The following is a 450,338-nucleotide window of genomic DNA, read 5'->3' on the forward strand; positions in this document are numbered from 1 at the left end:
GGAACCGTCCGTCTGAATTCATGGTCACGTATGAACAGATCGATTACCTGATCAACACGTTCCTGTTCAAACAGACGAGTGGAAGTGACTATCGATTTCAAGTGGGTATAGTTTGGCGGTCGATTACTTTCAAGTGAATTTGCCCGTATGATTTCAAAGAATGTATCTCCTTCCATTTCAAGGTTCTGATATGGTTTACCGTGGGAAGCGGTGTTCTGAGTGGGGATTTGCCCAGGAACTACATATTGATTGATCATTGTCAATTCTTGACGGTCATCACTGATATCCAATGCCATTCCTGTCACAATCCCAACATCCTCAATTTCCTTGCTGTCCCAGCATCCAGATAGGAGCAGTATGCACGCTGCGGCAATCCATTTACGAGGCATAGTTCTTCCCCCTTATCAGCGAAACAACCAATAATAGTAGCGGCAAGGCTACCGTAGCGATGATCGAAATGATTGAAACGTATGATGAGTAATGAAAGACTTCCGTTAATCCTTTTGGAAAAAGTGATAATAAAAAAATAGCCGCTCCAGCCGGGATCAGCATGAGCTTGGAGCGGCTGAATAGCTTGTGGAATCCTAGCGTCATCGCAAAGGCATAGGCAGTGAACGATGTGAATGCTGTTGTCAGCCATCCGAACAGGAAAATCAGTTCGAATCGTTCAAAAAAGAACCCCTTGAATTCGATACTTTTGGCCATCTCAATCGTTGGAAACGTGATTTCTTTCAACTCTTCGACGCCAAGGACGCCGATGGAAATAATATGGAAGGTTACATAGATGGCCGTTGTCAGCCAGATGCTGATCCAAAGCGTGACCAGGAGCTTCTTCGCTGGCTTTTTTTTCACAAGGGAAGCGAAAAACAGTAGAAATTCAAGCCCGAGAAAGGAAAAGAAGGTAATGGTGACGCCCCCGATGGAGGAAAGCAATTCATTGCTGAATACCGGCCTCACATTTTGAATATCAACATCTTTGATACTGAGCAGGCACAGTACCACGAACATGAACAGCATGATAGGGAAATACAACTGGAAAAATCGCACCACATCTCCAGCTCCATTCGAAATCAAGTAGAGGCTTACAATCAGGAAGCATCCGATGATGACTGGAAGAGGTGTGGTATCGAGTAGATAGTTGTTGATGATGCCAGCTGTGATTCGCAAAATATAGGCAGCTACAACAAGGCAATAGAACACATAATAAAGATTGATGACGGATCCGATAAATTTCCCCATGATTGCAGGGGCCATTTCATAGAGGGAGCATCCCGGATAACGTTGGGATAAGCTTACATATAGGGTGGAAATGATGCTGACTGCAACCGCGCCATAAATGATGCTCATCCATAGATCGGGTGAATTGACTTGTATAGCCAGTTCACGTGGCATAAGGATGATTCCGACACCGATCATCGTTGAGATAAGGATGACGACAAGCTGCAGGCGTGTAAGCTGGTTCAAGTCGCTCATTTCGATGCTCCTCCTTTTTTCAGTTTGAAACGAACAAGCGAATCCTTCCAACGCTTTGTAAAATATGGAGTGAATGGCTCCAAATATGGCACAGAGAAGCTCTGCAAACGAATGAGGTGAATGGATAATGTAAACACAGCTAAAATGAGCCCGTAAATTCCGAGCACTGAAGCAGCAAACAGCATAAGGAAACTGATTGTCCTCAACGCAAGGCTGAGGCTGTAATTCGGGATGGTAAACGAACAGATCGCCGCGAATGAAACGACGATAATCATCAATGGGCTGACAATTCCTGCAGTCACAGCAGCTTCGCCTAGCACAATCGCCCCTACAATACTGACAGCTGGTCCAATCGGTTTTGGTAATCGGATACCAGCTTCTCTAAGCACCTCGATCGTGAGCTGCATAAGCAGCGCCTCCATAAAGGAAGGAATCGGTACCCCTTCCCGGGTTTTAGATATGGAGATCGCCAAGTCCGTCGGAATCAGGCCGTGATGGAAGGAAATCAATGAAATATAAGCAGCAGGCAGCATCACGGACAACATGGCAGCCAAATAACGCATCAAGCGGATCAGCGTTGCGGGAATCCATTTGAAATTATAGTCGTCCGCAGTCTGGAACAAGGCATTCAAAGTAGTTGGTGCAAGCAGAGCAGACGGCGACCCTTCTATGAAAACTGCAACTTTCCCTTCTGCAAGTGCATTGGCCACTTTCGTCGGGCGCTCCGTTTCCTGCAATTCAGGAAAGAGGGAATAACTGTTTTTTTCAATCAGCTGCTCAAGAATACCGCCGTCTGCTATATGTGCCGTGTTAACATTGTTCAATCGTTTTCTTATTTCCATCAGCAGCTCTTCATTCGGCTCCCCTTTAAGGTAGCTGATCGATACGTTCGTGAATGATTTTTCGCCTAAGGTAAGATTTTCAAAAATAAGATCGTTCGAACGGAGGTGGGAGCGTAACAACGACTTGTTATCCTCCAAAGACTCGATGAACCCGTCTCTCGGACCTCGCAACGTCATCTCCACGATCGGCTCTTCGATCGATCGATTGGGGAACTTCACTGCATCGATTGCGTAAGCTTCTTTGTCATCGATCAAAATGACGTAGCCATCCAAGAAATGTCGATGGATATCATCAATCGTTTGGACTGGATAGAATGGTTCTGCAAAAGTCGATGTAGGAATAGAGGTGCCTTTCCCATGTATCGCCCAGTCTACAAGAGGCTGCAGAATCGTTTCCTGTATTTTCATCGCGGATGTGATGGAGGGCATGTAGACGATATGTATCGAATGCTTATTCGCCGTAAAAGTTTTAACGGAGACATGTTCCAGCTCTTCCATCTCGCGTAAGAATTTATCTGCATTCCATTTTGGAGAATGGCCCATGATGATTCTCCTTTAATCACATTTCTTTTAGTATGTGCATGGATAAGCGGATTACTAAAAAAATCCCGCTCCTATGAGCGGGATTCTTCCAGCATCTGATCAATCTGCTGAAGGAGTTGATCGATGTCTTCTTTGGATGGATATTCTTTTGTCATAGATGCACCTTTATCAGAGCTTGAATTTTCTTACTTGTTCATTGAGTTCTTCAGCTATTTCAGCTAACGCACCGGCACTGTTCGAAACTTCTTCCATCGAGCTGCTGGATTGCTGTGCGGAGGCGGATACCTGCTCGACTCCTGCAGCAGATTCTTCTGAAACAGCTGCCACATCTTCAATCGATTTGTTCATTTCGATGCTGTTGTGTGCAATCTCGGATAGATTACTTGAAATCGTGTCGATTTTTGCTGCCATTCCTTCGATGGAAGTGTTGATCTGCTCGAAGGTTTCACCGGTCACTTCGATTTGCTTTGTTCCTGCATCTACTTCTCCGTAGCCTTGTTCAAGCGTGTTGACGACGTTGTTTGATTCCGCTTGGATATTGTGGACGATCTTCGTTATATCTTCCACGGAACCGGAGACTTGTTCAGCGAGCTTCCGGACTTCGTCTGCAACGACGGCGAAACCTTGGCCATGTTCACCAGCACGTGCTGCTTCAATTGCAGCATTAAGAGACAATAGGTTGGTCTGCTCTGCAATGTCTTTGATCACTTGGACAAGCTTGGAGATTTCCTTCGATTGTGTATCGAGTCCTTTTACTTTCCCAATCGAAGCCTTCATCATCGCATCAATCGACTTCATTTGCGTCACCGACTGCTGCATCATCATGCGGCCTTCACTCGTCATAGAACGTACATGATCTGTCGCCTCTTTTACTGCAGCACCGTTTTCCTGAGCATCCGAAGTCTTTCTCACAAAATCGTCCATGATTTCAGACAGGCTTGCGGATGTTTCCGCTTGTGTTTCCGTCCCGGCGGAAAGCTCCTGCATCGTTGACGCAATCTGCGCGCTGCCTTCTTTTACTTCACTTGCGGACTGTGTCAATTCTTCACTCTGGCTCGACATCGATTCAGATGCCTCTGAAACATGGAAAATGATTTTCCTTAGGCTGTTTTTCATCGCTTCGACCGAGGTCATCAAGCTGCCGATTTCATCATTACGGTCGTTTTCTATCGTAATTGAGAGGTTGCCGTTTTCGATTTCCTTCATATCCCCCTGAAGCTGTTTGATCGGCTTTGTAATTTTCCTGGTGATAAAGAAAGTGATGGCAATAGAGACGAGAATGACTGCCAGTAAGGTAATCAGGATTGGTCCAAGGATGGCTGCACCCTTTTCCGCCAGTTCCTTCTCGTAGACTGTACCGACGACAATCAGACCGGTTTTTCCGTTAATTTTGTAAGCCATATGCTTGTTTTCACCTTCGAGGGTGTATTCGATTACGCCCTGGTCTGCTTCATTCGCTTTGATCTTTTCAAAATAGGTCTCGCTTGAAACATCCGTTCCTACAAAGGAGGGATCCGGATGAGTCAAAATCGTTCCCTTCTGGTCGATTAAGGCAGCGTAGCCGGTCTCTCCAATATGGACCTGATTGATGATTTCAATCAGCGCATCCATTCTCAAATCAATCGCGACAACACCGAGAAGGTCACCATCGACAGCCACTGCTTTGGCTGCACTGACGACGAACTCACCGTTCGAATTATTGATGTATGGTTCTGTCCACAGCACCTCGTCCGGGTTGTCGACCGCATTGGAGTACCAGGGGCGGTTCCGGGCGTCCATGCGTGGATCGATTTCGACAGACGGGTCAAGGATGATCCTTCCATCCTCTTCTTTCCCGAAGTAGATGAGATCGATTGCATCATCCGCCTCTGCCATACGCATAAAGGTGTCGATCATTTCATTTTCGCTTAGAGTTACGACAACATCGTCGGATTCAAATTGTCGGGCAATGCTCTCTTTTGCATCAAAAAATATATTGAACGTATCATTCAGACTGAACATCTGCTGCTCGACGCTTGAAACAAGCTCTTTCGTCGTCGTGTCGACACTGAACTTATAGCTGATCGAGGCAATGGTAAGTCCACCTATGATGAGGAGGGCAAGGAATGGAATCAAAATCTGTCGCTGTAGAGTTTTTGTGAAAAATCGCTTCATATGTACAATCCCTTCTGTAAGTCGTGCATGTATGTGAATCCATAAAAAAATCCCCCTTGCAGAGGGGTTTGTTCTTTTTACTATATCGACAGTGAAAATAGAAGTTGTATGTCAGACGTAAAAATAAAAATCTTAAAAAAAGTCAAAAAATAAGAGGATCAGACAGTGCTGATCCTCTTTCATGCTTATTTATATGTGGCAGACTCCCGGGTGGGAACTTCGCCATAGGTAGTGGTGTAAGTTTTGAACAGGTTTTCCAAATGGTCCATTAAGGCAAGGGCCACGAGTCCGTTCCCTTCCCCCTGCTTGGAGTAGCCAAGCGGTACCGTTCGTTTCACGAGCTGGGCGTATATCTCCGGTTCTGTCAGCGTTCGGTCGAATTCTGCTTCAGCGAGATTGATCAGCAATGCAAGAGACCCTGAAACATGTGGTGTCGCCATTGATGTACCTGAGAGCTTTGCATATTTATTCTCCGGATACGTGGACAAAATGCGGACACCTGGTGCGACGAGGTCGATTTCATCATTCGTGTTACTGAACGGTGCGATCCTTTTATTAAAATCGACAGCTCCGACCTGGATGACTTCATTGTATGAGCCGGGATAGGCGAATTCATCGGTATCCTCTCGGTCGTCCCCTTCGTTACCAGCGGCACAGACGACTAGAACGCCATTATCCACCGCGCGTTTGATGGCGTTGTAAAGTTCAGGGACGGAGGATGGGCCGCCGAGTGACATCGATATCACACGCGCTTTTTCACCATTAGGGCCTTCCCAATCAACTGCATAATTGATGGCATCGATGATCCACTGGTACTGCCCGCTTCCGGAGCCACTCAAGACTTTCAGCACAAGCAGCTGCGCTTCAGGGGCAACCCCTGCGATTCCATTGCCATCGGTGGTTGCTGCAGCTACAGTACCGGCAACATGTGTGCCATGCCCGTTATTATCTTCATAGATCGTTTCATCGCTGTTGAAATCAGTAGTGAAATTCCGACCATCAATGATCGTGGTCTGAAGGTCAGGGTGATCAGTCTGACAGCCAGTGTCCAGAATTGCAACGACATTCCCTTTTCCTCGACGGGAAGACTCCCAAATGTCCGGTGCCTGAATCATCGCGACTCCCTCCGGTATATTCGAGATCCTTTCCAACACTTCATCGACCTGATACGGAATCAATCGTACTTCGCTCATATATCCTGCCTCCTCTTTCTTTGTGCGTTCAATCGCAAACCGTGAAAAAGTGACAACAATAGCTACCTTGCTATAATTAGATGGTAACGAACTGGAATCCTGCAAGACTTGGAAAAACGATTCCATTCGACTAGAAAAATAGTGAAAAGGGAGGGGGAATTCGAGTGAAGGCTGTGCTATTCGACTTGGATGGAACGATCCTGGACCGGGATGCTTCGTTGATTGGATTTTTGGAGGAGCAACATGAACGATTTTCGTTTCAGGTGGAAAAAGAAGTGTTCGTGAGGCGCTTTGTGGAGCTGGACGCGCATGGATATGTTGGCAAAGACCAGGTTTACGAAACCTTAGTCCAGGAATTTGTACTGGGTAGTGTAGATGCGTTGCACACAGATTATTTGGAGAGGTTCAAGCATCATTGTGTGGGATTTGATGGTGCTGAAGCACTTTTGCAGGGATTGAAGGAAGCGGGGGTTAAGCTTGGAGTGATTACCAATGGCAGGACCCCATTTCAGGAAGACAACCTGCATGGGCTTGGTTTATCCGGTTATTTCGATACGATTGTCGTTTCTGAAAAAGAAGGATTGAAAAAGCCGGATCCGGCGATCTTTCGTGTGGGATTGAATCGGTTAGGGGTGGCGGCTTCGGAAAGTATGTATATCGGTGACCACCCGGAGAAAGATGTGCAGGCGGCGAAGGCTGTAGGCATGAAGGCGATGTGGAAAAAGTCAGAGGTATGGGATGCGCCGGTGGATGCTGATGGCGTAATTGAAACGTGGGATGACTGGTGGGTGGAGCGGTTGTTGGATGTGCTTAGGTAGGAAGCTTTGCTACTGAGGTTTTCCGGCGAGTTTGGCGGGGGTTCCGGCGAGTTTTCAGATTTACCGGCAAGTTCGTGTCGAATACCGGCCACTTTCCGATTTTTCCGGCGAGCACCCCCGCTTTTCCGGCGACCCGCCTCATACACCGCTGTTGATCATTATAAAAAACAGCACCAACCCGCCGACAAACACAAACAGGATCGCAGTGAGGTTGATCAGAGCTGGAATCATGGATTTTTTCATGAAAATTAATCCAATGGAGTAAAAGAAACCAACGAGAAGACTGACAATACTTAGCTGGATCGTATAGGGTCCGGCAAGACCCGTGACCAATAAAAGTACGGAGAAAATCGGGAATAAGAACTGCGACAGGTTGAGTATCCGCGTTGTCATCATGAACCCTCCTTTCTATGTTTGAAATACCAGCTGCCAAGGCCGAACACGAGCCCAGCCCCGAGAAAGAATGAATTGTACACTAGTGCTTCAGGAGATAAGAGCTCCTCCCGACCGTTGGTGATCATAAGACCCGCAGTGGGGATCATGAAGACGAGCATGCAAGCAGCAGGATAGTATAACCAACGGTAGTGCTCATATCTTTTACCGATAAAATAGACAGTGACATAATAAATAGGCAGTGCAAATAGAAGATAGACGAATGCCCCATATAAAAGCACGGACCCCAAGTCGCTTCCAATCGATTCGTTTCGGACTATGGTGCCTACTGTGATGAAAGCGGTAATACCTGCAGCGTAAGAAAGAATCGGAGTCACCACATACAATCCTAGCTTCTTCATAGCCGTTGCATCCTTTCCCTATACGCTATGTTTATAAAAGTATGTAACGTAATGATTCTACGATATCAATCATCTTCTAATCTCCTTTGCTTTTATGTAAGTTTCTATTTTTTCATTGATGAAATCTTTGAACTCGATTAATTCAGGGACAGCTATTGTTGCTGCTTCCCCATTCAGGTATGTGTTGAAAGCTTGTTCAACCGTGCTGGAATGAGGGGAGGAAAGGGTTTTGGAACCCCATTCACCTGCTTCATATTTTGATAGAATTGCTTCATTTTTTATGTAGCCCCATACACGGACCATATTTAATGTGGAGTAAACCGGATCTTCCGTGATAGCCTCCATGCAGCTGTTGAAGTCGTAAAGAATGGCATCGAGGTAATTTGCCTGAGGAATTTCTGGAATAACTGCCTCGATTGCTTTTCCGGCCAGCGTAATGCCGCGGTGCCTGGTAACCATAAGGTGCGCAGCAAGATCCGGGTCCTTGAGATGGCTGATATCGAGCTTACTGTCAGCCTCATACTTTTTCCTCCAGCCCTCACTGAAATGGTAGTCGAAGCTTGAAGGGTGCTGCCATGACTGGAGTTGTTCGGTCGTCAATACGTGCAGCTCAATTGGGTGTGGATTGGCGGAATGCCCCAGCATTAGCGCAGTCAATTCCTGCTTTGTCTCTAAGGACAACGGTCGCTTGGAAACGAAGAGCAAGTCGACGTCGCTTTTAGCAGGGTGGAACCCTCCCATAGCAAGTGAGCCGTGAAGGTAACAGCCGACGAAGTCTTGTCCTAGCAGAGCAGTGATTTTGTTACAGATTTCATTTATAAAGTACCGTGTGTTGTCGGGGCAAGTCTTCCAATCGATCATCGGTGTGTCCTCCAAAGTAAATCTTTCAAAGATAGATATGTGGTAGGTCAAGGAAGCCTTCTTCGATTGCAAGCGAATAGCCACCGTACATCAAACCCACTATCGAAGCTTTCATTTTTGAGGGGTGGTATTGTCCGGAAGTGAATAGATAGATTAACGCGGCCGCGAAGCCGTATGGAAACCAAAGGGTAAATACATCGCCTTCAGAAGAATGGGAAAAGAGCACCCCTATGTACATACTGATAAAGTAATAGACGAAAATTTTAATTGTATTCCCTTTATAGCGATGTCCCCACCGCAGCAATAAGTAAAAAATGACTACAAAGCTGATCAGAGCTACTAGATCAACGGTTGTATCCCCCGAATGCAGCATTGAAATCCCTCCATTATCCACTATATTTATTCTTTATTTAGGAGCCGGATACCTTCTAAAAAGAAAAAAACAGCCATAATCGGCTGTTCATTCATGTTTTTTCGTCGCATAAATCCCGGAAAAGAGAAGGGAAAGGCAGTGGATCACGTAGATTCCAGTCAGCAGGAAAAAGGAAAATCCAATTCCGTCCACAATGATGACCAGCCCCCATGCGATCAAAAGAACGACCAGGGTAACGTCCCAGCCAATGGATTTAGCGTGGCGTGTAATTTGATAGTATCGCTCATCAAATCTTCTGTTTTTCTTCCCTACTTTTCGATTAATGAAGTAAGTGATGAGTAGAACTACACACGCAATGCCCAATCCGGACAACCCAATCAACGTATTCAATACGCTTTCACTCAATATTTTCATCTCCCTCAAAAATGAATAGATCCTCAATATGGCATTCGAAAATTTGTGCAAGCTTATGCGCAAGAATCAGTGATGGTCGATACTTCCCTTTTTCGAGCGAAATTACGGTCTGTCTTGAGACATTCAGACGCTCGGAAAGCTGTTCCTGGGTGATGTTTCGTGCTGTCCGTTTTTCTTTGATCAACGTTTTCATAAATATTCCCGCCTCTGATGTAAAGTGCGCTTTACGTAAAGTCTACTTTACATTTGGGCGATAGTCAAGAAAATTTTTCCTGTTATAATGGAAGCTAACTGAACGCGGAGAGGAATGGCCCATATGTACATAAGAAAAAATCTGAACGATACCTTTATTCCGGTACACGAGCATGTACTACATACCTATGACCAAGTCATTTGCAGTGGAGCTGCAACACTTGTAATCCATAATGACGAAATTGTACTCGAGAAATATGTCGGACATCAGTCCAACGAAGCAAATGCGCGTGCAATTCAGGAAGACACACAATTCCATGTTGCATCTGTACGTAAAAGCTATATCGGCTTTGCGGCAGCCTATGCGATTTACCATGGAAAGATTGAAATGGATGCACCCGTCCTGGAATATTTACCAGAAAGGGATCCACTTCTCTGGAAGGGGACGACAGTGCGTCATCTACTTAACCATACGCATGGACTTAATGAAAAAGAAGGGGCAGTTTTCCGTGCTCATGCGCCGGGGGAGGATTGGGCATATAAAGGGACGGGACTTAAAGCTCTGACTGAAATCATTGAACGGCGGACTGGGAAAAGCATAGCTGATATCCTTCACTCGCAAGTGTTCGAACCCCTCGCTTTTCATTCATCCGGGTGGTATATCGAGAAAAAAGAACGACTTGTAGATGTGATTTTGAGGCAGGAAGCGGATGGAGAGTGGGAAGTGAGTGACAGTGTGAAAGGTGATCAGAAGAACATGTACGTCTCAGCACGGGAGCTTGCCTTCTGGGGCTATTTCCATATGAAAAAAGGAAACATCGATGGCCATCAAATCGTACCTGAAGCGATCATCGACATCGCAACCTCTTTGCAAAGTCCGCCAAATCTGGATCCGGATCTTCCCCAGAACGGCTGTCTGTGGTTCGTGAAAGACCGTCCTGCCAGGAAGACGGAAATCGGTCCAAAGGTGCCGAGGGGATCTTATCAGATTCTCGGTTATACAGGGGTTACGCTGCTTGTCGTACCCGATGAAAATTTAGTCGCAGTACGCATGTTCAATAGCTTCGGTTCGCCGGAGGGGTATGATTATTTGGAAGATGTGCGTAGCTTCGGAGACACGGTGGTCGGGTGTGTACAGCGAGAGTTTGTGAGGTAATAGGGGAGGTTTTTGTTATGTACAAACAAACCATTGCATTTATCCGCAGAGATGATGAATTATTATTATTGAATCGAAATAACGCTCCTACAATGGGGTTGTGGAACGGTGTCGGGGGAAAAATGGAAGCTGGGGAAACCCCAATCGCCTGCATCATTCGTGAAGTATATGAAGAAACGGGCATTCGAATTTCACCTGAGCAAGTGGTACATCAATCGGTCGTTTCCTGGACGATCAATGAAGAAGCAGAAGGTGGCATGCATGCTTATGTAATAGAGGTACCAGCTGACTTTTCCTATCCAACACCTATAGGAATGGATGAAGGGATTCTGGATTGGAAAAAGAGCTCGTGGGTATTCGATGAACAGAATAAAGGCGTAGGGGAAATGATTCCGCTATATCTACCCAGGTTTCTGCACGATACGGAAGAAATCGATTATTGGTTCAGTATAAATAACGGGAGAGTGGTTGATTACCAGTGGAAGGAATTAAATGGTAGTTTGTTGAAGGTGTAAAGAGGCAGATAGATGAGGGGGAGTCGATGAGAAAGTTTTTGTTAGGGTTTACGTTGTTGATAGTGATGGCTGCATGTTCCGATGCTGATTCGAAGGACACGTACACAATAGAAGATGCAAAGGAAAATGGAGATGTCATAGTGGAACATGGAGCAAGGAATTTCGATCAGATTGTAGCCGGGGAAATTGATGTTCAAAATGCAGGAAAAGTCCTGGAACTGATAGAAAGTAAAGAAGAAGCTGAAGTGGAGATTTCTATTTTTGAACAGGATGGCACCCACTATAAAAATACATTGTCTACTGATGGTGAAGGGTTTACGTTTGAAAATAATTATGGAGGATACCCACAATCGCCGACAGGAACATTTTCATGCAAATATATGTCAGAACGAGGACCAGTCATCTATATGGGGTCATGTACTTCCGATGATGGTACGGAAGTGTCGACGATGATCGGGATGGTTGGCTCGGAAGAAGCATTCAGACAAGGCTCATAACGGATAGGGGAAGTGGCACATGGGGGTTTATAAAAGCGAAGCTGGTAAGGAAAAACTCCAGCAACATTATGAAGACTACCTACATACATTAAATTTCCAGGTCGAGCGAAGGTACGTGGATACAAGTTTCGGAAAGACACATATGCTCGTAGCTGGTCCAACGGATGGAAAGCCTTTGTTCATTTTCCAAGGTGGGAACTGCATCAATCCGATGACGCTGTCGTGGTTCGAACCATTGATCGAAAAATACCGTGTCTATGCACCGGATACGATCGGCCATCCTGGGTTTAGTGATGAAACGAGGGTTTCAGCAAAGGATGACAGCTTTGCGAAGTGGATCAAGGAATTGATGGATGCTGTCGGGGTGGAACGGTGTGCGATGGTAGGTGCCTCTTATGGCGCTGGAATCATGATGCGGATGGCGACGTTTCTTCCTGAACGGATCGACTGTGCTGTTCTTGTTTCACCTGCCGGAATACGAATGGGATCAAAGTTGAAAATGATCAAGGATGTCCTTGTGCCGATGATGCTGTTCACCCGGACATCTGATCGCAAGCACCTTGATAAGCTGACAGGTAATATGTCGGATCATTCGATGAAGGATCAGGATAAGACGATCATCGGGGATGTGTTCAACCACGTCAAGCTGGACCAGGACATGCCTAAAATGACAGAGAAAAAGGAATTGGAGAATTTCCATGCACCCACGCTGATCATAGCGGGAGAGAAGGATGTATTTTTCCCACATCATAAACTGGAGGCTGCGTCTAACTCGATTTTCTCTGAACTGAAGCAATTCCGCAGTTATGAAATGGGTCATTTTCCATCTGACACGCATCTAGTGGAAATCAACCAGGAGATCGAAGCCTTTTTAGCGGAGCATTATTGAAGAAGAAAAACGAATGCTATAATAATCTGAAAAGCTTCGTTGGAGGTTAGTTGGCATGTTACTAGGGGTGTTTTTTCTGATCATCGGCATTTTGATGATTACACAAACGAGGAAGGTTTGGGAACTTACTGACGGGAAGAGATCACGAAACGCCACAGGACCGACTCCGTTCTATCTTTGGACGAATCGTCTGATCGGAGTTTGTTTTATTGTGGTTGGGGTGATCAACATCCAGGATTATCTGGCGTGAAGGGGGAAGACAAGTTGAAACGGTTGAGTCGATACGGAAAAATAAACCTTGCGCTTGGATTTGTGATGTTCCTGGCTGGAATTTACCTATTGTTTATTGAAATAAATGAAGGTACATTCGAGTTTATCCGTTCCCGTGGAATTGCATTTACCTTTATTGGGATCGGACTTGCATTTGCTGCATTAACTTACGAGAAAAAAAGTAATACATGAAAAGCGCTTGGGACATCGCCCAAGCGCTTTTTCTATGATACCGTCTGTTTTCCGAGTCGATTGTTTTTCAGGAACATGTAGAACGATGCTCCGAAAATGATGATATAGCCGAGAACACTTAAGATATCCGGTATTTGGCCGAACAACACGATGCTGATCAGTGCCGAATAGACGACCGTGGAATAGAAAAAGATTGAAATTTCCCTTGCTGGTGCATACTTGTAGGCCATTGTGATACCGAACTGCCCCATCGTCGCAAAACACCCTGCAAGCAGGAGATAGACAAGCTGTTTTGTCGACATCGGCTCATAGAACATAATTGTAAAAGGCGTAAGAACGACCGTTGTGAAAAAGGAAAAATAGAAAACGATCGTATAGAACTCTTCCTTATCACCGAGGAAGCGCAGTACCGTGTAGGCCCCGGCCGCAAAAACAGCTGAAAGTACGCCGATGATATATGGCAACACATCAATCGAAAATGCCGGTTTGATGATGAACAGTGTTCCGATGAATGCAACGAGGATCGCTACGATTTGGAACCTACGCACACTTTCCTTAAGGAATATCGCCGAAAATACAATTGTCAGAAACGGACTCAGCTTATTGAGCATGTCCGCATCGGAAAGCACGAGATTATCGATTGCATAAAAGTAGAACACCATGCCGACCGTTCCTAATGCGGAGCGGGTAAGCAGGTACTTTTGGTGTTCTTTTTTTCCGAATAGACGGGCTTTGAAATGTAAGACGAATCCGAATGCGATGATTGCCGAAACGACGTTACGGAATAAAGTTTTCTGGACGGTCGGTACATCCCCTGACAGTTTGACGAATGCAGCCATCATTGAAAAGCCGAACGCGGATATGAGTAGTAGGATAATTCCTTTATTTCGATCTTTCATAAGCTCCTCCAAATTGATGTCGTTTACTTATGTTTTCACACCTTATCAAGACTAATACAAATGGGATACTTAGGAAAGTCTTTTGCATGAAATGTTCCACGTGGAACGCAGTCGGATGGATGGAATGGATCAGAGAAATCTAGTACACTTGAACAAAAGCGGACGGAGGGGTAGAGGACATGATTGATTTACGAAGCGATACAGTGACGAAACCGACGAAACGAATGCGGGAAGCGGCTTTTGACGCAGAAGTAGGCGATGATGTGTACGGGGAAGACCCCACAGTAAATAAGTTGGAAGCGTTGGCGGCGGACATGCTTGGCAAAGAAGCAGCGATGTTCGTTACAAGTGGTACGCAGGGGAACCAGATTGCCGTACTGACGCATTGTAAGCCTGGCGATGAAGTGCTGCTTGAAGAGAATGCGCACTTATTTCTATATGAAGGGGCTTCGATGTCGGCGCTTGCTGGCGTGCAGCCTCGAACGATTCGTGGGGAAAAGGGCGCGATGTCTCCAGTGGATGTGGCAGCAGCAATTCGCCCGGAAGACATCCATTTTCCTGAAACGGGATTGATTTGTATTGAAAATACACATAACAAAGCAGGTGGAGCAGTTGTTCCGCTTGAAAATATGAAGATGATTGCTGATGTAGCACGGGACAATGGGATACCTGTCCATCTGGATGGTGCACGCTTGTTCAATGCGGTTGTTGCTTCTGGAGTCTCCGTGAAGGACTTCGCAGCGCAAGCGGATACGGTGCAGTTTTGTTTATCAAAAGGGCTTGGCGCACCGGTAGGATCGATTCTTGCGGGGTCTGCAGATTTCATTGCACGTGCCCGTAAATGGCGGAAGAGGTTAGGCGGCGGATTGCGACAAGCTGGCATCATCGCCGCACCGGGAATTGTTGCGTTGACGGAGATGGTCGATCGGCTGGCGGAAGACCATGAGCTTGCGAAAGTACTCGCTCGCGGGCTTGGTGAGTTCAGAGGGTTGGAAATCGAAAATGATGTTGATACGAATATCGTGCTTGTGAATGTGAAGCAGGCGGGATATACATCCGAAGCATTTTTGGCGAAGCTGAAGGAACATAAGATCCTTGCAGTGCCATTCGGTCCTCACACAGTAAGGTTTGTGACGAACTTGAATGTGACCGCGGATGACATAGACCATGTGTTGAACGAAATGCGTTATATCGTATAAAAAGAAGCTGTCTGCTTATCGCGGACAGCTTCTTTGCTTGGTCAATAATAGACTTCTGAAACGAACGAGATGAATAGGAGCAGCATCCCCAGCCGGAACGCGTCATAAGCGATGAACCGTTTATGATAGAACATCATCCTTGTCATGAAGAATATGGAACCGAGCAGGAGTGCTCCTAGCACGATGTCCGCCAGGGGTTGTTCGGGCATAGGTGAATAGAACTCACTAAGGACGTATAGTATTGGTACTAAAAATATCCAGAGATTTTTCTTCCAATACGAGAATTTATTCTCATCATAGAAGATGTCGATGATTTTCTTCAGTAACATGTTATCCTTCCTTTGTTTCTGTATTTCTTCGTCCTTTCTTCCATTGATGAAGATAATATATAAATGCAGCGAAGATGATCCAATAGCTGATTCCTCCGAATATGGGATTCGTTTCTGGAGTGACCTGGTTCAATATCGACGTTAGGATGAGCAACAATGTGGCGAATATGAGCTTGCTCGTATTGTTTTGCATAAAGGGAGGGGAATTATACCCTCTTCGTTGAAAAATAAAGTCAATAATAAAGATGGCTATGACGAATAGTACAAATGGGATTGGTGAAGTCAGATCGATTGGCAGTATATCCGGGTAATAGGTTTGAGTGATCATAGTGAGTATAACTATAGTAAATAAGGTGTGACTAATGTTCGAAAGCAGCTTTTCCTTCATCATTTTCTCCTCAAGTACAAATGATTCTTTATTAAAATAACATAATATTCTGTATAATATAACCATACCATATTTTAGGAGTGGGGGCGAAGGTGTGAAGGAAATGGGAATGTCTATCGTGCTGAACCTGTTTTTAGGTTATTTGTGGCTTTTGTTCATTGACCATGTCGTACAGATTGCTAATGCTTTCAATCAACCGTTTTGGATAGGTGGAGTGGTGATGGTAGTGGGGACACTGCTGTTCGGAGAGATCTTCAGAAGAATGACACCATTTCACACGTACAAGTTCACGCATCCTGTAAGACTGGCTGGTGTTATTTCTTTTGGGCTAGTTGTCGCGGTTCATATATTTGTGGTGAATATTATTTAACGAAGATGCCTGCTGTGCGAAGGGAAAGCAGGCTATCTCAATAGATGGCTGTAATTCCATAGATGAGCCCAACCATAGAAAACATTTGAAACGTGTCTTCCCAAACGAAGCTCTTGTTATAGAAAAGAATTTTTACTAAGAAGTAAAAGAAGCCTAATAACATCATCATTGTCATCAATTTGACCTCAGTTGCTTCTGATATGAAGGATGTACTTGGCATCACGGTAACCATTATTCCGACAATCACCCAAAACGTATGCTTCAATCTTTTGAGTTTGTTTTTGTCGTAGAGCAAATCCAGCAGTCCTGTGTGTTCTTTGTCCATATCTGTCATTCCTTATCTGATGATAGAGTTAACTTCCTCTATATCCACTTCTAGATGATATGGAAGATTCCTTCCAATAAATGAAAATTCATTGTTATATCAATGATTTATTAGATGCTAAAATATAGGTATGAAACATTGGGATATTTAATGGGGTTGTAAGGCATAGTGGGATTGATCGAAAAGAGTTGTATTGGACCAGGGTATTAATGAATGGAGCTGGGGGTGTTATGGTGAACCGAACAGGAACGTTAAATATATTGAACGGAACAGAAATGTATAAGAATTTCATGGAGACACATTTTCTTAAACCTGAATCAATGATCCCCTTTAATGAGGCAATGTGTTACGGGGAAACCTGCGATGATTTATTTTCCGAGGCATTTACCGAAATGCGTGCGAGGGTTCATGGTGTAAGGCTAGCGCAATATGCTGAAATCACCCTAAGCCCATTGCAGCCTCTTTTTAGTGAAAATTTTGATCGTATCGCACTATGGTTTGACGAGGATATGTTTTGTCAAATCAATCTTCTCACCATACTCGCCTGGTTAGACCAGAAAGATTATAAAGGTTCAATTGACCTTCATCTTGTCGATAATCATTTTCAACCCGTAAGGTCCTACAGCCTAGAGGCAAAAGGATATGATTCACTTTATAAGCAGGTATTAATTCATAAAGCTATCCCTCAGCAGGAAGTTCATCCAAGCTCTTTAAAAAAGGGGATTAACCTGTATTTGAATTATCTTAAGGAAGATAGTGAACTTATGTTGTATATTCAAAAGCACCAGGACGTTCCAATAAAATCACTTGTGCCTGCCTTAATCGAAAATTTCAAAGACTATGGTCTAGGAGATACACAATACGTGGAAATTATAAAATCTTATCGACAAAATCAATAAAGTTAAAGGCACCTTGGCACTCAGACTTAATTCCTGAGTAAAGTAAAGGCTTAGAGGAGATCTCCTCTAAGCCTTTTTAGTGTGAATCATACATGGATACTATGTGATTTAGCTTGTGATTCAGACTGCGTTTTTGCACTATGCACCTCACAGGGAAACACGTAACTTTGGGACGCAGGTGTTTTGATGTTTATTTTCGGAATAGATCCAGAAACTTCCCGAGTGTTCCTTTTGACTTGGAGATGGATACTTCAAGCTGCTGGTTGAATTCATTTTGCGCCTGCCATCCTTTTTTCTGATCTTCACGCATGCGCTCCAGTTCTTCTTTCAGTGCAGCACTTTTTTCTTTTTCCTGTTCCAACAGCGATTCATATTGGGCCTTATGCTGCTCGGCTAGCTTTTCAATATTCGTGGAGGTCTTCTGTGCGAAGTTTCCTACGCCGGAGCTGATGACGTGGTGGTCCTGCTGTAGACGTGCTACCTTCGTTTTCAGCTCATCCATGTCCTGGGACAGCTGCGCATTCATCTCTCTGGTCGCCGCCAGTTCCTTCGTCAGTGCGTGGAAAAATTCACTGAGCTGGGACGGGTCCTGCAGTGCGCCATCATATGTATCAGGAATAGCGACCTCCGTCGCCTGTTTCAACCGGGTCTGCTGTTGTTCGACAAGCTTCTTTGCCGTCTCCTCCTGGGAGTGTTCCGTATCCCGAAGCTCGATCAGCGCATCGATATCGGAGCGGACGAAAATACGGCGCGGGCCGTCTTTAAAAAATTCAAAACCGTTCTGTTCGAGGATCTGCCCATACCTTCTTACTGTAGCTGTGGCGATTCCCATTTCTTCTGCAACTTCCTTCGTCGAGAAAGCGCGCTCATTAGGCTGTATATCGTGTCGCATAACGGGCCTCCTTTCCTAAAATAATGGACCTTTTCCCGCTAATTTTCAAGCGTGGGGACAGTCCTTCATCACTTTAACTTGGTGAGGGACTCTCCCCACTTGAGTTAATGCGGTGGTGTAATTGGGCATTTTGGATCATGGATTTGGTGCGTGGTACTCAATATTTCTCGACATGAACCGTGCTATTCTATAAATGTAAGAATAAACTAAATTTTCTGAATATATGGAGGTGACACGTGAACGCCGTCCGCTTCGTCAATCAAAAAATCTATCAACGAGGTGAAAGCTTAATGAAGAAATTTCTAGTATCAGCAGTTGCTGCTGTGATGATGCTTTCTCTTTTCACCATGGGAGCATTCGCAGCACCAACGAATCAGCAGGGACAAGCAGATGAGAATCTACGTGTATTAATTAAATCTACAAATTCAGCAAGTGCCAAGGCTCAAACGAACGCAAAACAAGAATACGGTGTCCGTTGGAAGTTCGAAGATGGATTCACAACGGATGTCACAAAGAAACAATTCGAAGCATTGCAAAAGAACAAGAACTTCGAAGTTTCTAAAGTGAACAAAGTACAGATCGCGGCAAAACCTACCAACGGCGAACGAAGCGCAACACCTTCCGATCAGACGCCGTGGGGAATGGAAGCCATCTACAACGATGATGCTATTACGACCACAGACGGTGGCGACAATGTGCGCGTAGCTGTATTGGATACAGGTACATATGTCGATCATCCTGATTTGAAAAACAACGTGGAGCAATGTAAAGACTTCACTCAGCGCCGAGCACCAATCCTTGATGGCACTTGCCAGGATAGAAATGGTCACGGTACACACGTAGCCGGTACAGTCCTGGCCGATGGTGGTTCTGACAATCTAGGAGTCTATGGTGTCGCTCCGGATTCCAAGCTGTGGGCTTATCGCGTCCTAGGTAACAGCGGCTCTGGTTATTCAGATGATATCGCCAATGCAATCAAGCACGCAGCAGATCAGGCAAATGCCAACGGCGTCAATGTCGTCATCTCCATGTCACTTGGTTCAAGCGTGAAGGATAGCATGATTGCTGACGCTGTAACATATGCAAACAATAACGGCGCATTGGTCGTTGCAGCTGCAGGTAATGACGGTCCTGGTGAGAACACGATCGGATTCCCTGGTGGACTGCAGGATGCTGTCGCAGTAGCAGCACTTGAAGATCGTCAGGAAAATGGAACGTACCGCGTAGCGGACTTCTCTTCCCGCGGTAACCCAGCTACAGATGGCGACTACGTCATCCAGGAGCGTGACGTGGAGCTATCCGCACCAGGAGCAGCAATCGAATCGACTTGGAGTGACGGCGGCTACAACACAATCAGTGGTACATCAATGGCAACGCCGCACGTTTCTGGTTTGGCTGCAAAAATCTGGGCGGAAAACCCATCCCTATCTAGTGATCAATTGCGTGTGGAACTACAAAACCGTGCACAAGCAAATGACATCTCTGGTGGTACAGGAGCGGCTGCAGGTGATGATTACGCATCCGGCTTCGGTTTCCCGCTGGCTAACTAATTCTGAACCCCCTGTTATATTATATAGATTTACCAAAAACGGGCGCATTTGCGTCCGTTTTTGTGTGGAGAACCGAAAGATAATTCATAGGTAAAATATGTTAAAATTTAAGCAGCGATAATTTTGAAGCGGAATTGAGAGGGGGAAGGAAGTTGGCTGCTTTTTTAATGTTGGGTCAATTCTTGATCATGGATGTCATGTTCCAGCTTATTGTCATTCTGGCGATGATTGGATCAGTGGGTGGAGTCGTAGTATTTTTCATGAGAAATAAGGGGAAAGAAAACAGATGAGTGAATCGATGAGTCTGAGAGAATTACAAGCTTATATTAAAGACAAAGATTACAAACCTGATAGAAAACATGCCTACTTCCACAAACTGATTGAAGAGGTCGGGGAACTGTCGGAAGTCATCCGGAAAGATAAACGGATGGAGAAGGAAGGCTCCATCAAAGGGACGATTGAAGAAGAATTATATGATGTTCTCTACTACATAGCAGCATTGGCAAATGTCTACGAGATAGATTTAGAGGAAAGCTTTCGGTTGAAGGAAGAACTCAATAAAGCAAAGTATAACGGTATAGGGGGGATGACATGAAAAAGCGCAAACTATTAATCATAGCTGTTCCTATACTATTGGTTTTCCTTTATGGGTTTACGTATTTTCCACAAAAACTCATAAGTATTGATCCATCTGAAGTTTCCAAGATCACTGTCTTTGACGGAAACACTGGTGAGAAAGTGGAGATTACCGATGAGGCAGATATCAATCACGTCATACTGAACCTGAATGAGGTGACATTCCGAAAAGGGAAACCTTCATTCATGTATTCCGGTTATAGCTTTGATACGACTATTTTGAATCATGAAGGAAAATCACTAATGGAGCTGACAATAAACACAAGTGACACGATCCGATATAAAGGATTTTTCTATACTGCCGTGGAGAATTCGATTGATTACGACTACATGGAGAGTCTGGTTCGTAAGTGATTTTAAATAAGGAGAGGGTATATTGCTGAAAGTGTCTAAGAAGTATGACGGAATTGCTTTAGTTCTGACAGTGCTGCTTGCACCGTTCATTGGAAAAGGTCTGTTAGGATTAGAGTTGGATCGTACGGTTCTATCACAAATGGTAATCGTGGCCTTTATTCTATTTACTTTTTTAGTTTTTAGGGTAATCACTTCATTCCTGCTTAATCTTAATAGAAATTAGAACAAAGAGGACTCGCAATAGCAAGTCCTCTTTCTTTAGGCACATTTCGCCTGATGTTCCTTTTGTTCTTTACTCTCTAATTTACTTAAGGCAACTGTAAGCAGTACTGCTCCAACTACCATGACTGCACCAATCCAAGCAGTGTGGATCAGCCCCATGTTGTCGACGATGATACCCCCGACAGATGAACCAATGGCAATCCCGACGTTAAAGGCAGCGATATTCAACGCAGATGCGACGTTGACTGCCGATGGAACGTATTTTTCCGCAAGACTGACAACGAGAATCTGCAGACCGGGAACGTTCATGAAGGCGAACAATCCCATCAGGAAGATGACAATTAAGCCCGTGACTTTGAACGGTGCGGCAAAGGTCAAAGCAAGCAGGGTGACTGCCTGCAATGCGAACATCCACATTAACGCACGCAATGGATTTTTGTCAGAAGCTTTCCCGCCAATGATGTTTCCTGCTGCTACTGCAACCCCGTACATCAGTAAAATGACACTGACCCACTTTGCATTGAATCCTGTAACGTTTTCGAGCATTGGCGTCAGGTAGGTGAACGTCACAAATGTTCCCCCATACCCAAGTGCAGTGATTGCAAAAGCAAGCATCAGCTTCCCATTTTTCAAAATTTTCACCTGCTCACTGAACTTCGCAGGTGGTGCTTCTTTAAGGTTCTTCGGTACTAGGATCGCACTCGCGATGATGCCAATCACTCCTAAGAGCGCGACACCAAGGAACGTTGCTCGCCAGCCGAATGCCTGCCCGATGAAGGTGCCAAGCGGTACGCCTGTAACCGTGGCGACGGTCAGCCCTGTGAACATGAAAGCAATCGCACTCGCTCGTTTGTGAGCGGGAACGAGGTCAGCTGCAATTGTAGACCCGATTGAAAAGAAAATTCCGTGTGAAAAAGCGGTAATGAATCTGGCAACGAATAACAAGGTGAAGCTCGTCGACATAGCCGCCACACCATTACCAATAATGAATAAGACCATAAGCGAAAGCAGCAATGTTTTGCGGTTCATTTTACTTGTCAATGCAGTCAATACAGGTGCACCGACAGCAACTCCGACCGCATACCCTGAAATCAGAAGACCAGCTAACGTTATTGAAATACTGAGATCATCCGCCATCGAGGATAACAGGCCGACCGGAACGAATTCCGTCGTACCGATTCCGAATGCACTGATTGCCAAGGCGATCAGTGCCGGTGTTCCTCCTTTTGCGGAAGATGATTTATTTGAATGAGAATTCATACCACGAATTCCTCCTTAAGTCATTTTTGAAAACAGGAAGGCGCCTTTCCTGTTGCTTGCTACGAAATCCATTATATTAGGTATAGAAAAAATGAGAAGTACGCACTTTAAAGTACGATAGGCACCTGAAAGTACCTTATCTGCTTTTTTGAGCGTATCCGTTATAATTGGAACAGGATCATTTTTGAAAGGAAGCGTGCGAAATGGCTTACAATATCCCTGTGGAAGCGACATTGGATGTTATCGGAGGCAAGTGGAAGGTCGTGATCCTCTGCCATTTGGATAAAGGGGAAAAGCGGACAAGTGAATTGAAGAGATTGATGCCGAACATCACTCAGAAAATGCTGACGCAGCAGCTCCGAGAACTGGAGGAGGACGGTGTCGTGGATCGCAAAGTCTATGACCAGGTTCCACCAAAGGTCGTCTATTCACTGACAGATTACGGCTGGTCGATCAAGCCGATTCTGGATACGATGTGCAGCTGGGGCGAGCAGCATATGAAGTTGAAAAATTTGGACTAGACCGGGTGCTTGAGCATCCGGTTTTTTGTTTATTTAGTAGCAGGGAATGAAAGGGATATTTTGTAAAATAGTATGGTAGAATGAAGGCCAAAGGGGATCTGCTCTGTGACAAACTTGGCAATGAGCGTACATAACTTTTCAATTTTGCTTCTTTTGGTGAGCGCATTTTTTTATTATCGTCACTTCAAAAAAATCAGGAGACAAAGAAAGCTGACTTTGTCTGAGCTTTCCATGTTTATAGTTACGCAGATGGCGTATCTGCTCTGGGCCGGAAGTTACTTATTGATGATATTGGATAAGAGTGGATAAGGGGGAGGGGAGTACATGCGAAAGGTTTATGCAGGAATTCTCACGGTTGTTCTCACTGCACTGTTTTTGGGGTTTTATTTTCCTGTGTTTGAACAGGAAGGGCCGATATCGAATGTTTTGATAGTATCGCCTTATCTTAGTGTGGGCGTGATATACGGAGGCTTTGTCTCTGTTGGTATTGAAAAAGTGACGGGGCGTTACGGGGATGCGCGGATCGCTTACGCTTTTATTTTACATATGGTAGCGGTGCTGCCTATAGTTGTATTTCCGTTAGTGTTCTTTTACGCCATCCAAACGGCAATGACGTTTTTCTTTATCGATGAAGGATTGCGCTGGATTTCTATGCGCAAAGAGAAAGTCAGCACCATTTGAAAAAGCCTGGATATCCAGGCTTTTTTTGTGCAATTATCGGTGTTGGTCGATAAGAATCGGATTACCATCCGGATCTTCAAGCGTCAGATGGGCTGGTCCTTCTGTAGATTCATCTGCTTCGGTAATCAGCTTCATACCTTTTTCCTTCAGTTGTTTTTGCAGCTCACGGACATCAGTGAAGTTGTCTGTGTTTTCGGCGTTCTGATCCCAACCAGGATTGAAAGTCAGGATGTTTTTATCGAACATTCCCTGGAACAACCCGATTACGCTGTCGCCATTCTTCATGATCAGGTAGTTATGATCGGGGCTCCCACCGAGTGTTATAAAACCGAGATTCTCATAGAATTCCTTTGATTTGTGAAGGTCTTTTACATTCAAGCTTACGGAAAATGCACCTAAATTCATCGTTTACCTCCTAGAGTGTTTGTTTATGTATAAAACAATTGCAATAAAACAAAAGCTGCAGCTGTCCAACTGACTTTCGACAGGACGGTAATTTTCTTGGGGATCTTCATCTGCCTTTCGAAAAATTTAACAAAGGACATGATCGAGATTAATCCTAACCCCCATAGTAAATATCCATCTGCTCCTTCCTGATTGCTCAGGAGTTCCACCCCTGAAAACAATATAAAAAGAAGTCCGATGTACGCTAAGCCAAGATAAAAGTATAATACTTTTTTCTCTTCCGCCACCCTGATTTCCTCCTTTTATTCAAACTTTTCGAACCTCTCAGCTATCTTGATCAGTTGTTCTTTGGTTATGTTGAGGCTATCCGATTTATTCTCGTGATCCATGTAACCGTACGTCATATGGTAAGATGCATCATCCTCAGACCAAACAACGCTTTGTTTTTCGGTATCATCCTTATAATAAGTGCCAGAATCATCACCAATGCTGACTTCCTCGGTTTGTACACCTTCACCTTCGTACCCATTACCGGAATTGCCTTTTAGGATGTGAATCTTCAACCATTCTCCATTCGTTCCGAAAACATCAATCGACAGCTGATCGGTGACTTTCACATCCACATAGGTACTTTTAGGGGTTGTTTCATCGATACGCACTTCCTTAACTTCAAATGGAACTGCGGTAGGCAGTCTTGGATGGAATTCCACCCCTTCCATCTCGTCATTGACACGATCAGAAATGGAAACCATTGTGCCATCACTTGTGCACCCAATCAAAAGTACTGTGAGCGTTAGTAGAAAAGCAGAAATTTGCCGCATTTCACACTCTCCTTTGGCATCTTTCAAATCTAATAATCTCCTAATAATAACTGTAAAGAATTACCTACTACCCATCATAACATAAGAAATCACCCCATCACTTCACCGCATCACAGCGCGGCGGGACAGTCCCTCAGCGCTTTAACGCGTTGAGGGGCTGTCACCTCTGTATGAAATTTGAGGGTGGGGCATAGGTTGTGGTAAGGGGGATGGTGGTGTGAGAAAGTTCCAGTGGTATCGAATTCGTGCGGGGGATAATTACTGGGAGTTGGCAGACCGATTTAAGTTGCAGATACATGATATTTTCGCGGCAAATCCTAATGTGAATCCTTTCGACTTGTATGTCGGGCAAAAGATCCGAATCCCAATTGGTGAACGGGATCAGCCAGGGGAAAGGGATGTAAAGCGGGATAAGGAATAGATGCACAACAAAATGCCAGCCTGAAGTTTATAGGCTGGCATTATTTTTAGTATCCTTCTGCTTCCATTGCGTCTGCTTTCGTTTCGTGGACAGTACCGGCGGGGTGCTCAGGTGGAGCGTAAATTACATACACTTTCAGCGGCTCATCACCTGTGTTTGTGATGTTGTGCCACTTGCCCGCAGGAATCATGATGGCATCATCATCTTCTACAGACTGCTGGTATGTCAACTGATCCATCGTGTCGCCCATTTGAACTAACCCTTCCCCTTGCTCAACTCTTATGAATTGATCTCCTTCTGGGTGGATTTCAAGACCGATATCATCGTCTACATCGATGCTCATTACCGTCACTTGAAGGTTTTCTCCTGTCCATATCGCAGTTCTGAAGGTATCGTTTTTCAGCGTTGCTTCCTCAATGTCAACAACGTGAGGGTTCGGTCCGAAATCTTTTAGGACCACGCGATCCACTCCATAGGAGGAGAGGTGTGCCAGATGACTGGCATTTGCAGCACATTGATGCGCCCCGTGGATGAAGATTTGCTGCATCGGTGCTTGCTGGCTGAGATAGCTGTTAATCTGATAGTTTCGCATTTCATTTTCATAGGCTTGCTGTAGCCCTTCCTGATAGGTATGGAAGGAATTCCGGTGTTCATGTATAGAGTCTGGTGATTGCCCTGTAATGCTCATGTATAGGTGGTTCAATTGGTTAAGGTGCATATGCTTCGCTTGAAAGGCTTGATGCAAAGTAGCTTGATGCGCTGGATCCGGTGCATTCGCAGCTAATTGTCGATAGAGTTCAGCCGTTGCAGCTTCGTTCTGAAAAGCTTCAAGAATCTGTCCACCTAATTGGTTATCGAAATACATATCGTTCTCCCCTTCATCGGATTCTCACCTCATCCTATGCATAGGCTCCGCGAACGTACATAAAAATGAAGGGGACAGTACATCAGTCCTTCACCGCATCACCGCGCGGCGGGACAGTCCCTCAGCGCTTTAATGCATTAAAGGTCGATGAAGGGCATGAGTGGGGTGATTTCTTTCCATCCGTGCTTGGAGATGGCATCCTTTGCGATTTCGTTAACGACTTCCTGATCCAGAAATGGGGCGACGGCTGCGATAGAGCGGATTCCATTCGTTTCATAGCTCTCTTTCGCAATTCCTTCAAGCGTTTCCCCTGACATGAAAGGAGCGACACTCGATAACGCTTTGATTCCGTCTTTTTCATAGGCTTCACGTGCACAGGCATCGATTGCTTCCTTACTGAGAAATGGTGCAATTGCTGCGACACTTTTCAATCCATTCTCAGCGATTGACTTTTTCGCACGCTTCTCCAGCACCTCCTGGCTAATGAAAGGAGCCACTGTAGCCAATTCTTTAATGCTGCTTGTATCTTCTCTAGCCAAAGCATCTAGCTGATCTTGGCTTACAAATGGGGCGAACGAGGCTAACCCTTTCCATCCATTCGTTTCGAATTCCTTCACGGCAAGTTCATCCACCGATGAGGTTTTAAGAAATGGTGCAATGTAGGCTACGTCATTGCCTGAAATTCGCTCATCGATCTTTTCAAACAACGCTTCTGCCTGCTTGGCAGAAACGATGGGAGCCACATTCATGAACGATTCCTTATCAACCGAGGTTGTTGCCGCCACTGTTTCTTCTTCGACGAGCTCCTTCACCAGCTCAACGCCTTTCCCATTTTCCAAAAGCTGATCGATACTTACATCAAACAGACGGGCAAGCTCCGGTAACTTAGAAATATCGGGCATGGTGTTCCCGTGCTCCCAGTTGCTGATTGCCTGGAAGCTGACTCCGAGCTCGTCGGCAAGAGCCATCTGGGTCATCGCCTTTTCTTTTCTTAACTTTGAAATGTTTTTACCAATCTTTTGCATATCGAACAATTGCCTCACCTCATTCGTTAGGATAGTTCAAGTGTAGCTATTGCATGCTAGAAAGCCTATCAAGCATTGCTTGAGTTGCCGCATTCAAGCGATCCTTGAAGCGTCTTGACTTATTGGTGAGAATCATGGATAAATACAGCCTTGGTGGTATCTTCATCCGTATGGAAGGAAGTAGGCTGATCATTACCGATCACTTGAAAATGAAAGCCGGAAACAGTTTGTGGTGTATCATTACTAATTTCTTGTATGACCTCATCCTTGAGCAAATAGTAGCTTCCTTCCATTATCCTGCTTTCTCTCCATCCCGATGAAACAATTAATTGGTAGTTGAACGCTTCATTTGACAAGAATTTCTGTTCTATTAAATTATCCAGGGAGGTAAAGAAGGAATTGGCGTACACCATCTGGTCATATTGAAGCCATTCTTTCGCTGTTGACCTATTGATGGAAACTTGATCGTTTTCACAGGAAACACATTGACTGTAATAATACACGTGGAAGGTATTGTTGACTTTTTCAACCAAATCAAATCGCAAAGATAGTATGGTCAGGTTCTTATCGAGAGTCGAACGGAAATTTTCAATTTTCGAGTTCTCCATTGAAACATTCATTTTTTCACTGAATAGCTGCCAGGTTTCCAACTGGTTAGTGTTGTCGAAGGTTGGTTGTTCATAGAATGTCATAGTACGCACATGATTTTGTTGATAGATAGATATTGATAAGGCTAATATGACCACGCTTAAAATTACGAGAGTTAACCTATGACGGTTGAACAAGCTACCCCACCTCCGGCTAATTATGTAAATCAATCCTACCACTAAATAAGGTAAAATATGTTAACAAAAATAAAAAAAGACACGTGGCGATCACGTGTCTTCTTTATCCTGCCAGAACAATTCATCCAGCGACTTATCAAGCGCCCAGCAGATTGACAGGCAAAGCTGAAGCGACGGGTTGTATTTCCCTAGCTCGATCAGCCCGATCGTCTGCCTGGAGACGCCGACTATTTTGGCTAATTCCTGTTGCGATAAGTCATGTTCGACGCGAGCCATCTTCAGTTTTTTATTCTTCAAATCCAATCACCGCTCATTTTCATCATCATCTTCCAATTCTGCGTCATTGACGCGGTCACTTTTATCTTTGGCAAGCTTATATGGTATCACCATGATTCCAAGCATCAAAGGAATATAAATCACAATACAAGTAAAGAAAATCATCAAAAAGAAAGTCAGTGCTTCTTCCGGTCCATCTGAATAGCGCTGGGAATTCACGATTGCAATCGTTAGCGAGAACCCAATTCCCATCACCAGTCCGACGATGACATTTTTCTTGTTCAGCTTGATTTTACTGGAACGATCGTGCATCTCTACCTCATCGGAAAAAATGCCGAGACTTGCCGCACGGATCAGGTAGTACACGCCGCCTCCGACCAGGATGATAAGCTCGGTCCATATATTTCGATCATCGTTCAACGTTTTAAGGACAAGCGAAAGCACACTGACGATGGCGACAAACATGTACAGCTCCCGGTAGATTTTATTTTGAAGGTTAGTAACACGTTCATCCAGCTGTTTCTTTCTGAATCCGAAGTTCATCGTCATCCTCCTAGTAATCCGTTTTTGGCAGTTTGTAATAGGCGAAAAGGAATAAAAGTAGATTTGCAAGTACAATAACGGTCATCTCTGAATTCGAAAGCGCAAGGAATGGAACTTGATTCGGCAGGCTATACACAGGAGCATAGGAAACGATGTCCTTCACGAATGCTGGAATCGCATCAACCCGGAAGACCATTCCGAGCAGCCCTGGCAGCACGAGGATGATCATTAGTGCCAACACAAGCAGGTTCATCGCTTTTTGATAAAACATCGAAATGATCATGAACAATAAGGTGAAAAACGTTCCGAACAACACGTAATGGAGCAGGGAAGCACGGACGTCACCCCATACGAATGCCTGGTCGTTCCAAAGGTGGTTCACATACAACAGCGCGCTGCATCCGATACCGAACAACAGGGACACCACTGCGATGACAACCACACGTGAAAGCAGGAAGCGCAGACGGTCCTTCGTAGATTTGAAAAAAAGATAAACCGTTCCGTAATGTAAATCGGCAATTACCATTTTAGCACAATAGATTCCGAGTGCGACGATAGCGATTGTCGCGTAAAGTCCGGCGACGTTCCTTGGCTGGAATGGACCGCCGAGCTCATGAATCGAATAGATGATGCCACCACCCAGCGCAAGCGAAAGGCCGATGGAGATGACCAAGTGCATGCTGATGACATTTCTTCGAAGTTCCAAGGCTAATAGTTGGGAAAATTTCATTTTGCTTCACGCTCCATGTTTTCGAAATAAAAATCCTCGAGAGTTGCACTCCTGCGCTTCACTTCTCTAGGGAAAATATCCAAGTTGCCTAGTTGTTTCAATAATGGCTTCATTTCGCCATCGAAATAAAACGTCGCTGTCGTGTCGTGGGTGGTGAAACCGTCCAGCTCGCGCAGCAGTGGCAAAGCATGCTGGAGATCCTTTTCATCCTCAAATGTCAGGTCGATAAGGTTTTCAATTGTCGAAGATGGTGCATATTCACTGACCAATCGGCCGTTTTTAATGATACAAACTCGGTCACTGATCGCCTCGACATCCTTCAGAATGTGACTGGAAATCAGTACACCGATGTTCCTTTCCTTAGCGAGTTTTTTCAAATAAGCCAGTATGCTCCGGATGCCATCCGGGTCCATTCCGTTGGTCGGCTCATCAAGAATCAGATAGGCAGGGTTCGATACGAGGGCAAGCGCGATACCAAGTCGCTGCTTCATCCCCAGTGAGTACCGCTTCACTTTTTTCTTGAGATAAGTTCGAAGGTCGAGGGAGGTGATGATTTCCTCCAACGTTTCTTTCGGTGTGCCGTATAGTGCGCTGAAATAGTTCAGGTTGTAGCGCCCGCTTCGGTTCGGAAAATATTTCGGCTTTTCGATCAGACTGCCGATTTTCTCGGAATCCTCTAATGCTGCATGCCCCTCATATTGGACGATCACTCCTGCAAGAATTTTCATCAGCGTCGTTTTGCCGGCTCCGTTCGGCCCGACAAGCCCGACAATCTCTCCGGGATTCAGGTGAAAATCGATTTCTGTCAGTGCCCGCTCATGCTGATAAGTTTTGGTGACCTTGTTCATCTTAAGGTTCATTTTCTTCTCTCCCTTTGTACCTTTATTGATTCTCATTATAATGTATTTATTACATTTTGCAATATATATTGTACATTTTGGGTTAAATAAATGACTTTTAGTTAATTGAAGGGAATGATTGTTCATAGGTAAAATATGTTAAAATAGAGGTGCGAGAGGATGAGTATCGGTACTTAATGGAAAAGAGGACTGTATTATGGAAATCATCATTATTGGTGTTCTGGTTGTGACTTTTTTGTCCATAGATGGGAATTTGAGAAAGATAAGAGAGCAAAACAAAGAAATGATTGAACTCTTGAAGAAAAATGGAGAGGGTTAAAAAGGAGAATAAGTAATTCAAATCTTAAGATATAGGTGGTTATATGAAAATTACAGAAGTACAAAGTCCATTTATCAATGAAACCTTTCTAAGCGAAAATATTTATGAAATTGATGCACATGGTACACCTCTCATTGAAATTGTGGAAGATGATATTTTTGTTCATTTCCTTTATTTTGGTGATGAAGCTACAACGTCTGTCCATGTTCTAGGTAGCTTCCCAGGTTGGGACTTACAAGAAGGCGAAATGATCAAAGTCGAAGGTAAACAGGTCTGGGTGAAATCCTACAAAACCGATTCTCCGTTTGCAAGTACGTATTATTTCTCTGTAAACGATAATTTTGCAGAAGACGATTGGGGATCGAGATTCGAACACTTAATTACTGACCCTCGAAATCCAAATAAGTTGGTTTTTTCTGAAGTACCTACCGACAAAGTAACTTCTGAAATATCATACATAACTGTTAATGAACCACTTCAGTCTATGGAACTAACAAATCAGAATCCTAATGTTTACAAAGAAGTTTTCAATAGTAATGTGTTAAATAACCAAAGGAACCTCTGGATTTATGATCCCTTTAAGAACAGTAGTACTCCGAAAAAATTATTGATTGTATTTGATGGCTCTCAATATACTGAAGCAATTCCAGTTCCTAACATGATGGATCAATTATACGAAGAAGGGAAAATCCCTCCAACTGTAATGGTTGGTGTGGATAGTCCGAATCGTTTCAGTGAGTTAATGGGGAATGAACAATTTTCCGGATTTCTAACTGAGGAGCTACTACCATGGATTCGTAAAAACTTTCATGTTAGTCATCATCCTGAAGATGTCACATTGTGTGGTGCAAGTTTAGGAGGATTAACTGCTTTTTATTCGGCATTAAATCATCCGAACTACTTTGGCAATGTTCTTTGTCAATCAGGTTCATTTAATCATAAAAAACTGAAGGATGACCAGCATTGGTCAGTTCATTTCCTGGAATCTCAACCTGTAGCTCCCGTACGCATTTATATGAATGCGGGACGTTTAGAAATGCAGGATTTACTAAGTGCAAATTCTCTTACTTACGAAGCTCTGCGCAGCAAAGGATTTGAAGTTAAATATAGATTGTTTAATGGTGGACATGACTTATTATGGTGGCGGGAAACCTTTCTTGAAGGGTTAGAATATTTATTTTGTGAGGGTTGATTGGTTACTTGTTATATAGGATTTAGAGAGAGACATTGGTTAGAAGGCCTAGATTACTGCGTCATCAAGATTAGAAAAGGGGGAAGGAGATATGGTATATCATGCGAGGACACAAAGAGGAATCCTACTGTTTCTATTGGCACTGAATCTGCCAATACTGCTAACCTATTCACAACCTATCTTCTATTTCCGGTTGCTGCTTATTATCTTTATTCTAGTAGCCATCTTTCTTAGATTCGGATTTGAGATAGACGGAAAGTATCTCAAGTTCGAGCTGTATATTTTTTCATTGCGACTCTACAAGAAAGAGGTTGAATCTCATCAAATCTCACATATGAAATTCAAGCGAGTAGGTTGGGCGAAAAAAAGGGGCAGTCGTTTATACGAGGGGATTTAATCTAAGAATCGTTAATTTTTCGTCTGATTATTTACTTGAGGAATTAATTGATTTTGCGAATTTCCATGACATACCTGCGGTTAAAAGCAAAGACTATTTGATATTAGAAAAATAAAAGATTCAATACGATGAAAGAAGATGCTGAAGTTAAAAAAACTTAATAAGGAGTGATTGAAATGCCTAAGAGAGATTTACTCGTTAGGTTGCTTGATTCAACGTTTGATCAAGAAAATTGGTATGCGCCGATAAAGGATGGGATGGAAGGTATTACAGCTGAACAGGCAGTCTGGAAGCCGGAAGGGGAGGCAACAAAAAGTATTTGGGAAAACCTCAACCATTTGATCTATTATAAGGAGCGGCTAGTCGCGAAACTGGAAGGCCGGGAATGGACTAAGAATCTGGATGGTGACCAAACCTTCCATCTGACTGATCCAACAGGAATTGATAAGGAATGGCAGGCAGTCAAGGAACGGTCAGTGCAAGTACATCACTCATTAAGAGAAGCTCTATATACTATTTCTGAAAACGAGTTGGACCAGATGGAAAGAGGTCTGTTAGACATCCTGTTGCATGAGGCATATCATACCGGACAAATTCTCCAACTAAGAAAAATGCAGGGATCCTGGCCGGCGAATCGGTAAAGTTTTAAAGGAGAGCTAAAAGTGGGACAAGTGGAAGCGAAAGGACAGCAATCAGAAAAGAAAGATATTTTTTTATATGTGATTATCTTAATTCCAATACTTATTTCAACCATTGAGACGTTTTTCTTTGAAATTTTTCAAGGCAGAGCAGAGTATGTTTATTGGTACATAACAGGATTCATGGTCTTGGGTTATTATTTATTAAAAAAAGAGTTCAAGCTGTTTGTAGTTATGGCTGGAATCATGCTGGTCGCGATATGGATGTATCAATTATAAAGTGGTCTCCATACATAAAAAGGAAAATAATATTGCTGATGGGATTTTTCCTTTTGCTTACCGGCTGTTCACCAGACTATGCAATTCTAACGAAAGAGGAAATAGAAAACATTCCGTCAGTTTCAAGTTATATTGATCAATTGGATAATGAGAAACCAAAATACAAAGGGTATAAAGTCTTCGAACTCTCTGATAAACAACAAGTCGTTGTCATTTCTTCAGGAATGGCAAATAAAAAACTTAATGTACATAAGGTGGAGAGGACCAGTAAAGACACTGCGATTACTTTTGCCCAAACCCATATGGAAGATGATTCAAAATCAAATTCCTATACTGCAGTAAAACTAGACGAGGCTGTCGGTCCGATATTTGTGTATGAGCGTGTGCACTATGGTGGAGCGGAGAGGGACTAAAGTGGACTACCAATAGCTCACCTTATAAGGATGGAAGTAAACAAGATTTATCTTATAATGCTGTTTCAGCAAGCATTTTTTAAGCTTAGTGACATTAAAAGAAAAATAGAAAAAACTACTTTGTGAAATAAATTTAGAATCGATCGCTTTCTAAAGGGATTAGGGGGAGAAAACTTGATAGGTTGGTTGATTATCGCATGCGAAGTTGGTTTCTGGGTGTTCGTTCTCGCAGGGTTGTTTGCGAGATACATATTAAAGAAGAAAAGGTTGGGCTTGTTCCTACTTATTTGTACACCACTCGTAGACATCGTTCTGCTTGTAGCGACGGTACTTGATTTGAAAAATGGTGCAGTGGCTACCGAAATACATGGAATAGCGGCGGTTTATCTCGGAATCAGCGTAGCGTTCGGACACAGAATGATCAAGTGGGCCGACCAGAAATTTTATAAATTTGTACATAAAGAAAAAGCCGAAGAAAAGATAAAGTTGTATGGTCGCGAAAAAGCGAAGCATGAACGGGAAGGGTGGTACCGCCACTTATTGGCCTGGATGATCGGTGCAGGTATCCTTGTTGCAATAACCATGTATATCGGAGACAGAGAGCAGACGGAAGCGTTGAAAATGACGCTGCAAGTATGGTCGATGGCTTTGGTTTTGGATTTTGTCATCAGCTTCAGCTATACGATTTTTCCTAGTAGGCAAAAAGCGTAAGGGGGAGTTTCGTGAAGCAAAAAACACGTGAGATCACCCACGTGTTTTTCTATGCTTCTCCCATTCCGACCGAAGCATGCCCATCTTGATCGCATCATAATATTCCCCGCCAACAATCCGTGCGTCACGTATCCGTGCTTCCTCAACCATGCCGAGCTTTTCTGCTACCTTCACCATCCGGATGTTCCCCGACCATGAGGACATGCCGAGCCTGTGGAGATCCGTGTTTTCAAACAGGAAGTCGATCCACATACGGTAGGCTTCGGTCCCGTAACCACCGTTCCAAAAGTTTTTGTCATAGATGACGATGCCGGTTTCCAGCCAGTCGGTGTTTTTGTCTACCCAATAAGCACCAACGTAGCCGATCAGTTTGTCATCAGCATAAATGATGAGCGTGTCCGGCACGTCTGGGCGGATTTCGGGATCGACCTCCCAGCTCGCACGGTATTCATCTTTCGTCATTTGCATTTCAGGTATGTAAGGGCCATTCCACTTCTTCGCAGCTTGTTCTTCGTCTTCGTATTTCCAGTAATAAAGCGCATCAATTGCTTCTACAGATGCTTCTTTCAGTGTGACTTTTTTGCCTGTGATTTCAATCATTAGGTGTATTCCTTCTTTCTGACCATAAATAATTTGAGCAAAAAGCACGACGGATTTGGGACGACCTGCTCAATAATTTTCGACAAGATTCATGCTATGATGGAATTGCCAACAACAAACAAGTGACCTCCTAAACCACTTTATCTGCTGGCGTAGCGGACGTTGACCACGCGTCCGTTTTTTCATGCAGACGGAGTGGTTTTTTGTCTTTTAATAGATTCTACACGACTTGACGAAAGAAATCGATGAATAGAGAATGAGTAATGGGGTGAAGCGTGGTGTTCATCGGAAGACTATTATTTTTAGGAGGGCTTGCCTTTACTTTAGGGAGCCTGTTTGTGTTGATCGTCAGCATGTTTGGTAATAGTGATGGTGACATAGTTCCAGCTGTATTCGGTTTGGTAAACGGATTGATTGCAGCTGGTGTCGGGGACCTGGTCATTGATCTGAACTACAGGAGAATCCAGGAAGAGAAGGTTACATAAGGGTAAAAGTGAGGAGCTCAGAGAGGATATCTCTGAGCTCCTTTCATGTTCAATTAGAATTGTCTTCTTTCTGTTTGTATGTTTTCTCCAGCCTGGTGACATGTCCTTCCAGTTGCCCGAGTAATTTCGATAGTTGAGTGAGGTTTCGTTTCATTGCGATTCGATAAGCTTCCAACACAGCCTGTGACGCTTCGACATTAGGTTCGTCTGTTTTTCTGCGGTGTAAAGGTACAAGATCGCCCACCATGAACACCTCCTTGATGTTGTATACCCATATTTTTAAGAGAAAATGTGTTTTAATAGAAAAAAGGAAAATGCGCGTGGATGATTGATGACTTGTCCGCATACATTCAATAGGAGAGTGTTTTTCGGAGGTGGAGAGTATGAAAAAACGGTTCGTCATCTGGGCCGGACTGCTTTTTGCAATTTATGCGACGTTGATGGGGTTCTACCTGCTGTCATGGGCGGATTTCGGGGTGCCGGATGCGTTGAAGGGGACTGGCGCTGACCCTGCGACATTCATGTCAGAGCGCGAACTTGAACTGAGTGCAGCGTATTCGCGCTATCAGGTCTTCGTGTCGTTTGTCGCGATGCCTTATGAATGGATCATCTATATCGGAGTGCTCGTATTCGGTGCTTCAGCCTTGTTCCGGAATACGAGTGAAAAAGTGTCACGGTTCACGTCGATCCAGGTGCCGATTTACGTGTTATTCTTATCGATTTTGACATGGGTGCTTACGTTCCCGATCGACTTCGCGCATCGCTGGTTTTCAGTGGAATATGGAATCTCGAATCAGACATTCTCCGGGTGGATGCGCGATCAGATGATCAGCTTCTGGCTGTCGACGTTAATTACGGCATTGCTGATCACTGCGCTGTATCTTCTGATTCGGAAATTCCCTAAGCGTTGGTGGCTGTTCGCATGGATGGGGCTCATCCCATTTTTGATTTTCATGATGTACATCCAGCCGGTCGTCATCGATCCTTTGTACAACGATTTCTACGAGCTGCAGGATAAGGAGCTCGAAACTAAGATTCTCGCACTTGCCGATGAAGCGGATATTCCGGCGGAGCGTGTGTATGAAGTGAACATGTCAGAAAAAACGAACGCGATGAACGCTTATGTGAACGGAATTGGCGACAATCTGCGCATCGTGCTTTGGGATACGACGCTGAATGGTCTTGAGGACCGGGAAGTGCTGTTCATCATGGCGCATGAAATAGGGCATTATGTGATGAACCATCTGTACTGGAACCTGTTTGGTGCGATTGCATCGAGTCTTGTATTGTTGTATCTAGGGTATAGACTGATTCACGTTGTACTCCGGAAGTGGGGAGATGCGTGGGGTGTAAGAGGTATCGATGATATTGCTTCCCTGCCAGCATTGCTGTTAGTGGTCTCACTGCTGTCTTTTGTCTCGACCCCAGCTGAGCTGGCAATTTCGCGTAATGCGGAAAAAGCAGCGGATACGTATGCGATCGAGATGCTGGAGGATAAGGAAGCCGCTGTCGGCTCGTTCCAGAAACTAGCCGTTAACGGATTGAGTGACGTAAATCCTCCGGCGCTCGTCAAGTTCTTCCAATACGGCCATCCAACTTTAATGGAACGCATCAAAATGCTCGAAAACTACGAAAAATAGAGGGGATAATCCCCCGCCACATTAACGCTTCACCGCACCGGGGGACAGTCCCTCAGCGCTTTAAAGTGAAAAAGAATGCCGGATCAAGTGTGGACTTGACCGGCATTTTTACTTTGTTCATCAGAGGAACTTTTTGGAAAGATGTAAGTTGAAGTAGATTAATGTGGTGTTGTTTAATACAGAAGATTAGCTAGTCATGAATTTTTTCAGTAGCTTAACATCAATATCAAGCTCCGCTACCTTATCGGCTATATGCACAACTTTCGCCTGATTAACCGTATTCGCAGCTACTTGTTTCGATACGTTTTCCAACTTGTTGATAATTGCTTGCTGTCCATCTTCAAGCTTGTCCAAGCGTCCCTCCATAGAGTCCATGCGCCCGTTAAAAGTCAGTTCCATAGAGTCCATACGACCGTTTAAGGACAGTTCCATAGAGTCCAAGCGTCCCTTCATAGAATCCATGCGCCCATTTAAAGATAGGTCCATAGAGTCTATGCGTTCGTTTAAAGACAACTCCATAGAGTCCATACGGTCGTTTAATGAAAGGAACTTCTCATCCATAGCATCCATTCGATCATTTATTGGCTTCAGCTTTTGGTCAAACTTTTCGTCTAATAAATATGACAGCATTTCCATAAGTTCTTTGTTTTCCACGTTTTCACCTCCTGGATTGATTATATCAAATGACGGTATTCTTAGCAGTTATTTCAGGTGAAAAAAATAGATGGAGTTTAGCGGTTCTCTAGCTAACATGAGGACCTTAGTTTCCAAATTTTACAGAAAAACTCGTTCTTTTTTCATTATTAAGGTGTAGAATATATCTTGCTTACATAAACCACCGATTCGATTCGTATGATGACTTTCGGGTGCGAAAAACGTCTTCATGCCATGAATACGACTTAAGGCGTAGAAGAAGTTTAGTCTCTAGACCGCTGCAGGCGTAATGGTCTTAAAGTATGATAAGAATGGTTTAAGTAATTCCATTAAATGGTACGGGGAGGAACAAACATGCAACAAGTTACAAAGTGGGCTTTTCGTAATAAAACGGCGATGTCGTTATTCATCGTCATCATTCTGTTGAGCGGAACAGTGAGTTATTTTCGGTTGCCGATGGAATTTTTACCGGAGGCGGATAACCCTCAGGTAACAGTCATTACATTCGGGCAGGGGATTGATGCGGAATCGATGACTGAAACGGTCACTGAACCCATCGAGCAGGTGGTATCCTCGATCGCGGGTAAGTCATCGGTTTTATCTACAACGGGTGAAGGGTATTCTCAGATCACGCTGAATTTTGATTCGAAAAAAGATATGAAAGAAGCGAAGGAGGAAGTCGACAGTGCATTGACACAGGTCCAGCTTCCGGAAGGGGTAGGCAAACCGATGACCTCCCAGCTCAACACTTCCATGATTCCTGTAGGTCAGGTCTCTGTGACTTTTGACGACGGTCTTACGAAACAGAATGTCGAGCTCGCAAAGCAGGAGTTCACAGCGTTGTTTGAAGGGGAGGAGGGGTTATCCCAGGCAAGCTTGATGGGAGAAAATGCATCGTACATCAGTATTGATGTGGATGAACAAAAGCTGCAGGAAAACCAAATCCCACTCCAATCCGTGATGGGAGTCCTACAGGGGCAGAATCTTTCCATGACGGCTGGAAGCAGTACGATGGATGGAGAAGAGAGCACCATCAATGTCACGGATAATCTGCAATCGTTGGAAGTGCTTGAAAACCTTCCATTGGCAGCTCAATCTCCTGAGGCGAGTAGCTTGAGGCTGAAAGATGTTGCAACCGTGGAGCGCGTCAAACAGGAAGACACGATTGCGCGGGTCAATGGAAAGGAAGCACTGGCATTTGTCATCTTCAAGGAAAGTAATGCAAGTGAAGTGGATGCCGGCAATCAAGTAGAAGCTACGGTAGAAAAAATCAACGAAGACTTCAAGGGAGCGGAAGCCACGACATTGTTCACGACTGGTGATATGGTTAAAAGCTCTGTGAACTCGATGGTCCGTGAAGTAGGACTTGGTGCGTTGTTTGCAACCCTTGTCATCCTGCTGTTTTTAAGAAGAACGAAGCCAACATTGATTACGGCAATTTCGATTCCGTTGTCATTGGCTTTGACGCTTTTCCTACTGTGGTTGTCAGGTGTCACGCTGAACATCCTGACACTTGGAGGCGTGGCCGTTGCTGTCGGTCGTCTCGTGGATGACAGCATCGTAGTTGTCGAAAATATTTTCAGGCGCAGTCAGAATAAACAGCTTACCAAAGAGATCGTACTTGATGCTACGAAGGAAGTTTCGAGGGCAATCACATCCTCCACGCTCATTACGGTTGCAGTATTTTTGCCAATGGGACTGGTGAATGGCTCTCTGAAAGCATTCCTACTGCCGTTCGGCTTGACGGTTTCGTACTCCTTACTTGCGTCTTTGCTGGTAGCAATTGCGGTGGTACCTATCATGAGCCAGGCGATGCTGAAAAATACGACATTACCCCCTCACCACAAACCGGAACGCTACCTGCGAGTGCTCAAGTGGTCGTTGAACCATAAGTTCGTACCGATTCTGACTGCTGTCGTCGTGCTTATCGGTTCGGTTGCGCTTTATATCACCATGCCGAAGGCGGCAACAAGTGCGAGTGATGCTTCGCTCGTCCAGGTTGAAACGGAATTTGAAAGTGATACACCTAAAGAAACCATCCTGGACCGTCTGAAGGATATTGAATCATCATTGATGGATATAGAGGGATCCGATTATTTGATCACTCAATACGGATCCAGTGAAGAAGAAGCACGCTTTGGTTCAGTGAGCGACCCGAACAAGGTCATTTACACGATCATTATGAAAGAAGATGGCGATGCGGAAGCTTATATCGAGCAGGTAAATGAGTTGAAGAAAAAAGAAAAAGACGTCCAGATCACAGCGTTTGTGTCATCCATGTTCGGTGGGTCTGCGAACTCATCCATTACGTATGATATCGTCGGCAATGACAGTAAGCAGTTGATCGAAACGTCGAATACGCTGATGAATCAAATCGAGGAAGTGGATGGGGTTAAAAAAGTATCGAGCAACCAGGATCAGACCTCCCCTGTCTATACGGTAGAAGTAGATGCAGCAAAAGCAAACACTCAGCAAACCGCAATGCAGATCCGAAGCTTTTTAGAAGCTCAGCCGATCGGGATGGTGGAAGTGGACGGTCAGAAGCTGCCGGTCGTCCTGAATGCCAAGAAGAACCCAGAATCCTTCTCTGAACTTAAGGAACTACCGATTGCGACAGCACAGGGACTTGTTCCACTTTCTGAGGTAGCAACCATTGTTGAGGAGGAAAAACCAAGCACCATCCTTCATAAAAATGGGGATCTGTACGTCCGTATCTCAGCAGAAGTGGATGCAGAAAAGTTGTCAGTCATTGCAAGAAGCATCGATGAAAAAATCAAGGGAGTGGATCTTCCTGATGGAGTCGACATCAGTGTGGGAGGCGCATCCCAGCAGCAGGCTAGTGATTTCCAAGACTTAGGGCTGACTATGCTTGCATCGATCCTGATCGTTTTCTTGATCATGGTCATTACGTTCAAGACGATCCGTGCACCTCTGGCGATTCTTATTACACTGCCACTTGCATCGATTGGAGCGGTGCTCGGGTTGCTGATTGCCCGTGTACCTGCTGACCCGACTGCATTGATCGGTGCATTGATGCTGATTGGAATCGTCGTGACGAACGCCATCGTGCTGATTGACCGAGTCAAACAGAACGAAGAAACGATGATCATCCGTGATGCAATTATCGAAGCTTGTGGAACGCGTTTGCGTCCTGTTCTGATGACAGCGATTGCGACTATCTGTGCAATGCTGCCGCTTCTGTTCGGCCATTCCGAAGCAGGAAGCCTAGTGTCCAAGTCACTTGCAGTAGTCGTAATTGGTGGATTGGCTGGAGCAACGGTATTGACGCTGGTCATCGTACCTGTCTTTTATGAGTTGTTACACTTCAAAAAATCAAAACGTCAACGACAGGAACAAGTTATGGTGGAACATAAAATTGCTAACTGAATTTAGTAAGATCGAAACAGCCCATCAATCCCTAAGATTGATGGGCTGTTTCTTTGGATAACACAGGGGAAAATTCCCCACCAAAGTAAAGCATTAACGCAACGGGGGACAGTCCCTCACTACAGTAAAGCGTTAATGTGATGAGGTTCCTTTGGTGCGTTTATGTATTATCTTGTAAGGTATGTTACTTTGAGGACTTTTAAAAAATTCCAGCGCCTAGTATACTATGGGACATTGTCTTCATTACTTGCATCATAGGGAGGGGTACATCATGGCTTTAGGATGTCTCGGTTCATTATTACTTATCAGCCTTGTCATATGGGCTTTTCAATTCAATTTATATGTGGGGATTATTGCGATTATCGCTGGATTTGCACTCCTTGCCTACAAGCACACCCTCAAGATTTCAGGCGCAGTTCTGCTTCTTGTATTTATGATCTGGTCTTTCACCGTGCACTGGATTCTTGGAATTGTCAGTATTGTGATCAGCGGGATCTTTTTCTTCCGGGAAGCGTTTAAGGCATTAGATGAATTCGTAAAGAAGAGTAACATGGAGAAGTTGAAGAAGCAGGAAAGCTTCGGGAACTGCCACGCTTTCAGTGGTGAATATTACAAAATGGTCATCGTCGATGAAGCGGAAGATCGATTCGCTTTTTTTGATGGAGGAGATGACTATGAGGTCTACCCGATCAGTGATCTTGTGGACGTACATATGCATACAGAGGATGATTACAGCTTAAGTAGCAGTACTGGTGTGAGTACAACAGGAGCCATGGTTGGAGGAGCCATCGGTGGAGGTCTTGGTGCGCTGGCAGGTGGCGTCCGCAAAAAGCACCGGGTTGTGCATGAAATAGATCGCCTGGCGATCCGTCTGATTATGAAAGGCCGTCCGAATATCGTAATTGAGTTCGTGGATACAACTGTAAGTAAGAACAGCTTTACCTTCCAAAAAGCATCCGAACAAGCAGAAGGGCTCTACACTACGTTAACGGAAAGGATGCATTAGTTAAGGGCTTTTACCTTCCTATGTTGTGTTAATATGGAAATAACAGTAATTGATGGAGTGGAGGGGTTCGATGATGAGAAAAGTGATCACTACGACTCTTGCAACGCTGATTTCTGTTTTGGTCCTTTTGCTCGGTGGAGGGTTCAATCTTGATTTGATTGGAACAGCGATTTTCACGATCATAGTTATCTTTCCGATCATTTTCGTATATGGATTGCCCGTCACATTCCTGTCTGACTATCTGACCCGAAAGCTTACTGGAACAAGGAGGTCCTTAACGGCATTAGGAGTCCATTTATTATTCGGATTGTTGTTTGCTCCTTTATATGCGCTGGTGATTGAACATAGTTCATTCACCATGCTTCTAAGTTTATTAGGAGCTGCAACTGTCGCGGTCAGTTTTTGGGCGATTGATGAAGTACTAAGGCGTATCAATGGGGAAAACGATGTTATCCACCATCAAGAATCGAAGATTAAAATTGGGATATGGGCCTACAGCTTTATATTTCTGTTGATGACTCTCTTCCTCGCATTCACCACTGGTACGATAATGGAGGCCAAGAAAGCATACGAACTGAATATGGATAGTATCCTTACCTATAATCTTCTATACTCTCTAGGTTTAGCTTTATTGCTATCACCGGTTGGGTACCTGGGTGCAAAGATGGTGTATGATCGGAAGATAGTAAAGGAATGAGTAAAGCATTAATCCTAAGGAAGACGATTGCTACGATTGTTGCACCGCTGATCACTGTAGCCATTTTGGTTTTTGGAGGTAATGGAGGTGTCAGCCTTGAGATAATTGGAGGCGTTATTTTCATTTTCAGAGTAATCTTCCCTTATGTTTTACTCTATGGCGTGCCCGTGTCCTTCCTTTCTGATTTTCTGACGAGACGATTTACGAAAGAGAATCGGATTTATGCAGCATTTGGAATTCATTTGATTTTCGGGCTGCTGTTTGCGCCTTTTTATGCGTTTTTGATTGAGGAAAATACATACATCATCAACATGATCTTTGTAGGAGCTACAATGATTGCTTTCTGCTTTTGGATAATCGATGAAGTGCTGAGGGGTATTCTGATGAACAATGACAGAGAATCATGAAGCAGTATTTAATGATGACTGACTTTTCAATCCAAATAAAAGAGATCTTCCGAAGTGTGGAAGGTCTCTTTTCTGAATTGTTCATATGTAACAAACAAGTGTAGGGTTGTACAAAATCGTCAGGAATATTTCAGTAGCCGTAGACATCTTCTTAATAATAGGGGGTGTCCAATGTGAAGAAATTCTATTATGCAGGGTTGATCCTGATTATCACCTTTGGGTTATTCACCGTGGTTACAAGTCAAATCAATGGTAAAGCTGATCAAGATGATTTTGCTGAGAGGACGATAGCGTTAGCGGATTTCATTGACGACCGTTTAAATAGTGAGGGTGCAGATGCGAGAATGAGTTATGTTCAGCACGATAAGGAGAATTACCCGAAAGTACTCATTTATATAACTGCTGGTACGAAGGCAGATGATGTGATGGTTGAAAAGAAAGTCGACGAGCTTGTCCGGTCAGCGGACTTACTAAAAGAGAATGAGAAATATGAAATAATTGTGAGTAATCAATAAGCAAAAAAGAACTTCCGCATCGTTGGAAGTTCTTTATGCTTAACACCAGACAATGATTTTATAGGGCGTCGTCTGAGCAGGGATACTCATCGTCGACGGACCATACATTACAATCAGGTTCCGATTTGCGAGCTCGCCCTTGAATGGTTGCCCGTTCGTCAGCCGCAGTTGTGTATAAGGGGCCACGTTCAGCTTCAGCATCCCATCACTGCTGACGAGCTGGCGGTCGAACTGGTCGACCTTCACATTCATCCCAGGTGATTCCTTTACCAACACGAGCGCCTGGTAGCGCGGCGGATAAATGAGCGGAACCGGCGCATTGCGGTCATAATAGCCCGTCACCCCGTCGCCAACATTCACTATCGCCTGATCGACGAAGTATGTCCCTGGTCCCGCGACGAACTCCACTACACCGCCTGGACCATCCTCAAGCCTGATCAGCTTATAACAGCCATCCCCGGTGCCGTCAGCCGAAATTGGGAATTCTGTGATCTGCGTCACCATCCCGCGAAACATTCCGAAATTCACCATATGCATAACCTCCACTTTAACGTATGAAGGATCATGCCTAGAGGTGACTGGATGTTACTTCAATTTGGCATGCACTGCGTAAACCTCATCCATTGAAATGAGTTTGGCAGAAAACCCTTCCTGATCTAAAATCTTCATTAGTTCATCAGATGGGATACGGTGATGAAGCGGAGGACCGGACTCTGATTCTACAGCTTCCCATTCGACGAACATCACTTGTGCGTCCTTTTTCATGATCCGTTTCATTTCGCTTAACGCCTGGGGAATGCTGCCCACCTCATGGATGACAAATGCGACCATAAGTTTGTCGGCTGTATCGTCCTTAAGGTCGATATTTTCTAAATCACTGACAACGTAGTCCACATTTTTTAATTGTGCTTCCTCGACGCGCTGCCTAAGCAAATCAAGCATTTGTGGCTCAAGATCGACCGCATAGACCTTTTCTTTCGTTCGTTTAGCAAGCGGAAGTGTGAAGAAGCCGTTGCCAGCGCCAAGGTCAGCGATTGTATCTGATTCCGATATTTGTAATCGATCCATTAACGCTTTCGGCTGTATTTTTTCTTCGCGTTCCTTAGTCAGTAGCTTATCTGCTTTTTCTGGATTGAATTTTTTCTCAGACATATGACACTCTCCTTTTACTATCAAGTACACCCGTACGGCATCTGCTCAAAAATGATAAAATATAGCTAACTAAACTGAGCGAAGGAGTTTCATCATGAAAATTACAATCGTCACCGTCGGAAAACTGAAGGAAAAATACTTGAAGCAGGGCATCCAGGAGTACGTTAAACGTCTCGGGCCATATGCGAAAGTCGATATCATCGAAGTGCCGGACGAAAAAGCTCCGGAGAACTTGAGCGAAGCGGATATGGAAGAAGTGAAGAAGAAGGAAGGAGAGCGCATCCTTGCGAAAATTAGCCCCGATGCACATGTAATCACGCTCGAAATCAACGGAAGCATGCTGACTTCAGAAAAACTCGCCAAGAAAATGGACGACCTTGCAACGTACGGAAAAAGCAAAGTCGCGTTTGTGATTGGTGGTTCGCTTGGTTTGAGTGATGAGGTGCTGGAGCGAAGTGACTTCGGGTTGAGTTTTTCAAAGATGACTTTTCCTCACCAGTTGATGCGACTGGTGCTGGTCGAGCAGATTTATCGTGCGTTCAAGATTAATCGGAATGAACCGTATCATAAATAGCTACCCGCTATTTTGCTTTCTTTGCTTATACACACATTCATTATAGGAGTGATACTTTGTCTCAGAATCTTATTCTACAAATCGAAGAGGTCAGCAAAGTCGAAGGAGATAAAGTATGGTTTCACCCTTTTAACTTCCGTTTGAATCAAAGCCAAGTAGCAGCGATTCAATGCGACCACGTGGTGGGCAAGGTGTTATTTCAGATCTTGACCGGGCAGGAAGCGGGAACGGGGAGGATTGCATATTTTGATGAAGGTCAGTCTCTTCCTTCAGGCTGGAAGCAATACGCTCATCGGATTGGTCTGGTGTTCCATGAGGAAGAGGTATATGAGCGGTTAACACCTAATGAGTATTTGAAGTTTTATCAGCGGCTTTATGATAAGAAAGCGGACATTGATGAGTTGTTACATAAAGTGAATCTATCTGGTAAGAAATCTCAACGAATCAAAAAGCTCAACTTTTCGGAAAGAAAGCGCCTATCCTTTGCTAAGGCGCTTATTAATAAGCCGGAGCTAATGATCCTGGAAGAGCCGGATCAGAACATTGATTTAGAGAGCAAGGTAATCTTGCGTAGATTAATCAATGAGCATAAAGCAGAGGGTGGAGCGGCCTTAATTATAACTAGCAATATGGAAAGTGCGGTCATTATTACAAATGAAGTGTATCGCTTGAATGAAGATGGATTAAAGAAAATGGATGTGCAGGAGCCGGATGAAGAAGAGGATGACGATGAAGTTGAAAATGGCCGACAGGATACGGAAGCTAGTATCCAGGTTCATCTGGAGAGAATCCCTGCAAAGGTTAAAGAAAAAATCATTCTATTTGACCCTACCGAGATTGAGTACGTGGAAAGTGTGGATGGCACGGTTCAGCTGCACGTAAAAGGCGGGGCGTTTCCGTGTACGATCACCTTGCAGCAGTTATCGGAGCGGCTGGAGCCGTTTGGGTTTTTCCGTTGCCATCGTTCCTATATTGTGAATCTGCAGAAGGTTCGAGAGGTGATGACATGGACGAGAAACAGCTATAGTTTAATTCTCGATGATCATCATAAAAGCAATATTCCATTATCCAAAGGGAGGCTGCAGGATTTAAAGGATGTACTACGTATGTAAGTAAATATTTCCTGGGAAATTGTCGGGACAAGTCGTTATATGGCAGTTAAATTTCTCCGTTCAGACTTTGGGCTGTTCCATTTAAAGTTGTATAGCTCCATTCACCCTGCCATTCACTCCTTTCACGCTTGATTTAATGCTGTGATGATCAGTTCCTTTTAAGCTTATGGTAGTCACTTGCGAAAGCAGGGAAGGGGAAATGATCATGAGTGAGATTATTGAGGTTTCGAATGTTCATAAGGATTTTGATGGGAAGCGGGCACTGGATGATTTGTCGTTCTCCATTCAAGCTGGGGAAACGTTTGGCTTTTTGGGACCGAGCGGATCTGGAAAAACAACGACGATCAAGCTGCTGACTGCCCAAGAGAGTTATCAGTCAGGACGTATTCAAGTGTTTGGGAGATCTGTAGAAGGTCTAAGAGACCCTAAGCAAATGAAACGGATTGGTGTATTAACGGATAATACTGGCTTATATGACCGGTTAACGGTGGAGGCCAATTTGAAATTATTTTGTAAATTGTACGATGTGTCCTTTAAGCGCATAGATGAGGTGCTGAACGAAGTGGGATTGACAGGGGAAGAATCTAAGGTGGTTAGCAAGCTGTCGAAGGGGATGAGGCAACGGGTGACCCTGGCGCGGACGATTCTGCATAAGCCGGAATTGTTATTTCTTGATGAACCGACGTCTGCCTTGGACCCTGTTAGCACTGAGAGGATTCACCGCATTTTAAGAACCTTAAACGAAGAAGGGACAACGATTTTCTTAACGACCCATGACATGTATGAAGCGGAGAGGATCTGTGATCGTGTGGCTTTTTTAAATAAAGGGCACATTCAGTTGCAGGGCCCACCACGGGAGCTGCGGGTCAGCCATTCGGATGCTTCCATAACGCTCTTACTGAAAGATGGAAGAGAACAGCTTGTTGGCCATGATCACGAAGGTGCAGAACGTATTCGTGAAGTAATCGCCAGTCATCAGCTGGCTTCTGTGCATTCCAATGAGCCGACCTTAGGTGATATTTTTGCCCGTGTTACAGGAAAGGAGCTGTTATGATGATTTCCATTCAACGAATTCAAGCGGTAGTCATGAAGGATTATCAAGATCTATTGAAAAATGCGTATATGCTATCTACGGCTGTAGTACCCCTCTTCTTTGCCTTCATATTCAACCAGGGAGAAGAGATTCAGACTGCAACGGTCTATATGCCGATTCTCCTCTCGATGGTCATTGTTGGTTCATTTATCCAGGCGGCCGTCATCGCGGAAGAAAAAGAGAAGAATACCTTAAGAGGGTTACTCCTTTCACCATTGAACACGGCGGAAATTTTCATTGGGAAAAGTGTACTATCAGCTGTCTCCAGTATAATTATGATTGTCGCAGTAATTTTTATAGGGAACATTCCCATGCCTGACCACATTCTACTCACAGCTGCAGCTATATTCATCAGCCTGATTATATTTATCAGTTTCGGAACCATTCTTGGACTAGTCTCTCGCACGGTTATGGAAACGTCGGTGATGGGGATTCCTGTATTATTCATTTTTGGTATGGGGGATATTTTCCGCACGATGATTGAATCGGAATGGCTTCTTGATGTCCTGAGCTACTTACCTGATCAGCAATTCGGCCAGCTGCTTCTACAGTTGAAGGATGGACAGCCGGTTGGGGATCATTTCCTGGTATTAACCGTATGGGCAGTCCTCAGTGTAACGATCACCATCTTCATATTTAAGAAGCGCCGTTTTGATTAATAAACCTGTATAGAGAAAAAGAAAGCTGCAGTGGGGTGAAATACTGCAGCTTTTTTTGTTGACTTATTTTTAGACCATAAGAGCAAGAATAAGGACGAAATGGAGAGCGATTACTTGTTAAAATATAGTCAGGGTCGTTGAACGCATTTTGTATGAAAACTTGGACAAGTGGAGAGAGGAGCGGGTTAGATGGTAGCTATTATCCATCTTTCATTTGAAGAGATGTGGGAAAGGATCATCGCTTGTGATCGTAACTATGATGGCTTGTTTTTTACAGCAGTGAAAACAACAAAAATATACTGTCGTCCTTCTTGCAGATCAAGAAAACCGAAAAAAATCAATGTGGAATTTTACCACGATATCATGGAAGTTGAGAAAGCTGGTTACCGTGCTTGTAAAAGGTGCCAGCCAGAAGTTGAGTATTCACCGCACAGTGAACTTGTCAGAACGGTCATAGTTTGTCTGGTAAGTCAGTATAAACAACCCTTGACGCTACAAGATATAGCTAATCAAGTCGGTGTTAGCCCCTATCATCTAGAGCGCACCTTTAAACAAGAGACCTCTGAAACTCCTCGCACTTATCTAGAGAGGATACGCATTGACAAAGCAGCTCATCTTCTGAAATCTACAGCCTTGACGAACCTGGAAATTTGCTATGAAGTGGGATTCCGAAGTCCTTCCAACTTTTATAAAGTGTTTCGAAGCATAAAAGCCTGTTCCCCTAATGAGTATAGAAAACTTAATAGATAGGAGCTTTTGGTATGAAGTGGACGGATTGCGAATCCCATATTGAGATTTATCCTCCTAGTGAATTTGATTTTAACCAATGTGTTTCATTTTTAGGCAGGTCTCAGCAGGAGGTGCTTCACCAAATTAAGGATGGATTCGTATATAAACTCATAAAAGTGAATCACGCATTGATTTTATGTAGAATTGGATCGGATAATCAAACGATAAAAGTTGAATTTCCTATATGCGATCCATCGTATCACTCTCGTAAAATAGTGGCGGTACACATTTGGGAGTGGTTTGATTTGGATCAGGATTTAAGTGAGTTTTACCTATTGGCTAAGCAAGATAAGGTGTTAAATGAGATAGCCTATAGATATTACGGGTTACGGATCATATGTCTACCAGATTTATTTGAAGCGCTAGTATGGGCAGTTATTGGTCAGCAAATCAACTTGGCATTTGCTTATACTTTAAAGAAACGATTTGTTGAGCACTATGGCGAATCTTTGACTTTCGGAGAGGAGACGTTTTGGCTTTTTCCCTCCTGTGAAAAAATTGCCACCTTGCAAGTGGAAGACTTGAGGGAACTTCAAATTACTGTTAGAAAAGCAGAATACATCCTTGGTATCGCAAAAGCCATGACAAATGGCGAATTAACAAAAGAATGCTTACTTCAAAAACAAGATGCTCAGCAAGTTAAGAAATCATTGATGTCGATCCGAGGTGTCGGAGCATGGACTGCAGAGTATGTAATGATGAAATGTTTACACTATACCGTTTCCTTTCCACTTGCGGATGTTGGTCTTCATAATGCATTAAAGAACGTATTAGGTCTTGAGTGCAAACCGACTATAGAAGAGATCGAGGGATTAGCATCTGGTTGGGAAGGATGGCAGGCATACGCAACCTTTTATCTTTGGAGGTCTTTATATGAATAACCTACAAAAACTACATTATGAATCGCCTATCGGGATAATAGAAATACTTGGTACCCAAGAAGCGGTACACTCTATTCTTTTCTTAGAAGATCATCATAGAAATTTTCTTAATACCGAAGCACCGCCAGTTCTAGTAGAATGCTATAACCAACTTGATGAGTATTTCAAAGGCGAACGCCAGGAATTCACTTTTCCTTACCTGTTTGAAGGGACAGACTTTCAAAAAACAGTATGGAACGATTTAATGAGAATAGCCTATGCTGAAACGGGAACCTACAAGGATATTGCCACTTCCATTGGGAATGAAAAAGCAATTAGAGCTGTAGGGAATGCAAATGGGAAAAATAAGTTAAGTATTGTCATACCTTGTCACAGAGTGATCGGTTCAAATGGGAAACTAACCGGTTATGCAGGAGGTCTACGGAGAAAGGAATGGCTGCTCCAGCATGAAAAATCCTTTGAAAAAAGTTAAAATGCTTTAAAATGCTTTAAGATATCATTTGTATTACCAAAGGGGAAGAACAATGGAAGTTTGTTAGGATAGGTTGATCGATAAAGATCGAGAGTTATAAGTCAGGAAAAGGAGCGAAAACATGGAAGTGATTTATTTTGCAGGTGGCTGTCTCTGGGGAGTACAGGAATTTATCAAAACGCTACCAGGGGTTACCACTACTGAAGCAGGAAGAGCCAATGGATCGACTCATACCCTTGAAGGTGAATACGATGGCTATGCCGAATGTGTAAAAACAGAGTTCGATCCAAACGTTGTAACAGTCAGAGATTTAATGGGATATTTCTTTGAAATCATCGATCCATACAGTGTGAATAAGCAGGGGCAGGATGTTGGTGAAAAATACAGAACCGGGGTATACAGCGAAGACCCTGAGCATCTGGAAGGGGCCAAGGTGTTTATTGACGAGAGAGCTGATTCTGACCGAATTGTGGTTGAAGTATTACCTCTTACAAACTATGTGAGAAGTGCAGAAGAACATCAGGACAGGTTAACTAGATGCCCTGATGATTATTGTCATATTCCAGCAGAGATTTTAAATCGTTATAAGTAAACATTGGAGGGATCCTATGTCGGTAGTCGACCAGTTAGCTTCTCAATTAGACCGGAAAGATGAAGCGCCGAATATTGAGCTTGCGCATCACTTAGCTGTGGAGCAAGATCACGCAGGCATTGAAGAAATCATTGCGAACCTTTCCAACAAGGATAAAAAGATTCAATACGATTGCATCAAGACAGCTTATGAAATTGGAAATGTGAATCCATCCCTCATCAGCCAGTATGCACCGAAGTTTATAGAACTGTTGAAAAGCCGTAATAACCGGATGGTGTGGGGCGGAATGATGGCGTTGGCTACAATCGCAGAGGAGGCTTCTGAGATTCTGATGGCTCACCTCAAGACCATCCAAACGGCAATGAAAAATGGTTCGGTGATCACTATTGATAAGGGTGTCCTCACGCTTGCGAAGCTTGCATCCGTCAGCAAGGAAAACAATGAAGTGATTTTTCCAATTTTACTCGATCACCTGGAGAACTGCAGAACGAAGGAAATTCCACAGCACGCTGAAAGCGCATTTATTGCTGTGACAGAGGAAAATAAAGAAGATTTCTTGAATGTATTAAGGAAGAGAGATCAGTACCTGACAAATCCCCAATTCAAACGGGTCAACAAGCTATATAAAAGGTTGGAAATAAAAAGCTAACCTTTATTCATAACCAACTTTCCAATAGCCGCCAAGATTGATGGCGGTTTTTTAGTTCTTAAGAGAAGAGGGGAATTTGCCACCCATCCATGATAAAATCGAAACAAATGTGTATCGTTTAAAGGAGTTTTGACATTGATCCAGTCCGAACAGCAAAAACAAGTGGATAAAGTGCTTGAATATATTGAACACAACCTGAATGAACCTCTTCAGCTTGAAAAACTGGCAAAAGTCTCTACGTACTCCGCTTATCATTTTCAAAGAATCTTCAAGCAGAATACGGGAGAAACTCCTGCAAGCTATGTGAAGAGGCTTCGTCTGGAGAATGCTGCGCATGTATTGATTTATGAGCGGCACATTCCAATCACCGAGGTCGCCTTCATGTGTGGATTCACTTCACTGTCTTATTTTACATATGCCTTTACGAACTATTTTGATACGAGCCCTAAGAAATGGCGGGAAGGTGCTTACTTACAGCGTTTTCCAAGGGAGTACGAGAATAGCAAGAATTCTAAACTTCATAGCAATAATAAGCAAGCGGAACAACATAAGAATACTTATAATAAGTTTAAATGGTTGGACTTGAACAGAGTGAAGACCATGGATTTACCAGGTTGCGCAACGGTGAATAACAGAAGCGTAGGTCCATACACAGAGGGGATCCCTGCTGCATGGGAAGAGCTGTATCATTGGTCGAATGCGAGAGGGTTCATCAAACCTGATACGTTGATGTTCGGAGTGCCTAGAAACAATCCGTATATCACTCCACCTGATAAAAGCCAGTACGATTGCCGAGTACAAGTGGATGAGAGTGAAATTTCTACCACTGATCAGGTGACCACATACTCCTTCACAGGTGGAAATCATGTGGTTTATGAATTTGAAGAAGCGGTGGATTACAGTGAAAGAAGCTTATTGATCGAATGCTATTCAGAACTCTACAGTTATTGGCTTCCCAAAAGTGGATACAGGTATTTAGGTAACCCGATCGAATTGGTTCAAATCGATCCTGTTGAAGGGTCTCTGTCAGTCAAGTCTAGCATTAAAGCGATTTGTTTAGCTATTGAGCCAAAATAGGGGGAATTCATTAGTGTTTATCAATTTCGGAAGCATCAGCTATCTCGCATTGGTCATCGGTGCGGTAGCGTATATGGTTTATGGGGGAATCTATTATTCCGTCGTACTATCAAGTAAGAAGGAAAGTAATAAGATGATACTAGGGCAACAAAGCAGTGGTCCATTCAAGTATATCTATTCGGTCATCCTTGCCTTCATCAGTTCATTTTTTATGGCCATACTGATTCAATCAATCGGACCTGAAGTGGTGATGACTGGAGCTGTGGTCGGGTTTATGGTGGGATTGCTGCTATCGCTCGTATATTTGAAAAACACGTTATTTGGATTGCTATCTGGCAAGTCATGTATGATTGCAATTGGAGATCATCTTGTGGCCTTCACTTTATTAGGATTCATCCATGGGTTATTCATTTGAAAAATTAACAGGTATAATAATTTCACCACAGCAAATTTTTTGGTATTTTGCTGTGGTTTCCGTGGTGATGAATCCCTAACCTATTATCGAGGCCTTACTTTTGTTGGTCAGCCAATTACTGATTTTATTTATTCTAGAAAATGTCGATGGTACATATAGTTACTTGTTGGATCAAATTTCTACATAATTAAAAATACATGTATCGATTTCGGAGGTTCTTATGATTGAACTTAAGCCAATTGACCGTCATAATTTTTTTGATGTAATCGATTTGAAAGTAGCGGAAGACCAGAAAGCCTTTGTTGCTTCAAATGTATTTTCGCTTGCGCAGGCGAAGGTGTACCCCGAGTGCATCTGTCTAGGAATCTATCATGAGGATGAAATAGTCGGTTTCACGATGTACTGTATGGATGCCGATGACAACGAATATTGGATTTACCGCTTGATGGTCGATGAGAAGCACCAGGGGAAAGGATATGGGCTTGCTGCGATGGAGAAGCTGATTGAGCTGATCAAACAGGATACTTCGCACAACGTGATTTACTTAAGCTTTGAGCCGGAAAACACCCAGGCGAAGAAACTATATGAAAAGCTTGGTTTTGAAGCGGATGGGCGGGTAATTGACGGAGAGGTAGTATATAAGCTGACTTACTAATAAGGGTCGTATTTAATAAGCTCCATTCTTAATCAGAAGAGCAATTGATCCATTCCTTTCAGTTACAAAAGAGAAGGCACACGCTCATTTCCGGCGTGTGCCTTCTCTTCATTTCCCTTCGATTGTTACGTTTTCTTTATCCGTATCTGGATTGTCTAACCGGAAACCGACAAATGAATCATCGACACGAGTGAATAAACCTCTATTGCTTGTTTTTATCCCTGAAAAAGTTGTATCGAAAATTTTCTGATGAACGACATTTCCCTCTAGAGTGATTTCTTCATCTGTTGTCTCCCATACGATTGGATCTGGTACATAGGTTTGCGGGTGTGGTGGGTCTGTCATTTCGTGTCCATCTTTTTCTTTGAAAGTCCCGTACGTTTCAAGAATTTCTAAAGGTCTAGAATAAGTTTCCAAGGTATGATTATAATTCGGGTCTGTCGTGTACGTATAATAATCAAAGAAAGCACCTGTGAACCCTGAGGCTTCATATTCTGTAACTTCATGGCTGCTTAATTGATAGGATGCCTCCGGGATATGAAGACTGATGTCCTTGGTGTTCTGCCCCAACTCATCCATTGTGATATCAAGGGTATAATTACTCGAAAGAGTCGATCGTTCACCGCCCTCAAATTCTAAGTAAATGTCCTCAACCACTCCACCGTGTTTTTCATTGATCGTTTCGGAGATGGCAATATTGTTGATAGTATCTGCAAGTTCATCAAGCGTTTTATTTGTATATTCACTTGCTAATTGGACGAGTTCGTCGTCAGAAAGATCATGAATATCTTCAATCGTGGTGTCTTCAAGCTGATAAACGGTTACCTTACCTTTATTAAAAACAAACACTTTATTGACGTTGGAATCTCTAACAGGACTTTCAGCTGTTTCAATCCAGACAGAATATTCTTCGAACCCTTCACTGATCGGCATGAAATCTTCGGCTGTATGATTCCGTGGATTATCGTAGGTTGACTCCTCGCCAGTTGGTTGTTCAGCCTTCCCCTTGTCTCCACATGCTGCTAAGAGCAATATAGCAGTCAGTGCTGCAACCATAACTGCCCACTTTTTACGTAATATCATTTCTTCTCCCCCGTATTCAATTTTTTTATGTAAGTTTATTTAGGAAAAATGTACCATTGATAGCATAATGCTTTTTGCTTAATTATTCAACATGTAAAACGCATATAGGGTTCTAACAGAAGCAGTTATCAAACTTACAATATGTTATCTTAATAATGGAAGTTTTTTCCCTGAACAAGTGTATTTCTCTATACATAATGAAAAGAGGTTCATGATGAAAAAGCATAGTATTCTATCATTGTTATTGATCGCAGCATTCTTATTCGGCTGTTCTGAGGATAAGCCGCCAGGTGAAAATTCCAACTCCTCTCAGACTGACGAAACCACCGAAGGTGCTAAGGCAGCTGAAGAAGCAGGTAAGGAACTGTCCGATGAGGAAGCGATAGCTATTGTGGATGGAATTTATTCTGAGCTCGTTACTTCATCTAAAGAAGAGGATATGGACAAATTTAAAAAGCTTTACTCCCCGACAATTGAAGAAGCAATCGTTACAAGCGATTTTGATGCATTCAAAACAAACTACCAGAAGAAATCTAAAGAAGATTATGATATTGATGTGCTGTTCCAAACCTCCGATGTCATTGGCACAAGTATCTTTGAGTACACGAATCAGAATGCCGACAATATAGCGGACCATTCGAATACTGCGTTTAAATTGTTTGTGGAAAAAATAGATGGCGAATGGAAAATTTCCGCAAGTGAGAATGTACAGAGGGCCTATGAGGAAGTGTTCATCCCTTCTGCAATTGAACGGTATGGGGAAGCGTATTGGGAAGAAGGGGCGTTCAGTGTGTTTCATGAGACATGGTTTGATAAGGTATTGAGAAATACGGTTGACGCGCAGCTTATCAAACTGAAACCTGAAGCAAACGGCGGAGTAGAGGGCGAGCTAGCAGTAATTAACGGACTGGATAACAACATCTCGAGCATTCAGTTTGATACATTGATTTTGAATAGTGGCAAAGATGCAGTCCCTTATGCAGATCTATCCGAGCTTGAAGTAGAAGGTACCAAGGCTCTCTCATCCAAGGATATTCTTTACGTTCCTTTTTCAATAGCGGCAGAAGATATGCTTGTATCCGCAGAAGAGATAGATTTTTCATATATTGGGCAGGAGGCTTCCGTTGGCTATATCGTGAATGAAGAAATCATTTTCTAGGTGTGGAGGGATTGAGATGGAAGAGCAGCATAATACTCAAAAGCCTAAATTGGAAAACTACATCACATATGGCATGGTTGCTGGTATACTTGTTGGTTCACTCATAAGTACATTTGGTTTCATGTTCGGATATGTATTCCTTTCAATCGTTGGGGCGGGTATAGGGTTACTCTTAGGAATGCTGGCAGGTATTCTGCTCTACACCCTCAAAAATAAAAAGAAAAGGGTTTAGAGGAGGAATATATGAGTCTTAAACATAAAACACTAAAAGAGTGGGTTGGTTTTCTAGTATTTTCGGTCATTTTGGTGGGTGGGTTTATCTATTACCACTTAGGATTTACACCAAAAGATTCATTGGAGTTATACCAGCAAATGCATTTTGCTGACGGCTATGAAGAGGTGCAGGAGCTTGTGTTAGAAGGTTATGAAGAGCACATCAATGAAGAAGACATTGATTACATTCAAAGTTATTCATTAGACCGGGGTATCTCCCAATTCACGTTATTCGAATACAGCGATAGATCTTATGTCGTGATGACTTCCCCTGGGACTGCACGACTGAAGGTGCTTGCGGTGGAAGAATTACCAGAGGATGTAAGAAACTTCTTTATGGATTTACCATGATGTTTACATAATGAAATCGGTGACCTCACAAAAGGGTCACTTTCTTTTTTGAGTGAAAATGCTGATGAGGCAAGGTTTTCAGTGGGGTAACCTGAGGTTGCGGGTCGGTGCAACTATATGTATCTTTACTTATTCAACCGTCCCTAACCATAATGGATGTAGAACGAGGAAAGGTGACGTGTGGATATGATTTTTGGAGAAAAGTTGAAGAAGGAAAGAACAAACATAGGGTGGTCCCAAGGGGAATTGGCAGAAAAAATCTTCGTTAGCAGACAGTCTGTTTCGAAGTGGGAAAATGGGCAGAATTATCCGAGCATCGAAATCATCATTAAATTGAGTGACCTGTTCGGTGTGACAATTGATGAACTATTAAGAAGTGATGAAGAACTGACAGAAAAGGTGATCAAGGACAGTAAGCAGCTGGCACACCCAAAGCTTAAGCGCTTCTTTGATTCACTGTTACTGCTAAGTGTAGGGTTGTTTTTCATGAAAATCGGTGTCGTACTGTTGAATAAATTCACAGCATTGGACGTTACGTTCTTAGGGGATTCATTCTTGTGGAATTTCGGTCCGTTGCTCTTATTCATTGTGTCAGGGATTGCCTCTGAAACTTTAAAAGAAAAATATAAAGCAGAATGAAACGCTGGTAAGAGAATTCAGCCTATTTGGATAAACAAAACAATAAATGTAATTTTATGTTAAAATTAACTAATCAAGCAGTTAAGACACCTATGTAGCTCTTGACTGCTTTTTTATATTAAATTTTCCGAAAGTTCAAACACTATGTGATTATTCGGTACATAGAGAGAGCATTAAGGGGCTGAAAAGTTGAAAAACAGTATAGTAAGGGGAGTCTTTTATTACCTGTTAGGTGTAGTTGGCATCCTGGCGATCAGTGTTGCGCCATATTCTCTGGCAGAAAGAGGCGTCTATAATCCATTTGGTTATACCGTAGAGTTCTTCAAGTTCGTGTTTAATTTTTTCAAGCCGAATTCCTGGTCCGTCCATTATACATATGAAAGTACGCCGATCTTCGAGATTGTCTGGGACCCATTTGTCTATTCCATGCAAATATTCACCAGTACATTAGCGCTTGGCTTCGGGGCAGCATTTATTTTAGCCTTGATCGCGAACTTTTTACCGAAGTTCGTTCTCGGATTTATTAAAAAGCTTTTGAATTTGTTCGAGGCTGTCCCTGACCTTTTGATTGCCTTCGCACTTCAATTGCTTGTGGTGTACATATTCAAATCCAGTGGGGTTAAGATTTTTGAAATTGTAGCATTGGATGATAAGAAAATATATTTGGCTCCGATCATCACGCTTGCCATCTTACCATTCATCTCGTTATTCAAAATATTGCTATTAGCGATTGAGGAAGAATTGCTTAAGGATTATGTAGATTTCGCTAAAAGTAAGGGGCTCGCGTACAAAGGCGTGCTATTTTTTCACATCTTAAAGAACCTTTTACCTAGCGCATTCTATCATTCGAAAATCATTCTATGGGCATCGCTTTCAAGCCTGTTCATTATCGAACGAATCTATAATATGAACGGGATCACGCAACTGATTATTGAAGATTTCCGCCCGATGGTAGTGGCTGTATCCCTGCTTATGATCTACACGCCGTTCTTTTTCGTTTTCTATGTCGTTGACCGTTGGATTACAGAAGACGAAAGGGTCGGAATACCGATTGTCAAAAAAGAGAAAAAGGATTGGCGTAAGTGGAAGGTTTGGCCATTCCTCCGTCAGTCTTTTAAAGTATTAGTGGACCACTTGAAGAATGTGAAATTTGCTGCTGGGTTCTTGTTTATATTCGGGGTGATCGTCTATAGTTTTCTCCATTCCAAATTTGCGGAAACCCAGGTCCGACAGGTTAGACTTCACCATAATGAAGATGGCTCATTCGCAGGCGCGCCGCCGTTCCCTCCAGGTGAAGGACCGTTTTTATTCGGGTCGGATATGCTGGGCTACAGCCTGTTCGATCAAATCGTAGTCGGAGCTAAATATACGCTCCTTGCTGCCTTGGCAATTGCCCTGTTAAGAATTTTGACAGGCATGTTCTTCGGCATTTTCTATGCCTTTCGAGTTCAATCTGACAAGCAAAAATGGCTGGAGAAAATCGTTGATGCTATGCACTTCTTACCACTCAGCATCATTGCCTACTTATTGTTGAAGCCGATTTTAGTGCAGCCTACAAGACCACCATTTGAATGGTCAACGACATTAAGTGAACGCATCTTTTTGGAAATTGTGATCCTGACGATCCTAGTCATTCCGTTGACTACGGTGCTGGTAGGGAATGAAATCAAACAAATAAAGAAACAAGAGTTCATCTCAAGTGCAAAAGTATTAGGAGGAGGGAACAGGCACCTGTTGTTCCGCCATATCCTCCCTCATCTTGGGCCGAGATTAGCCATCCTATTCAGTCAGCAATTCATACAAGTATTGATCATCTTCGTTCATTTAGGTTTCTTCGATATCTTTTTTGGAGGAACAGAAAAGAAGGTGGATGGGTTCATGCAGGACCCACCAAGTTCAATTACTTATGAGTGGTCAGGATTAATTGGTGCTACAACAGATGCAATAGCTACGGGCCGGTATTGGATGGTCCTCACTGTTCTGGTAGTGTTTATGTTGTGTATCATAGCGATGCAATTGATCATTCAAGGAATCAAAGAGGTCCAGCAAGTAAAAGTTGGGGTCGTATATAAGAAAATCAAGCCTGCAAAGGAGAAAAAGATTATCGAACGCTCGGAGGCTCCTGCGACAGAGGAGTTCACTTTCGTAGATTCGTCGAAACGGCACACGTCTTGAACTGGAAATTAGAAAGGGGTTGCTGAGGCAACTCCTTTCTTATTGGAAAAATAAAATTTAAATCAAGTGAATACGGGAGGAAATATGGAGAGTTGGCTGACTGAAATTATGAGTGAATACGGATATATGGGAATCATGTTTTTGATTGCATTCGAAAATATTTTTCCACCGATCCCTTCTGAAGTGATATTGACCTTTGGGGGTTTCATGACAACTGCATCTGACCTTACGATCTTTGGTGTTGTCATTTCTGCAACCGCAGGCTCCGTTATTGGAGCTGTTGTTCTGTATATGATTGGGTTGCAACTGGACGTAGCAAGATTAGAGAAGATTACAGATCGATGGGGACATATCCTCCGTCTCAAGAAGAATGATATTCATAAGGCCGATGCCTGGTTTGATAAATATGGACCTTGGACGGTTTTCTTCTGTAGGTTCGTTCCTTTGATTCGTAGTTTAATTTCCATTCCTGCAGGTATGTCCAATATGAATGTGGGCTTGTTTCTGCTATTCACTTCACTGGGAACTTTAATTTGGAATGTTGTACTTGTTTACTTGGGGGCCTCGTTGGGAGGTTCTTGGGACGTAATTGTTGAATATATGGATATATACGCAAGAGTCATTTATATCCTATTGTTTATACTTGTTAGTATTTTGATTATAGTGTTTGTGAAAAGAAGAAGATGAAATAGTTTCACGTGGAACAATTTAGGAGAATATTACGAGAGGAGAATAAAGGTTGATAGTGGAGCTTGAGCAGACTGAATTTTATAAGTGCAAAGATTTGTTAAATGAACAAGGACAACTGGAACCCAAAGCCACAATGGAAGGCAAGAATGGTGATCGGATATTCGTAGATGATCGAAGCGCTCCTACATCAGGTTTTATATGGCTGGGGAGTGATAATGGATTCATCTTTATTGGGCATGCAGAAAATGAAGCGTTCAACTCAGAACTGCATGATTTTTTTAACACAGTAATCAAAGTAGATACCAAAAACACCTCGTTTGAGGCGATAGGGAACCATTCGAAATGGAACAGTACATTTGAAGAAGTGTTTGGCGAGAACATGAAGCATTACAATCAGAGGGTGTATGAATTACATAAGGATGATGGTAGAACTCTAGAAGAAGTCCAAATAGAGCAAGGCTATGTAGTCGTAAAAATCACAAAGCATCTCTTGAATGATTCCGCATATGAAAATATTGAATTCTTGCATTCGAAGATTTTAGAGTTTTGGACTTCTTTGGATGATTTTATAAGCGACGGTGTAGGATATAGTGTTATTTATGAAAATGAGATTGTAAGTGTCTGCTTTTCCGGCGTGGTTGCGGGAAGTGTACACGGGATAGACATTGAGACACTAAAGGCTCATCAAGGGAAAAAGCTGGCTCAGAAAGTTGCCCATGCTTTTGTGGAAGAGTGTTTAGCAAATGGAATCACTCCATATTGGGATTGCATGGAGATCAATAGAGCATCTGTTTCTGTTGCAGAAAATCTGGGATTTAAAAATACATTCAATTATGTTTGGTACAGTATCCCGTTTAAGTAGATTTCACTTTTTTACAAATCACTTTTTGGGGGGATACGAGTGAAGAAAAGAATGAGTGTTTATGTTTGTTTATTAGCTGTTTTTCTAATGGTAAGTGCTTGTAGTAACGATTCAGAAAAAAGTGCGCCGCCTATAATGTATAACTTTAAGGAGCCCACGAGTTATCCATTTGAAATTAGTGAAGCATCTACTGAAATTGATATTGGAAAGCCTGATTATTTACATCAGTTCATTTTCACCTATTACAACGAAGAGACAACACAACGACTCAAATACATAGTAAGCAAAGTGCTGGGAGAGCAAGAAGAGCTCTCGAAGAATGACAAAATAGAATACCAATTAAAAAATGGAGTGTCAGCTTATTACGAGGAAACTTCTACGTCCCAGTCCTTGTGGTGGGAAAGGCATGATGGCTTTTTAGCCCGTTATGTTTACTTTACAGATAATAATAGAAGCGAATTGGGCAATTACAAATTGGAGATTGAAGACTTTTTAGACTTAGCAAACCAAGTCCAATAATTAATTAAAACCAGATTAGGAGATTTTATATGGGTAGCAATGAAAGTACATATTTAAGTATCAAAGAGCTTGCTTCATTACCGGCTTTGTCAGCCGTAACGATCAGTGAAGACGGTGAGAACGTAGCCTTTGTCAAAACTACAGCTGATTGGAAAGACAATACATACAACAATCACATCTGGGTCTATGAAAAGAACAAACGGGAATGCTACCCATTAATAGAAGGTGCATCTCCATTATGGTCTCCAGACTCCAACCAGATTGCATATCTTCTTCCGGTCGGGGATGAGAAGAAAAATCAGATCTTTGTAGAGTCATTGGATGGTTCAGACAGGGTTCAAATTACGGATGAGCAGGAAGGTATAAGTTCATTCAAATGGGATCCCAGTTGTAAGGGCCTTTACTATGTTGCTCAGGCTGAAGAATCTGAGGAAATTAAGCGGCGCAGGGAGACCTATGGGGATTTCCAGTATATCAGCAAGGACTACCGAAATCACCGGTTGCATTATATTGAAGCTGATTCCACTAGCATGGCGCGCACCCTAACTGACGATAAGGATTTTCATATTCATCAATTTGATATCTCATCGGATGGGGACACGATTGTTTTTATGGCGACCCCAAGCTCGGATATGGCCGATTCTATTAATGGAGCTTTATACATATTGGATCGTAAAACTGGAGAGCTGAAAAAGGTGCCTACAGATAAGCTGCTTGGAGGGAGCGTTTGTATTTCTCCTGATGGCAGCAAAATTTGTTACACAGCTAGCATTAGAGAGAAAGATTATTATAAGATCCATATCCAGGACAACACCCTGGAGATTTACGACCTTAATACAGGTGAGCGCTCTCACCCTTTAATAGAGGTTGATAGCACGGTGACTCCATTACGGTGGATGGAAAAAGGGATTTTAATCAAGTGGCAGGATAAAACGAATTATCTAGTCGGAATGTTATCTAAAAATGGCACGGTAGAAAAGCTGAGCGAAGATGGCTTCGTGATGGAGGCTTCTATAACTACTAATGGAGAGCACCTCGCATATAGCAAGGCCGCATCAAATGAAACCTTTGAGGTCTATCTCGACAATGAAAAAATCACGGATGAAAATAGCTTTTTCAAAAGGAAGCTCAAGAGTAACAGGGAGATCATAACGTGGAAAAGCAGCGATGACCTTGAAATCGAAGGGGTGTTAACAACCTCGGCAGACTTTGACCCAAACAAAACATACCCTTTATTGGTATTTATCCATGGTGGTCCAGGATGGGCGTCTTTCCCGATCCATTCTGGCTGTTTCAATGAAAAATATCCTGTCGAGCAGTTTGTTGAAAAGGGCTTTATCGTTTTAGAACCAAACTATAGAGGAAGCACAGGGTATGGGAATGAATTTCTGAAAGCCAATTATAGAAATCAGGGGATAGGCGACTATCAAGATATAATCTCTGGCGTTGACACACTCGTTGAAAAGGGGATTGCAGACAAGGGCCGAGTTGGAGTTATGGGATGGAGCAATGGTGGTTTTATATCAGCCTTCTGTTCTACCTATAGTGATCGATTTAAGGCAGCGTCCGTTGGTGGTGGGATTACGAATTGGAGCACCCATTATGCAACTACAGATATCCCTTACTATATCAGAATGTATATGGGGGATACTCCTTGGAATGATTCCGAGGTTTACAGGACAACATCACCTATAAACTATATTCAATCAGCTTGTACCCCGACTTTGATCCAGCATGGAGAAGTGGATGCAAGAATTCCAGTTTCGAATGCATTTGAGCTGTATCAGGGGTTAAAGGACATGGAAGTCGAAACGGAATTAGTTATTTTCAAGGGAATGGCTTATAGTTCGGCCCACCCAGGAGTGAATGTGGCGATCATGAAGCAGAACTTGATGTGGTTCTCGCACTATATACTAGGGGAAAGCATGCAAGGTTTTAGAGGTCTGTAATCATTCAAAAGAAGGGGCATTACATTGCTTAAAATAAAGTTAATCATAGAATTGTTATTGCTACTTTCTGTGATTTCAGGATGCCAAACCAATAATTTAAACCTGGATCAGAGTGTGACGAGTATAGTGATTTATGAATGGGGTTCGAACAAACAAATAAAAGCCATCGACGATCCAAAAACAATTGATAACCTTGTGAGTGAATTGAATGCAGCAAGAGCCGAAAGTGTGTCTGATACAGGGGATATAGCATCACCGGATTATAGAATACTATTTATGAATGGCGAAGATAGTTTGAAAGAGTTAGGGTATTATTCCTCTGAAGCTGAGGACCGTTATATTGATGTGAAAAAAGAAATGCTGTATGTCATTGATTATTCATTGCCACTGGAGTAGTAGAAAGAGAGACTTTTATAAAATGAACGATCCGGGAGAGATTGTGTGAAGAAAATATTAGGTGGTATAGCAATTCTTTTACTTATGATTGTATTGTTGTATTTAATGGTGCGGGATTATTATGTCCTACATGAAGAGGTCCAGCAGGCATCAGTTCAAATAGTCACTCTTCTAAAAATGACTTTATGGGCGTTTATGTTCGGTATTCTGATGGAGTGGAGAGGTTTGTGGAACCTTGTGAGAGGAAGGTTTCACTTGAACTGGCTACTTCTTATACCGACAATCCTATTGTCTGTGGTTGTTTTTATTCCAAGAATATATTGGATTGACTGGTACCAAGTATCTCAGAACTTCTATCCGAATGTCTTCTTATTACCAGATATACATATGATCTTGACGGTTTTCGCAGGAACGATGCTGGTCCGCTCATTTTCGACTCGATATTGATTCAATGGAGGGAGGATGGATATGCCAAAAAACCTAACCATCAAATCAATTCAATCCGCAGATATTACAGCAAACATGCTGGATCATTTTGAGCGCAAACAAGAAACACGAAACGTCCATGTTCAAACTAATGGGAACTTGATAAATAAAGAAGATGCTTTTGAAGATGATTGGACAAACGAGGACAAACGTAACATCGTTGCGCATTTTGATACTGTGCTGAACGATGGAGGAGCTGTCATCGTGGCTGAACAAAGTGGAATGGTTGTAGGATTCGCAGTAATTGAGGGGAATCTATTCGGAAGCCGTGATACCTATTTAGAGCTTTCCTTCATCCACGTCACTCGGCAAATGCGTGGCAAAGGTATCGGTGAAATGCTGATGGAAAAGGTAAGGGACGAAGCGAAGCGGCTGGGAGCATCGAAGCTTTATATAGGTGCACATCCAAACGTCGCTACTCAATCTTTTTATCGGAAAATCGGCTGTGTTTTAGCTGAAGAGGTGAATCAAGAAATCTATGATCGCGAGCCAAGAGATATACAGCTGGAGCTACTTCTCTAAAAAATATAGCCTGCCCGTCATCTTTTTATTAAACCCAATATGTTTTGTAACCTGTATAGGGAGTAAAACAAAGTAGGGTTACCATTGAAAGCGTTCAGATGTTTATCTGAACGCTACTTTTTGTTGTTTTATTCAACTAAAGTATTCTTCTTGAACATAAACAAACCCCAATATGCAATCAAATATAATAAACCAAGGATAATATAAACTGTCCAAACGGCACCTTGTTGGAGCTCACTAACTAAGTGTTCAAATTCATTTACGCCCTGATGGCGTCCAATGCTGTTAAATATGCCTGTTATTGGAATTGTGATGGAAACGGCAATAGTTAGGATAGACAAAATTACCATTTTCTTTCTTACCATATTCCAAACAGCGGTTGCGAAGGTTGTTAATAAAAACAAGTAGAAAATAACCCAAACCCCATTAGGTAGTGTTTCCCAATACATCCTATCTCCCCCATTTAAATAACTTCAAAATACCTGCGCCGTTAGTTAACATTCTTATTCTTATATTAACATAAATATCCATTTATCCTGTGTGTTGGACAGAAAATTATCAACAAAAATAAGCAGTCCGATTTATATGTTCCTCGGACTGCTAAAGCGGTTGTTTTTTGTTGTACTCCAAAACTGAACGCATGAACCTAGTACAGGTAGGCTTTTATTTATTTCAACTTTTCAATTGATTTTTCGATTTTCGCAGGTTCCGTCTGAGGTGCGAATCGTTCCACCACTTCACCATTCCGGTCGACAAGGAACTTCGTGAAATTCCACTTGATGTTGCTGCCAAGCATCCCTTTGGCTTCACCTTTCAAGTGTTGGAATAATTCGTGTGTATTCTCGCCGTTTACATCAATCTTCTCGTGCATCGGAAAAGTGACGCCATAATTGATGCGGCAAGCCTCTTCAGCTTCTTGTGCCGTGCCAGGCTCCTGGTTAGCGAACTGGTTACACGGAAAGCCTAGAACGACTACACCATCGTCCTTATATTTCTTATAAAGTTCCTCCAAGCCGTCGAACTGCGGTGTCAGTCCACACTTGGAAGCTGTATTGACGATCACCATGACGTCGCCTTTGTATTGCTCCAGGTTATACGTTTCCCCATTGGACTTCGTTACAGAGATATCATAAATACTACTCATATTTTTCTCCCTCCATTATGAAACGTTACTTTCAGTTTACCTCTCCAGGTCAGAAAAACAAATGTTAATGCTTTAGTGCAGTGAGGGACAGTCCCCCGCCGCTTTAAAGCGTTGAAGTGCTAGGTGCTTCCAAGGAAAGAAACCAAAGCATGTGTCAAAAGTGTTTGACACATGCTTTGGTTTTTATTACCATTATGGTGTAAAATACTTTTGACAGCCTGTGGTGAGAAAAGGATGATAACAATTTGAAAAATAATATTAAAACATTGAGGGAAGATCTGGGAGTGTCACAAGGTAAGCTTGCTACGCTTTGTAATGTAAGCCGCCAAACTATAAACGCTATTGAGAATAATAAGTATGACCCTACCTTGAAGTTGGCTTTTAATATTGCGAAGCATTTAGGAACAACGGTTGATAAAGTATTTTTGCCATAAATTTTTGGAAGGGAAGAGTGAAAGGTGAGCTTATTTCTGACATATTTAGTTGTGCCGATTATCTGGCTCTTCGTAATAGGTGGGCTGTCTGGTAGTAATGAATTTATATTCAAACCTAAAGAGGATGAAAGAAAAGAGTGGATAAAACAAAAAGCAGTGGTACAAAGTTGGGCTACTTTAATTCTTTTTCTCCTTACAAATTTCCTGTTTGATTTTTTCAATGTAGGCGATCCCAGAGTGAAGGACATAAAATATCCTGAGCTATTTTATTTGGTAATTGTATTGCTGAGTTACTACATATTTTACTTTATTAATGGAAGGAAAGTACGCGCTTAAGTGTTTGCTTTAGTAACAGAAAGGGGAGGAAAAGGTGAATAAATCCAAAAGATTCATAGCGTTTCTCACGTTTATTGTCTTTGTTGTAATCGCAGGATATACATTTTATGAATGGATTAGGTTTGGAACTATTAATGGAAGTTCAATATTTTTCAGTTTTCTTGCTTTATCTTATTTCTTGAATTGGATTACTTGGGGAGAAGTTGAAGGTAGAGGAGAAAAAGATGAATTGGATGTACACATTAAAACTCAAAGTACTAGAATAAGTTGCTTTGTTTTAATGTTTTTGTCAGGCTTAATTTTATTTGTTTCTGATGGGGTAACGGATTTGAAAGATATTGATAATTATCCTTTACTCATAGTGGTAGGGCTTACGTTTGTTACATTGCCAATGACAGAATTTATATATTCTAAGAAGTATAAGTAATTAACATAGGGAGAGTCCCCAATCATCCTGAGGGCATGGAAAAACGAACAAGCCACAGCAACTTGATTCCTTAAGAATTCGAATGGAATTTTTCTCAAATGATAAGTGTTTAATAAGGACGATTGCTTTTTCAAGTAATAAAAATCAGACGTGGACGTGATTAAATTGAAAACAGGATGGGAACGTTCCAATCCTCTCATTCTACCGGATCAATCAACAGTATCTAAAATGTTACAACCATTTTTAAATGAGAGACAGATTTTAAAATTAGAACCACTTGGCGGAGGACTTAGTAATACCAATATAAAAGTCTCTCTTACGAATGGGGAGAATTTTGTTCTTCGGATTTATAACGATGATGGTACAAAAGGGCATATAGAGAAGGGTGTATTGCAACTTGTCAAAAGCACGATACCTGTTCCTCAAGTCCTTTATCATGATGCTTCATTGTCTCAATTTGAGTATCCATATTTAGTTTTAGATTGGATAAAAGGGACTCAGCTCTCAGAGTTATTTATTTCAAGAGATCAACAAAGCTTAGTATATGCCGGCCAGGAAGTAGGAAGGGTGCTTGCAAGCCTACACGCCATCCAGTTTACTTCACCAGGCTTCTTTGATGAACAGTTAACTATACAAAGATTTGACGGTGCTTCTGGTGCAGAATTTTTTGTGGATCTTATAGAAAGAATTATTAGTGAGCGACCTGTGACTGAAAATCTAGGTCCGGAACTGGTTAATGAAATCAGACAGTTTGTAAATGAACATGCGCAATTAGTAGACGATATCGGCAATCAATCTTCTTTAGTGCATAGCGATTTCAACCCCTTGAATATTCTCATTGAAAAAGATGAGGACAACATCAAAATAACTGGAATTTTGGACTGGGAATTTTCATTCAGCAATTCGCCATTAATTGATATTGGCAATATGCTACGGTACGAGGATGTAAAGGAATCTCCGTTTATACAACCATTTATCTCGAGTTATCTCAAACACGGAGGAGACTTACCACAGAAATGGCTGCAAAAAGCTAAGTTGCTGGATCTTATTGCATTGTGTGAATTAGCAAATAAAGAAGCATGTGGGGAAGTACGTGTACGTGATATTAAAAATCTGATAAGCAGAACAATGAATGAATGGGAATTATATGAAGAAGTACAAGAAGATATTTGATAACCATTCTGACCTTATTACATAATTTGGTGGAAAGAATAACTTTATACGATTAAAACAACACGCTTGGATATTGTAATCCAAGCGTGCTTTATTGATACTGATAGGTATTTTTATGGCTTCGTATACGTTGCAAATTCAATGAATCCGATGAAAACGACACAGATGAACATGAACGCATACAACCCTAGCGCCCACCAGGTGAAGGTCTTGCGATAACCTACCCGAAAAAAGCTCACGAACCCCGTTATGATGCCGGTCGTAGGAATGATCTGCAAAAACAGATTCGCAAACGGGTTGAAGCTGTTCAACGATAATAGGAAGATGTTCAAATATGCCAGTGTCAACAGCGCACATAGGAATGAAACAACACCGAATCTTGTTTCCCTCAATTTAAGCTTTGGGTTCTTTTTCACCAGTTCCATAACCGCACCTCCCCGATGTGGATCGTTCTTACCGCGTCATTATCTCTTAGCTTCAACAGCTCTTTAGTTGGACCGGTAACCACGCCGCCGTATGCTTTCAGACCATTCCCCTCTAAATAATCGATGCGGTCCTCAAGGTCGAGCCATTTCGCATGCGCGATGTTTGTTGCCTGTTCTTCATACTTGGCAAGGAAGCGGAGACTTTCCATGAATTGTTCTTCGTTTTTCCTTCGGGAATTATAGGGCGACCAACCATCCGGATCCTGCTGTGCGGGATAACCGATTGGTGGGAGGAATCCGCCTTCTGAACTTTTTCCTTCTGCTTCAAGTCCAGTATCAATCGCATACCAGCGCCATTCTGCGTCCACATCTTGGAGCACACCCCTCATGTCGCTAGGAGCGTAGGTATCCTCAAGAGATACATACAGTTCTGCAACCGTTCCTTTAGGCAACTTCTCCAACGTATTCCAGGCGTTTTCGTCGCGGTTGGAAACGATACCTTCCGGGTGGAACAGCTTTTTCGTCTCTGGTAACGGGATGTCCTGAGGTGGATTCTCGATGATGTAATTGCGTTTCGGGAATTCCGCATCACTAAAGTTATAGGAAACCTCCCAATCGCCTAACGAAATATCGTTTTTCCCGACACGTTTGTAGAGATCCATATCAACATCGAACGTGAACAGGCCGAAGGTCCGCTCGACCTCCATCTCTTCCAGACTGACGTTCGGCTCGGTCACATACACGGTCTGAATCGCGACTTGGATAAGGTCTTCTGCTTTTTGACCCCACCCATAGTAGAGGTAGCTACCCATCATCATGACTGGCAGAATCAGCAGAACGATCATCGTCACGTAAGCAGCCAGTGAAAATCTAGCATTCCGGATGCTGTTCTTGATGATTTTCCCGGCTTTGTCTGAAGATAGCTCCTCCGTAGTGTTCTCGGAAGTCTGGAGTTCTTCTGCAATGACTTCCTGATAGGTATCCAGCTTCTCCAGTTCTTTTTCCACTTCTGCTGCTTCCTGCTCGGATAGGTTGCCATCATAGTAATCTTTCAACCGCTGCTTCCATTCCTCACTCATTCCCGACACTTCCTTTCTTGTAAAGCTGTTTAAGTTTTGCCCGTCCCCGGAATATATGGGTCTTTAATGTATTTTCGTTCAGCGAGAGCGTGGCTGCTGCCTGCTTAAGCGAGTAGTCGCGCAAATCACATAGGATGATCGCCTGCTTCTGCAATTCCTTCAGTTGATCGAGCTTTTGGTAGAGCTCCTCTTTGTCGATTTTCTTCTGGACTTCCTCTTCTGCTGAGGTGTCCGTTTGTATGTTTGTAAAATAGTCCGGTTCTTCGATGTCCATCTTCTTACTCCGCCGCGCGTAGTCGATGAAGGTGTGGTACGCGATTTTCAACAGCCAGGCCTTCATCGAGTTTGGTGGACTTTTTTCGAGCGCACCGTACGCCTTCATGAACGTATCCTGTGTCAAATCCTCCGCCAGACTCTGTTCCCTGCAAAGAGAGAGAAGATAGCGATAGACGTCGTTTATGTACAGTTTATAAAGTTGATTGATATCCAAGTCTTCTCCCCCTCCTGTCTAATCAACGAATGGGAATGGAAAAAAGTTGCACTTTGAGGAGAAAAAATTTCCAAAGGATTTCGGGACAAGACAGGGTAAGTGGATAATTATGTTAAAATTAGCACAATGAAGTTGATGAGCGGGGGCATGGTCATGGTCATGGGGGACACTTTTACAATTAAAGAACTAGATTCACAAACTGATATTTTAAAAGCATTTCCAGTAATGAAGCAATTACGACAGCATCTCGATGAAAAAACCTATCTCGATTTAGTTGAAGATGCAAAGGACAAAGACAGCTACAAGCTGTTTGCTCTAATGGAGGAAGGAGAAATTGTCGCAGTAGTTGGATTTAAGCCAATGATCACCCTATATTACGGGAGGTTTGTCTGGGTTTGTGATTTAGTGACCGATACAACTAAGCGTTCAAAAGGGTACGGTGAAAAGCTGCTTTCCTATGTTCATGAATGGGCGAAAGAAAATGAATATGAAAGTGTTGCTTTATCTTCAGGATTACAGAGAACGGATGCCCACCGCTTTTATGAAGATAAAATGGGTTATGACAAAGTGAGTTATGTGTTCAAAGCATCATTAAAATAGTGAAATGAAGGTGTAGAACTAATTTGCCCAAAGGAGAAGGTGAATTGACATACTTAGAAGAAAGACTGGCTGAGAGAAATGTAAAGGTACTAAAAAAAGAAGTTATTAATGGGGCGCATGCAGGAAGAATTTATAGGATTAATGCTATTGATAAAGAGAATCAAAACGTCAACCTTGTATATAAAGAGGTTGAAACGGACCGAAGCAATGAACTCGACCTCTATTCAACGAGTTCAAATCTCATTCAACAATTTAATAAAGTGATAGCAGTGTGGGGTTCTTCACCAAAAGCTATTCTTATGTATGACTTAAACTCCCCCATAAAAAAGGGCTTTGAACTACTGTCAGAATTGGATAAGAAAAACCTTATAGAGAGTATCTTAAATAGACTAGCTGCTCTACATAGCTTAAGTAATGACAAGAACAGCAACGGGTTACCGACACACCGAATTACATATGAATGGCACGGATGGTGCATTGACCAGATGAATCGTTTAGGGGCACAGCATCACTGGATTCAAACAGATTGGATTAAAATAATCACCAATGCTTATGAGCAATTAGATTTTAAAAACTTTGAGCCACAGTGCCCGCAAGTTATTACTCACGGGGATCCCCACTTGGAGAACATATTCCTCAATGATGGTCAGATATGGTTGATTGACTGGGAGTGGGCAGCTCTAAGTTCACCTTTAAGAGACATAACGATAATGTGCCAAGATATTTATGACACACGGTTGATTCAATTTGTAAAAGAATCTTATCAAGAACTCCTAAATAACGACAATCTCAATATCTCCTCCCAAGCTTACCAGCGAGATTTCAATTACTATTATATTGATCATACAACTATGATGCTTGCCTGGGAGATTGAAAAGTATTTTCAAGATTATACATCTGAAGAAAAAATCAAAGAAATAATAGAGTTCAAAATTGGGGAAATCAAAAGAGTAACAAGTGAAGAATTAGAATTACTTCGCTAAAGGGTTGGTGCTGATGTTTAAATATACTATCTGCTTGATAAAGAAGGATAACAAAATTCTACTCTTAAACAGAAATAAAAAGCCTGCCATGGGAATGTGGAATGGCGTAGGAGGAAAAATTGAGGATCATGAAACTCCTATGCAGGGTGTAATCAGAGAAACTTATGAGGAAACGGGCTTGAAACTTAATAGTGTAACTTATGCGGGAAATGTGATTTTAAAAAGTGAAGTAAGCAATGCTGGTATGTACATATTTATTGCTGATTTACCAGAGGATTTACATATAGAAACGCCCTTAAACACATTAGAAGGAACTTTAGATTGGAAATCAATTGATTGGATCTTGGATAAAGATAATATGGGGGTTATTAGTAATTTGAAAAGTTACCTTCCCGTTATCTTAGAAGGAAAACTTAATTTAGAGCATTCTTTCACATATGATATTCACAATATTTTGGATTACACTACTACAAAAGTAATTGAAAATGAGATGAACAAAAGATATAAAAAACATCAATACTTATAGAACTGACTGGGGCTTTTCTCCAATATCTTTGTCTCATTCAATGAGTTACCTAACAGGAGTGACAAAATAAGATGGATATTTTTCTGTTTTTAGCTGTACATATAATAATCGGCTTAGCGATGATTTATTTCAAAGAGAAATTGCCAAAACCACTACCTACTTTTTCTATTGTATTTCTAAGTATGAGCTTCTTATATTTCGAGTCAATATTATTAAGATAAGCACACTTATCTCAGTGCTGAGTTTTAAACTAGCAGGGCGATAGCTGCACTGTGACTATCGCTTGCTGTGCTAACGGAGCAGGTTAATTGAAGAAAACCTATAATGCCAAGTAAGTCTAGAAATAAATCATAGGGGGGAGATAAGTTTGCTAAAAGAACTTGAAAAATTGGCGAAATTAGAGACCAAGAATTTAACACTTCGAAAAATAAATAAACAAGATATTGATGATATTTTCTATTATGGTTCTAATCCAAGTGTCTCTAAAAGAGTAAGCTGGGAGACACACCAAACTAAAGAAGATACTGAACAATTTATTGAAGCGGTACTAGATGGTTATAGTCAAAATAATAAAGCTCTTTGGGGTATGGAGTTGAAGTCTACTGGCAAGCTTATCGGAACTATCGACTTTGTAACTATCAATTACAAACACAATAATGCGGAGGTTGGATATGTACTGTCTGAGGACTACTGGGGTAATGGGCTCACCACAGAAGCTACCAAAAAAATAGTTGAAGTTGGTTTTACAGAACTAGGCTTGGTCCGTATTCAAGCTAGATGCTTTGTAGAAAACATAGGCTCTCAAAGAGTAATGGAGAAAGTTGGTATGTCGTTTGAAGGTTTAATTAGAAAAGGAATGTTCGCTAAAGGAGAGTACCAAGACTTAAAGCTCTATTCAATCTTAGTTGAAGAATTTCAAGGTTAATTATGTTTACTAATTAGGAGGAGACAGTCCATAAGGAACAATCATTTAGCTGTTCCTATCGGTCTTCCATTATTGGGGGCGTTTCTTTAGTTAAGGAAAATAATCTGGGAGGGGCTTTGGTTGATAAAAATTCAAAGCGATTATCAAAAACGACCTATTCGATTTTTACAGTTATGGGAAAACGGAGGCTGGTCGCTAAAGGTATATGGGATTTCTTATTCAAGTGAATATCCGAGTAACAAATTAATGGATAAAGCAAAGGAGCTTGCTCGTGATATTTTGCCATTTCCAGCGGTGACAAAGAATCGATATGGTCTTGGGTTTATAGGTGTTCATGAAGGTTCGGGAGCCAACTTTATTTTTATTGACTGGTGGTCTAATGAAAATGAGCTTAACCACCATGTTTACGTTGAGTCACATGGGGATCCTGGGATGTTTAAATATGTAACACCTAAAGGTTTAATAGCGTGTTGCTGGGACTTAAAGGTTTTAAGTTATGAAAGAGATTGTTGGGTAGAATCTGTATTAAATAATTCAACAGGTTCTCCAGATATAGATCTGTATTTAAACATGCATTTGAATGAAGATGTTTAACAATACCTTGTTGGAATTTTAAAGTGTCTCGAATTCAAGTTTTACACAATTGGGGCTATACCTGCACAGTGACTACTGTCCCTTATTGGGCTAACGGGCAGTATAGTTGAATTAGGAAAAGTAATGGGGGCGAACTGTGGGGAAGAAAAGAATAGGGATAATTATTGGTGTACTAACACTGGTCTTAGTAGTTTCCTATTATTTTTATAATTCAAAACAAGAGTTATATGGAAATGATAAGGATTCTATCGTTAAGGTGATTAAGTCAATTGATGATTATGAGAATAAAGAGGTTGAAATTCTGGAAATCAGCGATTTTAATGATGTTAGAATTGTAGGTTTCCTATCGAATGATAGTCCTTCTTATATTGAGTTCATTAAGAATCAGAAGGAGAATTATGTTTGGAGGCATATAGAATCAAGAGATAATGAATCATTTAGTATGTTCTCACCCTTAAGTGGAAGTTCAAAAATGATGGTCGTGACAAATTATGAGAATAAAATTGCGAAAATGCAGGTAGATATTAATGGTAAACCATTAGAACAAATTTTTACTCCGCATCAAGCAAATGTTACTTGGGTCGATAAACCTCAAACAAATAAAGATAGTTACGAATATCGGAATTATAAATATTACGATATAAATGGAAATCTAATTAAAGAGAATTAGTTCTTCAACTAACAGGGGCTTTTCTTCAATAAAGAAATCATCCTCTTCTTATTAAAGTAACGGAGCAGATTTGTTCAATAAGAAATCACAAGATAGAGCACTTACTGTGAAATAAGATTAGAAGTATTAATTCCTAAGAAAAGGCAATGGAGGTATAGTTATGTGGGTGATATTAGGGGTTATTGCTATAGTAGCAACTTTTATAAATCTTTATATGTACAGTGCAGGAAAAGATTATAAGCTTGCTATGGCGATGGGATTATCATTTACAGCATTAACACTTTGTGCAGATTACAGTTATGTATCTCAGTGGGTAGGAGCGGAAGATTGGGCGGCTTTAGCGGATGTAGTACCTGGTATGGCAAGGGCATTGTGGTTTTTGACAATTGTTTCGATCCTACTAAATATAGCACCTATACTTTTAGAACGAAAAGGTAAGAGAGTTAAAGCTTAAGGGGGTGTCCAAATGGTAGGTTTTATTATTGTTCTTCCGATAATTTCAGTATTGGTTGGACTATATCTTATAACATTGGGGTTATGGGAATTAAGAAAAGGTATCAATAGAAATCAATACATAAAATATATGTTCACAGGCTTATTTTCGTTAGTTATTTTAACGCCGATGTTATGGTTCTTTTTAATCCAGCTTGGATAAGAAAAGGAGATTGAATTTGAATAATAAATTAAGAAAATCTTCAACCAATAAGTCCATTTCGGGGGTGTGCGGAGGTATAGCTGAGCATTTCGGTATATCTCCTTTGGCGGTAAGGGTAATTTTCATTTTAATTCCAGCTAATATACTTCTATATTTAATTCTCGTTAATACGATGTCTGATAGCCCTCCATCAATATAGAATTAAAGTCGATCAGGTTTCTTCAGTGAATTTAAACAAGAACATCACAGGGGAGATAGTAAATGATTCAAGGAATATATGAACATATAAGTGAAGCACAGTTAAAAAAGTATGCAGAACTTGCTGTACGAGCTGGTGTGAATCTGCAAAAAAATCAATTATTGATTATACATAGTGATATTCAAAATGCTACGTTTGCACGTCTAATCCAAACGGTAGCCTACAAGGCAGGAGCTTCAAATGTTTTTATAGATTGGACAGATGAACAGTCTATCAAAGAATTTTACTTAAATGCGGCAGATCGTGCCATTGATCACTATCCTGATTGGCAGGCTGCCCGTTTTAAGGAGTGGGACGATGCAGGTGCTGCGTACATCCATATTATTTCTGAAAACTTGGAGGTCTTTAAGGAGGTTTCTTCAGAAAGGATAAATCGTTTCGAAAAAGCTTCTCGTACTAAATTAAGGGAGCATCATGCGATAGTCAGATCCCACGAGGCGCGCTGGAATCTTATAGCTGTCCCGAGCGTTGAATGGGCAACGAAAGTATTTCCCAACCTAAGTGAAGAAAAAGCTTTACAATCATTATGGAAATTGATTTTAAAAGGATCTCGAGCAGACGGGAACCCTATAAAAGATTGGGAGAGTCACCATAGAGCCTTCGAATCTCGAAAAAAATTCCTGAACGAGAGCCGATTTGAAGCCCTTCATTTTACAAACAGCCGAGGAACTGACTTATCAGTTGGTCTACCTGAAAATCACCTCTATATCGGTGGGGGTGTCACAGATAAAAATGGAATACCTTTCTTTCCGAACATTCCTACGGAAGAAATATTTACTGCTCCCCATAAAAATAAGGTGAATGGTAAATTGGTAGGTTCGAAACCTCTCATCTATGGGGGAAGTGTCATCGAAGAATTTTATCTCATTTTTAAAGAAGGACGAATTACCGACTATTATGCAGAAAAGGGACAAGAAGTGTTACAACATCTCATCGAAACAGACGAAGGATCACATTATCTAGGTGAAATCGCCTTAGTCTCTAATAAATCTCCTCTTGCTCAGTCCGATACTCTTTTTTACAATACCTTGTTTGATGAAAATACGTCCTGTCATATTGGAATAGGAAATGCATCTCCCTCCAATATTCAAAATGGCAGTGAACAATCTGAAGAAGAGTTGAAAGCAGCGGGGCTGAATACTTCCCTTTTGTTAGTCAATGTGACTTTTGGTAGTGAAGACATGAAAGTAGTGGGCATTAAAGAAGGTGGAACGGAAGTCTTGCTAATGAAGGATGGGGATTTCCAATTCTAATTCGTCTACATAAAAAGTTCTTTAATTAAAGTAGGGGATAAAAAAATGATAGGAATAAGTATAGCGACGAAGTGGGAATATGAAGCGACATTGGAATACTTCAGCGTAAAAGATAACGAACTTTACGGTTATCCTTATGGCGAGTATTTCATAAAAACAATTAATGGTACGGAACTTGTTTTTTATAGTACAGGTGTAAGAAAAGTAAATGGTGTTGGTGGTAATCAGTATATGATTTCTAAATTTAATTTAATTAAAGTAATCGTTGCTGGAACATGTGCAGGAATAGATGATAAGTACAGTAATTTGGATGTTTTTGTACCCGATCAAGCCGTTCAATATGATTGTACAGTAAAAGAAATTGAGCCTTTTATTAAACAATCCTTCGTAGTCGATATTGATCTATCAAAATATGGATATGGTTTTCATACCGGCACAATTGGCACCGCTGATAAAGCAGTAGTGATGTGGAAGGACTATTTAGAACTTAAAGAAAACAAAATAATAATAGCCGATACAGAAGCGGGTGCAATTGCTTATATCTGTAAGAAGAATGATGTGGAGTGCATTATTATAAAAGGAATATCTGATTTTCCATCAGAAGAAAGTAACTCTGATAAATTCGAGTCGAACATTGAACAAATTAATGTTTATCTAGAAAACACCCCCAAAGTTATGAATAAAATATTTGATGAATATTTAATGAGATTTATTTAAAAAATGAAGTCTCCTTTGTTCTACTTTCAATAGCAAGATTGTAAAAAATGTACTTATACTAACGGGTGCTTTCTTCAATAAGGAGATCAGTCATTCCTGATTAAAGTAACGGAGCAGGTTGGTTGAATAAGCAATCAAATGATTAATTATATAAAGGGGGAAGGTTAGTGGCTGGAATAGAAACAGAAATTTATAATGTCAGTTATGCACTGTACGTAACGAACTGGTTATTGGGTATCATTGCTATTACCTTAATTGCCAATTTGATTGTTAACATTAAAAGGAAATAGCAACGGGGGCTTTTATCCAATATCTTTGTCGCATTCAATGAGTTTTTAGCTGTACATATAATGATTGGGTTAACGCTTATTTATTTCAAAAAAAATTGCCAAAACCAATAACTACTTTTTCTATTTTATTTCTAAGTATGAGCTTCTTATATTTCGAGTCAATATTGTTAAGATAAATATACTTATCTCAGTACGGAGTTTCAGGGCGATAGCTGCACTGTGACTATCGCTTATTGTGCTAACGGAGCAGGAGTGTTGAAGAAAAAATCTGAAACTGATTTATTAGATTTGATCTTCAAGGGGGATTTGATGAGGTTTGTTATTACTGGCATAATGTTAGTTCTTTTTCTGGCCGGATGTTCAAGTTATTCAGAAGAGTTTATTATTTCTGGTGAAGTTACAAGGGTAGAAGGTGATTTGGTCTCGATAGATAACCAAGAGATAAAAGTCGATGACCCTTCAGATTTTAAAGTTGGTCAAAAGGTAAAAGTAACGTTGATTGACCACACAAGTGAAGAGGATTGGGACCCAGATGACTTTGAAGTAAAAAAAGTGACTTTTATGAAATAAATTCTTATTAAACAAACGGGGGCGATTGCTAAAGAGTACTCGTCCTTAAAGGGGGCAATCGTGGAGCAAGTCCATCAGTTTTGTTAACTAGGTTTGTTGGTTCAAGTATATAATCTCGATAATATAAGGTAAGGCTAATGAGATTATCATTAATTCAACATTCTCTCGCATATTTGACACTTTTAATACGCTGGGTCCAAGAAACTTTCCACTATGTTTATACTCAGGAATGTAACTGTCTTTTTTGTAGTCGATATATCTTTTACCTTCAGGAGAATCGAATGTCCACCAACCACTCCCGCCAGTAACAGTGCCTAGATTTCTATTGTTCAGTGTAACGTTAAGATTAAACTTTAATTTTGTGGAACCTTTTATTTCAGCAATTTTTTCCTCTTGGCAGTAAATACTAAAATGGTCGTTCAATCCCCTGTTTCTTATTATAGTGAACAATTCTTTCTCTTCAGAGGAATGTGCTATAAATTGTTGTTTAGTTAAGATATTAGTATTTGTGAACATAGATATTACACCTAGAATTTGATGCTTAAAGGTAGTTTTGAAATCTCTAATAGTAAAAAGTAAATTATTATTAACGGAATGATAACAAAGTTCCCTAATAGTGAATTTTCCTTCTTTTATGATGTAGGTGTTGATTTCTTGTAAAGAAGATAAAACTTCTAGTTGTTTTTTCATTGGAGATCATCCTATTCAAATTATATGCTTTGATCAATTATATCCAATCCTTGTATACATATTATCTCGACATTAAGACTTCAAGTAAAGGGGGCTTATCTTCAATAAGGAGATCAGCCTTTTCTTACTAAAGTAACGGAGCAGGTTTGTTTAACAAGATAATGAATTTTTCAGTGATGATTGGAGAGACAAATAATGTCTGAGATGACAACATCAATTGTTTTATATGGTAAGATTGATGAATTTGATACAGATAAATGGAGTGATTTCTATAACATAGCAAAAGACCTTTCAAAGACACTTTCATTTAAACCTAACTACATTGGTCTTGATGGTGAAGAGTTTAAATCTGGTAAAGTGTTAACTATGAAGAGAACCGAAAAACGACTTTTGAAATCACTAACCAACGGAAATAGTCTTTTATCAATGACATTGTATTCCTTACCTGAAGATTTTACTCAAGCTGCTTTTGATTATAACTTCTATTTAGGAAGGGATAAAAACGAAGATAGTCATAATCAATCTAAAATAATCCTAACAATACCCACAGAAGTTTATAGCCAAATAAATACTCCAAGTATAATTTGTACTTTAAAGGAGTTTATACAATTTAAAGAAGGAGAAATCTTTGAGTTATCGAGATATGAAACTCCACTTTTTTATGCTTCAAGAGTAAACGAAAGAGAGGATTATGAGACTTTGAAGATATTAACAACTTTTTAAATTTGTAATTCTTGTTTTGCTAACGGGGGCTTTAGTTAAATAAGATAGTTATGCAAAGGTGAATTCCATTTAATGGGAAGTCATCTTTTTTCATTAGGAAGCAATCAAGAATGATTCAATTATCAGTTCATATGCATTGACCGTCTCAAATATGGGGCGGTTTTTTTGTGGAATTTTAGACACATTCTTTGTGATTTGAATCACAAAAATGCCCCTGTCAAAGGATTATGATGACGGTGAGAACTCAATAAGGGGGAGGATTGCATGAAAGCAGTGAAAGTAAAAGACTCAACAGAGCGTAGCAATGCATCGAAGGTTGGCACATGGATCTCGGTAGGAGTTGTTGGTCTGGCAATCTTATTGACTTATTTTCTATTGTTCGGCATCTATATGGATCGAGTATAGGGGGGATGGAACATGCATCTGGATGAAAAAATCTGGCTTACGCTCAGTTTCGGGTTGATTATCGGTTTTATGCTGATCACTGGTTATCAGGCCTACGCGTTCGGGATGGGGCCGCCAAGTCATAAGGAAACGATCGACCCGCAAAAAGTAGATGAAACGGCACCGTTCGATAACCCTGGGGTAAGAAAGATTGGTGAAAATGAATATGAAGTCGTCATGACGCTGCAGATCTTCTCCTTTACTCCGGCAGATATTGAAATTCCAGAAGGGGCGACGGTCCACTTCATTTTGACTTCCAAGGACGTCGTTCACGGCTTCCAAATTGCCGATACCAATGTGAATGCTATGGTCATGCCGGGGCACGTTCAGAAAATCACGCAGAAGTTCGACAAGCCTGGCAGCTATCTGGTCCTTTGCAATGAATATTGTGGAGCCGGGCACCAGGTAATGAGCACGACGATTACGGTGAACTAAAGGAGGGATGGAGACATGGAAGCATTATCAGTCCGTACGTTTAATGAAAAAGCGAATACCGTTCTCGGCATCAGCCCTGAAGAATCAAGGCTGACGAAATCATATATATCTGTTGCATTTGTTGCATTACTGCTCGGTGGCGTCTTAGGTCTGCTTCAAGGGTTGAATCGCGCAGGACTCCTGCAGCTCCCGCCATGGGCGAACTACTATCAGATTTTGACCGCACACGGCATTCTTCTCGTTGTCGTCCTGTCTGCCTTTTTTACAATCGGTTATTTCTACGCCGCTCTGTCCCATACACTGGGCGGACTTCTTCCAGCTACAAGAAAGATGGCGTGGATCGGCTTTTGGATGAAAATTGTCGGGTTCGTCATCGCTCTTGTCCCGATTCTCCAGAATAAGGCGTCGGTCATGTATACATTCTATCCGCCGATGGCTGCCTCTCCTTACTTTTATATCGGGTTGGTGTTCATCGTGCTTGGCGTCTGGATGGCCGCGTTCGGAGCATTTCACAATGTAGCAAGCTGGCGAAAGGCGAATAAAGGCCAACACCTGCCAATTCTTGCTTTCTTTGCAACTGCGGTGTTCATCCTGTTGTTCTTCGGAAGCCTGCCAGTCACAATCGAAGTGCTGGTCATCATTCCGTGGGCGTTCGGCTGGGTAGAGACGATCAATGTCATGGTCGCCCGTACGTTGTTCTGGGCATTCGGCCACACACTGGTCAACATTTGGTATCTGACCGCCATCTCCGCCTGGTACGTCATCGTTCCGAAAATCATCGGTGGTCGCCGGTTCAGTGATACATTGACGCGGGTGGTCATCACCGGCCTCGTTGTCATGAATATCACCGGTGGTTTCCATCATCAGATCGTTGACCCAGCAATTTCCGAGTCCATCAAATTCATGCACGTGTTCATGAGCTTAGCCATCGGGTTTCCTTCCTTAATGACCGCCTACGCTATGTTCCGAGTGTTCGAACGGACCGCAAGAGAACAGGGTGGCAAAGGCCTTGTAGGCTGGTATAAAAAAATGCCATGGGGTGACGTTCGGTTCCTTGCACCATTTGTCGCGATGGTGGCGTTCATTCCAGGCGGAGCGGGTGGGATCGTCCAAAGCACGAACCAGTTGGATCAGGTCGTCCATAATACGATGTGGATCGTCGGCCACTTCCACTTGACCTTAGGCACGACCGCCATCCTTACGTTTTTCGGCATCAGCTATTGGTTGATTCCTTATATCTCTGGTAGAATCCTGACTCCTGCAATAAACAGGATCGGCATCATCCAGACGATCCTGTGGGGTGTGGGAATGCTGTTCATGTCAGGAGCCATGCATTATGTCGGCTTGCTCGGCTCTCCAAGAAGGACGTCGTATTCTACCTACGGCGATCATGCAACGGCCCTCTCCTGGGATCCGTACTTATTTTTACTGGCGATTGGCGGTACGCTGCTGATGATCGGCGTGATCCTCCAGGTGTATGCGGTGTTCCATCTCATGTTCCTTGCACCGAAAGGAAAGACGGAGTTTCCGATTGCAGAGGAGGAAGGGCATGCAACCAAGACCCCTTATTGGACAGAGCGCTGGGGTGTATGGATCATTCTCATGCTCGTGCTAGTGTCGATGGCGTATGTATTGCCGGTCGCGGATATGCTCATTGATGCACCTCCAGGCTCGCCACCGATGAAAACATGGTAGATGTGAAAAAAGGCGCCTCAAAAAGGAAGTGATCCAATGGGGAAACTTCAACCGACCATCCTCGCTTCGATCGTCGTCCTGATCTTCGGCGTGGGGTTGTTCTATATAGGTACGGACGGGTTTCGGGCATACACGGCAGAAACTGCTAGAGTTCACCGGCTCGTGGATGACCAGCCATCCTTTCCCGATGTGCGAATGGAAGACAGCTTCGGCAGGGAGTACGGCATTTCCGAGTTCGACGACAAGTACATTTTCATTACCTTTCTCTATACTGCCTGCATGTCGGTTTGTCCGCAGCTGGAATACAATATGGCACAGGTTTATGACCAGCTTCCGGAAAAATATGTTGGCGAGGACATCGTGTTTTTGAGTATCAGCTTCGATCCGGATCGCGACGATCCCAAGACGCTGAACACCTATAAAGATTACTTCGGCAGCGACGGAGAGACGTGGCGGATGGTGAGGGTTCCGGATGAAGAAGAGTTGTCCCGCCTTCTCGACACGTTTGGCGTCATCGTCATACCGGATGGCGAGGGAAACTTTGCCCACAATTCAGCATTTTACTTAGTTGATAAAAATGGGCAGCTGACCGATGTGATGGACTATCAGGAGGTGGATGCGGCTGCTTCCACGTTGAAATCGATTTTGAAAAAAGAGGAGGGAGCGTTATGAAGCAACAGTTCTTCGTAGGGATGATGCTGCTTGTAGCTCTGGCACTTCCTCCCGTAGCCCAGTTGATGGAGTCGATCATGTTCATCCATATGCACATGCAGATGCCAATGCTTGTCGTGGCAGGATTTCTGATGGGAGGTATCTTTCAAACGAGGTTCCGTACTTTTTTCAATAAATGGAATGAAAATGGCGTTCCCGGCATCCTGCTTTTTACGATCATCATGGTGTACTGGATGGTTCCGAGGACGATGGACGAAGCGTTGACGCTGATGTCTGTCGAGGCATTCAAATTCATCAGCCTTCCATTTCTCGCAGGAGTACCTTTAAGGGACAGCTGGAAGAGGCTGAATGCGAGTGGGAAAAATAGCCTCATTATAATTTTCACTGTCCTGTTCGTTGCGTGGGGATGGATGTATATCACGTCGGAAACCGCCCTGTGCAACAACTATTTAGTCACGGATCAGATCATTCTCGGTTGGGGGTTCCTGGCGACAGCGTTTTGTATGGTGATGTTTCTCGTCTATTCCTTTTTCATTGATCCTTCGCAATATGAAGGCTGACATAGAAATGGAGTGCCTGTCCGCAGGCACTCCATTTGTTTATTGATAATTGATGATCGCTGGACTCGGATCCATCTTCAACACTTCTTCCGGACTCATGACCGGTTCGTCTTTGTCGTAAAAAATCTTGAATGCACCGTACTGGTTCGGCTCATCGCGGATGAACTTGCGGTACAGCGTCTTCTTATCAGAAGCTGCGCCCCAGCCATCGAAATTGATCGCGACCTGGACGTTGTCCTTCGGCTGGATCGCGTCTTTATTCGTCAACACATGACTGGTGAACTGGTGGACGAGCACGAACTTATCCGGCAGGTTGTGCTTCTCCGTCAGTTTGGATACATGGTTGACGGCCTTCTGAATTTCCTTGCCATCGACCTGACCGAGATCCTCTCCAGGCTTCTCGCCTTCACCGACGTGGAACTCTGTATCAATTGCCAGGTGCACGTGCGGGTGCTTCAACCATTTTTCAACCAGCTTCACCTGCTCCATGACCGATTCCTTGCCGAGCTGGATATCAAGCAGCACAAGCGCATCATGTTTCTCAGCAAGCTCTACATATTCCTTGATGTTCTCTTCGGAGTTCATACGGATATAATTCCCATCCGGCCCTGGTGCACTTTGAGCCATCGTCGTGATCAGCTCGATCGTAGGTACCGCCGGACGTTCAGGGTCCGCATCGGAATAGGCCTGCGCCTGTTCCTTCAACTGCTTCATGTATTCCTCGGGCTCCAGCTGGCCGAGAATCCCCATGTTCTCAGATTCCGGAGTTCCGTAGTAGGCAACAAGGCGATGGTTTTTCAGCGGACCGTCGGAAGGGTCCTTTTTCCCTTTTGCGAGTGTTTCCCCTATAGGAACCGTACGTTTCTGACCCTTCTCTGATAGTTTTTCTTTTATGGAAACAGCGTCTTCAGACGGTTCCACCGGTTTGAATGGCTGTTCCGGCTCCTCGTTTTTCTGTTCTTTCTCGGTCTTTCCTTTATCCGGGTTGGAAGCTTCCTGTTCAGAAGGAGCAGTTTCCTTCTCGCTCTCCTCCGAGGAGTCGGAGCATGCCCCTAGTATAAGTATGCTTGCTGCAAGCAGCAGGAATAGTTGTTTCATAGACTCGCACTTCCTTTTCTCTATGATGTCATACGTGTAGATTATGGGAGAGTTTATCACATTTGCCTGTCCTTCAAACCTATGTAAACGAATTGATAGAAAATCTTTATCTGGTGAAATGCTTATTTGAAGATTCTATCTATTGTAAAATGAAGGTATGAAGGGCTGGTGTATGGTATGGACTCGATCCACCGAAGAGATTGGCGAATAATTGGACTTCTAATACTTGCAGCTTTTTTAGCTACATACAACACACCAAAGCCTGTTATGACTATTCTGGTGCCTTGCCTTATCTTTATAAAATTAATTGTTGATGTAGTTGTAGAAAAAAGAAGAAAGCTAGGAATGTACAAGGATACATTTAAAGTCTTTCTATATTTTACAGTCTTATCAGTACTGGTTATTTTGTTCAGATTATATATAGGAATATAAATTTTTTGAAAGGAAGTGAGAGATTGCAAGGCTATAATGTACTGATGATTTACAATCAAACGATGGACAAGCTGTTGATGTGCAAGAGGTTGAAGAACCCTTATAAGGGATTGAGCAATTTGGTAGGTGGAAAGATTGAGGACGGGGAGGCAGGGCTCGACGCTGCTTATCGGGAACTTAAGGAAGAGACCAACATATCGAAAGAAGATCTCACTTTGCATCATCTGATGGATTTTACCTATTATCTTCAGGATTGCTATGTCGAAGTGTATGTTGGGAGACTAGAGCGTGATGTTCCCGTCTCTGGTGACGAGAATATCCTTTACTTGTCCGATTTGAATCATGATTTCTTTGATATGTCCTTTTATGCCGGTGAAGGGAATATCGGGCATATGATTGAACAGGTGAACTTGGCTAAAGGTAAATTATTTCCTGAAGCGAAAGTAAATTGAGAGGAAGCTGAATAGATGGCGTATTGCAAAGTGAAACAGGCAGAAATCTATTATGAAGATATAGGAGAAGGGAAGCCGATCGTCATGATACATGGCTTTTCTCCCGATCACCGCTTGATGAAGGGGTGTATGGAACCGATCTTCACGGAAAGAGATGGTTGGCGACGGATTTATATCGACCTGCCGGGAATGGGTAGGACGAAAAACTATCAGGACATCAACAGTTCCGATGACATGTTGAAAGCTGTGTGCGAATTCATTCAATCGGTTATTCCTGATGAGGATTACATAATTGTGGGTGAGTCCTATGGTGGCTACATCACCCGTGGGATTATAAAGAAGGATGCGGAGCGGGTGCAAGGTGCTGCCTTCATCTGTCCAGTCATTCTGCCGAACCCGGAGGACCGCACAGTAGGAGCACATCACATACTTAAAAAGGATGAAGCCTTCCTTAGCAAATTATCTAATGAAGAAGCAGAGGATTTTTCCAATCACCAGGTCGTGCTTGATGAGTACAATTGGTCACGGTATAAGGATGAAGTATTGAGCGGCTGCATGGTAGTGGATGAGAAGGTGCTGCTCAAGGTTAAGGAGCGCTATGCATTTTCTTTTGACGTTGATCAGGAGGATTTCCTGAAACCGAGTCTTTTCCTAATGGGAAGGCAGGATTCCATCGTGGGATATAAAGATGCACTTGATGTGATGGAGAAATATCCAAGAGGGACATTTGCGACATTGGATGTTGCTGGACATAACCTGCAGATTGAACAGTCGGATCTCTTCAGTCATCTTGTTCATGAGTGGTTGGATCGAGTGGAAGGTGAAAAAAATTAATCGAGAAATTGGTGGAAGATATGAGATTTGAAATGAGAAAACCGATGAAGCTGCTTCGCCCTTGGATTGAATGTTATTGGAATGTAGAGCTGACAACGGGGACAAAAGTTAAGAAGGAAACCATCCTGCCCAATGGAAAAATTGAAATGATTTTCGCTCTACAAGGCGATTATCACGTGATGAATCGATCAACGAAGCCGATGCATCAGGCGTGGCTGTCCGGCATCCATCATAGCCCGCTTGAAATTCAATATAGCGGAAGTTCGAATCTGGTGGGTATTCGTTTCTATCCACATGGGCTGTTTCCGTTTCTGAACATTCCGATCCATGAAACGGTGAATCAAGTGGAGCATCTCCAATCGTTCTGGGGACAGCTTCAGGGGGAAGTCTATGAGGCTCTGTGTACATTAGAGGGTTCGGCGAGTATGTACACAGTACTGAACCAGCTTCTTATGAAGAAAATTACCGAACAGAAAACAACCCAGCATCAAGCTGTCAGTCACCTGGTCGCGCAAATCAAAGCGAACCCCAATCAATCTATCGCTGAATTAGCAATGCGGACGGGATTTACTCAGCGGCATTTGAATCGCGTCTTTAAGGACCAAACGGGGATTAACCCGAAATTGTTCGGGCGGATTACCCGCTTTGAACAAGCCTTTTCGCTTCTGCATGCGAAGTCTGAAGAGGATGTCTCAACGATCGTTTCTGAACTGGGGTATTATGACCAGTCTCATTTCAACCGAGAGTTTAAGCGATTCTCTGGAATGACACCATTCGAGTACCGAAAGCGCGCCATCGAATCGAATAACTTCCTGTAATCCCTCATGTCCATTTTTTACAATACAGGGGGATGGACCTTACCTATAATAATGATAAACAGAAGGGAGGTACATGGATATGGATATTGGACAAGCGATGGAATCGATCAATTACTTTGCAGTTCTTACAGCGGCATTATCCGCATTTATTATCGGTGGTCTATGGTATTCGGTATTATTCGCAAAACCTTGGATGAAAGAAAACGGTTTGAGTGAAGAAGACTTAAGAAACGGGAAGCTCGGCATCATATTCGGCGGATCGTTTTTGTTTTCATTAATTATTGCTTTTGTGCTGGTCATGTTCCTGGGACCGGAGAGGAATGCAGTGATCGGTGCAAGTGCAGGGTTGATGGCGGGACTCTTTTGGGTGGCGGCTTCATTCGGGATTACATATTTGTTCGAGCGGAAGTCCTTGCGGTTGTTCCTGATCAACGCAGGCTATCATGTAGTGACCTACACCGTAATGGGCCTTATTCTAGGTGCATGGAAATAATTCATGGGAAGGGTGTACGCAGATGAAATCAACTAAATCTGTCGTTGAAAAACTGAATTTCAAAAAGTATCCGGCGCGATTGATCTTGAATCAGCCGGAGGATAGCAAGGACTTTGACGAGATTGAATATGATACTTCCATAGCGCAGGACAAGTACGACCTGATCTTCATCTATATCAAAACGATGGATGAGTTCTTCAGCCATCTGCATGAAATCATCGACCGACAATTGGTGAAGGATCAAGGGTATGTGTACTTTGCCTATCCGAAGAAAGGCAATTCTAAATACGAGCACCACATCGAACGTGACGACATTTATACGGACAAGCACTACGACCAGGATGGCTATTTCCCTAACAGTAAGCTACGGTTCTCACGTGTCATCAGTTTGGATGATGTCTATACAGTGGTTGGAATGAAATGGGGACAAAGGAAGTAAGTATAGAATCTCCATTTTTAGTAGCGGCAGGATTGTTTCTGCAAATGCAACGTACTTACGACATTGTGATGATCATCATCTTCCTAGGGATCATTTTCACCATTATCGCTACAATCAGCATCGGAAAGTATTATGCGACTTACACAAAATCTAAAGAATAAGAAAAGGAGAAGTGACTTTATCACCTCTCCTTTTCTTTTCACCTTATCACGGTCTTCATATAATGATCGTCCGTATTTTTAGCGGGGACCCTGCCTCTTATAAAGGGGTGGTCTATTCTATTCATATCCTAACACCCTCCATTTGAGAATCCTTCACTTCCAAATCCCATTCCCTCACAAACCTGGCATAGGCCAGCGGCTGTCCATGATTGAAGATATTCCCGGAAAAATCAATGATGTTGCACTCTGCGGTCCCGCCAAATCTTGGCCCACGCAAGCCTCTCCCGACCATCTGTTCATAAAGAATAATACTAGAAGTTGGGCGGGTAATAAGCAGGTGGTCGGTTTTTGGTGCGTCGAAACCTGTGGTAAGGACACCAAAGTTGAATAGGAATTCGATTTCTTTGTTCTTGAATGCATGGATGTGCATCTGGCGGATCGACTTCGGTGTCGTTCCGGTGATGCAGGCGGATTTCCTGCCAAGTGCGTTCATCACCATGGATAGGAAGGCTGAGTGCTCGACGGTGCAGCCGTAGACGAGGGTCGAGGATCCTTCCGGGATGTTGCGCATCGTTTCGATGATATGGAAGTTCCGCTCTTCGTCCTCTGCCAACACTCTCAGGAAATCGGTATGGACCTCCTCCTGACTGCCATCCAGCTCGTCTTCAGTCAGTTCGTACTTCTTCCCGTATTGGTGCAATAGGAAGTTCGGTGTGGCGAGGTAGCCTTGTTCCCGGAAGTAGCGCAATGGGTTGTCGTTATACTTTTTCATTTCGGGAAGCTCTGGGTGGATCAGATAGGCTTCAAAGGTATCCACCAGTGCCACGGTTTCTTCGTTGCTTCGCCCTGGGGTAGCGGTCAGACCGCAGATTGGGAACAGCTGATTGTCCGTCAGTTCACGCGCACGGAGGAACAGCTGCTCATAGCTCATAGCGGTGGCGTGGTGGGCCTCATCGATAATCATTGCCCCACAGTTACTTAACAGCTCATCGAGCACCTCGTCCTCTTTTTTGACACGTGAGTAAAGCTGCTGAATGCTGGCAACGACCACACCACCGATTAGGTCATTCGGCTTCACTTCTGCACCGGAAAAATAGCGATAGACCCTGAGAGCCTCCGGGAATTCGCGGTTCTGCCACATATCTGTGATGCATTGTATCGCCTGTTCACAGAGCTCCTGGCTTTGCGCGATCCAGATCATATACTTCCCTTCGTTGAAACGAGGCTGCATCCAGTCGATGAAGCTCTCGACGGCCACGCGTGTCTTTCCTCCACCAGTCGGCAGGGTGACCACGCATCGCGTTCGGTCGCCTTCCATCCGCAGCACTTCCAGCATCCGATTTTTCAATCCAACCTGATAGTCTACAAGCGGGGGCACCTTCTTGCGTGGGTGAATGTCCATGATAGGTTCTTTGGCTTGTGTGGCTGCATTTTTCACCCCGGAAAAGATCAATGGAAGACCGAGCGTCTTGATGAAATCTCTTGGCCAGACGCTACCTGGCATCCATTTCTTTTTGGCGAGTGCGTTCGGTACGTAGGAAGGGGACTGGATACGCTTGCCTTTGATGGGATTACGCTTCAACAGACGAAGGAGTGTTTCATCGTCCAACTGTTTGAGCAGATACGCTCGGAGCTTCCTTGTCGCGTCGTCTGATCCTGCGAATAGGTCTGCCCCTTTACTGACGAGGAGTGTACGGAGCAAACGCTCGTCCGTCAGCTTAGGCTGATCCATCGCTGTCAGCACATCATTCATGCGGTGGAAGGATTCTTTTCCAACCATCGCAAGGAACAGCTGACTTGGTACGTTGAATTTATGGATAAGGATATCAATCGATTTTTCTATTTCGGTTTCGCTAGGGAAGGACTGCATGGTATTGCCTCTCAATCTATGTAAAATCAGTGTCATTATAGCATATTGAAACGACCCTTATTTTTTTTGGTAGAGGAAAAAGGATTTTAATGTTGAAAGGTAAAGTATAGAAATATATGAAAAGGGGTGTGATCGAATTAAGGGGTTTGGCGAGATAAATAAAGTACTTGCTTTACTAGGTATAGGGTTAAGTTTAACCGTTGCTACAATAATCGTGATTGACTACATAGATGATAAAAAATTAAATAAAGCCGTTCATGAAGAATTAGAAGAGCGCGTCGGCAACGATGATTTTACAATATTATTCGTCCAGGAAGTGGAATTTGACTCCAAATATAAAGAAAATCAAATTTCTGTTGGTTATACAATCGATGATGAGCCCATGAAGTATTGGGGCTGGTATTTTGGAGAGGTGGAGAGTTGATCCATGACTCCACTACAGAAGTTGGAGATAGGTGAATGGGTAGCTGAATTGGAGGGTGTCATTTGAGCACAAAAAAGAAAGCAATTCTAATTAGTAGCTTGGCGTTGGTTGTGCTTTTGGGTGGATGGACTTGGCTCTATCCCTATTCACCTTTCAGCTTACATAAAAGTTACTCGTTCACGCCTGACCCTGTTGTTGTCGATGGGTATGCGGCGGATCTGGGTGAATTTAAACGCACATATGAAAAAGACTTGGATGCGCTTCATGCGGATGAAGGATATGATTACATAACGGGGCAGACCCAGTATATCCTTCCATTGTTTGAGCAGGAATGGCTGCTCACCAAGGAACCTGTGAGCATGAGTATGGTGGATCTGGGTAACCTGCTATTTGAAGTGAAAACGGTTAGAAAGACGTTGCTGGACCTTCTGGGAAGGGAGGACTTCCCCCAGGAGAAAAGGATGGATTTAGTTACTACTTTAGAAGGGGTTCTAGCTTTAGAGGAAGCCATTGTTGATATGAAAACTGGGAAAGCAGAGTCGCGAAAGACACTGAACATCCAATACCGCAATCTTCACGGGAGTTTTTTAAACAATTACATGAGGTATGAAATTTTCTATGAACGAGCACAGATGGAATAATATAGGTGAGGGATTTTTTTCCTAATCCATAGATGTTACAATAGACATATAAAGGAAATTCACGACACCCATTAGGAGGGTTACCCATTACAGTGAAACTACTAGTCGCGTATGATGGAAGCGAACTTAGTAAGAAAGCCGTTTTGGAAGTGAAAAATCAGGCAGTCGAGGCCGAAGATAAAGAAGTTCACATCGTCTCTGTATTGGAACCGAACGGCCCGCTCACACAGCCGATAATTTCAAGAGATCTCAGAAAAGAGATGATGGAAGAGTTCAACTTAGAGATGGAAAAGATCAAGCAGGAGTTAGGCGAAGTCAATGGACGCATTCTGACTGATGTCATGATATCTGAAACCGAAGATAACCCTGGGCAAGCCATATGCGCCTATGCGGAAAGAGAAAACATTGATCTTATCCTGATTGGAAACAGAGGACTCGGAAACGTCAAACGCTTCTTTCTTGGAAGTGTCAGCAATAATGTCGTCCAGCACTCTCCTTGTCCGGTTCTAGTAATGAAATAATACAAAAGCCGCATCCTCCTTTTAATAGGAGGATGTTTTTATGAGGAAGATCGTGCGGATAATAGGGAGAAAATCTATGCTTAAGATCACAGACAATTACAGAACGAATTATCCCAATCCGATTACACTTACAAAAGGACAATCTGTGATCGTCGGGGAGAAATATGAAGGGGAAGAGGACTGGGACCACTGGATCTTTTGCTATACAGTTGATGAAAGTTCAGGTGGCTGGGTACAGGAACAATTAATTGAACGGTCTGGAGGAACTGGCACGATTTTGGAGGATTATACGGCAAAAGAATTGAATGTAGATGCAGGAGATCGAGTCCTCCAATTGAAGGAATTGAATGGTTGGTACTGGGTGAGGCATGCAGCTAACTCTGAGGAGGGATGGATTCCTAAGGAAGTTACCAAGCTTCATACATAGTCCGAAACAACCTATCACTCTATCCAGGAATCCATCATTTATAATAAAATAGAATCAGAACAAATTGACTACATATGGAGTGGGACACATGGAAAATTTGAGCATCATATTACTTGGGTGTGGGATTGGCGCCACCTTGCTGGCTGTATTATTTTTAGGAGTCTCGGTAAAAGGGAGTAAGGGCGTCTCGCCAGCAATCGTTTCTTTATCCATTATGGGCTTCCTTACCATTTTTGCAGGAATTGCCTTGATGGTACCTGGAGTCAAAAGTGCTGTAATGGGAGAAGGGCCTCGAGCTGTGGTAGCGGAAGATAAGCAAGAAAGCGACCTGAACGCTGTGGCGGAGGATACAAGCAGTGAGACAGCACTACATACTGAAGAGGAAACAGCCTCACCAGAGGAAACGGATGATGCTGGAGCAGGTGAGGAGACGGAACCTCAAAAAATCACACGGAAATTGGTTGAACAGGAAATGGCCAAGCAGGAGGGACTGGCGAGCTGGAAGATTGTCCAAAATGCTATAACCTCAGACAAAGTGGTCAATAATATTGCCGACTACGATAAACCGGTTGGAGATAAGCGGGTTGTATGGGTGGATGGCACTGTGGAGGCGACTACGTCTGAAAAAGGGAATACAGCTAACGTCGGCTTTACACTTGAGCTGTACCAGATGGTTGGAGACACGGAGTGGTATATTGATGAACACTGGGGCGTGTTAAGGGCTCTTGTCGTGACAGAGAAGCCTGAAGTCGATGAAAGCCAGTTTGATCTTAGTGATAGTGCAGAACTTCCATTTGGAGATGATGAGTGATTTGTGAAGTCAGGAAGTTAGAAATAAGGGGGTAACTATGACTGAAAATAAGAAAACGCTCATATGGATACTGATCCCATTTATATATGGACTTTTATCTAATTACTTTATGATCTTTATACCTTCGCTTTTGAGTCAGCTTGTTTTTGCGATATTTTGGTTTTGGGTCGGAATAAGATTTTCCTGCTTAAAGGGTAGTAGTATCAAGTGGTTTATTGTTGGAAATAGCATTTGGTTGGTTTCGTTTTTACTATATTTGTGGCAATTCGTAGCTTTGGAGGATGAAGGCAGAAATATGTTCCTGGCACTCATCAGTCAAAATTACATGCTCCCATTTATTTGGTCAGGTACTAGAATATCTTTATTGTTCTCAAATGTATTGGACGGAGCAACCATTACAATCATTGCATACCTTACTATGTTTGCAGTGTTTACGCTTGGATTTATCGTAGGAAAGTTCAAGGTGAGATGATTGAAAGAGAGGAAACTATGTATTATTCAAATATTCTCCTCTAAAAGGTGCCAGCCCCATTTTGTTATAGAGGGGCCAGGCGCTTTTTTGTATAGTCGAAAAGCTGAAGTCTCGGCGACCTGAAATTCCCCTTTACTTGAAGAGGTTCTTCCTTCTCAATATACGCATTGCTTCCTCCAAATCCACATCTTTATAAATGTGCTCTGGTGTCCAAGGGATATATACGTCAGGTTGGATACCCGGATTCATTAGCGCTCCGCGATAATCTAATGACTTTAATCTTGATGTTGGGTAACTGAATTCGAATTTTTCGTTCCACTTAATTGTTGTTAAGTTGGAATAATCATTGACTCCCATTGTTGGTCTTCCTACAACTATAACCTTTGGTGACTTCTTACATAAGTAAACAAAAATATCACCAGCACTGCCGCAGTAGGTGTCAGTTAATACAATAATAGTTGCTGGAAGTTCGCAGCCGATTTTCTCGATTTCTTCATTATCTTCGCTAAAAGAAGTGAAGCCTTTCCCCTTATTCTTAACCCATGCTTCTTCTTTGAATCGCTCCAAGCCTTTACGGTAGGCTTGATTATCTGTCTTGGCCAATTCCTGATCTATTAAGCCAATCATCAATTCTGCATTACGATCTGTACAATTAAACTCAGTTGCGTAGTCGAGGTAATCGATTTTCATTGATGTAGCAGGGAAAAGGTAATTTTCTAAACTAGCATAAGCTAAGGTGCTGCCACCATAATTTACGCGCACGTCAATGATGAGGTTTTGGGTTGACGTTAGTTCACTCTCGAACTGGGCTATTAGTGTATCTATTGTGGACTTTTCGAAGAAATCTGTGGCTTTCAGGTATAGTGTTTCTTCATCTAATCTGGTTATTGTATGTATTGGGGCGTAAGCCTTTTTTTCATATTTTTTTAAATCTAGTAATCGATGTTCACCATTAGAATTCACTACATCAGCTACACTGTAGTTTTGCAGGGCTTTTTTCCAATTTTCTCTTTCTGCTTTTGTTTCCATAAGTTCGCCCTGGTGTTGTTCCACCAACTCATGTATAGATAATGCATCGAGTGAAAGGATTGCATCTCCTGGAGCGAGGCGATTCTCCTGGCCTACAGATGTGACGAACAATTTTTCATCAAACCGTCTGACACTAAACCCATTATCGACTTCTTTTTGCTCATTAGAATCACTCATCTTAAAGTACATATGAGGATCTTTAAAGTCTAATAGGTAATCTTCTACGATTTCCGTAAATGAATATGCGTCTATTTCTCCCTTTTCTTCCAGGTTCTTTACCTTTTTCTCAAATTCCTTTGGGTTATCCCACCCTTTTTTGTCTCTCCACCCTGCGTAGTCGTGGTGCATGATATCAACGACTTCATTAAAAATTTCTAAATACATGGAACTCCTCCGATTTAATGTGTTTTGTGGAAAGTTCTGCATTGTTGCGTATCTTAGGGTCTAACCGCTCTTTTTTTATTTCTCTTTCATGCGATGCTTCAGGAAAATCTGAAACACTGCCACTACACCCAGAAGGATCATGCCGGTTGTGAAAAGGGCTCCATCCCCAAAGGAAAAATAAATAATGATTATATAAACTAAGATGGCATAAACGAAGGTTTGGGCGATGTCATAGAGCTTTTTAGGATTGATGATGATCTCTCCTTATTTCTGGTGTTTTTCAAGTATAGCATGACGTAAATTCCATTAATACCCAATAGGCACACTCTCTTAATCTAGCATCTCTCAATCGTGAAGTGCTATTCTTGAGGCAGAAGATTACAGGACTGGGAGGGCATCCGATGGGAATCAACGAAATCATTGTGTACATAGTTATCGGCTTTCTGTGCCTCGGCGGAATTGATAAATTAAGAGGCAACAAGTGGGGGCTTGGCAAAGGCTTTACCGATGGAATCATGACAATGGGGCCGTTGACGCTGTCGATGGTCGGAATCATTTCCTTGGCACCTGTGCTGGCAAGCATCCTGTCCCCTGTCGTCGTTCCGGTATACGGGCTGGTCGGTGCGGATCCTGCCTCCTTTGCGAATACGCTGCTGGCACTGGACATGGGCGGATATTCGCTAGCGACAGAAATGTCTCAGAGTGCGGAAGCGGAGCTGTTTGCATGGGTATTCCTTGGGACGATGATGGGACCGACGCTTGCATTCACCATCCCAGTGGCGCTCGGCATCATCGAAAAAGACGATCATCCGTATTTTGCAAAAGGGATCCTCATCGGCCTGATTACGGTTCCTGTCGGTTGCTTGATTGGTGGGATGGTCGCAGGCTTGGATCTACTCATGATCACCCAAAACCTTATCCCGACGATCATTTTATCGCTTGCTATTTCAATCGGGTTGTTTAAGTACACGAATAAGATGATTGCTGGATTTTCTGTTTTTGCAAAAGGTATCCAGATTGTCGCGATTGTCGGTCTGATAGCGATCAGTGTGGAGACTTTTACAGGGGTGGTTGTTATCCCGAATATGACGCCGCTTGAAGAAGGGATAGGAATCGTCGGACGAATCGCTGTGTTTCTGGCGGGGGCATTTCCATTGGTTACTTTTATCTCTTCCATTATGAAAAAACCGTTGAGCAGAATTGGCGCATCGTTAGGGATGAATGATGTTTCCACTACGGGACTGGTGGCGACGCTGGCACACAACATTCCGATGCTGTCGATCCTTAAAGATATGGATAAGAGAGGGAAGATCATCAACGTAGCTTTTGCTGTCAGCGGGGCGTTCGTGTTCGGAAGCCACCTGGGATTTGTTGCCGGAGTGAATCAGGAGATCGTTTTTGCAATGATTGTTGGTAAATTGGCAGGAGGAGTCAGTGCTGTCCTACTGGCGATCTTTGTCACGAGAAAAGCAGATCGTAATTAAAAAACAGGACTTTCACGGATAGGAGAAGTCCTGTTTTTTTAATGCTGATTTTTAACGTGACTTATTCAGTTCGAATGTCTCGGTGTTGCCGTTCCATTCTACTGATATTTCCACTTCCGTGTGTTCGCTAACTTTAGCATTCGTTGGATTAGCTTTAGAACCACCCGTTATCTTTCCATTTTCACCTAATGTAACGCCACTTTCACCAAAGCCTCCCACACTTTCTACATTGTAAGTAATCTCTCCAACTGAACTAACATCATCACCCGTATATTCAAGGGTGAGGTTCTGTGTTTCATAGTCATTACTATCCTGAATAACTTCTAATTCTGCTGCCCATTCTTCTGTTTCTCCAGAATAAGTAAAAGTTTTGGTGTTGCAGGCGGATAACAACATGACAACACAAAGTAATAATAAGGAGATCATTTTTCTGGACATCGTGACCCTCCAATTCCTAATTATTATACGGATCAATATATCCTGCGAAAGACAATAAGATATAGGAGGTACAGATAAAAAACAAGGACGAGGGCTGAAGTGATTGTAGGGTTCGAGGAAAAGGGAACAACCATTGTAACATCAATCAACAATAATCCGATAAAGCCCATGATTGCTAATGCTCCATAAGTCCATTTCCTAACCATCTCATTACCTCCTAAATCATTATTTGCTTATCCATACTGAACAAGATAGATAACCTAAGTATAGCATCATGTTTCCATATTATGTATTATTGTTCGGTGTACTTTACGTCCAATCTGTTCATAAAAAGTGTCAGCCCCCACTTTTTGTTTCAACAGTATCTCAGTGGGAGGTGGTATTATGCATTAAATTAAGTGCTAGCTCAATACACACTTGCTGAAGCAATCATGGCTATACTCCATACAATAAGTGTGAAAGAGAGCGTAAGCCAAACAGTATTGGCTGTAGTTTTTTCTTCACGCTTTATCTTCTTTAAGATTGAAACTAAATTCAAACAAAATATAATACTCAAGATCGGCATGAAGAACCATCCAATATTCAGAAAAACAACGAATATATAATCCATATTTCCCCCTGTATGTACACATTGATAATGTAAGTGTAGCATCATTTGGAATAAAAAAAGAACCACAAGTAGTGGCTCTTTAATCTCGCATAGCTCCTGCTTCCCTGGCTGTCATGTCTCCGATACCATTGTTCAAGTCCTCTTTTATCTCCTGTTTCACTTTTTGTGGGTCTGTAGAAGAAGCGGCTCGGTTAATGTTGGAGTTCTCTTGTTTAGCTTGTTGAACCTTCTTTCCAGCCGGTGTGTTGCTTTTTTCCATCATGAATCACCTCCATGTCTGTAGCTTTTGCAAGTTATAATAGAATAATCAGGTAACTGCCTACTTCACTCAAGACATCCCAGTTCCAACCGATATAAAGAGGAGTAGTCTTTTTACATAATAAAGGCGGGGAACAAGTTGAATGAAATAATTGGACAGTACAACTACGGTTTCGTAGTTTTATCGATTATCGTGGCGGTCATCGCCTCCTATACATGCTTGAAAATCGTCGAACGTCTTGCAAGGGCGAAGGACTTCCGATGGCTGATGTGGCTGTTTGCTGGTGGGATTACATTAGGCGGTGGAATCTGGTCAATGCACTTCGTTGCGATGCTTGCTTACGACATGGGCATGGTGGTGACTTACAATGCGGACCTTCTTACGTTAAGCATTTTATCTGCTGCGCTGGCGAGCTTTCTTGCGTTTTATTTGATCAGCAAGGGATTGAATCTGGAAATTTTCCGGGTGACTGGTGCATTTCTGATTGCGACTGGAATAGTTTCGATGCATTACGTCGGCATGGAAGCGATGGAGATGGGGGCGGAAATCGTCTATGACCGCTGGCTTGTCGGGGCTTCTGTAGTGATTGCACTAGTCGCTTCTTATGTAGCGCTGCGAATTTTCAGTGCGTTTTCGGATCAGTCAGGGCGGAGGATTTCGATTTCTCTTAAGGCTCGCTGGTTTGCCGCGGGGGTAATGGGAGCTGCAATTGCAGGGATGCATTATACCGGGATGGCTTCGGCTTCCTTTTACCCGAGTGGGCAAGGTGCGATGAATATGGATGCCTATGTGGAGCCGATGACATTGGCGTATGCGATCGTCCTCATCAGTCTCGTTGTTACAGGGATCATCGTTATGCTCGTACATTACGATTCGACGATCGAGGCACAGACGGATGAGCTGGAATGGATTGATACGATGTATCGTACGATCATCGAGACGGCCAACGATGCAATTGTGACCTCTGACCACAAAGGGCGGATTCTTTCCTGGAATAAAGCAGCGGAGCGGATTTTCGGCTATACAGCGGACGAAGTGAAGGGGAAATCGCTTGAAATCATTATGCCGCCAGAGTACAGGGAAGCCCATATGAACGGCATGGCACGTTTTAATGAGACAAGACAAGCGCGGGTAATTGGGCGTACCGTGGAACTCGACGGGTTACGGAAATCAGGGGAAGTGTTTCCCCTTGAACTGTCCTTGTCTGCGATTGAAGACGGGGAGGACTTGTATTTCACTGGACTCATGCGTGACATTTCGGATCGGGTGAAGGATCAGGGAAGAATTGAAGAACTGGTGTATAAGGATGAGTTGACGAAACTACCGAATCGGAAAATGCTTCATGATCACCTGGTAGCGGCATTAGCACATGCTTCTGAACTTCAAAAACGAGTGGCAGTCCTATTCACCGATTTAGACCGTTTCAAACAGGTCAATGATGTCTACGGGCATAGAATAGGTGATGAAGTTCTTAAGCTCGTGACGGAGCGAATCGCCGGTTGTATTGGAGAAAAGGATATGGTCGCTAGGCAGAGCAGTGATGAGTTCATCCTGGTGATGACGCAGACGAGCTTCTATGAGGCGGGCCATATGGCAGAACGTATTATTGAGGCATTGCGGGAGCCGATGGTGTTCGATGAAACCGAACTGTTTATGACTCCTTCGATTGGTATCAGCCTTTATCCGGAAGATGGAGCTGTTGCGGATGACTTGATCCAACATGCAGACACGGCGATGTCACAGGCAAAATTTAATGGAGGCAATCAGTATCAATTTTTCACGAACGATCTCAATGATACGATTGCTAAAAAAATGATGCTGGAAACTGGCTTAAGGCGCGCGGTTGAACATGAGGAGCTTGAAGTCTTTTACCAGCCCAAGGTGGAGATTGAAAGGAATGAAGTAACGAGCTTCGAGGCGTTGATCCGGTGGAATTACCCAGAGCTTGGCTTGGTTTCTCCAGCAGATTTCATTCCGTTGGCGGAAGAGACCGGCTTGATCATCCCGATCGGGGAATGGATGATGGAAGCGTCCTGCCGTCAGTTCCAGGAGTGGCTGGATGCCGGCGCGGAGCTTGACCGGATTTCCGTCAATATCTCAGCTGTGCAATTCAGACAAAGGGATTTTCCGGAGGTTGTCGAGCGGGTGCTGGCTAAAACGGGACTGGCCCCGCGTCATTTGGAAATTGAATTGACGGAAAGTTTGGTGCAGAATACGGCATTGGCGATCCCGGTCATGCACCGGTTGAAGCAGATGGGAGTTAAGCTGTCACTGGATGACTTCGGTACCGGCTATTCTTCCCTCAGCTATCTGAAGGAGTTTCCTCTGGATACATTGAAAATTGATCGATCGTTCATCCAGACGATTCATCAGAGCTCGAAGGATCAGGCGGTGGTGGATATGATCATCCATATGGCGCTGAAGCTTGATCTGAACGTGATTGCGGAAGGTGTGGAGACCGAGGAGCAGTTGGAATACTTGGCTTCAACCCCGTGTCAGCATTATCAGGGTTACTTATGCAGCCCGCCTGTGCCGCGGCAGCAGATTGCGGAAAGATTTTTGGGGAAGCAATGGAAGCTTAGTGTTGAAGAGAATTGAAAAAGTGCCAACTTCATTTAGCGCATTGATGATTGACATGGAATGAAGGCTGAAATATAGTTGAATTAATCACATACGTTTTCTCCTGAAGGGGAGTAGCTTTTACAACAAAGTCGTCATTCCAGAGCACGCAGCTCTCGGCTTTGTTGGCAACTTAACGGTTGTTAGCCAGACCTTTACCAATGAGGTAGAGGTCTTTTTGTTTATCAAGAACCTTTACCAAGTTTGTCCTGGTAAAGGTTTTATTTTTTCAATAATACCTGGTTGGTGCGAGGAGTAGGAACGAGTGCAGGGAGAGGTAGGTGGCGATTATCATTCTCGTTTAAAGTGGTGCGTCCGTAGTGGGGCACAGCTCTGAAAGTCGAATAAACTAATCCAGGAGGAGATGGGTAATGGAACTTGCACTATTGTTGGAGTATGGTTGGGTCTTGTTGCTGCTGATCGCGATTGAGGGGGTTCTGGCTGCAGATAACGCACTTGTCTTGGCGATCATGGTGAAGCATCTTCCAGAAAAAGAGAGGAAAAGAGCCTTATTTTACGGCCTTGCCGGGGCATTCGTTTTTCGCTTTGGTTCGTTGTTTGCGATTTCGTTCTTGGTGAATGTGTGGCAGGTGCAAGCAATCGGTGCCCTTTACCTTCTATTCATTGCGGCTAACCACCTTTTCCGGAAACTGGTCATTAAAAAGCAGAAGCAGGAATCTGAAAACAATAAAAAGAAATCTGGCTTTTGGGGGACGGTTGTGAAGGTCGAGTTGGCGGATATCGCATTCGCGGTGGATTCGATTCTTGCCGCAGTTGCCTTGGCAGTCACGCTTCCCAATACGGCTCTCCCTCAGATTGGCGGACTAGATGGTGGAAAGTTCCTCGTCATCTTTGCAGGTGGCTTGATCGGATTGGTCATCATGCGCTTCGCTGCCAATTTCTTCGTTAAGCTGCTTCATAAAAAACCTGGCTTGGAGATTGCGGCATTTATGATTGTCGGTTGGGTAGGGGTGAAGTTGGCGGTGTACACCTTATCTCATCCGGAATTAGCGATCCTTTCCGAGGGCTTCGCGAAATCATTCGAATGGAAACTGACATTCTATGTAGTCCTACTCCTGATTGCGCTTGGGGGATGGTTCCTTTCCAAAGAAAAGAACGATGGGGATATAGAAAAACAAGAAATGATTCATTAATAGTGATTAAGGAGCCTGATACATCTGTAGCAGGCTCCTTCTTTTTGAAACTTCATCGCGTTCTGAACGTACTCCTTAAGGGGGGAGTAAAGATGGTTTTTCGTTCGAGAGTCGATCGTTTCTTCGTAATTTTTATCGTGATTGTTGTTACCCTGCTTGGTGCGGTCTCATTTTTACCAGTGATGATTGAAGATGATCCATCATTATCGACGGTTGCAGGGATGACATTCACCTTTGTTCTGTTGGCGACGTTTGTCGTGTGGTGGGGCTTTTCGGTCAAGTATGTACTTCATGAAGATTATCTATTTGTAAGAGGTGGACCGTTTAGAAGTCGGATCCCTTATCAGGATATAACGCTGGTTTCTTCATCCTCTGATATTTTCACGGGATATCGTGTCTTGTCAGCAAGGGACGGCATTGAAATTTTTTATAAGCAAGGGTTGTGGGGAAGTGTGAAAATTTCGCCTAAGAACCAGCAGGCGTTCATTAACGAGTTGAAGCAACGGTGTCTGAATGCAACGTTTCGAATATAGAAGAGAGGAAAGGAAGGAGTATGTATGATTAAACTAAACGCTTTGCAAAAAGGGGATCAAGTGGCGATTATCGCCCCGGCCGGCCCTCCGGATAAAGAGCATCTGTCCCAGGGGATAAAGGTACTTGAAAAAATGGGACTTGAAGTCGTTATTGGCCGCCACGTATATGATGTGGAGGAGGATTCTGCTGCTCTGAATGAAAAGCGGCTTGCTGACCTGCATGATGCTTTTCGCAATCCTGCTATTAAGGCTATTTTCTGTGCGAATGGTGGGTACGGTACTGCCAAGCTCGCTCCTAAGATCGATTATGAGTTAATACGCAACAACCCGAAGATTTTCTGGGGGTACAGTGACATTACATACCTGCTTCATGCCATTCAGAACTTCGGTGATCTGGTTACGTTCCACGGGCCGATGGTGGCATCTGATTTGAATGATGAACAAAGGACAGAAGGGAGCGAATCTTCATTTCTACCTTTATTCACAGGAGAATCCTTGATTTATGATTCTGGTAAGTCTCCTCTCACTACATTTGTTGAAGGCACAGGAGAAGGACGTTTGGTCGGAGGCAATCTATCGCTACTGATCAGTGCAATGGGGACGCCTTATCAAGTGAATGCGGATGGAGCAATTTTACTGATTGAAGAAGTGGCTGAACCCGCTTTCCGAATCGACTTGATGCTCGCTCAACTCAAGCAGGCAGGGTTGTTTGATACGGTTGAAGGTGTCGTGCTGGGCAATTTTCAAGCTGACCCTGAAGAATCTGTGAAAATTAGAAAAGTGCTTCAAGATTTCTTTGCGGATGTAAGTTTTCCTGTAGTCGAAAATTTTCAAATCGGTCATTGCCAGCCTAATTACGGTGTGCCTTTGGGAGTAAACGCAAAACTTACCACATCGCCTTCACGATTGGAGGTTGCTTCCGGTGTGAAGAAACTACGAAACTGATGAGAGGTATGATCATTTTCGTTTTCGTAGGTATGGTGATGGCTGGATGCGGCGCATCACAGGAGACGGAAATAGCGACGGAATGGACGGACTTGATCATCTGGAATGACCACATTTATACGCTTGATGAAACAAAGGTTGAAAGTGATGTAGTCCAATCCGAAATAGGGGAAGTGACGGAGAGGATCTCGAGTGAAGAAGAATTATCCTTAGCGAAAAACGGAGCAGCTACTCAGTTGTCGATTGGCACAACTATCTACTCGATTGAAAATATGGACGTCGACCAATTCATTTTTGCAAACGATCAGGTGTATAGGAAGCGGGAATAGCGGGAATAGAAACGCCCCAAGCACTGCTTGCATATAGTGGAGGAACGATGATTTACGGGAGTGAAGCAGTGCATGTATTATCGTCACCCCTATTACGTATATCCGCCATATCCTCAGAATGGTTATTGGCCACGATCGTATCCTTCGGTGGATACTGAATTATTGAGCCATTCAGCGAAAGAATCCAAGACACTGATGAAGGAAGCGAGCATGGTTCTTGATGCACTATCTGAATCAACAGATTTCGATGCTCAACTCATGTATGCTGCACAAACTTCTGACCTCGATGAAGTGAAACGCTTGATCCATTCGATAGGAATAACGTCAGAAGTTGATATTCATTACAATCCTGATGGCTTGAGGCTGGAATTCAGCTCTCCGGCAGCTAATATGGGCGATGCTCGGCTGACGATTGCCTTGCGATGGAGGTAATTGTCCGTTATTAAAGAGGCTCACCAATTGGTGGGTTTCTTTTTTGTCTATAAAGGAAGAATATTTTGACAGTTTGATAAATGATAGGTATAATCTTATAAAATTTATACATAAGCGTTGAAGAGAAGAGTAGTTAAACGAGAATATTTAAAGAGAGCTCCGGGATGCTGAAATGGAGTAATATTCTTCTTAATGAAAAAAGCCTCGGAGCTTCTTGCCAATCTAATGAAAATTAGGGATCGCAAGACGGGTTCATCCGATATCGTGATAGGGTATGAATGTACCTGAAGAGGTTGGTGTGGTGACAGACCAACAAACTGAGGTGGTACCACGAAGTTATAACTCTCGTCCTCAAGAATTTATTTCTTGGAGGTGAGAGTTTTTTTATTGCGCAATTTTTGATGATTATGCGAGAGGAGATTTGACATGAATCCAATTTTATTAGATGTTCCAATGCAATTAGAAACAGAGAGGCTGATTCTGCGTGCACCCCATCAAACTGGAGACGGCATTATGGTGAACGAGGCGATCCGGAATTCTTTTAACGAATTAAGAGCGTGGTTGCCGTTTGCACAAGAGCTTCCTAGTGTGGAAGAAACAGAGATTAATTTGAGAAAAGCTCATATAAGCTTCCTGAAAAGAGACAGTTTCCGTTTTCTCATCTTTCATAAAGATACGAACGATTTTATTGGAACAACAAGTCTTCAGGGGATTGATTGGGATGTTCCTAAATGTGAAGTAGGATATTGGATCAATACCAGATACAGTGGCTGCGGGTATATGACGGAAGCGGTAGAGGAGATTGTTACCATGGGACTAAATCAAATAAAGTTTCGAAGAATTGAAATACGATGTGAGTCCACTAATTATAAAAGTCGCTCTATTCCTGAAAAGCTTGGTTTTGTATTGGAAGGGACGCTGAGGAATGACGAATTATCTGCAGATGGCACTAGACTAACGGATACTTGTTTTTATTCAATCATAAAATAATTTTGGTGATTCTGATGTATGAATGGTCCACCAAAGCCCAGGCATAGAATGAAGAAGGAATTAATAAACATCATTTGTAAAATATTGCTATAATGATTTTAACAGCAGGAAATTAAGTGCATCGATTAGATCGAGAGTGAAAGGGGGAGTAACGAGTGTCAGAATTAAGGGAAAGCACGTTATTGAGTAACGACGACGAAAAGAAACCAAAGGTTAAGGTGGAAAGGAAAGAAGGCGAACCGACGGCTGCATTTAAAGGTGCGAGCTGGGCAGCGTTGGTCGTAGGTGTCTCCGCTTATCTGATTGGTCTTTTCAATGCAGGGATGGAACTGAATGAAAAGGGCTATTATTTTGCAGTATTGATTTTTGGATTATATTCAGCTGTATCTTTGCAAAAAGCGGTAAGGGACAAGGAAGAGGATATCCCTGTATCGGCAATCTATTACGGAATCAGCTGGTTCGCGGTGGTTGCAGCGATTTCCTTGATGGCGATCGGCCTTTATAATGCTGGCAGTATCATCTTAAGTGAAAAAGGATTCTATGCGATGTCCTTTGTTCTTAGCCTATTTGCCGCAATCACGATTCAGAAGAATATCCGTGATACACAGATGGCTAAAGATGCAAATTAATAGAAGTAAGGAGCAGCAAGAGCCTTGCTTAAGGTGACGTTCGCTTCAACAAAAATGCCAGGTCCCCAATGTCTGAATTGAGGACCTGGCATTTTTATCTATACTTAGCCTCTTTCTTCTTTCTTCTCATCAGAATTCTTTCTCCAATTTTTGGGGTTGAACGATTTTCTGATTTTCTTTGCCGCTTCTTTCCCTACCATCACAGCGCCTATCCAAAATATTATTTCGCCTATAACAAGGCTGGTCGTTATAGTAATGGCTTTCATTCCATTAGTAAGCGGTAAAAAGGGGATCAGCACAGGTGCAATCACCCATACGAGAACGGAAGAGATGATAAGGAATAGACCAATTTTATAAGTGAAGGGTTTTTGAGTTCTTGAGTTGTTCTGCAAGGTTGCGCCTCCCGAAAAAATGTTATGTCATCTGTTTCACTATTCATCCATAGGTAAAACCCATTCTGCTTAAAAACCCAATAAAAAAAGCCATCTCAAAAGAGATCGACCTATTGTGGAGCCTATGAAATTATGGTACGATTATGTAACGACTGTTGTTTGTGATTTGCATATACTATTCCCTATTATAAATTATATAGCAAATCCAAAACGAAGTCAATCCCTACACTGCATTTTTTAAGGAGGGCTTGATCTGGGTAACGAAATTCGCAAAGAACAGGACTATTTGGATAAGGTGATGGCGACGGTTGCGGAGCAAATCAGCGAGGTCGAGGCAGATACTTCAAAGCGTAAGGATGAAGTCATCACGATGCGGAAGCACTTCTGGGATGATCTCAAGGTGAACATGGATACGTTCGATGATTATCTTGAGACGATCATTGGGATGAGGCAGCAGGCGCAGGATCTGTCGGTCAGCCAGAGTACGCACCGATACGCATCTGAACGGCTGAAGCGATTGAAGCGACTTGAAAAAACACCGTACTTCGGCCGAATTGATTTTCATGAAGAGGGTACGGAGGCTGCAGAGGAAATCCGTATCGGTGTTTCGACGCTGATGGAGGAAGCGAATGATGACATCCTCATTTATGATTGGCGGGCGCCGGTGTCGAGTGTCTATTATGATTACCCTCCTGGCTCAGCGGCATATGACACTCCTGAAGGCATGATTGAGGGAGAACTTGAGAAGAAATATCAGTATATCATCAAGGGTGGAACACTTGAGTCGATGTTCGATACGAGCATCACGATCGGCGATGAGATCCTCCAGCAAGTGCTTGGTCAAGGGTCGAACCCATACATGCACAGCATCGTCGCGACTATTCAGCGTGAGCAGAACAAGATCATCCGTCACGACCGGAAAAAGCTCCTGATCGTTCAGGGGGCTGCGGGAAGCGGAAAGACGTCGGCAGCGTTGCAGCGGATTGCGTACATCCTTTATAAATACCGGGAAACGCTGCTGGCAAGCGAGATCGTCCTGTTTTCTCCGAACCAGATGTTCAGCAGCTACGTGTCACATGTGTTGCCTGAGCTTGGTGAAGAGAATATGCAGCAGGAGACGTTCCAGGGGTATTTGGAGTACCGGCTTGGCGACAGCTTTGATGTTGAGGACCCGTATGATCAGTTGGAGTACTTGCTGGAGGGTACGGATGATCCTTTTTATAAAACAAGGAAAGCGAGTATCGCGTTCAAGTCTTCGGCAAGCTTTTTTGATGCGATCAGAGGGTATCAGAAGGCATTGGAAACCGCGGGGATGATTTTTAAAGGCCTTCGCTTCCGTGGGGAGATGCTTGTTTCGGCGGTAGAGATCAGTGAGTATTTTTACAGTAACGATACGTCGCTTACGTTCCCACATCGAATTGAGCGGCTGGGGGACTGGTTGCTGAAATTGATTGAGGAGACGGAGGAAAAAGAGAAGCAGAAGTCCTGGGTGCAGGAAGAAATCGAGCTGCTTAGTAAGGATGAGCTGCAGCAGGTGTTTAAGAAAATACAAAAATCAGAGGATGCGGATGAGGATTCCTTTGATTTTCATGATAAAGAAAAAGAGCTTTTGGTGCGTATGGTGGTTCGTCGCAGGTTGAAGCCATTGCGTGAAAAGGTGAAAAGACTTCAATTCATCAACATGAAAAAGCTGTATTGGCAGCTGTTTGACGGAAAGGTTGAGTCACTCGGCGGATTCGAGCTTCCAGAGGCATGGATTGAGGTTTGCGCTATAACGAAGGAGAGTCTGGCGAATGGGAGGTTGTTTCAGGAAGATGCCACACCTTACTTGTTACTGCAGGAACTGATCCAAGGTTTCCATTCCAATACGGCCATCAAGCACGTCTTCATCGATGAAGCGCAGGATTACTCCGTGTTCCAGTTTGAATTCTTGCGGAGATTGTTCCCGGCAGCGCGGATGACGGTTCTCGGTGACTTTAATCAGGCGATCTTCGCACATTCGGATCACTTTGAAGATTTTCATTCGCTCACCGGACTGTATGGTGAAGAAGAGACCGAGAGCATCATTTTGGAGCGAAGTTACCGGTCAACGAAGCAAATTATCGAATTTACCCGTGAGCTCATTCCTGAAGGTCAGCAGATCAAGGCGTTTGAGCGAGAAGGGGAGAAGCCGGAGCTTTCAGTGGTGCCAGATCAGGGGGCATTGAACCGTGAAATTGCTGGTGAGGTGAACCGATTGAAGGAACGTGGTGCTTCGACGGTTGCGGTTATCTGTAAGTCTGCTGCAGAAAGTGAGCGTGCATTTGAAGCTCTTCGAGGGCTGGATGGAGTGAAGCTCGTGCGGAAGAACAGTGATGAGTATGAAAGAGGTGTAGTGGTGATCCCGGCTTATCTTGCCAAGGGGATCGAGTTTGATGCGGTTATCATTTATAACGCTTCGAATGAAGTCTATAGCGAGGAAAGCCTGCGACGGTTGTTCTATACTGCGTGTACGCGTGCGATGCATCATCTGCATTTGTATAGTGTCGGGAAGCCGAGCGCTTTTTTGACAGATAGAAGTGAGGAATTTATCATACAGAAATAATCGTAATGGTGTCGTATCCCCAGTAAGAGGGGGCGGCGCCATTTTTATCTGATTAAAGATTGTGGTTTTCTGTTTAAAAGGTGCGGTTTACTGATTGAACCAGGGTGGATACTGATTAAAAAGCTGGATTTACTGATTAAACCCTGGAATCGAGCGTTAGGTGAGCGGGCTTCAGCACGTGCATTATGATAATATCGAGTAAAAGAACCATTAGGAGGAATCGATATGGAAACTCTTCAGGAATACTTAGCGGGCATCGACAACCCCGATCATCGTGAACGAGCGGAAGAAGTGTTGAACTGGGTGCAGGAGACATTCCTGCAGCTGGAACCGGTCATCAAGTGGAATACGCCGATGTTCACCGACCATGGTACGTTCATCATCGGTATCGATCATGCGAAGCAGCATATGAGCTTCGCACCCGAGGAAGTTGCGATGGAACGTTTTTCTGATGCGATTGCAGAAGCGGGCTACAGCGCTACGAAGGGACTTTTCCGAATCAAGTGGAAACAGCCGGTGGATTACGATCTTCTCGAAAAAATCATTGCGTTCAATATTGAGGATAAGGCTGAATATACTGCGTTTTGGCGGAAGTAACAGATACTAAAAAGAGCCTGGAATTCCAGGCTCCAAGATCAATCCTTATATTCCGTAGTTCAAAGCCTCATAAAGCTCTTCGGAATTGTAATAGTGAACGCCAGTAATCTTCCCCTCATCATTGGCGTCTGCTATCCCTCGAAAATCCACTGTGTCGCTTTCATTACTTTCGATATTCGTGTAGGTCACTTTAACAGTGAAGTTGTAGGAGTTCTTTTCTTCATCTCTTACTTCGAGCTCGATTTCTTCCACTTCCAGCTTATATTCAGGGTGCGCCATTCGGAGGAACTCCGTGGCCATAAGGCTTTTCCCAACAAAGTTCTCAAAAAAACGATCAGACAAATACGGTTTGAAATGTTCAATTTTATATTCAGCGTACCTTTTTGCGGCCATTTCAAAATCTTTATCCTGGAAGTTCATGGCTTCAATAAATTCTTCATCAGGTCCGTTCAACATGGATTGTAAAAACGTGCGGATATTCTGTTCACTGACACTTTCTTCGTTTGAGTTTTCTGCGCAGCCTCCAGTCAGAAGGAACATTGCAGTCAATAAAATAAAATACAAATACTTAATGATTTTGTGCCCCCTAATTAACTAATCATCTTTTCAAAATTGGATAGTACTATGTGGGTGAAAATTAAAGAAAGCATAAAGACGATTGCGTGGTCATTTGTCGCGAGGACCGAGGTAACAGCGAGAAAGATCCCTGTTGAAAGAAGCACTAGCAACACTATGTAAAGGATGACGGCAATGATTTTAGTCAATTCTATTCCCCTTTGAATTAGTAGTATTATCCATTTTAACATAGTTAAGCTGGCATGTTTTTTACTCGTAGAAGGATATGATTCTAGGAAACTTTTAGTCATCTTATCCGTACTACATACCAGAGGTGATTAATATGTTTGGAGAAGAACCGAAGTGCATGAAGTGCGGAAATGAAATCGAAGGCGGCGAAATGGTATATATCAAAATGCGTTATCCGAAAAGGAAGGGAATGACGGAAGTAAAAGCGTATTTAAAGAATGAGGGCAGATTTATTTGCGAAGATTGTTTTCAACAGAACGGAGGCTGATTATGAAAAAGGTCGTTTTAGCCGGTGGAACCGGATTTATCGGCAAGTATTTTCAGAAGAAGTATGAAGCGCTAGGTTACGAAGTGAAGATCATTTCCCGTCGGTCGGGGTTCATCTCATGGGATGATAGAACTGGGATTATCGAAGCGCTGGATGGAGCAGAGTTGCTGATCAATCTTGCGGGGAAATCGGTGAACTGCCGTTATAATACAAAAAACAAGAATGAAATTATGATGTCGAGGATTTTGACGACGCGGGTGCTTGGTGAATGTATTGCTGAGTGTGTGGAACCACCTGAAGTCTGGATGAATTCCAGTACAGCGACGATTTATCGTCATGCAGAGGATCGGCCGATGACGGAAGCGTTTGGAGAAATCGGCGAAGGATTTTCCGTTAATGTCGCGACCAACTGGGAGGATACCTTCTTTTCGATGGAAACACCGAAGACGCGGAAGGTTGCACTTCGAACAGCAATCGTTTTAGGAGAAGATGGTGGGGTGATGGAGCCTTACCGGAACCTCGTCAAATTTGGTCTTGGCGGCATTCAAGGCAGCGGGCGTCAAATGTTCAGCTGGATCCATATTGAAGATCTGTACCAGATTACCCGCTTTTTGCATGAACGGACGGAGCTGGAAGGAGTATTCAATTGTTCTGCACCGGAACCTGTGACGAATAAGGAATTGATGCAATTGATGAGGATCTATGGCGGTCGCTCGTTCGGCCTACCGGCACCGAAGTGGATGCTTGAGATTGGATCAGTGGCTATTCGGACAGAAACGGAGCTGGTATTGAAGAGTCGCTGGGTGATTCCGGAGCGGTTGCAGCAGGCCGGATTCACGTTCGCCTATCCTGATTTGGAAAGTACATTGGAGGATTTACTCGCGAAGTAGAGGGAGTGCCAGGTGAAAACCTGGCTAAACCTGTATTCGTAGAATAAAGGAAAAGAAAACTTCGGGGGTGCTGGGAATGTTTGAACGGTGGAAGCGAAAAAAAGAAAGAACAAGAAAAGCCAGAAAGCCTGAAGGATCTTACACGTGGTGGGACGGATTCTGGGATGTGCTCTTCTGGGTGCCGGAGCTTCTTATCCTCCCTTTCCGGCTGGTTTTCTTCGTGGTCAGAGTGATTGGCAGGGTGTTTCGGGATGTGTTTGATTTTACTCCATAACGAGGGTTACGGCTGGAAGGAGAGAACAATGGAAATCTATGTAGCTAGCTTTTTTTCAGCATTAATCATTTACATAACAGTACATTCAATGATTAAGGTGCTAACAATCGCTTTGAAAAGAAATGAAATCACGAAGCGGAAGTTTAGACTTTATGTCGCTATGTCGATTGGAATTGGTTTGGCGGTTGCGGCAGTCTTGCCTTTAGGATATCGGGCATTGTTTGGGTGGATGCTTTGAAGGGAGCTTCCACCCATTTTGATTTTTCTTCCATATTTATCTTGTAATGCAAGGGTAATTGGAATATACTGTGTATATACCTTGCAATACAAGGTAAGTTTTTTGCTTTAATGTCTTGCATTACAAGGTAAAAGGAAGGCGTGATGGAACATTGTCGAGTAGCACTCAAATGTTGAAAGGGATCATCGATGGCTGTCTACTAGCCATCATCAAAGAAGGAGAAATATATGGATACGAATTGGCCGCTAAATTAGAGGAATACGGATTCCACTCATTCAGTGAGGGTACGATTTATCCGTTGCTGCTCCGGATGCAAAAAGAGAATTTATTAAGCACCACATTGAAAAAATCGACAGCCGGACCGAAACGGAAATATTACTCATTAACTGAAAAAGGGGAGCAGGAGCTGATCGCATTCAAAGAGCGTTGGGATCAGCTTAATAACTCAGTAAATAAAGTCCTAAAAAAGGGGGATGAGAAAATTGACTAATGAAGGTACGCTTTCACCTGAAAGCAAAAAGTTTCTCGAGAATTTACGTGTTTATTTATTTTCTAGTGGAAAAAATTCGGCTGAAATAGATGGAATTGTTGAAGAACTGGAGGACCATTTACTCGAAGCAGAAAGAAACGGAAAGCCGATTGAAAAAATCATCGGAAATTCACCCAAGGAATATATGGAGATGGTTTCTGAAGAAATGGTTGTCGACTATCGAGCGTGGATGAAATACATTTGCCTAATCCTGTTAGGGGCTTTTTCAATTACGGTTTTTCCTGATTTATTGAAGGGGAATCTTTCTTATTCTGTATTGGAAATCGTCGGACATATCGTGATTGGAGTAATCTTCATCGGTACTGTCTTTGCAGGGTTTAAATATCTTTCTACTGGCAGTCAATCGGGTGTTAAGCATGGAATAGTGTTAGGAGTTATCGCTGCCGTTCCTATGTTGTTGTTTTTAAGTTTGTTTTACTTGGATCAGAGGATTGAAACGCCGATGGTCCAATTCGGTAGCACGGGAACTCTGGTAATTGGGATAGTAACCAGTTTGGTTATGATAGGAATGTCGATTTGGGCAAAAACATGGTTGCTGCTCATCATCGTACTATTTCTCACCTTGCCGGATTATATTCTGAAGCAGACATCCATGACGGATGAAACCCAACTGATTATAAGCTCGCTCGTTACTCTCGGTGGAATTGGGCTTTACTTACTCATTTCTTCCAAATTAGAAAAAGAAAAAGTGAATCACGGGTGAGTAAGAGATCTGTAGACTCACTAAATGCCAGACCTCCAATTGTAAACGCATAGGAGGTCTGGCATTATTTTTAATCAGTTATTTTAAGGTAGTAGAATTCAGCATTATCTACAGCACTTCGCAAATCAATGCTTGCATCAATAACGATCGTTAAAGCAATGACACATGCTAATATGCCAGCAATGAACCCGCCATTCTTAAGTAGCTTCCGGTTCTTCTTATATAGGAAAATTAGTAATGACGCTGCAACTAAAAAGTACACTCCTGAGATCATAAGGGTTGTTAAAGCTCCTTGGCCTTCATTTACTGCCGTCCTGTAATCCTCTAGTACATCTTCATTTTCTTTACTTTCATCGACAATAGTTGAATTCCCTTTGTACCCTATCTCCCACACGAAGGCACCTTGCTCTTTTGTAACCACGTATGTATAACCTATTACTTCGCCATCGCTGATGACTCCTGAGTAATCATTTGGGTCTTCTTCACTTTGGCCGCATGCTGCAAGTAGCAAAGTAATGAGAAGGAACGTAAATAAACTATTTATCTTCATTCTTATCGCCTACTTTTTCAAATTAGAAAGATACGTCTCCCTATTCTATCATGTATCAAAGCTTTATCATTGAACTTATTGGGGATTTTGGCTCAGCTCTTGTGCAGGAAAAACAGCAGAGGAAATTGTTCCACGTGAAACGGGATTGGCTTTAACTGAGAATAAAGTGATTAACTAGTATTCAACTTGAGTATCCAAAATAGGATGAGAAGTTATAAGGGAAAATTTCTTGTTTATTATGTCACGTTGCGATATAGTCGAGGTGTGACATAGTGAGTGGAAGGTGATGAAAATAAAGATAGAAAAAGTCCTGAAATCTTACATACCAATGACAGAAACGGCATTTTACATTCTTTTGTCTTTGAATGAACCGAAGCATGGATATGGAATTATCAAGCATGTAGAGGACGTGACGAACGGGCGGATCAGGCTTGGGTCGGGCACGGTCTACGGTACGTTGACGAAGATGCAGCGAGATGGAGTAATCGCTGTTTATGCAGATAAAAAAAGAAAGAAGATGTATGAAATGACGGAAGTGGGGCGTCAATTGATCGAAAAGGAGATTACTCGGATCAAAGAGCTGCACTCCAACGCGCTCCAATATGAGGAGGAGTTCAATGATTAAAAGAGTTTGGAAGCCTTTTTGGAGCTTCGATGTGGAGAGAACGGAAGATTGGCTGGCTGACATGGCCGGCAGAGGGTTTTCTTTAGTAGACTTGCATCCTAGAAGAAGTTTGTTCATTTTTGAGGCTGGGGAGCCCAGGAATACGGTTTATCAACTGGACTATAAGACGCCTTTTACATCGACCATGCAGGAGGGTGGCTGGGAAGAAATCACTCGGACAGGTAAATGGAATGTGATGGCGAACCATAAAGAGGATTCAAAAATCCGTATCTTTTCAACTCGCGATAACGTATTAAGCAGAAATCAAAAGCTGATGTATGTTTTCGTGGGATTGTTCATTTACTTGCTTTTAACCTTGAGTTTCCCGTTCCTTTTCCTTTTCTTTTCGCTACTCTCAGGAGAGGATCTTTCCATTAGCGTGGTAGGAAGTCCGATGTGGCTTATTACCATTACGGTGGGTATCTTTTTGTGGACGACGATTCCTTATGGAGCGGTCAAACTGTATCGGGCGAACAAGCGAATGGTGAAAATAGATGCTCCTGAGCATACAAGTGAGTATTTCATTCGGAAGAAGCGTACGGCCAAACGCTATGATCGGACAAAACCGACAGTGACAAAATATAAATTTGCTTGGCAGTATGCACCAGATCGGTTAGAGGAATGGCTGGGAGAGATGGCTCAAAAGGGATACCAGCTTGTCCGTGTAAGAATGGGAGGAGTGCGGTATCAGTTCGTGCAGGACTCTGAAGAAAAGATAACTTATGCGGTAGACTATCATGGTGCGCAGCGGCAAGGCTATTTCGACCTTCACCAGGAAGCGGGTTGGGCGTTGATTTATACGTCAGCGTCCATGTTCAATCGTTGGTGCATTTGGGCGAAGTCGTATGAGGAAGAAGCTCCTGAGTTTTTTAGTGATCAAGTATCCAAGCTGAAACATGCGAGAAAGGTGACCCTTACACAAGTTTCCGTTTTTGCGCCGTTGTCCTTAGCATATATGGGGCTGGTGTGGTTGACTGTGAATACAGCAATGCGGGATGGAATGAGCAGCCTTGACTGGTATTCCTTAATCATCTACACCATTGTCATTTTGGAGTTTTCGATATTCTCCATCCGGGCTTTGATGTACTACAGACGGATGAAGAGAAAGGTAGCACTTGCATAATATAGAGGGATGAATGGTCTGGGTGAACAGATAAAGTGTTCACCCAGACCACTTTTTATTTGATTTAGAAGACACTTCGCATTAACGCTTTAGTGCAGCGGGGGACAGTCCCTCACTACGTTAAAGCGTTGAAATAACCCAGCCGTGGTGGCTGGGTTATTTTCTCCAGAAAGTCGTGCAGTCTGCTTTATCTTCGATATTGTAGTCGATCATCTGCGCCAGCAGGTTGCAATCCACCGGTTTGTTCCAAGGGAAACGTACCAGCATCTTGGTGTGGTTGTATCCTGCCTTATTGATCGCCTCGGAAAAATTGACGATGCCTTTCTGTTCAGGTGCAACTGCCAAATGCTGCTTCGCTACGCTGAACGCGATGATGAAGGTGCCGTGATCGGTGAACATCGGCTGGTTCCACTTGACCTCACGCTCTAGCTGTGGATATTTCTCCGCCACCCACTGCAGCACTTCTTCGGTTCGTTCCCGCTGCTGCGGATCATCCATCTTTTCCAAAAAATCCTTGAAAACTTCCATGAGGATCGCTCCTTTATGTACTCGTTATTCCGAAAATGAACTTGTATGCTTTTCTATTCTTTTTCATTTTCTTAAACCCTTCTTTTGAGTCGAAAATGAGGACAGTTTTATTCATCCAGATTCGTAGATAGAGGGAGTGGGCACGGATGGGACCGACAATTCCTTTTTCCTCGAATTCGATTCCATTCTCGCGTTCGGTTTCGGTTCGGATCAGCCACGTATTACCAATACCGAACTCAATGTATTTCATGTGTGTGAACCCAGCCATTTATGTAAAAAGTACTGATTGAACCCTTTAGGGTGGTCCTCAATCACTCCGAATACCTCAAAGCCATACCGTTTGTAAAACTCCGGCGCCTGGAAGCTGAACGTATCTAATGCGATGAACCGGCAGCCTTTTTCTATAGCGAGTTGTTCAGTTTTTTTCAGAAGTTCTGCCCCGTATCCACGTCCACGAAGTCGATCGTCAACCCATAGGAAATCGATGTGCATATGATGCCAGAACGTTGTTGCTGTGATGCCTCCTACGATTTCATCCTGCTCGTTACGGAGGATGAAACTGGTTTGTTCGTTAGGTGTTTTGCAATCCTCTGGAAGTTGGCTCACATTATGTTCAATTACTTTTTTTCGGATGAAGTCGCTGTCTTGCTGGTTCCATTGCTGGGTGATTTTCATCAGACCATTCCCTTCCTGTAAGTGGAAGTGTATTATATAGAATTTTTCCAATAAAGAAAAGGAGGAATTTTTCAAAAATAATTGTTAGGCTGTAATTAATGGAATGATTTGGATAGGTGGGTTGATTATGAAAAAAGGCGGCTTAGCGATTATTTTATCTGCAGCCTTAGTAGGTGTGATCGCAATAGTTGGCGTACGTGCGACTTTCGGTGAGGCCCCTGCTGAGCAAGCCAAAAGTGGAGATTCGCCGACTGAGCAAACAGCATCGATGTGGGATCTCGACATCCGCACGCTAGTGGAGGAGTCAAAAGCAGAGATCGATCGTATTCAGAAAAACAAGGTAGTCGTGATCAACGGGGAAGAAGTGGATGTCACTACAAAAGAAATGGAAAAGTGGATGCTGCGGAGTTATATGGATGCCAAAATGGTTGGTGCTGAAGAAGTTAGTGACGAGGCTCTTGTTGAGAATGCATTGGTAGCGAAGAATCAACGGGAAAATCTGTTGGAGTACGCATCACAGGAGTTCGGAGTTGAAGTACAACCTGAAGATGTAAGAGCATTTATAGATTCTCAAGTTGAACAAATAGAGAAAGGCGAGCAGGAACTGAAATTTTTCAAGGAATTATCTTCATCTTTAGGTATAACATTAAACGAATTTTATTATGAGTGGGAATATGATAATTTTGCGATGATTTACGTGAGCGGTGAGGTTTTCCCAATCCTCCAGGAAAGGTATGGACGTGAAGAGCAGGAGGATGGGCAGGAGTATCAGGCAAGCTTGCGAGAAATTTTCATCAAGGGATTAGATGAATTTCGATAATGAATCAGGACCAATTCTTATGAATTGGCCCTGTTAATTTTCGAGCGTGAAGTAATCCATTGTAGAGGTCACTTGAAATCCGCACGATTTATAAAGGGTGAGCGCATTTTTATTTTCCACAGCCACCTGAAGCATGATGTCTTCGACTTGCATTTCTTGCAACTTCTTTACTGCTTCCATCAAAATCGCTCTGCCATAGCCTTTACCCCGTTGTTCTGGAATGACTCCAAGACCGTAAATCGCCCCGACGCCCTCGTTGGTCTCTAAGTGTACTTTTCCAATGGTGGTGCCTTCGAATTCAGCGAGAAAAATTTCCACGCCGTGTCTTTCTTCCTCTTCAGGAAGTCTGACTTCGGGCTCATCAATTTCGAAATAGATGGCGTTCTGTCTGGCGATTTCCTTCGCGTCGGCATTGGTTGCTTTTCTGAGCTTCACTGTCGTTGGAGGCTGTTTATCAGGGGCATTCTTTAGGTGCATTTCATACTCCGAATGCTCATAGTGTGTCTCTAACTGTTTGATGAAGGCCTGACCAGAAGGGGAATTGCGATCGCTTAATAACAGCATGTTCTCTGCATTCCTGTAATGGCTCTCTGTTTTCACCAGGTCGAAAAGCTTGGTGAAGACGCCCATCCGTCTATATGAAGGGTGGACCATGCCGTTCACTTCCAGCGTGCTGCCGCCGAATTGGCAGATGCCAATGTATCCGATGAGGAGGTCATCATCGTAATACATGAACTCATTGAACTCATTAGTGTTGGCGCTGGCTAGCTTGTATTCCAATTCGAGTTTGAGCGTGACTTGATCGTTTTCGATGCAATGGTTTTTGAGTATGGTGATTTCGTCGTAATCTTGTTGATTAAGACGGGCTTTCATTCTGATGCTTGGATTGGTGAGCTTCATGGAAGCACTCCTTTGGCGTTTTCTGATTGAAAAGGTGAGTTTACTAATTAAAAATTGTCCTTTACTGTTCAAAACTTCTCGAATACTCATCAAGCTTTCTCAATACTGATTAAAATACTCCAAATACTGATTAAATGTCCTAGTCAGCCTCAGCGAAATTCCATGGTAGTCGTTTCATCGATTTGAGAAACCTGCTTAAGCAATTCTTTATGAGTGCGGTCCACCCAATAGTATTGGAGGGTATCTCCAAAATAAACTTTCACCTTCCAAGCTTTTGCTGTTTCTCCCGTACTACGTATGACTTTTTCCAGGTCGACAACTTGGATATCGATTGTCTGGTTGGCTTGTTTTACAGGGTTGAAGCTATTCAATTGTACAGCATAATCATATGCCAGCGGGAGGAGACGTAGAATCAGCTCAACACTAAAGGTGTCAAAGTGTTGTGGAGGAGTTGGATAGTTGAATTCAATAGTTTTAACCCCTTCCATGAAATTTTCAAAAGAAATCGGCAGCAATGTAGATCTATCGGCTAAGACGATAATTTCGCGATTGCCTAGAAGTTCAGAGGTTAAAGTTTGTTTCCTTCTTACCACTTCACGGTCCTTAATCGAAATGATGGTCAATTCTTCGAAGGTAACGCCAACTTTTTGTTCGATTCCGTTTTCAATCAGATAGACTTCTTTTTCGTCACGGGTTTCCGGTAACCCTTCAGCGTCTAGATTGTCAAATATTATTGTCATATTGGACGTTCATCCTCCTTCAAACTTCATTTTTACAATCATGCTTGCCATTCTCTTTTCAGTAAGCTGTAGGTGACAATATCGTTGAATTTACCATTGATATATTCCGCATCTCTGTTGATGCCCTCTTTTTTGAATCCCATTCGCTCAGGGATCTTTCGGCTTCTCAGGTTAAATTCGGCACACTGGATCTCCACTTTGTTCAACCCCAGTTCAGTGAATGAATAACTTAGTAATTTTTCGATACAGTTGGTGATGATCCCTTTTCCTTCTACGTTCCTGCCCAAATAATAGCCAATGCTTGTATGCTTCGTTTTCCAATTGATGAAGTGCAAAGACACCATTCCTACCAAACTGCCGTTCAAATAGATTCCAGCATTGAAACCGTTGTTTTCACCAAATTGCTGCAACCATGCCGGAATGATCGCTTCGCTGTAATCCTTGGCTGAAGAGACATTATCGACCCACCCGAGCCATTCTCTTAAATGCGCGCGGTTACCATCAACCAATGCAAAAACTTCCTCCGCCTGATGAGGCTGAAGAAGGCCTAACTGAAGCTCTTCGTTAACCTTTAATGTAAACATGCGATTTCCCCCAATAATGTAAAAATAAAATGACTCGCCCCTGCTATGAGGGACGAGTTTCACACGTGATACCATACTGTGTCATGGGACGCATCAATCCGCGCAATCCACTCGACGTTAATTGAAATATTTGTTAAACATACTATAGAATTCCTTGTGCGTTTCGTCAATAAGGTTATAGAGTATAAAATGAGTATCTATTAAACTGGTGAGACGATTGAAAGGGGAGGCTTTCTAATGAAAAAACGACTTTCTGAGGCTGATTTCTTAGGGTATATCAACATTCAAAACCCCACATTCAATCGACAAATGGTGTTTGGTTTTTTAATTCTTTTTCTATGGGCGTTCGGAGTTGCTCCGCTCTACGCGGCACCATTCTCCCCATTTTTTGTCGACTTGGGGCTTTACCCGGCAGTGCTGGTGACGATCATGGCAGTGCCCTATCTATTCGCTCCTTGGAAGCTTGAACCTTATTTTTATTTTCTACTTGGAATATTGAGTGCAGTAACAGGCTACTGCCAGTTAGTAGTCGTAGTGAAATATCTTTACGCGTGGCTGCTTCCGGAGTCATTTCTGTTGTTGTATGTCATCTTTGGTAGCTATGTGCTGGAGGTCATTGTGATGAATCTTGTGAATCTGAAGTGGCTCAAGGATGGGACCTACAGGAGGTATCACGAAAATCCGGAAAGTGTGAACTATAAGTTGATCATCAATTTCCTGATTGGCTGCTTAGTTCTATGCGCGATCGTTTTCTTCCTTTTTTATGACACAGCTTCCTACTTTATGGTCATCATTGTAACGTTGTCGTTCTTTCAGTTGATTCTTGCTTATTTCACGACGTTTTTCCATAAGGGGATCGTCATCCGGAGACACATGGACCTTACGAAAAAATATTGGCCAGGATTTGGTGACACTTGGCAGGAAAGAAAATGGCGGTATGAGGATTAAGCTTGATTAAGGTGGTTCGCCCATAAATTTTGTTTTTCGCTCATTAATTGAAAATTTCGCGCATAAATCGAGATTTCCGCCTACAAATCTGGAATATCGCTCACAACCCTGTAGCTTTTCGCTCATAAAACCTCCATAGGGACAGTCCCCCACCGCATTAACGCGTTACCTCGGTGGGGGACTGTCCCTAAATATGCACTAAATATACAAAAAAACCGTATGTGAGTTTTACTGCCTATACAGGAATCTTTTACATAGATAACGAATATGTTCCGTAGCTAAAGAAAGGCGATGGAGGTAAACCATGTCTTACGTTGAAAAATGTCCTTTATGCAATCCAGAAAAAGACGCTGATCAAAATATTGTTTTGGAGAATGAAACGTGTTATTTCCTCCAGCACAATAAGCATCAAGGGGTGTTGGAGGGAAGCGGTTTGATTGTTCCTAAAAAGCATCACCGGGATGCTTTTCAATTAACCCGTGAAGAGTGGAACGATACGTATGAGCTGCTGCAAGAGGCGAAGAAAGTTCTCGATAAGTCGCTTTCCCCCGATGGCTATACCATTGGTTGGAATGTAGGAAAAGTGTCTAATCAGGAGATTTTCCATAGTCACCTGCACGTGATTCCAAGATTCAACGATGAACCTTTGGCTGGAAAAGGGATTCGGTATTGGTTGAAGCAAGAGGAAAATAGAAGGTAGAGGAGGAATCATTGATGACTACCCATCCCAAAGTAGAAGCATTTATAAGCCGCGCAGACCAATGGAAAGAGGAATTCAAGGCATTGAGAGAAATCATTCGTACCTGTGAGCTGACCGAGGACTTCAAATGGATGCATCCTTGTTACACGTTGAATGGAAAAAACGTCGTACTGATCCACGGGTTCAAAGATTACTGTGCGCTTCTCTTTCACAAGGGTGCTTTACTGAAGGATCCACACGGCATCCTGATTCAGCAGACCAAAAACGTTCAGGCTGCTCGTCAGATCAGGTTCACGAATGTCGAGGATATCGTGGAAATGGAAAGCCTGCTAAAAGCTTATATCGAGGAAGCTATTGAAGTGGAAAAAGCGGGGTTGAAAGTGGAAACGAAAAAGACCGAGGAATACGAAATCCCAGAAGAACTTCAAGCGGCGTTTGATGAAGATCCTGCTTTTAAAGATGCGTTTGAAGCGTTGACCCCTGGACGTCAGCGGGCTTACATTCTTCATTTTTCAAAAGCAAAGCGCTCTGCGACGAGAGAAGCGCGGGTGGAGAAGCATAAGCAGGATATCTTTGATGGAAAAGGTTTGAATGATCGATAGCTCAAAGGTGGGACGGCTGATGTTGAAGGATTTTTTGGAAGATGAAATCTCTGATGAAGAATTTTATAAAGCGATTGTTGAATTTATCAGTTCCTGGAATATCCGGTGTGGGGAATACGAAGGAAATCGCTTTGTCATTAAGAAGAAGGATCATGAAAATTTTCTTGTTTACGACGAATATGAAATTGACGGCAAGCGGGTAACCCATCAGACGGTTCCCATCACTAAAAAAGATCTACTGGAAAAGATTCATGAACATGCAAGGAAACAAGGGTTTACTGTAACTCTGTAAGTAAAAAACAGGACCACCTGCAACGGCAGGTGGTCCTGTTTTGTAGTTATTTTTTGTTCACGGATGCGTCGTAAATCGAGTCGACTGCTGCTTGTAATTTATCATTGAACTCCTCGTCCGATTGTTTCGCATTCAGGTCGGCAGCGAGTGCGCGGGAGAAGCTGGCGATTACGCCATGGTTCTCTTTCAATTTTTCATTGGCTTCGTCACGGGAGTACCCGCCGGACAGTGCTACAACCCGAACGACTCTCGGGTGGTCAACAAGTTCTTTATACAGGTTCGCCTTCGTCGGAATCGTCAGCTTCAGCATCACATTTTGGTCATCTGAAAGCTCGTCCAGATGCTTGTGAATTTCCGACTTAAGGATTTCCTCGCATTTTTCCTTGTCCGCACTGTTGATGCTCACTTCAGGCTCGATAATCGGCACGAGGCCAGCGGCAATGATTTTCTTACCGATGTCGAACTGCTGATCGACAACTGCTTTGATGCCTTCTTCATTAGGGTCATGGACGACAGAGCGCATCTTTGTCCCGAAAATGTTGCGTTCATTAGCGCGGCTAAGGGTTTCATCGAGGTCGTGGATCGGTTTCATCATCTGGACGCCGTTTTCTTTTTCAGCAAGTCCTTTGTCCACCTTCAGAAAAGGTACGACACCTTTGGATGCCAGGTAGTCCCCAGTGTACTGACCTTCGATTTCACGGTCCATCGTCTGTTCAAACAGAATCGCGCCGAGAATCTTATCGGAACTGAAAGCGGGGGAGGTGATGATCCGCGTACGCATCTGGTGCACGAGTGTGAACATCTCATCTTCACCGGAATAAGAATCCTCAGGCACACCATAGGCAGCCAATGCTTTCGGCGTACTGCCACCGCTTTGGTCTAGCGCAGCAATGAAGCCTTTGCCAGTTTTCATTTTTTCATAATGGGTGTTGTTCATACAATCCACTCCTTTTTAAAGTGATCCCTTATCCTTCTTCCCGTTATCGTGCCCGTTTTAACCCCAGATATGTTTGAGGGCGCAGGCTTCAGGAAATAATTATGGTGAAGTGGCGGGAAGGATTGAGATTTTTCATTTTTCTGGGTGTTCATGCACTTTTTCCCCGTTTTCGTGTACCACTATAAGTGTAAGAAATATTTAATTCTTTCGATAATAGTGATACACTATAAATAGACAAAAATATACTGGAAAAGATGTGCGGTCAGGTCGAACTCTGACTTCGTCTGACTATTTTTAGAGAACGCTTACATCTTTTCTATCACTATAGGGAGTAATTCGACCATGAGTAAAAACTATACGCAAACTGACGTTATTTTGATTGGTGCTGGCATTATGAGTGCGACGTTGGGGTCACTGTTGAAAGAATTGGTTCCGGATTGGAATATTCGTGTGTTCGAAAAGCTTGGAGGCGCGGGTGCGGAGAGCTCGAATGTGTGGAACAATGCGGGTACTGGCCACGCGGCGCTGTGCGAGCTGAACTACACGAGCGAAAATACGGACGGCTCCATCGATATGACGAAGGCGATCCGAGTCAATGAACAGTTCCAGGTTTCCAAGCAATTTTGGTCTTTCCTTGTCAACGAGGGACGTATCGGCAATCCGCATGAATTCATCATGCCGTTGCCACATATGAGTCTCGTTCAAGGTGCGAAAAATGTGAAATTTCTAAGTAAGCGCTTCAAGACAATGTCTGCGAATCCATTATTCAAGGATATGGAATTTTCTGATGATCCGAAAAAATTGAAAGAATGGATTCCGTTGATCATGAATGACCGTACATCCGTCGAACCGATCGCAGCGACGAAAATCGATTCCGGAACGGACGTCAACTTCGGTTCACTGACGACGAAAATGTTCGACCATCTGGAAAACAATGGACTGGAGGTCAACTACAGACACAGTGTCGAGGACATCACACGTAAGGACGACGGTACGTGGGAAGTAAAAGTACATGATTTACAAAATGGCAAAATCGAATACCATACAGCGAAGTTCGTCTTCATCGGAGGCGGCGGTAAGAGCCTGCACCTGCTGCAGAAGACAGGCTTGCCTGAAGCGAAGCACATCGGCGGCTTCCCGGTCAGCGGGCAGTTCCTCGTTTGTAAAAATGAGGAGGTCATCGAGCAGCATAATGCGAAGGTGTACGGAAAAGCGCAGGTTGGCGCGCCGCCAATGTCTGTCCCTCACCTGGATACGCGATACATTGACGGTAAGAAATCCTTGTTGTTCGGTCCGTTTGCAGGCTTCTCACCGAAGTTCCTGAAAACCGGTTCAAAGATGGATCTGATCACCTCAGTGAAGCCGGATAATGTGGTGACTATGGTCATGGCAGGCCTGAAAAACGCTTCGCTGACGAAGTACTTGATTGAGCAAGTACTTCAGTCTAAGGAACAGCGTTTGGATGCGTTACGTGATTTCATTCCCGAAGCGAAGGCGGAGGACTGGGACCTTGTAGTCGCTGGTCAGCGCGTACAGGTGATCAAGGATACCGAAGCTGGTGGAAAAGGTACGCTTCAGTTCGGTACAGAAGTTGTTACGTCTTCTGACGGGTCAGTAGCAGCATTGTTGGGTGCTTCTCCTGGTGCATCGACAGCTGTATCTGTCATGCTTGAAGTGCTTGAGAGGTGTTTCCCGCAGCACGTGCAGGAATGGGAGCCGAAAATCAAGGAAATGATCCCATCCTACGGTGTTCAGTTGTCCGAGAAGCCAGAGCTGCTTGACCAAGTAAATGCTACATCTGCAAAAGCTCTAGGTCTTGTTGATCCAGGCTGGGAAATTGAGCAGAAAGCATCGAATGATTGATCGGAAACGTTAAATAGAGAGTAAGAGGGAGGGGAACCTTTGATTCGCATCGGCGGGTTGATGGTTCTCTTTCTTTTTGGGAGGGAGGCTTGTGAGTATGAAACAGATGTGGATCGCGTTGGCAGGGATAGGCGCGCTAGTAGCGGTGTGGCTCGATATCAAGTATAAAGGCTTCGGGTACCAGCAGCTGCCTGAACGGTTGAAAGAACGATTGAAATGAATAGAATCAAAGACGCCTCTTTTCAGATGAAAGAGGCTTTTTTAATTCGCAAAGTAAGCAACGCTTCACCGTATCACCGCACCGGGGGACTGTCCCCCGGTGCTTTAAAGTGAAAAAGCCTCTCTGGATTTCCAGAGAGGCTTTTGATAGCTGCTAACTATTAACTCATCAGTTTCGGATGAGGTAGTCGAATGCGCCTAGTGCGGCATTCGCACCAGATCCCATCGAAATGATGATCTGATTATACGGGCTATCTGTACAATCTCCGGCTGCGAACAGGCCAGGGATGTTGGTAGCTCCTTGTTTATTCGTTACAATCTCACCAATGCGGGTGCGCTCCACTTGCTCGCCGAGCCATTCCGTATTCGGAACGAGACCGATTTGGACGAACACACCATCAAGTTCGGTGTGTACCTCTTCCTCTGTTTCACGGTTCACGTAAGTGATGCCTTCCACATTGTCTTTACCTGTGATTTCAGTCGTTTGTGCGTTCGTCTTGACGGAAACGTTAGGCAGACTGTTCAGACGTTTTTGCAGGACTTCGTCGGCTTTCAGTTCAGATGCAAACTCAAGCACCGTCACGTTGTTGACGATTCCTGCAAGGTCGATTGCCGCTTCGACACCGGAGTTTCCGCCACCGATGACAGCAACGTCTTTTCCTTCGAAAAGTGGACCGTCACAGTGTGGGCAGTATGCGACACCTTTGTTGCTGAATTCCTGTTCGCCAGGAACGCCGATTTTTCTCCAGCGTGCCCCTGTGGAAACGATGACGGTTTTACTTTTAAGAACGCCACCATTATCAAGCTCAACCTCGAACATGTCCTTTTTCTCGATGCCGCGGACGCGCTGAAGGTTCATGACGTCGATCGGGTAATCCTTCACGTGCTCTTCAAGGCTCGCGACGAATTTCGGTCCTTCCGTCTGCTTGACACTGATGAAGTTTTCAATCGACATCGTATCCATTACCTGGCCACCAAAGCGCTCAGCAACGATACCTGTGCGGATACCTTTACGAGCGGCATAGATTGCCGCACTCGCACCGGCAGGTCCGCCACCGATGACAAGCACATCATACGGCTCTTTGTTGTTGAACTCTTCTGGATCCGGTCCATCGCCGATCTGGCTGACAATTTCCTCGAGGGTCATACGACCGCCGCCGAAGAACTCGCCATTCAAAAAGACAGATGGAACTGCGCGCACGTTGTTGTGTTCCGCTTCTTCCTTGAAAGCGGCACCGTCGATCATCGTGTGGGTGATGTTCGGGTTGATGACACTCATCAAGTTCAGCGCCTGCACCACGTCCGGGCAGTTATGGCAGCTTAGGCTGACATACGTTTCAAAGTGGTACTCGCCACTGATGTTTTTGATTTGGTCGATTACGTCCTGGTCCGCCTTAGGAGCTCTACCGCTCACTTGCAACAGGGCAAGCACGAGGGAAGTGAACTCATGGCCTAAAGGGACGCCGGCGAACGTGATGCCTGTATCTTCACCAGGGCGGTTCACACTGAAGCTAGGTGTGCGTTTCAGGTTGGCATTTTCAACGGTGATGCGGGAGGACATGGATGCTAGCTCATCAGTAAGAGCTAGCATCTCGCGGGATACGTCATCCTCTCCAGCGTCGACTTTCAGCTGAACGTCCCCCTCCATCATCTGTAGATACTGGTCTAATTGTGCTTTGATGTTTGCATCAAGAACCATACCGGGTCACTCCTTAGATTTTACCTACTAGATCAAGGCTTGGCGTAAGTGTTTCGCTTCCTTCTTCCCATTTCGCTGGGCAAACTTCACCAGGATTGCTGCGTACATATTGAGCTGCTTTGATTTTGCCGATTAATGTGTCAGCATCACGGCCGATGCCGCCAGCGTTGATTTCAACTGTCTGGATGACACCATCCGGATCGATGATGAATGTACCGCGATCAGCAAGTCCTTCTTCTTCGTTAAGGACATCGAACTGACGGGAGATTGCCTGAGATGGGTCACCGATCATTGCATATTCGATTTTACCGATTTTTTCAGAGCTGTCATGCCAACCTTTGTGCACGAAGTGCGTATCTGTAGAAACAGAGTATACTTCAACGCCAAGTTCTTTCAGCGCGTCATAGTTATTTTGAAGGTCTTCCAATTCAGTCGGGCATACGAATGAGAAATCTGCAGGGTAGAAGCAGACAACGCTCCATTGACCTTTGAAATCTTCATTTGTTACGTCGATGAATTCGCCTTGTTTGAATGCTTTTGCTTCGAATGGTTGTACTTCTTTACCGATTAGAGACATAGTGAAATTCCTCCTGAAGTGTGTATATATTTTATAGACTACTAAGTTAGTAATCTATAATAATTCTAATTCGATACCTATTATTAAATAGAATTTCTTATTTGTCAAACCATAATGTTTCTTGTCGAAAACTGCTGGTGGGAAAGTGAGGTTACGGCGTCTATTGTACGTAAGATTTAATCATTCTCAAAAAGTTATGCTCAAATGAGAATGAAGGGGGCGGCGCACTGTCGCTTTAAAGCGATGGGGGACTGTCCCCACTTGCGGTAGTGTGCTAAAGCGTGAGGGGTTTAAATTCTAGTAAAATGCCAAAAGAGCACTGCGGGGTGCAGTGCTCTTTTATCTAGTTTTTATTGAAGAGAAAGAGAAACGGTATGACGGATAAGGCAAGTACGCCGCCGATGACGGACAAGGTTGGAAAACTGGAGAAACCAACGATCATGCCGGAAACAGCACCTCCCGTTGCCCCTGAAAGTGCGATGAATACATCGACGCTTCCTTGTGTTTTGGCACGGTTGGCAGGTGTGGTGGCATCGACGAGGATCGCGGTTCCGCTGATCAATCCGAAGTTCCACCCAAGACCGAGGAGTGCTAATGCAATTGTCAGCCCTGCCATCGACTCGCCCGGCGAAACTGCCGCAAGAATTCCCGCTATAAGTAAAGTGACGCCAGATGCTGCTGCCATTGTCATCCGCCCGACTTTGTCAACGAGCACGCCGGTTACGAGCGAAGGCAGATACATCGCGCCGATATGGATGCCGATGACCATACCGACAGCATTCAATCCATGGCCGTGGTCGCCCATGTGGACAGGTGTCATTGTCATGATTGCAACCATGACAACCTGGCTCAGAATCATCACTGTAGCTCCGAATCTTACTCCCCGTTTGTTCATCGTACCAGTTGAGGGTGTGTCCGCTTCCGGTTTGCTTGCTTTGACTGCCTCAATCGCTTTAGATATGACAAAAGGGTCAGGTCGCATCATTGTCAGAATGATGATGCCAGCCAGTAGATAGGCAGCAGCGGCAAGTATGAAAGGTCCGGATAGTGCAGGCACGCCGATGGAAGTAGCAAAGCTGCCCATGACTCCGACGAGGTTGGGACCTGCCACAGCCCCGAACGTCGTCGCTACCATCGCGATGCTCACTGCAGTGGCTCGTTGCTTTTTATTAGCGAGGTCTGTGCCAGCGTATCTTGCCTGAAGGTTGGTCGCAGATCCTGCTCCATAGATTAGTAGAGCTGTGAACAACAGAAAAATGTTGCTGGCGATAGCGGCGTAGATGACACCGACTGCACCGATGGCCCCGGTGGTAAACCCGATGCTAAGGCCGGTCCTACGACCAAATCGCTGCGACAGTCTACCGACGATAAGTGCCGCGCCCGCTGATCCTAGTGTGAAAAGTGCGACGGGCATCCCCGCGAAGCTGTTGGTTCCAAGCATGTCTTCTGCAAGTAAGGCGCCGACGGTTATTCCCGCGGCAAGGCCCGCACCGCCGAAAATCTGTGCGATAACGACGATGATGAGTGTGCGGCGGTAAATCTTCTTTTGTTCTTCTGGTGAATCTATGTATTTCTGCATCCACGATGGATGCTGTTCGAGTTGGTGTGCTGGTTGACTCATTTATAATTCCCCTCCCGCAGGATACCCAGATAGGTTCCTACTAACCTCATTCTACAGGTGGAGGGGGAAGCTTGTCATCAGTAACAGCTTAGAGGGGGACAGTCCCCCGGCACGGTAAAGCTTTACTGTGGTGAGGGACTGTCCCCCGCTGCAGTAAAGCGTTAAAGAGGTTAGGCGCCGACGTCGTTGATTTGGTCGATTTTGATGGTGCCAGAAGCTGTTTGGATTGTGAATCCTGCGTCATCGAATAAGATTTTGGGGTGTTTAATTATCGGAATTTCATGAATGTGTGTGCTGGTGCGGTGCTCGCTTGCTTCCATTACACTTTCGCCGGGTTCCCCGTGCAACTGAATAACGCCATTGTCCGGTGAAACCGTAACATCGTCCAGCTTTATGAAAGCGGAATTTGGTTCCCACCCATCCTGCGTCGTCACCTGCACGGTTTTCCCGTACCACTGGCGAATGATTTGGTTGAATTCTTCTATTGTAATTGATCGTTCATCCATGTTTATCACTCCTTATGGTTAGCTTTTCCAATATTTAGCTCTCTTATTAAAGAAAGCTGGCTGCATTGACGCTTTAAAGAAGTGAGGGACTGTCCCTCGGTGCGGTGATGCGTTAAACCGCTGGGGGACAGTCCCTTCATTCAGGATGAAACTTTTTCTTTTTCTTCTTCTTTTAGTTTTCTCAGAAGTTGATCGACGGCGGCCTGGCCAGGTGTTGCTGCCTGGGCATTTTCGATGATTTTCTCTTTCGTTGTCTTAGGTTCTTCCGTTGCAGCTTCTGAATCCATCGCAACGACTGTTTGGTCGCCATCACCTCGGTAGGAAAGGTTGTTTGTAGGGTCTCCATCAGGCGCTGTACGAACGTGTTCTTGCACATGCACCAGCTCACCATTCGGTGCTTTTTTATCAGGTCCGTCATAAGAAAGGTTGTTGGTCGGATCTCCATCCGGCGCAGTTCGCACATGCTCCTGGACATGTACAAGAGGAGGTTCTCCGGCTGTAACCGCTCTTGTGCCGATAGGCTCTCCCGTCGCAGTTTTCGTTTCCATATATACCTCACCATGGACAGGCTTCGTCTCTGTAGCAAAAAAGTCGCCGCCTACGTGCAATTTCAAGAAAGGAAGAATGAAAGCAACGATAATGACAGGGACACTTCCCATAATTCCTAATGCAGCGTAGCTCGTATAATCATGTCGGTAAAGCCAGCGAAGCAGGCCATTGAGCGCGAAAAAGCTGATGATGCTGACAATCACACCTTCCGTGATTGTGCTCGTTTGTATGCCATAAAACTGATAACTATGTAAGTACTCTGAACGACCGATTAGTCCCGCAGAAATTCCGTAGAACAGAATTCCTGAAACAAAAGGTCGCCAATTTTTCCATATGTAACCTATACGCATGATAAATAATACAACCATGATGATGAAGATGATCGGCGCAAGAAAAGGCAGAACGAATGAAATAACACCGAGCACCACCATCCACAAAAGCATGGATTTCAACATTTTAAAAGATGTAATAAGAAAAAATAGAATAAGTCCTCCGATGAACAAAACAGGATGCAAATACCCTAGAAAGACAACGAGCGGGAATGAGTAGATTGCTGTCCTGTGATGTCCCGTCTCGGATTGTTCTTGAACCCACTGATTCATAGCCCACCTCCTAGTTACATAGATTTAGGTTTAAATACCTATCAGATGATTGTATCAGACTATTATAAAAGGGGACAGTCCCCTTTTTCGATCTTTTACTTGTGATTATGCTAAAAACCATACTATTTCTGTAGTTTTATAGAGTTATTTGATGAACGATTCTTAGAGGAATCGGTTCTTTTTTATCTAATAAATTATTTATGCGAAAGTCCGTTTTCTTCGCAAAAACATACATAGGAGGGAAAAGGCAGCTGCTGGGACAGGCATTGGTTAATACACTACATTTGAGAGGGAGAAACAATTCATGAAGCGAAATTTTTCTAGAGTGTTATTCAGTATTCTTGCACTTGTACTGATTTTTTCTGCATTCAGCTATAACCCGGCGAATGCAACGGCGAATGAGAGTCCTAGATTACAGGAGCTTGATATCGCTGAACTGTTTGGTGAAATTGAAACGTCCTCAGACCGGCCGACCTCGGTCATCGTAGAACTGGAAGAAGAGTCGATTGTGGAAGCGAATCATAAAGGGAAGAAGCAATCCAAAGCGAACCTGAATAAGGAACGCGGAAAAGTTATCAGCGAACTGAAAAAGCAAGTGAAGACAGCGGATGTGAACAGGGAGTATGACTATGTATTCTCCGGGTTCTCCGTGGAACTGCCAGGGAACGAGATTATTAAACTACTAGCGGTTCCTGGTGTTAAAGCGGTATATCCGAACGTGCATTATACAGCAGACGTCATTTCCAAGGAGGAAATCTCTGCAGAGGAATTCAGCCCGGAAATGATGAAGAGCGCACCGTTCATTGGTGCGAATGAAGCGTGGGAGGCTGGTTTCACTGGTGAAGGTGTAACCGTAGCGGTCATTGATACAGGTGTGGACTATACACACCCTGACCTTGCGCATGCGTTCGGTGATTATAAAGGATACGATTTCGTCGATGACGATAATGATCCAATGGAAGGTCCTACTCAATACCATGGTACACACGTTTCCGGTACAGTAGCAGCGAACGGAGCGATTAAAGGTGTGGCTCCAGAAGCAAACCTTCTTGGCTATCGTGTACTTGGTCCTAATGGTGGTACGACAGAGGATGTCGTCGCAGGTATTGAACTTGCCGTCCAAGACGGCGCGGACGTCATGAACCTTTCATTGGGTAATTCATTGAACAACCCTGACTGGGCGACTTCGATCGCGCTTGATTGGGCGATGGCTGAGGGAGTAGTCGCGGTTACTTCAAATGGTAATGCTGGTCCTAATAACTGGACAGTCGGATCTCCGGGAACTTCCCGTGAAGCGATTTCTGTAGGAGCGACACAGCTGCCTTACAATGAGTACACTGTGGAGCTGGCTCCTTCTGAAGGCGTAGAATACCCTACTGCGAAAGTAATGGGCTTCCCTTCTGATGAAGAGCTTTTGGCTCTGAACGGAGTAGAATACGAGTTTGTTTATGTAGGTCTGGGAGCGGAAGCAGATTTTGAAGGTAAAGATTTAGAAGGTAAAATCGCTCTGATCAGTCGGGGAGGATTTGCATTTGTAGATAAGGCTGCAAACGCGAAAGCAGCAGGCGCTGTTGGAGCGATTATTTTCAATAATGTCGCTGGCGAGCATGCGGATGTTCCTGGCATGGCGATTCCGACAATCAAGACGGAACTCGCAGATGGACAAAAACTTTTAGCAGAGTTGGAAGCTGGCAACAATACGGTTTCTTTTGATATCGAATTCGATAAAGCAGTTGGCGAAACCATGGCAGACTTCTCCTCTCGAGGACCGGTCACGTTGAGTTGGATGATCAAGCCGGACGTTTCCGCTCCGGGCGTGAACATCGTCAGTACATTCCCGAATGGAACATATGCTGCTTTGCAGGGTACAAGCATGGCATCTCCGCATGTAGCGGGTGTTGCAGCACTATTATTAGAAAAGAATCCTGGGTGGGCAACTGAAAATGTTAAAGCAGCACTAATGAACACCGCGGTTGATGTCATCGATCCAGGAACAGGTGAAGCTTACGCTCATAACACGCAGGGTGCTGGAAGTGTTCGCGTCATGGACGCATTGAACACAGAAAACCTTGTGGTACCGGGAAGCTACTCCTTCGGTAAGTTCGTGAAAGAAAAAGGCAAACAGGTAGAGAAGCAACATTTTGAAATCAAGAACCTATCGAACGAAAGAAAGACATATAACTTTGATGTTGAATTTGACGGAAACCCTGAAGGGGTTAAAGTTTCCACCAGCAAAAACTTGAAAGTTGGAGCTGGAAAATCTCAAAAAGTGAACCTTAATGTACAAGTAGACACCTCCAAACTAGAGCCAGGTTATTACGAAGCAACAATAACAGTGAGCGATGGCTCCCAAATCATCGAAGTACCATCGATTCTCTTTGTAGGCGAGCCGGATTACCCTCGCGTAACCGGAGCATTCATGGAGAAGGCGAATGAAGACTCCTATTACGTAGGTGCTTATCTGCCAGGTGGAGCAGAAGTATTAGCTTATGACCTGTATGTATTTGATGAAGAAACAGGTGGAATTGGAGCGCCCATCGATACAATAGGGGTGTTTGAAGATGCACCACTTCCATATCATGAGTTTGTATGGGATGGAAAGGTTAGGACCGAAGGAAATACGCGAGAAGAGCTTCCTAATGGCGATTGGGTGTTAGCCGTCTATGTTGAAGAAGCAGGTGTCACTGAATACAAAGCCTATCTAGTAACAAAAGAATAATAGCCACTAAAAAAGAGGGACAGTCCCACGCCGGATTAACGCGTCACCGCGCCGGGGGACTGTCCCTCATTACTTTAAAGCGGCAAAATGAATTTTCTGAAACTTCCGCGCGTATGCTTCGTATGTACATATATAACAATCTGAGGAGCGATGAAATGGAAACCGTAATTACTATCGAGAATCTGTCCAAATCGTTTGGCGCAACCGAAGCCGTCAAGGATATGTCTTTTTCCGTGCGCAAGGGGGAGATTTTCGGAATTATCGGCCCGAACGGTGCAGGAAAGACGACCACGCTTGAAATGTTGGAGGGGATCCTGAAGCCGGATAGCGGGAATGTCGATGTACTTGGCCTCGTACCTAGCAAAAGCCTTAGAGCACTAAACAAGCGAATCGGTGTGCAGTTCCAAGCGACTTCGATTCAGAAAAAAATGAAAGTAAAGGAAGCACTTGACCTTTTTGAATCGTTTTATACCTCTACCTCCCAAAAGGATCACCTGATTGAAATCCTTGGACTCCACGAAAAAATGAATGCCCAGTTCGGTGACTTGTCAGGAGGATGGAAGCAGCGCGTTACGTTAGCACTTGCGACACTCCACAAGCCGGAAATCGTTTTTCTTGATGAGCCGAGCATGGGACTCGACCCGAATGCGCGCCGGGAGATGTGGGAGATGATCAAGATGCTGAAGGATGACGGCTGTACAATCGTGATCACCACGCACTACATGGAAGAGGCAGAGAAACTCTGTGACCGAGTGGCGATGATTTACAGCGGGAAGCTGCGTGCACTTGATACACCGGAAGGGCTGCTCAACGATTCGAATGCCCAGTACCTATCGTTCGACAGCGCTGATCTGGAATACGATTACCTCCTTACCGTCCCACATGTGATCCGAGTGGAACAGGATGGTCATTCGTTCAAGGTCTTCAGTGAAAACCAGCAAACGTCTGCGTACCATATTTTCGCCTATTGCCATGAGAAGAATATTGCACTAAAGCATTTTGCATTTGAAAAAGGATCCCTGGATGATTTGTTCGTTCAGTATCTGGAAAAGGAGAAGATCGGATGATAGCCGTTGCGAAACTAGCTAGTTTAGAGACGAAAATGTTTTTCCGGGACCGCCTCAGTGTATTTTGGACGTTTTTATTCCCGGTATTAATGATTTGGTTGTTCGGTTCAATGTTTGCAGGAAATGATATGGGAGGCGGCCTATCCTACGCACAGCTGTTCATCCCAGCCTGGATCGGCGTGAATATCGTAACGACGGCATTTTTCACATTAGGAACGGTGCTTGCGGCTTATAGAGAAACGGGTGTGCTAAGACGTTACCAATCAACCCCGGTGCAGCCTTGGAAAATCCTAGTCGCCCATACGGTACAGGGGACAGTGATATTTGCGATTTCCGCAGTACTGCTGATGGTTTTCGGCATGCTGATGTATGACCTGACACTGCCTGAATATATTGGTAGCACGTTGCTTGCGCTCATCGTCAGTATCCTTGCCTTTTTCCCGTTTGCTTTATTAATGACGTCACTTGCGAAAAACACCCAGGCAGCGGCTGCAATCAGTTCCCTTTTCCTGAACTTGATGCTGTTCTTGTCCGGTGCTACATTCCCTCTGGAAATGATGCCTACGGTCCTGCAGTATGTAGCTAAGATCCTGCCGCTTTATTATGTAATCCAGCTGATGCGCGGCACGTGGAGCGAAGCGCCAATCACGGAATATGGATTGGAAGTAGGAGTCTTACTCGCAATCGCAGTCGTTTCGATTGTGCTTGCTTCTCGCTTCTTTCGCTGGTCCGATAAATAAAAATAGGAAGAATTTCTTAAGTGTCGGGGAGTTTTTACCTGTTTTCCGTTATAATAGAATAAAAGGGGTGCGGTTTATGAGTGAAAAACCTGGTTACTTTGATGGAAGCGGCACGTTGAAAAATGATAGGGAAGTAACAGAGAATCAACCGTTGGAGATTACGGATGAGATGAGAAAAAACATGAGTGGTAATCCATACGAAGTGTGATTTTTACAGGATTTGTCTTTTATGACAAGTCCTTTTTTTATTGCCAAGTATCCATAATTGACTCTGACGTGCGGGTGATTTATGATATGTTTCGTGGTTAGAAAATCTCTAAACTGAGATTTATATTTCCAAAAAAATATCAAAATAGATTGTTAAATAGAAGAAAGGTGAGTGTTTATGGCTAAAGTATTGTATATTACAGCACATCCACACGACGAAACACAGTCATTCAGCATGGCTGCAGCAACATCCTTTATCAATGAGTATAAACGTGTAAATTCTGAAGACGAGGTTGTACACATCGATCTATATAAAGAATCCATCCCCCAAATTGACGCGGATGTATTCAAAGGCTGGGGCAAGCTCCAGGCTGGCGAAGAATTGGAAACGTTGAGCGAAGTGGAAAAAGAAAAAGTGAGCCGCTTAGCTGAACTTAGCGAACAGTTTGTCGATGCAGACAAATATGTATTCGTTACACCGCTATGGAACTTCTCCTTCCCGCCGGTGATGAAGGCATATATCGACTCTGTCGCAGTAGCAGGCAAAGCATTCAAATATACAGCGGAAGGTCCGGTCGGCTTGCTGACGGACAAAAAAGCATTGCACATCCAAGCGCGAGGAGGCATCTACTCCGAAGGTCCTGCAGCGGCAATGGAAATGGGTCACCGTTACCTTGATACAGTAATGAACTTCTTCGGTGTTCCGAGCTTTGAAGGATTGTTTATCGAAGGACACGCAGCAATGCCGGACAAAGCAGAAGAAATCAAAGAGGACGGCATCGCACGCGCCAAAGACCTCGCCCACACATTCTAACGCGTTAAACCATTGAGGGACTGTCCCCCGGCACGGTGATGCGTTAATCAGATGAGGGACTGTCCCCACCTACGCTAACGCGTTAATTCGGTGGGGGACAGTCCCTCATTGCGTTAAAGCATTACATCATGGCTGCAGGAAGATGGCTTCAAGGGGTGGCTGTTCGCCGGCCAGCCCTACGGCCACTGCAGTGTAAGATTGATTCGGTTCAACCGTCACTCCTGGTACAGTCAATGCGACCTGATCGGTACCCGCGACCCGAACTTCCAAATCTGCTGTCGTAGGTGGAAGCGTAATATATCGTGTCGCTCTTCCGAATGGCACGTTACGGAACAGTACATCGCCGCCTTTCACAGCAATGTCGACGGCTGGAGCATTCGGTGATAAATGCCAGAACCGCACCTTCGCTCGACCTGAAGAAATACTGTCATTATCGACAGCTGCAATCAATTCTAGATCTTCAAGCCTTCCAGCTGCTGCAACAGTGTACATATTTCCAGCTTCCACACCGACGTTCTGCGACAACACTGCCTGATCTGTACTTCCGGCAGGGTAGATCTCAATCTGATATTGACCTGCTGGTACCGTCAAGTAATCGCTCGATTGCTTGAATTGCACTCCCTGCAAGATACGATCCCCATTTACGTACACGTCAACTGCCGGGGCATCCGGTGAAGCATGGAGGACACGGACCATCGCATTCCCATTCATTCCGATCATTTCTCCCCGATGATGACTCATCGCCCAATTCTGCATGCACTCCAAATGCTTCTGATAATAGTAGATGTGCCACTGTGGATTGAGGTATTTATAATAATTCGCCAAGGCATCATACTTCATCGCTTCCAATAACCACTGATCACTATATGCGTTATACATCCAGATTCTCCTCTCAAAAAAACTTCCAACATAAGCTTATTCAAAAGTTGAAAAAAGAGAACCTGGCTTTCGTGCTTTAACGCAATGAGGGACAGTCCCGCCGCGCGTCACCGCGTTAAACTGGCGGGGGACTGTCCCTCGATGCGTTAGTGTGATAAAGGGCACTTCCTTATCACACGATTTCGATGGTGTAGGTGCCTCGTTCGGTCGAGAGGAAGAAGCGTTTGTTGCTGAATTGGTACTTGCTCGAATCCTCCAGTGGAATCTCATAATAATCGGATGGAAGCGGCTGTGCACCTTCCAAATCGGTCTGCGTTGTTCCGGAGCCATGCAGATGAAGTACGTGCATTGGCTCGTAACCATCGATCCTCCGCGTATCCGTTTGATAATCAACCTCACCCAGCTTCATTGTCACTGAATCCTGGTCTCCAAGCTCCTGCTTTGTGATCCGTATCGTCTTGCCACTCCACTTTTGTATCAAATGATTGAACTCTTCAATGCTTATGAATTTTTCGCTCATGATGAATCCCTCCTGAAGGTTAATGTATCCATCAATACGAAAAATATTTCACATCCGCAGCCATTCACCCGGGCTGATATAATAGCAATAATAAAGGAGGAACGTCATGATTTATATAGAAACTCCAAGACTCATTTTACGTGACTGGAAAGACACAGACCTACCTGCATTCAGAAAAATGAACGCAGACGAGCACGTGATGCACTATTTTCCTCGAACTCAGACTAATGAAGAAACCGACAGATTTTACGAAGCCATCCAACAGGAATTCCAGGACTACGACTACGGGCTCTATGCCGCAGAAAGCAAAGAAACTAATGAATTCATTGGATTCATCGGCTTTCACCGCGCAACCTTCGATGCAGACTTCACCCCATGTGTGGAAATCGGCTACCGGCTGAAGGGAGAAGCATGGGGGAGAGGGCTTGCAACAGAAGGGGCTGAAGCGTGCCTCCAACACGGGTTCGAGACGCTGAATTTTGAAGAGGTGTATAGTTTCACAGCGAAAATAAACACACCTTCCCAGCGCGTCATGGAGAAAATCGGTCTTCATTTTGTAAAAGAATTCGACCATCCGAAAGTGGATCCATCAAGCGAACTTTACCGGCATGTGTTATATAAAAAATCTCGATAGACTTTTGGATAAATGGAATGAAACGAACCTTATTTAAATTCGTACAAATAGTAAGGAAAAAAGTTAGAGTAATGGTGGAATGTTCGGCCTGATATTTTTCCATATGGGAGTATATAACCTATGATCCTCTTGTCATATGGCTTATTGAGGAAGAGGTTAACTGAATTATTATGTATGTTACAATTAATTTATCAATATTTTCCAAATATAATTACATAATAAAGGGGTTCAATTAAATATGAAAATAAGAGGGTTTGCAGCAGGGATAGTTTTAGCTGGAGCGCTGATTTTCGTATCTGGCTGTGGTGATGAATCGGAATCCACCACTAAGCCAGAAGTCGAAGAAGTGGATAAGGTCGTAGATTCTTCTGATTCTACTCAAAAGGAAGAAACAGAAACGACCGATGAGGCAGATGAAACCGATACGGAAACAACCGAGGAAAATACAAGCGCTTCGGATAGCGACGAAGAGCAGGTCGCTGTCACCAGTGGAGAGGACGCAATCGCGCTTCTCAAAAAAGAGCTCGACATGGAACAAAACGAAGATATCCAGTTCGATGACATGGGTGGCACAGTGCAGTCGGACGAAAAAGGTTCCTACTACACCATCAAGCTTGTTTCACAGGAAATCCATGAATCTGGTGGCTCGGGCACAGTAGGGCTATATCAGGTTTATGAAGACGGTACATACCAATAGGCGTAGGGGGGACTGTCCCTCGCCAATTTGAAGTAAAGCAGAGCTAATGATTTTGAATACATTAATTGGGGGAACAGAAGTGGAACCGTTACAAGTGACGATCGAACAATATAGAGGTCGTGCGTATCAACTCGGCTATCAGCAAGGCAGGGAGCTTGATCCACAGCTTCCTGAAAAAATTTCGATTCTCGAGAACGAAAACTTTTCCATCAATAACATGATTGAAACCTTCGAAGCCTATGCTCCGCACTTGATTGATGAACTGAAGGGTCTCGCAGACGGGCTGAATTGGACTTTTGAAAAAACGGCTAGTCGCTTCAGTGGATATGACCTTCCGAAAATCAGTGGGATGGGTTGTTCGTCGATGGTGAACGAGGCTTTCGCTGTCCGTAATTATGATTTCTCCCCGGACCTCTATGATAAGCGGCTGGTGCTCATCCAACCGCAGGAATGTCTGGCGAGCATCGGCTACAGCCTACACGTGATCGGAAGGCATGAAGGGGTGAACGAGAAGGGGCTCTTCATCGCCTTGCATTTCGTCGGGAACGAAAATCCTAAGCCGGGTCTGGCGGCATCGACGGTCGTCAGGATCGTTCTGGATACTTGCACCACTACGGAAGAGGCGATTGCTCTACTTCAAAAGCTTCCCCATGCGTGGAGCTATAATTACTCTTTGGCTGACGCGTACGGCAGCACTGCTGTTGTTGAAGCTTCTACTGAAAAAGTGACAACCAGAAATAAGCCCAACACTCTCAGCTGTACCAATCATTTTCAACATATCAGAAAAGAAACCGACGCGACCTATAGCCATGCAAGGTTTGAGTCCATGGAAAGCACAGGTCCAAAAGACTTCAGTTCAGCCTTTGAATGGTTCAAGGACCCTGCATCACCTCTATTTTTCCATGCCTATCACCAGCTGTTCGGCACGCTCCACACATTCGCCTATGATTTTGAAAAAGGGATTGTGCTGACGGCATTGCCATATGGAGATACGCTTAAAGTGGATTGGAGTGCTTGGGTCGATGGGAAGCCATTGCCACACAAGCTGTTGACAGGGAAGTTGATTGCGAAAAACTTGAGGGAACATGGGGAGGCGATGGGATGGACATCCGGCTCGAAGCCTTGAACGAAACGCATGAATCGGAGCTGCTGAAGTTTGAACGCGAGAATCGCGATTATTTTGAAACGATGGTGCCAGGCAGGGGAGAGGACTACTATCTTCCGCATGTATTCAAGGAGCGACACATGGCATTATTGGAAGAACAGCAAAAAGGCATCGGCTATTATTATTTGATTAAAACGGCTTCGATCATTGGCCGCATCAACTTGATTGTCGATGGTACGATAGCTGATCTCGGGTACCGGCTAGGGGAGCAGTATACCGGGAAAGGGTTGGCAACGACTGCACTGAAGCAATTAATGAATGAGCTTCCTCCCATGCTCAATGAAGTCCATGCAAAAACAACTTCTACTAATATAGGCTCACAGAAAGTGCTTGAACGAAACGGATTTGAGCGAGTGGCTGAGGACGAAGAAGCCTTCTGGATGAATGGGGAACAGGTCCATTTCGTCTATTATGTATGGAAAAGAGGCGATCAATAATGAAAAAAGCACTCCTGAGCGGTTTGGCGGTGCTCGCTGTTATTTCAATTACAGCCCTCATCAATATGGAGCTATATATGAAAATCGTGATGGGAATCGCAATAGGATCACTGATTTTGTCTGCAATTTTCATGAAAGTATTTATAAGGGGCAGGGACCTCGACGTGAACACGGACCCGGAGGAAGACCGTAAGCAACGCGGCATTGGGATGATCATTGCGGCCTTCGGTCTGCCATTTTTCGTCACTTCGATACTATTAGTCATCTAACCAGGGGGCATACACGATGCGAACATCTACGATACTATTTCTACTACTCTTTCTGATTCACACGACTACTATGGTCAACATAACGGTTTTCGATGGGGAATGGAACGGGATTGCACTTATGATTTCGAACATCCTCTTCCTAGTTGCCGCTATCTATTACGGCAGTGAATATCGTGCGCGTAAGGGAAAGGAGTAGTCCATGCTGACATTTTTTCAGATTGTGAACTTCATAGGCAATTTCATTATCTTTCATTACATATTAGGAAAACTCTATTTCAACTATGCAGACAATATCGGAAGCTTCATCGGTCTTGTCCTTGTTTTCGTGTTGGCGCTGACGACCACAATCCTTACCTTCCATTTTGCGAAAAAGGTGTACATCGAACAGCACACGATGGGAGGCAACCACTGATGAAATTCTATATTGCATCCAGTTTTCAAAATATCGAAGCAGTTCGTAAGGTGGCCGAAACACTCAAACGGAAAGGTTTCACTCACACCTACGACTGGACCCAGAACGAAAAAGCGTCTACAGCTAGCGATTTAAAGCGAATCGGTCTGGCGGAAAAAGAGGCCGTTGGCGAAGCGAATTTCCTGGTGGTCCTGTTGCCTGCAGGAAAAGGGAGTCACGTCGAACTCGGACTTGCACTGGCAATGGACAAGCCAGTATTCCTTTACGCGCCTGATCACCGGCTGGAGGACTCGAGCACGTTTTACCATCTCACGGAAGTCACGCTTTGTAAGGGTACAAGACAAGAACTGATCGACACTATCAACAGGAGTTTTTCCCGATGAAAATAGCGATTATCACAGATATCCATGGCAATGCGCATGCACTTGAAGCGGTGCTGCAGGACATCGACAACCACGACATCACGCACATATACTGCCTAGGTGATATGATAGGAATCGGTCCCGATACGAATGCCGTTCTCGACATGCTATTTTCGAGGGAAGATGTATCGATGATCACCGGCAATCACGATGAAGCGATCCTGGCATTGGCAAAAGGCGAAGCTTATCCAAAGAGTCATGCGCATGTGAGGGCGCATCATCAGTGGATTGCCAATCGGATTGAACAACCATACATAGAAAAATTGAGCAAGCTGCCACGTATGATTACTGAGAATATTGAACAAAACACTGTACGATTTCTGCATTATGCAATTGCTGATGGGAAGCTGGAAGCACCAATCAGTGAAGACCCATTCGCGCCGATCTTAGACCCTTCGCTTCGGAATATGGAGGTATTGTTCCAGACTTATGAGGAGGACCTAATTGTATTCGGCCATCATCACCCAAAGCATTATTTCAAAAATGACAAAACGACCTACCTGAATCCTGGCGCACTCGGGTGCCAGCATCAGCCGGTCGCACCATATGCCATCGTGGAATTTTCTGGACGAGGCTTTGAAGCGGAAGTGGTGGAGGTCCCGTATGACAACCGAGCGTTTCTGGCTTCCTATCATGAGCTTGAAGTACCGGACAAAGACATCATATTGAAAATTTTTCATGGCAATCAAATTTAAAAAGGACCTCTGATAAAGGTCCTTTTTCACGTTGAAACTTCTCTTACAACCGTCCCTGCTTTTTGATCATGAGGAAGCACGGCCCCATCCTGCTGCTCGAATCCCTTACGATCCTTAAAGTAATCAAGGGAAGCAAGCGTGTCGCGGTAGGCCATCCGTTTGACGAGCTGACCGCAAGTGAGCTCCGAACCGTCTACGCTTTCGAGCTTCAAGCCTTGCTGTTTATAGCCATAGGTTTGTCCGGTTTTTCTCAGTTGGCCATACTCGATTGTCCACATGACGAGCGTTGGAGTGACGAGGGCATGTACTGCTTCATTTTTCACTTTCTTTCGTAAAAAGTATTCGATGCCGAGAGTGACTGCTGTTGAAATGGCGAAATCGATGAAAATGGCTTTTGTGCGTTTTTTAGTGATTGGTTTCAAAGTTGGTTCCTCCCTGAAAATCTTTTCCCTTATATACGTGAGAGGAGGGGAAGTGTTTCACTTTTTGGGCGGAATTAAAAAATAGCTGGGGGTGCGTACATTCACTTATGAACGCATTCCCTGCTATCGAAGTTAGGTGTGTTATCAAATTTCACCTTGATCAATCATCTCTAAAACATCATCTGTTGTGTAGACTTTTCCATCCATAATGTCCTTTTTAGCTTTAAGCAATCTTCTCTTTAATTCAAGGTCTGCTTCTACATCCTCTTTTAATATAGTGCCAGCATCATATCCATCTAAATTCCTCATAGATTTCTCTCCTTTAAGGCGCATTAAAATGCCAGCCCGGGGTGGACTGGCATCTTCATTATTGTTGTTCTTCAAACAAGCGAGCGATTTCCACGATGGTGTGGGTCGCTTTTTCCATATTTTCAACAGAAATATATTCATATTTGCCGTGGAAGTTCTCGCCTCCAGTGAAAATGTTCGGCGTCGGTAAGCCCATGTAAGAAAGCTGGGATCCATCTGTACCACCGCGGATCGGCTTTACCAATGGTTCGATGTCGAGATTCTTCATCGCCTGATAGGCGGTGTCGACGATTTCTTTAACCGGTCTGATCTTGTCACCCATGTTGTAGTATTGATCTTCCATTTCGAGGACAACACGCTGCTCGCCATACTTCTGCTGAAGCTCAGCTGCAATCGAGCGGATGTTGTCCTTTTTAGCTTCGAATTCCTGTTTATCGAAGTCGCGGATAATATAGAGAGATTGCGTTTCTTCTACATTTCCACTCATGGAAATCAGATGATAGAAGCCTTCATACTCCTTTGTATGCTCTGGAGCCTGCTCTGCTGGTAGCTTTGCATTAAACTCCATAGCGAGCTTCGCGGAGTTGACCATCTTGTCCTTCGCTGTCCCTGGATGCACGCTGTTTCCTTTGAACGTGACACGTGCATCGGCAGCATTGAAGCTCTCATACTGCAGCTCGCCAAGTGGGCCGCCATCAATGGTATAAGCGAAATCAGCGTTAAATCGTTTCACGTCGAACTTGTGCGGGCCACGGCCAATCTCTTCATCAGGAGTGAATGCAACGCGAATCGTACCATGCTTGATCTCCGGATGCTGAATCAGGTAATCCATAGCTGTCATGATTTCCGTCACGCCGGCTTTGTTGTCCGCACCGAGAAGTGTCGTGCCGTCTGTTGTCACGAGTGTATGCCCTTTATATGTCGGTAGCTCAGGGAAATCCTTAGGGGAAAGCACCACATTATGGGCTTCACTCAAAATGATCTCGCCGCCATCGTAGTTTTCAACGATACGTGGATTGACGTTCTTGCCCGTAAAATCTGTCGCCGTATCAACGTGAGCCAAGAAGCCGATTATAGGAACGTCCTTGTCTGTGTTGGCCGGGAGGGTTGCCATCACATAACCATAGTCGTCGATGGTGACGTCCTCCATGCCGATTCCCTTCAGCTCATCGACCAGCATATTCGCAAGCGTAAGCTGACCAGGAGTGGATGGACAGGCAGGATTGCTCTCATCCGACTGCGTATCCACCTGCGCATATCTAGTAAACCGATCAATCAAATCCTTCTTCATTATGTATCAACCTCCAGTTCTTTGCTCCCATTATAGCATGAGGGAAGAGGGTGAGGATGCGTCCTTTAGTGCACTACCGCAAGTGGGGGACAGTCCCTCACCACAGTAAAGCGTTAATCGGGTGGGGGACTGTCCCTCAATGCGTTAAAGCGGTCGTGCGAGGCCGCGTTCGAATGCTGCGAGGTGGTTGACGGAGGCATTACGCAACTGGGTGAAGACAACGCGAGCATCTGCAGGTATATCGGATGCGAGAAACTTATCATACATCGCGATATTTTCAATCTCGCCTTGCACCCCTCCAGCAAATGCGGCTTTAATATTTGCTGGTGTTGTCACATATGCTTGGGAATCATCAACTGGAATCTGTAGCTGGTAGTTCTGGAAAAGAGTAAGTAGTGCCTGGATATGGCGAAGCTCTGCCTGTTGAATTTGAGCAAACGTCCGAACATAACCGAAATTACCGAGAATGTTATTGTAACGGGACTGAGCCAAGTATTCATCCTGCATCGCATAGGTAAGCATTTCGGGGAAGGTAAGTGTCCCTGCATTCAGAGCTCCTTTTGCACCATAGGTTTCTGGATCTTGACGATACCAGTTAGAGTCGTAGTAACCGTACATGATCTGTTCCTCCTTATTGAATCATGTACCTATCTTATGCACAGACAATAAGAATGCGTGATAAGCACTTCACTGCTTCACCGCAAGTGGGGACAGTCCCTCACCAATGTAACGCGGTGGGTGTCGAGGGACAGTCCCCCACGGAGCGCAAAAAAAAAGAGCCTGTTGGGTCGGTCAGGCTCTTTACTGTTTGCTTTTTAAATAGGCGGCTTCTTCTGATGGGCTCAGGACTCCAGTGGCTTTGCCGATTGTGCCACCCTGCAGCGACCAGATTGCGTTATGATCCTGATCGGCAGTGCTGAAATCGCCTGCTTTCCACTTCTCTAGTATTCTACGATACGTCTGTTCATGCTCCAGCTCTGCTTCATCCAATCCTTTTAACAGCCAATCGATCCGCGTGTCGTTAATCTCATAGAATCCCCACTTCTTCGGGGCCTCTACCTTCTGGTGCGACATTCCGTGTATGTATTCCTGGTAACCGGTATCTCCGAGCTCACTCGCTTGCTTTTCTTGACCGAACGGGTTTTTTCCTTGTTCTTCATACCTCGCCATTTCCTCCTCAGAGGCTTGGCCGCCAGCTTCTTCCCGCAATTCTTCGACTGTGATGTCACTAGCTTCTCCAGATTCCTCTTCAGCCTTCGACGTTTCAACATCATCGGTTTGGAATAAGAACTCCTGGAATGCAAAAAAGCTTCCGACTAATAAAATGATTGCACCTATTAAACTGAAAAGTATCGTTTTCCACATAAAAACAACTCCATTCTCTCCGTTAAGGTAAGAATATCCAATTACCATGCTATACCACGGAGCCGCCCCAACCTAAACGTTTTTCCGATAGGGTAGTCCGGTGTATTTACGCTACTATAAAGATAACAAAGGAATCGAATGGAGGAGTATCTATGAAACCGATCGAGCACATTCTGCAGGCGAACGAGAACACTTACGGTGAAATGTTTGAACTTATCAAAACGACGAGAGAAGGTATCCAGAAAAATATCGAAGAAAACTGGGATAAAATGTCCCAGGAAGAGCGTCAACTCTATCACCAGCATCAGATGGAGCTTATCGCCCTTTCCATGGAACTCGATGAAGCGAACAAAGCTTTTTACGAACGGTTGGCAGGGGAATCCTCACAACCTTCAGAGCCAGCAGTCGAAAAACCAAAGGTGTACGCAGAAGACGGCGAGGACATCAGCGATTACTTCGAAAACGATCATCTGGACGGTACCGAGTTTCAATAAACGGTTTATCCTTCAAATTTTTAAGTGTAAAATGAGAGAGGGGAATCGAGGCGATTTCCTTAAAAATCTTTGGGAGGTACACGTCCATGTTCAAGAAGATTGCTAGTGACGCATTAGGCCTTAGTGATATTGGTAAAATCATCAGCAAAGAAGATTTTGACAAAACACAATCCGACGATTTTGTACTATATGAAGATGGGGAAAAGATCCACTTCCTGATCAAGTCCAAGTCCGATGAATACTGCTTCACAAACCTTGCCCTGATCCACCTGGATGGGGAAAAGGCGACCAGCAGTAAGCGTAATATCTATCGCTACGACTACTATAAAAATCCGGTCGCCAATGTTTCCATTGAAACAGCAGGAACGATTGATTTGGATCTTGAAATCAAATTCACCATTGGCAGCGTGCCGATGAGCATCGATATCGATAAAAATGAGGGCGAAGCAATTGCGGATCTGTACAAATCACTCGTTGCCATCTCTCAAATCCAGGAGCACAACAGCACGCACGCAGGCTTCGCGCAGGATAGCGTCGTGACTGCGAGGGATATGCTGAGGGACAATCGTTTCCACGACAACGTGATTTCCAAAGAGTTCGCTGAAATCGCGAATGCTGCCTACGACTGGTACAGCAGCAAGTACGAAGCACACACGCGTAAAGACTTCAAAGACATTTTCGATAAATATATCCAAAATTAATAAATGAAGAAAAGTCACGTGGGCAACTGCGTGGCTTTTTTGATACATCTCCAGACCGATGACTCGCTTCACCCTTTTAAGTAAGCTTGAAAAAGAAGGGGTGGTAGAATGATTGCACTACAACCAATGGACAACAAGGAATTCAAAGCGTATCTTGAACTCTCGATCAACGATTATGCAAGCGAGCATGTGCGCGCAGGCAATTGGACGGAAGAAGAAGCATTAACCAATGCAACCGAGCAATTCAACATGTTACTTCCTGATGGTGAGAATTCCGAGGGACAGAAACTGTTCTCGATTCGTGACGACGAAAAGGAAGTGGGAATGATCTGGCTCGGGCTGAAGCCGAACAACAAAGGGTTCATCTATGACATCCGGATTTGGGAAGATCATCAGGGTCATGGCTACGGGAAACAGGCGATGCAGGAAATTGAAGCCTTTGGTCGGGAACTTGGGCTGACATCGATCGGTCTTCATGTGTTCGGCCATAACACCGTCGCCCGCGAACTCTACAAAAAGCTTGGCTATGTCGAGACGGACATCGTGATGGATAAAGCGTTATAAAGCAACGAACCACGACTCTGCGGGTCGTGATTTTTCTTGAATGTAAATTTTTGCGATTGTATCTTTACAACCTCGGATAAGGGGAGTATGATATTTTTCATAATAATAAACAAAGTTTCCAATAATCGATCGCTTAATTCTATTTTTTAGAAGCGGGGGAACCAATCTTGTGTGATGCTTGCATCACTTGGGGTGAATCCTTCATTGAAGGTAGGGCGACTCTTTACGCCCGAATCCGACAGCTAACCTCGTAAGCGTGTGGAGAGAGGATGTGGTGACTTGTGATCACGTAATTTGATTGCAGGGTGGATTCCTCCTGCGATTTTTTTGTGCATTTTTTTAAGAAAGTAAACAAACCTACAACTAAGGACAGTAAGGAAGGACAACGCATATGGCGAAGCATAAATTGAAGCAAGTCGGTTTGATCGGATTAGGTAATTTTGGTGGAAGCCTGTGTCAGGAGTTTGCTGAACTCGGCACAGAAGTATTGGCGATGGACCGGGATGCAGACAGAGTGGATGACTATGCGTCCATCGCGACCCACTGCTTTGTTGGGGATTCGACAGATGAAATGACGTTGAGGGAGATCGGTGTGAGGAATCTCGACCTCGTCATCGTTTCGCTCGGTGATGATATCCAGTCAAGTGTATTGACGACGCTTGTTCTGAAGGAGATCGGCGTGGAAAAGGTATGGGTGAAGGCACAATCGAAATACCACCGGCTCGTACTTGAAAAAATCGGTGCAGACCGGATCATTCATCCAGAAAAGGATATTGCAAGGCGCATCGCTCACCGTGTCACTTCAGATAAGCTGCTCGATCATATCGAGTTATCGAAGGATTTCAGTATCGTTGAACTTGTCGCAACATCCAAGGTCGATGGGAAATCCTTGCTGGAGCTGGATGTACGCGCTAAGTATGGCTGTACCATTATCGGAATCATGAAGGGGGAAGACATCCAGGTTTCGCCTGCTGCTGAAGAAGTGATTGAGAAGAATGATGTGTTGATTATGATTGGAAATAATAAGGACTTGAACCGATTTGAGGAGAAGGGACTCTAGGCGATGGCCAAACATTGGAAAAAGATCAACGTCTCTCCGTCCCAGTTTCTTGTGCTCGTTTTCCTAAGCTTCATTGTGCTTGGCACAATCTTATTGAAGCTTCCGTTTGCAACGACAGAATCGGTCAACTGGCTGGATGCATTTTTTACGTCTACCTCTGCGATGACCGTAACCGGGCTGATCACCGTTGATACGGGTGGTGCTTACACGATATTCGGAGAAGTTGTCATCATGCTGCTCATCCAGGTCGGCGGATTGGGCATCATGTCATTCGCAGTGCTGATCTTCATGATGATCGGGAAAAAGATCGGCCTGAAGGAACGTTTGTACATCAAACAGGCGCTGAACCAGACTTCGATTGGCGGCATCATCATGCTGGTGAGAAAATTGTTCTTCTTCTCGATAATAATCGAGGGAATTGCAATCGTTTTTCTTACGCTGCGCTGGGCGCCTGAAATGGGACTTGGTCCTGGGCTCTATGCCAGCACGTTCCACGCCATTTCAGCGTTCAACAATGCTGGTTTTTCCATCTGGTCGGACAGCTTGATGGGGTATGCTGGTGATCCGGTCATCAACACGGTGATCCCCTTCTTGTTCATCACAGGCGGTATCGGATTTACAGTATTGACCGACTTGTGGGAAAACAAGAATATCCGAAATCTCAGCTTGCATACGAAACTGATGGTGATCGGCAGTTTTTTGATCAGTCTTATCTCGTTTGTGTTCATTTTCACCTTTGAATTCAATAACCCGGCTACACTAGGAGGATTATCCAATACGGATAAGATTCTGACCTCGTACTTCCAGGCGGTGACACCAAGGACGGCAGGGTTCAATACGCTCGACATCGGGGGAATGGAGGACCCGTCGATCATTCTGATGCTTCTGTTGATGTTCATCGGGGGTGGGAGTGCATCGACGGCTGGAGGAATCAAGGTGACGACTTTCCTGATCATCCTGTTCGCCGTCGTCACGTTCCTGAAAGGAAAATTTGAAATTGTTATCAGAAAGCGGACGATTGATCCGCATCTTCTGCTGAAGGCACTTGCGATTACAACGATGTCGATCGGCGTTGTATTTATCGGAATCCTCGTATTGAGTATCACGGAAAAAGCACCGATGCTGATGATTATTTTTGAAGTGTTCTCAGCATTCGGTACGGTCGGACTGTCGATGGGATTGACCGGTGATCTCTCTGAGGTAGGGAAGCTGGTCATCATTGCAGTCATGTTCATAGGGAAGCTTGGACCTTTGACGCTGGCGTTTTCATTGGCAAAGCCGAAACTTGAAAAAATTCGCTATCCAAAAGAAGATATATTGGCAGGTTAAGCGCTATCCATAAGGGTAGCGCTTTTTTTCAGCCGAAAGTCATAGAGGGACTCCTCCATGCACCTGACGTAATCGCTATTCGCAAATGATACCATTTTTGTAAGAAAATTTTATTTTTTATGAAACTTTTCGCGTCCGCGAACGTACGTTTTGATAAGAGGTGATGACGGTGAATACAAAACGGGTCTGGCTGGATAAAAATAAAAGTCTGGGAATTATCGAAAGCGAGCATAGCATCTTCGGGTCATGTTTCCATCCAATCATCCTTTATGGTGCGGATGAGTTCTACACGATCAACAACCTGTGGTACACCACGTACCACGGGGCGAGGGAATTTTTCAAAGCACCGACGAATCGCTGTGAAGTCACAGGGAGAATGCGTGAAGTGACTGATAACGAGACGAAGCGAATGATGATCTGGGTCGGTGAAAAAAGCGAATGGACGGTCTGACTTTACATAGAAGGATGAAGGATATCAACCTCCTTTGCAGAAATAAATAGAAACTGAAATTTTCTGAGGAGGAAGGAAATGATCCATAAAGTCGGTCAAATCATGGTGTATGTCAATGATCAGGATCAAGCAGTAAAGTTTTGGACGGAGAAAGTCGGATTTACAGTCATCGCTGAGGAGAAGAGCGGTCCGATGCGCTGGATCGAAGTCGCACCTTCACAGGAGGCGGAAACGAGTATCATCTTGCACGATAAAGCCTTCGTTGCCAGCATGGATGCGGAAATGAACCTAGGAACACCATCATTGATGTTCTTTACGGACAACCTGGATGGAGAGTATGAAGATTTGTTGGGAAAAGGTGTCACTGTCGGCGAGATTGTTGAAATGCCGGGTGGTAGGGTGTTCAATTTTGCAGATGACGAAGGGAATTACTTTGCAGTGATGGAGCGAAATTGAAGGAGATTAAAATGATGGAAATTTTAGAATTGCCTAAGATTGTGTTGAGAAAACTGAGACTTGAGGATGCAGAAGACCGCTACCGATGGTGTCTGGATAAAGAAGTGACCAAGCATTTGAATATGCCTGATACTGATCCTCCTTTTTCAATGGAAGAAACACAAAACTGGATCTCAATGTGCATCAACAGAACCAATGGTTACGAACAAAAGGCCATTGGGACCGAGGATGGGAAACATATTGGCTGGGTTGATTTGAAGAACATAGACCACTTGAATAAACATGCAGAGTTAGGTATTGCCATTGGTGATAAAAGTTATTGGGGCAAAGGTTATGGGTTGTCTGCAATGAAAGAAATGCTGCGTTGGGGATTCAATGAGTTAGGACTTAACAAAATATGGCTCCGTGTCGAAGTGGATAACGTGAGGGCGATCAAGTCTTACAAGCGTATAGGTTATGTGGAAGAAGGTATTTTGCGCCAAGATCGGTTAAGGAATGGATTGTATGTGGATCGTATGAGGATGAGCATTCTGAAAGATGAATTTTTTAAATAATTCAAGAAGGTACTTGATGCAGACGCTCGTTTGGTGAAGCGTCTGTTTGTTTTTGAACTGAAAGGCAGGTAGTTTGAAATGACTGTGGAATTACTATTTGATACGAAATGTAAGTTGGGGGAAGGCCCGATATGGGATCACACGCGAAACTTATTCTATTGGGTGGATATTCTGGACCAAAAATTGTACCGCTATGGCGCAAGAGATAATAAGGTGGAAGTCGTTGCGTTCGATCGAGCCATCGGGTGTGTTGTACCGCGAGAAAGTGGGGGCGTAGTCGTTGCGCTTCAGGATGGGTTCCATTTTTATGATTGGGAGCTGGGGCGTCTGGAGCCTATTACTGATCCAGAGAGCCACTTGCAGGATAACCGATTCAATGATGGTAAATGTGACCCTGCGGGAAGGTTCTGGGCTGGAACGACTGATTCTGTCGGGGTTGATGGGCATGGAGCATTGTATATGTTGGATACGAGTTTAAAGGTTTCGAAAAAAATCAAAAACGTGGGGACATCAAATGGACTGGTTTGGAGCCCTGATGCCACAGCGATGTATTTTATCGATACTCCGACGAGACAAGTGGTCCGCTATACATACGAGCTTGAAAGTGGAATGATTTCGGACCCAGAGGTGGGCGTGGAATTTCCGGAAGGAAGCGGACTTCCGGATGGAATGACGATCGATGAAGAAGGCATGCTTTGGATTGCGCATTGGGGTGGTCATGGCGTATCGAGGTGGGATCCCACCAGCGGTAAGCAGCTCGACTTCATCCAGGTGCCTGCCGTCAATGTTACCTCATGCACGTTCGGGGGAGCAGAGATGAATGAGTTGTACATAACAACGGCAAGGACAAGAACATCTGAAGCGGAGCTCGAACAATATCCGCATGCGGGTGGAGTTTTTAGGGTTCAGACAGGTGTGAAGGGCAGTTATAATGAGCGGTTTGGTGGGTGAGGCGACAAAGAGTATTCTTTCAATAACCTTAAGTTTAAAGAAAAAAGGAGTGCAGTAAATTTGATTTTACATACTGAAGTTTTGGGGGAAGGACAACCTATAGTTTTTTTACATACTGGTCTGCAAACTGGCATGACCGATTTTGAATATCAGAGAGAATATTTTAAAGACAAGTATAAAATTGTTGTTCCTGATTTACGTGGTCATGGTAACTCAGTAAATGAGGACTTGGGTAATTTCTTTGAAGACTCAGCAGAAGATCTTGCAGAAACCCTTAGCCAGTTAGATTTAGAGTCCGTACACATTGTTGGATGCTCATTAGGAGGTTTAGTAGGGCTCTATTTCGCAAAAAGATACTCACATAAAATAAAGAGTTTAACGATTTCTGGCATTTTGTCTGAGAAGCCGGATAATTGGTTGGAACTTCAAAAGGAAGATGTGGAGCACCAGGCTCAATTATTAAAAAATAAAGACGCTGTAAGTTATTTTGACAGCTTGCATAAGTCTGATTGGAGACAATTTCTTGAGATGGCAAAGAACGATGAGTGGTATCCATTTGAAGAAACAAAAGATTTAGATGGGTTCAATGCTCCTGTGCTGTATATGGTTGGTGAGAGAAATGAAGCGGAAACGAAAGGGGCATTATTCTACCCATCATTAAAAGAAGATGTTCATGTTTCTATTATTCCTTTTGCATCACATTTGGTTCATTCAGAACAACCGGATATCTATTCGAGAATATTAGAAAAGTTCATTAATGAAGTTCATGCATAGGACTCCTGTTAGATACGTCTATTTGCTAAATTTACATAATTTTGAAATAATTGTATAGATAATTAGAGTTGGGAGGTTCTATTTTGAATAATGAACTACAGGCGAAAGTCATGATTCTAGGAACTTTTCATATGAGGTACACGCCGGATTTATATAGAGTGGATGCCAGCGATGTACTAGAATCACACAGACAGGAAGAAATACGAGAGGTTCTCGAAAGGATTAAAGAATTTAAGCCGACAAAGATCGCCTTTGAAGTAGTAAAAGATGAAAGTGAGAAATTGAATCGAGATTACCAGAACTATCTACATGACAATTTTCAATTGGAAGTGAATGAAATCCATCAACTTGGATTCAGACTTGCTGAAGAAATGGGGCATGAAGAAGTCTATGCTGTGGATTGGATGGAGTCGGTTGGCAACATAGGCATGGGACAAGTCTTTGATTGGGCGAAAGAGAATCAACCTGAGATGTATCAATCGTTTAAACAAAAGTATCCAGCTCCAAGTTCAGAGGAAATCAAGCAAAAGAGTATATATGAACATATTCGTGAATTGAATGAAGAAAATCACGTCAAAAAGGACCATGAACAATACATGGCGGTTGCAAGAATAGGAGAGGGATCAAATTATGTTGGAATCGATTGGGTAAGATGGTGGTATCAACGAAACCTTATTATCTACTCAAACCTTGCCAATATAACAAAATTGCCGCAAGACAGGACGTTAATGCTGGTTGGTTCTGGGCATGTTTATTTGTTGAATCAGTTTTTGAGGGAAAGTGGAATGTTTGAAGTAGTATCAGCAAATGATTATTTACTCCCAAAATGAATGGGAACATACATAACATTTAAGGTCGCCGGAAAATTTCTGATTGCGCCGGTAAATGCTCGGTGGTCGCCGGAAAATCCGGAAAGTCGCCGACAAACCTCATCCACTCGCTGGAAAGACTAAAATGTCGCCGGAAAAACTCTTGATGAAGGGTGTTTGCCAGATTAGTAGGTGGTTTCGCCAGATAATTTCTATTATCGCCAGATTGCCGGGAACTATCGCCAGAAAACACCCGGGAATCGCCAGTTTAATCGGGCTGCTTTGGGATATAGCGGATAAGCTGAACGAAAAACACGGATAGCTCACATATGGGAGGGATTCATTTGTATGGATACTTAGTTGTTGGGCTGATTGTTGTTATTGGTTTGATCATTTCCTATAATAGATTCCAATTTGCAAAGGCTGAAAAAATGTATCCACCTAAAGGTGAATTTATCACAGTAGATGGATGCAGGCTCCACTTTATAAAAAAGGGAGAGGGGCATCCTGTTGTTTTTCTTCATGGTGGAATTCTTTCCAGCAGGGATTTTGAACGAATTGTTGAATTGGCAGCAGGTAAGGGATTCATGGCCATTGCCTTCGATCGTCCGGGATATGGCTTCAGTGAAAGACCTAAAAGTGAAGTGACACCTATTCAACAAGCCCGAATGCTTCATTCTGCTATAAAAACGCTTGGAGTAGATGAACCGGTGATCATTGTCGCTCATTCCTGGAGTGGTAGTATGAGCCTCTCCTATGCAAACCAGTTTCCTGAAGATGTTCGCGGCGTCATTACATTAGGAGCAGCATTGTATAAAGAAGGATATCCAGCTGAGAATGGCGATCCGCTATCAAAGCTGGTGAAAACTCCAATCCTTGGGAAGTTGATAATGAACACAATGTTGAAATCCCCATTGGGTAAGGGGATGGCTGGCGCAATGGTGAAAGAAACTTTTAAACCAGAGGTCCCGCCTGAAGGATACATAGAAGAGGTATATGCGTTAGCGTTCCGGCCACGACATTTTGCAGCGAACAGGGAAGATGTATTGGCTTTTCCTACAGCAACCAAGGAAATTTCCGAAGACTACAACTCCCTACAACATCCAGTATTAATTCTGGTCGGAGAGGACGATCCATTCGGCACCATCGAACATGCTGAGAGGCTGAATGAGGAGCTGCCTCAATCAGATCTCCGAATCCTGCCGAAGGTTGCTCACATGATTCCAGATGTGCACCCTGAGCTTGTAGTCCAAAACGTAGTTGAATTTCATAAGTGCTTAAGTAGCCGAATTAGTGCTGCAACTAAAAATTAAATACAAAAAGGCGGAGAGCCCTTGAAAATAAGAGAAACTGAATATTTCAGCATGCACGAGTTAGATGAAGGTGTGTACGCAGCTATAGCTAAGCCTGGAAAAGGAGCTTGGAGCAACGCGGGGGTTGTGGATCTTGGCGATTCCTTACTTGTTTTTGATGCGTTCTCAACTCCTACTGCAGCACTGGAATTGAGAAAACAAGCAGAATCTTTAACTGGGAAAAAGGTGCAGTACATGATCAATAGTCATTACCATGGTGACCACGTCTTTGGGAATCAAGCATTCGCGGATGCCACCATCATCTCCACCCCTAGGACCAAGCAACTAATAGAAGAAAATAATACCGTAGGTGATCTGGAGAAAGAAAAGACGGAGATGGAAGCCTATTTACAAAGTCTAAAAGTGCAAATAGAAGAAAGCCGAACGCCGGTCCTCCAATCCAGCCTCGAAAGCCAGTACAACGAAATGAAAAGAGTTCTGGATGACTTACACGTATTAAGAACAGTGCTTCCACAAGTTCTGTTCGAGGAAAAGCTCGTGATTGAAGGTTCGAAAAGAAAAGTGGAGCTTCATTGTTTAGGTGGAGGGCATACGCCAAGCGATACGTTTATGTATTTACCGGATGAAAAGATTGCGTTCATGGGAGATCTGGTGACGGAAAACCTTCATGTCCCCGTTCATGATCCGCAACAGTTTCACGATATTTTGGAATATGTGAAGAAGATGGATATTGATACCCTTGTGCCTGGACATGGTAATGTAGGAAATCTTGAAATGCTACATACACTAGCGGCGTACCTAGATTTCTTAATTCGGACATCCCAGGATGCTATCCGTACTGAAGTAAGCCTGGAAAGCTTATTGGCAGAAGTGGAAGTACCAACTGAATACCGTCAATGGCAAGGTATCAAAGGAATAAAAGGAAACCTCTCTGCAACTTACGCCTTCTATATGGAAGAGACCAAAAAAGAGATTATTGAAAACTACTAATACCTAAATAAGAAGAACCTAAACCCACGCCCACCAAGCGTGGGTTTACTGCTTTAAAGCATGTGGGGACAGTCCCTCAGCGCTTTAACGTACAAAAATATGCCAGGATATGGCTCGAACCAGATTAATAGGACCTGCACCAATTGGAGGGCGGTGCTGGTACGGATGTTTGATTTTCCGTAACATTCTGTAATAGTCGTGAAATAGGATGACGAATGCGATAGCTTAATAGATAACAAGCAAGAAGCTTGTCGAATCATCACCAAAGGAGGAATCGCACACTTGTCTATGAAAAATCTGTTCATCCGCATCGTCACTATTTTCACCGTCATTACAGGGGGATTGCTGATCCATCAGCACACAGCCTCCGCCTCACAGATCGACCCTGACACTACATACTCTTATGAAAAAATGACCAAGGATATCAAAGCGCTAGCTGAACGTTATCCTGACGCAATCACCTATCAATCTATCGGAACTTCTACTTACGGGAAAGAAATCTGGGCTGTAAAAGTTGGGAAAGGGGAGAAAAATATCCTCGTCAATGGTTCCCACCACGCCAGAGAATGGCTTACCTCAACTCTTAATATGAAAATGGTGGAAACCTACGCTAATGCCTATTCCAACCGCACAACTGTCAATGGGTTTCAGGTGCGCCCACTGCTCAATGATGTAGCCATCTGGTTCGTACCAATGGTGAATCCAGACGGAGTAACGCTCCAGCAACAGGGATTGAGCGGCATGCCTTCATCCATTCACGATGATCTGATTAACATGAATGGTGGCAGTGATAACTTCACACGCTGGAAAGCGAATGCAAAAGGGGAAGATATCAACCGCCAATACCCGGCTGACTGGGAAAATATCAAATACAATAGTGGTAAGCCGTCTTATAAAAACTTCAAAGGCTACTACCCGATGCAGGCGATTGAAGCACGCCACCTTGCCGACTTTACGTATGAAACCGGCCCAAGATCCACAGTCGCGTACCATTCCGCTGGTCAAATTGTCTATTGGTACTTCAGTCAGACCGGTGATACCTATGATCGGGATAAGCGGGTAGCTGAAAACATCAGCCAGATTACCGGTTATCAACCAGTTGCCCCTCAGCCAAACCCATCTGGCGGCGGCTATACCGACTGGTTTGTTGATGAATTCAAACGTGTTGGCCTTACCATCGAAATTGGAGCCTATCCAGGTGAACGCCACCTGCCAACAAGCGCCTTCGACCAAGCATGGACACGTAACAAAATCGTGCCACTCCGCATGGCCCAAAACGCAAGATAGAAATTAAGGGGACAGTCCTTCAGCATTTTAAAGTGCTAGGGGGCTGTCTCTTTATTTGTTTTGGTTTATTTTTCCAACGTCATGTATAATGGATGTATAGTTGGGGGTGGTGCAATGTCCGTGAATCTCTATCAAATCAATATCCAAACAGAAGATCTCACCAAAGTGAAATCTTATTTGAGCAGATGGTTACTGGAAACATATCAGCAGCAACCTGAAATTACCGAACGCCAGCTTACCCTCGAGGATTTCTTTGAACACGAGTCGCCTAAACTATTTGCAGTCCGTAAGCTTCAGGACGGCTGGACTACCGTACTGCATGACTCCTACGAAAAGCTGGAGGAATTCAACCAAAAGCTATCTACATATTTTGATGGGCTTGTCGTCCATACCCTTGGTCAAAGTACCGTCGATACCTATTATTTAAGTGTCCATCAACGAGGGGAATTGACAAGAGAACTCTACTGTGGTGAAGATACACTTGGTGTGGAAGAGCGGGGCAATCCATTGCCATTTGAATCGGAGCTTTTATTCGATGAGGTAGGGGACAGTATTTTCATCGACTATATTTACTTAGAAGAATTTTGTGAACAGCTCGGTATCCGTCATTTGATAGAAGCTGAAGCCATTGATGGTACATGGGAGGTAATGAGAATTACAGAAACTACGGGAAATCCCTCCACTCTTATTCAGAGGTTTATGAATAAGGTATTCAAACGCACCTGATTATTAAAATCATTCTGCAAGGAGGAAGTATGTTGGAGTTGCCAGTATTTAAATATAACCCTAATCCATTGGGCATCAAGGTGATTAAAAAGCAAAAAAACAGGATGTCCTGTTTGTAAGAAAAATCAGTCTTATGTGTATGTCGGTCCTTTTTTCTCTGTTGAAGAGGTGGAAGGTATATGTCCTTGATGTATAAAAGATGGTTCCGCAGCTGAGGTTTTTGAAGGCGAATTTCAAGACATCGAGAACTGTGATCCTGTGGAACACGAGGAGTACATCAACGAGCTTGCTTACAGAACACCTGGATATTCAGGCTGGCAACAGGAATATTGGTTAAGTCATTGCGGCGATTTTTGTGCGATTAAAGCTTACGTTGGATGGAATGAGATTAAAGAATTGGAAAGCGAATTATCAGATGATATTAAACGGATCTGTGATCAGTTTCAGATTACAGAAGAGGTATTTAAACGAAGTTTAGTGAATGGTGGCGATCATCAAGGCTACCTTTTTCAATGTTTTTCTTGCGGGAAGCACCGCTTACATAGTGATCTATCATAAAAATTGAGGTGGGAAATTGAATGTCATTTCCAAAGCACTCCCTATCTGCAGGGGCGGTCGTATTAAATGAAGAAGGAAAAATCCTCCTGATCAAAGGTCCGCGCAGGGGATGGGAATTTCCCGGTGGAATCATAGAAAATGGTGAAGCAATCCAGGATGGAATCATCAGAGAGGTCAAAGAGGAGTCCGGTATCGATATAGAAATAACGAAGTTCTGTGGTGTGTACCAGAATTTGAACGCCAATGTGTGTGCCACATGCTGGCTGGCGAGATCAGTAGGCGGAGAATGCCGAACGAGCAGTGAAAGCTTGGAGGTCGGTTTCTTCACCTTGGAGGAAGTATCAGAGATGGTGACCTGGTCAAATTTTAAGGAGCGAATCTATAAAATATTGAATGAGGAAGAGCACCCATTTTGTGTAGCCTTTTAAAAAGATAAGAATGTGGGCGTTCACCTTTGAAAATAGCCCCCAGCTAAATGGGGGCCACAAATACAATCTTAGTGCTGGTCCTTTTCCTGCATCTTCCTCACGTTCTCTTTATGAAAAGGGGAGGAAAGGTCTTCATCAACCACACTGAACGGATTTCCGTCCGGGTCGAAAAAGTCGAAGAACTTCATTCCTCCGAATTCATGGATTTCCGATGTCGGCACATCATTCTGGCTAAAATGATCGTAGGCTTCGTGAATATCCTGGACAACGAAGTTATAATAGCTATTCTTTTGACCATTGCCGATGTTGAAATCCGTCGGCTGAGGTTCGGAAACTTCCATCAATCCTAGCTGAACCGAGCCTGTTGGAAAATAAAACCCTGCACCGCCCTCCCAAGAATCGATTTCCTTCACACCGAGGTGCTTTGTGTACCACTCTTTCGCCTTTGCTAAATTCGTTACTGGTACAAAGATACTTCCTATTTGAAACATACAACTCCTCCTAATAATTCTTTTCATACCTTTAACGGTTTTCACGTTCAAAAAGTTACATATTTTCAAAAATGAAGAGGGATTCCATGATTTTGACTGAAAAACACATACACGCTTTATATACTTACTGCATTAGCCTGACCTCATCCACCTGGGACGCGGAGGATCTTGTTCAGGAAACGATCCTGAAAGCCTATGTACAGAACAAGGTCCCCCGGAGCGAGCTGTCGCCTGCTTACTTGAAGACGACTGCAAAGCATTTGTTCATCGATCGCAAGCGAAAAGAAAGGCCCGGCTTCTCCTTTGACGAAACCCTCCACCACTACCATGAGGATTTCACCGATTTTGACAGCCTGATCGAAGCACTCATCCACACGCTGCCACTGAAGCAGGCGATGCTGGTGATGCTGAAGGATGGATTCGGATACACCTCAAAGGAAATTTCCTTCATGCTTCGGGTACGTGATGAGGCGGTGAAGACCGCACTCCATCGCGCCAGAAAAAAACTCCCTGCTACGATAGATTCGATGTACAAGCCCGAAGCTCCTGCCAATGCAATTGCAGGGTTTGCCAAGGCAGTAAAAACATCAAGACCAGAGCAAATCTTTTATTATTATCGCTTGCTGGATGCGCACCAGTACAAAGTGGGAAGAGGGAGGGAGAGTTTTTACATCACGGATATTGGAGGGAATGTTTTGCAAATCACAACAAGTAAAAAGGCTGTGAACTGAAATGAGTGGTTATAAAGCAGTACTGTTTGATTTAGACGATACGCTACTTGATAAGGAATGAAGCCGTAGCTAACATCTTCCTGATTATCTTGGGAAAATGATGCGAGAACATAGATCTCTCAACGCAAAATGAAATGCTGTTAAAGTTCCGGGGAGATGATGAAAGGTGCTATGGAATAAGTGATAAAACAAGTGTCCTTGAATCTCTTTTTGATGAATATGCCCCCATCGATTGCCGCTAAGTCATCTTCCATAAAAAGGGCTACGAATTCCTGTGCGGATTCGTAGCCCTCTATGTATCTACTGATCAATCTTCACTCACAATTCTCAATCCTAATGCATCCAACGATTGCTGGACAGTTGAATAGACACGCACATCTTTAAGCTGCAAGTTGGAATGGACAGATTTCATCGCCATGTCCGGCCGGATTCCGGAAATGATCGGTGTAACCCCTAGAAGTTTCAAAGCCTGCGCCGTTCTTTGCATTTGCTGGACCATGCGTTCATTGATTTTCGACACACCGGATAAATCAATTAACAAGTGATCAAGGTCCATCGTTTGGCTTTTGTATAATGCATCCTCAATCAGGCGTTCCCCTCTTAACTCATTTATTTCACCAATGATAGGAAGAATTGCAACTCCTTCACATATTGGAACAATAGGTACCGACAGCTCATTGATCCGATTTTTCGCTTTGTCCAATTGGAGGACATAGGTCAGGATGGAGGCCAGTGATTGGAAATGGGTGACGTCCGCGTCCGTGAAGGCGTATGGCTTGTTATCCATGCCACACAGAGTCCCGTACTTTTCACCATCTTCATAGATAAGCGGAACGCCAATAAGGGATCCGCCACCGAAAGCTTTGGTGACATTCATATCTTTGGTAAGGTCACTTTTGTTCAAATCAGGAACGATAAGTGGTTCACGACCACTTTTGACGATCAATATTCAATACGACTCCTGAAAATCGATATTGAAGCCTTCCTCGAGAAGCACTTCTTCTCGATTAAATGCTTTCACTACATCGACTTCCTGACCATCGTTACTCGCAATGAAAAATGTATTGAGATCGATCTTTTCTTTCAACAATTCAAATACATGCCCTGCTACTTCTTCGATCGTATGATTCGGCATCCAGACCCTCCTTCAGTAAGAAGTTGCTATATTTATATAATTTTAGTATAGCACACACGTTCCACATCTGACTTGTAAAAGAGTTTGATAGTTTACCACTTTAAAGCAAGTGGGGACAGTCCCTCATCGCGTTAAAGCGGTGGAGGGACTAGTCTTTTCTAATTTTTCTGAAAAATGTGTTGTTTTATTTTCGAGAGTAGCGTATATTGAAATTAATACTTAATTCGTTCAATGAAAGAAGTAAGTTCGAACAGATAAATCAAGCAGTTTTGAGGTGAACGCGGTGCGCGTCCTAAGGAATGGAAGCAAAGAATTAATTAAAGAAATCAACCGATTCAAGGTTTTGAATATCGTTCGTCATCAGCATCCCATCAGCAGAAGTGAGATTACCAAGCAATGTGATCTTGGAGTTTCTACTCTCTCCTATATTATGGAGGACTTGAAGAACCAAGGACTAATATACGAGGTGGGGGAATCTTCATCGACTGGTGGTCGACGAGCGAAGTTGATTGAGTTTAATAAAGATTTTGGATCGACAATCAGTGTGAAAATCGAAGAGACACAAATTTTGGTTGCGCTTACAAACATGGATGCAGAGATTCTCTCCAATCGTTCTGTTCCATTCCAAAAGAGTACGTCACCAGAAGTTGTCGTGGATATGATCGAAACTACTCTCAAACAGCTACTCACTGAGAACAATAAAGAAATCACCGACCTTCTCGGTATAGGAATTCTTTCTTCTGGTTTGGTCAATCGTCATGAAGGCAGTGTCATCCGTTCCTCCATGTTGGGATGGAAGAACGTCTCCATCACTGACATGTTGAAAATCAAATTTCCAAACGCACAAATTTTTGTAGATAACAATATCAATGGCTACACCTTGGCGGAACTGGAAAAGGGAGAAGGGCAGGAAAATAACAATTTCCTCGTCGTCTCCATCGGTGCCGGACTTGGACTTTCTGTTGTCATTGACCGGAAAATCTATTACGGCTCAACTGGTGGTGCGGGTGAATTCGGTCATACCAGCATCGTGGTCGACGGCTACGATTGTCACTGTGGGCAGCAAGGATGCCTTGAGATGTATGCGTCTGAATTCTACTTCCACAACAAAGGGGAAGAGCTCATGCATGCGTACCCGGAAACTATCTTGAATACATTCCAATTCTCTGAAGTTGCCGAAGCAGCATCAGAAGGAGACCCGCTAGCTAAAGAGTTGATGCATGGAATGGCGAAATATCTCGGACATGGCGTGCGTAATCTGATCAACACCTTCAACCCTGACAAAATTGTCATAGCTGGAGAAGGTTCGAAATACCATCATCAGTTCTTGGATAAGGTGAAGCGCATCGCAAATGAGAATTTCTTTGAAAAAGTCGGCATCAAGACTGACCTTGTAATTACTCGATTAGAGGATGATGCATGGCTGACAGGTGGAGCTTTGCTGGCGATCAATCACATCTTCCAGGAGCCAATCTACGAACAAATGAAAGCTGGCGTATGATAGGAGCTGTTACATCATGGTTGGAATGACGAAGAAAAACACATTTTTTTGGCTGGGAGTCTTCCTGCTCCCCAACCTGCTTGGATTTTTGATCTTCATTGGGGTACCGATCGTTTCCTCATTGGTAATCAGCTTTACAGACTGGGATCTGCTCGGCTCAATGGAGTTCACTGGCATTGATAATTACATAAGACTCGCAAATGATCCTGAATTTTGGATTTCATTCCGGAATACATTCTTCTTCATCTTCGGTTATCTCCCGCTTGTGATGATCTTCGGGTTGGGGTGTGCCTTACTTTTAAATAAAAAAATCCGCTTCCGTGCTTTTTTCCGTGCCACCTACTTCCTGCCCGTAATTACGAGTTGGGTTGCGGTGTCGCTGGTGTGGAAGTGGTTGTACAACCCGAAGTTCGGTCTGATCAATTACATGCTTTCCGTCATAGGTATTGACGGTCCACAGTGGTTGAATGATCCGGACACAGCGATGATCGGTATCATCATTACCAGTGCATGGAAAGATATCGGGTTCGTCATGGTGCTATTCCTGGGAGGACTGCAGAACATCTCCCCATCCTATTACGAAGCAGCGGCCATGGACGGTGCGAGCAAATTCAGGGAATTCTGGAGCATTACTCTTCCACTCCTGGCACCGACGACCTTTTTCGTGACGATTATTTCCTTGATCAACTCGTTCCAGGTGTTCGACCAGGTCATGATCATGACTGGCGGAGGCCCTGGCGGATCTACGGTCGTTATGGTACAGAACATTTACAATCACGCCTTCCGCTACTATGAAATGGGGTACGCTTCAGCAATGAGTTGGGTACTGTTCATCGTCATCTTCATTTTCACGTACATCCAGATGAAGGTTCAGGATAAGGGGGCCAACTAAAGATGAAAAAGGATACGACGAATACACGCAGAGCCCTCAAACAAGCACTTTTTTATTTGCTTCTAATTGTAGGCGCTTTCATCATGCTAGTTCCGTTCTTATGGATGGTGTCGACCTCATTGAAGAACAGTGGTGCAACGATGGTGCTCCCTCCAGAGTTCATTCCAAGTGAACCGACGGCTGAAAATTATCAGACCGTGACAGGGAAGTACCCGATGCTGCGCTTTTTATGGAATTCCCTTCTTGTTGCAGTGCTTACGACTCTCGGGCAGATCGTTTTCAGTTCGATGGCGGCATATGCCTTCGCTCGTATGCACTTCAAGGGTAGAGATAAATTATTTTTGTTGTATTTAGCAACCATGATGGTGCCAACACAAGTCACCATGATTCCGCAGTTCATCTTAGTGAAAGAGTTCGGATGGCTCGACTCCTACCAAGGGTTGATCATCCCCACAATGTTCGCCGTCTTCGGTACTTTCCTGATGCGGCAGGCCATGCTCAGTATCCCAAGGGAACTTGAGGAAGCTGCCTTCATGGATGGTGCTAATCACTTCAAAGTATTCATCCATGTATGCTTACCTTTGGTGAAACCGACCATTGCAGCGTTGTCCATTTTTACCTTCATGGCATCATGGAACAATTTCCTCTGGCCATTGATCGTCATCAGTTCGAATGACCTGGCGACGCTACCGCTTGGCTTGTCACTATTGCAGGGGCGCTGGGGAACCGATTGGGGATTGATGATGGCAGGCGTCGTCATCAGTGTCGTACCAATTTTAATCGTCTATCTTTTCGCTCAGAAATACTTCATCCAGGGAATGACAATGAGCGGAATGAAAGAATAAATTAAAGGAGAGGGTCAAATGAAGAAGAGATTTACGCTATTATTTGTTTTAGTTTTGGCGGTCATCACTGGATTAGTTGGCTGTTCTTCCTCAGGGGAAGGCAAAGAAAATGGAGAAACGGAAATCACCTATTACAGTTTCTCTGCATCACCGAACTATGAAGACCAGCTGGCAGAGATGGTGGAAGCATTCGAAAAGGAAAATCCGGATATCAAAGTCAATACAGAACTGGCTGCTTATGATGAGTACTTCACGAAGCTTCAGACACGTATTGCTGGGGATAACGCTCCGGATGTGTTCGAATTGAACTATGAGAACTTCGTCCAATACGCATCTAAAGGTACATTGACTGACTTGTCCGAATTCATTGAGGAAGATGACAATTTCGATCCATCCCAGTTGAATGAAGAAGCGTTCAAAGCTTACCAGTTCGATGGAAAGCAATATGGTATGGTTGAAAGTTTCTCGAATGTATTGACGTTCTATAACAAGGATTTGTTTGATGCAGCAGGTGTCGAATACCCAACAGCAGACTGGACGTGGGAAGATGAACGTGCAGCTGCAGAAAAATTGACGGACAGCAGCAACAATGTCTGGGGTACGTATGCACCAGTAACGATGAATGAATACTTCAAAATCGCTGCACAAAATGGCGGTCAGATTTTTGATGAAGAAGGAAACCCAACGATCAATACATCAGAAAACCTGGAAGCATTGGAATACATGATTGATAATGTAACTGAATATAAGATTGCGCCATCACCGGCGGAAATGTCCGGGCAATCTCCTGAAGACCTGTTCAAAAATGGTCAGCTTGCAATCCTGCATACAGGAATCTGGATGTTCGAAGCATTCAAGGATGCACCATTCGCATGGGATATCCAGCTTGAAGCAGGTAACACGCAGAAAGCACACCACTTCTTTGCCAATGGGCTTGCTGTGTCCGAACAAACGGATAAGAAGGAAGCTGCCTACAAATTCGCTGCCTTCATGAGTGCAAGTGAAGAAGTCGCAAAAATCCGCGTCGATGCTTCTTGGGAGCTTCCTGCTATTACAGATGAAGAAATCTTGAGTCCATACTTAGAAAAGACTCCACCAGAGAACAGGAAGGCTGTATTCGAAGCATTGGATACGTTAGTGTTGCCTCCTGCTGTAGACAACTGGAGCAAAGTCAGTGACGTAACCAACCAGGAATTCGAAAAAGCACTGAATGGTGATAAAACACCTCAGGAAGTATTGGAAACGTTAGAAACCGAATACGAAAGTATCATGAGTGAATAATCAATAAACCAGAAGGATATATGTGGATTTATGTTCACATATATCCTTTCTATTGAAAGGGAGTTACCCATGAACCCATGCCCAGCGTACACTCAACTACTTCATACATACATGGATCAATTGAACAAAAATTACTCGAGTGTGGAAAAAAACTTGCTGCAGCATCAGCCGGATCTTGAAAAGGACTCATTTTATACGATTGCGACGTGGGTGTGGCTCCTGCAGAAGCAGCTCCGTCTCCAATCTGGGAAATTGGCTGAGATCGATGCTAAACCATACCTCAACTATATAGAAAACAACTGGTCCAAACCTCAGCCTCGTATCTGGATGGATGGTGCGGATGATGATGTATATCTCTCCAATCTATCGATGGCATATGCTGCTTTACTGGAAACTAGAAACAATCGTAAATATACCGCTGTTCAAAAAACGATGACTGCAATACGGGATTTCGTGTTCGACCGGCTATTGTCAGGTGGAACTGTTTTGAATGGAGTGAACGAGCGGGGGATTGCGACGGATCAGTTGTTATCCGTCATGCCATATGGTCTTTTTTCACCCGAGGATCTCGTGATGGTCGAAGCAGTCGGGCATATGAGGCGCCAGCTCGATAATGGCACCGGACTCATGCCAATGAGTGGCACTCCATCCACTTCGAAAGCTGCAACAGCATTGCTCGCTCTCTATTTCCTTGAAAAATCCGACCGGGAAAAAGCGGTCTATTACGCAACGCTTGCAAGGGACATAGAAGGGGATGATGAGTTTGGCGAGGTCATCCTCAAACTCTTTGATCATTATGCCAAAGAGCGGGATGAAAAAGACCGGATCATCCATGAACCGCTCGGCAATGAAAATGTTTACATCTCCAAACTGACGGAACGGCACCCGCATCATCCGACGTTGGAGGACAATTTGAACCTGACCTGCCAAGTAGTAGCCGAATCGGATGTAGCGTCTGTCCATATGTCAATCGAAAGCGATGGATGGCAGTTGGAGGAGCAATTACAGCTAACAATGAAGGACGACACACGCGTCTATCACTGTAGACTCGAACCACTACCTCACCATGGACGGTACACGTATCATTTTATTGCACGGTTAGCAGATGAAAGTGAACTCGTTTCAGAAGACTTTCACGTTACTACGTTGGAAAAGCATCAGGCAAAACAGCTCCGCTTATTTTCTAAGCAGGAGGATTCGCTTGTACTGATGTTCGGGGAAGGTGAAAAGCGTCACGGACTCAGCTTCTCCATCAACGAAAATGGACTAAGCATGAGTATCCAACAAAACATGCTGCTTGCTACAGACAGTTATAGGCATGAAAAATATGCCATGATCGAAGCTGGTAACCATCGGTTGGAGGTAGATTTAGAAAAGCCCTCCATCCACCTGTACGAAAATGAGAATCTTATCTTATCCACTCACCCATTATTCGCACCAATAGAGTGGAAAACCGATGTCGATGGAAATGTCAGTGATTTTACCATCCATTGGCACAGTCCTGGAACAGAGCAGTTCTACGGATTCGGGGAGCGGTACAATGCGACGGAGCAGCGTGGAGAAGTAATTGATTGCTATGTCTACAACCAGTATCGCGACCAAGGAACAAGAACATATATCCCAATCCCTTTTTATATGACGAATGCTGGCTACGGCTGCTTTATCGATACGAACACGTACACGAAGTTCGATCTTGCAGCAGAGCTTAACGATAAATGCAGTGTGACTTTCGAACAAGGAACGGCTGTTACAAATACCGACCTGCACTTCTACTTCGGTGATTACAAAGGTCAGCTCGCCTCTTATACAAAAGACACCGGCAAACCTGTAATGGTGCCGGCATGGGCGCTTGGACCATGGATGTCGAGTAACAACTGGGACCGGCAGTCGATCGTCGAGCAGGAAGTGGAAAAGACGAATGAACTGGACATCCCGGCTACCGTCATTGTGTTGGAGCAATGGAGCGATGAAGCGACCTATTATATGTTCAATGATGCTGAGTACGACATGAAGGAACCTGGGTATGTCCACCGCTATGAAGACATGACTTTCCCGGAATGGGGCAGGTGGCCGGACCCAAGGAAGATGGTGGAGGATCTCCACGAGAACAATCTGAAGCTGATCATGTGGCAGATTCCGATCCAGAAGTACTTGAATAAGCAGGAGCACCCACTCAAGGACCAGGATGAAGCGTACATGATCGAAAAAGGATACGTCGTGAAAAATGAGGATGGAACGCCTTATCGAATTCCGGAAAACTGGTTCACCAATAGTCTGATTATGGACTTCAGCCATGAAGAAGGTCGAGAATGGTGGTTCGAAAAGCGCCAGTATTTGATTGATATTGGAGTGGATGGATTTAAAACAGATGGTGGCGAATTCGTATTCGGGAAAAACCTCCAGTTTGCCAATGGGCAGACCGGGAGTGAAATGCGGAATAAGTATCCGAATGACTACATCGAAGCCTATTATGATTTCGCCCAACAGAATGACGGGATCACCTTCAGCCGTGCAGGCTACACAGGTGCACAGAACTTCCCGGCTCACTGGGCTGGTGATGAGCGTTCCACATTCGGTGCTTTCAAACGATCGCTGATTGCCGGGATCAATGCAGGACTTGCCGGCGTCGTTTTCTGGGGCTGGGACCTCGCTGGGTTCAACGGTGATATTCCCACCGCAGAATTGTTCATGCGTTCTTCTTCGATGGCTGCATTTTGCCCGATCATGCAGTACCATGCGGAGAGCAAGGCTGAATTCAATCAGGACCGTACTCCTTGGAATATTGCAGCGCGCACTGGTAAGGACGCAGTCATTGATGTCTATCGGTTCTTTGCAAATGTCAGGATGAACCTGATGCCATATCTTTATCAGGAAGCGAGGAAGGCAAGTGAAACCGGCTTGCCAATGATGCGCGCTCTGATGCTTGATTATCCGGAAGACCCGAGAGCAAGAGGACTGTATGATGAGTATTTATTTGGTGAGTATTTACTCGTCGCCCCGATTATTGAGGAGGGTGCTGTTTCGCGTAACGTGTACCTGCCTGAAGGGAAGTGGGTCGATCTATGGACAGACGAAGTACACCAAGGCCCGACAGTGATTCGTCCAGTTGCCAAAGTCGATCAGATTCCTGTATTCGTGAAAATGAACCGAGCACTCCTTTTGAATGTCGACACAACGAAGCAGCTGGGCTCTTCCGTCGGCAACGATCTGACGAAGTACCATACGCCATTATGTAAGATCTATTGTGAAAATTCGTTCACTCAAACCCTTGTTGACCACCTTGGTAACAACATCGAGCTGAACGTCGAAGTGACGGAGCATGAAGTCAGCGTAACTATTTCTACATCTATTGAAAATCTGCAAGTCGAAGTGATCAGCCATATAGAAACTATTAAAATCAACCAATCGTCCTAAGGAAGGTGCTGTTATGTTAGAAACAACAAGCTATGCAATCCTGCCTTCTCAAGTGAATAAGAAAGAAGAACTCCGTCATCCGGTACAATCCATTTGTTCTTATGAATGGGATGGGAAAGTATTGAGCGGTATGTTGTCAAAGGGAAGCTTTTTCATTTATTTCACCCGGGAAAATACTTTGCGCTTCGCGGTCCAACCATTTGGAGAAGCAGATGTAAGTCCAACCATCGCAGCAGAAAGGGATCAACCACTGGATGGGGTAACGTTTGAGCCATCAGAGGATTCACTTGTGCTGGAAGCAGGTGCACACCGGGTGACCATCTTCAAAAATTCCCTGTCTTTTTCCGTATCGCGAAACGGTGCGACGGTTTTCCAAACAGAAGCACCTTGCGTCAGCTACACCAAAGAGAAGCAGGTTTACTTTTCGGTGGAGAAAGAAACGGATGCTCCTATTTATGGATTAGGGGAGAAAAGCGGCTTCATCAATAAAAATGGGTTGAAAATAAGCAACTGGAACACAGATGTGTTCGCTCCACACAATAAAGATACCGTGGAGCTGTATCAATCGATACCGTTTGCGCTCATCCATGCACAAGACAAGACAACTGGCATCTTTTTCGATAATACATTCCGCACATCATTCGATATGCAAACCTATCGTGACAAGCTGGAGATTATGGCAGAAGGTGGCCAGGTGAATGTTTATGTCATTTGGGGAGAAGACGTGAAGGAAACAGTACAGGCTTACACGGATTTGACCGGAAAGACGCCACTCCCACCGAAGTGGTCGCTTGGCTACCATCAATCCAGATACAGCTATACTTCCCAGGATGAAGTGAGCACCATTGCAGCGACCTTCAAGAAGTATGGAATCCCTTTAGACTGCATCTTTCTCGATATTCATTATATGGATGACTACCGCGTCTTCACATTTAATGAAGACACCTTCCCGGGTGCAGGAGCATTGGTTAAGGATTTGAACAGTCAGGGAATTGATGTCGTCCCGATCGTCGATCCAGGAGTAAAGAAAGATGTTCATTACCCTGTCTATGTGGAGGGGATGGAAAAGGGCTATTTCAGTAAATATCTTGATGGTGATGTCTACTATGGAGAAGTTTGGCCAGGGGAAAGTGCCTTCCCGGACTTTTTCAATTCTAGCGTGCAAAAATGGTGGGGAGGACTCCATCAATATTATACAAAGCTTGGCATTCGTGGAATCTGGAACGATATGAATGAGCCTTCTGTCTTCAACGAAACGAAGACGATGGACCTGGATGTCATGCACGATGTCGATGGAAAGAAGATCAGCCACAAGGAAGGCCATAACCTCTACGGGCTTTACATGAGTAAAGCTACTTTCGAGGGATTGAAGGAACAAGTTCCGAATTCCCGTCCATTTTCCCTGACACGGGCTGGTTATGCAGGGGTCCAGCGCTATTCGGCGGTTTGGACGGGAGATAACCGCAGCCATTGGGAACATCTCGAAATGTCACTGCCGATGATCATCAACCTTGGACTGTCAGGAGTTGCTTTCAGCGGAGCAGATGTCGGTGGATTCTCTTCCGACACAACCCCTGAATTGCTCATACGCTGGACGCAGGTAGGCGCATTCCTGCCGTACTTCCGAAATCATAGTGTCCAGGATTCCATCTATCAGGAGCCGTGGGCATTCGGGGAAGCGACGATGGAGTCGGTCAAAAAGTACATCGAGCTGCGCTATCGATTCATGCCATATCTTTATACTCTATTCCACGAAGCGGAGCAGACAGGATTGCCAGTTGTTCGTCCATTGGTGATGGAATACCCGCAGGATGAGGAAACTTTCCAGTGCAGTGATCAATTTTTACTCGGAAAGAATGTGCTGGTGGCCCCGATTCTACGACAGGGTCAGACGCACCGCGCTGTTTATTTGCCGGCTGGTGAATGGTACGATTTCTGGACAGAGGAACGGTACAAAGGCGGGGAATATCATCTCATTAAGGCTGACTTGGATACCTTGCCACTCTTTGTTAAGGAAGGAACCATTCTACCTTTGGGATCTCCCGTCCGTAATACGAAGGAAAAACAAGAGATCGAGCTCCATATCTATCATTCCGAGCAGGAAGTAACAGGAATCCTTTATGAAGATGACGGAATCTCTTATGACTATCGGGACCAAGCATACAGCATCTCTACCTATGATTATAAAAAAGGAGATTTACAGATAAGTCGCGAAGGTTCCTATGAAGCAACTGCAGAAATTATAGCTACAAAAATAATTGGAAAAAATGAAGCAGGTGAAGACATATGACAAAAACAACAAACAATTGGTGGAAGAAAAGCGTCGTCTATCAAATCTATCCAAGCAGCTTCAACGATACAAATGGAGATGGAATCGGTGACATCCCGGGTATCATTGAGAAACTGGATTACCTGAAAAATCTCGGCATCGATGTGATCTGGCTTTCGCCGGTATATGATTCCCCGCAGGCAGATAACGGCTATGATATCCGTGACTACCAGTCAATCTATGAAAAATACGGCACGATGGAAGACTTGGATAAGTTGCTGGAGGAAGTGCACAACCGCGGCATGAAGCTTGTGATGGACCTTGTCGTCAACCATACATCCGATGAGCATCAGTGGTTCGTCGAATCGAAAAGCAGTAAGGAAAGCCCATACCGTGACTATTATGTCTGGCGGGATGGAAAGGCGGACGGCGAGCCTCCGAACAACTGGGGTTCCGTTTTCAGTGGATCCGCCTGGGATTACGATGAAGCGACCGGCCAATACTATCTCCATCTTTTTGCGAAGAAGCAGCCGGATTTGAACTGGGAAAATCCGGACCTTCGTACAGATGTCTATGAAATGATGAACTTCTGGCTTGATAAAGGCATCGACGGTTTCCGGATGGATGTCATCAATTTCATTTCGAAGGATCAGGATTTCCCTGATGGAGAAGTAGGCGAAGGTCAGCTATATGGAGATAGCGGGCAATATTTTATTAATGGTCCGCGCATCCATGAATTTTTGAAGGAAATGCATACAGAGGTCCTTGCCAAGCACGATGTGATGACGGTCGGGGAAATGCCGGGAGCTACTCCTGATGATGCGAAGGATTACACCGATCCTGCCAATGATGAGCTTGATATGATTTTCACGTTCGAGCATATGAACCTCGATCAGGTTGATGGAGACAAGTGGAACTTGAAGGCGTTGAATCTCGTAGATTTGAAAGAGAATTTCGAGAAGTGGCAGACTTCACTTCATGGCGTAGGATGGAACAGCTTGTACTGGAACAACCATGACCAGCCGCGTATCGTCTCGCGCTTCGGAGACGATGCTAAGTATCGTGAAAAATCGGCGAAAATGCTGGCCACCTGCCTGCACATGATGCAAGGGACGCCGTATATCTATCAAGGCGAAGAGCTCGGCATGACGAACGTCCAGTTTGAGAGTCTCGAAGATTATCGGGATATCGAAACTTTGAACATGTATAAAGAGAAGAAATCACTTGGCTGGTCTCACGAGCGGATCATGGAAGCTATTTATGCGAAGGGCAGAGATAATGCAAGAACCCCGATGCAGTGGAATGCTTCGGAGAATGCTGGCTTCACAACAGGAACTCCGTGGTTGGCGGTCAATCCGAATTACCAGCAGATCAATGCGGAAGCGGCACTCGAGGATGAACATTCTATTTATCATTATTACAAGCGGCTGATCCAGCTGCGTAAAGAGAAAGACATTCTCACCAACGGTCGTTTCGAATTGCTGATGCGTGACGATGCGCAGGTTTTCGCTTACAAGCGGGTTGGAGAGGAAGAGACCTATGTGGTTGTTTGTAACTTCTCCGGGGAAGAAGCCGTTTTGGAAGATTCAATTGTTGCTGAGGTTCAAGGAGCAGAAGTTGTGATTTCGAATGATGATTCTTATGACATTCGTCATAAATTAGCACCATATGAAGGTGTCGTTTATTCTAAATAAAACTGACTGAAGAAGCTGAGCTCAGACTGGGGCTTGGCTTTTTTTCTTTTTATTGATTAACCGGTATTTAAATAAATGAAAGGTGAACTCCCCATATTTTAAAAGGAAATACTGAAGTTGAACACTTAGAGCTATACCAATTGATGCATATTCAGAATCGTTTTAATAAAAGTAAAGGTAAAACAGAGTGATTTTGATGTATTCGACACTATTCGTGAGTATATGACATGGATTATATGTATAAGATAACTCTTTACATCAGTTAGCCTTCATTGGCTGTTGAGCATGTTTGTTACCCCTTTATACAGGTTCGTCATCTTACCTGTTAGCGATATAATGGGAAATGTCGTCATTTTAGGGATTAACAAGGAGATGTACTATGCTGCTAATATCAACGGAAGATCTTACATACGAGCAATTATCTGAACTTAAGACAATGACTTCTCCAGATCTTCCTGTTACCCACATCAAAGAAGACTTGACTAGCCAAAATTCATTACTTCCGCAAGTTCGCATTTGGATCACCTATGGACATGATGTCACGCCAGAAATACTAGCAAAAATGCCAAACTTATGTTGGATCCAAATTTTTCAGGCTGGTGTTGAACAACTTCCTTTTGATGAACTTCAAGATAGAAATATACAAGTCACCAATATGAAGGGAATCCAAAGTATTCCCATGGCAGAGTACACGCTTTCCATGTTGTTTCATTTTAATGGGAATATTTCGCGCTATCTGACATATCAAGCTGAAAACCACTGGGAAGAGGAAGCAGTTTTTCGTGAGTTGCATGGGCAGACAATTACCATCATGGGTGCCGGAACGATAGGTACTGATATTGCTGCAAAATGCAAAGCCTTGAATATGACGGTGTATGGGGTCAATACGACTGGAAACATGAAACATCCATTTGACGATATGTATAGGCTCGAAGATCGCTGTGATGCATTAAGACTGAGTGACTACGTCATTTTACTGATGCCGCTGACGGAGGAAACGATCCGTTTTATGGGTGAAAAAGAGTATCAAAGTATGAAACCGAGTGCTTTTCTCATTAACTTAGGGCGTGGGCAGTTAATAGACGATCATGCTTTACTTGAAGCTGTTGATAATAATCAAATTGCGGGAGCTGCTTTAGATGTATTTGAACCGGAACCACTGCCGTCCACGCATCGTTTCTGGAATCATGACAAAATCATTGTCACACCACATGTAGCGGCTAAATCACCACAGTACATGAATCGTTGTTTGGACAAATTTGCGAAAAACTATCAATCATTCACACAAAATGATCATCTACTTAATTTAGTTGATTTAACAAAAGGTTATTAGGAGGCATTTGGAATGAACGAATTCACACCGACTTTCCATTCGATAGAAGAAGAAAGGCAATACATTAAACAACGTTTGGCTGCTTCGTTTAGGCTGTTCTCGAAGTTTGGCTTCAATGATGGTTCGGCAGGTCATATTACCGTAAGGGATCCTGAGAATAAGAACCACTTTTGGGTGAACCCCTATTTGGTCCATTTCAGTCAGGTTACCGCATCTGATCTTATGCGGATTGATGAAGACGGTAACATTTTAGAAGGCAAGCATGATATCAACGGGGCTGCATTCGCCATTCATTCAGCCATCCATAAAGCTCGTCCGGACGTCACGGCGGCTGCCCATTCACATTCCCCGTATGGAATGGCGTTTTCAACCTTAGGGAAAAAGCTGGAGCCGCTTACGCAAGATGCGTGTGCATTTTACCAGGATCATTCTATATTCAACGACTATACCGGTGTCGTTTATGAAATGTCGGAAGGAAAACGTATTGCTGATGCACTTGGCAAAAATAAAGCGGTCATATTGCGTAACCACGGATTGTTGACTGTTGGCCACTCTGTAGATGAAGCAGCGTGGTGGTTTATTGCGATGGAGCGTGCATGCCAAATTCAAATGATTATCGAATCGTCTGGACAGAAGCCGATTCCGATCGAAGCGAAGTATGCAGAACACACTTATCAGCAAATGGGTCTTCCAGAAGTGGCCGCCCATGACTTTAAACCACTTTACGACCGAATTGTTAAAGAGCAACCTGATTTATTGAATTAAGAGATTAAAACATAACCAATCATATGGAAGGAGATTCTACATACCATGAAAAAACTCATATTGATATTTACACTCATGTTACTTGTCATCGCAGGTTGTGGGGACAACGATAGTACTGATGGAGGAGAAGGTAGTGGAATAGATAAGATTATTCTTGCAGATGCCGGGTGGGATAGTATTCGTTTCCACAACAGCATTGCTCAGCGAATCATCGAGGAAGGCTACGGTTATGAAACAGACGTAACCTCAGGATCGACTGCTGCAACCATTCAAGGTTTGCGTCAAGGTGATATCGATGCCTACATGGAAGTTTGGACCGATAACATCAAGGAACTATATAACGAATCGATTGATTCCGGAGACATTTTAAAACTTTCCACTAACTTTGATGATAACAAACAAGGTTTATGGGTTCCGACTTATGTGATTGAAGGAGACGAAGAGCGTGGAATCGAAGCTAAGGCTCCAGACTTGAAAAGTGTGAAGGACTTGGAAAAATATCCGGAAGTATTCAAGGACCCTGAAGACCCTGGTAAAGGTCGTGTAATAGGTGCGCCTTCAGGCTGGGCTTTGAGTGAGTATTTGGATACCAAAATGACCACATATGGCTTGGAAGAAGAGTTTAATTACTTCTTGCCTGGGTCCGACTCTGCAATTGTAACCTCTCTTGCTGATGCTTATAAAAACGGTGAACCTTGGGTCGGTTACTATTGGTCGCCAACCTGGGTTACAGCTAAATACGACATGACACTGCTAGAAGAACCTGAGTTTGACCAAGAGAAATGGGATGAAGACAAAGGGACAGAATTTCCACCCAATGACGTGGTAGTCGCAGCAAATAAAGACTTGCCTGACCAAGCGCCGGAAGTTGTGGAATTCTTGGAAAACTATGAAACAAGCAGTGACTTGACTGGTGAGGCGCTTGCTTATATGAAAGACAATGAAGCTTCAGCAGACGAAGCTGCACAGTGGTGGATGGAGCAACATGAAGATATCTGGACTGAATGGGTGCCAGAAGATGTTGCCACTAAAGTAAAAGACTCGATGGAGTAATGAAAGATCTGTGAAGAGGTTAGCTCGTGCTAGCTTCTTCATCTTTTTTTAAGATTGACATTAAGAGGGGTGAACAGTTGCATGGGGCAACGACATTATGAATAATAACTTTCCTGAAATACGCTGGGAATTCATCGGGGATTATGTAGAGGCTTTCATAAATTGGTTGGACATCACTTTTGCTGGGTTATTTGAATTTATTCGTGTGATTTCCTTCCGAACTATTAATGGAATTGAAGGATTCTTATCCTTTTTGCCCTGGTGGGTTTTACTTATCATTATTTTTCTTTTGGGCTGGTATTTTAAATCTCTATTTTCAGGTGTGCTTTACGCTTTCTTTATCTTCCTGGTGGGAACATTCGGCTTATGGGATGTTTTGCTTATCACTATTGCAATCGTACTGACATCTGTCTTTATTTCATTGCTCGTCGGCATACCATTAGGCGTTTTGATGGCATTCAGTAAAAAGTTCTCGTTTATTATGCGACCCATCCTTGATGCCATGCAGACGATGCCGAGTTTCGTGTATTTGATTCCTGCGATTTTCTTTTTCGGACTCGGTAATGTGTCCGCTGTATTCGCAACATTGATTTACTCGCTCCCACCTGTGATTCGCTTGACGGAGCTTGCTATTCGGAATGTAGATAAAGAAGTGATTGAATCAGCCGAATCATTCGGATCTTCAAGATGGCAAATGCTGAAAAAAGTCCAGCTCCCACAGGCATTGCCTACGATAATGGCTGGTGTCAACCAAACGACGATGATGGCTTTAGCCATGGTTGTAATCGCTTCTATGGTTGGAGCTAAAGGACTTGGTGAACAAGTGTTGATCTCTATTAATCGTATTGATATTTCTTTAGGCTTTGAAGCGGGTATCAGTATCGTCTTCCTTGCCATTATTATCGACCGCGTGACTGGCGGCATCGCCGATCGTTTGCAAGCACATAGGGGGACTGATTGAGTATGGAACCAAAAATTAAAATTGAACACGTTTCAAAAATTTTCGGGCCCCGACCTAAATCTGCAATTCCAATGATTAAGGAAGGCGCGTCCAAAAGTGAGATCTTAGCGAAAACCAATCATACTGTAGGTGTTTACGATGCTTCATTAGAAGTGAATGAAGGCGAAACATTTGTCATCATGGGGCTTTCGGGCAGTGGAAAATCAACATTGATTCGTTGCTTCAACCTGCTCAATAAACCGACGGATGGGGCAATCAAGGTGGATGGCGAAAATATCATTGATTACAATTCAAAAAAATTAAAGACCTATCGTCAAGAAAAAATCTCGATGGTCTTCCAACATTTCGGCTTGTTCAGTCATCGCACAGTCCTTGGCAATGTGGAATATGGGTTAGAAATCAAAAAATATTCTAAAGAAGAGCGGCAACGAATCGCTATGGAAAATATTGAGAGTGTCGGTCTGAAGGGATATGAAAATAAATACCCTGATGAACTATCTGGTGGCATGCAACAACGTGTTGGTCTTGCCCGCTCCCTGGCTAACGATCCGGACATCCTACTTATGGATGAACCTTTCAGCGCATTGGATCCCCTCATCCGGAGAGAAATGCAACTTGAACTGCTTGACATTCAGGAGCGATTGAAAAAAACCATCATCTTCATCACGCATGATGTGAATGAAGCCTTTAAAATCGGTGATCGCGTCGCCGTAATGAAAGATGGTGAGGTGGTGCAAGTCGGAAGCCCTGAAGAAATTCTGGAAGCACCAGCCAATGACTATATTTCTAACTTTATTCAGGATATTGACCGCTCCAAAATCCTTCAAGCGCAAAACATTATGATCCAACCCAATGCTCTTGTATCGCTTAAAGATGGTTTGAAAGTCGCCATTAAAGAAATGGAAGAAAACGGAGTATCCAGTGCCTTCGTCGTCGACAGGAAGCGCCTCTTGCAAGGGGTTGTGACAATAGATGATGCAGTCAGAGGTGTTAAGGAAAAGCTGACTCTTGAGGATGTTCTTGTAAAAGATGTCCCGACAATAGAGAAGCATGAATATGTACAAGATATCATCCCAAAAGCTCTGGAGACTAAGTTTCCGCTAGCTGTTATTAATGAGGATGGTAAATTGGAAGGGCTTATCCTTCGTGTTCATGTCCTCTCCAGCCTTGTCTCTGAACAGGATCAATAAATTAGGGTATCTTTACGGCTGATCATTCTGAGCACATGAGGATTTTGTGCTGAAATAGGAATGGGCTAGAAGTGGCCGATGTGTACTTGTTAAAAGTGAATTATTAGTATATAAAACTGAGCCCAAACTCCGGGCTCAGTTTTTTTGTTTTGATAGGAGACGGAAGGGGTAGATTGGAAATTAGTGCCATGTGGTTTGAAACGAAAACAGGTCCAATCCGTATATGTTTAACAAGGTACATAACAGAGGAGGAATACCTATGAAGAAGATATACTGGATCGCAGCAATGCTTATTCTAGTAATTGGGTTAGTAGGGTGCAGTTCGTCTGACTCTGGTGATTCATCTAATGACGAGCCTGACGCTGCAGAGAATGAAACTGAAAATAAGGAAGAAACAAGTGATACATCAGCATCAAACGAAGAGTTAGGGATTGGAGACACGGTTTCTTCAGGAGAAACAACCATTGGCACTTATGACATAACACTGGATTCGGCGGAAATCACAGATGAAGTGGAAGGAGAAACTGCTTCGAAAGGAACCTTTGTCATCACCAACCTCACGATTGAAAACACAGGGGAAGAAGCGTTGAACATGGATGATGTGTTAAGTACACTGAGTCTTTTCAATAGTGAACGATCTGGTGATGTGTTGAATGTCCTTGTGGGAGATATGGAAGCACAGGAAGGTGAAGTGGAGCCAGGTGACTCCGCAACTGGTGAACTATACTATGATACAGAAAAAGCGGATCGTTACGGACTTGAAATGACCTATGTGAGTCCTGAAGGTGAATTGAAGAAAGCAAGATGGAACTTTGATGCCGACGAAGCTGAATAATCTGGAGGGGACAAAATGTTGAAGCGATTTAAATTTTTATTCTTGGTATTGGTACTCGCACTTGTACTTGTTGCGTGCAGCTCCGACGATGAAGGAGAAGCTGCGAACGATCCAGAAGAAGAGTCGACACAAACAGAAGAAGAACAAGAAACGGAAAGCACCGAGGAAAGTGATGCATCCGTTGAACTTGGAATGGGGGAAACTGCAGAATTGAAAACGACCCTAGGCAACTTCAACTTGACGTTGCTGGATGCAGAAGAGCAAGCTGAAATCGATGGCGAACAACCCCAATTGGATACGTTCGTCGTAACTGAGTGGGAAGTCGAGAATACGAGTGAGGAGCCCCTGCAGGTTGCAGATGCAGTAAGCGCGCTTGATATGTACAGCGGCAAAGATGATACAGGAAGAGGCTGGATCCTTCTTGAGAACCAGGACCCGTGGGAAAAGGAACTGCAGCCAGGCGAGAAAGCCAGTGGCGAACTGCTCTTTGAACTATACCAAACAGAAGAGTACTATGCTGGCATGGAATATGCCTCGGCTGAATCTTCTTTAAAAAGCGTCATGTGGAAATTTTCATTGGAGTAAAGTATATAGATATCGCTGGGCCAGTAAAAAGGCTCAGCTTTTTTAATTTTTCTGGTTTGATTTATGTTAAAATTTAACTATTATTCTGAAAGGTGTGATTCTTATGAAAACTATTAATGGTTATAAGTTGATTGAGGTTCGGTACGAGTAATCCGAAAATGATGGAGAATGCTCGTACACAAAAGAAGTATTGGAGGAGCATTTATGTTAAATAATCAAGGATTTGATCTATGGGCGGATCATTACGACGAGACCGTTCGAAGAAGTGAAGGAAATAATCAATATCCATTTGCAGGGTATAAGGAAATACTTAATTCTATATACAATGAGGTAATGCAGAAACCGAACGGCGATGTGTTGGATATTGGGTTCGGAACTGGTGTGCTCACAACGAAATTATATGAACATGGACACCGGATTGATGGAATTGATTTTTCATCGAAAATGATTTCGATTGCTAAAGCAAAAATGCCTCACGCAAATTTAATTGAGTGGGATATTTCAAATGGGTTACCTTCTGATTTAACAGGGAAGCACTATGACTCTATTATCAGTACCTATACACTTCATCATTTGAATGATGAAGCGAAAGTCGCGTTTATATCCGAACTGCTCTCCTATTTGAAGAAAGATGGAAAGCTATATTTTGGTGACATTTCTTTTGAGACAAGGGAAAAACATGACCAATGCCGTGAAGAGAACCGAGCCCATTGGGATGAGGATGAATACTACTTCGTTTGCGATGAACTGACTGCTAATCTGAGTAATCACTGTAAGATTGAATTCCGAGCCCTTTCACATTGTGGTGGCGTGTTCATTATTTCAAACTAAATGAATGTTTCCAGCTCTTGATACGCATTTAAGCATCGGAGCTGGACATGTAAAACTGTTGTGACACAGGTTGTTTGTGCGATATATTGACGCGGAAGTTTATTCTGAGGGTGGACTGAAAATGAAATACATAATCCAATACATAGTAGCTTCGTTATTACTTATGTTTTCAACATTAGTTGCCTGGTTTGAAGGAAGTGCAATCAGGCAGGACCCATGGGAATGGAAATACACTGCATTTTTCTCTGAAAAACTGAATGGAGAGGTTACGAATGCTACGGATCTATCACAATTAGACCACTTCATCTATGCAGCAAAATTCACTCCCGTCTATCCGATATTAATGATTGTCAGCCTGGCTTACATCATAACTTTAAGTGGATTTGTCCTATTGAATAAACAAAAGAAAATAATGATCTATTTTCACTTAGCTCTAGGTTTGCTTTTCATTTTGCTTGCGCTTGTAGTTGCGGATTCGCCAACAACAGGGGGGAAGTATCTTATGAGCACCTTCTTGTTTATGGGAGTCATCCTAGTTTTTTTGGCAGTGTTCTTCTTTGTTAAGAAAAGTGCAGTAGAGTGAAAATAGTGTTTGGAGCAGGGGTGAAGGGAGCAATGACAAAAGCAAAAAAGGTACCAGATATAATGAAATACAGAACTATTGCGTTAATCTGTTTGTTCATTTCCATCCCAATTAATGTGATAAATACGGGAAGCTGGTGGCTAACAATCATCGGTATCTCTTTATTAGCAATCTTTTTTATCATGACGCTCACCTTATGGAAATGCCCAGCATGCAAAACTAGATTGCCGTTACGGTTTGATAAAGAAAAAGATGTAAATGATATCTATCGCTGTCCATACTGTGATACGAAATTCATAGGCGGAGAAATCATTGATTAATATAAGTAATTTACATAATAAAGGGGAACTTAGATGAAAAAATCACTAAGAGAAAATCTATTGAATGAAAACGAACTAAAATCAATTTTAACGGAATTCAAACAAGAAAAAATCCACTGGCAGGACATCGATCAATCGACCACATTGAACTCTATGATTGAGCATATCGGCTCCACGGACAGTGTACTCAGAGATCAGTTGATCTACGACACTTTCTTCAGGTTGATGGTGGAGCGTGACCAAATCGAAACAGAGCGTCTGTCTGAGATTCTTGACATGTGTATAAATGAAAAACTGTTCACCGGAATCGGGGAAAATGGAACGGACACAGTATTCACAAGGTCGTTTACGACGCTGGTGACCGCATTGATCCTCTACAAAGATAATCAGCAAGATTTCTTGTCTGAAGCTACTATTAATAGAGTCAAAGAGCAGCTTGTTAAGTACTATGAGCTTGAAGAAGATCTCAGGGGGTATGTCACGGGCAAAGGATGGGCGCACAGTGTTGCTCACGTTACAGATGCGTTTGTTGAGTTGGTGAAGAATTCGAAGTTCGATAAAGAAGAATTCCCGGAGATAATGAGAACATTATGGCAGAAAGTCCTTGTATCCAGTCATGCCTATGTACATCAAGAAGATGAAAGGTTATTGCATCCGATTCTTGAGATGCTGGACAAAGGGTTGGAAGTTCATGTTCTTGAAGACTTAATGGACCAATTGCCAGATGAGTTGGCCGAAAGAAAAGACAAGATCGATTATGAAGAATACTTATTGCTCGTATTTAACGTTAAGACTTTCTTAAAGACTTTTTACGTAAAAATCAATAATAATCCTAAGCTATCATCATTACAGATGCAGATTGAGCAGACCTTAGAAAAGGTCAGATAAGTCAATAAAAAAAGGAAGCTGCAATTTGGCTTCCTTTTTATTTTTTTAGCTCTAAATTTCGACTTATTTCTCCATTTCCTTTCACTTCTTTTTGGAAAATTATGATAACATAGTGAGTGATTGCTTACATAATTTTGGAAATAACAAGATCAAGGGAGATGATGAAGATGAAAGCGATCATTTTTGATTTTGATGGAACGTTGGCGGACACATTACCAGTCTGCTTCTATGCATTTCAATCTGTATTCAAAGAATTTGATGATAAAGAAATTACTTCAGACGAAATCGTATCGATGTTTGGACCTTCTGAAACAGGCATCATCAGAGAAAATTTGAAGCACTCCAACCACGACGAGGCAATTGAACGCTTTTATGAAAAATATAGTGAGAAGCATACAGAACTCGTACTTGAAAATAAGGAAGTCGCGGACATGCTTCAATTTTTGAAACGAGAGGGTTATAAATTGGGCATCGTAACTGGTAAAGCGAGGAGGAGTCTTGTCATTTCTGTGGGCCACCTGAAGTTGGACGATGCCTTTGATGTCATCATAACCGGAGATGATGTGGTGGACCCGAAGCCTCACCCAGAAGGGCTACAGAAAGCCTTGAAACTACTAGGTGTAACGAAGGAAGAAGCGATGTTCATTGGAGACAGCGACGCGGATATACAAGCAGGTAAGCGCGCTGAAGTCCTGACAATCGGTGTCCAATGGCTGCCGAATTACCAAGCTCCGTCGTTTAGCGTTGAACCGGACTACACGTATAAAAACGTAAGTGAATTCATCGAAAAACTTTCCGTAGGAAGCTTTTAACATTACGCACATAAAGGAAGGGATCAACATGAAGAAAATACTAATGCTCACAGTCATGATGGCAATGTTGTTGATGGCAGCATGCGCACAGGCTGATGGAGAAAGTGACAAGGAACAGGACAATCAGGAAGAAAATCAAACCACTACTAGCGAAGCGCCCGATCAGGAAGATGAGCAGGAAACCAACTCCGATGAATCTGAAGGTGAACAAAGTGCACCTGCAGAAGAAATGGATGTCGATACTTACCTGAATGAAAACTATAAGCTCGATCAGACGCACTATGAAACGGATGTCTGGGAAAGTGAGTCAGGAACGGTCAACTACACAGTGAAGCTTTTGCCGGATAATGAAGCTTATGGACAAAAAATCGATGAAATGTTCCAGGACAGCAGTAAGAGCTACGATGAAACGCAAACAATGCTGGATACTGCTGAACAAATTATGGCTGAACTGCCGGAGTTCAAAGAGAATACGCGAGTAGATTCAGTAAGTTGGGTCTCCTACGATGGAGAGTTCTCTGTTACCTTGATCCAGGACTTCGAGAATAGTGAAGCACCTGCGGATGGGGAGAAGCTATCGGATTTTACAAGTGAACAAATCGAATACGCACGAGTCTGGCTGCAGCTTGGACCTAACCAGCAACTCGATGAATTGAACGTCTGGCATATCCCTGCTGGTGAGAAGCTGAACGAGGACGATGAAACAAGTGCTGTCTATCCAGAGGACGTTATCCAACTGGCGGGAGGTCGTCTTGTGGACGGCTCTGTGACCTACAGTGGCAATGGGGACGGTACCATCAACGTTTACAATGTACCATTGAGATGGGATGGCCAATATCCAGCAGGAGAAGAATTTTATAACGAAATCATCGAGAATACAAAACTCGTCTCAATTGATACTGGTGATGACCAAGAAGTCATCCGTCTGATTAAATTGATGAAGATTCATTAAGCGTGGAGAGGCAGGATAAAATGAATGAACAGGACTGGGATATTAAGAAAATAAAACGGCTGAAAATCAAACATCTTGTCGCTTACAACCTTGTTATGGTGCTGGTAGCGGTATTGTTCGGGATGTTTGCAGATCATGGTGGAACGACAGGCGTGGTTTTAATCCTGTGTTGTATTGCTTTGTGGATTCAATTGATCATCATCCTGTGGTCGCTGAGAACGGGAAGGGTTTTTGGTATAAAGTCAGAGCGGCTCGTTCAGAAATTTGAGAGAGCGTACATGGGCGAGAAGCGTTGGAAGCGAAGGAAAATTGGGCAAGCTGTCTTGGTGCTTATCATTAACATTGGAATTACGGCTTTTATCATTAACTTTGATGTCTTTCGTCCTATGTATATGGAATCTCCATCTGATTACTTCCCGTTATTCGCAGGGTGGGTAGGGTATAATGCAGGGGAAATCACCAGGATAAGAAAAATAAAAAATGAATCGATGATATGACAGGACAGGCTCCACGGGAGATACTTTAATCCCGGTGGAGCCTGTCCTATTCCTGAAACGTTTGGTTATCGGCCATCATTGAGTTAGCTGTATCAATCAACTTTTCCCTTCTTGATTTCTTATCGTAATAATTGAGAGACAAACTATAAAGAAACTTATCCTTTTGAAAATATAAAAAGGTTACATTCATGGGTGATGGATTAGATTTCAGGAGCGCAGGTGATCCATCTTCCAATTTGAAGTTATATTCCTGTTTTGTGTCTGCAAGAGGTTGAATAGTCAATTTAAATAGCTTTTTTCCATTATCACTTACAAAATCAATGGTAAGTTTATCTCCTTCCGCTTTACCGAAGTTCTTTTCTGTTTGAAAAGGAAGCTTTTCCGGAAGTGCGATGGTGTAAGAGGTTTTACTTTCATACGTGTTTATTGCGTCACTCACCTCTACATATCCCATTGATTGATACACTTCATCAACGGTCATCGGAACCCTAGAATCCAGATCATTACTTCGGGCGAATGCAGCAGGTTGAAAACAACAAGACATAATAAGTAGTAAGATAAGCGTACTTTGTAAGATTTTTCTCATAGAGCACCTCCATGAATTAGTATTGATGTAACAGCATCAAGTATTCCTAGGTAAACGACTTTCATCGTGTATATCAACACGTGTTTAAGCCACCTTAGTATTGAGGTGAGCGTAAATGATGAAAGTTCTAGTAGTAATGGGTTTAATGACATTGCATGATATACCAGCCATTTCGGATGATTGTATTCGACAGATGGAGATGCGAGATGAACATTTCGAGGAAATGGTGTACGAAGATGTTTTCCAATCCTATGACTATCAAGGTGAAGATGTAATGGGTTATTTCACCAGTGATGATTTACATAAAGGACTCGTTTTAATAGGTGGAAGAAATCAGCGTATTGATAGCTTGAATAAGTACTTTGAAGGTGAGAGCCAAGGAAGACGGAGGTTGTATTTTTTGAAGAGCAAGCCTGATCAAGCATTTTTACTATATAAAAATTTTGATAATGAAAACATAAGGATTGAGTTGAGAAGAGATAAACAAACGTGGAAGAAGGTCAATGAGTCAGACCGTCCAGGCAAGGAGATAAAGGCGGAAAGCTTAGCCTGTGAAGAGAATTATCACGTGGAGAAAATCATTAATGATTTTTTCTCCAATTAAAGAGTTAACCCACGATTCAGCATTTATACTGGATCGTGGGTTTTTCTACTGCATGCGTATTTAGGCAACTGCTCCCACAAGCCAAAGCATCAAAGGCACTGTTCCAATGCTGACAACCGTCGTTACCAAGGTGCTGTAAGAAACAAGCTCTGGTTCCGTATTGAACTGCAGGGCATACATCGTCGTGTTAGCTGCTGTCGGCATCGCGGCAAGCACGATCAGGATGCTCGACAGCATTGGGTCAAGACCAAGCACCAATGTCAGGACCAATGCTACTAGGGGTGAAACTACGAACCGTAGCGTGAAAATACCTGCCAGATCGCTGTTTTTCACATGGCCTTTTTTCAATGTGGCTAACTGCATTCCGAGAGCAATCATGATTGTCGGAATGGTGGCAGCTGCAATCAGGTCGACTGCCTGCATGATGAAATCGGGCATTCGAACATCAAGGAACTGTACTAGCAAGCCAATGACCACTGCATGGTTGATCGGCATCTTAGCGATTTTCACAAGAGAGTCCTTCATGCTGAGAGTCGTTGTCTTGCTTCCTCGTGCTGCATAATAAAGGCCTACGGTGTTCATCAAGAGGGATTGGACGACCATCATGATGATCGCATAATCGACGCCTGCTTCCCCAAAGGCGAACAGGATGATCGGAACGCCGTAGTTCCCGCTATTCATGAATACACCTGCGAGAATATATGCAGAGGACATTGATCGGGGCTGGTTACGCAACTTCGCGAGCAGCATCGAACCTCCGATCAAAATGACCATCAATGCGACGCAAAACACGACAATATACAAGTATTCCAACGTCACATCGTTTTCGTAAAAGGTCTGGAAAGCGAGAAAAGGGTACATCAAATACAACGATGCGCTCGCGAGACTTCGATGATCGAAGCCGATCGTCTTTTGGCCGATATAACCTAAACCGAAGATGATGAATGCAGGGATGACGATTAAGATGACTTCCATTTCGTTCACAACCATTCGTGTGATTTAAAAAACTGCAAAAGGAGCTGCTTCTGGTTTTTTCCAAAAACAGCCCCTGCTTTAAATGAGGGTCAAAAGGGTTTCCGTCAGTTTTTTACGGAAAACCCGAATTCTTCTAAAATCTTATCTGTATGTTCACCGATTTCCGGAATCGGGTTCATGACGGTATCAATGCCATCGAAGGTGACTGGTGGAATCAATGCTTTCAGCTTGCCGACCGGGGAGTCGACTTCACGAAAACGATCCCTAGCCATCAATTGTGGGTGGCCGGTGATATCTTTGACACTGTTCAGTCTTGCATTGGCGATGCGGGCTTCCTCCAGCAAGTCAATCAGGCTGTCGGAAGCAAGTTTTGCCAATGCCCCCTCGATGATCGCTTTCAATGCTTCACGATTCTCTACCCGCAGGGAGTTACTGCTGAAACGAGGGTCATCAGCAAGTGCGGGCTGCCCAAGAATTTTCGCAGTGAATTGCTTCCACTCCCGCTCGTTCTGAATCGCAAGGAAGACCATTTTACCGTCACTTGCTTCAAATGGCCCGTATGGATAAATCGTAGCATGGCGTGCGCCGGTCCGTTTCGGTGCTTCCCCTCCGTATTCTGCAAAATACATTGGATAGCCCATCCATTCCGCAAGCGCCTCAAGCATCGATACTTCCATCACTGTACCTTCGCCAGTCTGAGAACGTGCGATGATTGCGGTAAGGATACCGGAATACGCGTACATGCCGGCAGCGATATCTGCGACGGAAATGCCGCTCTTCGATGGTTCTTCTTCCGTTCCTGTGACAGAAACAAGTCCTGCTTCGCACTGGATCAGGAGATCGTACGCTTTTTTATTCGTGTATGGGCCGTCTGCTCCGTAACCGGATACTCCACATATGATAAGCCTCGGATGCCTTTTTCGCAAGTCGGATGCAGCAAACCCGAGCCGGTCGACTGCGCCGGGAGCAAGGTTATAGATAAATACATCCGCCTCTGCCAGCAGTCCATCAAGTGCCTGTTTCCCGTGTTCGGATTTCAAGTCGAGGGCAATCGATTCTTTCGAGCGGTTCAGCCAGACGAAGTGGCTCGACATGCCGTTGACGGTCTGGTCATAGCCTCTTGCAAAATCGCCATCCTCACGTTCGACCTTGATGACACGAGCCCCAAGGTCAGCGAGCTGTCTTGTCGCGAATGGTGCAGCTACTGCCTGTTCCAGTGAAACGACGGTAATTCCTTTCAATGGTAGCATCGATCTTCCTCCTTATACTTTTTCGAGTGCCTGCTTTGCCTGCTGATAGACGGGATAGTCGATCATCCTGCCATTGTAGGCGATCGAAGCTATTCCTTCCTGCTCGGCAGCTTCAAAACGTGCAACAATCTCTTTATACTCCTCCACTTCTTCTTCAGAAGGTGAAAAAATACGATGAGTCGCTTCAATCTGTTTTGGATGAATCAGCAGCTTTGCGCGCATGCCGAGCTGCCTTGCCATTTTTGCTTCATGAACGAAACCTTCCTCATTGTTTAGATCCGGGTAAACTGTGTCGACTGGAGCTCCGATGTTTGCTGCTCTGGATGCATTGACAAGCTGCGAGCGTGCAAATAAAAGCTCCTGTCCTCCTGGGGTAAGCTGGCATCCAATGTCCAGCGCATAGTCGAGTGAACCGAATGCGAGCCGCTCCACCTTTGGATTGGCGACTGCAATGTCATAAGCGAACTGTACTCCCTTAGCGGTTTCAATCAATGGAATCAGCCGCTCGGTGTCGAAATGGTCAGCAACAGCCTTCATCATTTCCGCGTCCTCCGCTTTAGGCAGCACAATGCCTGCCGCTTCAACTTGAAGCGCGCAGGCAAGGTCCTCTTCCCAAAATGGAGTGTCGAGCGCATTGATGCGAATATAGATTCGCTGGTTGCGTTCCGTTTCATATAATGCTTCGATCACGTTTTCACGTGCGGTTTGTTTTTCCGAAGTGGCGACGGAATCTTCGAGATCGATGATCAATACATCGGCTTCTGATCCCATCGCTTTATGAATCATTTTTTTCTTAGCTGCTGGAACGAACAAGTAACTTCTCGGTTCAAGCATCGAAACACTCCTTTAGGAGAATAATGGGATGATCAGCCCGGCGAGCAGCAGGATCAGTGCACCGCCAAGACGGGAAGAAATCTGTGCGAATGGCATCATTTCCATACGACGGGAAGCGGAAAGTACGGCAACGTCGCCTGTACCTCCCATGTTCGCCATACAAAGTCCGGCAGTGATGGCGGATTCGATCGGATAGAAGCCGACGAGTTTTCCAAGGATACCTGCACCAAGGATTGCGCCGAATACGACACCGAAGACCGTCAGAACATATTGCAATGTCAACGCTTCTAATACCGTACCAAGGTCCGTGTAGGCGATCCCGATTCCGAACAGTAATGCAAGTGTCCAGTTGTTGGCAACGAACTTGTACCACTGGCTTGCACCTTCAACGATGTTGTTAGGGATGATATCCGCAATTTTAGCTGCTGCGACAACGATGATCATCAGTGCGTATGGGTGAAGCGGAACATAGTCACCAAGCAGGCTTCCGACTGCAAAAAATGTGACAGCAGCGAGCAGTCCGATGCCCATCTTCTGAATATCGTAAGCCTTCTCTTTTTCCTTCTTATAAGTGAAGCCCTGGATCAATTGGCCATTCCCAGTAAGGGAAGGAACTTTTTTACCGAGCAGGTTCAACATACTTGCCAAAACGATTGCGAACACGTTACCAAGTGCTAATGCTGGAACGAGAATGGAGATGTAGTAGCTTGGGTCATTCCCCATGATTTCAGAATAGATCTGACTCATCGGTACAGCGCCTGCACCCATTCCACCACCCATGATCGGCATTGTGATGACGAGTACCGCATCTCTGAGGGAGAATCCAGCGATCGTACCGAGCAGACCTGCGATTGCTGCTGCCCCGATAATCGCTCCGAAGATTGGGATGAAATAGCGAAGTCCGACTTTTACAAGAATCTGCTTTTGCATGCCAAGGATACTACCAGTGATCAATGCAGCGATGTAGAAATTCAGGAAGCCGCCGTCTTTCATGAATGTCGTCATGTTCGTAACGGACGATTCAGGCAGCCATCCAGCATAGTTGAGGAAGGCAGCGCCGAAGATGGCGATGATCGCTCCGCCTCCTAAAAAGGTCCGGACAATCGGGGTGCGGTCTCCGATGTAACCGAATAATTCACCCAGTACCATCATAACGAGTAATGCGCCAATCATTCCTCCTGGAAGATTGCCAGTGTATAAGCTTGTGAGTGTGATTGCTGCGAAAATTGCGAACCAGATAACAGGTATTCCAAAGATTGCAAATGATTTCTTCTCGCTGTTCACTTCAGCAAGGTTGGCGTGCGCTTGTTGCTGATAATTCAAATCTTCTGCTGTTCTAGCCATGTTTCCAACTCCTTTTAGATTAAGTAAGCGTTTTCATTTGTAAGTTCAGGTTAGTTTAGTTCACAGAAAATTCACATATTATGAAACTATTGATATTATTGTAATTAAAAAAAGCGAGCAAATTGGATGGAATTGGTATTGGGTGAAACGTATGTGAGGGCTGCATCGTATATAAAGAAAGGAGAGATTCAATGGGTTTTCTAGTGTTAGCAATCCTGATCATTTACTTATTCGACTTTACGAAATTTAGACAGCAAAACAAGACATTGATTGAACAAAATGAAAGGCTGATCGAACTTGTTGAAGAAATAAGCAGTCAAAATCATAGACCCGAGGAGAAAAAGTTTTAAGGGGGATTCGATGGGACCTGTTGGAAAAGTACTGTTATGGGTGGTCGGCATCATTTTCATCCTGAATTTGATTCTTATGCTGATTGGCGTAAATGCCTTTTTCACCTATAGATAAGGAGGTCGTACTATCAAAAAGCGTTATATAATCCTTGTATCCATCACTCTTGTAGCTGCGGCTTACCTTTATTTAACCTGGCCTGAAGTCACAACGTTCGGTGACAAATTGGAAGAAGCTGTGGAGGGAAATGGAGAGATAGAAAAGCTCACGATCAAGCGGGAGATGGATGGAGCGAGGGTTACTATAGAAGATAAATCGTTCATTTCGGGCTTAATGGAAGCTTCTTCGAGTATGGAACTGAAAAGTGATGAGGGCGTGCACCCCATGCAGTACTGGTTGTATGCAACTACGGATGACTATAAGACGATTGAGCTGATTGTAGGGGAAGAAGGTCTCTTTTTCGGGGGTTCGTATGAAGTAAAAGGGGAAAACCAATTGCTGCATCAAATCGAGGAATTACAGATGCCTTGGTCGGCTCCAGAGTGAGTTTTCTTTAATGAAAATAATGTTAAAATTGGAAAAGGGAGGTGAGGAGCGGATATGAAAAAGACGATGCTTATCTTGAGTGCAAGTGTTCTCATTTTTATCGGAGCGATCGTGATCATCAATTGGCCGGAAACAACTACATACGATGAAGCACTTTCTACCATGCTGGAAGAAGGGGAAAGTGTGGAAAAGATAACGATTTTCAGAGAGAGCGACGGGCACAAAGCAACCGTCAATGACGAATCGAAACTCACGGAGATCATCGAGATTCCTTCTGATATGGAGCTGATTAGAAAAGACAGTCCTCCTGTAGATATGGCATACTCGATATTCTTTCACACCGATGCTTCCAACCGCTACCTCGCCATCGTCAGTGAAAACAGGACCGACTTTGAGAAGTCCGGTTATTTTGAAGTGAAGCAGGAAAACGAACTGATGCAGGTGATCGAAAGTATGGAGCTTGATTGGGAAGCTCATTAGTTAAATAACAACGGAGAGGAGAGCACAAATGAATGATTTTCTTATGTACAGCATGATCTTGATTGCTCAGATGATCGGCCTTTCGGGAGGGTTAGCGATTTTCTCTTCCATCTTCACCCGAAGTCGGTTCAAAGGAATACTATGGCTCGCATTCATTGCAGTACTATGTATCTACCAAACAATTAACGCCTTTCAACTCTCTGAAGGGTTAGGTTTAGGGATCATTCTTGTCAGTGTGATACTGTTGATTCTGGCATTTTTTATTCAAAAGAAAAAATCTTTTTCTCATACATAAGTGAATTTCCCTTCCATATTTGTTGTAATATATTCTCTTTTTGTGTAATATTACACCAAAATATTGAAGGGGGAATTTTCCATGGGGATGATTGTAATTGTTTTGACTGTCTACCCTGCATTGGCGTTACTTGCAGGAGTATTGGGTTATTTATTCTTCAAGAACGTGTTGATCGCGCCCGTTGTCGTATTTATTAGTTTCCTATTGTTGCAAGTCTTCGCGTACAACAGCAGCTTCTTCATATGGGTATGTGCGTACACTGTGGTTGCTTTAGGGACAAGCTTTTTGGCAAAGGGAATACATTCCTTATTGGGGAGCCGTCCCTCAAGCTGAAGGGTGGAAGATAGATGAAAATTGTTGGCTGGAGTATTGAGATAGAAAGGAGAAAGGAGATCGATGTGCTTAAATTTCTGATTTTCACCTATTTAATCCTGATCAACGGTGTTATGGTGCTTGCTGTCCTTGATATATTGTCCTCGACCACTGCCATCGTTACGATGATCATTATTGCAGTCAGCATCATCTTAGTGATTGAATACTTGAATAGAAAAAACAAGCTCCAGGACATTAAATAACTGTTTGTTGATGGGGAAACAGATGAAGAGGGAGGAGGTTAAAATGAATCAACAGAAACACAAGACTCCAGGGAGAGATATTGCGGATATCATTACAATTCCTCCAGCATTCATTATTGTGGTCTTATTACTTCAATTTGTACAATTCAACTCTACTATTTTGAATTTCATTTCGATCTTGTTTCTTTTTTTTGGAGTTGCATTTGTTTTAGAGATTATAAAGATACATATCATTCGAAGATTAATTGGTAGTAAAAACAAACAAGTCGAGGGTGGCGCGATCACATTTACATATATAAGTTCAGCTGTCGTCTGCTACTTCCTTATCAGCTATTTATCTGAACAAGGTATGATTCATTTTTAATAATCTATCAAAATGGAGCTCATTGAGAGCGGAAGAGAGGATGGGGTGTGTGATGTCAAAGGACAGCATGCTTCGTTGGATAACAGGTGTATTGGTTGGAATCAGTTTACTTGGATTATTTTTTCCGTGGTTCTATTTTAACGCTGATGTGGATTATTCCAATGGGTGGAGGTGGATGGCTGCTGTACCGACAGTGTTGATTGGCATTGTCGCTGGATTTATTTTGCTGTGGCAGAAACGCCGGTCAAAAAAGATTAACCTATTGACGCTTGCAGCACTGCTTATCATCCCGCTCTCCTGTATGTATGGATTTTTCACTTGGCACGTGCCGACTGTCACAGGAGAGATCAGTTTTCAAACCAGTTTCGAGCACACACATTTCGGATTCTATCTCACCATGATCAGTTCACTTCTGGCAGTCGTTCTCTATTTGCCCACCATGAAGCAAATACAACAATGAGGTGTTCCAATGTGTTTGAAGCAACGTACGAGAGAGAAAGTAAGACAAAGTCCCTTCCTACTCATTACTCTATGCATCATCGCAGTACTACTGGGGATGGAAGGGATCAGCAGATTCATAGATATGCAGGGTCTCTATGACTTTTTAATGGGCACCTATCTTACCGGGACAGGATTTATCGGTGCTTATATGTGTGTACAACGAGTCCGTGTTTTACGGAGGCAACAAGATGCTAACTAAGGAGATGGTTGTTCAGTTATGGAATTTTACATAAAGTCTTCAATATTCAATAAAGCGATTGCTGAAGTCAGTTCGGTTATTACTCAAAAAACAACTCTACCAGTCCTGACAGGGATCAAATTGACTGCAGAAGCGGATGGCCTGACGCTAACTGGTAGCAATTCCGAGATCATCATCTATAAGAAGATACCTGTTATGGAAGTGGGGGACAGCCCAGTCACGATCCAAAAAACAGGCAGCATTGTGCTTCCTGCAAAGTACATCAGTCAGCTGGTGAAGAAGCTGCATGCTCCTGTCCACCTTTTCGTGAAGGATCACTTTGCAACGCTTACCTCCGGTGACATCATCACACGTATGAACGGATTCGACTCCTTGGAGTACCCGAACCTTCCTTCCCTGGATGGGTGTGAAACGATTTCGATGGATTCGAAACAATTGATGGAGATGATTCGTCAAACAGTATTCGCAGTGTCCAGCAATGAAACAAGGCCAGTCCTAAACGGAGTAAACATCCAATTTTCACAGGATGAGGCCGTTGCCGTAGCAACCAATTCACATCGACTTGCATTAAGGAAGCAAGCGATTCCTACCGCCAAAGCGGTTTCTTGTACGATTCCAAGTAAAGCACTGGTAGAGCTTATGAAAATTACAGGAACGGAATCACCGACAATCAATCTTTACATAACCGAAGGTCATATAGCATTTGAGATGGAGCACACCACCCTTTACGCAAGGCTGATTGAAGGCAATTACCCGGATACAGAGAAGCTGTTTCCATCAGAATATAAAACGAGTGTCACGTTGAATACGCTGAAGCTTCTTCAAGGCATCGACAGGGCTTCTTTGTTTGCGTCGGAATGGAAGCATAACAACGTCCGGTTATCGTTGAAAGAAACTGGACTCAAAATATCCTCTACCTCGACAGAAGTAGGAGAAATCAGCGAAACACAATCCATCCATGAGTTGACGGGGGATAAGGATTTAACCATCCATATCGATGGTAACTTCTTGATGGATGCGCTGAAGCAGGTGCAATCGGAACAGGTGAAGGTCCAGTTTGGAGGCTCGATGCGTCCGATTGTCATCCAGCCCGTTGGCGATGACACTTATCTGCATTTGATTTCACCCGTCAGGTCATATTGATTACTTCTGGAAATACTGAATCAACTGCTCTTTGAATGTTAACAACGAAGCAGGATAATAACGGTTCTTTCGATAAATCAGGTCAATCGGTTTCGCAGGGAAGTCTAGCCCTTCCACATTCATCACCTGAACCTCTTTGTCCAAAAGGATGTGAGAGCCTGTGATGAGTGGAAGGAAGGCAGCCCCCATTCCCATTTCGACCATTTTGATGATCATTTCAATATGTCCACTCTCCATGCGGACTGGGAGGGTGACTCCTGCTTCCTCAAACCTTTCCTCCATTTCATTCATGATCTTCGTGCCTTTCTTGAACGTGATGAATGATAAGTCATTAAGGTCTTCCACACTAAGTTTTTCCTCCTCTGCCACCCTATGATGCTTTGGCACGACGAGATTAATTTGCGACTGGATTCCGAGCGGCTCTGTCTGGATATTTTCATAAGGATGCTTCGTATCGACGATTCCATAATCAATTTTATACTGGTCCACAAGCTGGTAGGTTTCATAGGAAGGACCAATTTCATTGATTTCGTAGGTGATGTTGGGAAAAGAATCACTGAATGCTGTCAGAAACGGAGGCAGTGTCGTAGATAATAGCTGAAAGCCACCGCCTATTCTGATATGACCAGCGTCTGGACGTTCGAATAGCTTGATTTCCTCCTGCATATTGTCGTACATGTTCAACAGTGATTTGGTCTGTTTATACATTCGCCTTCCAACTGGATTTAGCACTAGCCTTTTTCCTTCTCGATCAAACAGCTTTACTCCAAGGTTCTCTTCCAGTCGTTGAATTCGTACAGAAAGATTCGGTTGATTCGCATGCAACTGTTCAGCAGCCTTGGACAAGGAGCCATTCTCCACAACTGCTACAAATGTTTTAAGTAATTCGAACATGTAAGCATCCCCCCCACATATATAATTTTTTTATATTATGTATATATTATATATATTTTACAAATATAGTGTCGAAACATACAATAAATGTAAACGGTTGTACTAGTGGAAAAGGGGGGATGCTCCGTGACGTTCGGGAATTATTTCAAGAAGCTGAAGTCCATTCTTATTGGGCTGCTTATCATAAGTCTGCTTCCTTCAATAATCAGTGGGGCTAATCAGACTTTGAATCTAAGAGATTATCAAATCGACGGTGTGATGTACGATATTTTTCCGGGCATTTTTGAAAAGTACTTCTACTCGATGACGATTCTGTTAGGAGGATTGGCGTTAAGTATATGTGTAGCTATACTCTTTACATTCATCGCATCGATGCTTTCAAGATCTTTCAAGCGGCTTCTGTACGGAGTATTGACGATTTTAGAATCGTTGCCGGACCTTTTCATCGTGGTCACGCTGCAGATTGTCATCATTTACGTCTATGCGAAAACAGGATGGCTGATCAGCGATTTGATGGCGGTCAATGATGAACGGATCTATCTGCTGCCGATTCTGGTTTTGGCCGTACTACCAACCATTCAGTTGTTCAAGCTGTCCTTCCTTTTTTTAGAGGAAGAAGCGAATAAGCATTACATACAGGTTGCAAGATCAATGGGACTGGGGAAGCTTTACATAGTGATCCGTCATGTGTTCCGCAATGTCCTCTTCCATCTGTCTTTATATTTCAAGCCGATTTTCGTATTCATGCTCTCGAACCTGTTCATCGTCGAATATATTTTCAACATCCATGGTGTGATGCGGATCATGCTTAGTTCCAATAGCTTTGTTTTTCTTATCGGAACGTTCATGATTGCCATTCCATTCGTCTACTTATTTGAAATGAGCAGTACGATGGTTCAAAAGTATACGGGTGAACGAGAGGAGGAAGCGGCATGAGTCGAGCGCTATGGAAACAGCCGCAGTTCTTGCTTGGTTCCTTCATTCTTTTATCCTTAATGGCAGCCAGTATCGCTTACCCGTTTTTCTTCGAGTTGCCTGAAGAGGTCAACTATCTTTATGAAGATGGCAAACTGGTAGGAGTTCCACCCTTTTCACCTGCGGAAGCCCCGCCATTCGGTACGGACGTATTTGGGAGAAATTTGCTCGATCTGATGATCAACGGCGCGAAGTACACGTTGCTTTTCGCCTTGGGAATTGCACTTGTGCGAGTATTGCTGGCTGGAGTGTTGTCTTTTTTCTATTATCATTACAACGAAAAATTACGACCTTTACTTGAGGATCTCATAGAATCGATGCTGTATATTCCCACGGCGATTGTTGCGTATTTATTCCTTGCGCCGCTTGCTACAAAATATTCGGAGGAAGGCGGAGGTTTCGTGCAGATGGTACTGACTCAATGTATCATTCTCGCACTTCTGGGTGTGCCGCCTTTATTAGCTGCTTTCTCGAAGGATATCGCCCGTATTTCCAATCAGGAATACATTGTCAGCACACTTTCGCTTGGAGCCAAGCATCGCTATGTCTATTTTAAGCATGTTCTGCCTGAGATGGGGAGCCGCTTCCTACTTGTCGTTGCTCAGCAGATCATCCAGGTGCTGATTCTTCTCTCCCACTTAGGTGTGCTGTACATCTTCATCGGAGGGGCTGCCACCATCATTGACGGGGATCTATTGAGTGAACATGAGGTGTTCGTTTCCCTTACAGGGGAATGGGCGGGGCTGATCGGCAATAACTATGATGCGATCAACCATAGCCCTCATTTGATTTTGATTCCACTAGGGTTCTTCTCACTGGCGATCTTTGCGATGAATATGGTGATCAACGGCATGCGGAATGCGATGCAACGGAAGGAAAGGAGGGAAGTCGATGAAGCTGCTTGAAGTAGAGAATCTACAAATCTCGTTTGATTCAGGACGACAGGAAGCGGTTGTGGTCGACGATATCAGTTTTTCAATCGGCAAGGGGAAAACAGTGGCCTTAATCGGAGAGTCCGGTTCTGGAAAAAGTGTCACCTCTCAAGCGATTCTCGGACTGTTACCTGAGAATGGGAGGATCACAGGTGGCAGCATTAACTTTCACAGTGAAAACTTGGTGGCGATGTCCGAAAAGGAATTGCAGCAAATCCGCGGGAAGAGAATTTCCATGATCTTTCAGGATGCATCCGTGTCCTTGAATCCGACGATGAAGATTGGCAAGCAAGTGACAGAGGGATTGAGGTTCCACCGACGCATCAATCGCAATGAAAGGAAGCGGGAGGCGCTGCGACTGCTGATGCTTGTAGGATTTGAAAATCCTTCTGAAATCTACCACCGATATCCAGGTGAATTGTCAGGTGGGATGAAACAACGTGCATTGATTGCGCTTGCCATCTCCTGTAACCCGGAACTGATTATCGCCGATGAACCAACGACAGCGCTTGATGTTACGATTCAAAAGCAAATCCTTGATTTGATGGAGGACTATAAGAAGCGGACGAATACTTCTTTTCTTCTGATTACGCATGATTTCGGCCTTGTCGCTGAATATGCGGATCGTGTTCTCGTCATGTTCAACGGAAGGATTGTCGAGGAGGCAGATGTCTATACGCTGTTTGAAAATCCGCTCCATCCTTACACAAAAGGATTGATGGCCAGCATCCCTAGGATTGATTCCCCTAAAGAAACGCTTTTGACGGTAAAGGATGCAGAAAAAAGCGGACACTCTTATGAAGGGATGCGCTTCGCTCCTGAATCTCTAACGAAGAAACAGGGAAGTGACCTTGAAGCGTCTGACCTGGTCGAAGTGGAACCGGGACACTGGGTGCGGTTCTATACCGAAAGGCAGGAGGTTGCTTATGAAAAATGAATTGATGGAAATCCGCGACCTTTCCACCATCTTTCGTAAAGGAGACAATCTCCATAAGGCGATCGAAGGAATCACTTTCAATATATACGAAGGCGAGACGTTGGGAATTGTAGGCGAATCCGGTTCGGGGAAAACAACGCTTGGCCGGACGTTGATACGGTTGCTGAAGCCGGATCATGGTAAGATTGTTTTCGATGGGAAGGACCTTGCGAGTATGAATGAAAAGCAATTGAGGCCATTACGTAAAGACTTCCAGATGATTTTTCAAAATCCATATGAATCCCTGAGTCCACGTATGAAGGTTGGAGAAATCATTCAGGAGCCGATGGTCATCCAAAAGGTCTTCACTGCGAAAGAACGTCAGGCAAAGGCATACCAGATGCTTGAAAGTGTAAGGCTACCGAAAAGTGCTTATCATAAGACCATCCACGAATTCTCCGGTGGGCAGCGGCAGCGGATTGCAATCGCAAGAGCGCTGGTGATGAATCCGAAACTTGTAATTGCTGATGAACCTGTATCTGCACTTGATGTATCCGTCCAGGCTCAAATACTGAATCTATTGAAGGAGCTTCAAATAGAATTCAACCTGACTTACATGTTCATCTCCCATGATTTGAGTGTGGTCCACCATATGAGTGATCGGGTTGGAGTATTGAATAAGGGGCATATGCTCGAACTCGCCCCAAAGGATGAAATCTATCAGAATCCGATCCATCCGTATACGAAATCCTTGCTTGCATCGATACCTAAAGCGGACCCGATGCTGAGAGGGCAGGGAGAAGAAATAATGGTCCCGTCCCCTTCTCCGCATCCTCCTCACTTGGTTCATGTCGGCCATGATCATTACGTAGCGGCGGATGTAATACAGGTGAAAAATTTCAAAGTGAATGTTTTATCTTAACGAGTATATAGTCACATTTAGTGTGACCGTATACTCCTATTTTTTTGAAGTTGGCAGGAATGTATTGGGGGATTATGGAATAGGTAAGAAGATTCATCCAAAAAACGACAATGTTTGGCGGATATTGGAGATTGATTAACCTATCAGGGAAAAGGTGAGCATATGATCTTATGGATTAATGGAGCGTTTGGAGTGGGAAAATCGCAGACAGCTCATGAATTGCACCGGAGAATTCCCCGTTCATTTGTATATGACCCTGAGAGAATTGGCTATTTTATAAATAAGAACACCCCGAACGAAACTCATAAGGGCGACTTTCAGGACTATGATCTTTGGCGGGATTCCAATTATAATATTCTTAAGTATATCCATGACGAGTATGATGGTACGGTAATTGCGCCGATGACAATCGTCGATCCGGTTTATTTTGAAGAGATCGTCGGAAGGTTAAGGAGAGATGGGATAGTTATTCACCATTATGTACTGTGGGCGTCGGAGGACACGTTGAAAAAGCGACTCCGCAGCAGAGGAGAAAGGAAAAACTCCTGGGCAGCAGAACAGATTGACCGTTGCATGGTAGGGTTATCGGATGATGTTTTTCACGAAAGAATTTTGACTGACGATAAAACAATCGGTGAAGTTGTCGAAGCGATTGCGGCGAAATCTGAAATCGAATTGCTTCCGGATAACCGTAACCGGCTGAGAAAACGAGTGGATCGTATGAAAACTCAGTGGAAGCAGACTCGTTTTTTCAATTAAGCCGAATGAGGAGTGGTGAGAGTTTTTTCATCTATTCGAGCGTATGTTAAGAGAGTAGACAGTTACTTTGAAATGGTCGATAAAGGCATGGATAATACACTGACGATTGCAGGGTTTCTATCTATTTTCGCTTTCGGATCTATGTTCGACTTTTCTGGGATAGTAATACTTTTACTTGTATTCATATTATTTTCAGTAAGGTTCGGATGGGATGTTTTATATAAGCATTCAAGAGTGAATCGAAGATACTTGTGAGTTTCTCAAGTATGTTTGCGGTAATATGGATAGTATTTAAACTAGTGCTGCCATTCTTAACCGGCATGCCATTTTAAAATAAGATTGGATGAAACAATATCCAGAGGAGGTACGTATGTATTACATAAAGTTTTTTCTGACATGGATCGCCGGTGTCATCATTGCCGGAGTTGGTATCAGCTTATGGAAAGGCGAATCCTTTGATTGGCAGTTCATGATTACTTTGGCAGTTGGTGGTCTGATCGGGGTTTCCATCGTCATGCTGGGTAAGAGAAGCAAGGAAAAGAAGTAAAAAGCACTTATTGAGGGAGAGGGGACAAGTGTGGAACACGATTAAGGAGTTTTTTCACTTTGAAATGGTAGTGACGGTCATCCCTGTATTGTTTTTTGCATATTACAGGCATAACATTCCATGGTATGTATGTGTCGCGGTGTTCCTCGTGAGTGTCGTGTTGTATACATTTTTAAAACGAAAGGCTAGAAAGCAGTCGGGGACCGCGCATTAAGTAGAACTTGCTTTACTCGGAGGTGCATGATGGACTTATGGGAACGTAAGATGGTGGATACAGACCGAGGTAGATTTGAAGTCTTTGTAAAAGGACAAGGAGATCCGCTTTGTGTCACGCATCACTATTCGGAGTTTAATGACTCTGGTGATTATTTTGCGGAGTCATTTACACTGACACACCGTGTATATTTGATGAATCTTCGTGAAGCTGGCAGTTCTCCTAAAGCGGAGGAATCGTATCAGCTTAGCATGCTGGAAACCTTGTTTGATCTAGAAAGTGTACGGGAGGCCCTTGGGCTCGAGCGTTGGGGATTTGCGGGGCATTCGACTGGGGGCATGCTTGGTGTACTTTATGGGATTTACTTTTCTGAGAAGCTGAATTATTGCATCATTGTCGGGTCTGCTGCTCGTGAGTATATGACGCTTTCACCAGAGTGCATTTATAACGAGGCTCATCCGAACTTCGACCTGATGCAGGAATTGATTGAAAGGCTTAAATCACCTGATCTGATGGATGAGGTGAGGAAGCAGTTGTCAGCTGAGAGGACCAAGCTCTCATTGTATGACCCTGATCGCTATGACGCTTTATTTTCTTTACCTATACATAAAAAGATGTCAGCACCGAGAATGAACTATTTCAACCGCGAGTTGCACATATTCGATGTAACGAAGAAGCTTCACCTTATTTCGACGCCAGTGCTGGTCGTATGTGGAAAGCATGATGTGCAGTGTCCTGTTTCTTATTCAATCGAGATGGAAAATCTGATTCCAAATGCGAAGCTCGAGATATTCGAGAGAAGCAATCATTACCCGTTTCTTGAAGAGTCGGATAAGTTTCAAAGCGTAATCACTGAATTTTTAGCAGAACAATAAAAAGGTGTTCCGGCTTTGCAGCTGGAACACCTTTTCTTGTTTATTGTACTGTTGCTGGAACGACTTGCTTGATGCGGCCTTCTGCTTCATAAGTGAAAGGGGAAGGTAGGGATTTGACATACTCCACTGTCGCGTCAAGATCGACCGGTCCTACTTCGAGGTCCGTCGCGCGTTCTTCGATTCCGTATCGTTCGTTTCCATACATATAGTTGTTGATGACCACTGTATATTCTGTAGCATCATCAATCTCCGTACCATCCGGTAAGAAGATATCGACGACTTCTCCAGTCTTCGTTGCTTCATCAAATTCATACGTGTAAGTGAAACCGGAGATGTGGAAGTCCAATCCGCGTTCTGTGATCTGATTATTCAGCACGTCACGCAGGTCTGCTCCACTCAACTTCAATTTGTTCAGCACGTTACCGAATGGCTGGATGGTAAATAGGTCGCCGTATGTTACTTCACCTGCATCCAGGTTCGCGCGAACACCGCCGCCATTCATTAGGGCGAAGTCTGCATCCATTTCTGCCTTCATACCATCAGCGATCAGGTTTCCTAGTGCAACATCACTGACTTCCTGGGTTGCGTCCGGGTAGCCTTTTACAAGCGTCGTAGCTGATTCGCCAACAACCTCTGCTTTGATCGGGCCGATTTTTTCCTCGTATTTATCAAGGATAGCTGCAACCTCTGGGTCCGGCTGATAGTCTTCATGATAAACCGTTACGATTTCTGCTTCCTTCTTGTAGATGTCACCAGTAACAGGATCGATTTCTAGGTCGACATCTGAGAAAGCAGAGCCATAAGAGTACGCTTGCACAATCAACTTGTTATCAACGACGCGGTTGACGTACGTGTGGTTGTGACCAGCGAAAATGACATCCACTTCATCATCCACTTTTTCTGCAATTTCACTTGCATCGAACTGATCGGTGTACCCTTCCTGTGCTGCAGGGTTATGCGCCAGCACGACGATTGATTCGACACCTTGTGCTTTCAATTCTTGGGTGTAGGTATTGATCGCTTCTGCTTCATCTGTAATCGAAAGGTTTTCGTTGCCTTTCGTGATGATCATATAAGGTGTTTCCTGCGTGACGACACCGATAAAGCCGATTTTCTGACCACCTACTTCGTTGATTGTATACGGTTCGGTAATCAATTCACCGGTGGACGTATCAAAGGCATTGGCAGCAACGACTGGGAAGTCCATGCCGTCGTAGCCTTCTGTCCCATCCGGGTGCTCACCGCCGTTGATCATGCGGCGAAGCTCATCGATCCCTTCATCAAATTCATGGTTACCTAACGTACCGACATCAAAGCCCATCGCTTCCATCACTTCAACGGTCGGCTCATCCTGGAACAACGCAGAGATCAATGGGCTTCCACCGATCATATCACCTGCATGCACCATCAATGTGTTCGGGTTCGTAGCCTCTTCCTGTTTCATTGCTGCAGCAGTGTAATCCATTCTGCCGGCAGCATCTTCACCGATTTTAGTGATGTAATCCAATTGACCGTGAAGGTCGTTCAGACCAAGCAGCTGGACGCTGACACCGCGGTTCAAATCGAATGTGAAAATTCCGAAGCCTTTGTCGTCCGTTACACCTGTGTAAGTGAACGGGCTGTCTTCTGTAATGTAATTTTTTGCGTTTGGTGATGTCTTGAAAGTGATCGTCGCGTCTCCGGAAATCGGAGCGATTGACCAGTTTCCATCTGCAGTCGGTGTGATTTCTTCTTTTTCACGGATGTAATCCATCAGGATCTGACGGTTCTCATCCGCTGAATCTACCACCATCTCACTGCCTTCGATTCCAGGGAAGTTACCGCCACCACCAGCACGGTAGTTGTTCGTCACGACGATGAACTCCTGAGCTGGGTCGACAGGTTCACCATTATATTCAAGATTTACGATACGGCTCGCTTCTTCATTGACTACATTACCTGACTTATCGTACTTGGCAGGCTGGGTGACATCGATTTGGTACTCGACACCATCGATGACGTCGAAGTTATAGACAGGGAATCCGTCATTCAACAATGCTTGTGCTTCTGTCGCATCCGGGTCAACCTGATTGAACTTACCTGCAGACATTTCCAGCCATTCTTTGACGTCTGCACCGCTGACTTTGATTGCTTTCAGGGTGTTGTCGTAAAGGTAAAGGTCACCAGCACTGCGGATCGTCAATGGACCTTCTTTGATTTCTGTGTATTCTTCTACACCGTTACGGCCAGCTTTGAATGGAGCGCCGGCAGAAAGAATCGGCATATCCGCGTATTCTGGTTTATTCAGTTCAAGATAATTCTCTACATACCATTTCTGTGCATTCGTCACGACCTGGATAGATGGATCGTCCTGTACTAATGCAAAATAGCTGTAAATATCATCCGTTGTCGTTCCGATCGGTGTATTCACATAGTCGATCGTCGCTTCGTGAGCATCATTGACCGCATCAAGGATTTCCTGATCCGGTGCTGCTTCTCTTGCACTGCGGACGATGGACTGGGAATCTGTCACACTCCATTTCCCTCTGACTTTTTCAAGAGTAAGGTCAATGATTCCGAGTGAATTCCCACCAAAACCAGCCTGTACAGCCGGTACACCATTGATTGTTCCTTTTGCATTGTCGACACCTGGGAGCGGCTCGCCGTCCGGACCTAGGAACAATGCATCCAGCTTGTCTTCGCTGGCGGCTGGGAATACTTTGTGTGTATGGGAGAAAGTGATCGCATCAATGCCATCTACTTCACTCAGTGCATAGACCGTGTCTTCTGTATTCGATTCATCACCGCTGAAACCGGAGTGGGCCATTGCAACGATGACGTCCGCACCTTCACTTTCCATTTCAGGTACGAATTTTTCGGCAGAAGCTATGATGTCTTTGGTAATCACTTTTCCATCAAGATTAGCTTTGTCCCACTCGTTGATTTGTGGAGGAACAAAACCGATGTAACCCACCTGGATTACTTTCGTTTTTCCGTCATTCGTCTTCACTTTCTTATTGACGATTTTATATGGATCGTACATGTTTTCATCATTCTCGGGGTTCTCGTCGTGATCATCGACATAAACGTTGGCATTGACATGCGGGAATTCTGCATCATCATATGCTTCCTCGAGAAAATCCAAACCGTAGTTGAACTCGTGATTTCCTAGACTTGCAGCATCATAGTCAAGAATATTCAATGCCTCGATGGATGGATGGACTTCCCCTTCTTCGAGTGGGTCGACTTTCGCTTTGTATGTACCAAGAGGAGTTCCTTGAATCAAGTCGCCATTATCAACTAATACCGCGTTATCCGCTTCACTACGCGCTTCCTTGATCAGTGTGGCTGTCTTCGCAAGCCCAACACTGTCTGTTGCCTCCGCCTTGTAGTAATCATAGTTTACGAGATTCGTGTGGATATCGGTCGTTTCCATGATCCGAAGATCCACTTCTGACTGGACCTTATGCTTGCCTTTCGCCTTCGCATTCACTTCGTCCGTCATGAACGGAGTTGCGATGACGCTCAACGCAAGCGCACCAGACAAAATCTGCTTTGCAATTTTGTTCCGTTTTCCCATCAGATGACTCACCCTTTGCTTGAGATTTGGTGGAGCGCAGAATTCAGGCTCCAAATCGAATAGTATCAGATTTTAGTTGAGTTTTTAGCTTGATTTCGTGATTTTTTTGTAAATCTTGTAAAATGATGAATTGGTACTGTGAACATGGTCGCTGGATAGATAGGAAAAAAGTTCCTGTCCATCCGCTGAAAGGTACAGAGGTTATGGAAGCGCTTGCTCCATTGGTAGGAGAGGGTTATTTTCCGCTCTTCGCTAGTATGTTAGACTGGTATTATCAAAATTTTCCAAAGGTTAAGGCTGTTATGAAGGAGATTGACTATGAGAAGACTAGGCTGGATCATCGCCATTGTCGTGTTTACGGTGGTGGGAATTTATTTAGTTTCACAAACGACAAACGTAATAGGGGAAGATGGGATGAATGTACATAAAGAACAACTGTTTTCAGAGAGTGAGATCCGCGAAATTGATGTGAATACTTCTTCGACTGATATTCGGTTCGTGAAAGGAGAGTCTGATCAGGTCGTCGTCAAGCTAAGCGGTAATGTGAAGGACTGGGATGATTATCGGTACGAGGTACAAGCGGCTGATGGTACTTTAAAGGTAAACCTCGAAAAGAAAATGGGTGGTTTTTCATTCGGATTCTTTAATCGTGATTCTTTGAAACTGTCTGTGACTCTTCCTGAAAAAGCATATGACTCATTGAAAATCCATACATCTTCAGGTGAAGTCGACATTTCCGGTGTGGAGGCCGCACGTGTCCTGGTGGATACTAGTTCGGGAGATATTCACCTATCCAACATGCAAGTGGAAGAACAATTGGAAGCGGATGTCTCAAGCGGCGATATAACCATCAGTCAGGTGACTGGGGGTGCAACTGCAGATTGGGAAACGAGCAGCGGTGATATCGTCGGCAAAGGGCTGGAGGTGGCAGATTCTAAAGCACACACGTCTTCTGGCAGCATCGACTTGAATTTCATGAAGCTTGCAGGCGATGTATTTGCCGATACTTCCAGTGGAGATGTAGCGTTTTCGTTTGATGAAGAACCAGAATCTTTTGTCGTCGATTTCAAGGCGAGCTCGGGAGATGAAAAGATCAGCATTGACGGCATCGACTATGAAAAACGGGCGGATAATCGAGTGGAAGGGCAAAAAGGCGACGGTACTTATCTATTGGAAGTTCGTACAAGTTCGGGAGATTTTCGCTTGGATTGACCATTACAATCAGTGAGGTGGAATGAATATGGAGAATAATAAACTTTTTTCTGTTGAATATGAACAATCAGGGGTTGTTTTCTTCAAGGAAGTTGCTGCGAACAGTATGGAAGAGGCTAAACAACAGGTTATGTCTGGTCAACCAACAGTGAAAATTCGTGCTGTTTCGGTTGTGGATGCACAAAAAGAATGACTGGATGAAAGCAGGGGGAAGATGGAGTTTAAACAACAAGTAGAAAAACTATGTGAGACAGCTGGATTAGGGAAGGTAGTGGAGTTTCCAAAGCCTCTTTCTGGAGGCTTGTTACATAAAATGTATGCAGTGAAAACCACCAGTGGAGCATTTGCAGTGAAAGCCTTGAATCCAACGATCATGGCGCGACCGGAAGCAGTGCAGAATTATCTGACCGCCGAGCAAATTGCCCGAATTGCTGCAAAGCACGTACCGGCTTTGCCTGCTAAGGTGATCGACGGCAGTCCACTGATCAGAATAGATGGAAGTTATTTTCTGGTGTTCGATTGGGTGGAAGGTGAAATCTTGCAATCTAGTAAAATTGAGCGGGAGCATGCAAAGAAGATGGGGGCGATTCTCGGGGAGTTACATACGATGGACTTCTCACTGCGAGAGGTTGAGCCGGAACATCCAGCAGCATTAATTGAATGGAAGAGATTTTATGATAAAGGGAAAGAAGAAAATGCAGAATGGGTGGATGCCTTTTCAGAAACTTTAGATTCCCTTTATCAATGGACAGAGCATGCTACCGAAGCGGCAAGTAAGCTTTCGCAGGGCTTCGTTTATAGTCACCGGGACTTGGACCCGAAGAACGTATTATGGAGAAATGGGGCTCCCACTGTGATTGATTGGGAAGCAGCAGGTCCTGTCCATCCGATGCAGGAACTGCTGGAGACTGCCATCTATTGGTCGGAAAAAGAAGAGAAAGCAGTGGATAAAGATCAATTCCTGACTTTTATTAAAGCTTATGAAGAAAAATGCGGCACGGCTCATGCAGATTGGTTCAATGGCCTGGTGATGGGCTTTGCAACTAAGCTCGATTGGCTGGAATATAATTTGAAGCGATCCTTATGGATGGAATGCTCCGATGAGGAAGATCAGCAGTTGGGAACGGAGCAGGTATTTGCAACATTGAACGACTTGAACAGCTATGCAGAAGCCATTCCTGAATTGCACGGTTGGCTGAAGGAGTTGGAAGGAGACGAAAGTGGATGAAGTATCAATTCAAGGTGATGACACAACAAGAAGCAGAAGAAATTGCCCACCAGTGGCACTACGATGGGGATTATGCTTTTTACGATATGGAAGCAGATGAAGAGGACCTGGTCGAATTCCTGGACTCTGAAAAACGTGGAGACACGACGTTTTCCGTTTATGAAGGGAACGATCTGATTGGCTTCTTCGCCGTACATGCTGATGTAGGAAGCTTCGATATCGGGTTAGGGTTGCGACCGGATTTGACCGGTGGAGGCAGAGGACAGACGTTTTTAAAGGAAGGGATGGATTTTGTGCAAACGGAATTCTCTCCGGCAAGGGTTGCGCTTTCTGTAGCTACATTCAATCAACGGGCCATACGAGTCTATCAAAAGGCTGGTTTTGTTGATAAAGGCACATTCATGCAAGCGACTAACGGCAGTACGTATGAATTTTTGAGAATGGAATACGTTTGCTGATAGCTTGTTGATCTGTAGAATCTGAGCTAAGAAAAACTGTAATAAAGAAAGTTGAGAAAGGGGGAGTAGATGAGGAAGTTGGTAGTGTGCATCCTATTATTGATTTTATCTTTAATCATTAGTGCATGTAACTCAATTGGTGCAGAAACTCCCTCAGGTGAGCGGACAGAAGATGAGGAAACATCTACAGGTACAGGATTGAAGGTAGAGGCAGAAGGTGAAATAGAAGAATTGAAGAAAGAATCAGATTTCATTGCCTTAGCAGAAGTTGACGGAAACTTTGAAACTGAGGCGATATTAACCGATGCTGAATACGATACATACCAGATCAATCGAATTTATACTGCTACTGTCGAAAGTAGTTTCAAGAATAACATTAATAAAAACTACACTAGTGAAGATAAGATAGAGATAGTTTATCCGATTGGTTTTAAGCAGAAAAAAGATGGGAAGCTGAAGGATGAACTTATCCCTTTTGATGGTGAAAAGTTGCTTGAGATCGAGTCTGGAGAATATATCTTGTTTCTCGATGACCTTAACGGTAAGTTCTTTTTCTCAAATATTAATCATGTGTACCGTCAAAATGGCTCAGGCTACATGAATATTGCTTCCGATACACTTCCTAGAATTACGATTGAGGAAGTGAAATAGTATCTGAAATGTATAGGAAAGGGATGCAGCATTACTACTGCATCCCTTTTCTTTTAGTTTATTTTATTTTTCATAAGCATTCCATTGAAGTACATCATCAAGTGGAAGGCGAGTCTTTTCGAATCCTGCCTTCGCTCCTTTACCAAGCGCTATCAGCATGACTGGTTCAAGGTTTTCAGGGATATTGAAAGTTTCTACGAATTTAGCTTCATCAAATCCGCCCATCGGTACGGTATCGAAGCCTTTCGCTTTCGCTGCCAGCATCAGTTGCATGGAAGTGAGTCCGCCATCAATTGCGGCAATGCGTGAACGGCGTTCTTCAGGGAAGTTGCCGTAATTTTCGAGGATGCTGTTCACATACGTGTTTTTCATTTCTTCAGGCATGTTGCCTTTCTTAGCAATCTCTCCGTAAATGCGATCAGCCTGCTTGTATGCAATTTTGTCCCCAAGAACCGCGATAACAATAGAAGCGTCGACTGCCTGCTGTTGGTTGTACGCGATTGGCAGCAATGTTTCTTTAGCTGCCTGGTCCTGGATGACTAGGAATCTCCATGGTTGCAGGTTGGAGGAGGATGGTGCAAGAATCGCTGCTTCCAGAATCTCGCGGATATCCTTTTCATCCATTTCGTAAGAAGCATCATATTGCCTTACGGAGCGCCGCTCTTTCGCTACCGTAAAGAAATCTGTATCCTGCAGTTCCTTCGGCTTTTCAGCTGCGCCTAGTTCCTTCGCTTTATTCAAATATTCTTCTTTTGTCATTGTATCGTTAGCCATTGTATGGTCACTCCTTTTTAACTGTTCATATTACGAGAACAGTATAATTCCTATACTGTTCTGTTGTCAAGAACAGTTACTCACGAAAAAAAGGTACGTCGTTCAACGTACTAGTTCTTTTCTTTGGCCAGCAGGTCGGCGAGTGTCTTTTGTTCCAATCCGTCCACGATCCAGCCTTCCATTTCATTACGTAACTCACACAAGGCACTCGTAGTAGATGGGGAAAAGCATGCATCGCCTTCCACCTCAAGAAACCCTTTGGATATCGTTTCGGAACGCATCGCTTCGTAAACCTCTGCAAGCGTAATGTTTTCCGGGCGCTCTGCCAACGAGTAACCTCCATCACGGCCTTCCTTGGCATGAATGAGCCCAGCCTTGACGAGGTGGGTGAGGACTTTTCTAAGATATAAGGATTTCGATTCCAGTTTTTCAGCCATCTGTCCGCTAGGGCATCTGCCTTCATGGTCTGCCAAAACGAGCAGTGCCTTCAAGGCTGTCCCGAACCATTTTAAACTCGACACCTTTTCAGCCATAGTTGTACCCCCCTTTTGGTGATATGGGTTGTTGAATTTATTCATGTAAGTGCATTTTATCATAAAAGGCAAGGGGGTATGAATGGAGATAAATGTTATGCTTGAACAAAAAAATTGGAGTTGTGTAACCAATGAATAATATAAAACGTCTATTCAAGTAGAAAGTATGTATGAGGTGGAGAAGGGTGAAAAAGTATTTACCAAGATGGCTGATGCTCGGATTGTTGATTTTCGGACTGCTCGGTCTAGCGGTGAGTGGAACACTCTTTCAGGAAGGGAATCCAATACCGCTCCTGAAAGCCATTACGAAATTAGAATTATCCGATGAAGGGTATGAAAAGTTCGCCACAACCGAAGACACGTATCGCTACATAGCTAAGAACAGTGGAGAGGACAGGTATGATGTCGTCAAAACGTTCATGGCAGAGCGAGGGTGGGAGTATGAAGAGCAAATGGGAGCTGGGTTGATTTTTTCTAATGGGGAAGAGGGAACAGTAGTTGAAACGAAACTATACTCGAGAATCTATTACCTGTGGGATGTGCAACGGGAATCCTTGGATGAATGATCATCAGGGACAAGTGAGGGGGAATGACGTTGTTTAATAGCAGCAATAACTTTAGAGGTTTTAATATTATTGCAGCATTCTTGCTTATAGTGGTTCTGACCGCTTGTAATGAAGAAGCAAGGGAACCTGCCAATACAAGTGATTCTACTAGTACTACATCGTCAAATGAGAAAGAAACGACGGAAGCAGGCGGCGAAAGTGATAATGGAGTGGAAATACCCGCAATCCAACTGCCAGAGGGGTCAGATATGGCGACAGCGGATATGATTGGTTTGATCGTGTATCAAGGGAACATCTATACACAGACGAATACAGAAATTTCTCCTGAAGATGCAAAGGAGCTTGTAGGTGAAAAGCTTGGGAGAACCACTGGCACCATCGATGAGTGGAGTGAACAGGAAGACTACGAGAAGGAATTCGCTTCATCGACAGGGGTTGGTGATGTGTTCGCTGTGAAAGGTTACGAACCATCCTTCCGTATCATGATGTACGGCGATGACCATGCAGAATTCTATGAGCATTTGAATGGAATTACAGTGGCGAGCGGAGAAGATGTTTTCGGAAAAATGAATATGACAGGGAATGTTGTTTCTGCAGAATATCAGTTCTATAGCGATTGGTATCAAAGCAGAGGCAATAAGAAGCCGATTGGAGATGAAGAAGTCGTTAACACGTTTGTTGAAGATTTGAATGAAACAAAGCCGTTGGTGCGCTCCGAATCCAATGATCCGATCGGCGATTTGCGTAGTGATGAAACGCACAAAAAGCTATATTTAACACTTGAAGATGGCTCGAGAGTCCAGTTGACTTTGCTTGAAGGTGGCTACATCTATTACGGTTATGGCGGCGTATATTTTCAAATGGATGAAGCGCAGTTCTCTGATATGTGGGAGCTGCTGGAATAAACATAAACGCTTGGATAGTGGGCACTATCCAAGCGTTATTTTATTGCTATGCATGTGCTTTTTCAAGATTGAGGTATTCCTCGATAAAGCCTCGATATTCATCGGTTAAACCATTCGGAAGATTATGTAGTGGGAAGTATTGCATTTTTTCTGATTCGCTATAATCGATATTCAATTCGCCGCTAACATCATTTGTGTAATAGACAGCTGTTACGGAATATAATTCATCGCCATTTTGGACTTTCAGATAGTAGTCAGCGCCGGAAAACACGTTCAGCAGCTTTAAACCATTGATGGTCAACCCTGTTTCCTCATACACTTCTCTAATTGCCACTTGTTCGTAACTTTCTCCTAAATCCATCAGGCCGCCCGGTAACCCCCAGCAGCCTTCCGTACGTTTTTGCAATAATACTTCACTGTGTTCATTTAGAATAATCACCACTGAGCCAGGTAAGATGATCGGTTGCTGGCCGACGTATTGTCTTAAGTATTTATAGTATTCCATGCTTCATCCTCCTTGGATAATGCTCCAGTTCATTCAGGAAAAAGCGAAGTCGTTCTTCGATTTGCCCCTTCGTCCCAAAACGGATTATTTGCTCCTCATTCAACCTCTCCCTTTGTAGAAGATCCAGGTGGTCATGAGCCATTGTTACAAGCTTTATAAACACTTCTACTGTCAAATCCTTCTGTTTCTGTTCAGAGCCGCTGGTGTACGCCTCAATAAATCCCTCTGCATTGGCCTTCAGTTGCGGTACGACATGCTGGTAGTTGCCCTTTCCATATCTCCGAGTGTTATGTAAGGAATGAAACAGCGTCTGATAATTGAACGCAAAGTTGGCTGCGAGCGATGTGCCTGTATAAAGAATCGGATAAGGGTCGATGATCCGGATGCCTCCACTTGTAAACAGGATATTTTCCGGAGAGGTATCCTGATTGGTGAAAATACATTTTTCTGATTCAACCGCGCGCTGAGCGATGAGTTCACGTCCAAACGCAGCCACTTTTTCTTTATCAAACGGATAGGGACTGGAAAGCAATGCTTCTAACTCCTGTTGATATTCTTCTGTTTCTTCACGAATCATCGCTTGCAGATTCATGTTGTAAAACCCCGTCAACTTTTCATCGTCGTTCAAGGTCAAGTAACCTACCCCTGGTAATGGGGCTTCTAATTCTTCTAAACCAAGAAAAAATGATCCGATCTCTCTTCCGAAAAGTTTTGCCTGTGCAGGAGTCTGATCGGCAAGAGGGGTGGTTCTGCCTGCATAGGATTCTATCGTGTAAGTGAGCGGCTCACTAACTGTATAACGGAAATATTTCGGGCAAATGTCTTCTTTAACTTTGTTGGCATGAGAATAAAACTGTTTTGTACCTTCGTATTCTGTTTTAAATAATTTCTCGTCGAAGGCAACTTCTTTATCATAGGCGATTTTTTTCGGAAGGCGTAGAACGAGGTCTTCTTTTGGGATGTAATACGCATAATGCCACGCCCCTTCCCCTAATCGTTCGAACTTAGTTGGCAATCCCTCTTTTTCTAATGCGAGTGTGATAAGTTCGATTTCTGTCTGGGCTGTTGATGATAGAATATTCATTTTCAACGTTTGCTCCTTTTGTATGCAATTCACTTCATTCTGTAATTTCGATTTTCCCTAGTTTGACTTGGCCGGGGAAGGAGTCATTCATTCCACCGTCACCCCAGACCTTTACCTTTTCCCCGACTTCCCAATCGGAATAATCGTCCCACCAGCTTTTCCGGTGAAAAATTATGGCATTGTTGATTGAGCTCGATTTCGCGAGGTCTTCCCAGGTGGAAGCCACCGCTTGATCTTTCGTAATACCGTTAACAACTAGTAATTCGGTTTCATTAACCTGCAAAATGTATCCTTCAATAGTCGGTGGTCCTGTAAATTCATCTTCATCCTGGCTGCATGCAGGGAGGAAAAGGATGACGCACACAGCTAGCGTACACAGAAATTTCACGCTCCCGCCTCCCTTTTTGTATGGAAAATTCTGATAATAACTAGTTTACCAGAAGGGTAGAGGAAAATAAAAAAGAATCCAGCAGTCGGCTGGATTCTTCGTCGTGATTAAAATGGGTTCGTTGCCCATTGGAGCGATTGTTTTATGAAAATCCGCGGATGGAGCTTAAGCTGAGAAACCATATGCTCTGCCAAATCTTCCGGCTGCATATACTTTTCGGTATCTGCCTCGTCCAGCTTGTCACCGAAGGATAGGTCCGTTGCAACAAGACTCGGATTCAGTGTCATCACGCGAATGTTATGTTTGCGAACTTCCTGCATCAACGCTTCCGTCATCCCCTGGACGGCGAACTTCGATCCGCTGTATGCCGTGCTTTTTGCTGTACCTTTCAATCCACTGCTGGAAGAAATGTTGATGATGTCGCCTTGATTCTTCTCAATCAAGTGTGGCAGGACCGCACGTGTGACGTGATAAGTTCCGAACACATTCACTTCGAATGTACGCTTCCAGTCTGCAGGGTCGATTTCAAGAAAAGCTCCATACATGCCTATACCTGCATTGTTGATCAGGATATCAGCTTTTCCTAGGTCCTGCTCAAGCTTGTCGACTGCCTGCTCCACCTGTTCCATGTCTGCGATATCCGCAACTGCGACACTAGCGTTCACACCAAGTTCCCGAGCTTCTTCAGCGACTTTTTCCAACGTGCTTTCCGTACGTGCAAGCAGTCCGACATGGACGCCTTCGCGTGAAAGTTCAAGCGCAGTTGCCTTGCCGATTCCCCGCGCTGCCCCTGTGATATAGGCTGTTTTTCCTTTAAGCGATTGTGCCATCCTCGCTCATCCTTTCTTTTCTTAAGGTCTAACGAAAGTGTACGGTGTAAGGAAAGGAATGGCAACTATTCCCGCTTAGGGTCAGCTGAACCCGATGATTTGTTTCAGCTCTTTGACATTTACGAGCTGCCAGGAAAAATCAATCCAGTAATTTTCCCAATGGACGCCTGTAAACAGTCCGGACACAAAGACCCCACCAAAAAATAACATCAGAATTGCCAACATCGTGCCATAGCACATAAGCTTATCCTTCATAGTAATTCTCCTTTGAAATGATAGATTTGCACACGAAAACAAGCCTTCTTTTTATGTGAAAAAAGAAAGCGGAAGACTGTTTTTCATTCAAAAGAGAGTTACGTGAAGTTGGATTGGTGATGGATGACAGTGATAAACCCTTGTGCATCTCCCGAATCCATATGTGAGGAGTGTACGGTTATAGGCGAAGTCGGGTTCTTCGGGTTCACTGGTGGTAGAAAATCAGGTGGCAGGTCAGAAAGTTCTTTTGGAGATTCGAGAAGAGACGGAGCCTGTTGGAGGTCCGCGACAGAGTCACTTACAGCAGTATCCTTCGCTGTAACGACCGTGTTTTGCTCATGGGAAGCCAACTGCTGAATATCTTCATTCGGTTGAATCCCAACTAAAAATGTAACGAAAAACATTAATGTCGCCAATTTGAATAAACGCATTCGCTCTCTCCTCCTTTCTGCCTTCTTTCATTATACCAATTTTTGTTAGTGTGAAGGTGAAAGAATATAATTATGGAATATATTGTATAGGGGGTGGGAGAAGTTGGATTGGATTAAAGATTTTTATACGAAACAATATAAGTGGATGGGAACGGATGACGAAGCTCTTTTTACGTTTGAGGAACAATTGATTGAGAAAGTGGAAAAGCATTCGGGACCTGTGAAAAACCTGCTTGAATTAGGTGGAGGGAAAGGTCATTTTGCTGTAATGGCAGCCAAAAGAGGATATGAGGTTACAGTGATTGAACTCATCCCAGAAGCAGTGGAACATATGAAGGCTCTTGCAAAAGAACATAAGGTAAGTGATAACCTGCAAATTATTGAAGGTGACTTTTATAAGGTGAAGCTAGAAGAGAAATTCGATGTAATTTGTTATTGGGACGGCTTTGGTATCGGAGCGGATACGGATCAGCGTGTGTTGATCAAACGGATGAGGGAATGGCTCAGACAGGGTGGAGATATGTATATGGATATTTATACTCCTTGGTATTGGGCAAAAGTTGCTGGGAAGCGGATGCAATTGAACGAAAGTATATCAAGAGCTTATGACTTTGACCCAGAAGGCTGCCGTATGCTCGATACATGGTGGCAAACAGAAATACCCTCTGAAACCTACACCCAATCTCTGCGATGCTATTCACCTGCTGATCTACAATTACTGGTGGGAAATGAGTGGGCGATGGAAATCGTCGGTGTTGGGGGAGCAATGGATTATGAGAAGGGGACCTATCATGAGAGCGTGCCATTAAATAAAGCAATGAGCTATCTAGTAAAATTGGAGAAGGAGCGTGGATAAGTGGAGTTTAAGTTTAAATACCCTTTGGGTGAGGATCCTGAAAAAGATTCTGTCTTAGCGCAGTTGCCAGAAGGTTATACTTCCATCGCTAAAGTCTTCTACCCATTTATCCGGATGCCAAGAGGGTGGAAGAACTCGGAAGATTTTGCAATACTGCGGAGGAACTTTTTAGAAATAGGAAGACCGGTAACATGGGAAGAAGTGAGTGTTTTGTGCGGACTGGAAAGTGTGGCTGAGGTTTCGATCGGTTTGCATGCGATGGTTACTGGAGGTCGGGGAAGGGGGATTTTCCAGCGACTAGATTTGTGGGACCGGATAGAAGAGAATCTGCTACCGGAAATCTATCAGCCAAATGAGGATGCTTTTTCCGAGCTGTTGATCCGTACCTTCCTCAAGGTGCTTGGTAAGAATGGGGAGAAGACGTTCAAGTTTGCGAAACTTCATGATGCAAGTGAAGAATGGCGCACCTATGCATTTCACGATATGACTAAGGAGCGGATGCTTGAGCTGTGTGAAAATCCCACCACCCTAACAAATGAGAGCGAATCTATCATATTCAGCTGCTTCTTCGATGAATTGAGTGCGGTTTGTTACTGCAAGGGGGACGTGCGTGAAGCGTTAAGAGGATATAAGTTGGAGGGAGTAGTCCTTGAAGATGAGACCCCCATGATATGGGAGGATAAACCACACACCTATTTTTATAACTAAGCTGAAAAGGAGTCCTTATAAAGGCTCCTTTTTTGCTTTAAAGCATGTGGGGACAGTCCCTCATCGCTTTAACGCGCTCCCTTAGTTGTGAACGTTTTGTGAAGGGTTGGAGTTGTTTACAGGTATTTTCCAGGTGGAGTCGAAAGCTTACAGGAGAGCATCATTAAATGGGAGGGGGCAGCGGTTATTCCTACATCGAATCATGCAAGCTTGAAGAATCGTATTCTATTACTCTTTGGACTAGGCATCTCCACGTTAGGTGACTTCATCTATCTGATTGCTATCAATGTATTGGTGCTGCAAATGACTGGTTCAGCAGCTGCTGTAGCTGGATTGTGGATGATCGGTCCGATCGCTTCGCTGTTGACGAAATTCTGGATCGGTAGTCTTGTGGATCGTTGGAACATCCGCAGAATCATGATGGGCACGGACCTCATAAGAGCCCTTTTCGTAGCGGCTATTCCTTTCATCGATTCGATTTGGCTGATTTATGGCTGTTTGTTCATTCTTTCCGTGGCCAAATCTTTCTTTGAGCCGGCATCACTTACATATATAACGAGCGTTGTACCTCAACAAGATCGCAAGCAGTTCAATTCTTTCCGCAGTCTGATTACATCTGGTGCATTTTTGGTCGGGCCCGCGATATCTGGTATTTTGTTGTTGTTTTTCTCTGTCCAGGTTTCGATATGGCTTAATGCGATTTCGTTCCTTTTGTCACTATGGATGATCGCGCTGCTCCCAGATGTTCAAAAGAAAGAGGCAGATGCTGTACCGGCTCGATTCAGTCGGAAAATACTGCGGGACGACTGGAAAGCTGTCATGTATTTCAGCCGGCATCAATCCTACATCGTGCTTGTTTACTTTCTTGCCCAGCTTTTCATGATCATCGCTCTTGGAATGGATGCGCAGGAAGTCGTGTTCATCCGCCAGGTGCTGGATTTAAGCGAGGCTGATTATGGGTTGCTGGTGAGTTTGACTGGTGTCGGTTCAGTCCTCGGAGCGTTTACGGTTTCAGCGGTAGCTAAAAAACTTTCCATCAGAGCGTTGATTGGTACAGGTTTTCTGATGGTATCGATCGGATATCTGATTTACGCTTTTTCATTTTCATTTTTCAGCGTTGCCACTGGTTTTATGATACTTGGCTTCTTTAATGCTTTTTCAAACACCGGCATCATGACTTTCTTCCAAAATAACGTACCAGTAGAAACGATGGGCAGGATCTCAAGCGTTTATGGACTTTTTCAAAGCGTACTGCAGATTGTATTCATTTTACTGGTAGGTTTTACAGGTGATATCATCCCGGTTCGATACAGCATCATCGGGGCTTGTGTGTTGATGGGCGTCGTCAGTATGTATTTAATGATGCTGATTTTGAAAAAGGACAAGCAGCATTATTTTGTAGAAGAAAGCTATTCTCAAGCATCCAATCAGTAACTGAAAAGCCTACCTGCTCCTTAGTTGGAGTGGTAGGCTTTTTCTATAAATACCTGTCGATGTTCTGCTGCTGGGTTGGGTTAAGGTGGTATTGGTAGATTGGTCTACCGACGCCATAGACGAGTGTTTCGTCCAAATAGCCGATGTCAGTGAGGAACTTCAGGTATTTACGGATCGAGACCCTGGAAATATCCGTATCTTCCGCAATTTCATCTGTTTTGAACGCGTCATCTTTACGCTTCATGATCACCTCATGGATCCGTGTGAGCGTGTTTTTTGTGAGGCCTTTTGGCAAGTCCTTCGGTAATTGATGCTCTACCTGTTGGGCCGATTTTTTCTGCAGAAGCTGATCGAGCTCGTGCTGGCTGATGGTATCTGATTGCTTCAATGTATGATGGTTGGTTCTGTATTCAGTCAGTGCTTTTTGAAAACGGTCGAACTCGAACGGTTTGATCAGGTAATCGACAGCACCAAGCCGCATCGCCTGTTGGATCTGATTGATGTCGGAAGCAGCGGTGATCAGGATGACGTCGATATCCTGGGCTTGTTCGCGTAGCTTTTTCAAAAATTCAAGGCCATTCATCCCCGGCATGTACACATCGAGCAGGATCAGATCGATATCGGTCTGCTTCAGCTCGTCAAGCGCTCTATCTGTATTGGGAGCCGTACAGCATAGGTGGAACCCTTCCATCTGCTGGACATACTTCTCATTTAAGGCGGCCACCATCGGGTCATCCTCGACAATCATTACCTTAATCATGTGCCTCACCTCCTGCTTCATAAGGAAGAATGATCGTAAATGTTGTACCAGCACCTGGCTCGGAATCAACTTCGATGGACCCTTCCAATTTTTCGATGCTTTGTTTTGCCAGAAAAAGTCCAAAGCCTCGGTTTTTTCCTTTTTTCGTCGAGATCCCTTTTTCAAAAATAGATTCCTGCTGGGATTCCGGGATGCCAGTTCCATTGTCGGTCACCGTCATCGTCAGCAATTTATCGATATAAGAGAGTGTGAGTGTGATTTCTTTATCTTCCTGCTCGAGGACACTGTCGACTGCATTATCAATGATGTTTCCGAGAATCGTAATTAGCTCATGGGTCATTGCGGGTTCGTTCGGTTTCGGAATTTCTGTTTCACAGGTGACGGTCAAATTGACGTGTGATTCGCGGGCATAGCTGATTTTTCCGATGATAAAGCCGGCGAATGCTGGATCTTTAATGTGTCGTGTGACGTTTCCAACTTCATAGCTTTGATGATCGACGAGTCGGTGGATGAAGTGGTTCACCTGATCGTATTCTTCCATTTTGATCATCCCAAGCAGGACATGAAGCTGGTTCATGAATTCGTGAGATTGGGAGCGCAAGGTGTCCGCATACATTTGCACGCCAGTGAGTTCTTCCGCCAGCCGGTTGACCTCTGTTTTATCACGAAAAGTGGCGATTGCTCCGACGACCTGGTCGTTCACGACAATCGGCACGCGGTTGGTGATGATCGAAAGACCGTTGATCACCTGCTCCTTGTCAAGGTCCGCTTCATTTTCATCCGCGACGTTATCGAGCATTGTGCCAGGGAGGAAGTCGTTGATCTTCATCCCGATCGGCTCCTTGTCACCGAGGCCCGCCTTTTGAAAAATAGTCCGAGCAGATTTGTTCACAAGCACGATAGTGGCATCTTTATCAATTGCGATAATTCCCTCATGCACGGAGTGGAGCATCTGGTTCCGCTCCTCGTGAATGCGGGCGATTGCATAAGGTTCAAGGCCGAAAAGACTGTTTTTTATGTAACGAGCGAGCAGGAATGCACCGAGAACACCGATCAGGACACCGATGAGTGAGCCGATGAGAATCTGCTTCTGACTTTGGCGGATAGATGCCTGGACAGCTTCAAGAGAGATTCCGACCGCGACTGCACCTATTTGAGTACCGTCGTCATTGAAGATCGGTGTGAATGCACGGAGGGAGTCGCCAAGGGTGCCGGTAGATCTAGATGTATAAGACTCGCCTTGAAGCGCGCGAGTTTCATCTCCGCCGACAAAGTGATTGCCGATCCGGTCAGGCTCAGGGTGTGACTTCCGGTAGCCTTCCATATCCATGACCACGATGAACATCACATCTGCAGCATCCTGGATTGTCATCGCGTAATCCTGGATGTTCGCTTCCTGTGCGGGGTTTTGGAGACCACGTTGAACGACCTTGGACTCAGCCACGGTTTTAGAAATGACAGTCGCCTTTTCTTCAAGCTGCTGTTCGATGGTATCGCTTGTCGTATCCGTGATCAGCAGGTCCGTGATCAAGAGGGAGAGGAGGACAACGAGGCAGACGTAGAAGATGATGATTGTACTCAGCTTGAAGCGTGGCTTTCGCATCGGTTTCCCCTCCATTTCTCGATCGATGCTAGAAACTATTCTAAACGAAAGCGCTTCAAATTGATACCGCATTAACGCAAGTGGGGACAGTCCCCCATCGCTTTAACGCGCTGAGGGACTGTCCCCACTTTCTGGATGTAGTGTATGATGAAGGTAATCAGATTCGGAAGATGGTGCAGGGGTTTTGCTGTACTACACTTCAATATGAGGAGGCCAATGATGAAATTTTCAATGTATCAGATGGACATTCATCCAGGTGACCCGGAAGCGAACCGGCAGAAGGTAGCGGCGTGGGTGGAAGCTGAAGTGAAACGTAATAATCCGGATACGATTGTTCTTCCTGAAATGTGGACGACAGCATACACCTTGAGTGAGCTGGATGGAATTGCTGATGACGAAAGAGAGCCTACGGAAAGCTTTCTTAAGGAACTTGCCATAAAGCATAACGTTAATATGATAGGTGGATCAGTTGCCAATAAGATGAATGGGAAGGTTTACAATACGGCGCTTGTGATTGACCGGAAAGGGAACCTCGTTTATCACTACGACAAGGTACACCTCGTACCGATGCTGGATGAACCTGCATATTTATCAGGTGGAGAAAGTCCGGCTGAAGTTTTTGAATTGGATGGAGTGAAACTAGGCGTTGTCATCTGTTATGATCTGCGCTTTCCTGAATTGATCCGTTGGCTGGCTCTTGAAGGAGCACAGGCACTTGTCATTGTTGCGGAATGGCCGCTGGCACGCGTCGATCATTGGCGTACCCTTCAAAGGGCACGCGCCATCGAAAATCAAATGTATGTCCTGACTTGTAATCGCATCGGAGCTTATGATGGAGTGGAATTTGCCGGAACGTCTATGGTAACGGACCCGTGGGGGGATGTGTTGGTAGAGGGGTCACAAGGCAAAGAGGAAACACTGTCCATCTCGCTGGATTTAGAAAAAGTGAAACAGGTGAGAGAAGACGTACCGATTTTCACAAGTCGCGTGCCAGATCTCTATAGGTATTCTTAATTCAGCTTGAAGGGGACAGTCCCTCAACGCTTCACCGCGCTGAGGGACTGTCCCCACTTACGTTAATGTGCTAAAGAAACAGCGCCATAGCTGCTTGGTATCCGAAATATATGCCGAAGCCGATGAGGACGAATCCAGATAGTATGGATACGATGCGAAGTACTGAGGGTTGCAGGGCTCTTCTCGATCCTGCTGCCGCTCCTGCCACCACCGTATCCCATAGGATGATGCCGACGAAGATGCCCATGCTGTAGAGAATTACGTGAGCTCCTTCTTGGGTACTCGCAGTTTTTGCAAGAATTGAACCATAGATGCCGAGCCAGAACATAATGTTGAGCGGGTTCGAGATCGCGATGAAAAACCCCGTTCGGAATGCCTTGCTTTTATTGGTACCATCCCTTATATAATCAGGAGATGTGATTGATCCGGCTTTCAGGATTGTTTCAACGCCTGTATAACAAAGTATAAAGAACCCGAATGCCCAAAGGAATGTTTTCAGCAGAGGAGTGTCAACAAGCTGGGAGAGGCCGAGGTAAATCATCAGCATATATACAGCATCCGCCATCATTGCGCTGAATCCGGTCAGCCATGAGGACTTGAAACCGTAGCGTATCCCGTTATCCAATTGAGCCGCATTGACTGGTCCTATCGGGGCTGCCAAGGAAATTCCCAATAATACATAAGTGAAGAATATGCTCATGCCTGTCCACCTTTCCACGTCTTTAAAGCATGTATATTCTTCATGGCAGGCAATTAGTAGGTTAGGCATGAAAAAACTGGACAACCATATGGAGCGGCTGTCCAGTCTAGCGTTAATGTGTCTGTTGTGGGACGGTCGTATAGCTGCCAAGCATCTGAGTCATGTCCTGCTGGGCAAGCTGAGGCACTTGGTAGTAGCCATTTTTGTTTTGATAAAGGAAAATTTCATAGCTCATCTCGATGAAATTCGGGACACTATCTGCGACTACACGGCGCAAGACCGGGTTTGTCATTTCGAGTGCTGTCATGGAAAGTAAGGAAGCGAGTGCTTTCGTCTGGCCTAGCATGTAGGCGGAGAGGCCTTGATCAGAGAGATCACTCACTGACTGGTTCGGTTTCTTTGGCTGCCCTGGCGTGATGCCATAAGTAACGGTATCGTTGGTCTGTGTCATTTGATATTGCTGGGTGGGAACGGTTGGATCCTGCCCTGATTGAAAACTTTCAACAAGCGTATTGTACATTTGTGTAGTGAAGGTAGATTGTTTTTGAAGAATTTGTTTCAGCTCAGGGTCTTGGATATGCTGGGCGTACATTTGGTATTGATCGAGCATGCTGATGATGCCGGCAATAACCTCATGCGCATCGAACAGTTCATGTCCGCCGTGGTTAGGGTTTGTGGTCATACCAGGGTTTGCAGCAGGTGCAGGATTCTGGTTCATCTGTTGTTGCATCTGATTTGTATTTTGATTCGGTTGTTTCACAAAAATACCCTCCTGTAAAATAACATTCACCACCTATCCTGCCCCGAACCTTAGGAAACATGTACCCTATAACACTTCACCGTATTACATCGGTGAGGGACTGTCCCTCGCCGGTTTAAAGCGCTAAAGTCAATGCGTTTCGAGTGTCTGCATGAGGATATAGGAGACGCGTTCGTCTTTCAAAGCGAATTCCAGGCTCACCTTATTTTCTTTATCGAAATATCCGAGGATTTCAGAACCTGTGTCCTCTCTTATGTAATAATTTTCACCTAATATCTCTATTACTTTATCCATCTTATCTCCAGGAGCAATGCCATTATTCAAAGCATGGCTTTCTAAGATGATAAAACGGAATACCTGCTGATTTTTGATACCGAATTCAACTTGATCATATATGAAGTATTCAGCTGGCGGTTCCCCAACTTCATCAACCTGATCGGGTTCACCGAATGTATTGATCATTTCAGACTTACTAGAAGATACGCCTATACCATCAACCGTTATTCCAGTAAGCTCAGTGGAATCTGTCTCATCGTAGTAATCCATTTTTTCCTTTGCAAAGGCATCACATCCTGCCAATACCATCAATACCACACATGCTAACGAAATAATTAACAAACGTTTCACTTCAATCAACTCCTGCTAGATACTTAGTAAAAGTATATACATAGAATTACTATGTATCAATATAAAAATAATAGCAGCTGAAATCAGCTGCTGTACTTATTTCTTCAACAAGTCGATAAAGTGGCTCAAAACCCTTGCGGTAAGCCCCCAAATCACTTTATCACCATAGATATAGAAGTACTCCTCAATCCTGCGCGCCTGCCAATTGTAATTTTCACCGCCTGGAATGAGATCCAAAGGAAAATCTGGGTCAGGCTTCGCTTCAAATTGGACATGATGAATATCCGGTTCATTTTCCATGAAAAACGATAGAGGCACGGTGAATACTTCGCTTACTTCTGCAGGGTTCCGCTCAATATCTGTTTGGTGGAGGAACCCGGCGTATGGATAAATGATCATGCCGAATGGGGAAATCAGATAATCCAGAGCGTGGACATTGGAAAGCTCATCAGCACTTATTCCCAATTCCTCTTCAGTTTCCCGGATGGCTGCCGCTCGCGCCGTTGAATCCGCAGCGTCGATTTTCCCACCTGGAAAACAGATTTCACCCGGTTGTCGTCTCATGTGATGTGCGCGCACTTCAAAAAGGACATGAATCTCTCCGTCTTTTTCAATAAGAGGGAGGAGGATGGCAAATTTGCGAAAATGTTCGCTTCCAAGCACTTTCGGTTCATGCTCGGAAAGCTTCGCTACAATCGATTCGAAATTCATACGGTCATCTCACCTCGCAATGTCTACTAACACTATATCAAATTTATCGAATGCACACATTACTGCAGTTTTGAATAAAAATGTAAAATTAACTTTACAAAATGTATGGTTAACTTTACAATTAAATTGGAAGAAAGTTGAAGGGGCGCTGATATGGAAATCAAAAATCGAGTGAAAGAATTGAGGGCAAGAGATGGTTTGACGCAAGGGGCATTGGCGGAAAGAGTGAATGTCACCAGACAGACCATCGTCGCTTTGGAAAAAGGAAGCTATGTACCATCATTGCTGCTAGCAATGAATATCGCACGCACATTTCAATTGCCTGTGGAGGAAATTTTCTTTTTAGAGGGGGATAAAGGATGAAGATCATGAAGAATGTACTTATTACGCTGGTCACTTTGCTATTATTCATCTGGGCATTAATCGAATTTTACGGGGCATCAATCGACATATCCATGTTCTTAGAAGACCCTGATCGGGAGTACTTGTTCGAAATCAAACTGTTACCGTTGATAGTTTTTCTGCTCTTCGGTGGCTGGCTTGGATTCATTTCGATTCAAAAAAAGCGCAAGAAACACTCCTGGAAAAATGTATTATTGCTTCCGGATGAATTCGAAGAAACAGATGAAAGGGAAAAGCAACTCACCGCCCAGGCGTGTCGCTCCGCTTATATCAGCATGATGTACTCGTTTCCAATCATCAGTGCGTTACTGCTGTTGTATCCATTCGTTTCAGAAGTGGTGCCTTATTATCCGCTACTGGTATTCACCCTGCTCCCACTCACCCAGATCATCACCTACACCGTATCATGGAAAAAGAACTTCTAACCAAGCTGTGGCTGCACCCCTGCACCACAGTAAAATTTCACCGTATTGAGGGACAGTCCCCCGGCACGTTAACGCTTCAACGCAAGTAGGGACTGTCCTTTCATTGCATTTCTCAACTCAAACGTTCATTTTTCAATAATTTTCTAAAAATTACAACAAAATATTAGTAATTACATAATCTCCATTGTATAATTGTGGTAGTGTTTTGGTAGTGGGTCTTTATTCATAAAAGTTAAACATAATTTGAATTTTTTAGGAGGAATTGTGATGAAAAAGTTCAGCTTAGCGTTATGTTCAACTATTTTTTTACTGGCCATGGTTTTTGGATTGGGGACGACAGTATTTGCAGAAGTCGACAAAGATGTAGCTAAGGCTTTGGAAGAAATTGAGAAGACCAATGAAGAGATTGACAAAGAGATTGGAAAAGCAGTAGAAGAAGCTGACAAACTCCAAGCGGAATACCTGGAGGATATGAAAAAGATCGAACTTGGGAAAGAACTTGCTAAATTGAATGAGGAAAAAGAAAAAGTCCTTGCAGATTTGGCTAAAGAAAAAAACGATGAGAAGAAAAGAGCCAAATTAAACGAAAAACTTGAAAAGATCGAAGAGAAGCAGCAAGAGCATAAAGAAAAGATGGATCAAAAAATCCAAGAAATAAAAACTGAAATCCAATCTGTTACAACAGAAATGATGGAATCTGATGGAAAAGATAAAGAAAATCTTGAGAAGAAAATTGAAAAGTTGAAAGAAAAGCTTTCTAAAAGAAATGAAAAAATGACCGAAAAAACAGATAAGTACACGGAAGAATTGGAGAAAGTGATTACTGACGTCTATGATGATACGCTGGAAATGTCGCAAAAAACGATTGAGAAAGCCGCAGAAAAAGGCGTCATTGCAGAGTGCAGCTGGAAACTTGTTCGCTTTGCAGATAAATGGGTATGGATTGATCCAATCAAAGTAGTAGGAGTAAATTAATCGTTTGACCCAGGTACAGATCAACTAAAAAAGAGTTCTAATTTTGAGCTCTTTTTTTTCATGAGGTGAGAAATTTGGAAGGCTTCAACATAGGTAAAAAAGGTTCTGCTTTAGAAAGAGTAAAATACGATCATAACGATATCTCACTTCTCACTTATGGAGATGGAATCGAAGTTCTTAGTCAAACCATTAATAAAGGTCGCTTGTTCTATGTTTATCCTTCTGATAACCATGAAATTTTGGAGTTCTATTTCTTAGTTTCGGGTAGAATCATCTGTGATATGAATGATGGGAAAGTTACATTAGGTCCTGGAGATTATTTCACCATCAGAGGAATCGAAGAACCGATTCATTTTGAGGTGGTGGAAGACGTGACTTTTCTTTGCGTAAATACAGAACAGCAATTCATGCACATTAGTAAAGGGATCTCTGATCTAATGGACATAGTAAAACAGGTGGAAAGAAAAGATCGTTACACGTTTCAACATAGTGATAGGGTAGCTAATTATGCAGTGAAAATTGCTAAGAAGCTGAAGTTGAGAAAAGAAAGCCTAGTGAATTTGACGAACGCATCCCTGCTCCATGATATCGGTAAGATTCACACACCTGAAGAAGTATTGAACAAGCCGGGAAGATTGACGGAGGAAGAATTCGACTTAATAAAAAAACATCCTGGCGATGGTGCAAAGATGATTAAGGAATCTTATTATCAGGAACTCGTTCCTATTATTGAGCAGCACCACGAGCGACTGAATGGAAGCGGCTATCCTAATGGACTCAAGGGTGACGATATCGTTTTGGAGGCACGGATCATAGCCGTTAGCGACACGTTTGATGCCATGACAGAAGATCGTTCATATCGCAAAGCTTTTACCAAAGAGTATGCTTTAAATGAGATAAAAAGCATGGCGAGATCACATTATGATCCAACTGTAGTGGAAGCATTCGAAGTCGTGTTAAACGAAGATAAAATTCTATAAAACTTAAAGCTGCTCTCTATGCATAGAGAGCAGCTTTTTTATGCAGTTCATGCACCATCACAGTAAAATTTTACAGAAGTGAGGGACTGTCCCTCATCGCTTTTAAGCGTTAAAGGATCTTAGTGAATCCAGGGTTGCTGGGATCCCTTGTTCATAAGGGGTGGAAGGGAGTTCCCCGAAATGTGCCTTGTATTTTTCGCCGCTCAGCACAACAGGGGTTTTATTCAAATAATACATTTCCACGTATTCTCTCATCATTGGATTGACCCACCCAAGCAGGCGGATCATCGGTTTTGTTATTGTACCGACTTTCTTTGTGTATTCTGTATTCGCTCGTACTATTTCAATGACTTCACTACCCGCTATTGTTCGTGATCCTGGCACATTCCAATTTTGTCCGTAAGCACTTGTTTCTGAAGCAATGTTCACCATCGCTTTCGCCCCGTCGGGAGTATAGATGAATTCCCGTTCTATCGAATGATCTCCCATATATCCGGCTCTTTTATTTCTGACAACATAATTGAGTGTATAGTTCAGTAACGAATTCCCTGCATGAGGACCATAAAAATCAGGGAAGTGGGCGATGCAATACTCCACACCTGAACTTTTCACTTGCTCTTCCAGTTTTAAGCGAAGTTTTCCTTTTTTCGTATGAGGAGCTTTCCTATCTGTTTCTGCTACTTTTTTATCAGTTATCATCCCGTAGGCATAAATGTTATCCACTATCGCAAGTTTTGCGCCATTTTCTTTCGTGGCATGCAGAATGTTTTCTATAAGTACCGGCTGATTTACAGCCCATTCAGGATAAGGAATGTTGATGGCGTGAAAAATCACTTCATGACCTGCACAAGCTTCAGACAAGCTCTCTTTATCGAAGACATCTCCCTCATGGATCTTGATTACTTTTGAATTTCCAAATAGTTTTTGCAGCTTCTCCTTATTTCTTGCAAATGCAGTAACTGAAATCCCTCTACCAGCTAATTCGAGGGTCAGAGCACTCCCCATCCCGCCGGTAGCACCTAAAACAATTGCTTTTTTCATCACTTTTCCTCCCTATTTGACCATTGGTCAATAATGTGTAAAAAATTATTCTTGCAGTATCCCTGCAAGAATATCTTCTGCATAAGTTTCAGCCATGGTTCGTACCTCATCGTATCCTTCCACTTTGTGACAGTAGTGGGACACAAAACCGTGTAGCATTAGAAAAACAGACCAGATTTTCTGAACGGTTAGTTTGGTCGAGGTGAGACTGTAAATCGATTGTGCAAACTTGTCGTAGCTTCGATTCGGACCTTCTTCGAGGTAACTTTTCAAGTCCTCGTCTTTGGTCATGAACATGACATCGTAATGGTGCTGGTAGGTAAGACCGAATTCGATATAACCGAGCAGGATCGCTTTGAGCTTTTCTCTGTTGGAAAGATCAAGATCCAGAATTCCTTCCATTGTTTGATCCAACTTGGCGAAATCCAGTTCCACTAAGGCGAAGAACAGTTCAGCTTTATTGTTGAAATGATAATAAATGGAACCGTGACTGTAGCCGAGCTCCTTTGCTATCTTTCTAAGAGTTACTCCTTGAAATCCTTGCTTAACAAATAATTCACGTGCGGTATCAAGTACAATTTCTCTAGTTAGTTCCTGTTTCACTGCTTTCCTAGGTGCCATAATTACTCCTTTAGATTTTATTGACCGTTGTTCAATTAAAATTATATACCATTAATTTTATGCTGGTCAAGAGAAGAGAAACCAAATCGGCCTCAAGACGGAGTAGTTATCATTCTATAGTTTGTATATTATGGGATGCTTCTATGATTAAATAATGATAGAGGGAGATCTTTAATAGTGTATAGATTGTTAGAAGAGTAGGGTAGACTTGTTGATGAGAACCATCTGAAATAAAAACTAGGTTATATGTGAACAGCCCCCTGTTCTCTATATAAACGAAAGACCTGCCATCCATCAGCATGGCAGGTCTTTTAATGCTTTAACGCAATGGGGGACAGTCCCTCACCGTTTTAACGTGATGAGGGACTGTCCCTGAAATATCTTCTAATTTAGAAGATATCGCTTTCATTGTTTTATGAAAATAGTTTCTGGGAATGCCTCTGAGTGAATCACATCGAAGCTGATTACATCAAGCAATTCGGAGGTACCCTTATGACGAAAGGTAAAAGCATACATGCGTTGGTCATCCTCATGTTCACACAGTTCATTTCAGGTGGCGTGACCAACACGAAAGGAATCGTACTCGACCAGGTGGAAAATGACCTCGGCCTTGATATGAGTGAATTCGGACTCGTCGTATTCATATTTCAATTAGGTTTTACACTCGCAAGTTTAATCATCGGTTATTATACCGATAAAAAAGGTCTCAGACTGATGACAATCGTAGGATCCATCATTATGGGTCTCGGCTTTTTCGGAACAGGGATTGCACCGAATATCCTGTTTTTCCTAGGATTTTATATGATTGTCGGATTCGGCCTCGGCGCACTTGGCGTCGCATCGAACTCGATTATTCCTGTCGCCTACCCGAACAACCAGAATCGGATGTTCAACTTTGCAATGGGTATATACGGTCTTGGTATGGTCGTTTTTCCACAGTTTCTCAACTATATGTTCCAGTTTGCTTCCTGGCGCTATTTTTACATTGGTATCGCCATCGCATTGATCGCAGTCATCATCTATATTACGACGGTAGCGTTCCCGGATGGTAAGGTGGAAAAAATCGACCTGAAGGCATTCATCCCGATGCTGAAGGATGCTCAATTCGTCTTCCTGCTGTTTTTCCTTATGTTCGAGGTTTCTGCAGAAGTGTCGTTCATGAACTTTTTCCCGTCTTACCTGAAATCACTTGATTTGGGAGTTGGCACGGCAGCGAAAGAGGATATGGTAGCAACGATTCTTTCGATCTTTTCGATCTTCTTCATGATTGGTAGACTTGGTGTCGCTTATTTGACGAATTGGATCAATGAGCGTCTGATCCTGATCACCTTCTCGGCAGGATCCTTGATCATGGTTGGTGCCGGGTTCCTTGTTGCAACAAGCTTTCCATACCTGTTTGCAGGCGCGGGGCTGTTCTTTTCTACGTTATTCCCGACAGCTACTGCTTTTGGTACAAAAATTTCAAAAACAGGTGGATCCGCGCTGGGTCTAATTTACATTGCAGCCGGAATCGGTGGTGGACTCGCCGGTTACATCGTCGGTGTCGCATCTGAAATATTCGGCATGGCTGGAGGCTTCAGTGTCGTCCTCATTTTCCTTGCGCTCATGCTGCTTACCTCATTCTTTATGAATGCAGAAAAATCGAACCAGCACCAAGCAGGCTGATCCAACTATGATAAAATCGGGATATTGAGTAAAAAAGGCAGGTGAGCAAGTGGAGCTGTTCCTATTCGCCCTCATTATCCTGATTGCATCCATCTTACAGACAAGTACAGGCTTCGGCTTCTCGATTCTCGCGACACCGTTCCTGCTGCTGTTGTTCGAACCGAGACAAGCCATCCAGATTAATTTGATTCTGTCGCTTGCCATATCCATTGCACTGATCGCAAAAATTCAAAAAGACATCGATACCGCTGTTTTGAAACGGTTCATCATTGGAAGCCTGACAGGTCTTCCTGTCGGCATCGTTCTTTTCCTGCTGGCAAATATGACATCAATGAAGCTGGCGATCAGCGTGGTCATTCTTGTTTTGACCGTGCTGTTGCTGCTTAACTTCCGCATACGCCAATCACACAAAAGAGATACAATCGCTGGCTGGTTCTCAGGCTCTCTCACTACAAGTATAGGGATGCCCGGGCCGCCGCTGCTGCTTTATTTTTCCGGAACGGATGCTAAAAAGGAAAAATTACGCGGTACGACGCTGGCGTTTTATTTGTTCATCTATTTCGTCAGCCTGCTCATTCAGGTGATCTTCGCCGGGACCGATGCCACCGTATGGAAGTCAAGTGGCCGCGCATTGCCGCTTGTGATTGTAGGACTATTTCTCGGACAGGCACTCTTTAAAAGAATAAGCCAGAAACTCTTTCGCCTGTTCACCTATGCAATTCTTCTATTTACAGGCATCTATCTACTGATCGACACCATGTAAAAAACTCCCCTCACGAAGGGGAGTTTTCTTTAAGTTTCACCTCATAAAAACGCATGCCTTTCATAATGCCTTTCACCTCAAACAAACCATCAAGCACGAGTGTCCTTAATCTATACTCCAGATATGCATCGCTCACATCCTGCTCCGCTTCTCCTAACACCTGTCCGATAATTCGTGCTGCACGGATGAATTCATAGCCTTTTTTTGAGTGGAGTTCACGAGCAACCTCAATCAGCGCCTCGTCAAAATAAGCTTCTGAGACTTGCTTGATTTCTCCATCCTCGCTAATCCGCAGCACAGAATCGGCAATAGATAGTTCCTGCCATTCTGACACCAATTCCACTCTCTTATCCACTGTTAACGGATCAGCATTCACATGCTCGAATATCCCATGCAGTTTATCTGGTGAAATTTCACCCAGACGCTGAGGTGTGAAATCAATATTCGGTTGCTGGTATTCCTGAAAATACCCTTTCACGGCATCCATCACAAAAATCGGATGATGGCTTGCCTCAAACAGTTTCATGATAAAACGTAATCCGATTTGTTCATTGGCGCTCCCAGTCATCCAAATATATATCGGCATGTCCTCAGGGGTTGCCTGCAACTCCCTCAACGTATCGTCAAATTGAAAAAGATAACGGTCAATATATTCTTCGTCATAATTGATGTGATTTTTCAGCCACTCAATCCGCTGTTCGCGACCTTTAACTGTATGTAGTTCAGTCAATGGCCCGATCGATAATTTATCATCAAGACCAATGACTTTTTCCTTGTCATCATTCCTTAATGCATGTTTCAAACTGCCAGCAGAACTTGCGCCAAATGTAAGATGAACGCGCCTGTACTTATCATAGCTTTCGGGCTTGAACTGAGCTTCATAGACGCGTTCCAGGTCATCGAATGACCTTTCAACATCCCGGACGAATCCGTCATTTCCATACTTCGGATGGGAGGTGCGATCCAATCCCAACTTAATATGTAGGAGCATCGTTTTTGCCTCTGCTTCAGAGATCCCTTCCAGCACTTTCTTCCACTTATCGATCATTACGTCACTCCCTTAAGGCCGGTACCCGTACATGAAACCGAACACGAATAAATAAAACACGAAAAATAACAGCATAGGTAGGATGGAGACACCAATCCACACTTTTTTCTGTGTCGTCTTCGCCTTCTCAAACCATCTCAAATAAGCAATGAACACCACTACAGCGAGCGGCAGTAAATAAAGCCAAGCCGCAACGTCGACCCAGGCAGAATTTTTATCCCAATACTCTTCAGGTACCGGAGTTCCTCCAAACTTGGCGCGTATCCACTCCCGAACGCTGGCGAAAACAACCGTAACAAGTAAAAAGTAGCCAATCACGATCCCTTTCATTCGTTTGGAAAAACTGGTGCGCTGCAGCAACAAAATAATGATACAGATTAATCCGAGCAGCCAGAAATATTCCATCCAATTCCCTAATAGATCCTGCACGTCAATCACCTCCAAGTCTATTGTACGAAAACTGAAGCCAATACGTTTCAGTCATAAAAAATAACCCCACTTGGAGGTTATTTTTTCAATAATAAATACATGAAATATGGTGCCCCGATCAATGCGACCATGATACCAGCGGGCAAGCCTTCTGGTTCCACGATGTTTCGGCCGATCGTGTCTGCAACCATCAACAGCCAGCCACCAATCAGGATGGCAACCGGAATGAATAACTGGTTACGTGGTCCCACGAGGCCTTTGGCAATGTGAGGCGCCATCAGTCCGATGAACGCGATGCCACCAGTGACGGATACAGCGGAAGCGGCAAGCGCGACCGCTGTCAGCAATAGAATGATGCGTTCTTTTTCAATCGATACTCCAACGCCGACAGCGACAGGCTCACTCACCCCTAGCAGATTTAATCGGTTCGCCTTATATAGGGTGAAAGGAATCAGCACGATCAACCAAGGAAGAAGTGCCAGGATGAAAGGCCAGTCGGTTCCCCAGATGTTACCCGCCAACCATTTGGCGATGAAATCGACTTTTTCCCGTTCGGCAGAGGAGATTAGCACGATCATCACGCCGGAGAACGCCATCGAAAATCCTACACCCGTCAAAACGAGGCGAACCGGCTGAAGTCCGATATTCTTTCTGTATGAAAATGCGTAAATCAATGCAGCTGTAATCAATGCACCAACAAAAGCAACGGCAGGGAGCAGGTAGACAAACGAGCCCGGTTCAATCGGGAAAAATAAAAAGAACACAGCAATCGATACACCAGCACCGGAATTAATTCCGATCACTCCTGGATCAGCCAGGTCATTCCGCGTAATCCCCTGCAGAATTGCTCCTGATAACGCGAGCGCCATCCCTGCCAGCAAAGTAATGATAATACGTGGCAGACGAATTGAAAATAAGATGAATTCTTCTTTGAATGTGCCATTTCCAAGCAACGTCGGAATCAGTCGGTCATAGGAAAGGGAAGCATACCCGATTCCTGAACTGAACACGAATGTTGCCAGGATAAGCAGGATCGTCACGGCGATGATGATCCGTTGTTTCCGTAAAAGTGATGGGTGGATCATGAGAATGCATTCCCTCCTTTACGTACGATGATTAAAAAGAAGGGAAGCCCCATCATCGTGACAATCGCAGCGACCGGTGTTTCATACGGGGCATTGATTGTCCTGCCCAATGTATCAGCGAGCAGCATGAAGGTTGCTCCAGTGACCATCGACATTGGGATGATGAACCGGTAGTCCGTACCGACAATGGCGCGTACGATATGCGGAATCATCAGTCCGATGAACACAAGGTTTCCGACAAGCGCAACCGAAGCACCTACCAGCAATACGATGATGATAAAGAGCAGGGTCTTGATCGTACGGATTTTCTGACCCAACCCTACTGCAACTTCTTCATTCAAGCTTAGAACAGTCAATTGTTTTGATAACATGATCGCAATGAGGATACCTATTATAATGATTGGGACGATGATCTGCAGCTGTCCCCATGTCGTGCCGATGATGCCCCCGGCCGTCCACATCGAAACATCCTTTGAGATTTTAAAGTAAATCCCGATTCCTTCTGCTATGGCATACAAAAAAGCGGATACCGCTGCCCCAGCAAGCACAATGCGGAACGGGGAAAACCCGCCTCGCTTCATTGCACCGATGCCGAACACCATCACGGCACCGACAGCGGCACCAATAAAGCAGGCGATCATGATGCCGAAATAATTTGCAGTCGGGATGAAGGCAAGCGTAACTGCCAGTGCAGCGTTCGCCCCGGCAGTCAAGCCGAGCAATCCAGGATCAGCGAGCGGGTTGCGGGTAATTCCCTGCATGATGGCTCCTGCGACAGCCAATGCTGCACCGACGAACATCGCCCCGATTTCACGCGGCAGCCTCAGCTCGCGCAAAATCGTGATTTCCGTACTGACCGCGTCGGAGGTCAATGCCAACCAGACGTCCCGAAGCGACGTATCCGCCGCTCCGAACACCATTGCCACCGTGAACATCCCGGCAAAAACAATCAGCCCAACAACCATCTTAAATAAAAATGTCATCGAAAAACCCTTATATACACTCATCATACTCATCTTTTCTATAAAAATATTTGTTTATCTAAAGGGATGGGTTTCCAATAGTCAATCGTAATAAAGGGGGAGGGAAAACGGGGAGACTCCTGCGGAAAAACGTACGAGAGAGACCCCGCAACGAAGTGAGGAGGCTCGAACGTGCGCCCATGGAAAGGGAGTGGTTTCCTTGACCGCCTTATCAACTATATGATTGGAACTCTATCCAGATAGAAAAGAGGAATTCTATGAATAGAACTCCTCTTCACCAATCATTCTCCCAAAAACTTTTCCTTAAAGAACTCCAGCTGGAACTCCAGTGAAACAGGATCATTGAAGTAGAATTCCTTCGCATTCGCTTCAAACACCTGATCATTCTTCACAGCAGGAATGTTTTTATACGTATCTGTTTCCTGGAAAGAGTTGTCCGTATCCGGGTTCTTACTGAAGATTAGGTAGTCACCTGCGTATTCAGGCAGCACTTCCGCTGACATCGCATAGAAACCATCCTTCAACGCCATTTCTTTTACTTTTTCAGGCATTTTCAGCTTCATTTCCTGATAAAGGATCTCCGTTCCACGCGCCCAGTTATCACCGAAAACATACAGCTGCTTGTCGAAGTTTTCAATGACAGAAACGGTTGCATCTTCGCCGATTTCAGCACGGATATCATCTCCGGCCTGTTGTGCACGAGTTTGGAAATCTTCTACCCAGTCACGTGCTGCTTCTTCTTTGTTCAAAAGTTTACCAATTTCGATGTGCTGCTCCAAGTAGTCGAGTTTACCGTACGTGTACGTTACCGTAGGGGCAATCTCTTTCAATTTATCGATGTTCTGAGTGTTGGAAAGTCCAATGATCAAGTCTGGCTCAAGCTCGATGATCTTCTCAAGGCTTTCAGCTGTCACTTCTTCTACGCCTTCCAATTCTTCAGCGAAGCGTGGATTCATTTTCGACCAGGAATCGACACCGACCATATTGACGTCAAGCGCCATTACGTTACCTGCAAAGCTTGATAGTACGATGACTTTCTCAGGATTCGTCGGTACTTCTACGGGACCATTTTCAGATTCATAGGTGAACGTTTCCGGTTCTTTTTCTTTCGCTTCCTTGTCTTTCTCTTTTCCTGTCGTCTCGCTGCAAGCGCTCAGAATCAATACGAAAACTAGTAAAACAGGGATGAATAATTTCTTCATTGCTGATTCTCCTTCAATAGATTATAAGATACACACATCGGTTTACCGGTGCGAGGATCGCGACCGATTTCCGCATCGATGTGAAAGACTCTTTTCAAGACATCATGCTGGATGACTTCCTCACAGTCACCAGCCTTCACAACTTCACCATCCTTCAACGCAATGATGTAGTCAGCGAAGCGTGCAGCCTGGTTCAAATCGTGGAGCACCATCACAATCGTGCGCTCCTCGTGAATGTTCAGCTGCTGCAATAATTCAAGTATCTCGAGTTGATGGGCCATATCCAGATATGTAGTAGGCTCATCAAGGAAAATGATCTCGGTTTCCTGTGCAAGGGCCATCGCAATCCAGACACGCTGCCGCTGTCCACCTGACAATGCATCGACAGGACGATATTTGAATTCCTTCGTGCCAGTTACTTCAAGTGCCCAGTCGATCATTTCATAGTCACGCTTCGTCAACCGGCCGAAACCCTTCTGATAAGGAAAGCGTCCGTAGGAAACGAGTTCACCAACGGATAGACCATTGGCACTTTCGGGCGTCTGAGGGAGGATCGCCATCTTCTTCGCCAGCTGCTTCGTATTTTCTTTGGATATCGTTTCGCCATCGAGGACGACGTTGCCTGATTGATGTGGAATGATTCTGGTAATTGCCTTCAACAGGGTCGACTTGCCACAACCATTGGCGCCGATAATGGTCGTGATTTTTTTGTCAGGGATAGTGGTTGATAACCCTTTGACGATCCGTCGTTCATCATATCCAACATCCAGATTAGTAGTATAGAGGCGAGTCATGCAGGATCCTCCGATTCTCAATAATTGTTGATAATGATTCTCAATCTCGATTACAATACACACTATAAGTTGTAAAAAAAGTGTTGTCAAGCATTAATCGTATTGAAAAATTCAGTAAAGGATTGTATAGTTTAATGAGAATGATAATCAATTACAGTTGATTTTCGAGGAGTGAACGGAATGGAAAGGGAAGAGCTTTTTGACGTGACGATCATTGGCGGAGGGCCTGCAGGGCTTTATTCTGCTTTCTATAGTGGATTACGCGGGATGAAAACGAAGATCATCGAGTACCAACCGTTTTTAGGTGGGAAAGTGAATGTCTATCCTGAAAAAATAGTATGGGATGTAGGAGGATTGCCTCCAACTCCTGGTGCAAAACTGAAGGATAACCTGATTGAGCAAGGGCTGACATTCGACCCGTCTGTCGTCTTGAATGAAAAAGTCGAGGCGATGGAACGTAACGAAGAGGGAATGTTCGAGTTGAGAACAGCTTCTGGAGAGCGTCACCTTTCCAAAACGATCATCATTGCTGTCGGAAGTGGAATCCTCAACCCTCAGAAGCTCAATATTGAAGGAGCAGAGCGGTTTGAAGTCTCCAATTTGAATTACACGGTCAAGTCGCTCGAGCACTTCAAAGGGAAAACGGTTGTCGTCTCGGGCGGTGGAGATTCTGCAATCGACTGGGCGAATGAACTGGTAGCCGTTGCGAAAAAAGTTTACGTGACATGCCGAAAGGGTGAATTTGCCGGGCATGAAGCTCATGTGAAACAGCTGATGGACAGCTGTGCAGACTGTATTTTCCGTACGTCGATTACAAAACTTGTCGCTTGTGAAAACCACGATTGTATCGAGCATGTCGAACTGACCAACCATGAAACAGGGCAAGTGTCCATGCTTCCGATTGACGAAGTCGTCGTCAGCCATGGGTATGAGATCGATGCATCTCTACTCAATAACAGCAGACTCGGAATCGAACTGAAGGACAACTACTATGTCGAGGGTAGTACGAACAGTGAATCTTCTGTTCCTGGCATTTTTGCTGCTGGAGATATTCTGAAGCATGATGGCAAATTGAACCTGATTGCTGGAGCCTTCCAGGATGCAGCTAATGCGGTGAATATGGCAAAACAGTACATACAGCCGGATGCAGAAAAGGCTGCGATGGTCTCTTCCCACAACGCTGTATTTCAGGCGCGTAACCGTGAACTCGTCAAACAAATGATGAACTGATAGAAAAAACAGAGCTCAGCTTCGAGCTCTGTTTTTGTTTTTACCTAACGTCCAATGTCCGCCTGTAAAGAATGATGAGCAGTACGAGCATGACGATATCGAGTCGGGCGCTGAACAATGCCTGGACCAACCCATCATGCAGTGCAGGCACTTTCGTCATCAGAATCGCCCCGATGATGACGATAAGCAGCGCAACTGCAGCGTATTTTACATACCTGTTCATGATCAACATCACTCCGCAGGCAATTTCCAATGTCGCTAACGCATACATGAACGAAATCGGATACGGAATCCCCAAGCTTACAAAAACCTCTCCCAATCCAGTCCCTAACAGCTTCATCAATCCGGAAGTAATGAAAACAAATGCAACCGCATAACGTACGAGCTCGAGCGTCGTCAGTTTCATGGCCACGCCTCCTTTTTTTCATTTATATGCAAGGGATGGGACAAACCATGCCTGTAGAAAGAAAACAAGTCCTAAAAGCATCTCGGTCTCTGGTCGGATAGAAAATCAATCCAGGGCACATCGCTGCCAGACTGCCAATCTCGTAAACTGAGAGTATCAAAAGAAAAGGCGTGATAACGATGGCGGTAAAAGAAGCGGTGACAGCAGATACACTCACAGCAGTGGAGGAGAGTCCGGTCCAGTCGATTTTCAAAAATAAGAACTTCCTTCTCTTGTGGGGGGCGGCATTACTATCAAGTTTCGGAATCTCTTTTTTCTTATTTTCACAAAGCTGGTATGTCGTAAATGTGCTCAATCTAGAGGCATCACTTGGGTTCATCTATATTGCAGCCAGCATTCCGAGGGTCCTGTTCATGATCATCAGCGGAACGGTGGCGGATCGGTACAGTAAGACGAAAATCATGTTCATGTCGGACTTTATCCGTGGATTACTGCTGATCGGATTGGTGGTATGGTTCTTGTTCGGTGGAATTACACTTTGGACGTTTGTCGGGTTCGCATTTTTCTTCGGTATTCTTGATGCTTTCTTCTGGGCAGCGGAGAGCGCAATCATCCCTGCCATCATACGAAAAGAAAATTTGACCCGCGGGAACTCGATCATCCAGATGACCAATCAGACGTCGTTTATTCTGGCGCCAATGCTTGCAGGAGTGATCATCGCGTTCGGTAGTTACGAGGTGGTTTTCGGAACGACTGCTGTCATGCTGATCATTGCGAGTATCCTAATCATCATGATGCGCATCCCTAAGTCGGCGGATCAGGAAGCGAATAGCCAGCAGGCCTTCTGGGAGACGTTCAAAGAAGGTGTCGTCTATGTGAAGAATTCTCGGATTCTATCTCTCGTGTTACTGACGACGGTTTTCATCAATTTGTTCATGACCGGGCCGATGACCATGGGCCTACCATTGTTCGTGAAAAATATCCTCGATGGCTCAGCGGTCGACTTCAGTTTGCTGGAAGCAGGACTTGCAGGAGGCATGCTGATCGGTGCGATCGTTATCGGAATACTCAACTTGAATAAGAGGAGAGGGGAAATCGCATTGCTTTCCCTGATCGTCGGCGGGCTGGCGTTTGCTGGGATGAGTTTCACTACGAATTTATGGTTGAGCATGATTACACTGGGAATCTTCGGATTGACGCTTTCCTTCACGAATATTCCTTTCATCGCTGCAATCCAGGGGATGATTGAAGAAAAGGTGATCGGTAGGGTGATGGGCTTGATTTCACTGGCGTCGATGGGACTGATTCCTGTAAGCTACGTCATTACCTCAGGTATGCTTGCCCTTGGTTTGTCAATCCACCATATCATGGCTGGCGGTGCTATCCTTGTAGTAGCCTACACGATTTTTGTCTACTTCCGTTTTAATGAATTACGAACGATGAATTGATCGAAAGCCGGTTTTTAGGAGCCGGCTTTTTTTGTGTTTAGAAGGTGCCGAGGATTATAATAGTGATAATAAAATGAAAAGGGAGGAAGCGGCAATGAAGGAACAGGTGGAACTACATAAAGAGGAATTTCTGAGGGAACTGGAGGATTTTCTTAGGATCCAGAGCATCTCGTCCCAGGAAAAACACAAGGATGATGTAAAAAAGGGTGCTGAATGGGTGGCTGGAGCATTGGAAAAGGTCGGAGTGGAGAATGTGGAGATCATTCCGACGGATGGACACCCGATTGTTTACGGGGACTGGCTCCATGCGTCGGATAAGCCGACGGTGCTTGTGTACGGCCATTATGATGTGCAGCCGGAGGACCCTGTGGAACTTTGGGATACGCCTCCATTCGAACCGGTTATAAGAGACGGGAAAATCTTTGCACGTGGCGCGACGGACGACAAGGGACAGTTGTTCATCCATATCAAAGCATTGGAATTGCTGAAAAAGGAATACGGTGAACTTCCGGTCAATGTGAAATTCTGTATCGAAGGCGAAGAAGAAATCGCAAGCCCGAACCTCGGTCCTTTCATTAATGAAAATACGGAAAAATTAGCATGTGATGCCGTGCTTGTCTCGGATACTTCGTTCATCGACGCGGATCATCCTGCAATCTGTACCTCGTTGAGAGGGGCACTTGCATTGGAAGTGAAGGTGAAGACGGCGAATTCAGATCTTCACTCCGGTCAGTACGGCGGAGGCGTGCCGAATGCGGTCCATTCACTCGTAAACATCCTTGATTCGCTGCATGATGACAAAGGACGTGTGGCAGTAGATGGATTTTACGAAGGGGTTCCAGAGGTGACTGAACAATTGAAAGAAGAGATTGCCGCTATTCCATTTGATGAGGAAAAGACGAAGCAGACGCTTGGGTTAAGCTCGCTGTATGGCGAAGAGGGATTCTCCTTCCTGGAGCAGACCGGCATCCGTCCGACACTTGAAATCAATGGAGTAACAGGCGGGTATGGCGGTGATGGTATCAAGACGATCGTACCGAATGAAGCGACGGGGAAAATCAGCTGCAGGCTTGTAGGGGATCAGGACCCGCAGTATGTGTATGAACAAATTGAAAAACATATCTATGCACAGAAACAGGCTGGAGCGGATGTAGAGTTGAAACAGTTCATCCAGGCGAAGCCGGTCGCACTTGATTCCAACCATCCGATGATTCAAAAGGCAGCGGATGCATATGAAGCAGTCTACGGAGTGCGGGCATTGTTTCCGAAAGAAGGCGGGTCGATTCCAATCGTGGAGGTATTTGCACGAGTACTCGATGCACCCGTCGTACTGATGGGCTTTGGACTGCCAAGTGAAAATCTGCATGCACCGAATGAACATTTCCATACTGAAAACTTCACCAAAGGCATCGAAACCGTAACCCATTATCTCAAATCACTTTAGCACACTAGGGGACAGTCCCTCACCGCTTTAACGCGATGAGGGACTGTCCCCACATGCTTTAACGCGCTACAATGCCGAGTACAAACCCGTCGTAGCCTTTGCTTCCGAGGGTCTGGACAGATGTAGCATCGATTCGATCCTCAGACGCCAGCATGTCAAAGCATGCACGTGTCCCGACGATATCTTTATCTTCACTCTCCGCGTCAGCGACTCGTCCGCCGCGTACAACGTTATCAATAATCACTACTGCACCAGGCTCCGCAAGTTCCAGCGCCCATTTTAAATAGTACGGATTATTCTTTTTATCTGCATCGATAAAGATAAAATCAAAGTGTGCATCTCCATTGTTTTTCAACACTGGCAACGTATCCAAAGCCTTGCCGACAAGAATCTCCACTTTATCTTCGACACCTGCTCGTCTGATGTTCTCTTCTGCCACTTCGGCATGTTTCGGACTGAACTCCAGCGTGACGACCTGCCCGTTTTCAGGCAAGGCGCGTGCAAGCCAGATTGTACTGTAGCCGCCGAGTGTCCCGATTTCGAGAACCGACGTGGCACCTTTCATCTTTGCCATCAAATGCAGCATCTTTCCTTGTGCAGGTGATACATCGATGGAAGGCAGTTCCTGAGCCGAGTTATATTTTAGTACCTCTGCCATCACTTCATCCTCGTCAATCAACTTACTATTAAAGTAATTATCCACTTCTTTTCCTTTTTGAATCAAATCCAATTCAACCTTCTCCCTTCAATTGGCAACAACCTGGTTCAAGTTTATGCTGTTCAAAAGAATAATTCCATAATAAACGTCCTTTTTATGAAGCGTTCGAAGTATCGACCTATCATGCTAGTGACCTATATCCTTCGCGTGCCTATATAAAACCATTCGGTTTGCAGAGGCATGAATGAGGAAAAGGAGAGTTAGGGAGGTAGAATCATGCACGCATCACAAATCATTTTGCTATTATTCATAGGCTATATCGTTTTTACGCTGGACAAAAAACAGAAAAACATACCGGTCCCTGCTTTACTGCTTGTCATCGGTGTGGTTTTTTCATTCCTTCCCTTTTTCAGTGAGGTGAATGTAACGAAGCCGGTCATCTACGACATTTTGCTCCCTGCGTTACTTTTCATATCCGCTTACCGTTTTTCTCCAAAAGCATTGAGGGAGAATGCGGGGATCATTGCTACACTGAGCACACTAGGATTGATAGCGACTGCTGTGCTGCTTGGCTTCACTATTTATGTGATAGGCGGTTTATTTGTTTCGTTATCGCTTGTCGGTGCACTTGTAATTGCATCGATCCTTACGCCGACCGATCCGGTATCGGTTGTATCGATCCTTAAACAATCTGCAGACGATCCTAAAGTGGCAGATGTCGTAGATGGAGAATCGATGATCAATGATGGTACAAGCATCGTGCTCTTTACCGTACTTGCTGGCATACTTACTGGTGAAAAATCCTTCGACTTCCTCTCCTTCATCGGCGAATTTTTATATGTATCGCTTGGCGGAGCGGTAACCGGGGTGATTCTAGGGTGGATTGTCAGTAAAGCTGTCCATTTCACCCATCAGAAAGACTACCAAGTCATGCTCAGTATCGTGCTTGCTTATGGAAGCTTCCATATCGCGGAGCATATCGGGGTATCTGGGGTGCTGGCGACGGTTGCCTCTGGGATCATGTTGGCATGGGAGTTCGAGAATACGAATAAGGAAGACCATTACCGGGAAGCACTGGATGGCTTCTGGAATGTTGTTGAACCGTCCGTACTCGCACTTGTCTTCCTGTTGATCGGTATCGAAGCGACCGGCTACCTTGCATTCGACCATTGGGGATTAGCAATTCTCTTGTTCATTGCCTCCATCATCATCCGGTTCATTGTCATTGCCGGAACGTTTCAGTTTTTTTCCAGATGGAGGAATACGGTGAGCTGGCAGCAGATCGGGCTGATTTCATGGTCAGGCATCCGCGGAACAATGTCCGTCGTACTGCTGCTGAGCCTAGAGGCACAGGCTTCAGAGGAAGCGACTCTGTTAATGTCGATTTCATTTGCTGTCGTCTTTTTGTCGCTGATCATCCAGAGCCTTGGTGTCTATCCATTGTCAAAATGGATGAAACGATGATTTTCGTTTAAAATGAAGTGTAATCACTAATCCGGATTGAAGAAAGGAACCGATCATGTCTGATATTTCAAAGCTAATCCAATCTCCATTCATTCATAAAAACTGGCAGGACGCAGGATTCGAGGCGCTTACGCCTGTACAGGAGCGCGCCATTCCAATCATCCAGAGCGGGAAGGACCTTGTGTGCGAATCTCCTACAGGTACAGGAAAAACCCTTGCTTATCTGCTGCCGGTCATCGATACGATCGACCCAAGCCGCAAACAGGCTCAAACAGTCATTCTCGCACCATCACGCGAGCTTGTCATGCAGATCCATCAGGAAATCCAGAAATGGACAAAAGGATCTGATATTAAAAGCGCAGCGTTCATCGGTGGTGCCAATGTCAAACGCCAAGTCGAAAAACTGAAAAAGAAACCGCATATCATCGTCGGCACGACCGGCCGAATCGTCGAACTGATGAAAATGAAAAAGTTGAAAGTCCACGAGGTGAAAACCGTCATCGTCGATGAGTTCGATTTGATGATTGCGGCAGAGCATCTGCACGAAGTGGAAGAAATCGTCAAGCCAATGATGAAAGAACGTCAGACGCTTTTCTTTTCCGCGACTTTATCCGATGAAACGGAAGATGTTGCTGAGGAAATGCTGAACGAGTATGAACTCGTGAAAATGGAAGACTCCCTCGACCAGATGAAGGTAGAGCACACCTTCGTGTTCAGTGAAGCCCGAGATAAAATCGAGGCGCTAAGAAGCATTGCACATTTCAATGGCATCAAAGCGCTCGTCTTTTTCAATCAGGTGGATAAGCTTGCTGAAGCTGCGGACAAGCTGAGTTACAAAGGGGTCGAACTCGAAGTGCTCGCAGGCGAATCGAAAAAAATCGCCCGTAAACAGTCTCTCGACAGCTTCCGTGCAGGAAAAGTTCCATTACTGCTGACGACCGATGTGGCAGCCCGTGGCCTTGATATTACGGATGTCACTCACGTCATCCACTACGATTTTCCGTCTGATGCTAAGCAGTACATTCACCGCTCGGGTCGTACTGGCAGAATGGGAGCAGAAGGGACCGTTATCTCCCTCGTCAACAAACAACAGCTGAGTTTTCTCGAAAAAATGAGCGAAGAACTGGACCTTCCAATTACAGAAAAGAGAATACATGGCGGCACGTTGAAATAAATGTTTAGACCTCGGTAAAAGAGACCGGGGTCTTTTTTAATCTTGAATTATTTCAATATTATAATAATTCTGGTAATTACCTTGAAGCCGATGGAATAGCTATAGTATAATACGAGCAATATGTAAGCGCATACATATAATAAAGCTCGAATAGGAGGAGTTCCATGAGTGGGATATGGCTGGCTGTCATTGGTGGTCTGATCTTCTTTTTAGGGTACAGGTATTATTCTAAGTTCATTGCTGAAAAGATCTATCGGCTCGATCCAAACTATGTTACACCCGCACACAAGTATAAAGACGGGGTAGATTTCGTACCGACGAACAAATTTGTCCTTTGGGGGCATCATTTTACATCCGTCGCTGGGGCGGCTCCGATTGTAGGACCTGCGATCGCTGTCTACTGGGGCTGGCTGCCCGCAGTGCTTTGGGTGCTGCTCGGTACAGTGTTCGCAGCAGGTGTCCATGACTTCGGGACATTGGTTTTATCCGTCCGTAATAAAGGACAATCTGTCGGCACACTTGCTAATAAGCTGATTGGCCAAAGGGCAAAAATCCTTTTCCTTTTCATCATTTTGTTACTGGTATTGATGGTAAACGCTGTATTCGCCTGGGTTATCGCCAACTTGTTCATTTCATTCCCGGCAAGTGTCTTGTCCGTATTCATCCAGATTCCTTTGGCAATATGGATTGGCTACAGTGTCTACAAGAAAAAAGGGAATATGCTGCTTCCGTCATTGGTGGCACTGGCCGTCATGTACTTGGCTGCCGTCGTAGCAAGTTACGTTCCTGCCTTGCAAATCGATCTTGTCCGTTACTTCGGTGGTGAAGGTGCGACGACTTTATTCGGTATGAGTTCGACGTCGATGGCATTCTTCGTCTGGATCATCGTGCTGATGGTATATGTATATATCGCATCGACATTGCCTGTTTGGAAATTGCTCCAGCCGCGTGATTACATCAATTCCCATCAATTGATCGTAGGACTTGGTTTATTGTACCTCGGGTTACTTGTCACCAACCCGGAAATCACTGCTCCTGTGACGAATGGTTCCGCGGACACCTCCTGGTTCCCGCTGTTGTTCATTACGATTGCCTGTGGTGCAATCTCAGGTTTCCATGGACTCGTATCTTCCGGAACATCATCCAAACAGTTGGATAAAGAAACCGATGCCCGTTTTGTCGGTTATCTAGGATCTGTCGGTGAAGGAGCGCTCGCTTTGATTGCCATCATCGCCGTCGTCACGTTTTTCCCGACTGCACAGGAATTCACGGCTACGTATAGTGGCTTCGCTGAGGCAAGTAGTGCAGGTCTCGGTGTCTTCATACAAGGTGCAGCGGCACTCGCTTCAGGCCTTGGCATCCCGGCATCTGTCGCTGCTACGATTGTGTCGGTGATCGTGGTCAGTTTTGCTGCTACTACACTTGACTCGTCGGTTCGTTTGATGCGCTACATCATTTCTGAACTCGGAACGGAATATAAAGTGACACCACTTACGAAAATGCATGTGGCGACAACCGTCGCTGTCGTATCGTCTGCAGCATTGACTTTGATTCCACAAGGTCCGAAAGGTTTCGGATCCGGTGGTTACTTACTATGGCCATTATTCGGAACATCCAACCAGCTGCTGGCGGGAATCAGCTTGCTGCTCATTTCGATATGGCTGAAGCGTCTTGGACGGAATTACTTGCCGGCCGTCATCCCGATGGTCTTCCTCATGTTCATGACTCTATGGGCGATGATTGTCCAGGTATTCAATGAATGGGCGCCATGGAATGAAGGAAGTGACTGGCTACTGTTCAGCTTCGGCGCGATCATTCTCGTCTTTGCACTATGGATTTTGATTACAGCTGCATCCGCTCTTGGGAAAAAAGACGACGATTCGATTGAGAAGAGTGCCTGACAATTTCAGAAGGGGGTCGCACTTACAAAAGTGCGGCTCTCTTTTTTGAAAGGAGCGACAGCCATGGTAGAGATCATCGTTCTACGTCCGGAAAAGGAAATCGGCATGGGCTGCTGTGGTGGATTATGTGGGGACCGTGACGGGCTGATCAATATGGAGAACGAGTTCGCCCATCACGATGATAGTCGTCTTCGTCTAGGAGAATGGTATCGTTCTATGACAGATCTGTACGGGGAAAAGGTGGACATCACGTTTATCGACCCTAGGAATACCCTAGCGATTCTCATGTATTTCGGGATTCAGGTAAAGCGGGGGAATGTAACGGCCTGGCGGGCGCTACGGCACGTGCTGATGGATATGAAATACGATGCCATTTTTATGAATGGGAGATTGACATCCAACGAGGAAAGGGAGGTTTTCGATGGATAAGAAGTTTTCCTTTAAACGACTGGTCGAACTGTATGATGAAGTGCTGAGCCTACCGCATAAGCAGGAAATTGCCCGGGAACTGCGCGATGAGGATGACCTCTTCCTGCTGCTCGTCTATTCGGACATGCTCGGCATTCCAAATCCTGCATTCTATTACACACTAGAGCTCTACCCATATATCATTGAAAAATTCCATGACTGGCACCTGCGGATGGGAATGGAGAAATCTCCACTCGATGGCATCCGCTGCTGCTGATTTTAGAAGAGGAGGGTGATGAAATGGACGTTTCAACTAGTAAAATTATTTTTGTCGGTGGAAAAGGGGGAGTCGGAAAATCCACATCGTCCGCCGCAATCGCCCTAGCATATGCGGAAGAAGGCTATCGGACACTGGTTGTCTCTACCGATCCTGCCCATAACTTAGGTGATATTTTTCACCATAAGCTGAATCATGAGAAGACGAAGCTGCAGGAAAATCTCTGGGGAATTGAGGTGGACCCTGCACGGGAGTCGAAGCGTTACATCAAAGGGGTGAAAGAGAACCTCGAGGGACTGGTGAAATCGAAGATGGTCGAAGAAGTCCATCGGCAGATCGATATGGCAAGTGCCTCACCTGGAGCGGATGAGGCAGCGCTGTTCGACCGGCTGATTTCGATCATTTTGGAGGAATCCGAGCATTATGACAAAATCGTTTTTGATACGGCACCGACAGGTCATACTGTCCGGTTGTTGAGTCTGCCTGAGCTGATGGGAGTTTGGATTGACGGAATGCTGGATCGACGTAAGAAAATCAATGCGAATTACAGTGAACTGCTCAACGACGGTGATCCTGTTGATGATCCGATTTACGCTATTCTGCAAAAAAGAAAAGAGAAGTTCGCTTCCGTCCGGGAAATCATCATGGATTCAAAGCAGACAGCCTTTATGTTCGTACTGATTCCTGAGCGTCTGCCGATTTTGGAGACGAGCCAGGCAATCGAACAGCTCGCGAAGCACGACCTGCATATCCGGACTTTGATCGTGAATAAAGTATTGCCACCGCATGCAGATGGAGACTTTCTGCAAAAACGCCGACATCAGGAGCAAGCCTATTTGGAAGAAATCAACCAGCGTTTCCACAACCAGCAGCTGGCACAGGTTCCTTTGTTTGAAGAAGACGTCTCTGACATGGAGAAGCTGAAAGTATTTTCACACCACCTCCGCCAACAGCTCATAGGGGGACAGTCCCCACACCCTTCACCGCGTTAAACAATGTGGGGACAGTCCCTCACCACTGTGCTGTGCTAAAGCGTGTCTCCGTCTCTGGGCGGAGTTTTTTTCGTTCGGAATGCGGTCGTGAGTGGCAATACTTTGGCATAGACTTAAAGTATCACGCAGACCGTTACCCATATAAAGGAAAATGATGCGTGGTGTCGAATAATGATAGGTAGAAGACAAAATTATTTCCAGGAGGAATATATGATGTTGAACTTCCCGAAGCCGGATGTCGAACAGTTTTTTCAAACCTTTGGAATCCAATCCTTCACGATCAGCCCTGATGAGTCACAGCTTGCTTTCAGCACGAACATAAACGGAAAGTATAATTTATGGGGGATGGATCTTCCGAACACTTTCCCATATCCACTGACCTCCCAAAATCAGAGCTGTGAGCAGATCACCTATGATAAGAACGGAAATTTCCTGTTGGCAGTCATTGACGAAGACGGGGATGAAAACGGCCAGATCTACGCTATCCCTCCAAGAGGTGGAGCCCTGAAGCCCGTCAGACAGTCGGAAGGACATCGCCATATCAATCCAGTCCTCTCGGATGATGGCAAACGACTCTACTATACTTCCACTAAAGAGGATGCCACGTACCTGAAAAGCTATTGCTACAACCTGGAGAGTGGGGAAGAAGAGACTGTCCTCCATGGAAAAGACGCCATGTCGATCCTGCTATGTAAAAGTCCTGAAGAGAAGAGTTTCTTGTTCCATAAAGCGTTCTCCAATACATACACCTTAAGTTACGTGAAAGCTGGGGAAGAGGAGGTTCTGCTCACCCCTGCTGCTGAGCCGCAACATACTGTATCGGATGCCGTTTATGTAAGCGAAACGGATATTTACCTTCTCACAAACTATGAAGCTGACTTTACGTATCTCGCACATTTCGACCTGGAAACAAGAGAGTTCCAGAAGGTGATGGAATTGGACCATGAGGAGTTCTCCCAGCTGAAGTTCGATCGATCAAGCCACTCCTTGTACATCGTCAGTCAAAAAGGGGTGAAGGATACCCTTTTCCGCTATGACTTGTCCAAAGGTGGGATGGACACTATGGAAACGCCGGTTAGTGTCATTCATGAGCTGAAAGTCACTGAAACTGGCAACCTCTACATGATGGGGACATCATCTACTGTTCCTACGAATATCTATAAGTTTGCAAAAGGGGCAGAGTGGACTGCTTTGACCAACTACGGCGTGCCTGGTGTGAGCCGTGAAGAATTAGTAGAACCGGAGATTGTCCACTATGATTCATTCGATGGACTGACGATCGAAGCCATGCTTTTCCGTCCCGATTCTGAAAAAGATAACGGCCATACCATTCTTTGGCCGCACGGTGGGCCGCAGTATGCGGAACGTGAGACATTCCGTGCATTGTTCTCGTTGCTTGTCCATCGGGGCTACACGTTATTTGCACCGAACTTCCGCGGGTCGACAGGTTATGGTCGTGCGTACACGAAAATGATAGAAGGCGACTGGGGACACGGGCCTCGTCTCGATAATATCGAGGGATTGGAATGGCTGATTGAACAGGGGTATGCAGAAAGGGATAAAATCTTCCTGATGGGAGGGAGCTATGGCGGCTATATGGCGCTGCTTCTCCACGGAAGGCACGCAGATTACTTCAAGGCTGTCGTGGATATCTTCGGTCCGTGTAACCTGTTCAGCTTCATCGACTCTGTACCGGAACATTGGAAGCCGGCAATGGCACAGTTCGTTGGTGACCCTGTTGAGGATAAGGAGAAACTGGAAGAGGACTCTCCGATTAACTACCTGGATACGATGACAAAGCCGATGCTTGTCATCCAGGGTGCGAAGGATCCACGGGTCGTCCAGGCAGAATCCGATCAAGTCGTAGAAGCTTTGAGAGAAAAAGGGCGGAAAGTCGACTATATCGTCATGGAAGATGAAGGGCACGGCTTTGCCAAAAAAGAAAACGAAATCATGGTCTACCGAAAAGTACTGGAATTCTTCGACCGCTATCTATAAGCAAAACAAGGGGAATCGCTCATTCAAGAGCGATCCCCCTTTTGATTTGACCTCTTCCTTTAGTGCACTACCGCAATGAGGGACTGTCCCCACGTGCTTCACCGCGTTAAACGGTGTGGGGACTGTCCCTCAGCGCGTTACTGTTCCGCTGCGGCGGCGTGATGAAGGATGGCGTCATCGATGGTTTCGTAGACAATTCCTAGCTTGGCGAAGTCGATCGCATCACTGTATTGTCCTTCGAATTCATCCATCATCATCTTAGCCTCATGCAAATACCCGACACCTTTTTTCATATGATACTTGTAGCTGCGATTCAGTATCTTTATCGCGGTATCATACCGTTCATCTGTATCGGGCTCAACCGTACGTTCATATAAATCTACCACTTCATCCGAGTCTTTATCCGGGAAATATTCATGGGGATCTGTGCTGTCAAAAATACAGAAGCCGAGTTCCCGTACAACTACCATGTCGAGACTATCGGGATCGAAGCCGCAATGATAGATTTCCACATCCAGCCCCAATGCTTCTCCTGCTGCTGCTATCTTTTTCAGCAACGTCGATTTTCCGGTTCCTGCCCGCCCCTTGATGAAGTATCGCTTCTTCAAGTCATCCGTTAAATTCGGTATATAGTCGACAACCCCTGCTGGAGTGGACGCGCCAAAGAATCGATGCTTCACTGTCGCAGATTTCTCGAGCTGATCCATATCCCCATACAATGTATCGATCAGTTCCTCAGCGACCTGGTCCGCTTTTTTGAAGTCCATTTTATTGATATAAATCTCTTCAAGTCCATCGTGGATGTGAAGTCCGGTAGCAAAGGATTCATGCGCAGCTTCATACAGCGCGGCAAGTTCTTCCTGGTACACCTTTCTATCACGTTGGTACGATTCGACCAGGCTCGTATCCAAAGCACGGTCTGTATAAATATAATCGATTGAGGAACCGGCTGCCCGAAAGTCTTCTTCAGCGCCATATACCCCAACCTTCAATTGCGGAATGACCAGGGCGTCCATGCTGTCCTGATCGGTGGAGCAATGAACCAGTTCCACGTCGAACCCTTTATTCCGCCACTTGTTGGCAAGCTTCTTGATTAATGCACCTTTTACAGCATTCGAGGAACCGTTCAACACAAATACACGGTCCAACCCCTGGAAATTCGATTGATATAACGCCCGAAACCCTTTAGCAGTATGATCTCCTGCAAAATACTGATGCAACCGTCCAGTCACACGTATCCTCTCCCCTGAAAATGATAAACGATGTACATTGCCTATACAGCAACGTATGCATTAGACCATTTTAGGTGAATTATCTTTAATGGTTCAGAGTTATCCATTACACTATATGTAACATGTAGGAAAAATAAGCTTAACGGAGGTGGGAAGAATGGAATTGGATATCAATATGGTAGTGTTAGCGGCCGGCATTGCATTAGCGGGATATTTTATCGGAAATGGCCTCAGGAACTTTGGACAACCCAATGCAATGGAGCGTCAACTGGATAAATGGGAAACGGAAGCATATGAAGATACATCAGAACCAAAGAAAAAAGCTTGATTGTTTCCGAGAAGTATATAGCAAGCTAACTAACTATACAATTAACACACCAAAAAAAAGCTTGGGATATCCCCAAGCCTTTTTGGCTTTTGAATGTGATATAGTTTTTAGGAACTTATGTAATACCTTTTTTATCTGTGTTTGAGCCGTTTCTTTCTTTCAGCATTTCTAACTCAATTTGTTTCTCTTTCAAGTCAATTTCTCTTAATTTTTCTTTATGATTTAATTTATTCTTATGAGCATAATAAGTTAGAGAAAATGCAACAATTAACGGCAACCATAGCCATTCCAACATTATTCCCCCTCTCGTTCGTTACCAACAATGTAACATCATTTATACCTGCCTGTTATTAATCGCTTATTTTCTAGTCGAATATCTATTTTTTCTTTGAATAGTATAAAATCGAATCTTAAATAACAAGTAAAATAGCACCCCGTTTCGTTCCATGACAATATCCATTGTCAAGTCGTTATTCGGGGTGCTATTGCTATGCAGTGTTTCTCCTTGGAAACGGAACTACTTACCAGTCATGGATCAAGCTTTATTTTTGAAGCTGTCGTTCATACACGAAGTAGGAAAAGGCGCGATAGGAGACAGGCACCACCGCAAGCAATCCTGCATATTTAGCAAGCCCATCTCCGAATATCGCAAAAAGAATCGTAGCAACGATGGCCATCCAAAATAAAACATTCCCAGAAAAACTGTTCAATGGATGGTCACCGAGGAAAAAGCCTCTGGCGCCTTTCATTTCCCGCACGTAGCAGTCTCCGTGATAAGGAGCAACCACCCACAAAATCAGCACGGTCACAAGGTCATCTCTGTACTCGATTTCTTTGAGACACTTATCGCAATAGACAGGGCGCTGCATCCGTTTCCCCCTTCGTCATCAATGACGTTTGCTTCTCCAAAGCACTCCCGATTTAGCAAGGCGAGGCAGAAGACCAGTCATCGGTTTCTGCATCATATTTCCGAATCCATCGGTTTTACCAAGAGAGCCGAGCGTACCCTTCAGCTTGATTTCCTTCGGTGGTTTCGGTTCTTCCCCACGAAGAACAGCAAGCAGTATTGCTGCGATTTGTTCACCTTGCTGGCCGGCCAGCTGTGCACTTGGGGAATGTTCAGAAGCCGCACAATCTCCAACCACATATACATGTGGCTGCGCCGGAACCTGATAGAACTCGTTCACGACGATTTTTTCCTGATTATCTTTGTCAAAAGGAAGTTCACGCACGAGGAAATTTGGGCGTACACCGGCAGTCCAGATGGTTACATCGTTGACATAGCATACACCATTGTTACATACGCCATCTTTTTCAACGTATTCCACATTGGCACCGTGCAGAACTTCTACATCATTTTTCTTGAACCAATCCTCGACGTACTCCTGGATCTTTTTATCAAAAGGTTTCAGGACGGTGTCGCCGCGGTCGAGCAGACGAATGTTCAAATCGGAGCGGCTTTCTCTGATTTCAGATGCCACTTCAATTCCGCTTAGTCCGGCACCGACGACGGACACTTTTCCGTAAGCCTTCAAGTTACCTACCGCAAGGCCGGTCCTTCTGGCTTTCGTGAACGTCTGCACGCTCTCGGTGTATTGGTCCGCTCCCTGAATCCCGTGGTAATTATCTTCGCATCCAAGTCCGATGACGAGATAATCATAGGTTACAGGCTCACTGATCTCGCGGATGTGGATCTGCTGAGTCTCCACGTCGATCTTTTCAACTTCGCCAAATGCATAGTCGAGCTGATCGTGTTCCGGGTAATCGATCCGTACATCTTTATCCGCAGCAGTACCTGCAGCAATCGAGTAAAATTCGGTTTTTAACGAGTGGTATGGGTTTCTGTCCACCACTGTAATGTGAACATCTTCAGGAAGACCGCCATCAAGCATGTTCGATAGAATGTTGATGCCACCATAACCCCCACCAAGCAACACTAATTTTTTCATAGGTGACCACCTTTTCCGTATGCAGTATGTTTGTCCATTAGGTGAATGGAACGAATATAAACGTAAACGCTTTCTGTAATCAAGACTACCAAAAAAGAGGGGAGAAAACTAGAGATATCAAGTGAATGGCAGGATAATTTTGCATAATTCACCTCTAGCCGTTGTGAAAAAATCCATACCAAGTAAAATGATACTATAGGAATGGAAAAAGAAAGGAAGATACGTTGATGAGTAAACTTTCCACAAGGGAACGTGTTCTCGTACTGAAGCAGTTGCTGGAAAAGTACACGGATGAAGAGAATGAACTGGCGTTAGCGGAAATCATCGATCTCCTGAATGAGGAATTCGACCAGAGTTACGACTTCTCCAAACGGCTGATCAAGGAAGACCTGGCGACATTTGAGGATTCAGAAGTCATCGATTTGATTGTGAATCAGGAAATGAACGGAAAACCGAAATACTACAGCTTCCAGAACCGCCTGTTCGAAATCCAGGAGCTCCGTCTCTTGAGTGATGCGGTCGTATCTGCCAGGTTCATCACAATGAAAGAAAAGGAACGTCTGATCGAAAAAATCAAACAGCTGACAAGTGAACCGTTGGCAGCAAAACTTGAAAACCAGATACATATCAATGAAACTGCGCATAGTCAGTCGGATAAAGTGAAATACGTCATCTATAATCTCCACAATGCAATCAATGATGCGAAGACGATCCGCTTCCAATACGGTCGGTACAATATGAAAAAGGAATTCGTCCTGAGTAGGGAAGGGAAGACGTACACACTTCATCCATACGCACTTGTATGGAACAGGGACTATTATTATTTGATCGGATGGTCGCCGGAGTTTGAAGAGTTGCGGCACTACCGTGTAGACCGACTTGTGAAAGTACAAGTGCTTGACGATCCCTTCAAACAAAAAGAAGATTTCGATGTCACCCAGTACACCCATCACCTGTTCAATATGTTCACCGGGGAAGAAAAGTGGATCGAAATCAAGTTCGCGGATGAACTGATCAATGTCATCATCGACCGATTCGGAGAAAAAGTCCCTATCAAAGAAGGGAAGGATGGACGATTCACGCTCAAGACGAAAGCTGTCATCAGCACCGGCCTTGTCGGGTGGCTGTTGACATGGGGCAGTAATGCTGAAGTGATCGGCCCACTTGAACTGAAAGAAAAAATGAAACAGGAAGCAGAAAAATTATATAAGCTTTATCACTAAGCGACAGACCCTCACCCAAAAGTGTGAGGGTCTGTTTTTTGTCCGGTGATAAGCTTTGATTACAGTTTTGAAACGAATAAAAAGGAGAGAGGTACAATGGCAAAACCAAAGAAAAGCGTATTTAAAAAATGGTGGTTCTGGGTTCTGGCAATTATTGTAGTGATTGCAGTAGCAAGCCCAGGTGAAGAGGATGCTGTAACGGAAACCAAGGCCGAAGAAGCAGGAAATAAACAAACGGAAAAAGAAAAGCAGCCGGAAGGTACTGAAAAGGAAGAAGTTGAAGAGGAGGAAGAGGAAGAGGTAGTTAAAGATCCTATTGTATTTGAATTTGAACAAGCGGAATATTTAGCTGATTCAGAAGAGTTTAAGATAGTTGCAAAAACTAGTCTTCCAGATTCAACGGAAGTGTATTTTGGATTGAAAGGTGAAGAGGATTACGACTATAACGGTGTTCCTCAAAGTGCGGTGGTAGAAGGCGGAGTACTTGAATTATCTCTAGGTACCTTTGTTGATGAGTATGATGGTCGTGAATATTTAAAAAATGGTACGTATCAGCTGGCTGCAAGTCTGACTGTGAACAAAGATTTAAATAATAACACGCATCTACTGGAAAAGTACGGGGAGTTTAAAGCCTTCACAGAAAAATATGAAATCGATGGAACCGTTGAAGAGACTGAGCAAGGCTATGTTATCGAAAATATAGCACAAAAAGAAATTAATCTTGAGAATGCGTATAGTTCAGACGAAATCCAGCAATTTAAACTGGAAGCAAAAAAGGCTGATGCTGAAACAATAGATTTCAAGCAATTAGATAAAAATGCTGATCGCCATGCAGGAAAGTATGTCACTTATACAGGTGAAATCATTCAGATCATGGAAGGGGACAATTACACACAAATACGTCTTGCTCTTGATGACTGGGGAAATGAGGTGCTGTTTGTAGAGTATGATGGTTACACTGATTTTGTGGAAGGAGACAAAGTAACTATCTACGGAGAAGTGTATGGCAGCTATTCCTATCAATCGCAGGCTGGTTGGGAAATCACATTACCTGGAATACTAGCTGACATAGTTGAGTAATGAGACTTTTGGGGGCTAGTGGCCCCCACTCTTATTTAAACCAGCCCTTCTCCTTGAACCGCGCAATAGCCTCAATCCGATTGCTGACATCAAGCTTATCGAGAATGATCGAAATATAATTCCTGACCGTACCAGGAGTGATATAAAGCTGATTGGAGATTTGCTTTGTGGTTTTTCCCTCGGCAATCAATTCAATTACCTGAACTTCCCTCTCAGTAAGAGGATTGGCGTCCTTACCGTACATGATATCCACCAGTTCAGGTGCATAGATTCTTCTTCCATCCATGATCTGACGAATTGATTCAGCAAGGTCTTCACTTGGGCTGTCCTTAAGCAAATACCCTCGTACACCAGCCTTTTGGGCACGTTCAAAGTAACCGGCACGGGCGAAAGTAGTCAGTATGATGACTTTACAGGGATCGTCCTTCATCTCTTCAGCCGCTTCCAGGCCAGTTTTAGAAGGCATTTCAATGTCCATGATGCAGATATCAGGTTGATGCTTCTTTACGAGGTCGACTGCTTCCTCACCATTCCTTGCCATTCCTACCACTTCCATGTCTTCCTCCAGGTCGAGCAAAGAACCGAGTGCTCCTAGCAGCATCCGCTGATCTTCTGCGATGACGATGCGTATCATACCAATCCCTCCTTTTGTTTTTGCTGAATGACAGGTACTCGGATATGCAAAGTCGTTCCAGTCGAAGAAGAATTAATCTCAAGGCTGCCATTGACGAATTCCAGACGCTCACGCATACCCTGAAGGCCATTTCCCTGATAGGAGTTGGAAATTCCGACCCCATTGTCTTCGACTTTTATCCGAACTTCATCAGAGGATTCCCCAATCCCGATTTCACATTTCGTTGCCTTGCTATGCTTCACCACGTTGTTGATCGCTTCTTTCAGACACATGCTCAATACATTTTCAGCAAGTAACGGCGTACGGTGAAGCTCAGGGCTACCTTCAAGGTGAGCTTCGATCTCTGCTGCGCTCAGCATCTGCTTCACTCGGATGATTTCATCGGTCAATTTGGCACCGCGCATATCAGAGACCATTTCTCTGACTTCATTCAGTGCGGTTCTCGCCGTTTGTCGGATGTCATCCAGTTCCGCTTTTGCCTTGTCACCGTCAACGCGAATCAATTTTCCTGCCAAATCACTTTTCAATCCGATTAATGACAGCTTCTGACCGAGGGTGTCATGCAAATCGCGCGCAATCCGTTCACGTTCTTCTGTCACCCTCAACTCGGCAATCTGTTTATTTGCTTCAGCAAGTTGTCCCTCAAGCTTCGATCGTTTGTTGCGGAAATACATCGAGAACGGCAACAGGATGATCCCAAGTACGCTGATGATGATGAACGGAAGCTGAGGAAAAAACATGCTGAAGTGCGTGAAGAATCCGAGTGTGATCGTAGCAATCGAGGTTACGAGATGCACGATATACAGCGTAACAAATCCAGCTTTCCGCTCCACGTTTCCGATGAAAAAGGCAAGAAATAATGCGAAATAAATATAGCCGAAGAAAATCGTCATCACGATGCTGATCACCATATCGATGCTTACCCAGAGATAGACGAGCGAGCTCTTCGAAATGAACGAAAGTCGATAGGATAGAAAGAATAACAAGACAAGCAGGATGCCGAGGAAAATCTCAACCACAGAAGACGAGCGGAAGATGAAAAAGAACGGCAGTCCGCAAAAGATGAGCCAAACATACAGGCTCAGTCCGGTGTTTTTTGGAATGATATGATACCACTTCTGCATAAGGAACTCCCCGATCTCCTGATTATAGGTACATTTATTATATCAAATTATGCGTTAAAAAATGAGGCTGCCAAGCTGACAGCCTCACCTTCTATTTCTTTTGTAAATCCAATTGAGCGTTCGTTCTTATCGTTTTTTCAGTTTGTGGCTTTTTCAGTCGCTGCTTTGCTTCTCTGAAGCTCACGAATGTCTTCTTATCCGTGTCATAAAGTCGGAAGCGAAGCGACTCCAGACTTGACTTCAGCGTGATGGTCGTAGCGTGCTGAAGCGGCGGTGTGTGTTCATGCGCCTGCTCTAAATGATAGTTCGGCACCCTTGGGCTCAAGTGATGTACATGGTGATATCCGATATTACCAGAGATCCATGCCAGAACCTTCGGCAGCTTATAGTAGGAACTACCATCGACAGCTGCTTTGACAAAGCTCCACTGATCCTCTTCTTCGAAATAAGAGTCTTCAAATTGGTGCTGTACGTAGAACAACCAGATCCCAAGGATTCCTGCAACATACAGGATTGGCAGATGAATGATCAGAAATGCCTGCCAGCCTAGTGTCCACATAAGAAAACTGTATAGAATGACGATGGATACATTCGTCAAATACGTATTCATACGTTCTTTTCGTTTTGCGCCTTTTACGTTGAAGCGATTTTTGACTAAATAAAGGTAAATTGGCCCCAATCCGAACATGACGATCGGGTTACGGTATAGGCGGTAAGACAATCTGCCCCAGAAAGAAGCTTCTCGGTACTCCTCAATGGTCATGATCCAGATGTCGCCTGTTCCACGTTTATCAAGGTTTCCGCTTGTCGCATGGTGGATGGCATGCTCACGTTTCCATTGTTCGAAAGGGAATAATGTAATGATCCCTGTAATCGTTCCGATAATCCGGTTCGCTTTTTTATTTTTGAAAAATGATTGGTGTGTGCAGTCGTGGAAGATGATAAAGATTCGAATCACGAACCCGCCGGCAATCATTGAAAATAATATACTTAACCACACCGAGGTCGATAGGCTTGCATAGGACAAGAACCATAAACCTAGAAATGGCAGAATCGTATTGATCAGCTGCATAATGCTTGCTTTTGTATTGGACGTCTCAAACGGTGCGACCGTTTTTTTCAATTGTGCTTGTTTTTGTCTACTCATGCTATTCCGTCCTCTCATTCCTGTGTGCTTTAATGTCTACAATTAGAATAAGAAAAATACATCCTTTAAAGAAGTCATAATCGTCAGGAAAGATATATGACACTTGTCATGTATTTGCTGGGAAACTTTAGGAGAACCCTATCGTTATTTTGTAAGGGTCAATGAAAATACGCTGATATAGTGGGAGTAGATTGAAAAACTTTGAACAGGAGTGGTCTACATGAGTAAAAACGTAACATTGTCCCACGCGCACCAGTCCCCCTACGTCCCTACATCAGGTAAAGCATCTGTTTATTTACTGCTTGAATTAAATGCAAAGGAGATGAACAGTACGAATCGCGCCCCGATCAATCTTTCCCTTGTCCTGGACCGGAGTGGCTCGATGTCCGGATCCCCTCTGGAGTATTGTAAAGAAGCGAGTAAATTTGTCGTCACCCAGCTTTCTGAGCAGGATAGGATGAGCATGGTCATTTTCGATGACTCGATCGACACGGTTTTTCCACCACAGCCTGTGACGCATAAAGATCACTTGAAGCATCTTATCGAAGGAATTGAAACGCGAGGAATTACCAACCTGAGTGGTGGTCTGATCCAAGGGTGCCAGCATGTAGTGAATCAGAAGGGGAAAGACCATGTGAACCGTGTACTGTTATTATCAGACGGCATGGCAAACGCCGGAATCACAGATCCTGAGAAACTGAAAAAAGTAGCGGAAGATTATCATGCTGCTGGCACAGTGATCACTACGATGGGTGTCAGCGATCATTTCGATGAAGAACTGATGGAAGGGATCGCAGACGCTGGCAAAGGCAATTTCTACTTTATCGATAAAGTGGAAGAAATTCCGGACATCTTCGCGAAAGAGCTGGAAGGACTGCTTTCGGTTGTCGCGCAGAATATCACACTTACGATCAAACCGAAGAAAGGGGCGGAGATTCACAACGTCTTCGGCTATCAGGAGAAACATGAGGAAGATGGTGTCCGTGTCAGCCTTGGGGATATATTTTCGAAAGAGACGAAGTCAGTGCTGATCGAATGTGCCCTGCCTGCAGGCGATCCAGGTACGAGGCCAATGTTTGATGTGGAATGGTCGTTCGTAGATGTGACAGATGGGGTGAAAGAGTACTCCTGTAGCTATCAGGTGCCGTTCACCTTTACAAATGACCTTGAAAAATTATCGGAGGCTAGCAGCACAGCCGTTGATAAACAAGTGGAAATCACGCAGTCAGCGCAGAAGCTTGAACAGGCACTTCAGCTATTCGATGAAGGGAATCTGGAGGAAGGTAAGGACCTCCTTTACGCCAATGCCCAACACTTGCAGAGCTACGCAGAAGAGACTGGAGATGAAGAAATACTGAAGGAATCTGCCACAATGCTCGACCAGCTTGAACATTTCGAATTCACCAAGCACACGAGAAAAGCACTCCACGCCGAGAAATATCGTCAGATGAAGCGTCGCAGGAAATAAAAAACATGACCCTGAGAAGTACTTACTTCTCAGGGTCGTTGTTATCCTGTTGATGTATAAACGAGGTTTCTGCCATTTTGTTTAGCGTTGTATAATGCGTCATCCGCCTGCTGGAAAAGGTCGTCTTTGCTTTCCGGCTGGCCGTTGAATGTTGCTACACCAATTGATACCGTGAAGTTTATTTTCTTCCCATCTGGTAAGCGGAACGGATGGGCTTCCACTTTACGGCGGATACGGTTTGCAATCTCCTCCACATGATCTGCTTCGCAATCATACAGCAGCACTGAAAACTCTTCGCCTCCATTACGACAAAGCTTATCTCCTGCTCTTAATGTCCTTTGAACCACTTGGGCGAATTGCTTCAGCATTTCATCCCCCGCCGTATGCCCGTGTGTATCATTGATATTTTTGAAATAGTCGATATCAAGCAGGAAGAATCCGCATGTGCCTGCTGTTTCTTTCGTTTCTTTGATCATTTCATTGTAGTACTGGTCGAATGCGCGGACATTATAAAGGCCTGTAAGTGAATCCTTCAGCGCATTCTTTTTATATTCTAAATAGCGTTCGCTGTTCCCCCTGATATATTCCACAAAGTAAAGGGTGAGGTATCCACCGATAAATGTACTGATGACATGATAGAAAGCATAGTCCAGTACGTTACTGTACGAATCGACAACGATATAAAGTGCCAGTGAAAAGACGGCTTGGCTGTAAATTAAGAGGTACGTCCATTTTCTCCACATCCCGGCTTTGACCCCATGTGTAATCCATCCAGCCCCTATGGCGATAGCAAGCATCATGAATAACGCCACATAAGAGGAAAAGTTCACATCAATGAAAAAGCGTCCCCCTACGATTACAAGCGATGCGACAAATGCAGGGAAGAAACCACCGTAATAAGCGACGAGGATGACTGGTATATGTCTTAAATCAAGAATAGTTATGTCGTTGACGGCGATGCTGTAATGCATCAGTATAATTCCGAGAAGCCCGGCTATCACCCCGTCCACCACCTTGATCGTCCATGCAGTGGAAAATGTCAGCCGGTTATTGCGGAACAGCTGATGCCACACAAATGTAAACGACATCAACAGAGAAACGTTTATGACCAGATCACTTACCATAACACAACCTTCTCTCCGTAGGATCTATGGTCAAGCTGATATAGGTATTATATCACGGTATTCATTTAGTATAAAAGTATGATGGTAAATAATATGAAATAAATGGAAAAACTTTAATGTTGCGTATATAAGCATATGCTTATATACTATTCAGCGGAGAGGTGAGTGTATGGAAAAGACAATCGTCGAATTGGAATTTGCTGCACGTACATTGAAATTGCTCGGAGATAAAACGCGCCTGACAATCATCGGGCTTTTAAAAGACAGCGAATGCTGTGTCTGTGAGTTTGTAGAAGTACTTAAGATGAGTCAGCCTGCTGTCAGCCAGCATTTAAGGAAGCTGCGTGATGCCGGCATCGTCAAGGAACGACGTAATGGACAGTGGATATTCTATGCATTGAATCGATCTCATGAAACGTATCCGATCATTCAACAAATACTAGAACAAATACCAGATCAAAAAGAGAAACTACATGCATTGGAGAAAGCAGGACTGCGTATCCAGTGCGACTAGGGGGATTGAAGTGAACGAAGCAATCATAGCCAGTATCATTTTCATTTTTACACTCGTGCTTGTCATCTGGCAGCCGAAAAACCTTGGCATCGGCTGGTCCGCATGTGGAGGAGCGATCATTGCACTGTTGTTCGGTGTCGTCGATCTGCAGGATGTCTGGGACGTTACCGGCATTGTTTGGAACGCCACATTAGCATTCATTGCCATCATCATCATATCGTTAATTCTCGATGAAATCGGCTTCTTTGAATGGGCTGCACTGCACATGGCGCGAGTGGCTAAAGGAAACGGGAAGCTCATGTTCGTATATGTAACTCTGTTAGGTGCAGTTGTGGCAGCTCTTTTTGCCAACGATGGAGCAGCATTGATCCTGACGCCGATTGTCCTTGCGATGGTCCGTAACCTCAACTTCAAAGAGGCGATGATCCTGCCGTTCATCATGGCGAGTGGATTCATCGCGGATACGACCTCGCTGCCGCTTGTCGTCAGTAACCTTGTCAACATCGTATCAGCCGACTATTTCGGTATCGGGTTTGCAGAATATGCTTCCCGGATGATCATCCCGAACTTCTTTTCATTAGGGGCGAGCATGCTCGTGCTTTACTTGTTCTTCCGGAAGAGCATTCCGTCCGATTATGATTTGAGCCAATTGAAAAAGCCAGCGGAAGCGATACGTGACCATAAGATGTTCCGCTTATCCTGGGCCGTGCTTGCCGTTCTTCTTGTAGGCTATTTTGCCAGTGAGCCGTTAGGAATTCCAGTGTCATTCATTGCTGGTATCGTCGCGATCTTCTTCCTTATGATGGCGAGAAGAAGTGCCGCTGTCGAGACAGCCACTGTTGTAAAAGGAGCACCTTGGGCAATCGTATTTTTCTCCATCGGAATGTATGTCGTCGTTTACGGTCTGCGTAATGTCGGCTTGACGGATGTGCTGGCAACAGTCATCCAGTACACAGCGGATCAAGGAATGTTCGTTGCGACGATTTCGATGGGCTTTATTGCAGCGATCCTGTCATCGATCATGAACAATATGCCAACGGTAATGATTGATGCGCTTGCTATTGCTGAAACGAATACGTCTGGTTCAATGCGAGAAGCGTTGATTTATGCCAATGTCATCGGTTCCGATCTAGGACCGAAAATCACACCAATCGGCTCACTTGCAACGTTATTATGGCTGCATGTGTTAGCGACTAAAGGTGTGAAAATTTCCTGGGGCTACTACTTCAAGGTAGGTATCATCCTTACTGTTCCAACACTTTTCATCACGTTAACCGGCCTGTATATCTGGCTCTTGATCATCTAAGAAAAACAATCAAAAAGGAGAATGTCTTATGTCTAACAAACCAGTCATTTATTTTCTATGTACAGGAAACTCTTGCCGCAGCCAAATGGCAGAAGGATTCGGAAAAAAATATCTAGGCGATAAATTCGATGTGCGTTCTGCAGGAATTGAGGCGCACGGACTTAACCCTAAAGCAGTCAAAGCAATGCACGAAGCGGATATCGATATCACTGATCAGACTTCAGATATCATCGATTCGGATATTCTGAACAATGCAGCATACGCAATCACATTGTGTGGGGATGCGAATGATAAGTGTCCGATGACCCCGCCGCATGTCGAACGTTATCACTGGGGCTTTGATGACCCGGCAAAAGCGGAAGGCACGGAGGAAGATAAGTGGGCGGTATTCCAGCGAGTCCGCGACCAGATCCGTGATCGTATCCAAACGTTTGCAGAAACAGGAGAATAAGAAACAAGGCTGACACCTCATTGAAGGTGCCAGCCTTATTTTTTTGCTTTATGAAGTCTGTTGTTGAGAGCAAGTAAGGATTGATTGATTTTCCATACATAGTAGAGGTGGTGGATCAGGTCACCTTGCAGTCTGCCGCCTTCAGGATTATACCGTTCCACTTGTTCCCGTTCTGCGTTCAAATCATAAAGGGTTTCTTCTGTTACAACCCCTTGCATCTTTTTGATAAGCAGGTGGATGTTATGTTTGAACTTCTCTTCGATGCTGCCGAACACACCATCCAGCTCTTCCGGATAGTTGAAATGCTTTTGATAAGGAGATGCGACAAGGTGTTTCGCATAATAATTGATCGCTGTAAAAATGGTAATCCACTTAGGGAGTTCCATATGTTTGAAGATGCCAGGGCGATTCAATAGCGGTTGCGATTGATCCTTGATCGCCTGCACCTTATCGTCCAGCTCAAATGCGTTATACGCTAGTTCTTTGATTCCTTTGGATTCACGGAAGCTTTCCATATAGGTGACGACATAAGCCTCCAGTTCTTCCAAATAAGACGTGAATGCTTCTGTCACTTTATCCCTTGTCCTGGTAGGGAAGATGACTGCAGAGACTAGCAGCGCTATGATCGCGCCAGCAATTGTGTCGATGACCCGTGCACCAAGCAGCTCAAAGCTGATTCCACCTAGAATCAAATCATACATGAAAGCAATCAGGATCGTGATGAACACACTCATGATCGTGTAGGAAACAGCCAGCATATAGAAAGCAGAGAAAATAACGATGAAAATCAATGTAACTTCGAGCGTTGGTTGGCCGGAAACCAGTTTGGCCAGTCCGAATCCGATGATTGCTCCTGCAACAGTACCGATCGAGCGCTGAAATCCCTTCCGATACGTATGCCCGACGGATTCCGTTCCTAAAAGGACGATGAAAGTGGTCAGGATCACCCAGTAGGGCTGGATTGGGGAGATGATATGCCCGACAACTACGGAAATCGCACCAGCAATCAAAGCCTGGAATGCCTTTTTCGTCGATGGTTTCATTTCCGAACTTTCTTCCTCTTCTTCGTTGTCCGCATCTTCTTCATTTTCCTCTTTAACAGAAATCGCATTTCTGGATTGGAGCGACTGCTGGATTGCCAGTGCCCCATAGGTGACATGTTCTGCGATCGATTCAATTCTGCGTAGCAGATAGATATGGCCATCTTCTTCTTTATCCTGCTTGTACTGCTCTGTGATCATCTTATTCAGTTCAGCAATTGCGTCCCTTGCAGCCGATAAGTTTTCTTTCTCGTATTCAGGCGCCAGCACTTTGGCATTCCGAAGCGCTGTGATCGTATGGATGATCAACTGACGAATTTCATCCGCCTTGAATGCCTCGTCTCTTTTTAGCTGCTCAAGGGAATCGGCAAGTGTTTCTACCAGCATCGATGTATCAAAAACATATAGGCGCAGCTGCCCGGTGGACAATCCTGGCCAGACTTCCCTGACATCATGACTGTTAAGGTCTGTTGCTACATTGCTTGCATATTCCTTCAGTTTGCTGACGTTGTAATCAAGCTTCCGCTTCCGTCCTTCATCGATTTCCGGATCGTTGATCATCTCGAGTAGAATCTGGAAGGTCAAATTCCCCTGAATATGAAATGAGCGCATTCCTCTTCGCAGCATCTCTGCGGAATCTTTGAAAATAATGAAGTTATAGATGAACGCAAAGGTGACACCGATGGCGATTCCGAGATAGAACAATGGAAATTGTGCTGGGGAGAGTTTTAAAAAGGAAGAAATATATACCGTCATGAACCCGATCATTCCGAGCGAAAAATATCTGCTTCCGAATCTTGTGAAGTAAAACGCGCTGAAAATGATGACAACCATCGCTGATGATACGAGATACGCACTGGATGCAAGTAATGAGCCAACAGTGACCCCGCAGGCAGCTGAAATTCCCATGAGCAGGGTGGTCACCTGTTTTTCTTTTTTCGTATCATCCATCACTGCCATGATTGATAGCATCGCTGTCATACCTGAGACGATTGCAGGTGTGAGCGCAGCATCCTGAAGCAGAAGCAGGACCGCGAAAACGGACGATATGAGGCTGAGGGTGGCTTTGCCGGCCTGTGATAGCCTTTTTTGCCCTGGGTCAGAGGCGAATAATCGTCCAAGCCAGTACCGCTTATAGAGTTGTTCTTTCATTGCCTCTCCCCCTTCCGATATGTATTCTATATATTTTACTGTGCCGATATGTTTGAGACAACTATTTGAGAAGGTCGCACCTCATGAAACAGCTCCATCTTTATAATTTTGTTCAATAGATGCAAGGGTTTTGTTAGTAGTGTTATGTAAAAATTTCTAGTAACTTTATGCTATAGGTATTCGTTCTACTTATAAGGGAGGTGGGAGACGCATTGGCAAATCCTTTGAAAAAGCTGGAGAAAGCATATCGGGAGCACTACCCTGCAATGGCTGGGTTTTTGTTCAAACTGACAAAAGACCGGCTGTTGATTGACGATCTCATTCAAGATGTCTTCTTAAGCATCTTGAAAAAACCTGAAGTCTTTTCCGGGATTAAAAATATAGAAGCATGGTTCATTCAGGCGGCCAAGTACAAGTTCATCGATCACACTCGAAAGAAAAAAGAAGTGCTGTTGAGCAATGATCGATTCTTTCACGAATTGAAACATGATAGTTTTGTAGAAGAGTCCGTCCAAGTGAATGAAGAGGTCGAAAAGCTGCTTAAGCAATTGAATAAAGAAGACCGCGAGTATGTGATTGCAAAGTACTATTACGGACTTACTTATGCAGAGATTGGACAACTGGCAGACAAATCTCCCGCTGCAATTAAAATTAGAATACATAGAACTAAGAAGCGCCTGAAAGAAAGGAGGGGGAAGAATGATGGTTAATAAGGATATACATCTACTATGTGAAGAGGTTTTACCTATCTATGAGGACTTGAGCGAAGATGCAAAAAAAGTGGTGGAACGACACCTGGAAGAATGTCCGGTATGTAAAGCTTCATTTGATTCACTTTCAGATGAAGAGGACGAAGATCGATCATCTGATCACATAAATGGTCGTCCATTCACAAAGCTGATCTGGTTGAAACGATCAGGGTTCTTCTTCATTCTCCTATTTAAAATCATCGTCTTAGGATTGATTGCCAAGGAGTTCTTCCAATTGAATACAACTACAGAGGCACCTCTAGGGTTATTGGATGAAGGTGTGCGAGCTAATATGGTGTTATTTTATTTACCATTGGCCATAGCTGCAAATGCCATTTCCCTATTCCTTGTAAAGAAAAGGTATATCGCTTTTCTATTCATCTTGGACGTTATTCTGTTATTCACCTATGACACGGTTCTCCTTAGATTTGCTGAATAAACATCCTTGTCACCTCCTATTATTGAATGGATGGGCCTGCATCGTCCTCCTTACCCTAATCGTTTCAGATTGCACTGTATGCCCTCCATAAAATCAGCCGTTCCAACATCTATAACGAAGAATATGAATGAACCTCTACTTAGCCCGTGGAGGTTTTTCTTTTTCATAAATTCCTTGAATAGGCGAATACTTCTATCATTGCAACTCACGTTTAGAAATGCGTCGGTGGGGGATTACATACGTATAGGCATTCACAAAGACCTACATATCTTGCCTATAAAAATTTGATAGAGAGGTAGTGCTAATGAAAAAACCATTAAAGAATCCTGTATTCATCATTTCATCCGTCGTCATCTTTATCCTAGTTGTCATCGGTGCAATGAATCCTGAAGGGTTTAGAGTTGTTGCTGAAAAACTATTCTCATTCACTACGATCAACTTCGGGTGGTTTTACCTTATTTCTGTTTTCATTTTCGTATTTTTCTTAATTGGTTTGGCGATCAGTAAGTATGGAAAAATCCGTCTGGGCGATCAGGATTCCAAACCGGAATATCCATTTTTCACTTGGATCGGCATGCTGTTTTCCGCCGGCTTCGGTGCGGGCCTTGTATTCTGGGGTGTAGCAGAGCCGATGAGTCACTTCTTCACTACACCTTTCCCAGGAATGGAAGCACAGACAGAAGAGGCTGCACGAGTGGCAATGGGCTACTCCTTCTTCCACTGGGGAATCAGCCAGTGGTCCGTGTTTACAATTGTGGGGCTATTGATTGCTTTCCTTCAATTCCGTAAGAAAAAAGACGGTTTGATTTCAACAGCTGTCGAACCTGTTGTCGGAAAGCGAAGAGGGGTAAAAACGACCATCGATTCCCTTGCTGTTATTGCGACTGTAATGGGGATTGCAACGTCCCTTGGGTTAGGGATCCTGCAGATGAACGGTGGATTGAAAAATGTATTCGGACTTCCGAATGCCACCTGGGTGCAGTTGTTGATTACAGCTGTGCTGCTCGCCGTTTATTTGACTTCTTCAAGTACCGGGCTGAATAAAGGGATCAAATGGCTAAGTAATGTAAACCTGGGTCTTTGCCTGGTATTACTGGTCTTCGTATTCTTTGCTGGTCCAACAATTTTCATTTTGAACACATTCACACTTGGAATCGGCGATTATATCGCCAACTTTGTCCGCTACAGTTTCCGTCTGACCCCTTACCAGGGCGGTACGTGGGTGCGGGACTGGACTATTTTCTACTGGGCATGGGTCATTGCCTGGTCACCTTTCGTCGGTGCGTTTGTCGCGCGCGTTTCCCGAGGAAGGACGATCAGGGAGTTTGTTATCGGTGTTATGGTCGTACCTCCGTTGATTGCCTGTCTATGGATCGCTGCGTTTGGCGGCACTGCATTACACAGTGACCTTATGAATGGGACGAATATTGCTGAAGCTGTAAGTGAGGATGTTACTGTCGCCCTGTTCGAAACCTATCAATACTTACCAATGAGCGATATTCTTTCACTATTATCCATCCTGCTGATCTTTACGTTCCTTGTTACATCTGCAGATTCAGCTACCTACATTTTAGGCAGTATGACTACGAATGGAAGTTTGAAACCGCCGTTGTTCGTTAAAATCGTCTGGGGATTCCTGATGGCTGCCATCGCTGCAGTCCTACTTGTTGCAAATGGACTGGATGCGCTTCAGACTGCATCACTGGTTTCAGCGTTACCGTTTACGGTCATTCTGTTCATCTTCATGTATGCGTTCCTGAAAGTCATACGCTTTGAACCGATACCGAAAAGAAAAGTAAGAAAGCACGACGAATGACACTAAGAAGGAGGCTTCCCTCGAAGGGAGGTCTTCTTTTTTCGTGCAGCAAAAGGTACACTATTTGAAAAGGGGGGACTGTACGTGTGGAAGTTCGGGCTCGTAGTTGGAGGACTATTATCGATTATGTTTTTTGGCACAATCAGTCCGTCAGAATGGTTTCCAGATAAGGTGGAACAAACGGACGGTATGACGTTTAAAAAGAGCACATCCCCCAATCAAACGTATATTGTCGAGTTGAGGGAATCGTTCTATTTAAACGAGGCTAATGAAGTGATTCGTGCAAAGGTGAGAGCTTATTATGGAGAAACAGGTGAGAACCTTGCAACTTATGAGGAATTTGATGTATCAAGGTCCTATACACCTGAAGATTTCAGCATTGGGTGGGTAAGTGAATCAGATGCTCAAATAGAGGTAATCACTGAAGGTGAAGTTGAAGCAACAATCGACATTTCAATTGAAAATTAACCAGCAATAAGACGCAGAAGAAGGGATTTTCCACTGCGTCTTTTTATTATGCTTTTCTTCTTCGGTTATGAATGACATTGACCTCTGCTCCGACCATAAGGATGATACCGGTCAGGAAGAACCAGAGCATCAGGATGATGATGCCTCCTAGACTGCCGTAGGTGGCAGAGTAATTAGCGAAATTGCTGACGTAGAATGAAAACACCAGAGAAATCAGCTGCCACAGCACTGCTGTCGTCAAAGCACCGGGAAGAATATCTTTGATCGGCAGATGTTTACAGGGAGCGTAACGGTAAAGCGCAATCAACACTCCTGTCATAACCAAAATTCCGATTGCCCAACGAAGCACTTGGAAAAGGATCAAGGTCTGCTCCGGTAAGTAAAGCGTATTCTGAAGGAATTCGATCAATACATCACCGAATACCGGGAGAACCAAAGCTACGACAATCGCCACAATCATTCCTAATGTGAGGGCGATGGAAATCAGTCGTACTTTGATGAAGGATCGTTCTTCGTCCACGTTATAGGCAATATTGGAAGCCTTGATGAAGGCATTGATACCTCCTGAAGCGGACCATAATGTACCAAGGATACCGATAGTCAGCAGTCCACCTTTGGGGTCTTGGACTATGCTGACAATGTTTTCTTTAAAAAGATCGGCCGTTTCTCCCGGGATCGCCTGCTCTACAAACTCCATCACTTCCTGTGTTTCAAAATTCAAATAAGGGAGTACAGAGATGATCAGGATGAGCATCGGGAAGATCGCCAATAAGTAGTAATAAGCCTGTGCCGCTCCAAGCAGTGGCACATTATCTTTCTGAAATTCCTGCTGCAATTCCTTTCCGTACTGAATCCATTTTTTCAACGCATGCACCTCCTGTTGAAACGACATATATGGAACTTATCCCCGTTTTTGGGTAAGGTTAATCTATCAAGCTGTTTCAATTTGCGAGATTAGTGGTACTACTATTTAGAAGAAGAGGAGATAGGAGGGGTGGAGGATGTCACTCGTATCCATTGGTGTGTTTCTTATGGCGATCAGCTTCGCGATTGTCGTCATATTCTTAGCTAGAACATTGAAAGTGACGGTCAAAAATATGGACTCCATGTCCAAAACGCTCGAAGATGTGGAAGAACAGATGAAAGGCATCACGACAGAATCTACATACTTGATCCAGAAGTCTACCGCATTAGTGGAAGATGCACAGCATAAGAGCGATTCACTGAATAGTATGGTAGATTCATTGGATCATGTCGGCACCTCGCTTGGGAATGTCAGCCATTCGATCCGTGGAGTCGCTGACCGCGTACACGAGCAGACGGCCAGACACGGAAGTACGTACGGTCAGGCAATCCGCTGGGGAGAAACCGTCATTCAGCTTGCCGGAAAGGCAAAAAATGATACGTCTACGAGACAAAACTCGTAAAATTCAGGAGGAAAAGAGGTTATCAAGATGGATTTTTTGGGAATTGGAGTACTGGTAATTGGAATCGCGTTCATTATTATTTCTATTTTTCTGGCGAAAGCCCTCAATAATCTTGCAAAGGTCTTGAATGGTGTAAACAAAACCGTCGACCAGTTGCCTGGACAACTCGATCAGGTTATGAAACAGACCTCCGAGGTGCTGCATACAAGCAATGATACCCTCGGAGATGTCAATAATAAGATTCAGGCACTAAGTCCACTGTTTTACATCATCGGTGACCTGGGGCAGGCTTCCAGGGAAGTGAGCTCGTCATTGTTGGATGCAACCAAATCGATGAAAAAGAAGACAAGTGATGGGGAACATGTCGTCGGCGAAAAAGGGCTCAGTGGTCTGACGGGAGCGATTGCTTTCACTTATTTCCTCTCGCAACGTAAAAAAGCGTTGAAGGAGCTGCTTCCACAAAAAGCGGCTGCTACTGAACCACGAGTGGAAAAGTAGAACATACGAATTAACCGAAAGGGGAAATGATCATGGAACAGACAACACAAAACCAGCCAGTGAACCAACAGAAAGGGAAGAGCAAGCTGCCATTGGCAATGCTCGCAGGTGCAGCAGTAGGAGGAGCCTTGGCATTGATCAGCTCCAACACGCGCTCAAGTGTAAAGAGCACTACATCGAATGCTAAAGATACGATCAGCACATACACGACGCAAGTAAAAGAGGACCCACAGGCGTCGAAGGAAAAGTTGATGGCACGTATCCGCAAAATCACTGCAGTTACGAAGGAAGTCGTTACACAAATCCAGAGCGTCATCGATAATGAAGGACAGGAACTGAGACAGAAAGTAGAAGACATCAAAGCAGATACCCAGGACGCTGTTTCTACTGCCAAAGATGCGAAGGAAGAATTGAAGAGCGTAGGAAGTACAGCAAAAGACGCAAAAGACGAGCTTAAGCCATCTTCAAGTGGTGTAGGGGAACCGAATGACGATACATCCCACCAAGTCACTTCCAGTCCTGTAAACTAAATTAGACACTAACCAACCAGCCCCCCAAAAGGGCTGGTTTATATTTTGTCAGCGCGCTTTAGCACATTACTGTGCTGAGGGACTGTCCCCGAATATGCATCGTTTATGCAGGGTTGTGCGTTTTTGGACACATTTTGTTGGGGGGATTACCATATTGAATACAGTATAATAGAATTAACAAAACATGGAAGGTTGGGGTTGGATGACTGCTACTTTTTCCTTACAGCACATTGCATGGAAGCGGATTTTATTCTTCTTGCTGCTCATTATCGTACCGAATTACCTTGTTATGCGGATGCAGCTAGCTGGACCAATTGATGACCGCATCGGTTTAGCTACAGCGATTGACCTCACGATCATACTCCCACTGCTCATCTACTTCTTCGGATTCCGAAAGCGCATGTCCTGGCTCCTTCTTTGCGCACTCATCTTCTGGGGGCTCATCCTGGCCAACTGGATGATTCCGGGCGGTGCCGATGCTTATCTATCTTATTTCAATCATTCTGTCATCGTTCTTGAAGCGGGCGTCATCTTTCTGGAATTAGTCCTGTTCATTGCAATTGTTAAGCGATTCCCTACTTTGATAAAGAATTACAAACAGGATAAGGCCGACCATCACCATTTCCTATTGAGCTTCTCCAAAGCAATCCAGCGTACATTTACATTCAGCAACCCAAGGCTGAATAAATTCCAGCTCACATTAAGGATTCTTGCAACAGATATAGCTGCCATCTATTACAGTCTGTTCAGTTGGAAAAAGAAGCCCCCTGTTGGAGCGAATGCATTCACTTTTCATAAAGATGGTGGGTATCAGGCTGTATTCCTGATGCTCGTACATGCGATGGTACTTGAAATTATCGCCGTTCACGTTATGGTTGCTCAATACAGCCACGTAGCAGCGTGGGTGATCACTGCTCTTGATATCTACACGTTGCTGTTCATCATTTCGGATTACCAGGCAATTCGTTTATCTCCTGTGGTACTTGACGAATCCGGAGTCCATTTCCAAAAGGGGATCCGTGTTTATGGTTTTATTCCCTGGGAAATGGTCAGAGGAGTCGAACAGAATAGTCAAACACCAGAGGAAGTAGGAAAAGACAAACAATCGATCGCGCTTGCTTTGCATGGGCTTGAAAAAGACCCTATACCATATGTCCTGGAACTGAAAGACTCGGTAAAGGTGCACCAAATTTTCGGCATCAAGAAAACGGTCGATCGCATCTATTTGAAAATGGATGATCCTCAAAAATTTAATGAGTCAATCAACCAGAAAATCTCTCCTGAGTAAGGGGAGTTTTCTTTTTCGTGTAGATTCGATTAAATTTTCATTACAATCCTTCAAATGTCGCCATATTCCCTGTATCTTCCTTTTAAAAGTTTGATAGATTAGGGTATATTATGGAGAGAGTTTATACAGAGAAGATTACTAGGCATTAAACTATCATTTGGAGGCGGCACACATGAACAGGCGTATTATTTCCCTCATATCAGCCATTCTTTTTACAATACTCCTCCCGACGAACGGATTCGCAGCTTCGGATAATCTCAACCTGCAAAGTGAGACAGCCGTTCTGATGGAGTCCGACTCTGGGGATATCCTCTATGGCGAAAATTCGGATAAGCGTATGTACCCTGCCAGTATCACGAAGATCATCACAGGAATCATTGCGATTGAAGAAGGTAACCTTGATGATACAGTCACCATAAGTGAAAATGCTGCTCAGGCTGATGGTACGTCTGTTTATCTGATTGAAGGGGAACAAGTACCACTGAAGAAGCTTGTCCAAGGGTTGATGATCAATTCGGGGAATGATGCGGCAGTGGCGATTGCTGAACATATGGATGGAAGTGTGGCCGCATTCTCACATCGAATGAATGCGTTTGTTAAAGAAAAGGTAGGGGTGTATGACTCCAACTTCAAAAATCCGCACGGTCTTCCGGATGATGATCATTATACGACAGCTGCTGATATGGCGGAAATCACACGCTATGCGATGAACAACCCGATCTTTCGTGAAATCGTCGGAACGAAAGAACTTCCATGGGTCGGAGAAAGCTGGGATACGACGCTGATCAACCACAATAAAATTCTTTGGCGTTATGAAGGCGCGACAGGTGTCAAAAACGGTTGGACGACCAAGTCTGGACATACGCTTGTTTCCAGTGCTGAACGAAACGGAATGGAACTGATCGCAGTCGTCATGAAAGTCCAGGGCTTTGAACGAGCATATCGGGAAACGACCACTCTTTTCGATTATGGCTATGACAACTTCGAAAAAGGCAAAGTGGCGAAAGATACAAAATTCAACCACAATGGAAAAGAATTTAAAGCATATGAAGACTTTTACTATACAAAACCGAAAGACTCATCTGTAACAACAGATGTTTCCCCTTGGGGGCAGCTCATAGTAGAATCAGATGGCGAAATACGGGGGACGACACAGCTCGCATTGCAGGCAGCCGAAAAAATCGAATCGCCTGCTGCTGTAGAAGTGAATAGTGAATCAGTAGATGAAGAGGAAAAAGGGTTCTTCCAAAATATCTTCGGATGGATTGGTGGGTTATTTTAACAAAGACACGGGGAAATCACCCGTGTCTTTGTTTATATTTTAGACTGCTCTCTATACAAAAAATGCTCAGGCTGCACGCCTGAGCATTAGCTTGATCAATAAAGTTTTCCTTGTCGATACAATACTTCGGAGAGCTTTCCAACAGCATGAATGTAGCAGTTCTGTCTCAATGGGAACGGATCCCCGAAGAATTGCGGAAGGATGGTATCCATCGTATGCTGCATTTTTTTGAATAGCAGCTTATAGATCTCCTCTTCTTCATAGAATTGCGTTTCACGTCCCTGCATCCATTCGAAATAGGAAACAATTACACCACCGGCGTTTGCCAGGATATCGGGGATGATGACGACTCCTCGGTCAGCAAGGTATTCGTCCGCCTGTTCCGTTATTGGACCGTTCGCACCTTCGACGATGATGTTCGCTTTGATCTCCTCAACATTGTCCTCATGAATCTGGTCTTCCAATGCTGCGAGAATCAAGGTATCTACTTCCAACGTCAGAAGTTCATCACGGTCTTTGATGATCGCTTTGATTCCTTGATCATCTAATTGTCCTTCTTCGGTCGGAAGCGCGCCATCATGGTCCTCTGTGTACTTTATGAGTGCTGGGATATCAAGGCCGTCTGAATTATAGAGGCAAACATTCCGGTCACTAACCGCCACCACCCGGTTTTGCAAGTGGTCGCACTGAAATGCCTCCAATGCAGCGACTGAACCGACATTACCGAAACCTTGGACAGCGATGTCGAATGGTTTATCCAGATGATCCAGTGCGGTCTGGGCAAAGCGGTTTTCGTTTTCACGGAACCATTTCTTATTCTCTTTTAGGAAATCATGCATCATGTATCGGAAAGAGAAGTAAACCCCCTTACCAGTAGCTTCACGACGTCCCAGAGAACCTCCGTTCAATATGCTTTTACCTGTGAAGCTTCCACGGTACGCATGTCCAGGGTGGATGGATTTGAATTCCGCCATCATCCAATCCATTTCCCGTTCACCAGTACCCATATCAGGTGCAGGGATATCTTTATCCGGTCCAATAATATCACTGAAATACTGCACATATTTCTTACAGATCAGATTCAGTTCTTTAACGGTGTATTCGCGAGGATCGATGATGACGCCACCTTTACCGCCTCCGAACGGTACTTCGTGCAAGGAGTTCTTCAAAGTCATCAGCTCTGCGAGTTTCGATACTTCGTCTTCATTTACACTTTCATGGAACCGGATACCACCTTTATAAGGTCCGAGTGTATTGTTATGCTGCACCCTGAAGGCTGGGATCCGTACCACTCTTCCATTTTCAAGTGGCACCCTTAGAAAGGATTTGCTGATGTTGTTTGGGGTGGAAAGGATGGACTCAAGTGATTTGAAAGCCTTCTCCCTGTCATCCCCTTGCATATCGGGTAAATAGGATTCATCGTCGTTCAATGCCTGCAATGATTCATTAATAATTCCCTTCATTTCCATATTCATAAATGTAAATACTCCTTCCCAATGATTTCGACCAACCAAGATCGTCTATTGATACTCTTCCCCTAAAGAGGGACTTTGTAATCATAGGAATGTAAGGAAAGAGGAATTTTCCTATTTTCTTAGAATTAAGTGAAATAGAAATAATTTATGGAGGTGCCCGATGATTACTTATGATGAGATAATGACGCAGCTCGAGTCCCTTGGATCAGAGCAAACAAAGAAAACGTTAATGAGGCATGGTGCCAAGGAACCGTTTTACGGAGTGAAAATTGGCGACTTGAAAAAGCATCTGGTCAAAAAAGTGAAGAAAGATCAGGAGCTTGTGTTGAAGCTTTATGCCTCTGGTAATAGTGATGCTATGTATCTCGCAGGGTTGAGTGTGACGCCTGATTCATTGTCGAAGGAGCAGCTTAGAGAATGGGTTGAACAGGCGAACTGGTACATGCTGAGCGAGTACACGGTGGCACAAGTGGCCGCAGAATCGAGGTATGCGCTTGAGCTGGCGAGGGAGTGGATCGCTTCAGACAGGGAGAAGATAGCATCGGCTGGTTGGAGCACCTATGCCAACTACTTGTCGATTACTCCGGATGAGGAAATATCTTATGAAGAAATTAAAGAACTGCTTTCAAAAATCGAGAAGACCATCCATCAATCGGCGAATCGGGTCCGCTATACAATGAATGGATTTGTCATCGCTGTAGGGGCGTATTATGAACCGTTGCTGGGTGAGGCGAAACGCGTAGCGGAGGCAGTTGGAAAAGTCCATGTAAATGTAGGAGACACAGCTTGTAAAGTGCCATATGCACCTCAATATATTGAAAAGGTCGAACAAAAGAATGGGGTAGGTAAAAAGCGTAAGAAGTGTGTCTGTTGAGGGTGAGATGATTTTCGCTTGTTCTCTGAGCATGTCATGTATAATGATCATTAAATGACGTATCTCAAGGAGCGGCATATGTTACACTCTTTCAATCGATTATTGCAAAAAATGATGCCTTTCATAACGCCGGTATCCGTCATTCTCGGAGTTGTTTTTGCTGGATGGCTGGAATCTTTTCAGTATTTAGTGCCATGGATCTTTGCTTTCATGACGTTTGCTGGAAGTCTCGGGTCGAACTTTACTGATGTGAGGCATGTGATCAAGCATCCGGTGCCTTTATTAATTTGTCTGGTGCTGTTGCATCTGATCATGCCTATCATCAGTCTAGGTGTCGGAAATGTTTTTTTCAGCGATGACCCATATCTCATCACTGGACTGATACTTGCATTCATCATACCTACAGGAATAACGAGTCTGATCTGGGTTTCAATCTACAGAGGGAATGTTGTATTGACGCTATCAATCATCCTTCTTGATACGTTGCTGTCACCATTACTAGTACCATTGATCCTCCAGGCTTTCGTAGGGAACAGTATACAGATGGACGGATGGGAAATCATGACAGGATTGTTCTGGATGGTGGTCATCCCATCTCTACTAGGAATGAGTCTGAATCAGTTCACTAAGGGTAGAGTGAAGGTAACAGTAGAGCCAAAGCTAGCGCCGTTTGCAAAGCTGGCCATCATCGGTGTCATTTCGATCAACAGTTCAGGTGTCGCTTCGTATTTCAGAAATATATCATTGGAATTGATACTCGTCGCATTGGTAGTGTTCATCATCGCTGTATCCGGGTATTTCCTGGGCTGGCTGACGGCGAGTGTATTGAAACAGTCTCGGGCGAACATCATTTCCCTTACGTTCAACAGTGGAATGCGCAACATCAGCGCAGGAGCTGTCATTGCGATTACGTATTTTCCTGATGCTGCGGCACTTCCAGTCATAGTCGGAATGCTGTTTCAACAAGTGATTGCATCCACCACAGGCGGGTTGCTCGACCGTATGTACAGGAACAAGGGAGAAGGAAGTGTCATTGTTTAAAACATAACGTGTGAGAAAGGGTGAAGGAGATGGCTTTTCGCCAATCAGTCTTAATTAATGCTCCACTGGATGAGGTTTTCAATACAGCTACAGATTTCGATAATTCTCCGGAAATAATGGATAATGTAGTCGAAGTAGAGAAATTGACGGAAGGACCTGTAGGTACTGGTACTAAGGTGAAGGAAGTTCGTGAAATCAGGGGCAGGAAAGCAGAAGCGACTCTTGAAATTGTCGAATTTGTACCTAATGCCAAGTATTCCGTACAGAGTGTGCACGGTGGTGTGACGATCATCTATCATTATCAATTCAGTGATAGTGGGGAAGGTACAAGGGTTGAGTTCAATGGGGAATTGAAAACCAAAGGACTAAAAAATCTGCTGATGAAACCGTTGATGACTGCTGTTATAAAGAAGGAAGATAGCGATCACCTTGAAAAACTTAAGAAATACATTGAAGATTAAAGGTTAGTGGAGGAGGTAATCCCATGTCATGCCATGTCAAAGGAGTCCTTGTAAAAGGGGTAGGGGTGGATGAACAGACCAGGTGCTCGCATTACAGGAGTGATAGGGATGTCATCGCAATTAAATTCAAGTGCTGTGATACGTATTACTCCTGTATCTCCTGTCATGAGGAAATTGCCGGTCATCCTGTCGAAGTCTGGCCAAGAGAGGAACACTCTGAAAAGGCCATCCTATGCGGGATTTGTGGTACCCAGCATCGAATTGATACATACTTAAAGAATTCTTCAGCGTGTGTCTCATGTGGTTCCTCTTTCAACCCCGGATGTAAGCTTCACCATCATTTATACTTTGAATAACTTTACCCTGTTTATAACCCGAACAATTCATCGGATATTGTTCGGTTTTTTTATTTATCCCACTTCTCCCTCTTTTTGTGTGTATTTAAGAGATCTTTCACTTTTTTCCTCTAATCTTTTGAACCATCTTTCATTTTCTACTGCATCATTCTCACTTTACTCACTTCAATAGTAATTTTTAGTGTTCTTTGAGTTTCACTCTGTACTTTCATATGGAATAAAATGGTTTATTTTCCTGTATAAAGTAGGAGATGGAACAGGGATTAAAAGAGTAATTCCTACCTACATCTGAATTGTATACATTAAAGTTTACAAGAAAACAAAATGTAACTCTAATGTATACAATATTGAAAACAAGTTTACAAAGTTGTACTCATGCTGTTATAGAGACATGTGTACACTTTTGTAATTATGTACACGAAAAACGTATGCAAGTACACTGGAAGGAATACTTCGAAATGCTGATTGACTGGTATCCTTAAGTTCAGTACATTTAAGACAACTCTATTTTTATAGTGATAGATTTAAAAAAGAGGACCTTCATAATGAAAGGAAGAGGCTTAACATGACAAAATCAAGAATTGCTGCAGTTGATGTAGGAAATGATGCAGTCAAAGGGATATTCGGTAAACTAGATTCAGAGCTTTACATACCAAACGTGATCGCGAGGGATATTGAGGATCGCCCGGTCATCGGTATTGAAGATTTGGACCAGAAGGATCCGGCAGACAACCTGCACGTCCGTGTCCACTCCCCTGCCCTGCAGGATAACAATGCGATTTACCGTGTAGGTAATCTTGCTACGAAAAGTGACAATGCGTCAGAGTTGGATCCGGGTAGTGCGAAATCGGAAGAAGACCAGACATTGGTGATGCTCTTCGCAGCCCTTGCACTCGATGCAGTCAATGAAAAGAACGAAGGTACATTCAAGAAAGCAAATGGTGTCGTAGATGCCAACTATACTTTGGGTACAGGACTTCCGCTAAGAGAAGTCAAAGAAGGGAAAGATGTCGGCTATCGTTCCAGACTTCTTGGCTCCGTCCACCAGGTAGAGTTCCTTGTAACACCTAAATACCAGGGCATCAAAGTCAATCTTAAATTTGATGAAGTGAAAGTCTACCCTGAGGGATTTGCAGCGTATATCAATCTAGTAATGGATAATGAATTGAATATCATTAACAAAGACTTGATCGATAAGCGTATCCTGATTCAGGATATCGGTGGCCTTTCTACAGATATCGCTGTCATCAAAGACCGTAATGTGGATGATGATAAGGCGCAAGGGTTCAACATTGGTGTGTCTGAGTCATTGGAAAAAATCCGTGAAGAAATCCGCACGAAACATGGCGTAGAGCTGGATAGCCGTCGCGACGTCGTCGATATCATCACGAAGAAAAACGATCGCAACCATATCATGGTCAAAGGAAGCCGTACTAGTGTCCATGACATTACAGACCGCATTCTGCTGGAATTGGCGAAGAAACAGTACCGTCATCTGAGAAATGTATGGCAGAAGAACTCCCAGACAGAAATCTGCTACTTTGTCGGTGGTGGAGCTAGTGTGCTGAAAGATTACTTGAAAACGTTGAATAACAACTTAGATGGCTACAACATCGACTTTTTCGAAGACGAAAAGGAAAGCATTTGGATGATGGCGAATGCGTATTACAAATTGATCGTCGATTTTTCACGTAAAAATGAAAAGGTGAACAAAAAAGAAGAAAAGAAGGCTGAGAAACAAACTGCCAATGCCTCTAAGTAAGGTGATGTAGATGAAGAAATCAGGGAACGGGATTCAGAGGGGACAAGCGATCACATTTCGCGTCCCTTCTGATACACCTGATCATATAATCAAACAATTGCAGCACTTGAAAGAAACGGAACGTCGTAATTTTTCCAGTAAAATCGCCGAATTCGTCACTCATGGTGTCGGTGAAACGTTAGCTAAGGAAAAAGAAACGATCACGATCCCCCTTCCGAAGCAGCTGACCAAGGCGCAAAGGGACTGGTTGAAGTACGAGCATTCTGAAGCATTGCTCGGAAGCATCCTTTATCAGTTGATTGCAGATCCGGTCAGATCAAGCGCCCTATTAGCATCATTGAACAGTAATGCGCTTGATATAAACGAAGCGTTATACCTGCAGGAAGAACATGCGGCCACATCTACGGATGAAGCTGTGGAAGAAGAACCTCACGAGGAAGAACTACCTCCGTTGAACCATGATGATCTGGACAACTTGAATTGGGATTCAATGAAAGATGACTTCCAGTCGCAACAGCAAGTAGAAGTGGAAGACGAGGATCCTCTCGGCGGCTTCCTTGATAAAATGAACAAATGAACATAATCAGCACTCATACGACTAAAACCAAATACTTACTCATACATTGATAAAGGGACGGCAGGAGAACTGCTCGTTCCTTTTTTTGCACTTCAAGAAAATTTTCTGGATAGAAGCCATAAAAAGAAGCCTGAAATCCAAGTTTTCTGAAATTTTCTGTATAATGGATGCATCACCATCGATACAATCGGAGGATCACAATGAGGAAGATATTAGCTTATGTGAATACATATAAAGTTTCATTATGGATCGGCTTGTCGTTGATGATCGTTGAACTGATCGTTGAACTGGCACAACCGCTGATCATGGCGAAGATCATTGATGACGGAATACTTGAAAATGATTTCGATGCCGTTGCTATTTGGGGTGGTATCCTGCTCGGGATGTCGCTACTTGCTTTTGCATCTGGAGTGATCAATTCGTTTTTCTCTGCCAACGTCAGTCAGGGGGTCGGATATGATTTGAGGAGAGATCTTTTCAAACGTGTCCAGGCCTTCACCAGTGAAAATTTTCAGGCGTTTTCCGTGCCTTCTCTTCTTACGAGGGTTACGAATGATGTGACTCAGATACAGAATCTGATTTTCATGTCCATGCGTATTGCATTGCGGGCACCGTTATTCATCATTGGTGGCTTGATAATGGCCTTCACCGTCCATGTCGGTCTTGCAATGGTCTTACTTTTTACTGTCCCATTCATCCTGTTATTTCTATCCTGGGTATTGCTGAAAGGTGTCGTGTTCTTCAGAAAAGTGCAGGAAAAATTGGATGGAGTCAATACCGTGATCCGGGAAAACCTGGCCAATATAAGGCTGATCAAAGGATTTCATCGGGGTAATTACGAGGAAAAGCGCTTCACCGATAAAAACGTTTCCCTGCGTCAGGACAATAAAAAAGCGCTTTGGTTGATGGAGCTGGCAATGCCAATCGTCATGGTTCTGATGAACGCGGTGATCCTGCTTTTGCTTTGGCTTGGTGCAGGAGAATTAAGAGTGGACGGGGCACAGCCTGGTGAAGTGGTTGCCATTATCAATTACGCAACTAGAATGCTGTTCACTTTCTCTGTCTTTACATTCCTGATCATGACATTTTCACGAGGAAAAGCCTCGGCTACACGTATTTTTGATGTGCTTGAAACGGAAGCCGTGGCTTTCAACAAGGAAGCAAGTCGTCCTGAATTGAAGGGTGGCGTCCAGTTCAAAGGTGTATCTTTCGATTATCCTGAGAAAGAAGCGACTGCATTAAAGCAAGTCTCCTTCACGGTCGAACCTGGTCAGACGATAGGTCTTCTTGGAGAAACGGGGGCAGGGAAGACAACGTTACTTCACTTGATTCCAAGACTGCTTATGCACAAAGAAGGTTCGATTGTAATGGATGGAACTCCAATTGAAGCAATTGATATCGAGCATCTGCGAAATGGAATAAGCCTAGTGCCGCAGGACGTCCATTTGTTTTCGGGGACAATCAGCGAAAATATTCGTTGGGGCAAACAGGATGCTACAGATGAAGAGGTGATCCAGGCTGCTAAGGATGCTCAAATCCACCACTTTGTTAAAAGCCTACCGGAAGGTTACCAAACGAGGCTGGGTCAAAAGGGTGTCACTTTTTCCGGAGGACAGAAGCAACGATTATCAATCGCTAGAGCATTAATACGTAAGCCGAAGCTGTTGATCCTTGACGATAGCACAAGCGCATTGGATGCACATACAGAAACAAAGCTTTTGAAAACGTTGAAGCAACACCGATGTACGGTATTCATCGTAGCGCAGAAGATAAGCACGCTGCGCGAAGCGGATCAGATTCTCCTTTTGCATAAAGGAGAACTGGTGGCTTCAGGAACCCACGAGGAACTTTTGGAAACCAGCGCTGAATACAATGGCATTTATCAGTCTCAACAACGGGAAAGGGTGATGGGAAATGGCTGATAGGAAAGTGCACGACAAGGCGCCTGCCCACCCTCACCGAAGGCACCAGGGGATTGGTACGAAGCCTCCTGAGGTTGACAACATAAAAGAAACAATTACCCGAATATGGAGCTATATGGCTGCTGAGAGGACAATGTTCTGGGTTGTCATCGTGACGATCATAGCCAGTTCATTGCTTTCGTTGCTTGGTCCTTATCTGCTTGGAGTTGCAGTGGACCGTGTCATCGATGATCCGAGAGCAAGTGAATTGCTGCAGATGCTTGTACTTCTGGGTGGAGTGTATGTCTTTCACTCGCTGACACTTTGGCTACAAAACTATTGGATGATCGGGATTGCCCAGAATACGGTATTTTCATTAAGAAATCACTTATTTTCCCATCTTCAGCAACTGCCGATTTCCTTTTTTCAGAAGCATCAATTCGGTGAACTGATGAGCAGACTGACGAATGATATAGAGAATGTCAGTCGAACGTTGAACACAGCGGTAGTTCAATTTACGACCAGTGTCATTACCATTTCGGGGACGATCATCATGATGCTCCTATTGAGTCCGCTCTTGACCTTATTTACGCTTACAATCCTTCCTGTCATGTATTTTGGGATGAAATGGATTACGAAACGTACAGGGAGGTTCTTCAAAGATCAGCAACAGCATTTGGGAGAAATGAATGGATATGTGGAAGAAACATTCTCAGGGCACAGCATCATCAAAATGTTTTCCCAGGAAAAGAGGGTCATGGAAGAGTTCGCCGATAAGAATGAAGCGCTAAGACACTCCAGCTATTGGGCGCAGACGTATTCCGGATTCATTCCTAAGCTGATGAATATGCTGAATAACGTCAGTTTCGCCATCATCGTCGGTGCCGGCGGGCTGTTGGCGCTTTCAGGTTCCATCTCTATCGGAGTAATCGTTACCTTCACTACGTATTCCAGGCAGTTCACTCGTCCATTGAATGACCTTGCAAACCAGTACAATATGATCTTATCTGCTGTAGCAGGTGCTGAACGGGTATTCCAAATCATGGATGAAGCAGAAGAAAAGGCGGATGAAGGCCATGCGAAAGCTGTCGAAAGTATTTCCGGGGAAATAATTTTCGAGGGTGTACATTTCGCATATGAAGAGGATCAAGAGACGTTGGATGCAATCAATTTCCGTGCCATGCCAGGAGATACGGTCGCACTGGTCGGGCCGACTGGTGCCGGGAAAACGACCATCATTTCATTGATATCCAGATTTTTCGAGCCGGATAAAGGAGCGATCTATGTCGATGGTACCAATATAAAGAATATCAGCAGAGAAAGCCTCAGGAATCAGACAGGTCTTGTCCTGCAGGATGCTACGCTTTTTAATAAAACCATTATGGATAATTTGCGTTATGGTCGATTGGACGCTTCTGACGAGGAAGTTGTAGAAGCAGCAAAAGCTGCCCACGCCCATGCGTTTATCATGGAACTGCCGAAGGGATATGAAACGGTGCTGGATGCAGATGGTAAAGGCATCAGCCATGGTCAGCGACAACTCCTTTCTATAGCGAGAGCGATGCTGGCAGATCCATCGTTACTGATACTGGATGAAGCGACAAGCAGTATCGACACCGTGACAGAAATGAAAATCAATGATGCTCTGAAAAAGCTGATGAAGGGGAGAACGACTTTTGTCATTGCCCACAGGCTGAATACGATTCGCCATGCAGATTTAATACTCGTATTGAAAGAAGGCGCAATTATTGAAAAAGGGACACATAGGGAGTTGTTGAAAGAAGGTGGTTTCTATGCGGACCTTGTTCGGACACAGATGAATGCATAAATGGACGCCTTGGTTTATGGGCGTCTTTTCTTTTTGTACTTTAAGAGATTTTAATTCTATTAAAGGAATAAAGTATAAGAAAATACTAAGGCTTTCGCCATAAGTATTTGGCGACAAGCCAAGTGTTTCTAATCAAAACCACGTGTCTGAAACATATTTTTCCATATAATGTACAGGCTAATAGGTAATGTGCAGGAGGTGGATGCCCATGACTTATGAGTGTGTCATTATAGGTGGAGGAATTGCTGGATTACAGGCTGCAATCCAATTAGGCAGATATGGGCATGACGTGCTGGTGATCGATAGTGAGGAAGGTCGCTCCAATCTTTGCAGAAGCTATCACAACCTGCTTGGCTGGCCTGATGGAGTTGGTGGAAGTTTTCTTAGGAAGACAGGAAAAGCGCAGGCAGCTAAATTAGGGGTGAGTTTTGAAAAACAACGAGTCAAAGCTGTCAAAAAAAATCATGACGTATTCGTTGTATCGACTGAAAACGACCAGCATGTAGAAGCGAAGCGACTCCTGCTCGCAACCGGGGTTGTAGATCGTATCCCGATGCTGAAGGACCTGCGGGCATGCCTTGGTATCAACATATATATCTGTCCGGATTGTGACGGCTATGAGGTTAAGGGCAAGCGTGTACTTGTATTAGGTTCAGGTGACACAGGCGCGAACATGGCTCTTACGTTGAAGTACTGGACGGATGAGATTGTATATATCAATCATGACGGAGCCTTTGTAGGAGAAAAGTTGACCAAGCAGCTGGAACAGAATCGTATTCGTATCCATGAAGGTCCGATTACTGAAATCATAAGAACAGGGGATAAACTTAAAGGCGTCGTATTGGAAAACGAACAGCGCATTCCTGGAAGACATGCATTTGTTGCGTTCGGAGGAAATGAAGTCAAATCAGACCTTGCCGCTCAGCTTGGTATCGAGCTCCACCACAATCGGCATATCCTGGCAGATGCCAGAACGAAAGAAACCAGTGTAAAAAACGTATGGGCTGCCGGGGATGTCGTCGCTCATTCCGAACAGGTTGCCATTGCGATGGGTGATGGTCTGCAAGCGGCCATCTGGATTCATAAAAGTTTGATCAGTGTATGATGCCGAAAGCTCCACGCGTATTAAAGTGTGGGGCTTTTTTGATGTAAAAAATCGGAATTTGTTACGTAATGACTACTTTTGTACTAGTTCATTTGGTATAATTTAAGTATTAATCTGATTATAAGGAGAGGGCATATTGAGTACTTTTAATAAGTTCCAACGAAGTGTCATCTTTAATTATATTATAGGATCGATGATTGCAGTGTTCGGAGTAGGCAGCATCTTCATCTTCCAAACATTGAACTTGGAAACGGAAGAAATGGTGTACTTCCTGATTGCCATGGGTTCATCAGTAATCATTATGCTTGGCTGTGAACTTTACGCTTACAGAAGGCATGTGGCGCCTATTGCACAAGCATTTAAGCAGGAAAGCCCAAGCATCGATGAGATCCACACAGCAATTATGGCTACCCATAAGTTCCCCCTGCTGACGGTAAGACGTATTATCGGACCGCATTTTCTTGGATTGGCCATTCCGGCTTCCTCTTTTCTCTCTGTATTAATCTATTTGGGTGAATTAAGCATCCCCTACACATACATAGCTATGGCTTGGAGTGGAGGTGCATTGATCGCGCTGCTTCATGCATTGGTTGAATATTTTATGGCTGACCGCGCCATTCGTCCAATCATTAAAGAATTGAATGAAAAAGGGATGCATCTGTACGGTTGTGATTTGGGCATAAGTGAGAATGCCGGTGTAACCATCAAGCAGAAATTATTCGTCAGTTCTTTGTTCACCTCCACGTTTCCGGTGCTTTTATTCATGATGGCAACGAAGGTGCGACTGGGGCAAGGTGTGGATGCTGGGGTTGAAGATTACTGGAGCTGGGCATCTGTTATCATGGTCGTTATTTTAGCGGTAGCTTTAGGAACCTCATTCTTCTTGAATCGAAGCATACAAGAACCGCTTGAAGCTTTACAAAAACGGTTCGGAGATGTCTATAAAGGTGAATATGAGCGAGTGGAAAATACGTATTCAGATGAGTTTGCTTACTTAGCTTCGGGATTCAATCATATGGTTTCCGGCATCAAGGAACGGGATGAGCGGAATGAAGAAATGCTCGAAAGTTTTTTCACGGTGATTGCAGCTACATTGGATGCACGTGATCCTTATACAGCAGGTCACTCGAAGCGGGTGGCGGAGTACTCGGTTCAAATAGCAGAAAGAGCTGGATTCTCTGCAGAAGATATCGATCTGTTGCGTAAGTCTGCACTGCTTCACGATATCGGGAAAATTGGTATTCGTGATGATGTGCTTTTGAAAGAAGGGAAGCTTACAGTCGAAGAGTTTGAACAGATCAAGGGACATCCTGCTATTGGGTCGAATATCCTTGAGCAAGTCGAGCTGCCCAAAGACTTGCAGCCGATTTTGCCTGGAGTGAGATACCACCATGAACGGTACGATGGAAAAGGGTATCCGGAAGGGTTGAAGGGAGAAGCGATTCCCGTGTTCGGTCGCTTAATGGCTGTGGCAGATGCGTATGATGCAATGACATCTGATCGTCCATACCGAAAAGGGATGAGCAAAGAAAAAGCGCTTGCAATCATTGAAGAGGGCAAGGGGACGCAGTGGGATCCGTATTTTTCTGAAATCTTCCTTGAAATGATGCAGGGGAAAACACAAAGCGATTATCTTGTATCAACGTTTTAATACACATCAATGTGCTGTTCCATCAGTTGTCATGTTTGATTGGTAAAGACGTCAGGGTATTTAGTATTAGGATATTAGTTATATACCACGAGGAGAAGGCAGTGATCCGAATGAAGATGTCGACTGTCCATGATTTGATTGAACACAGCCCATCCATGCTAAAACAAGTATTCGACACGATCAGTGATGGAGTACTGCTGTATGAGAAAGTTGAAGGCGCGTATAGATGTGTATTTTTGAATAATGAAGCGAAGAAATACTTTCATACCCAGGGCATTCTTTATAAACGGTTGGACCAGGCGCATGATGCGGCTACAGCGTCTTATTTGAGAGAATGGCTGGATCGATCTGTGACAACCGATGTGAACGCTCATTCATTCTCTGAGGAGGGCCTTGGTTTCAAAGGGGAATTGACGATCCACCCTTTCAAAGGCGAAAGCGGAGAATACACCTATTACGTAGTGATGTTCAGAAACATCCATGCATTCAAGAAAAATACAGAACTGATTGAAAAGAAGCAACGTCTGGAAGAGATGCAGGACAGGTATCAAGCGCTTGTTGAGATGTCACCGGATGCTGTCTTTGTCCATGATGAAAGAGAACAGATCATGTATGTCAATGACGCAGGTGTTCAATTGCTCAGAGGCAAAACACAGGAAAATCTGATCGGTAATAGCATCTATGATTATATTGATATTGAGTCTACCTCGACCATAAAGAATCGTTTAATGGAAATCATTGAAAAGGGTGACAAGTCCGGCCCTGTCGAGCGAAGATTCATCAAAAGTGATGGGACAGCTTTTTATGTAGAAGTGCATGCTGGCAGGGTGAAATATAATGGCAGGTACGCGGTTCAGACAATCTGCCGTGACATAACTGAACGGAAGAAGTATGAAAAGCACTTGGAAGAAATGGCTTACCTTGATCAGCTGACGCGGATACCGAACCGACGATATTTTTATCAGCAATTGGAAGATGCGATGACTGCAACTGGTCGAAATATGCATCCATCGCTTGCGCTTTTATATATCGACCTGGATAATTTCAAGGAAATCAACGATACATTCGGACACCAGGCGGGAGACGAAGTGTTGATCATTTTTGCTAAGCGGGTGCAAAAGGTTCTAAGGGGAGAAGATGTCTTTGCTCGGCTTGGAGGGGACGAATTTGTAGTCATGATTCCTGAACTTGAAGATCAGTCGCTGACGGTGGAGATTGCGAACAGGATCCTTTCCCATGTGGAACAGCCGATTGTATTGAATCAGGGTACGATTGATTTGACCTTATCGATCGGCATCTCCGTCTACCCGAGCCATGCCGAAAATGGCAGAGAACTTCTTCACCATGCTGATCTTGCGCTATATGAGGCAAAAAAGGAAGATCACATCCGAATCAAGTGTTACGAAAGTTAAAAGAAGGGGCAGCCCTTCTTTTTTTGTCTGTTAAAGAAGAGTGTCAGATAAAGAAGTTGAGCCATTCTATGCAGCTGAGGTAACCGAACCTTATTCCAAACCCAATCAAGATAAAGCTTGCAGTCACATGGACCAACTTGGTGATGGTACCATTCATCAGTATACGGCCGTAATGGATCGTAAAAGCCAGGTTCGCATTCCACAGTCCGAGTCCGACGAACACCAGACTGCTGATCAAAAAGGATTCCAGAGGGTTTCCTTTTGTAAGTGCTGTACTAAGGACGGATCCATAGATTCCAAGCCAAAATAATAGATTCATTGGGTTGGTGCCGGCGATGGTGAATCCCGTAAGATACCCCTTTAAAGCCTCGCGCTTCAATTCTCGCGACGGAAATTCTGATTCGTGAAGCGTCTCAGGAGGTGCTCCTTTTAAGCTTGTCCACCCCGAAGTAATCAGTATGACACTTCCCAATAACATCAGAGAGGCCTTTACCCAAACAATACCGAGCACTTGCGCCAGACCCATGAACATGAACGCCATGAAGAAAAAGTCGAACGTCATCCCGCCTAATCCCACACAGAAAGACGGCCAAAATCCATACTTCAATCCCCTGTTGATAATTTCAATATTAATCGGCCCGATTGGAGCAGCAATAGATAGTCCTAACAGGATATAACCAACGACTATTCCCATTTTCCAGCACCCCTTTTTTAAAGGACAAGCAAGTCTATCCTAGTAGATGATACCTGTATCGATTTTAGAACTAATGCAATGCGAAAAAATAATTACTTTAAAGCGTAATTATTTGTTGCTTTATAACGTAAACTTGATTACTATATAAAGTAAGGAGGTGGAAGTGATGGAAAATATTAGTTTGAATGTAGCTTTGCTTCGGAGGAAGGTGCCGAACTTGACCAGTGCCGCTAAATCTGTTGGACTCCGTCCAGCTACAGTATCAAATCTTTGTACAGGTAAAATACCGGTCGGTCGATCGGAAGTAAGGACGATTGTAGCGTTAGCATCATTGGCAGATTGCAGCTTAGACGAACTCATTATACGAGGGGGAAAAGTGGAGATGATTGAAACTGGCATTAAAACGTTGGATGTGTTCGCGCCGTTGACCAAAGGTGGTACAGTTGGATTGGTTGCAAGACCTGGAATGGGGCAGCTCGTCATCATTGCAGAAGTGTTTTACCGTTTGAGAAAAGACGGGTATAAGACGATGATGCTGAAGCCGGAGGGGGAACATCCTGAAGTGGATGACCTGAAGGAACAGTTCGATGTGATGGATACCGATATTGAAAAAGTGTATGAGCAAATTAAAGCTAACGAGCAGGCGAAAGGCATCGTATTCGCTGCGGATCGTTCTGAAGTCGTCAATGGTGAAATTTTCGCCTTGCAGGAACGCTTGCAAAAAGAAGGAATCACTTCAGTGACGACATTCCTGCTTGACTTATCCGGAGACTCGATGGATGAGGAACTTCCATATGGTCCATTGGAAACCTTATGGCAGTTCGACATCGACTTGGCTGCACGGCACATGTATCCTGCAGTAACGCCGGTATCTTCTACTTCGACACTATTGGAGGATGTCTATATTGATCAGACGCATTTCACTGTCCAACAGCGTGCGAGAAAGCTGTTGCGAAGGTACAGGGAGCTCCGCTCGTTTGTCAATGTAAAAGGGGAAGCGTCGATACCGGATTCAGAAAGACAGACGTATGTACGGGGTGAGCGCTTGGAAGCATACCTTACCCAGCCATTCTTTGTGGCAGAAGAATTTACGAAGCAAAAAGGTGAGTTTGTCCATTTGAAAGATGCCCTCTCAGATATTCAGAAAATAGTAGATGGGGCTACCGATACTGTAAAGAAAGATGAGCTGCATTTCATCGGTAAAATCCAATAGAATCTCCATTTACACCTCCGACCTGCATGCATCGGAGGTTTTCGTTTGAGTAATTTTACCCATGAATGTTTCCGTACTTCTTCATATTGGTGTTTGCTGACCGATAAAGTTCGTAGACGACATAAATTTGAAGGGGTTTACAGCTTATGAAACTGCAAAGTATTACTGCATTGATTTTTACCGGACTACTAATGGGGTGTGCCGATGCCTCTGGAATTACATCATCTGACAGCGGAATTGCCGCTACAGATCTACAGCCAGTCTCCGTGTCGGACTTATCTGATGAAGAAATCCTGAACATTTATGAACAAGGGAGAGAGGGAGAGTACAACGACTATGGTGATTTCGTAGAAGAATCTGTCAGAATGATAGAATTCAGCATGGAGGAATTGCTGAGGGTTGCCCCTGCTGTAAAAGAAGGCGCGGCCAACGACGCTACAATCGATCATTACGAAACTGCTTTACGTACAGTGCGCCACCATATAAAACAAGGGGTGGAAAAGGAAGACATACCTGCTCTATTGAGAGAAGCCCACCTGGTCTACGTCGATTATTTGCACGGAATGGAAAAAGTAATGCAAACGATCGAGGAGGATGATGTGAATCAGTCCGAGGTGTGGCAGGGAATATACATCGATGCGAAAAGGGAATTTACACTTGTCGAAGACGCATTTGATCAGATGGAGAGTGAGTTTTTTGCTAGAGTGAACCTTCTGCTCGAGGATAAGCGTCATACACAGGGAGACACAGAAGAGAATGTTGAAGAATCTTATGTTGGGGATGAGAGTACTGAGGAGATGCAAGTCGAAGCCGTGGAAGAGCTTGATTTGTTTGTCTTAGTTAACAATGGTGATGGAGAGGGTGTAAGAAAAGCCCTTGAGCAAGGAGAGAATCCGAACATCAATCAAGTATCCGGAGAAACCCCGCTTGAATTAACTGCGAGACATGGTCATGTAGACATGATGCAGGCATTATTAAACCATGGAGCAGACCCGAATAAAAGTAATAATCAGGTTGCAGCCACTCCGCTAGAAGAAGCTATTTGGAACAGAGAAGATGCAAAAACAGTGGTCTCCATCCTTCAAATGGTGGAGTTATTATTGGATTATGGAGCAGATGTGAATCACATCAACGACAACTCGGATATTGAAGGGAAGGTGAGCACTGCTTTGATGACGGCGGTACAGTTCAATTACGAACCCGTCATTGAACTTCTCCTTGAACATGAAGCAGATCCATACATGGTGGTGAACGGAGGGCGTAGCGCCTATTCCATTGCAGAAGAGCGGGGCTACTCGAATGTCCTGGACTTGATGAAGAAGTATGCAGGTAACCCCCCTCAAAAGAAGGTGGAAACAGATAAAAATTCAGATGTGCGGGAAGTACCCGACTTCAATTTTCCAAATCAGGATGGGGGGAGCATCAGCAACGACGCATTGTTTGGCGAGACGTGGATGGGCGTGCTGATCGATACGAAACATAACGCAACGACAAACATCCCTTTATTAGTAAAAATGAAGCAAGTACAACATCAGCTTGCTTCGAGTTATCTTGCACCCACAATCGTTGCATTTACCGTGAGACCCGAATATGATTCCTCTGATCGTTTGAAAGAGTTCAAACAGAGTATCGGCTTTGAATCCGAGGATATCCACTTTGTTTCACCTGACAGCCATGAAGTGATCAGAACGTTTGCTAGAGAGGCATTCCAGAGTCCTATGACGGAGGATGGTGATCGCTACATCTATAGTTATAGCATCATTTACGTGAATGGAAATGGCGTAATCGTCGATAAATTCCCTGGACAGTTGGACATCGATAAAATTGTTGAAGGAATAAAGAAACACCATTAATTATGGTAGAATAATATATAGGCAGCTTGACCTTTAGCCGCCTGTTAAATTTAGCGACAAACTATTACAATCAGCCTCAGGGAAGGCGAGCGGGAGGGAACGATGAAGAACATCACGTTATTTGTTGGTTGTGTCATGGTTGTTCTCCTCCCCGTGACGGCACATGCAGAGCTTTTGCTCATAGCTGAAGGGTCCGCCGGCATGTTTTCCTATGAAGTGAAAATGACCGAGCATCAGAAGATGATATGGATGATCGAGAAGCAGGATAGAGTGCTTTATTTTAACGAAACGCCATGGAATCAGCAGCATTTGGAGGATTACAAAAGTGCGATCGATGTTGTACATAAGGAACGGCTGAAGCTGATCATCACCTTGATATATTTAATTGGAGCAATTGTCGCCCTTTTTGCAGGTTCTAAATTAAAAGTGAGATCTTCAAGATTGATGTATTATGCGCTGGTCACATTGTTCTGTATGATCACAATCTATACCATCATCCATTCGTCCGTCCAATTGACGGATGCATACCACCTTGCCAATGAATGTTTTGCTTTGCTTGAGCAAATGGTGGCCTGATTTCGACTGTCATGGTTTAGTACCCATACAATTTTCCATTTCTTAAATATGATGTATAGAGGGTATGGTCCATCCATGCTTAAGCATCTATTTCAGTATAGAAAGGAGTTTTTTGTATGGGTTACGGATGCGGTGGTTACGGTTACGGAAGCAACTTCGTACTGATCGTAGTTTTGTTCATCCTATTGATCATCGTCGGAGCTACAATCGCTTGGTAATAGCTGAAGTACTCCCCTTAAGGGAGTGCTTTTTATTTTGCATTCAAAAAAGGGACTGACTCCTTTGGAATCGAATAAAGGGATAAGGGGTTAGTTGAACTCAAAATCAGACGAGGTGAATGAGGATGAAAGCAAAACAGTTATATGAATACCATGTATGGGCAAACCGGCAGTATTTCAATCTTTTGAAGGAAATGGATCCATCCATTTTCAAAAAGGAAGTGGAGAGCGTTTTTTCCAGTGTGAGTGAAGTGTTTTCACACATCTATGTAGTGGATAAAATCTGGCTCGGCTGCCTAGTGGGGGATGATTTTGATACGATCTTTTCGAAGGTGCAGGATTGGGATAAGGAAGCGGAGAGTCCTACAATCGAAGCGATTGAAGAGAAGTTCTTAAAGTTGACGGGAGCATTTCAAGGCTTTTTTGATAAAGTGGAAAGCGAAGACGACCCCTTGATCGTGGAACACCCTAGATTTGGGAAGCTTCACACCACGTACATAGAAATTGTGCAGCACATTGTCAATCATGGCACCTATCATAGGGGAAACCTAGCTGCGATGCTGCGGCAGATGGGACATAAAGGAGCATCGACGGATTATATTTTCTACTTATACGCACTGGAAAATGCGGAAAGGGGTGGATGAAGCGATGGAACGTCAATTGCAACACGTACTGGACCGAATCGAAGGGGAAGTGGCGATCCTGGTGAGCATTGAGAGTAAAAGGTATGAACATAATGTGACCCAGAAGTTTTCTGCAGCTAGTCTGATAAAGTGGCCGATTTTTTTATATGGGTTCCATCTTGTCAGTTGTTGTGACCGTCAGCTGGACGAACCGATACCGATGTTCCGGTCGGATGTAGTCGGCGGTGCGGGAGTCATCCAGTCTCTTCCTCCAAGACCCACCTACTCCTTCCAAGAGCTGCTGACGCTTATGATGGTTGTTTCTGACAACACTGCTACCAATATATTGATCCGGGATTTAGGTATAGAAAATGTTCAAGCGTTCATTAAAGAAAATGATCTGCAAGGAACGCACTTGAATCGAAACCTCATGGACATGGATGCAATGGAGGCAGGGCTGGATAATACGATTACAGCAGCAGCGATAGGGAAGTGCCTTTCGTTAATCTCGGATCCTGACCTGTTTGAACAAAAGTATTCTACTATGATGATGGAAATCCTAAGTCATCAGCAGTTCACAGATAAACTGTCAGCCAAAGTAAATGTAGAGGAAGTCCAGTTTTATAATAAGACAGGAGAACTCCCGGGAGTCGAGCATGACAGTGCCTTAATCAAGTATAAAGCCAACGTTGCAGAAGTGGTGGTCCTTACGGAAGGGTTAACTTCAAATTGGAAGGGTAAAGAGTTGATAGCGGATGTAGGGAAATTAGTCGTAGAAGAATTGATAGTTAGGGAGGAGAAGCCTGTTGAAGCCAATCATCAACGAAATTGAAGGCGGTTATATCGTACAATTCATTCGTAATTATCCCCATTCTCTCGAAAAGGTCTGGGAAGCGATCACTTCGCCAGATAAATTAAGGCAATGGTTCGCAGATGTAGACATGGAATATCAACTTGGTGGAAGAATGGATATTCATTTCAATAAGTCAGCAGGTAACAAAAAGGTAGGAAAAATCATTGAGATTAAAGATAAATGGATTTTCGAATACCTGTGGGACGTAGAAATGAACGAAACTGTGACATTTGAAGTCACCCCAATTGAAGAAGGGTGTCGATTGTCCCTGACTCACATCATCCATGATGCCGCCCAGATGCCAAGCATCATCGGTGGGTGGGAAAGTCATTTGGATATGCTTGAAGCTAGTTTGAATGGCACACCATCTGAATTTCCTTGGAAGAAATGGGAAACGATCCGTGATGAATATAGCAGTGGATAGCCGGAGTACATTTCCGGCTTTTTTTATTGTTCAGGAATAATTATACTTCTGCCAAAATGCTCCGGTTTCTCAACTCTCCTAAGACAAGCTATAATGAAGGTACTAACTTGAAAACAAAGTGGTGAAAAACATGATTGTCATCATTGATAACTATGACTCGTTTACTTATAACTTATATCAGTATTACCTCCAGCTGGACACGGATGTAGTCGTTAGACGAAACGACGACATCACCATAGAGGAAGTATCCGACTATGAACCGGATCTGATTGTTCTTTCTCCCGGACCAGGCACTCCTGCCAAAGCTGAGTTTTCCGCACGTGTGCTGGAAAATTTCGCATGCAAAATCCCGGTCTTAGGGGTGTGTCTGGGGCATCAGGTAATTGTAGAATATTTTGGTGGGAAAGTGATAAAAGGATTGGAGCCTGTCCATGGCAAAGTATCTGAAATCACTCATGATAAGCGGACACTCTTCGAAGATATTCCTTCTCCGACCCCTGTCACAAGGTACCACTCATTGACAGCGGATGAAGCATCTATCCCTGAAGATTTGGAAGTCAGTGCAAGAACTTTGGATGGAACAATCATGGCTGTTCGACACCGCCACCTTCCTGTTGAAGGCATCCAATTCCACCCAGAGTCCATTATGACTAAGTCCGGGTTTTTGATGTTGAAAAATCATTTTGAACAAGCATTGAAAAGGAAAAGTTCCATTATAGAGATAGGAGGGGTGTAGGGTGTACGAGCTGCTGTTTGAATTTCCTGATAATGTAACAGGTAAAGCTACCCCTCGTATGTTTGAAAAACCTGTACGTATTCTGCAGGCAAATGAGCTTGATGAAGTGGAAGAAGTCTTTGAAGAAGTCAATCACGCTCTTGATCAAGGTTACTATGTTGCAGGTTATGTCTCCTATGAGGCTGCACCAGCTTTTGATCCTGCTTTTCAGGTTCATGAAGCCAAGGGTTTTCCACTCGTCTGGTTTGGTGTGTACGAACAGATGAAGCAGGGATTTCCATCTGGGAAAGATGAGTCGTATCAGCTATCCGATTGGAACTTGGATGGCGATTTTGCTTCCTATCAACAAGGAATAAGCAAGATTAGGCAAGCAATCGAAGACGGGGATACCTACCAGGTCAACTATACAGTCCGGATGAAATCTAAGTTCGAAGGTGATGATAACAGCTTTTACAGACAGCTTGCGCGTAACCAGAAGGGAGACTACTCCGCACATTTGAACACCGGCAGATACCGCATCCTTTCTGCATCCCCCGAACTTTTCTTCAAGGTGGACAACGGAAGAATCACCACAAAACCCATGAAAGGAACGTCAAAACGAGGCAGGTATTCGAAAGAAGATGAAGTTCTGAAAGAGACCCTTCGTCATTCTGAAAAGGATCAGGCTGAAAATCTCATGATCGTGGATTTGTTGAGGAATGATGTAGGGCGCATTGCCGAAGCTGGTACGGTAAACGTACCGAAGCTCTTTTCGATTGAATCATATCCCACCGTCCATCAGATGACTTCCACAATTGAGGCGGTATTAAAACAACGCATGACGCCCTTTGATTGGTTCAAAGCACTGTTTCCTTGTGGCTCGATTACAGGCGCCCCAAAGGTCAGTACAATGCGCTTCATCTCGGAATTGGAGCAGTCAGCGAGACGGGTGTACTGTGGGGCGATTGGATATATGACACCTGAGCGGGAAGCGATCTTTAATGTACCGATCCGTACAGTAACAATCGACACGGATACGGATGAAGCTGTCTATGGGACTGGCGGCGGCATTACGTGGGACTCTACGGCCGAAGGCGAATACGAGGAACTTTTAACAAAAGCGAGACTTCTGACTGAAAAGCGCAAGGAGTTTCAACTGTTGGAAACATTGAGGATGGAGGCCGGTGAATTCCCTCTACTGGACTATCATATGAAACGTCTTACAGACTCAGTCCGTTATTTTGGTTTTGCTGTTCCTATTTCCCGGGTAATAATGGCGCTTGAAAAATGTCGAAAGAAGTATCCGGATGGTAATCATAAGGTGAGGGTTTTGGTAAGTGAAGGTGGAGAAGTGGATATTACTGCTACACCAATCAAGAGAGAAATGAACACGATCCGGTCATCTATCGCAAGTGCACCGATCGATCGAATGAATCCATTCTTATTTAACAAAACAACGGAGCGTTCGATCTATGAAAACTTACAGCAGCAAGCACCTACTCATGCTGAAACCGTTCTGCTATGGAACGACAAGGATGAGTTGACCGAATTTACGATTGGGAACCTCGTCATTGAAAAAAATGGAGAATATTATACGCCGCCTGTCGAATGCGGGCTTCTCCCTGGGACACGCAGGCAGCAATTATTAGTTGAGGGAATTTTGAAGGAGCAAGTTATAACAAAGCATTTGCTGGATGAAGCGGATCAAGTCTGGATGATCAATAGTGTGCGAGGCTGGGTTAAAGTCTCGTTTATCTACTAAAAAATTGGTACGCTTCTTTCTAAGAAACTTCTGAACTTCCAGGGATAATATGGTAGGATTGCGTTAGAGAAGTTAAGGTGGAGGAGGAAACCGATTATGGAATTGACTTTGCAGGGAGGCCTGGCCTTTCTCGTTCTGTTCTTTTTATTGTTGGGGATGCTTAGTAAGCTAAAGCAAATGGAACAGCGGATGTCCAGCATGAATCAACGCCTCGAACAGCTTGCAGAATATATGGGATTGCCGGAGAACCCTGAAATCGATAAATTGCGAATTCTGATTGAGGAAGGAAAAGATATAGAGGCTGTGAAGGAAGCACGAAAAGCGTTCGGTTTTTCATTAGTGGAAGGAAAGCGATATATTGACTCTCTGAAAGCCTCTATGAATAGTGGATAAGGAGGAGAAGATTGAGATTAGAATCTGACCATTCGGTACATTTATTAAAAGGCTTCATCATCCTCACATTCATTGCCTTGTTTATAGAATTCTTTACTTCATTGATCTACATCATTGATACCGAGTTATATAGAAAGATTGAAATGTTGGATGTGATAGGGATATGGGGAACGTTTGTGTTTTACTTCATCCAGGGCATCCTGTTTTTGATTTGGTTATACAAAGTACATAAGGATTTAAATGCGATGGATTCGTATTATCCGGTTTCACCTTGGGGATCTTTCGCAAGAGTGATTGTACCCGTTTACAACCTTTATGGCTTGTGGAATGTGTACGCCACGATGTACCGCCACTTTAAGCAGTACGATCGTACAGAGCATATTGGACAAAAGTTGTATGTGTACCTCCCGATTTTTTATATCGGGTTTTGGGGAACGAACATTTTCAACAATTCAATTTCCGGGGATTTCGGTGTTCCTCTGACCATTTCTTTTCTTCTTGATATGGGGATGATGGTCATCTATTTACTGATGGTCAAACTGATCACCCGAGCGCTTCATCTATTACGCGATGATTATGATGAAACGTACGGGAATCCCCAACAAGAACAAAACGCTTAGGCACTCAGCCTAAGCGTTTTTAGTGTTTTATTCAGGATCTGCTACTTTTACAAGCTGTTTCCCGATATTTTCCCCTTTGAACAATCCGAAAAATGCATCAGGAACATTTTCAAATCCTTCCGTGACCGTCTCTTTATAGGTAAGCTTCTCTTCCTGCAGCCATGTGGAAAGCCTTTTAAGACCTTCTCCGAATCGCTCTTGGTAATCCCCGACCGTGAATCCTTTCATCAATGCACTCGATTTAATCAAGTGCATCTGCATTCGTGGGCCTTGATCACCTGGTTTGTTGTAAGAAGCGATTGCTCCACACTGGATGATCCTGGCGAATTTATTCAGTAGTGGATAGACAGCATCGGAAATATCTCCACCTACATTGTCGAAATAGACGTCCACCCCTTCTGAGCATTTCTCCTTCAGTGCCTCTTTTACATTTTCCGTCTTATAATTGATCGTTGCATCTGCACCGAGTTCCTTAAGGAAGTCGATTTTTTCTTCTGTACCTGCAATTCCTACAACACGACAGCCGTAAATTTTAGCAATTTGGACGACTGTTGAGCCTACCGCACCAGCAGCACCCGACACGACAACGGTTTCACCTTCTTTAGGCTGACCGATGTCTGTCAGTCCGAAATAGGCAGTAAGACCTGGCATCCCCAATACATGAAGCGTGGGACTCAATGGTCCCAGAGAAGGGTCGATCTTCCGCACGCTGTCTCCAGGTACTACAGCCTGTTCCGCCCAAGGTATCATACCAGTAACAATATCCCCTTGAGCCAAATCTTCATGAGAGGATTCAACCACTTGGGCTACAGCGCCGCCTTCCAAAGGTTTATTCAATTCAAAAGGGGCGATATAGGATTTTGTATTACTCATTCTTCCTCGCATATAAGGATCAACTGAAATATAGAGCGGTTTGACGAGCACTTCACCTTCTGATTGTTCAGGTGTTTCTGCATCTACAAGTTGGATGTGTTCATTTGTTGGAGTTGTTTCTGGACGTTTCACTAAATGGATTTCTTTCATTTTCCCCATTGCTTTCACTCCTTTTCAAACGTATGTATTCATTGTAACGGGTTGTATCCGTAAGGGGAAAAGATATCCCTTGAAGAATAGGCGGACAGCATGGTATCAGGAATGGTCAATTGTCCAATCTTATCATGGCATGGTCGAATACCTTATAAAAAAGGGGGTGAAATCATGTCAAGAAAGCGCAGAGGATCCTACCCATTATGGACGGATGTTCCCTATGCGGGAGAGAGTCACCCTCCTCGGAATGCGGTAACTCCATATGCAGGATCCTGGAAGACTTATTTCATCGAACGAAGTGAACGAGGCGGTTTCGAAACGTTGGATGGACGGCCGATCGAGCTTGAAATTGTAAAACCGGACCGAATTGACTGGTATGAGGAGTTGAAGCTCGTCCAAAGAGTAGCGGATCGTCTGACAGAAGAGGATAAGCTTAAAGCGGTGTACTGGGGATCAGGGCCTCCATCCAAACAGTGGGTTCCGATTGTGGATGCACTGATTGACACGTACGGAGTGGAACCTCCAAGAGCGGCGAGAATTCTAGGTGCACTTTTTTCCGGATTGAACGATGCACTTGTCGTCACCTGGTATTTAAAATATAAGTGGCTTGTCCCTAGACCGAACCAACTGGATAGGGAATTCGCTACTGTTATCTGCACACCGAATTTTCCTGCCTATCCGTCAGGGCATGCAGCAGTGTCTGGAGCAGCAGAAGTCATCTTAAGTTACTTCTTCCCTAGTGAGCGCAGACGATTGCGTGAATTAGCGGAAGAAGATGCAGAATCAAGGTTGCTTGGAGGAGTACACTTCAAAGTTGATAATGATCAAGGTTTGAGATTGGGTAGACAAATCGGAAGACTGGTCGTTGAACAGCTGGAAAAAGATTTGGATTCAGAAGGACTGCCTGTTGATGTCCATTACAGGGAGTTCAGGAATGCAAAACTTATTCCTCCTCCATACGAACAGGGGATACCTTTCGACTTCGAACAGCAGTGCGGCTCGTTGTTACGTAGTGATGTCCAGCAGGAAAGGAAGAGAAAAAGGGACGATAAAGGTCCTAAGCCAAAGTTGTTCTTTTAACCAGAAGCAGGCTCAATTGTCTGCTTTTTTATTTAATCTCCATTATTTTCTCGCATTTTCTGCAAAGTTTAACAATTTAGAAGGTATTTCGTCATTCATGCATAATAAGTACAAGTAGAAGTCATTTTGAAAAAGGAGAATCTGGATGTTGGACGGTTGGGTAAAGCAACAGGCATTAATCAAAGCATTCAAGCACGCGCCAATCGGAAAGGGTATCCTGGATACGGATGGCACGTTTTTAATGGTGAACGCTTCCTATGGCAGGATCACAGGCTACGAAGAAGAAGAATTGCTTCAGCTTTCCTTTCAGGACATCACCCATGAAGAAGATCTGGAAAACGATTTGTCCCAGTGGCAACAGTTGATCTCCGAACAAATTGATTATTATGAAATGGAAAAACGTTACATAAGGAAAGATGGACAAATCATTTGGGTGTTCATCAGTGTATCGATGTTCAAAGATGAAGAGGGTCAAACGTTTGTGATTGCTCAAGTCCAGAACATTGATCGCCGCAAAAAGGCAGAAGATGAATTGCGACTGAGGGAAGCCAGGTACCGTAAGCTTGTAGATAATATCCCGGACCCTATGGTCGTCCATGACCATGAAAAGTTCCTTTATGTAAATAAAGCAGCACTGAAAGCATTCGAATTGCCGGCAGAAGAAGTGTTGGGCAAACAACTGAAAGAATTCGTCCATCAGGAGTCTGCATTAATGCTTCAACAGAAAGTGGAGGAGGCAATTCGTACAGGAGATACTAGTGAAGTGCTTCAGGTCCGGTTGAACCTCCCCAATGGCAAGGAAATGTACATTCAAAGTACAGCTTCATTCATTCAATTCGAAGGGGAGGATGCGTTCGAGGTCGTTTTCAGAGACGTAACTGAGAGGGTAGCCTATGAATCCCGCAGCAGTGATTTGCTGGAGCAATTAGAGAAGATGAACCTCGTCGGAGAATTGGCAGCAGGCATTGCACATGAAATACGAAATCCTTTGACGATCCTGAAAGGCTTCATTCAATTGATGGAGTTAAGTGAACGAGAAGGGGATGCCCCGCAGTATGAAGGGTTGATCATGTCCGAAATCGAACGGATCAATGAAATGGTCCATGAATTCATGGATTTAGCCAAGCCGTCTGATGAAGAGCGTGAAGCAGTGGACCTTGCGGAAACTTTGCGTCAGGTCATTCGGTTAATGGCCACTCAGGCAAGGAAGAGTAAAGTGTACATTGAATTCAACCAAGCATCACCGTTGCCTGAAATCGCCTGTGAAGAAAATAAAATGAAACAGGCATTCATCAACATACTGAAGAATGCCATTGAAGCGATGCCTGAAGGTGGAGAAATTACGATCAGGATTGAAACTGTCGAAGACGAACTTTTGATCACGTTTAGTGACCAGGGAATCGGTATTCCTGACGAAAATCATGGTGTCATTTTGAAACCATTTTTTACAACGAAAGCAGATGGATCCGGACTCGGGCTGATGATAACCAAGAATATTGTTGAGAATCACGGAGGGAAGCTGGATATCCAAAATAACGAAAGCATTGGTGCTACTGTTAAAATCAGTCTGCCGTTATACAACTAAAAAAGAAAGATGGCGGTAATGATCCATTACCGCCATCTCTTGAATATGTTGACTTATCGTTGCTGTTCAGACTCTTCCTCCAGTAAACTGTGAAGTGCTACAAGTTGTTCTCGTCCCACATTTCCAAAGGGCTGGATGTGGGCCATTTCGTTTTCCTCATCAACAGCGTTCAAATAAACAGGTTCTCCTTCATGTGTTACTTTAATCATTTCTTCTGATTCAATGATTTCCTGCGCTCTTTTTTTATCCACCTTGACTCCTCCTCTTTTTCATTCTTCCAATAAGGTGCGTAGGGAAACTTCCAACTCATCTTGTGGCTCATCCAACGGGTAAATGCGTGCGGTTTCGTTTTGTTCATCTACATGCTGGATATATACTTGCCGGCCGTTGTATGTGACATTCGCCATCACAGGAGAAACAGATATTTCCTTCGCTCTTTCCTTTTGCATACCATCACCTCGTGCCCATAGTTTTAGTAGGGGAGCGATTATTATTCTGAGAGCGCAGTGATGAATTTGAGATGTACGTTGACAGACAATTTTGAAAACGGTTACAATCATAGTAGTCATTAGTGAATAGATGAAGAGGTTTTGTTTATGAATGAACCGAAGATCGGAAAGTTAGCTGTTTTGATTGCGACTATGGAAGAGGAAGAGCTCGCTGTATTCAAACCTAAGCTTGAAACCGTCCAATACTGTAAAGGTAAAGCTGGATCGATGAATATGCAGAAAGTGATATCATCGGTGGAAACGGCAGCAAAGCGGAATGGCATCATTGCAGAGCATGTCTATCGTGAAACGCATGCCCTTTACCACGCTATCCTCGAAGCTTTGCAAGGGGTGACCCGAGGGCAGATTGCGATTGGGGATATGATGCGTACAGTCGGCCTGAGGTTTGCGGTCGTCAGAGGGAAGCCTTACGAAAGAGAAGGAGAAGGTGAATGGATTGCTGTCGCCTTTTACGGAACGATCGGGGCACCAGTGAAAGGGCTGGAGCACGAAACGCTTGGCTTAGGAATCAACCATATATGAAATTAGTCGCCTAGAGCTATTAGTGAATAGGAGGTGACAATGGCACACGTGTGTCATTGTCACCTCTTTTTGTTTGAGGATCTTCAGGAAAAGGAGGAAATAAGATGATCGAATTGAATGGAGAAAGCTTGAAGCTTTCCGCCATAAAAAAAGTATGCATCGACGGTATGCCAGTAAGCCTCTCAGAAAAAAGTCTGCAAAAAGTGCGAAAAAGCAGAAAGATCGTAGAAGCCATCGTTTCTGAAGGGAAAACGGTGTACGGGATCAATACAGGATTCGGGAAGTTCAGTGATGTACCTATCAATGAAAAGGATGTGCATGACCTTCAGCTGCATTTGATCCGTTCACATGCGTGTGGGATTGGGGAGAATTTTCCGGAGGTTGTATCGAGGGCGATGGTGCTCTTGCGCCTAAATGCATTATTGAAAGGCTTTTCCGGCGTGCGGGAGGAAATTGTCGAGCGGTTAAGTGATCTGCTTAACATGGGAATCCATCCGGTGGTCCCGAGTCAGGGGTCGCTTGGTGCCTCAGGCGATCTTGCGCCGCTTTCCCACTTGGCGCTCGTATTGATTGGAGAAGGCAGTGTCCATTACAAGGGAGATATTGTTCCGACAGAGACTGCATATGAAAAGGAGGGTCTTCTTCCTATCGTGCTTCAAGCAAAGGAAGGGTTGGCATTGATCAATGGCACACAGGCAATGACAGCTGTCGGGTCAATTAATTTGATTGAAACCGAACAGCTTGCCTTGCAGAGTGAATGGATTTCGGCAATGACGTTGGAAGGTCTGCATGGCATCATTGACGCCTTTCACCCTGCATTGCATGAAGCAAGGGGCTATCCAGAACAGATCGAGGTGGCAGAGCGGATAAGGGAGTTGTTGAAAGACAGCAGACTGACCACAAAACAGGGGGAAATGCGTGTCCAGGATGCCTATTCATTAAGGTGCATCCCTCAGGTGCATGGTGCTTCCTGGCAAAGTATCGGCTATGTGAAAGATAAGCTTGAGATCGAAGCGAATGCAGCGACGGATAATCCATTGATCTTTGATGAAGATACAGTGATTTCAGGAGGGAATTTTCACGGTCAGCCGATAGCGATAGCGATGGACTTCTTAAAAATCGGGGTGGCAGAGCTTGCGAACATCTCAGAACGACGTATTGAACGCTTGGTGAATCCTCAATTGAATGACTTGCCACCGTTCCTGAGTGCGAAGCCCGGACTTCAATCAGGGGCAATGATCATGCAGTATGCAGCTGCATCCCTTGTCTCTGAAAACAAGACGCTTGCACATCCGGCAAGTGTCGATTCAATCCCTTCCTCAGCAAATCAGGAAGACCATGTGAGCATGGGGACAATCGGTGCGAGACACGCATCCCAAATTATCGCCAATTTACGGAGGGTGCTTGCGATTGAATTGATATGTGCAATGCAGGCGGTAGAATACAGAGGAGTTGATTGGATGGCCTCCTCGACAAGACAGCTGTATGAAGAGGTCCGTGCATTCATTCCTTCGATAACCGAAGATCGGGTGTTTGCAGAAGACATCGAGCGTTTGGCGTCCTGGTTGAAAACGAACCAGTTTGAATGGAAGGGTACGAAACAACTGATTAACGAATGAGGAGGAAGATGTATGGTGACAACCAAACGTAATGTGAAAGCGAAGAAAGGCTTGGAGCTGGAATGTAAGGGATGGGAACAGGAAGCGGTTTTGAGGATGCTTTACAACAATTTGGATCCGGAAGTTGCTGAACGACCGGAGGACCTTGTCGTATATGGCGGCATTGGGAAAGCGGCAAGAAACTGGGAAGCTTTTGATTCAATCGTCGCGACACTACGACGCCTGGAAAGTGATGAAACGATGCTTGTCCAGTCGGGCAAACCTGTTGCGGTATTCAAGACCCATCAGGCAGCACCTAGAGTATTGTTGTCGAATTCGGTTTTGGTACCGAAGTGGGCGAACTGGGAGCATTTTCACGAGTTGGATCGAAAAGGGCTGATGATGTATGGCCAAATGACAGCGGGCAGCTGGATCTATATCGGCTCCCAGGGGATTTTACAGGGAACGTATGAAACCTTTGCTGCGTTAGCGAAAAAGCACTTCGGAGGTTCATTGAAAGGTACGATCACCCTGACGGCCGGACTGGGCGGCATGGGTGGTGCACAGCCACTTGCTGTTACGATGAATGGTGGTGTCGTCATCGCTGTTGAAGTGGATCGTTCACGCATTCAGAAGCGATTGGACACGAAGTATTGTGACCGGATGACGGAATCGATCGACGAAGCAATTCAATGGGCGGAGGAAGCGAAAGCAATGGGACAGCCGTTGTCCATCGGTTTGTTAGGCAATGCGGCCGAAGTACATCACGAACTGTTGGCCCGCAGTATCAAAATCGATGTAGTGACCGACCAGACCTCTGCTCATGACCCATTGAACGGGTATATCCCTGAAGGCTATTCACTTGAAGAGGCGGCCAAATTGAGAAAACAGGACGAAGCAAAGTACGTGGAAGTGGCTAGTGCATCGATGGCGAAGCACGTCGAAGCGATGCTCTCCTTCCAGGACCTTGGCTCCATCGTGTTTGATTATGGTAATAACATCAGGCAGGTAGCGAAAGACCATGGTGTGAAAGATGCCTTTGATTTCCCAGGGTTTGTACCAGCTTATATCCGACCTTTGTTCTGTGAAGGGAAAGGTCCATTCCGCTGGGCAGCGCTATCAGGCGACCCGGCAGACATCCATCGTACCGATGAGCTGATCAAAGAACTTTTTCCTGAAAATGAACAGTTGTTGCGATGGATCGATATGGCTCAGGAGAAAGTGAGCTTTCAGGGGTTACCATCCCGTATCTGCTGGCTCGGCTATGGCGAACGGATGAAAATGGGCTTGGCCATCAATGAGCTTGTGAGAAAAGGAGAAATCTCCGCTCCAATCGTCATTGGCAGGGACCATCTGGATGGAGGTTCTGTCGCTTCACCGAACAGGGAAACAGAAGCGATGATGGATGGCAGTGATGCAGTAGGAGATTGGGCAATTCTGAATGCTTTGGTCAATACGGCAGCCGGAGGCTCTTGGATTTCCGTCCATCATGGTGGTGGCGTCGGTATGGGGTATTCGCTTCATGCAGGAATGGTTGTCGTAGCCGACGGTACTGACCTGGCTGAAGAGCGGTTGGAACGCGTATTGACGACCGACCCAGGTATGGGAGTTGTACGTCATGCCGATGCAGGCTATGACATTGCCACAAAGGTTGCAAAAGATAAACAAATCGATATTCCGATGCAGAAATAAACGAGGGGAGCAATTCTAGTGATCTACGATACTATCATTCGAAATATAGGGCAGCTGATTTTGCCAGCAACAACAGAAGGACCATTGAAAGGGAACGCGATGAAGCAGCTGGAAGTGAAGGAAGAGGCAGCTTTGGCGATTGCCGATGGAAAAATAGCTTGGATCGGCAGCAATGATGAGGCTGATCAATTAGAGGGGAAAGAAAGCATCGATGCAGGAGGGAAGCTTGTGTCCCCTGGCCTGGTCGACCCTCATACCCACCTGGTCTTTGGAGGTTCAAGGGAAAAAGAAATGGCGCTGAAGCAGGCTGGCGTACCTTACCTTGAAATCTTGAAGCAAGGCGGAGGGATTTTGTCGACCGTGCAAGCTACCCGTGAAGCTACAGAAGAAGAATTATATGAAAAAGCCCGCTTCCACCTTGAACGGATTGCTTCCTACGGAGTGACAACGATGGAAGCGAAAAGCGGTTATGGACTCGATCGAGCATCCGAGCTTAAGCAGCTTCGAGTAGCCAAAAAGCTGAATGACGCAGGGAAAATGGACATTGTATCCACCTTCCTTGGCCCACATGCCGTACCAAAAGATTATGATGGAGATTCCGAAGACTTTCTTGATGACATGATTTCAATGCTGGATGAAATCAAACAGGAAAACCTCGCTGACTATACTGATATTTTCTGCGAAACCGGTGTATTTACAGTCGAACAGTCAAAGCGGTTCATGGAAGCTTCTAAAGAAAAAGGATTTGGCGTTAAGATCCATGCGGATGAAATCGATCCATTGGGCGGCACGGAACTAGCTGCTGCAATTGGAGCTGCGAGTGCGGACCATTTGGTTGCAGCATCTGATCAGGCGATCAAGGATCTTGCAGAAAGTGATACGGTGGCGGTGCTGCTGCCGGGTACCACGTTCTATTTAGGAAAGGATGCATATGCAAGAGGACGCGAAATGATCGATAGCGGTGTGGCGGTTTCTCTTGCTACAGATTTCAATCCAGGCAGCTGTGTGACGGAAAATCTCCAGTTGATCATGTCAATTGCAGCGTTGAAGCTGAAGATGACGCCAGAGGAGATTTGGAATGCGGTGACCGTAAACGCTGCTCATGCCATTGGAAAAGGGGAGCAGGCAGGAACCATTGAAGTCGGTAAACAAGCAGATCTAGTCATCTGGAATGCACCGAATTACCATTACATTCCTTATCACTACGGAGTGAATCATAGTCAGCTCGTCATGAAACAAGGAGATAAGCTGTGGGAGCGTGAGGCAAGCCATGTCTTTTAACTATCTCCAGCCAGGTAAACCTGCAGTTTTTAAGGACCGGTTCACGACGAAAGTGACAGAGTGCATCAAGCCTTATGAATCAGGCGACCGTGGAGCAGTCGGAATCCTGGGTCTGCCAGCATCCAAGTCATCGATTTCAATGTCGATGGCCGCAGAAGCGCCACAGGCAATCCGTAAGGCGCTGGGATCCTATTCAACTTTTTCAGCGACGAAAAACCACGATTTCAAGGATGACGTACTTATCGATTTCGGTGATGTCTCCGTCCATCCGACAGATGTGGAAGCGACGTTGGACCGCTTGCATGTCAGCGTAGGAGAAATGCTTGAAACCGAGGCGTGCGAACGTTACATCATGCTGGGTGGTGACCATGGCGTCAGCTTTCCATCGATCCATGCCTTTCAGAAAAAATTCGGCAGGGTCGGTATTCTCCAGTGGGATGCCCATCATGACGTGCGTAATCTTGACGACGGCGGGCGTACCAATGGCACACCTTTCCGCAGCTTGATTGAAGGTGGAGTGATCCGTGGAGAAGATCTTGTTCAGATCGGTATCAGGGATTATTCCAATGCAGCCGCTTATGACGACTATTGCGAGGAGAAAGGCATTCACGTCTACACGATGGATGATCTTGACCAGCAAGGGATACTTCAGGTCGTTGAAAAAGAACTCCAGCGGCTGGCGGATCAAGTCGATGTCATTTATCTTTCGGTCGACATGGATGCAGTGGATCAGGCATTCGCACCAGGGTGTCCAGCCATCGGCCCTGGTGGTTTTACAAGCCGTGAGCTTTTAAGCAGTGTGCGAGCGGCGGCCATGCATGAAAAGGTGAAGGCGATGGATATCGTAGAAATCGATCCTTCGAAAGACGTTCGGGCCATCACCAGCAGACTTGCAGCACATGTCATGTTGCGCTTTATGTATAAATGATCATGGAAAGAGTGGAGATTTGTGGATCTCCGCTCTTTTTTCATGAGGAAAAAGATTGAGAATCAAGCATTTGAAAACTATACTTGAACTACTCCTTCAGATGCTGCGCAATCAATTGATACATAATGATTATTTAGAAAGAGGGGTAGGTATGGACATCACGATCGAATACACGACAACACTTGGAGAAGATGAAAAGAAAAGAGTATGGGAAATACTATGTGAATGTGACAAGGAGTTCGTACCACCGTTGTCTGCCAGAGAAAACTCGGCAGAGAATGAGCTGCTCGGGGAAGGAGCGGAGGATGCGGAACCGGTGGAACATTTTGAGGAAATGATCGAAGAGAATTTCCTGCTGGCAAAGGATCAGGCAAGCGGGGAGGTTGTCGGATTCCTCACGTTTCGCAATGGGTACGAATGTCATGAACTGAGAAACCACGCACCGAGCAATTACATCACAACCATCTGCGTCACGAAGACCTATCGCAACAACGGAATCACGAAACGATTTTATCATCATATGAACAAGGAAAACCTGCCGGAACAGGCACATGCTTCTTATGTAACGACACGGACATGGAACGGAAACGGCGCACATATCAAGGTGCTTGAGACGATCGGATTCGAAGTGGCAGAACGGCTGGAGAACCATCGCGGCGAAGGAATCGACACGATCTATTTTGCAAAACCAATGTAAAAAAAGCCCTCGGCGGAGGGCTTTTTCCTATTTTAGTGGCACGGTCTGGCAGGCGAGGCGGAACCCTTGTTCCAGCTCATTTTCCAATTTTACGTGTTCTTTAGGTGTAGGTTCGTTCACGATCTCTTGACCGGTCAGGAGTTCTACGCGGCATCGCGTGCAATTCCCTTTCTGGCATTTGAAATCAAGCGGTACATCCTGCTCGAAAGCTGTAGCCAGCAGGGATTTTCCTTTTACCGGGGTCAGCGTGTACGTCTGGTCGGCTTGTTTTACTTGGATTGTTGTATGGTCCATGTTTTTCGTCCTCTCTATGTAAGAAATCTACTTAAACTATTGTAATCTGAATCGGGGTTGAGGACAACCAGGGGGGATTTGGCGGGTTCGCTCATAAATTTGGGATTTCGCTCATAAATCTGATTTTTCGCCTATAAATCAGAAATATCGCTCACAAAACCGCAACTTTCGCTCACAAATCACAATTTTCGCCCACAACCACAAACCCACTTACCTAAGCAGCTGCTCCCGCTTACACATCTCTCTAAAAATGGAGATTGCTCTGTAAAAATCCTTGCTGTATTCCCCATCATCGGTCACCGACCAGCTGGTGGCGAGCACAGCATGGGCATAGCCCCATAGAAGCAACCGCTCACGGTCGAGGTCCAATGCTTCGACGAACAGATCGATGCGCCTCTCCAGCACCTCTGCCACCTGCTCCTGAGGCAGTTCATTCAGAAGAAACTGTATAAGATCATACTCTCGCTCTCCTATCAGTCCCTTCGGATCGATTACTGTCCACCCATTCTCACTTTTTAACAGGTTGAAATGATGGAAGTCGCCATGCAGCAAAGAAGTCTTCTTCTGAGTTTTCACCAAATCAGAAAAAATATTGTATCCTTCCTGCAAAGTTTCACAATTGATTGGACCAAGCCCATCCGCATTTTTTTCCACAATCGCTGAAAACGAAGCCTCCCTTGAGTCGATATTAGGAATATGCGGTACCTCTTCCACCGGTCGCCACAATTTTCTTACAGCATCCGCGGCAATCCTCACTCCCTCCTCATCATCATTGATGGCAGAAGCTAACGTGATTCCTGGCTTCACCCGCGCCAGCAACATGATTCCTCTATCGATATCATAATCTAATAAGGGAACGACACCTTCACCATTGAAAGCTTTCAATGTTTCGAGCTCACTCAGGAATTCTTCACTCGGAACGGAAAGCTTCAAAACGACCTCTGTCCCATCCTGCTTCACTGCCGGAGCCACATAATTGACTGACAGGTGAAAGGGTTCATGTATTTCCAGACCCCAGCGCTCCTCACAATAGCGATAAAGGGAATCAAACCCTTCGATCCACTCCCGTCCCTTCTCACCAAAAAAGTGCACGATCGTCTTTTCGAAAGATGTGGATAGCATCATCAGATTCACCTCCATAAGAAATACTTATTCATATCCATTATAAATGACGATTATTTTTATCGCTTCCGTTGATTTATGATAAAGATAACAAAAGGGAAGAGGTGGTTCTTATGAAAGATGAACGAAAAGCGAGCGTCATCCACACATTTTCGAAGCATGCTGATGCATATGTCCACAGTGAAACCCATTCGAAAGGCGAAGACTTGCCGATCATGAAAGAAAAATTGCAGCTGAAAAAAGATGATATAGCACTGGATATTGCAACAGGGGGAGGGCATGTAGCAAAGCAGCTGGCTCCACACGTCCATACCGTTTTTGCGACCGACCTGACAAAGAAAATGCTGCAGAATACCTCCGGCTATCTGACGGACTATTCCAATATCCATTACGTAGTGGCTGATGCTGAAGAACTGCCGTTTTTGGATGACTCCTTTGATGTTGTCACTTGCAGAATTGCGCCGCATCATTTTCCACACCCTGAACGATTCATTGAAGAAGTAGCAAGAGTGCTGAAGCCTGGTGGCCGTTTTGCAATGATCGATAACATCGCCCCGGAAAATGAACAACTTGCGGAATTTTATAACAGCCTTGAAAAAATGAGAGATGAGAGCCATGTCAGAGCGTTACGGATTTCCGAGTGGGAAGCGCTGCTCGCAAAAAACAATCTATCCATCTACCATAAAAGTTTGCGGAAGAAGACACTCCCATACGAAAACTGGGTGACAAGGACACTTGATGACGCAGAAGAAATCGAAAAAGTTCGAAACCATCTAGTGTCTGCGAATGAAGATACAAAAACGCATTTTCAGATTAAAGAAGAAAGCGGTAAGATAGAATCATTTGCGATAGACGAATGGATGGTGTTAAGTAGAAAGTAGTGAGGGGGGATCACTTGGATTACATTGAATATTTACGAAAAATGGTCGGCCACAGCAAGGTGATCATGGTAGTCTCTGGTGTCTTCATTTTTAACGAAAAAGGCGAAGTGCTGCTTCAGAGACGAAGTGACAACGGAGAATGGGGGCATCCAGGAGGATTCATGGACATGGGGGAGTCAGTCGAAGACACGGCACGCAGGGAAATTTTCGAAGAAACCGGCCTTCACCTTGGAAAGCTTGACTTCTTAGGAATCTATTCAGGCGCTGAACAGGAAAGAGTGCTGCCTAATGGGGATGAGGTCGCATTAGTTAAAATCATGTTCACCTGCCATGATTTCGAAGGGACTCTCGAGGCAAAAGATAGTGAATCGCTCGAGCTGAAGTTTTTTCCGCTAGATCAGCTTCCCGATTATTGGGAGAACCAGAAACACGCATTTCATGACCTTCTGTCAAAAAACGCACGCTTGAGTTATTAGGAGGGGATCAAATGGTAGATTTACGACACAAACCAGTGGTCGAAGGGGAAAAAGTCATCCTCAGACCTTTTGAGGAGAAGGATATCCCCTACATAATGGAATGCCTGGAAGACCCTGAAGTTTTAAAGCTTACTGGAAGTACTTCTGAACTGGATAAGGAAGCAACGTTAAAATGGTACAGAACAAGAAATGATCAGACAGACCGGTTGGATCTTGCTATTGTTGATAAAGCCCAAAACCATCTCGTCGGAGAAGCGGTCGTGAATCTTTACGACGAAGAAGCGAATAGCATGAACTTCCGGATTCTGATCGGACCAAAAGGCAGAGATCGTGGCTTAGGGACAGAAGCGACCCGTCTCATCGTTGATTATATATTCGACAATACCGATCTGGATCAACTGACATTAAGCGTGTATGCATTCAATCCAAGGGCCCGAAAAGTTTACGAGAAAATAGGCTTTGTGTTTGAAAGTATCGATGAAAATGACCTTGAGTACGAAGGGGAAGGCATCGACTCGATCAATATGGTATTGAAACGTGAGGATTGGCGCAATAAAAAGGAGCATCGATGAAAATTCGATGCTCCTTCTTATATTAATCTAAACGACGCCTTGCTCTTTCAATTCTTTGTACTCTTCATCTGTGAACGGTCGGGAGCGGGACAGGAACCGTTTTCCTTCGACTCCTTCGAGCGAAAACATGCCTCCGCGTCCGTCGACGACATCAATGATCAGCTGCGTATGTTTCCAGTACTCATACTGTTTTTTATTGATGTAGAAAGGGCTGCTGCCGATTTCCCCAAGCTTCACATCCTGTGCTCCCAGGATCATGTCCCCATCCGGGTAGCACATCGGTGAGCTTCCGTCACAGCATCCTCCTGATTGATGAAACATCAGGGGGCCATGTTTTTCCTTCAGTTTTTCGATCAGCTCAAGCGCTGAATCTGTGGCAGTGACACGTTCAATCATATTGAAGCCTCTCCTTTACGCCACGTTGATTTTAAAAGAAACCTAATTTCTGAGGTGCATAGCTGACGAGCAGGTTTTTCGTCTGCTGGTAATGGGACAGCATCATCTTGTGGTTTTCTCGGCCGACACCGGACATTTTGTAACCACCGAATGCTGCGTGCGCTGGATAGGCATGGTAGCAGTTTGTCCAAACGCGTCCTGCTTCGATAGCACGACCGAAGCGGTAAGCGGTGTTCATGTCGCGCGACCAGACGCCTGCACCTAAGCCGTACAACGTATCATTGGCAATTTCCAATGCTTCAGCATCGTCCTTGAATGTCGTTACTGACAGCACAGGGCCGAAGATTTCCTCTTGGAAGATCCTCATTTTATTGTTCCCTTTGAAGACGGTAGGTTTCACATAATACCCTTCAGATAAATCACCTTCCAGTGCATTTCTTTCTCCACCAGTCAGGCACTCTGCACCTTCGGATTTACCGATTTCAAGGTAGGATAGGATTTTATCAAGCTGCTCGGAGGAAGCCTGTGCACCCATCATGACGTTCGGATCAAGTGGATTTCCTGCCTTGATCGCTTCCACTCGTGCAAGTGCTTTTTCCATGAACTTGTCATAGATATCTTCATGCACCAACGTACGGGAAGGACATGTACAAACTTCTCCTTGGTTGAGCGCGAACATGACGAAGCCTTCAATCGCTTTATCAAGGAAATCATCATCTGCATCCATGACATCCTTGAAGAATATATTCGGCGATTTTCCGCCAAGTTCCAATGTAACTGGTATGATATTTTGAGATGCGTACTGCATGATCATACGACCTGTCGTCGTTTCACCAGTGAACGCAACCTTGTTGACACGATCGCTTGAGGCAAGAGGTTTTCCTGCTTCAAGTCCGAAGCCATTGACGATATTGACCACTCCAGGTGGAAGCAGGTCTTCGATCATTTCAAATAAGTATAAGATGGACGATGGCGTTTGCTCCGCCGGCTTCAGTACTATTGCGTTTCCTGCGGCTAATGCTGGAGCAAGTTTCCATACAGCCATAAGTATTGGGAAGTTCCATGGAATGATTTGACCTACGACACCGATCGGCTCGTGGAAATGGTAGGCTACCGTGTCGTTGTCGATTTCCCCGATGCTTCCTTCTTGAGCGCGGATAGCTCCGGCAAAATAGCGGAAATGGTCGACAGCCAATGGTAGATCGGCGTTCAACGTTTCACGAACAGCTTTACCATTCTCCCAAGTCTCTGCGATCGCAAGCTTTTCAAGGTTTTCTTCCATTCGATCTGCGATTCTGTTCAGAATCAATGCGCGTTCTGCGACAGCTGTTTTTCCCCATGCGTCTTTTGCGGCATGAGCGGCATCAAGAGCCAGTTCGACATCCTCTTCCGTAGAACGAGCGACCTCACAGAAAGCTTTTCCGGTGACAGGGGTTACGTTCTCAAAATATTGCCCTTTCACAGGTGCGGTCCACTTACCATTGATGAAGTTGTCGTATCGTTTTTTGAATTCTACCGGTGATCCTTCGGTGTTTGGAAATGCATAAACCATGTTCATTCCTCCTTGCTATTTTTGGAAGCGTTTACATTTTCCTGCAATCAAATAGATATGCAGGCAAGTCCAAGTCTAGCATTTTAACAGAATATTTTCAATTATTAGACAAATATAAAGATAATGACTCATCAAGCAGTTTGTAAAGGGGAAGAGGACCTGTGAAAATCAGACTGATTTCACCAGAATTCGTGTTTTTTCTACTATGTATTGAATTTTCAGAATAAAATCTGTATAACTGTATCTAAACTATTTTTCGTGGAAGGGGATGTTGGAATGAATAGACTACTAAACTATATGAACAAACATCAGGATGAGATGGTAGACGACCTGCAAAGGTTGGTCGAATCGGAATCTCCTTCCGAAGTGAAAGATCTGGTCGATCAATGTGGCCAGTTGCTGAGAGGGATGATGGAGGAGTACATAGGGGGCGAAGTGGAAGTCTATCCACAAGTTGAGCGTGGTGATCATTTCAAATTGACAGTCGGTGAAGGGGAGAAGCGGGTTCTGCTCCTTTCTCATTTTGATACGGTATGGGATAAAGGGAGACTCCCGATGAAAATGACGGACGGTAAATTTTACGGTCCTGGTGTCCTTGATATGAAAGGAGGAATCATCCAGGCGGTTTGGGCATTGAAAGCATTGAAGGAGTTGGGTGACCTTCCCGATCACCAAATCGTTTTCCTTTGTACATCGGATGAAGAACTCGGAAGCCAGACGTCGAGAGCCCTACTTGAAAAAGAAGCGGCTGCGAGTGATGCGGTACTCGTCACCGAACCACCTGTGGCAAAGACCGGAGCATTGAAAACCGGAAGGAAAGGAGTTGGCATTTATGATCTGATCGTCCATGGGAAAGCGAGCCATGCCGGCAATGACCATGAATCTGGAAGGAGTGCCATCAAAGAATTGGCTCATCAGGTCATTCGTCTGGAGGAAATGACAGATTACGAAGTAGGAACCACCGTCAATGTAGGTGTCGTACAAGGTGGGACAAGGATGAACGTCGTCTCCGAATACGCCGAAGCAAAAATCGATTTCCGTGTGAAGACGGCAAAGGAAGCCGAGCGGATGGTTCAAGTAATGGAGGAGATTAAACCTATTACCGAAGGAGTTCAGGTTGAAGTGAGGGGAGAGCTTAACCGACCACCGATGGAACGGACGGATGAAATTGGTGCATTGTTTACAAAGGCTAAGGAGGCGGCAGCTGAAATGGGCTTCGAGGTGGATGAGGCTCAGGTCGGCGGCGGAAGCGACGGGAACTTCACTGCGATGATAGGAACACCAACGATTGATGGGCTCGGTGCACTTGGTGAAGGTCCTCATGCAGAGCATGAGCATATCGTGTTGGATGAGTTACCTAAGCGGGCAGCGATGTTAGCGGGGCTGTTACAAAAAATCTAGCAGCCTTTTGACTGGTTCGGTAAGATAGGTAGAAAAGGGGGAGTACGATGACAGGATTAACGGAAAATTTGTATCAATATGATGAGACGAATGAACGGATCGTGTGTCATATCATCGATGCTGAGGGAAGTCTGAACCGGATCAGTGAGCTGGAAAGAAAGCATCAGCCTGGTAAAACGATCATTTACGGTCTACCTGAACATAAAACTGCGCTTGAACCAGCGGGGTATCGTCAGGAAGGGAAGATCAGCGGTTTCTTCAATGGACAGGATAGTGTTGTTTATACGAAGTTTCCTGATCCGGATCGCGCAAACACGATCTTGGATGAAGAAGTTTCGAAGTCGATGAGCATCGTTGAACATGACACGACGACCTACACCAATCCGGAGCTTCCGGCAGACTTCCACTTGGAGGTTGCTACAGAAGAGGATATGGAGGCAGTAGCATCACTCTATGATCGCGTGTTTGAAAATTACCCGACCGGAGTGCGTGATCCATCTTACTTAAGAGAGAAAATGGGTGATTCCTATTTTTTCGTGGTCGTCAAAGACGGCGAGAAAGTAGTGTCGGTTGCTGCGGCGCTTGTGCGGCCAAGATTCAATTGTGCGGAAATCACAGATTGTGCCACAGACCCGAATTATCGAGGGCATCGACTGCTGTATCCGATTGTGATAAAACTGGAAGAACTGCTGATTGATAAAGGCATCCATACGATGTATTCGATGACTCGGGCTTTGTCTCCGGGCATGAACCTTACTGTGAAACGCCTTGGTTACACGTTCGAAGGCCGACTGGTCAATAATTGTCGGATCGCAACAGGATTGGAAGATATGAATATTTGGACGAAAGTGAACGGCTAGGGTGCGTGTGCCCTGGCCGTTTTTTGAGTTTTGATTAGAAAGAGGGGCATTTCGATTAGTAAAAGAGTAATTTTAACCAGTAAAGCTCCACTTTTAATCAGAAAGCAAGAACTTTCAATCAGTAAATCGAAAAAATTAATCACAATCATAAATCCAGCTCAATACTGGTCGATTTTATATGCGGCAATCGCCAATTGAATCTTCAACCGTTCATCCGCAGATGACAAATCCAGCCCGCTTTCCTCCTCCATCTTCCTCAACCGGTATTTCAACGTATGCCGGTGGATGAACAATCGCTGGGATGTTTCCTGTAAGTTGAGATTGTGCTTAAAGTAGGCTTCAAGCGTGTACAGAAGATCGATCCCCTGCCTACTGTTCTCGAGTAATTTCCCGATATGAGATTGATAGAATTGGCTCAAGTCAACCCCGATTTCTTTCATCTGCAATAAAAAATGGAAGGTTCCCAGATCATCAAAATGAACGATGTCTTTGCTGGCGAGTAATAGATGGGACAAATCTACCGCATATTGCGCTTCCATTGCGCTCTGGCTCAAGTGGTCGACATGGTCATAGGCGTTCCCGACACCAATTTGAATTGCTGAGGCATCACCTTTTTCTTTCCAGGATCCCCACAACTCATACGCTACAGTGAGGCAGTCCTGCTTGGGGTCCGTTTCTCCTTCCACTTCAAACAAAATGACGATACTATCCAGCCGGTTTCGCACAATCACTTGTCTTTTCGCTCGCTGAAAGAAGTCCAATACGTGCGCTTGTAATCGGATAGCCTTCGCTTCTAAATCCTCTGCACTTCCGTATTCTTTCAGTTTCACATGAAGGATGGCTTGCTGGAGGGAGAGGTCATACCCGAGCTTCACCCCTCGTTCCAAAGCGATCTTTGAGCTCTTGAAGCTGTGATTGATGATTTCTTCGAGAAACTCTTCTCTCATCCTCACCTCTGTTTGGTCGACTGCTTCTTTCTGCAGGTATTCGATGGCAAATACAGTTGCGGCATGTTCAATCGCATTCACATCGATTTCTGCCCATTGGTCGAGCGGTTTGACAGCCATGATGCAGCCATAATAACTCCCGCTGGCAATGATCGGGTGCACGATAACCTTTAAGTTGTTGGTTTCCTGCTGCTGAGGTAAGAAAGTTAGCCTGCTCTTTTGTACCATTGCATCAGCCAAGTTGGAAAGTTCTTCAGAAGGACTTGCAGGTTGCCGGGTGACCTGGTCTTCGCTGTTGTAAATCCAAATGGATGCATGGATCAATTCACTGAGCGTTTCTGCAATTCTCTGATCTCCTTTTTTCTCTAATACGAGACTAGTCAGCTGTTTGTGAATCGCCAGTGAAGACGTGATCATTTCCATCTGCCTGTTGACGATCTGCTCCAATATACCTTTGGTGATCGTTGAAAAATTGACATCGGTAGGAATGTCGATTAGCGGCATATCGTGATCATTTGCCAATTGGATGAAGCGTGAAGGAATTTCCTTCAAATAAAACCCGGTATAGATTGCGATTCCGGATAGTTTCTTTGAAGCGAGCAGTTGCTGGAACTGCTCGTTATTTTCATCAACACCATAGCCGGTGGTAACGAGGAATTCCCCTTCCTGAAGGCGTTCGATATCTTCAATGACTTCTACAATCGTAACCCACTTAATCTGGTTGTGGACCCCTTCCGTTCCGGCAATAAGCGTAGCGGTTCCCATTGCGGGGAGGGTCAAAGCTTCATGGACAGAGATGGTCATCCCGCACACTCCTTTCTTGCGTAGTAGTATTCGTTAAAAGTTCCGAACCTCCTTCAATAATCTGCCTACATGTACAAGGTCACACTCTTTGCAAGGTGTATTTGGACCTATGTATCACTGTGGCATTATACATCTTGTATAAAAAACAACTTAATTTTTCATTGGTGTTGGCCAATAGCAAATAGGGCTTTATTAAAATAAGATGAAATTAACTGATAATTCTAAAAGTAATGAATGGGAGGAGGAAGTGCTTATGCGTTCCCACCTGATCAAGGCGGATATGACGGAAGTCTACCCCTCGGCCGTATATGGGCATGGGGTGTTCATTTATGATGCACAAGGCAAGCGATACCTGGATGGATCATCTGGTGCGGTCACTGCAAGTATCGGCCATGCTGTTCCGGAAATCATCGATGTGATGACAGAGCAGGCGAAGAAAATTTCGTTCGTGTATCGGTCACAGTTTACGAGTGACCCAGCAGAAAAGCTTGCAGATAAACTGAACGAGCTTGCATCTGGGAGAGAGAATGATTATTTTTCTTTTTTCGTAAACAGTGGTTCGGAAGCGACTGAGACAGCGCTGAAGATCGCCATCCAGCATTGGCAGGAGAAGGGGGACTACCGCAAAAACAAAGTGATTTCCAGGTGGTCGAGCTATCATGGCATCACGATGGGTGCCTTGTCGATGTCGGGGCATATCGGGCGCAGAGAGCGATTCGTACCATTATTGGAAAGCTTTCCGACCATCGCTTCCCCGAATTGTTATCGCTGTCCGTTCCACCAGAAGTACCCTTCGTGCCAGTTGATGTGCGCCAATGAACTGGAAACAGCAATCAGGCGAGAAGGGCCGGAACACATTGCTGCATTCATAGCCGAACCGATTGTTGGTGCAGCAGGTGCGGTCATCGTCCCCCCTGATGGGTATTATCAGCGGGTAAAGGAAATCTGCGATGCCTACGACATTCTCTTCATTGCTGATGAAGTGATGACGGGGATTGGACGGACAGGAAAAATGTTCGCGATGGAGCATTGGGGCGTCGAACCGGACATCATCGCCCTCGGAAAAGGGATGAGTGCCGGGTACACACCGATGGCAGCGACCCTAGTCAGTAAAAAAGTGATCGAGCCGATCCTGAATGGTTCTGCATCGGTGATGAGCGGGCATACGTATAGTGCAAATCCTCAATCTGCAGCGGTAGCACTGGCAGTGATCGACTATATCGAAAAACACGATCTAATCAACATGGCTGAAGTGAACGGGGATTACTTGATTCATCGCTTGAAGGATGTTGCACATAGACAGCCGCTGATCGGTGAAGTGCGGGGGAAGGGACTGATGATCGGTGTAGAATTCGTCTCCAATTTTTTGACGCAGCTTCCTTTTCATAAAGATGTTTCTTTGACAAATAAGCTGGTCAGGAAAGCCAGGGATAAAGGGTTGCTCATTTATCCTGCAGCTGCCGGGATCGAAGGTGGGGATGGGGATGCGGTCATCATTGCCCCGCCATTGACAATTCGAAAGCAGGAAATGGATCTGCTCGTTGACCTTTTTGAAGAAACAATCAAGGAAATACAAAGGGACTTACATGTGCAAGGGTTGGTAGATTCAATTGGATAGGAGGGAGCATGATGGTGCAATCAGAAATGCAGCGTTTGAATAAACAAACGACAATTGAAGAGGCAGTGCGGCATATCCACGATGGTACAACCTTGATGTTCGGTGGATTCGGTGGACTCGGCAATCCACCAACGATTATTGACGCAATACTTGAAAAAGGAGTCAAAGCACTCACCTTGATCGGGAATGATGCAGGATTTCCGCATATCGGTATTGGGAAAATCGTCAGTCAGGGAAGAGCGGCGAAGTTGATCGCTTCTCATATCGGATCCAATCCGATTGCCGGAAAACTTATGGAAGCTGGAGAAATGGAAGTGGAATTTTCTCCCCAGGGTACATTGGCTGAACGTATCCGTGCTGGTGGGGTCGGTCTGGAAGGAATCGTGGTGGATGTCGGACTCGACAGCATGATTGAAAAAGGTAAACAAAAAGTGAGGCTCGGCGAGAAGGTTTGTTTATTGGAAACAGCACTAAGAGCAGATGTATCGATCGTTTACGCCAAAAAAGCGGATACTTTCGGAAACCTCATCTATGATACGAGTGCCAGGAACACCTCGCCGCTCGTAGCAATGGCTGGGGACATTACGATTGCAGAAGTGGAAGAGATCGTTCCGGTTGGAGAACTGGATCCGGAGTGTATCGTTACACCAGGTGTTTTTGTAGATAAAATCGTGCAAAGCAAAGGGGTGAATTGGAAATGGGCATGGGAGTAACTGTACGTGACTTGATTGCAAAGCGGGCTGCGAAGGAAATCCAGCCGGGAATGATCGTGAACCTTGGAATAGGGATCCCTTCGCTTGTCGCAAATCATATCCCCCCACATATGCAGGTGATGTTTCAGGCGGAAAACGGCGTACTCGGAATGGGAGGAGCGCCAGAAGCAGGTGAGGAAAATGCGATGCTCTGTAACGCAGGCGGGTTTCCTGTGACGGTCGTGCCGGGAGCGGCATATTTCGATAGTGCAACAGCATTCGGCATCATCCGTTCAGGGCTTCTGGATATCACAATTCTTGGGGGCCTCGAGGTCAGTGAGCAGGGGGACCTTGCAAACTGGATCGTACCGGGGAAGCGCGTTCCTGGAATCGGAGGGGCGATGGAGCTTGCCCAAAAAGCAAAGAAAGTCATTGTTCTGATGAGTCATGTAAATAAAAAAGGGGACTTCAAAATAGTAAAAGAATGCACACTGCCACTGACAGCAAAGAAGTGTGTGGATCTGATCATTACGGATATGGCTGTCATTGAGGTGACCGAAAACGGTCTCATGCTCAAGGAGGTCATGCCTCCATACACGGCAGAGGAAGTGATCCGGCATACTGGCTGCACGTTACAGGTTTCTGATGATTTGGTAAGTGTAAGTGGTTGAAGAGGAGGATGTATCGTGACAAAAGTGAAAGCGGAACTGCAGACGAAAATTCATGAGTGGTTGGAAACCAACAAGTCAGATGGGATTGATTTATTACAGCGTCTCGTTCAGGCAGACAGTACACAAGGAAATGAAGCACAGGCGCAAAAGCTTGTAATTGAAACGTTGAAAGATATGGGATTGGAGATTGATGTATGGGAAGTGGACCAGGAGGAGATCTCTAAACATCCTTACTATGCATCATCGCGAGAAAGCTTTGAAGGGAATCCGAATGTAGTCGGCAAGTGGAAAGGAACTGGCGGTGGCCGATCCTTGATCATGAACGGGCATATCGATGTCGTTCCGGCAGGAGACCATGAGCAATGGAACCATGATCCTTATAGTGGGAATATAGAGGACGGGAAGATGTATGGTCGTGGGGTGACCGACATGAAAGGCGGGAACGTCTCGATGCTGATGGCCATCCAGGCGCTGCGTTCGCTCGGTGTCCAGCTGAAAGGTGACGTCATTTTTCAAAGTGTCATCGAAGAGGAAAGTGGTGGTGCTGGTACGTTAGCCGCTGTACTACGTGGGTATAAAGCAGATGCTGCCATCATTCCTGAACCTACGAATATGAAACTGTTTCCGAAACAGCAGGGATCCATGTGGTTTCGTGTGCACGTCAAAGGTCGCTCCGCACACGGGGGCACAAGGTATGAGGGTGTAAGTGCCATTGAAAAAAGCATGATCGTCATTGAACATATCCGCTACTTGGAACAGGTGCGGAATGAGCGGGTAACTGACCCATTGTATGAATCCATCCCTATTCCAATTCCGATCAATGTTGGAAAAATTGAAGGAGGTGACTGGCCGTCGTCGGTCGCCGATCTTGTCTGTATCGAAGGGCGTATGGGTGTGTCGCCGGAAGAGACGATGGAAGAAGCCAAGCGTGAAATGGAAAGATGGATGGAGGTACTTAAGGAAACGGACCCTTGGTTTGAAACAAATCCACCAAAGCTCGAGTGGTTCGGGGCTAGATGGGTACCGGGATCGATTGATGTGGAGCATGAACTGATGAACGCGTTCGTCTCTAATTTTCGTGAGGTTATGGAGGAAGAACCAATCGTTGAGGCTTCTCCTTGGGGCACTGACGGTGGACTGCTGACTGAACTCGGGGAGACGCCCTCTTTGGTGTTCGGACCTGGAGTGACACAGATGGCGCATTTTCCGAATGAATACATCGAGCTTTCCAAAGTGTTTGAAGTAGCAGAGATCATGGCTCTGGCAATGATGGACTGGTGCGGTGTAGAAGAGTCGTCTTATAAACAGCGAGCATAGATGTTCGCTGTTTTTTATTGGCTTTTTAAGCGTCAAAAGTCCCGTATCTGAAAGGCAACTTGACAGTTTAGAATTTTTAGAATATTCTAGATTTAGAAAAACGGAAATGTCATTCCACCAGGTGGAAACAGTTGGAAGGAGGGAAATGAATGTCAAAAGAAGTGACGATACGTTCCGTTGATCGAGCGTTGACCATTATCGAATCATTTACTCATAAGGATTCAGAATTAACGCTGAAACAGATTTCGATCAAAACAGGGATTGCATTGACTACCGTTCATCGTATTATGCAGACACTTTTGGCGAAGGGTTTCATCGAATTGGATCAGGAATCGGGGAAGTACCGGCTGGGTGTGAAATTTGTAAGGCTTGGCGGAATCGTGATCAAACGAACCGATATTGTGAACAATTCGTATCCATGGTTGAAGAAACTGGCGCAGGAAACAGAACTCAACGTGAATTTAAGTGTATATGACAATCAGGAAGCCCTCTGCTTAATCAACATTGAATCCTTTCATCATTTCGGCTTTGAAATTAAAGTCGGCCAGCGGATGCCAATCTATGCTGGTGCTTTATCTAAAGCGATTCTGGCCTATCTGCCTGAAGAAGAACTGAACAGCCTATCGAATGAATTCGAAGCTGTCACCCCGTTGACCATCTCACAAAAAACTCAGTTACAAGAAGAAATCCAACAAATCAGAACGCACGGTTATGCCCAGTCACATGGTGAGCTTGCACTCGGAGCCATCGCTTATGCAGCACCGATCTTCAATCATGAAGGGCAAATTGCAGCCGGCATCGCTATCTCAGGACCGATCAACTTTCTGCCTGAACATAAGCGTCAGCAGTATATTGATGCACTGCTTCGTGCATCATCCCAAATATCTCAGGAAATGGGGTATGCACCGGTCATATAAAAAAGGAGGAAACCAATGCAAAATTTGAAACCGAAACGTCTGAAAAAAGGGGACACCGTCGGGATCATTGCACCTGCAAGTCCACTTTTCAAAAAGAGTGATTTAAAACGAGGAATCAAAACGCTCGAAGAATGGGGCTACAACGTTGTCGTCGGGGATCATGTCAATTGCCGCCATGAATACATAGCAGGTACAGATGAACAACGTGCGGCTGACTTCAATGCCATGTTTGCAAATGATAATGTCGATGCTGTCTTCGTAACCCAGGGAGGATACGGGTCAGCCCGTATGATCGATCGTATTGATTTTGACCTTGTCCGGAAGAACCCGAAAATCTTCATCGGCTACAGTGACATCACTTCCTTACACCTCGCAATTCAAAAACATACCGGTCTTGTCACGTTCCACGGACCTGGGATGGCAGGCTTCAATTCAGAAGACCTTACTGCCTATCGAGAAGAGTACCTTGATAAAGCCTTATGCTCATCAGAACCTATTGGAGAGATCAAGATGGCAGACGATAAAAAGTATCTGGATGTCATCAATGAAGGACAAGTCCGAGGAGAGTTAGTCGGTGGAAACCTGACGCTCGTCTGTGCTTCTTTAGGTACACCTTTCGAAATCGACACGAAAGACAAGATTTTATTTCTGGAGGAAGTTTGGACAGAGCCGTGGATTCTTGACCACATGTTCACACACTTGAAAAATGCCGGAAAATTACAGGAAGCTGCAGGTATCGTCATTGGTGAATGCAGTGAATGTGAACCGAGGAAGCTTGACCCGGGATTCCCGGTGACATTTTTCCTGGAAGATATTCTCGAAGATTTCTTAAAACCATTAGATATACCGGTAATTCATGGGTTACCGATAGGACATACAAAAGATTTAGCTACCCTGCCGATTGGGGTAAGCGCTTACTTAGATGCGACGAATGGAAAACTTTTTGTGGAAGAATCAGGAACGGAAGACTGATTTTAAACTACTAAGGGGGAATTAGATGCGTAATCCAATATTGAATAAAGCCTTTCAGGTGATGGTCATTCTAGTAATGTTAGTTGGAAGTTTAATTGCAGGTTCGAATAAAGGCACAGTTCACGCAGACGAAGACGCTACATTGAGAGTAGGCTGGACACAGGAGATTGACAGCCTGAGCCCATTCGTTGCCTACACCATTGCTGCAACGGAAATTTTTTCACTAGTGTACGATCCACTGGTAGCTTTCGATAATGATGTTGAACCTGTTGCAAGATTAGCGGAGAAGTGGGAAGTGAGTGACGATAATAAGACGTGGACATTCACGCTGAGAGACGATGTGACATGGCACGATGGTGAGCCATTCACTTCTGAGGATGTCAAATTCACATACGAAACGATGAAAGAAAGTGGCCTTGGACTCTATGCCGGTAACATGTCCGGAATGGAATCCATTGAAACACCTGATGAACATACCGTAGTCATCAAGACTGAAGAGCCTAAGGCGAATATGCTGCAGATTACGGCACCTATCCTCCCTGAACATATCTGGAGTGAGGTTTCTGCAGAAGAGCTGGAAACATGGCCGAATGAAAACCCGGTCGGAACGGGTGCATTCAAATTTGACGAACAAAATGAAGGCGAGTATATCAAGCTGGTGAAAAATGAAGATTACTTCCTGACACCTGCAAAAATCAACGAGCTCGTATTCGTGCTTTATTCCAACAATGACACGATGGTGCAATCGTTGAAGGTCGGTGAAATCGGAGCTGCCATCAATATCAATCCGAATCAGGTAGCTCAATTGCAGCAGGAAGAGAACCTGGACGTCGTCTCGGCTACGACTCACGGTTTCACAGAATTGGCGATCAACACTTGGGATGACCCAGCTTCCAAAGGTAATCCATTGTTGAAAGATAAGCAGATTCGCCAGGCAATGGAGTATGCCATTGATAAGCAGAAGCTGATCGATATTGCTTATGCAGGACAAGCGACGGAAGGTACATCACTTATTCCTCCTAGCCTTGATTTCTGGCATTATGAGCCGGAAGATAAGCGAGGATATGATCCTGAAAAAGCAGCTTCCATGCTGGAAGAGGCCGGTTATGTGGATAGTGATGGCGATGGAATCAGAGAAAGTGAAGATGGAACACCGCTCAACTTTAAATTGATGCTTAGGTCCAATTCAACAGAAGAAGTGAAAGCAGGAAACATGATTGCTGATTACTTTAAGGATGTTGGGATTGGAGTAGAAGTGGAAACGGTTGATGATGGACTACTATCAGATCGTATCTATGACAACGCCAACTTCGATATGTTCATCTGGGGTTGGGGTACAGACGCAGATCCATCGACAATCCTGAATGTCATGAGAGGAGAACAAATTGGTGGATTGAGTGATTCTTACTATGCGAATGACCAGTATGACCAATTGTTTGAAGAGCAGGAAACGTTGATCGATCGGGATGAACGACAAGCTGTCGTCCATGAAATGCAGGAAATTTTGTACGACGAGAACCCATATATCATTCTGGCCTACGATAACGCCCTGCAGGCAGTCAACACAGAAGAGTGGACTGGCTGGACGAAAGTACGGGATACGTACTTCCTGACGTTCAACCACTCCAATTATATGAATGTAACTCCTGCCGTGGAAGGTTCTGATAATGTGGCTTCAGCGGATTCAGGGGAAGCAGCGAGTGCGGATGAGGAATCGACCAACAATGGAATGATGTGGGGATTGATTGTAGGTGCCCTTCTGCTTGGTGGAATCATTTTCTTCATCATGAAAGCAAGAGGGAAGAAACGATTCAAAGGGATGTAACGATTTGAAGGAGATGGAGATATGAGTTGGGGTTACTTAGCAAAGAAATTGGTACAAGCAGCAGTTACGATCTTTCTCGTATTGATCATCAACTTCTTCCTTTTTCGGGTGATGCCTGGTAATCCGCTGTCGATGATGATCAGGAATCCGAATGCTTCGCCGGAAGCGGTGGAGAGGGCAAAAGCACTCTTTGGAATCGGTGAGCCGCTTTATGTCCAGCTTTGGATTTATTTCAGAGATCTTTTTCAAGGGGATTTAGGACTTTCCTTCATGTTCAAGAAACCTGTAATCGAAGTGATTGCTTCTAAGTTGATGCCGACGTTATTGCTCGTCGGCGTCTCTACCATCATCGCTATCATCGCCGGAACGTTCATCGGAGTGATTTCCGCGTGGAAACGAGGAACGAAAATCGATGTATCTGCACTGAGCTTTTCCTTGATCACCTATGCGATGCCGACATTTTGGTTGGGGATCATCCTCGTCATTCTGTTCAGTGTCCAGTTTCAAATCTTTCCTACGAGTGGAATGGCGACGCCGGGGGCGAGTTATGGCAGTTTTATCGAAGAATGGATCGATGTCGGTAAACACTTATTCCTACCAGCGGTTACACTGAGTCTTATTCTGATCGGTCAGTTTGTACTGATCATGCGTAACTCCCTGCTGGAAGTTCTGACAGAAGATTATATAACGACAGCCAAAGCAAAAGGATTCAAGGAAAAGTGGGTGATCCGATGGCATGCTGTGCCTAACGCTATGCTGCCGATGGTTACCATCATCGCGATCAACCTTGGGTTCATGATTGCTGGAGCAATCCAAATTGAAACCGTCTTTTCGTGGCCGGGATTAGGAAGATTGATGTACGATGCGTTACTTAACAGGGATTATCCATTGCTTCAAGGGATTTTCCTGATTGTCAGTGTATGTGTCGTGCTGGCGAATCTGGTGGCTGATGTGATTTACGGTTACCTGGATCCGAGAGTAAAGAGTTGAACAGGGGACATGCGAAATGAAAAATAAATCCGAACTGAAAATGAAAAAATACAAAAAGATACTTCTTTCCTTCAAAGAAAATAAACTGGGTCTTTTCGGTGCAGTTCTGCTGGGTTTATTCATCTTCATCGCTATTTTCGGTCCGTGGCTGACGGATTATGACTCAAGTAGTTATGGTGCTGGAGGCGTATTCGAACCACCAAGCAAAGAGCATCTTCTAGGTACGGATGACATGGGGAGAGACGTGCTCGGCGCTTTGATTGCAGGTACACGTATATCCGTTCTTGTCGGTGTGCTGGCAACCCTCATCTCGATGTTTGTTGGTACGGTGGTAGGGCTTGTAGCCGGTTTTTATGGTGGGAAAGTGGACAACTTCTTCATGCGATTCACCGATGTATTCCTGGTGTTACCATGGCTGCCATTAGCATTGGTACTTACAGCAATCCTTGGTGCGAGCATCTGGAACATCATTCTCGTAATCGGACTGACCAGTTGGCCTGGTACAGCAAGGGTTGTCCGGTCACAGACACTGTCCATCAAAGAACGGCAGTATGTTGAACGGGCCCGGGCATTAGGAGCAGGCTCTCTTTATATCATGAGAAAACATGCACTGCCCAATGTTTTCCCGCTGATTTTTGCCAATACTGTTCTTGTTTCAGCTACCGCTATCCTTTCGGAAACTACCTTAAGCTTCCTTGGAATGGGAGACTCATCGAATCCGAGCTGGGGGATGATGCTTCATTACGCATTCGAATCAGGTGCAGCAAGTCTAGGTGCATACTGGTTTCTGATCCCACCTGGTATATGCGTGGTCGCAATCGTACTTGGATTCACGTTCATGGGATATGCAATTGATGAAATTCTGAATCCACAGCTGAAGAGGGGATCTTAAATGGGACTATTGGAAGTCAAAGGATTGACAACACAATTCAATACAAAAGACGGTACCGTTACAGCAGTAGATGATGTCAGCTTCTCGCTGGAGAAAGGAGAAGCGATCGGCCTGGTCGGTGAATCCGGTTGTGGTAAAACGACGACTGCACTTTCCATTACGAATCTATTACCTGAAAACGGGAGCGTATCAAATGGGGAAGTACTTCTCGAAGGGAAGGATTTGGCAGGCTTAGATGCCGAGGAAGTAAGGAAGCATCGATGGAAAGATATCTCGATCGCTTTTCAGGGAGCTATGAATGCATTGAATCCGGTACTGAAAATCGGTGACCAGATCATAGAAGTGATCATGCTTCATGAAAAGATAGACTATGAGACTGCCAGAAATCGTGCAAAGGAATTGCTAGAGATGGTGGAAATCGATGCAGAGCGGATCGATAATTACGCTCATGAATTCAGTGGGGGGATGAAGCAACGTGTAATGCTTGCTATGGCGCTTGCCTGCAGGCCGAAGGTATTGATCGGTGATGAACCTACGACAGCTTTGGACGTAATGGTTCAGGCGCAAATCCTCGATTTGATTGAACGTTTGCGGGAAGAGCTGGATATGGGGATGATTCTGATCACCCATGATTTGTCTGTCATGGCGGAAACATGTGACAAAGCAGTGGTGATGTATGGAGGTAGAATCGTAGAAAGTGGGAAAGTGGAGGCGATCATTCAACGTCCCACACATCCCTACACGGAAAAACTTGTATCCTCTTTTCCTGATATTACAAAAGAAAGAACGATGGTAGAATCCATTCCCGGTGCTCCTCCTAATCTACTCGATCCTCCGAAGGGCTGTTATTTTCACCCCAGATGTGAATTTGCTACGGATATTTGCAGACAACAGGCTCCAGATTTGAAACCTGTTGGACCTGGTCATTATGCTGCGTGCCACCATAGGGGGGATGAACATGAGTAAGCTGGTAGAAGTAAAAGACCTTAAGGTGCACTTTGGGGTCCGCCAAAGCTTGATGAAGGAATTATTCACAAAGGAAAAAAAGAAAGTCAAAGCGGTCGATGGCATCAATTTTTCAATAGATCGTGGAGAAATCGTTTCTCTCGTCGGAGAGAGTGGAAGTGGCAAGACGACGACAGGGAAAGCGATTCTTCAGTTGATTGAAGAGCAGGAAGGTGACATTCTTTTCGACGGGAAAGATGACTTCAAGAAGAACAAGAAGCAATTGAAAGCTTTCCGTCAGCAGGCACAGATGATCTTCCAGGATCCTTATCAATCTCTGAATCCCAAATATATGATTTACGATATCGTAGCCGAGCCTTTAGTGGTAAACGGGTTAGTGAAGCCCGAGAAAGAACGTAAGGCGAAAGTGGTCGAGGCTTTGGAGTGGGCTGGCCTACGTCCTGCTGAAGAATATTTATATCGTTATCCTCATGAATTGAGCGGCGGCCAAAAGCAGCGTGTCGCGATAGCTTCTGCATTGATTCTCAACCCTAAATTCATCGTTGCGGATGAGCCGGTGTCCATGCTCGATGTGTCAGTCCGTGCTGATATATTAAAACTGATGGTGAAACTACGGGATGAGATGGATCTTTCCTATCTGTTCATTACCCATGACCTGTCGCTGGCGTGGTTGATTTCAGATCGCATTGCCATCATGTATTTAGGGAAGATCGTAGAAATCGGAGATGCAGAGTCGGTAGTGAAATCTCCAAGTCACCCATACTCCCAGGCGCTGATCAATGTCATGCCTTCTCTACGCTCGAAACGAAGTGAAAGGAAAATTCTTAAAGGGGAGCTGCCGGACGCATCCGATATGCCTAAAGGCTGTAGGTTTCACCCAAGATGTCCGATAGCAGAAGAAAAATGCAAGCATGAGATCCCTCCATTGAAAGAGGTTGCAGACGGTCAATATGCAGCCTGCCATTTTGCAGAAAAGAAGGAGGAGACAGATGATAAAGCAGCAGTTGGATCACATTCTTGAAGCAGAACAGGAACAATTGATTGCGATCAGTAAAGAAATACAACGGAACCCCGAATTGGGTGGAGAAGAACATTTTGCATCAAAGACGTTGTGTGATTATCTCGAGAGCCAAGGGTTTGAAGTGCAGCGCGGTGTCGGTGAATGGGAGACAGCCTTCATCGCTACTTTTGAAAAAGGAAGCGGTGGCTACCATGTGGCTTACTGTGCTGAGTATGACGCGCTTCCTGAAATCGGTCATGCATGCGGCCACAACCTGATTGGGGTAGCCAGTGTAGCCGCAGGTGTAGCGCTGGCGAAAAGTGAATCGGAGCAGCCTTTCAAAGTTTCTGTTATAGGTACACCTGATGAAGAGGGGATAGGCGGCAAAATCGACTTGATCAGTGAAGGTGCATTCGAAGGGGTAGATGCCGCCATGATGTTCCACCCAGGCTATGACACGATTTTAGATGTCGAATCCCTTGCATTCCATACATACGACTTTATATTTCATGGAGAGAATGCGCATGCTGCATCCGAACCATGGGAAGGTAGAAATGCGCTCGATGGAGTCATTCATACGTTCAATGGAATCAATGCATTACGAGAGCATTTGAAACCGGATGTTAGAATTCACGGGATCATCAAGGATGGTGGAAAAGCGAATAATATCGTTCCTGATCGAGCGGTCGCTGAATTCTGTATCCGTTCGGAAGACAATGACTATTTAACGGAAGTCGTCAATCGCGTGAAAGATTGTGCCAAGGGTGCAGCATTAATGAGCGGAACAGAGCTTGAAATACAGCCTGTCGGTCATTTTTATGATGCGATGCAAAGCAACAAAGCAATGGTAGAGGTCTATGCAAAGGCGTTAGATGAAGTCGGCTTCGTCGATAAGTCCCGTCACAAAGAGGGGATGGGTTCAATTGATATGGGGAATGTCAGTCGTGTCGTTCCTTCCATTCACCCAGTACTGTCACTGACTGACGAGCTGGTTCCGGGGCATACGAGAGCATTTACGGAATTATGCAACAGTCCTTATGCATACGAAACAATGATTACAGCTGGAAAAAGCATGGCTTTAACAGGCTGGGAGATTATTCAGGATAAAACTTTGCAGAAACAGATAAAAGAAGAATTCGAGCAAATGCTGTCGAATGGATGATTGGAGGAATTGGATGAAAGTAGATAAATACCTTTTCGGAGAAATGACATGGCCGGAAGTGAAGCAGGTAGTGAAGGAAGAAAGGGTAGCGGTCGTTCCGGTCGCAATGATTGAAGAGCATGGACACCATTTGCCCGTGGACACAGACGTCGTGCTGGCAAACGAAGTGTGTGTCAGAGCGGCTAAGCAAATCCCGGAAGATATGGTCGTAATACCACCGATCAATCATGGGTATGCTCCCCACCAAATGGATTTCCCTGGGGTGATTTCGATCAGTCAGGAGACATTCATTCACTATGTAGTGGATGTATGTAATAGTTTAGCCCATCAAGGCTTCAAACGTATTTTACTGTTGAATGGTCACGGAAGTAATGTGCCTTTGTTGAAGGTAGCGGCACGTCAGGTCTTCCTGGAATACCCTGACGTCATGTGTGCGTCCATGTCGCATTGGGATTTTGAACCGGTTGTGACACTTGCAAATGAAATCCGTGATTCAGAAAACCCTGGTGGCATCAACCATGCCGGGGAATTGGAAACTTCCATGTACCTTGCGATCAAAGAAGATCTGGTACAAATGGATAAAGCAGTAAGGGACTTGGATAAGTACCAGATGTCGAAATACTTCTGGCTGGATCTGGTCGGAACCGGGGAAGGCCGTCCCGTAGTCATGGTGCCACAATGGAGCGCCATATCCGAGACGGGAACCCTCGGCGACCCTAGACCATCCACGAAAGAAAAAGGTGAGAAACTGCTCGGAGCTGCAGTGGACGGCTTAGTAGAATTCATCAAACTATACAAGGAACGGGATCACGGACCACGAGTGAACCATCATTTATAACAACCAGGGCACGCCTCACACGCGTGCTCTTTTTTATGCTTACTTAATATGACAGTGCGTTTCAGCCTTGAATCCCTTATAATAGAGCCTACGTGTTGAAAAATAAAAGGATGATCGTAATGAAGTGGCTGGTATACACAAGTTTTATTATCGTGTTTTTGGCAGTTACCGCGTTCGGAATAGGGCCGGTCGTGTTTGCAGATGGTCCGACGGATGAAAGGATCCTTACGCTGATCGTCGTCCTGGTGATCTATGCGATGCTAGCGGGCTGTCTGATTTTGTATCGAAAAAGGAATATCATGAAATGAAGCGCTCAGATGATCTGAGCGCTTTTTTTAATTGTTACTAATAAGTAAAAAGGTGAGATGATTAAAACTTACCCACTAAAATCATTTAAGAGTTATCTTGAAACAGGGTCTTAAATAAAACGACCGGATTGTTGAAAATCGCTTGGTAATAAGAAATTAGTTAGTGTAAAGATTGTAGATATTTCACTTAAACTAAACCGATTTCATTGTGAAAGCGATACATGGGAAGAGGTATCGACTACAGTACCCAATAATAATAAAAGGACTGGGCGTACTTTGTTCGGTTTTTTATATTTTTGTAAGATATTTGAGTTTATCGCGTCTTATATGTAAGGAGGTGAAATGGTGACACAGCTTGAGGATATTTATAATACATACTTTAAAGATGTATTTTTATATGTGTATAGTTTATCTGGCGATAAGCATATCTCTGAAGATATCACTTCGGAAACTTTTATGAAGGCATTATCATCGCTGGACAGTTTCAGAGGAAATAGTGATGTCCGTGTTTGGTTATGCCAAATCGCCAAAAACAATTATTACTCTTATTTGCGTAAGAAAAAAAGCTTTGTAGATTTAGAGTCGGTTCCCGAATCAGCTAGTGGAGACAATGTAGAACAAGATATAGCCACTTCAGAAGCGTCTATGAAGGCACATGAAATTATCCAAGATTTAAAAGAGCCATACAAACAGGTCTTTACGCTCCGTGTATTTGGAGAACTGTCATTTAAGCAAATTGGCAAATTGTTTGCAAAAAGTGATAACTGGGCTTGTGTTACTTATCACCGTGCTAGAGAAAAGATTAAAGTGCGATTGGGGGATTATCGATGAAAATCAGCTGTAATGTGATCAGGGATATACTGCCGTTATATGCCGAGGATATGGCAAGTCAAGATACGAGAGATCTAGTCGAAGACCATATAGCTTCTTGTGAAAACTGCAAAAAACGCCTTGAAGAAATGCGGACTTTTGAAGAACCACCAGTAGATACAGATATAGCTCCCTTAAGAAACATACAAAATTCATTGCGAAGGAAAAAGCTGCAGACAATTATATTTTCAGTCATGGTAACATTGGTTTTTGCAGTGGTCACAATGGCTTATCTGACAACGCCAGCATACATCTCTTATAATGAAGATGCGGTTTCAATCATTGAAAAGGATGACGGAACTGTACTTTTGAATTTTAGTGAAGAAGTCGCTGGGTTTGATGTAACCGAATATCCAGCAGCAGACAATTCAGGTTATGTCTATGATATAACGACATGGGAAACGATTTGGCACCAGAAAATAAGCAAAAGCAACCCCGAAAATACGGTCTTAAACCCGAATGGGGAAACGGTCGCTTCCATCTATTATTACAATACCGATGGAAGTGAAGATACTTTAATTTATGGAGATCCAATAACAGATGGTTCTGTCATGACGTTACCTCGGCTAGTGTTAAGCTACTATGTGTTCTTTGCTATAGGATTTTTACTAATTAGTGGAATTGGATGGGTCCTATTCCGTAAGAAAGAAAAAATAAGAATTGGACTAGAAAAAATCATTCTATTGCCTATCTCCTACCTATTTGCTCACTTACTTATAAAAGGTCTTCACTCTACAACTTATCTTGCTGAACGAGACTTTTATCTAATATTATTAGTCACAATTTCTTTATATATTGCGTTGTTAACTGGAAGGAACCTATTAAAAAAACTATCAATTAAGAAGCAGAAAAGTACTTTATAAAAGGATCCTACCGCTGATCGGCGTCCTGGTGATTTATGCGATGCTTGCGGGCTGTCTGATTTTGTATCGGAAAAGGAATATATCGAAATGAAGCGCTCAGTTGATCTGAGCGCTTTTTTAAGTGAAACTGCTTTATCCAAATTAACCCGGATAAAAGCGCATTGGAAAGTTATGTTAAAATTTAGAGAGAGTATGTGAAGTAATGTGCTTCAATTATCGGATCAGTAGAGTACAATAGGATAAAAAATAAAAAGGAGAGGTTTCTTATTATTGGAGGTTCAGAGTACATAACTAACTTTTATATCTACACAATTATTGCTGGGGTTATAGTTGGCCTAATGGCTTTCCTAGTAGTAAAGGATTTAGTTAGTAAGAAATTCTTTGGAACTCGCTTTATCACCTTATCCGTGTTTGGTATCTATTTTGGATGTTCAGCTATTTATTTGAGCATGACCAGTATAGATGATGCAAAAGAAATTCTTTCTATCGATGAAGAAGGAGTTTTACTGCATGGGTTGATAAGGGATGAGGTAAACCAATCTATACTTCATCTAGTGATAAGTATTATTAGCCTGTTTTGTTATTTTCTTCTTCGTTCAAGAGACAAAGAAAAGTGCGGAGTTTCATGATGAAATTTGGGGAGCTTACCTGAAAAAATTGGGGCGATCGTTGCATAGGTGCTTTTGCTTATTGAGGTTACTTGAAGAAGGAAGGAGATAACAAAAGATGAAGTTCAATACCGTTCACATTGATAGATTATTTATTTAATGTAACCGAAAGGCTGGAATTAATCATGACAAAAAAAGAAGCACCGAAAATACAAACAGAACGATTGGTTTTACGTCCGAGAGCAGAAAAAGACATTCCCAATATGATTAAAATGTTTAACAATGATGAAGTAAGAGAATTTCTTGGAATTAATCCCCCTCGTGATGAACACTCAATGTTAGAAATGGTTAGGAATCGTACTGAAACAAAATGGACGGTCGCATTAAAAGATACGGATGAATTCATCGGTGATGTAATGATCCCAGAAATAGCAGAAGGTTATCTTGGCGAAATTGGTTATCGCTTCATGAGGGAGCATTGGGGAGGCGGTTTTGCGTATGAAGCGGTTTCCGCGGTCATTGAGCATTGCAAAAGCACATTACACCTTAAACGCCTATTTGCTACTATAGATAATAAAAATATGAAGTCAAAAAAGTTAATTGAAAAACTCGGATTTACTTTGGTAGCGGTGTTGCCTGAATCACATTTACACGGCAGAGTTGCCGATGTAGCTTACTATTCTCGTTTAGTATAAGCATCCTTACGCTCTCCTGAGGAAATTGGACAAACAGGTGAGTGTTTAAATGGTGGATATTTTTAGTAAAGCGAAATGATTATAGTAAAGAGGATTAGTTGGGAAGGTATTGAAAGAGTTCTCGTATTAGCTTAAATAGGTAAGAATGGACTTGTCTTCAGTTTTTACTTGAAAAACACCTGTAGATAATACATTAAATTTCAAGTGTCCTAGCTACAGGTGCCATATTATTGGTGCTCATTTTTTTGTTTTCCTATTAGTCTGGTTCTCAGTTTCATGTTACTGACCTATCAACGGATACGTAGTGATTTCTTTCAAAGTATCATTCATTAGTTTAACTTCCCATGCATGAAAATCGAGTGCTGCCAATTGAATTGCATTCTCAAGTACAATCCGATCCTCTTCCGTAACTATATCTTCATCCATTGTGTATTGCACCGCAGCAACACCGTTTGTAATGGATGAGTCGACAATTTGTATCCCTTCAACAATTGCTGACGAGTAAAATGCATCGGCAAGATCTATTGAGCCCATTGCTTCAATCGTTTCTGGGAAAGAGAGTGGCTGATCGTTTTCATTAACCACTTGCTCCTCCAGCTCGCCACCAGGCAGAAACAGTGTTTCCCCTAATTCTTCATCATAAATCGTATAGTAACCTCGTGTTAAATCTCTTTCATCTTTAACGGCAATAGGTTCATCGATTGATCTTTCAGCTAATGTCACAGCCTTCTCACCATCAGGATTTAAAAAGGTTATTTCTTCTACCCCATAAAGATCACTTATCCCATATAACGCCTCGAAGAATAAATTGCTTTGTGCTGAGGTTGCGGCTAATTCATTCCCATCTTCATTGAACTGAATGATTAGGTTTGGCCACTCAAATGATAGATCAGCATACGAACTTAAAATATCCTGCTCAGACGGATCATTATTTAAAAGCGATGTTTCTAAGCGTTCTTCAGGTGAGAGTGCTTGTTCTTCTCCCTTATCACGGTGGATAGCGTATGCTGTATAAAACCCACTTTCACGATCGAATACTTGAGTATCAATAAAATAATCAGGATCCTCTTGAGTCCCGGCATAAACGTCATCTGTGTTGCTCTCTTCATCATTGGAAGTTCTAGCTTCATCTGAAGTATCCTTATTTTCAACGTCACCATCACCAGATGTGCCATCTTCTTCAGAGTCCAAGTTATTATCGCTTTCAACGTTGTCCTCTTTACTGCCATCATTTTCTGGAGAATCCGCACTTTCATTTTCAGCAGTCTCAGATGTCTGCGGATTTGCTTCTTCTTCTGAGCTTTGACATCCAGTAATTATAAAAGCAAAAGTAATCAACCCGGCTATTTTTGTTATTTTTTTCAATTTTATCCACCTCCTAATCCAGATATACCCCCTCAGGAGTTTCTTAAAAGTTAACTTTGAATATTTAATTTATTTTCCCAACACCTAAATAAATTAATGATTATTGATAACAAGTTTATAGATTGGTTGTTCTATTTGTAGATTTTTAAGTGAGTTTAATCAACTTCTTCAAGAGGGATGGAAGGTGGTTTCTCGGAGTCCAGTTAGATTGGTACCACTGGTTTCTTCACTGTTATTCTGGAGAAGATATAGGCAGCATTTTTTCGGGATTCGTTGAAGAAAAGGAGCACAATAGTTTAAATTACCGCCTTTTCAGAGGGCGGTATTTTTTTAAGTTTATCCATGTTCATTCAGGTAAGGTGGTCTCATCTCGAGTAGAGTGCCTCCCTTGTATGAAATAGAACAGACCACCGTATTGGTGGTCTGTTTTTTGATGGTTGAAATGTCTGGTACGAGATCGAACAGCTGCGTTTGCAATTAATTCAAAGCACTTTCACAGTCACCTTTTTTACCTAAGTATCAATATTCCGGATGATCTTCATCGGAATGGTGGGCAGTTTGGGATGCGCTCTCGTGATGATCAACTTCAGTTGCTGACATTCCGTAAATAGCCGCAGAACTTACTAAAAGCAATAGAAATACTTTTAAGAGTCCATTCTTCATATAGAATCACCTCCTTGATCGAGTATCATTTTGTAGTAATCATTCGCTTTTTTATAATGGAAGTTCGCTTCATGGTGCAATGCTGCTTTCTCCGCATAATGCTTTACACTTTTTCTGTTGTTTACCTTCAGAAAGTAAGGTAAGGCAATATCTCTGATGTAATTATAGTAAGCATGATGATCAGCTTGAAGTTCCAACTTCTTTAACTGGAATTGAATCTTTAAATCGTTCTCTTTCACATTTCCTTTTAATGCCTTCTCCACCCAAATTTCTGCTTTTCGAAATTCTTTCATCTGCTGATACACTTGAGTGAGTTGGAGGACGGTACGATAATAACTTTCAGTGTCACTGTCTTTGTACTTCAAACTTTTATGATAGTAGGAGATGGCTTCATCAAAGTTCTTTTTTTCGCTATGCAAATATCCCAAATTGTGAAAGGTCTTACCTAAGGTAATGGTATTGGAAATCGAATGAGCAACGCTCAAAATATCTTTAAATACCAACTCTGCATTATCATATCTTTTGATCCTTAGAAAATTAATTCCCAATATTACCTGACAATCAAGACTCCTGTAGATATTCATTGATTGATCGAACTGGTTTTTGGCTGATTGAGAATAGTAGATGGCAAGGGAGGTATGATTCAAATGACTATAAGTAAGAGCGAGATGATAAAACAATTCCGGGTCATGGAAGTTATGTTTTTTGGCTAGCTCTTCCGCTTCATGCAAGTAGGATGTACCTTCATTGAATAGCTTCTTTAAGCAATGGACAAGGCCGGAGAAGTAGTGAAAATAAAAGGATTGATAAGCGTCCAGTTTATTTATCATGTCTGAAAGCTTCTTTTGCAGTTCCTCTGCTGATTGGATATTCTTCCAATAAACGTAATAACGAATGGATAAAAGATCAAACCATATAGCTAGGTCAGGATATATGTCGAAAGAAAGGGATTTCAAGCATTTGTGGTGTTTTTTGATATTAATTTCATTCTTACTTATAAGATTTTTATAGAGTAATTCCATTTCTATCAAGCTCTCTGTTACGGTAGACGCTTGCTCCTGATAGTCTATATGTAACTTTTCAAGTAGCAGTGAAAGGGTTTCATGATTAGGTTCATTCATGCGTTGGTTCTCTAGTTTGCTTAAATAAGTGATTGAACATATGCCACTGGATAATTGCTTTTGAGTCAATCCTTGATTTACCCTTTCGAGGTAAATCAGCTTACCATAATCCATCTTCGTGTATTTATCTGCTAATAACACCCTGGTACCCCCTCTAATTATCTGTTGAGCAAATTCATCTTCAGGTTGTTTTACGGACACCTCCTTAATTTTACCTCAACAAATTTTCTAATTAATCAGAAAGTTTACTCATATTTAAAGTGGTTCATGGTCCTTTATACCTAAATTCCGGATATAATCCCTATTTATTGTTGGGAAAACACCATCTATTAGCCCCCTTTAAAACCCCTTTATTCCGCCATTTTTCTCAATAAAAATCAGCAGGATTCTACCTCTTTCTCCGTGAATTTCTAGAGTAACCCAACAAAGGAGGAAGTAGAATGAAATTTAAAACGAAGATTGCTAGTTTGTCGCTTTCACTTGCCATGTCGTTAGCTGTTTTACCAGCTGTAGGTGGGGCTGCTCCCAAGGCTGATCTATCAGAGTCTGAAGCATCACCTATAAAGCAAGTAGAAAAAAATTCAAGTGATTACGTGAAAGGTGAGGTCATTGTAAAGTTCAAAGACAACGTGAAGAAAAATGAAGAAACTAAGGCTTTGAATACTTTGGGAGCAAACGTTTTACCAGATGAGGACGCGGTGGATTCTAAATTTAAAGTACTTAAGGTAGGAAATGTAGAAGCGGTCGTTAAAGCGTTGAATAAGAACCCGAATGTGGAATATGCAGAACCGAACTATACGTTCAATGTAAATTGGATACCAAATGATACTTATTACAGTGGTTATCAATATGGGCCGCAGAATACTGACACAGAATTAGCATGGGACATTACCCGTGGCAGCAGTAACCAGGAAATTGCGATTATTGATTCAGGTGTAGACTATAATCACCAGGATTTGAATGGGAAAACGATCAGAGGATATGACTTTGTGGATAATGATTATTATCCGATGGATGCTAATGGCCATGGGACACATGTTGCAGGTACAGCTGCTGCAGAAACGAATAACGCTCAAGGTGTAGCGGGTATGGCACCAAATACTAGGATTCTAGCAGTTCGTGCACTTGATGCTAATGGAAGCGGCTCACTTGCTGATATTGCAGACGCTATCACTTATTCAGCTGACCAAGGTGCAGAAGTAATCAACCTTTCTCTAGGGTGTAATTGCGATACGACTACTTTAGAAAATGCTGTTAATTATGCTTGGAACAAAGGATCCGTCGTAGTTGCTGCGGCAGGAAATGATGGGGTGTCCACGACCTTTGAACCTGCTTCTTATGCTAATGTCATTGCCGTTGGAGCTGTTGATCGATACGACCGCAAGGCATCTTTCTCCAACTACGGAACTTGGGTCGATGTCACTGCTCCTGGTGTGGATATTGCTTCCACGGTTCCAGGTAATGGATATGCTTATATGTCGGGTACTTCCATGGCTTCCCCTCACGTTGCAGGTCTTGCAGGATTACTGGCAGCGCAAGGAAAGAGCAACTGGCAAATTCGCCAGGACATCGAACAATCTGCTGATGCTATCAGCGGTACTGGTTATTACTTTGAGCATGGCCGCATCAACTCTTATGATGCAGTAAGATAATTAACTTTTAAACAAGTCCCTTTGAAGGGGGCTTGTTTTTTTATGTATTAAAAATGCAGCGCAAGCAGTTGAGGAGTTAGACGGCTTAAATGCACATCATAAATGTTCAGATATCTGCGATAAGGCTAAAGATTGATTTATCGTTAGGAATAAAAATGACATCCTTACAAAAAATAAAACAAAGGAGGGGGTTCAGTGAAGATAGCGATAATAGGTGCAGGACTGGCCGGTCTTTCGTGTGCATTGACCTTGGAAAAATACGGGTATACTGCTGATATATTTGAGCGAAGAAAAGAAGTAGGTTTTCAGTATGACATTGCGGAACTAATGACCCCTATTCTTCATGCACCCATTAATGACTCGGTTAAATTTTTTTCTGAGACACATGATATCCACTTGAAGCCCTCCAGCAATGTACAGAAGGTCCATGTCCATTCTGAAAATGAAACTGCCTATATAGAAGGAAATATCGGTTTCATCAATATGCGCGGTGAATACAAAAATTCTTATGAAAAGCAGTTAGCCCAACAGCTGAATCATAGTAAAGTCCACTATGACAGTCATGTTACTTATGAAGATATTTCCAAAGAGTGTACGCATGTGATACTAGCCACAGGCGATCCACAGGATACTCAGCAAATTCAGCCGTTTCACATAGCCTTCCCTTCTACCTTTGCCGGGGCTATCGTGAAGGGGGATTTCGTACGCAATGAGGTACATACCTGGTTCAATAGCCACCTTGCTCCAAAAGGTATGGGCTATTTGTTACCTCACTCCGAAACACATGCAACACTCGTGATCGTCTACCCTCAATATGAAGAGGATTGGTTAACAAGAAGAAATGAGTACTGGGAGGCCATGGTGAAGGATGCCTCCCGTACACTAAAACAGGAAATCATTATTGAAAAAGAATTTATGATCGACGATTACATTGTCGGAAAATGTAATTATTCACGAATTGGCAATACATTCATAGTTGGCAATTGTTTCGGAGGTATTACCCCATTTTTAGGTTTTGGACAGACAGGAGCTATGCTCAGTGGTATCTATGCAGCTCAGGATATTTGCGGGCTTGGGGATTACGAAACTCTATGTAAACCGCTGTATAAGGATTATGAGGATTCCCTGGTACTGCGTAAAGCGATTGAAAAGCTGAGCGATAAACAACTTGATTTAGTGATCAAATCACTTCAAAATTCAATGGTGAAGAAGATTGTCGCCCAACCTGACATGAGTGTTTTGAAAGGTATCAGCCACTTGTTGAAGCCTTTTATATCGAAATAATTTAAAGAGCCTGCCTCCGAATTTTTACCAGGTTAGGCTCTTTGCTATACTTGATAAGGAGAATCTCTTTCCCCCAACTCCGGTTGAAATGCAGGAATGATAGAAGCACATTTGACGGTAGGTCAATAAATATAACAGTTAAATGCAGGTCAGCCTTCATAGCAACGATAGGGGCGATGCTGTTATGGGGAAAAATCCAACATAAAAGACCCGGAACTTATCCGAGCCCTTGTTTGGTCAGTGTTCATATATCATCTTCTTGGTCATGCCGCCATCAATGACCATATTTTCTCCATTGATGAAATCATTTTCTTCTTTACTGAGGAACACACACGCTCGCGCGATATCTTCAGGCTTACCGACCCGCTTGGATGGGTGCTGGAAGTGATCGACGTCTCTTAAGCTTTCATATTCCTCCGTCTGGATCCATCCGGGGCTGATGCAGTTGACTCGAATGTAGTGCTCACTCAATGTCATCGCCAGGGAGTGGGTTAATGCGACGATGCCACCTTTACTTGCAGAGTAAGCTTCCGTATGAGGCTCAGCCATCGAAGCCCTTGTCGAAGCGATATTGATGATGCTTCCGCCTTTATCCTTCATCATTCCGGCTGCTTCTTTTGTCATGTAGAACATGCTGCTCAGGTTGGAGGCAATCACTTTATCCCAGTCACAAGCCTCTGCTTCCCAGAAATTCTTGAATTCAGACACTCCTGCATTGTTTACAAGAATATCAATGCTTTCATACGTTTCTTTAACCGTATGAAAAAGCTGCTGTACTTCTTCAACCACTCCCACATCACAAGCCTGGAAAATAACTTCAGCTCCATTCGCACGCAGGTCATCGCTTAATTTCTGCCCGGCTTCTTTATCTTTATCGACAATCAGTACTGTATATCCGATGTCAGCAAATGCATGGACAATCGATTTGCCGATTCCGTTTGCTCCACCTGTTACCACCGCAGTCTTTCTGGATTCCATTGAAACTCCTCCTTTTACGCTTATCTTACCTGTTCTGAGCGCATCTAAACCAGTCGCTAGAGAGTGAACACTTCAATAAAAAAAGCAGCTTTCACCATGGAAAGCCACTTTAATCAGACGCCTCGCTTATTTCCCCACAAAAGTGCATGGACCTGGGGAAGGACGCGAACTCGGTTAAGGGTTGATGATTGGACCACCTGATCGATCAACCATTCGTATTTAGTTAACAGTACGCTTGCAAGGTTTTCTGCATTGCTTTCTTCGAGATCATCGTTTCCTACTTGTAAAAAGAAGGGGACACCCGGATAGCGCTGATGCACCTTCTCTGCATACGCCAGGTCATCCTCGTCGAAAATGACTACTTTTAAGCTGGTCTGATCCGATTTACCTTCTTTTTGCATCCGTTCAATGATAGAGTCGAGCGTTTCCCAATTAGTGTCCATTCCGGAGCTGGGAGGCTTCGGTGAAATCGTCAAGTCATCGATGTCGACAAACCAATCCTGCCATCGACTTCCCTGTGTTTCCAGTGCGACTTCACAGCCTTGTGCGTGCAAGGGGTCAATCAATTCTTTTAAGTGGACGAGCAGTGCAGGGTTCCCGCCTGATATCGTGACATGATCGAACTGATCTCCGCCAATCGAGCGTAATTCCTCTACAATCTCTTCAGCAGTCAATCTACGAATCTCATCCTTTGCACTGCCATCCCACGTAAATGCAGAATCACACCACGAACAGCTGTAGTCGCATCCGGCGGTACGAACGAACATCGTCTTCCTGCCAACGACCATTCCTTCTCCCTGGATGGTAGGGCCGAAAATTTCAAGTACAGGGAATTTATTCAACTTCCATCCACTCCCGTCGTGCTTCAGCATAGCTTGTAGGAGTTTCATAGAGTTTGACGAACTCCACTCTGGCACCATCATAATCGCCTTTTCCAAGTGCTTCTTGCATCTTTTCATAAATCCAGACGACCATATTTTCAGCGGTCGTGTTCATCGGAGGCAACGTTTCGTTGATATATCGATGGTCCAGGTAGATTTCAATTTGATCCTTCCAGATTTTTTTCAGATCACCGAAATCCATCATAATTCCGATGTCATCGGTGTAACCACTGATTCCGAAAATGACTTTGTACGTATGTCCGTGAAGGTTTTTGCATTTTCCTTCATACGCATGAAGGTGGTGGGCGGCATCAAAGGTGAACTCCTTACTGATCAGCACGCGCTTCTTGTGGTAACGCAGCTCGCTTCGTTTGATGTCTTTTTCAAATTTCTGAAGGTCTTCAACGATTCGAAAACCGAATTGATCAAGTGTCATGAACGTTGCGCTCCTTTCTGTTCGGCTAAATACTGGTCCAGGCCATTTTTACGCAGCTTGCAGGCTGGGCATTCCCCGCAGCCGTCCCCGCGCACACCGTTGTAGCAGGTAAGTGTCTTTTCACGGACGAAATCGAACGCTCCGAGTTCATCTGCAAGTGCCCATGTTTCTTTTTTATCGAGCCACATCAGTGGTGTGTGGAGCACGAACTGCTCATCCATCGACAGGTTCAACGTGACATTCAACGATTTGATAAACACGTCTCTACAGTCAGGGTATCCACTGAAGTCTGTTTCACAAACGCCGGTGATGACATGCTTGGCGTTCACCTGCTTCGCCATCACAGCTGCAAATGAAAGGAAAAGCAGATTGCGACCCGGGACGAAAGTAGAAGGGAGGGCACCATCTTCGCCTTCCTTCACTTCGATGTCGTTTCTCGTCAGCGCATTCGGCGTCAATTGACTCAATAACGACATATCCAATATTTCATGCTTGATTCCAAGATCATTCGTGATTTCTTTTGCGACTTCCACTTCCTCCGCATGACGCTGGTTGTAATGGAATGTCACAGCTTCTACTTCATCAAAATGCTTCATCGCCCAGAACAAACAGGTGGTACTGTCCTGGCCACCACTGAAAACGACGACAGCTTTATTGTTTTTCTCCATTAAAAAAATTCTCCTTTCAAGAAAAGAGAATTCTACACACCCGAACTAAAATAAAAAAACCATACCTAAGGCGAGGTATAGTCTGATCCTTAGTTTTTTATAGAGGGTGTTGCTAGAACCTCTCCTGCATCGGTTGACGCAGACTTTTATTCATTTCTAAGCAGTAGTATAGCATCTGAGTGGACTCCTGTTAAGTGTATTCGGTCATGTACCATACATTTACAAATTTATATTCTAAATATATTGAATTATTTATTCTATTAATATAGAATTATATAAAAGAATGGAGGTAGGTTATGGGAATTTTTACTGCGACAAGCAGAAAACGAGAAACCTACAAAGTAGAAATTGCTCAATCCTTGCTTTGGGAGTGCGCGCTTGGAATTGCAGCAGTAACAAATGGTCGTCTGCTCGATACGATGGAAACTTCAAAAGCGGAGTGGGGGAAGTTAAGGAATAGACTTTCCGATCAGTTAAATGATCAGTTGGATCTTGTACAACAGAACAACACTTGGAAAACGCTATTACAATTGCTGCATCAAGGTGATTTTCATAGGTTGGAAGATTTCATCGAGTATATCGATCGTATGGACGGGAGAAGTCTGAAATTTGTTGCCATTCCATTCCTCGGGGATGATTTACAGGATAAACGCAGGAAAGCTTCGGAAGGTCATAATGAAGCAATCGAACATTTGAAAGAAGTGACGAGGGACAATCCGTTTTTTCCGAATTACATTGAATATATTGCAAACGAAGATACAGGTGAATTGAAACAGCATCTGACTGAGGTAATGGAAAAATGGTACAAGGAAGTCGTGGAACCACAAGCAGATAAGCTTGAGGGTATATTGGAGAGAGATGCTACAGCTAAAGTTAAAAATAAAACTGCGATGCATCCAGAATCCTTTGTCGAATGGGCGACAGGGGGGATATCCTATCTACCTGAACCGCGAGTAGAGAAGGTGTTGTTGATTCCGCACGTCACTTACCGACCGTGGAATGTCGAAGCGGATATCGAAGGGTCGAAGGTATTCTATTATCCTGTTTCGAATGAAAGCATCCATCCAGGAGATGCGTACACACCCAGTGCATCACTCGTGCAGAAGCACAAGGCGCTAGGGGATGAGGTAAGGTTGCGCATCATCAAGCTATTAGCAGAGCAGGACCAAAGCTTACAGGACTTGCATGGACAATTGGATGCTGGAAAGTCTACGGTTCATCACCATTTGAAAATTCTCCGTTCGTGCCGTCTTGTAGAAGTGGATAAAGGCGTTTATACATTGAAGCGGCAAGCGTTGGAGTCATTGGCTGGGGAATTGAAGGATTATATCGGGTGGTGAATGTATGGGACAGGTAGAGTACCAATCTCAAGCACATGAGGAAAACCCATCATTCAAAGTGAATTATCCGGTATTTCGTTTGATGGGCGGGAATTTTGTGTCCTTTTTCGGAGATCAGATCTATTTGATTGCGATTCCTTTGATTGTGCTGGCATTGACAGGATCTCCGTTTATTATGGGGGTGGTCGCTGCTCTTGAGCGGTTACCAATTTTGCTCCAACCATTTTTAGGAATCGTCGCGGACCGGTTCGATCGCAGAAAAGTTCTGATGGTCTGTGATGCGCTCAGAGGAACAGTTGTATTGATTTTAGGAGTTACCTATTTGACTGGAAACCTTCCTATTACATACTTATTGATCGGTGCATTTGTAATCGGACTGCTGAGCCAGCTGTATAACACTGCTCAGTTCGCTATACTGCCGAGGCTCGTTCGTCCATCCGACTTACAACTGGCAAATTCCATCAATAGCGGGATTTTCCAGACGTCAGTATTTATTGCACCAGGGCTTGGTGGCATCCTGATTGCTGCTTATGACCCAGGCTATGCGCTGGTGATCAATGGAATCAGTTTTTTTGCAGCACTCTTGGCAGTTTCCAGTATCAAGCTTTCCCCACCGGAAGAAAAGCAGGCATCAACTGGATGGATGCTCCAGATTAAAGAGGGTTTTCGTTTTGTCATTCAAACGCGACCGATTCTGTTTACCAACTTGTCGATGTTCTTATCCATATTCGGAACGACAATTTTGTTGACACTGATGGTGTTTCATTTGAAAGATACAATCGGATTGACTGCTGGGCAGATAGGATTTCTTTTATCGATCGGTGGCTTAGGTGCAGTAGGCGGTGCGCTTGCATCAGGATTTTTCAGAAAAAGGTTTTCCTATGGAAACATCCTCTTTACAGCTGCATTAATTGGGGGAGGATCGATTATTCTGTTCGCGTACGTCCAATCGTTTGTCCTCTTGGTTGTGGCGAATGCTATCGGGACCGTTTGTGCATCGATTCAAAGTCCTTGTATCGTGACGCTGCGTCAATTGCTCACGCCGGATCGATTGTTAGGGAGAGTACAGGCCACGAGCAGGTTTATGACGTGGATGCTTATGCCGGTCGGAGCATTCAGTGCTGGTGTTCTGGCAGAATATATAGGAACTTCGATGACGATCGCAATTGGTGGGATGGTCACCTTAATTGCAGGATTTCTTTATTTGCATCCATCGCTCCGTGTTCGTGCGATGCATCCATAGTAAAAATCCGCGGAGGCTCAGCCTCCACGGATTTATAATGGTGTCACTTCAAGTCGATTGTAAATGGATCCATTTCTACTATCTCATCATTGAGACTAAGCGTAGGGAATGGGACAATCAGCATATAATCTTCAATTGACTTACTTTTTGCGAGGTCGAAGGTGGATGTGTAACGGTATTTATCCTGTTCCGAATTTTCCACCGTGGTATTTCGAATCGTGTGCTCGATCATCTCTGAGTAATAATTCGCATGACCACTGTCATCCAGTTGGAAATGTTCCTTTGGTACGAGTTTGACGAACTCAGCAAAATTGTCCAGGATATCTTGCCTTAAAGAACTATTTTCCATGTTGTCCACCGTGTAGTCGAGGGTCAGTTCGCCATCTTTAGCAGCCATATCATGCACAGTGATTTGGTAGTCGAATCTTGGACTGTTCACGGTGAATGGTGCGGCATCATCCAATGTGTGGTGGCCATGTTTATCTTGCAATTCGACCTCCGCACTAACGTTCAGTGAAGTTACATTCTCATCAAGTCCGGTTTTGAAAAGCTCACGCACCGTCTTTTGTACCTTCCCATCAGTTTCAACGAAATCAATGACTGTCGAGTTTGACTTTGCTAACCGGTTCCCTAAATTGTCTGTAATAGAAAGGTTGATGTGATCATCTTTGTTATCAACTGTGTAACTGTATTCGAGCAAGGTAGTTGCTTTCCCTTTGGTAATGGAGTGGACGCTTACATCATAAATTCCGTTTGTTTGACTATCTACTTCAATTGTTTCAGCAGGAATTTTCTCCACCGGCACATCAAATTTCCATGTCCCATTCACATCTGCCATATGCGTGAATGTGAGTGGTAACGTGAAATCTTTAGGTATGTTCGCCTCACTACTGTAAAATTCAATTGATCCGATGAACGTATCTCCGTCCTTCTTCAGACCAGAACTCCCGGACCCCCATTGATTCTGATCTTTTCCATCAAATAGGTGATAATTCAATCCACCAACAGGGCGGTTGCCTTTATCCATATGTTCAATGGTGAGGTCTTTTCCTTTTGCTTCGAAAGTGACCCCCATGACATTCCCGTCGTAGTAAGCGCTCGTAATCGTTACATCCACACCATTATCCGTAGACGTTTCGTTAAGTTCGGTCACTGCATCATTGACATACAACTCATTGCCCAAGCTGGAACCGACCTTCTGATAAATGGATCCTAGCACAGGAACATCTGCCAATACATTCGAAACTGGTGCGAACAGGAAACCAGATACGAGAACGAGAGAGGCTGCTGTACTTGAAAGGGCTCCACTCAATTTCCATGCTTTTTTCCGTTTCATCTGACGCTTTTGTTGTCGGCCGTCTTCCATTCCCTTTGAAATTGCTTGAAACACTTCATCTTTCGGCACTTCAATATTCTTCATTTGTTTATCCATCCACTTTTTATCCATATACGTTGACTCCTTCCAATATCCGCTTCAGCTCTGCTTTTCCGCGGTGAAGATAGGTTTTGATCGTTCCTTCAGGCTTGTCCATCGTTAGAGAAATTGATTGAATCGATTGGTCATGATAATAGAAAAGGATGATGACCGTCTGATAGTGGTAGTCCAATGTTGCTATTGCATGAGCAAGATCCATCTCATCCTCTTTTGCTACAGATTCTGAAGGGGCGATCTGATCAAGGAAATCATCCCCGGTAAGTACGATTTTCTTTTGCTTTTTGATGAAGTCATACGCAGTCCGGATCAATATTTTTGTAAGCCATGTGCTGAAGTAAGCAGGCTCCTTCAATTGGTGAATCGAAAGGAAGGCTTTGCATACAGCTTCCTGAACGATATCAAGCGCATCGTCTTTATTTCTTACATAGAGATAAGCGGTGCGATAGAGCTTGTCGCTTTCTTCGCGGACAAGCCATTCAAACGCTCGCTCATCTCCTTTAATCGCTTTCTTTACTAGTTTTACATCCATCTTTCAACCTCCTGTCACCCATTAGAGCAACCACCCTGGCAAAAAGTTTCAAAAATATGTACCAAATTTCATTTTACATGGAAAATCACTTGAAATAAGCAAAAAAGGAACCGTCCGAAAACGGTTCCTTTCTTTAATCTTTCTATTACTGGTTCATCCACTCCTGCTGGCGCTCGAGTCGGTGAGTCAGCTGCTTTTCAGCTACACGGTCCATGACCGCCTCGACCTTGGAATTGCGGAATTCTTTTTCTACGCGATCCAATGTCAGCTTCATCACCTTGATGGAAGCCTTCGTGCGCATCCGATCTTTCCGGTCCGCATCCTGCAGGAAATTCGCGAACGCATCCAATAAGATTTCATAAATTTGTTCACTTGTAAGTGTGCCGTCGTTCACGTACATGATCATCTTCTGGGAAAGTTCTTCTGAGCTCAGATCGCCGTTCATCCATTGCTCAATATCCAGTTCCAATTGTTCAGTAGGGGAGACCTGCGCTTCGACCAAGTCTTCAATCCCTCGGGGCTTCAGTTGTCTCGTCCCATTAAATTCTCCGGAGAGGCCGGTAATCGTAATCCGATCTCCTTCACCATATGGAAAAGTTTCGAATGTGGTTCCTGTACGGCTGTCGAGTCGGACAAGGACGGATTCATCGCCTTTGACAGCGGTGAATTCGGTGGTTCCGTAAGCATTTGCTTCTCGTAAATCAGTGATTGTTACGTCTTCCAGCTGTACGAGTGAACCTTCGTTGGATTCATTCACTTCTGCAGGTGTAACGGAAACGGGCTCAGGAATAGCAGCAGTACCGGTCACTTCCAACTTAGAGACATTTCCCAACTGGAATTCTCCGTTATATTCATCGGTTTTTCCTGTAAGTCGTACGACATCTCCGGGATTTACATCAACATCACCTTGGTACACATAGGTACCAGCAGTATCATCCTGCATATAAAAACCATTGCTTCCCCAAAGCCCTGATTCGGAAGTGACGACACCTTCGACAGTTACTTCAGTTCCGATCGGTAATGCTTTTGCTTCTTCTACGGTCACTGCAGGTGCTTCTGGTTCTTCAGGATCTCCATCATAGTCATCGGATCGAGTATAGCCTGCTTCATTGGCTTCAGCCTCTGTCCAGAAAAATACACGTTTTTCCACTGGAACTTCAGACCATTGCTCAGGAGCAAGATAAAGCATTGTATCGGAATTCCCGACGTACTTTGAAAATCCTTTCTGATCATCATTCGCTCGGAACACGAATGGAAGCTCAAGGAGTGGGTCCTCCGGGTTCCAAATGCCGAGTTCCGCATCTTTGGCAGCTTTTACTGCATCTTGATAATCCGGATAGACGTCTTCATTGATCGGGTAGAGGAAGTAGGTGACCGCATAGCCTTCCTGTACCATTTTCAAATTGGTATTAAGATTGTCTTCTTTTCGAATGACCTCTGCCAGCAAACGGCCGTAGTCATCGGTAGCTTCTTCTCCGACGCGGACGATGACTTCATCTCCCTGTTGGAGCAGTTCATTCATATAAACTTTGGCAGCTTCACCGAGCCGCTGTTGGTTTTCATTAATCGTATCTCTTGCAGGATCATCGTTATGAGCCGCATAAGTTTCCGGCGTGTCGATATTCACGTAACGGACCTTCGTAGTGCCAAGTACTGGCGATTCCAAATGGATCGTATCTCCATCGACGACACTTTTCACCGTTGCTTCGTAATCGCCAGCTACGCTAGGGATCTCCGGCTGTTCTGCTGAAACCTGCAAGTCATCCAGTGAGCGAGGAATGATTTGATACGTATCATATTGACTCAAAATTGCTGTAATGTCGTACCAGGTTCCAGACTGGATCTCTCCAACATCCATCGAACCTTCGATAACTCTGAGCGTTGTTCCATTGAAGTTTTCATCAATCAGGCTGATGTTATAACCGCCACCTGCAGGGTCTGCAGGTACATCCTTCACATAGCCAGTCAGATGGACAAGCTGTCCTTCCAATGGTTCTGCAACTGAAGCATTCTGAAGGTCTTCCAATGTGACTTCTGCTGGTGCGGGAAGTGGGTTGTTTTCTGACAACTTCGTGAGTTCGGTAGGAACGAGTTCCAGCAATTTCTTGTAGCTGTCCAGCTTTCCTTTCACCATGACTTCATCCCCTTCTTTCAGATTAGGAAAAGCAGATGGATCGAAAGCGAATAGGTTGATGCCTGCGGTTTCATCCTGGATGTATGTAGATAATTTAGAGCCTCCAATGGCATCATTGTCTGCAAGTACAATGCCAGTCACCGTGACTTCTGTTCCGACCGGTTGATTCCGGGCTTCTGCAATCGTCATTTCTCCTGATGCAGGAGGATCTTCCGGATCGGATGGGGAACTGAGATGTGCTCCTAAATAGGTGAATGTATCCTTCGCGTGTGCATCCCAGTTTTCAATCGTGAAGGTATCACTTCCGGTGGTTACAGCTTCATTACGGACAAGAGTTTTGTCTGCGCCGAAGTCTGTATCATCTCCGATTGTACCGATTACATCAATGATCGAGCCATTCTGTTTAAGTGCTACGGCATCATTGCCATTGAAATTGGCGGTAGTGGAGTTTTTATCCGTAACAGACTGAATGGAATCGCCGGCACTGCTATGCGACAGGACATACACATCTCCTGAGGCTAGAGTTCCTGAGAGTGTATCCGTGTTGGTTGGTGTGGTGCTGCCGTTGGAGTAGAGTTCGACAGTGATCGTGCTTAAATCAAGCTCCGATCCCGTTCCATTATAGATTTCCAACGCTTTGTTATAGCTGCTGCCTTCCACATATTCCGAGAAGAAAATTCCTTCGGTCTCCTCAGCATGAGCGGGCTTGATTGTCGAGAAATTAGTAAGGACAAGGACAGCGATCATCATGATCGCCAAAACTTTAATGAAACTGTTTTTTACCATTTTCATCCTCCTGTGTGAGATAATTGAATTCAGTTTCAGTGTAGCAAATGAATGTTAAAGGAAGATGAAGCTGGAATAAAATGTTTCCAATGACCTGTATAATCAGGCAAAAAGACATAGGGATTGAACGGAACTGAAACAATAGACCCGTGCGCGGTGTCTAGTTGATAATTTGAAAAGGTGGGGGAAGAGAATGAAAGCAGTAATTTTTGATTTTGATGGATTGATCGTCGACACAGAATCTGTCTGGTTCGACGTTTTCAAAGATGCGCTCCAAGAATACGGAGTAGACCTTACTATGGAAGAATTTGCGCTCGCAATTGGTACTACAGACGATGTACTGTTCGATCATTTGGATAAAACTTATGCTGTACAGTTGGATCGAAATGCAATCAGAGAAAAAACGGAAGCACTCTATCAGCAGCGGATGGAAGTGCTGATTTTGCGTGAAGGAGTGCTCGATTATTTACAGTCCGCAAAACAACTGGGATTGAAAATCGGTTTAGCTTCAAGCTCTAGTCGAAGCTGGGTGGAAGGCTTTTTGAAGAAGTTCGATATCTTCAATTATTTTGAAGTGATCCGGACGAAAGATGATGTGAATCGGGTGAAACCGGATCCGGAACTTTATCTGCAGGCAGTGGAAGCGTTAGAGGTAGCACCTGAAGAGACGGTGGTGTTCGAGGATTCGGCAAATGGCCTGGAAGCCGCTAAAGCAGCAGGCCTCCATTGCGTGATGGTACCGAACCCTGTCACAGCCATATTGTCGTTTGAAGGCCACCGGTTGAAGCTTGCTTCCATGGGTGACATGGAACTGAATCGTGTCCTTGACCAAATCTCAGCCAAAGCATAGCTCCTGGTAATTACACCGAGAGCATTTTCTTTCTTCCTGATACTGAGGGAAATGCTCGAGGTCCATTGGTTGGTTCTTGCTGATATCATCCAGGTACTTCATCATTTCCTGGATGCTCATGCCGAACAGGTTCTGCACATTCGTCAGATCTGCTTCATTGAGCTTATATTCCTGATGAGTACCTTCGAGCAAATATTCGTTACGGATGACAATTTGATCAAGCGACTCAATATTGAACCGCTGTTTTACATACAGGGCGTATAAAGCCAGCTGATTCCGGTCTTCTGACGACGCTTTACCAGTCTTCCAATCTACGATGATCCATTTATCACTTTTCAAGTCTCGATAAAGGAAGTCCATCACGACGTAGATTTTCACATCTCCGACTGTCATGAACCGGAACTTCTCTGACTCGATGAACTGCATCTTTTCCTTTTTCTGAATATCGGAGAACGTTCGACTCTTAAAAAAGTGAACAATAGCAGCGTCCAGTCGGGATTTGATTTTTTCTATCTTTTCTTTCGGTAGTTGCTGGTGCTGACTGTAATAGATTTCGTGCAGCATCGTGTAGCGATTCGGTTTATCATGCCAAAGGTGTTCCTTTTTGGTCGATTCAATGAAACCTTGGTTCAATTGGTTCCGGATCCGTTCGATCAGTGCGTTTTCAGAAGGGATACGGTCTGTTTTCAAGTAGTCCTGGATGACATGATAGATGACATCGTGGACAAGACTTCCGAAATGTATTTCCAAATTGGTGATTTTTTTCAGCCGGTACGTATGGCGGGCCAGTGAGTCCGCATCGCGTAGCCAGCCATTATGGGAAACGTAATAGTCATACGCATATTTTCTCGGGCAGTCCATCAGCGTCTTATGACGGGAAACTGACCAGGACAGCTCAGGGAAAGGTTTTATTTCAAACATAGGAAATCCTCCTGTGACATCACATAACTTTCATTCTTCTATTCTATCAGATGAATGACTTCTTTTACGAAAGAAGGAAATGCCGATATTAAAAGCGAAGATAAATAGTCCAACATAAGAGGAAAGTGGGGAAAATAATGTTTCTACATACGATTGATGAAGAATTAGCATTGAAACTGCCCGAATTGAAGGATGCGGAAAAAGTATTTGAACTGACGGATGTTTCAAGAAAATATTTAAGAGAATGGTTACCGTGGGTGGATGGCACGACTACTATAGAAGATACAAAAGGCTTTTTGGAAGGGACAAGGAAAGGATTTCTTGAAGAGCGCAGTTTAACTACACTCATCTTATATAAAGGTGAAATTGTTGGTACAGCAGGGTTCAATGAATTGAATCGTGCGAATGATACCGCCTATATTGGTTACTGGTTAGGTGAAGGATATCAGGGAAAAGGGATTATGACGAGAGTAGTCTGTGCATTGGTAGACTATGCATTTACTGAATTGGACATGAACAAAGTGGATATCCGTGCGGCGGAAGGGAATGCCAAAAGCAGAGCAATCCCTGAGCGGTTAGGATTCACCTTTGAAGGTCGTATCCGTCAGGCGGAGCGGCTGTACGGTAACTATGTCGATCACATGGTCTATGGAATATTGGAGAGCGAATGGAACCAAACTAAGGCGTAGAATCCGATGAGGAGGTGCGGAGATTGAAGGTCAGGATTGAATGGACGTATCGGACACCGAAAGGGTTGAAGACTTCCTGTTTTACAGAAGTGATGCCGGCAGGAAAAGCGATCGTGTTGGCTGAAGATATGGAACGGACAGGCAGGGCGAAAGAAGTGTCTTTCGTGGATACCCATGATTCCACGTGGACACTTAAAGAACTGAAGGCACAATTGAAGGAAATCGAAACAGAGCCTCATGATGTGAAAGTATATTTCGATGGTGGATTTGACTTGTCTACCAGAAGATCTGGACTGGGATGTGCGATCTACTTTGAACAGAATGGCAAGTCGATGCGCCTCCGGAAGAATGCATTGGTCGATGAATTGCAGACGAATAATGAAGCGGAATATGCAGCACTGCATTTGGCGATTCAGGAACTGGAAGCGATGGGAGTCCATGATATGCCTGTCACCTTTGTCGGCGATTCCCAGGTTGTCATCAATCAGATGAATGATGAGTGGCCATGTTTGGAGGAAGAGTTGTCACGATGGGCAGACCGGATTGATGAAAAGTTGGCCGATATGGGGGTCACTCCGGAGTTCGTTCATCTTTCACGGAAGGAAAATCGCGAAGCAGACCGTCTCGCTTCCCAGGCATTGAAAGGTGTAGAAGTGGAAAGTACAACCGAAGCGAAAGAGTAAGGGGAGAAAGTATGGCTACTGAAAAAGGGAAGGTCCTTCAGCAAATGAATGAAGCATTCGTTCATGGGGATTTTGATAATGTACTTGAACATGTAACTGATGACATTCAGTGGACACAAGTGGGCGGCCCTTTTGTAAAGGGAAAGGAAGCGTTCAGAGAGGCATGCAGAGAAATGGGCTGGCATGGCCCTGATACAACGTTGACCATTCACTCCATCATCACCCATGGACTGACTGCAGCCTTAGAGGGCGTAGTCGAAATGATTGATAAAAATGGTGGGAAGAAAACGTACGCCTTTTGTGATACGTATCGCTTCAACACATTCAAAAACGGAAAAATTAAAGAAATCCGCTCCTACGTCATAAGAATTAAAAAGTAAGGGATAACTTAAAGCAGTTATCCCTTACTCTTTAGTGCAAATGGGGACAGTCCCTCACCACTTTAAATCGGTGAAGTGCTGTCCCTTCTTTTACATTCTTTTCAGGTGGCGGCGATCTTTCAAGAGCGACGGGTGGATCGCCTTCCAGGCAGGTTTTATTCTTCCAAGGCTTACTCCCGCCCCATGATAATACGATTGCCAGACGATTTTCGTGCAGTACTGTTGTTCCTCCATATCATTCAGCGGCGTGAGAATGCGGTAGGCTGCTTTTGGGTGATGTTCATACAATAATGCTAGATGACGGGCTGCTTTTTCTCCTGTCTCAGGGTTGTGAGGCTTATAGATCTTGATCGCACGGAACTTGCGAAAGTATTCCAGTACCGTATCTTTTTTCAATCCTGCTGGAATCGAGTGGATGACGTTGCCGTCAGCATCGACGATTCCAACATGACCTACATATTTCGATTCGCTTTTTCCGGTCGGTGAAAAAAGCAGGTCGCCAGGTTCAATCGGTATCGGGGTATCAGGATACAATCCTGTGTTTTGTTGTTCAATATCGGAAAGCTTCACTTTTGGACGTAACAAGTAGCTTGCAATAGCAATTATTAGAACGAGAAATCCTGCTACACGTATTTTCGGCATTCGGTTCACTCCAACGGCATTGTTATGTACATCGTAATGGTAGGTATCATGCAAAATCAATTGCTAAGTACCGAGAGTGAAGTCATTCCGCTTCAGTGGTTCCAGTCATTACAAATTCTCCATCAGCTTCTTCGCGATCCGTTCGTAGTCATCACGGTCAATACCTGGTGCAAACTCTTCCGGAAGGTCATCAAGGTCAGGAATTGGAGCGCCTTCCGGTGTACCTTCGATCACTTTCAGCGGCTGGCCGGTCTCAGGATTCGTTCCTTTCCAGATTTTATTGATGTCTTTGTAATCGGTATCACTCCATGTGTAGAGGATGTTATCCAGTCCTTGTTCAATGAACGGCTTGGCATAATCGAACTTTTCATTACTCAAATCAGGCACCGGCAGCATTTTCTTCACATCCACACCTGTGGCGATTTCAATCGCCTTTGCATAGGCGAGCGCATGGGTTCCACCCCGTACAAGCAAATAACCAATCATTTCCCGTGCGGTCGGGTGATCCGTCATTTCATAGACACGCATTTTATGTGTCCGCGCACCTAATTCCAAAAAGAAGTTATGCAGCAGATCTAGAACCAGGTTTCCACTGTTGAATACGTAATCTCCTGACCAGGATTTTCCCATTGAATCACCAGGAAGTGCCGTTTGAGCAGTTGCGATGAATTGATAGGTATTCCTTTTATTCAAGCCGTTTTGCATCGGAGTAATATCAGGATCGCCTGTGAAAGTGACTCCGCGTGTCAAAAGGTTGATCGAATTGTTGACGAGTTCCACATGGCCGAATTCTTCTGCTGTAATGCTGGCAACCAGGTCATAAAAGGGTTTGAATTTTTTCTTATTCCGGAAGCCGAAGCTTTGGTACATATAGTTGTTCAACGTAGACATCTCACCGAATTTTCCGCCGAGCAATTCCTGTACGGCAGCGGCTGCATTTGCATCCCCGTGCTCAGGAATGGTCAGCGCAATCTGCATGCGATTCAGTCGTTTAAACATGTCATTCCTCCTTTCAAGCCTGTGGATGTACCCAAACAATTTGCTGGATTCGTATGAAAAATGGTGCTCCGCTTACTTCGACGACCACATGATCAGGCATGACCGTTTTCAATAGTCCTCGCAACGAACCTTGTGTGGTCTGTACAACAACTGCTGACCCTTCAATCGATTGCAGCGTCTGATACACATAAGGATCGATGACCGAATAGATGGACATATTTTGGGAATTCATCAGCTCCACTCCTTCATAGATTGTCTCTTTGATATATATGTTTGAAGAAGGAAAATAAACGTTGTCCACCCTTGTTTGCTTTACATATTGTGGTAATGTAAGACTAAGAGAATTTGTAAAAGGAGGATGAAACGATGGATCCATCTGCGATTTTTATAATGGTACTTGGTTCGCTCATTACGTGGGGATTACCGCTTGCAGTCATCATCGGCGTCATCATTCTCGTGAAAAAAATGAACCGAATCGAGAAAAAGCTCAATGAAAAGTAAAGGTACATAGACTTTGACGATGCGCACAAATAATTTGTGCGTTTTTTTATAGGGAAAATGTAAGATGCAGTTCAAAAATTACGTCTAATAAGTGAGGAAAGGGGGAGGAGCATGAACGATGATCAGTTGGAAGAGTGGTACCGCCTGTATAGTCAGGACGTATATAACTTTTTGGTTTACTACAATAAGTCAACGGACGTGGACGATCTGCTTCAGGACGTGTTCGTAAAAGCCTGGAAGCGTAAGGAAACGTTCAAATATGACTCCTCCCCAAAAACGTGGCTATTTACGATAGCACGACGTGTTTCTCTTGATTATCATCGCAAGAATAAGTGGAAACAGTGGATGACCTTTCAAAAAGAGCCGGTTGATTCCTCAGATCCAGCCAGAAGAATGATGGTGGAAGAGCGAAACACTCAATTATATAAGCAGATTAATCGATTGAAGCGGAACTATCGGGAAGTCATTCTGTTGCGAGGGGTGATGGAACTGAGTACAGAAGAGACTGCTAAGATACTGCACTGTACGCATAGTAAAGTGGACACCACATTTTATCGCGCGAAGAAAAAATTACGCCAGTACCTGGAAGCGGAAGGGAGAGATGCTTACCATGTCCTCTAATGATGGAGATGAATTCAACTTCCACAAGCTCCCGAAGTTCAGGATGGATGAGGACCAGAAACGTGCCAACCTATATAAGGTCAAGCGAAAACACTCCTCCAATACCTCTATCATACGTACACAAAAATGGTTGGCTTACCCTGTTACAGCTGTCCTATTTCTTCTATTTATCATAGCAGGCTACATTAGAAGCACTTCGGTTCAAATGGAGCAACCTGAATCACCGCTCGTAAGTCAGAAAGACCTATTATTGTTAGAAGAATATTTTGATGGTGTAACGCCGATCATTGATCCACCATTCAACGGTGTGTATGAATCATTTGATAAAGCGGTGGCGGCAGGCCTGCTTTATCAAGCGGCAACTTTTATTACGGAAGATGATCGGATTGATACGCAAACCGGGGAGGAATTCATCGAATACAAATTCAGTCGGGGACCATTGTCAAAGGAGAGGTTCCTCCAACTTCATGATGAGAAAGAAATTCAGATGAAAACCCCCTGGGTCTTCCTAGGTGCAATGGAGCAGCATGTAGAAGATGAGCGTTTGAAAGATGTAATCAATAACATCACGCAGCGTACTACTGAATATACCTATGATGATTTAGAAAATGACTATGAAGTCTATAAAGATGTGTATCAATCGATTACCGCTATGTATCTCCGTGTGCGGGAGGTAACGGATTCCGTTACTATTCTGGAAGGTGAAGGTGGAAGCTGGAGTGCGAGGCTGCAAGAGATTGATGAACAACAAAGCTACCTCGACCTTGATTATAAATCCTCTTTGGAATCCGGTGAAAATGGAGTAGGAGCAGGAACAATCACCATCGAATGGGGAGGAGAGACCATCAAAGAGAAATTCAATCCTGAATGGATCGGCCAAAGCTTTCCACATTTGCCTATCTCTATAAAACCGGAAGAAAGGGAAGAATTATCAGTGAAAATCAAATGGGAGGATGGGGAAGAAACAGTGACGCTTCTTCCTGTAACCTATTAAGCACCTTCATGACGAAGGTGCTTTATTTGCAGGGTTTTCAAAAAATGAGACGAATTCTTTAAAAGGTATCATGATCAAGTAGTTAGCGGGTGTGGTATTTTTGCTCGCCAAAATTATTTTATAGGAGGGGTCACCATCAGTTTCTTGTTCAATCTTTCAACTTTCGTGATGATCATCATTATCGTTCTCGTGCTTGTTGTTGCATTCAAGATTTTCGTCAAAAAGGAACGACCTACGAACTATTACACCCCATTCGATCATATCGCAGGCCAGACGAACAAAGAGTTTCATGAGGAAAGCGAGGTTGTGGAAGAAGAGGAAGACGATGAAAAAGGTGACGATAAAGACAAGTGAAGTTCCTCCTTCCGCATGTTCAGCCGTTTCACCCCTCCCCTAATTGGGAAAGATGAAAGGAAGAACAGTTGTGCTAGGGGGGATTTGTTTGCTGTTTAAAGGAACACATATCAAAGATCTTACAAGGGCATCAATCATAACCATCGTACTCGGGTTCATCCTTCTCGGGGCTGGTACATATCTCTTCGCCATTCTTGCGGAAGAGGTGCTGGAAAGAGAGAAGTTTGCCATCGACAAGGCATTGATGGACTTCGTGGAAACCATCAATTCACCTGGACTACAGACGGTCATGGGGTACGTGACGGAAGTCGGCTCCGTGTTATTCATATCGATCTTATCCGTTCTGCTGTTTGCGTATTTATTTTTCTTTTCAAATTTCAGTCGGTGGGTAGCGATTTTCTTCGCTGTCAATATGTTAGGTATAAGCCTTCTCACCAAAGCGCTGAAGCTGCTGTTTGAAAGGGAGAGACCTGAAGTGCTTGCACAGTATGATGGTACAGGGTTCAGTTTTCCGAGTGGACATTCGACAGGAGCCATCACGTTCTACGGATTTATCATCTATCTCATTCTGATCAGTCCTTTGAGCAAGGCATGGAAATGGACGATCAATAGTTTCCTCGGGCTGCTGGCATTTGGTATTGCAATTAGCCGGGTGTTCCTTGGGGTCCATTATATTACCGACATAGTGGCAGGATTGGCATTTGGCCTGGCTTGGCTGTTGATCTGTATCGTGGCCTTGGAATTGTTATTGTGGCGACAGCGCCGGAGAAGTATTCGAAAACAAGAAGCATAGATCTGACTCAGAAGAGCTGCTTGAGCATGCAGCTCTTCTTTTTTATGACAAATATCGACAGATTACTACTTTCTGACTACAAAAAGGCAACGAATTTCTCAATTAATTTGTCTGAATATTTTGTACAATCGAGACACACTACATCAGGAGGGATTATATGAAATGGAAACATCTAGCTGCAACATTTACATTGGGAACTAGTCTGTTGATCAGTGGGGGAAGCCTCGCTCATGCGGAAAAAGGAGTTGAAACATCAAAGGCAGATGTAAACTGGAGCCAGCAGGCATCTGAAAAAGTGCCAACGTTCGTATCAGGCAAACAGTTAGCTGGAAAGAAAGTGAATAATGGACAAGCAGTAAAAGGTTATCTCAAAGCCAATAAAGATCTCTTTAAAATCAACCCGGATACCCAGCTGAAACTGGTGGATTCTGAAACAGATGATGTTGGGATGACGCATTATACATATCAACCGGTTGTAGGTAATGTGCCCATTTCCGATTCCAAAGTGAAAGTCCACGTAAATAAAGATGGGGAAGTCACTGCTGTAAATGGTGAATTCCATCCGAATGCACCTGAAAAACTGAACCAGCAGAAGAAGCTGTCAGAAAGTCAGGCATTGGGAAATGCGTGGAATCATATCGATGTCGATCGCTCCCAAGCAGACAAAACCTCTCAATCTCTTGCGGGAGAGGCGATAGAATCATTGACTGAGAAATCGAATCTCGAAGTCTATCATGAAAATGGAACCTATCAATTGGCCTATCATGTCGAACTGCAATTCTCCCAGCCGTACCCTGCCAATTGGCAAGTATTCGTCGATGCGCAAAGCGGGGAAGTGCTGAAGGCGGTCAACAAAGTGCACGAGGCAACCGGTACAGGAGTCGGTGTGCTAGGAGATACAAAACCTGTAAACACTTATTACACCAATGGCACCTATTATCTGTATGATGTGTCGAAGCCGATGAACGGTGTCATCCAGACAGCAGATAATTATAATGGTGGCTATTATGATCTTCCTGGCTATTACATCACAGAAACGGATAACTATTTCTCTGATCAGCGCGATAAAGCAGCAGTAGATGCTCATTATTATGCCGGAGAAGTGTTCGATTATTATTATGATAACTTCGGACGGGTCAGCTATGACGATGCAGGTGCTACAATCACCTCCACTGTCCATTATGGAAACAACTACAACAATGCTGCATGGACCGGGAATCAGATGATTTACGGTGATGGCGATGGTTCTACCTTCACATCCCTTTCAGGTGCAGATGATATCGTAGCACACGAATTGACACACGCCGTGACAGACACTTCTGCAAGCCTCGTCTATGAAAATCAGTCCGGGGCACTCAACGAGTCATTCTCAGACGTGTTCGGTTATTTTGTTGATGATGAAGACTGGTTGATGGGAGAAGATGTTTATACGCCTGGAGTTGCTGGAGATGCACTGCGCAGCATGTCTAATCCGGAGCAGTACAACCAGCCTGCACACATGAATGATTATCAAAACCTGCCGAATACGGAAGAAGGAGACTGGGGCGGCGTCCACATCAACAGTGGTATCCCAAACAAAGCTGCCTACTATACGATCAACAGCATCGGCAAGTCAAAAGCGGAACAAGTCTACTACCGTGCCTTGACCGTCTACTTGACCCCGAACAGCAATTTCTCTGATGCGAGAGATGCACTAGTCCAATCTGCGAGTGATTTGTACGGTTCATCAACAGCAAATGCAGTTTCGACTGCATGGGATAACGTCGGAGTATATTAATTTTCTCGAGAAGAGGGCCTTCAGGGTCCTCTTTTTGATTTGAATAAAAAAACGAGAGGAATGATTAGAAAATGAGTGCGCTTAATCAATAAAACACTTTTATTAATCAGAAAACCTTTAGTTTTAATCAGAAAAAAAGGAAATTCAAACAGGAAACCACTAGGAAATATTGTAAACTATAAGTGGGGGTGGTGTGATGGTCACTGTACGAGCTGCCGTAAAAGAAGAAGCTGAATTCTTTTCAGAATTAGCCTTAAGCTCGAAATCTTACTGGGGGTATGATGAACAATTTATTGAAGCCTGTCGGGAAGCATTGACGGTTTCGGAAGAATATATAAATCAACATCATGTCTATGTAGCTGAAGTGGAGGGGACAAAGGTCGGCATCTTCTCATTCATCCATGAGGGAGGCTGGCAATTGGATCTTTTATATATTGATCCGGTGCACATCGGAAAGGGATATGGTCGGGAGTTATGGAACTCGCTGATTTCTATAGCGAAGTCATTGGGGATCCAGTCATTCACGATTGACAGCGACCCTCATGCGAAAGAGTTTTACGAAAAAATGGGTGCTGTTCAAATTGGTGAGACACCCTCTACAGTCTTTAAAGATAGGAATCTACCGTTGATGCAGGTGACCATCCATGCCAAATAAGAAAATACATATTGTTGGGTCAGTAGCTAGCGGGAAAACGACACTGGCGAAACAGCTATCAATAAAATTGGGAATACCATATTACGAATTGGATAACGTCGTTTGGGAGCGACTGCCGGACGGAGAGCGCAGGAGAACGGATGAAGAGAGGGATGCACATCTAAAGTCGATTCTTGAAAATGACGCTTGGATCATCGAAGGGGTGCACCATGAATGGGTTGCTGACAGTTTAGAACAAGCAGAACAGATCATCTACCTCGACACTCCGATGTATAAGCGCCGCATTCGTATTGTTACAAGGTTCATCAAGCAAAAGTTAAAGCTGGAGAAAGCCAACTACACGCCGACCTTTGAAATTTTTAGGAAAATGTTCAAGTGGAACCGTCATTTTGAAACCGTTGGAAAGCCTGCGGTATTGGAGAAACTGGCACCATATGAAAAGAAGACGCACATCGTACGCAAGTCGAACATGAAAGTCATCAATCGGAGGGATGCGTGATCAATTTTTTCATCTTATTCGGAATAGGGGCAGGAGGGCTGCTGCTGGCCATTATTGGAGCGGTTCTCGCAGTGAAGAACCGGCTGAAAGCACCACGCAAAGAAATGAATGAGCGGATGCAGCATTTAGAAAAAGAGATCGCTGCGCTGAAGGAGGATAAAAGGTGAAGATTGAAAGCATCGAAGCACAAGACATCACTTCCGTAGCTGAACTCTACTGCCGAGTGTTCTCCTCCGATGTGGAAACTGCAGAACAGAATATTTCCAAGCATGCAGGCTATCTAGGATTCAAAGGAGTGTTGGCTACCGATGAAAATGGATCAACGTTAGGCTTTGCATATGGTTACACAAGCCTCCCGGGGCAGTTTTATCGGGAAAAGCTGGTGAACCAGCTTACACAGGCACAAATAGAAGAGTGGCTCGAAGATTGTTTTGAATTTGTTGAGTTGGCTGTAAATCCTGATCATTTGAGAAAGGGAATAGCCAGTAAACTGAAAGAGCACTTATTTAAAGGGCTATCAAAACAGACTTCCGTATTGACCACTGCAACTGATAATGATGCTGCACTTCAAATGTATAAGCGAAACGGTTGGGAAGTACTTCATCCATCAGCACCAGTATTATCTGAAGCAAATCCTCAGGTCATTATGGCGAAGAAATTATAAGAGGGGTGTATGTATGTTATTTCATTACCACTTTTGGACTCCTTACGTGGAAGAAACAGAAAAGTTCTATATAGAGCAGGGTTTTACAGTGCACCAAAGAATCGGAAGGCATGAAGGAGAGTTTCAATCCTTCCATCCACCTTTGGACTGGGAAGATTTCAGGGAGAAACAGATTGCTTTCCGGATTATTGAAGTGAAAAAAGGTTCTGTCAATATTACCTTTGGTTTGGGGAAGAAACCGATGTTCGATCATATCGGCTTCCTTGTGTCTCAACAGCAGCATGATGAAATATGTACTCGTGCTGAGGAGATGGGGTGGAAAACTGATCCGGGAGAGCGAAGAACTTTCATCGGCACACCTTTTGAATTCCGCGTCGAATTGCAAACACATAGGGATGCGATTGATGAGGGAAATGCTGACTTTGCTAGGATTGACCATATGAAAATCAGTACGCCTGAATTTGGCTTGGAAGAAAAGCTGACCCAATTGCTGGGAAGGGAAGATATCAAAATAGCAAGTGTCACTGATGAGGACGTCATGCTGAAGGAAGTGACGATGTGGGGTATGAGTGAGGATAGTACCGACCCCAATGGAGTGTTGATCCTTCAGAGATAGAGTGCAGTCTATCAGAACAAAAAAAGATCTCCCTGTGATCGAGGAGATCTTATCTGCTTACTATTTTTCGTTCAACGCGCCCACCATTTTTTTAGCGACGCTTTCACTCGACATCGGATTTTGACCGGTAATCAGATTGCCATCTCTTACTGCATAGGAAGACCAGTCTTCTCCTTTGGAATAATTCGCCCCTTTGTTGCGTAATTCTGTTTCAAGCATGAACGGCATGTGCTGCTCTAATCCCATACCGATTTCTTCAGAATCAGCAAAGCCGGTGACGTTTTTTCCTTTTACAATCGGTGTACCATCTTCATACCTTGCATACACAAGTCCGCTTGGTCCGTGACATACAGATCCGATTACATTGCCTTGCTCTGCATGTTGCTGAAGCACGTACTGAAGGGTCTCATTATCTGGGAAATCGAACATGGTTCCATGTCCTCCAGGTAAGAAAATTCCATCGAAGCCTTCAGCATCCTCTTTGGAAAGTTTAGCTGTATTTTTCAGTTCTTCCTGAGCCTTTGCCCATTCTTGAACTTCTTCATCTGGAATACTGTTCGGATCCAATGGCACTTCGCCGCCTTCAATGCTTGTTACTTTCACTTCAAAACCTTCATCTTTGAAAGCTTTGTAAGGAACGGCATACTCTTCAAGCCAAAGACCTGTCTGTTGTTCTTCTGTAAGTTTTGTATGGTTGGTTACTACCATCAATACTCGTTTGTTACTCATGTTGTCGGCCTCCTTTAATTGAATCCTGATTCGGTCTTTTTTGACCGTGTCCCATTTGTAACATGGAATCGTTGTTTGCCTCAAACCGTTTGCTTAAGAAAAAAACGAAGCGGAGGAATGTGTGTGGTATTGGTATTGATGTTTTATATTCTTGTTACATGTGTGTTCAGTGGCAGTTTTGGATATCTCGGGTACATTGCATTCAAGAATTTTCTTGCAGGACTTGTTATCACAATCATGGTTGGGTTTGCCATTCCGTTTGTAATGATGCTTGTGAAAGCCTATATTGGTAGTTTGCTTGGTGTAGGGTTGTACATTTTATTAGTAAAACTCAATCGGAAACTTGCATATTAAAAAGAGCGCTTTGCGGAAGCGCTCTTCTTATCTGAAGAAAATTTCGTTGATTAATATATATGCTCCTACCAGGAACATGCCGATGGTACCTGGTCATATCGGCGGGAATTTCGGTAAGTCATCCCCATGTTTATCGGTTTGACCAGACGCATCTTTGGAACTGCCTCATAAACCTGTCTTACATTTTTTATTCTCGTCCATAAAATCACCTCATTATACCTTATATGGTATATCGGTGAGTTCTTTTTGTCAAAAGAGTCATTCATGCGCCTCTTCCGTTGGCCGGTAGCCACGCTTCAACTCTCCTACTCTCAACCCGAAATCCATTTGAAGATGCGGATAATCTTTGAATCCAGGCCAGTCTCCGCCCCATTCAAATCCAAGGTCCTTAGCAATAGCGACCACTTCCATCCAGTCAGACTCCCCGTTATCATTGCCGTCATGCTCCAGGTCCCAGATGACGTTTCCATCATCAAGTCGCAGTGCGAAATCAATCGCAAGCCCATAGTTATGGTAAGAGCCACCGCCTTTTACATTGGTGACGATGTTGCCACCTGTGCTTCTTCCTCTTTCGTAAAGACGATTTTGTTCTTCCACAGAACGAAACCCATCAGTAATGATGATGTCGATTCCTTTTTCAGCGCTTTTGCTGATTAATTCTTCTTTCTTTCCATCGACAACTGGATGGAGTTCGTTAGGTAGTGGTGCATCTTCCTTCAACTCTATTTCATCATTGGGATATGTGATGTCATCAATTGGTAAAAAGTAGAGGATACTGATTACAGCGAGAGCGAAAATAAGCAGACTGATTATGTTTTTGATCAATGATGTGTGCTCTCCTCTCTTACATAATCTATTTATTTACAATTCTATCAAAAATTCTACAAACAGGCTTGATTTGATGCTCGGAAGTTGTGGTGGGATAGCTTCATGATTACACTGGTGGATGGTAGGGAAAGAATGTAGAAAACGGATATAGGAGAGGAAAGCTGTTATGATACCTAGAGCATTGACGATTGCTGGATCTGCCTCACAGGGGAGTGCAGGCATCCAGGCCGATTTGAAAACATTTCAGGAACGCGACGTATATGGCATGAGCGCGATAACAGCCATCGTCGCAAACAATAGTATTACAGAGCAGGGGATTTTCACTCACCCGCTTGAATCAATCGAGGCGCAAGTGTATGCGAGTCTTGAGCATGTCGGGGTAGATGCGGTTAAAACCGGAATGTTGTTCACGATGGAAATCATCAAGCGTGTAACAGCAATGCTCAAGGAAGCAGAGGTAGAAAAACTTGTCGTCGATCCGGTCATGATTGGAAAAATGGGATCGCAATTGCTTCGTGATGAGGCGATTGAATCGATGAGAGAGGACTTGATTCCTTTAGCGACAATCATCACACCCAACCTTATGGAAGCGAGCCGGATCCTGGAACTTGATGACATCCTTACTGTCGATGGAATGAAATGGGCAGCGGAACAACTTCACAAATTAGGTCCTTCCTATGTGCTAGTGAAAGGTGGAGCGTTAGAGGAAGATGCGGTGGATGTCTTATATGATGGTGAAACGTTCACAGAATTCAAGGCGGACCGAATCGATACCATCCATACAAGTGGAGCGGGCTGCACCTATGCTGCTGCTATTACTGCTGAGCTTGCAAAAGGAAAGTCTGTTGAAGAATCAGTGGCAATTGGAAAAGACTTTGTTACTGCTGCGATTAAGCATGCCGTTTCATTCGAGCGGGGAATTGGATCGACTTATCAGGCAGCTTACCGTAAAAATAAAGAGTAATGGCCAGTCAGATCAGCCATTACTCTATTTGTGTTACGCTTTTTTAATACTGGGTTGGATGGGGATGTAAATGTCCATCTGTTTATTTTCTGTACCATAACACCTTTCATCATATAACTCGAAATCCAAAGTTCCACGATGCTCATAGCTTGATTGTGGGAACCATTCGGTGAAAATGTAATTCCAAGTAGATTGAATGGTAGAAGGGAAGGACTCCTCATCTGCTTCCGGGGTGGTGAAGACCGCATAATCCAATTCCGGAAAACTCTTATAGACCATACCTTCAGGTGTATCTGTGCCTTCTTTCACTTCCATTCCGATGACATATACAAATTCACCGGTTTCCGGGGAGAAATCTGTACACACACCCAACTCCACATTTTTGTTCAAAGGTTTAGGAATGTTCAACCCTAGCTGATTGTTGATGTACTGCTGCCAGAACTCAGGGATGTCCTGGTTGTTTTGTCCATCCTGATTTTTTGTCTTCAGACCATAGCCGATAAGGTGGAAAGCAGGTTTCGTAATCATTTTCGGTTCCATTGTAAACCCTCCTGATTCTAGATTTGCAGGTAGGTAGGCTTTGCCTCGCAGTGGACCACTAAGTTGTTGTGCGTTTCGGTAGCTTTTAGGTGAAACCCCATAGTATTTCTTGAACGCTCTGTTGAAGGATTCGTGGTATTGAAATCCAACGTCAAATGCAATATCGATCACTTTATCATTCGAGTAAAAGAGCCGCTCTGCTGCCTGAGTAATTCTTCTTTTCCTTACATAATCCATTACGGATTCCCCAACCATGGCTTGAAAAACCCTGTGGAAATGAAAAGGCGAGAATTGAGCTACTTCAGCCAGTTGCTCTAAAGTGAGAGGTTCTTGCAGGTTTTCCTCAATATAATCAAGCGTTCGTTTAATACAGTGCACATATTCCATTGTTGCGTCCACCTACCTTATCTTTACAATAGCAGTAATCAGCAGAGGGTTCTTAACCATTTTTGCTACTTTAAATGTAACTTACATACCTAATAATAATCTAGATTTATCGGAAACTCTTATGTTTCTATATCTAAAAGGAATTGACAGATAATAAAGGATAGGCGATAGTGAATCCAGGGGGACTCGTTTCTCCTTTTACAATTGAATATGCCTTATGGTGGCTTCATTCTTAATGAAGCTGAAAAGGGAAGTTGGTGAAAATCCAACGCGGTCCCGCCACTGTAAAGAGAAGGTACATAAATATACCACTGTAGATATACGGGAAGGGTTATGTGCTGATGATTCTGAGCCAGGAGACCTGCCATAGGGAAGGGCATGAATTCCTACGGGAGATAGGAGGGTGTTACGTGAAACTTCATTGTACAAAATCGATGGTGATCCCTTGAATAGAATGATTTTTTTCTGATGCATCTTCTTAACGAAGGTGTTTTTTTTATTTTACAAGGAAAGGATTCGATTTAAATGAAGCCATTGACAGTAAGTCATTCAAAAATGAAACAAACAAGACTGGTATTACCACCAGATACGAATCATCTGGATACGATTTTCGGAGGGAAGGTGTTGGCCTACATCGATGAAATTGCTGCTTTGACTGCGATGAAACACTCCAATAGTGTGGTAGTCACAGCGTCTATTGACTCTGTAGATTTTCTTTCCTCAGCAAAAGTAGGCGATGCATTGACTTTGGAAGCTTTTGTCACTAGGACAGGTCGCACTTCCATGGAGGTCTATGTAAAAGTGCATGCGGATGATCTACTGCAAGGGAAGAAAGTGGTCACAACAGAGTCTTTCTTGACGATGGTCGCTGTGGATGAACTAGGGAAACCAAAACCTGTACCTTCTATCATTCCTGAAACAGATGAAGAAAAGAGGTTGTATGATACAGCTCCTTCTAGAAAAATGCATAGGCAAAAGCGCCCGGCGCTAAAGTGAATAGTAAGAACAAAAGCCTCGTCATTTGACGAGGCTTTCAACTTTAACCTTTAAATGCATTTGTCAGTGGTGGTACGATTTGTTTCTTACGGGAAACGACACCCTCAAGAACAGCTACATCATCCTGAAGCGTCGTATTGAACGCTTCTTCTACTTTCTCTGTGTTTTTACCTAGTGCCAAGACAGTGGAATCGTTTTTCAAAATGTCTGTGATTGCAAGTACGAAAAGGTTCAGACCTTTGTCGTCGATTTTGGAAGTCATGGCATCTTTAAGTTCTTCTTTCCGTGCAAGAACTTCTTCTGTATCGACAACGTTCACCTGCGCGATTTCCACTTTTGCATCGCCCATCGGGAACTCTTTCGCATCAAGGGAAATAAGGTCAGCCGCGGAAGTGTCTTTCGTATTGGCACCCGCTTTAAGCATGTCCAACCCATATGCATCAAGATCAACGCCTGCAATCTCGCTAAGTTCTTTTGCTGTATCGATATCCTCCTGTGTACATGTCGGAGATTTAAGCAGCAGTGTATCGGAAATGATACAGGAAAGCATTAAGCCTGCGATGGACTTTTCGATTTCCACACCATTTTCTTTGTACATTTTTCTTAGAATCGTAGCGGTACATCCGACCGGCTCGACGCGGAAGTAAAGCGGCTCTGCAGATTCAAAGTTTGAGATGCGGTGGTGATCGACAACCTCCACAATGCGGACATCTTTCAAGTCATCCACACTTTGCTGTGGTTCGTTATGGTCAACAAGTGCAACCTCATTTACTTCGTTTGAAACTGTCTCTACTTGGCGTGGTGCTTCTACACCGAAGTAATCCAACGCGAATTTTGTTTCTTCGTTGACTGTACCAAGGCGGACAGCTTCAAAATCTTCTCCAAGTTTCTTTTTCAAGTCTGCATACACAAGTGCAGAACAAACCGTATCTGTATCTGGGCTCTTATGACCGAATACTAGTCTTTTTTCCATGAACGATTCTCCTTTTTTATGAACTCATCTTGAGTTTAATGATTTTACCGGTGAATTTCAATCATTGTAAGTCTTTTTGCAACGGATATCTCCAATCTCTCTTCAGTGGGCTAAATGCTTTATGAGCGAAATTTTGAATTTGTGGGCGAAACCAGGGGTTTTGTGAGCGGAAATCCGAATTTATGAGCGAAAATCTGAATATATGGGCGGAAATCCAAAAATGTGAGCGAAAACAGATTTTAGCCTCCTATTAAACTAGCCCGAAGTACTTTTTTCAAAAAACCACTTGAATTAATATACTTAATATTGCATAATAATTCATAACATTCACATCAAAGGGGAGATTCGCATGGAGAAGCAGAAAGTTGTTTTGGCATATTCCGGAGGGTTGGATACCTCCGTTGCAGTTAAATGGCTTCAGGAAAAGTATGAGTACGATGTCATTGCGGTAGCGCTGGATGTAGGGGAAGGGAAAGACCTTGATTTTGTTAAACAAAAAGCGCTCGATGTCGGGGCCATCAAGTCCTATGTCGTAGATGCGCAGGAGGCATTTGCAGATGAATTCCTACTGCCTGCCTTGCAGTCCAATCTATTATACGAAGGAAAGTACCCACTAGTTTCTGCTCTCTCCCGACCTTTAATTGCAAAAGTGCTGGTGGAGATTGCCCAACAGGAAGGTGCGGTTGCTGTCGCTCATGGTTGTACGGGGAAAGGTAATGACCAAGTGAGATTCGATGTAGCCATTACGGCATTGAACCCGGAGCTTCAGATCGTAGCACCTGTCCGCGAATGGGCGATGTCGAGGGAAGAGGAGATTGAATACGCCAAGCAGCATAACATTCCAATTCCGATTGACGTCGATAATCCGTACAGCATCGACCAGAACATGTGGGGAAGAAGTAACGAGTGTGGAATTCTGGAGGATCCTTGGCAGGAGGCACCTGCGGATGCATACGAACTTACCGCCGATCCGATGGATGCACCCGACGAACCGGAAGTAGTGGAAATCGAATTCGCAAAGGGCAAGCCTACAGCGCTGAACGGAGAAGCGCTGGCTTTCGACCACCTCATCTTAAAGTTGAACAAGATAGCAGGGAAGCATGGAGTTGGAAGAATCGACCACGTTGAAAATCGTCTCGTCGGGATCAAATCACGTGAAATTTATGAATGCCCTGCAGCGGTTACATTAATTGCTGCTCATCAGGAATTGGAGGCACTTACGTTACCTCGTGAAGTAGCACAGTTCAAGCCGCTCGTCGAACAGAAATTTTCGCAGGTAGTGTATGAAGGGTTATGGTATTCACCTTTGACAAAAGCATTGCAGGCGTTCATCGCACAGACACAGGAGCATGTCTCGGGGGTGGTGAAAGTGAAGCTTTATAAAGGAAATGCCCAGGTGATCGGTCGCCAATCAGCTCAATCGCTCTATGACTTCGATTTGGCAACGTATAAAAAAGAGGATGCGTTTGATCACGAAGCAGCACTTGGTTTTATCAAGCTCTGGGGACTTCCGACGAAAGTTCATGCTTCCGTAAATAAAGAGGAGCAGGCTGGCTCAGCTATGCAGAAGGTGAAGGTAGATGTGAAGGAAGCGATCAAAGTATGAAGCTTTGGGGAGGAAGATTCACGAAGGAAACGAATGCCCTGATGGAAGAATATACTGCCTCCATCGGGTTCGATCATAAGCTTGCCTCTTATGATATTGAAGGAAGTATTGCTCATGTCACGATGCTCGGCGAGTGTGGTATCCTGACCGATCATGAAGCTGACGAAATCGTGGAAGGATTGAATAAGGTCCAACAAAAAATTCTTGCTGGAGAGGTGACCTGGAATGTCTCCCATGAAGACATCCATATGAACATTGAAAGCTTGCTTAAAGAAGAAATCGGTCCGTTGAGCGGAAAGCTTCACACAGGTAGAAGCAGAAATGACCAGGTAGCGCTTGATATGCGGATGTATGCAAGAGATCAAGTCGCTGATTTAGTTGATGGCCTCGTTCACGTCCAACAAGCGTTGATCAACCAGGCAATTCAAAATACCAAAGTCGTATTTCCGGGGTACACGCATCTGCAACGTGCACAGCCGATCCTTTTTTCTCACCATATGCTCGCCTATGTCGCCATGCTCCAAAGGGATATCGAACGGCTTCAGGATAGCTGGAAGCGTATCAATCAACTACCTCTTGGAGCCGGTGCGCTTGCTGGAACTACGTTTCCGATCGACAGAGACAGAGTAGCAGAGCTGCTTGGGTTTGAGGGACTTTGTGAAAATAGCCTCGATGCAGTCAGTGATCGTGATTTTGTAGTTGAATTTTTATCGAATGGCTCGCTGATCATTACGCACCTTTCTCGACTGTGTGAAGAACTCGTCTTATGGTCGAGCCAGGAGTTTCAATTCATTGAGCTGGATGATGCATTCACTACCGGCAGCAGTATGATGCCTCAAAAGAAGAATCCAGATGTAGCAGAGTTAGTGCGGGGGAAAACAGGTCGTGTGTACGGCAACCTTATCGGAATGCTCACCACCTTGAAAGCACTTCCGCTCGCATACAATAAAGATATGCAGGAAGATAAAGAGGGGATGTTTGATACCGCTGAAACCCTTTCTGGCGCTTTGGCGTTATTTGCTCCAATGATTGAGACGATGGAAGTCAAGGAAGGTGTAATGCGCCAGGCGGTGACAGAGGACTTCTCAAACGCTACCGATCTTGCTGATTATCTAGTAGGAAAAGGGGTGCCATTCAGGGAAGCTCATGCAATCGTTGGTGAAACGGTACTCTATTGTATTGAAAAAGGGTTTTACCTGCTGGACCTGTCCCTGCAGGAATTCAGGAAGTTTTCTGAAGCTGTCGATGACGACGTGTATCACCTTCTGGCACCTGAGCAGGTGGTTGAAGCCAGGAATGTACAAGGGGGTACCGCATACGCTCAGGTAATGCAGCAGCTTTTTGACGCTGAGAAAAAGATTCAAGCCAGTATCCAATGGTTGCAACAAAAACAATCGAAATAAAAAATGCAGGGAGTCGGCCTCCCTGCATTTTTATGCAAAATTGGATTGAAGCTGCTGATAACGATGGAACCAGGGCTGTGCTTGTTCGATTTGGGAAGCAAGCTGGTATAAAAGTGCATCCTCTCCGAGCCTTCCTGTAAATTGCACCCCGACCGGCACATTGTCTGCAGTCCAACATAGCGGCATGCTCATCGCTGGCTGTCCCGTCATATTGGCGATTGGAGTAAAGCTGCAATAATCAGTGAAGTTATACATCATGTCAATCTTCGGTTCGTGTTTTTGTGCAAGTTCTCCATGTGCGACAGGGAGACGGTTCAGCACTGGTGTAACTAGAATATCGTACTTTTGGTGGAAAGCATGGAACTTTTTCGCTTCAAATTCAGACAGCACTTTTGCCTCTTCATAATCGGTAGCAGAAAATTGCTGACCTTCCAGGAATACTCGGTGGGTCAAGGTTTCCAAATTGTCCTCACCAGGATGAACACCCTGCATAGCTGCCATATGTTTGATAACGACAGATCCGCCAACCATCCAGATTTTTACGAAATAATCTGCCATTGCATCAAAATCAAAGGAAGGTGAGGCGATTTCCACCTCATGACCAAGCTCCTCCAATAATTTTGCAGTATGTTTGATGGAGGCGTGAATTTCCTCTGGTACCTTTACACGGCCGTCCCAATCTGGTGTGATGCCGATCTTCAACTTACCAGGGGTTCGCTCAGCAGCTGCCGTCATGCTTTCGCTTTGTGGGAGGGATGGGTAGATTTCACCAAAGCCCTTTCCTCTGACGATATCCAAAAGTGCTGCACTGTCACGTACCGATCTTGTCAGTGCATGATTCACCCCGTAGTTATTCATATATGGAGAGTAGGGAACTTGTCCGCGAGATGGTTTGAACCCGAAGACACCACAGCTGGAAGCCGGGATGCGGATCGAACCTCCACCATCACTTCCATGAGCGAACGGAATCATTCCAGCTGCTACGGCAGCACCTGCGCCGCCACTGGAACCGCCTGGAGAAAGGTCTTGATTCCATGGGTTTTTGGCAATTCCGAGAAAACTGGATTCGGTAGTCGGCAGAAAACCGAATTCAGGTGTATTTGTTTTTCCTAAAAAGTTGAGACCTGCACTCCGATATCTTTGGACGAATCCATCATCCTGGGGGGAGATATGTCCACGCATCATCTTGGAGCCGGAAGTGGTCGGATGACCTTTGACTGCATTCAGGTCTTTGATCAGAAAAGGCATTCCAGAAAAAGTGGAGGTTTCATTGATACCTTTTTCCGCATATTCCAACGCTTCATCGAACATCGTATGTACCACTGCATTCAACTTAGGATTCCAGCGCTCGATCTGTTTGATATAGTGAGTAGTCAGTTCAGCTTGGGAGATTTTCTTTGCATCAACCAGTTCCTTTTGTGCAATTCCGTCAATCTGATTCAGTTCCCGTTGCAACGTATCCATACTTCCACTCCTTTGATATAGAAAAAAGCTGGATATTTATAATCCAGCTTTTTCGTTATTATTGTTTTCAATTCGATCATATTTGTCAACTTGACGCTCCAAGTCCACGTCCCAACGGTTCTCTGGATGTTCCAGACATTCCGTCGTGCAGGCTGCGTGGTGTTCTTTCTCACACTCTTCACAGCATACATATTGACGGTTACAGATTGGGTTGCTGCAGTTGATCATGCGATCTTCTTGTTTTCCGCAGTGCTCGCATTCGGCGATGACAACATCCTCTTCTGTACGGTTGACAGGTACGGAAATACGTCCGTCGAACACATACATTTTCCCATCAAACAGACGACCTTGTACTTCTGGATCCTTGGAATACGTCGTGATTCCGCCTTCCAGCTGATACACGTCTTCGACTCCGTTCTTCATGAGAATTCCTGTCAGCTTTTCACAGCGGATTCCGCCAGTACAGTAGGTAAGGACTTTCTTATCCTTCCATTTGTCAGCGTTCTCTGCAATCCACTCAGGGAATTCACGGGATGTTTCTACGTCAGGCTTAATCGCATTGCGGAAGTGACCGATACGGTACTCATATTCATTTCGTCCATCAATCACGATGGTATCCTCATCTTGCAACATTTCGTAGAATTCTTTTGGCTTCAAGTGTTTACCGCCGAAGGTTTTCGGATCGATATCATCGTCTTCGAGGCTCCAGTTCACCAATTCAGGTTTCGGGCGGCAGTGCATTTTACGGAAAGTATGACCTTCCACTTCATCTATTTTAAAATGCATTCCAGCAAAACGTTCATCCGCGTGCATGTCCTTCATGTACGTTTCAGTCTGTTCTACTGTACCGGAAACGGTTCCGTTGATTCCTTCCGGCGCAACAATGATTCTACCTTTAAGCCCCAGCTCTTTACAGTAAGCCAAGTGTTCTTGTGCGAAAGTTTCATGATCAGGCAAATCGACATATTTATAATAAAGTAATACACGATAGTCTTTGTTACTCATCGATAAACCTCCTGTTTCACATATATAAATGGGCACACATAAATGTCCACCCTTAATCATACCTATATTTAGAAGAAAATTCAAGTATCATTCGTTCCAATCTCAACTGATTATATCATACCCCCTCACGTGTGTGATATACCGATTGCAAAGCAATTTTCAGCAGGAAATCAAAGATTTTCCACATCAGAGATTGGATAGGCAGGAGGGTTTTACATGAACGTACTGGTTACTGGTGGTGCGGGGTTCATAGGCTTCCATACGGTGCAGGCGTTATTGACAAGAGGTGCACAGGTTACGGTGATCGATCGCGTTAAGGAAAGCGAGAGAGGAGAGTTGCCTTCGTCAGTGAAAGTATTGGAGGCGGATATTCTCGAAGATGATTTGTATGACAAACTTTGCGGGGAATCTTTCTCTGCCATGATTCATTTAGCTGCCCAAACGGAAAGGGAAGTAGCGGAGGATGACCCTGAAAAAGAAATTGAAGAGAGCATCAGCGGAACCATCCAGATGTTGACACTTGCTCATAAACTGAACATAAAACGATTTGTCTATGCTTCCTCAGTAAATGTGTATGGGAATAAAAAAGATTTGCCGGTGATGGAAAATGTTCAATTATCTCCTTTTACTGCGCAAGCCATCTCCACTATGACGTCTGAACATTTCACTAAGTACTTCTGCCAGCTATGGGGATTGGAGTACTCGATTTTACGGTACGCCAATGTGTATGGTCCTGGCGGGAAAGGTGTGATCAACCAGTTCATCGATCAGCTTTTCGAAAGCCAGGCACCGATCATTTATGGGGATGGTGCACAGACAAGGGACTTCATCCATGTGGAAGATGTTGCACGAGCGAATGTGGCAGCGCTGGATTCACCAAGCGGAATCTTCAATATCAGTACGAATATCGAAACGGATATCAATACGATTTATGCAATGGTAGCCACCCACTTTGGCAAAACGATCCACCCGGTTTATGCAAAAGCGCGGGAGGAAGACGTGGACAGAGCCTTCTATGAAAATGCTAGAGCAGAGGAGTATTTAGGATGGGAGCCGTTTTTTACCGTCAAAGAAGGAATTGAACAAACGATCGATTACTTTCGATCCTAAAGAAAGACCAGCCTGCACGGTTGCTGCAGACTGGTCTATTCATTTAACTTCGTAAAAACCCTCCCTCGGAGTGGATGACCTGACCGGTGATCCACCTGGCATCTTCACTGGCAAGAAAACCGACCAATCGAGCCGCATCTTCTGGCTCACCGATCCGGCCCATCCCAAACTTTGGTCGAAGGTAATTCCTTATTTCTTCATCCATCCAAGTCGTATCTGTCGGACCTGGGTTTATGGCATTAACTGTGATACCAAGGTGTGCCACTTCCGCAGAGAGCGACTTGGTGAATGCGGAAATCGCTCCTTTTGTTGCTACGTATGCCAATTCACCTGGCATCGGTCCCAGCTCCTGGCCGGAAGTGATGTTGATGATTCTTCCAGTTGCTATTTCGCTGTTTTCTAAACGTCGAGCAAACTCCACACACAACATGAATGTTGTTCTCATGTTGACAGCATAATGAGCATCGAGTATTTTTCCATCGAGCGTGGAATAGCTTCCACTTGTAGAGTATGCAGCATTATTAACTAAAACGGTAGGAAGACCAATCGTCTTTTGTCCCCAATCAAGCAATCGAAGTGCTGCATCATCGGAAGATAAATCGATTTCAATTCCTTCACACCGTACGCCTTGTTCTGTGATCTCAGATTGGAAGGTTTGTTTCCAAGCAGCTTCCGCCTGCCACTGTGTAAATAATATGTGAAATCCCTGCGATGCTAATTGGCGACAGAATGCAGTGCCCATATCCCTGTCACAGCTGACACCAGTGACCAGGGCAATTTTTTTATTGTTTTCATTCATTATCTGTTTCCTCCTATAAGTATAGGGTGGAGGAAAGGGTCATTAAGAGATGCATAATAAAAAGGCAGGCACCCAAAGGTGCCTGCCTGACGAGAATTCATGACACCTGTCCAGCAGTCCCTTGTAAGATTAGAAATTAGCAGACTACTCCCCTTGTTCAGGAACTAGTAGGCTATGAATTTTCTTTATCCTTACAAAGTATTCCACATTAGAGCTGTGATTCTCCTTCCAAACATCTCTTCTGTTTTCATCATACCTCATCCATCACTTTCCCTCAATGCCCGCAGGCGCGAAACGCCAATAGTAGAGAAAGAGAAGGAAGGAAAGTCCCATCAACCCAATCAAAGCTCCGAACGGGATGGCGAAAGCACCAGCCTGATAAGGGGCTTCATTGATTTCAAGCAAAATACCGGCAAGGACAGAACCAGATGCGCTTCCTATGAAATGCGTCTGTTGCTTCATTCCGATTCCAGAACCGATCTGCTCTTCAGGAAGAATACGAGAAACTTCATTCGTCGTGCTAGTCGATAGACTTGAAAAACCGAAGCTAGTGAACATATAGGCGATCATAATCATATATTCGTTGATCGGTGATAGGAAATAGAAAATCAACGTGGAAATGATCAGCAACCCGTGAGCCATCGCCAACACTTTCATATTTCCATAACGGTCGATCAATCGGCCGACAAAGACAGCAGCAATGGCCGACACCATCGCACCGGGGAAGATGATCAGCCCGATGGCAGAGGCGCCTTTATCAAACACTTGCTGAAGCATGATCGGCATCAGGAACAGGATGGCAAAGTGCGTCGCGAATCCAAGGAAACTGATAAAGAGCACCCTGCGAAAATACTTGTTCCTTAACAAGTCCGGCTGGATGAATGGAACGTCTGAACGATTCAATCGCAGCCATAATAAGAACCCAGTAAGGATACCTGCAGTCAAGTAATACCAGGTGAAAGTAGAAATGAACAGCAGGAAAGAAGTGATGGTTACTCCTGTCAAAATTGCGCCGAGAACATCAAATCTTCCTTTTCTGATTTCTTCCCCAGGCATGATTTTCAATAGTAACGGAATGACCAGCACGACCATCAGTGTAACGATGAATAAATAATTCCAATCGAGGTAATCTGTGATTCCGCCACCGACAACCGGTCCTAATCCGAAACCGAGCGAGGAAGCAGAGGCGATCAGCGCCATCGACCTTCCGCGGCGTTCAAACGGGATGTAACGGCCGGCATAGACGAAAGACAGTCCAGGAATAGCCGCTGACCCTGTCGCCTGCAACAGTCTTGCAAACAGTAAGGTTAGGAAACTATCAGCAAAGAATCCGAGAATGGATGACAGTCCAAAGATGGATATTCCTATAATCAAAAGCGTCCGAATTGGCATGTAGTCGGACAGCCTTGTATAAGTGATGGTGAAAATAGCAAGGACAATCGAATATCCAGATACAATCCAAGCACCTTGGCTTGGTGTGATGGAGAAGTCCTGTAATATGTCTGGCAGCGCGATGTTGAACATGGTCGTATTCATGACGACAAGCCACACTGCTGTACTTAGAATTAAGATGACTTTGAAATGAGGTGTCTGATTCATGGACTCCCCTCCTTGTGAACAATTTAGATACCCGAAAGAGTTTAACACAAGTGGAGCAGAACCAACAACTTCTGAACATTCAGCTCCGATACCTGTTCGTCACGAAAGTGTAATCGAATATCTATACTAGATTCACATTCTATTAACAAATCCTCTTCATAATGGCTGTGAAAGAATGATACAGGAGGTAAGGAAGATGAAGCATAAGAAAAAGCTAGCAACACTTGCACTAGTATCTACTTTGACAGTCGGAAGCATTGTTGGTGGAGGTGGTTTGGGTGCGAATGCCCAAGGTAATCAGCCATCAGATAGCCCAAACCAAGGAAAGATCAAGAATGTTATTGTACTAATTGGCGATGGGATGGGACCATCCTATACCACGGCATATCGCTATTTGAAAGATGATCCAAAGACAGAGCAAATGGAGAATACAGCATTTGATCCTTATCTAGTAGGCATGCAATCTACTCATGCAGATGATCCTGAAGAGAATATTACGGATTCTGCAGCAGCAGCAACGTCTATGGCAGCAGGAATAAAAACATATAACGGAGCCATCGCAGTTGATAATGATGAATCAGAAGTGAAAACGGTATTGGAGCAGGCAAAAGAAAACGGCAAGTCAACTGGACTCGTTGCTACATCCCAAATCAATCATGCAACTCCTGCGGCATTTGGTGCTCATGATAAGAGTCGAAAAAACTATAACGAAATCGCAGATGATTACTACGATGAGATGATCAATGGTGAACATAAAGTCGATGTCATCCTTGGTGGTGGAACAGATTACTTCGAGAGAGAAGATCGTAATCTCGCAAAAGAGTTCGAACAGGACGGTTACAGCTATGTAACGGATCGAGAGGAACTTTTGAAGGACGAGAATGAACAAGTGCTTGGTTTATTTGCACCGGTCGGGCTGCCTAAAATGAAGGATCGTACAAACGAGATTCCTTCGTTGAGTGAAATGACTACATCAGCGATTGATCGTCTGAACAAGGACAAAGATGGTTTCTTCCTTATGGTAGAAGGTAGTCAAATCGATTGGGCGGGACATGATAATGATGTCGTTGGTGCTATGAGTGAAATGGAAGACTTTGAAAAAGCATTCCAGGCAGCCATCGATTTTGCCAAAAAAGACAAGCATACCTTAGTAGTGACCACAGCTGATCATTCTACTGGTGGATTGACTATCGGGAGTGGAGGACCATACGTCTTCAATCCTGAAATCATCAAGCAGACAGAGCGTACACCTGAGTTTCTGGCTGAAGAAATTAATGGTGGAAAAAATGTTGAAGCTGTCTTGAATGAATATGTGGATGCAGAATTTACAAAGGGTGAAATTCAGGAGATTAAAGCTGCTGATGAAGAAGATGTCCAATCAGTAATTGCTGATATATTCAATAAGAGGGCCCGAGCAGGCTTCACAACAGACGGACATACGGGAGTCGATGTTCCAGTCTATGCTTATGGACCGCATAAAGAAATGTTTGCCGGGCATAAGGATAATACGGATCTCGCCAAAAACATTTTTGAATTACTGAAATAGGGTATGTTGGTGTGTGGATCGTGCAGCTTGTTTTACACAATTCCCACATTTTGTTGCGAAATTGTCACTCGCGCTTTATCTCTCTTTAACAATCTTTTGTCATAATAGAGACAGTTACAATCATATGTAACTGAAATGACCCCCCTTTTAATGTATAGATAAGAAAGGCTGCCTCCACGGAAGGCAGCCTTTCTTTTTTCTTTAATTGCTTCATTATGCAGTGCTTTCTGCTTCTGCATGCTGGTGTTGCCGCATCGTTAGAAGCATGGCGACACCACTGAGTACAAGCAGCGTGCTTGTTACAAAGAACACGGAAGAGAACCCGAAGTACCCTGACAGCAAGCCGCCCAATGCAGGTCCGATCATGTTCCCTAAAAAGCGGATGCTTGTATTATAGCCGAGCACTTCCCCTTGGACAGAAATCGGCGCTTCCTGACGGATGAATGCGGTCCTTACAGGTATGATTCCACCGATGGATACACCTAGCAGGAACCGGAGGATGACCAGCTGCCAAATCGAGGTAACGAATGCCCCTGGAAAATAGACGATTCCAGCCATGAACAAAAGCAGCACCAGGATAGGGATATATCCTACTCGATCTGCAAGTCTTCCCCAGCGTCGAGCCATCATCAGATTGCCTAATCCGGCTGCTGAAAAAGCGATCCCCGAGAAGAGTGCCAGATTCTCAGGTCCATGGATCTCTCCTACATATAAGGATAAAATTGGCTGAATGCTGAAATGGGCGATTTGTACAAATAAAGATACCATCATCACCATCAGTAACAGCGGGTTTCTGACAATTAACTGCAGTACTTCTTTGGTGGTGTACTTACGTTTATCCGTATCTTCCTCGTCTTTGATCTGGAATTCCTTGATGCCGATCGCTACGATGATTGCGGAAAGGCCAATCGTGATCGAGGTCCATTGGAACGTTGTCGCATACCCGATCCGATCAGCAATGAATCCTCCTAGCATCGGTCCCATCAGACTGCCGGTGATACTGCCGGTCTGGAGGGTGCCTAGCACACGGCCAGCTACCTTTTTAGGTGTCTGAGTTGAAATGAGCGCCTGGGACATCGGGATGAATCCGGTAAAGATTCCCATGAACATCCTTAGGAAAAACAACTGCCATACGGAAGTGGCAAACCCCATCAGAAATACGGATAAGCCAAGCCCTGTAGCAGAAATGATCAATATTTTCTTGCGCCCGTACCGATCCCCGATTTTCCCCCAGATTGGAGAAAATAAGAAGGCGGTGACGAAGGTGATCCCGAAAATCCATCCGGACCAGTTTTGGACATATTTTTCAGAGAAATCTCCAAAGCTTTCTATATATAACGACAAAAAAGGAAGTACCATGGTGATACTACCTGCAATGAAGAAATTCGCGAACCACATGATCATCAAGTTGCGTTTCGTTCGTTGTGTTTGAGAAACGATAGAAACATCACTTCTTTTCTAATTTATTTCGATACCCTAAATATATAGCACAAAAATAGATCAATGGAAAGGGATACGGCTTAGTAGAATCGACTCAATATGTATGAAAGATAAGCTGTTTATCACAAAATGACAAATGTCCGTTTGAAAGGTGCAACGAATTAGTTTAGCATAAAATATGCTTGGTTATATAGAAAACAATAATTATGAAAGCGTTATATCAAATAGGGAGGAATCATCTTGGAGGCAAAGCTGAACCCTTTGGGTGATCAGGCAATTGTGATTGAACTTGCAGACACGATCAGCTTGGATGCGCATGAACGTGTAAAGCAGGTTACCAATTATCTTGATCACGAGAATCCCGAGTGGATGGTGGAATACGTACCTGCATTCACAACCGTTACCGTCTTCTACGAACCTTTGAAAATATGCACGTATATTACGGAAGATTCACCAATGCTTCCTTATGACTGGGTAGTTGACCAGTTGAAAACGATGCTGATGGAGCTTAAAGAAAATGAACACTCTGAGCCGCGGACCGTGAAGATTCCTGTCTGCTATGGAGGGGACCTCGGACCGGACTTGAAGATTGTCGCTGATGAAAACGGATTATCTGAACAAGAGGTCATCGAACGTCACATGAATGGAGATTACCTAGTCTATATGATCGGGTTTGCGCCAGGGTTTCCTTATATAGGAGGCATGGATGAAACAATCGCCACCCCGAGAAAAGATGATCCCCGTCTTGCTATACCAGAAGGTTCGGTGGGAATCGCAGGTAAACAGACTGGAGTGTATCCAATCGAGACACCTGGAGGCTGGCAATTGATCGGAAGAACGCCATTGAAGCTTTTCCGGCCTGATGCCGAGACACCTTCCTTGTTAAAAGCAGGTGATAAGGTCATTTTTGAATCGATTACAGAAGAAGAATACAGAACGTTGAAGGAGGAAGAGTCATGATGAAAGTGATGAAGTCCGGCCTCCTTACATCGATTCAGGATTTAGGAAGATATGGGAACCAGAAGCACGGGGTGATCGCGAGTGGAGTGATGGATCCTGAAGCACATCGGATTGCCAATTTGCTTGTAGGGAATGAAGAGAACGCCTCAACGATGGAAATCACGATCATGGGGCCTGTGCTCGAGTTTCAGGAAGACGCCTTGATTTCCATTTGTGGCGCAGACCTTACTCCAATGATCGACGGAGTTCCAGTAGGTATGTGGAGACCGATTTTCATCAAACGAGGAAGCGAATTAAGATTTGGTCAGATCAAACATGGCTGCAGGTCCTATTTGGCTGTTGCTGGTGGCTATGATGTGCCTGAAGTTATGGGAAGTGCATCCACTTACCTAAGAGCAGGAATCGGAGGCTATAAAGGCAGGCAATTGGAAAAAGAGGACGTCATCTCCTTTCTTGCCCCTTCAGAACAAGCCGAATTTATGATCGCTGAACTGCGGGAAACATCTAATGAACAAAACTTTTCAGCGATGGATTGGTATGTAGCTACTGAATTCGTGCCGGTCGTCCAGCCTGAGGAACCCATCAGAATTGTGAAAGGGCGAGAATATGACCGATTCACGACTGAAAGCCAACAGGATCTGGAAGCATCCTCTTTCAAGGTGGATACAAAGTCTGATCGGATGGGGTACAGACTGACGGGTCAGACGCTGCAAATGAATGATAAAGAAGATATGATCTCTGAAGCTGTCGCTTTCGGTACCATCCAGGTTCCGGCGGAAGGTAATCCGATCATTCTATTGGCGGATCGTCAAACGACCGGCGGTTATCCTAAAATCGCTCAAATTGCCACTGTAGATCTGCCGAAAATCGCCCAGACGAAGCCTGGAGAAAGCATCACATTCACATTGATCTCTCTGGAAGAGGCTCAACGCCTTTATCTGGAAAGAGAACGGAATATCCAATACCTGAAGACGGGTATCAAATATAAATTCTGTTAGGAGGAGAAAAGGATGTACAAAGTTGACCTTAACTGTGACATGGGGGAAAGCTTCGGCTCTTATACCTTAGGGAAAGATACAGAAATCCTCGATTATGTAACATCTGCAAATATTGCGTGCGGCTTTCATGCGGGGGATCCTTCTATCATGAGAGAAACGGTAAAGACAGCAATAGCAAAAGGCGTCGCTCTTGGGGCGCATCCTGGGTTGCCTGACCTTGTGGGGTTTGGACGGCGCCCGATGAGTATTACACCACAGGAAGCATATGATATGGTTGTCTACCAAATCGGAGCATTGCAAGGATTTGCTCAGGCAGAAGGTGGAAAGCTGCAGCATGTAAAGCCTCATGGGGCATTGTATAACATGGCTGCCAAAGACGCAGAACTGTCGGCTGCTATTGCTGAAGCTGTAGCGGATGTTGACGATCGTCTAGTCCTGTTCGGTCTAGCTGGAGGGGAACTCGTAAAAGCTGGGAAAGAAGCGGGTCTTCGCACTGCAAGTGAAGTGTTTTCCGACCGCACCTATCAGCAGGATGGATCATTGACTTCCAGAAGAGAAGCGAATGCATTGATTACCGATCACGGTAAAGCCGTGGAGCAAGTGATCCGGATGGTAAAAGAACAAAAGGTCCACACGCTGCAAGGAGTGGATATCGACATTGAAGCACATACGATTTGTATCCATGGTGATGGTGAAAGTGCTTTGGATTTCGCATCCTATATTACACAAGCGTTGAAAGACGCGAACATTGAATTGACGAAAATAGCAGATTTCCTTGAATAAGTCGAAGGGAGAAACATCATGAAAAAACAATCGAATCGCAGTTTGTTGTTAGGTGCTGCCTTTCTGATGGCGACATCTGCCATTGGTCCAGGGTTCCTTACACAGACGACACACTTTACGGAACAATTGGCCGCAAGCTTCGGCTTTGTCATTCTGATTTCCATCATCATCGATATTGGAGCCCAACTGAATATTTGGCGGATCATCGCCATTTCAGAAAAGCCTGCTCAGGATATTGCGAATAATGTCCTGCCTGGACTCGGATTTTTCCTATCTTTTTTAATCGTAGCCGGAGGTCTGGCTTTCAACATCGGTAATATCGCAGGGGCTGGCCTCGGTACAAATGTCCTTTTCGGAGTAAGTCCTGAAATGGGAGCCCTGCTGAGTGGGGTTGTCGCGGTTGCTGTCTTCCTCGTTCGTGAAGCGGGCAAAGTGATGGACCGTTTTGCGCAGGTTGCAGGGTTTATCATGATTGCATTGACCATTTTTGTCATGTTCTCTTCCCAGCCTCCTGTAGGTGAAGCTGTAGTGAAAACAGTCGTACCGGATACCATCGATTTTCTTGCCATCGTTACACTTGTCGGAGGTACGGTTGGTGGATACATCACATTCGCTGGTGGACACCGTCTATTGGATGCAGGAGTAAAAGGGAAAGAATCGTTGGGATATGTGACGAAGAGTTCTGTATCTGCAATTGGAATTGCTTCCATTATGCGGATCTTCCTTTTCCTTGCTGCATTGGGTGTGGTCGCACAGGGAATCACGCTTGATCCGTCCAATCCACCTGCATCTGTATTCCAGGCTGCGGCAGGTAATATTGGATACAAAATCTTCGGAGTCATCATGTGGGCGGCAGCTGTCACATCTGTGGTTGGAGCTGCATACACGTCCGTGTCGTTCATTCGTACATTCAGTAAAACGATTGAAAAATACCATAAGTGGTTTATTGTTGGCTTCATCGTTATTTCAACTGCTGTATTTGTCACAGTTGGAAAACCGGTCAGTATTCTTATTCTGGTAGGATCTCTGAACGGTCTGATCCTGCCAATTGCCTTGGGAGTAATGTTGCTTGCAGCGTATAAGACGAAGATCGTCGGTGATTATAAACACCCGCTTTGGATGACGGTTTTCGGTGTGCTGATCGTAGTCGCTATGGGGTATATGGGAATTGTCACAATGATTGAAGGAATTCCGCAACTCTTCTCTTAAAGGGGATGAAATGAAATGACCAGCTTTGATCTAACACCACAAGGAGTCCGTGGGATGATGCGGGCAGGAGAGTGGCAGAAGCCGACTTCAGGAGTTTCCAGTTCATACGTGCAGGCGAACCTTGTTGTTCTGCCAAAATCGATGGCTTACGACTTTCTGTTGTTCTGTCAGCGCAACCCGAAACCGTGCCCGGTACTCGATGTAACAGAAATGGGATCTGCTATCCCATCCATCGTTGCACCGGAAGCTGATTTACGGACGGACCTACCGAAGTACCGGGTGTACAGGGAAGGTAAGCTTGAAAAAGAATGCACGGATATCACGGAGCTTTGGACCGAAGAAATGGTCGGCTTTCTGCTGGGATGCAGCTTCACGTTTGAACAGGCATTAATTGAAAACGGAATACAAATGCGCCATAACGAAGAAGAGAAAAATGTTCCGATGTACAAAACAAATATCCAATGTCATCCTGCTGGAAGCTTTGAGGGCCCTATGGTTGTCAGTATGCGGCCTATCAAACAGGAAGATGTTGTACGTGCCGTCCAGGTGACGAGCCGTTTTCCATCTGTGCATGGCGCACCGGTCCATATCGGAAATCCGGAAAGCATAGGGATCAATGATATCAATAATCCTGACTTTGGTGATGAGGTAACGATCAAAGAGGGTGAAGTGCCAGTTTTCTGGGCATGTGGTGTCACTCCTCAAGCAGTGGCGATGCACATGAAGCCTGAGCTGATGATCACCCATGCGCCAGGACACATGTTCATTACAGATAAAAAGAATGAAGCTTATGGCATTTTATAAAAAAAGGTCTGCCGCCGCGATGTCTCTAAAGACGAGCGGGGCAGACCTCTTTATTTGCGTCGGAATGTTTCTATGAAATAATCGATGAAAGCCTGTGTTATTTCAATCGTTTGGAAAGTAAGCAAGCTTAGAGCGGTAAATGAAAAGAATAAGACAAATGGAAAACGGACGGAATGTAATAAATGATGCCATATCATTAAGAATCCCTCCTTTATGATACATATCATACGCCTCTTTGTGCAGAATTCAAGAGGTATAATATGTCGAAGGGAGTCTGTCGATTTCTGGATTTAGAAGAGGAAATCAAGTAAGATGAGGGAAGAACAGTTGAATCGACGACGGAAAAGGTGAGGACAAATGATGCAAATTGCAGTAACTAAGAAAATGGCCAAAGAACTGAAGAAGGATATTCAGGACGCGGATACCGTAGAACTTCCTGACATCTATCGTTGGCATATGAATTTATTCAAAATCGGTAATCGTAAATGCGTATTGCTGATGAATGATGCTACTGGACTTAACCTTACGCTTTTAGGATTGAAGAAAGAGCAGTTTGAAAACATTGATCAGGTCATTATGGGTTCTCTCAGGGAGCTTTTGAAGCTGCTTAATGTAAAGCAGGAAATCATTGACCACATGCTCGATGCCGGCAGTGAATTGATTTACACGAACACGCATAATCGTAGTGTTCTGGGAATGATGAATGAAATAAGTTATTATATCGAAGCTCAAATTGAAGGTAAATCTTATGACGACATTGATGCTGTGGATATGAATGAACAAAACAATGGATTCCTTTTAAAAGGGGAAATACCGATAGAAAAATTTAAACAACACTTTGAAGAATAATGATAAAGATGCTGGCCAGCGTGGTCAGCATTTTTTTATTGTCTATAACGTTAGCTAGTGAATTTAATCCAGCTCCAGCGCCTACCCCCTCGAGGTCTTAAGTCAATCCTCTATGTGGTAAAGACGACTACGTCGAGACTTGACTTAAGCTTGTTGGGGGTGAGCAAGGCGCTTGCGCTTTTTGTTCTTCAAGTAGATTTTTCAAAAAGAAAATAGCCTTTGAGCTAAGCAGAGATTATCTAGAAGGAAATGTATAGGTTGAAGGAGAATGGGTATGTAAAGTAGAGGTGCTCTATAAATGGAAGGATGTTTACAAAATACCATTAGGGGTATATAATAAACATAGTAAATCAAACAACTTTTGAACATTGGAGGGTATTTGCATGTTTTTTAAATCTTTTTTTGATGAGAACCTTGCACAAATGTCCTATATGGTAGGGTGTCAACGTACAGGGGAAGCACTCGTTGTGGATCCGGCAAGAGACATCACACCGTACCTTGAAACAGCCAAAAAAGAAGGCTTCAATATTACAGCTACGACAGAAACACACATTCATGCCGACTTCGTATCTGGTGCGAGAGAGCTTTCCAAACGGGTGAACGCCAAGCTTTATTTATCCGATGAAGGAGATGAAGGCTGGAAATACAAGTACCTTGACGAAGTGGACCACGAGCTTGTCAAAGACGGCGATACGTTTTATGTAGGAAATGTGAAAATGGATGTCCTGCATACTCCAGGTCATACGCCCGAGAGTATCTCATTCGTATTGACAGACGTCGGTGGCGGATCTGATGTGCCGATGGGTATTTTCACCGGAGATTTCGTATTCGTTGGAGATATTGGCCGACCTGACTTGCTCGAAAAAGCAGCAGGAGCTGAAGGAACAGCACAATCCGGTGCGAAAGATATGTTCCAGGCCCTGAAAAAATTCAAGGAACTCCCTGACCACCTGCAATTGTGGCCTGGCCACGGTGCAGGAAGTGCATGCGGGAAATCCTTGGGTGCCGTTCCTCAATCAACCGTCGGTTATGAAAAAATCAATAACTGGGCACTACAGATGGAGGACGAATCTCAGTTTGTCAGTGAATTGATAGAAGGACAGCCTGAACCTCCGAAATATTTTGCAATGATGAAGAAGCTCAATAAACAAGGGCCTGACTATTTGGAAGAGAAAGAGCTGGAGAAGCTGACAGTGGCCGACCTTAAGAAGTATAAATCGAAAGAACACTTCATTGTCGATACACGTTCAGCCAAAGCTTTCTCTGAAGGGCATATCCCTGGAACAATCAATATTCCATTCAACAAGTCCTTCGCTAACTGGGCTGGTTGGCTGATCGGTTATGATCAGGACATCATTCTTATCGCAAATGAGTACGATGTCGATGAAATCAAACTTGCGTTGCAATCCATCGGGCTTGACCGTATCGTCGGTAAAGTCGAAGCAAAAGACTTAGCGCAACAGTCTGGTCTTGAGACTTACGAAAGTGTTACCCCAGAAGAATTGAAAGAGAAGTATAAGGACCATGATGATTATGTGGTCGTAGACGTTCGAAACCAATCTGAATGGGATGAAGGGCACATGGAAGATGCCAACCATATCATGCTTGGCACGTTACCGGACCGCACAGATGAAATTCCTGAAGGTAAGACTCCGGTCGTCCATTGTAAATCAGGTGCGCGCTCTGCGATTGCTACCTCTGTCCTGCAGGCGAAAGGATACAAAGATGTCCTGAACCTTAAAGGCGGTTTTGACGCCTGGGCTAAAAAGGATTACCCTATCAAAACCTCATGATGAATGTAAACTCCCGACCATGCTCGGGAGTTTTTTATTGGCGCATTTTTAGAAGTAAGACGAGCATCTAAACCTGCCCATCTCATGAATCATTTCGTCTTGGATAAGCTAAGCTGTGTTAGTCATCCATCACTGAATAGCATTCGTTTCCAATTCTTAAACGAAATCATGAGTAAATGCGACTAGTGGTGGGTAAATCATCTATAAAGCATTTTTGTAAACGGTTCAACAATTCAGATAGGGAGGATGATTTATCCATGGGGTTGAATGTAACCCAGAAATTGATCAAGGATCATTTAGTTGAAGGAAAAATGGAGCCAGGTGAAGAAATCGGATTAAAGATCGACCAGACATTGACACAGGATGCAACCGGAACAATGGTGATGCTGGAGCTAGAAGCTATGGGAATTGAACGAGCCCAAACAGAAGCATCTGCTCAATATGTCGACCACAACCTGATCCAGGAAGACAGCAAAAATCCGGATGACCACTTGTTTTTGCAAAGCGCAGCGAAGCGGTTCGGTCTTTACTTCAGTCGACCTGGTAATGGAGTGAGTCACCCCGTCCATATGCAGCGGCTGGCGAAACCAGGCAAGACACTGCTCGGGTCTGACAGTCATACGTGTGCCAACGGATGTATGGGGATGCTTGCAATGGGAGCAGGCGGAATAGACGTAGCTATGGCTATTGCGGGAGAACCTTTTTATGTGAAGATGCCAAAAGTTTGGGGCGTGAAAGTCACTGGGAAACTCAATGACTGGGTAAGTGCGAAAGATGTCATCCTGGAAATGCTCCGTAGACACGGAGTCAAAGGCGGGGTCAATCATGTGTTTGAATATTATGGTCCCGGCCTGAAGCACCTTACTGCTATGGATCGCCATGTGATTGCGAATATGGGTGCAGAACTCGGTGCGACCGGAACAGTCTTTCCTTCGGATGAAATGACGAAAAAGTTTCTTAAGGAACAAGGGAGAAAAGATGACTGGATCGAGCTGCTCGCAGACAAAGACGCTGCCTATGATGTCGAAGATGAAATCGATTTATCTGAAATTGAACCTATGATTGCGAAACCAACGAGCCCTGGAAACGTAGTAAAGGTAAAGGATGTTGAAGGTGAATCGATCTACCAGTCTTATATCGGTTCTTCCGCCAACCCAGGGTACCGTGATTTTGCAGTTGCTTCTGAAATTGTAAAAGGAAAACAAGTGGCTGCAGGGGTTTCATTTGATTTGAACCCTACATCCCGGCAGATGCTGCTTGATCTCTCCCAGCATGGGCATATCGGAAACTTCATACAAGCTGGAGGACGTCTTCACCAGGCAGGATGTAACGGATGTATCGGGATGGGACAGGCGCCTGCAACTGGAAGGAACAGTCTGCGTACCACTCCAAGGAACTTTCCGGGGAGGTCAGGTACGAAGGAAGACGCAGTATTCCTGTGTAGTCCTGAAACTGCAGCCGTTTCCGCGTTGACCGGTGTGATCACGGATCCACGTAATGCAGGATTCAACTATCCGAAAGCAAAAGAACTGGATGATCCGACCATCGATCTTCAACTATTGGAAGAGCCGTTACCTCCAGAAGAAGCGAAACAATTCGACTTAGTGAAGGGGCCTAATGTAGCGTCCATTCCGAAAATGGATGCCCTTCCTGATCAAATGGAGCTTCCGATACTGTTGAAAATGGGGGATGACATCTCCACAGATGAAATCCTTGCTGGAGGAGCCCGTGTATTGCCTTATCGAAGCAATCTTCCTGAAATCAGCAAGTTCAGCTTTGAAATAGTTGATGATACTTACTATGACAGAGCAATGGACATCAAAGACAAAGGTGGCCATGCCATCGTAGCAGGACAGAACTATGGACAAGGATCAAGTCGTGAACATGCTGCATTGGCGCCGCGTTACTTAGGGTTAAGAGTAGCCATCGTTGAGGACTTTGCAAGAATCCACTGGCAGAACCTTGTCAATTTCGGAATTCTTCCTCTCACGTTTGTCGATGGAGGACTGGAAGAGCTTGAGCAGGGTGATGTACTTGTCTTCAATGACTTAAGAGAGAAAATCAAAAATCAGAATGAATTTGAAGTGGAAGTGAAGGGGAAAGATAAAAAAGTGAAAGTAGCCCACGCGTTATCACCACGTCAGCTCGATATGATGCTGATGGGCGGATTGATCAACTGGGTGAAAGAACGTCTGGACCAATAGGAGGGTACGATGAATCTCAGAGATAATAATTGTCTTGCATGTGACGGCAGTGGACTTTTGATGGACGATGAGCAGTGGCATTATGTTTGTACAGTTTGTGAAGGTTCGGGAATCAGGAGCCTGGAAATGAAAGAAGAATGAACAGCTGAGAAAAAGCAGCCAGGGTGCTTGCCCTAATACTGCTTTTTTCTTTTTTTTAGCGTCTTCTTGCCAATATTAGACGGACACCCAAGAACATTCCTCCAATTCACATAGGCTTTAATGTAGACATTTATGTGGGAGGATTAAATATGAACGAACACTATAACTATATCGAACCTTCATTTGATGATTATTCTTTTGAACAGGAGGATGAAAGGTTCATTGGCAGACGACCGGGCTTTGGTTTCGGACGTCCTGGTTTTGGCTTTGGTTTCGGCCGGCCCGGATTCGGTTATGGTTTTGGCAGACCATTTGGATTCGGCTTTCCATTTTTAACAGGATTAGCTGCTGGTGCATTGCTTTCTCCCGGTTTTGGGTACGGGTACCCATATGCATATCCACCGTATCCTTACTATGGTGGATATCCTTACTGCTGCTGATCCATGCGTACAAAGAAAGCGCTGCCCATATTTGGACAGCGCTTTTCTGATTTTTCGCAACGTGCTTTAATTGGATTTGTTTGTATCCAATGGTTTCAATCTCGCTTCGATTTGACTGCGCTGGGGTTCAAGGAATGGAGGAAGTGCAAGGCTCTCTCCAAGCTTATCCATCGGCTCATCTGTATCGAAGCCGGGACCGTCCGTAGCCAGTTCATAAAGGATGCCGTTCGGCTCTCTGAAATATAGGGATGTGAAGTAGTAACGTTCAACGATTCCTGAATTAGGAATTCGTGCGTCTTTCAGTTTCTCATGCCATGCCTTCAGCTCTTCCATATCTTCTACGCGATAAGCAACGTGGTGAACACTTCCTTTTCCAGGGCGCTCTGGTGAAAGGTCCGTTCTCGCTTCGACATGGACTTCAGCTCCTGAGCCACCGTCTCCAGTCTCAAAGACACGGATAGGGTGACCATTTGAACTATAACCGTCAATTTCACTGAAGCCCATAAGCTCAGTCAACACAGTTGTAGAGGCATCTACTTGGGGTACGGTGATTTTTACAGGACCTAGCCCTATGATTCCATGTTCTTGTGGAATTTCCGCATGCTTCCATGGCTTTCCACCTGGTACACCCTCATTATGTTCGTCGGATACGAGTGTCAGACGCTGTCCTTCCGGGTCACGGAATGGCAGAGCGAGACGACCGGCCTGTATCAACGGCTCATCGAATTCAACACCGAGCTTTTCAAAGCGCTGTTTCCAGAATTCAATTGAAGCATCGGTCGGGACGCGCAATGCAGTATTGGAGATGCTGTTATTTCCTGTATAAGTCGTTCCAGCCATAGGTATTTCGAAGAAGGTCAAATCTGTTCCTGGATTCCCTTCTGCATCAGCAAAGAACAAGTGATAAATGGAGGTATCATCCTGGTTGACGGTCTTTTTGACAAGCCGCATTCCCATAGTATTTGTATAGAAATCATAGTTATCTTTCGCAACACCAGTAAGTGCGGAGACATGATGGATTCCTTTCAATTGCATGATTCATCCAACTCCTTTTGTAATATTATCCAAAAATAATAGTGTGTAAGTGCTATTTATCTCGATTTCAAGATAAATATAACCTTTTTCCATTGTAATGTCAAATCCTAAAACAGAAAACCTCCAACAGACTGGGTAGTGTACCAGTCCATTGGAGGTTCTCTTATGTAACAGTATTACGCTTTTATATTTCTATTCAGGTTGAGATTCCTTCTTCGGTTGATTTCATTGCGTAACAATTCAATGAATGCTTCATCCATCTGTAATTTAATCGCGTTCTGGTATGCCTGAATCAGCATATCGTTCGTTAACTTTTTCATGAAGCGGGCCTCCTTTGCTACTATGCCATTCTGACTGATACAGTAGCTACACCGACAACTTCCCCGTGATCGTTACGGATGGGTTGGGCGAACATATCATATGTCAACAACCCCTCAGAGAGAGAGTATTGAATTTCCTTTCTTATTGGACATGCTTCTTGGATGACTTGCCGTTTCACTTCGATTGCTTTCTCAGCACCCTCACCTGTAATCACTTCATCTATTCTTTTACCAATAATAGTGGAAACATCAAAGTCCGGGTGCGGATTGAAAAGCCAAGTGATTCGTAAATGCAGGTCACAGTGGGTGATTAGAATAGGCGAGTTGGTCAATGCTAACTCAAAAGGATCGCTGAGCCCTTCCACAAAGAAAGTGGAGGGATTCACTTTTAAGAAACCGGCGATTTTCTTAGCAACAGTCACACTCGGGTTTCGTGTCCCGTTTTCAATCTGTGCATAGTACGCTCGGTCGATATTTGCACATTCCGCTACTTTCTGCTGGGTATATGCCTTTTCTTTCCTTAGCTCAATCAGCCATTCTCTCATGTAATCACCTGCCACTGTAATAATTCTTTATATGTAGCATGTTTTCCTTGTGGCAATTTGCAACATTGAAGTAATAGATCTTTTTACCTATTAATGGGTGGGTTGTTTATATCATAATCAGTTGGGTATATGAAAATCATAGCTATACTTAATTACCTATATTATAGCAAAATAACTTTTGAGAGGGGACAACTATGAAAAAAGTTACGTCAGTTTTTTGGATTACTTTGGCAATTACCCTGTTTTCAGTCATATGGGGATCTGTCGCACCGAAAAACCTGGAAACGATTACAGGCAATATCCAATCCTACATCTCGGTACATTTCGGCTGGTATTATCTATTGATCGTTACATTATTTGTAGTGTTCTGCCTTTACATGATCGTGAGTCCATATGGAAAGATGAAATTGGGGAAGCCGGATGACACCCCTGACTACAGCTATTCAACATGGTTTGCCATGCTGTTCAGTGCTGGAATGGGGATCGGTCTAGTCTTTTATGGAGCAGCTGCACCAATCCAGCAATACATGACGAATCCACCTCTAGCAGAGCCGGGCACGCCCGCAGCGATGTCGGATGCGATGCGCATCACTTTTTTCCATTACGGCATTCATGCGTGGGGAATCTATGCGATTGTAGCGTTGGTTCTTGCCTACTTTAAATTTCGCCGTGGCGCACCGGGGTTGATCAGTGCCACGCTTAAACCGATTTTCGGTAAGAAAATGGACGGGGCGTGGGGAACGGTTGTCGATGTGGTAGCGGTATTCGCCACCATAGTGGGGGTTGCGACCACACTTGGCTTCGGAGCTGCTCAGATAAATGGTGGGATTACGTATCTGACAGGAATTGAAAAAGGGTTCCTTATTCAATTGCTGATCATTGTCGTTGTAACCGTATTGTTTATGATCTCGGCTTACACTGGATTGAGTAAAGGGATCAAATATTTAAGTAACGCTAATATGGGGCTCGCGGTAACATTGTTTATCGTTATGCTGATCATCGGACCTACGCTCTATATACTCAATACATTGGTAGAGGCACTTGGATCCTATATCCAGACATTGCCTAATGAAAGTCTCCGTACCGCGCCTAACAATGAAGAACAGCAGGAATGGATCAAGAACTGGACTGTATTCTTCTGGGCATGGTGGATTGCATGGTCACCATTTGTGGGAATCTTCATCGCCCGTGTTTCAAAAGGACGTTCCATTCGGGAATTTCTATCCGGAGTATTATTGGTTCCATCGCTCGTCAGTTTTCTGTGGTTCTCTGCTTTCGGAGTATCTGCAATCGAGAAGCAGGATGCAGGCGCAGATTTAGCTGGCCTTGCCCCTGAGCAAATGTTGTTCGGTGTATTTGATCAGTATCCACTCGGGCTCGTTCTTTCCATTTTAGCGATGATGCTTATCGCCACGTTCTTCATCACATCTGCAGACTCTGCGACGTTCGTTCTTGGTATGCAGACGACAAATGGTTCACTGAACCCGCCTAAAGCTGTCAAGTTTGCTTGGGGAATTGCACAATCAGCTACTGCGGCCGTCTTGCTTTATACAGGTGGTCTCCAGGCATTGCAAAATGCGCTCATATCAGCAGCTTTTCCATTTTCATTCATCATGCTGCTGATGGTGTACTCGTTATACAAAGCATTGCGGGAAGATAAAGCAGAGCTGGAACGTGAAAAACAGAACACAAATGCGAAGAATACAAATACTGCTTAAATAAGTATCTTTGGCTTCATCCTAACACCCGAGCACTCCACCTTTGTTCGGGTGTTTTTCCTTTGGTTTGAAGGCGCAAATTCTTCCTCGACAAAGCAGTGGTGGAACTTCTTCTTTCCTGATAGTATAGGAATAGTTTCTAATGAAGGGGATGTGCCCGTTGACATGGGATCTGTTGAATGTCGTCGCTGTAGCTGCTTTTGCTTTCAGTGGAGCGATTGTAGCTTTAAGTGAACGTTATGATATATTCGGTACATTTATTTTAGGGATTGCTACTCCCTTTGCTGGGGGAATTATCCGCAATATTGCTTTAGATGTGCCGGTGGTGCATGTATGGGAGCAGGAGCGGCTGTTGGTCATCGCATCCATTACGATTGCGATTGTCTACTTTTTTCCGAAAGGCTGGGTCATGTTCTGGGATCGTTGGAACGTTTACTTGGACGCCATCGGATTATCAGCATTTGCGATCCAGGGTGCTTCTTTTGCGATTGAGGCGGACTTTCCTCTAGGCGGGGTATTATTTGCTGCCATTCTTACAGGAGTAGGGGGCGGTGTGGCACGGGATGTACTAGCCCAACGGAAGCCGATGGTGCTGCATAAGGAGATTTATGCAGTGTGGGCCATGCTTGCCGGTTTGATTATGGGCCTTGGATGGGTAGATGTAAACAGCGTGATCCAAACCTACCTGTTATTTTTCGTCATCATCAGTTTACGTTTATTATCCTATCATTTAGGCTGGCATCTGATGTTCAGGGATTTATATCGAATTTAAATCATAACAAGAGGGTGCTCCTTTAAGGAGCACCCTCTTGGTTTTTATGTAACCTTACACCTTCGTCCATAAATCGGTGATACCCTGTGCTTGCTTCAAGGCAGTGATCGTACCCTGGTGAAGACCTTCATGCCATATTGCGAACAAAAGGACGTCTTCAAGCTTCTCCATTTTAAACTCCGGGCCAAGTTGAAAGGGCTCTGGACCTTTTTCAGATAATCTTGGCGCAAGTTCTTCAGTGATGCGGGACAGTTGTTCATCTAACTTGGTATCCAGTTCAGGAAGGGGAGGAATCTCAGTTTCTGCCCATGCCGAAGGGCTGGTGCCTCCATTGAATAAAACGGTATAATTTCCTGGTAAGGATCCTTTTTCATTCAGGAATGAAAACAACATATTTTCGGTTGCGAGCAGGATGTGTCCAAGATTCCACCGGATAGAGTTATTGAACCCTTCAGGAATGACATCTGCCTGAGCTTCCGTTGTCGCTTTCAGTGCTGTGATTGTCCGTTTGCGCGAGAATTCCAATTGAGATAGAAGTTGCTTTTCCATCAATGTTATTCCTCCTTTTTCATCATTATATCATTCTGGATGAGCGATTTACCTGAAAATAAAAAAGCTCGAGCTGTAATAGCTCGAGCAATAATTAGTTAAAATTTGAAAAGATCTCCTGACAGATAACGCTCACCCGTGTCAGGGGCGATTGCGACGATAATCTCTTCTGGATTCTTTCGTTTAGCAACCTGGATGGCAGCGTAACATGCAGCGCCAGCTGACGTACCAACAAGGATGCCTTCCTCGCGTGCGAGCCTGCGTGTAATATCATAGGCATCATCATCTGATACTTTGAAAATTTCATCATAGACATCCTGGTTAAGGATCTCAGGGATGAATCCAGGGCTCGTGCCTACGAGCTTATGCTTACCTGGTTTTCCGCCTGACAATACAGGAGAGCCTTCTGGTTCCGCTACATGAACGGTCAAATCTTTGAAATGTTTTTTCAATTCTTCACCTGTCCCCGTTACTGTCCCGCCAGTCCCGGCAGTTGATACGAATGCAGAAAGGGGTTTTCCCAGCTCTTGCATCGCTTCGATGATTTCAGTTGCTGTCGTATGCCTATGTGCATCAGGGTTGGCGAAGTTCTCGAATTGCATCGGCATGAAGCTTCCAGGAATCTCAGCTACTAATTCCTTCGCTTTTTTAATCGCGCCTGGCATTTTTTCAGAACCTGGTGTCAGCACAATTTCAGCACCATATGCTTTAAGCAGATTGATTCGTTCCTGGGTCATCGTATCCGGCATTACAAGGATTGCATGGTATCCTCGAGCGGCTGCGTTCATTGCAATACCGATTCCTGTATTGCCGCTAGTCGGCTCGATGATCGTGGATCCTTCTTTTAAATGACCATCATTTTCTGCTTGAACCATCATATTATAGGCAGCTCTATCCTTTACACTTCCACTGGGATTGTACATCTCCAGTTTAAGATAGATCTGGGCACCATCCTTTGGAGCGACTCGATTCAATTTTACTAATGGTGTGTCACCGATCAGATCAGCTATATTGTCAACAACGCGCATCGTTCCACGTCCTTTCTTTGGTGTAGAATTTATTTATTATTCGTAGTTGTATGATTCAAGTGTAACTCAATTATGATTTTATCATACGTTATAAGGTATTTCCTATCAATTCGATTGGATTTAAAGGGAATGGGGTGACGGAAAGAAAAAAGTGACACAGTGCTGTGCCACTTTGCTTGTTCGTAATTGATGCAATCAGAAGTTTTTTTGTACTAGATCTTGTGCGAAATTGAAGGAGTCGTTCGGTACGGATATTTTAAATGCGAGCTGGTTCGTCTTTAAATTGAATCGATCAACCTTTACATTGAAATTACTTGCTGGCTGGATTTCATTGACCGCAACGTAAATGTTTTCTTCATTTGGGTTTACCACTACCCATTCAGGCAGATTGTAACTTTTATTGACGTATTCGAGCACCTTTTTGTTCGGCAGAGGCAGTTTGCCGAGCGATATCTTCTCTTGTTGGAGGATGACATCTCCGTTTTCCTGTACGACAGGCTCCAACTCAAGGGTGATCGGGATTTTCTGGTCGAATGCTTCAATATTTCCGGTAAGCTTGACATTGCGTTCCAGGGAGATAGAATAATCCATCCCGCTGCTTCCGTTGAATTCACTTAAATATTCATTGACGAGCCGTTCTAGGTTTTCTTTTGTCGAAACAATCGTAAACTCTGATTCATCCGAAGACGCTTCATCTTCTACATTGACGATCGTGTACGTGGTCGGTAAAAATACTAAGCCCAAAACCCATAGCACAATCCCGATATTCAAGGCAGCTAATGTGAAGAACAGCAGCTTCCACTTGTTTCTTTTTTTTGTTGAACTTTCCACTTCGCATTCCACCTGTTTGTCTGATTTCTTTACCGTCATTGGCTACGTTCGACATCAGCTTTGATATATTCCAGTACACGCTCTGCCATTGCTTTGTACCCGTTTTTATTCGGGTGGAAGTGATCCTGTTTCCATAGAAATTCATCCTCTTTATTGATGAACAGATCTTCAATCGGAATAAACGTTGAATTTTCGTCCTTTGCTACGACTGCTTTTCCGATTTCGTTCCAGTCGTTCATGATCTGACCCAATTCAGGAATGTTATTGAAGTACGTGGAGAATGGGTTGTACAGTCCCAATAAATAGACCTTTGCATCCGGATTCTCTTCATAGATGATAGAGAATATTTCCGTCAATCGATCCTGGTAGTCGTCCTGCACAGCTTTGAAATCATTGTAATCAAGTGTAGAGAAATTGTCTTTGACGACTTTCATGACATCATTGGCTCCAATTGTAATAAGCACGATGTCTGCCTGCTGGATGGAGTCTCTGATTTCTTCTTTTTCCATTCGTTTGAGCAGCTGATCGGTGCGATTTCCGCGCTTTCCGTAATTCTCGATCGTGATTTCCTGGTTACTTCCATTATTACTCAAAGTGTTTTCGAGAATACCTACGTAACCGCCATTTTCTGTTTCATCTCCTACACCCTGAGTCAATGAATCACCGATGGCGACAATATCCAAGTCATCTTTCACGAATAACCCGACGGCATTTTCGATGACGTTCGTGAACGCATCTCTCAGGTCGTCCCGGACATTATTTTCTTCAGAAGACGTTTCCTCGTCTGGATTTCCAGCATCTCCTTCATTTTCGCCTGTGTTTTCCTGTTGGTCAGTTAAAGAAGGGTACCCACTTGGAGAGGAGGATTGTCCTTGGAGAAAAAATATAATAAATAGGCCAGTTATAATGGTAACGGCCACAATGATTCCGATAATCGTTCGCTTTTGCATTTGTAATCACACCTGTATTTTATCAGAATTTAATCTTATTATAATTATATGCATAGTTGACCTCAATGGAAATTATTTTGTGTACTATACCCTTAATGAGTGGTTACAAATACTTTTTATAGGGATTCGTAAGTAGCTAGTCCGACATTGACGGTTTTTTTGAATAAAAAGTCTTGAGACAAAGGGAGGTGGAAAGAATGATGAAAATATCTGTCCGATCGCTGGTCGAATACGTATTCCGTACAGGAAGCATCGACAATCGGTTCCGTTCAAGTACTGCTTTGACAGAAGGTACGGAAATTCACCAGCAGGTCCAGCGGGAATATAAAGAAGGCGACGAGAAAGAACTGTTTTTAAAAAAGCAGTTCGAAAAGGATGGGTTTTCTTTACTCGTTCATGGACGATGTGATGGATTGCTGAAAGATAAGGAACGGATTATCATAGATGAAATCAAGTCGACATCACTTGCGCTGGAAGAGCTGACGGAAGAAAGCTATCCTGTCTATTGGGCACAGGCCAAAGGCTATGCCTTCTTATATGCGGATGATCATGGACTCCCAGAAATAGATGTGCAGCTTACATACGTTCAGAAAAAAACACGAGAGAAAAAGCGGTTCCTCCACACCTTCAGTTACGATGAGTTGGAAGATTTCATGGGTCATGCGGTGGAGACCTACGCATCATATGGACGAATACTAGCCCACATCAAGCAGCAGAAGGAAGCAACGATCCCCGATCTTTCTTTCCCTTTTTCGGGATATAGGAAAGGGCAGCGAAAACTGGCTGGTTCTGTTTATAAAACAGTTACTGAAAAACGGAAGTTATTTGCTCAGGCACCGACAGGAATAGGGAAAACGATTTCCACCCTTTTTCCGGCAATTAAGGCAATGGAGGGAGAAGGCGTAGAAAGGCTTTTCTATCTAACTGCTAAGACAGTCACTAGAATGACTGGAGAAGAAGCGCTCGAACGTCTGGCAGCACAAGGTCTGCGGCTGCGATCGGTCACTTTGACGGCAAAAGATAAAATTTGCTTTAAAGAAGAAACAATCTGTCAGCCGGATTACTGCGAATTTGCAGATGGATACTATGACCGGATCAATGGGGCGATTGTAGACATCCTCATGAACGAAACACAAATGACTCGAAACGTCGTGGAATCTTACGCTCGTAAGCATCGGATTTGTCCGTTCGAATTTTCCATTGATCTTGCTTATGCAGTGGATGTGATCATTTGTGATTATAATTACATCTTCGATCCTAGAGTAGCTTTAAAACGATTGATGTCGGAGGACAAGAAGCACACTGCTATTCTTGTAGATGAAGCGCATAATCTGGTGGAGCGGTCACGTGAGATGTATTCTGCCGTACTGACAAAGGATGAGTTCGTTCGTTTAAAACAAATGGACGGTATGGATGAATCATTGAATCAAGTGGTGGACGCGATCGAAAGTGAATTTAGAAATCTAAATGCCAACCATGATGCTGAAGGGTTTGTCCACGATGAAGTTCCTGGTCCCTTGGAGGAAAGCTTGGACCGCTTCATTACGGAAGCGGATAGTGTGCTGCGAGAGATGGAGGAAGATGCTGAAGAATTGTTGAGCTGCTATTTCAATGTCCAAAACTTCATGAAGATTCTTCAGCTTGTTGACGATCATTATGTCATCTTTGGACAGAAAGGGAACGAGAACGGTTCCATCCATCTCTACTGTCTCGATCCTTCATTGTTAGTAGGGAAAATCAGCTCAGGATTTGCATCCTCCATTTTCTTCTCGGCTACCTTGTCTCCTTTTGGTTATTACAAGGATATGCTTGGAGGAGCGAAAGAGGACTATATTCTGAAGCTTCCATCCCCTTATGCAAAGGAACAAATGCAGATCAACATCTTTCCTTTATCGACGAGGTATAAAGATAGAGAAAGGACGAGCATGCTTCTGGCGATGGCGTTGTACGATATGGTAAGTGAAACGAGTGGGAATCACTTATTCTTTTTCCCTTCCTATCACTATATGGAACAAGTCTATCGGGAATGGTTGCGTCTCGGGGTTGAGGCGGACACAATCATTCAGGATTTCGGCATGTCGGAAAATGAACGAGACAGTTTTCTGGCTGCATTTCAGCCGGACCTGAACAAACCATTGGTAGGATTCGCAGTCCTTGGTGGCGTGTTTTCGGAAGGTGTCGATCTTCGGGGTGAACGATTGAATGGAGTTGCAGTCGTGGGAATCGGACTTGCTCCAAGGTCATTTGAAAAGGAACTGATTAAAGAATATTTTAACGAAAAAGGGAAGAACGGGTATGATTATGCTTATGTGTATCCAGGGATGAACAAAGTACTTCAGGCAGGAGGGCGTTTGATCCGCTCTGAGGAGGATAAAGGGAAGATTCTCCTGGTGGATGATCGTTTTCTAACTAACAAATATAATTACCTGCTACCTGAAGAGTGGAAGCATTACACGGTCATTCGCTGATTTGCGACAACATTTCCCGGGAAATAGGAAACGAAATTAGACCAATTTCAACTTTTTTCGGTTTTTTTTAAAATTTAAGTGATTCTTTACTATCATGCCTAATATCCTGAAAAACCAATTTTAAATTGAAATATATGTTAAATAAATAGATAAAAAAGAATGGTTAATAAAATGGTTGCGATGTCGGTATAGTATAAAATAATTATCTAAATATTCTGAATTATATAAAGCTACCAGTGTGCAATTGGAGATATGTGTGTCTATTGTCCGATTCCTTTTTTGCTAGATCGTTTATATGATGAACGCAAGAGATCAGTCGGAAGACTTATAAACTGTATCTCGATAAAGGCAAAACTGATGAAAGTCAGTGACGCAAAGCTATAGGGGCTAACGTGCATATGCACTAAGCCAGCCAGCTATCGAAGGATCCAGGGGCATACTGGTTTATACATAACAAAGGAAGAAGGAAGCATTTTGTATTTTGTATGGCTTCTTTCGTTCGCGGTTTGTGTATGGCTGGTAACATAACCTCGCCTTCGGTAAGGCAGGGTTATTTTTTTTTGAAATGGAGGTGAAAGGTTGAAGGTAGTGAACCTGAGTAACGAACAACTACTTGCTGGTGAAACTCGTCAGGCATATCGGTTCTTTCAGCGACTGAGAGGCTTGATGTTTACAGGCCAACTTAACTCAGGAGCCGGATTGCATATTAAGCCCTGCAGATCCATTCATACTTTCTTCATGAATTACCCGATCGATGTTGTGTATGTGAATGAATTGAATGTAGTCATTGCAATTGATGAGTCGATGGAACCAGGTAAGCTTGGAAAGGTCTATGCTGATGCAGCTTCCGTAGTGGAGCTTCCAGTCGGTACTGTAAAAAAAACGATGACGAAACAGGGGCATTCCCTTGATTTCGTAAATAATTGAGGAGGAATTGGAATGGTAGAAAAAATGAAAAATCTAGTAGTCGAAGAAGAAGGTCAGGGAATGACAGAATACGGGCTTGTACTAGGGATTATCGCAGTTGCGGTTGTTGGTACACTGGCAGTTCTACGTGATGAAATCGTATCGTTGTTCACAAATGCTAAAGATGCAATCGTCGGAACAGAAAGCGGAGATTCTTCTGCAGGTAGTTGATTGAAATGATCAGAAAACTCTTGTTGGATGAGGGTGGCCAAGGGATGTCCGAGTACGGGTTGGTTATTTCATTTATTGCCTTTAGTGCATTCGTGACAATCATTGTCCTTCGAGAAAATATCGTAACAATGTTCAAGGAGGCAATCGGTGTCGTCTCCGAAGGGAACAACGTCTTACATCCTTAGTAAACAGCACTTATATTATTTTCGTACGTCAGCCTTACGTGTCCGAATGCGTGAGGCTCTTCTTTTACTAAATCGTTTCATTTTAGAGAGGTGATAGGGATGGATCTCCTGGATATGATCTTGATCCTTCTTCTGATTGTATGCGTGATCACGGATATCCGAAGCCGGAAAATCTATAATAAAGTTCTCTTTCCAACATTCCTGCTTGCATTGACGCTACATCTTGTGCAGTCAGGACTTCCCGGATTTAGCAACAGTATCCTCGGGTTACTTACAGGATTAGGCTTGCTGCTCATTCCTTACTTGATGGGAGGGATGGGGGCTGGAGATGTGAAGCTCCTCGCTGTCATAGGGGCGATTAAAGGCGTCGGTTTCGTATTGGTATCAGCCTTATATATGGCATTGGTAGGCGGCGTTCTGGCATTATGTATTTTACTTTTCCGAAGAGGGGTGACGTCACGTTTGAGGGGGATCATTTACTGGCTTTGGGGCTGGAAAAATGGAGCGAAACTCTCTCTTGGAATTAATAAAGACGACTATAAAGCTACCTACCCTTATGGGGTTGCTATTGCGATTGGCACGTTGATCAGCTTTGGTCTCGATGGAGAGATTTTTCTATGATAAAAGATGAAAAGGGACAATCCCTTGTTGAACTGGCACTAATCCTTCCGGTACTATTGCTGCTTTTAGTGGGAATCATCGATTTCGGGCGCATGCTCTATTCTTACACTCATCTTCATATGGCTTCTCAGGAAGCCGTCCGTGTAGGAGGATTGGGTGGAGATGATCAGGAAATCGGTGTCTTTGCGAGGGACTATATTACATTTGAAGATAAGGACGCATTAGTCGTCGACATTTCCCCTGGTGACAGCGTCAGAAAATCAGGAGAATATGTGGAAGTGACATTGAAGTACCCATTTGAGATGGTGACCCCGATCATTGATCATTTTTTCACAGACCCCTTATGGATTGAGACTAGTTCAACGATCAGGGTCGAATGAGGAGTGATGTGATGAGGGCGTTTTTAAAAAAACAGTCTGGTGATGCATTGATTTTGACAGCGCTGGCATTGATGGTGCTACTAGTCGCTGTTGGGCTCGTTATTGATGGTGGAATGATCTTCATGAATAAGAGCCACTTGCAGAAAACGGCGAATGCCGCTGTGCTCTCAGGAGCGCAGGAGCTTACATTTGACGTAGAGGAAGCAGAACAAATAGTAAATGAAGTCGTGGACAAGCATGAGAAATCGATTGAAGTCTCAGGAATTACCGTTTCTCCAAACGAGAAAATTGAAGTGGAAGTAGAAAAAACGGTTCCATTGGCTTTCTCCAAGCTGTTTGGCAGGGAGTATGTGGTCGTTCGTGCGCATGCTGCAGCCGAACTTGGGGTGATGGGCAGAGCGATGGGAGCGGCACCGCTCGGGATCGATGACTCCATCGAACTGGAATACTACAAAGAATATCAGTTGAAGGTTGATGAAACCGAAGTGGATACAGGCAACTTCGGTGTCCTCGCTTTAGGAGGACCCGGCGCTAAAACTTACGAATACAACTTGAGACATGGATATGAAGATCAGATTGAAGTTGGCGATGTTTTAGATACACAAACAGGTAACATTGCAGGGAAAACAAGAAGTGTCGTACGGGAACTTGTGGACGGATGCACGGAACTCCCGAGAGATGTATCCGACAGGGAGTGTTCCAGAGTGCTTTTAGTCCCTGTATATGAACCTTACAATCAGACATCAAATCAAATGAAACAAGTGAAAGTGACTGGGTTCGCGTATTTTTACATTACCGATCCAATGTCCAGTAGTGATACATCCATTACCGGAATGTTCATTAAACGTGCAGGAACAGGATTTACACATCCATCTGCCCTCAGCAAAGGGGCATACAGCATTCGACTAACAGAGTAGGTGAAAAAATCATGCGTTCAAAATTAATACTGGTGTTAGCCTTGGTTATGGGGTTAATTACAACGATGTTGTTTTTTAATTATATGAAACAGTTTGATGAAGCGAAGGCCGTTAACGAAACAACGGTGGAAGTGGTCGTTGCGAAGTCGAAGATCAGTGAAAATGTTCAGATTACCTCTGCCATGCTGGAAATGAAATCCGTACCAAAGGACGCTGTTCATTCCCAGACGTTGAAGTCAGTAGGAGAAGCAGCGGGGAAAATAGCAAAGAGTGATATTGAAACAGGTGAGATGGTCTTATCTTCACGACTGGCAGATCAACAGAAGGAAGATATTTTCGTGTCCAGGAAAGTGCAGGAAGGGTACCGCGCTGTTTCCGTTGGAGCAGACTTTGTAAGATCAGTTTCCAACTTGATTGAGCCGGAAGACTTCGTTGACGTCATTTTTACTGAAGTGGTGAAGGTTTCAGGCGAGGAAGACAAAATTGAAACGGAAATCATCCTGGATCGGGTGCGTGTATTGGCAGTTGGCAGATATATGGTGGAGTCGACAGAGGACGAAGATGAGCATGAGGAGTACAGTTCTGTCACATTGGAACTTACGGATAAAGAAACCATAAAGCTCGTCAATGCGTCTGAACGAGGCTACATCCATTTAGCCATGCATTCCAGAGTAAACCGTACGAGTGAAAAAGATTCTGAGTGAAGGTGGTGAGGAAGATGACTGAAGGAAACCCTTCTTCTGTAAGTAAAAGAGGAGAACTGATTGCTGTATGCAGTGCTAAAGGTGGGGTGGGGAGGACAACATTGACTGCTAATCTTGCTGTTGCACTGTTCAAGAAGAACATCCAGGTAGGGGTGCTGGATGGTGATCTGCAGTTTGGAGATATAAGCTTGGCTCTCGATTTGCATCCGACATTCACAATCAAAGATGTCATCGAAGAATTGGATCAGATCGATGAGCATACCCTTAACAGTTATTTGAGCAGGCATGATTCAGGGGTGAAAGTCCTTCCTCCGCCTGAACGACCGGAATTTGCAGAATTGGTTAAGGTTGAAGATTTCATGCATATCTCTGACACGCTTGTACGGATGTTCGATTACCTGCTCGTTGACACGGGAGTAGGTCTGCAGGATTTGACGGTTGAGGTAGCGGAAAAAGCAGATCAGATTCTTTTAGTGACAAACCTTGAGATGGCTACCTTGAAGAATACAAAGTTAATGCTGGAAACGTTCCGGAAGATCGGATTGCACGAAAAGGTGACGATTATAGTTAATCGTTCAAATATGGAGAGTGTCATCCAGGCGAAAGATGTGAGTGACATATTAGGGGTGAATGAACTCCTGTATGTCCCGAATGACTTTCAGGTAACTTCCCAGGCATTGAATCTGGGTATTCCCTTTGTTGTAAATCAGACAAAAGCGGAAGTCTCGAAAGCCATCTACAAGATGGCTGAACAACTGACATCACGTCGGACCATTACCACGTTCAAACCAGCACAGCCATCGATATTATCAAAGTTGTTCAGTAAAAAACGTCCGAAAGAAGGTGTGGATGAATGAGTCTGTTAAAACGCATCCAGGAAGTAGAGCCGATAAACGAGCAGGAGAAAAAGGAAGGGGAAGCAACGGCCCAGGTGAGCTCTGAATCGACGCAGGACATAATGAAAGCCTTTCGGGACGTGAGAAAAACAGAAGCACCAAAAGATAAAGCGAAGAAAAGCATGGATAAGCATCAGCAATTGAAGAACCTCCTGCATAAACAGATTTTAAGTGAAGTGAAAGAAGATACAGATATCGAAGAGATTCTTCCGAAGATTGATAGTATGTCCATAGAAATCATTAAAGAAGATGAAAACTTCCGAGGTGGCGTGGATCGGAAGAAGGTAGTGAATGAGCTGATCAATGACCTTACTGGATTTGGGCCGATCAATCCACTTCTGATTGATGAAGAAGTGACAGAGGTGATGGTCAATGGACCGAACCAGGTGTATTGTGAACGCAATGGTCGACTGGAAATGACAGCGATCCAATTCCGGGATGATGAACATGTAATGAGTGTAATCGAAAAAATCGTAGCACCCATTGGCAGAAGGATTGATGAAAGCAGTCCAATGGTCGATGCCAGACTTCCAGATGGTTCGCGTGTGAACGCCATTATCCCCCCGCTTGCACTGGGTGGTCCCACGGTTACGATTCGTAAATTTGCTAAAGATCCATTCACAATTCAAAATTTAATCGAATTCGGTACTTTGAATGACGAAATGGCAGAATTTCTCGATGCATGCGTAAAAGCCCGTCTTAATATTTTTGTCAGCGGTGGAACTGGATCAGGTAAAACGACAACGTTGAATGTGCTTTCCAACTTCATACCTGATGATGAACGGATCGTGACGATTGAAGATGCTGCAGAATTGCAGCTGGGGCAGGAACACGTCATTTCTTTAGAGTCACGCCCACCTAATATCGAGGGGAAAGGAGCGGTGACCATCCGTGATTTAGTAAGGAACTCCCTTCGGATGCGACCGGATCGTGTCGTGATCGGCGAGGTCCGTGGCGCGGAAGCATTGGACATGCTGCAGGCAATGAACACAGGGCATGATGGGTCGCTGGCTACCGGACACTCTAATGGTCCAAGAGAAATGATCGCCCGACTGGAAACGATGGTGCTTCTAGCCGGGGTGGAGCTGCCTGTGAAAGCGATTCGGGAGCAGATTGCAGGAGCCATTGATGTGATCATCCAGCAATCTCGTCTGAAGGATGGATCGCGGAAGATTGTCAGTATTACTGAAGTTCAAGGTCTGGAAGGGGAAGTCATCGTTCTTCAGGATATTTTCAAATACAAGCAAACTGGAAAAGATGAAGATGGTAACATTCATGGACGCCTTGCTCCGACCGGAGTGCGTCCGAAGTTTTATGAGCAATTGGAGAATGCAGGCATCCGTATGGGGCCTAATGTTTTCATTGAACAGGAGTGGCAGGTATGAAGTGGTATTTGATGCTTCTCGTACTAGTGACATCCTTTTTGGTCTTTACAGCGTTGCTTCAAGTAATTCTATTAAGCGATAAGCGAATGAAGAAACGAATGAAGCGGTACCTGAATCAGAAAGAGCATAAGCCGTTCAGCAAAAAGCAATTTCAATCGATGCTGCAAATGCAGCTGCATACCGATAAACTGAAGCGGAAATTGATCACCAAGGAAAAAGGAAATAAGCTGGAAATAGCACTCTATCGTGCAGGCGTACCTTTTAAGCCCGAAGAGTTCGTGCTGTTCAAATGGATATTGACGATTATTGCAGGTTGCATATTCTACATCATTTCCGGGAAGTTGATTTTTCTTGCGCTCGGGGTAGTCCTTGGGTGGTCCTATCCAGGTTGGATGTTGAAGCGAAAGCAGCAAAAAAGGGTGCAACGCTTTAATGATGGATTACCGGATATGATTACAACCGTAGTGGGCGCGATGCGTGCGGGTTTCAGTTTTCCGCAATCTTTGCAAACAGTAGTGGAAGAATCCTCTTCCCCAATAAAAGAAGAGATCGAAACGGTCCTTCGCGAAATGCAATATGGCAGCAGCATGGAGGAATCCCTAAATGGGTTGCAGGAACGGATGCCAAGTGACGATTTGGATTTGATGGTGCAGGCGATTCTGATTCAACGTCAGGTAGGGGGGAATCTTGCAACAGTGCTTGAGAAAATCGTAGATACAATTCGTGATCGTACGAAAATCCAAAGGCAAATCAAGACATTGACCGCTCAAGGTAGATTGTCAGGTATCGTAATCGGGTTACTACCTATCATATTAGCTTTTGTCATCTACCTGATTGAACCTGAATACATAGGGTCTTTGTTTACGAGTTCTATTGGATTGATCATGGTAGGTGCAGGATTGACCTCGGGTGTGCTTGGCTTCTTCATGATTCAAAAAATCACGACGATTGAGGTGTAAGAATGATTTATATTTTTTTCTTCTTTACCATTTCTCTCCTTATTTATGGATTGGTTGTATTCAAGGCTGAAAAGAAACAAAAAGTGAATAAGCGGGTTTCCAGTATCTTCGAAAAAGAAAGTCATCAATCTTCCGTTGAGGATAAAAGTAAGAAGACTTCAAAAAGTAGAATTATTTCCAGCCTGCTTACTCAATTGAAACGGTCATTTAAGACTAGTATCTCGAATGAAAAACGAGATCGACTTGAGAGGAAACTGCAACGGGCAGGTAACCCATTTGGAATGGGTCCTGTTGAGTTCCGCATACTGCAATTCGTATTTATCGTAGTAGTACCCTTCGTGGGTTTCGGATATAGTCTTGTTTTAGGGCTGCCTGGTGGAGCAGCATTTTTGATCGTGATCGTATCATTCCTATTAGCGATCTATCTGCCTGATTATATTCTGAAGAAAAAAGCAAAGGTCAGGAGTTACCTTTCCACACGTGAATTGCCCGATTTTCTTGATTTGTTGACGGTGAGCCTTGAAGCAGGGCTCGGCTTTGATGGTGCAATAAGTAAAGTCGTATCGAAAAAAGAAGGCGTACTGGCAGATGAGTTCCGACGATGTTTAGAGGAAATCAGACTAGGAAAAACACGTCGTCAAGCACTTAATGGCATTACAGACAGATTATTGAATGAAGATGTGAGATCGTTGATCGGAAGTGTGAACCAGGCTGAAAAGTTGGGGATAGGGATGGTGCAGGTGCTTCGAGTTCAATCAAATGAAGTGAGGGATACAAGGAAACAAAAAGCCGAAGAAGAAGCGATGAAAGCACCGGTCAAAATGCTCTTTCCACTAGTTATCTTCATTTTTCCAAGTCTATTCATCATACTGCTTGGACCAGCAGTCATACAGTTTGTGGACGCATTCTAGTGAAATATCCGGGAGTAGAGGGGGAAAGGTACGCTCTACTCCTTCATAACAACTCGAACATATCTCCGCAAAACTCCTCTATACTGGCCTGAGCTTCCTCTGAAACTCCATAAATCGCGTAAATGTGCTGATTGATCTGCTTTTCTAAAGGTGCAGAATCAAAAAAGATGTTTTCCTTTTTCGACTGGACGATGTTCCTCGCTAAATTCGCTACTTCTGATTTCTTACCTGCATCCCCTTCAAGATAGGGAAGTTGTTTCACGTAACCTGTCGTTACCATATTTGTTCTGTTCAATATTTTGCGCAACAAATATTTAGCCAAATTGCTGTTCAAATATCCGAGAATGTAATACAGCTTTTCTTCACCATCCACAAACAGATTCGTGTTCACTCCGAAAAGCGCTCCTTTTGGTAAATAAGCAGCAGAGAAAGGTACTCCCATCGAAGAACAGGTGATTCCTTCCCGATAATAGAACTGCTTATTCCGCACGAGGAAATTCTTATGCTCCTCCGCTTGTTTCTCCCAATCTTTATGGATGTACACAGTAGGTTGATAGAACCATCCATCCTTCAAGCCCCCACTTTTATAAAAGGGGATCCAGTCTGAGCGTTCATCTTTTGGAAGTTCACTTAACTGCCTGAGAAAAAGCTTGTCATTTCCTGTTGAGATACCTGCTCCTCCATCCACCACATGTTCAAGGCGCTTCGTTGAGGGGCTGAATAAACGGAACAATTCTTCCGGCACATTGATAGCGAAATTATAGCGTGGCAGGTCAAAAAACTTGTTTTGGTCCAGATACTGCACTTTGTTTTCTGAAACGTCAGCATAATTTTCGTTCCTTAGTCGGTCCACCAGCTTAGCAGGGGAGGAGGGTTCTTTTTTAGTCAGGACAAGGATTGCAGAGCGAACATCAGCCTTCGTGCGATGGAATAATTTCCTCGGTGCCAGCGTGATTTCTTCTATATTCACCTCATTGATCAAATATTGCCTGAACTTCTTATAATACACATTCGTCAAAAATGAATCCTGGACGATCATACACAGAACACCATTCGGCTTTAGCTGCTGCAGTGCGTGAAAAACAAACATTGAATACATATTTTGAATACCGATCGGGTTAAAGAGCGTTTCTAAATAATGTTGATTCTTCTTAATGTAATCGCTCTGCCGTTTTGATTTGTAGGGGGGATTTCCGATGATGACATCGAAATTCCCGTTTTTCTCCTTTAAGAAATCCGCATGTTTGAATTGGACGCCTTCAATCTGTGGAGTCATGTTCGGATCGATATCATATGCATGGATGGATGCAGGGGGACACCCTTGTCGGATAAGTTCAGAGACGAAGACGCCATCTCCTACAGCAGGATCCAAGACCCGAAGGTTATCCTGTTTGAAATCCACAAAGTCCATCACCCTTTTAATCATATAGGAAACGGTATGTATTGGCGTTTCATATTGTCCTCTCAACCGTTTTACTGGAAACATAAGGTCATCTCCTGGGTAATAAGTATAGTTTTAGATATTTATAATAGTATTATAGTATTGATACTTTAGTCTACTAATTAATCTTTTTGTACTATTTTGTTTGAAAAGTTAGAAAAAAGGAAAAATATCACACTATTAGTATTGGTATGTTGAGAATGGAGGATACCTATGAAAAGTAGGAAAGTGAAAAACCGGTGGCTCATCGCTTTATGTGCAGTGGGGATCCATTTATCGATTGGATCTGTTTATGCGTGGAGTAATTTCACGAATCCATTAAGTGAAGAGTTTGGATGGAGTTCCAGTCAGGTACAGTTCACGTTCAGTCTTGCTATCTTGTTTCTTGGTTTATCTGCTGCCTTTTTGGGATGGTTTGTTGAGAAGTATGGTCCAAGAGTAGCGGGAATAACAGCAGCGATATTCTTCGGGATAGGCGTGTTCGGTTCCGGATTTGCCATTCAATTGGAGTCGTTGTGGCTTTTATATTTCTTTTACGGTGTATTAGGCGGAATCGGTCTTGGGGTGGGGTATATCGCTCCTGTATCGACACTCGTCAAATGGTTTCCGGATCGAAGGGGACTTGCTACTGGAATGGCCATCATGGGGTTCGGATTTGCAGCGGCGATCGCAAGTCCTGTAATGGACTTTCTGATCGGATCGGTAGGTTTAGCGATGACATTCTATGCGCTGGGGATCGCTTACTTTTCTGTCATGATTCTATCTTCCCTCTATATAGCCAAGCCTCCGAAGGACTGGAAGCCGGATGGGTATGAAGAGAAAGAGAAGAAGCAGGAGAAGAAGGACCTGGCGAATATGCGTGCTAAGGAATCCTTGAAAACAAAACGTTTCTATTATTTGTGGGTTATGCTTTTCATCAATGTGACCTGTGGGATTGCAGTCATATCTGCAGCCAAACCATTGGCTGAAGAGAGTGTCGGTATAAGTCCTGGGAATGCCGCTCTTTTAGTAGGGGTAATGGGGATTTTCAATGGTGCGGGTCGGATAGCGTGGGCTTCTGCCTCTGATTATATCGGGAGAGCCAACACCTATATGATCTTCTTCTTATTGCAGATCGCCTTGTTCGTACTGCTGCCATGGACGACCGCAGCGCCACTATTCATCATTTTCCTGGCAATCATTTATACCTGCTACGGAGGTGGCTTTTCTACGGTGCCTGCCTTCATAGGAGATTTGTTCGGTACGAAGGAGCTGGGAGCGATTCATGGGTATATTCTTACTGCCTGGGCCGCCGCTGGTTTAGTTGGACCGCAATTCGCAGCGTTCATGAAAGACACGACTGGCAGTTACGAGACAAGCCTGATATTTTTTGCGGGACTGTTCGTCCTTGCCCTTGTCGTCTCCATTTTGACCAAAGTAGACATCAGGAAGAAAAGACAGGCAATGTCGGATGAAAAAGCCAGCTGAAGCAATTATAGTCAATAAAAAAAGACCGGCATGGTTGCCGGTCTTTCTCTATGCATTCGCTCATCTGTTCTTCTCTTTCAGTTGGTCGACTTCATTACGGAGGGATTCAAGTTCTCCTAACAGTTGCTCGATCATCTTATCGCTTCTATGCAGTTCTTCATTCAACATGACGATGGCATCCTCTTCCCAGCTGAAAGGGTTTCCTTGCTTCGGAGTGATGGGCAAGTCTTTATATACTTCTCCTTCTTCTTTATCCGTGGGTTCAAAGTAGATAGCCACTTCGCATCCATCATCTTCTAAAGCAATTCGCTTTCTCAAATTCACTTTGGCATAGCCGAACTTTCTGGCGCCAATACCACCGAATACACTGGAGGTCATCATACATAAATGAGGGGCGTCTTTGACAGCGTCACCGAATGGACATCTGCCTGCTTTTACGACGACATGATCAGGATGGACCTCCGATACTTCGAAATGTCCGCCGATCGAATTCTTCAAGTCAATGATTACATCAACATAGTCATTCAAGGACCATGGTTCCGGAATGTCCTGTTCATAAAATCCCTCGATCCATTCTCCGGTCCTGATCCCGAGTTGTCTGATATATTCTTTGGCTACAGGACCAGCTGTCTTTTCGTGCAACCTTGCATATTGAGTGATCAATTTAGATAAAAAAACAGTGCTATCCAGTCTGTGTTCAGGGAGGGTCAAGGGTGTCCACCACCTTTCTATGATGTTCAGAATCTTGTCAGTCAGTTAATAAGTTCGTTCCAAATAATTACAATGGTTAAGTTGGTTATCCCTTTCCCGATATAACAGAGGGTTAATCTACTTTTATAGAAAAATATAACCTATCACCTTATAATGTTAACGTAAATAAAATTAGGTTGACAATGTGTTTGCCGTTAGCTATCTTAGAATTAGTTAATAGACAGGAGGAACGTTGATATGAAGAAAAAAATGACTGCTTATGATCTTACCATCGGTGCAATGTTCGTAGCTTTGATGGCTATTGGAGCGAATATTACAGCATGGGCTCCATTCTTATCGGTTGGAGGGGTGCCGCTGACACTTCAGACATTCATCGCTATCCTCGCCGGAGTAGTACTGGGAAGTCGTTTAGGTGCATTTTCGTTGCTTGTTTACATGCTGCTTGGACTTGTAGGTGCACCGATATTCGCTCAATTCGGCGGAGGACCATCAATGATTGTTGCACCTACATTCGGATTTATCGTGTCATATATAATGCTGGCATATGTGGCAGGGAAATTGGTGGAAATGAAACGTTCTCTACCAATGTACATTACAGCCGCACTTGTAGGGTTGGCGATCAATTATCTGGTAGGTACGAACTGGATGTACTTCGCTTACCAGTTATGGCTCGATATACCTGAACAATTCTCTTATGGAATCGTATGGGGATGGATGGCGTTATTCCTTGTAAAAGATCTCGTTCTCGCTGTCGTTGCTGGTCTATTTGCCCATCGACTGGAAAAATCAGTGTTACACCGCACCCCATTACGTAAATCTCAGGAAGCTGCCTGATCATAATCGAATAAGACAGTCGCACGAGCGTGGATCTGTTAGGATCCACGTTTTTTTCATTTGAAAAATTTGGATCTACGGCTATAAGCAGGTAAAATGAGGTCAACTAAAGGAGGCGCGAGAATGAAAAGAATTTGGGTGTTACTTCTATTGACCCTTATCTTTACTGCTTGTTCCGATGAAGAAAAACATGAGATCAGTCCTGCTGCTACTGACCGACTTGATGAAACCTTGATTGAAAACCTTCAGTCGCCCTGGGATATAGAAAAGACTGAAGACACTTTTTTAATATCTGAACGGGGTGGAACCATCGTAAGCTTTGATGGGCAGGAAGTGATCCGAGAGAAAGTTGTGACAAATAGAGCGATCACTCAAATCGGGGAGGGAGGTTTACTCGGATTGAAGCTTTTTCCTGACTTCCCTGAGAGTGGGAAAGCGTACACTTATCATACGTACAAAGAGAACGGAGAGATTTACAATCGTCTCATCGTCATTCAGCGCGCTGATGGGGGATGGATGGAAGAACAGGTGCTATTGGAACAGATCCCTGGTGCAAACTTTCACAATGGGGGCAGAGTGGAAATAGGACCGGATAATAAGCTTTATATTACTACAGGAGATGGGCTGGTTGAGCGCACAGCTCAGGATAAAGGGAATCTGGCTGGTAAGATTCTGCGGATGAATCTTGATGGTACAATTCCTTCAGACAATCCTTTTGAAGGTTCCTATGTCTATTCCTATGGCCACCGAAACCCACAAGGATTGGCCTGGAGAGAGGATGGAACATTATTTGCATCTGAGCATGGCCCTGATGCTCATGATGAAATCAATATCATCGAACCTGGCAATAACTATGGCTGACCGGAAATCAAAGGTGACCAACAGAAAGAAGGCATGGAGACTCCATTTTTCCACACCGGAAAAACGACCTGGGCTCCGTCAGGAATTGCATTTCAAGCAAACACCCTTGTGATTGCTACGCTACGTGGAACTGCATTACGTGCACTGGATACCGATGATCTGAGAACGGATGTCATCACCGATGCCTATGGCAGGATAAGGGATACGGAAGTGATTGATGGAGCGTTGTTTTTTATTACGAATAACACGGATGGAAGAGGAAATCCGATCGAAACAGATGACCGCCTGATCAAGGTCGATCAGACGGATTGAAATCAGGCACTTTTTACTACGTGGCCGTATGCCTGACGTTTTCTTAAGTTCCATGCAGCTATCATACCGAATAGCGTAGGAAGTAGAAGCAATAGATAGACAGAAGTGACCCCGAACTCTGATGCAGCCCAACCGAGAATCGGTCCACTGATCACCACCGAAGTCTGATTGAACATCATCCGATAGCTGGCCATCCGACCGTGATATTCTTTTTCCGTGGCCATCTGCTGAATTGATTGCAGCATGATTCTTACCCAGGTTGTGCCAAGACCGATCAACATGACGCCTGCAAAAGAAACTAAAATGAAAGACGAGAAAGCTACTTGGAACAGACCGATAGCCATGACCATCAAAGAAGCCAATGCTACGTATTGCTTCGTTTTCTTCCACCACCATGCTCCAAGTATTCCAGCAATGACGCCTCCTAATGAAAGTGTAGCGTCTAATAGTCCATAGGTTGTCGCACTGCGTTCAAGATGTTCAATCGTATAGACCGACAAAAAAGCGATGCTGGAGTGGAACACCAATTGCCCAGTGAACATGATGGAAAACAGGCGAAGCAATAACTCGTGCTGTCGCATATAGTGAAAGCCACCCGCAAGCTCCTGAAGTACCGTACCTGTCGTTTTGCTTGTCGTTTTCCATGTGTCTTTGCTGGGGATCATCGATAGCAGTCCAGCAGCTACGCCATAGCAAAGTACGCTTCCTAAGAGTGCAGCCAAACCTCCAGTTTCAGCCAAAAGCAATCCACCTAACGCAGCACCAGTCAGTCCACCAACAATCCCTGCCGCCCCAGATTGAGAGAATACTTTAGGGAGCAGAGCTTCAGGCGTAATTTCTGCAACAAACGCTTGAATGGCAGGACGCATCAAACTTCCCGCCAGCTGTATGAACATATGGGTGAGGAGAATGATCCAAGGCTGAATCTGGTCAAAAGCAAACGCTCCTGTTAAAACCATCAAGATAAAAAATGAAACCCCGTTCGCCAGTACCGCAAGCTTTTTCCGATCAGACCGATCGACCCATACACCAAGGAACAGATTGAGTGCCATTCCTGGTATGAAGCCAAGACTGACCAATAGCCCGGTGTAAAGGGGGTCTTCTGTAATCAAATACAACAGCCATGTTACCGAAACAAAGTAAATCCCCCGCCCGCTTTCCGAAAAGAAGTAGGCGCCGTATAATTTCCATAGAGAATGTTTCATCCAGTTAACTCCTCTTTTGACTGATCCAAATCGTCCATCGATCCTTTTCGACGATTGGAGTGGATTCAGGAAGGTGAGGGGAGATCATGTCTTCCAATACAAGCAGTTCATCTTCCTTCAGTTCATGCAAAATAGACCTTCCTTTTCTCGATAACAGTTCTTCTTTCCATTCGACTTTGTTTTCATAGTTCCTTCTCACTTCCCAAAACTTATGCTCCTTGAGAAGTAGGAATCCGTTTTCCTCCAAAGTGTGTTTCACTTTCTGACTGGTGTGTCTTCTTTGTTTCTCAAGCTTTTTTAATTGAGGGTACTTTTCAAAGAAATAGCCTCGAATATGCTGAGAACTACCAGGAAGGAAACAATCTTCAGGTGTCCGGTCTTGAATCACATATATTCCCTCTGTGTTGAGTAAACGATTTGCCTCTTTTACACAGGCTTCAAGGTTGTTGATGTGGTGAACCAAGGCACGTTGGAGAACCATATCATGGCTTGATGAGGGTAGCCCTGTACACAACGCATCCCCTTGCTGGAATGATAGTCTTGGATCATCTGAATGCTGCTTCGCCGTATTTATGATAGGTGCAGATTGGTCCAAACCAAGTACTCGTATCGTTCCTATGGAAGCGAGCACTCGACTATAAATACCGCCTCCGCAGCCGATATCAATCGGATATTCGATGTGATAGGTGTCGACAAGTTTTTGAAAAAGGTCCACCCAGCTTGGATCAACGCTTCTCCCAGAATAACTGTAGCGATTAGCTTCATTGTGAAAGTCGATTGGCAAGGTAATTCCTCCCTTCCATTAAATTATATATAATGGAAATGGATAAGAGAAATATATATAAATGATACAATTATATAAGTATTTCTTATGAAAAGGAGGTAGAGTATGAAGATTGATGATTATAAACTTTTAGTGACGTTGAAGCAGGCGGGAACCATCAGAGAAGCATCCCAGCGGTTATATATTTCCCAACCGGCCGTGAGTCAGAGACTGAAGCAGTTGGAAGAAAGCTGGGGGGAGAAGATTTTCCTGAGAACCTATAAGTCTCTGATTCTTACACCTATTGGTGAAAAGATCATCCAGTTTGCAGAAGAGGTTTTACAGAAAGAGAATGATTTGATCCAGGAGATTTCCTCCATTTCCGATGAGGTGAGGGGCAGTTTGTCGCTGGGGATATCATCGGTGGTCGGCCAATACCTGCTGCCGGAAGTGCTTAGAGACTATATGGAACAATATCCTAAGGTCAAAATCAATCTTGTTACAGGCTTGAGCAGTCATATCGAAGAAACGATGAGTGATTATCATCTGTCTATCATTAGAGGGAAGCAACCAAAGCAACAACCGGAGCGCCATCTTTTTTCAGATCGATTATATCTCATTGCCAAAAAAGAAAGCATGGGAAAAAACGTGCTGATTGAATTTAAAAGTGATCATACCTTCCACAGCATGGTGAAAGAATGGTTCCTGGAACACCATGATTTCACTCCTGATCAAACCATCAAAGTCGATCAAATTGAGATTTGCAAACAAATGATGACGTGTGGGGTGGGGATGGCCGTACTCCCTGAGCTGGCAATAAAAGATTTAGACAAGAATGACTTTGACATCACTCCTTTAAAGTTGGGTGGAAGCACTTTGACGAGGGATACATGGATCTGTCTTACCAAACAAGCAGAAGAACTCCCACAGGTGCGTGCGTTTCAGCAGCTATTGGAAAAGCACATAAAAAAACAAGGTTGAAGCTGCTTCAACCTTGTTCCTGAATATACTTTCCATGTACAAAAGCCATAATGGCAAATAGCACGAAACAGATCATAAGAATGGAACCACCGCCGATGAAGAAAATCAGGTTGAACGTATCCATCCCTTCGATAGGTTTCACATAATAGAGCCACATCCCAGCGGTCAATCCCAGTGACCCGAAGAATGCAGTATAGACGTGGAAGGTTGCGAGTTTCGAATCTTTCGGGATCCGGAACACCCGGTAGTACATGGCGAAAGCAAATAATGATAACCAGCCAACTACGAGAATATGTGCATGGACTGCTCGGAACTCATATCCACCGGCACCAGCCATGTGTGATCCGATGAAGGCTCCGATCAGCGCGTAGATGGCAGAAGTGCGGAGTAAAAAGCGTGTACGATCCATCATTCTTCCCCCTATAACAGTAAATAACTTCAGTTTCTCTATTATATAAGAATGCATTAAGAAAAGAAAATGCCTCGACTCTATCAGTCAAATAACTAGTGAAAGGGATAGGGAAATGGTATTCTCAAGGCGAAAGGAATGACGTATATTGAATATTGAAGCGATTCATCATGTCAGTTTGAAAACCAACGACCTTGATGCTTCCAGACGTTTTTATACACAGGTTTTGGGACTGAAAGAAATGGAACGACCAGCATTTGATTTTTCAGGAGCATGGTTGCAGGTTGGGGAAAGCCAGCAAATCCATTTAATAGAAGATCCGCACTTTACATTTAACGAATCCCGTGAGTTTGATACAAGAGGCAACCATCTAGCTTTGAGAGTGGATAGCTATCAAGGGGCGGTTCAGTGGTTAAAGGAACATGGCATAGAAATGAAAGCGAAGCCCGAAAGTCGAAGTGGCTTCGCGCAGATTTTCTGCTGCGATCCTGCCGGTCATACGGTTGAATTGAATGCTCCCATGAATGAAAACTGATTTGGAGGAACGACCGATGAAGAAACTCTTACTATTAATTGTGGTAGTACTGCCGTTGGCTGGATGTGGCATCCTGGAAGAAGCGAACTCTACGCTTGATTACACGGAAGAAATGACAGCGTTTATCAACGAGACGGAGCAGTTTGCAGATGAGGCGCCACAAATGGTAGAACAGGCTGCGAATGATTCCGAGGCTGCCCAGGAATTGAAAACAAGGCTGGAAGAAATGAAAGCGGAAGTGGAAGCAGTCGAGAATTTGGATGCCCCTCAACTAGCGGAAGATCTCCATCAGCGTGTAGAGGAGTACAGTGCAGAGATGAAAGATGGAATCAACCAAGGCTTGCAGGCAATTGAAAATGGCGTGATTGATCCGTCATTTCTGGAAAATTCAGAGCTGATGCAAGCATTGCAGGAATTCCAGCAACTGAAAGGTACATTGGAAAACTTAGGGTTATGATCAGGAAAGAGGCTTAGCGCTCACAAGGCGCAAGCCTCTTTTTTTCATTGATCCAGGAGGTGGGGATCATCCAGCTCCAGCGCCTACCCCCTCGAGGTCTTAAGTCAATCCTCTTTGTGACAAAGACCGTCACGACGAGGCTTGTCTTAAGCTTGTCGGGGGTGAGCAAGGCGCCTGCGCATTTGTTCTGGCTTAGTCCTTATACGCCTCTGGTCCTATTCCAAAATATAGCTCAGGCTCATTATCCAAAATCTCCTGACAGGATACGATAGAGTCAAGATAAACGAAAGGAGGCAGTGAAGATGAAAAAATTCTTACTTTTCCTAGGAGGATTGGTTGCCCTAATCATCCTGCTCGCAAACCTTGGTCCGATGATATTACTAGCTGTCAGCGCCTGGTTGCTGTATATCGTTTTCAAGAAGTTTGTGAAGAGCGACTCAACAGGGAAGAAAATCCTCTGGACGATCATCGGGTTGATCATCCTGAGTATTTCCGTATCGAATATCTACTCGCTGATCGGTGTGGCTGCAGCATATGTGCTCTATGTCATCATTCAGAAATGGAAAGAGAATGACGATGAGGAAGTGGATGTCATGAAAAAAAGTGACGACCCCTTCACAAATTTTGAAAAGCAATGGGCAGAAATGAACAACTAAAAAATAAGGAGCGATACTTATGGGAAACCTTTTGACAAGAATTAAAGATTCGATTTCGGCAGATATCCATGGTCTTTTGGATGAAAAGGAACAAAAGAATCCAATGGCAGCATTGAACCATTACCTGCGTCAGAGTGAGCAGGAAACGGAAAAAGTAAGGAAGCTGGTTGAACGCCAGCATCGCCTGAAGGAAGAATTCATCCGCGAATATGAGCAGGCCAGGCGCTTAGCTGAAAAGAGGGCCCGTCAGGCAGAAATTGCTCAAAAGGCTGGAGAGACATCCATGTACGAATTTGCCCTCAATGAACAGCGCGAATATGAAAATCGTGCAGAACGACTGCTAGCATCAAGAGAAGATGCAATCCGCCAATTGGATGACTTGGAGCAGAAGTACGAAACAATGAAGCACAAATTAAAGGATATGCAAGTGAAGCGGATGGAATTGATGGGCAGGGAGAACGTCGCTCGGGCACATCACCAGATGAATCGCGTCATCGAAGAAAACGGTGAAAACTCCTACTCCCGCTTTGCTGATCTGGATCGCTATATGGATGAGGTGGAACAGAAAGTGAATCGAGCGTATTACCACCATACCTTCGATAGTAAAATTGCACGTCTGGAAAAAGAGATGCAGGAACAGGAAAAAGGTATGGCGAATTAAGTAGCGGAGGATGTCTCTCATGGGGCATCCTTATGCTATTCCTGAAACGCTGCTTTACTGATAGACTTGAAGAAGGTAACATAACGTTTACTTAAGGAGGGATCGCTCTGTGTTTAAGCGCATGGATACAGACACGATGAATTGGATCATCATTATCGGAGTGATCCTATTCGTAGCAGAGGTTACTTTTTTTGATAGTGGATTGATATTTTCATTCGTTTTCTTCGGCTTGATGACCTATGTCGGGTGGAAGCGTTATGCAAGGTCATGGGGGAAGGTCGTTTTCTGGGTCGGACTGGTCATATTGATCCTCACCATCATCAACACGATGGCGGTCCGATTTTTGGTCCTCGTTTTTGGAATCATGCTGCTCGTTTATTATTCCAGGTCGAAATCCCAGCCTTCCCGAACTGAACCTTCTTTCACTGAAGAACCGTTCATGGAAGAGTTATATGAGGTCGAACCATTGTTCCGACATAAACTTTTTGGAGATGAAAAAACATCCGACACCGCTTATGAGTGGAGAGATATCCATATCCATGGTGGCATCGGAGATCGTGTCATCGACCTCAGTAATACAGTACTTCCTAAAGGAGTTTCCGTCATTTCCATCCGGCAAATGGTAGGAAACATCGTCATCCATGTTCCTTATGATATGGAAGTGAGCATCCATCATAGTGCAGTACTTGGGCGTTCTGAAATTTTAGGGAAGCACCATACTAAGTTGCTCGGCCAACAGGTTGCATATCAAACCGAGGGTTATGGTGTTGCTGCCAGTCGTGTCACGATCACCACCTCTCTGATTTCAGGGAACCTGGAGGTGAAGCGGATATGAGAATGATCCTCCGGCAAGTGATGATCAGCATACTTCTCAGCACTTTCGTTGTCATTATTCTGGGTGCTGCCACCTACCTTGCGTTCCCGCGTATCGATTGGACTTTGGTGTTGGAACAGCAAGTATTCGATTTTCCTTACTGGGCAATTTTATTATTGATACCGGCCTGTATAGGAATAATAGGTGGATTAAGCTACGGGCTGTTTCTGAAAGGATTGCTACGCCGCGTTGAAACCCAATTATCCGCCCTTGTCAAAGGGCAGAAGCGTACTTTGGAAGGGGAAACGCCTGAAGCAGAACTTGATGGAATTCAGCAACTGATGGATGAATTGGAAGCGAAAATGAAAGAACAGACTTTACTCTCTCAAAAGCTCGCAACAGAGCGGGCGACAGAGCGTGAGAAAAGTCTCCAGGAAGTAGTAGCTCAGGAGCGGAACAGATTGGCGAGGGATTTGCATGATTCAGTCAGTCAGCAATTGTTTGCAGCTTCGATGATGATGTCTGCCATCAATGATGTTCATCCTCCAGAGGACCCTTCAACTGCAAAGCAGATGAGGATGGTCGAGCATATGATTCATCAATCGCAGTTGGAAATGCGTGCACTTCTCCTGCATTTGCGCCCGGTAGCATTAAAAGGGAAAACCCTTCATGAAGGGGTGGAAGAACTGCTGCATGAACTGACTCAGAAAGTTCCAATGGAAATCGATTGGAAAGTGGAAAAGCTTGAATTGGAAAAAGGAATGGAAGATCAGCTGTTCCGCATCCTGCAGGAATCTGTTTCCAATACACTTCGCCATGCCAAAGCCGACCACCTTCATGTCATGCTGATCGAGAGGGACGAAATGATCATTCTTCGAGTTATCGATGATGGTATAGGTTTCGATGTGCAGGAAGCTAAAACGAGTTCCTATGGCTTGCAGAATATGAAGGAACGAGCAGTGGAAATCGGCGGTGCTTTGAAAGTGGTAAGTTTGAAAAACCAGGGGACAAGGCTTGAAGTGAAAGTACCACATATTATCCGGGAGGTGGAGAATGGTGATTAGAGTATTGTTTGCGGACGATCATGAAATGGTGCGAATAGGTGTTTCTTCTTATTTATCCGCTCAGGCAGATATCGAGGTCATTGCAGAGGCGGATGACGGTGGGGTTGCAGTAACCTTAGCGCTTGAACATAAACCGGATATCATTCTGATGGATCTGGTCATGAAAGAAATGGACGGAATCGAAGCGACGAAACAGATTATTGATCAATGGCCGGAAGCGAAGATCATCATTGTAACCAGTTTTTTAGATGATGAAAAAGTCTACCCTGCACTTGAAGCTGGAGCAACCAGCTACATGCTTAAAACCTCCAAGGCGGAGGAGATCGCCAAAGCGATACGAGCCACCCACCAGGGGCAGTCCGTACTGGAACCTGAAGTGACCGGGAAGATCATGACTAAAATGCGTCACCGTCCCGAATCACCATTGCATGAGCAACTGACAGAAAGGGAAATGGAGATTCTACTTCTGATTACAGAAGGAAAGACGAACCAGGAAATTGCCGATAAACTTTTTATCGCTCTGAAAACAGTGAAGGTCCATGTCAGCAACATATTGGGGAAACTGGAAGTCCAGGATCGCACCCAGGCGGTCATCTATGCATTCAAACACGACCTCGCCCGCTAGAAGCATCAGTAATGGTGCTTCTTTTTTCTGGAGAAAAAGTTAAACATACAGCCAGTTTGGGGAAGGATAGTTATAGACTGTATAAAGGAGCGTGAAGGTATGGGCTGGAAGAATCGTTTGGCGAATGAAACCCAATGGACATCTGAGATATCAAACCGAGAGGCAAAAGAAGCGGTAGCAAAGCGTGTGGCTGCTTTAGTAAAAGACGGAGATACGATTGGAGTGGGGTCCGGTTCGACGTCGTTCCTTGCCATCGAACAGATTGCAAAAGTCGTAAAAGAAAAACGATTGAACATTACTGCGATTCCAACTTCGCATGAGGTCGCATTGAGCTGCGCACGTCTTGGCCTCCCGACGGCTTCTCTATCTGCAGCGAGACCGGACTGGTGTTTTGATGGGGCAGATGAAGTCGATCCAGAGTTCAACCTCATTAAAGGTCGAGGGGGAGCCATGTTCGCGGAGAAACTGGTGATGGCAAGTTCGGGGAAAGCGTACATTCTTGTCGATGGCAGTAAATTCGTTGAGAAGCTCGGAGCGAAATTCCCTGTACCAGTGGAAGTTGATCCTAGAGCAGTCCACCTCGTTGAAACGAAAGTGATGGAAATGGATGTAAATGACATAGCGTTGAGGATGGCAGTCGAGAAGGACGGTCCCGTCATCACGGAAGCCGGGAACCTCATCCTGGATGTTACATTCAATCACATTGGCATGACTACGGAACAGGATCTCAACGCCATTCCAGGTGTAATCGAAAATGGACTTTTCATCAATTACCCCGTCGAAATCATGTCTGTATAAGGAAATAACAATTACCTGGATTCAAGAGGGATTCCAACTTTGTCGGCCACCCTCTTGAATCCTTTTTTTGCGCTGAAAGCAGAAAATTTCGAAAAGATACGTTAAAATGGGAATGGTAAACCAACGTTCAAGGAGGAGAGTCGCAAATGACATATAAAGATTCCAAAAGTGATGAACGCGTACATACAGATTTTAGAGAAAAAATGACCTATGGGGAATATTTGAACCTGGATGAATTGCTGTCTGCACAAAATCGGTTATCGAGTCACCACGATGAGATGTTATTCATCGTCATCCATCAGGTAAGTGAATTGTGGATGAAGCTGATTCTGCATGAACTTCGTGCATCCATTGATGCCATTCGTGGAGGGGAGATGTCTTCTGCCTTCAAAATGCTTGCGAGGGTCTCGAAGATACAGACGCAAATCATCCACGCATGGGATGTATTGTCCACTTTGACCCCGGCGGAGTATATTGAGTTCAGGGATAAGCTCGGTCAGGCGTCCGGTTTTCAATCCTATCAATACCGGATGATTGAATTCGCACTTGGCTACAAGACTCCACACGTCCTTAAAATTTATGAAAAAGATCCGGAACTTCATAGCATGTTAAAGGAAAGTTATCAGGCGCCCAGCATCTATGATGCCGCAATCGAAGCGCTTGCCAACGCCGGTTTCGATATCAACCCGGAGCTATTGAATCGTGATTTCACTGTGACGTATCAGGGGGACGAATCGGTCGAAAAAGCCTGGACCGAAGTGTACCTCAATGTAGATCAGTACTGGGATCTTTATGAGCTTGCCGAGAAGCTAGTCGATATCGAGGATTGGCTGCAGCAATGGCGGTTCCGTCATATGAAGACGGTCGAGAGAATTATCGGTCATAAAATGGGGACGGGCGGCTCCTCTGGTGTAGGTTACTTGAAGAAAGTGCTGGACCACCGATTTTTCCCAGAATTATGGGACATAAGAACGAATTTGTAAAGATATAACTAGATTCGGCTCACTATATTACATTTATGTTACAATTAGATTGCTCAAGAACTGTCAAAAAGAAGGGTAATCTATGAAAAACACTTTATTATATATATCTTTAATTGTCGTAGTATTTTTGACGGCATGTTCCTTCATGATTGCAAATGCAGATGAAGAGAACTCGAAAAAAGCCGATAAAGCAAAACCTTTAAAACTAGGAATAGGGTCGATCATCGAGGAGTATGATGCATTCAATCTAGCTGTGCACTATCCGATTACAGAGGTTTCCAGAGTGGACCAGACGATGCTCGACCATGTGAAGAAAAGAATTTCAGCTTTCAAGCAGGAAAGCTACCGTGTAAAGAAAGAAGGGGAGAAGGATGATGTTCACGAGCTGCACATCGACTTCGAACTTTTGCAGACAGATGGCAAGTTCTTCGTCGTACGTTTTGATGAAGAAGCGGTTATGGGTGAATCGGATCGTACGTTGAATACGACCGTCATCAATTATGACGTAAAAAAAGGTTCGAAACTTTCTTTGGATGATGTATTCAAAAACAAGTCCGAGGCGCTGCAGTTCATTTCATCCTACACCAATGACTATTTGAAAGATCGTATGGAAGCGGATGAAGCATGGGTAGGTGAAAAGACTGCTCCTTACACCGCTAATTTTGAAGAATTTGCGCTGATGGAAGATCGAGTCACCTTCTATTTAACGAATGAGGCATCCGGGCAGTCGTTTGTGGTTCCGATACCTTTTGATGAATTGGACGAATGGCTGAAGGACAGCATCATCGACCAGCCGAAGCTTGCTTTAGGTGAATCTGATTTGCTGGAAGCGGAAACGACGGTATCCGGAAAAAGTGAACAGCCAAAAGAAATGGAAGAATCAGAAGGCGGCAAAAAAGTAGCACTCACCTTTGAAGATGGTCCACATCCGAAGGTGACGTCATCGATTCTCTCTACCCTGCAAGAGTATGATGAACAGGCAACCTTCTTTGTGCTTGGAAAACGTGCACATTTTTATCCTGACATCGTCAAACAGATGGCTGAAGAAGGTCACGAAGTGGGTAACCACACTTGGAGCCACCGTCAATTGACGAATCTATCTCCAACCAGCGTGGAAAGGCAGATGGAAAAAACGGATGACCTGGTGGAAGAGCTCACCGGAACTCGCCCTGATTTAGTTCGCTTCCCATACAGGGACTATGATCAGCAGCTGCAGTCCAACATCGCTTACCCGGTCATCGGGGAAACGATTGATGTACAAGATTGGAAGGGGAAAACGAAAGAGGCTGTTGTGGGTACGGTAATGAAACAGGTGGAAGATGGTGCAATCATTACCATGCATGACCTCTACCCGACAACTGCTGAAACGTTGGATTTACTCGTTCAGGAATTGCAAAGCGAAGGCTATGAACTAGTAACTGTAAGTGAATTGCTGGGGATTACCTCAAAGAATATCAGTGAATTCGAGGGACAAGTGATCAACGGTCGATAAACGGATTAAAGGCAGGTATGGCAAAGACGCTGTACCTGCTTTTTTTAATGAATGGCTCTGTTAATTCTTATTTAAAAGGGAGTTCACTAAACATATATAGGATGGCTGGGAAACTGCGAGACTCCCGTGGGAGAAGGGTCTAGGCGAGACCCCACAGGGAGTGAAACGACCGAGGAGGCTCGCCAGCTCCCCCACAGGAAAGCGAGTAGTTTCCCAGCCGACCCTTTCCAGAGCATAATGTTTAGGAGAAAAGCTACATGGGAACACCCTTTATAAATGATCATGAAGGAGATGTAGCAATGAAGACGTATACAGTAGTACCTAATAAAGATGTAACAGGATGGCTTGTGAAAATGGAGGATGTGGCACCGACAGACGTCCACGAAGACAGAGATTCGGCCGTTCAGGTAGCGAAAGAATTAGCCGAGAAAAACAAGCCGAGCAAGCTGACGATCATGAATGGTAAACATGAGGTCGAAGAAGAAATGACATTTTAATTGATTCAAATAATGTGAATTAGAAGCCTGCAATCATTTGAGCATTCAAAGGTTGCAGGCTTTTATACTGCCAATTGCAAAAGCACGCTGGTAGTATGATATAGTTGTTTTACATAATTGGCGGAGGGATTGGATGAGACAGAAAAGCTATGATGTAATCATCATCGGTGCACGCGCAGCTGGCGCAAGCCTTGGCATCCTGCTGGGCAGGCAGGGGAAGCGAGTGTTGATGATCGATAAAGCGACATTCCCTAGTGACACCCTCTCTACCCACCACATGTCTCATGTCAGGTATTTGGACAAGCTTGGCGTGCTTGAGGATGTGGAGGCTAGAGGGTATCGGAAGATTACGAGGATGCGCACATACGTAGGAAATAGTTTCATAGAAGGACCAAGAACAGATTACACGATCATTCCTAAGCGTGATTACCTGGATCATGTACTGATCAAGCATGCTACTGGATACGACAATGTCCATCTGTTGGAAGGAACGATTGTGCAAGGATTGAAATGGGAGAATGATCGCGTTACTGGCGTCAAAACAAATGCCCCAGGATTTGAAGAGGTTTCCGGGGAACTGATTGTTGGCGCAGATGGCATGCGATCGAAAGTAGCGACATGGGTCAATGCTGAAACCTATCTCTCTGAAAAAGCTGTGCGACCGGTTTTTTACGGCTATTATCAAGGCATAGATCCACTTGAGGAAACAGCGACCGAGATCTTTTTACAGAACGGACGAATCGGGTTTCTTTTTCCAATGGAACCGGGTAGATATTGCTTAGGACTCGAAATACACCAGGATGAGTTCAAGCGGTTCGCTGCAGATCCGGAACGTGAATTCGAAAGCCATTATCAACAACTCTATCGGATGGATAAGCGGCTGAGGAATTCCGAGCTTGAAGGCAGAATTGTAGGGAGCCCCGGGGTGGAGAATTTTATCAGGAAGCCTTACGGAAAGGGTTGGGCGTTGATCGGCGATGCTGCCCACAGTAAAGATCCAAGCACTGGTTTAGGCATCAATGATGCATTCATGCAGGCATTCTTATTATCGGATGCAATTGAGGCGAGGGATGAAGGGACAAAGTGGAGCGATGCAATGGAGGTGTTCCATCAGAAAAGGGATGAAGCGATCCTGCCTGCTTACGAATTGACAGTGGATTATATTCGCGGTTTGAGAGCTTGGACAGAGGAAGAACATGCTTACTTTGATGCGATGGCTGCGAATCCGATTGTATGGAGCAAGCTCGTATCCCATCTGCCCCAGGTACTGAGAGAAAAGGCAAAGGGAAGTCCGATACTATGGGAATCCGTACGCATGGAAAGTAATTCATTCTTGAAAGGTGGACAATGAAATGGAATGGACGCCAGAATCCGCTTATGAAAAGTTTCAGGGGATTTACACCGATAAAGTCATGCAGGAAGAAAAGCGGCGAGTATTCAAGCAGGTGTATAACCACCTCTATCGTCATCTTGATGATCTGCAGGCAAATAACGGGTTGAAAGAAGAAGTAGAAAAGAAGCTGCAGTTCTTCAAGGAATATACATTCATGCCCGGTGATAACGTCTTCCAGGCGATGCGTCACGTATTCCTTCAGGCTAGAGGAGAGCGGAAGCGGGACCCACAGGCCGATGAAATGCACTTGAACCGTATTTATCGTGCGCTATTCCAACCAGCAGCCTTGAAAAATCCGGTCATCCCGGATTCTTTTTGGGAAACACCATTGGGAGTTGCCTGTCTTGTGACGGAAAAAGGAATTGAAGCAGCTTATCCGATTCTTGATGAAATCGTGGAAGCGGAACAAATGTAGACGAAAGAGGATGTCGAGTCGGACATCCTCTTTCGTCATGTAGGGAGCAAGTCCCCGTATAATTGTCTTTTCCGTTTATCGCGGTACATCGCTTCATCTGCTTGTTTGATGGCAGCGGACAACTCAGAAGCATCCGTGATGGTGGAGTATCCGATTGATACAGTAAGGCTATGCCTTTTCACTTTGATGGATGAAATGGGCTGCCTTATTTCATTCATCAGGTGATTGATTTCAATCGATCCATAAGCGTCTTCGATAAAGATGACGAATTCATCTCCGCCGTAACGGAAAATCGAGGAGGATGGCGGAAGCTTTTTCTTCAGTAACTGTGTAAATGTCTGCAGGATGTAATCACCCTGGTCGTGACCGTATTCATCATTGATCGTCTTCATATTATCAAAGTCACAATAGAGGACGGTCATCGGATAGCTGAGCTTGTCAGGTTCCCTTAGTGTTTCCTCTAAATAATTGCGATTGAACACTCCGGTTAGCTGGTCATGCCTGCTGACCCAGAGCAACTGCTGTTCAAGTGCTTTCTTTTCTGTAATATCCCTTGCTATCCCGTTGTAACCCTTCAAGCGTCCTTGCCAGTCGTAATAGGGGATGACATGCTGCTCAAGCCAGTAGATAGCATCCCCATTCGACTTTTTGAAGGACACTTCCATCGTAGTAGCTCCGCCAATCCTTCCTTCATATAGATCCTGAATCTTTTTTCTGTGACGATCACTGACCGTATTCAGCGGAAGAAACGGATTCTCTTTGTTCTCTTTCACTGTGCTGCCGGTGATATAATGCGACGCTTTGCTTATGTATTTGAACTTGACCGTAGGGGTAATCTGCAAGCGGTAGGTAAGATCGGGAGAGAGGTTTTTATGAAATTGATAGAAACGAAATCCTTGATAAAATCGGATCACCGCGACAAGAAGTGCGAGGATCAAAATACCTTGTAAAAAAATCACCCAAATCATTCGTACGGCCTCACTTTACTTGGAATATCTGTATACTACCATAAACATTAGAAATAAATTGTTAATTCTGACCATTTATATAGAAATTTATTAGCGGAGGGGGCGTTGTTCAGGTTATGAGCGAAATTCAGTGGTTTATGGGCGGAATTTGAGATTTATGAGCGGAATCTGGAATTTATGGGCGAAATCCGAGATTTGTGAGCGCAAACCGAAATTTATGAGCGAACCCCCCCAATTCCAGCAAAAAAGCCTGAGGCACTCCAGCCTCAGGCTTAACTAGCTTTTGCTTCATATTTCTTCAACCGCTTCATCCTGGCGAAAGTGAAAACGACGAGTCCTGCCCAAATCAAGGCAAATGAAACAACGTGCACCTGGGTGAACGGCTCATTGTAAAAGAATACACCGATGATTAGCATGATCGTCGGGGCGAAATACTGCAAAAAGCCTACCATTGAAAGTGGTATCCGCTTAGCACCACTGGAAAACAACAACAAAGGTACGGCGGTGACAACCCCAGCGCCTAACAGCAGGAGTACCGTCCCAACACTCGCTTCCGTATGCATTGCTGTCCCTTGAAAAGTCAGGAAAATCAGTGCCACTGGAGTAATGAGCAGTGTTTCAATCGTCAATCCGAAAATAGCATTCAGCGAGACGATTTTTTTCAGAAGTCCATAGGTTCCGAAGCTGAATGCCAATAATAGCGCCAGCCAAGGAACAGAACCGAATTCCATTGTCATATAAAGAACACCTGCACCTGCAAGGATGAATGCGATCCATTGAGCACGGTTGAAGCGTTCCTGCAGGAAAATCATCCCTAATAAAATGCTGACAAGTGGATTGATGTAGTACCCGAGGCTCGCTTCAACGACGTGGTCGGTGTTCACGGCATAGATGTAGGTGAGCCAATTGATACTGATTGCAATCGATGCAAATGTGATGCCGATGAAATTTTTCTTATTCTTCAATATCCGCCTGCATTCCTGTTTGAAGGGGGACCATTTTCTGATCACCAGAACAATTCCGATCATGAAAATGAATGACCACACGATACGGTGTGCGAGGATTTCCATGGCGGGAACTTGTTGGATCAATTTCCAGTAGACTGGAAGAAATCCCCATAGTATATATGCCCCGGCAGTATATACAATTCCTAATTTATTATCATCCCACATGTAAATCTGATCCTCTCCGATTATTACTTCCACACTATACTGGATTTTATCGGACTAAAGCAAAGGATTTGTTTACAAAAATAGAGAATGGGAGGGGGCTCTCCAATAGAAAAAACTGCCGAATCAACGGCAGTTTTAAGCTTTATCCTCCATCGGGAATGTCTGGAGCGGTTTGTCGGCAGGGCCTTCCATGACATTTCCATCAATGTCGAAGCGCGATCCGTGGCATGGACAGTCCCAAGAATGTTCGGCGCTGTTCCATTCTACTTCACAGCCCATATGGGTGCAGGTTGTGTCCACAACATGGAGCTTACCATCTTCGTCTTTGTAAGCGCCGGCGCGTTTGCTGTTCATCTGGACAATCGCACCTTCGCCTTTTTTCAATGCTTCAGGCCGGGTGCCGACTAGCTCTAGCTTTCCTTCCATCAGATGAGCGGCAACATTGAAGTTGCTTGAGATGAAGTGCTTCAAGCTAGGGTCTGCCTGGAATCGGGAAGGAGTGTACAAGGCAGCATAAGGATTGTCCTTATTGGTGATAAGGTCGGTAAGAAGCTGCGCTGCTAACGTCCCCGTAGTCATTCCCCATTTTTTATATCCGGTTGCTACATAGATATTCTCTTTGTTACGAGTGATTTTACCGATGTATGGTACCTTATCGATCGTGAACAGGTCCTGAGCAGACCATTGATAAAGCTTTTCTTTGATTCCAAAGGTTTCTGCGGCGTACTCTGCCAACGCATTGTAATGGAACGTTGTATCTGTGCCTTCTCCGGTACGATGACTTTCTCCACCAACAATCAAAACGGTTTCTCCATTGAAATCCAGGCTTCTGACCGAACGTGTTGGCTGATCAACCGATAAGTACATCCCGCCAGGAAACTCTTTCTCGGGTTTGATCGCGATTGCGTACGAGCGTTCAGCATGTAACCGGGAAAAATAAAAGCCCATGCCATCGTAAAACGGAAAATGGGAGGCTGCAACGACGTGGTTGCATGTGATCGCTTTGTTATCCCGTGTGCGAACCGTGGCTACTTTGCCTTTTTCTACGTCGCTTGCAACAGTCTGTTCATACACCCTGCCGCCAGCTTCTGTAAACCTGTTCAGTAAATGAAGTAAGTATTTAAGAGGGTGGAATTGAGCCTGATCCTTCATATAAAGTGCATTCTTCACAGTAGAATCATATGGAATCGTATCGGCATATTCACACGGGATTCCGAGCTTCTGATATGCTTCGTATTCTTTTTGGAGTTTCTTTGCGTATTTATCAGTTGTGGAATAAACGCAGGCGTCCTCTGTTTCAAAATTACATTCAAGCTTGTTCTCATCAACGATTCGCTTGATAAACTGTACGGCTTCCTGGTTGGAACGATAGTAAGCCTGCGCTTTCTCTTCTCCGAAATGCTGAATCAATTCATCGAAAATCAAGTCATGCTGTGCAGTAACCTTGGCAGTCGTATGACCAGTCGTTCCGTTCAGGAGCTTACTGCCTTCCAGAAGGACGACGTCCAAATCAGCTTCAGCAAGCAGGTATGCAGTTGTAATTCCTGTAATTCCCCCTCCGATGATGGCGACATCACACTCGATATCTTCCTCCAATGTTGGAAAAGAAGGGAGATCCGTATCTACGCGCCAAATCGGTTCAGGGTGTTCCCATTCGAATGTCATTTGATTTCCTCCTCATTAGATTGCTTCCAATAGGTTTTGCCGTATTATGAAAAACATGTAAAAAAAGGTCAATAATTCTTGAATATTGATGGAAATACATTAACAAATAGCGAAGTAGATAGTATAATAGACCGTAGGAATAAAATACTACGGTGGGGGAGGGGAATTAATGGAGGTATTTGTTGCAAGACAGCCGATTTCGAACCGGAATGAAGGGGTTTTCGGGTACGAATTGCTTTATCGGAACAGTAAAGTGAACAAGTTTACCCATGTGGATGCTGATCAGGCAACGAAGGAAGTATTGATCAATAGTTTTGTAAATATTGGATTGAAGCACCTTTCCGAAAACAAGCCTTGTTTCGTCAATTTTACAGAACAGCTGCTTCTGGATGGCCTGCCATTGGATTTTCCTCCTGAGAAGCTTATTGTGGAGATACTGGAAGATGTCAATCCGACCCCTGAAGTGATTGCAGCTTGTAAAGAACTGAAGAGTAAAGGGTATCGCATCGCTTTGGATGATGTGGTTGCGGCCGATCATGATCGTGTGATGGAGATGGTGGAATATATTGATATCATCAAAATGGATATCAGACAGACGTCGATAGAAGAGCGTAAAGAAATCATCCGTCTGGCTGAGAAATATAACATACAGGTTTTGGCGGAAAAGGTGGAAACGCGGGAAGAGCACCAGCAGTTGCTGGTGGAAGGGGTGAACTTCTTCCAAGGGTTCTTCTATAGTAAACCGCACATCGTATCCTCCTATGACATCCCTTTATATAATTTTACATATTTGCAGCTGCTGAAAGAGTTGTCGATGACCAGTGAAACGATTAACATCGACGAAGTTGCAGACATATTCAAAAGGGATTTATCACTGACATTCAAACTGCTGCGACTGATCAATTCCTCCACGTTCAACTTGAAGGTGGACATCCATTCCATCAAGCAGGCCATTATGCTACTTGGAACAGACGCACTGAAAAAGTGGCTGTATCTGTTGTCGATGGATGATTTTGCAAAAATGGGGACGATCGGTTCCAAGGAAATATTGAAGATCAGTTTTCAACGGGCAAAAATGTGTGAATTGATTGCAGAGAAGCTGAGGCTTCCTGAACGAGTGGATGGCTATTTTCTGACTGGATTATTATCCATGGTCGATGTCATTATGGGCAGGCCCTTGAATGGCATCCTGGAGCAGCTGCCTCTGGAAAATCAAATTAAACGTGCGTTACTTGCAGAAGAGAACAGACATCGAAAGGTACTTGACTTAGTGATTAGCATTGAGCGGGCAGAGTTCGGAGTGATGGAAGAAAAAATACAGGCATTTGAACTGTCTGCAAGTGATATTTTTAACATTTATGAGCAATCGATCAAATGGACAGATTCTCTTTATAAAGATTTCTTTACTCAAGTGGAAGAAAATCATGCAGGCTGACACATCTCCTTTCGAGGTGTGTATTTTTTTGTATCAAATACCACTGGATTAACGCGTCTCCCTAAAGATAAATCCTTCATTAGACCTATCACAATCATAATGTAAACGCTTTCATAAAGGGCGGTTATCACATATGATAGGAATAGGCAGAGATAACAATCGATAGGGGGAGACAAGATGAGCAGAAGCAAGCATTTTGAAACAGAAGTGATCCATGCAGGCTATGATTCCAAAGATCACCTCGGTAGTTTGAGTACACCGATTTTCCAAACATCCACGTTCACTTTTGATTCAGCTGAGCAGGGGGAGAGGCGGTTTGCGGGAGACGAAGAAGGCTACATTTACTCCCGTTTAGGTAACCCTACAGTAAAGGCGCTGGAGCAAAGGGTTGCGGTTCTGGAAGGTGCTGAAATGGGACTTGCCTTCGGATCAGGGATGGCTGCTGTTTCAGCTGTGCTCGTTGCTTTGACGAAGGCAGGCGATCACATCCTATGTTCTCAAGGTCTATATGGGTGTACATTCGGACTGCTATCCATGATGAAGGAAAAATATGCGATTTCAAGTGATTTCAGCCTTATGGAGACAGAAGAGGAGCTGAAAAGTAAGATTCAGCCGAACACTACCTGTATTTATATTGAAACACCGATCAATCCTACGATGAAGCTGATCGACCTGGAACTTGTGTCCAGGGTCGCCAAATCATACGGCATACCAGTTGTGGTTGATAACACATTTTCTTCTCCTTATTTGCAGCGACCAATAGAATATGGTTGTGATGTTGTCATTCATAGTGCTACGAAATATTTATGTGGACATGGAGATGTCATCGGCGGGCTTGTCGTTGGAAAAGAAGCATTCATGAAACAGGTGGCTGTCACGACACAGAAAGATATAGGAGGGGTAATGGCGCCATTTGATGCATGGCTGCTGTTGAGGGGGTTGAAGACATTACCAGTCCGTATGGAACGCCACTGCCATAATGCGATGATGATGTCCGAAAGGTTGAACGCGCATCCGATAGTCAAGAGCGTCTATTACCCCGGTGATGTGACACATGAAGATTACGCATTGATGGTCACACAGATGAAAGCAGGGGGAGGGGTGCTTGCGTTCGAGCTTGAGGGAACGAAAGAAGATGCCCAGAAAATGATGAACGCCTTGAAGATGATCAAAATCGCCGTCAGCCTGGGAGATGCAGAATCCCTCATCCAACACCCTGCAACAATGACGCATACGGTTGTACCCGAACAGAAGAGGAGAGAGATGGGGATCACTGATCAGTTGATCCGTCTATCGGTAGGGCTGGAAGCATGGGAAGACATCTGGCAAGACTTAGAACAAGCGCTGAGCTTTATCGGAAGTAAAACATCAAAGGAAATACCAATAGAAAAGTAATCCATTAAAAAGCACAGAGCATACTAAGCTCTGTGCTTTCCTAATTACCTTAAGGATTTTGGATTCAAGGCATCTTTGATTCCTTCACCGATGAAGTTGATTGAAAGGATGGTGATGGTCAACGTGAGTGCTGGAGGCACCCAGATCCAAGGCATGTTCTGGAGTACATCCGCTTCTCTTGATGCAGAGAGCATGTTCCCCCAGCTTGGAGTTTCCGCTGGTACACCAAATCCTAAGTAACTTAATCCTGATTCTACAACAATCATCGCAGCGAAGGTGAGCGTCGCCTGTACGATGATGGTAGAGAGGACGTTAGGAATCAAATGCTTAAGAATTACCTTTGTAGGCCTTGAACCGATCGATGTAGCCGCCAGGATGTATTCATTCTCTTTTTCTGCCAGAATTTTACTTCGCACCAGACGTGCGACACCACCCCAGCCAAGCACACTGATGACGGCAATCAGAACCGATACCCCACCAAGCTTCCCGAAGAATACAGCATTCAATACGATAACGAATACCAGCAATGGGAAGTTCAAAATGAAATCGGTGAAACGCATCAATGCATTGTCTACGAAACCACCATAGAAGCCGGCAAGGGCTCCAATAAGTGTTCCGAACATGATAATTAAAAATGTACACGAAATACCAACCAATAAAGAAACTCTTCCACCATATAAGAGTCTGGTCCAGACGTCACGACCACTCTTATCCGTTCCAAACCAGTGCTCGGAGGTTGGCTCCAGGGACATTTGACCGATGTTTACCCGAGAGATGTCTGCAGTCGTAATATATGGTGCAAGGAAAGATAAGATGGATATGGTCAACAAGAAGAAGAGGCTGACCATCGCCAGTTTATTTCGGACGAACTTCCTGCGGGCGACTGCCCACGGAGACATTGATTTCGGTCTTCTCATTTTTTTCATCTGTGGATTTTCAAGTAGTTCTGCCATGATCACCCTCCTAATCTACACGAATTCTTGGATCGACGATTCCATACAACAAGTCAGCTATCATGTTCCCGAATAATACCAGGAAGGAGAACATCATTGTCAGTGTCATCATTACAGGGTAATCACGCGTATTGATCGAATCCAAGAACAGCATGCCGATTCCAGGGTAGGTGAATATCGCTTCTGTAATGATCGCTCCACTGATCAGCGTCACGATGTCAAAACCTAAGAAAGTGATCAATGGAATGATCGAATTCCTGAGGATATGTTTGTTGTAGATTTTTGATTCAGGTGTTCCTTTTGCGCGTGCTGTACGTACGTAATCCTTCCTGCTGCTTTCGATGATGTCATTACGAAGGAACTGAGTGTAGCTGGCTGTTCCAAGTGCTCCAAGGACGATGGCAGGCAGGAATACATGGTGTAATCTGCTTAAGTAATATTCAAATGTACCATTCTCCACTTGAATATCCACTGAACCACTGAATGGGAACCAGTCCAGCTGAAATGCAAAGAAATAGATTGCAAATACACCGGCGATGTAGGAAGGGACTGCCAAGCCAAGGTAGTTGATTCCCCCGATCAGGTTGTCTGCTGCAGTGTAAGGCTTTCTACCAGCGTACATACCCATCGCAAATGCGAGAATGTATGTTATGACAAGGGAAGTGATTCCCAGGAAAAGCGTATTCGGCATTTTCTCTGCGATCAGAGCGGATACTTCCATTTTATATCGGGTAGATTCACCGAAGTCTCCTTGGACAAAATTCGTAATCCATCTTCCATACTGAACTAGTACCGGATCATTCAGACCAGCTTCTTCCCTTTTTTGTTCTATGTACTCAGGGTCAGTATTGTTAGGATCAATTTCCCCACCGAAGGGATCCCCTGGCATAGCTAATGCCAGGGTGAACACTACGATGGAAATAAGGAGAAGCATCGGGATCATGCCTAGTATTCGACGTAACGTGTACTTTAACATGATGTTTATGCTCCTTATCTGTTATTTTCCTAAAGAATCTTACTCAGTTACGAACCATTCATGCGGGCTGTTCATTCCGGATACATCCAGAGTCAGGCCGCCTACGCGCTTGTTCACACCATAGATTTCATCAAGCTCGGTGATGAATAGCATAGGAAGTTCTTCGTTAACGATTTTCTGCCATTCGACGTAAAGGTCTTTACGTTTCTCCTGGTCAGTTCCGACAACTTCCACATCAAGTGCATCGTCAAGAAGCTGATCACTTTCTTCATTCACCCAGCGAGGGTAGTTCCAAAGCTGGTCGGATTTCCATAGTGCAGATGGATCTGGGTCAGCACCATAGCCCCAACCACCGAAGAATGCTTCCATGTCTTCGTGATCTTTTTCGATCATGTCATAGTACTGGTTGACTTCGATCATTTCAAGTGTAGATTTCAGGCCAACTTCTTCCCAATACTGAGTCAATGCTTTCGCACGGGACTCGAACGTAGGGTTTCCAGTTGCATAGTGTGCAAAGTTTACGACGAACTCGTCTCCATTCGGATCTTCACGGAAACCGTCATCGTTCGTATCTACGTAACCTGCTTCATCAAGAAGTTCTTTCGCTTTTTCAGGGTCATACTCGTATGTGTTCAGCTCACTGTTATCCGCAGCAATCCAGTGTGCTGTAGGTACAGGACGGTTGACAACTTTTCCGTATCCACCAAAGAATGCATCGATCCATTCCTGACGGTTGATGGAATACATCATTGCCTGACGCAATTGTTTGTCAGCATACTTGTCTTTCTGTTCTGTAACTTCTTTCGCTTCGTTATCGAATTTACCTAGCTTGAAGCCTACATAGTAGTAGGAAAGACCAGGAGCTGTACGTAGTTCAACATTCTCCATCGCTTCAACGTCTTTACCGATGGTAGGGTGGACAGCTACGATATCGACATCTTCATTTTCAAGTGCACCAGTTACAGCTGTGCTGTCGATGACTTTGACGATGATTTTGTCCAAATTAGGTTTACCTTGCCAGTAATTTTCGTTAGCAACCAATTCAACGGATTCGCCTGGAACCACTTTGTTGACTTTGAAAGGACCAGTACCTACCATGTCACGACGGACAGGATCGGAACCTTCCATGTCAGCAACTTCGATACCTTCGAACTCTGTACGGTTCATCGGGTATGTCCAAAGGTTCAACAGGTTGTTTACGCGAGCTTTGTCAAATGTGATTTTTACTTCATAATCACTGACTTTCTCGATACCGGAGATGGAATCAGCTTCACCATTGCGGTATGCTTCTGCACCTTCGATTGTCTGAACGTTAGAATAACGTGGACCATCATAATCCGGGTGTGCAAGCGTTTCTAGAGAGAAGATCCAGTCATCGACAACAAGTTCATCACCGTTGTGCCACATGACTCCTTCTTTGAAGGTGAATGTGAAGACTTTATTATCTTCTGTTTCCCAGGAAGCGATGTTTGGCTGAGGCTTCAATTCCTCATCGAACGTGATCAAGTTATCATCGAAAAGACCAAGAACTTCAGCATCGGTAACGATACCATACCAGTTCCAGTGGAAGAGACCTTCAGGAGCAGCATCCAAAGCATACGTCAACGTACCGCCTTGCTGAGGCTCTCCTTCTGCCTCTTCGTCAGAACCTTCGTCGCCAGTGTCTTCACCGCTGTCGCCGGTGTCACCAGTATCCTCCGTTTTTTCCTCATCGTCAGTAGCATTTGCGTCATCGCTGCCATTACAAGCAGCAAGGAACATTGTCAGGATCAGCATCATTGCTGCCAGCCATAAGAACTTCTTGTTACGCATGTGTTTACCCCCTGTAAAATTATTGGAATAGCTTGCTTAATCAACCAGAATGCACGCTACGTGGTGGCCTGATCTCACCTCCTTCAATTCTGGTTTGATGGTGGAACATTTATCCACAGCCATCGGACAGCGCGTATGGAACGGACATCCGGATGGTGGATTTTCAGGACTTGGTACATCGCCTTCAAGTACGATCCGCTCTTTTTTCCTCCTTGGATCAGGTTCAGGAACAGCGGAGATCAATGCTTGCGTGTACGGGTGGAGAGGTTCTTTGTAAATCGTATTCTTATCAGCGATTTCTACAATGTGACCGAGATACATGATCCCAATCCGGTCGCTCATATGTTTGACCACGCTCAAGTCGTGGGCGATGAACAAGTAGGTCAGGTCGAAATCATCCTGCAGTTCATTCAGAAGATTCAGTACCTGTGATTGCACCGATACATCCAGTGCAGATACGGGTTCATCAGCGATAATCAGCTTCGGTTTCAATGCCAATGCGCGGGCGATTCCGATCCGCTGACGCTGTCCACCGGAAAATTCATGCGCATATTTCGTATAGGCGTCGTCAGGGAGGCCCACACGTTTCAACAGCTCCATGACTTCTGCTTTGATTTCCTTTTTCTTTTTACGAGGGTAGTAGTTTTTGATCGGTTCAGAAATGATATCTCCGACCATCTGCATCGGGTTCAATGATGCGTAAGGGTCCTGGAAAACCATTTGGAAATCTTTGCGCTTTTCCCTTAATCGGTTTCCTCGTAGCTTCGTAATATCTTCACCATCAAAATTGATTTCCCCATCAGTAGGATTCAAAAGCCTCAAAATGGTACGTCCGGCTGTGGATTTTCCACACCCGGATTCTCCTACAAGTCCGAGAGTTTCTCCTTTTTTCAGTTCAAAGCTGACTCCGTCGACAGCTTTAACATGTCCCACTGTTCGTTTGAAAAATCCACCTTTGACAGGGTAGTAGGTTTTCAGATTACTGACCTTGAGGAGTGTTTCCTGATTCGTTTTGGAAGATGTAGTTTCATGTGTCTGTGTCGCGTCCAATACATTATTCATTTGGCAGTCACCTCATTTTGAGTCCGGCTTGATTCATAGAGTAGGCAACGCACCGAATGACCAGGAATCTCTTCTCCCAAACCTGGGGTGACCGTTCTGCATTCCTCCATGGCTTTAGGACATCTGTCTACGAACTTACACCCTTGACGGGGCATGTTCTTCAAAGATGGAACAATCCCATCGATGGAAGCTAGGTTTTTTTCTTCGCGGTCCATCCGAGGAATGGACTTCATCAGTAATTCTGTATACGGATGAAGAGGTTTTTCGAACAGGGAGATGACGTCTGTCTGTTCTACGACTTCACCGGCATACATGACGATGACTTCATGACATGTCTCTGCAACGACTCCTAGATCATGTGTGATCAGGATGATTGACATATCATTGGTCTCTTGTAGATCCTGCAATAGCTCGAGGATTTGAGCCTGGACCGTTACATCCAATGCAGTGGTAGGTTCATCGGCGATCAGAACCCTAGGCTCACAAGCAATGGCCATAGCAATCATGACACGTTGGCGCATACCGCCGGAAAGCTGGTGCGGATATTCATCCACCACCTTCTCTGGGCGGGAGATGCCAACTTTATTAAGTAGATCAATTACTTTTTTTCTAGCTTCCTTCTTGGAAACTTTGAAATGATTATGTATAGCTTCAGTTAATTGGAATCCTATGGTGAATACGGGGTTTAAGGATGTCATCGGTTCCTGGAAAATCATTGCAACATCTTTTCCTCGAACCTTGTTCATTTCTTTATCTGTCAATTTTTCTAAAGATTTTCCATCATAGAGGATTTGACCATTCCTGATTTTCCCTATGTTTTTTGGTAAAAGCTGCATGATCGAGAGGGACATGACGCTTTTTCCACATCCGGATTCTCCGACAACACCCATTACCTGTTTAGGCTTGACGCTGAAACTGACATTATCCACGGCATTGTGCCATTCTCCATCAATTTCAAAAGCGGTTTCCAAGTTCTTCACTTCGAGTAACGATGGCTGGGACTGAAAATCTGTATAGTGACTCATAAGACACCCCTGTCTAAATATTCAATAAATTATGCAAATTTAAACTATTTGTGGAACATGATATAACAATGGGGGGGTAGAATCAATCCTTTTTTTACATTTTGTTTACGAAAAAGGGAAACTTTAACTGAAATTGAAAGGAATATACAATGAATCTGCAACATTCGATAAAAAGCGACATTACTGCACTTTGGAATGTCGACAAGGGAATGATGGTGGAAATTCAAGGGGGGTTTTGACCCGATCATAAGAAAATAGAAGGATTTTTATTTAAATTATCTGAAATATTGTTTCACGTACATATATATTTGTTGGAAGTTTAATCGTAGCCACACAATTATGGTAAAATAATGGACAGTCAATAGGATTAGGAAAGGGGCATGGACATGGATCAACGAAGTGTAAAGTCTTCAGAAAGAAGAGAGCGTATATTGAACTTATTGAAACATAGCAGAGAGCCGATCAAGGGTAGCGACCTTGCGGAAATGCTGGATGTTTCCCGTCAAGTGATCGTGGGGGATGTCTCTCTACTGAAGGCTAAAAATCTACCAATTGTAGCAACTAGCCAAGGTTATCTGTTCATGTCAGATCAAACAGACAGCTTCGCTATTGAGCGAACGATTGCGTGCAAGCATCTTCCTGAGGAATCCGAAATCGAGTTGAATATACTGGTGGATCATGGCGTGTTTGTTAAGGATGTTACGGTGGAACACCCTGTGTATGGAGATTTGATGGCTTCTCTAAGAATAGCGAATCGCCGGGATGTGAAAAAGTTCATGGAGGAGATCCGTGCAACTAGTGCTGCATTTCTTTTGGAGTTGACAGGGGGCATCCACCTTCATACCATTGCTGCAGATAATGAAGGGGCGATTCAGGAAGCGCTCGAAGCGTTGGAGGAAAAAGGTATCCTTCTACAATCCTGATTCCCACATAAGTTAGTACTAATAATTTAAATTAGAATTCTTAGATGGAATAGAAGGTATGCTATGGTATTGTCAGATGTTACATTCAGGAAGGTTGAGGCTCTATGAGTATCATCCCAAATTTATTGACCGTTGTGCTTGTCATCAACTTCTTGCTCGCGTTTGCCATCATTTTTCTCGAGAGGAGAGACGCCAGTGCCACTTGGGCATGGCTGATGGTATTGTTGTTCATCCCGGTTGCTGGATTCATCTTTTATTTGATTTTCGGGAAACGCCTGAGCAGCAAACAGATTTTCACATGGGATAAAAAAAGCAGGCTAGGCCTTCTTACAGCGGTCCAGGAACAATTGAGGTCGATTGAAGAGGATTCTCTAAGGCTGCGACATCCCGATCTCGACGAATATGATGATCTTGTCTATATGCATTTGAAAAATAATGATGCATTGCTGACGCAGGATAATCGGGTGGAGTTATATACAGATGGACAAAAGAAGTTCCATGCCCTGATGGAAGATATCGAACGTGCGACAGATCACATCCATCTGCTCTATTACATCATTCGTGACGACCAATTGGGAGAGCGGTTGGCAGAAGCATTAATCAAGAAAATCGATGAAGGTGTCCACGTCCGCGTTCTTTATGACGATATGGGTTCCAGATCATTGAAGCGTCGTTATATTAAAAAGATCAAGGATGCAGGGGGCGAAGTAGAATCTTTCTTCCCACCTTTAATCCCTAAATTGAACCTTAAAATCAACTATCGTAATCACCGTAAGCTGGTCATCATCGATGGACGTATCGGCTATATCGGCGGATTTAATATTGGTGATGAATACTTGGGATTCAATAAACGATTCGGTTATTGGCGGGACACTCATTTAAGGGTGGAAGGAGGGGCTGTCCATAATATGCAGACCCGCTTCATCCTTGACTGGAACCATGCATCGAGAAGAGACATCCAATATGAAGATCGATACTACAAGTCAGAACCAGTGGGTAACGCAGCGATGCAAATCGTTTCGAGCGGTCCGGACTCAGAGTGGGAACAGATCAAGCATGGGTATATAAAGATGATTTTGTCGGCAAAAGAATACATTTACATCCAGACACCATATTTCATTCCGGATGACAGCCTGCTCGATGCATTGAGAATTGCGGTCTTATCCGGTGTGGATGTGCGGCTGATGATTCCGAATAAACCCGATCACCCATTTGTGTATTGGGCCACTTATAGTAATGTAGGGGACTTATTGAAGGCGGGAGCCACCATTTATATCTATCAGAAAGGCTTCCTGCATGCCAAAACGATTGTTGTCGATGGTAAAATCGCGTCAGTAGGAACGGCGAATATTGATGTTCGGAGCTTCAGGCTGAACTTTGAGGTCAACGCTTTCCTATATGAACCTGATATATCAAGGGAGCTTGCAGAGCGGTTTGATGAAGATACTGCTGAATCGACCCAGCTTACTTGGAAGCTGTATCAGAAGCGTTCCAAATGGATCCGGTTCAAAGAATCGATTTCCAGGCTGCTTTCTCCAATTTTATAAGCAATAAAAAACCAGCACCTGTACTAAGGGTGCTGGTTTTAATTATATACAGGCCGTTATTGTTGGGAGAGGGGTGGTCTGGGAAACGACTCGCTTTTCTGTGGGGAAACCGGCAAGCTTCCTCGGGCTTTCAGCCCTGCGGGATCTTGCCTAGTTTCTTTTCCCACGGAAGTCTCGCCGTTTCCCAGACCACTTACCAATAACTAGCCAAACGACCCATTTTCTAACAATCCTTTAATACAGCAAGGGGCGTCACGAAAGCGAGTCCTTCCGTGACGCCCCTAAACTATATACATTTCCATACTATTCATCAATCTTGCTTATCTATTTAGCTGCTAATTTTAACGTCGTCTCTGTTTGTTCACCATTTCTATAGACTGTCAGTTCAACTTCTTCGTTCGCCTTCGTTTCATCATAGAGATAATGGCGAAGCTCCAGCAAATTCGCTACTTTTTCACCGTCGACCTCTGTGATGACGTCATACTGCTGAAGGCCAGCTTCCTGTGCAGGGGAGTCTGGTGCAACCTGTCCTACGATGACCCCTTGCTGGACATCTGCAGGTAACTGAAGGCGCTGCTGCAAGTATTCGGCAGGAATCTGACTGACATCTTTCAGCGAAACCCCCATGTATGGCCGTTTCACTTCCCCTTCTGTTTCCAAGTCCTCAATTACCGGCTTCGCAACATTCATTGGAATGGAAAAACCGATACCTTCGACTTCCTCTTTCGCAATTTTCATCGAGTTGATTCCAATCACTTCTCCATCCATATTCACTAAAGCGCCACCGCTGTTACCAGGGTTGATGGCTGCATCTGTCTGAATGACTTCCGTCTGCCAATCCGGCTGACCATCTTTATTGATATCGATTGGAATGTTTCGGTTCAGTCCGCTGATGATACCCTGTGTAGCGGATCCGGCGAATTCCATGCCGAGAGGGTTACCGATGGCAATGGCTGTTTGACCTACCTCGACGTCTTCTTCTGCGAGGTCAGCAACGCTCTCGACATGCTTGCCATCTATTTGTAAAACGGCTAGGTCCGTCATTGGGTCACTGCCTTTCAATGATGCACTGACCTTTTCACCATCATGCATGATCACTTCAAGTTGATCAGCGCCTTGGATGACGTGATGGTTGGTCACTACATATGCTTTTCCATCATCTTTCTTATAGATGACCCCGGAACCTGTGCCGGCTTTTTGAGCCATATCTCCATTTCCCTTAACATTTGAAATTCCGACGACAGCATCAGAAGCTTTCTCGATTGCCTGGGTTACTGCTTCTTTATCTTTACCGAGGTTCAGTTCATCCGCCTGTGCGGTTGGTTCACCAACATTGATGTCTACACTGATACCCTTCCATTGAAAAAGCCCTGTGATAAGGAATGCGGCTGTGATCGCACCGAACACTCCATAGGCAAATCGGGAACGCTTCTTCACTCTTTTTGTCTGCTGTTCATTTTTTTCTTGTTCGAACATAGATCAATGCCCCCTTCATGATTTATCAATGAATGACTTTGTTCGCTTCGTTCAATTATCATTATAGGAACCGGTTATGGCATGATTTTGGTCTAAATGTGGAAAAAGTGTGGAATAGAAGGAAAGTAGGAAAGAATCGGATACAATGTTTACAAGAGACGGAACTGATAAAGGAGTGCTTCGTATGAATCATACCGTTGCGGTTGTAGAAGATGATCCGAACATACAGGATATTGTAGATGCTTACTTGAAACGGGAAGGCTATGAAGTCAAAGTGATGGAAAGTGCAGAGGAGGCTTGGGATCTGTTTGAGCAATCTCCGCCTGATCTTTGGGTGCTGGATCTTATGCTCCCAGGGATGGATGGCTATGAATTTTGCAAACAGGTTCGTCAGACGTCACAGGTGCCCATCATCATCATTTCCGCAAAAGACGATGAGGTGGACAAGATACTTGGGCTGGAACTTGGTGGGGATGATTACCTGACCAAGCCTTTCAGCCCGCGAGAATTGATTGCCCGGGTAAAACGTCAATTAAAACGGCTGGAAGCACTCCAACCGATTCAGAGTGAAGACTCTACCATGGAATCAGGCAAGTTGGCCCTTCACCTCGATGATCGCCTCGTCCACTGGAAGGGAGAAGAAATAGAGACGACCACGAAAGAATTCGATATGCTGCAAATCCTTGTTCGTCAGCCGAATCGCGCATTTTCACGTGAGGAATTGTTGATGAGGGTATGGGGAGAGGACTATTTCGGAAGCGATCGAGCTGTTGATGACTTAGTGAAACGATTGAGAAAGAAACTGCCTGATTTGCCACTCGAAACCGTGTGGGGACACGGCTATCGTCTGAAAAAAGAGGAACGTTCATCATGAAGCTGCTGCATCAACTGAACACAGCTTTTACATTATTGATCGTTATTGTCATGAGCATTACTGCATTCTTTTTATATTCCTTACTATTGAATACGCTGATTGCAGATGAACAAAGACAACTGGAGGACAAAGGGGATCTGTTGATCGAGTTATTGAATGAACCGAATGATCCGCTGCGGATTTCTCAGCTGCAGCAGCTCGTACAGGACAGTGATCTGCGCCTGTTGATGTTCGACCGCCAAAAGCGGGAAATCCTGTTCTCGACACTTCCGGCAGCAACTACTGCTGATTGGGCGAATCGTTATGATGAGGAATTACATGAAGAAGACATGTGGGAAAGTGATGGAGAGAGCTATGTCGTCCATAATATCGACTTCACTCCACAGAACAACGGTGTCGTACTTGTGCTCGCTACCCCGCTGGATGACCTGCAGGCAATACAAACGATGTTTGCCATGCGAATGGTAGCAGTGCTATTGATCGGTCTGATCATTGCTATCATTATCAGCTACTTCTTTACAAAACGACTGGTTACGCCATTGACCCGGTTGAAGCATGAACTGAAAAAGATCGAACGCAGGCAGTTCAGTGACTTGCAAGCTGTGAATGCCACTGGTGAAATAAAGGATGTAGAGCGCGGAGTAAGACAAATGGCTGAGGAACTCGACAAATATATCCGCTCTCAAAAGCTGTTTTTCCAAAACGCATCCCATGAATTGAAGACGCCGCTCATGTCGATCCAAGGATACGCGGAAGGGATTAAGGATGGGGTGTTTACGGGTGAGAGTGCTGAAAAAGGCTTGAAGGTAATGATCAATGAAACCGAGCGTTTGAAGAAAATCGTCAATGAAATGATCCTGTTAGCAAAGCTTGATAGCAACGAAAATATCTATCATCCGGAGAACGTGGAAGCGAAGGAAATGATAAGGCAAGCGAAGGACAGGTTGTTTCCATTAGCCAACGAAAAAGGGATCGTTTTGCAGGAATACTTAGAATCCTGCAAGCTTTACATCGATCCGGAAAAAGTGCTGCAGGCGTTGATCAATATCATCGGAAATGCGGTCAGGCATGCGCATCATCAGGTGACCGTGTCTTCTGAGATTGAGGATCAGAATTATGTGATCCGAATAGAAGATGATGGCGAAGGTATTTCTGAACAGCTGCTTCCTCAGTTATTCCAACGTTTCATCAAAGGTAAAGAAGGGGAAACAGGACTTGGCCTTGCCATCTCGCGTGCGATCATTGAGCGAAGTGGGGGCAGTATCCACGCAGCGAACCGAACCAATCATACTGGTGCAATATTTACGATTCGGATGCCAGTACCTGTACGTGAAACTCAAGATGAATAGGCAACGCTTGGTTCGTGGTATGATAGGGATAGAATGATAACAGATAGACGAGGAGAGAGCGCAATGGAAGCAAAACGATGCATCGATTCACTCGCAGTAAAAAATTCACATGTGTTACCGCCAGATACCAACAGCCATGGAACATTATTCGGTGGAAGGCTGATGGCATACATCGATGACGTAGCAGCAATCGCAGCTACCCGCCACTGCAGAAAAGCGGTTGTTACGGCATCTACGGACTCCGTCGACTTTCTTGAACCAGTATATGAAGGGAATGCGATTTGCCTTGAGGCTTTTGTGACATGGACCCACAAAACTTCAATGGAAATTTTCGTAAAGGCAATCACAGAAAACTTGATGACCGGAGAGAGGAAAGTGTGTACGACTGCATTTTTGTCGATGGTTGCAGTAGATGAAAACAACAAGCCGACACCTGTGCCGTCTGTGGTTCCTGAGTCAGAGGAAGAAAAGTGGCTGCATGCAGGAGCGGCTAAACGACATGAACGCCGGAAGGAAAGAAGGAAGGAATCCAAGGAGCTTGCAGAAAAATTTGGAACGG

The 450,338-nt window shown here is 44.2% G+C and carries 515 protein-coding genes, 4 pseudogenes, 4 riboswitches and 1 other annotated feature (2 of these 524 cut by a window edge); of the genes and pseudogenes, 354 read left to right on the plus strand and 165 right to left on the minus strand.

The window, feature by feature from the left end; genetic code table 11:
- The 5 genes from ACFQ2J_RS09750 to ACFQ2J_RS09770 all read right to left on the minus strand — a co-directional run.
- Positions 1-389: the 5' end (the start) of a Ger(x)C family spore germination protein gene (locus ACFQ2J_RS09750; RefSeq protein ID WP_386059361.1), read on the minus strand. Its footprint begins 751 nt before the window's first position; the window shows 389 of its 1,140 coding nt (coding positions 1-389); the start codon lies at positions 387-389; the stop codon falls past the left edge of the window.
- On the minus strand, positions 379-1,473 hold the full coding sequence (locus ACFQ2J_RS09755; protein WP_386059364.1) for a GerAB/ArcD/ProY family transporter: 1,095 nt from the start codon (positions 1,471-1,473) through the stop codon (positions 379-381). Before ACFQ2J_RS09755 ends, ACFQ2J_RS09750 begins: the two co-directional genes overlap by 11 nt.
- Positions 1,470-2,858, minus strand: a complete 1,389-nt coding sequence (locus ACFQ2J_RS09760; protein ID WP_386059367.1) for a spore germination protein — start codon at positions 2,856-2,858, stop codon at positions 1,470-1,472. Before ACFQ2J_RS09760 ends, ACFQ2J_RS09755 begins: the two co-directional genes overlap by 4 nt.
- A gap of 168 nt (positions 2,859-3,026) precedes the next feature.
- Positions 3,027-5,012: a methyl-accepting chemotaxis protein gene (locus tag ACFQ2J_RS09765; RefSeq protein ID WP_386059370.1), complete on the minus strand. Its 1,986-nt coding sequence runs from the start codon at positions 5,010-5,012 to the stop codon at positions 3,027-3,029.
- A gap of 185 nt (positions 5,013-5,197) precedes the next feature.
- Positions 5,198-6,205 carry a S8 family peptidase gene (locus ACFQ2J_RS09770; RefSeq protein WP_386059373.1) on the minus strand — a complete coding sequence of 336 codons (1,008 nt, stop codon included), beginning with the start codon at positions 6,203-6,205 and terminating at the stop codon, positions 5,198-5,200.
- Between the two features lie 164 nt (positions 6,206-6,369).
- On the opposite strand from ACFQ2J_RS09770, the gene ACFQ2J_RS09775 reads away from it, so the two are divergent.
- Positions 6,370-7,023, plus strand: coding sequence for an HAD family hydrolase (locus ACFQ2J_RS09775; RefSeq protein WP_386059376.1), 654 nt, complete (start codon positions 6,370-6,372; stop codon positions 7,021-7,023).
- Positions 7,024-7,161: 138 nt separating this feature from the next.
- Here the strand turns inward: ACFQ2J_RS09775 and ACFQ2J_RS09780 are convergent, their stop codons facing one another.
- The 6 genes from ACFQ2J_RS09780 to ACFQ2J_RS09805 all read right to left on the minus strand — a co-directional run bounded on the left by ACFQ2J_RS09780 (position 7,162) and on the right by ACFQ2J_RS09805 (position 9,658).
- Positions 7,162-7,416 carry a hypothetical protein gene (locus tag ACFQ2J_RS09780; RefSeq protein WP_386059379.1) on the minus strand — a complete coding sequence of 85 codons (255 nt, stop codon included), beginning with the start codon at positions 7,414-7,416 and terminating at the stop codon, positions 7,162-7,164.
- Complete coding sequence (locus ACFQ2J_RS09785; protein ID WP_386059382.1) at positions 7,416-7,817, minus strand: hypothetical protein; 402 nt, start codon at positions 7,815-7,817, stop codon at positions 7,416-7,418. Before ACFQ2J_RS09785 ends, ACFQ2J_RS09780 begins: the two co-directional genes overlap by 1 nt.
- Positions 7,818-7,886: 69 nt before the next feature.
- Positions 7,887-8,678, minus strand: a complete 792-nt coding sequence (locus tag ACFQ2J_RS09790) for an aminoglycoside adenylyltransferase domain-containing protein (RefSeq protein ID WP_386059385.1) — start codon at positions 8,676-8,678, stop codon at positions 7,887-7,889.
- 25 nt (positions 8,679-8,703) lie between these two features.
- A complete protein-coding gene (locus ACFQ2J_RS09795) occupies positions 8,704-9,051 on the minus strand; it encodes a hypothetical protein (RefSeq protein ID WP_386059388.1) in 348 nt (115 codons plus the stop codon).
- Positions 9,052-9,138: 87 nt separating this feature from the next.
- Complete coding sequence (locus ACFQ2J_RS09800; RefSeq protein ID WP_386059390.1) at positions 9,139-9,456, minus strand: DUF2178 domain-containing protein; 318 nt, start codon at positions 9,454-9,456, stop codon at positions 9,139-9,141.
- Entirely contained in the window at positions 9,449-9,658 is a 210-nt protein-coding gene (locus ACFQ2J_RS09805; RefSeq protein WP_386059393.1) for a helix-turn-helix transcriptional regulator, read from the minus strand. Before ACFQ2J_RS09805 ends, ACFQ2J_RS09800 begins: the two co-directional genes overlap by 8 nt.
- 123 nt (positions 9,659-9,781) lie before the next feature.
- Between ACFQ2J_RS09805 and ACFQ2J_RS09810 the strand changes: the two genes are divergently transcribed.
- From ACFQ2J_RS09810 to ACFQ2J_RS09835, 6 genes are read left to right on the plus strand one after another with little or no spacing between them, the layout of a single operon-like run.
- Positions 9,782-10,813 (plus strand): serine hydrolase domain-containing protein, encoded by a 1,032-nt coding sequence (locus tag ACFQ2J_RS09810; protein WP_386059396.1) that lies wholly within the window; start codon positions 9,782-9,784, stop codon positions 10,811-10,813.
- A 17-nt stretch (positions 10,814-10,830) separates the two neighbouring features.
- Positions 10,831-11,328, plus strand: coding sequence for an NUDIX hydrolase (locus ACFQ2J_RS09815; protein WP_386059399.1), 498 nt, complete (start codon positions 10,831-10,833; stop codon positions 11,326-11,328).
- Positions 11,329-11,354: 26 nt separating this feature from the next.
- Complete coding sequence (locus tag ACFQ2J_RS09820) at positions 11,355-11,825, plus strand: hypothetical protein (protein ID WP_386059401.1); 471 nt, start codon at positions 11,355-11,357, stop codon at positions 11,823-11,825.
- A 19-nt stretch (positions 11,826-11,844) separates the two neighbouring features.
- The gene (locus ACFQ2J_RS09825) at positions 11,845-12,714 is read left to right on the plus strand and encodes an alpha/beta fold hydrolase (protein ID WP_386059404.1); all 870 of its coding nucleotides are present in this window, start codon (positions 11,845-11,847) and stop codon (positions 12,712-12,714) included.
- Positions 12,715-12,769: 55 nt separating this feature from the next.
- The gene (locus ACFQ2J_RS09830) at positions 12,770-12,964 is read left to right on the plus strand and encodes a DUF6199 family natural product biosynthesis protein (RefSeq protein WP_386059407.1); all 195 of its coding nucleotides are present in this window, start codon (positions 12,770-12,772) and stop codon (positions 12,962-12,964) included.
- A gap of 14 nt (positions 12,965-12,978) precedes the next feature.
- The gene (locus ACFQ2J_RS09835) at positions 12,979-13,176 is read left to right on the plus strand and encodes a hypothetical protein (protein WP_386059410.1); all 198 of its coding nucleotides are present in this window, start codon (positions 12,979-12,981) and stop codon (positions 13,174-13,176) included.
- 32 nt (positions 13,177-13,208) lie between these two features.
- On the opposite strand, the gene ACFQ2J_RS09840 is transcribed toward ACFQ2J_RS09835, so the two are convergent.
- A complete protein-coding gene (locus ACFQ2J_RS09840; protein WP_386059412.1) occupies positions 13,209-14,075 on the minus strand; it encodes a DMT family transporter in 867 nt (288 codons plus the stop codon).
- 179 nt (positions 14,076-14,254) lie between these two features.
- On the opposite strand from ACFQ2J_RS09840, the gene ltaE reads away from it, so the two are divergent.
- A complete protein-coding gene (ltaE, locus tag ACFQ2J_RS09845; protein WP_386059414.1) occupies positions 14,255-15,274 on the plus strand; it encodes a low-specificity L-threonine aldolase in 1,020 nt (339 codons plus the stop codon).
- A gap of 41 nt (positions 15,275-15,315) precedes the next feature.
- Here the strand turns inward: ltaE and ACFQ2J_RS09850 are convergent, their stop codons facing one another.
- A complete protein-coding gene (locus tag ACFQ2J_RS09850; RefSeq protein ID WP_386059417.1) occupies positions 15,316-15,603 on the minus strand; it encodes a hypothetical protein in 288 nt (95 codons plus the stop codon).
- 482 nt (positions 15,604-16,085) lie between these two features.
- Here ACFQ2J_RS09850 and ACFQ2J_RS09855 point away from each other — a divergent pair, with 482 nt between their 5' ends.
- A complete protein-coding gene (locus ACFQ2J_RS09855; RefSeq protein ID WP_386059420.1) occupies positions 16,086-16,361 on the plus strand; it encodes a hypothetical protein in 276 nt (91 codons plus the stop codon).
- A 37-nt stretch (positions 16,362-16,398) separates the two neighbouring features.
- Here the strand turns inward: ACFQ2J_RS09855 and ACFQ2J_RS09860 are convergent, their stop codons facing one another.
- Positions 16,399-16,686, minus strand: coding sequence for a hypothetical protein (locus ACFQ2J_RS09860; RefSeq protein WP_386059423.1), 288 nt, complete (start codon positions 16,684-16,686; stop codon positions 16,399-16,401).
- 233 nt (positions 16,687-16,919) lie between these two features.
- Between ACFQ2J_RS09860 and ACFQ2J_RS09865 the strand changes: the two genes are divergently transcribed.
- The gene (locus ACFQ2J_RS09865) at positions 16,920-17,585 is read left to right on the plus strand and encodes an AraC family transcriptional regulator (protein ID WP_386059426.1); all 666 of its coding nucleotides are present in this window, start codon (positions 16,920-16,922) and stop codon (positions 17,583-17,585) included.
- Positions 17,586-17,775: 190 nt separating this feature from the next.
- Here ACFQ2J_RS09865 and ACFQ2J_RS09870 read toward each other — a convergent pair whose 3' ends face one another.
- A complete protein-coding gene (locus ACFQ2J_RS09870) occupies positions 17,776-18,477 on the minus strand; it encodes a helix-turn-helix domain-containing protein (protein ID WP_386059428.1) in 702 nt (233 codons plus the stop codon).
- Between the two features lie 290 nt (positions 18,478-18,767).
- Between ACFQ2J_RS09870 and ACFQ2J_RS09875 the strand changes: the two genes are divergently transcribed.
- The 5 genes from ACFQ2J_RS09875 to ACFQ2J_RS09895 all read left to right on the plus strand — a co-directional run bounded on the left by ACFQ2J_RS09875 (position 18,768) and on the right by ACFQ2J_RS09895 (position 21,240).
- Positions 18,768-20,027 (plus strand): S8 family serine peptidase, encoded by a 1,260-nt coding sequence (locus tag ACFQ2J_RS09875; RefSeq protein ID WP_386059431.1) that lies wholly within the window; start codon positions 18,768-18,770, stop codon positions 20,025-20,027.
- Between the two features lie 152 nt (positions 20,028-20,179).
- Positions 20,180-20,317 carry a hypothetical protein gene (locus tag ACFQ2J_RS09880; RefSeq protein ID WP_386059434.1) on the plus strand — a complete coding sequence of 46 codons (138 nt, stop codon included), beginning with the start codon at positions 20,180-20,182 and terminating at the stop codon, positions 20,315-20,317.
- Entirely contained in the window at positions 20,314-20,622 is a 309-nt protein-coding gene (locus ACFQ2J_RS09885) for a MazG nucleotide pyrophosphohydrolase domain-containing protein (protein ID WP_386059437.1), read from the plus strand. Before ACFQ2J_RS09880 ends, ACFQ2J_RS09885 begins: the two co-directional genes overlap by 4 nt.
- Positions 20,619-21,017 (plus strand): hypothetical protein, encoded by a 399-nt coding sequence (locus ACFQ2J_RS09890; RefSeq protein ID WP_386059440.1) that lies wholly within the window; start codon positions 20,619-20,621, stop codon positions 21,015-21,017. Before ACFQ2J_RS09885 ends, ACFQ2J_RS09890 begins: the two co-directional genes overlap by 4 nt.
- 22 nt (positions 21,018-21,039) lie before the next feature.
- A complete protein-coding gene (locus ACFQ2J_RS09895; protein ID WP_386059443.1) occupies positions 21,040-21,240 on the plus strand; it encodes a hypothetical protein in 201 nt (66 codons plus the stop codon).
- Positions 21,241-21,275: 35 nt separating this feature from the next.
- Here the strand turns inward: ACFQ2J_RS09895 and ACFQ2J_RS09900 are convergent, their stop codons facing one another.
- Positions 21,276-22,499: an MFS transporter gene (locus ACFQ2J_RS09900; RefSeq protein WP_386059446.1), complete on the minus strand. Its 1,224-nt coding sequence runs from the start codon at positions 22,497-22,499 to the stop codon at positions 21,276-21,278.
- 203 nt (positions 22,500-22,702) lie between these two features.
- Between ACFQ2J_RS09900 and ACFQ2J_RS09905 the strand changes: the two genes are divergently transcribed.
- Positions 22,703-23,020, plus strand: a complete 318-nt coding sequence (locus tag ACFQ2J_RS09905) for a winged helix-turn-helix transcriptional regulator (RefSeq protein ID WP_386059448.1) — start codon at positions 22,703-22,705, stop codon at positions 23,018-23,020.
- A gap of 324 nt (positions 23,021-23,344) precedes the next feature.
- The gene (locus ACFQ2J_RS09910; RefSeq protein WP_386059451.1) at positions 23,345-23,701 is read left to right on the plus strand and encodes a hypothetical protein; all 357 of its coding nucleotides are present in this window, start codon (positions 23,345-23,347) and stop codon (positions 23,699-23,701) included.
- A 33-nt stretch (positions 23,702-23,734) separates the two neighbouring features.
- On the opposite strand, the gene ACFQ2J_RS09915 is transcribed toward ACFQ2J_RS09910, so the two are convergent.
- The 3 genes from ACFQ2J_RS09915 to ACFQ2J_RS09925 are packed head-to-tail and all read right to left on the minus strand — an operon-like array spanning position 23,735 to position 24,927.
- A complete protein-coding gene (locus ACFQ2J_RS09915) occupies positions 23,735-24,106 on the minus strand; it encodes a VOC family protein (protein ID WP_386059453.1) in 372 nt (123 codons plus the stop codon).
- A 23-nt stretch (positions 24,107-24,129) separates the two neighbouring features.
- Positions 24,130-24,393: a hypothetical protein gene (locus tag ACFQ2J_RS09920; RefSeq protein ID WP_386059456.1), complete on the minus strand. Its 264-nt coding sequence runs from the start codon at positions 24,391-24,393 to the stop codon at positions 24,130-24,132.
- A 15-nt stretch (positions 24,394-24,408) separates the two neighbouring features.
- Positions 24,409-24,927: a DUF4367 domain-containing protein gene (locus ACFQ2J_RS09925; RefSeq protein ID WP_386059459.1), complete on the minus strand. Its 519-nt coding sequence runs from the start codon at positions 24,925-24,927 to the stop codon at positions 24,409-24,411.
- A gap of 217 nt (positions 24,928-25,144) precedes the next feature.
- Here ACFQ2J_RS09925 and ACFQ2J_RS09930 point away from each other — a divergent pair, with 217 nt between their 5' ends.
- A complete protein-coding gene (locus ACFQ2J_RS09930; RefSeq protein WP_386059461.1) occupies positions 25,145-25,348 on the plus strand; it encodes a LysM peptidoglycan-binding domain-containing protein in 204 nt (67 codons plus the stop codon).
- Positions 25,349-25,394: 46 nt separating this feature from the next.
- On the opposite strand, the gene ACFQ2J_RS09935 is transcribed toward ACFQ2J_RS09930, so the two are convergent.
- The 7 genes from ACFQ2J_RS09935 to ACFQ2J_RS09965 all read right to left on the minus strand — a co-directional run bounded on the left by ACFQ2J_RS09935 (position 25,395) and on the right by ACFQ2J_RS09965 (position 30,432).
- Positions 25,395-26,213, minus strand: a complete 819-nt coding sequence (locus tag ACFQ2J_RS09935; protein WP_386059464.1) for a cupin domain-containing protein — start codon at positions 26,211-26,213, stop codon at positions 25,395-25,397.
- Between the two features lie 137 nt (positions 26,214-26,350).
- A complete protein-coding gene (locus ACFQ2J_RS09940) occupies positions 26,351-27,238 on the minus strand; it encodes a helix-turn-helix domain-containing protein (protein ID WP_386062450.1) in 888 nt (295 codons plus the stop codon).
- A gap of 119 nt (positions 27,239-27,357) precedes the next feature.
- Positions 27,358-28,023 (minus strand): hypothetical protein, encoded by a 666-nt coding sequence (locus tag ACFQ2J_RS09945; protein ID WP_386059467.1) that lies wholly within the window; start codon positions 28,021-28,023, stop codon positions 27,358-27,360.
- Between the two features lie 90 nt (positions 28,024-28,113).
- Positions 28,114-28,320 carry a helix-turn-helix transcriptional regulator gene (locus ACFQ2J_RS09950; RefSeq protein WP_386059470.1) on the minus strand — a complete coding sequence of 69 codons (207 nt, stop codon included), beginning with the start codon at positions 28,318-28,320 and terminating at the stop codon, positions 28,114-28,116.
- A 6-nt stretch (positions 28,321-28,326) separates the two neighbouring features.
- Positions 28,327-28,842: a DUF6773 family protein gene (locus tag ACFQ2J_RS09955; RefSeq protein ID WP_386059473.1), complete on the minus strand. Its 516-nt coding sequence runs from the start codon at positions 28,840-28,842 to the stop codon at positions 28,327-28,329.
- Between the two features lie 10 nt (positions 28,843-28,852).
- On the minus strand, positions 28,853-29,572 hold the full coding sequence (locus ACFQ2J_RS09960) for a hypothetical protein (protein WP_386059476.1): 720 nt from the start codon (positions 29,570-29,572) through the stop codon (positions 28,853-28,855).
- Positions 29,569-30,432: an ABC transporter ATP-binding protein gene (locus ACFQ2J_RS09965; protein WP_386059479.1), complete on the minus strand. Its 864-nt coding sequence runs from the start codon at positions 30,430-30,432 to the stop codon at positions 29,569-29,571. The genes ACFQ2J_RS09960 and ACFQ2J_RS09965 overlap by 4 nt, the downstream gene beginning before the upstream one ends.
- Before the next feature lie 196 nt (positions 30,433-30,628).
- Between ACFQ2J_RS09965 and ACFQ2J_RS09970 the strand changes: the two genes are divergently transcribed.
- The 6 genes from ACFQ2J_RS09970 (at position 30,629) to ACFQ2J_RS09995 (ending at position 34,381) form a co-directional block, all read left to right on the plus strand.
- Entirely contained in the window at positions 30,629-30,751 is a 123-nt protein-coding gene (locus ACFQ2J_RS09970) for a hypothetical protein (protein ID WP_386059482.1), read from the plus strand.
- A gap of 43 nt (positions 30,752-30,794) precedes the next feature.
- Positions 30,795-31,943 (plus strand): alpha/beta hydrolase, encoded by a 1,149-nt coding sequence (locus tag ACFQ2J_RS09975; protein ID WP_386059485.1) that lies wholly within the window; start codon positions 30,795-30,797, stop codon positions 31,941-31,943.
- Between the two features lie 573 nt (positions 31,944-32,516).
- On the plus strand, positions 32,517-32,981 hold the full coding sequence (locus ACFQ2J_RS09980; RefSeq protein ID WP_386059488.1) for a DinB family protein: 465 nt from the start codon (positions 32,517-32,519) through the stop codon (positions 32,979-32,981).
- Between the two features lie 21 nt (positions 32,982-33,002).
- The gene (locus tag ACFQ2J_RS09985; protein WP_386059491.1) at positions 33,003-33,257 is read left to right on the plus strand and encodes a hypothetical protein; all 255 of its coding nucleotides are present in this window, start codon (positions 33,003-33,005) and stop codon (positions 33,255-33,257) included.
- On the plus strand, positions 33,239-33,670 hold the full coding sequence (locus ACFQ2J_RS09990) for a hypothetical protein (protein WP_386059494.1): 432 nt from the start codon (positions 33,239-33,241) through the stop codon (positions 33,668-33,670). The genes ACFQ2J_RS09985 and ACFQ2J_RS09990 overlap by 19 nt, the downstream gene beginning before the upstream one ends.
- Before the next feature lie 174 nt (positions 33,671-33,844).
- Complete coding sequence (locus ACFQ2J_RS09995; protein ID WP_386059497.1) at positions 33,845-34,381, plus strand: hypothetical protein; 537 nt, start codon at positions 33,845-33,847, stop codon at positions 34,379-34,381.
- Between the two features lie 33 nt (positions 34,382-34,414).
- On the opposite strand, the gene ACFQ2J_RS10000 is transcribed toward ACFQ2J_RS09995, so the two are convergent.
- Positions 34,415-34,981, minus strand: coding sequence for a GNAT family N-acetyltransferase (locus ACFQ2J_RS10000; RefSeq protein WP_386059499.1), 567 nt, complete (start codon positions 34,979-34,981; stop codon positions 34,415-34,417).
- A gap of 278 nt (positions 34,982-35,259) precedes the next feature.
- Here ACFQ2J_RS10000 and ACFQ2J_RS10005 point away from each other — a divergent pair, with 278 nt between their 5' ends.
- Positions 35,260-35,466 (plus strand): hypothetical protein, encoded by a 207-nt coding sequence (locus tag ACFQ2J_RS10005; protein ID WP_386059501.1) that lies wholly within the window; start codon positions 35,260-35,262, stop codon positions 35,464-35,466.
- Between the two features lie 49 nt (positions 35,467-35,515).
- Here ACFQ2J_RS10005 and ACFQ2J_RS10010 read toward each other — a convergent pair whose 3' ends face one another.
- Complete coding sequence (locus tag ACFQ2J_RS10010; protein ID WP_386059504.1) at positions 35,516-35,710, minus strand: hypothetical protein; 195 nt, start codon at positions 35,708-35,710, stop codon at positions 35,516-35,518.
- A 139-nt stretch (positions 35,711-35,849) separates the two neighbouring features.
- On the opposite strand from ACFQ2J_RS10010, the gene ACFQ2J_RS10015 reads away from it, so the two are divergent.
- Positions 35,850-37,106 (plus strand): M48 family metallopeptidase, encoded by a 1,257-nt coding sequence (locus tag ACFQ2J_RS10015; protein WP_386059507.1) that lies wholly within the window; start codon positions 35,850-35,852, stop codon positions 37,104-37,106.
- Positions 37,107-37,292: 186 nt separating this feature from the next.
- Here ACFQ2J_RS10015 and ACFQ2J_RS10020 read toward each other — a convergent pair whose 3' ends face one another.
- Positions 37,293-37,760 (minus strand): hypothetical protein, encoded by a 468-nt coding sequence (locus ACFQ2J_RS10020; protein ID WP_386059509.1) that lies wholly within the window; start codon positions 37,758-37,760, stop codon positions 37,293-37,295.
- Positions 37,761-38,114: 354 nt separating this feature from the next.
- Between ACFQ2J_RS10020 and ACFQ2J_RS10025 the strand changes: the two genes are divergently transcribed.
- The 5 genes from ACFQ2J_RS10025 (at position 38,115) to ACFQ2J_RS10045 (ending at position 43,772) form a co-directional block, all read left to right on the plus strand.
- A complete protein-coding gene (locus ACFQ2J_RS10025; protein ID WP_386059512.1) occupies positions 38,115-41,147 on the plus strand; it encodes an efflux RND transporter permease subunit in 3,033 nt (1,010 codons plus the stop codon).
- Between the two features lie 271 nt (positions 41,148-41,418).
- Positions 41,419-42,153 carry a hypothetical protein gene (locus tag ACFQ2J_RS10030; protein ID WP_386059515.1) on the plus strand — a complete coding sequence of 245 codons (735 nt, stop codon included), beginning with the start codon at positions 41,419-41,421 and terminating at the stop codon, positions 42,151-42,153.
- 70 nt (positions 42,154-42,223) lie between these two features.
- Positions 42,224-42,850, plus strand: coding sequence for a hypothetical protein (locus tag ACFQ2J_RS10035; protein ID WP_386059518.1), 627 nt, complete (start codon positions 42,224-42,226; stop codon positions 42,848-42,850).
- The gene (locus ACFQ2J_RS10040) at positions 42,847-43,257 is read left to right on the plus strand and encodes a hypothetical protein (RefSeq protein ID WP_386059520.1); all 411 of its coding nucleotides are present in this window, start codon (positions 42,847-42,849) and stop codon (positions 43,255-43,257) included. The genes ACFQ2J_RS10035 and ACFQ2J_RS10040 overlap by 4 nt, the downstream gene beginning before the upstream one ends.
- Positions 43,258-43,430: 173 nt before the next feature.
- Positions 43,431-43,772: a hypothetical protein gene (locus tag ACFQ2J_RS10045; protein WP_386059523.1), complete on the plus strand. Its 342-nt coding sequence runs from the start codon at positions 43,431-43,433 to the stop codon at positions 43,770-43,772.
- Positions 43,773-43,811: 39 nt separating this feature from the next.
- Here ACFQ2J_RS10045 and ACFQ2J_RS10050 read toward each other — a convergent pair whose 3' ends face one another.
- Together ACFQ2J_RS10050 and ACFQ2J_RS10055 are read right to left on the minus strand one after the other, a co-directional pair.
- Positions 43,812-44,303 carry a hypothetical protein gene (locus ACFQ2J_RS10050; protein WP_386059526.1) on the minus strand — a complete coding sequence of 164 codons (492 nt, stop codon included), beginning with the start codon at positions 44,301-44,303 and terminating at the stop codon, positions 43,812-43,814.
- Positions 44,304-44,357: 54 nt separating this feature from the next.
- Positions 44,358-44,924: a class I SAM-dependent methyltransferase gene (locus ACFQ2J_RS10055; protein WP_386059528.1), complete on the minus strand. Its 567-nt coding sequence runs from the start codon at positions 44,922-44,924 to the stop codon at positions 44,358-44,360.
- A gap of 94 nt (positions 44,925-45,018) precedes the next feature.
- Here ACFQ2J_RS10055 and rlmH point away from each other — a divergent pair, with 94 nt between their 5' ends.
- The 12 genes from rlmH to ACFQ2J_RS10115 all read left to right on the plus strand — a co-directional run bounded on the left by rlmH (position 45,019) and on the right by ACFQ2J_RS10115 (position 53,892).
- A complete protein-coding gene (rlmH, locus tag ACFQ2J_RS10060) occupies positions 45,019-45,498 on the plus strand; it encodes a 23S rRNA (pseudouridine(1915)-N(3))-methyltransferase RlmH (protein ID WP_386059531.1) in 480 nt (159 codons plus the stop codon).
- Between the two features lie 56 nt (positions 45,499-45,554).
- Entirely contained in the window at positions 45,555-46,610 is a 1,056-nt protein-coding gene (locus ACFQ2J_RS10065; RefSeq protein ID WP_386059534.1) for a LytTR family transcriptional regulator DNA-binding domain-containing protein, read from the plus strand.
- Between the two features lie 205 nt (positions 46,611-46,815).
- Positions 46,816-47,664 carry an ABC transporter ATP-binding protein gene (locus ACFQ2J_RS10070; protein WP_386059537.1) on the plus strand — a complete coding sequence of 283 codons (849 nt, stop codon included), beginning with the start codon at positions 46,816-46,818 and terminating at the stop codon, positions 47,662-47,664.
- Positions 47,664-48,362, plus strand: coding sequence for an ABC transporter permease (locus ACFQ2J_RS10075; protein ID WP_386059540.1), 699 nt, complete (start codon positions 47,664-47,666; stop codon positions 48,360-48,362). Before ACFQ2J_RS10070 ends, ACFQ2J_RS10075 begins: the two co-directional genes overlap by 1 nt.
- 189 nt (positions 48,363-48,551) lie before the next feature.
- The gene (locus tag ACFQ2J_RS10080) at positions 48,552-49,112 is read left to right on the plus strand and encodes a bifunctional transcriptional activator/DNA repair enzyme AdaA (RefSeq protein WP_386059543.1); all 561 of its coding nucleotides are present in this window, start codon (positions 48,552-48,554) and stop codon (positions 49,110-49,112) included.
- Positions 49,113-49,123: 11 nt separating this feature from the next.
- Positions 49,124-50,032: a DNA-3-methyladenine glycosylase family protein gene (locus tag ACFQ2J_RS10085; RefSeq protein WP_386059545.1), complete on the plus strand. Its 909-nt coding sequence runs from the start codon at positions 49,124-49,126 to the stop codon at positions 50,030-50,032.
- Positions 50,025-50,504 (plus strand): methylated-DNA--[protein]-cysteine S-methyltransferase, encoded by a 480-nt coding sequence (locus tag ACFQ2J_RS10090; RefSeq protein ID WP_386059548.1) that lies wholly within the window; start codon positions 50,025-50,027, stop codon positions 50,502-50,504. The genes ACFQ2J_RS10085 and ACFQ2J_RS10090 overlap by 8 nt, the downstream gene beginning before the upstream one ends.
- Before the next feature lie 121 nt (positions 50,505-50,625).
- Positions 50,626-51,096 (plus strand): peptide-methionine (S)-S-oxide reductase, encoded by a 471-nt coding sequence (locus tag ACFQ2J_RS10095; RefSeq protein ID WP_386059550.1) that lies wholly within the window; start codon positions 50,626-50,628, stop codon positions 51,094-51,096.
- A 16-nt stretch (positions 51,097-51,112) separates the two neighbouring features.
- The gene (locus ACFQ2J_RS10100) at positions 51,113-51,745 is read left to right on the plus strand and encodes a hypothetical protein (RefSeq protein WP_386059553.1); all 633 of its coding nucleotides are present in this window, start codon (positions 51,113-51,115) and stop codon (positions 51,743-51,745) included.
- Positions 51,746-51,880: 135 nt separating this feature from the next.
- Positions 51,881-52,822: an AraC family transcriptional regulator gene (locus ACFQ2J_RS10105; RefSeq protein ID WP_386059556.1), complete on the plus strand. Its 942-nt coding sequence runs from the start codon at positions 51,881-51,883 to the stop codon at positions 52,820-52,822.
- A 13-nt stretch (positions 52,823-52,835) separates the two neighbouring features.
- Positions 52,836-53,237: a DUF1761 domain-containing protein gene (locus tag ACFQ2J_RS10110; protein ID WP_386059558.1), complete on the plus strand. Its 402-nt coding sequence runs from the start codon at positions 52,836-52,838 to the stop codon at positions 53,235-53,237.
- A gap of 220 nt (positions 53,238-53,457) precedes the next feature.
- On the plus strand, positions 53,458-53,892 hold the full coding sequence (locus tag ACFQ2J_RS10115; RefSeq protein ID WP_386059561.1) for a GNAT family N-acetyltransferase: 435 nt from the start codon (positions 53,458-53,460) through the stop codon (positions 53,890-53,892).
- 108 nt (positions 53,893-54,000) lie between these two features.
- Here ACFQ2J_RS10115 and ACFQ2J_RS10120 read toward each other — a convergent pair whose 3' ends face one another.
- Complete coding sequence (locus ACFQ2J_RS10120; protein ID WP_386059563.1) at positions 54,001-54,975, minus strand: hypothetical protein; 975 nt, start codon at positions 54,973-54,975, stop codon at positions 54,001-54,003.
- 214 nt (positions 54,976-55,189) lie between these two features.
- Between ACFQ2J_RS10120 and ACFQ2J_RS10125 the strand changes: the two genes are divergently transcribed.
- The 12 genes from ACFQ2J_RS10125 (at position 55,190) to ACFQ2J_RS10180 (ending at position 64,996) form a co-directional block, all read left to right on the plus strand.
- Positions 55,190-56,134, plus strand: a complete 945-nt coding sequence (locus ACFQ2J_RS10125; protein ID WP_386059565.1) for a hypothetical protein — start codon at positions 55,190-55,192, stop codon at positions 56,132-56,134.
- 16 nt (positions 56,135-56,150) lie between these two features.
- The gene (locus ACFQ2J_RS10130; RefSeq protein ID WP_386059567.1) at positions 56,151-56,366 is read left to right on the plus strand and encodes a hypothetical protein; all 216 of its coding nucleotides are present in this window, start codon (positions 56,151-56,153) and stop codon (positions 56,364-56,366) included.
- Positions 56,367-56,377: 11 nt separating this feature from the next.
- Entirely contained in the window at positions 56,378-56,758 is a 381-nt protein-coding gene (locus ACFQ2J_RS10135; RefSeq protein WP_386059569.1) for a hypothetical protein, read from the plus strand.
- 186 nt (positions 56,759-56,944) lie between these two features.
- Positions 56,945-57,397: a helix-turn-helix domain-containing protein gene (locus tag ACFQ2J_RS10140; protein ID WP_386059572.1), complete on the plus strand. Its 453-nt coding sequence runs from the start codon at positions 56,945-56,947 to the stop codon at positions 57,395-57,397.
- Between the two features lie 189 nt (positions 57,398-57,586).
- A complete protein-coding gene (locus tag ACFQ2J_RS10145) occupies positions 57,587-59,572 on the plus strand; it encodes an ABC transporter permease subunit (RefSeq protein WP_386059574.1) in 1,986 nt (661 codons plus the stop codon).
- Positions 59,573-59,656: 84 nt separating this feature from the next.
- On the plus strand, positions 59,657-60,259 hold the full coding sequence (locus ACFQ2J_RS10150) for a DedA family protein (protein ID WP_386059577.1): 603 nt from the start codon (positions 59,657-59,659) through the stop codon (positions 60,257-60,259).
- Between the two features lie 52 nt (positions 60,260-60,311).
- Complete coding sequence (locus tag ACFQ2J_RS10155) at positions 60,312-61,124, plus strand: GNAT family N-acetyltransferase (protein ID WP_386059580.1); 813 nt, start codon at positions 60,312-60,314, stop codon at positions 61,122-61,124.
- 39 nt (positions 61,125-61,163) lie between these two features.
- A complete protein-coding gene (locus tag ACFQ2J_RS10160) occupies positions 61,164-61,643 on the plus strand; it encodes a hypothetical protein (RefSeq protein WP_386059583.1) in 480 nt (159 codons plus the stop codon).
- A gap of 29 nt (positions 61,644-61,672) precedes the next feature.
- Positions 61,673-63,592: a S9 family peptidase gene (locus tag ACFQ2J_RS10165; RefSeq protein ID WP_386059585.1), complete on the plus strand. Its 1,920-nt coding sequence runs from the start codon at positions 61,673-61,675 to the stop codon at positions 63,590-63,592.
- Positions 63,593-63,616: 24 nt separating this feature from the next.
- Positions 63,617-63,988 carry a hypothetical protein gene (locus ACFQ2J_RS10170; RefSeq protein ID WP_386059588.1) on the plus strand — a complete coding sequence of 124 codons (372 nt, stop codon included), beginning with the start codon at positions 63,617-63,619 and terminating at the stop codon, positions 63,986-63,988.
- Positions 63,989-64,033: 45 nt separating this feature from the next.
- Positions 64,034-64,435 (plus strand): hypothetical protein, encoded by a 402-nt coding sequence (locus ACFQ2J_RS10175; RefSeq protein WP_386059590.1) that lies wholly within the window; start codon positions 64,034-64,036, stop codon positions 64,433-64,435.
- Between the two features lie 21 nt (positions 64,436-64,456).
- Positions 64,457-64,996: a GNAT family N-acetyltransferase gene (locus ACFQ2J_RS10180; RefSeq protein ID WP_386059593.1), complete on the plus strand. Its 540-nt coding sequence runs from the start codon at positions 64,457-64,459 to the stop codon at positions 64,994-64,996.
- A 128-nt stretch (positions 64,997-65,124) separates the two neighbouring features.
- Here the strand turns inward: ACFQ2J_RS10180 and ACFQ2J_RS10185 are convergent, their stop codons facing one another.
- The gene (locus ACFQ2J_RS10185) at positions 65,125-65,445 is read right to left on the minus strand and encodes a hypothetical protein (protein WP_386059596.1); all 321 of its coding nucleotides are present in this window, start codon (positions 65,443-65,445) and stop codon (positions 65,125-65,127) included.
- Between the two features lie 218 nt (positions 65,446-65,663).
- A complete protein-coding gene (locus ACFQ2J_RS10190; RefSeq protein WP_386059599.1) occupies positions 65,664-66,140 on the minus strand; it encodes a glutathione peroxidase in 477 nt (158 codons plus the stop codon).
- 245 nt (positions 66,141-66,385) lie between these two features.
- Here ACFQ2J_RS10190 and ACFQ2J_RS10195 point away from each other — a divergent pair, with 245 nt between their 5' ends.
- The 3 genes from ACFQ2J_RS10195 (at position 66,386) to ACFQ2J_RS10205 (ending at position 68,510) form a co-directional block, all read left to right on the plus strand.
- Positions 66,386-66,574 carry a helix-turn-helix transcriptional regulator gene (locus ACFQ2J_RS10195; protein ID WP_386059602.1) on the plus strand — a complete coding sequence of 63 codons (189 nt, stop codon included), beginning with the start codon at positions 66,386-66,388 and terminating at the stop codon, positions 66,572-66,574.
- Positions 66,575-66,944: 370 nt separating this feature from the next.
- Positions 66,945-67,337, plus strand: coding sequence for a hypothetical protein (locus ACFQ2J_RS10200; protein WP_386059605.1), 393 nt, complete (start codon positions 66,945-66,947; stop codon positions 67,335-67,337).
- Positions 67,338-67,502: 165 nt separating this feature from the next.
- On the plus strand, positions 67,503-68,510 hold the full coding sequence (locus ACFQ2J_RS10205; protein WP_386059608.1) for a phosphotransferase family protein: 1,008 nt from the start codon (positions 67,503-67,505) through the stop codon (positions 68,508-68,510).
- Between the two features lie 113 nt (positions 68,511-68,623).
- On the opposite strand, the gene ACFQ2J_RS10210 is transcribed toward ACFQ2J_RS10205, so the two are convergent.
- Genes ACFQ2J_RS10210 through ACFQ2J_RS10220 form a run of 3 tightly spaced genes read right to left on the minus strand, consistent with a single transcriptional unit; the run spans position 68,624 to position 70,504 of the window.
- Complete coding sequence (locus ACFQ2J_RS10210) at positions 68,624-68,935, minus strand: hypothetical protein (RefSeq protein ID WP_386059611.1); 312 nt, start codon at positions 68,933-68,935, stop codon at positions 68,624-68,626.
- The gene (locus tag ACFQ2J_RS10215) at positions 68,923-70,014 is read right to left on the minus strand and encodes an anti-sigma factor (RefSeq protein WP_386059614.1); all 1,092 of its coding nucleotides are present in this window, start codon (positions 70,012-70,014) and stop codon (positions 68,923-68,925) included. The genes ACFQ2J_RS10210 and ACFQ2J_RS10215 overlap by 13 nt, the downstream gene beginning before the upstream one ends.
- On the minus strand, positions 70,007-70,504 hold the full coding sequence (locus tag ACFQ2J_RS10220) for a sigma-70 family RNA polymerase sigma factor (protein WP_386059617.1): 498 nt from the start codon (positions 70,502-70,504) through the stop codon (positions 70,007-70,009). The genes ACFQ2J_RS10215 and ACFQ2J_RS10220 overlap by 8 nt, the downstream gene beginning before the upstream one ends.
- Before the next feature lie 159 nt (positions 70,505-70,663).
- On the opposite strand from ACFQ2J_RS10220, the gene ACFQ2J_RS10225 reads away from it, so the two are divergent.
- The 11 genes from ACFQ2J_RS10225 (at position 70,664) to ACFQ2J_RS10275 (ending at position 78,546) form a co-directional block, all read left to right on the plus strand.
- A complete protein-coding gene (locus ACFQ2J_RS10225; protein ID WP_386062453.1) occupies positions 70,664-71,104 on the plus strand; it encodes a GNAT family N-acetyltransferase in 441 nt (146 codons plus the stop codon).
- Between the two features lie 44 nt (positions 71,105-71,148).
- Positions 71,149-72,087 (plus strand): phosphotransferase, encoded by a 939-nt coding sequence (locus tag ACFQ2J_RS10230; protein WP_386059619.1) that lies wholly within the window; start codon positions 71,149-71,151, stop codon positions 72,085-72,087.
- A 13-nt stretch (positions 72,088-72,100) separates the two neighbouring features.
- The gene (locus ACFQ2J_RS10235; protein WP_386059622.1) at positions 72,101-72,613 is read left to right on the plus strand and encodes an NUDIX hydrolase; all 513 of its coding nucleotides are present in this window, start codon (positions 72,101-72,103) and stop codon (positions 72,611-72,613) included.
- 367 nt (positions 72,614-72,980) lie between these two features.
- Positions 72,981-73,538, plus strand: a complete 558-nt coding sequence (locus ACFQ2J_RS10240; protein WP_386059625.1) for a GNAT family N-acetyltransferase — start codon at positions 72,981-72,983, stop codon at positions 73,536-73,538.
- 120 nt (positions 73,539-73,658) lie between these two features.
- A complete protein-coding gene (locus ACFQ2J_RS10245; RefSeq protein WP_386059628.1) occupies positions 73,659-74,132 on the plus strand; it encodes an isochorismatase in 474 nt (157 codons plus the stop codon).
- A gap of 136 nt (positions 74,133-74,268) precedes the next feature.
- Positions 74,269-74,802, plus strand: coding sequence for a hypothetical protein (locus ACFQ2J_RS10250; protein WP_386059631.1), 534 nt, complete (start codon positions 74,269-74,271; stop codon positions 74,800-74,802).
- A 160-nt stretch (positions 74,803-74,962) separates the two neighbouring features.
- Positions 74,963-75,256, plus strand: a complete 294-nt coding sequence (locus ACFQ2J_RS10255; protein WP_386059634.1) for a hypothetical protein — start codon at positions 74,963-74,965, stop codon at positions 75,254-75,256.
- 217 nt (positions 75,257-75,473) lie between these two features.
- Positions 75,474-75,656 (plus strand): PspC domain-containing protein, encoded by a 183-nt coding sequence (locus ACFQ2J_RS10260; protein WP_386059637.1) that lies wholly within the window; start codon positions 75,474-75,476, stop codon positions 75,654-75,656.
- Positions 75,657-75,718: 62 nt separating this feature from the next.
- Positions 75,719-76,969, plus strand: a complete 1,251-nt coding sequence (locus ACFQ2J_RS10265; protein ID WP_386059640.1) for an aminopeptidase — start codon at positions 75,719-75,721, stop codon at positions 76,967-76,969.
- 45 nt (positions 76,970-77,014) lie between these two features.
- Positions 77,015-77,686 (plus strand): 5'-methylthioadenosine/S-adenosylhomocysteine nucleosidase family protein, encoded by a 672-nt coding sequence (locus ACFQ2J_RS10270; protein ID WP_386059642.1) that lies wholly within the window; start codon positions 77,015-77,017, stop codon positions 77,684-77,686.
- Between the two features lie 545 nt (positions 77,687-78,231).
- Positions 78,232-78,546 carry a hypothetical protein gene (locus ACFQ2J_RS10275; protein ID WP_386059644.1) on the plus strand — a complete coding sequence of 105 codons (315 nt, stop codon included), beginning with the start codon at positions 78,232-78,234 and terminating at the stop codon, positions 78,544-78,546.
- An 87-nt stretch (positions 78,547-78,633) separates the two neighbouring features.
- Here the strand turns inward: ACFQ2J_RS10275 and ACFQ2J_RS10280 are convergent, their stop codons facing one another.
- Positions 78,634-79,236 carry a hypothetical protein gene (locus ACFQ2J_RS10280; RefSeq protein WP_386059647.1) on the minus strand — a complete coding sequence of 201 codons (603 nt, stop codon included), beginning with the start codon at positions 79,234-79,236 and terminating at the stop codon, positions 78,634-78,636.
- Between the two features lie 195 nt (positions 79,237-79,431).
- Here ACFQ2J_RS10280 and ACFQ2J_RS10285 point away from each other — a divergent pair, with 195 nt between their 5' ends.
- The 6 genes from ACFQ2J_RS10285 (at position 79,432) to ACFQ2J_RS10310 (ending at position 83,765) form a co-directional block, all read left to right on the plus strand.
- The gene (locus tag ACFQ2J_RS10285; RefSeq protein WP_386059650.1) at positions 79,432-79,959 is read left to right on the plus strand and encodes a hypothetical protein; all 528 of its coding nucleotides are present in this window, start codon (positions 79,432-79,434) and stop codon (positions 79,957-79,959) included.
- Between the two features lie 264 nt (positions 79,960-80,223).
- A complete protein-coding gene (locus tag ACFQ2J_RS10290; RefSeq protein WP_386059653.1) occupies positions 80,224-80,364 on the plus strand; it encodes a hypothetical protein in 141 nt (46 codons plus the stop codon).
- Between the two features lie 12 nt (positions 80,365-80,376).
- A complete protein-coding gene (locus ACFQ2J_RS10295) occupies positions 80,377-80,838 on the plus strand; it encodes a cytochrome c oxidase subunit II (RefSeq protein ID WP_386059656.1) in 462 nt (153 codons plus the stop codon).
- 15 nt (positions 80,839-80,853) lie between these two features.
- The gene (locus tag ACFQ2J_RS10300) at positions 80,854-82,533 is read left to right on the plus strand and encodes a cbb3-type cytochrome c oxidase subunit I (RefSeq protein ID WP_386059659.1); all 1,680 of its coding nucleotides are present in this window, start codon (positions 80,854-80,856) and stop codon (positions 82,531-82,533) included.
- A gap of 36 nt (positions 82,534-82,569) precedes the next feature.
- Positions 82,570-83,205 (plus strand): SCO family protein, encoded by a 636-nt coding sequence (locus tag ACFQ2J_RS10305; protein ID WP_386059662.1) that lies wholly within the window; start codon positions 82,570-82,572, stop codon positions 83,203-83,205.
- Positions 83,202-83,765: a hypothetical protein gene (locus ACFQ2J_RS10310; RefSeq protein ID WP_386059664.1), complete on the plus strand. Its 564-nt coding sequence runs from the start codon at positions 83,202-83,204 to the stop codon at positions 83,763-83,765. Before ACFQ2J_RS10305 ends, ACFQ2J_RS10310 begins: the two co-directional genes overlap by 4 nt.
- A 39-nt stretch (positions 83,766-83,804) precedes the next feature.
- Here ACFQ2J_RS10310 and ACFQ2J_RS10315 read toward each other — a convergent pair whose 3' ends face one another.
- On the minus strand, positions 83,805-84,863 hold the full coding sequence (locus ACFQ2J_RS10315; RefSeq protein WP_386059667.1) for a hypothetical protein: 1,059 nt from the start codon (positions 84,861-84,863) through the stop codon (positions 83,805-83,807).
- Positions 84,864-85,318: 455 nt separating this feature from the next.
- Here ACFQ2J_RS10315 and ACFQ2J_RS10320 point away from each other — a divergent pair, with 455 nt between their 5' ends.
- The 6 genes from ACFQ2J_RS10320 (at position 85,319) to ACFQ2J_RS10345 (ending at position 88,492) form a co-directional block, all read left to right on the plus strand.
- Positions 85,319-85,747, plus strand: coding sequence for an NUDIX hydrolase (locus tag ACFQ2J_RS10320; protein WP_386059670.1), 429 nt, complete (start codon positions 85,319-85,321; stop codon positions 85,745-85,747).
- Between the two features lie 15 nt (positions 85,748-85,762).
- A complete protein-coding gene (locus ACFQ2J_RS10325; protein WP_386059673.1) occupies positions 85,763-86,581 on the plus strand; it encodes an alpha/beta fold hydrolase in 819 nt (272 codons plus the stop codon).
- A gap of 20 nt (positions 86,582-86,601) precedes the next feature.
- Complete coding sequence (locus ACFQ2J_RS10330; protein ID WP_386059676.1) at positions 86,602-87,399, plus strand: DUF6597 domain-containing transcriptional factor; 798 nt, start codon at positions 86,602-86,604, stop codon at positions 87,397-87,399.
- 79 nt (positions 87,400-87,478) lie between these two features.
- Entirely contained in the window at positions 87,479-87,892 is a 414-nt protein-coding gene (locus ACFQ2J_RS10335) for a DUF1761 domain-containing protein (RefSeq protein WP_386059679.1), read from the plus strand.
- A gap of 22 nt (positions 87,893-87,914) precedes the next feature.
- Complete coding sequence (locus tag ACFQ2J_RS10340; protein ID WP_386059680.1) at positions 87,915-88,331, plus strand: hypothetical protein; 417 nt, start codon at positions 87,915-87,917, stop codon at positions 88,329-88,331.
- Positions 88,313-88,492, plus strand: a complete 180-nt coding sequence (locus ACFQ2J_RS10345) for a hypothetical protein (protein ID WP_386059682.1) — start codon at positions 88,313-88,315, stop codon at positions 88,490-88,492. The genes ACFQ2J_RS10340 and ACFQ2J_RS10345 overlap by 19 nt, the downstream gene beginning before the upstream one ends.
- Positions 88,493-88,613: 121 nt before the next feature.
- Here the strand turns inward: ACFQ2J_RS10345 and ACFQ2J_RS10350 are convergent, their stop codons facing one another.
- On the minus strand, positions 88,614-90,362 hold the full coding sequence (locus tag ACFQ2J_RS10350; protein ID WP_386059683.1) for a DEAD/DEAH box helicase: 1,749 nt from the start codon (positions 90,360-90,362) through the stop codon (positions 88,614-88,616).
- Between the two features lie 486 nt (positions 90,363-90,848).
- On the opposite strand from ACFQ2J_RS10350, the gene ACFQ2J_RS10355 reads away from it, so the two are divergent.
- The 5 genes from ACFQ2J_RS10355 (at position 90,849) to ACFQ2J_RS10375 (ending at position 93,658) form a co-directional block, all read left to right on the plus strand.
- A complete protein-coding gene (locus tag ACFQ2J_RS10355) occupies positions 90,849-91,427 on the plus strand; it encodes a hypothetical protein (protein WP_386059685.1) in 579 nt (192 codons plus the stop codon).
- A 92-nt stretch (positions 91,428-91,519) separates the two neighbouring features.
- Positions 91,520-91,948: a universal stress protein gene (locus ACFQ2J_RS10360; protein ID WP_386059687.1), complete on the plus strand. Its 429-nt coding sequence runs from the start codon at positions 91,520-91,522 to the stop codon at positions 91,946-91,948.
- Positions 91,949-91,988: 40 nt separating this feature from the next.
- Positions 91,989-92,375 carry an SH3 domain-containing protein gene (locus ACFQ2J_RS10365; RefSeq protein WP_386059689.1) on the plus strand — a complete coding sequence of 129 codons (387 nt, stop codon included), beginning with the start codon at positions 91,989-91,991 and terminating at the stop codon, positions 92,373-92,375.
- Between the two features lie 88 nt (positions 92,376-92,463).
- Positions 92,464-93,186 (plus strand): hypothetical protein, encoded by a 723-nt coding sequence (locus ACFQ2J_RS10370; protein WP_386059692.1) that lies wholly within the window; start codon positions 92,464-92,466, stop codon positions 93,184-93,186.
- 37 nt (positions 93,187-93,223) lie between these two features.
- The gene (locus tag ACFQ2J_RS10375) at positions 93,224-93,658 is read left to right on the plus strand and encodes a hypothetical protein (RefSeq protein WP_386059695.1); all 435 of its coding nucleotides are present in this window, start codon (positions 93,224-93,226) and stop codon (positions 93,656-93,658) included.
- A gap of 132 nt (positions 93,659-93,790) precedes the next feature.
- Here ACFQ2J_RS10375 and ACFQ2J_RS10380 read toward each other — a convergent pair whose 3' ends face one another.
- A complete protein-coding gene (locus ACFQ2J_RS10380; protein ID WP_386059698.1) occupies positions 93,791-95,071 on the minus strand; it encodes a S41 family peptidase in 1,281 nt (426 codons plus the stop codon).
- Positions 95,072-95,472: 401 nt separating this feature from the next.
- On the opposite strand from ACFQ2J_RS10380, the gene eutH reads away from it, so the two are divergent.
- Positions 95,473-96,555 carry an ethanolamine utilization protein EutH gene (gene eutH / locus ACFQ2J_RS10385; RefSeq protein WP_386059701.1) on the plus strand — a complete coding sequence of 361 codons (1,083 nt, stop codon included), beginning with the start codon at positions 95,473-95,475 and terminating at the stop codon, positions 96,553-96,555.
- 51 nt (positions 96,556-96,606) lie between these two features.
- Here the strand turns inward: eutH and ACFQ2J_RS10390 are convergent, their stop codons facing one another.
- The 3 genes from ACFQ2J_RS10390 to ACFQ2J_RS10400 all read right to left on the minus strand — a co-directional run bounded on the left by ACFQ2J_RS10390 (position 96,607) and on the right by ACFQ2J_RS10400 (position 97,865).
- Entirely contained in the window at positions 96,607-96,993 is a 387-nt protein-coding gene (locus ACFQ2J_RS10390; RefSeq protein WP_386059703.1) for a hypothetical protein, read from the minus strand.
- A 32-nt stretch (positions 96,994-97,025) separates the two neighbouring features.
- The gene (locus ACFQ2J_RS10395; protein ID WP_386059706.1) at positions 97,026-97,199 is read right to left on the minus strand and encodes a hypothetical protein; all 174 of its coding nucleotides are present in this window, start codon (positions 97,197-97,199) and stop codon (positions 97,026-97,028) included.
- Positions 97,200-97,682: 483 nt separating this feature from the next.
- Entirely contained in the window at positions 97,683-97,865 is a 183-nt protein-coding gene (locus tag ACFQ2J_RS10400) for a hypothetical protein (protein WP_386059709.1), read from the minus strand.
- A gap of 135 nt (positions 97,866-98,000) precedes the next feature.
- On the opposite strand from ACFQ2J_RS10400, the gene ACFQ2J_RS10405 reads away from it, so the two are divergent.
- The 8 genes from ACFQ2J_RS10405 (at position 98,001) to yiaA (ending at position 105,493) form a co-directional block, all read left to right on the plus strand.
- Positions 98,001-100,460 (plus strand): EAL domain-containing protein, encoded by a 2,460-nt coding sequence (locus ACFQ2J_RS10405; protein ID WP_386059712.1) that lies wholly within the window; start codon positions 98,001-98,003, stop codon positions 100,458-100,460.
- Positions 100,461-100,852: 392 nt separating this feature from the next.
- A complete protein-coding gene (locus tag ACFQ2J_RS10410) occupies positions 100,853-101,635 on the plus strand; it encodes a TerC family protein (protein WP_386059714.1) in 783 nt (260 codons plus the stop codon).
- Between the two features lie 92 nt (positions 101,636-101,727).
- Complete coding sequence (locus ACFQ2J_RS10415) at positions 101,728-102,168, plus strand: PH domain-containing protein (RefSeq protein WP_386059717.1); 441 nt, start codon at positions 101,728-101,730, stop codon at positions 102,166-102,168.
- Positions 102,169-102,192: 24 nt separating this feature from the next.
- A complete protein-coding gene (locus ACFQ2J_RS10420; RefSeq protein WP_386059720.1) occupies positions 102,193-103,113 on the plus strand; it encodes a S66 peptidase family protein in 921 nt (306 codons plus the stop codon).
- Positions 103,113-103,442, plus strand: a complete 330-nt coding sequence (locus ACFQ2J_RS10425) for a hypothetical protein (RefSeq protein WP_386059723.1) — start codon at positions 103,113-103,115, stop codon at positions 103,440-103,442. Before ACFQ2J_RS10420 ends, ACFQ2J_RS10425 begins: the two co-directional genes overlap by 1 nt.
- 72 nt (positions 103,443-103,514) lie before the next feature.
- The gene (locus ACFQ2J_RS10430; RefSeq protein ID WP_386059726.1) at positions 103,515-103,874 is read left to right on the plus strand and encodes a hypothetical protein; all 360 of its coding nucleotides are present in this window, start codon (positions 103,515-103,517) and stop codon (positions 103,872-103,874) included.
- Positions 103,875-103,982: 108 nt separating this feature from the next.
- Positions 103,983-104,230: a binding site (T-box leader), on the plus strand.
- A 70-nt stretch (positions 104,231-104,300) separates the two neighbouring features.
- Positions 104,301-104,864 carry a GNAT family N-acetyltransferase gene (locus tag ACFQ2J_RS10435; RefSeq protein WP_386059729.1) on the plus strand — a complete coding sequence of 188 codons (564 nt, stop codon included), beginning with the start codon at positions 104,301-104,303 and terminating at the stop codon, positions 104,862-104,864.
- Positions 104,865-105,019: 155 nt separating this feature from the next.
- The gene (yiaA, locus tag ACFQ2J_RS10440; RefSeq protein ID WP_386059732.1) at positions 105,020-105,493 is read left to right on the plus strand and encodes an inner membrane protein YiaA; all 474 of its coding nucleotides are present in this window, start codon (positions 105,020-105,022) and stop codon (positions 105,491-105,493) included.
- 104 nt (positions 105,494-105,597) lie between these two features.
- Here the strand turns inward: yiaA and ACFQ2J_RS10445 are convergent, their stop codons facing one another.
- The gene (locus ACFQ2J_RS10445; RefSeq protein ID WP_386059735.1) at positions 105,598-105,885 is read right to left on the minus strand and encodes a transporter suffix domain-containing protein; all 288 of its coding nucleotides are present in this window, start codon (positions 105,883-105,885) and stop codon (positions 105,598-105,600) included.
- A 253-nt stretch (positions 105,886-106,138) separates the two neighbouring features.
- On the opposite strand from ACFQ2J_RS10445, the gene helD reads away from it, so the two are divergent.
- Both helD and ACFQ2J_RS10455 read left to right on the plus strand, forming a co-directional pair.
- Positions 106,139-108,469, plus strand: a complete 2,331-nt coding sequence (gene helD, locus ACFQ2J_RS10450; RefSeq protein WP_386062456.1) for an RNA polymerase recycling motor HelD — start codon at positions 106,139-106,141, stop codon at positions 108,467-108,469.
- Positions 108,470-108,694: 225 nt separating this feature from the next.
- A complete protein-coding gene (locus ACFQ2J_RS10455) occupies positions 108,695-109,066 on the plus strand; it encodes an iron chaperone (protein WP_386059738.1) in 372 nt (123 codons plus the stop codon).
- Between the two features lie 45 nt (positions 109,067-109,111).
- Here ACFQ2J_RS10455 and ACFQ2J_RS10460 read toward each other — a convergent pair whose 3' ends face one another.
- Positions 109,112-109,615, minus strand: a complete 504-nt coding sequence (locus tag ACFQ2J_RS10460; RefSeq protein ID WP_386059740.1) for a hypothetical protein — start codon at positions 109,613-109,615, stop codon at positions 109,112-109,114.
- Between the two features lie 349 nt (positions 109,616-109,964).
- Between ACFQ2J_RS10460 and ACFQ2J_RS10465 the strand changes: the two genes are divergently transcribed.
- The 6 genes from ACFQ2J_RS10465 (at position 109,965) to ACFQ2J_RS10490 (ending at position 112,793) form a co-directional block, all read left to right on the plus strand.
- A complete protein-coding gene (locus tag ACFQ2J_RS10465) occupies positions 109,965-110,138 on the plus strand; it encodes a Fe3+ hydroxamate ABC transporter substrate-binding protein (RefSeq protein ID WP_386059743.1) in 174 nt (57 codons plus the stop codon).
- The gene (locus ACFQ2J_RS10470; protein ID WP_386062459.1) at positions 110,138-111,028 is read left to right on the plus strand and encodes a TIGR01777 family oxidoreductase; all 891 of its coding nucleotides are present in this window, start codon (positions 110,138-110,140) and stop codon (positions 111,026-111,028) included. The genes ACFQ2J_RS10465 and ACFQ2J_RS10470 overlap by 1 nt, the downstream gene beginning before the upstream one ends.
- Before the next feature lie 76 nt (positions 111,029-111,104).
- Positions 111,105-111,302 carry a hypothetical protein gene (locus ACFQ2J_RS10475; RefSeq protein ID WP_386059746.1) on the plus strand — a complete coding sequence of 66 codons (198 nt, stop codon included), beginning with the start codon at positions 111,105-111,107 and terminating at the stop codon, positions 111,300-111,302.
- A gap of 28 nt (positions 111,303-111,330) precedes the next feature.
- Entirely contained in the window at positions 111,331-111,540 is a 210-nt protein-coding gene (locus tag ACFQ2J_RS10480; protein WP_386059748.1) for a hypothetical protein, read from the plus strand.
- A gap of 151 nt (positions 111,541-111,691) precedes the next feature.
- Entirely contained in the window at positions 111,692-112,030 is a 339-nt protein-coding gene (locus ACFQ2J_RS10485; protein WP_386059751.1) for a PadR family transcriptional regulator, read from the plus strand.
- Positions 112,023-112,793 (plus strand): HAAS domain-containing protein, encoded by a 771-nt coding sequence (locus tag ACFQ2J_RS10490; protein WP_386059754.1) that lies wholly within the window; start codon positions 112,023-112,025, stop codon positions 112,791-112,793. Before ACFQ2J_RS10485 ends, ACFQ2J_RS10490 begins: the two co-directional genes overlap by 8 nt.
- A 70-nt stretch (positions 112,794-112,863) precedes the next feature.
- Here the strand turns inward: ACFQ2J_RS10490 and ACFQ2J_RS10495 are convergent, their stop codons facing one another.
- Entirely contained in the window at positions 112,864-113,343 is a 480-nt protein-coding gene (locus tag ACFQ2J_RS10495) for a hypothetical protein (RefSeq protein WP_386059757.1), read from the minus strand.
- Positions 113,344-113,629: 286 nt separating this feature from the next.
- On the opposite strand from ACFQ2J_RS10495, the gene ACFQ2J_RS10500 reads away from it, so the two are divergent.
- Together ACFQ2J_RS10500 and ACFQ2J_RS10505 are read left to right on the plus strand one after the other, a co-directional pair.
- The gene (locus ACFQ2J_RS10500) at positions 113,630-113,968 is read left to right on the plus strand and encodes a PadR family transcriptional regulator (protein ID WP_386059760.1); all 339 of its coding nucleotides are present in this window, start codon (positions 113,630-113,632) and stop codon (positions 113,966-113,968) included.
- On the plus strand, positions 113,961-115,130 hold the full coding sequence (locus ACFQ2J_RS10505; protein ID WP_386059762.1) for a DUF2812 domain-containing protein: 1,170 nt from the start codon (positions 113,961-113,963) through the stop codon (positions 115,128-115,130). Before ACFQ2J_RS10500 ends, ACFQ2J_RS10505 begins: the two co-directional genes overlap by 8 nt.
- Before the next feature lie 156 nt (positions 115,131-115,286).
- On the opposite strand, the gene ACFQ2J_RS10510 is transcribed toward ACFQ2J_RS10505, so the two are convergent.
- From ACFQ2J_RS10510 to ACFQ2J_RS10520, 3 genes are read right to left on the minus strand one after another with little or no spacing between them, the layout of a single operon-like run.
- Positions 115,287-115,658: an iron chaperone gene (locus ACFQ2J_RS10510; RefSeq protein WP_386059764.1), complete on the minus strand. Its 372-nt coding sequence runs from the start codon at positions 115,656-115,658 to the stop codon at positions 115,287-115,289.
- A 13-nt stretch (positions 115,659-115,671) separates the two neighbouring features.
- Entirely contained in the window at positions 115,672-115,908 is a 237-nt protein-coding gene (locus tag ACFQ2J_RS10515; RefSeq protein WP_386059767.1) for a DUF3977 family protein, read from the minus strand.
- Positions 115,905-116,333: a GNAT family N-acetyltransferase gene (locus tag ACFQ2J_RS10520; protein ID WP_386059770.1), complete on the minus strand. Its 429-nt coding sequence runs from the start codon at positions 116,331-116,333 to the stop codon at positions 115,905-115,907. Before ACFQ2J_RS10520 ends, ACFQ2J_RS10515 begins: the two co-directional genes overlap by 4 nt.
- Before the next feature lie 127 nt (positions 116,334-116,460).
- Between ACFQ2J_RS10520 and ACFQ2J_RS10525 the strand changes: the two genes are divergently transcribed.
- Positions 116,461-117,153, plus strand: a complete 693-nt coding sequence (locus ACFQ2J_RS10525; protein ID WP_386059773.1) for a hypothetical protein — start codon at positions 116,461-116,463, stop codon at positions 117,151-117,153.
- Between the two features lie 33 nt (positions 117,154-117,186).
- Here ACFQ2J_RS10525 and ACFQ2J_RS10530 read toward each other — a convergent pair whose 3' ends face one another.
- From ACFQ2J_RS10530 to ACFQ2J_RS10540, 3 genes are all read right to left on the minus strand, one after another.
- The gene (locus tag ACFQ2J_RS10530; RefSeq protein ID WP_386059776.1) at positions 117,187-118,053 is read right to left on the minus strand and encodes a GNAT family N-acetyltransferase; all 867 of its coding nucleotides are present in this window, start codon (positions 118,051-118,053) and stop codon (positions 117,187-117,189) included.
- Positions 118,054-118,202: 149 nt separating this feature from the next.
- Positions 118,203-118,793 carry a hypothetical protein gene (locus ACFQ2J_RS10535; protein ID WP_386059778.1) on the minus strand — a complete coding sequence of 197 codons (591 nt, stop codon included), beginning with the start codon at positions 118,791-118,793 and terminating at the stop codon, positions 118,203-118,205.
- A gap of 38 nt (positions 118,794-118,831) precedes the next feature.
- The gene (locus tag ACFQ2J_RS10540) at positions 118,832-119,377 is read right to left on the minus strand and encodes a GNAT family N-acetyltransferase (RefSeq protein WP_386059781.1); all 546 of its coding nucleotides are present in this window, start codon (positions 119,375-119,377) and stop codon (positions 118,832-118,834) included.
- A 237-nt stretch (positions 119,378-119,614) separates the two neighbouring features.
- Between ACFQ2J_RS10540 and ACFQ2J_RS10545 the strand changes: the two genes are divergently transcribed.
- From ACFQ2J_RS10545 to ACFQ2J_RS10560, 4 genes are all read left to right on the plus strand, one after another.
- On the plus strand, positions 119,615-120,325 hold the full coding sequence (locus ACFQ2J_RS10545; protein ID WP_386059784.1) for a hypothetical protein: 711 nt from the start codon (positions 119,615-119,617) through the stop codon (positions 120,323-120,325).
- Between the two features lie 304 nt (positions 120,326-120,629).
- Entirely contained in the window at positions 120,630-121,025 is a 396-nt protein-coding gene (locus tag ACFQ2J_RS10550) for an HIT family protein (protein ID WP_386059787.1), read from the plus strand.
- A gap of 14 nt (positions 121,026-121,039) precedes the next feature.
- Positions 121,040-121,627: a YdeI/OmpD-associated family protein gene (locus ACFQ2J_RS10555; protein ID WP_386059790.1), complete on the plus strand. Its 588-nt coding sequence runs from the start codon at positions 121,040-121,042 to the stop codon at positions 121,625-121,627.
- Between the two features lie 19 nt (positions 121,628-121,646).
- Positions 121,647-121,919: a hypothetical protein gene (locus ACFQ2J_RS10560; RefSeq protein WP_386059792.1), complete on the plus strand. Its 273-nt coding sequence runs from the start codon at positions 121,647-121,649 to the stop codon at positions 121,917-121,919.
- A gap of 46 nt (positions 121,920-121,965) precedes the next feature.
- On the opposite strand, the gene ACFQ2J_RS10565 is transcribed toward ACFQ2J_RS10560, so the two are convergent.
- The gene (locus tag ACFQ2J_RS10565) at positions 121,966-122,856 is read right to left on the minus strand and encodes a fructose bisphosphate aldolase (RefSeq protein WP_386059795.1); all 891 of its coding nucleotides are present in this window, start codon (positions 122,854-122,856) and stop codon (positions 121,966-121,968) included.
- A 318-nt stretch (positions 122,857-123,174) separates the two neighbouring features.
- On the opposite strand from ACFQ2J_RS10565, the gene ACFQ2J_RS10570 reads away from it, so the two are divergent.
- Complete coding sequence (locus tag ACFQ2J_RS10570) at positions 123,175-124,719, plus strand: malate:quinone oxidoreductase (RefSeq protein ID WP_386062462.1); 1,545 nt, start codon at positions 123,175-123,177, stop codon at positions 124,717-124,719.
- Positions 124,720-124,816: 97 nt separating this feature from the next.
- Positions 124,817-124,939, plus strand: a complete 123-nt coding sequence (locus tag ACFQ2J_RS10575) for a hypothetical protein (RefSeq protein ID WP_386059798.1) — start codon at positions 124,817-124,819, stop codon at positions 124,937-124,939.
- Between the two features lie 168 nt (positions 124,940-125,107).
- On the opposite strand, the gene ahpF is transcribed toward ACFQ2J_RS10575, so the two are convergent.
- From ahpF to ACFQ2J_RS10600, 5 genes are all read right to left on the minus strand, one after another.
- Positions 125,108-126,637: an alkyl hydroperoxide reductase subunit F gene (gene ahpF / locus ACFQ2J_RS10580; protein ID WP_386059800.1), complete on the minus strand. Its 1,530-nt coding sequence runs from the start codon at positions 126,635-126,637 to the stop codon at positions 125,108-125,110.
- Between the two features lie 13 nt (positions 126,638-126,650).
- On the minus strand, positions 126,651-127,214 hold the full coding sequence (gene ahpC / locus ACFQ2J_RS10585; RefSeq protein WP_386059803.1) for an alkyl hydroperoxide reductase subunit C: 564 nt from the start codon (positions 127,212-127,214) through the stop codon (positions 126,651-126,653).
- Between the two features lie 343 nt (positions 127,215-127,557).
- Positions 127,558-128,835 (minus strand): MFS transporter, encoded by a 1,278-nt coding sequence (locus ACFQ2J_RS10590; RefSeq protein WP_386059806.1) that lies wholly within the window; start codon positions 128,833-128,835, stop codon positions 127,558-127,560.
- Positions 128,836-129,005: 170 nt separating this feature from the next.
- Positions 129,006-129,341, minus strand: coding sequence for a hypothetical protein (locus tag ACFQ2J_RS10595; RefSeq protein ID WP_386059808.1), 336 nt, complete (start codon positions 129,339-129,341; stop codon positions 129,006-129,008).
- A 140-nt stretch (positions 129,342-129,481) separates the two neighbouring features.
- On the minus strand, positions 129,482-130,492 hold the full coding sequence (locus tag ACFQ2J_RS10600; protein ID WP_386059811.1) for a hypothetical protein: 1,011 nt from the start codon (positions 130,490-130,492) through the stop codon (positions 129,482-129,484).
- A 304-nt stretch (positions 130,493-130,796) separates the two neighbouring features.
- Here ACFQ2J_RS10600 and ACFQ2J_RS10605 point away from each other — a divergent pair, with 304 nt between their 5' ends.
- The 5 genes from ACFQ2J_RS10605 to ACFQ2J_RS10625 all read left to right on the plus strand — a co-directional run bounded on the left by ACFQ2J_RS10605 (position 130,797) and on the right by ACFQ2J_RS10625 (position 136,039).
- Complete coding sequence (locus tag ACFQ2J_RS10605) at positions 130,797-133,211, plus strand: S8 family serine peptidase (RefSeq protein ID WP_386059813.1); 2,415 nt, start codon at positions 130,797-130,799, stop codon at positions 133,209-133,211.
- Positions 133,212-133,366: 155 nt separating this feature from the next.
- Positions 133,367-134,278, plus strand: a complete 912-nt coding sequence (locus ACFQ2J_RS10610) for an ABC transporter ATP-binding protein (protein ID WP_386059816.1) — start codon at positions 133,367-133,369, stop codon at positions 134,276-134,278.
- Positions 134,275-135,018, plus strand: a complete 744-nt coding sequence (locus ACFQ2J_RS10615; RefSeq protein WP_386059819.1) for an ABC transporter permease — start codon at positions 134,275-134,277, stop codon at positions 135,016-135,018. Before ACFQ2J_RS10610 ends, ACFQ2J_RS10615 begins: the two co-directional genes overlap by 4 nt.
- Positions 135,019-135,094: 76 nt before the next feature.
- Positions 135,095-135,226, plus strand: coding sequence for a hypothetical protein (locus tag ACFQ2J_RS10620; protein ID WP_386059822.1), 132 nt, complete (start codon positions 135,095-135,097; stop codon positions 135,224-135,226).
- A 177-nt stretch (positions 135,227-135,403) separates the two neighbouring features.
- Entirely contained in the window at positions 135,404-136,039 is a 636-nt protein-coding gene (locus tag ACFQ2J_RS10625) for an FMN-dependent NADH-azoreductase (protein ID WP_386059825.1), read from the plus strand.
- Positions 136,040-136,165: 126 nt separating this feature from the next.
- On the opposite strand, the gene ACFQ2J_RS10630 is transcribed toward ACFQ2J_RS10625, so the two are convergent.
- Together ACFQ2J_RS10630 and ACFQ2J_RS10635 are read right to left on the minus strand one after the other, a co-directional pair.
- Positions 136,166-136,918 carry a DUF4397 domain-containing protein gene (locus ACFQ2J_RS10630; RefSeq protein WP_386059827.1) on the minus strand — a complete coding sequence of 251 codons (753 nt, stop codon included), beginning with the start codon at positions 136,916-136,918 and terminating at the stop codon, positions 136,166-136,168.
- A 172-nt stretch (positions 136,919-137,090) separates the two neighbouring features.
- Positions 137,091-137,438 carry a hypothetical protein gene (locus ACFQ2J_RS10635; RefSeq protein ID WP_386059830.1) on the minus strand — a complete coding sequence of 116 codons (348 nt, stop codon included), beginning with the start codon at positions 137,436-137,438 and terminating at the stop codon, positions 137,091-137,093.
- Positions 137,439-137,544: 106 nt separating this feature from the next.
- Between ACFQ2J_RS10635 and ACFQ2J_RS10640 the strand changes: the two genes are divergently transcribed.
- The 9 genes from ACFQ2J_RS10640 (at position 137,545) to ACFQ2J_RS10680 (ending at position 142,169) form a co-directional block, all read left to right on the plus strand.
- Positions 137,545-138,072, plus strand: a complete 528-nt coding sequence (locus ACFQ2J_RS10640; RefSeq protein WP_386059833.1) for a GNAT family N-acetyltransferase — start codon at positions 137,545-137,547, stop codon at positions 138,070-138,072.
- A 238-nt stretch (positions 138,073-138,310) separates the two neighbouring features.
- Positions 138,311-138,769, plus strand: a complete 459-nt coding sequence (locus ACFQ2J_RS10645) for a hypothetical protein (RefSeq protein ID WP_386059836.1) — start codon at positions 138,311-138,313, stop codon at positions 138,767-138,769.
- 79 nt (positions 138,770-138,848) lie between these two features.
- Positions 138,849-139,895: a C45 family autoproteolytic acyltransferase/hydolase gene (locus tag ACFQ2J_RS10650; RefSeq protein ID WP_386059839.1), complete on the plus strand. Its 1,047-nt coding sequence runs from the start codon at positions 138,849-138,851 to the stop codon at positions 139,893-139,895.
- On the plus strand, positions 139,871-140,371 hold the full coding sequence (locus ACFQ2J_RS10655) for a GNAT family N-acetyltransferase (protein WP_386059842.1): 501 nt from the start codon (positions 139,871-139,873) through the stop codon (positions 140,369-140,371). The genes ACFQ2J_RS10650 and ACFQ2J_RS10655 overlap by 25 nt, the downstream gene beginning before the upstream one ends.
- Positions 140,371-140,640 (plus strand): DUF5316 family protein, encoded by a 270-nt coding sequence (locus ACFQ2J_RS10660; protein WP_386059844.1) that lies wholly within the window; start codon positions 140,371-140,373, stop codon positions 140,638-140,640. The genes ACFQ2J_RS10655 and ACFQ2J_RS10660 overlap by 1 nt, the downstream gene beginning before the upstream one ends.
- Before the next feature lie 16 nt (positions 140,641-140,656).
- Complete coding sequence (locus tag ACFQ2J_RS10665) at positions 140,657-140,836, plus strand: hypothetical protein (RefSeq protein WP_386059847.1); 180 nt, start codon at positions 140,657-140,659, stop codon at positions 140,834-140,836.
- A 3-nt stretch (positions 140,837-140,839) separates the two neighbouring features.
- Positions 140,840-141,052 carry a hypothetical protein gene (locus ACFQ2J_RS10670; protein ID WP_386059850.1) on the plus strand — a complete coding sequence of 71 codons (213 nt, stop codon included), beginning with the start codon at positions 140,840-140,842 and terminating at the stop codon, positions 141,050-141,052.
- Entirely contained in the window at positions 141,052-141,435 is a 384-nt protein-coding gene (locus ACFQ2J_RS10675; protein WP_386059853.1) for a nucleoside 2-deoxyribosyltransferase, read from the plus strand. The genes ACFQ2J_RS10670 and ACFQ2J_RS10675 overlap by 1 nt, the downstream gene beginning before the upstream one ends.
- Complete coding sequence (locus ACFQ2J_RS10680) at positions 141,432-142,169, plus strand: metallophosphoesterase family protein (RefSeq protein WP_386059856.1); 738 nt, start codon at positions 141,432-141,434, stop codon at positions 142,167-142,169. Before ACFQ2J_RS10675 ends, ACFQ2J_RS10680 begins: the two co-directional genes overlap by 4 nt.
- Positions 142,170-142,195: 26 nt before the next feature.
- Here ACFQ2J_RS10680 and ACFQ2J_RS10685 read toward each other — a convergent pair whose 3' ends face one another.
- The 5 genes and pseudogenes from ACFQ2J_RS10685 to ACFQ2J_RS10705 form a co-directional block, all read right to left on the minus strand.
- Positions 142,196-142,591, minus strand: a complete 396-nt coding sequence (locus ACFQ2J_RS10685; protein WP_386059858.1) for an RDD family protein — start codon at positions 142,589-142,591, stop codon at positions 142,196-142,198.
- 144 nt (positions 142,592-142,735) lie between these two features.
- Positions 142,736-142,900 carry a hypothetical protein gene (locus ACFQ2J_RS10690; RefSeq protein ID WP_386059860.1) on the minus strand — a complete coding sequence of 55 codons (165 nt, stop codon included), beginning with the start codon at positions 142,898-142,900 and terminating at the stop codon, positions 142,736-142,738.
- A 58-nt stretch (positions 142,901-142,958) separates the two neighbouring features.
- Positions 142,959-144,191: a peptidase T gene (gene pepT, locus ACFQ2J_RS10695; protein ID WP_386059862.1), complete on the minus strand. Its 1,233-nt coding sequence runs from the start codon at positions 144,189-144,191 to the stop codon at positions 142,959-142,961.
- Between the two features lie 144 nt (positions 144,192-144,335).
- Positions 144,336-144,761, minus strand: a pseudogene (locus ACFQ2J_RS10700) (ferritin family protein); the annotation flags it as partial.
- Between the two features lie 231 nt (positions 144,762-144,992).
- Positions 144,993-145,556, minus strand: a complete 564-nt coding sequence (locus ACFQ2J_RS10705) for a DUF6241 domain-containing protein (RefSeq protein ID WP_386059864.1) — start codon at positions 145,554-145,556, stop codon at positions 144,993-144,995.
- A 152-nt stretch (positions 145,557-145,708) separates the two neighbouring features.
- Between ACFQ2J_RS10705 and ACFQ2J_RS10710 the strand changes: the two genes are divergently transcribed.
- The 17 genes and pseudogenes from ACFQ2J_RS10710 to ACFQ2J_RS10790 all read left to right on the plus strand — a co-directional run bounded on the left by ACFQ2J_RS10710 (position 145,709) and on the right by ACFQ2J_RS10790 (position 159,001).
- Positions 145,709-146,050: a hypothetical protein gene (locus tag ACFQ2J_RS10710; RefSeq protein WP_386059866.1), complete on the plus strand. Its 342-nt coding sequence runs from the start codon at positions 145,709-145,711 to the stop codon at positions 146,048-146,050.
- A gap of 86 nt (positions 146,051-146,136) precedes the next feature.
- Complete coding sequence (locus ACFQ2J_RS10715; RefSeq protein ID WP_386059869.1) at positions 146,137-146,751, plus strand: PH domain-containing protein; 615 nt, start codon at positions 146,137-146,139, stop codon at positions 146,749-146,751.
- Between the two features lie 108 nt (positions 146,752-146,859).
- On the plus strand, positions 146,860-147,315 hold the full coding sequence (locus ACFQ2J_RS10720) for a GNAT family N-acetyltransferase (RefSeq protein ID WP_386059872.1): 456 nt from the start codon (positions 146,860-146,862) through the stop codon (positions 147,313-147,315).
- 120 nt (positions 147,316-147,435) lie between these two features.
- Positions 147,436-147,588, plus strand: a riboswitch (cyclic di-AMP (ydaO/yuaA leader).
- A 118-nt stretch (positions 147,589-147,706) separates the two neighbouring features.
- Positions 147,707-148,375 (plus strand): potassium channel family protein, encoded by a 669-nt coding sequence (locus ACFQ2J_RS10725; protein WP_386059875.1) that lies wholly within the window; start codon positions 147,707-147,709, stop codon positions 148,373-148,375.
- A 3-nt stretch (positions 148,376-148,378) separates the two neighbouring features.
- The gene (locus tag ACFQ2J_RS10730) at positions 148,379-149,704 is read left to right on the plus strand and encodes a TrkH family potassium uptake protein (RefSeq protein WP_386059878.1); all 1,326 of its coding nucleotides are present in this window, start codon (positions 148,379-148,381) and stop codon (positions 149,702-149,704) included.
- Between the two features lie 169 nt (positions 149,705-149,873).
- Positions 149,874-150,155, plus strand: a complete 282-nt coding sequence (locus tag ACFQ2J_RS10735) for a hypothetical protein (protein ID WP_386059880.1) — start codon at positions 149,874-149,876, stop codon at positions 150,153-150,155.
- A gap of 78 nt (positions 150,156-150,233) precedes the next feature.
- On the plus strand, positions 150,234-150,611 hold the full coding sequence (locus tag ACFQ2J_RS10740; protein ID WP_386059883.1) for a VOC family protein: 378 nt from the start codon (positions 150,234-150,236) through the stop codon (positions 150,609-150,611).
- Between the two features lie 14 nt (positions 150,612-150,625).
- Positions 150,626-151,165: a GNAT family N-acetyltransferase gene (locus ACFQ2J_RS10745; RefSeq protein WP_386059886.1), complete on the plus strand. Its 540-nt coding sequence runs from the start codon at positions 150,626-150,628 to the stop codon at positions 151,163-151,165.
- Positions 151,166-151,243: 78 nt separating this feature from the next.
- Positions 151,244-152,116 (plus strand): SMP-30/gluconolactonase/LRE family protein, encoded by an 873-nt coding sequence (locus ACFQ2J_RS10750; RefSeq protein ID WP_386059889.1) that lies wholly within the window; start codon positions 151,244-151,246, stop codon positions 152,114-152,116.
- A gap of 60 nt (positions 152,117-152,176) precedes the next feature.
- Positions 152,177-152,890 (plus strand): alpha/beta fold hydrolase, encoded by a 714-nt coding sequence (locus ACFQ2J_RS10755; RefSeq protein ID WP_386059892.1) that lies wholly within the window; start codon positions 152,177-152,179, stop codon positions 152,888-152,890.
- Positions 152,891-152,973: 83 nt separating this feature from the next.
- Positions 152,974-153,720: a DUF5694 domain-containing protein gene (locus tag ACFQ2J_RS10760; protein WP_386059895.1), complete on the plus strand. Its 747-nt coding sequence runs from the start codon at positions 152,974-152,976 to the stop codon at positions 153,718-153,720.
- Between the two features lie 323 nt (positions 153,721-154,043).
- Positions 154,044-155,012 (plus strand): alpha/beta fold hydrolase, encoded by a 969-nt coding sequence (locus ACFQ2J_RS10765; protein ID WP_386059897.1) that lies wholly within the window; start codon positions 154,044-154,046, stop codon positions 155,010-155,012.
- Positions 155,013-155,033: 21 nt separating this feature from the next.
- A complete protein-coding gene (locus tag ACFQ2J_RS10770) occupies positions 155,034-156,002 on the plus strand; it encodes an MBL fold metallo-hydrolase (RefSeq protein WP_386059900.1) in 969 nt (322 codons plus the stop codon).
- 288 nt (positions 156,003-156,290) lie between these two features.
- Positions 156,291-157,289 carry a M14 family zinc carboxypeptidase gene (locus tag ACFQ2J_RS10775; RefSeq protein ID WP_386062465.1) on the plus strand — a complete coding sequence of 333 codons (999 nt, stop codon included), beginning with the start codon at positions 156,291-156,293 and terminating at the stop codon, positions 157,287-157,289.
- A gap of 114 nt (positions 157,290-157,403) precedes the next feature.
- Positions 157,404-158,015: a hypothetical protein gene (locus tag ACFQ2J_RS10780; protein WP_386059903.1), complete on the plus strand. Its 612-nt coding sequence runs from the start codon at positions 157,404-157,406 to the stop codon at positions 158,013-158,015.
- Positions 158,016-158,150: 135 nt separating this feature from the next.
- Positions 158,151-158,573 (plus strand): annotated as a pseudogene (locus ACFQ2J_RS10785) (CbrC family protein).
- Between the two features lie 20 nt (positions 158,574-158,593).
- On the plus strand, positions 158,594-159,001 hold the full coding sequence (locus tag ACFQ2J_RS10790) for an NUDIX hydrolase (protein WP_386059906.1): 408 nt from the start codon (positions 158,594-158,596) through the stop codon (positions 158,999-159,001).
- 68 nt (positions 159,002-159,069) lie between these two features.
- On the opposite strand, the gene ACFQ2J_RS10795 is transcribed toward ACFQ2J_RS10790, so the two are convergent.
- Entirely contained in the window at positions 159,070-159,492 is a 423-nt protein-coding gene (locus tag ACFQ2J_RS10795) for a VOC family protein (RefSeq protein ID WP_386059909.1), read from the minus strand.
- A gap of 86 nt (positions 159,493-159,578) precedes the next feature.
- Between ACFQ2J_RS10795 and ACFQ2J_RS10800 the strand changes: the two genes are divergently transcribed.
- Together ACFQ2J_RS10800 and ACFQ2J_RS10805 are read left to right on the plus strand one after the other, a co-directional pair.
- A complete protein-coding gene (locus ACFQ2J_RS10800; protein ID WP_386059912.1) occupies positions 159,579-160,223 on the plus strand; it encodes an RNA polymerase sigma factor in 645 nt (214 codons plus the stop codon).
- 1 nt (position 160,224) lies between these two features.
- Positions 160,225-160,450 (plus strand): annotated as a pseudogene (locus tag ACFQ2J_RS10805) (HAD family hydrolase); the annotation flags it as partial.
- An 80-nt stretch (positions 160,451-160,530) separates the two neighbouring features.
- On the opposite strand, the gene ACFQ2J_RS10810 reads toward ACFQ2J_RS10805, so the two are convergent.
- Complete coding sequence (locus tag ACFQ2J_RS10810) at positions 160,531-161,169, minus strand: STAS domain-containing protein (RefSeq protein WP_386059915.1); 639 nt, start codon at positions 161,167-161,169, stop codon at positions 160,531-160,533.
- Positions 161,170-161,172: 3 nt separating this feature from the next.
- Positions 161,173-161,358, minus strand: coding sequence for a hypothetical protein (locus ACFQ2J_RS10815; RefSeq protein WP_386059918.1), 186 nt, complete (start codon positions 161,356-161,358; stop codon positions 161,173-161,175).
- A gap of 283 nt (positions 161,359-161,641) precedes the next feature.
- Between ACFQ2J_RS10815 and ACFQ2J_RS10820 the strand changes: the two genes are divergently transcribed.
- The 21 genes from ACFQ2J_RS10820 to ACFQ2J_RS10920 all read left to right on the plus strand — a co-directional run bounded on the left by ACFQ2J_RS10820 (position 161,642) and on the right by ACFQ2J_RS10920 (position 184,859).
- A complete protein-coding gene (locus ACFQ2J_RS10820) occupies positions 161,642-162,859 on the plus strand; it encodes an ROK family transcriptional regulator (protein ID WP_386059921.1) in 1,218 nt (405 codons plus the stop codon).
- A gap of 16 nt (positions 162,860-162,875) precedes the next feature.
- Positions 162,876-163,751 carry a carbohydrate ABC transporter permease gene (locus ACFQ2J_RS10825; protein WP_386059924.1) on the plus strand — a complete coding sequence of 292 codons (876 nt, stop codon included), beginning with the start codon at positions 162,876-162,878 and terminating at the stop codon, positions 163,749-163,751.
- 2 nt (positions 163,752-163,753) lie between these two features.
- Positions 163,754-164,596: a carbohydrate ABC transporter permease gene (locus tag ACFQ2J_RS10830; RefSeq protein ID WP_386059927.1), complete on the plus strand. Its 843-nt coding sequence runs from the start codon at positions 163,754-163,756 to the stop codon at positions 164,594-164,596.
- Positions 164,597-164,614: 18 nt separating this feature from the next.
- The gene (locus ACFQ2J_RS10835) at positions 164,615-165,877 is read left to right on the plus strand and encodes an ABC transporter substrate-binding protein (protein ID WP_386059930.1); all 1,263 of its coding nucleotides are present in this window, start codon (positions 164,615-164,617) and stop codon (positions 165,875-165,877) included.
- 69 nt (positions 165,878-165,946) lie between these two features.
- Positions 165,947-169,291, plus strand: a complete 3,345-nt coding sequence (locus ACFQ2J_RS10840) for a glycoside hydrolase family 31 protein (protein ID WP_386059933.1) — start codon at positions 165,947-165,949, stop codon at positions 169,289-169,291.
- Positions 169,292-169,304: 13 nt separating this feature from the next.
- Positions 169,305-171,581 (plus strand): glycoside hydrolase family 31 protein, encoded by a 2,277-nt coding sequence (locus tag ACFQ2J_RS10845; protein WP_386059936.1) that lies wholly within the window; start codon positions 169,305-169,307, stop codon positions 171,579-171,581.
- Positions 171,578-173,254 carry a glycoside hydrolase family 13 protein gene (locus tag ACFQ2J_RS10850; RefSeq protein ID WP_386059939.1) on the plus strand — a complete coding sequence of 559 codons (1,677 nt, stop codon included), beginning with the start codon at positions 171,578-171,580 and terminating at the stop codon, positions 173,252-173,254. The genes ACFQ2J_RS10845 and ACFQ2J_RS10850 overlap by 4 nt, the downstream gene beginning before the upstream one ends.
- A 379-nt stretch (positions 173,255-173,633) precedes the next feature.
- A complete protein-coding gene (locus ACFQ2J_RS10855) occupies positions 173,634-174,587 on the plus strand; it encodes a D-2-hydroxyacid dehydrogenase (protein ID WP_386059942.1) in 954 nt (317 codons plus the stop codon).
- Between the two features lie 12 nt (positions 174,588-174,599).
- On the plus strand, positions 174,600-175,352 hold the full coding sequence (locus tag ACFQ2J_RS10860) for a class II aldolase/adducin family protein (RefSeq protein WP_386059945.1): 753 nt from the start codon (positions 174,600-174,602) through the stop codon (positions 175,350-175,352).
- 45 nt (positions 175,353-175,397) lie between these two features.
- Entirely contained in the window at positions 175,398-176,405 is a 1,008-nt protein-coding gene (locus tag ACFQ2J_RS10865; protein WP_386059948.1) for an ABC transporter substrate-binding protein, read from the plus strand.
- A 97-nt stretch (positions 176,406-176,502) separates the two neighbouring features.
- Positions 176,503-177,366, plus strand: a complete 864-nt coding sequence (locus tag ACFQ2J_RS10870) for an ABC transporter permease (RefSeq protein ID WP_386059950.1) — start codon at positions 176,503-176,505, stop codon at positions 177,364-177,366.
- A 2-nt stretch (positions 177,367-177,368) separates the two neighbouring features.
- Positions 177,369-178,556, plus strand: coding sequence for a quaternary amine ABC transporter ATP-binding protein (locus ACFQ2J_RS10875; protein WP_386059953.1), 1,188 nt, complete (start codon positions 177,369-177,371; stop codon positions 178,554-178,556).
- A gap of 259 nt (positions 178,557-178,815) precedes the next feature.
- The gene (locus ACFQ2J_RS10880; RefSeq protein ID WP_386059955.1) at positions 178,816-179,391 is read left to right on the plus strand and encodes a DUF4352 domain-containing protein; all 576 of its coding nucleotides are present in this window, start codon (positions 178,816-178,818) and stop codon (positions 179,389-179,391) included.
- Between the two features lie 15 nt (positions 179,392-179,406).
- Positions 179,407-179,976, plus strand: a complete 570-nt coding sequence (locus tag ACFQ2J_RS10885; protein WP_386059958.1) for a hypothetical protein — start codon at positions 179,407-179,409, stop codon at positions 179,974-179,976.
- Positions 179,977-180,180: 204 nt separating this feature from the next.
- Positions 180,181-180,807 carry a class I SAM-dependent methyltransferase gene (locus tag ACFQ2J_RS10890; protein WP_386059960.1) on the plus strand — a complete coding sequence of 209 codons (627 nt, stop codon included), beginning with the start codon at positions 180,181-180,183 and terminating at the stop codon, positions 180,805-180,807.
- A 121-nt stretch (positions 180,808-180,928) separates the two neighbouring features.
- The gene (locus ACFQ2J_RS10895) at positions 180,929-181,390 is read left to right on the plus strand and encodes a YjdJ family protein (RefSeq protein ID WP_386059963.1); all 462 of its coding nucleotides are present in this window, start codon (positions 180,929-180,931) and stop codon (positions 181,388-181,390) included.
- A gap of 32 nt (positions 181,391-181,422) precedes the next feature.
- The gene (locus ACFQ2J_RS10900; RefSeq protein ID WP_386059966.1) at positions 181,423-181,710 is read left to right on the plus strand and encodes a hypothetical protein; all 288 of its coding nucleotides are present in this window, start codon (positions 181,423-181,425) and stop codon (positions 181,708-181,710) included.
- A gap of 33 nt (positions 181,711-181,743) precedes the next feature.
- On the plus strand, positions 181,744-182,598 hold the full coding sequence (locus ACFQ2J_RS10905) for a DUF2785 domain-containing protein (RefSeq protein ID WP_386059969.1): 855 nt from the start codon (positions 181,744-181,746) through the stop codon (positions 182,596-182,598).
- Between the two features lie 167 nt (positions 182,599-182,765).
- Positions 182,766-183,410 (plus strand): HAD family hydrolase, encoded by a 645-nt coding sequence (locus tag ACFQ2J_RS10910; protein ID WP_386059971.1) that lies wholly within the window; start codon positions 182,766-182,768, stop codon positions 183,408-183,410.
- A 28-nt stretch (positions 183,411-183,438) separates the two neighbouring features.
- A complete protein-coding gene (locus tag ACFQ2J_RS10915) occupies positions 183,439-184,362 on the plus strand; it encodes a hypothetical protein (protein ID WP_386059973.1) in 924 nt (307 codons plus the stop codon).
- A gap of 20 nt (positions 184,363-184,382) precedes the next feature.
- Positions 184,383-184,859 carry a hypothetical protein gene (locus ACFQ2J_RS10920; protein WP_386059975.1) on the plus strand — a complete coding sequence of 159 codons (477 nt, stop codon included), beginning with the start codon at positions 184,383-184,385 and terminating at the stop codon, positions 184,857-184,859.
- Between the two features lie 46 nt (positions 184,860-184,905).
- On the opposite strand, the gene ACFQ2J_RS10925 is transcribed toward ACFQ2J_RS10920, so the two are convergent.
- The gene (locus tag ACFQ2J_RS10925) at positions 184,906-185,445 is read right to left on the minus strand and encodes a hypothetical protein (RefSeq protein WP_386059978.1); all 540 of its coding nucleotides are present in this window, start codon (positions 185,443-185,445) and stop codon (positions 184,906-184,908) included.
- 115 nt (positions 185,446-185,560) lie between these two features.
- On the opposite strand from ACFQ2J_RS10925, the gene ACFQ2J_RS10930 reads away from it, so the two are divergent.
- Complete coding sequence (locus ACFQ2J_RS10930; RefSeq protein WP_386059981.1) at positions 185,561-186,049, plus strand: hypothetical protein; 489 nt, start codon at positions 185,561-185,563, stop codon at positions 186,047-186,049.
- Positions 186,050-186,109: 60 nt separating this feature from the next.
- Here the strand turns inward: ACFQ2J_RS10930 and ACFQ2J_RS10935 are convergent, their stop codons facing one another.
- The 4 genes from ACFQ2J_RS10935 to ACFQ2J_RS10950 all read right to left on the minus strand — a co-directional run bounded on the left by ACFQ2J_RS10935 (position 186,110) and on the right by ACFQ2J_RS10950 (position 190,452).
- The gene (locus ACFQ2J_RS10935) at positions 186,110-187,024 is read right to left on the minus strand and encodes an AEC family transporter (RefSeq protein WP_386059984.1); all 915 of its coding nucleotides are present in this window, start codon (positions 187,022-187,024) and stop codon (positions 186,110-186,112) included.
- 104 nt (positions 187,025-187,128) lie between these two features.
- Complete coding sequence (locus ACFQ2J_RS10940) at positions 187,129-188,274, minus strand: CaiB/BaiF CoA transferase family protein (protein ID WP_386059987.1); 1,146 nt, start codon at positions 188,272-188,274, stop codon at positions 187,129-187,131.
- A 12-nt stretch (positions 188,275-188,286) separates the two neighbouring features.
- A complete protein-coding gene (locus ACFQ2J_RS10945) occupies positions 188,287-189,108 on the minus strand; it encodes an HpcH/HpaI aldolase/citrate lyase family protein (protein ID WP_386059989.1) in 822 nt (273 codons plus the stop codon).
- Positions 189,109-189,120: 12 nt separating this feature from the next.
- Positions 189,121-190,452: a 2-hydroxycarboxylate transporter family protein gene (locus tag ACFQ2J_RS10950; protein WP_386059992.1), complete on the minus strand. Its 1,332-nt coding sequence runs from the start codon at positions 190,450-190,452 to the stop codon at positions 189,121-189,123.
- Between the two features lie 191 nt (positions 190,453-190,643).
- Here ACFQ2J_RS10950 and ACFQ2J_RS10955 point away from each other — a divergent pair, with 191 nt between their 5' ends.
- The 10 genes from ACFQ2J_RS10955 to dnaN all read left to right on the plus strand — a co-directional run bounded on the left by ACFQ2J_RS10955 (position 190,644) and on the right by dnaN (position 194,903).
- Positions 190,644-190,802: a hypothetical protein gene (locus tag ACFQ2J_RS10955; RefSeq protein WP_386059995.1), complete on the plus strand. Its 159-nt coding sequence runs from the start codon at positions 190,644-190,646 to the stop codon at positions 190,800-190,802.
- Between the two features lie 235 nt (positions 190,803-191,037).
- Positions 191,038-191,346 carry a hypothetical protein gene (locus tag ACFQ2J_RS10960; protein ID WP_386059998.1) on the plus strand — a complete coding sequence of 103 codons (309 nt, stop codon included), beginning with the start codon at positions 191,038-191,040 and terminating at the stop codon, positions 191,344-191,346.
- Positions 191,347-191,400: 54 nt separating this feature from the next.
- Positions 191,401-191,826: a hypothetical protein gene (locus ACFQ2J_RS10965; RefSeq protein WP_386060001.1), complete on the plus strand. Its 426-nt coding sequence runs from the start codon at positions 191,401-191,403 to the stop codon at positions 191,824-191,826.
- Positions 191,827-191,854: 28 nt separating this feature from the next.
- Positions 191,855-192,121, plus strand: a complete 267-nt coding sequence (locus ACFQ2J_RS10970) for a hypothetical protein (RefSeq protein WP_386060004.1) — start codon at positions 191,855-191,857, stop codon at positions 192,119-192,121.
- Between the two features lie 81 nt (positions 192,122-192,202).
- Positions 192,203-192,454, plus strand: coding sequence for a DUF2651 family protein (locus tag ACFQ2J_RS10975; protein WP_386060007.1), 252 nt, complete (start codon positions 192,203-192,205; stop codon positions 192,452-192,454).
- Between the two features lie 14 nt (positions 192,455-192,468).
- The gene (locus ACFQ2J_RS10980) at positions 192,469-192,696 is read left to right on the plus strand and encodes a hypothetical protein (protein ID WP_386060010.1); all 228 of its coding nucleotides are present in this window, start codon (positions 192,469-192,471) and stop codon (positions 192,694-192,696) included.
- 43 nt (positions 192,697-192,739) lie between these two features.
- Positions 192,740-193,060 (plus strand): hypothetical protein, encoded by a 321-nt coding sequence (locus ACFQ2J_RS10985; RefSeq protein ID WP_386060013.1) that lies wholly within the window; start codon positions 192,740-192,742, stop codon positions 193,058-193,060.
- Positions 193,061-193,112: 52 nt separating this feature from the next.
- Entirely contained in the window at positions 193,113-193,520 is a 408-nt protein-coding gene (locus ACFQ2J_RS10990; RefSeq protein ID WP_386060015.1) for a hypothetical protein, read from the plus strand.
- A gap of 9 nt (positions 193,521-193,529) precedes the next feature.
- A complete protein-coding gene (locus ACFQ2J_RS10995) occupies positions 193,530-193,760 on the plus strand; it encodes a hypothetical protein (RefSeq protein ID WP_386060018.1) in 231 nt (76 codons plus the stop codon).
- Positions 193,761-193,778: 18 nt separating this feature from the next.
- A complete protein-coding gene (dnaN, locus tag ACFQ2J_RS11000) occupies positions 193,779-194,903 on the plus strand; it encodes a DNA polymerase III subunit beta (RefSeq protein ID WP_386060020.1) in 1,125 nt (374 codons plus the stop codon).
- Here dnaN and ACFQ2J_RS11005 read toward each other — a convergent pair whose 3' ends face one another.
- Positions 194,904-195,797, minus strand: a complete 894-nt coding sequence (locus ACFQ2J_RS11005) for a LysR family transcriptional regulator (protein ID WP_386060023.1) — start codon at positions 195,795-195,797, stop codon at positions 194,904-194,906.
- A gap of 126 nt (positions 195,798-195,923) precedes the next feature.
- Here ACFQ2J_RS11005 and ACFQ2J_RS11010 point away from each other — a divergent pair, with 126 nt between their 5' ends.
- The 7 genes from ACFQ2J_RS11010 to ACFQ2J_RS11040 all read left to right on the plus strand — a co-directional run bounded on the left by ACFQ2J_RS11010 (position 195,924) and on the right by ACFQ2J_RS11040 (position 201,937).
- A complete protein-coding gene (locus ACFQ2J_RS11010; RefSeq protein ID WP_386060026.1) occupies positions 195,924-196,733 on the plus strand; it encodes an ABC transporter permease subunit in 810 nt (269 codons plus the stop codon).
- On the plus strand, positions 196,730-197,677 hold the full coding sequence (locus ACFQ2J_RS11015) for an ABC transporter permease subunit (protein ID WP_386060028.1): 948 nt from the start codon (positions 196,730-196,732) through the stop codon (positions 197,675-197,677). Before ACFQ2J_RS11010 ends, ACFQ2J_RS11015 begins: the two co-directional genes overlap by 4 nt.
- The gene (locus ACFQ2J_RS11020) at positions 197,664-198,641 is read left to right on the plus strand and encodes an ABC transporter ATP-binding protein (protein WP_386060031.1); all 978 of its coding nucleotides are present in this window, start codon (positions 197,664-197,666) and stop codon (positions 198,639-198,641) included. Before ACFQ2J_RS11015 ends, ACFQ2J_RS11020 begins: the two co-directional genes overlap by 14 nt.
- Positions 198,631-199,542: an ABC transporter ATP-binding protein gene (locus ACFQ2J_RS11025; protein ID WP_386060034.1), complete on the plus strand. Its 912-nt coding sequence runs from the start codon at positions 198,631-198,633 to the stop codon at positions 199,540-199,542. Before ACFQ2J_RS11020 ends, ACFQ2J_RS11025 begins: the two co-directional genes overlap by 11 nt.
- Positions 199,543-199,704: 162 nt before the next feature.
- On the plus strand, positions 199,705-200,301 hold the full coding sequence (locus ACFQ2J_RS11030) for an AAA family ATPase (protein ID WP_386060037.1): 597 nt from the start codon (positions 199,705-199,707) through the stop codon (positions 200,299-200,301).
- A gap of 370 nt (positions 200,302-200,671) precedes the next feature.
- Entirely contained in the window at positions 200,672-200,848 is a 177-nt protein-coding gene (locus ACFQ2J_RS11035) for a hypothetical protein (RefSeq protein ID WP_386060040.1), read from the plus strand.
- A gap of 243 nt (positions 200,849-201,091) precedes the next feature.
- Positions 201,092-201,937, plus strand: coding sequence for an alpha/beta fold hydrolase (locus ACFQ2J_RS11040; protein ID WP_386060043.1), 846 nt, complete (start codon positions 201,092-201,094; stop codon positions 201,935-201,937).
- Positions 201,938-201,977: 40 nt separating this feature from the next.
- Here the strand turns inward: ACFQ2J_RS11040 and ACFQ2J_RS11045 are convergent, their stop codons facing one another.
- Positions 201,978-205,496: a bifunctional 2',3'-cyclic-nucleotide 2'-phosphodiesterase/3'-nucleotidase gene (locus tag ACFQ2J_RS11045; RefSeq protein WP_386060046.1), complete on the minus strand. Its 3,519-nt coding sequence runs from the start codon at positions 205,494-205,496 to the stop codon at positions 201,978-201,980.
- Positions 205,497-205,814: 318 nt separating this feature from the next.
- On the opposite strand from ACFQ2J_RS11045, the gene ACFQ2J_RS11050 reads away from it, so the two are divergent.
- From ACFQ2J_RS11050 to ACFQ2J_RS11070, 5 genes are all read left to right on the plus strand, one after another.
- Positions 205,815-206,708 (plus strand): DUF4097 family beta strand repeat-containing protein, encoded by an 894-nt coding sequence (locus ACFQ2J_RS11050; protein WP_386060049.1) that lies wholly within the window; start codon positions 205,815-205,817, stop codon positions 206,706-206,708.
- 28 nt (positions 206,709-206,736) lie between these two features.
- Entirely contained in the window at positions 206,737-206,901 is a 165-nt protein-coding gene (locus tag ACFQ2J_RS11055; RefSeq protein WP_386060052.1) for a hypothetical protein, read from the plus strand.
- 21 nt (positions 206,902-206,922) lie between these two features.
- Positions 206,923-207,936, plus strand: coding sequence for a phosphotransferase (locus ACFQ2J_RS11060; RefSeq protein ID WP_386060055.1), 1,014 nt, complete (start codon positions 206,923-206,925; stop codon positions 207,934-207,936).
- Complete coding sequence (locus ACFQ2J_RS11065) at positions 207,933-208,394, plus strand: GNAT family N-acetyltransferase (protein ID WP_386060058.1); 462 nt, start codon at positions 207,933-207,935, stop codon at positions 208,392-208,394. The genes ACFQ2J_RS11060 and ACFQ2J_RS11065 overlap by 4 nt, the downstream gene beginning before the upstream one ends.
- A gap of 69 nt (positions 208,395-208,463) precedes the next feature.
- Entirely contained in the window at positions 208,464-209,045 is a 582-nt protein-coding gene (locus tag ACFQ2J_RS11070) for a hypothetical protein (RefSeq protein ID WP_386060061.1), read from the plus strand.
- Between the two features lie 63 nt (positions 209,046-209,108).
- Here the strand turns inward: ACFQ2J_RS11070 and ACFQ2J_RS11075 are convergent, their stop codons facing one another.
- Together ACFQ2J_RS11075 and ACFQ2J_RS11080 are read right to left on the minus strand one after the other, a co-directional pair.
- A complete protein-coding gene (locus ACFQ2J_RS11075; protein WP_386060064.1) occupies positions 209,109-209,819 on the minus strand; it encodes a nitroreductase family protein in 711 nt (236 codons plus the stop codon).
- 110 nt (positions 209,820-209,929) lie between these two features.
- Positions 209,930-210,352, minus strand: coding sequence for an RrF2 family transcriptional regulator (locus ACFQ2J_RS11080; protein ID WP_386060067.1), 423 nt, complete (start codon positions 210,350-210,352; stop codon positions 209,930-209,932).
- A 185-nt stretch (positions 210,353-210,537) separates the two neighbouring features.
- Here ACFQ2J_RS11080 and ACFQ2J_RS11085 point away from each other — a divergent pair, with 185 nt between their 5' ends.
- Together ACFQ2J_RS11085 and ACFQ2J_RS11090 are read left to right on the plus strand one after the other, a co-directional pair.
- Complete coding sequence (locus tag ACFQ2J_RS11085; protein WP_386060069.1) at positions 210,538-210,918, plus strand: hypothetical protein; 381 nt, start codon at positions 210,538-210,540, stop codon at positions 210,916-210,918.
- A gap of 29 nt (positions 210,919-210,947) precedes the next feature.
- Positions 210,948-211,823 carry a hypothetical protein gene (locus tag ACFQ2J_RS11090; protein ID WP_386060072.1) on the plus strand — a complete coding sequence of 292 codons (876 nt, stop codon included), beginning with the start codon at positions 210,948-210,950 and terminating at the stop codon, positions 211,821-211,823.
- Between the two features lie 46 nt (positions 211,824-211,869).
- Here the strand turns inward: ACFQ2J_RS11090 and ACFQ2J_RS11095 are convergent, their stop codons facing one another.
- From ACFQ2J_RS11095 to ACFQ2J_RS11120, 6 genes are all read right to left on the minus strand, one after another.
- Positions 211,870-212,328, minus strand: a complete 459-nt coding sequence (locus ACFQ2J_RS11095; protein ID WP_386060074.1) for an NUDIX hydrolase — start codon at positions 212,326-212,328, stop codon at positions 211,870-211,872.
- Positions 212,315-213,418 (minus strand): hypothetical protein, encoded by a 1,104-nt coding sequence (locus ACFQ2J_RS11100; RefSeq protein WP_386060076.1) that lies wholly within the window; start codon positions 213,416-213,418, stop codon positions 212,315-212,317. The genes ACFQ2J_RS11095 and ACFQ2J_RS11100 overlap by 14 nt, the downstream gene beginning before the upstream one ends.
- Before the next feature lie 28 nt (positions 213,419-213,446).
- A complete protein-coding gene (locus ACFQ2J_RS11105; RefSeq protein WP_386060079.1) occupies positions 213,447-213,800 on the minus strand; it encodes a YobA family protein in 354 nt (117 codons plus the stop codon).
- A gap of 107 nt (positions 213,801-213,907) precedes the next feature.
- Positions 213,908-214,630: a 3-ketoacyl-ACP reductase gene (locus ACFQ2J_RS11110; protein WP_386060082.1), complete on the minus strand. Its 723-nt coding sequence runs from the start codon at positions 214,628-214,630 to the stop codon at positions 213,908-213,910.
- A gap of 81 nt (positions 214,631-214,711) precedes the next feature.
- Positions 214,712-214,885, minus strand: coding sequence for a hypothetical protein (locus ACFQ2J_RS11115; protein WP_386060084.1), 174 nt, complete (start codon positions 214,883-214,885; stop codon positions 214,712-214,714).
- A gap of 98 nt (positions 214,886-214,983) precedes the next feature.
- Complete coding sequence (locus tag ACFQ2J_RS11120) at positions 214,984-215,316, minus strand: hypothetical protein (RefSeq protein ID WP_386060087.1); 333 nt, start codon at positions 215,314-215,316, stop codon at positions 214,984-214,986.
- A gap of 103 nt (positions 215,317-215,419) precedes the next feature.
- Between ACFQ2J_RS11120 and ACFQ2J_RS11125 the strand changes: the two genes are divergently transcribed.
- The 3 genes from ACFQ2J_RS11125 (at position 215,420) to ACFQ2J_RS11135 (ending at position 218,314) form a co-directional block, all read left to right on the plus strand.
- Entirely contained in the window at positions 215,420-216,172 is a 753-nt protein-coding gene (locus ACFQ2J_RS11125) for a class I SAM-dependent methyltransferase (protein ID WP_386060090.1), read from the plus strand.
- Positions 216,173-216,880, plus strand: a complete 708-nt coding sequence (locus ACFQ2J_RS11130) for a DUF2711 family protein (RefSeq protein WP_386060093.1) — start codon at positions 216,173-216,175, stop codon at positions 216,878-216,880.
- A gap of 210 nt (positions 216,881-217,090) precedes the next feature.
- On the plus strand, positions 217,091-218,314 hold the full coding sequence (locus tag ACFQ2J_RS11135; RefSeq protein ID WP_386060096.1) for an MFS transporter: 1,224 nt from the start codon (positions 217,091-217,093) through the stop codon (positions 218,312-218,314).
- 43 nt (positions 218,315-218,357) lie between these two features.
- Here ACFQ2J_RS11135 and ACFQ2J_RS11140 read toward each other — a convergent pair whose 3' ends face one another.
- Both ACFQ2J_RS11140 and dcuS read right to left on the minus strand, forming a co-directional pair.
- The gene (locus tag ACFQ2J_RS11140) at positions 218,358-219,074 is read right to left on the minus strand and encodes a response regulator (protein ID WP_386060099.1); all 717 of its coding nucleotides are present in this window, start codon (positions 219,072-219,074) and stop codon (positions 218,358-218,360) included.
- On the minus strand, positions 219,067-220,677 hold the full coding sequence (gene dcuS, locus ACFQ2J_RS11145) for a DcuS/MalK family sensor histidine kinase (protein ID WP_386060102.1): 1,611 nt from the start codon (positions 220,675-220,677) through the stop codon (positions 219,067-219,069). Before dcuS ends, ACFQ2J_RS11140 begins: the two co-directional genes overlap by 8 nt.
- A 219-nt stretch (positions 220,678-220,896) precedes the next feature.
- Between dcuS and ACFQ2J_RS11150 the strand changes: the two genes are divergently transcribed.
- Positions 220,897-221,691 (plus strand): carbon-nitrogen family hydrolase, encoded by a 795-nt coding sequence (locus ACFQ2J_RS11150; RefSeq protein ID WP_386060105.1) that lies wholly within the window; start codon positions 220,897-220,899, stop codon positions 221,689-221,691.
- A gap of 70 nt (positions 221,692-221,761) precedes the next feature.
- Here ACFQ2J_RS11150 and ACFQ2J_RS11155 read toward each other — a convergent pair whose 3' ends face one another.
- From ACFQ2J_RS11155 to ACFQ2J_RS11170, 4 genes are all read right to left on the minus strand, one after another.
- Positions 221,762-222,391, minus strand: a complete 630-nt coding sequence (locus tag ACFQ2J_RS11155; protein ID WP_386060108.1) for a LysE family transporter — start codon at positions 222,389-222,391, stop codon at positions 221,762-221,764.
- Positions 222,392-222,503: 112 nt separating this feature from the next.
- Entirely contained in the window at positions 222,504-223,121 is a 618-nt protein-coding gene (locus tag ACFQ2J_RS11160) for a spore coat protein (protein ID WP_386062468.1), read from the minus strand.
- A 159-nt stretch (positions 223,122-223,280) separates the two neighbouring features.
- Positions 223,281-223,778 carry a hypothetical protein gene (locus ACFQ2J_RS11165; RefSeq protein ID WP_386060111.1) on the minus strand — a complete coding sequence of 166 codons (498 nt, stop codon included), beginning with the start codon at positions 223,776-223,778 and terminating at the stop codon, positions 223,281-223,283.
- A 96-nt stretch (positions 223,779-223,874) separates the two neighbouring features.
- Positions 223,875-224,489: an NUDIX hydrolase gene (locus ACFQ2J_RS11170; protein WP_386060114.1), complete on the minus strand. Its 615-nt coding sequence runs from the start codon at positions 224,487-224,489 to the stop codon at positions 223,875-223,877.
- A 153-nt stretch (positions 224,490-224,642) separates the two neighbouring features.
- On the opposite strand from ACFQ2J_RS11170, the gene ACFQ2J_RS11175 reads away from it, so the two are divergent.
- From ACFQ2J_RS11175 to ACFQ2J_RS11190, 4 genes are all read left to right on the plus strand, one after another.
- A complete protein-coding gene (locus ACFQ2J_RS11175) occupies positions 224,643-224,852 on the plus strand; it encodes a helix-turn-helix transcriptional regulator (protein WP_386060117.1) in 210 nt (69 codons plus the stop codon).
- Positions 224,849-225,316 (plus strand): hypothetical protein, encoded by a 468-nt coding sequence (locus ACFQ2J_RS11180; protein WP_386060119.1) that lies wholly within the window; start codon positions 224,849-224,851, stop codon positions 225,314-225,316. The genes ACFQ2J_RS11175 and ACFQ2J_RS11180 overlap by 4 nt, the downstream gene beginning before the upstream one ends.
- A 267-nt stretch (positions 225,317-225,583) precedes the next feature.
- Positions 225,584-226,291 carry a hypothetical protein gene (locus ACFQ2J_RS11185; protein ID WP_386062470.1) on the plus strand — a complete coding sequence of 236 codons (708 nt, stop codon included), beginning with the start codon at positions 225,584-225,586 and terminating at the stop codon, positions 226,289-226,291.
- Positions 226,292-226,356: 65 nt separating this feature from the next.
- Positions 226,357-227,271: an HD-GYP domain-containing protein gene (locus tag ACFQ2J_RS11190; protein WP_386060122.1), complete on the plus strand. Its 915-nt coding sequence runs from the start codon at positions 226,357-226,359 to the stop codon at positions 227,269-227,271.
- A 102-nt stretch (positions 227,272-227,373) separates the two neighbouring features.
- Here the strand turns inward: ACFQ2J_RS11190 and ACFQ2J_RS11195 are convergent, their stop codons facing one another.
- The gene (locus ACFQ2J_RS11195) at positions 227,374-228,312 is read right to left on the minus strand and encodes an SDR family NAD(P)-dependent oxidoreductase (RefSeq protein ID WP_386060125.1); all 939 of its coding nucleotides are present in this window, start codon (positions 228,310-228,312) and stop codon (positions 227,374-227,376) included.
- Between the two features lie 45 nt (positions 228,313-228,357).
- A complete protein-coding gene (locus ACFQ2J_RS11200; protein WP_386060127.1) occupies positions 228,358-228,933 on the minus strand; it encodes a TetR/AcrR family transcriptional regulator in 576 nt (191 codons plus the stop codon).
- Between the two features lie 492 nt (positions 228,934-229,425).
- Here ACFQ2J_RS11200 and ACFQ2J_RS11205 point away from each other — a divergent pair, with 492 nt between their 5' ends.
- Positions 229,426-230,598 (plus strand): MFS transporter, encoded by a 1,173-nt coding sequence (locus tag ACFQ2J_RS11205; RefSeq protein WP_386060130.1) that lies wholly within the window; start codon positions 229,426-229,428, stop codon positions 230,596-230,598.
- Between the two features lie 49 nt (positions 230,599-230,647).
- Positions 230,648-231,361 (plus strand): sulfite exporter TauE/SafE family protein, encoded by a 714-nt coding sequence (locus ACFQ2J_RS11210; RefSeq protein ID WP_386060133.1) that lies wholly within the window; start codon positions 230,648-230,650, stop codon positions 231,359-231,361.
- 10 nt (positions 231,362-231,371) lie between these two features.
- On the opposite strand, the gene ACFQ2J_RS11215 is transcribed toward ACFQ2J_RS11210, so the two are convergent.
- The 6 genes from ACFQ2J_RS11215 to ACFQ2J_RS11240 form a co-directional block, all read right to left on the minus strand.
- Positions 231,372-232,409, minus strand: coding sequence for a DUF1835 domain-containing protein (locus tag ACFQ2J_RS11215; protein WP_386060136.1), 1,038 nt, complete (start codon positions 232,407-232,409; stop codon positions 231,372-231,374).
- Between the two features lie 12 nt (positions 232,410-232,421).
- Positions 232,422-232,838 carry a hypothetical protein gene (locus ACFQ2J_RS11220; RefSeq protein ID WP_386060139.1) on the minus strand — a complete coding sequence of 139 codons (417 nt, stop codon included), beginning with the start codon at positions 232,836-232,838 and terminating at the stop codon, positions 232,422-232,424.
- A gap of 77 nt (positions 232,839-232,915) precedes the next feature.
- Positions 232,916-233,923, minus strand: a complete 1,008-nt coding sequence (locus ACFQ2J_RS11225) for a FecCD family ABC transporter permease (protein WP_386060141.1) — start codon at positions 233,921-233,923, stop codon at positions 232,916-232,918.
- Positions 233,920-234,906, minus strand: a complete 987-nt coding sequence (locus ACFQ2J_RS11230; protein WP_386060143.1) for a FecCD family ABC transporter permease — start codon at positions 234,904-234,906, stop codon at positions 233,920-233,922. Before ACFQ2J_RS11230 ends, ACFQ2J_RS11225 begins: the two co-directional genes overlap by 4 nt.
- Positions 234,907-235,187: 281 nt before the next feature.
- A complete protein-coding gene (locus tag ACFQ2J_RS11235; RefSeq protein ID WP_386060146.1) occupies positions 235,188-236,108 on the minus strand; it encodes an iron-hydroxamate ABC transporter substrate-binding protein in 921 nt (306 codons plus the stop codon).
- Entirely contained in the window at positions 236,105-236,902 is a 798-nt protein-coding gene (locus ACFQ2J_RS11240; RefSeq protein WP_386060149.1) for an ABC transporter ATP-binding protein, read from the minus strand. Before ACFQ2J_RS11240 ends, ACFQ2J_RS11235 begins: the two co-directional genes overlap by 4 nt.
- Before the next feature lie 180 nt (positions 236,903-237,082).
- Between ACFQ2J_RS11240 and ACFQ2J_RS11245 the strand changes: the two genes are divergently transcribed.
- Positions 237,083-238,132 carry an NAD(P)/FAD-dependent oxidoreductase gene (locus ACFQ2J_RS11245; RefSeq protein WP_386060152.1) on the plus strand — a complete coding sequence of 350 codons (1,050 nt, stop codon included), beginning with the start codon at positions 237,083-237,085 and terminating at the stop codon, positions 238,130-238,132.
- A 40-nt stretch (positions 238,133-238,172) separates the two neighbouring features.
- Here the strand turns inward: ACFQ2J_RS11245 and ACFQ2J_RS11250 are convergent, their stop codons facing one another.
- A complete protein-coding gene (locus ACFQ2J_RS11250) occupies positions 238,173-238,538 on the minus strand; it encodes a DoxX family protein (protein WP_386060155.1) in 366 nt (121 codons plus the stop codon).
- Positions 238,539-238,717: 179 nt separating this feature from the next.
- Between ACFQ2J_RS11250 and ACFQ2J_RS11255 the strand changes: the two genes are divergently transcribed.
- On the plus strand, positions 238,718-239,986 hold the full coding sequence (locus ACFQ2J_RS11255) for an MFS transporter (protein WP_386060158.1): 1,269 nt from the start codon (positions 238,718-238,720) through the stop codon (positions 239,984-239,986).
- A gap of 94 nt (positions 239,987-240,080) precedes the next feature.
- Positions 240,081-241,430: a dipeptidase gene (locus ACFQ2J_RS11260; protein ID WP_386060161.1), complete on the plus strand. Its 1,350-nt coding sequence runs from the start codon at positions 240,081-240,083 to the stop codon at positions 241,428-241,430.
- A gap of 58 nt (positions 241,431-241,488) precedes the next feature.
- Here ACFQ2J_RS11260 and ACFQ2J_RS11265 read toward each other — a convergent pair whose 3' ends face one another.
- On the minus strand, positions 241,489-242,160 hold the full coding sequence (locus ACFQ2J_RS11265) for an O-methyltransferase (RefSeq protein WP_386060164.1): 672 nt from the start codon (positions 242,158-242,160) through the stop codon (positions 241,489-241,491).
- A gap of 204 nt (positions 242,161-242,364) precedes the next feature.
- Between ACFQ2J_RS11265 and ACFQ2J_RS11270 the strand changes: the two genes are divergently transcribed.
- From ACFQ2J_RS11270 to ACFQ2J_RS11300, 7 genes are all read left to right on the plus strand, one after another.
- On the plus strand, positions 242,365-243,552 hold the full coding sequence (locus tag ACFQ2J_RS11270; RefSeq protein WP_386060167.1) for a cation:proton antiporter: 1,188 nt from the start codon (positions 242,365-242,367) through the stop codon (positions 243,550-243,552).
- A 55-nt stretch (positions 243,553-243,607) separates the two neighbouring features.
- Positions 243,608-244,726 (plus strand): DEAD/DEAH box helicase, encoded by a 1,119-nt coding sequence (locus tag ACFQ2J_RS11275; RefSeq protein ID WP_386060170.1) that lies wholly within the window; start codon positions 243,608-243,610, stop codon positions 244,724-244,726.
- A gap of 164 nt (positions 244,727-244,890) precedes the next feature.
- On the plus strand, positions 244,891-246,627 hold the full coding sequence (locus ACFQ2J_RS11280; protein ID WP_386060173.1) for a carbon starvation CstA family protein: 1,737 nt from the start codon (positions 244,891-244,893) through the stop codon (positions 246,625-246,627).
- A gap of 63 nt (positions 246,628-246,690) precedes the next feature.
- Positions 246,691-247,056 carry a hypothetical protein gene (locus tag ACFQ2J_RS11285; RefSeq protein ID WP_386060175.1) on the plus strand — a complete coding sequence of 122 codons (366 nt, stop codon included), beginning with the start codon at positions 246,691-246,693 and terminating at the stop codon, positions 247,054-247,056.
- Positions 247,049-247,312: a cory-CC-star protein gene (locus ACFQ2J_RS11290; protein WP_386060177.1), complete on the plus strand. Its 264-nt coding sequence runs from the start codon at positions 247,049-247,051 to the stop codon at positions 247,310-247,312. Before ACFQ2J_RS11285 ends, ACFQ2J_RS11290 begins: the two co-directional genes overlap by 8 nt.
- Before the next feature lie 23 nt (positions 247,313-247,335).
- Positions 247,336-248,304, plus strand: coding sequence for an ArsA family ATPase (locus ACFQ2J_RS11295; protein WP_386060179.1), 969 nt, complete (start codon positions 247,336-247,338; stop codon positions 248,302-248,304).
- Between the two features lie 213 nt (positions 248,305-248,517).
- Complete coding sequence (locus ACFQ2J_RS11300) at positions 248,518-250,302, plus strand: S9 family peptidase (RefSeq protein ID WP_386060182.1); 1,785 nt, start codon at positions 248,518-248,520, stop codon at positions 250,300-250,302.
- A 137-nt stretch (positions 250,303-250,439) separates the two neighbouring features.
- Here ACFQ2J_RS11300 and ACFQ2J_RS11305 read toward each other — a convergent pair whose 3' ends face one another.
- Complete coding sequence (locus ACFQ2J_RS11305; RefSeq protein ID WP_386060184.1) at positions 250,440-251,534, minus strand: hypothetical protein; 1,095 nt, start codon at positions 251,532-251,534, stop codon at positions 250,440-250,442.
- 157 nt (positions 251,535-251,691) lie between these two features.
- Between ACFQ2J_RS11305 and ACFQ2J_RS11310 the strand changes: the two genes are divergently transcribed.
- Positions 251,692-251,862: a hypothetical protein gene (locus ACFQ2J_RS11310; protein WP_386060186.1), complete on the plus strand. Its 171-nt coding sequence runs from the start codon at positions 251,692-251,694 to the stop codon at positions 251,860-251,862.
- A 115-nt stretch (positions 251,863-251,977) separates the two neighbouring features.
- Here ACFQ2J_RS11310 and ACFQ2J_RS11315 read toward each other — a convergent pair whose 3' ends face one another.
- From ACFQ2J_RS11315 to ACFQ2J_RS11325, 3 genes are all read right to left on the minus strand, one after another.
- Positions 251,978-252,154, minus strand: a complete 177-nt coding sequence (locus tag ACFQ2J_RS11315; protein ID WP_386060189.1) for a hypothetical protein — start codon at positions 252,152-252,154, stop codon at positions 251,978-251,980.
- Positions 252,155-252,404: 250 nt separating this feature from the next.
- Complete coding sequence (locus tag ACFQ2J_RS11320) at positions 252,405-252,731, minus strand: hypothetical protein (protein WP_386060192.1); 327 nt, start codon at positions 252,729-252,731, stop codon at positions 252,405-252,407.
- 18 nt (positions 252,732-252,749) lie between these two features.
- Positions 252,750-253,811, minus strand: a complete 1,062-nt coding sequence (locus ACFQ2J_RS11325; protein WP_386060195.1) for an NAD(P)/FAD-dependent oxidoreductase — start codon at positions 253,809-253,811, stop codon at positions 252,750-252,752.
- 227 nt (positions 253,812-254,038) lie between these two features.
- On the opposite strand from ACFQ2J_RS11325, the gene ACFQ2J_RS11330 reads away from it, so the two are divergent.
- A complete protein-coding gene (locus tag ACFQ2J_RS11330; protein WP_386060198.1) occupies positions 254,039-255,034 on the plus strand; it encodes a helix-turn-helix transcriptional regulator in 996 nt (331 codons plus the stop codon).
- Positions 255,035-255,130: 96 nt separating this feature from the next.
- On the plus strand, positions 255,131-256,114 hold the full coding sequence (locus ACFQ2J_RS11335; protein WP_386060201.1) for a hypothetical protein: 984 nt from the start codon (positions 255,131-255,133) through the stop codon (positions 256,112-256,114).
- A 31-nt stretch (positions 256,115-256,145) separates the two neighbouring features.
- Here the strand turns inward: ACFQ2J_RS11335 and ACFQ2J_RS11340 are convergent, their stop codons facing one another.
- The 3 genes from ACFQ2J_RS11340 to ACFQ2J_RS11350 all read right to left on the minus strand — a co-directional run bounded on the left by ACFQ2J_RS11340 (position 256,146) and on the right by ACFQ2J_RS11350 (position 259,019).
- The gene (locus ACFQ2J_RS11340; RefSeq protein ID WP_386060204.1) at positions 256,146-256,748 is read right to left on the minus strand and encodes a response regulator; all 603 of its coding nucleotides are present in this window, start codon (positions 256,746-256,748) and stop codon (positions 256,146-256,148) included.
- Positions 256,745-257,872, minus strand: a complete 1,128-nt coding sequence (locus ACFQ2J_RS11345) for a sensor histidine kinase (RefSeq protein ID WP_386060207.1) — start codon at positions 257,870-257,872, stop codon at positions 256,745-256,747. Before ACFQ2J_RS11345 ends, ACFQ2J_RS11340 begins: the two co-directional genes overlap by 4 nt.
- A 91-nt stretch (positions 257,873-257,963) precedes the next feature.
- A complete protein-coding gene (locus ACFQ2J_RS11350) occupies positions 257,964-259,019 on the minus strand; it encodes a fatty acid desaturase (RefSeq protein WP_386060210.1) in 1,056 nt (351 codons plus the stop codon).
- Positions 259,020-259,239: 220 nt separating this feature from the next.
- Here ACFQ2J_RS11350 and ACFQ2J_RS11355 point away from each other — a divergent pair, with 220 nt between their 5' ends.
- On the plus strand, positions 259,240-260,487 hold the full coding sequence (locus tag ACFQ2J_RS11355; protein ID WP_386060213.1) for a VWA domain-containing protein: 1,248 nt from the start codon (positions 259,240-259,242) through the stop codon (positions 260,485-260,487).
- A gap of 41 nt (positions 260,488-260,528) precedes the next feature.
- Here ACFQ2J_RS11355 and ACFQ2J_RS11360 read toward each other — a convergent pair whose 3' ends face one another.
- Positions 260,529-261,611, minus strand: coding sequence for a diguanylate cyclase (locus tag ACFQ2J_RS11360; RefSeq protein ID WP_386060216.1), 1,083 nt, complete (start codon positions 261,609-261,611; stop codon positions 260,529-260,531).
- A gap of 169 nt (positions 261,612-261,780) precedes the next feature.
- Between ACFQ2J_RS11360 and ACFQ2J_RS11365 the strand changes: the two genes are divergently transcribed.
- Genes ACFQ2J_RS11365 through arsC form a run of 3 tightly spaced genes read left to right on the plus strand, consistent with a single transcriptional unit; the run spans position 261,781 to position 263,882 of the window.
- Positions 261,781-262,125: an ArsR/SmtB family transcription factor gene (locus tag ACFQ2J_RS11365; protein WP_386060219.1), complete on the plus strand. Its 345-nt coding sequence runs from the start codon at positions 261,781-261,783 to the stop codon at positions 262,123-262,125.
- Between the two features lie 10 nt (positions 262,126-262,135).
- The gene (locus ACFQ2J_RS11370) at positions 262,136-263,431 is read left to right on the plus strand and encodes an arsenic transporter (RefSeq protein ID WP_386060222.1); all 1,296 of its coding nucleotides are present in this window, start codon (positions 262,136-262,138) and stop codon (positions 263,429-263,431) included.
- Between the two features lie 28 nt (positions 263,432-263,459).
- On the plus strand, positions 263,460-263,882 hold the full coding sequence (gene arsC, locus ACFQ2J_RS11375; RefSeq protein WP_386060225.1) for an arsenate reductase (thioredoxin): 423 nt from the start codon (positions 263,460-263,462) through the stop codon (positions 263,880-263,882).
- Positions 263,883-263,917: 35 nt separating this feature from the next.
- Here the strand turns inward: arsC and ACFQ2J_RS11380 are convergent, their stop codons facing one another.
- Positions 263,918-266,074: an FUSC family protein gene (locus tag ACFQ2J_RS11380; RefSeq protein ID WP_386060228.1), complete on the minus strand. Its 2,157-nt coding sequence runs from the start codon at positions 266,072-266,074 to the stop codon at positions 263,918-263,920.
- Positions 266,075-266,286: 212 nt separating this feature from the next.
- On the opposite strand from ACFQ2J_RS11380, the gene ACFQ2J_RS11385 reads away from it, so the two are divergent.
- The 4 genes from ACFQ2J_RS11385 (at position 266,287) to ACFQ2J_RS11400 (ending at position 269,546) form a co-directional block, all read left to right on the plus strand.
- Complete coding sequence (locus ACFQ2J_RS11385) at positions 266,287-266,784, plus strand: RNA polymerase sigma factor (RefSeq protein ID WP_386060231.1); 498 nt, start codon at positions 266,287-266,289, stop codon at positions 266,782-266,784.
- A complete protein-coding gene (locus tag ACFQ2J_RS11390) occupies positions 266,774-267,262 on the plus strand; it encodes a hypothetical protein (RefSeq protein WP_386060234.1) in 489 nt (162 codons plus the stop codon). The genes ACFQ2J_RS11385 and ACFQ2J_RS11390 overlap by 11 nt, the downstream gene beginning before the upstream one ends.
- 304 nt (positions 267,263-267,566) lie before the next feature.
- Positions 267,567-269,078 carry a BCCT family transporter gene (locus ACFQ2J_RS11395; protein WP_386060237.1) on the plus strand — a complete coding sequence of 504 codons (1,512 nt, stop codon included), beginning with the start codon at positions 267,567-267,569 and terminating at the stop codon, positions 269,076-269,078.
- 84 nt (positions 269,079-269,162) lie between these two features.
- Positions 269,163-269,546 carry a hypothetical protein gene (locus ACFQ2J_RS11400; protein ID WP_386060240.1) on the plus strand — a complete coding sequence of 128 codons (384 nt, stop codon included), beginning with the start codon at positions 269,163-269,165 and terminating at the stop codon, positions 269,544-269,546.
- A gap of 46 nt (positions 269,547-269,592) precedes the next feature.
- Here ACFQ2J_RS11400 and ACFQ2J_RS11405 read toward each other — a convergent pair whose 3' ends face one another.
- Positions 269,593-270,411 carry a YihY/virulence factor BrkB family protein gene (locus tag ACFQ2J_RS11405; protein WP_386060243.1) on the minus strand — a complete coding sequence of 273 codons (819 nt, stop codon included), beginning with the start codon at positions 270,409-270,411 and terminating at the stop codon, positions 269,593-269,595.
- 136 nt (positions 270,412-270,547) lie between these two features.
- On the opposite strand from ACFQ2J_RS11405, the gene ACFQ2J_RS11410 reads away from it, so the two are divergent.
- The 5 genes from ACFQ2J_RS11410 (at position 270,548) to ACFQ2J_RS11430 (ending at position 274,571) form a co-directional block, all read left to right on the plus strand.
- Positions 270,548-270,973 carry a DUF948 domain-containing protein gene (locus tag ACFQ2J_RS11410; RefSeq protein ID WP_386060246.1) on the plus strand — a complete coding sequence of 142 codons (426 nt, stop codon included), beginning with the start codon at positions 270,548-270,550 and terminating at the stop codon, positions 270,971-270,973.
- Between the two features lie 27 nt (positions 270,974-271,000).
- Entirely contained in the window at positions 271,001-271,471 is a 471-nt protein-coding gene (locus ACFQ2J_RS11415) for a DUF948 domain-containing protein (protein WP_386060249.1), read from the plus strand.
- 32 nt (positions 271,472-271,503) lie between these two features.
- A complete protein-coding gene (locus ACFQ2J_RS11420; protein WP_386060251.1) occupies positions 271,504-272,001 on the plus strand; it encodes a hypothetical protein in 498 nt (165 codons plus the stop codon).
- 202 nt (positions 272,002-272,203) lie between these two features.
- On the plus strand, positions 272,204-273,289 hold the full coding sequence (locus ACFQ2J_RS11425) for a hypothetical protein (RefSeq protein WP_386060254.1): 1,086 nt from the start codon (positions 272,204-272,206) through the stop codon (positions 273,287-273,289).
- 172 nt (positions 273,290-273,461) lie between these two features.
- Positions 273,462-274,571 (plus strand): D-alanyl-D-alanine carboxypeptidase family protein, encoded by a 1,110-nt coding sequence (locus ACFQ2J_RS11430; RefSeq protein ID WP_386060257.1) that lies wholly within the window; start codon positions 273,462-273,464, stop codon positions 274,569-274,571.
- Positions 274,572-274,666: 95 nt separating this feature from the next.
- Here ACFQ2J_RS11430 and ACFQ2J_RS11435 read toward each other — a convergent pair whose 3' ends face one another.
- Entirely contained in the window at positions 274,667-276,046 is a 1,380-nt protein-coding gene (locus ACFQ2J_RS11435; RefSeq protein ID WP_386060260.1) for a Glu/Leu/Phe/Val family dehydrogenase, read from the minus strand.
- A gap of 163 nt (positions 276,047-276,209) precedes the next feature.
- Here ACFQ2J_RS11435 and ACFQ2J_RS11440 point away from each other — a divergent pair, with 163 nt between their 5' ends.
- From ACFQ2J_RS11440 to ACFQ2J_RS11490, 11 genes are all read left to right on the plus strand, one after another.
- A complete protein-coding gene (locus tag ACFQ2J_RS11440) occupies positions 276,210-276,920 on the plus strand; it encodes a DNA alkylation repair protein (protein WP_386062472.1) in 711 nt (236 codons plus the stop codon).
- A gap of 78 nt (positions 276,921-276,998) precedes the next feature.
- Positions 276,999-277,961 (plus strand): bile acid:sodium symporter family protein, encoded by a 963-nt coding sequence (locus ACFQ2J_RS11445; RefSeq protein WP_386060262.1) that lies wholly within the window; start codon positions 276,999-277,001, stop codon positions 277,959-277,961.
- A 29-nt stretch (positions 277,962-277,990) separates the two neighbouring features.
- On the plus strand, positions 277,991-278,422 hold the full coding sequence (locus tag ACFQ2J_RS11450) for an SRPBCC family protein (RefSeq protein WP_386060265.1): 432 nt from the start codon (positions 277,991-277,993) through the stop codon (positions 278,420-278,422).
- 23 nt (positions 278,423-278,445) lie between these two features.
- Positions 278,446-278,778: a CHY zinc finger protein gene (locus tag ACFQ2J_RS11455; protein WP_386060268.1), complete on the plus strand. Its 333-nt coding sequence runs from the start codon at positions 278,446-278,448 to the stop codon at positions 278,776-278,778.
- 565 nt (positions 278,779-279,343) lie between these two features.
- The gene (locus ACFQ2J_RS11460; RefSeq protein WP_386060271.1) at positions 279,344-280,540 is read left to right on the plus strand and encodes an Alp7A family actin-like protein; all 1,197 of its coding nucleotides are present in this window, start codon (positions 279,344-279,346) and stop codon (positions 280,538-280,540) included.
- A gap of 10 nt (positions 280,541-280,550) precedes the next feature.
- A complete protein-coding gene (locus ACFQ2J_RS11465; RefSeq protein ID WP_386060274.1) occupies positions 280,551-281,117 on the plus strand; it encodes a hypothetical protein in 567 nt (188 codons plus the stop codon).
- A gap of 200 nt (positions 281,118-281,317) precedes the next feature.
- Entirely contained in the window at positions 281,318-283,039 is a 1,722-nt protein-coding gene (locus ACFQ2J_RS11470; protein ID WP_386060276.1) for an ABC transporter ATP-binding protein, read from the plus strand.
- Entirely contained in the window at positions 283,032-284,846 is a 1,815-nt protein-coding gene (locus ACFQ2J_RS11475; protein ID WP_386060279.1) for an ABC transporter ATP-binding protein, read from the plus strand. Before ACFQ2J_RS11470 ends, ACFQ2J_RS11475 begins: the two co-directional genes overlap by 8 nt.
- Before the next feature lie 208 nt (positions 284,847-285,054).
- Positions 285,055-285,951, plus strand: a complete 897-nt coding sequence (locus tag ACFQ2J_RS11480) for an NAD(P)/FAD-dependent oxidoreductase (protein WP_386060282.1) — start codon at positions 285,055-285,057, stop codon at positions 285,949-285,951.
- 136 nt (positions 285,952-286,087) lie between these two features.
- On the plus strand, positions 286,088-287,602 hold the full coding sequence (locus ACFQ2J_RS11485) for an HD-GYP domain-containing protein (protein WP_386060285.1): 1,515 nt from the start codon (positions 286,088-286,090) through the stop codon (positions 287,600-287,602).
- A gap of 110 nt (positions 287,603-287,712) precedes the next feature.
- Positions 287,713-289,014 (plus strand): diguanylate cyclase domain-containing protein, encoded by a 1,302-nt coding sequence (locus tag ACFQ2J_RS11490; RefSeq protein ID WP_386062475.1) that lies wholly within the window; start codon positions 287,713-287,715, stop codon positions 289,012-289,014.
- A 43-nt stretch (positions 289,015-289,057) separates the two neighbouring features.
- Here the strand turns inward: ACFQ2J_RS11490 and ACFQ2J_RS11495 are convergent, their stop codons facing one another.
- On the minus strand, positions 289,058-289,708 hold the full coding sequence (locus ACFQ2J_RS11495; RefSeq protein ID WP_386060288.1) for a LysE family translocator: 651 nt from the start codon (positions 289,706-289,708) through the stop codon (positions 289,058-289,060).
- 166 nt (positions 289,709-289,874) lie between these two features.
- Here ACFQ2J_RS11495 and ACFQ2J_RS11500 point away from each other — a divergent pair, with 166 nt between their 5' ends.
- From ACFQ2J_RS11500 to ACFQ2J_RS11550, 11 genes are all read left to right on the plus strand, one after another.
- The gene (locus tag ACFQ2J_RS11500) at positions 289,875-290,921 is read left to right on the plus strand and encodes an ATP synthase beta subunit C-terminal domain-containing protein (protein ID WP_386060291.1); all 1,047 of its coding nucleotides are present in this window, start codon (positions 289,875-289,877) and stop codon (positions 290,919-290,921) included.
- A gap of 146 nt (positions 290,922-291,067) precedes the next feature.
- A complete protein-coding gene (locus ACFQ2J_RS11505; protein WP_386060294.1) occupies positions 291,068-292,774 on the plus strand; it encodes an ankyrin repeat domain-containing protein in 1,707 nt (568 codons plus the stop codon).
- Positions 292,775-292,876: 102 nt separating this feature from the next.
- A complete protein-coding gene (locus ACFQ2J_RS11510; protein ID WP_386060296.1) occupies positions 292,877-293,350 on the plus strand; it encodes a hypothetical protein in 474 nt (157 codons plus the stop codon).
- Between the two features lie 116 nt (positions 293,351-293,466).
- Positions 293,467-293,568 carry a YjcZ family sporulation protein gene (locus tag ACFQ2J_RS11515; protein ID WP_386060298.1) on the plus strand — a complete coding sequence of 34 codons (102 nt, stop codon included), beginning with the start codon at positions 293,467-293,469 and terminating at the stop codon, positions 293,566-293,568.
- Between the two features lie 125 nt (positions 293,569-293,693).
- Positions 293,694-294,212: a DinB family protein gene (locus ACFQ2J_RS11520; protein WP_386060301.1), complete on the plus strand. Its 519-nt coding sequence runs from the start codon at positions 293,694-293,696 to the stop codon at positions 294,210-294,212.
- Between the two features lie 4 nt (positions 294,213-294,216).
- A complete protein-coding gene (locus ACFQ2J_RS11525) occupies positions 294,217-295,023 on the plus strand; it encodes a serine hydrolase (RefSeq protein WP_386060304.1) in 807 nt (268 codons plus the stop codon).
- A complete protein-coding gene (locus tag ACFQ2J_RS11530) occupies positions 294,998-295,468 on the plus strand; it encodes an SRPBCC family protein (RefSeq protein ID WP_386060307.1) in 471 nt (156 codons plus the stop codon). The genes ACFQ2J_RS11525 and ACFQ2J_RS11530 overlap by 26 nt, the downstream gene beginning before the upstream one ends.
- Before the next feature lie 130 nt (positions 295,469-295,598).
- Entirely contained in the window at positions 295,599-296,204 is a 606-nt protein-coding gene (locus ACFQ2J_RS11535) for an anthranilate synthase component II (protein WP_386060310.1), read from the plus strand.
- A gap of 1 nt (position 296,205) precedes the next feature.
- Entirely contained in the window at positions 296,206-297,945 is a 1,740-nt protein-coding gene (pabB, locus tag ACFQ2J_RS11540; protein WP_386060313.1) for an aminodeoxychorismate synthase component I, read from the plus strand.
- Positions 297,946-298,041: 96 nt separating this feature from the next.
- On the plus strand, positions 298,042-298,338 hold the full coding sequence (locus ACFQ2J_RS11545) for a hypothetical protein (RefSeq protein WP_386060316.1): 297 nt from the start codon (positions 298,042-298,044) through the stop codon (positions 298,336-298,338).
- Between the two features lie 11 nt (positions 298,339-298,349).
- Positions 298,350-298,958, plus strand: a complete 609-nt coding sequence (locus ACFQ2J_RS11550) for a hypothetical protein (RefSeq protein WP_386060319.1) — start codon at positions 298,350-298,352, stop codon at positions 298,956-298,958.
- A 27-nt stretch (positions 298,959-298,985) separates the two neighbouring features.
- Here ACFQ2J_RS11550 and ACFQ2J_RS11555 read toward each other — a convergent pair whose 3' ends face one another.
- Positions 298,986-299,990, minus strand: a complete 1,005-nt coding sequence (locus ACFQ2J_RS11555) for an NADP-dependent oxidoreductase (protein ID WP_386060322.1) — start codon at positions 299,988-299,990, stop codon at positions 298,986-298,988.
- Between the two features lie 165 nt (positions 299,991-300,155).
- On the opposite strand from ACFQ2J_RS11555, the gene ACFQ2J_RS11560 reads away from it, so the two are divergent.
- Both ACFQ2J_RS11560 and ACFQ2J_RS11565 read left to right on the plus strand, forming a co-directional pair.
- Positions 300,156-301,064, plus strand: a complete 909-nt coding sequence (locus tag ACFQ2J_RS11560) for a vanadium-dependent haloperoxidase (RefSeq protein WP_386060325.1) — start codon at positions 300,156-300,158, stop codon at positions 301,062-301,064.
- Positions 301,065-301,209: 145 nt separating this feature from the next.
- Positions 301,210-302,649: a PAS domain S-box protein gene (locus ACFQ2J_RS11565; RefSeq protein WP_386060328.1), complete on the plus strand. Its 1,440-nt coding sequence runs from the start codon at positions 301,210-301,212 to the stop codon at positions 302,647-302,649.
- Positions 302,650-302,702: 53 nt separating this feature from the next.
- Here ACFQ2J_RS11565 and ACFQ2J_RS11570 read toward each other — a convergent pair whose 3' ends face one another.
- Both ACFQ2J_RS11570 and ACFQ2J_RS11575 read right to left on the minus strand, forming a co-directional pair.
- Complete coding sequence (locus ACFQ2J_RS11570) at positions 302,703-302,900, minus strand: H-type small acid-soluble spore protein (protein WP_386060331.1); 198 nt, start codon at positions 302,898-302,900, stop codon at positions 302,703-302,705.
- An 18-nt stretch (positions 302,901-302,918) separates the two neighbouring features.
- Positions 302,919-303,098, minus strand: a complete 180-nt coding sequence (locus ACFQ2J_RS11575; RefSeq protein WP_386060334.1) for a small acid-soluble spore protein H — start codon at positions 303,096-303,098, stop codon at positions 302,919-302,921.
- A gap of 147 nt (positions 303,099-303,245) precedes the next feature.
- Between ACFQ2J_RS11575 and hutP the strand changes: the two genes are divergently transcribed.
- The 6 genes from hutP (at position 303,246) to ACFQ2J_RS11605 (ending at position 309,876) form a co-directional block, all read left to right on the plus strand.
- On the plus strand, positions 303,246-303,680 hold the full coding sequence (gene hutP / locus ACFQ2J_RS11580; RefSeq protein ID WP_386060336.1) for a hut operon transcriptional regulator HutP: 435 nt from the start codon (positions 303,246-303,248) through the stop codon (positions 303,678-303,680).
- Positions 303,681-303,784: 104 nt separating this feature from the next.
- The gene (hutH, locus tag ACFQ2J_RS11585) at positions 303,785-305,299 is read left to right on the plus strand and encodes a histidine ammonia-lyase (RefSeq protein WP_386060339.1); all 1,515 of its coding nucleotides are present in this window, start codon (positions 303,785-303,787) and stop codon (positions 305,297-305,299) included.
- Between the two features lie 12 nt (positions 305,300-305,311).
- The gene (hutU, locus tag ACFQ2J_RS11590; RefSeq protein WP_386060342.1) at positions 305,312-306,970 is read left to right on the plus strand and encodes a urocanate hydratase; all 1,659 of its coding nucleotides are present in this window, start codon (positions 305,312-305,314) and stop codon (positions 306,968-306,970) included.
- Between the two features lie 21 nt (positions 306,971-306,991).
- Positions 306,992-308,251 (plus strand): imidazolonepropionase, encoded by a 1,260-nt coding sequence (hutI, locus tag ACFQ2J_RS11595; RefSeq protein ID WP_386062478.1) that lies wholly within the window; start codon positions 306,992-306,994, stop codon positions 308,249-308,251.
- Positions 308,241-309,179, plus strand: coding sequence for a formimidoylglutamase (gene hutG / locus ACFQ2J_RS11600; protein ID WP_386060345.1), 939 nt, complete (start codon positions 308,241-308,243; stop codon positions 309,177-309,179). The genes hutI and hutG overlap by 11 nt, the downstream gene beginning before the upstream one ends.
- A gap of 55 nt (positions 309,180-309,234) precedes the next feature.
- Entirely contained in the window at positions 309,235-309,876 is a 642-nt protein-coding gene (locus ACFQ2J_RS11605) for a GNAT family N-acetyltransferase (RefSeq protein WP_386060347.1), read from the plus strand.
- 27 nt (positions 309,877-309,903) lie between these two features.
- Here ACFQ2J_RS11605 and ACFQ2J_RS11610 read toward each other — a convergent pair whose 3' ends face one another.
- On the minus strand, positions 309,904-310,170 hold the full coding sequence (locus ACFQ2J_RS11610) for a 2Fe-2S iron-sulfur cluster-binding protein (protein WP_386060349.1): 267 nt from the start codon (positions 310,168-310,170) through the stop codon (positions 309,904-309,906).
- A 210-nt stretch (positions 310,171-310,380) separates the two neighbouring features.
- The gene (locus ACFQ2J_RS11615; protein WP_386060352.1) at positions 310,381-311,295 is read right to left on the minus strand and encodes an aminoglycoside phosphotransferase family protein; all 915 of its coding nucleotides are present in this window, start codon (positions 311,293-311,295) and stop codon (positions 310,381-310,383) included.
- Positions 311,296-311,405: 110 nt separating this feature from the next.
- On the opposite strand from ACFQ2J_RS11615, the gene ACFQ2J_RS11620 reads away from it, so the two are divergent.
- From ACFQ2J_RS11620 to ACFQ2J_RS11630, 3 genes are read left to right on the plus strand one after another with little or no spacing between them, the layout of a single operon-like run.
- On the plus strand, positions 311,406-312,173 hold the full coding sequence (locus ACFQ2J_RS11620; RefSeq protein WP_386060355.1) for a class I SAM-dependent methyltransferase: 768 nt from the start codon (positions 311,406-311,408) through the stop codon (positions 312,171-312,173).
- A gap of 14 nt (positions 312,174-312,187) precedes the next feature.
- Positions 312,188-312,649, plus strand: coding sequence for an NUDIX hydrolase (locus tag ACFQ2J_RS11625; RefSeq protein WP_386060357.1), 462 nt, complete (start codon positions 312,188-312,190; stop codon positions 312,647-312,649).
- A gap of 11 nt (positions 312,650-312,660) precedes the next feature.
- Positions 312,661-313,221, plus strand: a complete 561-nt coding sequence (locus ACFQ2J_RS11630; RefSeq protein ID WP_386060360.1) for a GNAT family N-acetyltransferase — start codon at positions 312,661-312,663, stop codon at positions 313,219-313,221.
- A gap of 27 nt (positions 313,222-313,248) precedes the next feature.
- On the opposite strand, the gene ACFQ2J_RS11635 is transcribed toward ACFQ2J_RS11630, so the two are convergent.
- Together ACFQ2J_RS11635 and exaC are read right to left on the minus strand one after the other, a co-directional pair.
- A complete protein-coding gene (locus ACFQ2J_RS11635; protein WP_386060363.1) occupies positions 313,249-313,617 on the minus strand; it encodes a DUF779 domain-containing protein in 369 nt (122 codons plus the stop codon).
- A 31-nt stretch (positions 313,618-313,648) separates the two neighbouring features.
- The gene (exaC, locus tag ACFQ2J_RS11640) at positions 313,649-315,169 is read right to left on the minus strand and encodes an acetaldehyde dehydrogenase ExaC (RefSeq protein WP_386060365.1); all 1,521 of its coding nucleotides are present in this window, start codon (positions 315,167-315,169) and stop codon (positions 313,649-313,651) included.
- Positions 315,170-315,445: 276 nt separating this feature from the next.
- Between exaC and ACFQ2J_RS11645 the strand changes: the two genes are divergently transcribed.
- Both ACFQ2J_RS11645 and ablB read left to right on the plus strand, forming a co-directional pair.
- Positions 315,446-316,570: a M20 family metallopeptidase gene (locus ACFQ2J_RS11645; protein ID WP_386060367.1), complete on the plus strand. Its 1,125-nt coding sequence runs from the start codon at positions 315,446-315,448 to the stop codon at positions 316,568-316,570.
- 47 nt (positions 316,571-316,617) lie between these two features.
- A complete protein-coding gene (ablB, locus tag ACFQ2J_RS11650) occupies positions 316,618-317,430 on the plus strand; it encodes a putative beta-lysine N-acetyltransferase (protein WP_386060370.1) in 813 nt (270 codons plus the stop codon).
- 158 nt (positions 317,431-317,588) lie between these two features.
- On the opposite strand, the gene ACFQ2J_RS11655 is transcribed toward ablB, so the two are convergent.
- Positions 317,589-319,181: a PucR family transcriptional regulator gene (locus ACFQ2J_RS11655; RefSeq protein ID WP_386060373.1), complete on the minus strand. Its 1,593-nt coding sequence runs from the start codon at positions 319,179-319,181 to the stop codon at positions 317,589-317,591.
- Positions 319,182-319,434: 253 nt separating this feature from the next.
- Here ACFQ2J_RS11655 and ACFQ2J_RS11660 point away from each other — a divergent pair, with 253 nt between their 5' ends.
- The 18 genes from ACFQ2J_RS11660 to ACFQ2J_RS11745 all read left to right on the plus strand — a co-directional run bounded on the left by ACFQ2J_RS11660 (position 319,435) and on the right by ACFQ2J_RS11745 (position 336,385).
- Entirely contained in the window at positions 319,435-320,799 is a 1,365-nt protein-coding gene (locus ACFQ2J_RS11660; RefSeq protein ID WP_386060376.1) for an aspartate aminotransferase family protein, read from the plus strand.
- Positions 320,800-320,810: 11 nt separating this feature from the next.
- A complete protein-coding gene (locus tag ACFQ2J_RS11665; RefSeq protein WP_386060379.1) occupies positions 320,811-321,512 on the plus strand; it encodes a CoA transferase subunit A in 702 nt (233 codons plus the stop codon).
- A complete protein-coding gene (locus tag ACFQ2J_RS11670; protein ID WP_386060382.1) occupies positions 321,497-322,162 on the plus strand; it encodes a 3-oxoacid CoA-transferase subunit B in 666 nt (221 codons plus the stop codon). The genes ACFQ2J_RS11665 and ACFQ2J_RS11670 overlap by 16 nt, the downstream gene beginning before the upstream one ends.
- Positions 322,163-322,186: 24 nt before the next feature.
- Entirely contained in the window at positions 322,187-323,479 is a 1,293-nt protein-coding gene (locus ACFQ2J_RS11675) for a peptidase (RefSeq protein ID WP_386062481.1), read from the plus strand.
- A 149-nt stretch (positions 323,480-323,628) separates the two neighbouring features.
- A complete protein-coding gene (locus ACFQ2J_RS11680; RefSeq protein ID WP_386060384.1) occupies positions 323,629-324,396 on the plus strand; it encodes an IclR family transcriptional regulator in 768 nt (255 codons plus the stop codon).
- A gap of 15 nt (positions 324,397-324,411) precedes the next feature.
- Positions 324,412-325,368, plus strand: a complete 957-nt coding sequence (locus ACFQ2J_RS11685; protein ID WP_386060387.1) for a S66 peptidase family protein — start codon at positions 324,412-324,414, stop codon at positions 325,366-325,368.
- Between the two features lie 25 nt (positions 325,369-325,393).
- The gene (locus ACFQ2J_RS11690; RefSeq protein ID WP_386060390.1) at positions 325,394-327,193 is read left to right on the plus strand and encodes an ABC transporter substrate-binding protein; all 1,800 of its coding nucleotides are present in this window, start codon (positions 325,394-325,396) and stop codon (positions 327,191-327,193) included.
- A 21-nt stretch (positions 327,194-327,214) separates the two neighbouring features.
- Positions 327,215-328,183 carry an ABC transporter permease gene (locus ACFQ2J_RS11695; RefSeq protein ID WP_386060393.1) on the plus strand — a complete coding sequence of 323 codons (969 nt, stop codon included), beginning with the start codon at positions 327,215-327,217 and terminating at the stop codon, positions 328,181-328,183.
- Positions 328,184-328,199: 16 nt separating this feature from the next.
- Positions 328,200-329,075, plus strand: coding sequence for an ABC transporter permease (locus tag ACFQ2J_RS11700; RefSeq protein ID WP_386060395.1), 876 nt, complete (start codon positions 328,200-328,202; stop codon positions 329,073-329,075).
- Positions 329,076-330,041, plus strand: a complete 966-nt coding sequence (locus ACFQ2J_RS11705) for an ABC transporter ATP-binding protein (RefSeq protein WP_386060397.1) — start codon at positions 329,076-329,078, stop codon at positions 330,039-330,041. It begins immediately after the preceding gene.
- Complete coding sequence (locus tag ACFQ2J_RS11710; protein ID WP_386060400.1) at positions 330,034-331,062, plus strand: ABC transporter ATP-binding protein; 1,029 nt, start codon at positions 330,034-330,036, stop codon at positions 331,060-331,062. The genes ACFQ2J_RS11705 and ACFQ2J_RS11710 overlap by 8 nt, the downstream gene beginning before the upstream one ends.
- Positions 331,031-332,203: a M20 family metallopeptidase gene (locus tag ACFQ2J_RS11715; protein WP_386060404.1), complete on the plus strand. Its 1,173-nt coding sequence runs from the start codon at positions 331,031-331,033 to the stop codon at positions 332,201-332,203. The genes ACFQ2J_RS11710 and ACFQ2J_RS11715 overlap by 32 nt, the downstream gene beginning before the upstream one ends.
- A 13-nt stretch (positions 332,204-332,216) precedes the next feature.
- Positions 332,217-333,041 (plus strand): creatininase family protein, encoded by an 825-nt coding sequence (locus ACFQ2J_RS11720; protein ID WP_386060407.1) that lies wholly within the window; start codon positions 332,217-332,219, stop codon positions 333,039-333,041.
- A 119-nt stretch (positions 333,042-333,160) separates the two neighbouring features.
- Positions 333,161-333,349, plus strand: coding sequence for a DUF6954 family protein (locus ACFQ2J_RS11725; RefSeq protein WP_386060410.1), 189 nt, complete (start codon positions 333,161-333,163; stop codon positions 333,347-333,349).
- A gap of 342 nt (positions 333,350-333,691) precedes the next feature.
- Positions 333,692-334,180, plus strand: a complete 489-nt coding sequence (locus tag ACFQ2J_RS11730) for an RNA polymerase sigma factor (RefSeq protein ID WP_386060412.1) — start codon at positions 333,692-333,694, stop codon at positions 334,178-334,180.
- Positions 334,177-335,082 (plus strand): zf-HC2 domain-containing protein, encoded by a 906-nt coding sequence (locus ACFQ2J_RS11735; protein WP_386060414.1) that lies wholly within the window; start codon positions 334,177-334,179, stop codon positions 335,080-335,082. The genes ACFQ2J_RS11730 and ACFQ2J_RS11735 overlap by 4 nt, the downstream gene beginning before the upstream one ends.
- A 338-nt stretch (positions 335,083-335,420) precedes the next feature.
- The gene (locus ACFQ2J_RS11740; RefSeq protein ID WP_386060417.1) at positions 335,421-335,711 is read left to right on the plus strand and encodes a hypothetical protein; all 291 of its coding nucleotides are present in this window, start codon (positions 335,421-335,423) and stop codon (positions 335,709-335,711) included.
- A gap of 164 nt (positions 335,712-335,875) precedes the next feature.
- Positions 335,876-336,385 carry a GNAT family N-acetyltransferase gene (locus ACFQ2J_RS11745; protein ID WP_386060420.1) on the plus strand — a complete coding sequence of 170 codons (510 nt, stop codon included), beginning with the start codon at positions 335,876-335,878 and terminating at the stop codon, positions 336,383-336,385.
- A 279-nt stretch (positions 336,386-336,664) separates the two neighbouring features.
- Here ACFQ2J_RS11745 and ACFQ2J_RS11750 read toward each other — a convergent pair whose 3' ends face one another.
- The 3 genes from ACFQ2J_RS11750 to ACFQ2J_RS11760 form a co-directional block, all read right to left on the minus strand.
- A complete protein-coding gene (locus ACFQ2J_RS11750) occupies positions 336,665-337,750 on the minus strand; it encodes a hypothetical protein (protein ID WP_386060423.1) in 1,086 nt (361 codons plus the stop codon).
- A gap of 519 nt (positions 337,751-338,269) precedes the next feature.
- Entirely contained in the window at positions 338,270-338,413 is a 144-nt protein-coding gene (locus tag ACFQ2J_RS11755; protein ID WP_386060426.1) for a hypothetical protein, read from the minus strand.
- A complete protein-coding gene (locus ACFQ2J_RS11760; RefSeq protein ID WP_386060429.1) occupies positions 338,410-339,735 on the minus strand; it encodes a helix-turn-helix domain-containing protein in 1,326 nt (441 codons plus the stop codon). The genes ACFQ2J_RS11755 and ACFQ2J_RS11760 overlap by 4 nt, the downstream gene beginning before the upstream one ends.
- 239 nt (positions 339,736-339,974) lie before the next feature.
- On the opposite strand from ACFQ2J_RS11760, the gene ACFQ2J_RS11765 reads away from it, so the two are divergent.
- On the plus strand, positions 339,975-341,186 hold the full coding sequence (locus ACFQ2J_RS11765; protein WP_386060432.1) for a S8 family peptidase: 1,212 nt from the start codon (positions 339,975-339,977) through the stop codon (positions 341,184-341,186).
- A 195-nt stretch (positions 341,187-341,381) separates the two neighbouring features.
- Positions 341,382-342,470, plus strand: coding sequence for an NAD(P)/FAD-dependent oxidoreductase (locus ACFQ2J_RS11770; RefSeq protein WP_386060434.1), 1,089 nt, complete (start codon positions 341,382-341,384; stop codon positions 342,468-342,470).
- Positions 342,471-342,707: 237 nt separating this feature from the next.
- Here ACFQ2J_RS11770 and ACFQ2J_RS11775 read toward each other — a convergent pair whose 3' ends face one another.
- The 4 genes from ACFQ2J_RS11775 to queC form a co-directional block, all read right to left on the minus strand.
- The gene (locus tag ACFQ2J_RS11775) at positions 342,708-343,448 is read right to left on the minus strand and encodes an SDR family NAD(P)-dependent oxidoreductase (RefSeq protein WP_386060441.1); all 741 of its coding nucleotides are present in this window, start codon (positions 343,446-343,448) and stop codon (positions 342,708-342,710) included.
- A 113-nt stretch (positions 343,449-343,561) separates the two neighbouring features.
- Positions 343,562-344,290, minus strand: a complete 729-nt coding sequence (queE, locus tag ACFQ2J_RS11780; protein WP_386060444.1) for a 7-carboxy-7-deazaguanine synthase QueE — start codon at positions 344,288-344,290, stop codon at positions 343,562-343,564.
- Positions 344,283-344,765, minus strand: coding sequence for a 6-carboxytetrahydropterin synthase QueD (queD, locus tag ACFQ2J_RS11785; RefSeq protein WP_386060446.1), 483 nt, complete (start codon positions 344,763-344,765; stop codon positions 344,283-344,285). The genes queE and queD overlap by 8 nt, the downstream gene beginning before the upstream one ends.
- On the minus strand, positions 344,762-345,433 hold the full coding sequence (gene queC / locus ACFQ2J_RS11790) for a 7-cyano-7-deazaguanine synthase QueC (protein ID WP_386060449.1): 672 nt from the start codon (positions 345,431-345,433) through the stop codon (positions 344,762-344,764). Before queC ends, queD begins: the two co-directional genes overlap by 4 nt.
- Positions 345,434-345,516: 83 nt before the next feature.
- Positions 345,517-345,561: riboswitch (PreQ1 riboswitch) on the minus strand.
- A gap of 168 nt (positions 345,562-345,729) precedes the next feature.
- Here queC and ACFQ2J_RS11795 point away from each other — a divergent pair.
- Together ACFQ2J_RS11795 and ACFQ2J_RS11800 are read left to right on the plus strand one after the other, a co-directional pair.
- Positions 345,730-346,773 (plus strand): ArsR/SmtB family transcription factor, encoded by a 1,044-nt coding sequence (locus tag ACFQ2J_RS11795; RefSeq protein ID WP_386060452.1) that lies wholly within the window; start codon positions 345,730-345,732, stop codon positions 346,771-346,773.
- Positions 346,774-346,777: 4 nt separating this feature from the next.
- The gene (locus tag ACFQ2J_RS11800) at positions 346,778-348,016 is read left to right on the plus strand and encodes an MFS transporter (RefSeq protein ID WP_386060455.1); all 1,239 of its coding nucleotides are present in this window, start codon (positions 346,778-346,780) and stop codon (positions 348,014-348,016) included.
- Positions 348,017-348,059: 43 nt separating this feature from the next.
- On the opposite strand, the gene ACFQ2J_RS11805 is transcribed toward ACFQ2J_RS11800, so the two are convergent.
- From ACFQ2J_RS11805 to ACFQ2J_RS11815, 3 genes are all read right to left on the minus strand, one after another.
- On the minus strand, positions 348,060-349,463 hold the full coding sequence (locus ACFQ2J_RS11805) for a DUF4179 domain-containing protein (RefSeq protein WP_386060458.1): 1,404 nt from the start codon (positions 349,461-349,463) through the stop codon (positions 348,060-348,062).
- Positions 349,456-349,980 carry a sigma-70 family RNA polymerase sigma factor gene (locus tag ACFQ2J_RS11810; protein WP_386060461.1) on the minus strand — a complete coding sequence of 175 codons (525 nt, stop codon included), beginning with the start codon at positions 349,978-349,980 and terminating at the stop codon, positions 349,456-349,458. The genes ACFQ2J_RS11805 and ACFQ2J_RS11810 overlap by 8 nt, the downstream gene beginning before the upstream one ends.
- A gap of 145 nt (positions 349,981-350,125) precedes the next feature.
- Positions 350,126-352,900 carry a thermonuclease family protein gene (locus tag ACFQ2J_RS11815; RefSeq protein ID WP_386060464.1) on the minus strand — a complete coding sequence of 925 codons (2,775 nt, stop codon included), beginning with the start codon at positions 352,898-352,900 and terminating at the stop codon, positions 350,126-350,128.
- A gap of 193 nt (positions 352,901-353,093) precedes the next feature.
- Between ACFQ2J_RS11815 and ACFQ2J_RS11820 the strand changes: the two genes are divergently transcribed.
- Complete coding sequence (locus tag ACFQ2J_RS11820; protein WP_386060467.1) at positions 353,094-353,750, plus strand: HAD family hydrolase; 657 nt, start codon at positions 353,094-353,096, stop codon at positions 353,748-353,750.
- Here ACFQ2J_RS11820 and ACFQ2J_RS11825 read toward each other — a convergent pair.
- Positions 353,736-354,671 (minus strand): PD-(D/E)XK nuclease family protein, encoded by a 936-nt coding sequence (locus ACFQ2J_RS11825; protein ID WP_386060469.1) that lies wholly within the window; start codon positions 354,669-354,671, stop codon positions 353,736-353,738. The genes ACFQ2J_RS11820 and ACFQ2J_RS11825 overlap by 15 nt on opposite strands.
- A 137-nt stretch (positions 354,672-354,808) precedes the next feature.
- On the opposite strand from ACFQ2J_RS11825, the gene ACFQ2J_RS11830 reads away from it, so the two are divergent.
- Genes ACFQ2J_RS11830 through ACFQ2J_RS11840 form a run of 3 tightly spaced genes read left to right on the plus strand, consistent with a single transcriptional unit; the run spans position 354,809 to position 356,423 of the window.
- Positions 354,809-355,360, plus strand: coding sequence for a GNAT family N-acetyltransferase (locus tag ACFQ2J_RS11830; protein WP_386060472.1), 552 nt, complete (start codon positions 354,809-354,811; stop codon positions 355,358-355,360).
- Positions 355,361-355,383: 23 nt separating this feature from the next.
- A complete protein-coding gene (locus ACFQ2J_RS11835) occupies positions 355,384-356,043 on the plus strand; it encodes a reverse transcriptase-like protein (RefSeq protein ID WP_386060474.1) in 660 nt (219 codons plus the stop codon).
- A gap of 11 nt (positions 356,044-356,054) precedes the next feature.
- Entirely contained in the window at positions 356,055-356,423 is a 369-nt protein-coding gene (locus ACFQ2J_RS11840) for a nuclear transport factor 2 family protein (protein ID WP_386060476.1), read from the plus strand.
- 90 nt (positions 356,424-356,513) lie between these two features.
- Here ACFQ2J_RS11840 and ACFQ2J_RS11845 read toward each other — a convergent pair whose 3' ends face one another.
- The 3 genes from ACFQ2J_RS11845 to ACFQ2J_RS11855 form a co-directional block, all read right to left on the minus strand.
- Positions 356,514-357,065: a hypothetical protein gene (locus tag ACFQ2J_RS11845; protein WP_386060479.1), complete on the minus strand. Its 552-nt coding sequence runs from the start codon at positions 357,063-357,065 to the stop codon at positions 356,514-356,516.
- A gap of 108 nt (positions 357,066-357,173) precedes the next feature.
- The gene (locus ACFQ2J_RS11850; RefSeq protein ID WP_386060482.1) at positions 357,174-358,064 is read right to left on the minus strand and encodes a manganese catalase family protein; all 891 of its coding nucleotides are present in this window, start codon (positions 358,062-358,064) and stop codon (positions 357,174-357,176) included.
- 13 nt (positions 358,065-358,077) lie between these two features.
- Entirely contained in the window at positions 358,078-358,296 is a 219-nt protein-coding gene (locus ACFQ2J_RS11855) for a YuzF family protein (protein WP_386060485.1), read from the minus strand.
- Between the two features lie 134 nt (positions 358,297-358,430).
- Here ACFQ2J_RS11855 and ACFQ2J_RS11860 point away from each other — a divergent pair, with 134 nt between their 5' ends.
- The 11 genes from ACFQ2J_RS11860 to ACFQ2J_RS11910 all read left to right on the plus strand — a co-directional run bounded on the left by ACFQ2J_RS11860 (position 358,431) and on the right by ACFQ2J_RS11910 (position 365,538).
- Entirely contained in the window at positions 358,431-358,565 is a 135-nt protein-coding gene (locus tag ACFQ2J_RS11860) for a hypothetical protein (protein WP_386060488.1), read from the plus strand.
- Positions 358,566-358,676: 111 nt separating this feature from the next.
- A complete protein-coding gene (locus ACFQ2J_RS11865) occupies positions 358,677-359,186 on the plus strand; it encodes an RNA polymerase sigma factor (protein WP_386060491.1) in 510 nt (169 codons plus the stop codon).
- Positions 359,176-360,180 (plus strand): hypothetical protein, encoded by a 1,005-nt coding sequence (locus ACFQ2J_RS11870; RefSeq protein ID WP_386060493.1) that lies wholly within the window; start codon positions 359,176-359,178, stop codon positions 360,178-360,180. The genes ACFQ2J_RS11865 and ACFQ2J_RS11870 overlap by 11 nt, the downstream gene beginning before the upstream one ends.
- Before the next feature lie 144 nt (positions 360,181-360,324).
- On the plus strand, positions 360,325-360,534 hold the full coding sequence (locus ACFQ2J_RS11875; RefSeq protein WP_386060496.1) for a DUF3951 domain-containing protein: 210 nt from the start codon (positions 360,325-360,327) through the stop codon (positions 360,532-360,534).
- Between the two features lie 88 nt (positions 360,535-360,622).
- Complete coding sequence (locus ACFQ2J_RS11880; RefSeq protein ID WP_386060499.1) at positions 360,623-361,327, plus strand: phosphatase PAP2 family protein; 705 nt, start codon at positions 360,623-360,625, stop codon at positions 361,325-361,327.
- Positions 361,328-361,484: 157 nt separating this feature from the next.
- Positions 361,485-363,104: a M4 family metallopeptidase gene (locus ACFQ2J_RS11885; protein ID WP_386060502.1), complete on the plus strand. Its 1,620-nt coding sequence runs from the start codon at positions 361,485-361,487 to the stop codon at positions 363,102-363,104.
- 196 nt (positions 363,105-363,300) lie between these two features.
- Entirely contained in the window at positions 363,301-363,759 is a 459-nt protein-coding gene (locus tag ACFQ2J_RS11890) for a GNAT family N-acetyltransferase (RefSeq protein WP_386060505.1), read from the plus strand.
- A complete protein-coding gene (locus tag ACFQ2J_RS11895; protein WP_386060508.1) occupies positions 363,749-364,258 on the plus strand; it encodes an AAA family ATPase in 510 nt (169 codons plus the stop codon). The genes ACFQ2J_RS11890 and ACFQ2J_RS11895 overlap by 11 nt, the downstream gene beginning before the upstream one ends.
- Positions 364,255-364,425, plus strand: a complete 171-nt coding sequence (locus ACFQ2J_RS11900; RefSeq protein WP_386060510.1) for a hypothetical protein — start codon at positions 364,255-364,257, stop codon at positions 364,423-364,425. Before ACFQ2J_RS11895 ends, ACFQ2J_RS11900 begins: the two co-directional genes overlap by 4 nt.
- Positions 364,422-364,922, plus strand: coding sequence for a GNAT family N-acetyltransferase (locus ACFQ2J_RS11905; protein WP_386060513.1), 501 nt, complete (start codon positions 364,422-364,424; stop codon positions 364,920-364,922). Before ACFQ2J_RS11900 ends, ACFQ2J_RS11905 begins: the two co-directional genes overlap by 4 nt.
- Positions 364,923-364,935: 13 nt before the next feature.
- Positions 364,936-365,538, plus strand: coding sequence for a hypothetical protein (locus ACFQ2J_RS11910; protein ID WP_386060516.1), 603 nt, complete (start codon positions 364,936-364,938; stop codon positions 365,536-365,538).
- A gap of 60 nt (positions 365,539-365,598) precedes the next feature.
- Here ACFQ2J_RS11910 and ACFQ2J_RS11915 read toward each other — a convergent pair whose 3' ends face one another.
- Positions 365,599-366,267, minus strand: coding sequence for a type 1 glutamine amidotransferase domain-containing protein (locus ACFQ2J_RS11915; protein ID WP_386060519.1), 669 nt, complete (start codon positions 366,265-366,267; stop codon positions 365,599-365,601).
- A gap of 123 nt (positions 366,268-366,390) precedes the next feature.
- Here ACFQ2J_RS11915 and ACFQ2J_RS11920 point away from each other — a divergent pair, with 123 nt between their 5' ends.
- On the plus strand, positions 366,391-366,621 hold the full coding sequence (locus ACFQ2J_RS11920) for a hypothetical protein (protein WP_386060522.1): 231 nt from the start codon (positions 366,391-366,393) through the stop codon (positions 366,619-366,621).
- Between the two features lie 258 nt (positions 366,622-366,879).
- On the opposite strand, the gene ACFQ2J_RS11925 is transcribed toward ACFQ2J_RS11920, so the two are convergent.
- Positions 366,880-367,446: a M15 family metallopeptidase gene (locus ACFQ2J_RS11925; RefSeq protein ID WP_386060525.1), complete on the minus strand. Its 567-nt coding sequence runs from the start codon at positions 367,444-367,446 to the stop codon at positions 366,880-366,882.
- 169 nt (positions 367,447-367,615) lie between these two features.
- Here ACFQ2J_RS11925 and thiD point away from each other — a divergent pair, with 169 nt between their 5' ends.
- Entirely contained in the window at positions 367,616-368,413 is a 798-nt protein-coding gene (gene thiD, locus ACFQ2J_RS11930; protein ID WP_386060528.1) for a bifunctional hydroxymethylpyrimidine kinase/phosphomethylpyrimidine kinase, read from the plus strand.
- Between the two features lie 33 nt (positions 368,414-368,446).
- Here thiD and ACFQ2J_RS11935 read toward each other — a convergent pair whose 3' ends face one another.
- Positions 368,447-369,340, minus strand: a complete 894-nt coding sequence (locus ACFQ2J_RS11935; RefSeq protein ID WP_386060531.1) for an AraC family transcriptional regulator — start codon at positions 369,338-369,340, stop codon at positions 368,447-368,449.
- A gap of 201 nt (positions 369,341-369,541) precedes the next feature.
- Positions 369,542-369,723: riboswitch (cobalamin riboswitch) on the plus strand.
- A 142-nt stretch (positions 369,724-369,865) separates the two neighbouring features.
- Here ACFQ2J_RS11935 and ACFQ2J_RS11940 point away from each other — a divergent pair.
- Positions 369,866-370,336 (plus strand): acyl-CoA thioesterase, encoded by a 471-nt coding sequence (locus ACFQ2J_RS11940; protein WP_386060534.1) that lies wholly within the window; start codon positions 369,866-369,868, stop codon positions 370,334-370,336.
- A gap of 43 nt (positions 370,337-370,379) precedes the next feature.
- Here the strand turns inward: ACFQ2J_RS11940 and ACFQ2J_RS11945 are convergent, their stop codons facing one another.
- Positions 370,380-371,309, minus strand: coding sequence for a manganese-dependent inorganic pyrophosphatase (locus tag ACFQ2J_RS11945; protein ID WP_386060537.1), 930 nt, complete (start codon positions 371,307-371,309; stop codon positions 370,380-370,382).
- 349 nt (positions 371,310-371,658) lie between these two features.
- Here ACFQ2J_RS11945 and ACFQ2J_RS11950 point away from each other — a divergent pair, with 349 nt between their 5' ends.
- A complete protein-coding gene (locus tag ACFQ2J_RS11950) occupies positions 371,659-372,915 on the plus strand; it encodes an argininosuccinate synthase (protein WP_386060540.1) in 1,257 nt (418 codons plus the stop codon).
- Positions 372,912-374,318 (plus strand): argininosuccinate lyase, encoded by a 1,407-nt coding sequence (gene argH / locus ACFQ2J_RS11955; protein WP_386060543.1) that lies wholly within the window; start codon positions 372,912-372,914, stop codon positions 374,316-374,318. Before ACFQ2J_RS11950 ends, argH begins: the two co-directional genes overlap by 4 nt.
- Before the next feature lie 30 nt (positions 374,319-374,348).
- On the opposite strand, the gene ACFQ2J_RS11960 is transcribed toward argH, so the two are convergent.
- Positions 374,349-375,782: an amidase gene (locus ACFQ2J_RS11960; protein WP_386060546.1), complete on the minus strand. Its 1,434-nt coding sequence runs from the start codon at positions 375,780-375,782 to the stop codon at positions 374,349-374,351.
- 36 nt (positions 375,783-375,818) lie between these two features.
- The gene (gene trhO, locus ACFQ2J_RS11965; RefSeq protein WP_386060549.1) at positions 375,819-376,787 is read right to left on the minus strand and encodes an oxygen-dependent tRNA uridine(34) hydroxylase TrhO; all 969 of its coding nucleotides are present in this window, start codon (positions 376,785-376,787) and stop codon (positions 375,819-375,821) included.
- Between the two features lie 216 nt (positions 376,788-377,003).
- Between trhO and ACFQ2J_RS11970 the strand changes: the two genes are divergently transcribed.
- Entirely contained in the window at positions 377,004-377,897 is an 894-nt protein-coding gene (locus ACFQ2J_RS11970; protein WP_386060552.1) for an NAD-dependent epimerase/dehydratase family protein, read from the plus strand.
- A 43-nt stretch (positions 377,898-377,940) separates the two neighbouring features.
- Here the strand turns inward: ACFQ2J_RS11970 and ACFQ2J_RS11975 are convergent, their stop codons facing one another.
- The gene (locus tag ACFQ2J_RS11975; protein WP_386060555.1) at positions 377,941-378,696 is read right to left on the minus strand and encodes an SDR family oxidoreductase; all 756 of its coding nucleotides are present in this window, start codon (positions 378,694-378,696) and stop codon (positions 377,941-377,943) included.
- Between the two features lie 264 nt (positions 378,697-378,960).
- A complete protein-coding gene (locus tag ACFQ2J_RS11980; protein WP_386060558.1) occupies positions 378,961-380,295 on the minus strand; it encodes an MFS transporter in 1,335 nt (444 codons plus the stop codon).
- A gap of 196 nt (positions 380,296-380,491) precedes the next feature.
- Between ACFQ2J_RS11980 and ACFQ2J_RS11985 the strand changes: the two genes are divergently transcribed.
- Positions 380,492-381,841 carry an alkaline phosphatase gene (locus ACFQ2J_RS11985; protein ID WP_386060561.1) on the plus strand — a complete coding sequence of 450 codons (1,350 nt, stop codon included), beginning with the start codon at positions 380,492-380,494 and terminating at the stop codon, positions 381,839-381,841.
- Positions 381,842-382,054: 213 nt separating this feature from the next.
- Here the strand turns inward: ACFQ2J_RS11985 and ACFQ2J_RS11990 are convergent, their stop codons facing one another.
- The gene (locus tag ACFQ2J_RS11990) at positions 382,055-383,245 is read right to left on the minus strand and encodes an MFS transporter (protein ID WP_386060564.1); all 1,191 of its coding nucleotides are present in this window, start codon (positions 383,243-383,245) and stop codon (positions 382,055-382,057) included.
- 276 nt (positions 383,246-383,521) lie between these two features.
- Here ACFQ2J_RS11990 and pxpB point away from each other — a divergent pair, with 276 nt between their 5' ends.
- The 5 genes from pxpB to ACFQ2J_RS12015 are packed head-to-tail and all read left to right on the plus strand — an operon-like array spanning position 383,522 to position 388,035.
- Positions 383,522-384,241, plus strand: coding sequence for a 5-oxoprolinase subunit PxpB (pxpB, locus tag ACFQ2J_RS11995; protein WP_386060566.1), 720 nt, complete (start codon positions 383,522-383,524; stop codon positions 384,239-384,241).
- Positions 384,238-385,239, plus strand: coding sequence for a 5-oxoprolinase subunit C family protein (locus tag ACFQ2J_RS12000; protein WP_386060568.1), 1,002 nt, complete (start codon positions 384,238-384,240; stop codon positions 385,237-385,239). Before pxpB ends, ACFQ2J_RS12000 begins: the two co-directional genes overlap by 4 nt.
- Before the next feature lie 12 nt (positions 385,240-385,251).
- Positions 385,252-386,022, plus strand: coding sequence for a LamB/YcsF family protein (locus ACFQ2J_RS12005; protein ID WP_386060570.1), 771 nt, complete (start codon positions 385,252-385,254; stop codon positions 386,020-386,022).
- Positions 386,023-386,040: 18 nt separating this feature from the next.
- Complete coding sequence (locus tag ACFQ2J_RS12010; protein ID WP_386060572.1) at positions 386,041-387,231, plus strand: NRAMP family divalent metal transporter; 1,191 nt, start codon at positions 386,041-386,043, stop codon at positions 387,229-387,231.
- Positions 387,232-387,246: 15 nt separating this feature from the next.
- Positions 387,247-388,035: a putative hydro-lyase gene (locus ACFQ2J_RS12015; protein WP_386060574.1), complete on the plus strand. Its 789-nt coding sequence runs from the start codon at positions 387,247-387,249 to the stop codon at positions 388,033-388,035.
- Between the two features lie 50 nt (positions 388,036-388,085).
- Here the strand turns inward: ACFQ2J_RS12015 and ACFQ2J_RS12020 are convergent, their stop codons facing one another.
- Positions 388,086-388,232, minus strand: coding sequence for a hypothetical protein (locus ACFQ2J_RS12020; RefSeq protein WP_386060577.1), 147 nt, complete (start codon positions 388,230-388,232; stop codon positions 388,086-388,088).
- 160 nt (positions 388,233-388,392) lie between these two features.
- On the opposite strand from ACFQ2J_RS12020, the gene ACFQ2J_RS12025 reads away from it, so the two are divergent.
- The 5 genes from ACFQ2J_RS12025 (at position 388,393) to ACFQ2J_RS12045 (ending at position 393,462) form a co-directional block, all read left to right on the plus strand.
- Positions 388,393-388,884, plus strand: a complete 492-nt coding sequence (locus tag ACFQ2J_RS12025) for a DUF6933 domain-containing protein (protein ID WP_386060580.1) — start codon at positions 388,393-388,395, stop codon at positions 388,882-388,884.
- A 383-nt stretch (positions 388,885-389,267) separates the two neighbouring features.
- Positions 389,268-390,677 carry an MBL fold metallo-hydrolase gene (locus tag ACFQ2J_RS12030; protein ID WP_386060582.1) on the plus strand — a complete coding sequence of 470 codons (1,410 nt, stop codon included), beginning with the start codon at positions 389,268-389,270 and terminating at the stop codon, positions 390,675-390,677.
- 257 nt (positions 390,678-390,934) lie between these two features.
- The gene (locus ACFQ2J_RS12035; RefSeq protein ID WP_386060585.1) at positions 390,935-392,881 is read left to right on the plus strand and encodes an aconitate hydratase; all 1,947 of its coding nucleotides are present in this window, start codon (positions 390,935-390,937) and stop codon (positions 392,879-392,881) included.
- A 9-nt stretch (positions 392,882-392,890) separates the two neighbouring features.
- Positions 392,891-393,022, plus strand: coding sequence for a hypothetical protein (locus ACFQ2J_RS12040; RefSeq protein ID WP_386060588.1), 132 nt, complete (start codon positions 392,891-392,893; stop codon positions 393,020-393,022).
- 149 nt (positions 393,023-393,171) lie between these two features.
- Positions 393,172-393,462, plus strand: coding sequence for a spore coat protein (locus ACFQ2J_RS12045; RefSeq protein WP_386060590.1), 291 nt, complete (start codon positions 393,172-393,174; stop codon positions 393,460-393,462).
- A gap of 66 nt (positions 393,463-393,528) precedes the next feature.
- Here ACFQ2J_RS12045 and ACFQ2J_RS12050 read toward each other — a convergent pair whose 3' ends face one another.
- From ACFQ2J_RS12050 to ACFQ2J_RS12060, 3 genes are all read right to left on the minus strand, one after another.
- Complete coding sequence (locus ACFQ2J_RS12050; protein WP_386060593.1) at positions 393,529-394,497, minus strand: ring-cleaving dioxygenase; 969 nt, start codon at positions 394,495-394,497, stop codon at positions 393,529-393,531.
- A gap of 176 nt (positions 394,498-394,673) precedes the next feature.
- Positions 394,674-394,817, minus strand: a complete 144-nt coding sequence (gene sda, locus ACFQ2J_RS12055; RefSeq protein WP_386060596.1) for a sporulation histidine kinase inhibitor Sda — start codon at positions 394,815-394,817, stop codon at positions 394,674-394,676.
- 20 nt (positions 394,818-394,837) lie between these two features.
- The gene (locus ACFQ2J_RS12060; protein ID WP_386060599.1) at positions 394,838-395,362 is read right to left on the minus strand and encodes a helix-turn-helix domain-containing protein; all 525 of its coding nucleotides are present in this window, start codon (positions 395,360-395,362) and stop codon (positions 394,838-394,840) included.
- Between the two features lie 194 nt (positions 395,363-395,556).
- Between ACFQ2J_RS12060 and ACFQ2J_RS12065 the strand changes: the two genes are divergently transcribed.
- The gene (locus tag ACFQ2J_RS12065) at positions 395,557-397,080 is read left to right on the plus strand and encodes a glycine betaine uptake BCCT transporter (RefSeq protein WP_386060602.1); all 1,524 of its coding nucleotides are present in this window, start codon (positions 395,557-395,559) and stop codon (positions 397,078-397,080) included.
- Positions 397,081-397,240: 160 nt separating this feature from the next.
- On the plus strand, positions 397,241-397,852 hold the full coding sequence (locus ACFQ2J_RS12070; RefSeq protein ID WP_386060605.1) for a trimeric intracellular cation channel family protein: 612 nt from the start codon (positions 397,241-397,243) through the stop codon (positions 397,850-397,852).
- 54 nt (positions 397,853-397,906) lie between these two features.
- Here the strand turns inward: ACFQ2J_RS12070 and ACFQ2J_RS12075 are convergent, their stop codons facing one another.
- From ACFQ2J_RS12075 to ACFQ2J_RS12090, 4 genes are all read right to left on the minus strand, one after another.
- Positions 397,907-398,401 carry a DinB family protein gene (locus ACFQ2J_RS12075; protein ID WP_386060608.1) on the minus strand — a complete coding sequence of 165 codons (495 nt, stop codon included), beginning with the start codon at positions 398,399-398,401 and terminating at the stop codon, positions 397,907-397,909.
- Positions 398,402-398,499: 98 nt separating this feature from the next.
- The gene (cysK, locus tag ACFQ2J_RS12080; RefSeq protein ID WP_386060611.1) at positions 398,500-399,429 is read right to left on the minus strand and encodes a cysteine synthase A; all 930 of its coding nucleotides are present in this window, start codon (positions 399,427-399,429) and stop codon (positions 398,500-398,502) included.
- Positions 399,430-399,624: 195 nt separating this feature from the next.
- Complete coding sequence (locus ACFQ2J_RS12085) at positions 399,625-400,260, minus strand: YpmS family protein (RefSeq protein ID WP_386060614.1); 636 nt, start codon at positions 400,258-400,260, stop codon at positions 399,625-399,627.
- Between the two features lie 35 nt (positions 400,261-400,295).
- Complete coding sequence (locus ACFQ2J_RS12090) at positions 400,296-401,210, minus strand: SGNH/GDSL hydrolase family protein (protein ID WP_386060617.1); 915 nt, start codon at positions 401,208-401,210, stop codon at positions 400,296-400,298.
- A gap of 197 nt (positions 401,211-401,407) precedes the next feature.
- Between ACFQ2J_RS12090 and ACFQ2J_RS12095 the strand changes: the two genes are divergently transcribed.
- The 12 genes from ACFQ2J_RS12095 (at position 401,408) to ACFQ2J_RS12150 (ending at position 411,773) form a co-directional block, all read left to right on the plus strand.
- Complete coding sequence (locus ACFQ2J_RS12095; RefSeq protein WP_386060620.1) at positions 401,408-403,678, plus strand: helicase C-terminal domain-containing protein; 2,271 nt, start codon at positions 401,408-401,410, stop codon at positions 403,676-403,678.
- Positions 403,679-404,015: 337 nt separating this feature from the next.
- A riboswitch (cyclic di-GMP riboswitch) is annotated at positions 404,016-404,102 on the plus strand.
- A 164-nt stretch (positions 404,103-404,266) separates the two neighbouring features.
- Positions 404,267-404,605, plus strand: a complete 339-nt coding sequence (locus ACFQ2J_RS12100; RefSeq protein ID WP_386062483.1) for a DUF192 domain-containing protein — start codon at positions 404,267-404,269, stop codon at positions 404,603-404,605.
- Positions 404,606-404,617: 12 nt separating this feature from the next.
- The gene (locus tag ACFQ2J_RS12105) at positions 404,618-404,815 is read left to right on the plus strand and encodes a Flp family type IVb pilin (protein ID WP_386060624.1); all 198 of its coding nucleotides are present in this window, start codon (positions 404,618-404,620) and stop codon (positions 404,813-404,815) included.
- 5 nt (positions 404,816-404,820) lie between these two features.
- Complete coding sequence (locus ACFQ2J_RS12110; RefSeq protein WP_386060627.1) at positions 404,821-405,000, plus strand: Flp family type IVb pilin; 180 nt, start codon at positions 404,821-404,823, stop codon at positions 404,998-405,000.
- A 99-nt stretch (positions 405,001-405,099) separates the two neighbouring features.
- Positions 405,100-405,621: an A24 family peptidase gene (locus tag ACFQ2J_RS12115; RefSeq protein WP_386060630.1), complete on the plus strand. Its 522-nt coding sequence runs from the start codon at positions 405,100-405,102 to the stop codon at positions 405,619-405,621.
- Positions 405,618-406,001, plus strand: coding sequence for a TadE/TadG family type IV pilus assembly protein (locus ACFQ2J_RS12120; RefSeq protein ID WP_386060632.1), 384 nt, complete (start codon positions 405,618-405,620; stop codon positions 405,999-406,001). The genes ACFQ2J_RS12115 and ACFQ2J_RS12120 overlap by 4 nt, the downstream gene beginning before the upstream one ends.
- Before the next feature lie 11 nt (positions 406,002-406,012).
- Positions 406,013-406,918 (plus strand): TadE/TadG family type IV pilus assembly protein, encoded by a 906-nt coding sequence (locus ACFQ2J_RS12125; RefSeq protein ID WP_386060634.1) that lies wholly within the window; start codon positions 406,013-406,015, stop codon positions 406,916-406,918.
- Positions 406,919-406,929: 11 nt separating this feature from the next.
- Entirely contained in the window at positions 406,930-407,622 is a 693-nt protein-coding gene (gene cpaB / locus ACFQ2J_RS12130; RefSeq protein ID WP_386060637.1) for a Flp pilus assembly protein CpaB, read from the plus strand.
- 14 nt (positions 407,623-407,636) lie between these two features.
- The gene (locus ACFQ2J_RS12135; RefSeq protein ID WP_386060640.1) at positions 407,637-408,479 is read left to right on the plus strand and encodes an AAA family ATPase; all 843 of its coding nucleotides are present in this window, start codon (positions 407,637-407,639) and stop codon (positions 408,477-408,479) included.
- Positions 408,476-409,903 carry a CpaF family protein gene (locus tag ACFQ2J_RS12140; RefSeq protein WP_386060643.1) on the plus strand — a complete coding sequence of 476 codons (1,428 nt, stop codon included), beginning with the start codon at positions 408,476-408,478 and terminating at the stop codon, positions 409,901-409,903. The genes ACFQ2J_RS12135 and ACFQ2J_RS12140 overlap by 4 nt, the downstream gene beginning before the upstream one ends.
- Positions 409,900-410,862 carry a type II secretion system F family protein gene (locus ACFQ2J_RS12145; RefSeq protein ID WP_386060646.1) on the plus strand — a complete coding sequence of 321 codons (963 nt, stop codon included), beginning with the start codon at positions 409,900-409,902 and terminating at the stop codon, positions 410,860-410,862. The genes ACFQ2J_RS12140 and ACFQ2J_RS12145 overlap by 4 nt, the downstream gene beginning before the upstream one ends.
- A gap of 2 nt (positions 410,863-410,864) precedes the next feature.
- Positions 410,865-411,773: a type II secretion system F family protein gene (locus ACFQ2J_RS12150; protein WP_386060649.1), complete on the plus strand. Its 909-nt coding sequence runs from the start codon at positions 410,865-410,867 to the stop codon at positions 411,771-411,773.
- Positions 411,774-411,816: 43 nt separating this feature from the next.
- Here the strand turns inward: ACFQ2J_RS12150 and ACFQ2J_RS12155 are convergent, their stop codons facing one another.
- On the minus strand, positions 411,817-413,259 hold the full coding sequence (locus ACFQ2J_RS12155; RefSeq protein ID WP_386060651.1) for an HsdM family class I SAM-dependent methyltransferase: 1,443 nt from the start codon (positions 413,257-413,259) through the stop codon (positions 411,817-411,819).
- 183 nt (positions 413,260-413,442) lie between these two features.
- On the opposite strand from ACFQ2J_RS12155, the gene ACFQ2J_RS12160 reads away from it, so the two are divergent.
- On the plus strand, positions 413,443-414,681 hold the full coding sequence (locus tag ACFQ2J_RS12160; RefSeq protein WP_386062486.1) for an L-lactate MFS transporter: 1,239 nt from the start codon (positions 413,443-413,445) through the stop codon (positions 414,679-414,681).
- 60 nt (positions 414,682-414,741) lie between these two features.
- On the opposite strand, the gene ACFQ2J_RS12165 is transcribed toward ACFQ2J_RS12160, so the two are convergent.
- Entirely contained in the window at positions 414,742-415,392 is a 651-nt protein-coding gene (locus ACFQ2J_RS12165) for a methanogen output domain 1-containing protein (RefSeq protein ID WP_386060653.1), read from the minus strand.
- A 237-nt stretch (positions 415,393-415,629) separates the two neighbouring features.
- Between ACFQ2J_RS12165 and ACFQ2J_RS12170 the strand changes: the two genes are divergently transcribed.
- Together ACFQ2J_RS12170 and ACFQ2J_RS12175 are read left to right on the plus strand one after the other, a co-directional pair.
- Complete coding sequence (locus ACFQ2J_RS12170; protein WP_386060655.1) at positions 415,630-416,226, plus strand: biotin transporter BioY; 597 nt, start codon at positions 415,630-415,632, stop codon at positions 416,224-416,226.
- Positions 416,227-416,349: 123 nt separating this feature from the next.
- Positions 416,350-417,399: pseudogene (locus tag ACFQ2J_RS12175) on the plus strand (PQQ-dependent sugar dehydrogenase).
- 2 nt (positions 417,400-417,401) lie between these two features.
- On the opposite strand, the gene ACFQ2J_RS12180 reads toward ACFQ2J_RS12175, so the two are convergent.
- On the minus strand, positions 417,402-418,604 hold the full coding sequence (locus ACFQ2J_RS12180; protein ID WP_386060656.1) for an MFS transporter: 1,203 nt from the start codon (positions 418,602-418,604) through the stop codon (positions 417,402-417,404).
- A 4-nt stretch (positions 418,605-418,608) separates the two neighbouring features.
- Positions 418,609-419,388 carry a class I SAM-dependent methyltransferase gene (locus ACFQ2J_RS12185; protein WP_386060659.1) on the minus strand — a complete coding sequence of 260 codons (780 nt, stop codon included), beginning with the start codon at positions 419,386-419,388 and terminating at the stop codon, positions 418,609-418,611.
- A gap of 105 nt (positions 419,389-419,493) precedes the next feature.
- Here ACFQ2J_RS12185 and ACFQ2J_RS12190 point away from each other — a divergent pair, with 105 nt between their 5' ends.
- Positions 419,494-420,348, plus strand: a complete 855-nt coding sequence (locus ACFQ2J_RS12190; protein ID WP_386060662.1) for a LysR family transcriptional regulator — start codon at positions 419,494-419,496, stop codon at positions 420,346-420,348.
- Between the two features lie 7 nt (positions 420,349-420,355).
- On the opposite strand, the gene ACFQ2J_RS12195 is transcribed toward ACFQ2J_RS12190, so the two are convergent.
- Positions 420,356-420,757 (minus strand): hypothetical protein, encoded by a 402-nt coding sequence (locus ACFQ2J_RS12195; protein WP_386060665.1) that lies wholly within the window; start codon positions 420,755-420,757, stop codon positions 420,356-420,358.
- Positions 420,758-420,905: 148 nt separating this feature from the next.
- Here ACFQ2J_RS12195 and ACFQ2J_RS12200 point away from each other — a divergent pair, with 148 nt between their 5' ends.
- From ACFQ2J_RS12200 to ACFQ2J_RS12260, 13 genes are all read left to right on the plus strand, one after another.
- Positions 420,906-421,292: a VOC family protein gene (locus tag ACFQ2J_RS12200; protein WP_386060668.1), complete on the plus strand. Its 387-nt coding sequence runs from the start codon at positions 420,906-420,908 to the stop codon at positions 421,290-421,292.
- A 16-nt stretch (positions 421,293-421,308) separates the two neighbouring features.
- Positions 421,309-421,749, plus strand: a complete 441-nt coding sequence (locus ACFQ2J_RS12205) for a DUF6376 family protein (protein WP_386060671.1) — start codon at positions 421,309-421,311, stop codon at positions 421,747-421,749.
- 302 nt (positions 421,750-422,051) lie between these two features.
- A complete protein-coding gene (locus ACFQ2J_RS12210) occupies positions 422,052-422,405 on the plus strand; it encodes a lmo0954 family membrane protein (RefSeq protein ID WP_386060673.1) in 354 nt (117 codons plus the stop codon).
- A 19-nt stretch (positions 422,406-422,424) separates the two neighbouring features.
- Positions 422,425-423,066 (plus strand): PspA/IM30 family protein, encoded by a 642-nt coding sequence (locus tag ACFQ2J_RS12215; protein ID WP_386060676.1) that lies wholly within the window; start codon positions 422,425-422,427, stop codon positions 423,064-423,066.
- A 109-nt stretch (positions 423,067-423,175) separates the two neighbouring features.
- Positions 423,176-423,901: a cell wall-active antibiotics response protein LiaF gene (gene liaF, locus ACFQ2J_RS12220; RefSeq protein ID WP_386060679.1), complete on the plus strand. Its 726-nt coding sequence runs from the start codon at positions 423,176-423,178 to the stop codon at positions 423,899-423,901.
- Positions 423,898-424,944: a sensor histidine kinase gene (locus ACFQ2J_RS12225; protein WP_386060681.1), complete on the plus strand. Its 1,047-nt coding sequence runs from the start codon at positions 423,898-423,900 to the stop codon at positions 424,942-424,944. The genes liaF and ACFQ2J_RS12225 overlap by 4 nt, the downstream gene beginning before the upstream one ends.
- Complete coding sequence (locus tag ACFQ2J_RS12230; RefSeq protein WP_386062489.1) at positions 424,937-425,569, plus strand: response regulator; 633 nt, start codon at positions 424,937-424,939, stop codon at positions 425,567-425,569. The genes ACFQ2J_RS12225 and ACFQ2J_RS12230 overlap by 8 nt, the downstream gene beginning before the upstream one ends.
- 99 nt (positions 425,570-425,668) lie before the next feature.
- The gene (gene rpiA / locus ACFQ2J_RS12235; RefSeq protein WP_386060684.1) at positions 425,669-426,367 is read left to right on the plus strand and encodes a ribose 5-phosphate isomerase A; all 699 of its coding nucleotides are present in this window, start codon (positions 425,669-425,671) and stop codon (positions 426,365-426,367) included.
- 146 nt (positions 426,368-426,513) lie between these two features.
- Positions 426,514-427,350: a tryptophan 2,3-dioxygenase gene (kynA, locus tag ACFQ2J_RS12240; protein WP_386060687.1), complete on the plus strand. Its 837-nt coding sequence runs from the start codon at positions 426,514-426,516 to the stop codon at positions 427,348-427,350.
- Between the two features lie 82 nt (positions 427,351-427,432).
- Positions 427,433-428,842 (plus strand): polysaccharide deacetylase family protein, encoded by a 1,410-nt coding sequence (locus ACFQ2J_RS12245; RefSeq protein WP_386060690.1) that lies wholly within the window; start codon positions 427,433-427,435, stop codon positions 428,840-428,842.
- A 299-nt stretch (positions 428,843-429,141) separates the two neighbouring features.
- On the plus strand, positions 429,142-429,339 hold the full coding sequence (locus ACFQ2J_RS12250; RefSeq protein WP_386060693.1) for a DUF2188 domain-containing protein: 198 nt from the start codon (positions 429,142-429,144) through the stop codon (positions 429,337-429,339).
- A 133-nt stretch (positions 429,340-429,472) separates the two neighbouring features.
- Positions 429,473-430,690 (plus strand): NAD(P)/FAD-dependent oxidoreductase, encoded by a 1,218-nt coding sequence (locus ACFQ2J_RS12255; RefSeq protein ID WP_386060696.1) that lies wholly within the window; start codon positions 429,473-429,475, stop codon positions 430,688-430,690.
- A gap of 1 nt (position 430,691) precedes the next feature.
- Positions 430,692-431,147, plus strand: coding sequence for a hypothetical protein (locus ACFQ2J_RS12260; RefSeq protein ID WP_386060699.1), 456 nt, complete (start codon positions 430,692-430,694; stop codon positions 431,145-431,147).
- A 35-nt stretch (positions 431,148-431,182) separates the two neighbouring features.
- Here ACFQ2J_RS12260 and ACFQ2J_RS12265 read toward each other — a convergent pair whose 3' ends face one another.
- The 3 genes from ACFQ2J_RS12265 to ACFQ2J_RS12275 form a co-directional block, all read right to left on the minus strand.
- A complete protein-coding gene (locus ACFQ2J_RS12265) occupies positions 431,183-432,115 on the minus strand; it encodes a sensor domain-containing diguanylate cyclase (RefSeq protein ID WP_386060702.1) in 933 nt (310 codons plus the stop codon).
- A 272-nt stretch (positions 432,116-432,387) separates the two neighbouring features.
- On the minus strand, positions 432,388-433,287 hold the full coding sequence (gene rarD / locus ACFQ2J_RS12270) for an EamA family transporter RarD (protein ID WP_386060705.1): 900 nt from the start codon (positions 433,285-433,287) through the stop codon (positions 432,388-432,390).
- Positions 433,288-433,422: 135 nt separating this feature from the next.
- Entirely contained in the window at positions 433,423-434,952 is a 1,530-nt protein-coding gene (locus ACFQ2J_RS12275; RefSeq protein ID WP_386060708.1) for an FAD-dependent oxidoreductase, read from the minus strand.
- Between the two features lie 169 nt (positions 434,953-435,121).
- Here ACFQ2J_RS12275 and ACFQ2J_RS12280 point away from each other — a divergent pair, with 169 nt between their 5' ends.
- Together ACFQ2J_RS12280 and megL are read left to right on the plus strand one after the other, a co-directional pair.
- On the plus strand, positions 435,122-436,387 hold the full coding sequence (locus ACFQ2J_RS12280) for an EAL and HDOD domain-containing protein (RefSeq protein ID WP_386060711.1): 1,266 nt from the start codon (positions 435,122-435,124) through the stop codon (positions 436,385-436,387).
- A gap of 177 nt (positions 436,388-436,564) precedes the next feature.
- Positions 436,565-437,782 (plus strand): methionine gamma-lyase, encoded by a 1,218-nt coding sequence (gene megL / locus ACFQ2J_RS12285; RefSeq protein ID WP_386060714.1) that lies wholly within the window; start codon positions 436,565-436,567, stop codon positions 437,780-437,782.
- A 44-nt stretch (positions 437,783-437,826) separates the two neighbouring features.
- On the opposite strand, the gene opp4C is transcribed toward megL, so the two are convergent.
- From opp4C to ACFQ2J_RS12310, 5 genes are read right to left on the minus strand one after another with little or no spacing between them, the layout of a single operon-like run.
- Positions 437,827-438,735, minus strand: coding sequence for an oligopeptide ABC transporter permease (gene opp4C, locus ACFQ2J_RS12290; RefSeq protein WP_386060717.1), 909 nt, complete (start codon positions 438,733-438,735; stop codon positions 437,827-437,829).
- 10 nt (positions 438,736-438,745) lie between these two features.
- Positions 438,746-439,711, minus strand: coding sequence for an oligopeptide ABC transporter permease (gene opp4B / locus ACFQ2J_RS12295; RefSeq protein WP_386060720.1), 966 nt, complete (start codon positions 439,709-439,711; stop codon positions 438,746-438,748).
- A gap of 39 nt (positions 439,712-439,750) precedes the next feature.
- Positions 439,751-441,523 (minus strand): oligopeptide ABC transporter substrate-binding protein, encoded by a 1,773-nt coding sequence (gene opp4A, locus ACFQ2J_RS12300; RefSeq protein ID WP_386060723.1) that lies wholly within the window; start codon positions 441,521-441,523, stop codon positions 439,751-439,753.
- 36 nt (positions 441,524-441,559) lie between these two features.
- A complete protein-coding gene (locus ACFQ2J_RS12305; RefSeq protein ID WP_386060726.1) occupies positions 441,560-442,585 on the minus strand; it encodes an ABC transporter ATP-binding protein in 1,026 nt (341 codons plus the stop codon).
- Complete coding sequence (locus tag ACFQ2J_RS12310) at positions 442,582-443,610, minus strand: ABC transporter ATP-binding protein (RefSeq protein ID WP_386060729.1); 1,029 nt, start codon at positions 443,608-443,610, stop codon at positions 442,582-442,584. The genes ACFQ2J_RS12305 and ACFQ2J_RS12310 overlap by 4 nt, the downstream gene beginning before the upstream one ends.
- Positions 443,611-443,996: 386 nt before the next feature.
- On the opposite strand from ACFQ2J_RS12310, the gene ACFQ2J_RS12315 reads away from it, so the two are divergent.
- The gene (locus ACFQ2J_RS12315) at positions 443,997-444,533 is read left to right on the plus strand and encodes a transcription repressor NadR (protein WP_386060732.1); all 537 of its coding nucleotides are present in this window, start codon (positions 443,997-443,999) and stop codon (positions 444,531-444,533) included.
- Between the two features lie 104 nt (positions 444,534-444,637).
- Complete coding sequence (gene cls, locus ACFQ2J_RS12320; RefSeq protein ID WP_386060735.1) at positions 444,638-446,080, plus strand: cardiolipin synthase; 1,443 nt, start codon at positions 444,638-444,640, stop codon at positions 446,078-446,080.
- A gap of 324 nt (positions 446,081-446,404) precedes the next feature.
- Here cls and ACFQ2J_RS12325 read toward each other — a convergent pair whose 3' ends face one another.
- A complete protein-coding gene (locus ACFQ2J_RS12325; RefSeq protein ID WP_386060738.1) occupies positions 446,405-447,556 on the minus strand; it encodes a S1C family serine protease in 1,152 nt (383 codons plus the stop codon).
- Positions 447,557-447,740: 184 nt separating this feature from the next.
- Between ACFQ2J_RS12325 and ACFQ2J_RS12330 the strand changes: the two genes are divergently transcribed.
- From ACFQ2J_RS12330 to ACFQ2J_RS12340, 3 genes are all read left to right on the plus strand, one after another.
- Positions 447,741-448,430 carry a response regulator transcription factor gene (locus tag ACFQ2J_RS12330; protein ID WP_386060741.1) on the plus strand — a complete coding sequence of 230 codons (690 nt, stop codon included), beginning with the start codon at positions 447,741-447,743 and terminating at the stop codon, positions 448,428-448,430.
- Complete coding sequence (locus ACFQ2J_RS12335) at positions 448,427-449,779, plus strand: sensor histidine kinase (RefSeq protein ID WP_386060744.1); 1,353 nt, start codon at positions 448,427-448,429, stop codon at positions 449,777-449,779. The genes ACFQ2J_RS12330 and ACFQ2J_RS12335 overlap by 4 nt, the downstream gene beginning before the upstream one ends.
- Before the next feature lie 63 nt (positions 449,780-449,842).
- Positions 449,843-450,338, plus strand: the 5' portion of a protein-coding gene (locus tag ACFQ2J_RS12340; protein ID WP_386060747.1) for an acyl-CoA thioesterase. The gene runs 14 nt beyond the window's last position; 496 of the gene's 510 nt are visible here — the first part of the coding sequence; the start codon lies at positions 449,843-449,845; the stop codon falls past the right edge of the window.

This window comes from Thalassobacillus hwangdonensis, from assembly GCF_042675915.1.
Taxonomy (GTDB): Bacteria; Bacillota; Bacilli; order Bacillales; family Halobacillaceae; genus Thalassobacillus_A; species Thalassobacillus_A hwangdonensis.

Excerpts from the sequence above, each read along its gene's own strand:
- ACFQ2J_RS09755 (WP_386059364.1), bottom strand. The coding sequence starts at position 1,473 with ATGAGCGACTTGAACCAGCTTACACGCCTGCAGCTTGTCGTCATCCTT.
- ACFQ2J_RS09760 (WP_386059367.1), bottom strand. The coding sequence starts at position 2,858 with ATGGGCCATTCTCCAAAATGGAATGCAGATAAATTCTTACGCGAGATG.
- ACFQ2J_RS09765 (WP_386059370.1), bottom strand. The coding sequence starts at position 5,012 with ATGAAGCGATTTTTCACAAAAACTCTACAGCGACAGATTTTGATTCCA.
- ACFQ2J_RS09770 (WP_386059373.1), bottom strand. The coding sequence starts at position 6,205 with ATGAGCGAAGTACGATTGATTCCGTATCAGGTCGATGAAGTGTTGGAA.
- ACFQ2J_RS09780 (WP_386059379.1), bottom strand. The coding sequence starts at position 7,416 with ATGACAACGCGGATACTCAACCTGTCGCAGTTCTTATTCCCGATTTTC.
- ACFQ2J_RS09785 (WP_386059382.1), bottom strand. The coding sequence starts at position 7,817 with ATGAAGAAGCTAGGATTGTATGTGGTGACTCCGATTCTTTCTTACGCT.
- ACFQ2J_RS09790 (WP_386059385.1), bottom strand. The coding sequence starts at position 8,678 with ATGATCGATTGGAAGACTTGCCCCGACAACACACGGTACTTTATAAAT.
- ACFQ2J_RS09795 (WP_386059388.1), bottom strand. The coding sequence starts at position 9,051 with ATGCTGCATTCGGGGGATACAACCGTTGATCTAGTAGCTCTGATCAGC.
- ACFQ2J_RS09805 (WP_386059393.1), bottom strand. The coding sequence starts at position 9,658 with ATGAAAACGTTGATCAAAGAAAAACGGACAGCACGAAACATCACCCAG.
- ACFQ2J_RS09810 (WP_386059396.1), top strand. The coding sequence starts at position 9,782 with ATGTACATAAGAAAAAATCTGAACGATACCTTTATTCCGGTACACGAG.
- ACFQ2J_RS09815 (WP_386059399.1), top strand. The coding sequence starts at position 10,831 with ATGTACAAACAAACCATTGCATTTATCCGCAGAGATGATGAATTATTA.
- ACFQ2J_RS09820 (WP_386059401.1), top strand. The coding sequence starts at position 11,355 with ATGAGAAAGTTTTTGTTAGGGTTTACGTTGTTGATAGTGATGGCTGCA.
- ACFQ2J_RS09825 (WP_386059404.1), top strand. The coding sequence starts at position 11,845 with ATGGGGGTTTATAAAAGCGAAGCTGGTAAGGAAAAACTCCAGCAACAT.
- ACFQ2J_RS09830 (WP_386059407.1), top strand. The coding sequence starts at position 12,770 with ATGTTACTAGGGGTGTTTTTTCTGATCATCGGCATTTTGATGATTACA.
- ACFQ2J_RS09840 (WP_386059412.1), bottom strand. The coding sequence starts at position 14,075 with ATGAAAGATCGAAATAAAGGAATTATCCTACTACTCATATCCGCGTTC.
- ltaE (WP_386059414.1), top strand. The coding sequence starts at position 14,255 with ATGATTGATTTACGAAGCGATACAGTGACGAAACCGACGAAACGAATG.
- ACFQ2J_RS09850 (WP_386059417.1), bottom strand. The coding sequence starts at position 15,603 with ATGTTACTGAAGAAAATCATCGACATCTTCTATGATGAGAATAAATTC.
- ACFQ2J_RS09860 (WP_386059423.1), bottom strand. The coding sequence starts at position 16,686 with ATGGACAAAGAACACACAGGACTGCTGGATTTGCTCTACGACAAAAAC.
- ACFQ2J_RS09870 (WP_386059428.1), bottom strand. The coding sequence starts at position 18,477 with ATGCGACACGATATACAGCCTAATGAGCGCGCTTTCTCGACGAAGGAA.
- ACFQ2J_RS09875 (WP_386059431.1), top strand. The coding sequence starts at position 18,768 with ATGAAGAAATTTCTAGTATCAGCAGTTGCTGCTGTGATGATGCTTTCT.
- ACFQ2J_RS09885 (WP_386059437.1), top strand. The coding sequence starts at position 20,314 with ATGAGTGAATCGATGAGTCTGAGAGAATTACAAGCTTATATTAAAGAC.
- ACFQ2J_RS09890 (WP_386059440.1), top strand. The coding sequence starts at position 20,619 with ATGAAAAAGCGCAAACTATTAATCATAGCTGTTCCTATACTATTGGTT.
- ACFQ2J_RS09900 (WP_386059446.1), bottom strand. The coding sequence starts at position 22,499 with ATGAATTCTCATTCAAATAAATCATCTTCCGCAAAAGGAGGAACACCG.
- ACFQ2J_RS09905 (WP_386059448.1), top strand. The coding sequence starts at position 22,703 with ATGGCTTACAATATCCCTGTGGAAGCGACATTGGATGTTATCGGAGGC.
- ACFQ2J_RS09910 (WP_386059451.1), top strand. The coding sequence starts at position 23,345 with ATGCGAAAGGTTTATGCAGGAATTCTCACGGTTGTTCTCACTGCACTG.
- ACFQ2J_RS09915 (WP_386059453.1), bottom strand. The coding sequence starts at position 24,106 with ATGAATTTAGGTGCATTTTCCGTAAGCTTGAATGTAAAAGACCTTCAC.
- ACFQ2J_RS09925 (WP_386059459.1), bottom strand. The coding sequence starts at position 24,927 with ATGCGGCAAATTTCTGCTTTTCTACTAACGCTCACAGTACTTTTGATT.
- ACFQ2J_RS09935 (WP_386059464.1), bottom strand. The coding sequence starts at position 26,213 with ATGTATTTCGATAACCAATTAGGTGGACAGATTCTTGAAGCTTTTCAG.
- ACFQ2J_RS09940 (WP_386062450.1), bottom strand. The coding sequence starts at position 27,238 with ATGCAAAAGATTGGTAAAAACATTTCAAAGTTAAGAAAAGAAAAGGCG.
- ACFQ2J_RS09955 (WP_386059473.1), bottom strand. The coding sequence starts at position 28,842 with ATGAACTTCGGATTCAGAAAGAAACAGCTGGATGAACGTGTTACTAAC.
- ACFQ2J_RS09960 (WP_386059476.1), bottom strand. The coding sequence starts at position 29,572 with ATGAAATTTTCCCAACTATTAGCCTTGGAACTTCGAAGAAATGTCATC.
- ACFQ2J_RS09965 (WP_386059479.1), bottom strand. The coding sequence starts at position 30,432 with ATGAACCTTAAGATGAACAAGGTCACCAAAACTTATCAGCATGAGCGG.
- ACFQ2J_RS09970 (WP_386059482.1), top strand. The coding sequence starts at position 30,629 with ATGGAAATCATCATTATTGGTGTTCTGGTTGTGACTTTTTTGTCCATA.
- ACFQ2J_RS09975 (WP_386059485.1), top strand. The coding sequence starts at position 30,795 with ATGAAAATTACAGAAGTACAAAGTCCATTTATCAATGAAACCTTTCTA.
- ACFQ2J_RS09980 (WP_386059488.1), top strand. The coding sequence starts at position 32,517 with ATGCCTAAGAGAGATTTACTCGTTAGGTTGCTTGATTCAACGTTTGAT.
- ACFQ2J_RS09990 (WP_386059494.1), top strand. The coding sequence starts at position 33,239 with ATGGATGTATCAATTATAAAGTGGTCTCCATACATAAAAAGGAAAATA.
- ACFQ2J_RS10000 (WP_386059499.1), bottom strand. The coding sequence starts at position 34,981 with ATGATTGAAATCACAGGCAAAAAAGTCACACTGAAAGAAGCATCTGTA.
- ACFQ2J_RS10015 (WP_386059507.1), top strand. The coding sequence starts at position 35,850 with ATGAAAAAACGGTTCGTCATCTGGGCCGGACTGCTTTTTGCAATTTAT.
- ACFQ2J_RS10025 (WP_386059512.1), top strand. The coding sequence starts at position 38,115 with ATGCAACAAGTTACAAAGTGGGCTTTTCGTAATAAAACGGCGATGTCG.
- ACFQ2J_RS10030 (WP_386059515.1), top strand. The coding sequence starts at position 41,419 with ATGGCTTTAGGATGTCTCGGTTCATTATTACTTATCAGCCTTGTCATA.
- ACFQ2J_RS10035 (WP_386059518.1), top strand. The coding sequence starts at position 42,224 with ATGATGAGAAAAGTGATCACTACGACTCTTGCAACGCTGATTTCTGTT.
- ACFQ2J_RS10040 (WP_386059520.1), top strand. The coding sequence starts at position 42,847 with ATGAGTAAAGCATTAATCCTAAGGAAGACGATTGCTACGATTGTTGCA.
- ACFQ2J_RS10050 (WP_386059526.1), bottom strand. The coding sequence starts at position 44,303 with ATGGTGAATTTCGGAATGTTTCGCGGGATGGTGACGCAGATCACAGAA.
- ACFQ2J_RS10055 (WP_386059528.1), bottom strand. The coding sequence starts at position 44,924 with ATGTCTGAGAAAAAATTCAATCCAGAAAAAGCAGATAAGCTACTGACT.
- rlmH (WP_386059531.1), top strand. The coding sequence starts at position 45,019 with ATGAAAATTACAATCGTCACCGTCGGAAAACTGAAGGAAAAATACTTG.
- ACFQ2J_RS10070 (WP_386059537.1), top strand. The coding sequence starts at position 46,816 with ATGAGTGAGATTATTGAGGTTTCGAATGTTCATAAGGATTTTGATGGG.
- ACFQ2J_RS10075 (WP_386059540.1), top strand. The coding sequence starts at position 47,664 with ATGATTTCCATTCAACGAATTCAAGCGGTAGTCATGAAGGATTATCAA.
- ACFQ2J_RS10080 (WP_386059543.1), top strand. The coding sequence starts at position 48,552 with ATGGTAGCTATTATCCATCTTTCATTTGAAGAGATGTGGGAAAGGATC.
- ACFQ2J_RS10085 (WP_386059545.1), top strand. The coding sequence starts at position 49,124 with ATGAAGTGGACGGATTGCGAATCCCATATTGAGATTTATCCTCCTAGT.
- ACFQ2J_RS10090 (WP_386059548.1), top strand. The coding sequence starts at position 50,025 with ATGAATAACCTACAAAAACTACATTATGAATCGCCTATCGGGATAATA.
- ACFQ2J_RS10095 (WP_386059550.1), top strand. The coding sequence starts at position 50,626 with ATGGAAGTGATTTATTTTGCAGGTGGCTGTCTCTGGGGAGTACAGGAA.
- ACFQ2J_RS10100 (WP_386059553.1), top strand. The coding sequence starts at position 51,113 with ATGTCGGTAGTCGACCAGTTAGCTTCTCAATTAGACCGGAAAGATGAA.
- ACFQ2J_RS10115 (WP_386059561.1), top strand. The coding sequence starts at position 53,458 with ATGATTGAACTTAAGCCAATTGACCGTCATAATTTTTTTGATGTAATC.
- ACFQ2J_RS10120 (WP_386059563.1), bottom strand. The coding sequence starts at position 54,975 with ATGATATTACGTAAAAAGTGGGCAGTTATGGTTGCAGCACTGACTGCT.
- ACFQ2J_RS10125 (WP_386059565.1), top strand. The coding sequence starts at position 55,190 with ATGAAAAAGCATAGTATTCTATCATTGTTATTGATCGCAGCATTCTTA.
- ACFQ2J_RS10130 (WP_386059567.1), top strand. The coding sequence starts at position 56,151 with ATGGAAGAGCAGCATAATACTCAAAAGCCTAAATTGGAAAACTACATC.
- ACFQ2J_RS10135 (WP_386059569.1), top strand. The coding sequence starts at position 56,378 with ATGAGTCTTAAACATAAAACACTAAAAGAGTGGGTTGGTTTTCTAGTA.
- ACFQ2J_RS10140 (WP_386059572.1), top strand. The coding sequence starts at position 56,945 with ATGATTTTTGGAGAAAAGTTGAAGAAGGAAAGAACAAACATAGGGTGG.
- ACFQ2J_RS10150 (WP_386059577.1), top strand. The coding sequence starts at position 59,657 with ATGGAGAGTTGGCTGACTGAAATTATGAGTGAATACGGATATATGGGA.
- ACFQ2J_RS10165 (WP_386059585.1), top strand. The coding sequence starts at position 61,673 with ATGGGTAGCAATGAAAGTACATATTTAAGTATCAAAGAGCTTGCTTCA.
- ACFQ2J_RS10180 (WP_386059593.1), top strand. The coding sequence starts at position 64,457 with ATGCCAAAAAACCTAACCATCAAATCAATTCAATCCGCAGATATTACA.
- ACFQ2J_RS10185 (WP_386059596.1), bottom strand. The coding sequence starts at position 65,445 with ATGTATTGGGAAACACTACCTAATGGGGTTTGGGTTATTTTCTACTTG.
- ACFQ2J_RS10190 (WP_386059599.1), bottom strand. The coding sequence starts at position 66,140 with ATGAGTAGTATTTATGATATCTCTGTAACGAAGTCCAATGGGGAAACG.
- ACFQ2J_RS10210 (WP_386059611.1), bottom strand. The coding sequence starts at position 68,935 with ATGGAACTGGTGAAAAAGAACCCAAAGCTTAAATTGAGGGAAACAAGA.
- ACFQ2J_RS10215 (WP_386059614.1), bottom strand. The coding sequence starts at position 70,014 with ATGAGTGAGGAATGGAAGCAGCGGTTGAAAGATTACTATGATGGCAAC.
- ACFQ2J_RS10225 (WP_386062453.1), top strand. The coding sequence starts at position 70,664 with ATGGGGGACACTTTTACAATTAAAGAACTAGATTCACAAACTGATATT.
- ACFQ2J_RS10235 (WP_386059622.1), top strand. The coding sequence starts at position 72,101 with ATGTTTAAATATACTATCTGCTTGATAAAGAAGGATAACAAAATTCTA.
- ACFQ2J_RS10255 (WP_386059634.1), top strand. The coding sequence starts at position 74,963 with ATGTGGGTGATATTAGGGGTTATTGCTATAGTAGCAACTTTTATAAAT.
- ACFQ2J_RS10265 (WP_386059640.1), top strand. The coding sequence starts at position 75,719 with ATGATTCAAGGAATATATGAACATATAAGTGAAGCACAGTTAAAAAAG.
- ACFQ2J_RS10270 (WP_386059642.1), top strand. The coding sequence starts at position 77,015 with ATGATAGGAATAAGTATAGCGACGAAGTGGGAATATGAAGCGACATTG.
- ACFQ2J_RS10280 (WP_386059647.1), bottom strand. The coding sequence starts at position 79,236 with ATGAAAAAACAACTAGAAGTTTTATCTTCTTTACAAGAAATCAACACC.
- ACFQ2J_RS10285 (WP_386059650.1), top strand. The coding sequence starts at position 79,432 with ATGTCTGAGATGACAACATCAATTGTTTTATATGGTAAGATTGATGAA.
- ACFQ2J_RS10290 (WP_386059653.1), top strand. The coding sequence starts at position 80,224 with ATGAAAGCAGTGAAAGTAAAAGACTCAACAGAGCGTAGCAATGCATCG.
- ACFQ2J_RS10295 (WP_386059656.1), top strand. The coding sequence starts at position 80,377 with ATGCATCTGGATGAAAAAATCTGGCTTACGCTCAGTTTCGGGTTGATT.
- ACFQ2J_RS10300 (WP_386059659.1), top strand. The coding sequence starts at position 80,854 with ATGGAAGCATTATCAGTCCGTACGTTTAATGAAAAAGCGAATACCGTT.
- ACFQ2J_RS10305 (WP_386059662.1), top strand. The coding sequence starts at position 82,570 with ATGGGGAAACTTCAACCGACCATCCTCGCTTCGATCGTCGTCCTGATC.
- ACFQ2J_RS10310 (WP_386059664.1), top strand. The coding sequence starts at position 83,202 with ATGAAGCAACAGTTCTTCGTAGGGATGATGCTGCTTGTAGCTCTGGCA.
- ACFQ2J_RS10315 (WP_386059667.1), bottom strand. The coding sequence starts at position 84,863 with ATGAAACAACTATTCCTGCTGCTTGCAGCAAGCATACTTATACTAGGG.
- ACFQ2J_RS10325 (WP_386059673.1), top strand. The coding sequence starts at position 85,763 with ATGGCGTATTGCAAAGTGAAACAGGCAGAAATCTATTATGAAGATATA.
- ACFQ2J_RS10330 (WP_386059676.1), top strand. The coding sequence starts at position 86,602 with ATGAGATTTGAAATGAGAAAACCGATGAAGCTGCTTCGCCCTTGGATT.
- ACFQ2J_RS10335 (WP_386059679.1), top strand. The coding sequence starts at position 87,479 with ATGGATATTGGACAAGCGATGGAATCGATCAATTACTTTGCAGTTCTT.
- ACFQ2J_RS10340 (WP_386059680.1), top strand. The coding sequence starts at position 87,915 with ATGAAATCAACTAAATCTGTCGTTGAAAAACTGAATTTCAAAAAGTAT.
- ACFQ2J_RS10345 (WP_386059682.1), top strand. The coding sequence starts at position 88,313 with ATGGGGACAAAGGAAGTAAGTATAGAATCTCCATTTTTAGTAGCGGCA.
- ACFQ2J_RS10350 (WP_386059683.1), bottom strand. The coding sequence starts at position 90,362 with ATGCAGTCCTTCCCTAGCGAAACCGAAATAGAAAAATCGATTGATATC.
- ACFQ2J_RS10365 (WP_386059689.1), top strand. The coding sequence starts at position 91,989 with ATGAGGAAGATCGTGCGGATAATAGGGAGAAAATCTATGCTTAAGATC.
- ACFQ2J_RS10370 (WP_386059692.1), top strand. The coding sequence starts at position 92,464 with ATGGAAAATTTGAGCATCATATTACTTGGGTGTGGGATTGGCGCCACC.
- ACFQ2J_RS10375 (WP_386059695.1), top strand. The coding sequence starts at position 93,224 with ATGACTGAAAATAAGAAAACGCTCATATGGATACTGATCCCATTTATA.
- ACFQ2J_RS10380 (WP_386059698.1), bottom strand. The coding sequence starts at position 95,071 with ATGTATTTAGAAATTTTTAATGAAGTCGTTGATATCATGCACCACGAC.
- eutH (WP_386059701.1), top strand. The coding sequence starts at position 95,473 with ATGGGAATCAACGAAATCATTGTGTACATAGTTATCGGCTTTCTGTGC.
- ACFQ2J_RS10390 (WP_386059703.1), bottom strand. The coding sequence starts at position 96,993 with ATGTCCAGAAAAATGATCTCCTTATTATTACTTTGTGTTGTCATGTTG.
- ACFQ2J_RS10395 (WP_386059706.1), bottom strand. The coding sequence starts at position 97,199 with ATGGTTAGGAAATGGACTTATGGAGCATTAGCAATCATGGGCTTTATC.
- ACFQ2J_RS10400 (WP_386059709.1), bottom strand. The coding sequence starts at position 97,865 with ATGATGGAAAAAAGCAACACACCGGCTGGAAAGAAGGTTCAACAAGCT.
- ACFQ2J_RS10410 (WP_386059714.1), top strand. The coding sequence starts at position 100,853 with ATGGAACTTGCACTATTGTTGGAGTATGGTTGGGTCTTGTTGCTGCTG.
- ACFQ2J_RS10415 (WP_386059717.1), top strand. The coding sequence starts at position 101,728 with ATGGTTTTTCGTTCGAGAGTCGATCGTTTCTTCGTAATTTTTATCGTG.
- ACFQ2J_RS10420 (WP_386059720.1), top strand. The coding sequence starts at position 102,193 with ATGATTAAACTAAACGCTTTGCAAAAAGGGGATCAAGTGGCGATTATC.
- ACFQ2J_RS10425 (WP_386059723.1), top strand. The coding sequence starts at position 103,113 with ATGAGAGGTATGATCATTTTCGTTTTCGTAGGTATGGTGATGGCTGGA.
- ACFQ2J_RS10430 (WP_386059726.1), top strand. The coding sequence starts at position 103,515 with ATGTATTATCGTCACCCCTATTACGTATATCCGCCATATCCTCAGAAT.
- ACFQ2J_RS10435 (WP_386059729.1), top strand. The coding sequence starts at position 104,301 with ATGAATCCAATTTTATTAGATGTTCCAATGCAATTAGAAACAGAGAGG.
- ACFQ2J_RS10455 (WP_386059738.1), top strand. The coding sequence starts at position 108,695 with ATGGAAACTCTTCAGGAATACTTAGCGGGCATCGACAACCCCGATCAT.
- ACFQ2J_RS10465 (WP_386059743.1), top strand. The coding sequence starts at position 109,965 with ATGTTTGGAGAAGAACCGAAGTGCATGAAGTGCGGAAATGAAATCGAA.
- ACFQ2J_RS10475 (WP_386059746.1), top strand. The coding sequence starts at position 111,105 with ATGTTTGAACGGTGGAAGCGAAAAAAAGAAAGAACAAGAAAAGCCAGA.
- ACFQ2J_RS10480 (WP_386059748.1), top strand. The coding sequence starts at position 111,331 with ATGGAAATCTATGTAGCTAGCTTTTTTTCAGCATTAATCATTTACATA.
- ACFQ2J_RS10495 (WP_386059757.1), bottom strand. The coding sequence starts at position 113,343 with ATGAAGATAAATAGTTTATTTACGTTCCTTCTCATTACTTTGCTACTT.
- ACFQ2J_RS10500 (WP_386059760.1), top strand. The coding sequence starts at position 113,630 with ATGAAAATAAAGATAGAAAAAGTCCTGAAATCTTACATACCAATGACA.
- ACFQ2J_RS10505 (WP_386059762.1), top strand. The coding sequence starts at position 113,961 with ATGATTAAAAGAGTTTGGAAGCCTTTTTGGAGCTTCGATGTGGAGAGA.
- ACFQ2J_RS10510 (WP_386059764.1), bottom strand. The coding sequence starts at position 115,658 with ATGGAAGTTTTCAAGGATTTTTTGGAAAAGATGGATGATCCGCAGCAG.
- ACFQ2J_RS10515 (WP_386059767.1), bottom strand. The coding sequence starts at position 115,908 with ATGAAATACATTGAGTTCGGTATTGGTAATACGTGGCTGATCCGAACC.
- ACFQ2J_RS10520 (WP_386059770.1), bottom strand. The coding sequence starts at position 116,333 with ATGAAAATCACCCAGCAATGGAACCAGCAAGACAGCGACTTCATCCGA.
- ACFQ2J_RS10525 (WP_386059773.1), top strand. The coding sequence starts at position 116,461 with ATGAAAAAAGGCGGCTTAGCGATTATTTTATCTGCAGCCTTAGTAGGT.
- ACFQ2J_RS10530 (WP_386059776.1), bottom strand. The coding sequence starts at position 118,053 with ATGAAGCTCACCAATCCAAGCATCAGAATGAAAGCCCGTCTTAATCAA.
- ACFQ2J_RS10535 (WP_386059778.1), bottom strand. The coding sequence starts at position 118,793 with ATGACAATAATATTTGACAATCTAGACGCTGAAGGGTTACCGGAAACC.
- ACFQ2J_RS10540 (WP_386059781.1), bottom strand. The coding sequence starts at position 119,377 with ATGTTTACATTAAAGGTTAACGAAGAGCTTCAGTTAGGCCTTCTTCAG.
- ACFQ2J_RS10545 (WP_386059784.1), top strand. The coding sequence starts at position 119,615 with ATGAAAAAACGACTTTCTGAGGCTGATTTCTTAGGGTATATCAACATT.
- ACFQ2J_RS10550 (WP_386059787.1), top strand. The coding sequence starts at position 120,630 with ATGTCTTACGTTGAAAAATGTCCTTTATGCAATCCAGAAAAAGACGCT.
- ACFQ2J_RS10555 (WP_386059790.1), top strand. The coding sequence starts at position 121,040 with ATGACTACCCATCCCAAAGTAGAAGCATTTATAAGCCGCGCAGACCAA.
- ACFQ2J_RS10560 (WP_386059792.1), top strand. The coding sequence starts at position 121,647 with ATGTTGAAGGATTTTTTGGAAGATGAAATCTCTGATGAAGAATTTTAT.
- ACFQ2J_RS10565 (WP_386059795.1), bottom strand. The coding sequence starts at position 122,856 with ATGAACAACACCCATTATGAAAAAATGAAAACTGGCAAAGGCTTCATT.
- ACFQ2J_RS10575 (WP_386059798.1), top strand. The coding sequence starts at position 124,817 with ATGAAACAGATGTGGATCGCGTTGGCAGGGATAGGCGCGCTAGTAGCG.
- ahpF (WP_386059800.1), bottom strand. The coding sequence starts at position 126,637 with ATGGTTCTTGATGCAAACATCAAAGCACAATTAGACCAGTATCTACAG.
- ahpC (WP_386059803.1), bottom strand. The coding sequence starts at position 127,214 with ATGTCTCTAATCGGTAAAGAAGTACAACCATTCGAAGCAAAAGCATTC.
- ACFQ2J_RS10590 (WP_386059806.1), bottom strand. The coding sequence starts at position 128,835 with ATGAGTCAACCAGCACACCAACTCGAACAGCATCCATCGTGGATGCAG.
- ACFQ2J_RS10595 (WP_386059808.1), bottom strand. The coding sequence starts at position 129,341 with ATGGATGAACGATCAATTACAATAGAAGAATTCAACCAAATCATTCGC.
- ACFQ2J_RS10600 (WP_386059811.1), bottom strand. The coding sequence starts at position 130,492 with ATGAATCAGTGGGTTCAAGAACAATCCGAGACGGGACATCACAGGACA.
- ACFQ2J_RS10605 (WP_386059813.1), top strand. The coding sequence starts at position 130,797 with ATGAAGCGAAATTTTTCTAGAGTGTTATTCAGTATTCTTGCACTTGTA.
- ACFQ2J_RS10610 (WP_386059816.1), top strand. The coding sequence starts at position 133,367 with ATGGAAACCGTAATTACTATCGAGAATCTGTCCAAATCGTTTGGCGCA.
- ACFQ2J_RS10615 (WP_386059819.1), top strand. The coding sequence starts at position 134,275 with ATGATAGCCGTTGCGAAACTAGCTAGTTTAGAGACGAAAATGTTTTTC.
- ACFQ2J_RS10620 (WP_386059822.1), top strand. The coding sequence starts at position 135,095 with ATGAGTGAAAAACCTGGTTACTTTGATGGAAGCGGCACGTTGAAAAAT.
- ACFQ2J_RS10625 (WP_386059825.1), top strand. The coding sequence starts at position 135,404 with ATGGCTAAAGTATTGTATATTACAGCACATCCACACGACGAAACACAG.
- ACFQ2J_RS10630 (WP_386059827.1), bottom strand. The coding sequence starts at position 136,918 with ATGTATAACGCATATAGTGATCAGTGGTTATTGGAAGCGATGAAGTAT.
- ACFQ2J_RS10635 (WP_386059830.1), bottom strand. The coding sequence starts at position 137,438 with ATGAGCGAAAAATTCATAAGCATTGAAGAGTTCAATCATTTGATACAA.
- ACFQ2J_RS10640 (WP_386059833.1), top strand. The coding sequence starts at position 137,545 with ATGATTTATATAGAAACTCCAAGACTCATTTTACGTGACTGGAAAGAC.
- ACFQ2J_RS10645 (WP_386059836.1), top strand. The coding sequence starts at position 138,311 with ATGAAAATAAGAGGGTTTGCAGCAGGGATAGTTTTAGCTGGAGCGCTG.
- ACFQ2J_RS10655 (WP_386059842.1), top strand. The coding sequence starts at position 139,871 with ATGGACATCCGGCTCGAAGCCTTGAACGAAACGCATGAATCGGAGCTG.
- ACFQ2J_RS10660 (WP_386059844.1), top strand. The coding sequence starts at position 140,371 with ATGAAAAAAGCACTCCTGAGCGGTTTGGCGGTGCTCGCTGTTATTTCA.
- ACFQ2J_RS10665 (WP_386059847.1), top strand. The coding sequence starts at position 140,657 with ATGCGAACATCTACGATACTATTTCTACTACTCTTTCTGATTCACACG.
- ACFQ2J_RS10670 (WP_386059850.1), top strand. The coding sequence starts at position 140,840 with ATGCTGACATTTTTTCAGATTGTGAACTTCATAGGCAATTTCATTATC.
- ACFQ2J_RS10675 (WP_386059853.1), top strand. The coding sequence starts at position 141,052 with ATGAAATTCTATATTGCATCCAGTTTTCAAAATATCGAAGCAGTTCGT.
- ACFQ2J_RS10680 (WP_386059856.1), top strand. The coding sequence starts at position 141,432 with ATGAAAATAGCGATTATCACAGATATCCATGGCAATGCGCATGCACTT.
- ACFQ2J_RS10690 (WP_386059860.1), bottom strand. The coding sequence starts at position 142,900 with ATGAGGAATTTAGATGGATATGATGCTGGCACTATATTAAAAGAGGAT.
- pepT (WP_386059862.1), bottom strand. The coding sequence starts at position 144,191 with ATGAAGAAGGATTTGATTGATCGGTTTACTAGATATGCGCAGGTGGAT.
- ACFQ2J_RS10705 (WP_386059864.1), bottom strand. The coding sequence starts at position 145,556 with ATGTGGAAAACGATACTTTTCAGTTTAATAGGTGCAATCATTTTATTA.
- ACFQ2J_RS10710 (WP_386059866.1), top strand. The coding sequence starts at position 145,709 with ATGAAACCGATCGAGCACATTCTGCAGGCGAACGAGAACACTTACGGT.
- ACFQ2J_RS10715 (WP_386059869.1), top strand. The coding sequence starts at position 146,137 with ATGTTCAAGAAGATTGCTAGTGACGCATTAGGCCTTAGTGATATTGGT.
- ACFQ2J_RS10720 (WP_386059872.1), top strand. The coding sequence starts at position 146,860 with ATGATTGCACTACAACCAATGGACAACAAGGAATTCAAAGCGTATCTT.
- ACFQ2J_RS10725 (WP_386059875.1), top strand. The coding sequence starts at position 147,707 with ATGGCGAAGCATAAATTGAAGCAAGTCGGTTTGATCGGATTAGGTAAT.
- ACFQ2J_RS10730 (WP_386059878.1), top strand. The coding sequence starts at position 148,379 with ATGGCCAAACATTGGAAAAAGATCAACGTCTCTCCGTCCCAGTTTCTT.
- ACFQ2J_RS10740 (WP_386059883.1), top strand. The coding sequence starts at position 150,234 with ATGATCCATAAAGTCGGTCAAATCATGGTGTATGTCAATGATCAGGAT.
- ACFQ2J_RS10745 (WP_386059886.1), top strand. The coding sequence starts at position 150,626 with ATGGAAATTTTAGAATTGCCTAAGATTGTGTTGAGAAAACTGAGACTT.
- ACFQ2J_RS10750 (WP_386059889.1), top strand. The coding sequence starts at position 151,244 with ATGACTGTGGAATTACTATTTGATACGAAATGTAAGTTGGGGGAAGGC.
- ACFQ2J_RS10775 (WP_386062465.1), top strand. The coding sequence starts at position 156,291 with ATGAAAAATCTGTTCATCCGCATCGTCACTATTTTCACCGTCATTACA.
- ACFQ2J_RS10780 (WP_386059903.1), top strand. The coding sequence starts at position 157,404 with ATGTCCGTGAATCTCTATCAAATCAATATCCAAACAGAAGATCTCACC.
- ACFQ2J_RS10790 (WP_386059906.1), top strand. The coding sequence starts at position 158,594 with ATGTCATTTCCAAAGCACTCCCTATCTGCAGGGGCGGTCGTATTAAAT.
- ACFQ2J_RS10795 (WP_386059909.1), bottom strand. The coding sequence starts at position 159,492 with ATGTTTCAAATAGGAAGTATCTTTGTACCAGTAACGAATTTAGCAAAG.
- ACFQ2J_RS10800 (WP_386059912.1), top strand. The coding sequence starts at position 159,579 with ATGATTTTGACTGAAAAACACATACACGCTTTATATACTTACTGCATT.
- ACFQ2J_RS10815 (WP_386059918.1), bottom strand. The coding sequence starts at position 161,358 with ATGCCGAATCATACGATCGAAGAAGTAGCAGGGCATGTATTTGAATTG.
- ACFQ2J_RS10825 (WP_386059924.1), top strand. The coding sequence starts at position 162,876 with ATGGTTGGAATGACGAAGAAAAACACATTTTTTTGGCTGGGAGTCTTC.
- ACFQ2J_RS10830 (WP_386059927.1), top strand. The coding sequence starts at position 163,754 with ATGAAAAAGGATACGACGAATACACGCAGAGCCCTCAAACAAGCACTT.
- ACFQ2J_RS10835 (WP_386059930.1), top strand. The coding sequence starts at position 164,615 with ATGAAGAAGAGATTTACGCTATTATTTGTTTTAGTTTTGGCGGTCATC.
- ACFQ2J_RS10840 (WP_386059933.1), top strand. The coding sequence starts at position 165,947 with ATGAACCCATGCCCAGCGTACACTCAACTACTTCATACATACATGGAT.
- ACFQ2J_RS10845 (WP_386059936.1), top strand. The coding sequence starts at position 169,305 with ATGTTAGAAACAACAAGCTATGCAATCCTGCCTTCTCAAGTGAATAAG.
- ACFQ2J_RS10850 (WP_386059939.1), top strand. The coding sequence starts at position 171,578 with ATGACAAAAACAACAAACAATTGGTGGAAGAAAAGCGTCGTCTATCAA.
- ACFQ2J_RS10855 (WP_386059942.1), top strand. The coding sequence starts at position 173,634 with ATGCTGCTAATATCAACGGAAGATCTTACATACGAGCAATTATCTGAA.
- ACFQ2J_RS10860 (WP_386059945.1), top strand. The coding sequence starts at position 174,600 with ATGAACGAATTCACACCGACTTTCCATTCGATAGAAGAAGAAAGGCAA.
- ACFQ2J_RS10865 (WP_386059948.1), top strand. The coding sequence starts at position 175,398 with ATGAAAAAACTCATATTGATATTTACACTCATGTTACTTGTCATCGCA.
- ACFQ2J_RS10870 (WP_386059950.1), top strand. The coding sequence starts at position 176,503 with ATGAATAATAACTTTCCTGAAATACGCTGGGAATTCATCGGGGATTAT.
- ACFQ2J_RS10875 (WP_386059953.1), top strand. The coding sequence starts at position 177,369 with ATGGAACCAAAAATTAAAATTGAACACGTTTCAAAAATTTTCGGGCCC.
- ACFQ2J_RS10880 (WP_386059955.1), top strand. The coding sequence starts at position 178,816 with ATGAAGAAGATATACTGGATCGCAGCAATGCTTATTCTAGTAATTGGG.
- ACFQ2J_RS10885 (WP_386059958.1), top strand. The coding sequence starts at position 179,407 with ATGTTGAAGCGATTTAAATTTTTATTCTTGGTATTGGTACTCGCACTT.
- ACFQ2J_RS10890 (WP_386059960.1), top strand. The coding sequence starts at position 180,181 with ATGTTAAATAATCAAGGATTTGATCTATGGGCGGATCATTACGACGAG.
- ACFQ2J_RS10895 (WP_386059963.1), top strand. The coding sequence starts at position 180,929 with ATGAAATACATAATCCAATACATAGTAGCTTCGTTATTACTTATGTTT.
- ACFQ2J_RS10900 (WP_386059966.1), top strand. The coding sequence starts at position 181,423 with ATGACAAAAGCAAAAAAGGTACCAGATATAATGAAATACAGAACTATT.
- ACFQ2J_RS10905 (WP_386059969.1), top strand. The coding sequence starts at position 181,744 with ATGAAAAAATCACTAAGAGAAAATCTATTGAATGAAAACGAACTAAAA.
- ACFQ2J_RS10910 (WP_386059971.1), top strand. The coding sequence starts at position 182,766 with ATGAAAGCGATCATTTTTGATTTTGATGGAACGTTGGCGGACACATTA.
- ACFQ2J_RS10915 (WP_386059973.1), top strand. The coding sequence starts at position 183,439 with ATGAAGAAAATACTAATGCTCACAGTCATGATGGCAATGTTGTTGATG.
- ACFQ2J_RS10920 (WP_386059975.1), top strand. The coding sequence starts at position 184,383 with ATGAATGAACAGGACTGGGATATTAAGAAAATAAAACGGCTGAAAATC.
- ACFQ2J_RS10925 (WP_386059978.1), bottom strand. The coding sequence starts at position 185,445 with ATGAGAAAAATCTTACAAAGTACGCTTATCTTACTACTTATTATGTCT.
- ACFQ2J_RS10930 (WP_386059981.1), top strand. The coding sequence starts at position 185,561 with ATGATGAAAGTTCTAGTAGTAATGGGTTTAATGACATTGCATGATATA.
- ACFQ2J_RS10935 (WP_386059984.1), bottom strand. The coding sequence starts at position 187,024 with ATGGAAGTCATCTTAATCGTCATCCCTGCATTCATCATCTTCGGTTTA.
- ACFQ2J_RS10940 (WP_386059987.1), bottom strand. The coding sequence starts at position 188,274 with ATGCTACCATTGAAAGGAATTACCGTCGTTTCACTGGAACAGGCAGTA.
- ACFQ2J_RS10945 (WP_386059989.1), bottom strand. The coding sequence starts at position 189,108 with ATGCTTGAACCGAGAAGTTACTTGTTCGTTCCAGCAGCTAAGAAAAAA.
- ACFQ2J_RS10950 (WP_386059992.1), bottom strand. The coding sequence starts at position 190,452 with ATGGCTAGAACAGCAGAAGATTTGAATTATCAGCAACAAGCGCACGCC.
- ACFQ2J_RS10955 (WP_386059995.1), top strand. The coding sequence starts at position 190,644 with ATGGGTTTTCTAGTGTTAGCAATCCTGATCATTTACTTATTCGACTTT.
- ACFQ2J_RS10965 (WP_386060001.1), top strand. The coding sequence starts at position 191,401 with ATGAAAAAGACGATGCTTATCTTGAGTGCAAGTGTTCTCATTTTTATC.
- ACFQ2J_RS10970 (WP_386060004.1), top strand. The coding sequence starts at position 191,855 with ATGAATGATTTTCTTATGTACAGCATGATCTTGATTGCTCAGATGATC.
- ACFQ2J_RS10975 (WP_386060007.1), top strand. The coding sequence starts at position 192,203 with ATGGGGATGATTGTAATTGTTTTGACTGTCTACCCTGCATTGGCGTTA.
- ACFQ2J_RS10980 (WP_386060010.1), top strand. The coding sequence starts at position 192,469 with ATGAAAATTGTTGGCTGGAGTATTGAGATAGAAAGGAGAAAGGAGATC.
- ACFQ2J_RS10985 (WP_386060013.1), top strand. The coding sequence starts at position 192,740 with ATGAATCAACAGAAACACAAGACTCCAGGGAGAGATATTGCGGATATC.
- ACFQ2J_RS10990 (WP_386060015.1), top strand. The coding sequence starts at position 193,113 with ATGTCAAAGGACAGCATGCTTCGTTGGATAACAGGTGTATTGGTTGGA.
- ACFQ2J_RS10995 (WP_386060018.1), top strand. The coding sequence starts at position 193,530 with ATGTGTTTGAAGCAACGTACGAGAGAGAAAGTAAGACAAAGTCCCTTC.
- dnaN (WP_386060020.1), top strand. The coding sequence starts at position 193,779 with ATGGAATTTTACATAAAGTCTTCAATATTCAATAAAGCGATTGCTGAA.
- ACFQ2J_RS11005 (WP_386060023.1), bottom strand. The coding sequence starts at position 195,797 with ATGTTCGAATTACTTAAAACATTTGTAGCAGTTGTGGAGAATGGCTCC.
- ACFQ2J_RS11015 (WP_386060028.1), top strand. The coding sequence starts at position 196,730 with ATGAGTCGAGCGCTATGGAAACAGCCGCAGTTCTTGCTTGGTTCCTTC.
- ACFQ2J_RS11020 (WP_386060031.1), top strand. The coding sequence starts at position 197,664 with ATGAAGCTGCTTGAAGTAGAGAATCTACAAATCTCGTTTGATTCAGGA.
- ACFQ2J_RS11025 (WP_386060034.1), top strand. The coding sequence starts at position 198,631 with ATGAAAAATGAATTGATGGAAATCCGCGACCTTTCCACCATCTTTCGT.
- ACFQ2J_RS11030 (WP_386060037.1), top strand. The coding sequence starts at position 199,705 with ATGATCTTATGGATTAATGGAGCGTTTGGAGTGGGAAAATCGCAGACA.
- ACFQ2J_RS11035 (WP_386060040.1), top strand. The coding sequence starts at position 200,672 with ATGTATTACATAAAGTTTTTTCTGACATGGATCGCCGGTGTCATCATT.
- ACFQ2J_RS11040 (WP_386060043.1), top strand. The coding sequence starts at position 201,092 with ATGGACTTATGGGAACGTAAGATGGTGGATACAGACCGAGGTAGATTT.
- ACFQ2J_RS11045 (WP_386060046.1), bottom strand. The coding sequence starts at position 205,496 with ATGGGAAAACGGAACAAAATTGCAAAGCAGATTTTGTCTGGTGCGCTT.
- ACFQ2J_RS11050 (WP_386060049.1), top strand. The coding sequence starts at position 205,815 with ATGAGAAGACTAGGCTGGATCATCGCCATTGTCGTGTTTACGGTGGTG.
- ACFQ2J_RS11055 (WP_386060052.1), top strand. The coding sequence starts at position 206,737 with ATGGAGAATAATAAACTTTTTTCTGTTGAATATGAACAATCAGGGGTT.
- ACFQ2J_RS11060 (WP_386060055.1), top strand. The coding sequence starts at position 206,923 with ATGGAGTTTAAACAACAAGTAGAAAAACTATGTGAGACAGCTGGATTA.
- ACFQ2J_RS11065 (WP_386060058.1), top strand. The coding sequence starts at position 207,933 with ATGAAGTATCAATTCAAGGTGATGACACAACAAGAAGCAGAAGAAATT.
- ACFQ2J_RS11070 (WP_386060061.1), top strand. The coding sequence starts at position 208,464 with ATGAGGAAGTTGGTAGTGTGCATCCTATTATTGATTTTATCTTTAATC.
- ACFQ2J_RS11075 (WP_386060064.1), bottom strand. The coding sequence starts at position 209,819 with ATGGCTAACGATACAATGACAAAAGAAGAATATTTGAATAAAGCGAAG.
- ACFQ2J_RS11080 (WP_386060067.1), bottom strand. The coding sequence starts at position 210,352 with ATGGCTGAAAAGGTGTCGAGTTTAAAATGGTTCGGGACAGCCTTGAAG.
- ACFQ2J_RS11095 (WP_386060074.1), bottom strand. The coding sequence starts at position 212,328 with ATGGAATACTATAAATACTTAAGACAATACGTCGGCCAGCAACCGATC.
- ACFQ2J_RS11110 (WP_386060082.1), bottom strand. The coding sequence starts at position 214,630 with ATGGCACAATCGCTTAAAGGAAAAACAGCCTATATCACAGGGGCAGCG.
- ACFQ2J_RS11115 (WP_386060084.1), bottom strand. The coding sequence starts at position 214,885 with ATGAAGGATAAGCTTATGTGCTATGGCACGATGTTGGCAATTCTGATG.
- ACFQ2J_RS11120 (WP_386060087.1), bottom strand. The coding sequence starts at position 215,316 with ATGCGTTTATTCAAATTGGCGACATTAATGTTTTTCGTTACATTTTTA.
- ACFQ2J_RS11140 (WP_386060099.1), bottom strand. The coding sequence starts at position 219,074 with ATGATTAAGGTAATGATTGTCGAGGATGACCCGATGGTGGCCGCCTTA.
- dcuS (WP_386060102.1), bottom strand. The coding sequence starts at position 220,677 with ATGCGAAAGCCACGCTTCAAGCTGAGTACAATCATCATCTTCTACGTC.
- ACFQ2J_RS11150 (WP_386060105.1), top strand. The coding sequence starts at position 220,897 with ATGAAATTTTCAATGTATCAGATGGACATTCATCCAGGTGACCCGGAA.
- ACFQ2J_RS11155 (WP_386060108.1), bottom strand. The coding sequence starts at position 222,391 with ATGAGCATATTCTTCACTTATGTATTATTGGGAATTTCCTTGGCAGCC.
- ACFQ2J_RS11160 (WP_386062468.1), bottom strand. The coding sequence starts at position 223,121 with ATGCAACAACAGATGAACCAGAATCCTGCACCTGCTGCAAACCCTGGT.
- ACFQ2J_RS11170 (WP_386060114.1), bottom strand. The coding sequence starts at position 224,489 with ATGAATTTCGAATCGATTGTAGCGAAGCTTTCCGAGCATGAACCGAAA.
- ACFQ2J_RS11175 (WP_386060117.1), top strand. The coding sequence starts at position 224,643 with ATGGAAATCAAAAATCGAGTGAAAGAATTGAGGGCAAGAGATGGTTTG.
- ACFQ2J_RS11180 (WP_386060119.1), top strand. The coding sequence starts at position 224,849 with ATGAAGATCATGAAGAATGTACTTATTACGCTGGTCACTTTGCTATTA.
- ACFQ2J_RS11185 (WP_386062470.1), top strand. The coding sequence starts at position 225,584 with ATGAAAAAGTTCAGCTTAGCGTTATGTTCAACTATTTTTTTACTGGCC.
- ACFQ2J_RS11195 (WP_386060125.1), bottom strand. The coding sequence starts at position 228,312 with ATGAAAAAAGCAATTGTTTTAGGTGCTACCGGCGGGATGGGGAGTGCT.
- ACFQ2J_RS11200 (WP_386060127.1), bottom strand. The coding sequence starts at position 228,933 with ATGGCACCTAGGAAAGCAGTGAAACAGGAACTAACTAGAGAAATTGTA.
- ACFQ2J_RS11205 (WP_386060130.1), top strand. The coding sequence starts at position 229,426 with ATGACGAAAGGTAAAAGCATACATGCGTTGGTCATCCTCATGTTCACA.
- ACFQ2J_RS11215 (WP_386060136.1), bottom strand. The coding sequence starts at position 232,409 with ATGATCGATAAGTGGAAGAAAGTGCTGGAAGGGATCTCTGAAGCAGAG.
- ACFQ2J_RS11225 (WP_386060141.1), bottom strand. The coding sequence starts at position 233,923 with ATGATCCACCCATCACTTTTACGGAAACAACGGATCATCATCGCCGTG.
- ACFQ2J_RS11230 (WP_386060143.1), bottom strand. The coding sequence starts at position 234,906 with ATGACATTTTTATTTAAGATGGTTGTTGGGCTGATTGTTTTTGCCGGG.
- ACFQ2J_RS11235 (WP_386060146.1), bottom strand. The coding sequence starts at position 236,108 with ATGAAGAAATTATTCATCCCTGTTTTACTAGTTTTCGTATTGATTCTG.
- ACFQ2J_RS11240 (WP_386060149.1), bottom strand. The coding sequence starts at position 236,902 with ATGACTCGCCTCTATACTACTAATCTGGATGTTGGATATGATGAACGA.
- ACFQ2J_RS11245 (WP_386060152.1), top strand. The coding sequence starts at position 237,083 with ATGGAAAGGGAAGAGCTTTTTGACGTGACGATCATTGGCGGAGGGCCT.
- ACFQ2J_RS11250 (WP_386060155.1), bottom strand. The coding sequence starts at position 238,538 with ATGAAACTGACGACGCTCGAGCTCGTACGTTATGCGGTTGCATTTGTT.
- ACFQ2J_RS11255 (WP_386060158.1), top strand. The coding sequence starts at position 238,718 with ATGGCGGTAAAAGAAGCGGTGACAGCAGATACACTCACAGCAGTGGAG.
- ACFQ2J_RS11260 (WP_386060161.1), top strand. The coding sequence starts at position 240,081 with ATGAAGGAACAGGTGGAACTACATAAAGAGGAATTTCTGAGGGAACTG.
- ACFQ2J_RS11270 (WP_386060167.1), top strand. The coding sequence starts at position 242,365 with ATGCACGCATCACAAATCATTTTGCTATTATTCATAGGCTATATCGTT.
- ACFQ2J_RS11275 (WP_386060170.1), top strand. The coding sequence starts at position 243,608 with ATGTCTGATATTTCAAAGCTAATCCAATCTCCATTCATTCATAAAAAC.
- ACFQ2J_RS11280 (WP_386060173.1), top strand. The coding sequence starts at position 244,891 with ATGAGTGGGATATGGCTGGCTGTCATTGGTGGTCTGATCTTCTTTTTA.
- ACFQ2J_RS11285 (WP_386060175.1), top strand. The coding sequence starts at position 246,691 with ATGGTAGAGATCATCGTTCTACGTCCGGAAAAGGAAATCGGCATGGGC.
- ACFQ2J_RS11290 (WP_386060177.1), top strand. The coding sequence starts at position 247,049 with ATGGATAAGAAGTTTTCCTTTAAACGACTGGTCGAACTGTATGATGAA.
- ACFQ2J_RS11295 (WP_386060179.1), top strand. The coding sequence starts at position 247,336 with ATGGACGTTTCAACTAGTAAAATTATTTTTGTCGGTGGAAAAGGGGGA.
- ACFQ2J_RS11300 (WP_386060182.1), top strand. The coding sequence starts at position 248,518 with ATGTTGAACTTCCCGAAGCCGGATGTCGAACAGTTTTTTCAAACCTTT.
- ACFQ2J_RS11310 (WP_386060186.1), top strand. The coding sequence starts at position 251,692 with ATGGAATTGGATATCAATATGGTAGTGTTAGCGGCCGGCATTGCATTA.
- ACFQ2J_RS11320 (WP_386060192.1), bottom strand. The coding sequence starts at position 252,731 with ATGCAGCGCCCTGTCTATTGCGATAAGTGTCTCAAAGAAATCGAGTAC.
- ACFQ2J_RS11325 (WP_386060195.1), bottom strand. The coding sequence starts at position 253,811 with ATGAAAAAATTAGTGTTGCTTGGTGGGGGTTATGGTGGCATCAACATT.
- ACFQ2J_RS11330 (WP_386060198.1), top strand. The coding sequence starts at position 254,039 with ATGAGTAAACTTTCCACAAGGGAACGTGTTCTCGTACTGAAGCAGTTG.
- ACFQ2J_RS11335 (WP_386060201.1), top strand. The coding sequence starts at position 255,131 with ATGGCAAAACCAAAGAAAAGCGTATTTAAAAAATGGTGGTTCTGGGTT.
- ACFQ2J_RS11340 (WP_386060204.1), bottom strand. The coding sequence starts at position 256,748 with ATGATACGCATCGTCATCGCAGAAGATCAGCGGATGCTGCTAGGAGCA.
- ACFQ2J_RS11345 (WP_386060207.1), bottom strand. The coding sequence starts at position 257,872 with ATGCAGAAGTGGTATCATATCATTCCAAAAAACACCGGACTGAGCCTG.
- ACFQ2J_RS11350 (WP_386060210.1), bottom strand. The coding sequence starts at position 259,019 with ATGAGTAGACAAAAACAAGCACAATTGAAAAAAACGGTCGCACCGTTT.
- ACFQ2J_RS11355 (WP_386060213.1), top strand. The coding sequence starts at position 259,240 with ATGAGTAAAAACGTAACATTGTCCCACGCGCACCAGTCCCCCTACGTC.
- ACFQ2J_RS11360 (WP_386060216.1), bottom strand. The coding sequence starts at position 261,611 with ATGGTAAGTGATCTGGTCATAAACGTTTCTCTGTTGATGTCGTTTACA.
- ACFQ2J_RS11365 (WP_386060219.1), top strand. The coding sequence starts at position 261,781 with ATGGAAAAGACAATCGTCGAATTGGAATTTGCTGCACGTACATTGAAA.
- arsC (WP_386060225.1), top strand. The coding sequence starts at position 263,460 with ATGTCTAACAAACCAGTCATTTATTTTCTATGTACAGGAAACTCTTGC.
- ACFQ2J_RS11380 (WP_386060228.1), bottom strand. The coding sequence starts at position 266,074 with ATGAAAGAACAACTCTATAAGCGGTACTGGCTTGGACGATTATTCGCC.
- ACFQ2J_RS11390 (WP_386060234.1), top strand. The coding sequence starts at position 266,774 with ATGATGGTTAATAAGGATATACATCTACTATGTGAAGAGGTTTTACCT.
- ACFQ2J_RS11395 (WP_386060237.1), top strand. The coding sequence starts at position 267,567 with ATGAAAAAACCATTAAAGAATCCTGTATTCATCATTTCATCCGTCGTC.
- ACFQ2J_RS11410 (WP_386060246.1), top strand. The coding sequence starts at position 270,548 with ATGTCACTCGTATCCATTGGTGTGTTTCTTATGGCGATCAGCTTCGCG.
- ACFQ2J_RS11415 (WP_386060249.1), top strand. The coding sequence starts at position 271,001 with ATGGATTTTTTGGGAATTGGAGTACTGGTAATTGGAATCGCGTTCATT.
- ACFQ2J_RS11420 (WP_386060251.1), top strand. The coding sequence starts at position 271,504 with ATGGAACAGACAACACAAAACCAGCCAGTGAACCAACAGAAAGGGAAG.
- ACFQ2J_RS11425 (WP_386060254.1), top strand. The coding sequence starts at position 272,204 with ATGACTGCTACTTTTTCCTTACAGCACATTGCATGGAAGCGGATTTTA.
- ACFQ2J_RS11430 (WP_386060257.1), top strand. The coding sequence starts at position 273,462 with ATGAACAGGCGTATTATTTCCCTCATATCAGCCATTCTTTTTACAATA.
- ACFQ2J_RS11435 (WP_386060260.1), bottom strand. The coding sequence starts at position 276,046 with ATGAATATGGAAATGAAGGGAATTATTAATGAATCATTGCAGGCATTG.
- ACFQ2J_RS11445 (WP_386060262.1), top strand. The coding sequence starts at position 276,999 with ATGTTACACTCTTTCAATCGATTATTGCAAAAAATGATGCCTTTCATA.
- ACFQ2J_RS11450 (WP_386060265.1), top strand. The coding sequence starts at position 277,991 with ATGGCTTTTCGCCAATCAGTCTTAATTAATGCTCCACTGGATGAGGTT.
- ACFQ2J_RS11455 (WP_386060268.1), top strand. The coding sequence starts at position 278,446 with ATGTCATGCCATGTCAAAGGAGTCCTTGTAAAAGGGGTAGGGGTGGAT.
- ACFQ2J_RS11460 (WP_386060271.1), top strand. The coding sequence starts at position 279,344 with ATGACAAAATCAAGAATTGCTGCAGTTGATGTAGGAAATGATGCAGTC.
- ACFQ2J_RS11465 (WP_386060274.1), top strand. The coding sequence starts at position 280,551 with ATGAAGAAATCAGGGAACGGGATTCAGAGGGGACAAGCGATCACATTT.
- ACFQ2J_RS11470 (WP_386060276.1), top strand. The coding sequence starts at position 281,318 with ATGAGGAAGATATTAGCTTATGTGAATACATATAAAGTTTCATTATGG.
- ACFQ2J_RS11475 (WP_386060279.1), top strand. The coding sequence starts at position 283,032 with ATGGCTGATAGGAAAGTGCACGACAAGGCGCCTGCCCACCCTCACCGA.
- ACFQ2J_RS11480 (WP_386060282.1), top strand. The coding sequence starts at position 285,055 with ATGACTTATGAGTGTGTCATTATAGGTGGAGGAATTGCTGGATTACAG.
- ACFQ2J_RS11490 (WP_386062475.1), top strand. The coding sequence starts at position 287,713 with ATGAAGATGTCGACTGTCCATGATTTGATTGAACACAGCCCATCCATG.
- ACFQ2J_RS11495 (WP_386060288.1), bottom strand. The coding sequence starts at position 289,708 with ATGGGAATAGTCGTTGGTTATATCCTGTTAGGACTATCTATTGCTGCT.
- ACFQ2J_RS11500 (WP_386060291.1), top strand. The coding sequence starts at position 289,875 with ATGGAAAATATTAGTTTGAATGTAGCTTTGCTTCGGAGGAAGGTGCCG.
- ACFQ2J_RS11505 (WP_386060294.1), top strand. The coding sequence starts at position 291,068 with ATGAAACTGCAAAGTATTACTGCATTGATTTTTACCGGACTACTAATG.
- ACFQ2J_RS11510 (WP_386060296.1), top strand. The coding sequence starts at position 292,877 with ATGAAGAACATCACGTTATTTGTTGGTTGTGTCATGGTTGTTCTCCTC.
- ACFQ2J_RS11515 (WP_386060298.1), top strand. The coding sequence starts at position 293,467 with ATGGGTTACGGATGCGGTGGTTACGGTTACGGAAGCAACTTCGTACTG.
- ACFQ2J_RS11520 (WP_386060301.1), top strand. The coding sequence starts at position 293,694 with ATGAAAGCAAAACAGTTATATGAATACCATGTATGGGCAAACCGGCAG.
- ACFQ2J_RS11525 (WP_386060304.1), top strand. The coding sequence starts at position 294,217 with ATGGAACGTCAATTGCAACACGTACTGGACCGAATCGAAGGGGAAGTG.
- ACFQ2J_RS11535 (WP_386060310.1), top strand. The coding sequence starts at position 295,599 with ATGATTGTCATCATTGATAACTATGACTCGTTTACTTATAACTTATAT.
- ACFQ2J_RS11545 (WP_386060316.1), top strand. The coding sequence starts at position 298,042 with ATGGAATTGACTTTGCAGGGAGGCCTGGCCTTTCTCGTTCTGTTCTTT.
- ACFQ2J_RS11555 (WP_386060322.1), bottom strand. The coding sequence starts at position 299,990 with ATGGGGAAAATGAAAGAAATCCATTTAGTGAAACGTCCAGAAACAACT.
- ACFQ2J_RS11560 (WP_386060325.1), top strand. The coding sequence starts at position 300,156 with ATGTCAAGAAAGCGCAGAGGATCCTACCCATTATGGACGGATGTTCCC.
- ACFQ2J_RS11565 (WP_386060328.1), top strand. The coding sequence starts at position 301,210 with ATGTTGGACGGTTGGGTAAAGCAACAGGCATTAATCAAAGCATTCAAG.
- ACFQ2J_RS11575 (WP_386060334.1), bottom strand. The coding sequence starts at position 303,098 with ATGCAAAAGGAAAGAGCGAAGGAAATATCTGTTTCTCCTGTGATGGCG.
- hutP (WP_386060336.1), top strand. The coding sequence starts at position 303,246 with ATGAATGAACCGAAGATCGGAAAGTTAGCTGTTTTGATTGCGACTATG.
- hutH (WP_386060339.1), top strand. The coding sequence starts at position 303,785 with ATGATCGAATTGAATGGAGAAAGCTTGAAGCTTTCCGCCATAAAAAAA.
- hutU (WP_386060342.1), top strand. The coding sequence starts at position 305,312 with ATGGTGACAACCAAACGTAATGTGAAAGCGAAGAAAGGCTTGGAGCTG.
- hutG (WP_386060345.1), top strand. The coding sequence starts at position 308,241 with ATGTCTTTTAACTATCTCCAGCCAGGTAAACCTGCAGTTTTTAAGGAC.
- ACFQ2J_RS11610 (WP_386060349.1), bottom strand. The coding sequence starts at position 310,170 with ATGGACCATACAACAATCCAAGTAAAACAAGCCGACCAGACGTACACG.
- ACFQ2J_RS11615 (WP_386060352.1), bottom strand. The coding sequence starts at position 311,295 with ATGATGCTATCCACATCTTTCGAAAAGACGATCGTGCACTTTTTTGGT.
- ACFQ2J_RS11620 (WP_386060355.1), top strand. The coding sequence starts at position 311,406 with ATGAAAGATGAACGAAAAGCGAGCGTCATCCACACATTTTCGAAGCAT.
- ACFQ2J_RS11630 (WP_386060360.1), top strand. The coding sequence starts at position 312,661 with ATGGTAGATTTACGACACAAACCAGTGGTCGAAGGGGAAAAAGTCATC.
- ACFQ2J_RS11635 (WP_386060363.1), bottom strand. The coding sequence starts at position 313,617 with ATGATTGAACGTGTCACTGCCACAGATTCAGCGCTTGAGCTGATCGAA.
- exaC (WP_386060365.1), bottom strand. The coding sequence starts at position 315,169 with ATGGTTTATGCATTTCCAAACACCGAAGGATCACCGGTAGAATTCAAA.
- ACFQ2J_RS11645 (WP_386060367.1), top strand. The coding sequence starts at position 315,446 with ATGAATAGACTACTAAACTATATGAACAAACATCAGGATGAGATGGTA.
- ablB (WP_386060370.1), top strand. The coding sequence starts at position 316,618 with ATGACAGGATTAACGGAAAATTTGTATCAATATGATGAGACGAATGAA.
- ACFQ2J_RS11655 (WP_386060373.1), bottom strand. The coding sequence starts at position 319,181 with ATGACCATCTCTGTCCATGAAGCTTTGACCCTCCCCGCAATGGGAACC.
- ACFQ2J_RS11660 (WP_386060376.1), top strand. The coding sequence starts at position 319,435 with ATGCGTTCCCACCTGATCAAGGCGGATATGACGGAAGTCTACCCCTCG.
- ACFQ2J_RS11665 (WP_386060379.1), top strand. The coding sequence starts at position 320,811 with ATGGTGCAATCAGAAATGCAGCGTTTGAATAAACAAACGACAATTGAA.
- ACFQ2J_RS11670 (WP_386060382.1), top strand. The coding sequence starts at position 321,497 with ATGGGCATGGGAGTAACTGTACGTGACTTGATTGCAAAGCGGGCTGCG.
- ACFQ2J_RS11680 (WP_386060384.1), top strand. The coding sequence starts at position 323,629 with ATGTCAAAAGAAGTGACGATACGTTCCGTTGATCGAGCGTTGACCATT.
- ACFQ2J_RS11685 (WP_386060387.1), top strand. The coding sequence starts at position 324,412 with ATGCAAAATTTGAAACCGAAACGTCTGAAAAAAGGGGACACCGTCGGG.
- ACFQ2J_RS11690 (WP_386060390.1), top strand. The coding sequence starts at position 325,394 with ATGCGTAATCCAATATTGAATAAAGCCTTTCAGGTGATGGTCATTCTA.
- ACFQ2J_RS11695 (WP_386060393.1), top strand. The coding sequence starts at position 327,215 with ATGAGTTGGGGTTACTTAGCAAAGAAATTGGTACAAGCAGCAGTTACG.
- ACFQ2J_RS11700 (WP_386060395.1), top strand. The coding sequence starts at position 328,200 with ATGAAAAATAAATCCGAACTGAAAATGAAAAAATACAAAAAGATACTT.
- ACFQ2J_RS11705 (WP_386060397.1), top strand. The coding sequence starts at position 329,076 with ATGGGACTATTGGAAGTCAAAGGATTGACAACACAATTCAATACAAAA.
- ACFQ2J_RS11710 (WP_386060400.1), top strand. The coding sequence starts at position 330,034 with ATGAGTAAGCTGGTAGAAGTAAAAGACCTTAAGGTGCACTTTGGGGTC.
- ACFQ2J_RS11715 (WP_386060404.1), top strand. The coding sequence starts at position 331,031 with ATGATAAAGCAGCAGTTGGATCACATTCTTGAAGCAGAACAGGAACAA.
- ACFQ2J_RS11720 (WP_386060407.1), top strand. The coding sequence starts at position 332,217 with ATGAAAGTAGATAAATACCTTTTCGGAGAAATGACATGGCCGGAAGTG.
- ACFQ2J_RS11725 (WP_386060410.1), top strand. The coding sequence starts at position 333,161 with ATGAAGTGGCTGGTATACACAAGTTTTATTATCGTGTTTTTGGCAGTT.
- ACFQ2J_RS11730 (WP_386060412.1), top strand. The coding sequence starts at position 333,692 with ATGGTGACACAGCTTGAGGATATTTATAATACATACTTTAAAGATGTA.
- ACFQ2J_RS11735 (WP_386060414.1), top strand. The coding sequence starts at position 334,177 with ATGAAAATCAGCTGTAATGTGATCAGGGATATACTGCCGTTATATGCC.
- ACFQ2J_RS11740 (WP_386060417.1), top strand. The coding sequence starts at position 335,421 with ATGGCTTTCCTAGTAGTAAAGGATTTAGTTAGTAAGAAATTCTTTGGA.
- ACFQ2J_RS11745 (WP_386060420.1), top strand. The coding sequence starts at position 335,876 with ATGACAAAAAAAGAAGCACCGAAAATACAAACAGAACGATTGGTTTTA.
- ACFQ2J_RS11755 (WP_386060426.1), bottom strand. The coding sequence starts at position 338,413 with ATGAAGAATGGACTCTTAAAAGTATTTCTATTGCTTTTAGTAAGTTCT.
- ACFQ2J_RS11765 (WP_386060432.1), top strand. The coding sequence starts at position 339,975 with ATGAAATTTAAAACGAAGATTGCTAGTTTGTCGCTTTCACTTGCCATG.
- ACFQ2J_RS11775 (WP_386060441.1), bottom strand. The coding sequence starts at position 343,448 with ATGGAATCCAGAAAGACTGCGGTGGTAACAGGTGGAGCAAACGGAATC.
- queD (WP_386060446.1), bottom strand. The coding sequence starts at position 344,765 with ATGACACTTGATCAATTCGGTTTTCGAATCGTTGAAGACCTTCAGAAA.
- queC (WP_386060449.1), bottom strand. The coding sequence starts at position 345,433 with ATGGAGAAAAACAATAAAGCTGTCGTCGTTTTCAGTGGTGGCCAGGAC.
- ACFQ2J_RS11795 (WP_386060452.1), top strand. The coding sequence starts at position 345,730 with ATGGGAATTTTTACTGCGACAAGCAGAAAACGAGAAACCTACAAAGTA.
- ACFQ2J_RS11800 (WP_386060455.1), top strand. The coding sequence starts at position 346,778 with ATGGGACAGGTAGAGTACCAATCTCAAGCACATGAGGAAAACCCATCA.
- ACFQ2J_RS11805 (WP_386060458.1), bottom strand. The coding sequence starts at position 349,463 with ATGGATAAAAAGTGGATGGATAAACAAATGAAGAATATTGAAGTGCCG.
- ACFQ2J_RS11810 (WP_386060461.1), bottom strand. The coding sequence starts at position 349,980 with ATGGATGTAAAACTAGTAAAGAAAGCGATTAAAGGAGATGAGCGAGCG.
- ACFQ2J_RS11815 (WP_386060464.1), bottom strand. The coding sequence starts at position 352,900 with ATGGTAAAAAACAGTTTCATTAAAGTTTTGGCGATCATGATGATCGCT.
- ACFQ2J_RS11820 (WP_386060467.1), top strand. The coding sequence starts at position 353,094 with ATGAAAGCAGTAATTTTTGATTTTGATGGATTGATCGTCGACACAGAA.
- ACFQ2J_RS11825 (WP_386060469.1), bottom strand. The coding sequence starts at position 354,671 with ATGTTTGAAATAAAACCTTTCCCTGAGCTGTCCTGGTCAGTTTCCCGT.
- ACFQ2J_RS11830 (WP_386060472.1), top strand. The coding sequence starts at position 354,809 with ATGTTTCTACATACGATTGATGAAGAATTAGCATTGAAACTGCCCGAA.
- ACFQ2J_RS11840 (WP_386060476.1), top strand. The coding sequence starts at position 356,055 with ATGGCTACTGAAAAAGGGAAGGTCCTTCAGCAAATGAATGAAGCATTC.
- ACFQ2J_RS11845 (WP_386060479.1), bottom strand. The coding sequence starts at position 357,065 with ATGCCGAAAATACGTGTAGCAGGATTTCTCGTTCTAATAATTGCTATT.
- ACFQ2J_RS11850 (WP_386060482.1), bottom strand. The coding sequence starts at position 358,064 with ATGTTTAAACGACTGAATCGCATGCAGATTGCGCTGACCATTCCTGAG.
- ACFQ2J_RS11855 (WP_386060485.1), bottom strand. The coding sequence starts at position 358,296 with ATGAATTCCCAAAATATGTCCATCTATTCGGTCATCGATCCTTATGTG.
- ACFQ2J_RS11860 (WP_386060488.1), top strand. The coding sequence starts at position 358,431 with ATGGATCCATCTGCGATTTTTATAATGGTACTTGGTTCGCTCATTACG.
- ACFQ2J_RS11865 (WP_386060491.1), top strand. The coding sequence starts at position 358,677 with ATGAACGATGATCAGTTGGAAGAGTGGTACCGCCTGTATAGTCAGGAC.
- ACFQ2J_RS11870 (WP_386060493.1), top strand. The coding sequence starts at position 359,176 with ATGTCCTCTAATGATGGAGATGAATTCAACTTCCACAAGCTCCCGAAG.
- ACFQ2J_RS11885 (WP_386060502.1), top strand. The coding sequence starts at position 361,485 with ATGAAATGGAAACATCTAGCTGCAACATTTACATTGGGAACTAGTCTG.
- ACFQ2J_RS11890 (WP_386060505.1), top strand. The coding sequence starts at position 363,301 with ATGGTCACTGTACGAGCTGCCGTAAAAGAAGAAGCTGAATTCTTTTCA.
- ACFQ2J_RS11895 (WP_386060508.1), top strand. The coding sequence starts at position 363,749 with ATGCCAAATAAGAAAATACATATTGTTGGGTCAGTAGCTAGCGGGAAA.
- ACFQ2J_RS11910 (WP_386060516.1), top strand. The coding sequence starts at position 364,936 with ATGTTATTTCATTACCACTTTTGGACTCCTTACGTGGAAGAAACAGAA.
- ACFQ2J_RS11915 (WP_386060519.1), bottom strand. The coding sequence starts at position 366,267 with ATGAGTAACAAACGAGTATTGATGGTAGTAACCAACCATACAAAACTT.
- thiD (WP_386060528.1), top strand. The coding sequence starts at position 367,616 with ATGATACCTAGAGCATTGACGATTGCTGGATCTGCCTCACAGGGGAGT.
- ACFQ2J_RS11935 (WP_386060531.1), bottom strand. The coding sequence starts at position 369,340 with ATGGAATATGTGCACTGTATTAAACGAACGCTTGATTATATTGAGGAA.
- ACFQ2J_RS11940 (WP_386060534.1), top strand. The coding sequence starts at position 369,866 with ATGAAGCCATTGACAGTAAGTCATTCAAAAATGAAACAAACAAGACTG.
- ACFQ2J_RS11945 (WP_386060537.1), bottom strand. The coding sequence starts at position 371,309 with ATGGAAAAAAGACTAGTATTCGGTCATAAGAGCCCAGATACAGATACG.
- ACFQ2J_RS11950 (WP_386060540.1), top strand. The coding sequence starts at position 371,659 with ATGGAGAAGCAGAAAGTTGTTTTGGCATATTCCGGAGGGTTGGATACC.
- argH (WP_386060543.1), top strand. The coding sequence starts at position 372,912 with ATGAAGCTTTGGGGAGGAAGATTCACGAAGGAAACGAATGCCCTGATG.
- ACFQ2J_RS11960 (WP_386060546.1), bottom strand. The coding sequence starts at position 375,782 with ATGGATACGTTGCAACGGGAACTGAATCAGATTGACGGAATTGCACAA.
- trhO (WP_386060549.1), bottom strand. The coding sequence starts at position 376,787 with ATGAGTAACAAAGACTATCGTGTATTACTTTATTATAAATATGTCGAT.
- ACFQ2J_RS11970 (WP_386060552.1), top strand. The coding sequence starts at position 377,004 with ATGAACGTACTGGTTACTGGTGGTGCGGGGTTCATAGGCTTCCATACG.
- ACFQ2J_RS11975 (WP_386060555.1), bottom strand. The coding sequence starts at position 378,696 with ATGAATGAAAACAATAAAAAAATTGCCCTGGTCACTGGTGTCAGCTGT.
- ACFQ2J_RS11980 (WP_386060558.1), bottom strand. The coding sequence starts at position 380,295 with ATGAATCAGACACCTCATTTCAAAGTCATCTTAATTCTAAGTACAGCA.
- ACFQ2J_RS11985 (WP_386060561.1), top strand. The coding sequence starts at position 380,492 with ATGAAGCATAAGAAAAAGCTAGCAACACTTGCACTAGTATCTACTTTG.
- ACFQ2J_RS11990 (WP_386060564.1), bottom strand. The coding sequence starts at position 383,245 with ATGATCATGTGGTTCGCGAATTTCTTCATTGCAGGTAGTATCACCATG.
- ACFQ2J_RS12000 (WP_386060568.1), top strand. The coding sequence starts at position 384,238 with ATGATGAAAGTGATGAAGTCCGGCCTCCTTACATCGATTCAGGATTTA.
- ACFQ2J_RS12005 (WP_386060570.1), top strand. The coding sequence starts at position 385,252 with ATGTACAAAGTTGACCTTAACTGTGACATGGGGGAAAGCTTCGGCTCT.
- ACFQ2J_RS12010 (WP_386060572.1), top strand. The coding sequence starts at position 386,041 with ATGAAAAAACAATCGAATCGCAGTTTGTTGTTAGGTGCTGCCTTTCTG.
- ACFQ2J_RS12015 (WP_386060574.1), top strand. The coding sequence starts at position 387,247 with ATGACCAGCTTTGATCTAACACCACAAGGAGTCCGTGGGATGATGCGG.
- ACFQ2J_RS12020 (WP_386060577.1), bottom strand. The coding sequence starts at position 388,232 with ATGATATGGCATCATTTATTACATTCCGTCCGTTTTCCATTTGTCTTA.
- ACFQ2J_RS12025 (WP_386060580.1), top strand. The coding sequence starts at position 388,393 with ATGATGCAAATTGCAGTAACTAAGAAAATGGCCAAAGAACTGAAGAAG.
- ACFQ2J_RS12030 (WP_386060582.1), top strand. The coding sequence starts at position 389,268 with ATGTTTTTTAAATCTTTTTTTGATGAGAACCTTGCACAAATGTCCTAT.
- ACFQ2J_RS12035 (WP_386060585.1), top strand. The coding sequence starts at position 390,935 with ATGGGGTTGAATGTAACCCAGAAATTGATCAAGGATCATTTAGTTGAA.
- ACFQ2J_RS12040 (WP_386060588.1), top strand. The coding sequence starts at position 392,891 with ATGAATCTCAGAGATAATAATTGTCTTGCATGTGACGGCAGTGGACTT.
- ACFQ2J_RS12045 (WP_386060590.1), top strand. The coding sequence starts at position 393,172 with ATGAACGAACACTATAACTATATCGAACCTTCATTTGATGATTATTCT.
- ACFQ2J_RS12050 (WP_386060593.1), bottom strand. The coding sequence starts at position 394,497 with ATGCAATTGAAAGGAATCCATCATGTCTCCGCACTTACTGGTGTTGCG.
- sda (WP_386060596.1), bottom strand. The coding sequence starts at position 394,817 with ATGAAAAAGTTAACGAACGATATGCTGATTCAGGCATACCAGAACGCG.
- ACFQ2J_RS12060 (WP_386060599.1), bottom strand. The coding sequence starts at position 395,362 with ATGAGAGAATGGCTGATTGAGCTAAGGAAAGAAAAGGCATATACCCAG.
- ACFQ2J_RS12065 (WP_386060602.1), top strand. The coding sequence starts at position 395,557 with ATGAAAAAAGTTACGTCAGTTTTTTGGATTACTTTGGCAATTACCCTG.
- ACFQ2J_RS12075 (WP_386060608.1), bottom strand. The coding sequence starts at position 398,401 with ATGGAAAAGCAACTTCTATCTCAATTGGAATTCTCGCGCAAACGGACA.
- cysK (WP_386060611.1), bottom strand. The coding sequence starts at position 399,429 with ATGCGCGTTGTTGACAATATAGCTGATCTGATCGGTGACACACCATTA.
- ACFQ2J_RS12090 (WP_386060617.1), bottom strand. The coding sequence starts at position 401,210 with ATGCAAAAGCGAACGATTATCGGAATCATTGTGGCCGTTACCATTATA.
- ACFQ2J_RS12095 (WP_386060620.1), top strand. The coding sequence starts at position 401,408 with ATGATGAAAATATCTGTCCGATCGCTGGTCGAATACGTATTCCGTACA.
- ACFQ2J_RS12105 (WP_386060624.1), top strand. The coding sequence starts at position 404,618 with ATGGTAGAAAAAATGAAAAATCTAGTAGTCGAAGAAGAAGGTCAGGGA.
- ACFQ2J_RS12110 (WP_386060627.1), top strand. The coding sequence starts at position 404,821 with ATGATCAGAAAACTCTTGTTGGATGAGGGTGGCCAAGGGATGTCCGAG.
- ACFQ2J_RS12115 (WP_386060630.1), top strand. The coding sequence starts at position 405,100 with ATGGATCTCCTGGATATGATCTTGATCCTTCTTCTGATTGTATGCGTG.
- ACFQ2J_RS12120 (WP_386060632.1), top strand. The coding sequence starts at position 405,618 with ATGATAAAAGATGAAAAGGGACAATCCCTTGTTGAACTGGCACTAATC.
- ACFQ2J_RS12125 (WP_386060634.1), top strand. The coding sequence starts at position 406,013 with ATGAGGGCGTTTTTAAAAAAACAGTCTGGTGATGCATTGATTTTGACA.
- cpaB (WP_386060637.1), top strand. The coding sequence starts at position 406,930 with ATGCGTTCAAAATTAATACTGGTGTTAGCCTTGGTTATGGGGTTAATT.
- ACFQ2J_RS12135 (WP_386060640.1), top strand. The coding sequence starts at position 407,637 with ATGACTGAAGGAAACCCTTCTTCTGTAAGTAAAAGAGGAGAACTGATT.
- ACFQ2J_RS12140 (WP_386060643.1), top strand. The coding sequence starts at position 408,476 with ATGAGTCTGTTAAAACGCATCCAGGAAGTAGAGCCGATAAACGAGCAG.
- ACFQ2J_RS12145 (WP_386060646.1), top strand. The coding sequence starts at position 409,900 with ATGAAGTGGTATTTGATGCTTCTCGTACTAGTGACATCCTTTTTGGTC.
- ACFQ2J_RS12150 (WP_386060649.1), top strand. The coding sequence starts at position 410,865 with ATGATTTATATTTTTTTCTTCTTTACCATTTCTCTCCTTATTTATGGA.
- ACFQ2J_RS12155 (WP_386060651.1), bottom strand. The coding sequence starts at position 413,259 with ATGTTTCCAGTAAAACGGTTGAGAGGACAATATGAAACGCCAATACAT.
- ACFQ2J_RS12170 (WP_386060655.1), top strand. The coding sequence starts at position 415,630 with ATGAAGAAAAAAATGACTGCTTATGATCTTACCATCGGTGCAATGTTC.
- ACFQ2J_RS12180 (WP_386060656.1), bottom strand. The coding sequence starts at position 418,604 with ATGAAACATTCTCTATGGAAATTATACGGCGCCTACTTCTTTTCGGAA.
- ACFQ2J_RS12190 (WP_386060662.1), top strand. The coding sequence starts at position 419,494 with ATGAAGATTGATGATTATAAACTTTTAGTGACGTTGAAGCAGGCGGGA.
- ACFQ2J_RS12195 (WP_386060665.1), bottom strand. The coding sequence starts at position 420,757 with ATGGATCGTACACGCTTTTTACTCCGCACTTCTGCCATCTACGCGCTG.
- ACFQ2J_RS12205 (WP_386060671.1), top strand. The coding sequence starts at position 421,309 with ATGAAGAAACTCTTACTATTAATTGTGGTAGTACTGCCGTTGGCTGGA.
- ACFQ2J_RS12210 (WP_386060673.1), top strand. The coding sequence starts at position 422,052 with ATGAAAAAATTCTTACTTTTCCTAGGAGGATTGGTTGCCCTAATCATC.
- ACFQ2J_RS12215 (WP_386060676.1), top strand. The coding sequence starts at position 422,425 with ATGGGAAACCTTTTGACAAGAATTAAAGATTCGATTTCGGCAGATATC.
- ACFQ2J_RS12225 (WP_386060681.1), top strand. The coding sequence starts at position 423,898 with ATGAGAATGATCCTCCGGCAAGTGATGATCAGCATACTTCTCAGCACT.
- rpiA (WP_386060684.1), top strand. The coding sequence starts at position 425,669 with ATGGGCTGGAAGAATCGTTTGGCGAATGAAACCCAATGGACATCTGAG.
- kynA (WP_386060687.1), top strand. The coding sequence starts at position 426,514 with ATGACATATAAAGATTCCAAAAGTGATGAACGCGTACATACAGATTTT.
- ACFQ2J_RS12245 (WP_386060690.1), top strand. The coding sequence starts at position 427,433 with ATGAAAAACACTTTATTATATATATCTTTAATTGTCGTAGTATTTTTG.
- ACFQ2J_RS12250 (WP_386060693.1), top strand. The coding sequence starts at position 429,142 with ATGAAGACGTATACAGTAGTACCTAATAAAGATGTAACAGGATGGCTT.
- ACFQ2J_RS12255 (WP_386060696.1), top strand. The coding sequence starts at position 429,473 with ATGAGACAGAAAAGCTATGATGTAATCATCATCGGTGCACGCGCAGCT.
- ACFQ2J_RS12260 (WP_386060699.1), top strand. The coding sequence starts at position 430,692 with ATGGAATGGACGCCAGAATCCGCTTATGAAAAGTTTCAGGGGATTTAC.
- ACFQ2J_RS12265 (WP_386060702.1), bottom strand. The coding sequence starts at position 432,115 with ATGATTTGGGTGATTTTTTTACAAGGTATTTTGATCCTCGCACTTCTT.
- rarD (WP_386060705.1), bottom strand. The coding sequence starts at position 433,287 with ATGTGGGATGATAATAAATTAGGAATTGTATATACTGCCGGGGCATAT.
- ACFQ2J_RS12275 (WP_386060708.1), bottom strand. The coding sequence starts at position 434,952 with ATGACATTCGAATGGGAACACCCTGAACCGATTTGGCGCGTAGATACG.
- ACFQ2J_RS12280 (WP_386060711.1), top strand. The coding sequence starts at position 435,122 with ATGGAGGTATTTGTTGCAAGACAGCCGATTTCGAACCGGAATGAAGGG.
- megL (WP_386060714.1), top strand. The coding sequence starts at position 436,565 with ATGAGCAGAAGCAAGCATTTTGAAACAGAAGTGATCCATGCAGGCTAT.
- opp4C (WP_386060717.1), bottom strand. The coding sequence starts at position 438,735 with ATGGCAGAACTACTTGAAAATCCACAGATGAAAAAAATGAGAAGACCG.
- opp4B (WP_386060720.1), bottom strand. The coding sequence starts at position 439,711 with ATGTTAAAGTACACGTTACGTCGAATACTAGGCATGATCCCGATGCTT.
- opp4A (WP_386060723.1), bottom strand. The coding sequence starts at position 441,523 with ATGCGTAACAAGAAGTTCTTATGGCTGGCAGCAATGATGCTGATCCTG.
- ACFQ2J_RS12305 (WP_386060726.1), bottom strand. The coding sequence starts at position 442,585 with ATGAATAATGTATTGGACGCGACACAGACACATGAAACTACATCTTCC.
- ACFQ2J_RS12310 (WP_386060729.1), bottom strand. The coding sequence starts at position 443,610 with ATGAGTCACTATACAGATTTTCAGTCCCAGCCATCGTTACTCGAAGTG.
- ACFQ2J_RS12315 (WP_386060732.1), top strand. The coding sequence starts at position 443,997 with ATGGATCAACGAAGTGTAAAGTCTTCAGAAAGAAGAGAGCGTATATTG.
- cls (WP_386060735.1), top strand. The coding sequence starts at position 444,638 with ATGAGTATCATCCCAAATTTATTGACCGTTGTGCTTGTCATCAACTTC.
- ACFQ2J_RS12325 (WP_386060738.1), bottom strand. The coding sequence starts at position 447,556 with ATGTTCGAACAAGAAAAAAATGAACAGCAGACAAAAAGAGTGAAGAAG.
- ACFQ2J_RS12330 (WP_386060741.1), top strand. The coding sequence starts at position 447,741 with ATGAATCATACCGTTGCGGTTGTAGAAGATGATCCGAACATACAGGAT.
- ACFQ2J_RS12335 (WP_386060744.1), top strand. The coding sequence starts at position 448,427 with ATGAAGCTGCTGCATCAACTGAACACAGCTTTTACATTATTGATCGTT.